The sequence below is a fragment of the Enterobacter cloacae complex sp. CDL013 genome, assembly GCF_049238805.1.
Lineage (GTDB): Bacteria > Pseudomonadota > Gammaproteobacteria > Enterobacterales > Enterobacteriaceae > Enterobacter > Enterobacter hormaechei_C.
The window spans coordinates 57503-409513 of record NZ_JBMKGT010000006.1 but is presented as its reverse complement, the minus strand read 5'-3'; the positions used below and the strand labels follow the sequence as shown (position 1 = coordinate 409513).

Annotated in this window: 379 protein-coding genes, 6 tRNA genes, 9 pseudogenes and 1 riboswitch; of the genes and pseudogenes, 283 read left to right on the top strand and 111 right to left on the bottom strand. The window is 54.4% G+C overall.

Annotated features, from left to right (window positions below):
- The 22 genes and pseudogenes from ACOTXD_RS15175 to ACOTXD_RS15070 all read left to right on the top strand — a co-directional run.
- The coding region (locus tag ACOTXD_RS15175) for a hypothetical protein (protein WP_421766451.1) at window positions 1–189 on the top strand (189 nt) is incomplete at its 5' end.
- A complete protein-coding gene (locus ACOTXD_RS15170) occupies window positions 122–1690 on the top strand; it encodes a terminase (RefSeq protein ID WP_061856547.1) in 1569 nt (522 codons plus the stop codon). The genes ACOTXD_RS15175 and ACOTXD_RS15170, both read left to right, overlap by 68 nt.
- 11 nt (window positions 1691–1701) lie before the next feature.
- The gene (locus tag ACOTXD_RS15165; RefSeq protein ID WP_063869156.1) at window positions 1702–3153 is read left to right on the top strand and encodes an anti-CBASS protein Acb1 family protein; all 1452 of its coding nucleotides are present in this window, start codon (window positions 1702–1704) and stop codon (window positions 3151–3153) included.
- Complete coding sequence (locus ACOTXD_RS15160) at window positions 3089–4081, top strand: phage minor head protein (protein WP_061856710.1); 993 nt, start codon at window positions 3089–3091, stop codon at window positions 4079–4081. Before ACOTXD_RS15165 ends, ACOTXD_RS15160 begins: the two co-directional genes overlap by 65 nt.
- A 46-nt stretch (window positions 4082–4127) precedes the next feature.
- Window positions 4128–4316: a hypothetical protein gene (locus ACOTXD_RS15155; protein WP_061856545.1), complete on the top strand. Its 189-nt coding sequence runs from the start codon at window positions 4128–4130 to the stop codon at window positions 4314–4316.
- A gap of 68 nt (window positions 4317–4384) precedes the next feature.
- The gene (locus ACOTXD_RS15150) at window positions 4385–5788 is read left to right on the top strand and encodes a DUF2213 domain-containing protein (protein ID WP_061856544.1); all 1404 of its coding nucleotides are present in this window, start codon (window positions 4385–4387) and stop codon (window positions 5786–5788) included.
- A gap of 3 nt (window positions 5789–5791) precedes the next feature.
- Window positions 5792–6220, top strand: coding sequence for a hypothetical protein (locus ACOTXD_RS15145; RefSeq protein WP_004151271.1), 429 nt, complete (start codon window positions 5792–5794; stop codon window positions 6218–6220).
- A gap of 11 nt (window positions 6221–6231) precedes the next feature.
- Window positions 6232–7326: a major capsid protein gene (locus ACOTXD_RS15140; RefSeq protein ID WP_061856543.1), complete on the top strand. Its 1095-nt coding sequence runs from the start codon at window positions 6232–6234 to the stop codon at window positions 7324–7326.
- Between the two features lie 10 nt (window positions 7327–7336).
- Window positions 7337–7552: a hypothetical protein gene (locus tag ACOTXD_RS15135; RefSeq protein WP_061856542.1), complete on the top strand. Its 216-nt coding sequence runs from the start codon at window positions 7337–7339 to the stop codon at window positions 7550–7552.
- A 2-nt stretch (window positions 7553–7554) separates the two neighbouring features.
- Complete coding sequence (locus tag ACOTXD_RS15130; protein ID WP_061856541.1) at window positions 7555–7935, top strand: DUF7370 family protein; 381 nt, start codon at window positions 7555–7557, stop codon at window positions 7933–7935.
- Window positions 7936–8107: 172 nt separating this feature from the next.
- Window positions 8108–8464 carry a hypothetical protein gene (locus ACOTXD_RS15125; RefSeq protein WP_023300379.1) on the top strand — a complete coding sequence of 119 codons (357 nt, stop codon included), beginning with the start codon at window positions 8108–8110 and terminating at the stop codon, window positions 8462–8464.
- A gap of 2 nt (window positions 8465–8466) precedes the next feature.
- Entirely contained in the window at window positions 8467–8835 is a 369-nt protein-coding gene (locus ACOTXD_RS15120) for a hypothetical protein (protein WP_014883994.1), read from the top strand.
- A complete protein-coding gene (locus tag ACOTXD_RS15115) occupies window positions 8832–9215 on the top strand; it encodes a phage tail termination protein (RefSeq protein WP_058648026.1) in 384 nt (127 codons plus the stop codon). Before ACOTXD_RS15120 ends, ACOTXD_RS15115 begins: the two co-directional genes overlap by 4 nt.
- A gap of 58 nt (window positions 9216–9273) precedes the next feature.
- Window positions 9274–10029: an Ig-like domain-containing protein gene (locus ACOTXD_RS15110; protein ID WP_126501532.1), complete on the top strand. Its 756-nt coding sequence runs from the start codon at window positions 9274–9276 to the stop codon at window positions 10027–10029.
- A 50-nt stretch (window positions 10030–10079) separates the two neighbouring features.
- Window positions 10080–10823: a DUF6246 family protein gene (locus ACOTXD_RS15105; RefSeq protein WP_126501530.1), complete on the top strand. Its 744-nt coding sequence runs from the start codon at window positions 10080–10082 to the stop codon at window positions 10821–10823.
- A gap of 7 nt (window positions 10824–10830) precedes the next feature.
- Window positions 10831–11271: a hypothetical protein gene (locus ACOTXD_RS15100; protein WP_241237788.1), complete on the top strand. Its 441-nt coding sequence runs from the start codon at window positions 10831–10833 to the stop codon at window positions 11269–11271.
- A 57-nt stretch (window positions 11272–11328) separates the two neighbouring features.
- Window positions 11329–13656, top strand: a complete 2328-nt coding sequence (locus ACOTXD_RS15095) for a tape measure protein (protein WP_047716498.1) — start codon at window positions 11329–11331, stop codon at window positions 13654–13656.
- Window positions 13656–14153, top strand: coding sequence for a hypothetical protein (locus ACOTXD_RS15090; protein ID WP_126501526.1), 498 nt, complete (start codon window positions 13656–13658; stop codon window positions 14151–14153). The genes ACOTXD_RS15095 and ACOTXD_RS15090 overlap by 1 nt, the downstream gene beginning before the upstream one ends.
- Window positions 14153–14623: a hypothetical protein gene (locus tag ACOTXD_RS15085; RefSeq protein WP_015571561.1), complete on the top strand. Its 471-nt coding sequence runs from the start codon at window positions 14153–14155 to the stop codon at window positions 14621–14623. The genes ACOTXD_RS15090 and ACOTXD_RS15085 overlap by 1 nt, the downstream gene beginning before the upstream one ends.
- 13 nt (window positions 14624–14636) lie before the next feature.
- Window positions 14637–15002, top strand: coding sequence for an NlpC/P60 family protein (locus ACOTXD_RS15080; RefSeq protein ID WP_032649984.1), 366 nt, complete (start codon window positions 14637–14639; stop codon window positions 15000–15002).
- Window positions 14989–17466, top strand: a pseudogene (locus ACOTXD_RS15075) (host specificity factor TipJ family phage tail protein). Before ACOTXD_RS15080 ends, ACOTXD_RS15075 begins: the two are co-directional and overlap by 14 nt.
- Before the next feature lie 58 nt (window positions 17467–17524).
- On the top strand, window positions 17525–19291 hold the full coding sequence (locus tag ACOTXD_RS15070) for a phage tail protein (RefSeq protein ID WP_126501524.1): 1767 nt from the start codon (window positions 17525–17527) through the stop codon (window positions 19289–19291).
- A gap of 32 nt (window positions 19292–19323) precedes the next feature.
- On the opposite strand, the gene ACOTXD_RS15065 is transcribed toward ACOTXD_RS15070, so the two are convergent.
- From ACOTXD_RS15065 to ACOTXD_RS15055, 3 genes are read right to left on the bottom strand one after another with little or no spacing between them, the layout of a single operon-like run.
- Window positions 19324–20757: a glucosyltransferase domain-containing protein gene (locus ACOTXD_RS15065; protein WP_126501522.1), complete on the bottom strand. Its 1434-nt coding sequence runs from the start codon at window positions 20755–20757 to the stop codon at window positions 19324–19326.
- Complete coding sequence (locus ACOTXD_RS15060) at window positions 20747–21673, bottom strand: glycosyltransferase family 2 protein (protein ID WP_063444411.1); 927 nt, start codon at window positions 21671–21673, stop codon at window positions 20747–20749. The genes ACOTXD_RS15065 and ACOTXD_RS15060 overlap by 11 nt, the downstream gene beginning before the upstream one ends.
- Window positions 21670–22032, bottom strand: coding sequence for a GtrA family protein (locus ACOTXD_RS15055; RefSeq protein WP_045340345.1), 363 nt, complete (start codon window positions 22030–22032; stop codon window positions 21670–21672). The genes ACOTXD_RS15060 and ACOTXD_RS15055 overlap by 4 nt, the downstream gene beginning before the upstream one ends.
- Window positions 22033–22144: 112 nt before the next feature.
- Between ACOTXD_RS15055 and ACOTXD_RS15050 the strand changes: the two genes are divergently transcribed.
- The 3 genes from ACOTXD_RS15050 to yedD all read left to right on the top strand — a co-directional run bounded on the left by ACOTXD_RS15050 (window position 22145) and on the right by yedD (window position 23352).
- Window positions 22145–22384, top strand: coding sequence for a hypothetical protein (locus ACOTXD_RS15050; RefSeq protein WP_045142339.1), 240 nt, complete (start codon window positions 22145–22147; stop codon window positions 22382–22384).
- Window positions 22384–22707 carry a hypothetical protein gene (locus tag ACOTXD_RS15045; RefSeq protein ID WP_126501520.1) on the top strand — a complete coding sequence of 108 codons (324 nt, stop codon included), beginning with the start codon at window positions 22384–22386 and terminating at the stop codon, window positions 22705–22707. The genes ACOTXD_RS15050 and ACOTXD_RS15045 overlap by 1 nt, the downstream gene beginning before the upstream one ends.
- A 231-nt stretch (window positions 22708–22938) precedes the next feature.
- The gene (gene yedD / locus ACOTXD_RS15040) at window positions 22939–23352 is read left to right on the top strand and encodes a lipoprotein YedD (RefSeq protein ID WP_003859613.1); all 414 of its coding nucleotides are present in this window, start codon (window positions 22939–22941) and stop codon (window positions 23350–23352) included.
- Window positions 23353–23858: 506 nt separating this feature from the next.
- Here the strand turns inward: yedD and amyA are convergent.
- From amyA to fliD, 4 genes are all read right to left on the bottom strand, one after another.
- Entirely contained in the window at window positions 23859–25346 is a 1488-nt protein-coding gene (gene amyA, locus ACOTXD_RS15035) for an alpha-amylase (RefSeq protein WP_003859614.1), read from the bottom strand.
- Window positions 25347–25444: 98 nt separating this feature from the next.
- Window positions 25445–25816: a flagella biosynthesis regulatory protein FliT gene (gene fliT / locus ACOTXD_RS15030; RefSeq protein ID WP_061856523.1), complete on the bottom strand. Its 372-nt coding sequence runs from the start codon at window positions 25814–25816 to the stop codon at window positions 25445–25447.
- Window positions 25816–26226 carry a flagellar export chaperone FliS gene (gene fliS / locus ACOTXD_RS15025; protein WP_006811147.1) on the bottom strand — a complete coding sequence of 137 codons (411 nt, stop codon included), beginning with the start codon at window positions 26224–26226 and terminating at the stop codon, window positions 25816–25818. The genes fliT and fliS overlap by 1 nt, the downstream gene beginning before the upstream one ends.
- A 30-nt stretch (window positions 26227–26256) precedes the next feature.
- Window positions 26257–27669: a flagellar filament capping protein FliD gene (gene fliD, locus ACOTXD_RS15020; RefSeq protein ID WP_032659217.1), complete on the bottom strand. Its 1413-nt coding sequence runs from the start codon at window positions 27667–27669 to the stop codon at window positions 26257–26259.
- A 267-nt stretch (window positions 27670–27936) separates the two neighbouring features.
- Here fliD and ACOTXD_RS15015 point away from each other — a divergent pair, with 267 nt between their 5' ends.
- From ACOTXD_RS15015 to sdiA, 8 genes are all read left to right on the top strand, one after another.
- On the top strand, window positions 27937–29664 hold the full coding sequence (locus tag ACOTXD_RS15015; protein WP_032659212.1) for a FliC/FljB family flagellin: 1728 nt from the start codon (window positions 27937–27939) through the stop codon (window positions 29662–29664).
- Window positions 29665–29827: 163 nt separating this feature from the next.
- Complete coding sequence (locus ACOTXD_RS15010) at window positions 29828–30547, top strand: RNA polymerase sigma factor FliA (RefSeq protein WP_003859623.1); 720 nt, start codon at window positions 29828–29830, stop codon at window positions 30545–30547.
- Window positions 30548–30601: 54 nt separating this feature from the next.
- Entirely contained in the window at window positions 30602–31153 is a 552-nt protein-coding gene (gene fliZ / locus ACOTXD_RS15005) for a flagella biosynthesis regulatory protein FliZ (protein ID WP_061856521.1), read from the top strand.
- A gap of 86 nt (window positions 31154–31239) precedes the next feature.
- Entirely contained in the window at window positions 31240–32040 is an 801-nt protein-coding gene (gene tcyJ, locus ACOTXD_RS15000) for a cystine ABC transporter substrate-binding protein (RefSeq protein ID WP_003859627.1), read from the top strand.
- A gap of 103 nt (window positions 32041–32143) precedes the next feature.
- Entirely contained in the window at window positions 32144–33130 is a 987-nt protein-coding gene (dcyD, locus tag ACOTXD_RS14995) for a D-cysteine desulfhydrase (protein ID WP_048208438.1), read from the top strand.
- Between the two features lie 21 nt (window positions 33131–33151).
- A complete protein-coding gene (tcyL, locus tag ACOTXD_RS14990) occupies window positions 33152–33820 on the top strand; it encodes a cystine ABC transporter permease (RefSeq protein ID WP_003859632.1) in 669 nt (222 codons plus the stop codon).
- The gene (gene tcyN / locus ACOTXD_RS14985) at window positions 33817–34569 is read left to right on the top strand and encodes an L-cystine ABC transporter ATP-binding protein TcyN (protein WP_003859634.1); all 753 of its coding nucleotides are present in this window, start codon (window positions 33817–33819) and stop codon (window positions 34567–34569) included. Before tcyL ends, tcyN begins: the two co-directional genes overlap by 4 nt.
- A gap of 223 nt (window positions 34570–34792) precedes the next feature.
- The gene (gene sdiA, locus ACOTXD_RS14980) at window positions 34793–35515 is read left to right on the top strand and encodes a transcriptional regulator SdiA (protein ID WP_003859639.1); all 723 of its coding nucleotides are present in this window, start codon (window positions 34793–34795) and stop codon (window positions 35513–35515) included.
- Between the two features lie 64 nt (window positions 35516–35579).
- Here sdiA and ACOTXD_RS14975 read toward each other — a convergent pair whose 3' ends face one another.
- Window positions 35580–35804, bottom strand: coding sequence for a DUF2594 family protein (locus ACOTXD_RS14975; protein WP_003859644.1), 225 nt, complete (start codon window positions 35802–35804; stop codon window positions 35580–35582).
- Complete coding sequence (locus tag ACOTXD_RS14970; protein WP_418235935.1) at window positions 35791–35871, bottom strand: hypothetical protein; 81 nt, start codon at window positions 35869–35871, stop codon at window positions 35791–35793. The genes ACOTXD_RS14975 and ACOTXD_RS14970 overlap by 14 nt, the downstream gene beginning before the upstream one ends.
- Before the next feature lie 397 nt (window positions 35872–36268).
- On the opposite strand from ACOTXD_RS14970, the gene uvrY reads away from it, so the two are divergent.
- The 7 genes from uvrY to ACOTXD_RS14935 all read left to right on the top strand — a co-directional run bounded on the left by uvrY (window position 36269) and on the right by ACOTXD_RS14935 (window position 40543).
- Window positions 36269–36925, top strand: coding sequence for a UvrY/SirA/GacA family response regulator transcription factor (gene uvrY / locus ACOTXD_RS14965; RefSeq protein ID WP_003859647.1), 657 nt, complete (start codon window positions 36269–36271; stop codon window positions 36923–36925).
- Window positions 36922–38754 (top strand): excinuclease ABC subunit UvrC, encoded by a 1833-nt coding sequence (uvrC, locus tag ACOTXD_RS14960; protein ID WP_045337574.1) that lies wholly within the window; start codon window positions 36922–36924, stop codon window positions 38752–38754. The genes uvrY and uvrC overlap by 4 nt, the downstream gene beginning before the upstream one ends.
- Before the next feature lie 56 nt (window positions 38755–38810).
- The gene (pgsA, locus tag ACOTXD_RS14955; protein WP_003859652.1) at window positions 38811–39359 is read left to right on the top strand and encodes a CDP-diacylglycerol--glycerol-3-phosphate 3-phosphatidyltransferase; all 549 of its coding nucleotides are present in this window, start codon (window positions 38811–38813) and stop codon (window positions 39357–39359) included.
- Window positions 39360–39522: 163 nt separating this feature from the next.
- Window positions 39523–39598, top strand: a tRNA-Gly gene (locus ACOTXD_RS14950).
- Between the two features lie 51 nt (window positions 39599–39649).
- Window positions 39650–39723: transfer RNA gene (locus ACOTXD_RS14945), tRNA-Cys, on the top strand.
- 11 nt (window positions 39724–39734) lie between these two features.
- Window positions 39735–39821 (top strand) — tRNA-Leu (locus ACOTXD_RS14940).
- 278 nt (window positions 39822–40099) lie between these two features.
- Entirely contained in the window at window positions 40100–40543 is a 444-nt protein-coding gene (locus tag ACOTXD_RS14935; RefSeq protein WP_032634721.1) for a hypothetical protein, read from the top strand.
- A 139-nt stretch (window positions 40544–40682) separates the two neighbouring features.
- Here ACOTXD_RS14935 and ACOTXD_RS14930 read toward each other — a convergent pair whose 3' ends face one another.
- The 8 genes from ACOTXD_RS14930 to ACOTXD_RS14895 form a co-directional block, all read right to left on the bottom strand.
- The gene (locus ACOTXD_RS14930) at window positions 40683–41693 is read right to left on the bottom strand and encodes a tyrosine-type recombinase/integrase (protein ID WP_048208443.1); all 1011 of its coding nucleotides are present in this window, start codon (window positions 41691–41693) and stop codon (window positions 40683–40685) included.
- Complete coding sequence (locus tag ACOTXD_RS14925) at window positions 41693–41920, bottom strand: DUF4224 domain-containing protein (protein ID WP_072207491.1); 228 nt, start codon at window positions 41918–41920, stop codon at window positions 41693–41695. The genes ACOTXD_RS14930 and ACOTXD_RS14925 overlap by 1 nt, the downstream gene beginning before the upstream one ends.
- 40 nt (window positions 41921–41960) lie before the next feature.
- Window positions 41961–42794: a hypothetical protein gene (locus ACOTXD_RS14920; protein ID WP_058652863.1), complete on the bottom strand. Its 834-nt coding sequence runs from the start codon at window positions 42792–42794 to the stop codon at window positions 41961–41963.
- A gap of 143 nt (window positions 42795–42937) precedes the next feature.
- Window positions 42938–43150, bottom strand: a complete 213-nt coding sequence (locus tag ACOTXD_RS14915; protein WP_048208446.1) for a hypothetical protein — start codon at window positions 43148–43150, stop codon at window positions 42938–42940.
- Window positions 43137–44171 carry a chromosome partitioning protein ParB gene (locus ACOTXD_RS14910; protein WP_048208448.1) on the bottom strand — a complete coding sequence of 345 codons (1035 nt, stop codon included), beginning with the start codon at window positions 44169–44171 and terminating at the stop codon, window positions 43137–43139. Before ACOTXD_RS14910 ends, ACOTXD_RS14915 begins: the two co-directional genes overlap by 14 nt.
- On the bottom strand, window positions 44171–44530 hold the full coding sequence (locus tag ACOTXD_RS14905; RefSeq protein ID WP_226868919.1) for a hypothetical protein: 360 nt from the start codon (window positions 44528–44530) through the stop codon (window positions 44171–44173). The genes ACOTXD_RS14910 and ACOTXD_RS14905 overlap by 1 nt, the downstream gene beginning before the upstream one ends.
- Before the next feature lie 461 nt (window positions 44531–44991).
- The gene (locus tag ACOTXD_RS14900) at window positions 44992–45147 is read right to left on the bottom strand and encodes a hypothetical protein (protein ID WP_164552231.1); all 156 of its coding nucleotides are present in this window, start codon (window positions 45145–45147) and stop codon (window positions 44992–44994) included.
- A gap of 316 nt (window positions 45148–45463) precedes the next feature.
- Window positions 45464–46120, bottom strand: coding sequence for a LexA family protein (locus ACOTXD_RS14895; protein ID WP_032634713.1), 657 nt, complete (start codon window positions 46118–46120; stop codon window positions 45464–45466).
- Window positions 46121–46219: 99 nt separating this feature from the next.
- Between ACOTXD_RS14895 and ACOTXD_RS14890 the strand changes: the two genes are divergently transcribed.
- The 19 genes and pseudogenes from ACOTXD_RS14890 to ACOTXD_RS14800 all read left to right on the top strand — a co-directional run bounded on the left by ACOTXD_RS14890 (window position 46220) and on the right by ACOTXD_RS14800 (window position 57268).
- Complete coding sequence (locus ACOTXD_RS14890; RefSeq protein ID WP_032634882.1) at window positions 46220–46417, top strand: Cro/CI family transcriptional regulator; 198 nt, start codon at window positions 46220–46222, stop codon at window positions 46415–46417.
- 25 nt (window positions 46418–46442) lie between these two features.
- Window positions 46443–46913 (top strand): YmfL family putative regulatory protein, encoded by a 471-nt coding sequence (locus tag ACOTXD_RS14885; RefSeq protein WP_032634711.1) that lies wholly within the window; start codon window positions 46443–46445, stop codon window positions 46911–46913.
- Window positions 46914–47153: 240 nt separating this feature from the next.
- The gene (locus ACOTXD_RS14880) at window positions 47154–47333 is read left to right on the top strand and encodes a DUF4222 domain-containing protein (RefSeq protein WP_063945205.1); all 180 of its coding nucleotides are present in this window, start codon (window positions 47154–47156) and stop codon (window positions 47331–47333) included.
- A complete protein-coding gene (locus ACOTXD_RS14875; RefSeq protein WP_048208454.1) occupies window positions 47323–48201 on the top strand; it encodes a conserved phage C-terminal domain-containing protein in 879 nt (292 codons plus the stop codon). The genes ACOTXD_RS14880 and ACOTXD_RS14875 overlap by 11 nt, the downstream gene beginning before the upstream one ends.
- Window positions 48198–48692, top strand: coding sequence for a hypothetical protein (locus tag ACOTXD_RS14870; RefSeq protein WP_006809182.1), 495 nt, complete (start codon window positions 48198–48200; stop codon window positions 48690–48692). The genes ACOTXD_RS14875 and ACOTXD_RS14870 overlap by 4 nt, the downstream gene beginning before the upstream one ends.
- Window positions 48692–49351, top strand: a complete 660-nt coding sequence (locus ACOTXD_RS14865) for an MT-A70 family methyltransferase (protein WP_048208456.1) — start codon at window positions 48692–48694, stop codon at window positions 49349–49351. The genes ACOTXD_RS14870 and ACOTXD_RS14865 overlap by 1 nt, the downstream gene beginning before the upstream one ends.
- Window positions 49348–49575, top strand: coding sequence for a hypothetical protein (locus tag ACOTXD_RS14860; protein WP_032659073.1), 228 nt, complete (start codon window positions 49348–49350; stop codon window positions 49573–49575). The genes ACOTXD_RS14865 and ACOTXD_RS14860 overlap by 4 nt, the downstream gene beginning before the upstream one ends.
- Entirely contained in the window at window positions 49572–49892 is a 321-nt protein-coding gene (locus tag ACOTXD_RS14855; protein WP_045617017.1) for a LexA family transcriptional regulator, read from the top strand. The genes ACOTXD_RS14860 and ACOTXD_RS14855 overlap by 4 nt, the downstream gene beginning before the upstream one ends.
- Complete coding sequence (locus tag ACOTXD_RS14850) at window positions 49889–50278, top strand: RusA family crossover junction endodeoxyribonuclease (protein WP_045325138.1); 390 nt, start codon at window positions 49889–49891, stop codon at window positions 50276–50278. The genes ACOTXD_RS14855 and ACOTXD_RS14850 overlap by 4 nt, the downstream gene beginning before the upstream one ends.
- Window positions 50275–51264, top strand: a pseudogene (locus ACOTXD_RS14845) (DUF968 domain-containing protein). The gene ACOTXD_RS14850 and the pseudogene ACOTXD_RS14845 overlap by 4 nt, the downstream one beginning before the upstream one ends.
- A 12-nt stretch (window positions 51265–51276) precedes the next feature.
- Window positions 51277–51855, top strand: coding sequence for a DUF1133 family protein (locus ACOTXD_RS14840; RefSeq protein ID WP_048208460.1), 579 nt, complete (start codon window positions 51277–51279; stop codon window positions 51853–51855).
- A 609-nt stretch (window positions 51856–52464) separates the two neighbouring features.
- Complete coding sequence (locus ACOTXD_RS14835) at window positions 52465–53334, top strand: SDH family Clp fold serine proteinase (protein WP_241237777.1); 870 nt, start codon at window positions 52465–52467, stop codon at window positions 53332–53334.
- Between the two features lie 247 nt (window positions 53335–53581).
- The gene (locus tag ACOTXD_RS14830) at window positions 53582–53929 is read left to right on the top strand and encodes a hypothetical protein (RefSeq protein ID WP_048208463.1); all 348 of its coding nucleotides are present in this window, start codon (window positions 53582–53584) and stop codon (window positions 53927–53929) included.
- Window positions 53930–54260: 331 nt separating this feature from the next.
- Window positions 54261–54337 (top strand) — tRNA-Arg (locus ACOTXD_RS14825).
- Window positions 54338–54807: 470 nt separating this feature from the next.
- Window positions 54808–55197 (top strand): phage holin family protein, encoded by a 390-nt coding sequence (locus ACOTXD_RS14820; protein ID WP_017384387.1) that lies wholly within the window; start codon window positions 54808–54810, stop codon window positions 55195–55197.
- Complete coding sequence (locus tag ACOTXD_RS14815) at window positions 55187–55465, top strand: phage holin family protein (protein ID WP_032634686.1); 279 nt, start codon at window positions 55187–55189, stop codon at window positions 55463–55465. Before ACOTXD_RS14820 ends, ACOTXD_RS14815 begins: the two co-directional genes overlap by 11 nt.
- Window positions 55465–56094, top strand: coding sequence for a glycoside hydrolase family 19 protein (locus ACOTXD_RS14810; RefSeq protein ID WP_048208465.1), 630 nt, complete (start codon window positions 55465–55467; stop codon window positions 56092–56094). The genes ACOTXD_RS14815 and ACOTXD_RS14810 overlap by 1 nt, the downstream gene beginning before the upstream one ends.
- A 7-nt stretch (window positions 56095–56101) precedes the next feature.
- A complete protein-coding gene (locus ACOTXD_RS14805) occupies window positions 56102–56371 on the top strand; it encodes a hypothetical protein (RefSeq protein WP_032661738.1) in 270 nt (89 codons plus the stop codon).
- A gap of 705 nt (window positions 56372–57076) precedes the next feature.
- The gene (locus ACOTXD_RS14800) at window positions 57077–57268 is read left to right on the top strand and encodes a hypothetical protein (protein ID WP_080339797.1); all 192 of its coding nucleotides are present in this window, start codon (window positions 57077–57079) and stop codon (window positions 57266–57268) included.
- Between the two features lie 510 nt (window positions 57269–57778).
- On the opposite strand, the gene ACOTXD_RS14795 is transcribed toward ACOTXD_RS14800, so the two are convergent.
- Entirely contained in the window at window positions 57779–58276 is a 498-nt protein-coding gene (locus tag ACOTXD_RS14795) for a hypothetical protein (protein WP_044703832.1), read from the bottom strand.
- A 34-nt stretch (window positions 58277–58310) separates the two neighbouring features.
- Complete coding sequence (locus tag ACOTXD_RS14790) at window positions 58311–59072, bottom strand: hypothetical protein (RefSeq protein WP_052699622.1); 762 nt, start codon at window positions 59070–59072, stop codon at window positions 58311–58313.
- Window positions 59073–59144: 72 nt separating this feature from the next.
- On the opposite strand from ACOTXD_RS14790, the gene ACOTXD_RS14785 reads away from it, so the two are divergent.
- The 22 genes from ACOTXD_RS14785 (at window position 59145) to ACOTXD_RS14680 (ending at window position 79319) form a co-directional block, all read left to right on the top strand.
- The gene (locus tag ACOTXD_RS14785; RefSeq protein ID WP_023299857.1) at window positions 59145–59648 is read left to right on the top strand and encodes a DUF1441 family protein; all 504 of its coding nucleotides are present in this window, start codon (window positions 59145–59147) and stop codon (window positions 59646–59648) included.
- A gap of 3 nt (window positions 59649–59651) precedes the next feature.
- On the top strand, window positions 59652–61772 hold the full coding sequence (locus ACOTXD_RS14780; RefSeq protein WP_048208468.1) for a phage terminase large subunit family protein: 2121 nt from the start codon (window positions 59652–59654) through the stop codon (window positions 61770–61772).
- Window positions 61769–61984 (top strand): hypothetical protein, encoded by a 216-nt coding sequence (locus tag ACOTXD_RS14775; protein WP_048208470.1) that lies wholly within the window; start codon window positions 61769–61771, stop codon window positions 61982–61984. The genes ACOTXD_RS14780 and ACOTXD_RS14775 overlap by 4 nt, the downstream gene beginning before the upstream one ends.
- Window positions 61985–61992: 8 nt before the next feature.
- Window positions 61993–63480: a phage portal protein gene (locus tag ACOTXD_RS14770; protein WP_126501243.1), complete on the top strand. Its 1488-nt coding sequence runs from the start codon at window positions 61993–61995 to the stop codon at window positions 63478–63480.
- Window positions 63461–65563 carry a ClpP-like prohead protease/major capsid protein fusion protein gene (locus tag ACOTXD_RS14765; RefSeq protein WP_421766450.1) on the top strand — a complete coding sequence of 701 codons (2103 nt, stop codon included), beginning with the start codon at window positions 63461–63463 and terminating at the stop codon, window positions 65561–65563. Before ACOTXD_RS14770 ends, ACOTXD_RS14765 begins: the two co-directional genes overlap by 20 nt.
- 68 nt (window positions 65564–65631) lie before the next feature.
- Entirely contained in the window at window positions 65632–65967 is a 336-nt protein-coding gene (locus ACOTXD_RS14760; RefSeq protein ID WP_045348835.1) for a DUF2190 family protein, read from the top strand.
- Complete coding sequence (locus ACOTXD_RS14755; RefSeq protein WP_048208474.1) at window positions 65967–66323, top strand: head-tail joining protein; 357 nt, start codon at window positions 65967–65969, stop codon at window positions 66321–66323. The genes ACOTXD_RS14760 and ACOTXD_RS14755 overlap by 1 nt, the downstream gene beginning before the upstream one ends.
- Before the next feature lies 1 nt (window position 66324).
- Complete coding sequence (locus tag ACOTXD_RS14750; RefSeq protein WP_047353905.1) at window positions 66325–66987, top strand: hypothetical protein; 663 nt, start codon at window positions 66325–66327, stop codon at window positions 66985–66987.
- A gap of 8 nt (window positions 66988–66995) precedes the next feature.
- Window positions 66996–67550: a hypothetical protein gene (locus tag ACOTXD_RS14745; RefSeq protein ID WP_047353906.1), complete on the top strand. Its 555-nt coding sequence runs from the start codon at window positions 66996–66998 to the stop codon at window positions 67548–67550.
- The gene (locus ACOTXD_RS14740; RefSeq protein ID WP_032619493.1) at window positions 67543–68166 is read left to right on the top strand and encodes a phage baseplate assembly protein V; all 624 of its coding nucleotides are present in this window, start codon (window positions 67543–67545) and stop codon (window positions 68164–68166) included. The genes ACOTXD_RS14745 and ACOTXD_RS14740 overlap by 8 nt, the downstream gene beginning before the upstream one ends.
- Before the next feature lie 38 nt (window positions 68167–68204).
- The gene (locus ACOTXD_RS14735; RefSeq protein ID WP_126501245.1) at window positions 68205–69674 is read left to right on the top strand and encodes a phage tail sheath family protein; all 1470 of its coding nucleotides are present in this window, start codon (window positions 68205–68207) and stop codon (window positions 69672–69674) included.
- Complete coding sequence (locus tag ACOTXD_RS14730; RefSeq protein WP_023299868.1) at window positions 69671–70177, top strand: phage major tail tube protein; 507 nt, start codon at window positions 69671–69673, stop codon at window positions 70175–70177. The genes ACOTXD_RS14735 and ACOTXD_RS14730 overlap by 4 nt, the downstream gene beginning before the upstream one ends.
- 51 nt (window positions 70178–70228) lie before the next feature.
- Window positions 70229–70516 carry a phage tail assembly protein gene (locus ACOTXD_RS14725; protein ID WP_023299869.1) on the top strand — a complete coding sequence of 96 codons (288 nt, stop codon included), beginning with the start codon at window positions 70229–70231 and terminating at the stop codon, window positions 70514–70516.
- Between the two features lie 114 nt (window positions 70517–70630).
- Window positions 70631–72721: a hypothetical protein gene (locus tag ACOTXD_RS14720; RefSeq protein ID WP_226868920.1), complete on the top strand. Its 2091-nt coding sequence runs from the start codon at window positions 70631–70633 to the stop codon at window positions 72719–72721.
- 5 nt (window positions 72722–72726) lie between these two features.
- Window positions 72727–73188 carry a phage tail protein gene (locus tag ACOTXD_RS14715; protein WP_369794028.1) on the top strand — a complete coding sequence of 154 codons (462 nt, stop codon included), beginning with the start codon at window positions 72727–72729 and terminating at the stop codon, window positions 73186–73188.
- Window positions 73169–73378 (top strand): tail protein X, encoded by a 210-nt coding sequence (locus tag ACOTXD_RS14710; RefSeq protein ID WP_048208479.1) that lies wholly within the window; start codon window positions 73169–73171, stop codon window positions 73376–73378. The genes ACOTXD_RS14715 and ACOTXD_RS14710 overlap by 20 nt, the downstream gene beginning before the upstream one ends.
- A gap of 2 nt (window positions 73379–73380) precedes the next feature.
- Window positions 73381–74499 (top strand): contractile injection system protein, VgrG/Pvc8 family, encoded by a 1119-nt coding sequence (locus tag ACOTXD_RS14705; RefSeq protein WP_126501247.1) that lies wholly within the window; start codon window positions 73381–73383, stop codon window positions 74497–74499.
- A gap of 36 nt (window positions 74500–74535) precedes the next feature.
- On the top strand, window positions 74536–74889 hold the full coding sequence (locus ACOTXD_RS14700; RefSeq protein ID WP_048208482.1) for a GPW/gp25 family protein: 354 nt from the start codon (window positions 74536–74538) through the stop codon (window positions 74887–74889).
- A complete protein-coding gene (locus tag ACOTXD_RS14695; protein WP_048208484.1) occupies window positions 74873–75787 on the top strand; it encodes a baseplate assembly protein in 915 nt (304 codons plus the stop codon). The genes ACOTXD_RS14700 and ACOTXD_RS14695 overlap by 17 nt, the downstream gene beginning before the upstream one ends.
- Window positions 75780–76331, top strand: a complete 552-nt coding sequence (locus tag ACOTXD_RS14690) for a phage tail protein I (protein ID WP_048208486.1) — start codon at window positions 75780–75782, stop codon at window positions 76329–76331. Before ACOTXD_RS14695 ends, ACOTXD_RS14690 begins: the two co-directional genes overlap by 8 nt.
- Window positions 76332–76333: 2 nt before the next feature.
- Window positions 76334–78895, top strand: a complete 2562-nt coding sequence (locus ACOTXD_RS14685) for a phage tail protein (protein ID WP_053070160.1) — start codon at window positions 76334–76336, stop codon at window positions 78893–78895.
- Window position 78896: 1 nt separating this feature from the next.
- Entirely contained in the window at window positions 78897–79319 is a 423-nt protein-coding gene (locus tag ACOTXD_RS14680; protein ID WP_032634116.1) for a tail fiber assembly protein, read from the top strand.
- 3 nt (window positions 79320–79322) lie between these two features.
- On the opposite strand, the gene ACOTXD_RS14675 is transcribed toward ACOTXD_RS14680, so the two are convergent.
- From ACOTXD_RS14675 to ACOTXD_RS14660, 4 genes are all read right to left on the bottom strand, one after another.
- On the bottom strand, window positions 79323–79889 hold the full coding sequence (locus ACOTXD_RS14675; RefSeq protein WP_045345254.1) for a serine acetyltransferase: 567 nt from the start codon (window positions 79887–79889) through the stop codon (window positions 79323–79325).
- Between the two features lie 81 nt (window positions 79890–79970).
- A complete protein-coding gene (locus ACOTXD_RS14670) occupies window positions 79971–80381 on the bottom strand; it encodes a type II toxin-antitoxin system HicB family antitoxin (RefSeq protein ID WP_048208489.1) in 411 nt (136 codons plus the stop codon).
- Window positions 80382–80402: 21 nt separating this feature from the next.
- On the bottom strand, window positions 80403–80582 hold the full coding sequence (locus ACOTXD_RS14665) for a type II toxin-antitoxin system HicA family toxin (protein ID WP_012906750.1): 180 nt from the start codon (window positions 80580–80582) through the stop codon (window positions 80403–80405).
- A gap of 249 nt (window positions 80583–80831) precedes the next feature.
- On the bottom strand, window positions 80832–80939 hold the full coding sequence (locus ACOTXD_RS14660; protein ID WP_350360576.1) for a YnaM/YnfT family protein: 108 nt from the start codon (window positions 80937–80939) through the stop codon (window positions 80832–80834).
- A gap of 827 nt (window positions 80940–81766) precedes the next feature.
- On the opposite strand from ACOTXD_RS14660, the gene ACOTXD_RS14655 reads away from it, so the two are divergent.
- Complete coding sequence (locus ACOTXD_RS14655) at window positions 81767–82090, top strand: hypothetical protein (protein WP_003859653.1); 324 nt, start codon at window positions 81767–81769, stop codon at window positions 82088–82090.
- Between the two features lie 29 nt (window positions 82091–82119).
- Window positions 82120–83046 carry a LysR substrate-binding domain-containing protein gene (locus ACOTXD_RS14650; protein WP_022651459.1) on the top strand — a complete coding sequence of 309 codons (927 nt, stop codon included), beginning with the start codon at window positions 82120–82122 and terminating at the stop codon, window positions 83044–83046.
- A gap of 5 nt (window positions 83047–83051) precedes the next feature.
- Here the strand turns inward: ACOTXD_RS14650 and ACOTXD_RS14645 are convergent, their stop codons facing one another.
- The 6 genes from ACOTXD_RS14645 to ACOTXD_RS14620 all read right to left on the bottom strand — a co-directional run bounded on the left by ACOTXD_RS14645 (window position 83052) and on the right by ACOTXD_RS14620 (window position 88661).
- On the bottom strand, window positions 83052–83522 hold the full coding sequence (locus ACOTXD_RS14645) for a hypothetical protein (protein WP_023314369.1): 471 nt from the start codon (window positions 83520–83522) through the stop codon (window positions 83052–83054).
- Window positions 83523–83685: 163 nt separating this feature from the next.
- Window positions 83686–84402 carry an ABC transporter ATP-binding protein gene (locus ACOTXD_RS14640; protein ID WP_017384431.1) on the bottom strand — a complete coding sequence of 239 codons (717 nt, stop codon included), beginning with the start codon at window positions 84400–84402 and terminating at the stop codon, window positions 83686–83688.
- The gene (locus ACOTXD_RS14635; protein ID WP_058675027.1) at window positions 84399–85274 is read right to left on the bottom strand and encodes an ABC transporter ATP-binding protein; all 876 of its coding nucleotides are present in this window, start codon (window positions 85272–85274) and stop codon (window positions 84399–84401) included. Before ACOTXD_RS14635 ends, ACOTXD_RS14640 begins: the two co-directional genes overlap by 4 nt.
- The gene (gene livM / locus ACOTXD_RS14630) at window positions 85271–86545 is read right to left on the bottom strand and encodes a high-affinity branched-chain amino acid ABC transporter permease LivM (RefSeq protein WP_061856506.1); all 1275 of its coding nucleotides are present in this window, start codon (window positions 86543–86545) and stop codon (window positions 85271–85273) included. Before livM ends, ACOTXD_RS14635 begins: the two co-directional genes overlap by 4 nt.
- Before the next feature lie 11 nt (window positions 86546–86556).
- Window positions 86557–87471, bottom strand: a complete 915-nt coding sequence (locus tag ACOTXD_RS14625; RefSeq protein ID WP_003859667.1) for an ABC transporter permease subunit — start codon at window positions 87469–87471, stop codon at window positions 86557–86559.
- Between the two features lie 68 nt (window positions 87472–87539).
- Window positions 87540–88661 carry a branched-chain amino acid ABC transporter substrate-binding protein gene (locus ACOTXD_RS14620; RefSeq protein WP_003859669.1) on the bottom strand — a complete coding sequence of 374 codons (1122 nt, stop codon included), beginning with the start codon at window positions 88659–88661 and terminating at the stop codon, window positions 87540–87542.
- A gap of 411 nt (window positions 88662–89072) precedes the next feature.
- On the opposite strand from ACOTXD_RS14620, the gene ACOTXD_RS14615 reads away from it, so the two are divergent.
- Window positions 89073–89741: a YecA family protein gene (locus ACOTXD_RS14615; protein WP_045896092.1), complete on the top strand. Its 669-nt coding sequence runs from the start codon at window positions 89073–89075 to the stop codon at window positions 89739–89741.
- Between the two features lie 315 nt (window positions 89742–90056).
- Here the strand turns inward: ACOTXD_RS14615 and tyrP are convergent, their stop codons facing one another.
- Window positions 90057–91268: a tyrosine transporter TyrP gene (tyrP, locus tag ACOTXD_RS14610; RefSeq protein ID WP_061856505.1), complete on the bottom strand. Its 1212-nt coding sequence runs from the start codon at window positions 91266–91268 to the stop codon at window positions 90057–90059.
- Between the two features lie 192 nt (window positions 91269–91460).
- Between tyrP and ACOTXD_RS14605 the strand changes: the two genes are divergently transcribed.
- Window positions 91461–91697, top strand: coding sequence for a YecH family metal-binding protein (locus ACOTXD_RS14605; protein WP_003859673.1), 237 nt, complete (start codon window positions 91461–91463; stop codon window positions 91695–91697).
- Between the two features lie 36 nt (window positions 91698–91733).
- On the opposite strand, the gene ftnA is transcribed toward ACOTXD_RS14605, so the two are convergent.
- Both ftnA and yecR read right to left on the bottom strand, forming a co-directional pair.
- Complete coding sequence (gene ftnA / locus ACOTXD_RS14600; RefSeq protein WP_003859676.1) at window positions 91734–92231, bottom strand: non-heme ferritin; 498 nt, start codon at window positions 92229–92231, stop codon at window positions 91734–91736.
- A 199-nt stretch (window positions 92232–92430) separates the two neighbouring features.
- Entirely contained in the window at window positions 92431–92769 is a 339-nt protein-coding gene (yecR, locus tag ACOTXD_RS14595) for a YecR family lipoprotein (protein ID WP_015570249.1), read from the bottom strand.
- Window positions 92770–93014: 245 nt separating this feature from the next.
- Between yecR and ACOTXD_RS14590 the strand changes: the two genes are divergently transcribed.
- Entirely contained in the window at window positions 93015–93653 is a 639-nt protein-coding gene (locus tag ACOTXD_RS14590; protein ID WP_061856503.1) for an RpiB/LacA/LacB family sugar-phosphate isomerase, read from the top strand.
- Window positions 93654–93696: 43 nt separating this feature from the next.
- On the opposite strand, the gene ACOTXD_RS14585 is transcribed toward ACOTXD_RS14590, so the two are convergent.
- Entirely contained in the window at window positions 93697–95115 is a 1419-nt protein-coding gene (locus ACOTXD_RS14585; protein WP_061856502.1) for an MFS transporter, read from the bottom strand.
- A 214-nt stretch (window positions 95116–95329) separates the two neighbouring features.
- Between ACOTXD_RS14585 and azuC the strand changes: the two genes are divergently transcribed.
- Window positions 95330–95413, top strand: coding sequence for a stress response protein AzuC (azuC, locus tag ACOTXD_RS14580; RefSeq protein ID WP_003859682.1), 84 nt, complete (start codon window positions 95330–95332; stop codon window positions 95411–95413).
- 106 nt (window positions 95414–95519) lie between these two features.
- The gene (locus ACOTXD_RS14575; RefSeq protein ID WP_003859683.1) at window positions 95520–95771 is read left to right on the top strand and encodes a DUF2766 family protein; all 252 of its coding nucleotides are present in this window, start codon (window positions 95520–95522) and stop codon (window positions 95769–95771) included.
- An 80-nt stretch (window positions 95772–95851) separates the two neighbouring features.
- Here ACOTXD_RS14575 and ACOTXD_RS14570 read toward each other — a convergent pair whose 3' ends face one another.
- Both ACOTXD_RS14570 and ACOTXD_RS14565 read right to left on the bottom strand, forming a co-directional pair.
- Window positions 95852–97195, bottom strand: coding sequence for an anaerobic C4-dicarboxylate transporter (locus ACOTXD_RS14570; RefSeq protein WP_003859684.1), 1344 nt, complete (start codon window positions 97193–97195; stop codon window positions 95852–95854).
- Window positions 97196–97336: 141 nt separating this feature from the next.
- Window positions 97337–97840 (bottom strand): non-heme ferritin-like protein, encoded by a 504-nt coding sequence (locus tag ACOTXD_RS14565; RefSeq protein WP_032609548.1) that lies wholly within the window; start codon window positions 97838–97840, stop codon window positions 97337–97339.
- A 502-nt stretch (window positions 97841–98342) separates the two neighbouring features.
- Between ACOTXD_RS14565 and ACOTXD_RS14560 the strand changes: the two genes are divergently transcribed.
- The 6 genes from ACOTXD_RS14560 (at window position 98343) to otsA (ending at window position 105143) form a co-directional block, all read left to right on the top strand.
- Complete coding sequence (locus tag ACOTXD_RS14560) at window positions 98343–98900, top strand: DJ-1/PfpI family protein (RefSeq protein WP_048244465.1); 558 nt, start codon at window positions 98343–98345, stop codon at window positions 98898–98900.
- 316 nt (window positions 98901–99216) lie between these two features.
- Window positions 99217–100206 carry an arabinose ABC transporter substrate-binding protein AraF gene (gene araF, locus ACOTXD_RS14555; protein WP_017384422.1) on the top strand — a complete coding sequence of 330 codons (990 nt, stop codon included), beginning with the start codon at window positions 99217–99219 and terminating at the stop codon, window positions 100204–100206.
- Window positions 100207–100277: 71 nt separating this feature from the next.
- Window positions 100278–101792: an L-arabinose ABC transporter ATP-binding protein AraG gene (gene araG / locus ACOTXD_RS14550; protein ID WP_126501249.1), complete on the top strand. Its 1515-nt coding sequence runs from the start codon at window positions 100278–100280 to the stop codon at window positions 101790–101792.
- 14 nt (window positions 101793–101806) lie between these two features.
- The gene (gene araH, locus ACOTXD_RS14545; protein ID WP_003859689.1) at window positions 101807–102787 is read left to right on the top strand and encodes an arabinose ABC transporter permease AraH; all 981 of its coding nucleotides are present in this window, start codon (window positions 101807–101809) and stop codon (window positions 102785–102787) included.
- Between the two features lie 153 nt (window positions 102788–102940).
- Complete coding sequence (gene otsB, locus ACOTXD_RS14540; RefSeq protein WP_003859690.1) at window positions 102941–103744, top strand: trehalose-phosphatase; 804 nt, start codon at window positions 102941–102943, stop codon at window positions 103742–103744.
- Window positions 103719–105143, top strand: a complete 1425-nt coding sequence (otsA, locus tag ACOTXD_RS14535) for an alpha,alpha-trehalose-phosphate synthase (protein WP_003859691.1) — start codon at window positions 103719–103721, stop codon at window positions 105141–105143. The genes otsB and otsA overlap by 26 nt, the downstream gene beginning before the upstream one ends.
- A 15-nt stretch (window positions 105144–105158) precedes the next feature.
- Here the strand turns inward: otsA and uspC are convergent, their stop codons facing one another.
- Complete coding sequence (uspC, locus tag ACOTXD_RS14530; RefSeq protein WP_003859692.1) at window positions 105159–105587, bottom strand: universal stress protein UspC; 429 nt, start codon at window positions 105585–105587, stop codon at window positions 105159–105161.
- 795 nt (window positions 105588–106382) lie between these two features.
- On the opposite strand from uspC, the gene flhD reads away from it, so the two are divergent.
- From flhD to cheW, 6 genes are all read left to right on the top strand, one after another.
- Window positions 106383–106733: a flagellar transcriptional regulator FlhD gene (gene flhD, locus ACOTXD_RS14525; protein WP_003859693.1), complete on the top strand. Its 351-nt coding sequence runs from the start codon at window positions 106383–106385 to the stop codon at window positions 106731–106733.
- A 2-nt stretch (window positions 106734–106735) separates the two neighbouring features.
- Window positions 106736–107314: a flagellar transcriptional regulator FlhC gene (gene flhC, locus ACOTXD_RS14520; protein ID WP_003859695.1), complete on the top strand. Its 579-nt coding sequence runs from the start codon at window positions 106736–106738 to the stop codon at window positions 107312–107314.
- A gap of 123 nt (window positions 107315–107437) precedes the next feature.
- Window positions 107438–108325 carry a flagellar motor stator protein MotA gene (gene motA / locus ACOTXD_RS14515; RefSeq protein ID WP_003859696.1) on the top strand — a complete coding sequence of 296 codons (888 nt, stop codon included), beginning with the start codon at window positions 107438–107440 and terminating at the stop codon, window positions 108323–108325.
- Window positions 108322–109251 carry a flagellar motor protein MotB gene (motB, locus tag ACOTXD_RS14510; protein WP_045342316.1) on the top strand — a complete coding sequence of 310 codons (930 nt, stop codon included), beginning with the start codon at window positions 108322–108324 and terminating at the stop codon, window positions 109249–109251. The genes motA and motB overlap by 4 nt, the downstream gene beginning before the upstream one ends.
- A gap of 4 nt (window positions 109252–109255) precedes the next feature.
- On the top strand, window positions 109256–111265 hold the full coding sequence (cheA, locus tag ACOTXD_RS14505) for a chemotaxis protein CheA (protein ID WP_003859698.1): 2010 nt from the start codon (window positions 109256–109258) through the stop codon (window positions 111263–111265).
- Window positions 111266–111284: 19 nt separating this feature from the next.
- A complete protein-coding gene (gene cheW / locus ACOTXD_RS14500; protein WP_061856500.1) occupies window positions 111285–111788 on the top strand; it encodes a chemotaxis protein CheW in 504 nt (167 codons plus the stop codon).
- Between the two features lie 45 nt (window positions 111789–111833).
- On the opposite strand, the gene ACOTXD_RS14495 is transcribed toward cheW, so the two are convergent.
- Window positions 111834–113093, bottom strand: coding sequence for a dicarboxylate/amino acid:cation symporter (locus tag ACOTXD_RS14495; protein ID WP_003859700.1), 1260 nt, complete (start codon window positions 113091–113093; stop codon window positions 111834–111836).
- Between the two features lie 426 nt (window positions 113094–113519).
- Here ACOTXD_RS14495 and ACOTXD_RS14490 point away from each other — a divergent pair, with 426 nt between their 5' ends.
- The 16 genes and pseudogenes from ACOTXD_RS14490 to ACOTXD_RS14415 all read left to right on the top strand — a co-directional run bounded on the left by ACOTXD_RS14490 (window position 113520) and on the right by ACOTXD_RS14415 (window position 131889).
- Window positions 113520–114092, top strand: a complete 573-nt coding sequence (locus tag ACOTXD_RS14490) for a Csu type fimbrial protein (RefSeq protein ID WP_003859701.1) — start codon at window positions 113520–113522, stop codon at window positions 114090–114092.
- Window positions 114093–114099: 7 nt separating this feature from the next.
- The gene (locus tag ACOTXD_RS14485) at window positions 114100–114648 is read left to right on the top strand and encodes a Csu type fimbrial protein (protein ID WP_032609535.1); all 549 of its coding nucleotides are present in this window, start codon (window positions 114100–114102) and stop codon (window positions 114646–114648) included.
- Window positions 114649–114664: 16 nt separating this feature from the next.
- Window positions 114665–115426 (top strand): annotated as a pseudogene (locus ACOTXD_RS14480) (molecular chaperone).
- Window positions 115402–117786 (top strand): fimbria/pilus outer membrane usher protein, encoded by a 2385-nt coding sequence (locus ACOTXD_RS14475; RefSeq protein WP_022651453.1) that lies wholly within the window; start codon window positions 115402–115404, stop codon window positions 117784–117786. The pseudogene ACOTXD_RS14480 and the gene ACOTXD_RS14475 overlap by 25 nt, the downstream one beginning before the upstream one ends.
- Window positions 117783–118745 (top strand): Csu type fimbrial protein, encoded by a 963-nt coding sequence (locus ACOTXD_RS14470; protein ID WP_045896077.1) that lies wholly within the window; start codon window positions 117783–117785, stop codon window positions 118743–118745. The genes ACOTXD_RS14475 and ACOTXD_RS14470 overlap by 4 nt, the downstream gene beginning before the upstream one ends.
- Window positions 118746–118830: 85 nt before the next feature.
- Entirely contained in the window at window positions 118831–120498 is a 1668-nt protein-coding gene (gene tar / locus ACOTXD_RS14465; RefSeq protein WP_045897224.1) for a methyl-accepting chemotaxis protein II, read from the top strand.
- 44 nt (window positions 120499–120542) lie between these two features.
- Window positions 120543–122144 (top strand): methyl-accepting chemotaxis protein IV, encoded by a 1602-nt coding sequence (gene tap / locus ACOTXD_RS14460; RefSeq protein ID WP_061856497.1) that lies wholly within the window; start codon window positions 120543–120545, stop codon window positions 122142–122144.
- A 19-nt stretch (window positions 122145–122163) separates the two neighbouring features.
- On the top strand, window positions 122164–123030 hold the full coding sequence (cheR, locus tag ACOTXD_RS14455) for a protein-glutamate O-methyltransferase CheR (protein ID WP_003859714.1): 867 nt from the start codon (window positions 122164–122166) through the stop codon (window positions 123028–123030).
- The gene (locus tag ACOTXD_RS14450; RefSeq protein WP_003859716.1) at window positions 123027–124076 is read left to right on the top strand and encodes a protein-glutamate methylesterase/protein-glutamine glutaminase; all 1050 of its coding nucleotides are present in this window, start codon (window positions 123027–123029) and stop codon (window positions 124074–124076) included. The genes cheR and ACOTXD_RS14450 overlap by 4 nt, the downstream gene beginning before the upstream one ends.
- A 17-nt stretch (window positions 124077–124093) precedes the next feature.
- Window positions 124094–124483: a chemotaxis response regulator CheY gene (gene cheY / locus ACOTXD_RS14445; RefSeq protein ID WP_000763862.1), complete on the top strand. Its 390-nt coding sequence runs from the start codon at window positions 124094–124096 to the stop codon at window positions 124481–124483.
- A gap of 10 nt (window positions 124484–124493) precedes the next feature.
- The gene (cheZ, locus tag ACOTXD_RS14440; RefSeq protein ID WP_003859718.1) at window positions 124494–125138 is read left to right on the top strand and encodes a protein phosphatase CheZ; all 645 of its coding nucleotides are present in this window, start codon (window positions 124494–124496) and stop codon (window positions 125136–125138) included.
- Window positions 125139–125288: 150 nt separating this feature from the next.
- Window positions 125289–126437 carry a flagellar biosynthesis protein FlhB gene (gene flhB, locus ACOTXD_RS14435; RefSeq protein ID WP_003859720.1) on the top strand — a complete coding sequence of 383 codons (1149 nt, stop codon included), beginning with the start codon at window positions 125289–125291 and terminating at the stop codon, window positions 126435–126437.
- Window positions 126430–128508 carry a flagellar biosynthesis protein FlhA gene (gene flhA, locus ACOTXD_RS14430; protein ID WP_003859723.1) on the top strand — a complete coding sequence of 693 codons (2079 nt, stop codon included), beginning with the start codon at window positions 126430–126432 and terminating at the stop codon, window positions 128506–128508. The genes flhB and flhA overlap by 8 nt, the downstream gene beginning before the upstream one ends.
- Window positions 128508–128900, top strand: a complete 393-nt coding sequence (gene flhE, locus ACOTXD_RS14425) for a flagellar protein FlhE (RefSeq protein ID WP_003859725.1) — start codon at window positions 128508–128510, stop codon at window positions 128898–128900. Before flhA ends, flhE begins: the two co-directional genes overlap by 1 nt.
- Before the next feature lie 261 nt (window positions 128901–129161).
- On the top strand, window positions 129162–130745 hold the full coding sequence (locus ACOTXD_RS14420) for an MFS transporter (protein ID WP_022648498.1): 1584 nt from the start codon (window positions 129162–129164) through the stop codon (window positions 130743–130745).
- A 4-nt stretch (window positions 130746–130749) separates the two neighbouring features.
- The gene (locus ACOTXD_RS14415; protein ID WP_061856706.1) at window positions 130750–131889 is read left to right on the top strand and encodes a glycoside hydrolase family 88/105 protein; all 1140 of its coding nucleotides are present in this window, start codon (window positions 130750–130752) and stop codon (window positions 131887–131889) included.
- Between the two features lie 34 nt (window positions 131890–131923).
- On the opposite strand, the gene argS is transcribed toward ACOTXD_RS14415, so the two are convergent.
- Complete coding sequence (gene argS / locus ACOTXD_RS14410; protein WP_023314352.1) at window positions 131924–133657, bottom strand: arginine--tRNA ligase; 1734 nt, start codon at window positions 133655–133657, stop codon at window positions 131924–131926.
- A gap of 238 nt (window positions 133658–133895) precedes the next feature.
- Here argS and ACOTXD_RS14405 point away from each other — a divergent pair, with 238 nt between their 5' ends.
- A complete protein-coding gene (locus ACOTXD_RS14405) occupies window positions 133896–134456 on the top strand; it encodes a VOC family protein (protein ID WP_045896070.1) in 561 nt (186 codons plus the stop codon).
- Between the two features lie 78 nt (window positions 134457–134534).
- Window positions 134535–135278, top strand: coding sequence for a copper homeostasis protein CutC (gene cutC / locus ACOTXD_RS14400; protein ID WP_047653733.1), 744 nt, complete (start codon window positions 134535–134537; stop codon window positions 135276–135278).
- A gap of 260 nt (window positions 135279–135538) precedes the next feature.
- On the opposite strand, the gene cmoB is transcribed toward cutC, so the two are convergent.
- Genes cmoB through ACOTXD_RS14375 form a run of 5 tightly spaced genes read right to left on the bottom strand, consistent with a single transcriptional unit; the run spans window position 135539 to window position 139119 of the window.
- Window positions 135539–136510, bottom strand: coding sequence for a tRNA 5-methoxyuridine(34)/uridine 5-oxyacetic acid(34) synthase CmoB (gene cmoB, locus ACOTXD_RS14395; protein WP_022651447.1), 972 nt, complete (start codon window positions 136508–136510; stop codon window positions 135539–135541).
- The gene (gene cmoA, locus ACOTXD_RS14390) at window positions 136507–137250 is read right to left on the bottom strand and encodes a carboxy-S-adenosyl-L-methionine synthase CmoA (RefSeq protein ID WP_003859735.1); all 744 of its coding nucleotides are present in this window, start codon (window positions 137248–137250) and stop codon (window positions 136507–136509) included. Before cmoA ends, cmoB begins: the two co-directional genes overlap by 4 nt.
- A gap of 40 nt (window positions 137251–137290) precedes the next feature.
- Complete coding sequence (locus ACOTXD_RS14385; protein WP_003859737.1) at window positions 137291–137686, bottom strand: MAPEG family protein; 396 nt, start codon at window positions 137684–137686, stop codon at window positions 137291–137293.
- A gap of 51 nt (window positions 137687–137737) precedes the next feature.
- A complete protein-coding gene (locus ACOTXD_RS14380) occupies window positions 137738–138556 on the bottom strand; it encodes a DUF72 domain-containing protein (protein ID WP_032609521.1) in 819 nt (272 codons plus the stop codon).
- Window positions 138553–139119 (bottom strand): hydrolase, encoded by a 567-nt coding sequence (locus ACOTXD_RS14375; protein ID WP_032609519.1) that lies wholly within the window; start codon window positions 139117–139119, stop codon window positions 138553–138555. Before ACOTXD_RS14375 ends, ACOTXD_RS14380 begins: the two co-directional genes overlap by 4 nt.
- Before the next feature lie 262 nt (window positions 139120–139381).
- Between ACOTXD_RS14375 and aspS the strand changes: the two genes are divergently transcribed.
- The 6 genes from aspS (at window position 139382) to ruvB (ending at window position 144637) form a co-directional block, all read left to right on the top strand.
- A complete protein-coding gene (gene aspS / locus ACOTXD_RS14370) occupies window positions 139382–141154 on the top strand; it encodes an aspartate--tRNA ligase (protein WP_003859743.1) in 1773 nt (590 codons plus the stop codon).
- 1 nt (window position 141155) lies between these two features.
- Complete coding sequence (nudB, locus tag ACOTXD_RS14365; RefSeq protein ID WP_061856495.1) at window positions 141156–141599, top strand: dihydroneopterin triphosphate diphosphatase; 444 nt, start codon at window positions 141156–141158, stop codon at window positions 141597–141599.
- 27 nt (window positions 141600–141626) lie between these two features.
- Window positions 141627–142367 carry a YebC/PmpR family DNA-binding transcriptional regulator gene (locus ACOTXD_RS14360; RefSeq protein WP_003859747.1) on the top strand — a complete coding sequence of 247 codons (741 nt, stop codon included), beginning with the start codon at window positions 141627–141629 and terminating at the stop codon, window positions 142365–142367.
- 34 nt (window positions 142368–142401) lie between these two features.
- Window positions 142402–142923: a crossover junction endodeoxyribonuclease RuvC gene (gene ruvC / locus ACOTXD_RS14355; protein WP_003859749.1), complete on the top strand. Its 522-nt coding sequence runs from the start codon at window positions 142402–142404 to the stop codon at window positions 142921–142923.
- A gap of 80 nt (window positions 142924–143003) precedes the next feature.
- A complete protein-coding gene (ruvA, locus tag ACOTXD_RS14350; protein ID WP_003859751.1) occupies window positions 143004–143618 on the top strand; it encodes a Holliday junction branch migration protein RuvA in 615 nt (204 codons plus the stop codon).
- 8 nt (window positions 143619–143626) lie between these two features.
- A complete protein-coding gene (gene ruvB / locus ACOTXD_RS14345) occupies window positions 143627–144637 on the top strand; it encodes a Holliday junction branch migration DNA helicase RuvB (RefSeq protein ID WP_003859753.1) in 1011 nt (336 codons plus the stop codon).
- A gap of 52 nt (window positions 144638–144689) precedes the next feature.
- Here ruvB and znuB read toward each other — a convergent pair whose 3' ends face one another.
- Window positions 144690–145475, bottom strand: coding sequence for a zinc ABC transporter permease subunit ZnuB (gene znuB / locus ACOTXD_RS14340; RefSeq protein ID WP_061856494.1), 786 nt, complete (start codon window positions 145473–145475; stop codon window positions 144690–144692).
- Window positions 145472–146227, bottom strand: a complete 756-nt coding sequence (gene znuC / locus ACOTXD_RS14335) for a zinc ABC transporter ATP-binding protein ZnuC (RefSeq protein WP_061856493.1) — start codon at window positions 146225–146227, stop codon at window positions 145472–145474. The genes znuB and znuC overlap by 4 nt, the downstream gene beginning before the upstream one ends.
- Before the next feature lie 77 nt (window positions 146228–146304).
- Here znuC and znuA point away from each other — a divergent pair, with 77 nt between their 5' ends.
- From znuA to lpxM, 3 genes are all read left to right on the top strand, one after another.
- Entirely contained in the window at window positions 146305–147249 is a 945-nt protein-coding gene (gene znuA, locus ACOTXD_RS14330; protein ID WP_003859760.1) for a zinc ABC transporter substrate-binding protein ZnuA, read from the top strand.
- A gap of 15 nt (window positions 147250–147264) precedes the next feature.
- The gene (gene mepM, locus ACOTXD_RS14325; protein WP_003859762.1) at window positions 147265–148584 is read left to right on the top strand and encodes a murein DD-endopeptidase MepM; all 1320 of its coding nucleotides are present in this window, start codon (window positions 147265–147267) and stop codon (window positions 148582–148584) included.
- 117 nt (window positions 148585–148701) lie between these two features.
- Window positions 148702–149673 (top strand): lauroyl-Kdo(2)-lipid IV(A) myristoyltransferase, encoded by a 972-nt coding sequence (lpxM, locus tag ACOTXD_RS14320; RefSeq protein WP_022651444.1) that lies wholly within the window; start codon window positions 148702–148704, stop codon window positions 149671–149673.
- Between the two features lie 43 nt (window positions 149674–149716).
- Here lpxM and pyk read toward each other — a convergent pair whose 3' ends face one another.
- Both pyk and ACOTXD_RS14310 read right to left on the bottom strand, forming a co-directional pair.
- Window positions 149717–151159, bottom strand: a complete 1443-nt coding sequence (gene pyk / locus ACOTXD_RS14315) for a pyruvate kinase (RefSeq protein ID WP_003859767.1) — start codon at window positions 151157–151159, stop codon at window positions 149717–149719.
- A 114-nt stretch (window positions 151160–151273) separates the two neighbouring features.
- Window positions 151274–152143, bottom strand: a complete 870-nt coding sequence (locus ACOTXD_RS14310) for a MurR/RpiR family transcriptional regulator (protein ID WP_003859769.1) — start codon at window positions 152141–152143, stop codon at window positions 151274–151276.
- Between the two features lie 356 nt (window positions 152144–152499).
- Between ACOTXD_RS14310 and zwf the strand changes: the two genes are divergently transcribed.
- The 3 genes from zwf (at window position 152500) to kdgA (ending at window position 156701) form a co-directional block, all read left to right on the top strand.
- On the top strand, window positions 152500–153975 hold the full coding sequence (gene zwf / locus ACOTXD_RS14305) for a glucose-6-phosphate dehydrogenase (protein ID WP_003859771.1): 1476 nt from the start codon (window positions 152500–152502) through the stop codon (window positions 153973–153975).
- Window positions 153976–154208: 233 nt separating this feature from the next.
- Window positions 154209–156020, top strand: coding sequence for a phosphogluconate dehydratase (edd, locus tag ACOTXD_RS14300; RefSeq protein WP_045329873.1), 1812 nt, complete (start codon window positions 154209–154211; stop codon window positions 156018–156020).
- A gap of 39 nt (window positions 156021–156059) precedes the next feature.
- Window positions 156060–156701, top strand: a complete 642-nt coding sequence (gene kdgA / locus ACOTXD_RS14295; protein WP_040117787.1) for a bifunctional 4-hydroxy-2-oxoglutarate aldolase/2-dehydro-3-deoxy-phosphogluconate aldolase — start codon at window positions 156060–156062, stop codon at window positions 156699–156701.
- 74 nt (window positions 156702–156775) lie between these two features.
- On the opposite strand, the gene purT is transcribed toward kdgA, so the two are convergent.
- Entirely contained in the window at window positions 156776–157954 is a 1179-nt protein-coding gene (gene purT, locus ACOTXD_RS14290; RefSeq protein WP_061856492.1) for a formate-dependent phosphoribosylglycinamide formyltransferase, read from the bottom strand.
- 171 nt (window positions 157955–158125) lie between these two features.
- Between purT and ACOTXD_RS14285 the strand changes: the two genes are divergently transcribed.
- Both ACOTXD_RS14285 and ptrB read left to right on the top strand, forming a co-directional pair.
- Window positions 158126–158776 carry a tellurite resistance TerB family protein gene (locus ACOTXD_RS14285; protein ID WP_061856491.1) on the top strand — a complete coding sequence of 217 codons (651 nt, stop codon included), beginning with the start codon at window positions 158126–158128 and terminating at the stop codon, window positions 158774–158776.
- Between the two features lie 75 nt (window positions 158777–158851).
- Window positions 158852–160927, top strand: a complete 2076-nt coding sequence (gene ptrB, locus ACOTXD_RS14280) for an oligopeptidase B (RefSeq protein ID WP_023314339.1) — start codon at window positions 158852–158854, stop codon at window positions 160925–160927.
- Here ptrB and exoX read toward each other — a convergent pair.
- The 3 genes from exoX to ACOTXD_RS14265 all read right to left on the bottom strand — a co-directional run bounded on the left by exoX (window position 160909) and on the right by ACOTXD_RS14265 (window position 162588).
- On the bottom strand, window positions 160909–161571 hold the full coding sequence (gene exoX / locus ACOTXD_RS14275; RefSeq protein ID WP_015570288.1) for an exodeoxyribonuclease X: 663 nt from the start codon (window positions 161569–161571) through the stop codon (window positions 160909–160911). The genes ptrB and exoX overlap by 19 nt on opposite strands.
- A gap of 24 nt (window positions 161572–161595) precedes the next feature.
- Window positions 161596–162246, bottom strand: coding sequence for a carbon-nitrogen hydrolase family protein (locus ACOTXD_RS14270; protein WP_061856490.1), 651 nt, complete (start codon window positions 162244–162246; stop codon window positions 161596–161598).
- Between the two features lie 111 nt (window positions 162247–162357).
- The gene (locus tag ACOTXD_RS14265) at window positions 162358–162588 is read right to left on the bottom strand and encodes a DNA polymerase III subunit theta (protein ID WP_003859784.1); all 231 of its coding nucleotides are present in this window, start codon (window positions 162586–162588) and stop codon (window positions 162358–162360) included.
- Window positions 162589–162725: 137 nt separating this feature from the next.
- On the opposite strand from ACOTXD_RS14265, the gene yobA reads away from it, so the two are divergent.
- Genes yobA through ACOTXD_RS14250 form a run of 3 tightly spaced genes read left to right on the top strand, consistent with a single transcriptional unit; the run spans window position 162726 to window position 164323 of the window.
- Window positions 162726–163097 carry a CopC domain-containing protein YobA gene (yobA, locus tag ACOTXD_RS14260; RefSeq protein ID WP_045329847.1) on the top strand — a complete coding sequence of 124 codons (372 nt, stop codon included), beginning with the start codon at window positions 162726–162728 and terminating at the stop codon, window positions 163095–163097.
- A 1-nt stretch (window position 163098) separates the two neighbouring features.
- Window positions 163099–163968, top strand: coding sequence for a copper homeostasis membrane protein CopD (copD, locus tag ACOTXD_RS14255; protein ID WP_045341063.1), 870 nt, complete (start codon window positions 163099–163101; stop codon window positions 163966–163968).
- A gap of 16 nt (window positions 163969–163984) precedes the next feature.
- Window positions 163985–164323 carry a YebY family protein gene (locus ACOTXD_RS14250; RefSeq protein ID WP_048240591.1) on the top strand — a complete coding sequence of 113 codons (339 nt, stop codon included), beginning with the start codon at window positions 163985–163987 and terminating at the stop codon, window positions 164321–164323.
- A 322-nt stretch (window positions 164324–164645) separates the two neighbouring features.
- Here ACOTXD_RS14250 and ACOTXD_RS14245 read toward each other — a convergent pair whose 3' ends face one another.
- The 17 genes from ACOTXD_RS14245 to ACOTXD_RS14165 all read right to left on the bottom strand — a co-directional run bounded on the left by ACOTXD_RS14245 (window position 164646) and on the right by ACOTXD_RS14165 (window position 172254).
- A complete protein-coding gene (locus ACOTXD_RS14245; RefSeq protein ID WP_063158908.1) occupies window positions 164646–165731 on the bottom strand; it encodes a tyrosine-type recombinase/integrase in 1086 nt (361 codons plus the stop codon).
- Entirely contained in the window at window positions 165700–165972 is a 273-nt protein-coding gene (locus tag ACOTXD_RS14240) for an excisionase (protein WP_023300430.1), read from the bottom strand. Before ACOTXD_RS14240 ends, ACOTXD_RS14245 begins: the two co-directional genes overlap by 32 nt.
- A gap of 119 nt (window positions 165973–166091) precedes the next feature.
- On the bottom strand, window positions 166092–166613 hold the full coding sequence (locus ACOTXD_RS14235; RefSeq protein WP_045350980.1) for a hypothetical protein: 522 nt from the start codon (window positions 166611–166613) through the stop codon (window positions 166092–166094).
- Window positions 166614–166669: 56 nt separating this feature from the next.
- A complete protein-coding gene (locus ACOTXD_RS14230) occupies window positions 166670–166885 on the bottom strand; it encodes a TraR/DksA family transcriptional regulator (protein WP_063158907.1) in 216 nt (71 codons plus the stop codon).
- A 91-nt stretch (window positions 166886–166976) separates the two neighbouring features.
- On the bottom strand, window positions 166977–167168 hold the full coding sequence (locus tag ACOTXD_RS14225; protein WP_063158906.1) for a DUF1382 family protein: 192 nt from the start codon (window positions 167166–167168) through the stop codon (window positions 166977–166979).
- On the bottom strand, window positions 167165–167872 hold the full coding sequence (locus ACOTXD_RS14220) for a hypothetical protein (protein WP_063158905.1): 708 nt from the start codon (window positions 167870–167872) through the stop codon (window positions 167165–167167). The genes ACOTXD_RS14225 and ACOTXD_RS14220 overlap by 4 nt, the downstream gene beginning before the upstream one ends.
- A complete protein-coding gene (locus ACOTXD_RS14215) occupies window positions 167869–168087 on the bottom strand; it encodes a hypothetical protein (protein ID WP_421766449.1) in 219 nt (72 codons plus the stop codon). Before ACOTXD_RS14215 ends, ACOTXD_RS14220 begins: the two co-directional genes overlap by 4 nt.
- A gap of 2 nt (window positions 168088–168089) precedes the next feature.
- Window positions 168090–168842, bottom strand: a complete 753-nt coding sequence (locus ACOTXD_RS14210) for a hypothetical protein (RefSeq protein ID WP_126502146.1) — start codon at window positions 168840–168842, stop codon at window positions 168090–168092.
- A complete protein-coding gene (locus ACOTXD_RS14205; protein ID WP_164552435.1) occupies window positions 168839–169006 on the bottom strand; it encodes a hypothetical protein in 168 nt (55 codons plus the stop codon). The genes ACOTXD_RS14210 and ACOTXD_RS14205 overlap by 4 nt, the downstream gene beginning before the upstream one ends.
- Complete coding sequence (locus ACOTXD_RS14200) at window positions 169003–169431, bottom strand: regulator (protein ID WP_110875527.1); 429 nt, start codon at window positions 169429–169431, stop codon at window positions 169003–169005. Before ACOTXD_RS14200 ends, ACOTXD_RS14205 begins: the two co-directional genes overlap by 4 nt.
- Window positions 169432–169439: 8 nt before the next feature.
- Window positions 169440–169922 carry a siphovirus Gp157 family protein gene (locus ACOTXD_RS14195; RefSeq protein ID WP_032105028.1) on the bottom strand — a complete coding sequence of 161 codons (483 nt, stop codon included), beginning with the start codon at window positions 169920–169922 and terminating at the stop codon, window positions 169440–169442.
- Window positions 169919–170833, bottom strand: coding sequence for a recombinase RecT (locus tag ACOTXD_RS14190; protein WP_042889506.1), 915 nt, complete (start codon window positions 170831–170833; stop codon window positions 169919–169921). The genes ACOTXD_RS14195 and ACOTXD_RS14190 overlap by 4 nt, the downstream gene beginning before the upstream one ends.
- A gap of 9 nt (window positions 170834–170842) precedes the next feature.
- A complete protein-coding gene (gene gamL, locus ACOTXD_RS14185) occupies window positions 170843–171127 on the bottom strand; it encodes a host nuclease inhibitor GamL (protein WP_219356297.1) in 285 nt (94 codons plus the stop codon).
- A 78-nt stretch (window positions 171128–171205) separates the two neighbouring features.
- Complete coding sequence (locus ACOTXD_RS14180; protein ID WP_001752704.1) at window positions 171206–171412, bottom strand: cell division protein FtsZ; 207 nt, start codon at window positions 171410–171412, stop codon at window positions 171206–171208.
- Complete coding sequence (locus ACOTXD_RS14175) at window positions 171409–171567, bottom strand: hypothetical protein (protein ID WP_421766448.1); 159 nt, start codon at window positions 171565–171567, stop codon at window positions 171409–171411. The genes ACOTXD_RS14180 and ACOTXD_RS14175 overlap by 4 nt, the downstream gene beginning before the upstream one ends.
- On the bottom strand, window positions 171564–171812 hold the full coding sequence (locus tag ACOTXD_RS14170) for a DUF7446 family protein (protein WP_032936036.1): 249 nt from the start codon (window positions 171810–171812) through the stop codon (window positions 171564–171566). Before ACOTXD_RS14170 ends, ACOTXD_RS14175 begins: the two co-directional genes overlap by 4 nt.
- A gap of 163 nt (window positions 171813–171975) precedes the next feature.
- Entirely contained in the window at window positions 171976–172254 is a 279-nt protein-coding gene (locus tag ACOTXD_RS14165; protein ID WP_058655845.1) for a hypothetical protein, read from the bottom strand.
- 584 nt (window positions 172255–172838) lie between these two features.
- On the opposite strand from ACOTXD_RS14165, the gene ACOTXD_RS14160 reads away from it, so the two are divergent.
- Window positions 172839–173036, top strand: a complete 198-nt coding sequence (locus ACOTXD_RS14160; RefSeq protein WP_026080591.1) for a hypothetical protein — start codon at window positions 172839–172841, stop codon at window positions 173034–173036.
- 134 nt (window positions 173037–173170) lie between these two features.
- Here the strand turns inward: ACOTXD_RS14160 and ACOTXD_RS14155 are convergent, their stop codons facing one another.
- Window positions 173171–174199 (bottom strand): P63C domain-containing protein, encoded by a 1029-nt coding sequence (locus ACOTXD_RS14155; RefSeq protein WP_049111696.1) that lies wholly within the window; start codon window positions 174197–174199, stop codon window positions 173171–173173.
- Window positions 174200–174354: 155 nt separating this feature from the next.
- On the bottom strand, window positions 174355–175065 hold the full coding sequence (locus ACOTXD_RS14150; RefSeq protein WP_017383045.1) for a LexA family protein: 711 nt from the start codon (window positions 175063–175065) through the stop codon (window positions 174355–174357).
- Window positions 175066–175168: 103 nt separating this feature from the next.
- Here ACOTXD_RS14150 and ACOTXD_RS14145 point away from each other — a divergent pair, with 103 nt between their 5' ends.
- The 46 genes from ACOTXD_RS14145 (at window position 175169) to ACOTXD_RS13920 (ending at window position 201847) form a co-directional block, all read left to right on the top strand.
- On the top strand, window positions 175169–175369 hold the full coding sequence (locus tag ACOTXD_RS14145) for a Cro/CI family transcriptional regulator (RefSeq protein WP_017383044.1): 201 nt from the start codon (window positions 175169–175171) through the stop codon (window positions 175367–175369).
- Between the two features lie 3 nt (window positions 175370–175372).
- Window positions 175373–175915 carry a toxin YdaT family protein gene (locus ACOTXD_RS14140; RefSeq protein ID WP_032666797.1) on the top strand — a complete coding sequence of 181 codons (543 nt, stop codon included), beginning with the start codon at window positions 175373–175375 and terminating at the stop codon, window positions 175913–175915.
- Between the two features lie 184 nt (window positions 175916–176099).
- Window positions 176100–177035 carry a replication protein gene (locus ACOTXD_RS14135; protein WP_063159763.1) on the top strand — a complete coding sequence of 312 codons (936 nt, stop codon included), beginning with the start codon at window positions 176100–176102 and terminating at the stop codon, window positions 177033–177035.
- Entirely contained in the window at window positions 177032–177721 is a 690-nt protein-coding gene (locus tag ACOTXD_RS14130) for a replication protein P (RefSeq protein ID WP_421766447.1), read from the top strand. Before ACOTXD_RS14135 ends, ACOTXD_RS14130 begins: the two co-directional genes overlap by 4 nt.
- A 1-nt stretch (window position 177722) precedes the next feature.
- Entirely contained in the window at window positions 177723–178067 is a 345-nt protein-coding gene (locus tag ACOTXD_RS14125; RefSeq protein ID WP_063436875.1) for a hypothetical protein, read from the top strand.
- 241 nt (window positions 178068–178308) lie between these two features.
- A complete protein-coding gene (locus ACOTXD_RS14120; protein WP_421766446.1) occupies window positions 178309–178605 on the top strand; it encodes a DUF4406 domain-containing protein in 297 nt (98 codons plus the stop codon).
- Window positions 178602–179036 (top strand): ead/Ea22-like family protein, encoded by a 435-nt coding sequence (locus ACOTXD_RS14115; RefSeq protein ID WP_421766445.1) that lies wholly within the window; start codon window positions 178602–178604, stop codon window positions 179034–179036. The genes ACOTXD_RS14120 and ACOTXD_RS14115 overlap by 4 nt, the downstream gene beginning before the upstream one ends.
- Window positions 179033–179728: a hypothetical protein gene (locus tag ACOTXD_RS14110; protein ID WP_421766444.1), complete on the top strand. Its 696-nt coding sequence runs from the start codon at window positions 179033–179035 to the stop codon at window positions 179726–179728. Before ACOTXD_RS14115 ends, ACOTXD_RS14110 begins: the two co-directional genes overlap by 4 nt.
- Window positions 179725–179973: a hypothetical protein gene (locus ACOTXD_RS14105; protein WP_421766443.1), complete on the top strand. Its 249-nt coding sequence runs from the start codon at window positions 179725–179727 to the stop codon at window positions 179971–179973. Before ACOTXD_RS14110 ends, ACOTXD_RS14105 begins: the two co-directional genes overlap by 4 nt.
- A gap of 145 nt (window positions 179974–180118) precedes the next feature.
- Window positions 180119–180400 (top strand): hypothetical protein, encoded by a 282-nt coding sequence (locus ACOTXD_RS14100; RefSeq protein ID WP_023330682.1) that lies wholly within the window; start codon window positions 180119–180121, stop codon window positions 180398–180400.
- Window positions 180401–180610: 210 nt separating this feature from the next.
- The gene (locus ACOTXD_RS14095; RefSeq protein WP_061856552.1) at window positions 180611–181066 is read left to right on the top strand and encodes a YbcN family protein; all 456 of its coding nucleotides are present in this window, start codon (window positions 180611–180613) and stop codon (window positions 181064–181066) included.
- Complete coding sequence (locus ACOTXD_RS14090; RefSeq protein ID WP_032680710.1) at window positions 181066–181236, top strand: NinE family protein; 171 nt, start codon at window positions 181066–181068, stop codon at window positions 181234–181236. Before ACOTXD_RS14095 ends, ACOTXD_RS14090 begins: the two co-directional genes overlap by 1 nt.
- Complete coding sequence (locus ACOTXD_RS14085; protein ID WP_015964709.1) at window positions 181229–181519, top strand: DUF1364 domain-containing protein; 291 nt, start codon at window positions 181229–181231, stop codon at window positions 181517–181519. Before ACOTXD_RS14090 ends, ACOTXD_RS14085 begins: the two co-directional genes overlap by 8 nt.
- Window positions 181516–181878, top strand: coding sequence for a crossover junction endodeoxyribonuclease RusA (rusA, locus tag ACOTXD_RS14080; RefSeq protein ID WP_061856551.1), 363 nt, complete (start codon window positions 181516–181518; stop codon window positions 181876–181878). Before ACOTXD_RS14085 ends, rusA begins: the two co-directional genes overlap by 4 nt.
- Before the next feature lie 109 nt (window positions 181879–181987).
- Window positions 181988–182677: a bacteriophage antitermination protein Q gene (locus ACOTXD_RS14075; RefSeq protein ID WP_421766442.1), complete on the top strand. Its 690-nt coding sequence runs from the start codon at window positions 181988–181990 to the stop codon at window positions 182675–182677.
- A 121-nt stretch (window positions 182678–182798) separates the two neighbouring features.
- Window positions 182799–182873, top strand: a tRNA-Asn gene (locus tag ACOTXD_RS14070).
- 5 nt (window positions 182874–182878) lie between these two features.
- Window positions 182879–182953 (top strand) — tRNA-Thr (locus ACOTXD_RS14065).
- Between the two features lie 173 nt (window positions 182954–183126).
- A complete protein-coding gene (locus ACOTXD_RS14060) occupies window positions 183127–183498 on the top strand; it encodes a phage holin family protein (protein ID WP_048961198.1) in 372 nt (123 codons plus the stop codon).
- Window positions 183482–184126, top strand: coding sequence for a glycoside hydrolase family 19 protein (locus ACOTXD_RS14055; protein WP_421766441.1), 645 nt, complete (start codon window positions 183482–183484; stop codon window positions 184124–184126). The genes ACOTXD_RS14060 and ACOTXD_RS14055 overlap by 17 nt, the downstream gene beginning before the upstream one ends.
- Window positions 184114–184590: a hypothetical protein gene (locus ACOTXD_RS14050; RefSeq protein WP_047740643.1), complete on the top strand. Its 477-nt coding sequence runs from the start codon at window positions 184114–184116 to the stop codon at window positions 184588–184590. The genes ACOTXD_RS14055 and ACOTXD_RS14050 overlap by 13 nt, the downstream gene beginning before the upstream one ends.
- Window positions 184484–184741 (top strand): Rz1-like lysis system protein LysC, encoded by a 258-nt coding sequence (lysC, locus tag ACOTXD_RS14045; protein WP_419096157.1) that lies wholly within the window; start codon window positions 184484–184486, stop codon window positions 184739–184741. The genes ACOTXD_RS14050 and lysC overlap by 107 nt, the downstream gene beginning before the upstream one ends.
- Window positions 184742–185020: 279 nt before the next feature.
- Entirely contained in the window at window positions 185021–185539 is a 519-nt protein-coding gene (locus ACOTXD_RS14040) for a Rha family transcriptional regulator (protein WP_421766440.1), read from the top strand.
- Between the two features lie 155 nt (window positions 185540–185694).
- Window positions 185695–185913, top strand: coding sequence for a hypothetical protein (locus ACOTXD_RS14035; RefSeq protein WP_058681676.1), 219 nt, complete (start codon window positions 185695–185697; stop codon window positions 185911–185913).
- Between the two features lie 3 nt (window positions 185914–185916).
- The gene (locus tag ACOTXD_RS14030; RefSeq protein WP_421766439.1) at window positions 185917–186555 is read left to right on the top strand and encodes a putative metallopeptidase; all 639 of its coding nucleotides are present in this window, start codon (window positions 185917–185919) and stop codon (window positions 186553–186555) included.
- Between the two features lie 31 nt (window positions 186556–186586).
- A complete protein-coding gene (locus tag ACOTXD_RS14025) occupies window positions 186587–187042 on the top strand; it encodes a DUF2280 domain-containing protein (RefSeq protein WP_058647147.1) in 456 nt (151 codons plus the stop codon).
- The gene (locus tag ACOTXD_RS14020; protein ID WP_421766438.1) at window positions 187039–188295 is read left to right on the top strand and encodes a PBSX family phage terminase large subunit; all 1257 of its coding nucleotides are present in this window, start codon (window positions 187039–187041) and stop codon (window positions 188293–188295) included. The genes ACOTXD_RS14025 and ACOTXD_RS14020 overlap by 4 nt, the downstream gene beginning before the upstream one ends.
- Window positions 188296–188349: 54 nt before the next feature.
- A complete protein-coding gene (locus ACOTXD_RS14015) occupies window positions 188350–188709 on the top strand; it encodes a hypothetical protein (RefSeq protein WP_126499329.1) in 360 nt (119 codons plus the stop codon).
- A 50-nt stretch (window positions 188710–188759) separates the two neighbouring features.
- Window positions 188760–190109, top strand: a complete 1350-nt coding sequence (locus ACOTXD_RS14010) for an anti-CBASS protein Acb1 family protein (protein ID WP_421766437.1) — start codon at window positions 188760–188762, stop codon at window positions 190107–190109.
- The gene (locus ACOTXD_RS14005) at window positions 190069–190995 is read left to right on the top strand and encodes a phage minor head protein (protein WP_421766436.1); all 927 of its coding nucleotides are present in this window, start codon (window positions 190069–190071) and stop codon (window positions 190993–190995) included. Before ACOTXD_RS14010 ends, ACOTXD_RS14005 begins: the two co-directional genes overlap by 41 nt.
- Window positions 190996–190997: 2 nt before the next feature.
- Window positions 190998–192263, top strand: a complete 1266-nt coding sequence (locus tag ACOTXD_RS14000; RefSeq protein WP_421766435.1) for a hypothetical protein — start codon at window positions 190998–191000, stop codon at window positions 192261–192263.
- Between the two features lie 12 nt (window positions 192264–192275).
- Window positions 192276–192725, top strand: a complete 450-nt coding sequence (locus ACOTXD_RS13995) for a phage cement protein (RefSeq protein ID WP_032104699.1) — start codon at window positions 192276–192278, stop codon at window positions 192723–192725.
- Window positions 192726–192742: 17 nt separating this feature from the next.
- Entirely contained in the window at window positions 192743–193819 is a 1077-nt protein-coding gene (locus ACOTXD_RS13990) for a major capsid protein (protein WP_199008874.1), read from the top strand.
- Between the two features lie 9 nt (window positions 193820–193828).
- Window positions 193829–194122 (top strand): hypothetical protein, encoded by a 294-nt coding sequence (locus tag ACOTXD_RS13985; protein ID WP_421766434.1) that lies wholly within the window; start codon window positions 193829–193831, stop codon window positions 194120–194122.
- Between the two features lie 62 nt (window positions 194123–194184).
- On the top strand, window positions 194185–194586 hold the full coding sequence (locus tag ACOTXD_RS13980) for a DUF7370 family protein (protein WP_421765893.1): 402 nt from the start codon (window positions 194185–194187) through the stop codon (window positions 194584–194586).
- The gene (locus ACOTXD_RS13975) at window positions 194586–194765 is read left to right on the top strand and encodes a DUF551 domain-containing protein (protein WP_017384998.1); all 180 of its coding nucleotides are present in this window, start codon (window positions 194586–194588) and stop codon (window positions 194763–194765) included. The genes ACOTXD_RS13980 and ACOTXD_RS13975 overlap by 1 nt, the downstream gene beginning before the upstream one ends.
- Window positions 194758–195120: a hypothetical protein gene (locus tag ACOTXD_RS13970; RefSeq protein ID WP_421766433.1), complete on the top strand. Its 363-nt coding sequence runs from the start codon at window positions 194758–194760 to the stop codon at window positions 195118–195120. Before ACOTXD_RS13975 ends, ACOTXD_RS13970 begins: the two co-directional genes overlap by 8 nt.
- A 7-nt stretch (window positions 195121–195127) precedes the next feature.
- A complete protein-coding gene (locus ACOTXD_RS13965) occupies window positions 195128–195526 on the top strand; it encodes a hypothetical protein (protein ID WP_421766432.1) in 399 nt (132 codons plus the stop codon).
- Window positions 195523–195909, top strand: a complete 387-nt coding sequence (locus ACOTXD_RS13960; protein WP_421766431.1) for a phage tail termination protein — start codon at window positions 195523–195525, stop codon at window positions 195907–195909. Before ACOTXD_RS13965 ends, ACOTXD_RS13960 begins: the two co-directional genes overlap by 4 nt.
- 17 nt (window positions 195910–195926) lie before the next feature.
- Window positions 195927–196661 carry a phage tail tube protein gene (locus ACOTXD_RS13955; protein WP_022651116.1) on the top strand — a complete coding sequence of 245 codons (735 nt, stop codon included), beginning with the start codon at window positions 195927–195929 and terminating at the stop codon, window positions 196659–196661.
- A gap of 36 nt (window positions 196662–196697) precedes the next feature.
- The gene (locus tag ACOTXD_RS13950) at window positions 196698–197351 is read left to right on the top strand and encodes a DUF6246 family protein (RefSeq protein WP_182404910.1); all 654 of its coding nucleotides are present in this window, start codon (window positions 196698–196700) and stop codon (window positions 197349–197351) included.
- A gap of 183 nt (window positions 197352–197534) precedes the next feature.
- A complete protein-coding gene (locus ACOTXD_RS13945; protein ID WP_421766430.1) occupies window positions 197535–198047 on the top strand; it encodes a KilA-N domain-containing protein in 513 nt (170 codons plus the stop codon).
- Window positions 198048–198213: 166 nt separating this feature from the next.
- Window positions 198214–198489, top strand: coding sequence for a phage exclusion lipoprotein Cor (gene cor / locus ACOTXD_RS13940; RefSeq protein WP_000735926.1), 276 nt, complete (start codon window positions 198214–198216; stop codon window positions 198487–198489).
- Window positions 198490–198583: 94 nt separating this feature from the next.
- On the top strand, window positions 198584–199081 hold the full coding sequence (locus ACOTXD_RS13935; RefSeq protein WP_047653434.1) for a type VI secretion system-associated protein TagO: 498 nt from the start codon (window positions 198584–198586) through the stop codon (window positions 199079–199081).
- Window positions 199082–199141: 60 nt separating this feature from the next.
- On the top strand, window positions 199142–201322 hold the full coding sequence (locus tag ACOTXD_RS13930; protein ID WP_421766429.1) for a tape measure protein: 2181 nt from the start codon (window positions 199142–199144) through the stop codon (window positions 201320–201322).
- Entirely contained in the window at window positions 201322–201669 is a 348-nt protein-coding gene (locus ACOTXD_RS13925) for a phage tail protein (RefSeq protein ID WP_421766428.1), read from the top strand. Before ACOTXD_RS13930 ends, ACOTXD_RS13925 begins: the two co-directional genes overlap by 1 nt.
- Window positions 201670–201679: 10 nt before the next feature.
- Complete coding sequence (locus ACOTXD_RS13920) at window positions 201680–201847, top strand: hypothetical protein (RefSeq protein ID WP_421766427.1); 168 nt, start codon at window positions 201680–201682, stop codon at window positions 201845–201847.
- Here the strand turns inward: ACOTXD_RS13920 and ACOTXD_RS13915 are convergent.
- The gene (locus ACOTXD_RS13915) at window positions 201844–202020 is read right to left on the bottom strand and encodes an ATP-NAD kinase (RefSeq protein ID WP_200004901.1); all 177 of its coding nucleotides are present in this window, start codon (window positions 202018–202020) and stop codon (window positions 201844–201846) included. The two genes, ACOTXD_RS13920 and ACOTXD_RS13915, sit on opposite strands and share 4 nt — an antisense overlap.
- Window positions 202021–202129: 109 nt before the next feature.
- Here ACOTXD_RS13915 and ACOTXD_RS13910 point away from each other — a divergent pair, with 109 nt between their 5' ends.
- The 10 genes from ACOTXD_RS13910 (at window position 202130) to ACOTXD_RS13865 (ending at window position 212630) form a co-directional block, all read left to right on the top strand.
- On the top strand, window positions 202130–202834 hold the full coding sequence (locus tag ACOTXD_RS13910; RefSeq protein WP_241276984.1) for a phage minor tail protein L: 705 nt from the start codon (window positions 202130–202132) through the stop codon (window positions 202832–202834).
- Window positions 202834–203553 carry a C40 family peptidase gene (locus ACOTXD_RS13905; protein WP_112018373.1) on the top strand — a complete coding sequence of 240 codons (720 nt, stop codon included), beginning with the start codon at window positions 202834–202836 and terminating at the stop codon, window positions 203551–203553. Before ACOTXD_RS13910 ends, ACOTXD_RS13905 begins: the two co-directional genes overlap by 1 nt.
- Entirely contained in the window at window positions 203496–204029 is a 534-nt protein-coding gene (locus ACOTXD_RS13900; protein ID WP_017385011.1) for a tail assembly protein, read from the top strand. The genes ACOTXD_RS13905 and ACOTXD_RS13900 overlap by 58 nt, the downstream gene beginning before the upstream one ends.
- A 9-nt stretch (window positions 204030–204038) precedes the next feature.
- A complete protein-coding gene (locus ACOTXD_RS13895; RefSeq protein WP_421766426.1) occupies window positions 204039–207863 on the top strand; it encodes a phage tail tip fiber protein in 3825 nt (1274 codons plus the stop codon).
- A 1-nt stretch (window position 207864) separates the two neighbouring features.
- Window positions 207865–208830 carry a DUF6453 family protein gene (locus tag ACOTXD_RS13890; RefSeq protein WP_058648089.1) on the top strand — a complete coding sequence of 322 codons (966 nt, stop codon included), beginning with the start codon at window positions 207865–207867 and terminating at the stop codon, window positions 208828–208830.
- Between the two features lie 59 nt (window positions 208831–208889).
- A complete protein-coding gene (locus ACOTXD_RS13885) occupies window positions 208890–210167 on the top strand; it encodes a phage tail protein (protein ID WP_421766425.1) in 1278 nt (425 codons plus the stop codon).
- An 82-nt stretch (window positions 210168–210249) separates the two neighbouring features.
- Window positions 210250–210489: a hypothetical protein gene (locus tag ACOTXD_RS13880; RefSeq protein ID WP_232969676.1), complete on the top strand. Its 240-nt coding sequence runs from the start codon at window positions 210250–210252 to the stop codon at window positions 210487–210489.
- Window positions 210489–210812 (top strand): hypothetical protein, encoded by a 324-nt coding sequence (locus ACOTXD_RS13875; protein ID WP_232969677.1) that lies wholly within the window; start codon window positions 210489–210491, stop codon window positions 210810–210812. Before ACOTXD_RS13880 ends, ACOTXD_RS13875 begins: the two co-directional genes overlap by 1 nt.
- Complete coding sequence (locus ACOTXD_RS13870) at window positions 210812–212080, top strand: Y-family DNA polymerase (RefSeq protein ID WP_232969678.1); 1269 nt, start codon at window positions 210812–210814, stop codon at window positions 212078–212080. Before ACOTXD_RS13875 ends, ACOTXD_RS13870 begins: the two co-directional genes overlap by 1 nt.
- Window positions 212081–212222: 142 nt before the next feature.
- On the top strand, window positions 212223–212630 hold the full coding sequence (locus tag ACOTXD_RS13865) for a cell envelope integrity TolA C-terminal domain-containing protein (RefSeq protein WP_032666022.1): 408 nt from the start codon (window positions 212223–212225) through the stop codon (window positions 212628–212630).
- Between the two features lie 66 nt (window positions 212631–212696).
- Here the strand turns inward: ACOTXD_RS13865 and ACOTXD_RS13860 are convergent, their stop codons facing one another.
- The gene (locus tag ACOTXD_RS13860) at window positions 212697–213368 is read right to left on the bottom strand and encodes an SOS response-associated peptidase (RefSeq protein WP_063158899.1); all 672 of its coding nucleotides are present in this window, start codon (window positions 213366–213368) and stop codon (window positions 212697–212699) included.
- Between the two features lie 477 nt (window positions 213369–213845).
- Window positions 213846–214826 (bottom strand): VirK/YbjX family protein, encoded by a 981-nt coding sequence (locus tag ACOTXD_RS13855; protein WP_003859879.1) that lies wholly within the window; start codon window positions 214824–214826, stop codon window positions 213846–213848.
- Between the two features lie 167 nt (window positions 214827–214993).
- Here ACOTXD_RS13855 and pphA point away from each other — a divergent pair, with 167 nt between their 5' ends.
- Window positions 214994–215638, top strand: coding sequence for a protein-serine/threonine phosphatase (gene pphA / locus ACOTXD_RS13850; protein WP_023314334.1), 645 nt, complete (start codon window positions 214994–214996; stop codon window positions 215636–215638).
- A gap of 34 nt (window positions 215639–215672) precedes the next feature.
- Here pphA and ACOTXD_RS13845 read toward each other — a convergent pair whose 3' ends face one another.
- The 4 genes from ACOTXD_RS13845 to yebS form a co-directional block, all read right to left on the bottom strand.
- Window positions 215673–215912 (bottom strand): YebV family protein, encoded by a 240-nt coding sequence (locus ACOTXD_RS13845; protein ID WP_003859885.1) that lies wholly within the window; start codon window positions 215910–215912, stop codon window positions 215673–215675.
- Between the two features lie 106 nt (window positions 215913–216018).
- Entirely contained in the window at window positions 216019–217482 is a 1464-nt protein-coding gene (rsmF, locus tag ACOTXD_RS13840; protein WP_023314333.1) for a 16S rRNA (cytosine(1407)-C(5))-methyltransferase RsmF, read from the bottom strand.
- A gap of 56 nt (window positions 217483–217538) precedes the next feature.
- Window positions 217539–220172, bottom strand: a complete 2634-nt coding sequence (locus ACOTXD_RS13835) for a PqiB family protein (protein ID WP_023314332.1) — start codon at window positions 220170–220172, stop codon at window positions 217539–217541.
- Entirely contained in the window at window positions 220141–221424 is a 1284-nt protein-coding gene (gene yebS / locus ACOTXD_RS13830) for a membrane integrity lipid transport subunit YebS (RefSeq protein ID WP_003859890.1), read from the bottom strand. The genes ACOTXD_RS13835 and yebS overlap by 32 nt, the downstream gene beginning before the upstream one ends.
- A 132-nt stretch (window positions 221425–221556) precedes the next feature.
- Between yebS and ACOTXD_RS13825 the strand changes: the two genes are divergently transcribed.
- From ACOTXD_RS13825 to htpX, 4 genes are all read left to right on the top strand, one after another.
- Window positions 221557–222054 (top strand): GAF domain-containing protein, encoded by a 498-nt coding sequence (locus tag ACOTXD_RS13825; protein WP_006811006.1) that lies wholly within the window; start codon window positions 221557–221559, stop codon window positions 222052–222054.
- 96 nt (window positions 222055–222150) lie between these two features.
- Window positions 222151–222837 (top strand): RNA chaperone ProQ, encoded by a 687-nt coding sequence (proQ, locus tag ACOTXD_RS13820; RefSeq protein ID WP_003859895.1) that lies wholly within the window; start codon window positions 222151–222153, stop codon window positions 222835–222837.
- Between the two features lie 19 nt (window positions 222838–222856).
- The gene (gene prc / locus ACOTXD_RS13815) at window positions 222857–224905 is read left to right on the top strand and encodes a carboxy terminal-processing peptidase (RefSeq protein WP_061856486.1); all 2049 of its coding nucleotides are present in this window, start codon (window positions 222857–222859) and stop codon (window positions 224903–224905) included.
- A 193-nt stretch (window positions 224906–225098) separates the two neighbouring features.
- Window positions 225099–225980 carry a protease HtpX gene (gene htpX, locus ACOTXD_RS13810; RefSeq protein WP_003859899.1) on the top strand — a complete coding sequence of 294 codons (882 nt, stop codon included), beginning with the start codon at window positions 225099–225101 and terminating at the stop codon, window positions 225978–225980.
- A gap of 51 nt (window positions 225981–226031) precedes the next feature.
- Here the strand turns inward: htpX and ACOTXD_RS13805 are convergent, their stop codons facing one another.
- Window positions 226032–227405, bottom strand: coding sequence for an MFS transporter (locus ACOTXD_RS13805; protein ID WP_023314330.1), 1374 nt, complete (start codon window positions 227403–227405; stop codon window positions 226032–226034).
- A 178-nt stretch (window positions 227406–227583) separates the two neighbouring features.
- On the opposite strand from ACOTXD_RS13805, the gene kdgR reads away from it, so the two are divergent.
- Window positions 227584–228375 carry a DNA-binding transcriptional regulator KdgR gene (gene kdgR, locus ACOTXD_RS13800; RefSeq protein ID WP_003859903.1) on the top strand — a complete coding sequence of 264 codons (792 nt, stop codon included), beginning with the start codon at window positions 227584–227586 and terminating at the stop codon, window positions 228373–228375.
- 63 nt (window positions 228376–228438) lie between these two features.
- Here the strand turns inward: kdgR and ACOTXD_RS13795 are convergent, their stop codons facing one another.
- The gene (locus ACOTXD_RS13795) at window positions 228439–228678 is read right to left on the bottom strand and encodes a YobH family protein (protein WP_003859905.1); all 240 of its coding nucleotides are present in this window, start codon (window positions 228676–228678) and stop codon (window positions 228439–228441) included.
- A 160-nt stretch (window positions 228679–228838) separates the two neighbouring features.
- Here ACOTXD_RS13795 and mgrB point away from each other — a divergent pair, with 160 nt between their 5' ends.
- The 6 genes and pseudogenes from mgrB (at window position 228839) to rlmA (ending at window position 233196) form a co-directional block, all read left to right on the top strand.
- Window positions 228839–228982 (top strand): PhoP/PhoQ regulator MgrB, encoded by a 144-nt coding sequence (gene mgrB / locus ACOTXD_RS13790; protein ID WP_003859906.1) that lies wholly within the window; start codon window positions 228839–228841, stop codon window positions 228980–228982.
- 74 nt (window positions 228983–229056) lie between these two features.
- Complete coding sequence (locus ACOTXD_RS13785) at window positions 229057–229344, top strand: YebO family protein (RefSeq protein WP_003859907.1); 288 nt, start codon at window positions 229057–229059, stop codon at window positions 229342–229344.
- Between the two features lie 668 nt (window positions 229345–230012).
- Window positions 230013–230157, top strand: a pseudogene (locus ACOTXD_RS13780) (DUF2627 domain-containing protein).
- 12 nt (window positions 230158–230169) lie between these two features.
- The gene (gene cspE, locus ACOTXD_RS13775) at window positions 230170–230379 is read left to right on the top strand and encodes a transcription antiterminator/RNA stability regulator CspE (protein ID WP_001062678.1); all 210 of its coding nucleotides are present in this window, start codon (window positions 230170–230172) and stop codon (window positions 230377–230379) included.
- 216 nt (window positions 230380–230595) lie between these two features.
- Window positions 230596–232341: a peptidoglycan glycosyltransferase FtsI gene (ftsI, locus tag ACOTXD_RS13770; RefSeq protein WP_003859909.1), complete on the top strand. Its 1746-nt coding sequence runs from the start codon at window positions 230596–230598 to the stop codon at window positions 232339–232341.
- A 39-nt stretch (window positions 232342–232380) separates the two neighbouring features.
- Complete coding sequence (gene rlmA / locus ACOTXD_RS13765; protein ID WP_023314329.1) at window positions 232381–233196, top strand: 23S rRNA (guanine(745)-N(1))-methyltransferase; 816 nt, start codon at window positions 232381–232383, stop codon at window positions 233194–233196.
- On the opposite strand, the gene mntP is transcribed toward rlmA, so the two are convergent.
- The 5 genes from mntP to manX all read right to left on the bottom strand — a co-directional run bounded on the left by mntP (window position 233193) and on the right by manX (window position 237348).
- Complete coding sequence (mntP, locus tag ACOTXD_RS13760) at window positions 233193–233759, bottom strand: manganese efflux pump MntP (RefSeq protein WP_003859911.1); 567 nt, start codon at window positions 233757–233759, stop codon at window positions 233193–233195. The two genes, rlmA and mntP, sit on opposite strands and share 4 nt — an antisense overlap.
- A 1-nt stretch (window position 233760) precedes the next feature.
- A riboswitch (yybP-ykoY riboswitch) is annotated at window positions 233761–233962 on the bottom strand.
- 198 nt (window positions 233963–234160) lie between these two features.
- Window positions 234161–234619, bottom strand: a complete 459-nt coding sequence (locus ACOTXD_RS13755; protein ID WP_003859912.1) for a DUF986 family protein — start codon at window positions 234617–234619, stop codon at window positions 234161–234163.
- Window positions 234620–234673: 54 nt separating this feature from the next.
- Entirely contained in the window at window positions 234674–235525 is an 852-nt protein-coding gene (locus ACOTXD_RS13750; RefSeq protein ID WP_006810994.1) for a PTS mannose transporter subunit IID, read from the bottom strand.
- A gap of 12 nt (window positions 235526–235537) precedes the next feature.
- Window positions 235538–236338 (bottom strand): PTS mannose transporter subunit IIC, encoded by an 801-nt coding sequence (gene manY, locus ACOTXD_RS13745; protein WP_003859914.1) that lies wholly within the window; start codon window positions 236336–236338, stop codon window positions 235538–235540.
- Between the two features lie 47 nt (window positions 236339–236385).
- Complete coding sequence (gene manX / locus ACOTXD_RS13740; RefSeq protein WP_022651434.1) at window positions 236386–237348, bottom strand: PTS mannose transporter subunit IIAB; 963 nt, start codon at window positions 237346–237348, stop codon at window positions 236386–236388.
- A gap of 265 nt (window positions 237349–237613) precedes the next feature.
- On the opposite strand from manX, the gene ACOTXD_RS13735 reads away from it, so the two are divergent.
- Both ACOTXD_RS13735 and yoaE read left to right on the top strand, forming a co-directional pair.
- Window positions 237614–237823, top strand: coding sequence for a protein YoaL (locus ACOTXD_RS13735; RefSeq protein ID WP_073970467.1), 210 nt, complete (start codon window positions 237614–237616; stop codon window positions 237821–237823).
- Entirely contained in the window at window positions 237811–239370 is a 1560-nt protein-coding gene (yoaE, locus tag ACOTXD_RS13730) for a CNNM family cation transport protein YoaE (protein WP_003859916.1), read from the top strand. The genes ACOTXD_RS13735 and yoaE overlap by 13 nt, the downstream gene beginning before the upstream one ends.
- A gap of 6 nt (window positions 239371–239376) precedes the next feature.
- Here the strand turns inward: yoaE and ACOTXD_RS13725 are convergent, their stop codons facing one another.
- The 4 genes from ACOTXD_RS13725 to pabB form a co-directional block, all read right to left on the bottom strand.
- On the bottom strand, window positions 239377–240975 hold the full coding sequence (locus tag ACOTXD_RS13725) for an EAL domain-containing protein (RefSeq protein ID WP_045329810.1): 1599 nt from the start codon (window positions 240973–240975) through the stop codon (window positions 239377–239379).
- 129 nt (window positions 240976–241104) lie between these two features.
- On the bottom strand, window positions 241105–242469 hold the full coding sequence (gene sdaA / locus ACOTXD_RS13720) for an L-serine ammonia-lyase (protein ID WP_061856484.1): 1365 nt from the start codon (window positions 242467–242469) through the stop codon (window positions 241105–241107).
- Window positions 242470–242653: 184 nt separating this feature from the next.
- Window positions 242654–243232, bottom strand: a complete 579-nt coding sequence (locus ACOTXD_RS13715; protein WP_003859921.1) for a CoA pyrophosphatase — start codon at window positions 243230–243232, stop codon at window positions 242654–242656.
- Entirely contained in the window at window positions 243229–244563 is a 1335-nt protein-coding gene (pabB, locus tag ACOTXD_RS13710) for an aminodeoxychorismate synthase component 1 (protein WP_048240599.1), read from the bottom strand. The genes ACOTXD_RS13715 and pabB overlap by 4 nt, the downstream gene beginning before the upstream one ends.
- A 61-nt stretch (window positions 244564–244624) precedes the next feature.
- On the opposite strand from pabB, the gene ACOTXD_RS13705 reads away from it, so the two are divergent.
- A complete protein-coding gene (locus ACOTXD_RS13705; protein WP_003859925.1) occupies window positions 244625–244807 on the top strand; it encodes a YoaH family protein in 183 nt (60 codons plus the stop codon).
- A 5-nt stretch (window positions 244808–244812) separates the two neighbouring features.
- Here ACOTXD_RS13705 and ACOTXD_RS13700 read toward each other — a convergent pair whose 3' ends face one another.
- Window positions 244813–245157 carry a RidA family protein gene (locus ACOTXD_RS13700; RefSeq protein ID WP_003859927.1) on the bottom strand — a complete coding sequence of 115 codons (345 nt, stop codon included), beginning with the start codon at window positions 245155–245157 and terminating at the stop codon, window positions 244813–244815.
- A 133-nt stretch (window positions 245158–245290) separates the two neighbouring features.
- Here ACOTXD_RS13700 and ACOTXD_RS13695 point away from each other — a divergent pair, with 133 nt between their 5' ends.
- The 5 genes from ACOTXD_RS13695 to rnd all read left to right on the top strand — a co-directional run bounded on the left by ACOTXD_RS13695 (window position 245291) and on the right by rnd (window position 251670).
- Window positions 245291–247201, top strand: coding sequence for an ATP-dependent DNA helicase (locus tag ACOTXD_RS13695; RefSeq protein WP_061856483.1), 1911 nt, complete (start codon window positions 245291–245293; stop codon window positions 247199–247201).
- Window positions 247202–247267: 66 nt separating this feature from the next.
- Window positions 247268–247963, top strand: a complete 696-nt coding sequence (gene tsaB, locus ACOTXD_RS13690; RefSeq protein ID WP_045332149.1) for a tRNA (adenosine(37)-N6)-threonylcarbamoyltransferase complex dimerization subunit type 1 TsaB — start codon at window positions 247268–247270, stop codon at window positions 247961–247963.
- Window positions 247964–248000: 37 nt separating this feature from the next.
- Window positions 248001–248582, top strand: coding sequence for a Slp family lipoprotein (locus tag ACOTXD_RS13685; protein WP_058656359.1), 582 nt, complete (start codon window positions 248001–248003; stop codon window positions 248580–248582).
- A gap of 203 nt (window positions 248583–248785) precedes the next feature.
- Complete coding sequence (gene fadD, locus ACOTXD_RS13680) at window positions 248786–250471, top strand: long-chain-fatty-acid--CoA ligase FadD (protein WP_003859933.1); 1686 nt, start codon at window positions 248786–248788, stop codon at window positions 250469–250471.
- Between the two features lie 83 nt (window positions 250472–250554).
- Entirely contained in the window at window positions 250555–251670 is a 1116-nt protein-coding gene (rnd, locus tag ACOTXD_RS13675; RefSeq protein WP_122959317.1) for a ribonuclease D, read from the top strand.
- 86 nt (window positions 251671–251756) lie between these two features.
- Here the strand turns inward: rnd and minE are convergent, their stop codons facing one another.
- From minE to minC, 3 genes are read right to left on the bottom strand one after another with little or no spacing between them, the layout of a single operon-like run.
- Window positions 251757–252023 carry a cell division topological specificity factor MinE gene (minE, locus tag ACOTXD_RS13670; RefSeq protein ID WP_003859937.1) on the bottom strand — a complete coding sequence of 89 codons (267 nt, stop codon included), beginning with the start codon at window positions 252021–252023 and terminating at the stop codon, window positions 251757–251759.
- Window positions 252024–252026: 3 nt separating this feature from the next.
- Window positions 252027–252839, bottom strand: a complete 813-nt coding sequence (gene minD / locus ACOTXD_RS13665) for a septum site-determining protein MinD (RefSeq protein WP_003859938.1) — start codon at window positions 252837–252839, stop codon at window positions 252027–252029.
- A 22-nt stretch (window positions 252840–252861) separates the two neighbouring features.
- Window positions 252862–253569 carry a septum site-determining protein MinC gene (minC, locus tag ACOTXD_RS13660; protein ID WP_017384318.1) on the bottom strand — a complete coding sequence of 236 codons (708 nt, stop codon included), beginning with the start codon at window positions 253567–253569 and terminating at the stop codon, window positions 252862–252864.
- 123 nt (window positions 253570–253692) lie between these two features.
- On the opposite strand from minC, the gene ACOTXD_RS13655 reads away from it, so the two are divergent.
- From ACOTXD_RS13655 to ACOTXD_RS13645, 3 genes are all read left to right on the top strand, one after another.
- Window positions 253693–253968 carry a YcgL domain-containing protein gene (locus ACOTXD_RS13655; RefSeq protein ID WP_006810982.1) on the top strand — a complete coding sequence of 92 codons (276 nt, stop codon included), beginning with the start codon at window positions 253693–253695 and terminating at the stop codon, window positions 253966–253968.
- Window positions 253969–254015: 47 nt separating this feature from the next.
- Window positions 254016–254675: a fumarylacetoacetate hydrolase family protein gene (locus ACOTXD_RS13650; RefSeq protein ID WP_003859945.1), complete on the top strand. Its 660-nt coding sequence runs from the start codon at window positions 254016–254018 to the stop codon at window positions 254673–254675.
- A gap of 93 nt (window positions 254676–254768) precedes the next feature.
- On the top strand, window positions 254769–255209 hold the full coding sequence (locus ACOTXD_RS13645) for a YcgN family cysteine cluster protein (protein WP_015570314.1): 441 nt from the start codon (window positions 254769–254771) through the stop codon (window positions 255207–255209).
- 99 nt (window positions 255210–255308) lie between these two features.
- Here the strand turns inward: ACOTXD_RS13645 and dsbB are convergent, their stop codons facing one another.
- Complete coding sequence (gene dsbB, locus ACOTXD_RS13640) at window positions 255309–255839, bottom strand: disulfide bond formation protein DsbB (protein ID WP_017693268.1); 531 nt, start codon at window positions 255837–255839, stop codon at window positions 255309–255311.
- 46 nt (window positions 255840–255885) lie between these two features.
- Window positions 255886–257424, bottom strand: a complete 1539-nt coding sequence (gene nhaB / locus ACOTXD_RS13635) for a Na(+)/H(+) antiporter NhaB (RefSeq protein WP_023314322.1) — start codon at window positions 257422–257424, stop codon at window positions 255886–255888.
- A 201-nt stretch (window positions 257425–257625) separates the two neighbouring features.
- Here nhaB and fadR point away from each other — a divergent pair, with 201 nt between their 5' ends.
- The gene (fadR, locus tag ACOTXD_RS13630) at window positions 257626–258345 is read left to right on the top strand and encodes a fatty acid metabolism transcriptional regulator FadR (RefSeq protein WP_003859951.1); all 720 of its coding nucleotides are present in this window, start codon (window positions 257626–257628) and stop codon (window positions 258343–258345) included.
- 114 nt (window positions 258346–258459) lie between these two features.
- Here the strand turns inward: fadR and ACOTXD_RS13625 are convergent, their stop codons facing one another.
- Window positions 258460–259992: a SpoVR family protein gene (locus tag ACOTXD_RS13625; protein ID WP_022651425.1), complete on the bottom strand. Its 1533-nt coding sequence runs from the start codon at window positions 259990–259992 to the stop codon at window positions 258460–258462.
- Between the two features lie 321 nt (window positions 259993–260313).
- Between ACOTXD_RS13625 and ACOTXD_RS13620 the strand changes: the two genes are divergently transcribed.
- The 3 genes and pseudogenes from ACOTXD_RS13620 to ACOTXD_RS13610 form a co-directional block, all read left to right on the top strand.
- A complete protein-coding gene (locus ACOTXD_RS13620; RefSeq protein ID WP_015570317.1) occupies window positions 260314–261612 on the top strand; it encodes a D-amino acid dehydrogenase in 1299 nt (432 codons plus the stop codon).
- Window positions 261613–261621: 9 nt separating this feature from the next.
- Window positions 261622–262692, top strand: coding sequence for a catabolic alanine racemase DadX (gene dadX, locus ACOTXD_RS13615; RefSeq protein WP_003859954.1), 1071 nt, complete (start codon window positions 261622–261624; stop codon window positions 262690–262692).
- Between the two features lie 105 nt (window positions 262693–262797).
- Window positions 262798–262902: pseudogene (locus tag ACOTXD_RS13610) on the top strand (hypothetical protein); the annotation flags it as partial.
- Here ACOTXD_RS13610 and ACOTXD_RS13605 read toward each other — a convergent pair.
- Window positions 262855–264522, bottom strand: a pseudogene (locus ACOTXD_RS13605) (potassium/proton antiporter); the annotation flags it as partial. The pseudogenes ACOTXD_RS13610 and ACOTXD_RS13605 sit on opposite strands and share 48 nt — an antisense overlap.
- 97 nt (window positions 264523–264619) lie before the next feature.
- Window positions 264620–265534 carry a muramoyltetrapeptide carboxypeptidase gene (ldcA, locus tag ACOTXD_RS13600; protein ID WP_061856478.1) on the bottom strand — a complete coding sequence of 305 codons (915 nt, stop codon included), beginning with the start codon at window positions 265532–265534 and terminating at the stop codon, window positions 264620–264622.
- 107 nt (window positions 265535–265641) lie between these two features.
- On the opposite strand from ldcA, the gene emtA reads away from it, so the two are divergent.
- Window positions 265642–266253 (top strand): membrane-bound lytic murein transglycosylase EmtA, encoded by a 612-nt coding sequence (gene emtA / locus ACOTXD_RS13595; protein ID WP_017384310.1) that lies wholly within the window; start codon window positions 265642–265644, stop codon window positions 266251–266253.
- 37 nt (window positions 266254–266290) lie between these two features.
- Here the strand turns inward: emtA and ycgR are convergent, their stop codons facing one another.
- Complete coding sequence (gene ycgR, locus ACOTXD_RS13590) at window positions 266291–267022, bottom strand: flagellar brake protein YcgR (RefSeq protein WP_022651421.1); 732 nt, start codon at window positions 267020–267022, stop codon at window positions 266291–266293.
- A 160-nt stretch (window positions 267023–267182) separates the two neighbouring features.
- Between ycgR and ACOTXD_RS13585 the strand changes: the two genes are divergently transcribed.
- Window positions 267183–269285, top strand: a complete 2103-nt coding sequence (locus tag ACOTXD_RS13585; RefSeq protein ID WP_061856477.1) for a TonB-dependent siderophore receptor — start codon at window positions 267183–267185, stop codon at window positions 269283–269285.
- 85 nt (window positions 269286–269370) lie between these two features.
- Here the strand turns inward: ACOTXD_RS13585 and ACOTXD_RS13580 are convergent, their stop codons facing one another.
- The 3 genes from ACOTXD_RS13580 to ACOTXD_RS13570 form a co-directional block, all read right to left on the bottom strand.
- Window positions 269371–271053, bottom strand: a complete 1683-nt coding sequence (locus ACOTXD_RS13580; protein ID WP_045337528.1) for an alpha,alpha-trehalase — start codon at window positions 271051–271053, stop codon at window positions 269371–269373.
- A 213-nt stretch (window positions 271054–271266) separates the two neighbouring features.
- Window positions 271267–272277: a type I glyceraldehyde-3-phosphate dehydrogenase gene (gene gap / locus ACOTXD_RS13575; RefSeq protein WP_023314315.1), complete on the bottom strand. Its 1011-nt coding sequence runs from the start codon at window positions 272275–272277 to the stop codon at window positions 271267–271269.
- Between the two features lie 78 nt (window positions 272278–272355).
- Entirely contained in the window at window positions 272356–273336 is a 981-nt protein-coding gene (locus ACOTXD_RS13570) for a GlxA family transcriptional regulator (RefSeq protein WP_022651417.1), read from the bottom strand.
- An 847-nt stretch (window positions 273337–274183) separates the two neighbouring features.
- On the opposite strand from ACOTXD_RS13570, the gene ACOTXD_RS13565 reads away from it, so the two are divergent.
- The 46 genes and pseudogenes from ACOTXD_RS13565 to ACOTXD_RS13340 all read left to right on the top strand — a co-directional run bounded on the left by ACOTXD_RS13565 (window position 274184) and on the right by ACOTXD_RS13340 (window position 322381).
- Complete coding sequence (locus ACOTXD_RS13565; RefSeq protein WP_061856476.1) at window positions 274184–274678, top strand: hypothetical protein; 495 nt, start codon at window positions 274184–274186, stop codon at window positions 274676–274678.
- Window positions 274679–274701: 23 nt separating this feature from the next.
- Window positions 274702–275205, top strand: coding sequence for a type VI secretion system lipoprotein TssJ (gene tssJ / locus ACOTXD_RS13560; protein ID WP_015570327.1), 504 nt, complete (start codon window positions 274702–274704; stop codon window positions 275203–275205).
- A 28-nt stretch (window positions 275206–275233) separates the two neighbouring features.
- The gene (tssK, locus tag ACOTXD_RS13555) at window positions 275234–276577 is read left to right on the top strand and encodes a type VI secretion system baseplate subunit TssK (RefSeq protein WP_022651416.1); all 1344 of its coding nucleotides are present in this window, start codon (window positions 275234–275236) and stop codon (window positions 276575–276577) included.
- 17 nt (window positions 276578–276594) lie between these two features.
- Window positions 276595–277833, top strand: coding sequence for a DotU family type VI secretion system protein (locus tag ACOTXD_RS13550; protein WP_003859963.1), 1239 nt, complete (start codon window positions 276595–276597; stop codon window positions 277831–277833).
- Window positions 277834–277835: 2 nt separating this feature from the next.
- On the top strand, window positions 277836–281456 hold the full coding sequence (gene tssM, locus ACOTXD_RS13545; protein ID WP_061856475.1) for a type VI secretion system membrane subunit TssM: 3621 nt from the start codon (window positions 277836–277838) through the stop codon (window positions 281454–281456).
- A 16-nt stretch (window positions 281457–281472) separates the two neighbouring features.
- Window positions 281473–282189, top strand: a complete 717-nt coding sequence (gene tagF, locus ACOTXD_RS13540) for a type VI secretion system-associated protein TagF (RefSeq protein ID WP_006810959.1) — start codon at window positions 281473–281475, stop codon at window positions 282187–282189.
- Between the two features lie 11 nt (window positions 282190–282200).
- Entirely contained in the window at window positions 282201–283217 is a 1017-nt protein-coding gene (tssA, locus tag ACOTXD_RS13535) for a type VI secretion system protein TssA (RefSeq protein ID WP_003859964.1), read from the top strand.
- Window positions 283218–283292: 75 nt separating this feature from the next.
- Window positions 283293–283817 (top strand): type VI secretion system contractile sheath small subunit, encoded by a 525-nt coding sequence (gene tssB / locus ACOTXD_RS13530; protein WP_008502644.1) that lies wholly within the window; start codon window positions 283293–283295, stop codon window positions 283815–283817.
- A gap of 3 nt (window positions 283818–283820) precedes the next feature.
- Window positions 283821–285320, top strand: a complete 1500-nt coding sequence (gene tssC / locus ACOTXD_RS13525) for a type VI secretion system contractile sheath large subunit (RefSeq protein WP_006810956.1) — start codon at window positions 283821–283823, stop codon at window positions 285318–285320.
- 79 nt (window positions 285321–285399) lie between these two features.
- Window positions 285400–285825 carry a Rap1a/Tai family immunity protein gene (locus ACOTXD_RS13520; RefSeq protein ID WP_022651414.1) on the top strand — a complete coding sequence of 142 codons (426 nt, stop codon included), beginning with the start codon at window positions 285400–285402 and terminating at the stop codon, window positions 285823–285825.
- Window positions 285826–285828: 3 nt separating this feature from the next.
- Entirely contained in the window at window positions 285829–286323 is a 495-nt protein-coding gene (locus ACOTXD_RS13515) for a T6SS effector amidase Tae4 family protein (protein ID WP_022648411.1), read from the top strand.
- Window positions 286308–286757 (top strand): T6SS amidase immunity protein Tai4 family protein, encoded by a 450-nt coding sequence (locus ACOTXD_RS13510; protein ID WP_022651413.1) that lies wholly within the window; start codon window positions 286308–286310, stop codon window positions 286755–286757. The genes ACOTXD_RS13515 and ACOTXD_RS13510 overlap by 16 nt, the downstream gene beginning before the upstream one ends.
- A 180-nt stretch (window positions 286758–286937) precedes the next feature.
- Window positions 286938–287420: an Hcp family type VI secretion system effector gene (locus tag ACOTXD_RS13505; RefSeq protein WP_014884229.1), complete on the top strand. Its 483-nt coding sequence runs from the start codon at window positions 286938–286940 to the stop codon at window positions 287418–287420.
- Window positions 287421–287495: 75 nt separating this feature from the next.
- Entirely contained in the window at window positions 287496–288485 is a 990-nt protein-coding gene (locus ACOTXD_RS13500; protein ID WP_015570333.1) for a hypothetical protein, read from the top strand.
- Window positions 288479–288895, top strand: coding sequence for a hypothetical protein (locus ACOTXD_RS13495; RefSeq protein ID WP_045896022.1), 417 nt, complete (start codon window positions 288479–288481; stop codon window positions 288893–288895). Before ACOTXD_RS13500 ends, ACOTXD_RS13495 begins: the two co-directional genes overlap by 7 nt.
- A 90-nt stretch (window positions 288896–288985) precedes the next feature.
- Window positions 288986–290761 carry a type VI secretion system-associated FHA domain protein TagH gene (tagH, locus tag ACOTXD_RS13490; protein WP_045337519.1) on the top strand — a complete coding sequence of 592 codons (1776 nt, stop codon included), beginning with the start codon at window positions 288986–288988 and terminating at the stop codon, window positions 290759–290761.
- On the top strand, window positions 290758–291555 hold the full coding sequence (locus ACOTXD_RS13485; RefSeq protein ID WP_003859969.1) for a PP2C family protein-serine/threonine phosphatase: 798 nt from the start codon (window positions 290758–290760) through the stop codon (window positions 291553–291555). Before tagH ends, ACOTXD_RS13485 begins: the two co-directional genes overlap by 4 nt.
- A 16-nt stretch (window positions 291556–291571) precedes the next feature.
- Window positions 291572–292558 (top strand): hypothetical protein, encoded by a 987-nt coding sequence (locus tag ACOTXD_RS13480; protein ID WP_032609474.1) that lies wholly within the window; start codon window positions 291572–291574, stop codon window positions 292556–292558.
- A gap of 9 nt (window positions 292559–292567) precedes the next feature.
- Window positions 292568–293380 (top strand): type VI secretion system accessory protein TagJ, encoded by an 813-nt coding sequence (locus ACOTXD_RS13475; RefSeq protein WP_061856474.1) that lies wholly within the window; start codon window positions 292568–292570, stop codon window positions 293378–293380.
- On the top strand, window positions 293373–293936 hold the full coding sequence (tssE, locus tag ACOTXD_RS13470; RefSeq protein WP_015570336.1) for a type VI secretion system baseplate subunit TssE: 564 nt from the start codon (window positions 293373–293375) through the stop codon (window positions 293934–293936). The genes ACOTXD_RS13475 and tssE overlap by 8 nt, the downstream gene beginning before the upstream one ends.
- Window positions 293937–293938: 2 nt before the next feature.
- Window positions 293939–295810: a type VI secretion system baseplate subunit TssF gene (gene tssF / locus ACOTXD_RS13465; RefSeq protein ID WP_032628408.1), complete on the top strand. Its 1872-nt coding sequence runs from the start codon at window positions 293939–293941 to the stop codon at window positions 295808–295810.
- The gene (gene tssG, locus ACOTXD_RS13460) at window positions 295807–296850 is read left to right on the top strand and encodes a type VI secretion system baseplate subunit TssG (protein WP_022651406.1); all 1044 of its coding nucleotides are present in this window, start codon (window positions 295807–295809) and stop codon (window positions 296848–296850) included. The genes tssF and tssG overlap by 4 nt, the downstream gene beginning before the upstream one ends.
- A 38-nt stretch (window positions 296851–296888) precedes the next feature.
- The gene (gene tssH, locus ACOTXD_RS13455; protein WP_048208544.1) at window positions 296889–299504 is read left to right on the top strand and encodes a type VI secretion system ATPase TssH; all 2616 of its coding nucleotides are present in this window, start codon (window positions 296889–296891) and stop codon (window positions 299502–299504) included.
- A gap of 24 nt (window positions 299505–299528) precedes the next feature.
- Entirely contained in the window at window positions 299529–300962 is a 1434-nt protein-coding gene (locus tag ACOTXD_RS13450) for a serine/threonine protein kinase (protein ID WP_022651404.1), read from the top strand.
- 25 nt (window positions 300963–300987) lie between these two features.
- Window positions 300988–302454, top strand: a complete 1467-nt coding sequence (locus tag ACOTXD_RS13445; RefSeq protein WP_003859977.1) for a hypothetical protein — start codon at window positions 300988–300990, stop codon at window positions 302452–302454.
- Between the two features lie 11 nt (window positions 302455–302465).
- Window positions 302466–303212 carry an ankyrin repeat domain-containing protein gene (locus tag ACOTXD_RS13440; RefSeq protein WP_061856705.1) on the top strand — a complete coding sequence of 249 codons (747 nt, stop codon included), beginning with the start codon at window positions 302466–302468 and terminating at the stop codon, window positions 303210–303212.
- A 197-nt stretch (window positions 303213–303409) separates the two neighbouring features.
- Window positions 303410–305368 carry a type VI secretion system Vgr family protein gene (locus ACOTXD_RS13435; RefSeq protein ID WP_061856472.1) on the top strand — a complete coding sequence of 653 codons (1959 nt, stop codon included), beginning with the start codon at window positions 303410–303412 and terminating at the stop codon, window positions 305366–305368.
- Between the two features lie 22 nt (window positions 305369–305390).
- Window positions 305391–306446 (top strand): PAAR domain-containing protein, encoded by a 1056-nt coding sequence (locus ACOTXD_RS13430; RefSeq protein WP_061856471.1) that lies wholly within the window; start codon window positions 305391–305393, stop codon window positions 306444–306446.
- Window positions 306447–306470: 24 nt separating this feature from the next.
- Window positions 306471–306905 carry a hypothetical protein gene (locus ACOTXD_RS13425; protein ID WP_022651399.1) on the top strand — a complete coding sequence of 145 codons (435 nt, stop codon included), beginning with the start codon at window positions 306471–306473 and terminating at the stop codon, window positions 306903–306905.
- A 22-nt stretch (window positions 306906–306927) separates the two neighbouring features.
- Window positions 306928–308001 (top strand): hypothetical protein, encoded by a 1074-nt coding sequence (locus ACOTXD_RS13420; RefSeq protein WP_045895848.1) that lies wholly within the window; start codon window positions 306928–306930, stop codon window positions 307999–308001.
- Between the two features lie 63 nt (window positions 308002–308064).
- Window positions 308065–308388: pseudogene (locus ACOTXD_RS13415) on the top strand (ADP-ribosylglycohydrolase family protein); the annotation flags it as partial.
- An 80-nt stretch (window positions 308389–308468) separates the two neighbouring features.
- On the top strand, window positions 308469–308849 hold the full coding sequence (locus ACOTXD_RS13410) for an immunity protein Tsi6 family protein (protein ID WP_022651396.1): 381 nt from the start codon (window positions 308469–308471) through the stop codon (window positions 308847–308849).
- Window positions 308850–308899: 50 nt separating this feature from the next.
- Window positions 308900–309988 (top strand): annotated as a pseudogene (gene tri1, locus ACOTXD_RS13405) (ADP-ribosylarginine hydrolase Tri1); the annotation flags it as partial.
- A 159-nt stretch (window positions 309989–310147) separates the two neighbouring features.
- Complete coding sequence (locus ACOTXD_RS13400) at window positions 310148–312070, top strand: type VI secretion system Vgr family protein (protein WP_061856467.1); 1923 nt, start codon at window positions 310148–310150, stop codon at window positions 312068–312070.
- On the top strand, window positions 312063–312560 hold the full coding sequence (locus tag ACOTXD_RS13395) for a hypothetical protein (RefSeq protein WP_072204174.1): 498 nt from the start codon (window positions 312063–312065) through the stop codon (window positions 312558–312560). Before ACOTXD_RS13400 ends, ACOTXD_RS13395 begins: the two co-directional genes overlap by 8 nt.
- 75 nt (window positions 312561–312635) lie before the next feature.
- Complete coding sequence (locus tag ACOTXD_RS13390) at window positions 312636–313190, top strand: hypothetical protein (protein WP_234783487.1); 555 nt, start codon at window positions 312636–312638, stop codon at window positions 313188–313190.
- A 3-nt stretch (window positions 313191–313193) separates the two neighbouring features.
- Window positions 313194–314270 carry a hypothetical protein gene (locus ACOTXD_RS13385; RefSeq protein WP_023324830.1) on the top strand — a complete coding sequence of 359 codons (1077 nt, stop codon included), beginning with the start codon at window positions 313194–313196 and terminating at the stop codon, window positions 314268–314270.
- 76 nt (window positions 314271–314346) lie between these two features.
- Window positions 314347–314787, top strand: coding sequence for a DcrB-related protein (locus ACOTXD_RS13380; RefSeq protein ID WP_023324829.1), 441 nt, complete (start codon window positions 314347–314349; stop codon window positions 314785–314787).
- Between the two features lie 3 nt (window positions 314788–314790).
- Complete coding sequence (locus ACOTXD_RS13375) at window positions 314791–319224, top strand: RHS repeat-associated core domain-containing protein (protein ID WP_061856466.1); 4434 nt, start codon at window positions 314791–314793, stop codon at window positions 319222–319224.
- Between the two features lie 5 nt (window positions 319225–319229).
- Window positions 319230–319436 (top strand): hypothetical protein, encoded by a 207-nt coding sequence (locus ACOTXD_RS13370; protein ID WP_022648388.1) that lies wholly within the window; start codon window positions 319230–319232, stop codon window positions 319434–319436.
- Between the two features lie 442 nt (window positions 319437–319878).
- Entirely contained in the window at window positions 319879–320166 is a 288-nt protein-coding gene (gene comJ, locus ACOTXD_RS13365; protein WP_023314282.1) for a competence protein ComJ, read from the top strand.
- On the top strand, window positions 320163–320645 hold the full coding sequence (locus ACOTXD_RS13360; RefSeq protein WP_023314281.1) for a hypothetical protein: 483 nt from the start codon (window positions 320163–320165) through the stop codon (window positions 320643–320645). The genes comJ and ACOTXD_RS13360 overlap by 4 nt, the downstream gene beginning before the upstream one ends.
- Before the next feature lie 26 nt (window positions 320646–320671).
- On the top strand, window positions 320672–321148 hold the full coding sequence (locus tag ACOTXD_RS13355; RefSeq protein WP_003856645.1) for a hypothetical protein: 477 nt from the start codon (window positions 320672–320674) through the stop codon (window positions 321146–321148).
- Between the two features lie 79 nt (window positions 321149–321227).
- Window positions 321228–321608, top strand: a complete 381-nt coding sequence (locus ACOTXD_RS13350) for a hypothetical protein (RefSeq protein ID WP_022651375.1) — start codon at window positions 321228–321230, stop codon at window positions 321606–321608.
- Window positions 321609–321624: 16 nt separating this feature from the next.
- A complete protein-coding gene (locus ACOTXD_RS13345) occupies window positions 321625–321990 on the top strand; it encodes a hypothetical protein (RefSeq protein ID WP_003856647.1) in 366 nt (121 codons plus the stop codon).
- Between the two features lie 100 nt (window positions 321991–322090).
- Window positions 322091–322381: pseudogene (locus tag ACOTXD_RS13340) on the top strand (YciI family protein).
- A 49-nt stretch (window positions 322382–322430) separates the two neighbouring features.
- On the opposite strand, the gene ychF reads toward ACOTXD_RS13340, so the two are convergent.
- Both ychF and pth read right to left on the bottom strand, forming a co-directional pair.
- A complete protein-coding gene (gene ychF / locus ACOTXD_RS13335; RefSeq protein WP_003856650.1) occupies window positions 322431–323525 on the bottom strand; it encodes a redox-regulated ATPase YchF in 1095 nt (364 codons plus the stop codon).
- A 126-nt stretch (window positions 323526–323651) separates the two neighbouring features.
- On the bottom strand, window positions 323652–324236 hold the full coding sequence (pth, locus tag ACOTXD_RS13330; RefSeq protein WP_006810922.1) for an aminoacyl-tRNA hydrolase: 585 nt from the start codon (window positions 324234–324236) through the stop codon (window positions 323652–323654).
- 274 nt (window positions 324237–324510) lie between these two features.
- Between pth and ychH the strand changes: the two genes are divergently transcribed.
- Both ychH and ACOTXD_RS13320 read left to right on the top strand, forming a co-directional pair.
- Window positions 324511–324786 (top strand): stress-induced protein YchH, encoded by a 276-nt coding sequence (gene ychH, locus ACOTXD_RS13325; RefSeq protein WP_003856655.1) that lies wholly within the window; start codon window positions 324511–324513, stop codon window positions 324784–324786.
- 119 nt (window positions 324787–324905) lie between these two features.
- A complete protein-coding gene (locus tag ACOTXD_RS13320) occupies window positions 324906–325964 on the top strand; it encodes a MerR family transcriptional regulator (RefSeq protein WP_061856465.1) in 1059 nt (352 codons plus the stop codon).
- Here ACOTXD_RS13320 and dauA read toward each other — a convergent pair.
- The 4 genes from dauA to lolB form a co-directional block, all read right to left on the bottom strand.
- On the bottom strand, window positions 325950–327629 hold the full coding sequence (gene dauA, locus ACOTXD_RS13315; RefSeq protein ID WP_003856658.1) for a C4-dicarboxylic acid transporter DauA: 1680 nt from the start codon (window positions 327627–327629) through the stop codon (window positions 325950–325952). The genes ACOTXD_RS13320 and dauA overlap by 15 nt on opposite strands.
- 124 nt (window positions 327630–327753) lie before the next feature.
- Window positions 327754–328701, bottom strand: coding sequence for a ribose-phosphate diphosphokinase (gene prs, locus ACOTXD_RS13310; RefSeq protein WP_003856663.1), 948 nt, complete (start codon window positions 328699–328701; stop codon window positions 327754–327756).
- Between the two features lie 125 nt (window positions 328702–328826).
- Window positions 328827–329696 (bottom strand): 4-(cytidine 5'-diphospho)-2-C-methyl-D-erythritol kinase, encoded by an 870-nt coding sequence (ispE, locus tag ACOTXD_RS13305; RefSeq protein WP_045346354.1) that lies wholly within the window; start codon window positions 329694–329696, stop codon window positions 328827–328829.
- On the bottom strand, window positions 329693–330304 hold the full coding sequence (gene lolB / locus ACOTXD_RS13300; RefSeq protein WP_061856463.1) for a lipoprotein insertase outer membrane protein LolB: 612 nt from the start codon (window positions 330302–330304) through the stop codon (window positions 329693–329695). The genes ispE and lolB overlap by 4 nt, the downstream gene beginning before the upstream one ends.
- 201 nt (window positions 330305–330505) lie before the next feature.
- Between lolB and hemA the strand changes: the two genes are divergently transcribed.
- The 6 genes from hemA to kdsA are packed head-to-tail and all read left to right on the top strand — an operon-like array spanning window position 330506 to window position 335809.
- Complete coding sequence (gene hemA, locus ACOTXD_RS13295; RefSeq protein ID WP_003856666.1) at window positions 330506–331762, top strand: glutamyl-tRNA reductase; 1257 nt, start codon at window positions 330506–330508, stop codon at window positions 331760–331762.
- Window positions 331763–331803: 41 nt separating this feature from the next.
- Window positions 331804–332886: a peptide chain release factor 1 gene (gene prfA, locus ACOTXD_RS13290; RefSeq protein ID WP_003856667.1), complete on the top strand. Its 1083-nt coding sequence runs from the start codon at window positions 331804–331806 to the stop codon at window positions 332884–332886.
- Window positions 332886–333716, top strand: coding sequence for a peptide chain release factor N(5)-glutamine methyltransferase (prmC, locus tag ACOTXD_RS13285; protein ID WP_061856462.1), 831 nt, complete (start codon window positions 332886–332888; stop codon window positions 333714–333716). Before prfA ends, prmC begins: the two co-directional genes overlap by 1 nt.
- Window positions 333713–334105: an invasion regulator SirB2 gene (gene sirB2 / locus ACOTXD_RS13280; protein WP_003856669.1), complete on the top strand. Its 393-nt coding sequence runs from the start codon at window positions 333713–333715 to the stop codon at window positions 334103–334105. Before prmC ends, sirB2 begins: the two co-directional genes overlap by 4 nt.
- A gap of 3 nt (window positions 334106–334108) precedes the next feature.
- The gene (gene sirB1 / locus ACOTXD_RS13275; protein WP_003856670.1) at window positions 334109–334918 is read left to right on the top strand and encodes an invasion regulator SirB1; all 810 of its coding nucleotides are present in this window, start codon (window positions 334109–334111) and stop codon (window positions 334916–334918) included.
- Between the two features lie 36 nt (window positions 334919–334954).
- Entirely contained in the window at window positions 334955–335809 is an 855-nt protein-coding gene (kdsA, locus tag ACOTXD_RS13270; protein ID WP_032653866.1) for a 3-deoxy-8-phosphooctulonate synthase, read from the top strand.
- 115 nt (window positions 335810–335924) lie between these two features.
- Here kdsA and chaA read toward each other — a convergent pair whose 3' ends face one another.
- Complete coding sequence (gene chaA, locus ACOTXD_RS13265; RefSeq protein ID WP_003856672.1) at window positions 335925–337025, bottom strand: sodium-potassium/proton antiporter ChaA; 1101 nt, start codon at window positions 337023–337025, stop codon at window positions 335925–335927.
- A 268-nt stretch (window positions 337026–337293) separates the two neighbouring features.
- Between chaA and chaB the strand changes: the two genes are divergently transcribed.
- Together chaB and ACOTXD_RS13255 are read left to right on the top strand one after the other, a co-directional pair.
- Complete coding sequence (gene chaB / locus ACOTXD_RS13260; protein ID WP_003856674.1) at window positions 337294–337524, top strand: putative cation transport regulator ChaB; 231 nt, start codon at window positions 337294–337296, stop codon at window positions 337522–337524.
- 176 nt (window positions 337525–337700) lie between these two features.
- A complete protein-coding gene (locus ACOTXD_RS13255; RefSeq protein WP_017384255.1) occupies window positions 337701–338396 on the top strand; it encodes a gamma-glutamylcyclotransferase in 696 nt (231 codons plus the stop codon).
- Between the two features lie 30 nt (window positions 338397–338426).
- Here ACOTXD_RS13255 and ACOTXD_RS13250 read toward each other — a convergent pair whose 3' ends face one another.
- The 3 genes from ACOTXD_RS13250 to ACOTXD_RS13240 all read right to left on the bottom strand — a co-directional run bounded on the left by ACOTXD_RS13250 (window position 338427) and on the right by ACOTXD_RS13240 (window position 341105).
- Window positions 338427–338666, bottom strand: a complete 240-nt coding sequence (locus tag ACOTXD_RS13250) for a hypothetical protein (protein ID WP_015570352.1) — start codon at window positions 338664–338666, stop codon at window positions 338427–338429.
- A gap of 194 nt (window positions 338667–338860) precedes the next feature.
- Complete coding sequence (locus ACOTXD_RS13245; RefSeq protein WP_045351013.1) at window positions 338861–340645, bottom strand: methyl-accepting chemotaxis protein; 1785 nt, start codon at window positions 340643–340645, stop codon at window positions 338861–338863.
- Between the two features lie 106 nt (window positions 340646–340751).
- On the bottom strand, window positions 340752–341105 hold the full coding sequence (locus ACOTXD_RS13240; RefSeq protein WP_015570354.1) for a DsrE/DsrF/TusD sulfur relay family protein: 354 nt from the start codon (window positions 341103–341105) through the stop codon (window positions 340752–340754).
- 73 nt (window positions 341106–341178) lie between these two features.
- Between ACOTXD_RS13240 and nasR the strand changes: the two genes are divergently transcribed.
- The 6 genes from nasR (at window position 341179) to ACOTXD_RS13210 (ending at window position 351978) form a co-directional block, all read left to right on the top strand.
- Window positions 341179–342351 (top strand): nitrate regulatory protein NasR, encoded by a 1173-nt coding sequence (gene nasR / locus ACOTXD_RS13235; RefSeq protein WP_003856683.1) that lies wholly within the window; start codon window positions 341179–341181, stop codon window positions 342349–342351.
- A 227-nt stretch (window positions 342352–342578) separates the two neighbouring features.
- Window positions 342579–343826: a CmpA/NrtA family ABC transporter substrate-binding protein gene (locus tag ACOTXD_RS13230; RefSeq protein WP_058659584.1), complete on the top strand. Its 1248-nt coding sequence runs from the start codon at window positions 342579–342581 to the stop codon at window positions 343824–343826.
- Between the two features lie 2 nt (window positions 343827–343828).
- Window positions 343829–344707: a nitrate ABC transporter permease gene (ntrB, locus tag ACOTXD_RS13225; protein ID WP_023324814.1), complete on the top strand. Its 879-nt coding sequence runs from the start codon at window positions 343829–343831 to the stop codon at window positions 344705–344707.
- Window positions 344708–344716: 9 nt separating this feature from the next.
- Window positions 344717–345505, top strand: a complete 789-nt coding sequence (locus tag ACOTXD_RS13220; RefSeq protein WP_017693299.1) for an ABC transporter ATP-binding protein — start codon at window positions 344717–344719, stop codon at window positions 345503–345505.
- Between the two features lie 12 nt (window positions 345506–345517).
- Window positions 345518–349504, top strand: coding sequence for a nitrite reductase large subunit NirB (gene nirB / locus ACOTXD_RS13215; protein ID WP_073970464.1), 3987 nt, complete (start codon window positions 345518–345520; stop codon window positions 349502–349504).
- Window positions 349501–351978, top strand: coding sequence for a nitrate reductase (locus ACOTXD_RS13210; protein ID WP_032609435.1), 2478 nt, complete (start codon window positions 349501–349503; stop codon window positions 351976–351978). Before nirB ends, ACOTXD_RS13210 begins: the two co-directional genes overlap by 4 nt.
- Window positions 351979–352011: the final 33 nt, after the last annotated feature.

Below are 352011 nucleotides of genomic sequence, written 5' to 3'. Positions count from 1 at the left end.
ACTGATGATCTGTTCGTCGGAAAAACGCTTCTTCATGGGAATGTCCTCATGTGGCTTATGAAGACATTACTAACATCGGGGTGTATTAATCAACGGGGAGCAGGTCAGGGGTGCTCGGTGGATGAATTACAAAGCTGTATGGAAGCCACTGCCTGGATCGCAGTCTCTGGCGCTGAGTTGCCCATGTAACGAAATCCTGTTCGAGGGTACTCGCGGACCAGGCAAGACCGCTGCGCAGTTAGCCAGGTTCAGGCGTAATGTCGGCGTGGGTTATGGCTCGTTCTGGCGCGGCGTCATTTTCGACACCGAATATAAGAACCTTGCCGACATCATTACTCAGTCGAAGCGTATGTTTCGCCTGTTCAACGACGGTGCACGCTATCTGTCATCTGCGAGCGAATTGCGATGGGTATGGCCTACTGGCGAGGAGCTGCTCTTCCGCTTCGGCAAAGAGGCGGACGACTACTGGGATTTCCACGGGCAAGAATTCCCGTTCATTGGCTTTAACGAGCTGACGAAACAGCAGTCCCCAGAGTTCTACGAAATGATGTTCTCCTGCCGACGCTCATCGTTCAGGCCGGAGAACTACCCGCTGGATAATGGCAAGTTACTGAAGCCAATCCCGCTGGAGACGTTCAGCACTACCAACCCGTTTGGCATCGGGCATACCTGGGTGAAGAAGCGCTTCATTGAGCCGGCTCCGCGTGGAACCGTGCAGCGTGACAGGCAAATGGTATTCAACCCCCAGACTGAGCGAGAAGAGGAAATCACGCTTACTCGCGTGGCCATCCACGGATCGTTCAAAGAGAACCCTTACCTCGACCCGCAGTACATTGCGACCCTGATGGCTATTAAAGACCCTAACCGACGCAAAGCGTGGGTAGAGGGCTCCTGGGATGTGACCAGTGGCGGGCGATTCGACCACCTGTGGAATGAATCGCTGCACGTCATTAAGCCATTCCGCATACCGGATAGTTGGACAGTTGACCGCTCCCATGACTGGGGTGAGTCGAAGCCGTTCTCAAATCTGTGGTGGGCTCAGGCTGATGGCACTGCCGCCGAACTGCCTGATGGTCGGCAGTTCTGCCCGCCGGCAGGGACGTTAATCCTGATCGGAGAATGGTATGGCTGCCCGCCTGATGAGCTGAACAAAGGCCTGAATATGTCATCCACCAACGTCGCGAAAGGCGTGGCGTGGATTGACAAGCGGCTGGTGGGCGAAGACGTCGACGAGCCGGAAGAGATTCAAATAGACGGTGTTACGCAGGGCCAGTTGAACATTGTTCCGGGAATATGCTCGGAAGTTATCCCTGGACCGGCTGATAGCGCCATTTTCAATACCGGTGACGATGAGTTGTCGATCGGCCAGAAAATGGAAAGTCAGGATGTCGAATGGCTTGAAGCCAATAAGAAGCCTGGCTCGCGAGTAAACGGGGCCTCGGTATTCGCTGACATGCTTGAGGCTGTAGTTGAAGGTAAGAAGCTGGAATCTGGCATACCTGAGAAGCCTGCCTTTTACGTGTTTGAGCATTGCCGAGGATGGATTAGCCGCATACCCGTGCTGGTTCGCGACAGCAAAAACCCAGATGACGTAGATACCCAGCAGGAAGACCACGACTGGGATGCTACCCGCTACCGAGTACTGCATTCACCAAAGAAAATCACCGGCATGTTGGTGCGCTCGCGCTGACGGAGGAAACCGTGAACGAAAGCGAAATGAACAAACAATTTGCCGCAAATGCCAGCCTCGATCGTGATCGTATGCGCTACGTTAACGCTCTGTTTAATGGCACCAGTAATACGAAACGCCAGCGACTGTACCAGGAGTTTGGCTATCCACTGAATCTGACCTTCGACGACTTTTTCCGAGCCTACAGCCGCAATGCTATTGCTAACGCTGCGGTTAACCGGATGGTCGATGGCTGCTGGGAGGACTTCCCGGATGTCTACGAAGGTGACCAGACGAAGGATGCCACCCAGCAAACGGACTGGGATAAGCGCGTAAACAAACTGCTAAAGCGTTGCTGGAAACAGATAAAGGGCGCTGACAAACGCAACCTAGTGGGGCGCTACTCTGCGCTGCTGATACAGGTAAAGGATAACCGGACCTGGGATAAACCGGTCGATAAGATAGTTACTGCCAGGCAGAAGGAAAAGGCGTTAGTTAAGTTGATCCCTGTGTGGGAGGCACAGATTGAGCCTGTCACTTACAACGAAGACCAGAGCAGCGAGAACTATGGTGACGTCACCATGTACTCGTTTACTGAAATCCCAGTACAACAGCAGGCAGGCGGGCAGCCCGGACGCATCATTAACGTCCACCCTGACCGCGTAATTATCCTCGCTGAAGGGTCAGACGATGGACGCCTCTACTCTGGCGAATCAATGCTTGCTGCTGGCTTCCATAAAATCATGGACAGCGAAAAGGTCTCCGGCGGTGCGGCTGAAGGTTTCTTCAAAAACGCCAGCCGCCAGCTCAACTTCAACTTCAGCGCCAAAACAAACTTCTCAGCACTGGCTAAGGCTCTTGGTGTTTCAGAATCTCAGCTATCCGAAGCCCTTGATGGGCAGGTGCGACGCCTTAACGATAGCTCTGATAGCGCTGTGATGATGCAGGAGGGCGATGTTAGTGTGTTATCGGTTGCAGCGGCGGACCCAGAACCAACGTGGCGAACCATTTTGAATGAGTTTTGCGCCACCGTGCCGATCCCTGTCAAAGTACTGGTCGGCATGCAGACGGGCGAGCGGGCCAGTAGCGAGGATGCGAAAGACTGGGCCAAAACCAGAATGAGCCGGCGAACCGGATTCCTGACAGACCTGATAACGGACATCGTTACCCGATTCTGGGAGTTTGGCTTCATTCCTCCAGCGGCAGGCGAGGAAATCACCGTCGGATGGTCCGATCTACTGGCACCGAGCCAGGCAGAGAAGATTGCCAACATGGACAAACTCGCGGACGTGGCCGTTAAGTCGACAAACGCGTTTGGACGCTCGGCTATCGAAGAGAACGAGATCCGCGCTGCTGGCGAACTGCAACCACTACCTGAGCTTGATGATGAGGTTCCGCCTGATGGCAACAAACCAAAATCTGATCCTCTGGCCGACCCTCAACCAGAAGCCGAAAAGTCCGGTGATACCACGGTCGAAAGTTGACCCCACGATGTCGCGCAAGTCCGTCAGCAAGATGGAGCGCGACATTGAGGAGCGGTATTACGCGATAAAGGTGGCACTGAAAGCCCTGTTCGACCAGCGAATGACCGGACGAGAGCGTGAAACCAACAGCCATAACTGGCACTTCCTGTGCCACGACAACGGCGCGGATATGCGGCTCTACCAGGTTAACGCCGGCAAGTTCATATACGACATGTCGGCGCAGGAGCTTGCTGATCTGCTGGAAGCGGTGCAGAGCATTCTCGACGATTATCTGCTGGAAGGTGGCGAGCAAAATCTCTGGGCAATGGATTACGTCGTCGCAGAAGCGCAGCGCGGAACGGTGGAGGCCTTCAACAACCTCTCGCAGCAGTCGCAGGTGTACGCCAGCCAGACGACGCTACAGCAGCTTTTAAGCAGCCCCGGTCACCTTAATCAGGTAGCGGCGGCTAGACTGACAACGTTTAGCGATTGGAAGGTCATCAGCGATACCGCCCGTGGCGATTTAACCAACATCATCACTGACGCGGTTGCGCGCGGCGTGAATCCTCGCGAGACAGCCAGCGTCATCAGCAAGCGTCTCGATGTCAGTATGTCGAAGGCGAAGAACATCGCTCAGACCGAGCAGGTCGGCGCGCTGCGGCAGGCGCAATGGAACGAAACGGACTGGGCTGCTGACCGGCTGGGGCTGAATACCGGTCTGCTATGGCTGTCAGCGCTCAAGCCTACGACGCGAACCTGGCACGCTAGCCGTCACGGTAAAGTCTACACCACCGAAGAGGTGCGGGACTTCTACGCCGAGAACGGCAACCGTTACAACTGCTACTGCAGCCAGATACCTGCGCTGCTCAACGACGACGGCAGCATCTTCAATGAAGGGTTGGCGGATAAGCTTAAGAAAGAGCGGGTTGACTGGGTGAAAAAAGGCTAGTAAGCAGCTAAGATGGTGATTCACTTGAAATTAAAAGAGGGATTTTATGAAATACTTTGTTGCTTATAAGATTATTGCAAGAGAAGGCGTCGTTGGCGGAGAGGGGTCTACAGTGATTAAAGATACTGGGGACGAAGAGGCTGAGGCGGTATTTTTAAAGCTTCCAGCAGCTATTGCTGGCAAAAGAAATTGCCAGCCAAATGATGTGGTAATTACCGCCTTTAATCGCGTTTAAGAATATTAACCCAAAGGTCGCCACGGCGGCCTTTTTTATTGCCTGACATCCATCAATGAGGACCCAGCATGAAACGCAATCGCGTTAACGTGCTGTCCGTCGTCAACTCCGCTTCAAACATCACCACTGAAACCATCGACGGCAAGCCACATATCGTGGTTCGCGGCATCACGCCTGTCGTGGACGATATCGTGATGAACCGGAAGTTGTACCCGGCAGCAGAAATCGAAAAGGCCTACAACACGCTTGAGCGTAACCCGATGCCGCTGGGCCATCCGAAAGTGGACGGCAAGCATGTATCGGCGCGCGATGTCCGGGCGGTGAATGAATACCACGTAGGGGCCTGGCTGCAGAATGTCAGCCACAACGACGGGAAGGTGACGGGCGACATGTACGTTAACCGCCAGTACGCCGAGTCGAGCGACAAGGGCAAGCGCCTGATTAACCGTCTTGACGAGATGCTGGCCGGTACCAACTCAGAACCGATCCACATCTCCACCGGGCTGCTGTATTCCGGCATCGCCGCAAATGGAGAGTCGAAGGGCAAGAAGTACAACGAGATCGCCACCAACATGATGTTTGACCATGTGGCGGTGCTGCTTGATGAGCCGGGCGCCGGAACGCCGGAGGATGGGGTGGGCATCTTCGTTAACTCTGAAGGTGATGAGACCGAAATTGAAGTCTGCAACCTGCAAGACGCGATCGTTAGTGATAACCGCAAAGATGGGTGGCTGAATAAGATCAAGTTCTTTGTCGCTAATGACGGCGGGATGTCATTCGACGATATAGCCGCATCGCTGCGTGAAGCAATTCGCTCAACCTCCCATGATTCCTGGCGCTATGCAGTCAGCATTTACCCGGACTATCTGATTTTCGAAGACGAGAAGAAGACCACATCTGGCCGGACACTATTCAAACAGAAGTACCTCATCTCTGACGGGGCCGTATCGCTCGTCGGCGAACCTGTAGAAGTCGTGCGCAAACCCATTGAGTACGAGATTAAAACCAACGGAGAGAACGATCCGATGAAAGAACTGATTATCAATGCGCTGCAAGCCGCTGGTAAGCCGACTGAAGGCAAGTCCGACGCCGAGCTGATGGACGCATACAACCAGATGAAGGCCGAAGAAGCCACCGCCAAGAAAAAAGGCGATGAAGAAATCGACCCTGAAACCGGCAAGCCCAAGAAAAAAGAGCAGGCCACCAATAACGAAGAGATGCCAGCGTGGGCGCAGAAACTCGCCGATCGTGTGGACGTCGTTTTCAACAGCCTGAACGCGAACGCCGACAAAGAGAAGGGCGAAAAGCGCGCGGCTGTGAAGCTGGCGATGAACATGAGCGACGACGAAGTCGCTGATCTTGACGGCAAAGCGCTAGACGCTATGTACGCCAAGTGCCAGACCTCTTTCGGCCTGAACGGTGCATTCCGCCAGGCAACCAACACCCCATCAGTCAGCGAAATGCCGGAGTAAAAAATGGCTAAAGACGGAAAACACGTAATTCACGCCGGTGGCGTATTCCCTAATCCGCTGCTCAACCGTGAAGGCCGCGCTACTGCGGTCAAGCCTGGCACCCTGGGCTTCTTTGATGCTGGCGTCTTCAAGGTGTCGGTAGATGGTAGCGAGACAGCGATTATCTATGTCGCTGACTTCGATTATCTGCGCTGCAAAACGGTAGATGACACGTTTGCTGTAGACGATCTGCTGGTTGGCATCCACCCACTGCCGGGAATGTTCCTGAATGTCCGCGCTGCCGCCGGTACCTACAAAAAAGGCGACGCTCTCTCAATCGTCAACGGCCAGGTGAAGAAGTGGGCCACTGGCGAAAATGATCGCTGCTATTGCGACGAAGAGCGCTCAATCACCGCCGCTGCTGGCGACCTCATTCGCGTAGTGATTAAGTAAGGAGTCACTGAATGCTTGTTTATTCTAAATCGCTGGGCGAAAAGACCGGCAACCTGGCCGTGAACCAGTACCAGTTTGGTATGCTGACGCAGGAGCGTAATGCCGCTTTGAACCATCAGGGCATTAACGTAATGCAGGAAATGGCTGATCGCCTGAATGCAGTCAATCAGCTGAATGGCATCAACGCTGTTCGCTCACCTGCTGATCTGTACAAAGCTTTTGACCAGACTGTTCTGCGTCAATTCCAGCCGAATACTGAATTCACCCTGTTTAACGACCTGATGCCGCTGTCTCGTTCGGTGCGCATCAACCAGACCGTTTACGAATACGCCAAGTCCGGCGGCCGCATGTGGGCTCACACCTCCATGTCAGGCCAGATCGGTGCCGCGCTGGATGCCGTGCAGTACCAGTACGACGGCACGATGGTTCCGGTACACGATACTGGCTTCAAGTTCCACTGGCGTGAGCCGCGTCTGAACAACCCGGATGCGTTCGACATCATCTCTGATGCTCAGTTCGAGTCCACCAACGAAGTCCGTCGCCAGTATGTGGATTACATCTACAACGGCTATCGTGACGCGGAAGGTAACTACATCAAGTTTGATGAGAAGACCTGGAAGGGCCTGAAGAACGATGAGCGCGTTGCGATGGTTGATCTGGGCGCATCTGGGCTGAATATCGACTTCACCAGTTCCTCCGCCACGGCAGAGCAGATCCGTAACGCGGCGATTAAGCTGCGCGACACTCTCAAGCTGACCAACAATCAGTACGCAGAGCAGACCTGGTATGTGTCGAGCGCCATCATCTCCAACCTTGAGCGCTACTTCAGCGACAACTACCAGTCTGACACCATTCTGCAGGAGCTTCTGAAACTGTCCGGCATTTCCGCAATTAAAGAAGATGCTCAGCTGACCGGCAACCAGATCCTGATTGTTCCGCTGACTGCTGGCGTGATTGCTCCGATTGTAGGCCAGGCGTTCGGTACCGTTGCCGATCCACGCCCGTTCTACAACAGTGATTACATCTGGCGCACATGGGGCGCTGCTGGCCTGATGGTTAAGACCGACATCAACAGCAAGAAATCTGTCATCTACGCACACAGCTAAGGGGTGAGATATGGCACTGGTTAAAGTGATTACCGATAACCTTTTCTCCGGTGCCAATCTTCAGAAACTGGAGGTTGGTGCAAAGGTAGAGGTCAGCGAAGAGACTGCGAACAAATGGAAATCCGCTGGACTGGTAGAAATCCTATCTGGCGGTGACCGCAAGCTGGAAGTGGCGACGCCAGGCAACGATGAAGACAACCCCGCTAAATCGAAAAAGGCGAAATAACCATGGCAACCCCGCTTACGCCAGAAGAAATTAAAGGCTTCCTCGCTGAGTTGGGGTACGCCATACCTGATGCCTTGCTTACGCCGATCCTCTGCGTGGTGAACAAGATTATCCCGTGCCTCGATGGCGCGGGTTATGACGAGTGCACCGCGAAGCTGGTCCTGATGTATGCCGCCGCGCTTATGGCTACGTCTTCCGGTGCGCGCCGCATCAAATCGCAGGGTGCGCCGTCTGGCGCGTCCCGCTCGTTTGAATATGGTGACGACAGCATTACCTGGCTGCGCGACTCGCTTTCCCGGCTCGATACCAGCGGTTGCACCAGTGAGCTGCCAATCAGTGCCGATAATAGCGTCGGTCTGTTCATGGTGGTCGGGGGCTGCTGATGACGTACAAATCAGTAACGGAAGGCAAGCCGAAGCCGCTCACTCGCGTATGGGTCGAGACCGATACCGGGCGGGAGACTACCGGCTACGTGAAATCGGATGGTGAGTGGCATATAAACTGTCCGCGCATCCGGGCGACCGGCGCGAAGGTCCTGCGCTGGAAGGAGGGCTGATGTCGTCTACTGCTTCATGGTCATACAACAAGCCATGCACGATATGGCGTAAGGGTGCTGGCGGTAATGACGAGTGGGGCGATCCTGTCGACCCATACGAACCGCCTGAAACCATCATGTGTGACTACATCGGCGGCCTGTCTGCAAAGCTAGGCTCCATCGGTAAAGAGGTTGTCGTCAAAAACACCTTCTTTACTGCGTTTGCGTTGGCTGATGAGGGCGATTACATCCTGATTGGTGTAAGCGCTGAACCAGACCCGGTAGTGGCTGGTGCCGATGAGGTCCGTCACGTGACGCGCTGGAACGACACTCTCGACGGTCTGGAAGATGACTGGGCGATAATTACGGGAGTGTAGCTATGGGCATCAAAGTGCGCGGCGTTAAGCAGTCGAAAGCCGGGCTCAACCGCATCATTAACGACGTGAAAGGGCGAAAGGTCGTCAGGGCGCTGCAGTCAGCAATGATAATCGGCAGCTCCCAGGCCGCGCTTTATACGCCGATCGACACCTCAACGCTGCTTAATAGCCAGTATCGGGAGTTGATTAACAACGGCGTTCGGCTGACAGGTCGGGTGGGATACACCGCGAACTACGCTGTGTTCGTTCACGATCCGAATGTTCCTCAAACCTTCCGCCGCGCCACCGCGCAGAAAGAGTTCCTCACTAAAGGCTTTGAAGATACCCGTAGCCAGATTGATGCCGTAATGCGCAAGGAGCTTTCAGTATGACACCAGCCATGTACGAGCGCGTGCGTAACTACTTCGTCGATGCCGGGCTTACCACTGGCTTCATTGTTCAATTGCTTGCATGGGACGACACAACGAAGTTAACGGACGCATTCATCGTGTTCCGTCCTAATGGCGGTACCGACATCCGAAATGACCTCGGGTCGGACCACTACGTGCTGGTGGATGTCATTTCCGCCAAGGATAAGCGCCGAGCAGCCGCTGAGAAGGCTCAGGAAATCATCAATTATGTCGAACAGAACGACATTACCGACGAATGCCTTGGCCTGATTCAAAACCTCGGAAATGTGCCTGCACCTATCCTGACCGAAGAGGGCCGCCTGGTCTTCCGGCTCCAGTTCATGTGCGTCTACGGCGAATAACCCCATTACCAACCCATCAGGCTGCCATCCGGCGGCCTTTTTTATTTGAGAGGTACACATGCAAGGCTGTGCTAATGATTTTGGCAAGCTGATCGGGAAAGTAGCTGTGCTACGCATGGCCTTTGGCTGCCCCGACGCAGTGCCAGCGCTTTCCGAGTGGAAGCGTCTCGGCGCTATGACGACCAAGGGCATCGACTATTCGATGAACACCATCAACTCCGAGGCGGATGATGCTAAAGGGCTGGTGGAGAACCTGGTCAACAACATGGATCTGACGATCTCCGGCGAAGGGGAGTTTCGCAAGTCTGACAAAGATAACGAGATCGGCGCGTGGCGTCTGTCGAAGTATATCTTTGACGAAGTACAGGCCGGTCGTCAGCCTAACTTGTGGGTGCGGTTCGACTTTGCGGGTGAGAACGCCGGTACTTACATCCGGGGTTACATGAACACCACGTCATGGTCTGGTGATTTCGGTACTAACGATATCTCCACCTTCTCCGGCGAGTGGAAGGTCTACGATGCTGACACTGTTGTGTTTGAGGTAGCTGATGCTATCGCGGCCACTGGCGTTGAGGTTACACCCGCAACTGCTTCTCTGGTCGTTGGCGCAACCCAGCAACTGAGCGGCGCGGTTCAGCCAACAGATGCGACTAACAAAGCGATCACCTGGACCACTTCGGCACCTTCCATCGCCACTGTCAGTTCAACCGGCCTGGTGACAGCAGTTGCCGAGGGCACCGCGAATATTACGGCTACCACTGCTGACGGTGATTTCACCGACACCTGTGCAGTTACCGTGACTGCCGCGCCGTAATCACTACAAAGGGCGGCGTGCTGCCCTTGATACTGGTTATGGAGAGCGATATGACACCTTTGAAAGAGATTGGCGAGTGCCTGATTGGTGCTGGAGGCCGTGAATACTTCTTCCGACCATCTTTCCGTAATATGACGCGGATCGGCGAGCCAGAGCATATCGTCCGAACTTTCTATGCGCTGTTTAATGACGACGTGGCGAAAATGCTTGAAGCGGCGCGCGAAATTCACAGAGCGATACCAGAGCATCAGCGCAGATTTTACGCCCACTATTTCGGTGACGTTTCGCTGCCGCGCTGGGCACTTGATGCAGCAGATTCAGCAGCTTATGTGCGCGAGGCATTGCTTTCGGCTATTAACGTCATTCAGTCCTGCTGTGACGAGGACGTTTCTGAACTGACAGGATGGCATGAGCCTTCACGTACTGGCCGGCGCACATTCGTATGGCACCGCGGAGCGCTTCCGCCGGAGAACCTGATTCTGATAGCTCAGTCACTGATCATGCATGGCGTTATCGGACGGGCGAAGGTTCGTAAGTTGCAGAAGCACGAAAGCAAGGAAACGACGCCGGAGTTTCATGCGACTGAATACATCATGGCGGCGCGAAACCATTTCGGGATCAGCAGGGAAGAGGCTGAAAACCTTACTATGACCGAATTCGCCATGATGCTTAACGCCAAATACCCTGACCAGAAGGGCTTCACTAGGGAAGAGTATGACGCTGTTATGGACGATGACGATCGCCGTTGGCAGGAAATGATTGAGCGCGAAAAATCAGCAAAGAAAGCGGCCTGAGTTAATAATGGATGTACTAGCCACGCCTGACCGGGCGTATGATGGCACGACAAAAAATACTCAGGGGATAAGAGTGAAGAAAATACTTTTGGCTTTGGTGATTCCACTGGTTCTGGCTGGCTGTAAGCCGGGCGAGGAAAAGGCAATTTCTCTGGCACAATCTGAAGTTTCAGCCAATCTACTGGATCCTGGCAGCGCGCAATTCCGCAACGTGAAAGTTGTGAAGATGACAGATGCCGATGATGGCCGTGTTAACGCAGTTGTTTGTGGGGAGATTAACGGAAAGAACGGTTTCGGTGCCTATGCAGGGTTTCATCCATTCTTCGTTGAGCTGAAAATGAAATCGAAGGGGATTTTCTCAAAAGGTGTCGACTACACCCTTGGTGATCACTTCCTCAGTTCGAAAGATACGCCTCCACCACCGGCCTACACAGAACGATGCCAATAAACGACACGAATAACTAACCCACCACTCGGTGGGTTTTTTTATGCCCGGAGAAAACTGATGTCTGAGAAAGCAGGCGAGATTTATTACGACATCGAGGCCGATGTATCTGGCTTGCTCAAGGCCCAGGGAAAGGCCAATAAGTCGCTCGACTCCATCGGCAACTCGGCGACCAATGCAGCCAAAAAGATGGATGAGTTGCAGACGAACATCAACCGCGTCGCCGGGGCAATTGCCGCCTCACTCGTTGTTGACTGGGGAAAGGCGTTTCTCGTAGCGGCTGACAACATGAGCCAGCTCAACGCTCGTATAGAGAGACTTACTGGTAGCGCAGCGACAGCCTCGCAGACTATGCAGAGTCTGATGCGCATCAGTTCGGCAACGGGTGGTTCGCTACAGGATACAGCAAAGCTGTGGGAGACTCTCAGCACGGCGTTGCGCGATACCGGTGCGACGAACGGCCAGGTCATCCAGCTCACCGAAACACTTCAGAAAATAGGTCGCATTGGCGGATCCTCGGCAGAAGAAATGGCGAATGCTCTTCGTCAGTTCGGTCAATCAATTTCCTCCGGTACTGTCCGGGCGGAGGAGTTCAACTCCATCCTTGAGCAAATGCCTGAACTGGCGCGGCAGATCGCCGCCGGGATGGGCGTAAGTATCGGAGAGCTTCGTCAGCTCATGCTGGACGGGAAACTGACGGCAGAAGATGCTCTGAACGCCATTCAGAAGCAAACCGGCTCAGTGAATGCAGAGTTCGAGAAACTCCCGCGCACGCTTTCACAGGCTAATACCGCGCTGACAAACTCATTCCTGTCGATGATTGATTCAGTTAACCAGGCAACAGGTGCGAGTAACGGCCTGGTGGCAGTTATCGATTCAATGACAGCTGCGCTCGACCGGCTGGTGGGTAAAGCGGCGTCGGCAGATGCTCAGATATCGGATCTGAACAGCACCGCTGAAATGTTTACCCGCCGCGCGCGCACCTGGTCATGGCTTGGGCTTGATGGCTGGGAGGCGCAAAACAAAGCGCTGGCCGGGCTGAGTAATAAAGCCGCCATGCTGGTTGGCGACCTGACCGCTGTTTCCAAAGCATCGCAGACCGCGGCTAACACAAAGCCGATCGAGATTAAAACGACCGCCTCAGCTACTGGCAGCAAAGCGAAAGGCGGAAAGTCTGCGGCACAGAAAGAAGCTGAGCAATACGCTAAAGCTCAAGAATCTGTTAATCAAAAGCTGGATGAACTGAGGCAGAAGGCCGAGCTGTCAGCTGGCAGTGTCCGTGAACTGTCCAGAGCGCAGGCCGTGCTTAATGCGCAACAGTCTCTCGGTAACACAGCCACGCAGGAACAACTTCTGCTGGCCGGGCAACTGGCAGGAAAAGCCTGGGACAATGCCAACGCATTGCGTGAGCAAGCCAAGGCTGAACGGGAGCGCACAGAGGCTGCCAATAAGTTCAGTACCATCCAGGGTAAAACCAGCAAAACTGCCGGGCTGGATAGCCAGTATCAGAAAGACATTGCTGACATCCAGCTTTACGCCCAACTTTACCCGCAGAAGATCGGGGAGGCTGAGGCAGCGCGTGCCGCTATCGAGCAGCAGTATCGTGATCAGCGTAACGCTGCGATGTGGGAAGAATGGGCGCAACAGAATGCTGCCACGCAGGCAGCGGCGGCGGCATTTACCGCATTCGGCAATAATGCCTCTAACACTCTGACTGGCCTTATCACCAAAAGCATGGACGCTGAAGAGGCAGCTAAATCTTTAGGAAGAACTGTTTTAAATAGCCTAGTAAACACATTTGTGCAGATGGGCGTCGAGTGGGTTAAGTCGGCCATTATGGGCCAGACGGCCACTACCGCGGCGGTTGCAGCATCCACCACGGCACAGGCAGCAGGCATTGCCACCACGACTGCCACTTCTACAGCGGCTGCGGCGGCTACTACGGCGGCATGGACTCCGGCGGCCATTATGTCATCCGTGGCTTCATTCGGTGGTGCAGTGGCTATTGGTCTTGGTGCGATGGCTGGCATCCTGGCACTGTCAGGAAAGCGTAAAAACGGCGGCCCCGTCTCGGCTGGTGGGATGTATCAGGTCGGCGAAGGTGGCATGCCAGAGATTTACCAGGCCAGTACCGGTAAGCAGTACATGATACCGGGCGACAACGGCAGGGTGATCAGCAATAAAGAAATGACAGCCGGTGGAGGTGGTGGAGTGGTAATCAACATCCAGAACTATACGTCATCATCGGTCGATGCGCAGGCTGGTACGGATGCAAATGGTGGAGTGACTGTGGATGTAATTGTCGCTGACCTGAACAACGGCGGGCCAATCAGTAACGCCATAACCAGCAACATGAATGTTAAACGCACGCCAAGGGGGCAGGGCTGATGCCAATTATCGACTATCCCGACTGGCTGCCGCTGGCTCAGAAGGCCAGCAAAAACATGACTCTCGATACCGGGTTCCAGACCGATCAGCCAGCGGTCGGACCGGCTATCTTTGAGAATCAAACTGACGATCTGAAAGTGACCTGGTCACTGACGTGGATCTTCACTCTGGCTGAGGAACGAGCATTCCGGCAGTGGCTACGCAGCCCAAACTATCTCAACAGGGGCCTGAACTGGTTCAGGATGAATATCAATCTGGGCGGCAGTGGTCTCCAGTTGCAGGAGCTTCACTTCACGCAGATGCCGGTGCAAACCAGTATCGACGGCGGGGTGGTGACATGGACAGGAACCGTTATTGCCAACCACCTGTACAACGCTGACGACGAGTTTGACGACGTAATTGTTGAGCTGCCGCCGCCGTGGCCTTCAGTGCTTGATATCGTGGTGACTGGCTATCCGGACGGACGCGATCAAGAAAGTCTTCCGAGGGTTCCCTGATGCCTTCATATCGTGAATATAATCAGAAGCGCCCGATTAGCGGCTGTTACAACACCATCACGTTCTATCACCCCTCCTTTGGTTACGTCCGCCTCGTCGACAAACAGTTCTTCCCGAAGACGCTTGGCGGCCAGACGTACACGCCTGCGCGGTTTGAAATCGAAGAGAGCCAGCAGAGCGGAACTCCGGTAATCGACGCAACGGTGAAGCTTGGGCGACTGTCTTCAGATATCAAAACGCTGATGAAGAAGTGGAGTGGTGTTTCCAGGCTGTCGCCTATCACGGCAACTCGTCAGGTTTTCGATAGAGTTGATACCTCTACGCCAATGAAGAATTGGACATTATTTGTAAAAACTGTCGATGTTGTTTCAGATAACGCATCAGTTACTTTATCAATGACAAACCCGCTAAATAACAACATTGGCCAACCATATGATCCAGTCGAATACACGGGGCTTCAGTACCTCTGATTTTATCAGCAGGATGATCGGCGTGCCGTGGTCTAACCGCGCCTGCTCATTCGAAAAGACTGATTGCTGGGGGCTGGTTGTGCTGTATTACCGACATGTGCTCGACATTGAGCTGCACCAGACGCCGGGTTACGAAGCCGGGGAGGATTTCTTCACCTGCTATCAGGGAGACGTCGTTTTCTGGCGCAAGGTCGATAAACCGGTCGACGGGGGGATATTTGTCGGGTACCGCGGCGCGCAACCGGCGCACGTTGGCCTGGTACTGAACCGGCAGGCGCTGCACTCGCGTGGAGAGAACGGAAGCGTGCGCATGGACTCGTTGCTGGTCATTCAGCGGGCATTCACCAAAGTGGAGTTTTTCGAATATGGCGCTGGTTGAGATATCGAATTTTCCAGGAACGCCTAAGCTGCGTTGCAGGGTGCCAAACGGCACCCTTTTTTATGACTGGCTGGCGGCCAATGACGCCACTTTCCACCGCGATCTGCTGATCGTCCGCAACGGCGTAAAGCTGGGCGACGATGATGAGCTGGCGTTTGAGCTGAGCGAGCTGGACCACATCCAGATATTCGACCAGCCAAAGGGTATTGTCGATGACATCCTGAGCCCGATCTTTAAAGTGGTTGGTCAGGTATTTTCTTTCCTGGCGCCGAAGCCAGCTATTGCAAACAACGGCGGTAATACCGTCGACTCGCCCAACAATAGCCTGACCGGTCAGACAAACACCGCGCGCGTCTACAAAGCCAAGCCGGACATCTACGGGCAGATTCGTTCGTTCCCGGATCTGATCCAGGAATCAGTATTCGAATACGTACACCAGACTTCCACAGACGGCGGCCTGAAGTACGTCACTGAATGGATGTGTATTGGGATCGGCAAATACGATTACGAGTCTGTGCGCTACTCAGAATCAAGCCTGGGCTCTCTGGCTGGTGCCGAATTCCAGTTCTTCCAGCCAGGAGAAGTTATCCCGCAGATCGTCGAGGGATACGGGTTCGATGACGTTGACGGCCAGGAGGTTCCCGGGCAGAACGAAGCCAGCGACTTCCCGATCGAAACAGCAACGGCAAACACGGTGGTCAGCGGAACGTATTCCGGCGGCCAGATAGCGATGAAAATCGTGAAACAAGCCGAGTTCGATTATTTCATGGGGCTGGTTCTGCCGCACGCTGTGACTTTCACCATCAACGTGACGTACAGCACGGCCTCAGGCAGTGTCACCACCGACGCGACATTCTCAGGCACGCTGATTTCAGCGGTTGAAACAAACGACGGTGCAGTGGTTAACCCGGTGCGCTGGTACACGTTTACGATGAACCAGCTGGAGGGGCCGCAGGACATCCCGGCGAATGCCACGATCAACACCACGAAATTCATCCTCAACGATAACGAGGCGTTGGTGGTTGGCCCATTCTTCTCACCGGTTGAATCCACTCAGCTGTGGCTGCATACACAGTCCAGCCTCGGTGGTAAGAAGGAGACAAACTGGAAGGTTGTCATCTGGAAAATCGACGACGACTACAACCAGGTGCCGGGAACGCAGCAGACGTTTACGTACCTGCAGACGACGCCGCACCAGTCGACGAGCGAGGTGTTTTATCGCACTGACAAGATCACTCCGACCGGCGGGTTCGGGAAATACGCGGTCAGCTTCCAGCGCACGGATAACTCCGGTGACGCGTCACTGCTCAAGGTCGAAGAGATCCACAGCATCAACATCAGGACAAACGTCGTTCACCCGACCGACACGCTTGTGCGAGTAAAAGTCCGGGCGACAGAGAACGCTCTTGGCAGCCGCGAGCGCAAATATAACGCACTGGTGACGCGCCACACCATTACGTACGACCTGGACACGCAGACGGTGGATTACACCCTGAGGCCGTCGCGCTCGTTCGCTGATGCAGTGGCTCACACCTGGCTCATCATGGGTGAGCAACCGGTAAGCAGCATTGACCTGTACGGGCTGTACTCGATCGCCGAAAGCCTGCCTGATGAGCGACTGGGCTACTTCGACTACACGTTTGACGACGAGAACGACTCTCTCGGCGACCGCGTGCAGGCCATCTGCAATGCGGCGTCTGTTGTGGCGTACTGGGATGATGGAGTACTGACGTTTACCCGCGATCAGAAGGTTGACTACCCGGCGGCCGTATTCAACCGGGCCAACATGAAGACGGACGAGTACAAAATGACGTACGAAGCTACTCTTCCAGGCGGTTATGACGGCGTACAGGTGTCCTACGTCCACCCGACCACGAACAATAAGACGTACATCAACTACCGCGTGCTGAACGGCGCCATCGTCGAACAGGAAGCGGAAAACCCGAACAAGCTGGAGATCGTCGGCTTCCGTAATGAGTATCAGGCCCGGGAGCGAGCTCTGCGCGAAACAAAGCGCCTGATCTACTCGCGCGTGAAGATGAATGCCAAAGTGTTCGAAGACGGCATTATCCAGGTCGGCAGCGTCATTCAGATGCCAGACATCTACGACAGCAACCAGTAGGGTGGTTACGTCACCGGCCGCTCCGGGAATGACTTCGATACCAGCGAGCCGATCACGTTTACCGGATCGATGTATGTGCTGGTTACCGACAGCCTGGGTAACCCAACTCTTCGTTATCCGGCCACCGCCCGTAGCGACACGAAGTACGGATTCACCGCGGCTATCCCTAACATTCAGCTCAACATATGGAACGGTGACACTGTGCAGCTCCCGTCGCGCTATCTCATTGCGACAGTTGAGGAACTGGACAGTCAGCTATGGACGGTCAATAGCATCAAACCGAACACAGATAACACGGTATCTCTGACCGTCGCTGAATACAGCGACGCCATCTACCAATAAGAACCGTCCCCGACCAACCGAACCCGGCCACCGTGCCGGGTTTTTTTATGGAATCAATATGGCTACGCAACCTACCAATTTGCCTGTACCAAGCGAATCTTATCGCGACCTGAAGTATAACGCGGGGAAAATTGACGAATTCGTTACGTCTTTAACGCTGCAATACATCGATCGCTTTGGCAATGCTCATTACACCATCGAGGGCCTGCGCTGGCTGGCGCAGCAGGCTATTGCTCAGTATGGATGGATACCTGTAGGCACCTTCCAGGATGGTGCTACGTTAACGACTCCTAATCAAATACTGAAAGATGAAACAGATGGAGAATATTACCGTTGGGATGGGGCCTTTCCAAAACTTGTACCTTCCGGATCCACTCCTTCAACATCCGGCGGAACTGGCGTAGGGGCATGGCTTAGCGTGGGGGATTCTACTCTTCGTGCTATGCTAGCAGCGCCAGGAGGAGACAAGCTGATAGGTAGTTCATGGGGTGGGTCTAGCGTTTGGGAGGATTACCCTTACAAAGGTAGCGTTAAGCCGTCGAAGGTTATTTACCCATCGATGAATACTACTCAGATACAGTCAATCCTTTCATCAGCTGGTCAGATATACGTTTCATCAGGAACTTATACAACCAGCACGGCATGGGCGATATATCCAAACACGGAAATTTGGTGGGATCCTGGAGCAACATTATATCCCGCAAACAATAACATGACTGTAATGACCTGTGATCCGACAATTTCAGGCGGAAATGGGGTAAGGAATGTTAAGTTACACAACGTAAGAATTGACATTAGTGGGAAGACAGGTTGTAAAGGATTTGTAGGGATAAAATTCAGAAACCATGGCCATCTTGACATGATGTGGGTCAATATGGGAACTGCCGCAAACAGCGTTGGAATTGAAATTGGCACTCTATGTTACGGTCTAAAAGTAGATGGTTGTGAAGTTATCGGTGGGGGCAGTGGAGCTATTAGGCTTCTTTTAAGAAACGGCGCAAATGCTATAACAGTTACTGGTTTTGATGGTTATTCAGGCACGCCAGAAATTGATATGCCCCAGTACGGAATAATTGTTAGTCATGGTCTTAATGGTGAGACGACGTGGGACTATGTGAATACATTCCCGACTGAAGCCGTAGTATTTGTAGGTGGATTTAGTCAAAATTGCAGTAAATATGGGTTCCTTGACCAAGCGCAAGGCACTAAGGTTTATGGTATGTACTTCGAGAACAACAGTTCATCAGATGTACGTATGTCTTCCTCAGTAGGTGCTTTGTTTCACAGATGCACCCATTCATCTCCGACTGCCGGATTACCTGCCAATGCCTACAGCGCGAGCAATGGTACACTCAATGCATTAATTGATGAGCCAGTGTACGGTAGTCGTGCTGGCGGCTTCTTCAAGATTGATGGTGGCTCAGATGGGACTGTCACAGGTATTGTGGTTAACATCAACACATGGAAGTCAGACCAAGGCATCACAGAGGCAGACCTCGGTGTGCTTAGTGCAGCCAAGGTCAATCGCCATGGCGTGCTACAGTTGCCTGCCGGCACTCTGAACCTTAACATGGGCTTCCGGTGGTATCGTCGTAATGTGACCTCAGGTGAAAACATTGCATTCACTGGTACGCCTTACGATGGGCAGGAAGTTAACATTCTGCTTCGTGGTTCAAACATTGCATCCCTGTCTGTTGCAGGTGTCCCTGTGAACGTGACAGGTGCCAACACATCTACTATCAAGATGACAATAGTTAAGCTTGTCTACTCGAAAGTAGTAGGTGCTTGGGTTATCAGCACTGGAGAGTGGAACGCGACAGCATAAAGAAGTATAAGGGCTGCAATGCAGCCCTTATATCAGTAAGATCCTACCTTTTCACCAATTTTAACCACAACAACATTGTCGATAATCCTGATAGAATCCTTGGATGGCCACACGTTCATCTCAGAAACGTCTTTCTTAACATTTTTTGCAAAACTTCTTGGCGCTGGAATTGTGTTCGCAATTCCATAAGATGAGATAAAGCTCGCTATTCTTGCTGTATTCCCACCATCCCATGCAAAGAAAGAACTACCAAAAACATTAGACTTAGGTAGCTTGTTCCACTCACCTCCATTCGAACCACCATAAAAGTATATTTTGAACTGTTTCCCAGAAATGCTTGGTTGTACTGACTCAGCTGCATTAACTATTGCACTAGCCATCCTGACATCATACTGTCTGGCAAGGAAATCTGAGTGAAATAAAGCAGAAGCATTAACAGATGAAGAACACAGCAAACCGAAAGATGCAGCAGTTGAAAGCGTTCTTTTATTTATTAACGATAAAGCCAAAGTTAATATAAATGAAAATGCGACTGGAGCAGCCGTGAAAGTTCTTGGGGCCTGATTAGCACCGAATAGATAAACAATAACAAAAGGCATAAAGGCAATGCACGGCATCATAATTGCTTCTACATGCATTCCCTTCACAAAAAGATACACGGCGACCATTAAGGCTACCAGTATAGCTAATGTATATACATTAATGCCGTAGAAAATATCGAAACTTAGAAGCCCTGCTGTGAATCGGTATAAGAAGGATATGGTCTCAGATGGCGTGATATTACCCCAACTAACCGTCTGGCTAAGATATGAGCTTGAGTTAATATCAAATATTAACTGAGCTATCTTATTCAAGATGAAATACAAGCCAATAGAAATTAAAGTTAACACGGCAACCAAAGATAGCAATCTTAGAGACTGCTTCATTGGCATTCTGTTAGATACAACATAACACATTGCGATCAAAGGAACAAAGTTGAACATGGATTGGTAAATTGATATAGAGCCAACCATACACAGAATAGATAAAGTTACATTTTTCTTATTCCTATCTCCCGCAAGGATCAACCATGCAGACAAAGCACCCAATAAAAAAGATATAGCTACCGTATCTGCTTGATTAATAAATTGAATTTGATAAGCAAGCTGAGGAATAGAAAAGAATAAAACAGAGCAAATGCTTGCCAAGAATATGTCTTTGAATAAAGTAATTGATATAATAAATGAAGATAAGGCAAAAATAAAAAGTCCAAATGCCACAGTTGCAAATGGAACATATGGTTCTGGGAGGATGTAAAGCTTTAACAGCGAATGTAGCCACCTGCCGAGAGAAATTGTTACTGAAAAATTATCTCTATATTCACCATCAATTGAAATAGTGAAATTAACTAGTGCATATCCATAAGCTGCCAATGAAGATATGACAGAACACAGAATCACTGGCAAGTATTTCTTGTCATAGTGCATTTTTCTTTCCTTTCAAAATATATCTCGGTCTTTGTTTTACTTCTATGTATATGCGCCCAATGTATTCACCAAGTACGCCGATCCCAATCAACTGAACTCCACCAAGGAATAAAACTGATACCAGGAGCGATGGATATCCTCTTACAGCGTTTCCAAAGGCAATGGTCCCGATAATCATCCACGCTCCGTACAGGAATGCTGCACCGGCAACAAAGAGGCCGATGTAAGTCCACATGCGAAGCGGGAAAGTGGAGAAACTAGTGATACCCTCAAGTGCCAGGTTCCATAGCTTCCAGCCGTTGAATTTCGTGCTACCGGCCACTCGTTCTGCGCGGGCATATTCAACGACATCGGTGCGGCCACCAACCCAACTAAGAACTCCTTTCATGAAGAGATTGCGCTCCGGCATGAGCTTTATGTTTTCTACAACGTCGCGAGACATGAGCCGGAAGTCGCCAACGTTTTCCTCAATTTTCGGATTACTGATTTTATTGTGAAGCTTATAGAACCACTCTGCGGTCTTGCGTTTCAGGCGGCCATCGGTGGATCGGTCAGCGCGTTTAGCGAGCACCATATCTGCACCGTCCTGCCATTTTTCGATCAGGTGCGGAATAACCTCGATAGGGTCCTGCAAGTCGACGTCAATTGGGATAATCGCTTCTCCGGTGGCACAATCAAGACCAGCGAATAGCGCAGGCTCTTTCCCAAAGTTGCGAGTGAACGACAACGGAACCACAAGCGGATCGGCAGTAGCAAGCGCGTTAATAATTGATTCTGTCGCGTCTTTACTGCCGTCATTGATGAAGACTATCTCTACTTCATGCTGCTGAAGCCCTTCAAATTCCCGAACCGTTTTATAAAAAATAGGTATCGCGTCTTCTTCGTTGAAGACGGGAACGACCAGAGAAATTTTCATTTCGCATCCCTAAAGACAATGAACTTTGAATAGATAAAACCGCACACCAGACTGATTGCGGAGAAGAGAATGAGAGTCACAATTGGAGCCATACCGGACTTATCGGCAGCCCAACCAACAGTTGCGCTCAAGGATCCCATAAACCCTACATACAGCATGTAGCGCATCGTGGTTGTCGAAGACTTAAACGTGAACCTGGCGTTTGCAAAGAAGCTGAATGACACCGCCACGACGAACCCGGCGAAGTTGCCAAGAGCCTGACCTGTGTGAAACGCGTATATGCAAATAGCGAACACAACCCAGTGAATGAGCGTGTTTATGACGCCGATCGATGTGTACTTAGCAAAGAGCTTTAACATTATAAAAATCAGTCAATTCGGAAAGGTCTGAAGTTTAGCACCACTGTGAAACTTGATCGACCCTCATATTTGACGATACTGTATATATATACAGTTATTTTGTGAGGTGATTATGCCACGCACAGCAGACATTCATGCCGCGTTTGTTGCGGCCATAGAGTTAAACCCCAAGGGGTATCGTTACCTGAGCACAGACGCATTCGTAGAGAAATTGCGGGAGTTCAACTGGCACTATACGCGTGAAGAAGCGAATGCCTGGATAGAGCGATACCAAAAAGACTTTGCTGACAAGACGACAGACGGTAGCGATAACAGATACTGGATCCTACGTAACATGGGGAGGGTCCAGTAATGGGATTTGCATCACCTGCAAGCGATTATGTCGAGCGCCAACTTTCACCCGAGGTGATTTGCAACATCGGCGCAGAAAGTAGGGTGCTTGAAACTGATTCAGGATTTGCAGTCATTGAACCAGCAGCCAAATGCGCGCCCGGCGATGTGCTGCTTATACTTTGCGATGGTCATACGCAGTTTGCCAAGTTGATGGGGAAATCGCTCATTACAGATGATGGAGAGGCAATAGAGGGAAGCGCACTGGCAGAAGTAGAGGTGCTTGGACGCGTCACGTTCTTCATCAATCGTGCAAGCGATGACGACGACTGCCCGGTGATGTAATGGGGCATGGGTGGGGCATAAAACAGCACTCGATCTAAGGTGAACTTAGACGACTGATGTTTTCGACATCTGCAACCATCTGTTATTTGGAGCGCTCTTGGACGATCTTTGTCGATTATGAAAAATGTATGCTCATGTGATGGGGATGCAGGTGTAAACCTTCCAATCTTACGCTGGCAGCCTGATGGCTTTAATGCCACAATATTTTTTTCTTCGCATGCAGGAAAGATGATGAAAAAAGTAGCAATTGTGGCTGCGATGCTGACGTTAGCGGGATGTGTTCAGGTTGATAACTATCAGGAAGTGATTAAGCACCCGGTACCTTCGCAACTGGCAGGTTACTGGCAGTCGAAAGGGCCGCAGAGCGCGATGGTGAGCCCGGAAGCGATCGCCACGCTGGTGGTGACGCCAGAGGGGGATACGCTGGATTGCCGTCAGTGGCAGCGCGTTATCGCGGTGCCGGGTAAGATCATGCTGCGTTCAGATGATTATTATAACGTGACGCGTAAGCTGGATGTCTATCCGCTGGAGCGTGATGGGGCGGCGCTGGAGTATGACGGTATGGAACTGTACAAGGTTGACCGTCCAACGGTGGAATGCGCAGATTACCTGAGCAAGAATCCGCTGGAGAGTAAGCTTCCGTAACCGTTTTGGAGTTTGCGCCCTCTACCCGTGGTCTGAGAGATCTCCACAAAATAATGCCTTCACCGTCGGCCCCCTCTCCCTGGAGGGAGAGGGCTGGAGTGAGGGGGAACATACGGCTCTGGTGGTCATTCCGTTCACTTTATGTTCCTTGCTACTCTGTAGCGACATGTGCGGTGAACGTGCCAGGGTGGCTCAGTCGCCACCACCCTGGCGACCCGGGCTCCCGGCGGAAACTCGCCGCTTCGCGGTACCCTCAGCTTTTTCCTTCAGGCTATCGGGTCGGGCATGAGCCTGCATCCATGCAGGCCACGCCCTCTCGGCGCTTCCCTGCGCCTCGCCCCGGCCTTACGGAAACGCTTCGGCGATTTACAGCCGGACCAGGGCATCGCTGAAAGTCCTCAGTTATTATGAAGGCAACGTTATTGCTTCTGCTTTCAAATTACTGGGGATATCTCTCCCTGTGGGAAAGGGTCGGGGTGAGGGCATCAGACCACACTGTTCCAGCACTACAGCGCGTCCTCAATCACCCAGACGCTGACGCTTCCCCCGTTACAGAAGAACGTCCCTTCGCCATCCGCCGCCGTGGTCACGGTTTCCTCGCGGTTGCCTAAAAAATCACGCCAGGTCTTATTGCCGTAATTTTCCCCGAGGCAGATCGTCTTCTCGCCGTCATCCCCATTCGACAGCACCACCACACAGCCCGGGTGCTCCTCAGTCCCGCTGCGGCTGAACGCAATACAGTTTGGATGATCGAAAAACAGCGTCTGCACGCCGTGGGCAAAACGCTGCCGGGCGAGGATCAGCTCGTGGAGCTGTTCAATCACCGGCATATCGATGTGATACGTCTCGCCATCCCCGCCGGTGTCGTCATAGCTGGCGCCAAAAAGATCCGGGTAGAACACGCTCGGCACGCCGTTTTCACGCAGCAGGATGAGCGCGTAGGCCAGCGGTTTGAACCAGGCTTCAACCGGGGCTTCCAGCGCCTGCAAGGGTTGGGTATCGTGGTTGGCTACCAGGGTCACGGCATGGAACGGATCGGCTTCCACTAGCGTACCGGTGAAAATCTGGCTCATATCGTAGTCGCGTCCCTGGCGTGACGCTTCGTGAAATTTCATTTGCAGCGGCGCATCAAACAGCATCGTTTTGCCGTCCACCTGATTGATGTAGTGCTGCAATTTATCCACTTCGTGAGACCAGTATTCCGCCACAATAAACAGCGGCTGCGGGGCCACCTCCTGGACGTGCTCAATCCACTCTTTATAGAACCAGGCTGGAATGTGTTTTACCGCGTCCAGGCGGAAGCCGTCGCAGTGGGTTTGCTCCATCACCCAGCGCGCCCAGTATTTGATCTCCTCCGTCACCGCATGGTTGCGAAAATCAATATTTTCACCCATCAGGTAATCGAAATTGCCCATCTCGTCGTCGACCTGATCGTTCCAGCCTTCGCCGGTGTAGTCGTTCACGATTTTGAAGATACCGTCCTCATTGGGGTTTTCAATGTGGTCGATACCGCTAAAGCATTTGTAATCCCAGATGAACTGCGAATACTGGCCGGCCCGAACGGGAAAGGTGTAGCGCGTCCAGGCTTCGCATTCGATGATCTCATCGCTGATTTGGGTGCGATCCTGCGCATCCACGCGCTGCACGCGGACGGGTTCCTTCTCATCGGCCCCCATTTTGTGGTTGACCACCACGTCCAGAAGCACCGCAATCTGGTTACTTTTTAAGGCGTTGATGGCCTCCAGCAACTGGGCTTTATCGCCGTATTTGGTGGCGACGCTGCCTTTCTGGTCAAACTCACCGAGGTCGAAAAGGTCATAAGAGTCATACCCGACGGAATAGCCGCCGGATGCCCCTTTGTAGGCCGGCGGTAACCAGACCATATTGATGCCGATTTCGTTCAGATTGGGGGCTAATGCCGTGACTTCTCGCCACAGTTCACCGCCGGTGGGGTAGTACCAGTGAAAACATTGTAAAAGTGTTGGGTTGCGCATGCACCATCTCCATGAGGTCGCGAAACTCAAGTATGGAGCAGGTTTGGCAGAAATGCCTGGCGAACGAAACGGTTAACGTTTGCCCGCCAGTTAAATGGCTAATTGATATCGCTATTACTTTGCGGAACCAGGACATGACCGCCCTGGTTACCGTAGGTGGAGAGAACGGTTTTCTGGATGGAATATTGCCCGACCAGCTTCGCCAGCTCATCCATTCTGGCTTGCAGCAACGTTTTTACCTGGCCTTCGTTGTCCAGGATCACCCGCAGCGTCGGGCGAAGCTGCTCCTGAATCTGCGTCGAAGGTTCACTTTCCTGAGTGAGACGAGCCAGTGAGTGCACCGCATTAACATAGTCGGTTTCACAGATGATCAGATCATCCCATAGTCCCTGCCGGGCCAGTCGCAACATCAACTGGCTCTGCTCAAGGAGTTGCTGATAAAGGGCATAAAGTTGCGGTGCGTTACTCATTAGACGGCGTCCTGGACAAGAGTTGGTATACCTGCTGCCTCCTTCCAGCCATCCGCAATATTGCGCAGTAAATTTTCCACCTCTTCGATGGCACTGGCATCATTGCGAAGGTTGGCCTGAAGCAGGCGACGAACCATATAGGCATAGAGAGCGATCAGGTTTTGTGTTAACTCGTCTTTACTCTCTTCATCCAATCCGACCTTCAGGCCATTTTCGATGATATTAATCGCTTTGGAGAGCGCCAGCCCTTTTGCCTGGATATTACCGTCTGCAAGGAACAGACGTGCCCGTACCAGTGCGCTGAGGGCTCCATCAAATAGCATGATAACCAGCTGCTGCTGGCTGGCGCTCATCACCGCGCTTTCAACTTCTATCTTTGCGTAGGCTTGCGTGCCTTTTGCGCCGTACATGTTATCCCCCTAGGGTCTGATTAGCGTTTACTACTTGTTGCTGGACGTATTTTCGAACTGCTGCGTCAGGTAACTGCTGGTAGAGTTCAGCGAGTTCATCATGACGTCTAATTGCGTAAACTGTTCTTTATAACGCGCTACCATGGTGTCGATACGCTCGCTGGCCGCGTTATATTGCTTAGTTAAATTGTTCAGGGTTTTACTGACGCCATCTTTGGCAGCCTGAATGATGCCGGTGCTGGAGAGCCAACCTGTAAGGTTTGTTCCAACGGTGGTGGTGATACCGGATGTTTTCCCGTCACCGATCAGCAGGTCTTTGATACCAGCCGCGCTGTTTTTCATTGCCGCGCTAAGCTTGTCATCATCCACTTCCAGTTTACCGGTGCTTGGGTCGGTAGTGATGCCAGCTTGAGCAAGGGTCTTGATATTGGAACTGGTGTGAGGGTTATTCAGCACGCTTCTCAACTGAGTCTGAATAGTGCGTAGCGTACTGTCGCCTAATAACGCGCCGTTGCTGGTATTCTGAGCGTCTGAACCCGCGTCCACAGCAGTATATTTTGTGAGGCTGCTGAAAGTATCTTGCAGGGAGTTATACGCCGTCACCCAGTCGTTTATCGCTTTGGTCGCTTTAGTGTTATCGGTAGTGATCGTTAAGGTCTGATTACCGGTTGTCACGTCGTTCAGGTTGAGAGTGATATCTTCCAGCGCATCACTGATTGTATTGCTGCTGTTTTCAATATCAACGTTATTAACTTTCAATAGCGCATTTTGGGCCGTAACGCTTTCCATCATGCCGTTAGCGGTATCTGCGCTATTACCGTTGTAGCCCATGAAGGACTGAAGTGCCGTATCGCCGCTGACACTAATAGTCATGGCATTGTCTTTACCGGTATCTTTCGACGTAATGGACAGACGATACTCACCATTACCGACGTTAATAATACTGGCACTTACGCCAGCATCCGCTTTGTTGATCGCATCTCGGATACCACTCAGAGATGAGTTTTCCGCACTGATATTAATAGTGACAGGTTTCTTGTCACCACCTTGCTGAATGGTGATGGTGCTGTCCGCTGTCGCAATCGCCGTTTTATTATCACTTTGCGTTTTAGCTGTTGTCAGGGTTTGCGCCTGCGCAAGCTGCGATACGTTAATGGTGTATTTACCCGCAATCGCGCTGCCGCTGGTTGTGGCACTGAAGGCTGTGCTGCTGCTGGCGGTGGTAGTCGCTGTAAACAGATCGGCTTTGCTAAGTGCAGTATTTGCCGTCTGGAAGGATTCCAATGCACTTTTCAGCGTGCCGTAGGCACTAAGTTTTGCTGTATAGGAAGTTTGCTGCTTAGAGATCGGCGTCAGCTGTGCTTTTTGTGCAGCGGTCAGACTGTCCAGAATGTCGCCTAACTGCAAACCTGATCCGACTCCCAACGTAGAAATACTTGCCATATTTATTCCTTAATGTAACGACACGTAGAACGAATAGTGGGGTTATCGGCCTCAACTCAGGAAAGTTTACGGTTAGATTCTTTTTTTTAATGGCGAGAATAGCGCTAATAGAGAAGAGTATTTCTGTGGCTAAAAAAATGATGCGATCCTGAAAAAAAATCTAAAGGTTGTTTTGGACCAGACGATAACACCTTTGACGGCGATGAAGCCGAAGGGTGGAAACCCAAATCTAATCCACAGATTTGATGAACAACAGGAAACGAAATCATGGCACAAGTCATTAATACCAACAGCCTCTCGCTGATCACTCAGAACAACATCAACAAGAACCAGTCTTCAATGTCTACTGCCATTGAGCGTCTGTCATCCGGTCTGCGTATCAACAGCGCAAAAGATGACGCAGCAGGCCAGGCGATTGCTAACCGCTTCACCTCCAACATCAAAGGTCTGACTCAGGCTGCACGTAACGCTAACGACGGCATCTCTGTTGCACAGACTACTGAAGGCGCACTGTCTGAAATCAACAACAACTTACAGCGTATTCGTGAGCTGACCGTTCAGTCTTCTACTGGTACTAACTCTAAGTCTGATCTGGACTCAATTCAGGATGAAATCAAATCCCGTCTGGACGAAATTGACCGCGTGTCTGGTCAGACTCAGTTTAACGGTGTTAATGTGCTGGCTAAAGACGGTTCCATGAAAATTCAGGTTGGAGCGAACGATGGCCAGACCATCACTATCGACCTGAAACAAATCGACTCTAAAACTCTTGGTCTGACCGGTTTTAACGTTAATGGTCAGGGCTCTGTGGCAAACACTGCTGCTACCAAGGATGAACTGGCAGCGGCAGCAGCTACAGCAGGTACAACACCATCCACCGATGCTGCCGGTGTAACCAAATACACTGTAGACGCAGGTCTGAATAAAGCCACTGCTGCAAACGTATTTGCAAATCTGTCTGATGGTGCAATTGTCGATGCCACAATTTCTAATGGTTTTGGGACAGCGACAGCGACTAACTATACCTACAACAAAGCAACAAATGATTTCAGCTTCGGGGCGACCATCGCTGCTGGTGCGGCAGCTGGTGACAGCAATAGCGCTGCACTGCAATCCTTCCTGACGCCGAAAGCAGGGGATACTGCTAACCTGAGCGTTAAGATTGGTGGTACTTCTGTTGATGTTGTGCTGGCGAGTGATGGTAAAATTACTGCTAAAGATGGTTCAGCACTGTTTATCGATTCAACAGGTAACTTGACTCAAAACAGCGCCGGTACAGTTGCCGCGGCAACGCTTGATGGTCTGACTAAAAACCATGACGCTACAGGTGCAGTGGGTGTTTCAATTACTACGGCTGATGGCGCAACTATCGCTCTGGCGGGTTCTGCTGACGCAGCAACAGGTTCTCAATCAGGTACAATTACACTGAGCAACGTTCGTATCAGCGCTGATGCTCTGCAATCCGCTGCTAAAGGTACTGCTCTCAATGTAGATAATGACGCTGATGGTACTGACGATATTTCTATTAGCGCAACTGGCGTTGTTACCACTGGGGGCGCGGCTACTTATACAGCGACTGATGGTACTCTGACTACTACCAATACCGTTGATTACTTCCTGCAAACTGATGGCAGCGTGACCAATGGTTCTGGAAAAGCTGTTTACACTGACGCAGCAGGTAAATTCACTACCGACGCAGCGACTAAAGCTGCTACTACTACCGATCCACTGAAAGCATTGGACGATGCTATCAGCTCCATCGATAAGTTCCGTTCTTCTTTAGGTGCCATCCAAAACCGCCTGGGTTCTGCTGTCACCAACCTGAACAACACCACCACCAACCTGTCTGAAGCGCAGTCCCGTATTCAGGACGCCGACTATGCGACCGAAGTGTCAAATATGTCTAAAGCGCAGATCATCCAGCAGGCCGGTAACTCCGTGTTGGCCAAGGCTAACCAGGTTCCTCAGCAGGTTCTGTCTCTGCTGCAAGGTTAATCGCCTGATTACGCTTAAACCCCGCTTCGGCGGGGTTTTTTCTATCCACGCACAAGCGTAACCCCCCAAATAACCCCTCATTTCACCCACTATTCACCCGATTAAAACCCCTCCAGAATCGGATAATCATGCCGATAACTCAACTAACGCAGGGCTGTTTATCGTGAATTCACTCTATACCGCTGAAGGTGTAATGGATAAACACTCGCTGTGGCAGCGTTATGTTCCGCTGGTGCGTCACGAAGCATTGCGCCTCCAGGTGCGTTTGCCGGCGAGCGTGGAACTGGACGATCTGCTACAGGCGGGCGGTATCGGGTTATTGAATGCAGTTGACCGGTACGACGCTCTGCAAGGAACGGCATTTACGACTTACGCAGTGCAGCGTATTCGTGGTGCGATGCTGGACGAGCTGCGCAGCCGCGACTGGGTGCCGCGCAGCGTCCGCCGCAACGCGCGCGAAGTGGCGCATGCGATGGGGCAGCTGGAACAGGAGCTGGGGCGCAACGCGACGGAAACCGAAGTGGCGGAACGTCTGGGCATTCCTGTTGAAGAATATCGTCAGATGTTGCTCGATACCAATAACAGCCAACTCTTCTCTTATGATGAGTGGCGCGAAGAGCATGGCGATAGCATCGAGCTGGTGACGGATGAACATCAGCAAGAAAACCCGTTACACCACTTACTGGAAGGGAATTTACGCCAGCGCGTGATGGAAGCGATTGAAGCTTTACCGGAACGTGAGCAACTGGTGTTAACCCTCTATTACCAGGAAGAGCTCAATCTCAAAGAGATTGGCGCCGTGCTGGAGGTGGGCGAGTCACGGGTGAGCCAGCTGCACAGCCAGGCCATTAAACGCCTGCGCACAAAACTGGGTAAGTTATAGGTGAGTCATTCGCCTTGGAAATGCCGCACAACGTATTGACAACCAGGAGTTATCATGACGGTGCAGCAATCTAAAAGACGGCCTTTAAGCCGCTACCTGAAAGACTTTAAACACAGCCAGACGCATTGCGCCCACTGTAAAAAATTACTCGACCGCATCACGCTGGTTCGTCGCGGTGAAATCGTGAATAAGATTGCGATTTCCCGCCTCTATACGCTGATGGATGAAGCCGCCTGGCTTGAAGAGCAAAAAGAGTGGGTAGCGCTTTGCCGTTTCTGTGGCGATCTCCATTGCAAAGAGCAAAGCGACTTCTTCGATATTATCGGCTTCAAGCAGTTCCTGTTTGAACAAACCGAGATGAGTCACGGCACCGTGCGTGAATACGTGGTTCGCCTGCGCCGCCTGGGTCAGCATTTGACCATGCAAAATATCTCCCGCGATCTGCTGACGACCGGATACCTGGATGAAAATCTGGAGCCCTGGCTGCCCGCCACCAGTACCAACAATTACCGCATCGCGCTGCGAAAGTATGCACAATATAAAGTCCAGATGCCGGGCGTCATAAAGCAGAAAGTCCGCGCCGGAACAACTTCTGATATATATTAAAAAAGAATAAGATGTAGCGCAGCCGCCTTTGACGTTGCAGGCGATTTCTCTACACTACTCAAAAATTCCACTGTATCGGAGTACTTATGAAATTAGCACTTCTGGGTCGTCAGGCGCTGATGGGGATGATGGCCGTTGCGCTGGTCGCGGGGATGAGCGTGAAAACGTTCGCGGCAGAGAATCTGCTCAACAAAGTTAAAGAGCGCGGCACGCTGCTGGTTGGGCTGGAAGGAACCTATCCTCCGTTCAGCTTCCAGGGTGACGACGGTAAACTGACCGGTTTTGAAGTGGAGTTTGCGCAGGAGCTGGCAAAACACCTCGGCGTTAAAGCCTCCCTGAAACCCACCAAATGGGATGGGATGCTGGCGTCACTGGATTCCAAACGTATTGACGTGGTGATTAACCAGGTAACCATTTCTGACGAACGTAAGAAGAAGTATGACTTCTCCACGCCGTACACCGTGTCCGGTATTCAGGCGCTGGTGAAGAAAGGTAACGAAGGCAGCATCAAGTCCGCAGCGGATCTGAAAGGTAAGAAAGTCGGCGTCGGTCTGGGCACCAACTACGAAGAGTGGCTGCGCCAGAACGTGCAGGGCGTGGACATCCGTACCTACGATGATGACCCGACGAAATACCAGGATCTGCGCGTAGGCCGTATCGACGCCATTCTGGTGGACCGCCTGGCAGCGCTGGATCTGGTGAAGAAAACCAACAATACCCTGGCTGTCGCGGGTGATGCGTTCTCCCGTCAGGAGTCCGGCGTGGCGGTGCGTAAGGGTAACGAGGATCTGCTGAAAGCCATCGATGGCGCCATTGCTGAGATGCAGAAAGACGGTAGCCTGAAGGCGCTTTCTGAGAAGTGGTTCGGCGCAGACGTGACGAAATAAGTCTCAGACTGACAAAAAAAGGCGCTTTTAAAAGCGCCTTTTTTATTTCTCGCGCGTCTGCGTGCATAATGAAATAACAATTGTTTGCGTGACCGGAGGAACCATGTCACTACAGAATTTAACGCGCTTTCCCCGTCTGGAATTTATCGGCGCACCCACGCCGCTGGAGTATCTGCCGCGATTTTCTGACTATCTGGGGCGCGATATTTTCATTAAGCGTGACGATGTGACGCCCATGGCGATGGGCGGAAATAAGCTGCGCAAGCTGGAATTTCTCGCCGCCGATGCCCTGCGCGAGGGGGCGGATACGCTGATCACCGCCGGGGCAATTCAGTCTAACCACGTTCGCCAGACGGCGGCAGTGGCGGCGAAGCTGGGACTCCACTGCGTAGCCCTGCTGGAGAACCCGATCGGGACGCAGGCAGAGAATTACCTGACTAACGGTAACCGTCTGCTGCTGGATCTGTTCAACGTGCAGGTTGAAATGGTCGACGCGTTGACCGACCCGACAGCACAGCTCGACGAGCTGGCGACGCGTCTGGAAGCGCAGGGTTTTCGTCCGTACGTGATCCCGGTTGGCGGCTCGAATGCGTTGGGTGCCCTCGGCTATGTTGAGAGCGCGCTGGAAATCGCTCAGCAGTGCGAAGGCGCGGTAAGTTTATCCTCGGTGGTGGTGGCGTCCGGCAGTGCGGGGACCCATGCCGGTTTAGCGGTCGGGCTTGAGCAGCTGATGCCGGAGGTCGAGCTGATTGGCGTGACGGTTTCCAGAAGCGTTGCGGACCAAAAGCCGAAAGTCGTCACCCTGCAACAGGCGGTGGCTGAACAGCTTGCGCTTCAGGCGAAGGCGGAAATATTGCTGTGGGATGACTATTTCGCGCCGGGCTATGGCACCCCCAATGATGAAGGGATGGAGGCCGTTAAGCTGCTGGCCCGTCTCGAAGGTATTCTGCTTGACCCGGTCTATACCGGTAAGGCAATGGCGGGCCTGATCGACGGCATCGCCCGGAAGCGCTTTAAGGATGAAGGACCTATTTTGTTTGTTCATACTGGCGGAGCGCCTGCGCTGTTTGCCTATCATCCTCATGTCTAAAAATCAGGTAGAAAAATAATAATGCAAGAAAGTATTCAACTGGTTATTGATTCGCTGCCGTTCTTGCTTAAAGGCGCGGTGTTTACTTTACAGCTAAGTATCGGCGGGATGTTCTTCGGGCTGGTGCTCGGGTTTGTGCTGGCACTGATGCGCATGTCCAACATCTGGCCGGTGCGATGGCTGGCGCGGTTTTACATCTCCGTGTTCCGCGGAACGCCGCTTATCGCCCAGCTGTTTATGATTTACTACGGGCTGCCACAGTTCGGTATTGAGCTGGATCCGATCCCGGCGGCGATGATTGGCCTGTCGCTGAATACAGCGGCGTACACCTCTGAAACGCTGCGTGCGGCGATCTCCTCCATCGATAAAGGGCAGTGGGAAGCGGCGGCCAGTATCGGGATGACCCCGTGGCAGACGCTGCGCCGGGCGATCCTGCCCCAGGCGGCGCGCGTGGCGCTGCCGCCGCTGAGCAACAGCTTTATCAGCCTGGTGAAAGACACCTCCCTTGCGGCGACCATTCAGGTGCCGGAGCTGTTCCGTCAGGCGCAGCTGATCACCTCGCGTACGCTGGAAGTGTTTACTATGTATCTGGCGGCCTCGCTGATTTACTGGGTGATGGCGACGGTGCTGTCCGCTCTGCAAAACTATTTTGAAAACCAGCTTAACCGCCAGGAGCGTGATCCAAAATGAGTGCAATTGACGTCAAAAACCTGGTGAAAAAATTCCACGGGCAAACGGTGCTGCATGGCATTGATCTTGAGGTTGAGCAGGGCGAAGTGGTGGCAATTATCGGCCCGAGCGGGTCAGGCAAAACCACGCTGCTGCGCAGCATCAATTTACTGGAGCAGCCCGAAGGCGGGACGATCCGCGTGGGTGATATCACCATTGATACCGGGAAACCCATCAGCCAGCAAAAAGGGCTGATTCGCCGCCTGCGCCAGCATGTCGGCTTCGTGTTCCAGAGCTTTAATCTCTTCCCGCACCGCACGGTGCTGGAAAACATTATTGAAGGGCCGGTCATCGTCAAGGGGGAACCTAAGGAAGACGCCACGGTCCGCGCCCGCGAGCTGCTGGCGAAGGTTGGCCTGGCAGGGAAGGAGACGAGCTATCCGCGTCGCTTATCTGGCGGGCAGCAGCAGCGTGTCGCTATTGCACGCGCGCTGGCGATGCGCCCGGATGTGATCCTGTTTGACGAACCCACATCCGCGCTCGATCCTGAGCTGGTCGGGGAAGTGCTGAACACCATCCGACAGCTGGCGCAGGAGAAACGCACGATGGTGATTGTGACGCATGAAATGAGCTTCGCCCGCGACGTTGCCGATCGGGCTATTTTCATGGATCAGGGGAGAATAGTTGAGCAGGGGCCAGCTAAAGCGCTGTTTGCCAATCCGCAGCAGCCCCGTACCCGTCAGTTCCTTGAAAAATTCTTAATGCAGTAGCATTTTAGCGTTCAATTTGCTCCAGATGCCGCTTCTGGAGCAAATAATCCTCCCTTAAACTCCGTTCTGTTGCTTTTTTATTCCGCCTGAAGTGGATAAGCCATCGCCAAATTAAAGATAATCTGCCTGTGACCGATATTTTATATAAATAATCATGCTAAATGTGTTAGGTTATATTCACCATAATAATGATTATCTTTATCAGAGGCTTCATTCGGCAAGTATGAGGGATATAGACTTTTTCACCTGGCGACGGGAATGCGTCCTCCGGTTTCAGCAAATGACCTGTGCTGACGAGGTATATCAGGAACTTCAGCGACAAACGCAGGCGCTTGAATTCGATTATTATGCGCTTTGTGTTCGACACCCTGTGCCATTTACCCGCCCGCGAACATCCGTCCATTCCAGTTATCCGCAACAATGGATGGCGCAATATCAGTCCGAGAATTATTTCGCCATTGACCCGGTACTGAAGCCGGAGAATTTCATTCAGGGACATTTGCCCTGGACGGATGAATTATTCACGGATGCCCAGCAATTATGGGACGGCGCGCGGGATCACGGTTTACGCAAGGGAATAACGCAGTGTCTGATGATGCCAAATCATGCGCTCGGTTTCCTTTCCGTGTCATGTACCAGCTTACAGGCACACTCGATATCCAGTGAAGAAGTTGAGCTGCGTTTACAAATGCTGGTCCAGATGGCGCTCACTACGCTGTTGCGCTTTGAACATGAGACGGTGATGCCGCCTGAAATGAAATTCAGCAAGCGTGAACGGGAAATTCTGAAGTGGACCGCAGAAGGGAAGACGTCGGCAGAAATCGCCATCATTCTTTCCATCTCGGAAAATACCGTCAATTTCCACCAGAAGAATATGCAGAAGAAATTCAACGCACCGAATAAGATCCAGATAGCGTGTTATGCCGCGGCGACGGGACTTATCTGACTGATATCACGTTCTGCGTGTCAGACGAGAAAACGGCTGAATGCTTTGCATCCAGCCGTTTTTGTTACTGGCGGTAGGCTTGTTTAATTTGCTTAACCGTATTGGCAAAAACAGCGGATTCCGCCTGGTCTTCCATCTGCGCGATCTGTTTTTCCATTTTAATGATCACACGACCAGCATCAGCCTGGCCCATCGCCTGTAGCATAAGCGTCAGCAGCGACTTCAGGCAGTTTACTTCCTGTGCCAGTTCCTGGTTATTCTCGGCAGTGGCAAATTCAGGTGTGCTCATTTATTTTCCTCATTATAAAACAGCGCATGAGCGCGACGATGAAAGTTAAGGCGGCGGAGTATACCACAAGCTATGGCAAAAAATGCAGTGGTTGTTTTTTATACTTGTCGCGCCGCGATTATTGGTCGACGCGGATTATGAAGGTACTCTGTCCAATATGTTAGCGGCAATTAAATGTTTATCCCCGGTTCGTCATTCGTTAATTGTTGTTACAAAAAATCGCGCGCTCTTTTTCGTTTGGGTTAACAACTGTTTTAGTAACTTTTTGAATATCGATGCTAGAAAATAGCGGTAAAAGCCCAGCGGACAAGGGTTTTCTTTCCACTTGCTGTACAGCCTAATTTCCAAAAACGAGACCAGAATCGTATAGCCGATTTTTTAGCGTTTTAATCTTGCATGGAAAACCGTTAATATAAACCCAATTAGCAGTCAGTAGCGTTATCCCTATTCTGGAGACATTTCCTTTGATCAACGTCCTTCTTGTTGATGACCACGAACTGGTGCGCGCAGGGATACGACGCATTCTTGAAGATATAAAGGGTATTAAAGTTGCCGGCGAGGCGTGCTGTGGCGAAGATGCCGTCAAATGGTGTCGCGCTAACTCCGCAGACGTGGTGCTGATGGATATGAACATGCCCGGTATTGGCGGGCTTGAAGCCACGCGCAAAATCGCGCGCATGTTCGTTGATACCAAAGTTATCATGCTGACCGTCCATACCGAAAATCCGCTGCCTGCCAGGGTTATGCAGGCGGGTGCTGCCGGGTATCTCAGTAAAGGCGCCGCGCCGCAGGAAGTTGTCAATGCGATTCGCACCGTATACGCCGGGCAGCGTTACATCGCTTCTGATATTGCTCAACAGATGGCTCTGAGTCAGATTGAACCGGAAAAAACGGAATCTCCGTTTGCCAGTTTGTCTGAGCGCGAATTGCAGATTATGCTGATGATCACTAAAGGTCAGAAGGTGAATGAGATCTCAGAGCAGTTGAATCTCAGCCCGAAAACGGTCAACAGCTATCGCTATCGGATGTTCAGTAAATTGAACATTCACGGTGATGTCGAACTGACTCACCTGGCCATTCGCCATGGTTTGTGCAATGCGGAGTCGTTAATAAGTCAGTGAGTGAAGCGTTCGATTCAAAAGCATTTCTGAAAACCGTCACCAGCCAGCCGGGCGTCTACCGAATGTACGACGCTGGCGGTACGGTTATCTATGTCGGTAAGGCAAAAGATCTGAAAAAACGCCTTTCCAGCTATTTCCGCAGCAATCTTGCCTCTCGTAAAACCGAAGCACTGGTCGCACTCATCCACAACATTGATGTCACCGTGACGCACACGGAAACGGAAGCGCTGCTGCTTGAGCACAACTATATCAAGCTGTATCAGCCGCGCTACAACGTCCTGCTGCGCGATGATAAGTCCTACCCGTTTATTTTCCTGAGCGGTGATACCCATCCTCGCCTGGCGATGCATCGTGGCGCTAAGCATGCGAAGGGTGAATACTTTGGCCCTTTCCCGAACGGTTATGCCGTACGCGAAACGCTGGCGCTGTTGCAAAAAATCTTCCCCGTTCGCCAGTGTGAAAACAGCGTCTACCGCAACCGTTCCCGGCCGTGCCTGCAATATCAGATTGGCCGCTGCCTGGGGCCGTGCGTTGAAGGGCTGGTAAGCGAAGAAGAGTACGCGCAGCAGGTGGAATATGTCCGCCTGTTTTTAGCCGGGAAAGACGATCAGGTGCTGACGCAACTGATTACTCGTATGGAAAAAGCCAGCGCGGCGCTGGAATTTGAAGAGGCCGCACGCATCCGCGACCAGATCCAGGCGGTGCGCAGGGTGACCGAGAAGCAGTTTGTTTCTAATACGGGCGACGACCTCGATGTTATCGGCGTAGCCTTTGACGCCGGTCTGGCCTGTGTTCACGTGCTGTTTATTCGTCAGGGCAAAGTGCTCGGCAGCCGCAGCTACTTCCCGAAAGTGCCGGGCGGCACTGAGCTGGGTGAAGTGGTGGAGACTTTTGTCGGCCAGTTTTATTTGCAGGGCAGCCAGATGCGTACGCTGCCCTCGGAGATCCTTCTAGACTTCACGCTCGACGATAAAACCCTGCTGGCAGATTCGCTTTCAGAGCTGGCAGGCCGCCGGGTGAATGTCCAGACGAAACCGCGGGGCGATCGCGCACGTTATCTGAAGCTGGCACGAACCAATGCCGCCACGGCGCTGACCACCAAACTGTCCCAGCAGTCGACCGTCAGCCAGCGTTTAACCGCCCTTGCTACGCTGCTTAAGCTGCCGGAAGTGAAACGCATGGAATGCTTCGACATCAGCCATACGATGGGTGAGCAGACCGTGGCGTCGTGTGTGGTCTTTGATGCGAATGGCCCCCTGCGGGCAGAGTATCGTCGCTATAACATCACCGGCATTACGCCCGGTGATGATTATGCCGCCATGAACCAGGTGCTGCGCCGTCGCTATGGTAAAGCGATTGAAGAGAGCAAAATCCCGGACGTTATCCTTATCGACGGCGGGAAAGGGCAGTTGGGGCAGGCGAAGGCGGTATTCGAATCGCTCGACGTAGAGTGGGACAAGAACCATCCGCTGCTGCTAGGGGTAGCGAAGGGGGCAGATCGTAAGGCTGGCCTGGAAACGCTGTTCTTTGAGCCGGAAGGCGAGGGCTTTAGCCTGCCGCCGGATTCCCCTGCGCTGCACGTGATCCAGCATATTCGCGATGAGTCGCACGATCATGCCATCAGCGGGCACCGTAAAAAACGGGCGAAAGTGAAAAATACCAGTACCCTTGAGACGATTGAAGGCGTCGGGCCAAAACGTCGCCAGATGCTGTTGAAGTATATGGGCGGATTGCAAGGATTACTCAACGCCAGTATGGAAGAAATTGCAAAAGTGCCGGGTATTTCGCAAGGGCTGGCAGAAAAGATCTACTACTCGTTGAAACATTGAGGGCTCTGTAGCAACATAGAGCTAAATTTTACTGACAACAGACAGTTACCGTCATCATGCGATTTAATATCCCTACGTTGCTCACTCTCTTTCGCGTTGTGCTCATTCCGTTCTTCGTCCTGGCATTTTACCTGCCGGTCGTCTGGGCGCCTTTTGCCTGTGCGCTTATTTTCCTGATCGCTGCCGTGACGGACTGGTTTGACGGTTATCTGGCGCGTCGCTGGAACCAGAGCACCCGCTTTGGCGCGTTCCTCGATCCGGTTGCGGATAAGGTGATGGTAGCAATCGCGATGGTGCTGGTGGCGGAACATTATCATACCTGGTGGGTGACGCTGCCTGCCGCGACCATGATTGGACGTGAGATTATTATCTCTGCCCTGCGCGAGTGGATGGCGGAGCTGGGTAAACGCAGCAGCGTGGCGGTGTCCTGGATTGGGAAAGTTAAAACCACTGCGCAGATGGCGGCGCTGGTGTGGATGCTGTGGCGTCCGAATGCCTGGGTTGAGTGGGCCGGCATTGGTCTGCTGTGGGTTGCGGCGGTGCTGACATTGTGGTCAATGCTGCAATATTTGAACGCTGCGCGCGGTGATTTGCTTGAACAGTGATCGTTTCGGCTTAATTTTCAGCAAACGATCCTGAGATGCAAAAAATAACGTTGACTCATAACGTCATATCAGTAGAATGCAACGCATCGAACGGCGGCACAGTTAGCCGGACGATAATGAAATCAAGTGGTTAGGAAGTCGTTAAATAGTTACTTGATGACATGCGGGAATAGCTCAGTTGGTAGAGCACGACCTTGCCAAGGTCGGGGTCGCGAGTTCGAGTCTCGTTTCCCGCTCCAGATTAAAGCATCGGCAGTTTGCGGGTGCAGGTCGAAAGACAACAGATTTAAGGCGCGTTAGCAAAGCGGTTATGTAGCGGATTGCAAATCCGTCTAGTCCGGTTCGACTCCGGAACGCGCCTCCACTTTCTTCCCTGGCCGGATGGTGGAATCGGTAGACACAAGGGATTTAAAATCCCTCGGCGTTCGCGCTGTGTGGGTTCAAGTCCCACTCCGGCTACCATGGGAAAACTAGAATAAAATCAATGATAAGCAGTGTCGTATAAACCACCGAAAGGTGGTTTTTTATTGCCTAATTTTCGCCATTCACCATTCTTTCGCCATTACGTTTCGCCATTCGAGAATTTTTTTACGGTGAAGTACCTAAGTACAAGTTAAATTTTACTTCAGGTTATTCGTTCTTGCTCTATGATGGTATACGTGTAATTTAACGAGAAGCCGAACTCGATATTCATACAAGTAAAATATCTCTCTAAGCATAAAATTTAAGGAGAATTTTAAATGCGTGCCTTTACTTCAGTAGTTTTGTTCCTTTGTTGTATTCTCAATCCAGTCCATGCTGAAGGCTGGTACATCAATAAACGTGGTGAACCAACAGTCATGTCAGATGATGGCTATTGGTATATGCTTCTTTCAAAGTCTATGAAAGGTGATGTGAATGCCTACCTGTTGCCTCGTAACGGTATCGAATGTAAAGCTTCTGGCAGTTCGTCAAGCATGTATGTTAATGGAACTAAATTGCGTTGGTGGCAGAACTGCGACCCATCTATGGGAATGTATTGGTACGCTTATACACAAGCAGGAATAAATCACCTAATTGGTGAATTCATGCGCCGTCAAACAGTCACCATCCGTGACGGTAGCTTAACAATTGTTTTTTCTGCGGTAGGCTTTAATGACAAAGCTCGACAGTTCATCGACGATGTAGCTGATCCTGGTTTATAAGATGTTTCGCGTCTTCAAGTTTGAAAAATACAAGTAAGAGCACCCTTCCTCGATTTTGAAGATGATAACTGGATCTGATTATTAGAATGAGAATGATTATCTGAAGAGTCTTGGTTCTTATGTGTATTTGAGGAGGGCATTACTGCCCCCCGACCACCGGTACTACAGAAATTTTTCGGTTATATCTCGCCGTTTGTGATGCATTTTTATGCCCTGAAATTTCCTGCTTCTCGTGAAGTGTTCCTTTCAGATCGGATATCCCTTTAGCTTTCAGATCATGGAACGTGAAGTTAAACTCAAGCTCAGAAAATTTTTCAGCAGCTAACTTTTTAGCTTTCATCCACTGCGCATTAAATGCATCTCGTGTGTAACGAGACCCTGACTGCTGGTGGATAACGTACAGACTTACCATGCCACTATTTAACGGAAGGGAATCGGCCAAGGTAATCGCTTTCGATAGGCGTGCTGTCCAGGCCTTAATCTGACTCACTGCCGTCTTGCTTTGCTGAATTAAAATGCCTTCATCAAGTATCTGACTCTTTTTAAGATCAAGAATGTCACCTTGACGTGCGCAGCATAAATACGCCAACTCCATGGCAATCTTCACTGGTAATGACGAAACGCTGAATAGAGCATCATATTCTTTGTCCGTGACGTACCGTGTGCGCGCCTGCTCCTTAAATTGCTTCACACCATGGCATGGATTCATCTTCACCTTGCCACGCTCATATGCCCACCTGAACACCCTCGACATAAACGCTTTCTCTCGGTTCGCCTGAACCCTGCTTTTAACACCTCTCTTATCCATATACTTCCTGATATGCTCAGGCTTAATGTTGTCTGGCTTCATCTTCCCGAAAACAACATTTACTTTTGAACCATATTTTCTGTAGTCCTTTCTGGTTTCGGTGGCCAGTTCATGAAAGTCGCCCGAGTTAAAGAACTCTTCACAAAGTGCGTGAAAGTTGGAACCTGCCCTGATATCGTTGATGAAGTTTTCATAGGCAGCCCAGACCTGAGACTTAGTAAGATCGCGATTGCACAATCTCACAGTTCTGCCGTCTGGCGTTCTGAACTCATAGGCTGATTTGCCCCGGCGAACGCGGGGCGGCATCCAGTTATCTTCCGGGTTTTTGCGGATTCTAGGCATTACATGTCCTTAAAGTTTGGTTCTTCTTCCTCTGGATTGTTGTCTACCTGCTTCAGGCCAGCTGGATTAGTTACATGATCCCATGTAGTTCCCGGCCTGCCATCTTTACGTGGTACAAAAAATACACCGCTTTCTTTCAGCGCTCTGCACTGAAGGGAAGGGCGGCGATAACCAGTAAGTTGATAGAGGTCATCAGGGGTAAGAAAACGTTGGCTTTGTCCGCTCATCGTATAGCTCTCCACTTAACCGGCTGCACCCGGCAAAATATCAATCAGTTTTTAAAACGCTGAATGCCATGAATACTTCTAAGGTGAATCTTCTGTAGAATTTTACGAACCCACAATAGAAAACATATGTCATCAGTAGCATAGATAAAGTTGATAATATGTTAAATCCAAACATTTCGTCTGTTAGGGTATTAATTACAAGTCTGACGAAAGCTACCCAAAAGAACAATAAAAATACCAAGCACACGTTCCTGCAAAATCCATATAATGCTACATAATTCTGTATTTTAGGCTGATGGTTGGAGGAGTGTTCATATGAGTAATGGTAGGCTAATCTAAAAAGATCACCTTGTAAGGCATAACCATTTTTAAGTTGAGATAAATCTACTGAAAAAATCTTCTTATAAGACTTTTCCAGCATGCTCCATAGCGGCGAAGCTAACTCCTTTGTAAGCTCTCGGGAGTACAGTTTATAAAAAGTAATTCTATCAAGAATAAATACTGGTAGTAATATCGTCTTAATTATTAGATACTTAGTTGTTCTGCCGTAATCTTTTTTGACTTCGTCTTTGAAATCATTATTTAACTCCCAAAAAAGATAGATAGAAGGGTACTGTAATGTATCATTCATATACTTTTCAACTAGAAAAGCAGAGCATATTGCTATTGCATGGCCAATGATATATGCAAGTATAACAATTGAAGAATATCCCAACAAACTGAGAGAAGATTCCTGTGCGATTGCAGTTTTCTTTAGTTGGATGATTACATCCCAATCCAGAGTGATCCCGCAAAAATATAGAAGATATAAAAACAATCCTCCTGGTATCAGGTAGCCAAGAAAATCATATATTGAAAAGGGGTTCTGGTTCATATCTTTTCACTCCCAAAATTGTGTTTGCTAGGGGGCAACACTATAAACGATCTACCTCACGAAGTTTATCTACTATTTTTTTTCGATTGGATTACGTTGTAAGTAACCGATTGATTTATTCATAAACCATTAATGTTCTTGATTTAGGCTTGTGCGTGTTTAAGCGACGTAGTATCCGCAACCTGCGCCGCCACGTTAGTACGGAGATTACGCAGTTCCAAAACAGCTACCTGCACTGCATAAGCGAACATAGCAGCAGGGCGGTCACTCACTTTTTCACTATCTCGTTGCATGTTGACAGCAATAGTCATCAGTTCATCCAGCTGTTCACCGGTCATTGGTTTATTGACTGTCATGATTTTGCTCCTGCTGCAATTTGTGTTGCTTAACGAAGTGGGCCACAGCCTTTGACTGGCTGGCGACAATGGTTTTGTCATCCATGTCCAGCCAAACGGTTTTACCGCGATACAGTGAGGCCCGACCAATTTCCTTACCATCGAGCATCACATACAGAGATCGTCCGCGAATTTCTGTTGTCGGTACTGGTTGTGACAAGCGATAGAGTTCACGTGCTTCAGCAATGGCTTTATGTTCGTCAATAATCGACAGCGCCTCGGCTAGGGCAGTGCCTTCAAGAGTGAAGACACCTTCATCACTGATCGTGGCCTGAGCCATCAGCTCAACGAAACGGCGCGCGTTCTTTACGCTCAGCACTGGCGCGATAGAGCTACGGGTAACTTTCGTTTTCCCCTGTGCAGCCGCTACAGCTTTATCGTGTTGGAGTACTTTCCCGGCCTGTTCGCCATACTCCATAACGCGATCAACCGCGACATCGACTGAAACAGCACCGGATTTAACCTCCTGCTGAACGTCATGGTTCGCCGTGCTGAGGAGCAGCAGCTTTTCGACGGTGGCCACAGACTTATTCACCAGCTTTGCTATCTCGCTGGTGGTCTGGTTAAAGGCGTTATGTAGCTCCTGAATAACAGCTGCCTGTTCCATATCGGATAGCGGAAGCTGGTTATTACTGGTCATGATGCGGGCCAGGCGCTGAACATCGTTACCGTTGAACGGCATGATGTGGATGCGGTCTACTGGCTTACCAGCTTCTGCACAACGCGCATAGCAGCGACGACGACGGTGGCCTTCAACAACCCACACTCCACCTTCATCACGGGCGATAACCTCCAGCGGGGGAACGGAGCCACCGTTCATCAGGTAGTTGAAGAGGTCATCATCTGCCTGGCGGGTACGTTCATCATCTTCGCGTTTGTTGAAACCTTCCCGCACATGGATTTGATCAAGGCTGATAAACATCCCGGTGTCGGTGCGCTTGATGGTCCCGTCACGTGTCATTTGCTTGAATGAGTTAGCCATCAGAGAGCCACCTCGTTATTTTGGGAAATGACGATGGGTGACAGCTCACGCAATTCTCGCTGGGCTTCCAGTAAATGCATATTGGTTCTGGTCTTCGTGTAGCGTTCAACAATGCGGTCACACTCTTTGGCCCAGCTTGCGACATCTTCACGCAGAGTAGCGTTCTGAAGAGCCAGTTCTTTACGCTGCGCCATCGCTTCGCAAAGCGCTACGCTTGTATAGTCCAGGCGGTTAGCCAGTTCGGTCATAATTCCGCGATAAGCTGGCGGAAGGAGAGGGGCGGCCTTACCCGCTGCGTCGATCAGCTGCTCCCGGGTCATGCGTGGTTGTAACTCGGTGACGTTCTGTGTGTTCGTCATGGATAGTTTCTCCGTGTTATACGCGCTCTGCACAGCGCTGAATTTTGGTTGCACGAATCCCTCGCCGACTGGCGACAAAAAATAATGGGGTTTCGTTTTAATAAGCACCCAACCAGAGCACTTAGTGAAACGGGCGGCTGCCACCGCCAGTCAGCTTCTCCACAATTGAGAGCGCGTTCTCCTGAGTTGATTTAACGACTACGGCCTCTCAAGTTGAACGCTGAACGCGCTTTCAGTTGTGAAAAAGGGGCGGTCGACATTAAGGACATTCAAAACTGCCGACCGCCAAGACTACACACAGCATCTGGTACCGTTACTACGGTTTACCACCTTCCTAACGTGATTCGTTTGTGGTGGCTGGTGCTGAACTTCAGCTCAGTGGCGCGGTGTTTCAATATCGTAACCGCCCGTTCCATCCGCGTTTGATCAGTCCGTATGCTCGCTTAGAACGTTTCGCCTGCTTATCTTTTCTCAACCGTTTGACGGTCAGCCCCGTCATTCACCACAACTGAAAAAGAGCGGTCCACCTTCACCATGCTTTGCCTGCCACCATTGGGATTGGTTACTACAGTAGTCGAAGGGTACAGTTTTTCATGCCCGCGCTCTTTCAGTTGCATCCTCGTCTCTTCCGAGGTGTCACACCTGATCGCCACGCTGGTGAAACGTCTCTGGCCGTCGTACTTGCCTGGCTTGCACATTCTGGCTACCCGCTGGATCTGGATATTGTCTTGCAAGGAATCCCCGGACCGCTGCGGCACATGTGCCATATGCCGTACTACTTACTACCACACCAACACAGGTAACTGTCAGTACCAGTGGTGTGATTCAAACGTAGGATATCTTACTTTGGTGTGTCAACACTAAAAGTAGGAAAACTTACATTAAGGATGAAAAAAAACCGACACGAATGTCGGTCTTAAGAGGGGAAAGATATTAGAGGTCAGTTACTACTTGTTTTACCACACCGACAATTTTGCAGTTACCATTGACTTCCATTACGCGGTAGTTAGGGTTTAACGGTACCAGGTATTTTAATGGCCCATCAATAACAAACTTTTTGAGAGTGGCCTCAGCAGAACCAACAATCTGAGCGACAACAATTTTGCCATTAACTTCTTGTGGGCTGCCGTAATCGGGGTCCACCACAACAAAGGAGCCTTCAGGAATACTTGGTGCTCCATTCGGGTTTGTCATAGAGTCGCCACGAACACGTAATGCAAAACCTTCATCAGATAAGTTGGCAGTGGTGAATATCCATTCGGAAATATCGTCCTCAGTAATGGGAGCACCACTTTCTGTCCATTCCCCAGCTTGAACCCAAGATAGGATAGGAATTTTCTTTACTCCAAATTTCTCAGTCGGCTTGTAAAGAATTTCGTCACAGTCTGGATCACCTTGTCCGGTAATAATCCACTGAGGGTTAGTTTTTAAGGCAGCCGCCAGCCCCTGTAGGTTAGATCCTCCAGGTTCATAATCACCAGACTCCCATCCTGTGACTGTTACTCGGTTTACACCAACCAACTTGGCGAGAACAGCCTGGGTGAGCTTTAGCTCTTTGCGTCTTGCGCGGATGCGTTCATTCATTTTCATGTAGGCAATCCTACCATTTTATGATGTAGGAATCCTTGACCTTTAAATGTAAGATATCCTACTATCATGGTGTGTGTTTCCCTTACATTTGAGGCAAAAATGAAAAAAGATGATGTGGTTTCTTACTTCGGCAGCGTGGGGAACGTAGCCAAGGCTTTAGGGATTTCCCATGCATCAGTATCTGGGTGGGGTGAAGTAATCCCAAAGGGCAGGGCATTCGAGATTCAGGCACTGACTGCTGAAAAGCTGAAAGTTGATCCAACCCTTTACGCTAAGCCTAATCAAAACGCTGCTTAATTTTAACTACCAAAGGAAAAACAACATGGTAGAGCCAAGCCTGAAAGAAGTAGTTAAAGCGATGTGCAAAGCGTATCCAGGAGGCCGTGAGGCTATGGCCGGTGCTCTTGGCATGTCAGTAACGCAGTTCAACAACAACCTGTATGAGAAGAACGGCTGCCGTTTCTTCGAAGTGAACGAGCTGGAGGCGATGGAAGACATCTCGAATACGTCCCTCCTGGCGGATTACTTTGCCCGTCGCCGTGGTGCGCTGCTGGTGGACGTTCCTCAACTTGAAGACCTTGATCGTGTCGACCTGTTTGATCGTGCCATGAGAACGTCAGCAGCGCGTGGACGTGTTGATACCGTGATCCAGAGAGCTCTCGAAGATGGAGTAATCGAACGTCATGAAGCTGAAGAAATCAATGAATACCACCGCCGTCATCTGGCAGCGCGTGAAGAAGAGATCCGCGCGATTGTCGCGCTGTTTAGCCGTAAGAAAAGCCAAAAAAAGTGACGCCCGCGAGTGTGCAGCTCCGGGCGTCGTGGCGTGTCGTATTCAGTGGAGAAACTAACGCATGAACAGTTTAAACCGATTGAGACCAGCGAAGCAATTCAGATGCCTTCCACTGGTAGGGAAAGATTCCCCGTTCGGCTATGTGGAGAGATTAAACAACCAGGCGGATGAGAACAACTACCAGCCTGTGAACGCGATGGTAGAGGCATTTGCACTGATGAACGAGAAGGGGCGTGAGGAATGGCTGAAGTTGACCGGCGATTCAGAGACCACAGAGGCATCACCGTCCACGTCATCAGATGGGAGCCCGAGACTCGACGCGTTATATACCTCCGCGAAGGGTACGATCATGAGTGCTTCAGCCCTCTTGAGCAATTCCAGCGTAAATTTACAGAGTTAAAGGACGACCATGAGCACTAAATTAACAGGTTACGTTTGGGACGCTTGCGCCGCTTCTGGCATGAAGCTGTCCAGCGTTGCCATCATGGCGCGTCTGGCAGACTTCAGCAGTGATGAAGGGGTTAGCTGGCCTTCCATTGCTACCATCGCGCGCCAGATTGGTGCTGGTGAGAGCACGGTACGCACAGCTATTTCTCAGCTGGAAAAAGACGGTTGGCTGACTCGCCAGCAGCGTCGTAAAGGCAACCGCAATGCATCGAATGTTTACCAGCTCAATGTTTCGAAATTACAGGCAGCTGCCTTTTCTCACCTGTCAGAATCTGACGCGTCAAAATCTGATGCATCAAAATCCGACCCGTCAAAATTTGATGCGTCGAAAAACAGTAATAATGGCAGTTTTCACCCGTCAGAATCTGGTGGGGATCCGTCAGTAAAATCAACTACTGATCCATCAGATAAAAAACCTAATTGTCAGGTTGCGTCGCAACCCGACACTGCATGTGTCAATCAGGTTGATTTGATAACTGGTCAGGCAGTCTTAATCCTCAACCATCTCAATGACGTTACTGGTAAGACATTCCGCAAGGGGAAAAGCTCCCTGGATAATATTCGCGCCAGACTTCGAGAGAACTTCACACACGATGAGTTGCTGTTGGTTATTGATTACAAGCACGAGCAGTGGAAAGAGACGAAATACTACGAACACATGCAGCCAACAACTTTGTTCAGGCCGACGAAGTTCGAAGGATATTTGCAGAACGCGTTGCGCTGGAATAGCAAAGGCCGACCTAAGCGTGAGGACTGGGACGCTGTCCGCAAACAAGATCCATTGAAATTCGGTCAGCCAGACAAAGTCATCCCGGCAGGTTTCAGAGGAGCGAACTCATGAGCCTTCTGAAAGATATTCAAATTTTCATCGCTGAAAACCCTGGGTTAACTAACAAACAGATTGCAGCTTCAATGCCTCAATACCGCCTTCATGCTGTTCAGCGCGGTGTATGCCATCTGGTCAAATTGAATCGCGCAACACGGCAGCATAACGGTAAGTGCTACCAGTATTTTGCCAAAGCGCCGGCTGGTGACGTTAGCGAGGGGCGTTCTGCACTGAAAATTAACCGGGCAGATACACCAGTTGTATCGGAACAGGAAGAAGCGCCGAATCCAGCTGTAACCAGGATGATGGATAAGGCTCAAGGCCTGTTTGAAAAAGGGCTCTACCAGCGTGCGGCCACAGTTCTGATGGATGCCTTCAATCGCTCTAAGAACGAAGAGCAGCGGTTGAAGATACTGATTGAGCGTCAGCGTTGCCTGAGCATGGCGCCGAAAGTTAAAGCACCCTCTGATGCATGGTGTCTTGCTGGCCGAGCGAGGAATGTCTGATGAAATACTCACTGATTTACGCTGACCCAGCTTGGCTCTATGACAACAAAGCCAGTAACGGTGCAGCAGAAGATCACTACGACACGATGAAACTGATCGACATGAAGCGCTTGCCGGTTTGGGACCTGGCTGCCGATGATGCAGTTCTGGCTATGTGGTTCACCGGTACGCACACCCGAGAGGCTATCGAGCTGGCTGAAGCGTGGGGCTTTAAGGTCCGCACGATGAAGGGCTTTACCTGGGTGCAGTTCAACCCACTGGCAGAGCAGCACATCAACAAAGCACTTCAGGCTGGCCGAGTGGAGGATTTTTACGACTTCCTTGACCTGCTGAACGCACAGACACGCATGAACGGCGGGAACTACACCCGAGCCAATACTGAAGACCTGCTGATCGCCACCAGGGGGAATGGACTTGAACGCAAGTGCGCCAGCATCAAGCAGGTTATCTACAGCCCACTTGGTGAGCACAGCCAAAAGCCAGCAGAGGCCCGTTTCCGCCTGGAAAAACTTTACGGTGACGTTCCGCGCATCGAACTCTTTAGCCGCTGCGGTGCGCCTGGATGGGACCACTGGGGGAATCAGTCAGTATCACCAGCTGTTGAGCTTATCCCGGCCGTAGCCGTTCCAATGGGCAAACCTCAGGAGCGTGCTGCATGAAAAAACTATCCACAGAGCAGGAAAATGCGGTTCGTGACGTTGCCCGTCAATGCAACGATGCCATCAAAAAAGCCCTAAAGCAGAAGCCAAAGCCAAGCTGGAATGTCGTAGTGCCTCCGATCCTGAAGGAGTACCACGAGAAGGTTAAACCGATGGGCGTAAGCCTGGTGATGTTCAACAGCGTAATCGGACGCCTGAACGGGCGTTATGGAGTCGAGTCATGATCGAATTAACGCCGCGTCAGAATGAAGTGTTCGAAGCTATCAAGGTTCATATCGAAAAGGCTGGCTTCCCACCTACGATGCTGGAGCTTGCCGGATTAATTGGCTGCGCATCACCGAACGCTGCTGTTGCGCACGTGAAGTCACTTAAGAAAAAGGGTTACATCACTGTTGCTCCTGGCGCAGCCAGGGGCATTACCGTCGTCAAAACGGAATGGGATGCAGATCCAGTGACGATCATCAAAGACCTGCTATCCGGTGGAGATAAGGCCAGAGATAACGCTGTTGATTGGCTGAAAAAACAGGGAGTGAGTTTATGAAACTGGTGCTCCCGTTCCCACCGAGCGTAAACACATACTGGCGAGCCCCAAACAAGGGGCCGTTAAAAGGCCGCCATCTTATCAGCGAGAAGGGCAGGGCATACCAGAGCGCGGCATGTGCAGCGATCATTGAGCAACTGCGTTGCTTACCAAAACCATCATCATCACCAGCTGCGGTGGAGATCCTTCTCTTTCCGCCAGATGCCCGCCGCCGCGACATCGACAACTACAACAAGGCGTTGTTTGACGCGCTCACGCATGCAGGCATTTGGGAGGATGACAGCCAGGTGCAGAAAATGCTGGTGGAGTGGGGACCTAAAGTGCATGGCGGAAGGGTAGAAATATCGATAACCAGGCATCAACCAACAATGGGGGGAATTGGGTGAGAGCCATACTGACGCCTGAAATTGCGCCGATGTCCGGGGTGGTTCTGTTCCGCCCTGGTACCGAACTGCTCTGGCTATTCCGTCAGGGAAGGGTAGTTATTGAGCCACCATCCGAAGCCATCCAGCATCTGCCATCTGGATTAATCCCTGAAGCCCACCAGCCCCTGACTGACGATGCCAACATGCAGGCTATTTTCGTTAACGAGAGGGTCATTCAGCGAGCTGGTGGATTGAGTAGCCTTGATGCCTAACTGGAGAGAAAGTTTGAATGCCAGTGGCCTCACACTGACTGGCATGCCAGTGACTTTACGGTAATGCGCCACGCTCCGGGGAGCATTCGTCTTTGCTGGTCGTGTGATAACCATTTACGTGAGCAAACCACTGAAAGACTGGCAGGAATTGCCATGCAGAACCTGGTAAAATGGCTGCTGGAAAGGGTAAATATTGATTTAGGTTTCAGCCCTGACCACACTCTTTCGCTTCCTGAGTTCTGCTGGTGGATGGTACGTAATGATCTGGCTGACCTTGTTCCTGAATCGGTGGCGAGTAAAGCACTCAGAATCAAGCCAGAACAGCACAGTTCAGTGATGAGGGAAAGCGACATTGTCCCGTCATTACCGGCTACGCAAATCTTTCAGGAGAAGGCAAAAAAGATAGTGGCGGTGAAGGTCGATCCTGAAACGCCGGAATCTTTCATGCTGAGGCCAAAGCGCCGACGCTGGGAAAATGAGAAGTACACCCGCTGGGTGAAGTCGCAGCAGTGCTGTTGCTGTAATAACCCAGCAGACGACCCCCACCACCTGATAGGCCACGGGCAGGGTGGAATGGGTACCAAAGCGCATGACCTGTTTGTGATACCGCTGTGCAGAGCGCATCACGACGACTTACACGCTGATCCCGTGGCATTTGAAGCGAAATACGGTGACCAGTTAACGCTGCTGTTTCGGTTTTTAGATCGTGCGCTGGCAATCGGCGTACTGGCGTAAGTGGAGACGCAAATGATCAATCCTTCAGAAGTAGGCAAATCCGGCGAGTTGGTTCGCCTTCGCACTCTCGAAAGTATCTGGGTACAGGGAAAGCTCCGCATGTGGGGCCGCTGGTCTTATATCGGTGGTGGCTCGGGCGGAAACATGTTTAACCAGCTTCTGGCATCCGGGAAAATAACCAAATCCGCCATCAACGATGCGCTGCGCCGCATGAAGAAATCCGGCATCACCAAACCCGAGCTGGAAGCGTACCTGCGAGAAATTGTCGACAGTAAAAACAAAACTGGCCTGGCGTTCTGCTCGGACGAAGAGGGGCTTAAGATTGACGGCGTTATTGCGGCAGTGCTGATGAACGAAGAATACCGTGGGCTGTATAGTGTGATTGTTGATCGTCATCGTCTTCGTAAGAGCAAACTTCAGATGGCTAACGAGCTTAATGCAAAACACCCCGACTGGACCCTTATCACATGCCGCCGTCGCATTGATACATGGGTTAGTCTTGCAGAATCGATCCTTTACGCACCACTTTGTGATGCGTTCGGCACAAATGGCGACAGATTTAAGTTGCAGAGTGAGCAAGAAAGTGCTTAAATTGTGTTAGGCTCGGGACAGTAAAGCGTACTGAGCATCAAAAAATTAGAAACCCGCCCTTGAGCGGGTTTTTTGATTGAATTTTTCGTATAGATTTAACTTCTTCATGTTGTGTGAATCAGGTTTTGAGGTTCCTCATAAAAGTTGTGAGATATCTCAAAAGGACCTCATTTGTGAGGTTTTAGTGCCTTTTATACTTGTCAAATCTGCATCTAACTCGCTATAGTCTGTTTAAATCTTTACCAAAAAGTTTCCTTTTAAAGCCTCACATTGAGGCTTTTCGTGTATTAGAAGACTGGTAGCTACTACATCTTGTATCTCTAAACGCTGATAGGGGCTAGATGTAGACATAACGAGGGATACATCATGGGCGCGACTGAATTTTACAAAACAATGGGCATAACACCCGAAGAGTTACACAAGGGCGAATCTGTAGAGCATTATGCTATGCGTGTATTTGCTCAACAAAACGATCAATCTGTGAGGACTGGAGTCCTGTATTCATATAGTACGGTGAGCGCTTTGGAGCAGACTAATCCGCAATCTCACCAACTGTATACTTATTGATAGCTTGATAACATGCCAAATTGGATAGACGTGTTGGGTGAGATGGGTACTATCGCTCAGCGTACACCAGCGGATGAGGTTCGCCATAAGTACTTACGTGAGTTATCACAGCATACAGGCCGAAATGTAATATCTTATTACTCAGGCTTCCTTCAGAAAGGTGGGCCTGGGTATCAACACCTGATTCAAATGTCGGATGATGATAAGAATGGCCTTATGTCAGCTATCAATGGGCTGGATACAAAGCTAGGGCTGGATATCTTGCTCCACACCCCTGGTGGAGATATTGCAGCCCTTGAATCGATTGGTCATTATCTTCGTTCAAAATTTGGAACGAATATTAGGGCTATTGTACCTATGATTTCGATGAGCTGCGGAACGATGTTGGCCTGTTGTGCAGAGCAAATCGTATTGGGTAAGCAATCGAATTTAGGACCTATTGATCCTCAGTTTAATGGTCTGTCATCACATGCAATTATTGAAGAATATGAAAGGGCTAAAGCAGAGATACTTGCTAACCCGGCAGCGCTTCAATGGTGGCAGTTTACCTTGCAAAAAGTTCACCCCACGCTAATTGGCGAGTGTGAAAAAGCCATCGTTTGGGCAAACGAAATCGTTCAGAAATGGCTCTGCACTGGGATGTTTGCTGGTCAGGATGATGCTGAAGAAAAAGCTAAACGAATTTGTGATGAGTTGAATAACCATCACACCACTTATGCGCATGCGAGACATATTCATCTTGATAAAGCCAAGAGTATCGGTTTGAATATCGTTGAGCTTGAGGGTGATCAGACATTGCAGGATTTGGTTCTCACTATTCATCACTGCTATATGCATTCTTTTGGCACTAGCCCAGCAGCAAAAATCATCGAAAACCATAATGGTAGTACGATGATGTGGAACATCTGTTAACCACGCTTCCAAAATTCTTCAAGGCCACCTTCGGGTGGCCTTTTTTATATCCCCTCGTTCTGAGAGGACTCACGGCAATAAGAGGGGGCTAAATGTCCGATCCTGTTTCTGGTACTACGGCAGCGGCTTGTGGTTGGTAGAAGCTAACGCTCTGGTTGTACAAGTGAAGCAATGATACCTGTCACTTGATACCTTGGCCTAATATCCTTATGTTGTAGGTTTGCCAGCACAGCATAAGGACACAAGCATGACGGATGCCTATGAGAGAAGGCGAACTCAGACCTTCACAGTTCAAGAAATAGATGACTTCGATACGGATTTTGCACACCATTTGGAGCAAAGTGAACTCGCAGAAAGGTTAGGAACAGAGCTGAAGGTGATACATGTTGATTGGGACGAATCCCGACACATCAAAGATCTGCCTCCTGGTGTAGAGCCCGAATTTTATGATACTTATGTCGTATATGCGGATAAGTTGAATCCCTTCGCTGTCATCTTCACTCAGGATGATGACTACTCAGATTATTACAGGCTACGCCGCCCCGAATCACTTGAAGATTTGAATGAGGACATATCTTACTGGGCTAATAATTAGGCCCGAGAAGTAAAAAAGTGTTCTGTTAGATAATTATAATTCACCCAAGGCTGCCTGAAGGCGGCCTTTTTTGTTTCAACCCGCGCCACGCTCGGCGCAATTCAACCACAGAGCCTTTCAGGGGTGAGCCATAGGGAACGGTCAGTGTGACTGTCTCTGTGGGCTGATCATTCCTGATGGCCTTTGACAGAGTGAATTTTTTCATCGGTACTATAGTTAATCTGGCATTCGATAATGCTCTCGATACATAAAACACTGGGTGGGGATACACCTACATCGCAGAGAAAACTGCATGACCCATGACCAGCTGCTCATTGCTGGTCTTTTTTTTCCGCCATTAGCTCAACTGGAAAGAGCACGGAGCTTCTACCTCTGTGGTTCGGGGTTCGAATCCTCGATGGCGGACCAGTGTCCAATTCGTTAAGCGAGGAAGTTTCTCAACTCTGATTTATGCGCTATTTTTTTATTGTGGTGAATCCCCCTATGCGGAGGGGCGTTCCAGCAGTTACCTGAAAAGGAAACCTCTCAGACGCGGGAATGTTTGCTGGAGTAATTCTCACCGGGAGGCACCCGGCACCACGATAACAATAATATCGAATTGATAATTCCTTGAGAGCCTGCTTTAAACAGCAGGTTTTTTTTGCTCGTTTCCCGAAGTTACGGCTACGCTAAAGAAGAAGGGGATATATCCGCTGGCAGATGGTTCTCCTGAACAATCAGTGAATCGGCCTCGATACCCGGACGTCACTACCTGTCTTTCGGATGATCTCCTTTCTACCTTCTTGTGATAATCATCACTTTAGCCTGCTCTCGCGAGCGGGCTTTTTTTATTCCCCTCAAATTTCCTGAGAGGGATCACAGCAATAAGAGGGGGCTTAATGTCCGATCCATTAACCGGCACCGGCGCTGTTCTCGGCGGCGGCCTGCTGGGTTCAGTCCTGTACGGCGTCTTTACTCATACAGATTTTGGTGTGGTGTTCGGGGCGTTTGGTGGTGCGGTGTTCTACGTCGCGACAGCCACAAACCTGTCCCGCGCCCGACTGGCAGCATATTTCCTGACGTCGTTTATCGTTGGGGTGCTCGGGGCAGGACTTATTGGCTCACTGCTAAATGCAGCTTCGCACTATGAAAAACCGCTGGATGCACTGGGCGCAGTGATTCTGTCTGCCCTGTGTATAAAAATCCTCACTTATCTTAACAACCAGGATTTGAACAACGTGTTCAAGTTTTTCTCGCGGCTACGCGGGGGAGGGGGAAATGGCAATTGACCCGTCAGCAGTCTTTAATGCGTTTATTTGTGCGGCCATCGTCATCGTGCTGATGTTTTACCAGCGACATGGCGCCCGGCATCGGCCCATCATTTCTATTTTGGCGTATATAACCGTGCTGGTTTACGCCGCGATCCCCTTGCAGTTCATCTTCGGCCTTTATCGTGATTCCAGCTGGCTGGTGGTGGTAGCAAACATTCTTATCTTCGCCGCCGTCCTGAAGGTTCGTGGAAATATGGCGCGGCTGGTTGATCGTCTGAGGCACTAATGAACCAAACACAATTTCAGAAGGCGGCTGGTATCAGCGCCGGGTTAGCAGCGCGTTGGTTTCCGCATATCGACGCCGCTATGAAGGAATACGGCATCACCGCACCGCTTGATCAGGCCATGTTCATTGCCCAGATGGGGCATGAAAGCACCAGATTTACCCGTGTGGTGGAAAATCTTAATTATGCTGCTGAAAACTTAGTGCCGACGTTCGGCAGCCACCGCATCACTCCACAGCAGTCCGCCGCCCTTGGCAGAACGGCAGCTCACCCGGCTAACCAGAAAGCGATCGCTAATCTGGTATACGGTGGTGAGTGGGGAAAAGAACACCTTGGCAATCAGGTTGCCGGTGATGGCTGGAAATATCGCGGTCGTGGGCTGAAACAGGTTACCGGCCTGAGCAACTACCGCAGTTGTGGCCATGCTCTAAAACTTGACCTTGTCACCCATCCAGAACTGCTTGAAAAAGATGAATATGCTGCGCGTTCTGCTGCATGGTTCTATGCGACCCGCGGCTGCCTGCTTCATTCCGGCGACGTGGAGCGCGTGACACTGTTAATCAATGGCGGCCGTAACGGGCTGGATAAACGCCGCGCGCTGTTTAACCTGGCGAAATCAGTTCTGGTGTGAGGTGAATGTGGGTATCGAGACAATAATCGGGCTGTTCGCGTTGGTGATTTCAGCGATAGCTGGAGCTTTTGGCCTGGGCCATATTCGCGGCACCAGCAAAGCGGAAGCAAAAGCTGACCAGCAGCGCAACGAAGATAACGCAGCGGCAATGGTCGCAGCAGCCGAACGCAGGGTAGAAACAACGAAAGAGGCCAGCAATGTACAGCAGACTGTTAACCATATGCATGGCGACGATGTTGATCGCGAGCTGCGGGACTACTGGACCCGTAAGGGTTGATTTAGTCGATACTGCGTGCGATTGGGTTAAACCGATTTACGGTACAGCGCACGATTGGGATGTTCTGGATAAGCAGACAAAGCGCGACATCCTGGCGCACAACAAAGCGTGGCAGGCGAACTGCCAAGGAAAAAACACCCTTCCGAACTGAAATCCAACAGTTCGGAAGGGTGGCTAAAGTAGCCATCATTACAAGGAGACTTTGAATGTAGTTCATTGCTCAACAAACAGAGTCAAATATTAAAATTAATATTCAGCTTTGTGAGATTTGGATTTTAACTTATAGAACGGTCTCAATTATTGCCTTAGACCTGATGCTGACTGAAAACCACTACAAAGCCTGGCTGCTGGTGGGCTTGATAGGGTCTTTCTCCATATATCTTAGATATTTCCTTGGTGGGCTCAGATAATTCTTATTACAGTTCCGGCATCTTTTAATTTTGTGTAAGTAAAACCCACCGCTCCGTAAAATGATACGCAAAGGAATATCAAAGCAAAGAGCATTACGTAGAAACTGACGTCACCCTTAACAGAAAACTGATAAATTGCAAAAAAGCATAGTAAGACGAATGCTGACAGGGAGGATAGTGCAATAAAAGAATAAAGAAAAATCATGAGCAGGTCGTCCTGACGTTAACTTATGTCAAACCATTGTATCTACAGCCTGGCTGATTACCAACCTACTTCAATGCAACGCGCTTCTTAATGGTTACATACGCATCGTTCATCGTGAGCAGCGTGAAACGTGGAAGCGTCCCGGTGGTGGTTAAAACCGCCTGTGACTGGGTAAAACCAATCTACCTGACTGATCACGACATCGACGTTCTGGATCGGCAGACGAAGAAAAACATCTTGACGTATAATAAAGCGTGGCAGGCGAACTACCATACAACATAGAACCTCATCCATGAGGCTCTGACACAGTATCTTCTCTGGATTTTAACCGTAATAAAGTCTCACAACGCCGCACTCGATCGGCATTCATGTGTTACAGTTTGACCGTGGTGAATCCCCCTCAGCGGCGGGGCTAATTAACCTGACGACTCTTCTTCATGAGGGCATCGTGAATTTCTGAAGCAAGCGGGTCATGGTTGGTTAACCTAAAGGCTCACCGGGAGGCACCCGGCACCACAACCTGTCAGAACCAAAGCTTACCAGCTGGTGGGCTTGAGTTGAGTTCGAGCATTAAAAAAAGCCCCTGTTACGGGGCAATTATGAGTTGAATCTTTTGTTATGTTTTTGTGCTTCTTGCTCTAAGGCTGTTGGACCTTAACATCTTGCTCAAAAAATGCAAACAAAATGCATATTTAAATGTAACGACAAAAATCTTCCTCACATTGAGTCGTTACCATTACAGACGGATAAGTCAATCGTCCCTCACATAAAGGGAGGGCTTCAGAACGAAATTTAATCACAGCCTTGCCGTTGCCGGTCAAGTGTATTGAGCGCCTTCATGTAAGCGCCATAAGCTCCCTTAAAGGATTGCCCAGCTTGCTTAATTGCCGACTCTTGTAATTCTTGATTATCACCAGCGCTGTCTGCCAGATAAAAGGCCTTAAGAACGTTAGCCGCAACCATACCCAGCTCAGGAGGTGCGTAAGTCATTACTTCTGTTGCGCTTTGAACTACAGGCAACATATCCTTTCTCAGGTCGCTTCTCGTCATCGGGTTGGTTAATGCAGGTGAAAATCCAAACGAAGTTACTGAAACCATAAACTGGTTATATTTTTCTCTCAGGAGCGACTCTTGTTTATCTACCCGAATAACGCACGCTGTTTTAGAGGCATTGTGAGTTTGTAAATAGTTTCCGTACAATCCTAAAAGCGCAGTAATGCTTACACCAAGTAAGGTACAGATTACGGGAAAAATGACATTGAACTGGTTTACTCGTGGACTACGGCTCATGATCAACGCTCCTCAGTTAACAATTCAATTTTCTTTAATTAGTAAGTCCATATTTGCTGGCCATGATTTTTACGCCCAGCGCCAGAACGTGGTTGGTAATCATTTTCAGAGTCTCTTTACTTCCGGATTTAACCGCTTTTATTAATTCGTTTCCGGCTGGCGATGTGAGGCTGTCCGGCATGAGTTTCAGGCATTCAAGGCCCTTAGGGGTCAGAATGACGTCCATAAAATATTCACCATGAAAACCACCAGAAGAAAGAAAGCCTGCATTGATGAGCCATGTGATTGTCGCTTTAACAAACTCTGCCTCTGCCGTTAGCTCAGCTCCTGTAAATCCATCAGGATCAAGTGCGGAGTCACCTTCAATGTAGTTTGCTAAACCCAAGGTTTTTGTAAGAGGAAACGTATTGTACAAATCAGCAAATACCTGACCTGCAATCTCGTCAAACCTGTCAATGTTGGACATGATTATGAATAACTCCCTGTACGAAAGAGAAGAAGAGAAAGCAGCTCTGATAAAAGAACTGCAAGTTGCTATTACATCACAACTTACCGGAGAAATGGACTGGGTGAGAACAAGAGCTTTTTGGGCTGCACGATTACCAATGATACCTGCGGAGGTATTGGCTGAATCGCTAACCGCCGCGATCAGCACAGGGGCGGCAATTCTGGCATCAAAGAACAGGTGAAAATGAATCTCATCTGTGAAAGGTACTCCTGGCGGTTTGGAGCACCGAGGGGGCGAGGACACGCGGGAAACGGCTAGTTTTTTGCATTTTATGGGTTTCATCATCATCTGTTTAACCTCTTGATATTTCAGTCCTGATCATTAGCAGGATGTCGAAATGACTATTTTTTGTTCACCATCATGGATAACGAACTCAAAAATTTCCGGCTGAATATCACGCAGCTGGCAGCCATTACCGATCTGCACCGCCAGACGGTCGCGAGCAAGCTTGCAAATGTTCAGCCGGCACCGGGCAGCAATCCAAAACTTAAGCTTTATGCCATCACCGATATCCTCAGGGAGTTGCTGACGAGTACCACACCGTCGGAGCTGGTGGACGTCGACAAAATGCTTCCCCCCGATCGTAAAGCCTGGTTTCAGTCGGAGCGTGAAAGGCTCAAGTTTCAGCAGGAAACAGGGGAGCTGATCCCGGCGTCAGAAGTCACCAGAGAATTTTCCTCCATGGCAAAAGCAATGGTTCAGGTGCTGGAGACGTTACCCGACATCCTTGAACGAGACTGCGCCATGACCCCTTCCGCAGTTGTCAGGGTGCAGCAGGTTATTGACGATCTGCGTGACCAGATAGCCCTCAAAGTTGAGCAGGCCGACTCACCAGAACAGGAGGAAATGCCAGAAGAGGAGTAAATCATGCGACAGGCCACGGCAGCGGAAGTCAGGCGTAACGCTTCCGCCATTCTCAAAGCCCCGCGCCGTATGCCTGTGGCTGAGGCGGTTCAAAAATTTATGCGCGTACCTATGGGGGCCGGTAACTCGGTACCGTGGGATCCTGCTGTCGCTCCCTATGTGATAGAGCCGATGAACTGCCTCGCGATGCGTGAATACGATGCAGTGGTGTTTGTTGGACCGGCACGTACGGGGAAAACGATCGGCCTGGTGGATGGCTGGGTTGTATACAACATTGTCTGTGACCCGTCCGATATGCTCGTCGTTCAGATGACCGAAGAGAAAGCGCGTGAGCACTCTAAAAAACGTCTGGCGAGAACGTTTCGTGTCAGTCCTGAAGTGGCGAAACGCCTGAGCCCGTTGCGAAACGACAACAACGTGCATGATCGTACTTTTCTGGCGGGCAACTATCTCAAGATTGGCTGGCCTTCCATCAACATCATGTCCTCGTCAGATTTCAAATGTGTAGCGCTCACCGATTATGACCGCTTCCCTGAGGACATCGATGGCGAGGGTGACGGTTTTACCCTGGCTTCCAAGCGTACCACCACCTTTATGTCCGCCGGGATGACTCTGGTGGAGTGTTCGCCAGGCCGGGACATTCGCGACAGCAAATGGCGCCGAAAATCTCCCCATGAAGCACCACCAACTACAGGCGCGCTTTCGTTGTACAACCGTGGAGATCGCCGTCGCTGGTACTGGCCGTGCCCGCATTGTGGTGAATATTTTCAGCCTGCGATGGAGGCGATGACCGGATACCGTGATGAACCTGATCCGGTAAAAGCCAGTGAGTCGGCTCATCTGCTTTGTCCGCATTGCAGCACCATTATCACCGCAGATAAAAAGCGCGAGCTTAACGGGGTGGGTGTCTGGTTGCGTGAAGGTCAGAGTATTGACCGGGACGGCAAGATTTCCGGTGAGCCGCGACGCTCGCGCATAGCGTCGTTCTGGATGGAGGGGCCCGCAGCCGCGTACCAGACCTGGGCGCAGCTGGTGTACAAACTGCTTACGGCTGAGCAGGAGTATGAGGCTACCGGCAGCGAAGAAACCCTCAAGGCTGTTATCAACACCGACTGGGGGCTGCCATACCTGCCGCGCTCGGCCAGCGAACAGCGACGCGCCGATGTGCTGATGCAGCGTGCGGAGGATTACGGTAAACGCCTGGTTCCGCCGAAGGTGCGTTTCCTGCTGGCAGCCGTCGACGTTCAGGGCGGGAAAAAGCGCCGTTTCGTCGTGCAGATAATTGGTTATGGCGAAAACGGTGAACGCTGGCTGGTGGATCGCTACAACATCCGCCAGTCCCTGCGCTGCAATGAACATGGCGAGGCGGAGCCAGTCCACCCCGGCGCGTATCCGGAGGACTGGCAGCTGCTAGTCTCCGATGTGCTGGAAAAAACTTACGTACTTCAGTCCGATCCGACGCGGCGTATGCCGGTGCTGGCTATGGCCGTCGACAGCGGCGGTGAGGAAGGGGTGACAGATAATGCCTATAAATTCTGGCGCCAGTGTCGCCGGGATGGTCTGGGTAAACGTGTCTATCTGATCAAGGGCGACAGCACAAAACGCCAGAAAATTATTACCAAAACTCACCCGAATAATACCGAACGCAGTGACCGTCGCGCTGATGCGCGTGGCGAGGTGCCGGTGTATCTGCTGCAAACCGACCTGCTCAAGGATCAGCTCAGCAATAACCTTGATCGTGAGACTCCCGGAGCAGGCTATATCCATTTTCCCGACTGGCTGGGGGAGTGGTTCTACGAGGAACTGACCTACGAAGAGCGCGGCGTGGATGGCAAATGGCGTAAGCCAGGCAAGGGCGCCAACGAAGCCTTTGACCTGTTCTGCTATGCCCACGCCGTCGCGGTTCTGCGCGGCTACGAAAAAATTCGCGACTGGGAAAAACCTCCTGCATGGGCTGAGCCGCAGGATCTCAACCCAAATATTCATGAAGGGGAGCGCCCCAGGGAGATAACCGTGAAAAAAAACAAAACCGTTCAGCCACAAGTCAAGGCTGAACCTGAGAAAGAAAACACGCTTTCCGGCAGCTGGCTGGGTTCTTCCGGTAGGGGAGGAGGCTGGCTGTGAAGAAAGACGACATCTGGAGAACGCTGGTGATGGTGCGCCAGGCCTACCAGGACTCGCTGGACGGCAAGAGTATTTCTTTCACCGGCGTTAACGGTCGCGCCATCACTAACCACGATCCGAAAGCGCTCCGCGATGAGCTTGAATACTGGGAGCGTCGCTGGCGCGCGGTCTACAGCCGTGGTGGTTCGTACAAACTAGCTAACTTTCTGTAAGGCGTTCTATGGGCATTCTTGAAAGAACACTGAGGGCAATTTCCCCCGGGTGGGCCGCGGCACGCGAGCGGGATCGACTCCGGCTTAATGCGTATGAAGCGGCAAATCCGTCACGGTTGCACAAGGCGAAAAAGCAAAGCCAGTCGGCGGACACCTCTGTGTTTGCAGCAGGTCAGTCCCTGCGGGAACAGGCCCGGTGGCTTGATGAAAACCATGATCTGGTGATCGGCCTGTTCGACAAAATGGAAGACCGGGTGATTGGTGCCCACGGGATCCATGTTGAGCCTCAGCCCCTCGATCTGGAGGGGAATCTTCATTCCGATTTCGCCGGGAAACTTTCGGCGCTCTGGGCTGAATGGTCCGTGCGTCCTGAGGTGACTGGCATGTTCACCCGCCCGGAAGCCGAACGCCTGCTGCTGCGTTCAGCACTGCGTGACGGGGAAGTGTTCACTCAACTGGTCAGGGGGAATGTGCCGGGTCTGCAACATTCCACCTCCGTACCGTTCTCGCTGGAAATGCTGGAGGCGGATTTTGTTCCGTTCAACCTTAACAGCATCGCCGGCCAGCAGGTTCGCCAGGGCATCATCGTTAACAACTGGGGACGTCCCGTCGGCTACCGCGTTTACAAGTACCACCCGGCAAATATGACGCGGTTCAGCGCTGAACTTAAAACCGTCTCAGCTGAAAACATGCTTCACCTTGCGCAGCGCAAGCGTCTGCACCAGCTGCGCGGTATCAGCCTGATCCACGGAGTCATTACCCGTCTTTCTGACATCAAGGATTATGAAGAGAGTGAACGCGTTGCCGCCCGTATTGCCGCTGCGCTGGGGTTCTATATCAAGCGCGGAGATGCGCAGTCTCTTGGTGAAGACGGGGAGTTTTCACCTCCCGGCGGCCAGCGTCATTACGATATCGCCCCGGGCATGATTTACGACGACCTGCGCCCGGGTGAAGACCTGGGCATGGTGGAATCAAATCGCCCGAATGTTCACCTCTATGAATTCCGAAACGGACAGATGCGGGCCGTGGCCGCAGGCACGCGCGGCAGCTATTCCAGCATTGCCCGGGACTATAACGGCACCTACAGCTCCCAGCGTCAGGAGCTGGTGGAGAGCTTCGAAGGGTACAACGTCCTGCAACAGTGGTTTGTCGGCCAGCACAGCCGGCCCGTTTACCGCGCATGGCTGGCGATGGCGTTGCTGAGCGGCGTTGAAGTGCCGCCGGATGTGGATCCGAATTCTCTCTATAACGCGCTTTATCTTGGCCCGGTGATGCCTTGGATTGATCCGGGTAAAGAGGCTAATGCCTGGAAAGCCATTGTTCGTGGCGGTGCTGGTACCGAAGCGGAATGGGCACGGGCGCGGGGTAAAAACCCGCAGGAGGTTAAACGCCAGCGACTGCGTGAAACCGAGTTTAACCGTCAACACGGGCTGGTGTTTGATTCCGACGCCGCCAACGACAAAGGAGCGATGCCAGATGCAACGGCAAAACCATAAGACGATCGGCGCGAGCCGGACGATGATGATTAACCCCCGCGCCAGCCTGGCGGGTGTCGATGCGGCAAACGGTCAGTGCTGGTACGAAATCCGCGCGCTGTCTGCCGGGCGCGTCGAAATTTTCCTCTATGACGTGATCGGCGGCTGGGGCATCACAGCCCAGCAGTTCGTCGCGGACTGTAAAGAAGCCGGGGTGTTTGACGCCAGCGCGGTGGATTTACATATCCACAGCCCCGGCGGCGATGTCATGCAGGGATTTGCCATCTACAACACCCTGTCGCGGCTGAAAGCGAAAGTGGATATCTGGGTGGACGGGGTGGCGGCCAGCATGGCCTCGATGATTGTCTGCCTGCCCGGCGCCACGGTGCACATGCCGGAAAACGCCTGGATCATGGTCCACAAACCGTGGGGCGGGATCGCCGGGGATTCTGATGACATGCGCGATTATGCCGCGTGGCTTGATCGTAACGAAGCCCTGATGCTCAGCGCCTATATGAATAAAACCGGACTGGGGCAGGAGGAACTGGAAGCGATGCTGAAAGCGGAGACCTGGCTTAACGGGGCCGAGGCAGTGGAGAAAGGTTTCGCTGACACGCTTGAACCTGAACTACAGGCTGCGGCCTGTGTGAATGAAAATAAACTGAAGGATTACCAGAACATGCCAGAACAGATTAAATCTCTTTTTGCGCCGCGCGCCGAAGCTCCGGTGAATCAGCCACAGCAGCCCGCGCCGGTACAGACGAACCTGAACCCGCCAGCGCCACAACAGCCCGCGCAGCAGATGACTAATATCGATATCACTGCGCTGGCCCAGCAGCTGCAACAGCAGATGCAGACGGCAAACGCTGAACGCGTGAACACGGTTTCCGCTGTTTTTGAGGCGTTCCCGACCTTCGCAACACTGAAGGCGGAATGTCTGGCCGACTTCTCCTGCACGGCGGAAAAAGCCCGAGACAGACTCCTCCAGGCGCTGGCGGCAGGAACTACGCCGAGTGCCGGTCCGGGTGCTATTCATCTTTATGCCGGAAACGGCAATCTGGTCGGTGACTCCATCCGTGCTGCGGTAATGAGCCGCGCGGGCTATGCGCAGGCTGAAAAAGATAACGCCTACAACGGTTATACCCTGCGTGAACTGGCGCGAGCTTCCCTTGTGGATCGCGGGATCGGTATTTCAGGTGCAGGGACAGCACAGGCGATGGTCGGCCTTGCGTTTACCCACAGCAGCAGCGATTTCGGCAATATCCTGATGGATGTGGCGCACAAGGCGGCACTGATGGGCTGGGACGAGGCCACTGAATCATTCGAACAGTGGACCCGTAAAGGCACCCTGACTGATTTCAAAACCGCGCACCGCGTCGGTCTGGAATCACTTGCATCGCTTCGCAAGGTCCGTGCCGGGGCGGAATATAAATATGTCACCATCAAAGATCGCGGCGAGCCGATTGCGCTTGCGACCTACGGCGAACTTTTCAGCATTGACCGCCAGACCATCATCAATGATGACCTGGACATGCTGACCCGTATCCCGCAGGCAATGGGCCTTGCCGCGCGTGCCACCGTGGGCGATCTGGTGTGGGCAGTTCTGACCAGCAACCCAAAAATGTCCGACGGCAAGCCGCTGTTCCACGCCGATCATGGCAACCTGGTCTCCGCCGATCTGAGTATCGAAGGCCTGGATACGGCGCGTAAGGCGATGCTGCTGCAAAAATCAGGCGACCGCCGTCTGAATATTCGCCCGGCCTACATGCTGACGCCAGTGGCCATCGAGTCCCGCGCTAACCAGCTGATCAAATCTGCAAGCGTACCGGGCGCGGACGCGAACAGCGGTATCGTTAACCCGATCCAGAACTTTGTGACGGTGTCCTCTGAAGCTCGCCTCGATGACAGCAGCCCGACGGATTACTACCTGACCGCCGCACAGGGGCGCGACACCATTGAGGTGGCGTATCTGGACGGTATTGATACGCCATACCTTGAGCAGCAGCAGGGCTTCACCGTTGACGGTGCCGCGTTCAAGGTACGCATCGATGCCGGGGTGGCACCGCTTGACTGGCGCGGCATGGTTAAAGTCACCAAAAAATAACGACCGTCATCTGACGGTTTTTTATTACGGGGCGGCGCGTGCTGCTCCTTTTTTGTCTGGAGAGAAAAATGGCGAAAAATTATCAGCAGGATGGCAAAACCCTTGATTTTCAGAATACCGGTGCGACCGATATTCATTCGGGTGACGCCGTGCTTTCAGGTGCGCTGGTGGGCGTTGCTCACGACGACATTCCGGCAGGGTTGTGGGGGGTGCTGCATACCACGGGGGTGTTCGTCCTGCCAAAGGCAGCGGAAGCGGTTACTGTCGGCCAGAAGCTCTATCTGGCAGACGGTAAACTGACTGCGGAAGCGGGTGAGGCAGCGGCTCCGAATCCTCTGGCGGGCACGGCCTGGGCTGAGGCGGCGGCGGATGCGGATTCTGTTCCGGTCCGGCTTGGTTACTGATGAACCGCTTTCGGCAACGCCTGTTAAACGCGGATGCCCGGATATCCCGGGCATTTGCCGAAGAGGTGCCTGCTGTCCTGTCTGTCGGCGCTGAGTTGCGTCCTGTTACTGTGATTTTCGAGACGCCTGATGTCCCGGTTGACGTGCCCGGCGGGGGGCAAATTCAGGATCGCTCTCCGGCCTTCAGCGCGATGACCGCTGATATCGTGGGGCTTGAGAAGCACCACGGCGTGGAGATCAACGGCACGGCTTATCGTGTGACGCACATTGGCGCTGATGAAGAAGGCCGCACCCGCGTCACGCTGGCGTATGGCGCACCGGGTAAGGTGCAGCCGGACATCAATAAGTGGAGCTGATATGGCGCGTGAGTCCAGACTGCGGCGGGATTTGCCCGTCGATATCGATGTGGATGCCATCTGGCGGATAGCGGAGCACATCGGTGCCACCCATAAACAGTTTCGGGCAGCGTATTCCCGTGCGCTGAAACGTACCGCCGCCACCTTGCGTAAAAAAGCGATGGCTGACCTGAAAGACGGGCTGGCGCCGCGCAGCCTGGATCTGGTGCGCCGGCGTCTGCTTTCCTTTCGTCTTGATCGCGCTTCTCAGTCACAGCTGGATAATTTTCGTCTCTGGTTTGGTCTCAATGCCATCAAGGTAAAAGACCTGAAAGGCAGGATTAACGGGCGGGTCAGGCCTCACCATACCCGACGGGATAAATCCACCGGGCGGTATATAAAGGCACGGCGCCAGGCAGTAAACGCCGGATTCACCCCAAAGGGCAGCCTGCTATCCCCGCGCACATTTGAAAACGGGGAAGTGGCGCGCTCCCGCCGTGAAAACCGCCGGACGGTGGTTATTCGCGATCCGGATACCCGTCGTACCCGCGAAGCGGAAGTCGATATTTATGAGCCGATGCTGAACTACATCGAAGATAACGCCTTTGCGGAGGCGATGGAGATTTTTATGCATCACTTTGAAACCGATCTGCGCGGGCGTGTGAAAGCCCGTATTTCTGTCTGAGGTTGACTATGGCCGAGCCATTACTGCTGGGGCAGTATCACGATGCTGTCACCGGCGCGCTGAGAAAAATTGCGTGGGTGCGTGACGCCGATGCCTACCCTGAAAAAAATGTCCCCCGTTTTACAGGGCTGACCACCCCGGCGGTCTATTTCTCCATAAACGGCTGGGAGCAGGGCGGCGGCAACGAGGGGCAGCTTAAAGTGAATCTGTCCTGCGATTTGTTCGTTGTGGTGGACGCGGCAGGCGCTGGCGTCAGCCGACCCGAAATTTTCCTGCGCACGGCGGCGGCGGATATCACGCAGTGGATTGACGGCCAGCAGTTCGGCCTGACCAGTCTTGAGCCAGCCGTCTTTATCGATGCGTCACGCGATGAGTTTGATCCGCGCATGGATGATTACCTGGTCTGGCGGATCTCCTTCACACAGTCAGCCGCCTTTGGTGCGGATCCGTTTGCACAGCTGAATGCCCCGCTGAAAGCGGCCTGGCTGGGCAAGGCACCGGATATCGGCCAGGCACATGTGGACGATTATCAGCTGATTTACGAGGCGAAACCCGATGAGTGATATCGAGGGCGATTTACAGCGCCGCCTGGCGAATATTGTGCGGCGCGGGGTTATTCATTCCGTTAAGCATGATGGTATACCGAAGTGCCGGGTGGATCTGGGCGACATCACCACTACCTGGCTGCCGCTCTGCCAGGGCTTTTCCGGGGCAAACCGGGCTGACTCCAATCCGTATGCGGTCGGGGATGCGGTCACGGTGCTGTCGGAGGCGGGTGAGCTGAATAATGGCCGGGTGTTTCCCGGCTGGAATACCGGCGGTCTGCCGGTACCGGAGGGCAGCGACAGCGAACATATCACCCGCTACGGTGACGGTACCGAGATCCGGTATGACCGCGCCGCGCATGCCCTGACCATCACGCTGGCGGAGGGCGGGACCTACAAAATTATCGGAAAGGGAACGCTTGATGGTCCGGTGGAAATCACCGACACCCTCACAGTTCAGGGCGTTACGCAAATCAATTCCGACACGAATGTGAAGGGAAACATCGGTGCAACACAGGAAATTTCGGACGGTACCGGGAAAATGAGCGGGATCCGCGAAACCTACAACGGCCATGACCATAAAGAAAATGGTGATGGCGGCGGAACCACGAATCCCCCCAATCAAAAAATGTGACCTGCCGCGGCAGGTTTTTTTATGCCTGGAGAAAATAAATGGCGAATTTACATGGTGTGGAAACGATCGAACTGACATCCGGTACGGTCGCGGTCACGACGATCCAGACGGCCATTATCGGCCTGGTGGGTACTGCGCCTGATGCCTCTGCCGGAACGCCGGCGAGTGCCAGCACAGGAACCCCGATTCTGGATAATGTTGTGGATTTTTCCGCGACAGTTGCTGGCAGGTCAGGAAACGTGGTGGTGGTTGAGGCTGTAGCCGGCATCCCGAATGAAGAAAATCCCGCAGCGATTGAGACTTCTGCTGCCTGGAATGCGGAGGCATTAACGCTGACTATCACGCTTGGCTGCGATGAAACGGGCAAGCTGACGGCAACCCCTTCAGCAGTGGCCACTGCCGTGGGCGCGGTGGATGATGTGGCTGTCACCGCAACGGGAAGCGGGAGTGGCGTGGTCACACCGTTCCGGTTGCAGCTGGCAGGCGGCGAAGATGAACCTTTCCCGCTGAATACCCCTGTGGCGATTGTCGGTACCTCGATGCTTTCCCGGCTCGGTGAAAAAGGCACGCTGAAGCAGGCCCTGATGGAAATCAATGATCAGCGAAATGCCCTGACGGTGCTGGTGCGCGTGGCTGAAGTTAACGATACAGCTAAACAGCGTGCGGCGGTGCTGACCGGGATCGGCGCGCTGTCATCTGCTCGCTCCGTGACAACTTACCAGCCCCGTATCGTCATCGCGCCGGGGTTCAGTGAGGATGATGCCGTGGGTAAGGCTCTGGAAACCGTTGCCGGCAAGCTGCGGGCGGTGGCGTATGTTGACTGCGAATCCGGTGCGTCACTACAGGAAGTGGTCCAGCGCAGACAGTCCTATGGTACCCGCACCGAACTGCTGCGCCCGCGCGTACAGGTCAGCAATGCCGACGGCCAGCTGGTCTATCGTCCTTACTCTGCGTTTGCGGCGGGGTTGCGTGCCCGAATCGACTTTGAGAAGGGCTGGTGGTGGAGTAAATCCAACCAGGACATCAATAACATGCTCGGAGTGGAACAGATCGACGAGTTTATACTCGGCGATGAAAACTGCGACGCAAACCTGCTCAACATGCAGAACGTCTCTACCATCATCCGCCGGGCAGGGTTTAAGCACTGGGGCAACCGTCTGTGCGGTACCGATCCACAGTGGCGCTTCGAATCGGTTCGCCGAACCGCAGACGTCATCGAGGACAGTATTCAGGAAACGATGCTGGAATACGTTGACCGTCCGCTGGACCGGGAGAATGCCGACGACATTATCGGCACCATCAACGCCTATATGCGCCAGCTGGTCGGCCTCGGAGCCATTTTCGGTGGTCGCGCCTGGCTGGATGAAGAACTTAACACCGCTGAGAGCATGGCGGCGGGCGTGCTGTACATCAACTATGACTTTGGTCCGAAATCGCCGACTGAGCTTATCAGCCTGCGCGTCCGGGTGAATAACAACTATGCGCTTGAGGAGATGCTGGCAGCATGAGCGAAAAAAACACATTACGCGTCTGGACCTTCTTCCGGCAGGGGATCCGCATACAGGGGGCGCATGAATTTACTCCGCCGGCATTGTCCATTGTCAAAACGGATTTGCGTACCGGCGCACAGGATGCGCCGTCCCCCGTTGATGACGGTATGGAAGCACTCACCTGTCAGCTGAAGTTTTACGGTGTGGACGTGGATATGCTGACCGCCTTCGGTTTTGTCAGCGGCAGCCGTCCGCGCTTTACGGCCTATCAGGGCTATCTGGCTAACGGTACCGCGCTGGGTACCATCGAGGAGATCGAAGGCTTTGTGCAGACAGTCACTCCCGACGCGCGTGGCAAGGACAGCCTGTCCGAAAATGCCGTCACGGTGGAAATCGCCGTGAGCTATTACCGTCAGACCAAAGACGGTCGCGAGCTCTTTGAGATAGATACTGAGCGCTTCTCGCGCCGGGTGAATGGCGTGGATGTTCTGTCGGGTCTGGCGGCAAAAGTACGGCTTTAACTTCAAACAATCTTACAACGGCCTGCGGGCCGTTTTTTTATGGAGATCAACATGTCTTTTCCTGGTGAAACACGCGTTATCAAACTGTATTCCCCTGTTTCCTTTGAGAACGGTGGCCTGCTCGAACAGGTGACGCTGCGCGAGCCGCTGGTCCGTGACCGCATTGCCTTTTCCAAAGACCGCGGCAGTGAAGAAGAAAAAGAGGCGCGCATGATTGCGCTGCTGTGCAACCTCAGCGAACAGGATATCTGGCAACTGACTGCGGCAGATTATGCCCAGCTGCTGGACGCGTTTAATGTTTTTATGCTCCCGCCCGAGAAGCGACCGAAAGAGGGCTGATGCGGGCGATACGTTTTCTGGGACGGCGCCTGCATTTTCCCATGACGGAATACCTGGATATGCCGTTCAGTGTGTTTTCGGATTTTCTCACCGACGAAGTGGAGGCGGTAAATCGTGGCCGGATTAAGCCAGAACCTTAAGGCCGTCATTACCTTTGGCGGCAGTATCGACAGCTCCTGGAGCCGTTCAGCGAACAGCCTGCAAAAAAGCCTGAAGGACGTCGGAAAGCAGTCAGAAAAACTGACGAAAGACCAGGCCAGGCTGGCGGCTGAGATTAAGCGCGCGAAGCTGGCCGGGCAAAATCTTGGCGATCTTAAACGGCGTTACAGCGACGTCTCCCGTGAAATCCGCAAGACGGAGGCCGAACAGCAGAAGCTGAATCAGCAGATGCAGAAGACGCAACGGCTGGCCGCCTTCAAGGGGGCAGGGAAAGGGCTGTTTCGCCGTGGGCTCGGTATGGCCGGACAGCTGGGCGGGATGGTGGCTCCCGGGCTGGCGATTGGCGGCGGTGGCGTGGTGGCTTCCGCCCTGGGTACCCTGATTGCACCGGCGGCCACCAATGCAGAAACGGCCCGACGGGCCGGCGTGGCGAAAAGCTATGGCGTCGATATCCCGACGTTTGATGCCTGGGACACGCTCGCGAAGCAGTACGACATGAACGGGGAGAACATCGGCGACCTGTTCGAGGAGTATCTTCACAAGGCAGGAGAGTACAAGCAGAACGGCAAGCAGGGTTCCCTTCAGGATGCGTTTGAAACGCTGGGATTTAAGGCGAGGGATTTTGCCGGCCTCAGCGATATGGCGCAGTTCGAAAAAATCGTCGAGCGTGCGCTCAGCATGCAGGACGAGTCGAAAGCGTCGTTTGCACTGGATTCGCTGTTTGGCGGCGAGGCCAGCAAACTGCTGATGCTGCTGAAGCAGTCCGGCAAAAGCTACCGTGACCTGATGGACGAGCAGCGGCGCTATAACCTCGTCACGAAAGAGGGGGCTGAAGGGGCGATGGAGGGCAACCGCGCCATCACCAGCCTGCGCACGGTCTTCTCCTCTGCTGTAGCGGAAATCTCAGGGCAGCTGGGAAACGAGCTGGCACCGGATATCCGCCGGCTGACGGATGATATGGCGGAGTGGTTTAAGGGGGGCGGGATCAAACGCATTGTCAGTTTCCTGCGTAATGATCTTTACCCCGGCGTGCTGACGTTCGGCCAGGGCATTGTGTTCGTCGGAAAAGTGGCCTACGCGCTGGCGAAAAAATTGTCCTGGCTTTTACCGGATGAGAGAAGCGATCAGCGGGACGTACTCAAATCGCTGGCGATGACCGGCTCGGTTGATATTGCGCGCATGACGGCGCAGCGCAACGGTCAGGGCGAATGGTTTGAGCAGCAACTGAAGGAAAAGCCGGACCTGCCTGATGATGTGAAAAAATCGTACCGGGACACCCGGGGATTTTTCCGCGACGACGATGACACCTTTAACAGTACGCTCGATAAATACGTGGCGCCGGAAAGCAACGGCGCGCCGTTCTCCTGGGATTCAGCACTGAACCAGAACCAGGAGACGTCTGTGCAACCGGGACATGAAACATCCGACAGCACTGCCGGCGCCTGGAATAATTACAGACTGCCTTCCTTTCCCTCGTTTGAAAAAAGTAGCGTCTGGCCCGCAGCGGAAAAACCGAAGGGATCCGCAGACAACATCTCCGCGGATAAGCCGGTGGTCAATGTCGACGTTTATCCTTCCCTTAACTGGACAGCAGCAGAGGAAAGATCTGATGGGAATTCAAAATACCCGGCACAGCGTATCCCGGATGTGAATGTTGATGTCGATTCGTTACCGGGGACTGACAAAGCGCAGGATTTATTCAGGGGTAACGAACGTTACAGGGATAAAAGCGCAGACGTCCTGCACTTACCGCCTGAGATTAACTCCCGACAGCCTCCTGATCCTGTTTCAGACAGACCGGCAGAACTGTCAGGTGAAGTGGAAAGTAGTTACTGGGAAACTTTACTTCAGAAGCTGGATTTTGCGGACAAAGCGCCACCTCCCCGACAACTGACCGACAACCGTCGTTTCGAATTTCATTATGAGATACATGGCACACCTGGTCAGGATGAAAAGGCGATCGGGGATGAAGTTGTCGCGGTGACTAAAACCAGTCCGGTATTTAACGGTGACAGCAGCATGCTGGACGGAGGACAAATCTGGTGAGTGAAATTATTCCTGTCTTTGAAGACTACGGGCAGTTTCAGTCCAGCGCTGTTCGGGGGGCTCAGGCCGCCCGGGTGATGATGATGCTGGGCGATTTTGCCTTTTCGATCGACACCACGGCATACAACCAGCTGACCCGCGAGGCCAGCTGGCGATGGAGCGAACAGGAGCGGATCGGGAAGCAGGATTTATTGCAGTATACCGGCAAGCCCGGGCGAACCGTCCGGCTTGAAGGGGAATCGCATGCTTTCTTTCGCAAGGGGGTGGATGCTGTTAACGATCTCTTCGACCTGGCAGACCAGAATCAGCCTCAGCAGCTGGTCAGCGGTGAAGGAGATGTCCTGGGCTGGTGGGTGGTGATCGACTTCTCAGATACGACCAGCCGATTCCTGCCGGGCGGCGGCCACCGAAACAAAAACTGGACGATGACGCTGAAACATTATGCCGATGACATATCAAACCCGTGACGGTGATGTGCTGGATGCGATCTGCTCGACGCATTACGGCACAGAGAACCTTTCTTATATTGTGACGCAGGTTCTTGAAGCGAATCCTGGACTGGCTGACCGTGGGGCCGTTTATCCTTCAGGTCTGTTTATCACTTTACCGGATCTGGCTCCGCCGGTTCAGGCTTCTGCTTACAGCCTGTGGGATTAAAAATGGCAGATCAGATTGTTAAACCGGAATATGCTCCCGCTTTCAGCGTCAGCGCTGAAGGAAAAGATATTACCCGTGCGCTGCAACAATGCCTGGCAGAGCTGACGCTGACTGATTACGGAGGTGCCACGGCAAAAGCAGATGAGCTGAAAATCACCCTGCTCTCGGAAACGCTCCCCCTTCCGACAAAAGGCGCTCGTCTTCGCGTGGCGCTGGGTTTTAATGATCATCTGGTGGATAAGGGCTGGTTCGTGGTTTCCGGCGTGGCCAGCAGCGGCCCGCCACGTCGTATCGAAATTTATGCCACCGCTGCGCCAATGAACGCGCAAAAACAACCGGGTGATGTGATCAGCCAGAAAACACGCAGCTGGGATAACCTGCGACTGGCGGATTTGGTTAAAACGGTAGCGAAAGAAAACGGACTGGTACCAAAAGTGGCCGCAGAGCTGGCCGACATTCATATCGACCACGTTGACCAGGTGGCAGAATCGGACGCCAATCTGCTGACGCGCCTGGCCCGAACATGGAATGCTGTCAGTAAACCGTCGGGCGGATACTGGCTCTTTCTGCGTCAGGGAGCCACGGCAAATGCGTCCGGCGAACAGACCGCAGCTCTGATTATCACACCAGAAGAGGTGTCAAACTGGTCTTACAGCGAAGGAGAGCGGGGCAGTTCGACAGGGAAGGCCACCGCCAGCAGTGGTAAGTCTTCAGGCAAAATCGGCGTACGTTATTACGATGAGGCTGACGGGAAGACCAAAACCACCACGGTTGATCATGATGGTCCCTCAATGGCTAACCCGTATACCCAGCCTGTAAAAGCTACTGCCGATCAGCAGGCCAAAGCGAAAAAAACGCAGGCCCGCCGCAATGAACAAAAAATGACAGTAACGGGGCCCTGCCGACCCAGACACGTTCCTCTTACGGCAGAGTCTGGCGTATCCACGTCCGGCTTTGGCGAACGGGAAGATCGCGCCTGGGTGGTTGAGTCGCTGGTGTTTTCCCTGACACCTGCGGGTTTCAGTTTCACATACAACCTGGTGGTTGATATTCGCAAGCCTGCGAAATCCTCAAAAAAATCCGGCAGCAAGGATAAGACCGGCACGGATTACTTCGGATAACTCTCAGCCATCCGACAAACAGATACGGAAAATACTATGAACGGTGTAAACAGCCGGACCGGGAAACGCCTGTCCGGTAGCGATCATCTGCGCCAGTCCGTCAGCGATATTCTCTCCACGCCCGTCGGCAGCCGTGTACTGATCCGTGATTATGGCAGTGACCTGTTTTCGCTGGTTGATAACCCTCGTGATGACCTGACCAGGCTTCGCATTATCGCCGCGACCGCCTCGGCGCTGGCACGCTGGGAACCCCGGCTTAAGGTCACGCGCGTTGTCGTTTCTTTCCCTGCTGACGAAACGGGGTGTGTGGTGGATATCGAAGGGATTAACAAACAGAACAATCTTCCTGTCAGCACCGGAGGCATACCGATTTATGGCAAGCAGCTATGACGTAATTAACCTGTCCGCCCTGGCGGTGCCGGATGCTATCGTGGTACCGGATGCCGCTGACATTTTTACCCGCTGGCTGGCGCGCCTGCGCGAACTGGATCCGGAATTTGATGCGCTGGTGGAATCTGACCCGGCGTATAAACAGGGTGAAATCAACGCCTACCAGCTCACCCTGGCGTTCCAGCGGGTTAACGACGCAGTACGCGCAGTTTTCCTTGCCAGTGCCAGAGGGGCCGATCTCGACCAGCTGGGCGCGGCCTTTAACGTTTCCCGTCTGGTGATTAATCCCGGCGATCCGGATGCGGTTCCCCCTGTCGACCCTGTTTATGAAGACGACGACGCTTTCCGGGAACGTATACAGCTTTCGTGGGCGCAGCTGAATACGGCCGGCGCGCGTAACGCTTATCGCTTTCATGCCAAATCTGCGGATAACGATGTGCTGGATGCGGACGCCTACGGGCCTGAAACCCATAACCGGCCCGGCGAGGTAGATGTGTACGTGCTCTCGCGCACAGGGAACGGTCAGGCAGGACTCATTCTTATTGAAACTGTCATGAACACACTGAGCGCGGATGAAGTCAGGCCGCTCACCGATTTTGTCAGTGTGAAGAGTGCCAGTATCGCCAGCTATACCGTTAAGGCTGAACTCGAAATACCAGACGGTCCGGATGCACAGACGGTACTGGAAAACGCGATAAGTACGCTGACGAGCTACACACAGCTTTCCCATCGTATTAATGCCATCGTTCCGCTTTCCGCGATTTACTCAGCACTTCAGCAGCCCGGCGTATCCAGAGTTAAGTTGCTCAGCCCGACGGCTGATCTGGAAGCGGCAGCAGGACAGGCCCCGTGGTGCAGCGCGATAAACGTCACCCGTAAAGGAGGAGTGAGTGGATAAATTTCGATCTCTGCTTCCACCTTCAGCTATTCACCCGGAACGGGCGCAGGAACAGGCAAGCACTGAGCTGATCACGGCGCTGGATACTGACATGGTACGTAAGGTGAAAAATCCTGATACCTGTCCCGCACATTTGCTGCCATGGCTGGCCTGGGAATTCGCGGTGGATTCATGGGAGGAGGCTTGGACCGAGCAAGAAAAAAGGCAGGTGATCAGGGATGCCGCTTATGTCCATCAGCACCGGGGCACCGCCGGGGCGGTCAGGCGGTCGCTGAGCGCCGTCAGCCTCCCGACCACCGTGATTGAGTGGTGGGAGGATACACCGCGCAAGGATCCCTACACCTTCCGCGTGGAGGTTTACAGCTTACAGGCTGTTGACGAAGCACTTTACCAGCGCATACGGCGCCAGGTCGATAAAGCCAAAAACCTCCGCAGCCTGTTGACCACTATCGATGTGATCGCCGATCTGGGTGCGAAGGGAACTTATTATGCCGGCGGTGCTGTTACCGCCTGGATTGACGTTGTTATTGAGGCCGGAGAATAACCATGGCTGAGAAGTATTACAGCATTCTGACAAACCGGGGCAAGGAGCTGGAGACGCAATCCTCTGCAACCGGGAAGCCCGTCATCATCAAAGATTTTGTTGTGGGGGACGGGAACGGGCAGGCCGTTAAACCGGATCCTGCGCAGACGAAGCTGGTGCGTGAGGTATATCGCAGCGCAATTTCTGCACTACAGGTTTCTCCGGATCAGGCGAACCAGTTTTTTGCTCAGCTGGTACTTCCGGTTGCCGTTGGTGGATTTGTAGTCAGGGAAGTTGGCCTGCTGACAGATGCAGGCGAACTGTATTCTGTTGCGAACTGTGCTGCCATTGAAAAGCCTGAAAACGGTGTCAGCGTTAATCTGCAATTCCGTCTTGCGGTATCTGATGCGGCAAACGTAGAGCTCAAAGTAGCGACCGGAGATGGTCTGTTCCTGCGCATTGATAAAAACCTTTCTGAAATAGCGGCGAGAGGGGAGGCTGCACAAAAAGGGGCTCGCGAAGCCATAGGCGTTTATGATGCGACAACCTCACGTAAAGGACTTGTGCAGCTCAGTAGCGAAACCGACAGCTCGTCAGAGACGCTGGCTGCGACACCGAAAGCTGTCAGAGAAGCCGCTAAGGAGATCAAGGACGCGCTGGGAACGTCCGCATCTAAAGACGTCGTCACATCAAAAACAGATGCAACTGCTGGCCGCGTGCCGGTTGTAGGCTGGATGGGATTAGGTGGATATGGTTCGGACATTCTGCTTTCTGCTGCTGATGCCAGAAAACCTCTGCGGAATGGCTTCTACGGCGTGCAGTCGGAGCCGACATATGGAAATGCTGCCCTGATTAGTTTTGCCTATGACTCAGGCTCTCAGGTGCACCTTATTGCAAAACAAGGCGGCCAGGCGCCGTTAATCGGGCTGGCAGGCTCTACGCCACAAGGCGTTTTTGGTGACTGGGGAAAAATTTACACAGAGTTTCAGAAGCCCACCGCAATTGAAGTCGGTGCTGTTCCATATCGAGGGACGCTTGGTAATGTCGATTTGAATACAGTCAGAGGTACGCAGTACGGGCGGTTTAATCAGGCTTTAACTGCCAATGCTACTACTGCGAGGAATTACCCCATTACTGAAGCCGGCGAACTGGATGTTCACCAGACCAGTGCAAATGGAGCGGAGGCCTGCGTACAGGAATATCGTACTTTCAGTTCTCGTCGTGTTTTCCTTCGATCTTATAACCCGGCAGATAACACGTGGACAGAATGGTGTGAGTTCTATACAACAGCCAAAAAACCAACCGCGACGGAGGTTGGAGCTCTGCCTATTACTGGTGGGACCGTCACGGGTAATGTGATTGCGAATGGGTATTTGCGTTCAGGTAATACTCGCAAGCTTGAAGTCAGTTCTTCAAATACATCCACTCTTGATGGGATAATTAATCTTTGGGGTAATGCTGACCGACCGACAGTATTAGAATTTAAAGATGCGACGGGATACCACTTTTATTCGCAACGTAATGTAAATGGTTCCATATCATTTAATTTTAATGGTGCCGCAGAAGTCCGGGGGGCAATTTCTGCTCATGGTGAAATTGTTTCAAGAGCTGCGAATGGCCTGCGTATCGCCTACGGTAATTTTGGCGCATTCTGGCGAAATGATGGCACAACGCTTTATTTGATGTTAACAAACTCTGGCGATTCGCTGGGTAATTACAACTCACTTCGCCCGCTGTATGTGAATCTAACCACGGGCGCCCTTCAGTCAGGAACGCCGCTATCGGTTTACAACACAATCACTGCAAGCGAACAAATTACCGCAGGCAAAGAAATGGTGGCAGGTTATTCCGGTCCCTACGCCTGGGCTGAACAGTACAAATCGAAAGCGCCATTTTTTAACTCGTATTCGACTACCAACCCGAGTGAGTATCATCCGGTTATTAAACAGCAGTCAACCGTTACTGGTAAGAACTCCTGGGCATTTTCAATGGGGACGTTAGTTAGCGGAGATGTTCTTTCGTGGCACCTGCATATGAAGGGAAGTGGCTCGCAGGATATTAATTTCAAATGGGACACTAACGGCAACTTTAACGCGCCGGGCCAGGTGAATCCGGGAAGTTATGCCAATTTTGATAACCGTTATTACACCAAAACACAATCAGATGCGGGGTACATGCCAAAAACAGGCGCGTACACCAAAGCTGAAAGTGACGGGCGTTTTCAGCCTAAAGGCAGCTACACCCCTGCGGGGCAGGCTTACACGAAGGCGGAAAGCGATGCACGGTACAACCTCAAAAATACCGCAACCAAATCAGCCAATGCCATGACGCATAAAGATGCTTCAACAGGTGTTATGGAAGTAGTTATGAGTAATATAAACGTTCCAAGCAAAACAAATGTTAACGTGACATTTCCAGCGGCTTTTCCAAATGCATGTGTAGGAGTTGTAATTACATATAATGGGGCAGGGCATGGGTCTGGCGATGATTCGGTAATTTATGTTCCGTCTTATTCACGTACAGGATGCACATTATATGCTCATAACGCCGATGGTAAATTTATGCTAATTGCTAAAGGATATTGAAATGAGGATTTATTTTAGCCCTAGCGAAATTGGTTTTTATCATGAATCAGATAAACAAGCTTATTTACTAGCAGGTACGTGGCCGAATGATTTACTTGAAATTTCGGAGAAGTGGTTCCTGTATCTATTGGAAGGTCAACAGAAAGGTAAGGTAATCACTGTAAATGATTACGATCAGCCTGTCCTTGTAGACCCGCCAACCGCCACTAAAGAGCAGCTCCTTGCCGAGGCTGATGCTCAGAAAGAAGCGCTCATGAACTCAGCCACTGCCGTAATTGAGCCATTGAAAGATGCCGTTGAGTTGGGCATGTCAACAGATGAAGAGGAAGATTTACTGTTGGCATGGCAGCAATATAGGGTGCTGTTGATGCGGGTTGATACATCGCATGCACCAGATATCGAGTGGCCTGTATTGCCAGCATGATAATCAGGAATGCTTAAATTTTAATATTAACTTCTTCTCATTGTAGGCAACAGTGTTGTCCGGAATGTCTTTATTAACAAAAGTCATAGCGCCTATCGTGACATTGCTGCCTATAGTGAGATTGTTACCGATAATCGAGGTCCCAACTCCCAGATCAACGTTATCACCTATTGTTATCCTTGGGCTGGAGTTTTCATTCTTTACCCCCCCACCAATGCCAATGGTACAGTTATGTCTTATTTTGAAATTTCGTCCGATAATTACACATCCGTTTATAACAACTGATGTGAAGTGAGTTATATGAAGACCAGGTGCAATTGTAGCTGGCAGCTGTATCTCAGTGTTGTACTTTTGGACAAGTTTTCTATTAATTCTTCTGGCCAATTGTTTTTTCCATTTGGCATCGGAACTATAAAGATAAGAAGCAACTCGCCACCAAAAATTAAAGCGTCTCTCAGGGCACTTTAATGCTTTATGAAAAACGCGCGTCCATGAGAATTTCTTGTCGCTTTTCATTACTTCAGCTTGTAAGCACTCACGTAAATGGCGTTTTGATAGTTGATTACTCATTTTGAAATTCTCATTTTCACTTTTTCTGACTGGATCCGCGAATACATAGAGGGCACTTTCGCTAAAAGCCTCTTTCGAGGCTTATCGTTTTTCTCGTCCAATTACTTTATCTGCCGCGACGCGCGATAAGAAGCCAGACCGACTGCCGTATTCTGGATGCGCGGCCACAAACTGATCGATACGACGGATCAGTAATGAGGGAAGCGTCACATTGATTTTTTCCGCTTTTCCCATCAGGCGAGTTATATCCACGTCAACCAGGGCCCATACCGCACCGGTGTATTCCGGATCAGATAGCCAGTTTTCGACGGTCGTTGCTTCCGGAACGTTCTCGCCATCTTCAACCAGTAATTCGATGTGTGCCTCGATCGCTTCACGTACGCTTTCGATCGCGTCCTGATAATCATCACCACCAGAGAAGCAGCCAGGAATATCAGGTACGCGAACGCCGAAGGATGAATCGCCTTTATCAATAGCAACAGGGTACAACATGTAAACCTCCAGTAGGGGGGCTTAGAGCCCCGCCTGTTTTTTGATGCTTTTCAGTGTTGGTAACGGTATGTCTTTCTGTGGATGCTTTACCGTTACCAGCCCCTTTTTCGTTGGGTGTTTGAACTGGTGATGACTGCCTTTAACTCTCACCAGATACCACCCATCGGCTTCTATCATTGCTATTGCATTCCTGCTATCCATCCTCCGGCTCTCTGTGTTGTCTTGATGGGGTTATAATAACCCCTCGCTAATCGAGTGTCAATGATTTTGGGGTTATTGGGGTTATTGGGGTTATTAAATGCAAACGGCAGAAGAGAAGTGTAAGCAGCAATTGAGGATGAAGAGATTTTACTTAGATATGTGGTGCGTAGAATGCACTGGCGATCTTGCTGTCTGCATCCTTGATAAGAATTTCTCTGTCCTAAAAGACAGTTTTGATAGATAAAAAGATTAAAAGTTATCAGGATTATTCGATGTACTAATGCCGACTTTGATGAGACTCAATATCATCAACCCAAGAACTACTGCCACGGTAGAAGTGATTATGAATGCTGTCATGATGACCCTTTAATTGGTGAGCATGTTTATTAGACTCTGCGGATTCATAAACGTTCAGATTGCCCTGCAATATAGGTAGAGTTTTATCATGCGTCACTGAAGAATAACCAATCATAAGCGGCTGGTTTTTTTGTGTGGTTTTGGTCGGAACGAAAGAATTTTTAACCTCCGCCTTCAACACTCCATTGTCGGTGAGCGGACCAAAAAAGTTTCGCCATTATGATTTTTTGTTACCCGTAAGCAGTTGATTCATTTGATCATAAAATTATGAATTAATGGTGAAAATTAAACGTATGTATCTGATTACTATAGATAACACGCGTGATTTAAAATCCCTCGGCGTTCGCGCTGTGTGGGTTCAAGTCCCACTCCGGCTACCATGGGAAAACGCAGAATAATCAAAGCAATAAGCAGTGTCGTGAAACCACCGAAAGGTGGTTTTTTTGTGCCTGCAATTCCCCCTTCCTGACAACAAATCTTATTTTTCGTGCCTGACCCATGCACAACCATAATTTTTCGATCATTATGCGTCGAGGGCGTTTCCTTATCGCGTAAATTCTTATATCTCCGTTTCATCGATTGCCCTGCGGCAGCTTCGCAGATAACTTCATTTGGATTTTCCTTAGAAAAAGTGGAAGAGCTTGCAAATGGGCTGGGCAAGGGTATCAACAAATGATCAAAACATTGTTCTCCGGCGACAAGCTCTCGAACGTACAGGATATGAACTACGGTTGACAAGAGGCATCTAAAACCGCAATGGCGCTGGATTTGACCACTGGGAGCATTACGGGATGGCAGATGTACCAGATAGCTAAAGAGAATTGATTATGTCACAAGAATTAGAATTTTCGCTTCATCCACCCGTTTGGCCTGCCATCGTCTATTTTGTTGTATCTGTTGCAATTTTTTTCTTGCTTTATCTCGGGAAACTAAAAGTTAACAGGCTGCATAAATACCCGCTATTTATCGCATATATGGTGTTTGTAATCGCTGTTGCAGCCGTTCAGATAAACATCTTTGCTAATGGCTACGAGTTTGTCCGCAGCTTTTTGCATATCGATTTTGACCCCTATCGATATGACTCGGTATATTGGGGATCATTGTTTTTCTCCATAATTTACTTGCTGGCGTTGCCCCGGAACAAGTTTTAGCATAATGAAATTTTCATTTAAGGGACGTTATGTCTTTACCGCCATTGTATGCACTGCGTGCGTTTGAAGTTGCTGCGCGGTTGAACTCCTTCAGTAAAGCCGCTGAAACGCTCAATATTACGCCGGGTGCGGTCAGCAGACATGTTCGTACCCTTGAACTGTGGTTCGACTGCGAGCTTTTCAAAAGGCAAGGTCCTCGCGTGGAGGTCACTGAAGCCGGGCGAGTGCTTGCCGGACAGCTGAACGAGAGCTTCACGAGCATTGAATGGGCCTGCCGGGCATTTCGCAGTGAAAACCACCTGCTGCGGTTAAAAGCACCCAGCACCCTGACCATGAGATGGCTTCTCGACGTGCTGCGATCTTTTCGCAACAACCATGCAAAACCACAGGTTGAGATTGCCAGCGTCTGGATGGACATTGATACCGTTGATTTCAATCTTGAGCCCTACGACTGCGCCATCCTTCTTGGTAATGGCCGTTTTGGTGACACAACGGAAAGTCAGCTGCTTTTTCATGAATGGCTTATCCCGGTTTGTACTCCATCACTTATCGAACCGGCCCGGCAACGGCTTCCGCAATGTGATTTGATCCATCCTTCACCCGATAGACGTGACTGGCGGCGCTGGCTGCGAAGAACAGGATTGTTCCCGGGGCTCGATATGAGCAGCGGTATGGTGTTCGATACCCTTGAACAGGGAAGTATTGCCGCGATGAACGGGCACGGCATCGCTATCGCCGACCTGCATCTCACGCTTGATGCCCTGAAAAGCGGCCTGCTGGGCCTGCCGTTCAGGGAAGCTATTGCGACAGGGGATGGCTACTACCTCGTCTGGCCAAAAAATTCACTCAAAAGAGAGAGCATTCAGCATCTTCTGGCCTGGCTGCAAAACCATACCCCGGTCGTTCCGGCGCTGGATATCGATTATCTGGAATACGATGACAGTCGGGTTTATTAATACCGTTATGAATAAGATATGTTTGCCATCTTTTTATAACGTTCTGGCAAAGCGCTGTTCAGGCTGAGTACCTTATCCAGAATATAAAATGCTGGCGTGTTTTTCTGTTGCTCAGCGTCAATGATTGCCGCGCGTAATAGCGTGGCGGCAGACGAAATTCTGTGAAAATATTCTTCAGTCTCGGGCGTCTGTAATTCACCCGACGTGGCGTAACGCACGTCCGGCCAGCCGGAGAAGTCGAGCAGCGGAAGGGGCTTTCCTGCTTCAGGATGACAGGCTGAAATCAGCGCAGCCGCTTGCTTAGGGTCGCGATGGGCAACGGATAGCATGTATACGCGCTGCGCAAACGGTGACAGAGCCTCAGAGTGATGTTTCGTCGCCATAAGCATGGCCATAAAATCCTGTAAATCATCGGCTGAATCGGTGTCAGGTGGTAATACAGTTTTCAATAACTGATATAACGCATCAAGTGTCATATTTGCCCCGGATCCTCTTATCATTATTATTCAGTTTGCGGCTGAACGTTTTATCGACCCGCGCAAAGGCGGGTCGTGAAGATGATATTTGAATGCGGTCGCATCAGAAAAACGATTAATAATGGCAATCACTGTGAGTTTTTCTCACTATAGCCTTTTCGTTTCACACTCCACCCAGGTACGCCTTCCTCACCTCCGGATCCTTCAGCAACGCCTCGCCGCTGCCGCTTAACCGAATCTGGCCGTTAACCATCACATAGCCGCGGTCGGACAACTTCAGCGCGTGGTGCGCATTCTGCTCGACCAGAAAAATCGTCATTCCGTTACGGGCCAGTTCGCGCAGCGTCTGGAAGATCTGTTTAACCACGATTGGCGCGAGGCCGAGGCTGGGTTCATCCAGCAGCAGAAGTTTAGGACGGCTCATCAGCGCGCGGGCGATAGCCAGCATTTGCTGTTCACCGCCTGAAAGCGTCATCGCCCGCTGGTTACGTCGCTCTTTGAGGCGAGGGAAGAGGTCGAACATGCTTTGCATATCTTCCGCTGCATGCTGATTGCCGACGGGGATTGTCCCCATCAGCAGGTTCTCTTCTACAGACATATCCGGGAAAATGCGTCGTCCCTCAGGTGCCTGCGCGATGCCGCCGGTGGCAACATAGTGGGTAGATTTGTGGCTGATATCCTCGCCGCAGAAGAGGATCTGCCCGTTGCGGATCCGGGGCTGACCAAAGACAGACATCAGTAATGTTGACTTCCCCGCGCCGTTAGCGCCAATTAGGGCCACGGTTTCCCCTTTGTTAACCTCAAGCGAAACCTGCTTCAACGCCTGGATCACCCCGTAGAAAACATCCACATCCTGAAACTGAAGCATCGGTTCGCTCACAGATTTACCTCGCTTTCGTCGGTGCCCAGATACGCGGCAATCACTTTTTCATTGTGCTGAATCTCAGCCGGTTTACCTCTGGCAATTACATCGCCGTGATCGAGCACAATGATGTCATCTGAAATGCCCATCACCATCCCCATATCATGCTCGATCAGCAAAACCGTGATGTCATGGTGGTCGCGCAGGAACCGGATGATCTCACTCAGCTTGTGCGTCTCCACCGGGTTCAGGCCGGCAGCAGGTTCATCGAGACAAATCATCTCCGGGCCGGTACACATGGCGCGGGCGATTTCGAGGCGTCGTTGCTGACCATAGGACATTTCCCCGGCCAGACGGTTCGCGCAATCCACCAGATCCACCACCTCCAGCCAGTAAAACGCCCGGTCCAGCGCATCGTTTTCTGCCCGACGATACGCAGGGGTGTTCAGCACCCCCGCCAGCAGATTGCGGTTGACGCGCATGTGCTGTGCCACCAGCAGGTTTTCCACAACGGACATCTCGCGGAACAGGCGGATGTTCTGAAACGTGCGCGCAAGACCCGCGCGGTTCACCAGATGCGTGCCGCCAAACATTTTATAGAACAGGCGTTGACCAAGCTGCGCCGGGTTGAGCCAGTCGCCCGGCTGGAATTTCTGGCCGAGCACCTGAATGACATTGGTGGTTTTATTTCGTGCATTGAACAGAATGTTGCCGCCGGAGGCCCTGTAGAAACCGGTCAGGCAGTTAAAGACGGTCGTTTTTCCTGCGCCGTTAGGCCCAATCAGTGCGGTAATGGAGCCGCGCTGCACCTCAAGATTGACGTCGTTTAAGGCCTTGATCCCGCCGAAGTGCATCATCAGATGTTCTACACGTAAAATCGTTGTGTTCATGGCGCCACTCCTTTACGCACGGTAAATCCGCTGCGGTTGATGCGGATCAGACCGCGAGGACGCCAGATCATCATCACCACCATCAGCATGCCAAACAGCAGCACCCGGTATTCCGCAAAGCTGCGCAGCAGTTCCGGCGTGACGGTCAGCACAAAGGCGGCCAGTACGACGCCGACGGTGGAGCCCATCCCGCCCAGGACCACAATGGCGAGGATCAGGGCCGATTCAAAAAAGGTGAAAGAGGTCGGGTTAACAAACCCCTGGTAGGTGGCAAAAAACACCCCGGCGATACCTGCCGTCGATGCGCCCAGGGTGAAGGCCGAGAGTTTGACCAGAACGTGATTCAGCCCCATGGAACGGCAGGCAATCTCATCCTCACGGAGCGCTTCCCACGCCCGTCCAATGGGCATTCGGGTCAGCCGGTGTTTAATGTAGAGCACCAGCATGACTACCAGGAAAAGTACCGCATAGATGAAAATAAACTTCATGTTGGGGTTATAGGTCAGGCCGATGAACTCGTGGAAGGGGACGCCGCCTTCTTTGGCGCGTCGGCCAAACTCAAGGCCAAAAAAGGTTGGGGCAGGGGCTGAAACGCCGTTAGGCCCGCCGGTGAAGGTAAGCCAGTTGTTCAGCACCAGGCGGATGATCTCGCCAAACCCGAGCGTGACGATGGCGAGATAATCCCCGTGCATGCGCAACACCGGAAAGCCAAGCAGGGCGCCTGCGCCCGCGGCCATTAGCGCCGCCAGCGGCAGCATGCTCCAGAACCCAAGCCCCAGATACTGATACCCGAGCGCCAGCCCGTAAGCGCCGATGGCATAGAAGGCGACATAACCCAGATCCAGCAGCCCTGCCAGGCCAACAACAATGTTCAGCCCAAGACCGAGCAGGACGTAGATCAGTCCGAGAATGGCAACCGTCAGAAGGTATTTCGTTGCTACAAACGGGAAGCAGATCGCCAGCGTGACAATCAGCGGAATGATCCAGCGCATGCGGCTTTTATACGCCGGCGGCCGGACATACACGCCCGCATTGTCGGATTCAAACCGCGTCTGTAAACGTCTTCCGGCCGCCGTAGCTGAAAAGGCGCTCAGCAAAAAACGTCCCACCATCACCGTGCCAACAATCCACGCCAGCCGCTGGCCGTCAAAGGTAAAGCTGTAACCATCCAGTATCACACCCGCAATCGGGCCGAAAATAATCAGGGCGATCATTCCGGAAAAAATTGCGTCCAGAATGCAGCGCTTCAGGGAAAAACCGTCAGAGGTCATCGCGTTGTTCCTTACACTTTAGCCACGACAGGGCGGCCCAGCAGCCCCTGAGGACGGAAGATCAGAATTAAGACCAGCAATCCAAACGAGAACACGTCTTTATAATCCGAGTTCACCATCCCGGAGAATTGCGCTTCTGCGACGCCCAGAATCAGCCCGCCAAGCATCGCACCGGGCAAAGAGCCGATGCCGCCCAGCACCGCCGCCGTAAAGGCCTTGATGCCGATAACAAACCCGACGTAAAAATCAAAGGTGCCGTAATTCATGGTGATCAGCACGCCCGCCAGCCCGGCCATGGCTGCGCCGATAACAAACACCAGCGAAATTATTCTGTCGGTGTTGATACCCAGGATGGAGGCCATCTTACGATCCTGCTGTACCGCACGGCACATGCGTCCTAAGCGGGTACGGTTGATAATCCAGGTCAGCACCAGCATGCCCGCGAACGAGGCGATGAGGATAAAGACTTTGGTATAGGTTATCTGGACAAACCCTTCGCCAAGGTGAAAACGCAGCACGCCATCAAGCATGGTGGGCACGCCCTGCTGGCGCGGGCCCTGGCTGAGCTGGACGTAGTTTTGCAGTATCAACGACATCCCGATGGCCGAAATCAGCGGCGCCAGACGCGTCGAGTTGCGTAGCGGCTTATAGGCGATGCGCTCAATCGTCCAGCCATAAACGCCAGTGACCACGATGGTGAAAACCAGCGTTCCCAGGATCAGCAGCGGAAAGGAGTGGAGTCCAAAAAACGCCAGCAGGGCCAGGCCAATGGCCGAGAGATAGGCGGAGATCATATACACTTCGCCGTGAGCGAAATTGATCATACCGATGATGCCGTACACCATGGTGTAGCCGATGGCGATAAGACCGTAGACCGACCCCAGCGTTAAGCCATTAATTAATTGTTGCAGAAAGAATGTACTCATGGTCGCGCACCTGAATAAAGGGTTACGCCGACAGTCAGACCTGCCGGCGCTGAGCAGATTCCGTCCCGTTATGGCACTTCTTTATATTTGCCTTTGTCATCCCACTGGTAGACCACGTAGTCAGAGACTTTGAGGTCACCTTTGCTGTCCCAGGCTTTTTTACCCATCACCGTGTCGACAGGGTTGGCCTTCAGCCACTCGCTGGCTTTTGCGGAATCCGTCCCTTTCGTGGCCTTGAATGCCGCCGCGATAGCCTGCACAGACGCGTAGGCGTAGAGGGTGTACCCTTCAGGTTCAAATTTACCGGTGCGGAATTTCTCGATGACGGCTTTTCCGTCCGGGATCAGGCGCGGATCTTTACCGAAGGTCATGTAAATACCGTTGGTGTACTGTGCCCCACCGGCGGCGGTGACCATCTCTTCATTGACGATACAGTCTCCCGAGAAGAACTTCGCCTGCACGCCCTGTTCACGCATCTGGCGAACCAGCGGGCCCGCTTCCGGGTGACAGCCCCCGAAGAACACCACGTCCGGTTTTTGTGCGCCGATTTTGGTCACCAGCGCGTTAAAGTCTTTCTCCCCGCGGGACAACCCTTCGTACATCACCTCCTTAACGCCGCGTTTCGCCAGCGCCGCTTTAGTGGCATCCGCCAGCCCCTGACCGTAGGTGTCTTTATCGTGGATGATGACCACCCGTTTGGCTTTCAGCTTATCAAGAATAAAATCGCTGGCGACCTGGCCCTGCTGGTCGTCACGTCCGCACATGCGAAATATGTCGCTCATGCCACGTTCGGTAATCAGTGGGTTCGTTGAGCCGGGAGTGATGGAGAGGATCCCGGCATCGCTATAGACCTCGGAGGCGGGCATGGTCGACGAAGAGCAGAAGTGGCCGACGACCGCTTTCACCTTATCCTGATCGACTAAGCGGTTGGCAACGGCGACGGCCTGTTTGGGCTCGCAGGCGTCGTCGCCCTGAACCAGTTTGATTTTCTCACCGTTGATCCCGCCGGCGGCGTTAATGTCTTCCGCCGCCTGCGTAGCGCCATGCCAGTATTGATCGCCGTAGGTTGCGTTCGGGCCTGTGAACGGCCCGGCCACGCCGATGACGATATCGGCCTGCGCGGAAAAGGCCGTCACCAGACAACCGGCCAGCACCAGGGAGAGGGGAGTTTTGGTAAATTTCAGCGACATTATTATGTTCCTTAGCAAAGAGGTTTTTGCACCAGGTATAAACCCGAACGCCTGATGGCATCGTAAATCCAAAAACAAGAGCGAGAACAAAATGCACTTTAGAAGCAATCTCATGCTTAATACGGCGAGGATCCCACGCACCGCGAAGCGCGCAGAACATTAAGCAAAAAGGTTGCCAGAATGGTTAATCCCTTGACCGGGTCACAACACGTTGAGTATAGAGCGCCGTTTTATGCGCCTTTGCGGGATGAGATGAATTTACAGCGGAGATCACATCTCCTTAACAACAAAGCCCATAAGTTGTGCAACGGTCACGATTTGCACGTTTTTGCAGCAATAAAGACCTAAACTTCAGATAGGCACGCGCGGCGATATATGTCAGGATCGTTTTTTTTATCAGGAGTATCAGCAATGGCTGAAGGCCCATTAAATGAAAGCGAGATGGCGTGGCTGGAAGAGACATTAATCTCTTACGGTCACGACGATGCATCCGTGATTGACGTGTCCGAACTGGACGGCATGCTTACCGCAGTACTTTCCGGTCCCGTTGTGGTGGAGCCCGACACCTGGCTGGTGGCGGTCTGGGGTGGTGAGAAATATATTCCTCGCTGGAAAAACGATCGTGAGATGAACCGTTTTATCGATCTCTGCTTTAAGCACATGAACGATATTGCCGAGCGTTTGAGCGAATACCCGGATCAGTTTGAACCGCTGTTTGGCTATAACGACGTTGACGGTCAGAGCTATACCGTGGTGGAAGAGTGGTGCTATGGCTACATGCGCGGCGTGGCGCTGACGGACTGGTCATCCCTGCCGGAAGCGCTGGAAGCGGACCTGGCGGTGATTGCCCTGCACGGGACGGAAGAGAACAGCGAGAAGCTGGATGCGCTGACCGAAGAGGAGTATATGGCCAGCATCGAGAGCATTCAGCCTGCGGCGCTGCGTTTGTATGACTACTGGGTGGCTAACCCGCAGCAGCCGGAAGCGAAAAAGCCGATCGTGAACGGGTCGAAGGTGGGGCGTAATGACCCGTGCCCGTGCGGGAGTGGGAAGAAGTTTAAAAGCTGCTGCCTGCATTAAATCATTAATTACTGTGGCCTGAATGGGGCACGAGTGTTGAGTCCCCGCTAAAATCGGCGAACCGGAGACCAGATGACAAGGGCTGGACGCCATGGATGGCGGCCAGAGGCGAATCGAGACAGGATGTCGAGTTGAGCCGACCGCAGGCAGATGGTCGGGAGGTGAGCGCAGTGCGAAGCACCGATTTTCCGCGGGGCCGCGGGGATTGATAAGGGGGCCGCGGCGGCCCCTTATCCCGTTCACATGCTGTGAAAAAATTATATTCTGTTGATCTTAAGGTGAACGGAACAGTACCTCAGGACCTGTATAAATAAGTTATCCCACTTCCGGCAGCATCCCCGCTGCAATCAAAATCTGCACCAGAATAATCGCCACGCCGCACCCAAACACCACGCACAGCATTGGCGTACCACCCGCCACGCGATACCCCTGCTGCGGATGTTGCTGGCGGCTCTTCCACGCCAGCAGGGAAGGCAGCAGCAGGGCCAGTACCGATAACGCCACGCCAGCATACCCCAGCGCCATCACAAACCCGCGCGGGTAAAAGAGCGCGAAGGCCAGCGGCGGCAGGAAGGTCATCGCCCCCGTCTGTAAGCGTCCCGCAACGGTATTGCGCCGCTGGAACAGATCCGCCATATAGTCAAACAGGCCAAGCGCCACGCCGAGGAAGGAAGTTGCCAGGGCCAGGTCAGCAAACAGATGTACCGCCAGCTCCACGTGTGAAGAGGCCACCACGTTACGCAGGGCAATCAGGAATCCATTCAGACCAGAATGCTCTGCCATCAGGCCGATAAAGGTATTGGAATCAATACTGCCCAGCGTCACCAGCTGCCAGAACAGGTAAGCAATCAACGGAATGGCGCTGCCGATAACAAAGACGCGGCGTAGCTTGCGAATATCACCGTTCATATAGCTCACGATGCTCGGCACGCTGCCGTGAAAACCGAAGGAGGTGAAAATAACCGGGATGGCCGAAAGCGCCAGACCTTTCTCCAGCGGGAGGGAGAGCAGGTTAACCTTGTGCACATGCGGTGCCAGCAGCACCAGCATCACAACAAGGAAGAGAATTTTGGTGCTGAACAAAAAACGGTTAAACAGATCGACCAGCGATGTGCCCGCGCAAACCACGCCGCCACCAATCAGCGTAAAGACAATGGCGCCTGTTTCCGGTGAAAGCGACGCACCGAAGCCGTCATTGATACTTGACGCAATCAGCTCCCCGGCGCCGCTGATGTAAGCGGCAGTCAGGGCGTACATCAGGAACATCATGCTGAAACCGGTGATCCACTGCCCGTAGCGTCCAAGATAGCGTGCAGCCAGGGAGCCTAAGCCAGTATCGGCAGGGACATGCTGATAAACCTCCAGCAATAATAGCGCGGTGTAACACATCAGGGCCCACAGACCGCCCAGCAGCACTACGGTAATCCCAAACCCGACGCCAGCGGCAGCCAACGGCATGGCCAACATTCCTGCGCCAATTGTCGTTCCGGCGACGATAAAAATACTTCCCAGAGTTCTGTTCTTCACGCTTTCCTCTACAACGCTTCCACACCGCGACTCATTCTGCGGCGCAGAGTAAGGGAAAAGCCCCGTCTCGTCAAATCACCGTTACATAGTGTGTAATGATTAATTTACAAAAAGAAAAGGGTAACCTGAGCCAGCGCAAAGCGTGCCGTGGAGGGAGCGTTTAGTCTGCTTTTTTATTTACGAGAGGTAACTATGTCAATTCACGGACACGACGTGCTGAATATGATGATTGAGTCAGGTGAGCGGTATACTGAGGAGAGTCTGGTTGAGGCGATACATGCCCGCTTTGGCGAAGCGGCGCGTTTCCATACCTGTTCAGCTTCAGAGATGACGGCCGCGGAGCTGGTGGCGTTTCTGGCGGCGCGCGGAAAATTCATTCCGGCAGCAGACGGATTTTCCACTCACGAAAGTAAAATTTGCCGTCATTAAATAAAACGGTGCTGAAAACTCAGCACCGCTTTTCTGTTAATTCTGCGTGTCGAGCGTCGACAGCTCTTTATCAATGAAGTACAGACCTTCCCCGGATTTACCTGCCAGAGATAATTTATCCAGCACGGATTTAAACAGCTTCTCTTCTTCGTGCTGTTCAGCCACATACCACTGAAGAAAATTAAAGGTTGGATAATCCTGGCTGGTCATGGCGGCATGAGCCAGTTCATTAATTTTCTGGGTGATCAGCTGTTCGTGCTCATAGGTGGCGCGGAACAGTTCATCAAGAGAGCCGTATTCGGCAAAAGGGGATGCCACGTTATCAATACGCGGCAGGCTGCCGGTGTCCGTCAGGTAATCAAACAGACGCTGCATGTGCGTCATCTCTTCCTGGGCATGACGACGCAGGAAGGCGGCCGCTCCTTCAAAGCTGTGATAGCTGCACCAGGCGCTCATCTGCTGATAAAGCAGGGAAGAAAAAAGCTCAAGATTCATTTGCGCATTGAGCTTGTCGATCATTTCAGTTTTTAACATGGTGCAGCTCCGGTTTATTAATTCTGGTTCACGATGAGCGACACTATAATTTGTTATTTAATTATTTGCAAAAAGTAAAATAAATATTTCTTTATAAAAATACGAATGGGAATAAAACGCATTGCCGATATTTATATTTATTAATGAGAATTGTTTTAGTTCTTATTAAATAAACTGCCAGCGTGACTGGCAGTAGCGGTTAATACCACGGATTCTGGCTGGAAGAGGTAACAGCATATCCCTGACATTTATACTGAATGGTCACACTTTCGTTCAGACAGAGTGAACCGCTGATCAGGGTGCAGGTTTTAATTGGCTGCCCGTAGGCTGACGCGGTGGCGTAGCCCATATGTTGACAGGCTTTGGTTGCCGTACCGTTATTAACATACTCATCAGACCAGGCGTTTTGCAGCATGGCCTGGCCATAGTCGAGGCGCACAATTCCGTTTGGGGCATCCGTACTGCTGACTTCTGCCTGACGGTTGATGCTGCACCCAGCGAGCAACAGGATCGTTCCGGCTATGATTACACGTTTCATGGTTCACTCTGCGTGACGGGAAATACGCCATTGTAACCAACGCGATGTGACGCAATGGCCGGAATAGCCGGAGGATCTGCCCTCTCACTGTGCAACGAGCCGGGCCACCGCGAGAAATTGTGAGCGCATCTTTGTTTTTTAAAACAAGTTTTCACTTAATTTGAAAGTGTGTTTGTTTGATAGTAAGGTTAAGTGGAAAAAGTATCCACAGCGGGATCGCCCGCCATGCATTCAGGAGAGACAAGATGAAAATTGCACTGATGATGGAAAACAGCCAGGCCGCTAAAAATCCCATCATCCTTAATGAGCTGAAAGCCGTTGCTGATGAGAAAGGTTTCCCGGTCTATAACGTCGGTATGACTGATGAGAACGATCATCATCTCACCTATATTCACCTGGGCATCATGGCGAGCATTCTGCTTAACGCTAAAGCTGTCGATTTTGTTGTCACCGGCTGCGGTACCGGGCAGGGCGCGTTGATGTCCCTGAACATCCATCCGGGTGTGATTTGCGGTTACTGCATCGATCCTGCGGATGCCTTCCTGTTTGCGCAAATCAACAACGGTAACGCGCTTTCTCTGCCTTTTGCGAAGGGCTTCGGCTGGGGGGCAGAACTGAACGTACGCTTTATCTTTGAGAAAGCGTTTACCGGACGCAATGGCGAAGGTTATCCACCAGAGCGTAAAGAGCCGCAGGTGCGTAACGCCGGGATCCTGAACCAGGTGAAAGCGGCGGTGGTGAAAGAAAACTATCTGGATACCCTGCGAGCAATCGATCCTGAGCTGGTTAAAACCGCCGTCTCAGGCCAGCGCTTCCAGCAGTGCTTCTTCGAGAACTGCCAGGACAAAGAGATCGAAGCCTTCGTGCGCGGTATTGTTGGCTGATTCCGTTTTGCCGGGCGGTGCGTTGCCTGCCCGGCAGATAGCGTTACTTTTTCGATGAGACCGCGCTGCCTGCATCTTTGGTCAGACGCAGCGTGTCAACCATTCCCACCAGGCAGATTAGTGCGATCGCCACAAATGCCAGCCGGAAGCTCATTCCCGGCATGCCGGCAATCCCCATCGCCTCACTGACTTTTTCCCCGATACGAATACCAATCGCCCCGAGCGTGATCCCAAGCCCCACGGCAAGCTGCGTTGCGGTTGAAAACAGAGTATTGGCATAGCTCATCTGCACCGATGGCACATCCGCAAAAGCCAGCGTACTGATGGCCGTAAACTGAATCGAACGGAAAACGCCGCCCAGATAAAGGATCAGGATGACGAGCCACGCGGGCGTCTGCGGCGTCAGAAACGCGCAGGCCAGCAATGCCAGGACATTCAACGCACCGTTAATCAGCAAAAGCCGCTTAAACCCCAGGCTGCGGATAAGCGGCGTCGTCGCCGGTTTAATGGTGAGATTGCCAACGAAAACCGCCAGCACCATCAGGCCCGAATGGAACGCGCCCATGCCAAAGCCGACCTGGAACATCAGCGGTAACAGGAACGGAACCGCGCTGATGGAGGCGCGAAACAGCGATCCGCCATACAGGGTGACGCGAAACGTCGGCACCTGCATCGCATCGAGTCTGATCATCGGCCAGGTTGCCCGCTTAAAGTGACGCAGCGCCAGGCTTAAGGCGACGACACCGACGATAAACAGCGTGGCGGTTAATCCTGTTCGCAGAGGCTCTGCGCCCATCAACTCCATCGCATAAACCAGGCTCACCATGGCAAGGGTGGTGACAACAAAACCCGGTAAATCAAACGGTCGGCGCGTATCTTCATGCAGGTCTGGAATGATGCGCAGTGCCAGCAAAATGGCGATTATCCCCAGCGGCACGTTAATAAAGAAGATCCACCGCCAGTCGGCATAGCTGGTAATGAACCCACCCAGCGGCGGGCCGATGATCGGCGCGACCAGCGCAGGCCACGTCAGGGTGGCGATTGCCGTGATGAGCTGATGTTTTGGCGTGGTGCGTAGCACGGCCAGGCGACCCACGGGCACCATCAGCGCGCCACCCATGCCCTGAAGGACGCGCATCGCGACGAACTGATCGAGCGTGGTGGACAGGCCGCAAAATACCGAAGCCAGCGTGAAGATTGCCAGCGCGAGGGCAAACACTTTTCGCGCGCCGAAGCGGTCGGCGATCCAGCCGCTGGCGGGGATCAGCACGGCCAGGGTGATCAGGTAGGCGCTGATGCCGATATTCAGATCCACGGCCTGTACACCGAAGCTTTTTGCCATGTCCGGCAGCGCGGTGGCAATCACCGTCCCGTCCAGAAACTCCATAAAGAAAGCACCGGCCACCAGCAGCGCCGCAGACGATAATCCACGGCTCTCTTTGCCGGATACGTTTTCACTCATTCTCTTCCTGCCCGCTCAAAAAATTTTATAAACATTTACTGGAATTTATAAGACTGTAACGTGCAGATTTATCATGGCTTTTTTTAACAAACCAGCAGCACTGAGGGTTTAATAACCGTGATGCAGGTCACAAAATGGTTGATTTTTGTGATGGTGGTCATATTATAAGCGTATTGACAATAACACCTGCATAACACGTTACTGGAGCAACATAATGAAACTGCGCAAAATCCTGAAAAGCATGTGGGCAAACTACTGCACAACGTTTAAAGACGTCCCACCGGGTGCGATGTTCTGATAAAAAAACCTGCTTCGGCAGGTTTTTTTATGTCTGCGGACGACGAGAGGGAGATGGAAGGGCGTCTGTTTTGCTACTATGGCGGCCTTTGAATAAGGAGAACCCCATGTCACAAAACCTGAGCGCCGATCAGGAACTGGTATCTGACGTCGTCGCCTGCCAGCTGGTTATCAAACAAATCCTTGATGTGATTGACGTTATCGCGCCGGTTGAGGTACGCGAAAAGATGTCGACCCAACTGAAAAACATCGATTTCACCAACCATCCTGCTGCGGCGGACCCGGTTACGCTCCGCGCGATCCAGAAAGCGATTGCGCTGATTGAACTCCGCTTCACACCGCAGGGTGAGTCACACTAAAATAAACCGATGTTTTAAAATTAGAAACCCTTTTCTGCTTTTACGTCGAAGGGCGACAAAGCCTGTCGCCCGCAGAAGGATCAGAAGAACGTCTGCACCAGCAGATAGCTCACCACGCAGGCACAGCTGACGCCAATCAGCCCCGGCAGAATAAAGCTGTGGTTGATGATGAATTTACCGATGCGGGTGGTACCGGAGCGATCGAATCCGATACAGGCCAGATCGCTCGGATAGGTCGGCAGCACAAAGTAGCCGTAGGATGCCGGGAAGAAGGCCACCAGCATTTTCGGATCGATGCCCAGCATCAACCCCATCGGGGCGACCGCGGTCAAGGCCGCAGCCTGGCTGTTGACCAGTTTTGATACCAGGAACAGCACGATGGCATACGTCCAGGGATGACTCTTCACCACCCCCTCCAGCGCCATTTTCAGCTCGTCGAGATGCGCCTGAAAAAAGGTATCGCTCATCCACGCCACGCCAAACACCGAGAAAATCGCGACCATCCCCGCCTTAAATACCGCCCCGTTTGAAATGGCCGACGCATTCACCTTGCAGGTCATCAGCATGATGGCCCCGGCGATCAGCATCATCATTTGAATGACAAGGTTCATCGACAGTGCTGTCATTTTCCCTTTGATCTCAAACGCCGGACGCAGCTCGGGCAGCGCACCCAGCAGGACCACTACGGCAATCCCGGCGAAGAAGATCCACGTGGACCAGTAGGCCTGTTTCGGGAAACGCTGATCCATCAACGTCTCCGTTCCTCCATAGATAAACTCCCGCTGTTTCGGATCTTTCAGCTTTTCCTGAAATTCAGTATCGTCTGCGAGGTTTTTCCCCCGGCGCAGGCTCCACAGTGCCGCAATGGCGACGCCAGACAGTGAGGCCGGTACGGAAACGGCGAGGATTTCGAGGATCCCCCACGCGTGACCGATGCCGTGCTGCGCACCCAGAATTGAGACCAGCGAAACGACGGCCACGGAAACGGGGGAGGCGGTGATCGCCATCTGAGAGGCCACCGAGGCCACCGCCATCGGCCGTTCCGGGCGAATGCCTTTTTTCAGGGCGATATCCGCGATAATGGGAAACATGGTGTAGACGACGTGACCGGTCCCGCACAGGAAGGTCAACATCCAGGTGGTAAACGGTGCGAGAAGGGTGATGTGTTGGGGATGTTTACGCAGCAGGCGCTCTGCAAACTGCATCATTACATTCAGGCCACCGGCGGTCTGTAGCGTGGCCGCACAGCCGATGACGGCGAGGATTGTGAGCATCACGTCAACGGGCGGTTTACCGGGTTGCAGACCAAAGACAAAACTTAAAATAAACAGGCCGATACCGCTTATCAGCCCCAGGCCCATCCCGCCGAAGCGGGTGCCTATCAGCAGGCAGAGGATAATGACAATAAACTCAATGGTGATCATGATGCTCCCTCGTCAATGAATGTAATTAAACAAATCATTACACGATGTGTGGTTATTCATTGGGAGCAAGATCTGATTTGTTAAATGTCAGCAAAAGCAGGGAGTTGGTACCCACCCCCTGACGGGAGCGGGTGAAGGGACTTAGTGGTGTTGCACGGTAGCTATGTCGAGAAGATGGCGGTCCGTCTGCTCCAGACAAATCCCCGCACGTTTCGCGTTGCGGATTTCATCTGCGAGCGTCTTCAGCAGCATGCCATCCTGCTGCTGCTCTCTGTCCATATCGCGTAAAAACGTGAGGGTAATGATGTCCCGTTGCGCTTTGGCTTCATCAGCCAGTTTGCTCAGCTTCGCACAGCGTTGCTCGTACTCTTCGAGCGTTTTCTGGAACAGTTCTTCCAGAGAAGTGTAATTATCTTCAATCGTTTCAAGCTCTTTGACGGTAGGGTTTGCCCCGACAGCTTTCAAAAAGTTAAAGACACGCATCATGTGCGTGACGTTACTTTGCGCCTGAGTACGAAAGAAGGTGGCAGTGCCGTTGAGGCTTTTTCTGGAACACCACGCGCTCAAATGCAGATGCAGATTTGAAGCATAAAACTCCAGGTTCATCTGGGCATTCAGTTTTTGCATCATCGTTTGGGTAGTCATTCTCATATCCTTATTGACTGTGGGACTTGATGTCCGCTACTTAACCTGACCCGGCAGGTATTGACGATTGAATGGCAGAAATAGATTTCTGCAAGGTAAAAACTCGAAAATTCACTTCCTGTGTTCGATTTAAATAAGCATACGCTTCTCTTCGACTTAAGAAAACTCTTAATTAGGCTGTGTTTACCATAGATTACAAATTTAAATATAGCCCAGAATAGAAAGAAGGTTACAAGATTGATAATTATATAACATGTTGATTTAAAAGGATGTAAAATTAATTTTGCTCATTTTTATCGTTTCAGGAAACGTTCTTTGGCGGGAAATTCTGTAAAAGTGATAAATCAGAAATAATTTTTGCAAATATATCCTGTCGTATCAAATTTGAGCTAAATCAATTTTCACTCAATATACGGTTCTGTGATCGCGGCGCAAGATTGTGATCTGATAACGCGAGAAAATGAAACGATGTTTTACATTGTTTCATTATTTGAGGTTTATGATGGCTAACGTTGCGGTGCTGCTGGCACCTGGTTTTGAAGAAGCAGAAGCGATTATCACTATTGATATTCTGCGGCGTTTACAGATTGAGGTGGAGACGCTGGCCTGCGCGGAGTCCCGTGCGGTAGTGAGTTACCATAATATCCCCATGGTGGCTGACAGTACGTTAACGGAGCGCATTAATAGGCTGTATGACGCGGTCGTGTTGCCCGGTGGGCCGCAGGGGAGTGTCAATCTTGCTGCTAACCAGGAGGTGATCCGCTTTGTTTCCGCCCATGACGAGCACGGCAAACTTATCTGCCCGATCTGCTCTGCGGCCGCGCGGGTGCTGGGCGGTAACGGGCTACTGAAGGGGCGCCGCTACGTCTGTTCCGGCGATCTGTGGCAGAGCGTTGATGATGGAGTATATGTAGATGCGCCGGTCGTGGAGGATAATAACCTCATCAGCGGCAAGGGGCTGGGGCACGCTTTTGACTTTGCGCTGACGCTCTCTGCTCGTTTGTTGGGTGACGACGCCCCCGTGCGCGATCATGCTGAACACATCTATTACCGCTGGTAAATTTTCTGCCGGACGCTAAGGCGTCCGGGTTACAGGGATTTCTTAGCTGACCTTATGGATAATCCTGCTTAACTCCTTTCCATTTGTAGGACAATTACGTCCTTTTTTATGTCATTTTCCGCTGAATTTATGTACGCAATTACTGTAATTCTGCGGTGTGATGTCGCTCTCTTATGGATGATTAATTTCCCGCTAAAACTATCTCCAGCACTAACGCTTATAACGAGGTAAGCGCTAATGCCTTGTTTTAAGTCCGATTAAATAAGTTGTTCGCCAATATTCCCTACAGATAAGAATGCTTAAGCTGGAGTTTACCATGCACAAATTTACTAAAGCGCTGGCGGCCATCGGCCTGGCTGCCGTTATGTCACAATCCGCTATCGCTGAAAATTTAAAGCTCGGTTTTCTGGTTAAACAGCCTGAAGAACCGTGGTTCCAGACCGAATGGAAATTTGCTGATAAAGCCGGAAAAGATTTGGGATTTGAGGTAATTAAAATCGCCGTACCTGACGGTGAGAAAACGCTGAACGCCATTGATAGCCTGGCGGCCAGCGGTGCGAAAGGTTTCGTTATCTGTACGCCGGATCCAAAACTGGGGTCAGCGATTGCCGCGAAAGCGCGCGGTTACGACATGAAAGTGATTGCGGTGGACGATCAGTTCGTGAACGCCAAAGGTAAACCGATGGATACCGTTCCGCTGGTAATGATGGCGGCCACTAAAATCGGTGAGCGTCAGGGCCAGGAGCTCTATAAAGAGATGCAAAAACGCGGCTGGGATGTCAAAGAGACCGCCGTGATGGCCATTACCGCTGACGAGCTGGACACCGCCCGTCGTCGTACCACCGGGTCCATGGACGCCCTGAAAGCGGCTGGCTTCCCGGAAAAACAGATCTACAAAGTCCCGACCAAATCCAACGATATTCCGGGCGCCTTTGATGCGGCGAACTCCATGCTCGTCCAGCATCCGGAAGTGAAGCACTGGCTGGTGGTGGGAATGAACGACAACACCGTACTGGGCGGCGTGCGTGCAACGGAAGGCCAGGGCTTTAAAGCACCGGACGTGATCGGGATCGGCATTAACGGCGTTGACGCCGTGAGCGAACTGTCTAAAGCGCAGGCGACCGGCTTCTATGGCTCACTGCTGCCAAGCCCGGATGTCCACGGCTATAAATCCAGCGAAATGCTCTACAACTGGGTGACCAAAGGGGTTGAACCGCCGAAATTCACTGAAGTGACCGATGTGGTGCTGATCACCCGCGATAACTTCAAAGAGGAGCTGGCGAAAAAAGGACTGGGCGGTAAGTAATACGCTGTGATTGCGCCCCTCACTCACCGTGAGGGGCCAGACGTACACACTACAGGAATCACGGAGTCGTTATGCAACAGTCTGATCCGTATCTCTCTTTCCGCGGCATCGGAAAAACGTTCCCCGGTGTAAACGCGCTGACCGATATCAGCTTCGACTGCTATGCCGGCCAGGTTCACGCCCTGATGGGGGAGAATGGCGCGGGAAAATCCACGCTGCTAAAAATTCTCAGCGGCAACTACACGCCCACCACCGGCACGCTGGCTATTCGCGGCGAAGAGGTGGCCTTTGCCGACACCACGGCAGCGTTAAATGCGGGCGTCGCCATCATCTATCAGGAGCTGCATCTCATTCCTGAAATGACCGTGGCGGAGAACATCTATCTGGGCCAGCTTCCGCATAAAAGCGGCGTGGTCAACCGCTCGCTGCTCAATTATGAAGCGGGCTTGCAGCTCAAGCACCTTGGGCTGGATGTCGATCCGCAAACGCCCCTTAAGTATCTCTCCATCGGCCAGTGGCAGATGGTGGAAATTGCCAAAGCGCTGGCGCGTAACGCCAAAATTATCGCCTTCGATGAGCCAACCAGCTCGCTCTCGGCGCGTGAAATAGAAAATCTCTTTCGCGTGATCCGCGAGCTGCGCAAAGAGGGCCGCATCATTCTGTACGTTTCTCACCGTATGGAAGAGATTTTTGCCTTAAGCGATGCCATCACCGTGTTTAAAGATGGACGCTACGTGCGCACCTTCACCGATATGCAGCAGGTTAATCACGATCAGCTGGTGCAGGCGATGGTCGGACGCGATCTGGGGGACATTTACCACTGGAAACCGCGCGAGTATGGCCCGGAGCGTCTGCGTCTGGATAACGTCAAAGCCCCAGGCGTGCGCACGCCCATTTCACTCTCGGTGCGCAGCGGCGAAATCGTCGGGCTGTTTGGCCTTGTGGGGGCAGGGCGCAGCGAGCTGATGAAAGGGCTGTTTGGCGGGACGCGCATAACCCAGGGCCAGGTTTTCGTCGACGGGAAAAAGGTCGATATTCAGAAGCCTGCGCAGGCGATTAACGCGGGGATTATGCTCTGCCCGGAGGATCGAAAGGCAGAGGGCATTATTCCGGTGCACTCGGTGCGCGACAACATCAACATCTCTGCCCGGCGCAAGTTTATCCGCGCGGGATGTCTGATTAACGACGGCTGGGAGGCGAGCAACGCGGATCACCATATCCGTTCGCTGAACATTAAAACCCCCGGCGCTGAACAGCTGATCATGAACCTGTCCGGCGGTAACCAGCAAAAAGCCATTCTGGGGCGCTGGCTATCGGAAGATATGAAGGTCATTTTGCTGGATGAACCAACGCGCGGTATTGACGTGGGGGCGAAACACGAAATCTATAACGTCATCTATGAACTGGCAAAACGTGGTGTGGCGGTCCTGTTCGCCTCCAGCGATCTGCCCGAGGTGCTGGGCGTCGCCGACCGCATTGTAGTGATGCGTGAAGGCGAAATTGCCGGTGAATTGCTGCATGAACAGGCGAATGAACAACAGGCGTTGAGTGTCGCCATGCCTAAAGTTAGCCAGGCTGTCGCCTGAGTAAGGAGTCAATGATGTCCTCTGTTACTACATCCGGAGCGCCGAAGTCGGCTTTCAGTTTTGGCCGCATCTGGGACCAGTACGGCATGCTGGTGGTCTTTGCTGCCCTCTTCGTCGCCTGCGCGATTTTTGTGCCGAACTTCGCCACGTTCATCAATATGAAGGGGCTGGGGCTGGCTATCTCCATGTCCGGCATGGTGGCCTGCGGAATGCTGTTCTGCCTGGCCTCCGGTGATTTTGACCTGTCGGTCGCCTCGGTGATTGCCTGTGCAGGCGTCACCACTGCCGTGGTGATCAACATGACCGAAAGCCTGTGGATCGGCGTGCTGGCCGGGCTGCTGCTCGGCGTGTTGAGCGGCCTGGTGAACGGGTTTGTCATTGCGCGCCTGAAGATTAACGCCCTGATTACGACGCTGGCGACCATGCAAATCGTGCGCGGTCTGGCCTATATCATCTCCGACGGCAAAGCGGTCGGGATCGAAGACGAGCGTTTCTTCACTCTGGGCTATGCCAACTGGCTGGGGCTGCCTGCGCCAATCTGGCTGACGGTAGGCTGTTTGATCCTGTTCGGTTTCCTGCTCAACCGCACCACCTTTGGCCGAAATACCCTGGCGATTGGCGGCAATGAAGAGGCGGCGCGTCTGGCGGGTGTCCCGGTCGTACGGACCAAGATCATTATCTTCGTGCTTTCCGGGCTGGTATCGGCGGCGGCGGGGATTATTCTGGCGTCGCGCATGACCAGCGGCCAGCCTATGACCTCCATTGGTTATGAGCTGATCGTCATCTCAGCCTGCGTTTTGGGGGGCGTTTCCCTCAAGGGCGGCATCGGAAAAATCTCATATGTGGTGGCGGGGATCCTGATTCTGGGGACCGTAGAGAACGCCATGAATCTGCTCAATATTTCTCCGTTCTCTCAGTACGTCGTACGCGGCCTGATCCTGCTGGCAGCGGTGATCTTCGACCGTTACAAGCAAAAAGCGAAGCGTACCGTCTGATTTATTTTTAGTCACTAACCTGCTCAACTATTAACCATAGTTGACCCCCTGACCGGCCCGCCAGTTTTGTTGACGGGCCGGTTGCTAAATGGCGAGCACCGTCACACTGTCTATACTTACATGGCTGTTTTGTTCACTGTAAGGAGGATTAGGGTGGCTGACTTGTTAACCGCACCGCCTGTACTGCCCGGAAAATTTGCTTTCTTTTTTGACCTCGACGGGACGCTCGCCGGGATTGAACCGCATCCGGATGACGTTGTTGTACCGGACACGGTGTTAGAGAATTTGCAGCAGCTCTCCCGACAGAACGAGGGGGCACTGGCATTGATTTCAGGGCGCTCAATGGCCGAGCTGGACGTGCTCGCCAGTCCTTATCACTTTCCGCTGGCCGGTGTGCACGGAGCGGAGCGCCGCGATATCCATGATCAACTGCATATAGTTTCACTCCCCGACACGCTGATTCAGGCGCTGCATGCGCAACTCTCTTCGGCTCTGGAAATGCTTCCCGGTACGGAACTGGAAGCCAAAGGCATGGCTTTTGCGCTGCACTACCGTCAGGCGCCCCATCATGAGGCGGCGATATTTTCGATAGCAAGAAGCGTGGCCGAAGCCCATCCGGAGCTGGCGTTACAGCCGGGTAAATGTGTGGTCGAGATTAAACCGGCAGGAATTAACAAAGGCGCTGCCATTGCAGCGTTTATGGCGGAAGCGCCGTTCAAAGGGCGTACGCCAGTCTTTTTTGGGGATGACCTGACCGACGAGGCCGGGTTCAGGGTGGTAAACCAGGCCCAGGGCATGTCTGTCAAGGTTGGATCTGGTGAAACCATTGCCGGATGGCGGCTGGATAATGTCGCCAGCGTCTGGCAGTGGATATCTGACGTCGCTAACCAGCAACAACAACAAATAGCGCAAAACAACGGGAGAAATCATTATGGGTCGCTTAGTCGTCGTCTCTAATCGCATCGCACCGCCGGATGATAAAAAAGCCAGTGCCGGTGGCCTGGCGGTCGGGGTATTAGGTGCCCTCAAAGCCGCGGGTGGTCTCTGGTTTGGCTGGAGCGGGGAAATCAGTAACGAAGAGAAACCGCTAAAAAAGGTGTCACGGGGCAATATCACGTGGGCCTCCTTCGCCCTTAGCGAGAAGGACTATGATGAATATTATTCCGAGTTCTCAAACGCCGTGCTGTGGCCAGCGTTTCACTATCGTCTGGATCTGGTGAAATTCCAGCGTGAATCCTATGAAGGCTACATGCGCGTCAACGCGCTGCTGGCAGATAAACTACTGCCGCTGATCGAAGAAGACGATATCTTATGGATCCACGATTATCATCTGCTGCCCTTCGCCAGGGAGTTGCGGAAACGGGGTGTGAATAACCGAATCGGTTTCTTCCTGCATATTCCGTTCCCGACCCCGGAGATCTTTACGGCGCTGCCGCAGCACGAGGAGATCCTGGAGGCGCTGTCAGATTACGACCTGCTCGGTTTCCAGACGGAAAATGACAGGCTGGCCTTCCTCGACAGCGTGTCGGGCAAAACCCGGCTGGTCACTCACGGCGGTAAATCTCATACCGCGTGGGGACGAAATTTCCATACCGAAGTCTACCCGATCGGTATTGAGCCAGACGAAATTGCCGAGCAGGCCTCCGGTCCGCTGCCGCCGAAGCTTGCCCAGCTCAAGGACGAACTCAAGCACGTTAAGAATATCTTTTCGGTTGAACGACTGGATTATTCCAAAGGGTTGCCGGAGCGATTCCTCGCCTATGAAACCCTGCTGGATAAATTCCCGCAGCATCATGGCAAGATCCGCTACACCCAGATAGCGCCGACCTCGCGCGGTGAGGTTCAGGCCTACCAGGATATTCGTCACCAGCTTGAGACCGAAGCAGGGCGCATCAACGGGCGCTATGGCCAGCTCGGCTGGACTCCACTTTTCTATCTGAATCAGCATTTTGAGCGCAAAATCCTGATGAAAGTGTTCCGCTATGCGGACGTCGGGCTGGTCACGCCGCTGCGCGACGGGATGAATCTGGTGGCAAAAGAGTATGTCGCAGCACAAGATCCTGCTGACCCGGGCGTGCTGGTGCTGTCCCAATTTGCCGGTGCGGCAAACGAGTTAACCTCAGCGCTGATTGTGAACCCTTACGATCGCGATGACGTGGCAAATGCCCTGAATCGCGCGTTAACCATGCCGCTTGCGGAACGCATTTCACGTCATTCGGAAATGATGGAGACCATCGTCAAGAATGATATCAACCGCTGGCAGGCGCGTTTTATTGACGATTTGCGCGCGATCCAGCCGCAAAGTCAGGAAGGTGATCTGCAAAAAAAGATCGCGACCTTCCCTAAACTCGCCTGATTTCCTTCGGGGGCATTAATTGCCCCCGAGAGGCACCAGCAGGACATCCACCTGGCTTGACGAAACGATGGATTTTGCCGAGCATGCCGCCCGGGAAAAAAAGCTCTGGTTATGATTTCCGCAAATGACCAAATCAATATTCTGTTTCCGACAAATGTCGAGAATATGTTCACTTAATTCCCCGGTGGCAATCACCGTCTGATGGACAGGATAGTTTGCCCGCTCAACCAGCTCGCGCAGAAATTGCTGCGTTTCTTCCTGAAGAACCTCACGAATATCTTCCAGCATAGGCGCTGCCAGTTGGTTATACATTTCGGGTTCAGCTGCCAGGGTGATCAGACTTATGCGGGCGTTGTTCGGGCGGGCAATGGAAACGGCACGGGCGACGAGTTGATGACTTTCTGGGGAAACCGCAACAGAAACAAGAAGATGGGAGTAACTCATCACACACTCCTTTTATGTCAAAATGACACGTTTCTCAAGCTTTACCGCGAATCTGCCGCTTCTGCAAGAGCTACATGCGACAATAGTGTGAACCTTATCATAATTATTCATTAATTATTCTTATAAGAAGAATAACGAAATGGGATCGCAAAATGAAAGTAATTAACAACTTAACGTAAATCACACATTTAGCCTTCCGTGCTGTTAAATCGCGTTAACCGATCGTCAACGCAAGCGTGATGCTGACCCATGGAAGCTCCTGTCTCGAATTGAAAGCTTAACCTGCTGTTTTTACTTAATTAAATCTGGCTGTTCCCTGACGTTCGCGCCCGTTCAGACGCGGAAGGGCAGCGCTTCTCCGACATAGCAATTTTCATACCCGATCCACTCATCCCTCTGCATGAGTATTCGTTCCATAAGAATATAACCAAGCTTCGGTTGCTCAATAAACAGTCAAATTACAAGTCGCGCTGATGGATTTATGGGTTACATTCGCGTAAATTATGTGACGAAGATCACATTTTTTTAAATTCCAGGGGGGGCTGCATTGTATGTGTCAAAACTGACGAGTAGAGTTTGCGTCGAATTAGGAAAAATCTTAGTTATTTGTAAGAAAATATAAAATGTGTAACCGACATTTTGGCCATGTTAACCGGTCACGCGCTTTACGACGTACAAACCTAAATTCAACTATGCATTTGGCCTTTTCTTTTTATACCGGGTGATTTCCCGGCGACATCACGGGGTGCGGTCTTTCCGCATAAAAATAATAGTTGGTTATTCGGGATGGGAAAAATGCATACATCCGAGTTGCTAAAACATATTTATGACATCAATTTGTCGTATTTATTGCTCGCGCAGCGTTTGATTAGTCAGGACAAACCTTCAGCGATGTTTCGTCTGGGTGTTAACGAAGAGATGGCAACCATGCTGGGTGGATTAACCCTCCCGCAAATGGTCAAGCTGGCTGAAACCAATCAACTTGTCTGCCAGTTCCGTTTTGATAACCCGCAGACCATTACGCGTCTGACTCAGGAATCTCGCGTGGACGATCTGCAACAAATCCACACCGGTATTCTTCTCTCCACCCGTCTGCTCAACGAAATCAGCCAGCCTGATGACGTAGCCCGGAAGAAAAGGGCTTAACAATGAGCGAAAAAAGCATTGTTCAGGAAGCCCGTGATATCCAGCTGGCAATGGAACTCATCACGCTGGGCGCGCGTTTACAAATGCTGGAAAGCGAGACGCAGTTGAGCCGTGGTCGTCTGATCAAGCTGTACAAAGAACTGCGTGGTAGCCCGCCGCCAAAAGGCATGCTGCCGTTTTCCACTGACTGGTTCATGACCTGGGAGCAGAACATTCATGCTTCCATGTTCTGTAACGCCTGGCAGTACCTGCTTAAAACGGGGTTATGCAGCGGCGTTGATGCCGTGATCAAAGCCTACAAACTTTACCTTGAGCAATGCCCGCAGCAGGAAGAGGGACCTCTGCTGGCGCTGACCCGCGCCTGGACGCTGGTGCGTTTTGTTGAAAGCGGCATGCTTGAATTGTCGCGCTGCAACTGCTGTGACGGCAATTTTATTACCCACGCGCATCAGCCTGCGGGCAGCTTCGCCTGTAGTTTGTGCCAGCCTCCATCCCGAGCCGTAAAAAGACGTAAACTTTCCCGGGATGCTGCCGATATTATTCCACAACTGCTGGATGAACAGATCGAACACGCTGTTTAACCCGAACCTGTGGGCAAGATTCCAGCAGCGGTAAGCGATTACCGCTGCTTTTTTTTACCCTGCGTTCAGGTCTCGCGCTCGAAATGAACGTCCTGCCATAGTCACTAGCGGAAGGATGATGTCGTGCTTATCTTATTAGGTTACCTGGTAGTTCTCGGTACAGTTTTCGGCGGTTACATGATGACCGGCGGGCACCTTGGTGCACTCTATCAACCGGCTGAACTTGTCATCATCGGCGGTGCAGGGGTAGGGGCTTTTATCGTTGGTAACAACGGTAAATCGATCAAGGGCACGCTGAAGGCGATTCCGCTGCTGTTTCGTCGCTCGAAATACACCAAAAGCATGTATATGGATCTGCTGGCGCTGCTCTATCGCCTGATGGCGAAGTCACGTCAGCAGGGGATGTTCTCGCTGGAGCGGGACATCGAAAATCCGAAAGAGAGCGAAATTTTCGCCAGCTACCCGCGTATTCTGGCCGACGCGATGATGCTCGATTTTATCGTCGATTACCTGCGCCTGATCATCAGCGGCAACATGAACACCTTCGAAATTGAAGCCCTGATGGACGAAGAGATTGAAACCCATGAGAGCGAATCCGAAGTGCCGGCCAACAGCCTGGCGCTGGTGGGCGACTCGCTTCCGGCGTTCGGCATCGTGGCGGCGGTAATGGGCGTGGTACATGCTCTGGCCTCGGCGGATCGCCCGGCGGCTGAGCTGGGCGCGCTGATTGCCCACGCGATGGTGGGGACGTTCCTCGGTATTTTACTGGCCTACGGCTTTATCTCCCCGCTGGCGAGCGTGCTGCGCCAGAAGAGCGCCGAAACCACCAAAATGATGCAGTGCGTGAAAATTACGCTGCTCTCAAACCTCAACGGTTATGCTCCGCCGATCGCCGTCGAATTTGGTCGTAAGACGCTCTACTCCAGCGAACGTCCGTCGTTTATCGAACTGGAAGAGCACGTGCGCGCGGTGAAAAACCCCAACCAACAGACGACAACTGAGGACGCATGAAAAACCAGTCCCATCCGATCGTCATCGTAAAAAAGCGCAAGCATAAGGGGCACGGGCACGGTTCTCACGGCTCCTGGAAGATCGCGTACGCCGACTTTATGACCGCCATGATGGCGTTCTTCCTGGTGATGTGGCTGATCTCCATCTCCAGCCCGAAAGAGCTTATCCAGATTGCGGAATATTTCAGGACGCCGCTGGCGACGGCGGTCACCGGCGGGCCGCGCATTTCGAATAGCGACAGCCCGATCCCCGGCGGCGGTGACGATTACACCCAGCAGCAGGGCGAAGTGAAAAAACAGCCTAACATCGACGAGCTGAAAAAACGGATGGAGCAGGCGCGCCTGAAAAAACTGCGCGGTGACCTGGATCAGCTGATTGAAGCGGACCCCAAGCTGCGCGCGCTGCGTCCGCATCTGAAAATTGACCTGGTACAGGAAGGGCTGCGTATTCAGATCATCGACAGCCAGAACCGGCCGATGTTTAAAACCGGCAGCGCCGAAGTCGAGCCCTACATGCGCGATATTCTGCGTGCGATTGCACCGGTGCTGAACGGTATTCCTAACCGCATTAGCCTGTCCGGACACACGGATGATTTCCCGTACGCCACGGGAGAGAAAGGATACAGCAACTGGGAGCTTTCTGCCGATCGCGCCAACGCCTCGCGTCGCGAGCTGGTGGCGGGTGGGCTTGATGATGGCAAGGTCCTGCGCGTGGTCGGCATGGCTGCAACCATGCGCCTTACCGACCGCGGACCGGATGACGCCATCAACCGTCGTATCAGTCTTTTAGTGCTGAACCAGCAGGCGGAGCAGGCCATCCTGCATGAAAACGCCGAAAGTCAGAATGAGTCACTGGACGATTTAAAACAGCCTGGGGCCGTCCCTTCGGCTGCCGTTCCAACATCGCCACCAGCCAATCCGAGGTGATAGCGTGAGCATGGATATTACCGATTTTTACCAGACATTTTTTGATGAAGCCGACGAATTGTTGGCCGATATGGAGCAACATTTGCTGGATCTGGTGCCCGAGGCGCCGGACTCAGAACAGCTCAATGCCATCTTCCGTGCGGCGCATTCCATTAAAGGCGGAGCCGGAACGTTTGGATTTACCATTTTGCAGGAAACCACCCATTTAATGGAAAACCTGCTGGATGAAGCACGACGCGGTGAGATGCAGCTCAATACCGACATTATCAACCTGTTTTTGGAAACGAAAGATATTATGCAGGAACAGCTCGACGCCTATAAAAGTTCGGCAGAGCCTGATGCCGCCAGCTTTGAATACATCTGCAACGCGCTGCGTCAGTTAGCGCTGGAAGCCAAAGGTGAGGCGTCTGCGCCCGCTGTCCCTGCGGCAAAACTGAGCGTTGTTGACGCCGTGGCCGAACCCGCTACGGCGCCTGACGCGCCCGCAGGAAAACTGCGCGTGGTGCTGTCACGTCTGAAGGAGAACGAGGTCAACCTGCTGGAAGAGGAGCTGGGGAACCTGGCGACGCTCAGCAACGTGGTGAAGGGCAAAGACAGCCTGGCCGCGACGCTCGACGGCGGGATCGGCCAAGATGACATCGTGGCAGTGCTCTGCTTCGTCATTGAAGCGGATCAGATTGCGTTTGAAACCGAGGCGGCGGCAGTTGAAGCGCCAGCTCCGGCAGAGAATACCCCTGCGGTAGTTGCCGCTGCCCCGGCACTGAAAGCCGTGCCAAAAGAGACGGCTGCCCCGGCCCGCGGTGAAAAACCGGCGGCGCGTTCCAGCGAGTCCACGAGCATTCGCGTGGCGGTGGAGAAAGTGGATCAGCTAATCAACCTGGTGGGTGAACTGGTGATCACCCAGTCGATGCTGGCCCAGCGTTCCAACGAGCTGGACCCGGTGACTCACGGCGATCTCATCACCAGCATGGGCCAGTTACAACGTAACGCCCGCGATTTGCAGGAATCGGTGATGTCCATCCGCATGATGCCGATGGAATATGTCTTCAGCCGCTTCCCGCGCCTGGTGCGCGACCTGGCCGGCAAGCTCAACAAACAGATCGAACTCACGCTGATGGGCAGCTCCACCGAGCTGGACAAGAGCCTGATCGAACGCATTATCGACCCGTTAACGCACCTGGTGCGTAACAGCCTCGACCACGGCATTGAGCTGCCGGAAAATCGCGTGGCAGCCGGAAAATCGCCCGTGGGCAACCTGATCCTGTCAGCGGAACATCAGGGCGGCAACATCTGCATCGAAGTGACCGATGACGGCGCGGGCCTGAACCGCGAGCGCATTCTGGCGAAGGCGATCTCGCAGGGAATGGCGGTCAACGAAAACATGACGGACGAAGAAGTGGGCATGCTGATTTTTGCCCCCGGCTTCTCAACCGCAGAGCAGGTCACCGACGTTTCCGGCCGTGGCGTGGGCATGGACGTGGTGAAACGTAACATTCAGGAGATGGGCGGTCACGTTGAGATCCAGTCTAAGCAGGGTGCAGGCACCACGATTCGTATCCTGCTGCCGCTGACGCTGGCCATTCTTGACGGCATGTCCGTTAAAGTGGCGGACGAAGTCTTTATTCTGCCGCTGAACGCGGTGATGGAGTCCCTCCAGCCGCGTGAAGAAGATCTGCATCCGCTGGCGGGCGGGGAGCGCGTGCTCGAAGTACGCGGCGAGTATCTGCCGCTGGTGGAACTGTGGAAAGTGTTCGAAGTGGACGGGGCAAAAACCGAGGCCACGCAGGGTATCGTTGTGATCCTGCAAAGCGCCGGACGCCGCTACGCGCTGCTGGTTGATCAGCTGATTGGTCAGCATCAGGTGGTGGTTAAGAACCTGGAAAGTAACTACCGCAAAGTGCCGGGGATCTCTGCTGCCACCATCCTGGGTGATGGTAGCGTCGCACTGATCGTCGATGTATCGGCACTTCAGGGATTAAATCGTGAACAACGTGTGGCGAACACAGCCGCCTGATTAAGTAAAAGGTAATAACATGACCGGTATGAGTAACGTAACGAAACTGGCGGGCGAGCCATCGGGGCAGGAATTCCTGATTTTCACTTTAGGTGATGAAGAGTACGGTATCGACATCCTGAAAGTGCAGGAAATTCGTGGTTACGACCAGGTAACGCGCATTGCGAACACGCCAGCGTTTATCAAGGGTGTGACCAACCTGCGCGGTGTGATTGTGCCTATCGTGGACCTGCGCGTGAAGTTCAGCCAGGGCGATGTGGAGTACAACGATAACACGGTGGTGATCGTCCTGAATCTGGGGCAGCGCGTGGTGGGGATCGTGGTGGATGGCGTGTCTGATGTACTGTCGCTGACCGCAGATCAAATCCGTCCTGCGCCGGAGTTTGCGGTCACGCTGTCGACGGAATACCTGACGGGGTTGGGTGCGCTCGGCGAGCGTATGCTAATTCTGGTGAATATTGAGAAGCTGCTGAACAGTGAAGAGATGGCGCTGCTGGATATTGCGGCGAATCATGTAGCATAAAATGAAGCCGGGTAAGCGTCAGCGCCACCCGGCTCTTTTGTATCCTTACGCCTCCTGCTCCACCAGCTCTGCCTCCGCTTCCCGCGCCCCTTCATTCTGCGACAGCATCGCTGTCGCAATCCCGTTCCCCAGCACGTTAATGGCGGACCGTCCCATATCCAGGAAATGATCAATCCCCATCAGCAGCAGGATCCCGGCCACCGGAATGTTAAAGCTCGGAATGGTTGCCGCCAGCACCACCAGCGACGAGCGCGGTACACCCGCAATGCCTTTCGAGGCCAGCATCAGCGTTAACATCAGCACCGTCACCTCGGTGAAACTCAGGTGAATGTTGTACGCCTGGGCGATAAACATTGAGGCGAACGAGCAGTACACCATGGAGCCGACCAGGTTAAACGAGTAGCCGATCGGCAGGACGAAAGAGGCGATATTCCGTGAACAGCCGAAGCGCGCTAACTGCTCCAGCGTTTTCGGGTATGCCGCTTCAGAGCTGCTGGTGGTAAACGCGACCAGCACCGGATCTTTCAGCATCGCCACCAGACGAAAAATCTCTTTTTTCAGCACCATGTAACCTACCGCCAGCAATACCAGACAGGTCAGAAGGATCGCCACATAGTAACCGCCAATAAACGAGGCATAGTTCAGCAAAATGCCCAGCCCCTGGGTGGCAATGACGGACGAAATTGCGGCAAAAATGGCCAGCGGCGCAACGTACATCACGTAGCCCGTCACCTTCAGCATAATGTGGGAGACCACATCCAGCGCCGCGACCAGCGGGGCGTTGAATTTTTGGCCCAGTGACGCGCCGCCAATGCCGAAGAACATCGAGAAGACCACAATTTGCAGGATCTCATTGTTCGCCATCGCGCCGGCAATGCTGGTTGGAATGGTGTGTGACAGGAAGGCTTTCAGCGACATCCCACTAACGGCCAGGCCGGTATCAACCGTCTCTGTGGGTATGCTCAGGTTCAGACCGCTGCCGGGTTGTTCAAGGGTAACAATAAACAGCCCCACCAGAATGGAAAGCACGGATGAGCTGATAAACCACACCATCGCTTTACCCCCGACGCGCCCAATCGTCGACGTTTCACCCAGCTTCATAATGCCCACCGTCAGGGTGCTGAACACCAGCGGGGCAATCACCATCTTAATCAGCCGCAGGAAAATATCGGTCAGTAGCGTAATGTTCTCCGACCAGGCCTGTATCGCGTCGGACGAAGCATACTCATGGATCGCCGCACCTGAAAGAATACCCGCCAGCATGAAAATCACGATGAAGAGCGTGAGTTTGTTTGCACTTGCCACAAAAAATCCTCTATGCGCTAAAAGAGTTTCCTGCGTCGATGCATACAAAATTTTTATTTAAGCGCAGGAAAATATTCGAGGCATAAATTGAAGTAAAGCTGCGTGAGTTACAACTTGTTTTTAATTTTTATGAAATTCGTTGTTTTTATCATAACGATATATTGTGATGCAGATCACATTACACGCGATATATCCTCAGATTAAGCAAGAATAATGCCCGTTTTATTTTGCTAACTCTTTGTAATGTTTGTTAATAGTCTGTTAATTGGGGGGCGGGTGTCTCACCTTCGTTGAAAGTGGTTGAAGCGTGAACCATAAACTAAATTCTCAGTAACCGCGCCGGGGAATGTTTAAGCGGGGCTAACATACTGAACAGTATGAATAAAATATGGCAAGCGGACCATTATTTCTTCTGGAGGGTGGTAAATGAAAAGAAAACTTCTTTTTATCTGCGCGGGTACACTGCTGACGGCGGCGACTGTCGGTCAGGCGCTGGCAGTCACCAGTAGCGGTACTATCGGGGCGACGCTGACGTTGACGAACGGTTGTTTGATCAACGGCTCGCCAACGCAAAACGGCATTAACTTCGGGACACTCGATTTCGGGACCCATCCTGCGACATTCTCCACCCTGACAACCCAGTTAACCGGGGCCAGCGGCGGAAATACCTTTACCATTCAATGTACCACTGCCAGTTACACGGTGGCGATCACCGGCAACACCAACGCGACCGCACCCGGAACCGTTGTCGGCACCCCCGGCACACCCGCCCGATATCTGGTGAACACCGCCAATGCGGCACAGGGCGTGGCATACAGCCTCTATAGCGACAGCGGGTACAACAACGTGATTGCTAACAACGCCGCGTTGCCCGTAGCTTCCACAGCGGGCGGGGTGAACAGCTATACCCTCTACGGGCGCATAACAGGCGGCGGCAATAGCGTAACGGTTGTACCGGGAACCTATACCGACACGATTAACGTCAGCGTCACCTACTGATTCAGCCATGAAGGCATTGTGTTTATGTCTGCGCGAAAGCGCAGAGGGCGTCGTGCACCCTTTTTTGGCCCTGATCGTCGGGCTGATGATGATCTGCGACGCCAGGGCGGTGACCTCCCAGTCCTTCAGGGTGAGCGCGACGGTAGTACCAGGATGCTCGGTGAGTACCGGCACGGGCGGGCGCTTTGGGACGCTGGATTTTGGAACCCGCAATGGCGTGGACAACACGCCGGTCAGCACCAGCTTTGTCGCCGACGGCGCGTTGTCCATCGCCTGCACACCGGGTGTGGCGCTAAGTATGAGCATTAACGGCGGTCAGAATTATAGCTCTGTGAGGCGGATGACGCGTTCAGGCGGGACAGAGGTGGTCGGTTACCGGCTCTACAGCAGCAGCTCACTGGCCGCGAACAGTGAAATTGGCGTTAACCAGGCCATACCGATTACCTATACCAACAGCAATAACATCGCGCTGCCTCTTTTTGGCGTCGCGCTCCTGACGGGGTTTAGCCTGCCGGGAACATATTCAGATCAACTCACCGTGACCTTGTCATGGTAGGAAAGGGAGAACATCGATGAAGCCATTTTTCAGGCGATCAGGCCTGGTGGGTCTGTTGGGGGCAACGGCTCTGGCAGCGGGCCAGGCGCAGGCAGCGGCAACCATTCTTTTGTGGCCCATCGATCCGTGGCTTTCGGCAGAGGCCAGAGCAACTGAATTGTGGATCCAGAATCAGGGCAACAGCGCCACGACAATGTAGATACGCATTGTGCGCTGGAAACAGGAGGGCGGATATGAGCGTTACACCGCCCAGCAGGATGTGGTCGCCAGCCCGCCGATCGTGACTATCGCTAAAGGCAGTAAACAGCTTATTCGCCTGATCAAGCAGGGGACGATCCCGTCGGGGGTTGAGCAGGCCTACCGCATTATTGTGGATGAAATTCCCCAGCCGGATGCCAAAGCGGAACCGTCCATGGGCCTCAAACTGCAAATGCGCTATTCGATTCCTTTATTTGTTTATGGGCAGGGGATCCCCACCCTCAACGAAGGGGCACACCACGCGCTGGCGAACACCCAACAGCTGAGCTGGCGGGTCGTTCAGGAGGGGGGGAAACCCGCGCTTCAGGTCCGTAATCAGGGGGATGTTCACGTCCGGCTCAGCCAGGTTGCGGTTGAGCAGGGCGGGCAAAAACGCACGGTTGCCGAGGGGCTGCTGGGTTATGTGCTGCCAGGCAGCACCCGAAGCTGGCCGCTTCCGGCAGGGATTTATCAGCCGAACCGGATGAGCGCGCAAATTAATGCCAGGGATACGCAATGGCAATCGACGCCCGTCAACTGAAACCGGCGATGATGATCCTGCTTTGCGTCAGTACCAGCGCCTTTGCCGAAACCGGTGACGACAGTTTACCGCCGCCGCCGGATGCACGGACGATGAACGGCGAAGCAGTATTCCAGCTCGCCCTGGTGCTGAACCACTATGACACGGGTCTGGTGGTGCCGGTGACGCAGCGCGAGGGTGCCTGGTTTATTTCGGGCGCGGATTTGCTCCGCGCCGGGCTGCCGCCCGCGCATGTGCCTGCCGGAGAGGTGAATCTCTCGACGCTTACGTCGGTACGCGCAGAGTACGACAGCACGGCCCAGCGTCTGTTGCTGACGGTCCCCCGGGACTGGGTCGCCGCGCGGATCACGCCGTTCAGCGAACAGAACACGCATAGCAAGCCGCACTATGGCCGCGGCGCGTTGCTCAATTACGACGTTTATACCAACCATTCCGAGCACACGGGCGGCCAGGCGTCGGTCTGGCACGAGTTCCGCTATTTCAATGAGGATTATTCGTTTTCATCGACGGGTTACGCCCGGCAGAATTTCACCGGTAACAGCGGGCAGCAGGAAGGGTACGTGCGCTACGACTCAACGTTTCTGATCACCAACGAGGAAGATGCCACCACCTGGACCGTCGGGGACGTCATCAGCGATGCGCTGAGCTGGAGCACCAGCGTGCGCATGGGCGGGATCAGCTACGGGCGCGACTTCTCCCTGCGTCCTGATCTGGTGACCTGGCCGCTGCCGGCGTTTTCCGGCGAGGCGGCTGTCCCGACCTCGGTCGATCTCTTTATTAATGGCTACCGTTCCGGCTCCACCCGCCTTCAGCCGGGGCCGTTTACCCTCACCAATCTGCCGTATATCAACGGTGCCGGGGATGCGGTGCTGGTTACCACTGATGCGCTGGGTCGTCAGGTGAGTACCACGCTGCCGTTTTATGTCAGCAGCGATCTGCTTAAGCAGGGGTTAAGCGACGGCGCCGTGACGCTGGGCAGCCTGCGGCGTAACTACGGTATTGAGAATTTTGACTATGGCCCGGCGGCGGGCAGCGGATCGTATCGCTACGGGGTGACCGACTGGCTGACGCTGGAGGGGCATGCGGAAGGGGCGGAGTCGCTGGCGCTCGGCGGAGCGGGCACGGTGCTGAAGCTCGGGCGTTTTGGCGTGGTAAATACCTCGTGGACCCAAAGCCGCATGCGCGGCGATAGCGGCGGCCAGATAAACTGGGGCTATCAGTACAACACCAGCGAGTTTAGCGTAGCGACCCAGCATACCCGGCGCGACCGTGGCTTCGGCAACCTCGCCCTGTACGATCAGCCCACCGTTTATGATGAAAATGATAACCCCGTTGCCAGCCTGAGCCGCAATACCGACCAGTATTCCTTAACTTTTAACCTCGGCGGTTACGGCAATATCGGCGCGGCGTGGATCGGGGTTGAAAGTTTTGACAGCAAAAAAACTGAGCTGCTCAACCTCTCCTGGAGCCGTAATTTGTGGGGCTCAAGCAGTATTTATCTGGCTGCCAGCCGTGACCAGCAGCGGGGCGACTGGACGGTTGCGCTGTCGTTGCAGGTTCCCCTCGGCGAACGTGACAGCGCCGCCGTCACCTTTGAAAACACCCCTGACGCAGGCAGCACTCAACGCATTAACTACAACCACTCGATGCCTTCAGACGGCGGCTTTAGCTGGAACATGGCCTGGGCCAACCAGTCGCGGTCGAGTAACTATCAGCAGGCTACGCTCGGCTGGCGGAATAACAATGTGGAGCTACAGGGCGGCGGCTACGGTGAGAAGGGCATGATGACCTGGTGGGGCGAGGCGATGGGTTCTGTTGTGCTGATGGACGGTGAGCTGTTTGCGGCGAACAAAATCAACGATGCGTTTGTGGTGATCAGCACCGACGGACATCCGGACGTACCCGTCAGCTACGAAAACCAGCCGGTTGGTAAAACCAATAACAAAGGTTATCTGTTGGTCAGCGGCGTTTCCGCCTATTACCCGGCAAGCTACCGCATTGATACCCTGAACTTACCTGCGGATACCCGGCTGAAAGAGACCGAGCGTCGGGTGGCGATTCGTCGGCATAACGGTTATCTGGTGGATTTCCCGATGGAGCAGGAGCGGGTTGCCAGCGTCATTCTGCACGATGCGCAGGGCAATGCGATCCCGGTGGGAAGCCAGGTTAGACGCGCATCCCGCAGCAGCGCGGTTGTCGGCTATGACGGCCTCGCCTGGCTGGAAAACCTCAACGATGTAAATCCGCTTGAGGTCATCACCCCGGAGGGTAAACGCTGTACGGCAACGCTGACCGTTGGCGCAAACCCTGAGCATAAGCTGCAAACCTACGGTCCGCTGACCTGTCGGGAGGCGCCGTGAGACGCCTGTTAATCGCGCTTCTGCTGCTGTGCTCCGGCGGCAGCTGGGCGGCCTGTACCGTCAGTACGGTGAATGCCTCGTTTGGCAGCGTCACCTCGTTCGCACTCAGCGGCACCGGGGAAGTGGAAACGACGGGCACGCTGGTGGTGACCTGCGATACCGTTCTCAACCTGTTAACCAACGACTCGGTGACGCTGACTTACACTTCGGCATCCGTCTTTGCGAATAGCCGGGCGACCATGAAGCGTACGGATAACGCGGCTATTACCGATGTCATTCCTACGCGCCTGTGCGGGGCGTCCGGCTGCGGCGGAAACAGTGAAGTACAAATCAGCAAAGCCTATACCTGGAGTGGAAACACGCTGCTCGGGCTGCTGGGTTCAAGGCGCTACAACATTCCCCTTTATTTCCGGACCGTAATGGGGCAGAACGTCACTGCCGGGCCGTACCAGGTGTTGTTAACGTTCAGCATCAACTACAACGTGTGCGCTGTTGGCGCGGTCGGTGCGTGCCTGACCCCGCAAACCGGCACGGCAACCACCTCCATTCTCGTCAACATGACCGTCACCAACGATTGCAGCACCATGACCACGCCGGACGTGAATTTTAACAGCGCGCCGCTGGTGCAAAATTTTCCCACCGTTTCACAGTCGGTTGCCGTCACCTGTACCAAAGGCAGCACCTACACCATAGGCATTAATAATGGGGCAAATGCCCTGAACAACGTGCGTCGTATGGTCAGCGGCAGCAACTTCATGAGTTACGACATCTACAAAGAGGCGACCAGCAACCGCTGGGGTAGCAGCGGCAGCGAGCGCTGGGCCAGCGCCAGCTCATCGCAGGTCAGTACGGACGGGCTTTTACGTACCTACAACTACACCGCCAAAGTTCTGACCAGCCAGGCCACGCCGCCTGCCGGAACCTACACCGACACGCTGATTGTCGACGTCGCATTCTGACTCCCGCGCTTTTCCCTTTCGCAAATGTAAAGTTCCTGTGGCCTGTGCCGATAACACCGTTAATAAATCTATGAGAAGGTGTTGTATGTTGAACCGTATCCGCGTTGTCACAATGCTTATGATGGTGCTGGTCATTTTCGCACTTCTTCAGCTTACTTCTGGCGGCCTCTTTTTCTCGTCGTTAAAACAGAACCAGGACAGCTTCGCGGCCTCGAACGATTTGCGAATGCAGCAAAGCGAACTGACCACGACCTGGGATCTGATGTTGCAGACGCGTATCAACCTGAGCCGCTCGTCTGCCCGCATGATGATGGACCCAAATAACCAGCAGAGCAGCGCAAAAACGGAACTGCTGAAGAATGCGCGCGCCACGCTGGCAGACGCGGCGAAACATTACGACGCCTTCAAAAAAATCGCCCCTCAGCCGGCAATGGCGCAGGCGAGCGCGAACATAGATGAAAAATATCAGGCCTACTTCGCCGGCCTCACGGAGCTGGTGCAGTTCCTGGAGAAGGGCAATATGGACGCCTATTTCGCGCAGCCGACCCAGGGAATGCAGAACGCCCTCGGCGCGGCGCTCGGCGAGTACGCTAAAGCCAGCGGCGAGCTTTATCACTCCGCGTTCACGCAAAGCCAGAACGACTACCGTTTCGCTAAATGGCAGATGGCGGTTCTCGCCCTCGCGCTGGTCATCGTACTGGTGGCCGTGTGGTACGGCATTCGTCATATCCTTCTTAACCCGCTTGGCCGCGTCATTGCCCATATCCGTGATATAGGCCGGGGCGATCTCACGAAAACGCTGTCCGTTATTGGCCGCAATGAGATCTCCGAGCTGGCAACCAGCGTCGACCATATGCAGCGTTCGCTGATTGATACCGTCGCCAACGTGCGCGAGGGGGCGGATGCCATCTATACCGGCACGAGTGAAATCGCGATGGGCAACAACGATCTTTCGTCCCGTACCGAACAGCAGGCGTCCGCTCTGGAAGAGACGGCGGCCAGCATGGAGCAGCTCACCGCGACCGTGAAGCAGAATGCCGACAATGCCCGCCAGGCGTCGCAGCTTGCAGAAAGCGCGTCCGACACCGCCCAACGCGGCGGTCGGGTGGTCGACGGCGTGGTGAAAACCATGCATGACATTGCCGACAGCTCGAAGAAAATCGCCGACATCATCAGCGTTATCGACGGCATCGCCTTCCAGACCAACATCCTGGCGCTGAACGCGGCCGTTGAAGCGGCGCGTGCGGGCGAGCAGGGCCGCGGGTTTGCCGTAGTCGCCGGCGAAGTGCGTAACCTCGCCAGCCGCAGCGCCAATGCGGCGAAAGAGATCAAAGCTCTGATTGAAGACTCTGTTTCACGCGTGGATACCGGCTCGGTGCTGGTGGAAAGTGCGGGTGAAACCATGAATGACATCGTGAATGCCGTGACGCGCGTGACGGACATCATGGGTGAAATCGCCTCTGCATCGGATGAGCAGAGTCGTGGTATTGACCAGGTCGCCCTGGCGGTATCGGAAATGGATCGTGTGACGCAGCAAAACGCCGCCCTGGTGCAGGAGTCCGCTGCCGCGGCCGCTGCGCTGGAGGACCAGGCGAGCCGCCTGAAAATGGCCGTCTCGGCGTTCCGTCTTACTTCAAAAACAACAAATACGGTCAGCTCGCGATCGGTGTACGGCGAAGCAGCCCCGGCGCCCGTGACAGCACGTACGCGCGCAGCGGTGACCGGACGAGATGAAAACTGGGAAACATTTTGACTGACAATTAAACCGCGGCTGCTTGCCGCTTGATGGGAGCGTGGATGTTAAATCGTATTCGTATCTCGACCACACTGTTTTTGATTCTGATCCTGTGTGGGGTTTTGCAGGTTGGCAGTAACGGGTTGTCTTTCTGGGCGTTTCGCGATGGCTATCAGAATTTGCAGGAAGTTGAGACGAGTAATCAGCAGCGCTCCGCACTGGCACAAACGCGTGCCGTGCTGTTGCAGGCAAGCACTGCGCTGAACAAAGCAGGGACGTTAACCGCGCTGAGCTATCCGCCGGAGGATATTAAGGCGCTGATGGTTGTGGCCCGCAGCAGCCTGAAGCAGGCCGACGCGCAGTTTAAGGCTTTTACGGCGCAGGAGGCGGTCAGTGAGAAAGAGAAAGCGCTCAAAGTCGCCATGAAAAAGACCTTTGATGTGTGGTACGGCGATCTCGACCATCAGGCGACGTGGCTGGAGAACAACCAGCTTTCTGACTTCCTGACCGCGCCGGTGCAGGCGTCTCAGGCGGCGTTTGACGACAGCTTTAACGCATGGCAGCAGGATATTAACCAGTTTGTGGCGCGTGCCGGTGCGGACAGCCGTACCAGTTACCGCATGTCAGGGGTGATATTCCTGACCATGGTAATCCTGGCGGCCCTGCTGACCGGCGGCTCGCTGTGGTGGTCGCGCAAAATGATCGTCCAGCCGCTGGCCATCGTCAGCAGTCACTTCGACAGTATTGCGAAGGGCGATCTGGCGCGTCCGGTGGCCGTGTATGGCAGGAATGAAATATCAGCGATTTTCGCCAGCCTGAAGGCGATGCAGAGTTCGCTACGGGAAACGGTAAGCAACGTTCGCCAGGGCAGTTACGCCATGCATACCGGGATCTCCGAGATTGCGGCAGGCAATAACGACCTCTCATCCCGTACTGAACAGCAGGCGGTATCGCTGGCGCAGACGGCGGCCAGCATGGAGCAACTGACCGCGACGGTAAGCCAGAACGCCGATAACGCGCGTCAGGCGTCCGACTTGTCAAAACAGGCCGCGATGACGGCGAAACGTGGGGGCGATCAGGCTTCTCACGTCGCCAGCACGATGCAGGAGATTGCCGCCAGCTCGCAGAAAATTGGCGACATTATCAGCGTTATCGACGGTATCGCGTTCCAGACCAATATTCTGGCGCTGAACGCGGCGGTGGAAGCGGCGCGTGCCGGCGAGCAGGGGCGCGGGTTCGCGGTGGTTGCCGGTGAAGTGCGTAACCTGGCCAGCCGCAGCGCCAATGCGGCGAAAGAGATCAAAGGGCTGATAGAAGAGTCGGTCTCCCGCGTTCAGCAGGGCTCCGCGCTGGTGGATACCGCCGCGCAGACCATGCACGAGATAGTCACCTCCGTGACGCGGGTTAACGACATTATGGGCGAGATTGCCTCGGCGTCTGATGAACAACGCCGTGGTATTGAGCAGGTGGCGCAGGCCGTTACACAGATGGATCAGGTTACACAGCAGAACGCCTCACTGGTGGAAGAGGCGGCGGCTGCGACCGATCAGCTGGCAAACCAGGCGGATCACCTTACCGGGTTAGTCGCCGTATTTAATGTAAAAGAGCACGTTGAAGCAGTAACAGAAGTCGGACGGTCACAGGCCGTGCCCGTTGTATCCTGAATGTGATTGAGAAGGCGCTATGACATCACCCATGCCCTCAGGGCAAACGTCATTATTGTTGCAGATGACACAGCGCCTCGCGCTGTCCGACGCGCATTTTCGTCGGATATGTCAGTTAATCTACCAGCGTGCGGGGATCGTGCTTGCGGACCATAAGCGAGACATGGTCTACAACCGGCTGGTGCGGCGCTTGCGCACGCTGGGGCTGGACGATTTTGGCCGCTATCTGAGCATGCTCGAAGCGAACCAGAACAGCGCCGAATGGCAGGCATTTATCAACTCATTAACCACCAACCTGACCGCGTTTTTCCGCGAGGCGCATCACTTCCCGGTGCTGGCGGAACACGCCCGCCGCCGTGGCGGAGAGTATCGCGTCTGGAGCGCGGCGGCCTCTACCGGGGAAGAGCCGTACTCGCTGGCCATCACCCTGGCGGACACCCTGGGCATGGCGCCGGGTCGCTGGAAAGTATACGCCAGCGACATCGACACGGAAGTGCTGGAAAAAGCCCGTAACGGCGTTTATCGCCAGGATGAGCTGAAAACGCTGTCTCCCCAGCAGCTACAGCGTTACTTCATGCGCGGTACCGGCCCGCATGAAGGACTGGTGCGCGTACGCCAGGAGCTGGCGAACTGCGTGGAATTTGCCCCCGTTAATTTACTGGATAAGCAGTACAACGTGCCGGGGCCATTCGACGCCATTTTTTGCCGTAACGTGATGATCTATTTTGATAAAACGACGCAGCAGGACATTTTGCGTCGCTTTGTTCCGTTGCTCAAGCCTGACGGTTTACTGTTTGCCGGGCACTCGGAAAACTTCAGCAACCTCGTGCGTGAGTTTAGCCTGCGTGGGCAAACGGTATATGCGCTGAGTAAGGAAAAAGCATGAGTAAAATCAGGGTATTGTCTGTCGATGATTCGGCGCTGATGCGTCAGATCATGACCGAAATCATCAATAGCCACAGCGATATGGAGATGGTGGCGACAGCGCCCGATCCACTGGTCGCGCGGGATTTAATCAAAAAATATAACCCCGACGTGCTGACGCTGGATGTTGAAATGCCGCGCATGGATGGCATCGATTTCCTGGAAAAATTAATGCGCCTGCGCCCGATGCCGGTGGTGATGGTGTCATCTCTGACCGGTAAGGGTTCAGAAATCACCCTGCGCGCGCTGGAGCTGGGGGCGGTGGATTTTGTCACCAAGCCGCAGCTCGGCATTCGCGAGGGGATGCTGGCGTACAGCGAGATGATCGCCGAGAAGATCCGCACCGCGTCCCGGGCGAAGCTTGCCGCGCATAAACCGACGGCAGCCCCGGCAACCCTGAAGGCGGGGCCGTTACTCAGCTCGGAAAAGTTGCTGGTAATTGGCGCGTCAACCGGAGGAACAGAGGCAATTCGCCATGTACTCCAGCCATTGCCGCTCTCAAGCCCGGGTATTCTGATTACGCAACATATGCCGCCGGGCTTTACCCGCTCGTTCGCGGAGCGCCTGAATAAGCTGTGCCAGATCAGCGTGAAAGAGGCGGAAGACGGCGAGCGCGTGCTGCCGGGTCACGCCTATATCGCCCCGGGTGACAAGCACATGGAGCTGGCGCGCAGCGGGGCGAACTATCAAATCAAAATTCATGACGGGCCGCCGGTTAACCGGCACCGTCCGTCGGTGGATGTGCTGTTTCATTCGGTGGCGAAACATGCGGGGCGCAACGCCGTTGGGGTGATCCTGACGGGGATGGGTAACGACGGCGCCGCCGGAATGCTTGCGATGCACCAGGCTGGCGCCTGGACGATTGCGCAGAATGAAGCAAGTTGTGTGGTGTTCGGCATGCCGCGCGAGGCCATCAATATGGGTGGCGTAAGCGAAGTGGTCGATCTTAGCCAGGTAAGCCAGCAGATGCTGGCGAAAATCAGTGCCGGACAGGCAATACGTATTTGACTCAGGAGTATTATTTTATGGCGGATAAAGAGCTTAAGTTTTTGGTTGTGGATGACTTTTCCACCATGCGTCGCATTGTGCGCAACCTGCTGAAAGAGCTGGGCTTCAACAATGTTGAAGAAGCAGAAGACGGGGTGGATGCGCTGAACAAGCTCCAGGCTGGCGGGTTTGGTTTTGTGATTTCCGACTGGAACATGCCGAACATGGACGGTCTCGAACTGCTGAAAACCATCCGCGCGGATGCAGGCATGGCCTCTCTGCCGGTGCTGATGGTGACCGCAGAAGCGAAGAAAGAGAACATTATTGCCGCTGCACAGGCGGGCGCAAGCGGCTACGTGGTGAAGCCATTCACCGCGGCGACTCTGGAAGAGAAGCTCGGGAAGATCTTCGAGAAACTCGGCATGTGAGGTGATGGATATGTTGCAACCTGCTATGAAACCCGTTGAAGAACATTCGCCGAGCGACATTATTGCCCGCATTGGTAGCCTGACCCGCATGCTGCGCGACAGCCTGCGTGAGCTGGGGCTGGACCAGGCGATCGCCGAAGCGGCGGAAGCCATCCCTGACGCGCGCGACCGTCTGGACTACGTCGTGCAGATGACCGCGCAGGCGGCCGAGCGTGCGCTGAACAGCGTTGAAGCCTCGCAGCCGCACCAGGATGCCATGGAGAAGGGTGCGAAAGCGCTGAGCAAACGCTGGGATGAGTGGTTTGAGAACCCTATTGAGCTGGCGGATGCCCGCGAACTGGTAACGGATACCCGTCAGTACCTGGGTGACGTGCCGGGCCACACCAGCTTCACTAACGCCCAGCTGCTGGACATCATGATGGCGCAGGATTTCCAGGACCTTACCGGCCAGGTGATCAAGCGCATGATGGATGTGATTCAGGAGATTGAACGTCAGCTGCTGATGGTGCTGCTGGAGAACATTCCGGAACCGGCTGCCCGTCCGAAACGCGAGAACGAAAGCCTGCTCAATGGTCCACAGCTTGACACCAGCAAAGCGGGCGTGGTGGCAAGCCAGGATCAGGTGGACGATCTGCTGGATAGCCTTGGTTTCTGATTGCCCGTTCTGCCTCAGGTCGTTAACGCGGCCTGAGGCAGCTCAGAACAAAAACAGCGAAAAGAGCCCGAATAAACGGGCTTTTCCCGCCATTGGATTTTCTCTGCGCTGGCATGATACCCGTGAATTAATGGGCTGCGAGCAGGCACAGTGGCAGAAGAGAACGACGACAAAACAGAAGCCCCCACACCCCACCGACTTGAAAAAGCCCGTGAGGATGGGCAGATCCCCCGATCCCGAGAGCTGACATCCCTGCTGATCCTGGTGGTGGGCGTCTGCATAATCTGGTGGGGCGGGGAGATGCTCGCCCGCAGACTGGCGGGAATGCTCTCTGCTGGCTTACGTTTTGATCACAGCATGGTCAATGACCCCAATCTGATCCTCATTCAAATCATCAACCTTGTGAAAAGCGCGATGATCGCCTTGCTGCCGCTGATCGCGGGCGTGGTCATCGTGGCCCTTGTTTCGCCGGTCATGCTCGGTGGCCTGGTGTTCAGCGGTAAATCGCTGCAACCGAAATTCTCCAAGCTCAACCCGCTACCCGGTATTGCGAAAATGTTCTCCGCGCAAACCGGGGCTGAGCTTCTTAAAGCGATCCTGAAATCGCTTCTTATGGGCAGTACAGCCGGGTTTTTTCTGTGGCACCACTGGCCGGAGATGATGCGCCTGATCAGCGAATCCCCGATGACGGCGATGAAAAATGCCCTGAACCTGGTCGGGTTATGCTCGCTGCTGGTGGTACTCAGCATTATTCCGATGGTGGCGTTCGACGTTATCTTCCAGATCTATTCCCATATCAAAAAGCTGCGAATGTCGCGTCAGGACATCCGCGATGAATATAAACAGATGGAAGGCGACCCCCACGTTAAGGGCCGTATCCGGCAGATGCAGCGTGCCGCCGCGCGTCGGCGCATGATGGAAGATGTGCCGAAAGCCGACGTCATCGTCACCAACCCGACCCACTACTCCGTGGCGCTTCAGTACGACGAAAACAAAATGAGCGCGCCGAAAGTGGTGGCGAAAGGGGCCGGGCTGATTGCGCTGCGCATTCGTGAAATCGCGACGGAAAACCGCGTACCGATCCTGGAAGCACCGCCGCTGGCCCGTGCGCTGTATCGCCACGCGGAAATTGGACAACAGATCCCGGGCCAGCTCTACGCCGCTGTCGCAGAGGTGCTGGCCTGGGTGTGGCAACTGAAACGCTGGCGTTTAGCGGGCGGTCAACGACCTGTAAAACCTGAGAACCTTCCGGTGCCTGAAGCACTGGATTTTTTGAACGAGAAGGACACTGATGGCTAATCTGGTGGCAATGTTGCGCCTGCCCGGCAACCTGAAATCGACGCAATGGCAGATCCTTGCCGGACCGATTCTGATCCTGCTAATTCTGTCGATGATGGTGCTGCCGTTACCGGCATTTATTCTCGACCTGCTTTTCACCTTCAACATTGCGTTGTCCATCATGGTGTTGCTGGTGGCGATGTTCACCCAGCGCACGCTGGAGTTCGCCGCGTTTCCAACGATCCTGCTGTTCACCACGCTGCTGCGTCTGGCGCTGAACGTTGCCTCCACGCGTATCATCCTGATGGAAGGGCACACCGGCGCGGCGGCGGCGGGCAAGGTGGTCGAAGCCTTCGGTCACTTCCTGGTGGGCGGCAACTTCGCCATCGGTATCGTGGTGTTCGTCATTCTGGTGATTATCAACTTCATGGTTATCACTAAAGGTGCGGGGCGTATCGCAGAAGTAGGCGCGCGCTTCGTGCTCGACGGGATGCCGGGTAAGCAGATGGCCATCGACGCCGACCTGAATGCCGGGCTGATCGCGGAAGATGAAGCAAAAAAACGCCGTGCCGAAGTGACCCAGGAGGCAGATTTCTACGGCTCCATGGACGGTGCGAGTAAGTTTGTGCGCGGTGACGCCATCGCGGGCATTCTGATCATGGTGATTAACGTCGTCGGCGGCCTGCTTGTCGGCGTGCTGCAACACGGCATGGACATGGGCCACGCAGCGGAAAGCTATACGCTGCTGACCATTGGTGATGGTCTGGTGGCGCAGATCCCGGCGCTGGTGATCTCCACCGCGGCGGGTGTGATTGTGACCCGCGTCAGCACCGATCAGGATGTAGGCGAGCAGATGGTGGGGCAGTTGTTCAGCAACCCGCGCGTTATGCTGCTCTCCGCGGCGGTACTGGGCCTGCTCGGTATGGTGCCTGGCATGCCAAACCTGGTATTCCTGCTGTTTACTGCCGCGCTGCTGGGCCTTGCCTGGTGGATGCGTGGCCGTGAAACGCAGCCTAAGGCAGAGCCAGCGCCGGTCAAAATGCCTGAGAACACCCAGGCGGTGGAGGCCACCTGGAACGACGTTCAGCTCGAAGATTCGCTGGGGATGGAAGTGGGGTACCGCCTGATCCCGATGGTGGATTTCCAGCAGGATGGTGAACTGCTTGGCCGTATCCGCAGCATTCGTAAAAAATTCGCCCAGGATATGGGCTTCCTGCCGCCGGTGGTCCACATCCGGGACAACATGGATCTCCCGCCCGCGCGCTATCGCATCCTGATGAAAGGGGTAGAAATCGGCAGCGGTGATGCGTACCCCGGCCGCTGGCTGGCAATTAACCCGGGCACGGCCGCAGGCACGTTGCCGGGTGAGCAGACGACCGACCCGGCCTTTGGTCTGGCGGCAATCTGGATTGAGAGCGCTCTGAAAGAGCAGGCGCAGATCCAGGGTTACACGGTTGTTGAGGCCAGTACCGTGGTGGCGACGCACCTCAACCATCTGATTGGCCAGTTCTCTGCGGAACTGTTTGGTCGTCAGGAGGCGCAGCAGCTGCTCGACCGCGTAACGCAGGAGATGCCGAAACTGACCGAAGATTTAGTGCCGGGCGTGCTGACCTTAACCACCCTGCATAAAGTGCTGCAAAACTTGCTCGACGAGAAGGTGCCCATTCGCGATATGCGTACCATCCTTGAGACGCTGGCCGAACATGCGCCGCTGCAAAGCGATCCGCACGAACTGACGGCGGTGGTACGCGTGGCGCTCGGACGCGCCATTACCCAGCAATGGTTCCCGGGAACCGGCGAAGTGCAGGTCATTGGCCTGGATACGCCGCTGGAACGGCTGCTGCTTCAGGCGTTGCAGGGCGGTGGCGGGCTGGAGCCGGGTCTGGCGGACAGATTACTGGCGCAAACCCAGGAGGCGCTGGCGCGTCAGGAGATGCTGGGCGCGCCGCCGGTGCTGCTGGTGAATCATGCGCTGCGTCCGCTGCTGTCGCGCTTCCTGCGCCGGAGCCTGAACCAGCTGGTGGTGCTGTCGAATATGGAGCTGTCCGATAACCGCAATATTCGCATGACGGCGACCATAGGAGGGAAATAATGCGGAAGTGGCTGTGGATCTTACTTTTCCCGCTGGCGGCGCAGGCCGCAGGCGAGGGGGCATGGCAGGCCAGCAGTATAGGCTTAACGCTCAACCATCGCGGGGAGTCGATCTCCTCCCGTCCGTTGTCCGCCTCTGAGCCCGTGTCCGGGCAGATGACGCTGGTGGCCTGGAATTACACCCTGACGGGACCCACACCGGCCGGGTTGCGGGTGCGTCTGTGCTCGCTGACCCGCTGCGCGGAAATCGAGGGACAAAGTGGCACCACCCAGGCCTTCAACGGGGTGTCTGCTCAGGAGCCTTTACGCTTTATCTGGGAAGTGCCAGGCGGTGGACGTCTGATCCCGGCGCTGAAAGTTCAGCGCAACGAGGTGCTCGTCAACTACCGCTAACTGCCTGCCTTTTCACCAGCCTTCAGGCATTTCTGAAGGCTGGCTCGCAAAAATGACCTTCCCTTTTGATACAAAAGAAACGCTGTTTTATAAATCAGTGACACGCGTATTGACACTCTTTGCATTTTTGCCATTCACCCCTTTGTGATGGCAGAAACAGAAAGGTATCAACAGGTCGATACTTTTACTGTAGCCGTGTAAAAACTCCCGGACGAGGTTTGCTTACAGGGAGTCTCCCAAAACTGATTAGGGTTGACGGCAATGAAAACACGTAAAATTGGACTCGCAAATTATCTTGCTTATGGGTCAGGGGACTTCCTCGGGGCGGGAACCACCGCCCTGACGGCCGCCTGGCTTTTGTATTTTTATACCACCTTCTGTGGACTCACACCGATTGAAGCAACCTTTATCTTCGCCGCCGCAAGGGTGCTGGATGCGGTTGTCAGCCCGTTAATGGGCTTTTTAACCGATAACTTTGGCACCACCTGGCTGGGCAAGCGTTTTGGCCGTCGTAAGTTCTTCATCCTGCTCGGTATTCCCTGCGTTTTCAGCTACTCGCTGATGTGGGTAGGGGACATGAGTTTCTGGTACTACCTGCTGACCTATCTGATCTTTGATATCGTCTACACCATGATCCTGGTGCCATACGAAACGCTGGTGCCGGAGATGACGGACGATTTCAAACAGAAAACCAAATTCTCCGGGGCGCGTATCTCTATGGCGCAGATGTCCGCTATTCTGGCTTCCTTCCTCCCGGGGATCCTGCTCACGCATTTCGGCAAAGACAACGCGATCTCCTTCTTCTATGCAAGCCTGGTCTTCTCCGTACTCTGCGCACTGATGCTTACGTTCGTCTGGTTCTTTACCTGGGAGCGCCCGCGGGAAGAGTGGTCTGAAGCGGCCCTGCGTGCTGAAGAAGAGAAGAAAAAGCTGACCCTTGGGCAGAGCCTGAATCGCCTTTTTGTTGAATTAAGTTCGACGCTGCGTATCAAGATTTTCCGCCAGCATCTGGGGATGTACCTTGGCGGCTACATCGCACAGGACGTCTTTAATGCCGTGTTTACCTATTACGTGGTATTTGTGCTGATGCAGGAGGCGTCAATGGCGTCCAACCTGCTGGGCACGATGGCCATCTTCCAGTTCCTCGCCGTGATCGGCATGATCCCGCTGTGCATTCGCTTCGGACCTGCGCCGTCTTACCGCATGGTGGTCGTGCTGTTTGGCCTGGCCTCGCTCTCTTACGCGGTGCTTTATTACGCGGGCCTGAGCGACGTTTACGCTCTGCTGCTGCTGATCTCTGCGGTTGCCGGTCTTGGTCGCGGGGGGATCAACTACGTACCGTGGAATACCTACACCTACATTGCTGACGTGGACGAAGTGATCACCGGTCAGCGTCGCGAAGGGATCTTCGCGGGCATCATGACGCTGACCCGTAAAGCGTCCCAGGCCGGTGCGGTAATGCTGGTGGGGATCGTGATGCAGATGTCTGGCTTTGTCAGCGGTCAAAAAGTGCAGCCTGCGGAAGTGAGCCACACTATCCTGATGATCCTGAGCGTCGGCACCATTCTGGTACTGTTCTGCGGCTTCCTGGTCTCCCTGCGCTTCAAACTCAATTTGCAGACCCACAGCACCCTGCGTGAAGAGACCGCGAAAATGCGCGAGTCCGGCCATGCGATGCCGGAGGCGGCGACCCCGCAGGCCCGCGCCACCGTGGAGATGCTGGCCGGTATGCCGTATGAATCCCTGTGGGGCAACAACAATATCGGTTATCTGAATCGCAATAAGCCGGCGGCCCCTTCGCTGAAGGATCGCGCGGTACTGAATTCGACATACAACAGAGGTTAAGATGATGAAAGTTTGGCCTGTCAAACATAGCCCGTTACTGCGTCAGCCTGAGCGCTTTATCGCCAGGGATGAGCTGAAATCGCTGATTCAAAAGGTGACGCATAACCTGGTCAATATCCACGACAAAACGGGTGAGTTTTTGCTGCGGCTGGACGACGGGCGCGTGATCGACACCAAAGGCTGGGCCGGATGGGAATGGACCCACGGCGTCGGTTTATACGGTATCTGGCAGTATTACTGCCAGACCGGTGACGAAGGCACGCGCGAGATTATCGACAGCTGGTTTACTGACCGTTTCGCTGAAGGCGCAACCACCAAAAACGTAAATACCATGTCGCCGTTCCTGACGCTGGCGTATCGCTACGAAGAGACCAAAAACCCGGCCTGGCTGCCGTGGCTGGAAAGCTGGGCGGAATGGGCGATGAATGAGATGCCGCGCACCGAACATGGTGGCATGCAGCACATCACCCTGGCGGAAGAGAACCATCAGCAAATGTGGGATGACACGCTGATGATGACGGTGCTGCCGCTGGCGAAAATCGGCAAGCTGCTGAACAAGCCGGAGTACGTCGAGGAGGCGATCTATCAGTTCCTGCTCCACGTACAGAATCTGATGGATCGGGAGACCGGGCTGTGGTTCCACGGCTGGAATTACGACGGCAATCACAACTTTGCCCGGGCCCGCTGGGCGCGCGGCAACAGCTGGCTGACCATCGTGATCCCGGATTTCCTCGAGCTGGTGGATCTGCCGGAAAACAACGCCGTTCGTCGCTATCTGGTGCAGGTACTGAACGCGCAGATCGCCGCACTGGCAAAATGTCAGGACGAGAGTGGCTTGTGGCATACGCTGCTGGACGATCCTGAATCTTATCTGGAGGCGTCGGCCACGGCAGGGTTTGCCTACGGCATTCTGAAAGCCGTGCGCAAGCGTTATGTCGGCGCAGAGTACGCAGAGGTGGCGGAGAAAGCGATTCGCGGTATCGTGAAAAACATCTCGCCGGAAGGGGAGCTGCTGCAAACCTCGTTCGGGACCGGGATGGGAAGCGATCTTGAGTTTTATCGCCAGATACCGCTCACGTCGATGCCGTACGGGCAGGCGATGGCGATACTGTGCCTGACGGAGTATTTGCGGAAGTATTTCTGATAATAAAAAACCCGGCGCTTGCCGGGTTTATTTTTTACATACGCTCTACGGTTTCGATACCCAGAGTATCCAGACCGAGCTTCAGGGTCTTCGCCGTCAGCTGCGCGAGCTTCAGGCGGCTGTGGCGCACCACTTCGCTCTCGGCAGAGAGGATAGGGCAGTGTTCGTAGAAGCCAGAGAACAGACCGGCCAGATCGTACAGGTAAGCACACATAACGTGCGGCGTACCGTCACGCGCGACCACGGAGAGCGTCTCTTCGAACTGAAGCAGGCGGGCAGCCAGCTGTGCTTCACGGTCTTCGGTAATAGACACCGTAGCATTCGCCAGCACGCTTTCGTCGATATTGGCTTTACGGAAGACGGAGAGTACGCGGGTGTAAGCGTACTGCATGTATGGCGCCGTGTTGCCTTCAAACGCCAGCATGTTGTCCCAGTCGAAGATATAGTCGGTGGTACGGTTCTTGGAGAGATCCGCGTATTTCACCGCGCCAATTCCCACCGCGTTAGCAAGTTTCTCCAGCTCGTCAGCAGGCATGTCCGGGTTCTTCTCGGCCACCAGGCGACGCGCGCGTTCCAGCGCTTCATCCAGCAGATCGGAAAGCTTCACGGTGCCGCCCGCACGGGTTTTGAACGGCTTACCGTCTTTACCCAGCATCATGCCGAACATGTGATGTTCCAGCGGCACGGAATCCGGCACATAACCCGCTTTACGCACGATAGTCCACGCCTGCATCAGATGCTGATGCTGACGGGAGTCGATGTAATACAGCACGCGGTCCGCATGCAGGGTTTCGTAACGGTATTTCGCACAGGCGATGTCGGTGGTGGTGTAAAGATAGCCGCCATCCTTTTTCTGGACGATCACGCCCATCGGTTCGCCTTCCTTGTTTTTATACTCATCAAGGAACACCACCGTTGCGCCTTCGCTTTCCACCGCCAGATTTTTAGCTTTCAGGTCCGCCACAATGCCTGGCAGCATCGGGTTATACAGGCTTTCACCCATCACGTCGTCACGGGTCAGGGTCACGTTCAGACGATTATAGGTAAGCTGGTTCTGGGACATGGTAATGTCCACCAGCTTGCGCCACATCTCGAGGAAGTACGGGTCGCCACCTTGAAGTTTCACCACGTAGCTGCGCGCGCGCTCGGCGAAGGCTTCGTCTTCGTCATAGTGCTTTTTGGCTTCACGGTAGAAACCTTCCAGGTCTGCCAGCGCCATTTCGCCTGCGTTTTCCTGCTGCTGTTTTTCCAGATACGCGATCAGCATGCCGAACTGCGTGCCCCAGTCGCCTACGTGGTTAGCGCGGATCACCTTGTGACCAAGGAACTCCAGGGTACGCACTGCCGCGTCACCGATGATGGTGGAGCGCAGGTGACCGACGTGCATCTCTTTCGCCACGTTTGGCGCGGAGTAGTCAACCACCACGGTCTGCGCTTCTGGCTGAGCCACGCCCAGACGGTCAGATTTCAGCGCCGCGTCAACGTGGCTTGCCAGGAATGCAGGCTCAAGGAAAATGTTGATAAAGCCTGGACCGGCGATTTCGGTTTTGCTGGCGATGCCGGTGAGATCCAGATGCGTCAGTACCTGCTCAGCGAGCTGTCGCGGCGGCATGCCCAGTTTTTTAGCCACTGCCATCACGCCATTAGCCTGATAGTCGCCAAACTGTACTTTCGCTGACTGACGAACCTGTGGTTCGCAATCCGCAGGCGCACCTGCGGCAATCAGTGCCTGACTGACTTTTTCTGAGAGAAGAGCCTGAATATTCACCTGGATACCTTACGTTTTTGATGCGGGTAAAAAACACCCACGCCAGTTTAAGAATTTAGGGCGGGAGTATACTGCAAATGCCTTCGGGCGTCAGCCCTGCGGGGGGCGAAGATCGCTCAGAATCCAGGCGAAGACGGTATGCATAATCATGCAGTCGAAAAAACCGTGATTCTGCGGTTGGTCGACAGGGGGCAACAGAGTAAATTAGCGGCTTTGCGACACGAAACGAGACTGACCTATGGCGAACTGGCACACCATTGACGAACTGCATGATATTTCCGCAGATTTACCGCGCTTCACCCAGGCGTTCACAGAACTTGCCACCCGTCTCGGGCTGGATATCGCGCCGCTTGAGGCCGATCACATCTCTTTGCGCTGCCACCAGAATGCCACCGCCGAACGCTGGCGGCGTGGCTTTGAACAGTGCGGAGAACTGCTGTCGGAGAATATCATTAACGGTCGCCCGATCTGCCTGTTCAAACTTCATGCGCCGGTAACGGTGGCGCACTGGCAATTCACCGTTGTGGAACTGCCCTGGCCAGGAGAGAAGCGTTATCCGCACGAAGGCTGGGAGCATATCGAAATTGTTCTGCCTGGGGAGCCCGAGACGCTGAACGCCCGTGCGCTGACGCTGCTTTCCGACGAGGGGTTAAGCCAGCCGGGTATTTTCGTCAAAACCAGCTCGCCAAAAGGGGAGCGCGAACGCTTACCGAACCCTACGCTTGCCGTAACGGACGGCAACGTGACGGTGAAATTCCATCCCTGGACTATTGAGCAGATCATCGCCAGCGAAGCGTAAGCATTGTGAGCGTCGATCCAGACACCAATCGGGCAACGTGCCACGATGGTACGTTGAGTGAAATTTAAGGAGGATGACATGGCGCTGCTGGAAATTTGTTGTTACAGCGTGGAGTGTGCCGTCACTGCGCAACGGCACGGGGCCGATCGCATCGAGCTTTGCGCGGCACCGAAAGAAGGAGGATTAACCCCGTCCTCTGGCGTTCTGAAATCAGCCCGTCAGGCCATCACTATTCCGGTGCACCCGATTATTCGCCCGCGCGGCGGTGATTTTTGTTATACGGCGGGTGAGTTCAGTGCCATGCTTGAGGATATCGCCCTCGTCCGTGATTTAGGTTTTCCGGGGCTGGTGATCGGTGTACTGGACGAAGACGGCAACATCGATCTTCCGCGTATGCGTCAGGTCATGCGCGCCGCCCGGGGGATGGCGGTCACTTTTCATCGTGCGTTCGATATGTGTCAGGATCCGATACAAGCCTTTGATACGCTGGCAGAACTGGGCGTGGCGCGCGTTCTGACGTCGGGCCAGCAGTCCTCGGCTGAAAAAGGACTGAAATTAATTACGGAACTAAAAGCACATTCCGGTGTTCCAATAATCATGGCGGGCGCAGGAGTACGCGCCAGCAATCTGGAACTGTTTTTAAACGCAGAGGTGGAAGAGCTGCACAGCTCAGCGGGTAAATGGATACCTTCACCCATGCGTTATCGCAATACAGGGTTGTCAATGTCGACGGATGCTGAAGCGGATGAGTACTCGCGCTACGGTGTGGATGGAGAGTCGGTTGCGGTAATGAAATCGTTGATTGAACGTCATCACGTGTAGCAACGTACCGATTTTTACCGCGCATCATGTCGCCCAATATGATGCTTGCTTGTACCAGGCCCCTGCAAATTACACAGGGGCCTTTTTTTCTCCTTCATATTTCAAGCCGCAGCCGCGTTGGCCGCCTCGCTCACCCCGGTCACTTACTGATGTAAGCTCCCGGGGATTCGCTGCGTTGCCGCCTTGCTGCAACTTGAACTATTTTGGAGAAAACGTGCGACGCGTAGGCCGGGTAAGGCGCAGCCGCCACCCGGCACAAACTACGGCTTCGTCGCAATCAATACCGCACGCATCGGGGCCGGATAGCCTTCGATGGTTTTACTGTGATCGTCCGGGTCGAGGAATTGCTCCAGCGATTCGGTGATCATCCAGTCGGTGCGACGCTGTTCTTCAATCGACGTCACGCACACATCGGCGATGCGTACATCGACAAACCCACATTTCTCCAGCCAGTTCTTCAGCGCCAGCGCGGAAGGGATGAAGTAAACGTTGCGCATCTGCGCATAGCGATCGCCCGGCACCAGAACGGCATGTTCATCGCCTTCGATAACCAACGTTTCGAGCACCAGTTCGCCGCCGCTGACCAGCTGATCTTTCAATTGCCAGAGATGCTCCAGCGGGGAACGACGGTGGTACAGCACGCCCATCGAGAAAACGGTATCAAAGGCTTTCAGGGCCGGGAGTTGCTCGATACCCAGCGGCAACAGGTGCGCACGCTGGTCGTTACCCAACAGCTTACGCACCGCTTCAAACTGGCACAGGAACAGCTGCATCGGATCGATACCGATGACCAGATGCGCGCCTGCGCCGATCATGCGCCACATGTGATAGCCGCTACCGCAGCCCACGTCCAGAATGGTGCGCCCGGTCAGGTCGGATAAATGCGGCAGAACGCGATCCCACTTCCAGTCGGAGCGCCACTCGGTGTTGATGTTTACGCCGTAAAGTGAAAACGGCCCTTTGCGCCACGGCATCAGGTTGCGCATCAGCGTTTCGATGCGGTTGATCTGCCCGGCCGGGAGCGGCTCTTCGCTCTCCGCCGTCACGCTGTGCAGTAAATCCAGACGATGAGGCGTCAGTTCAGGCAGAAACTCCACGGCGTTGGACCACTGCTTCAACAGACCATGCTGCTGATCGCGCTGCCAGGTGGCAATTTGCGCAGGCAGGGTTTCCAGCCAGTGGGAAAGATGGTTTTTGGCAATCAGCTGATAGAAATTACCGAACTCGATCATGCTGCGTCTCCGGCTTTCAGCGCCACCAGAGAACCAAAGTTAAAGCACTGGAACCACAGTTCGCTGTGTTCAAATCCGGCTTTGCGCAGGCGCGCTTTGTGGGTTTCTACGGAATCCGTCAGCATGACGTTTTCAAGCATGCTGCGCTTCTGGCTGATCTCCAGCTCGCTGTAGCCATTTGCACGCTTGAAATCATGGTGCATGTTGAACAGCAGTTCGCCCACGCTGGCATCTTCAAAGCTGAATTTCTCAGATAACACCAGCGCGCCGCCCGGGTTCAGGCCTTGATAAATTTTATCCAGCAACCGCTGACGATCGTCCGGCACCAGGAACTGAAGGGTAAAGTTCAGGACCACCATCGAGGCGTTCTGGATGTCGATATCGCGGATATCGCCTTCTACCACCTCCACAGGCGTAGGGGCTTTATACGCGTCAATGTGGCGACGGCAGCGTTCGACCATGGCCGGTGAGTTATCGACAGCCACAATCTTGCAGCCTTCGTGATGAACGTTACGACGAATGGACAGCGTTGCCGCTCCCAGCGAACAGCCCAGGTCATAGACCTGCGTGCCGGGTTGAACAAAACGCTCCGCCAGCATGCCGATCATGGAGATAATATTGGAATAACCGGGAACAGAGCGCTGGATCATATCCGGGAAGACTTCGGCTACCCGTTCATCAAAGGTCCAGTCGCCCAGGCTGGCGATAGGCGCGGAAAAAAGCGTGTCGCGATCTGACATAACGTAAAAATCCGGGAAAAATAAAGGGGCATATTGTGCGCTAATGGAAGGAGAAAACCAACTCCCACGGCATATACCAAAGGTTAGCCAGCACCATCAGCAAAAGCGAGCACCAGGTCGCGCTCATGCCGGAACGACGCCAGCGGATCAGGCGATGGTGAAAACCATAATAATGCATCAAACGCCCTGCTATCAGCAGCAGCCCGCAGACGTGCACCATCCAGGTTTCAGCGCCATCCATCTCCATTAACAGCAGTAAAATTAACGCGACGGGAATGTACTCGACCGCGTTGCCGTGGATCCGGATTGCGCTTTGCAGCTCAGAAAAGCCCCCGTCACCGTACGAGACGCGGTACTGCATTCTCAGGCGCACAACATCAAATGAAAACTTAATCAGCAGTAATGCACCTAACACCGCATACAGCGCGCTGACCATACTAACTCCCTGTTTTTGGCAGATGGCACGTCTCTATGATAGGGGGTGATTTCAGAAAAGAGAAGATTGTTGTGGGATGGACGGCGCGGGGCCAACCGACGGAACCGCCTGCTGCAAGGCCTGCCAGAGAGCATCGACCAGTTCAGGCGCCTGTGCGATATCCGGCGTATGTAAAAAAAGGTACGGCGTGGTGGTGTGCTCCCATTTCGCCAGCGTTTGCAGCCAGACGGCGAACATCTCCTCATTTTGCTGCATGTTATCGCTGCCGATAAACCGGACCATCGGGTTCTGCGCCGTTACGATCGCATGGACGGGCACTTTCGGTTTTTTGCGCTGGGCATCAACAACGGCTTCGCTGTGCGGGATTGCGCTGTGCACGGGGCGGCTGTCGAGGATCACGCGGTTGACCGATCGTTCATGCAGGCCGCGATTGAGCGCTTTCTCCGCGTCGCCTTTGGCAAAGAATTCCGGATGCCTCACTTCTACGCCGTAGGTGAAATCAAGTGGCAGGGCCTCGAGAAACTGCCAGAGGGCGGGCAGGTCGCGTGGGCCAAACGCGGCGGGAAGCTGGAGCCAGTACTGGCCAATACGGTTGGCCAGAGGCGACATCCGGGTGAAAAACTCGTGGGTTAAATCATCGCAGTTGCGCAGCGCGGCGTTGTGGGAGATGGTCGCCGGGAATTTAAAGCAAAAGCGGAAGTCGTCGGTGGTTTGCTCACGCCAGCGTTCGACGATCTCCGCGCGGGGCAGGGCGTACAGCGTGGTATTGCCCTCCACGCAGTTAAAGTGTCGGGCATACTCTTCAAGGCTGGTAATACCCAGGCGCACCCATTTCGGGTGCGACCACTGGGGCAGGCCCACGTACATCATAGCGCGCTGAGGATCTCATCCGTGCTGCGCACGCGACCGATACGCGGGAAGATATGGGTCATGCTGCACTGGTGCTGATCCGCAGAGGCTGCGCTGCACGCATCTTCCGCGATCACCAGGTTAAAGCCCAGCTCCCAGGCGTTACGGGCGGTGGATTCCACACCGATATTGGTGGAGATCCCGCACAGAATAATCGTGTCGATCCCGCGACGGCGCAGCTGGAGCTCCAGGTCGGTGCCGTAGAATGCGCCCCACTGGCGTTTGGTGACTTCTATATCGCTGTCGCGTTTACCGAGCGAGACAGGATATGTCCACCAGTTGTCCGGCAGCGCCTGCGCCGGGGCCTGAGCATCAACCGGCTGTTTTAACGCTTCGGCGAAATCAGCGGACCAGCCGACGCGCACCATAACAACAGGCGAGCCGCTGGCGCGGCATTTTTCTGCCAGGCGCGCAGCGCGGCTGACCACATCGTCAGCGGTGTGCGGACCACCGGCAAAAGGCAGAATGCCTTCCTGTAAATCAATGACCACAAGGGCGGTTTTGGTGGCATCAAGTGTAAACATCGTCGCTCCCGTCAAATGATTGCTTTTCTACACCTTACGACGTGATGGCCTGTTATCGGTCGGATAATTTTGTTAATTTTTGTGAGAATAGGCAATAAGAGTTCAGCAAACGCGCGTCAGGTCGTGCTTCGCTCTTATCGTGCGGCAGAATTTCCAGTATAATAGCCGCCTTTTTTCATCCAGTTGTGACATACAGAAAGCTGCGACATCGTAGCCTGCGAGACAGGCGACAATCAGCCTGCGGCTAATTAAGGGATATCTCATGCGTACAGAATATTGCGGGCAGCTGCGTCAGTCCCACGTCGGGCAGCAGGTCACCCTGTGTGGTTGGGTCAATCGTCGTCGCGATCTTGGTAGCCTTATCTTTATTGATATGCGTGACCGCGAAGGTATCGTTCAGGTGTTCTTCGATCCGGATCGCGCTGATGCGTTGAAGCTGGCTTCTGAGCTGCGCAATGAGTTCTGCATTCAGGTGACGGGCACCGTGCGTGCGCGTGACGAGAAAAACGTCAACGCCGACATGGCGACCGGCGCTATCGAAGTGCTGGCGTCCGATCTGACGATCATCAACCGCGCGGAAGCGTTGCCGCTGGACTCCAACCACGTCAACACTGAAGAAGCGCGTCTGAAATACCGCTACCTGGATCTGCGTCGTCCGGAAATGGCTCAGCGCCTGAAAACCCGTGCGAAAATCACCAGCCTGGTGCGCCGTTTTATGGATGACCACGGTTTCCTTGATATCGAAACCCCGATGCTGACCAAAGCCACGCCGGAAGGCGCGCGCGATTACCTGGTGCCATCCCGCGTCCATAAAGGCAAATTCTATGCGCTGCCGCAGTCTCCACAGCTGTTCAAACAGCTGCTGATGATGTCTGGCTTCGATCGCTACTATCAGATCGTGAAATGCTTCCGCGACGAAGACCTGCGCGCTGACCGTCAGCCAGAATTTACCCAGATCGATGTGGAAACCTCCTTCATGACCGCTGAGCAGGTGCGTGAAGTGATGGAAGCCCTGGTGCGTAGCCTGTGGAATGACGTGAAAGGCGTCGAGCTGGGCGATTTTCCAATCATGACCTTCGCGGAAGCCGAGCGTCGCTACGGCTCCGACAAACCAGACCTGCGTAACCCGATGGAGCTGGTGGACGTGGCAGACCTGGTGAAAGCCGTTGAGTTCGCGGTCTTTGCTGGCCCGGCTAACGATCCGAAAGGCCGCGTGGCGGCACTGCGCGTGCCGGGCGGAGCGGCTCTGAGCCGTAAGCAGATCGACGACTACGGCAACTTCATCAAGATCTACGGCGCGAAAGGTCTGGCCTATATTAAAGTGACCGAGCGTGCGAAAGGTCTGGAAGGTATCACCAGCCCGGTGGCGAAATTCCTGAACGCGGACATCGTGGAAGCGATCCTGGAGCGCACCGGCGCGCAGGACGGCGACATGATCTTCTTCGGTGCAGACAACAAGAAAGTGGTTGCGGATGCGATGGGCGCGCTGCGTCTGAAGCTCGGCAAAGACCTGAACCTGACCGACGAAAGTAAATGGGCGCCGCTGTGGGTGATCGACTTCCCGATGTTTGAAGACGACGGTGAAGGCGGCCTGACCGCGATGCACCACCCGTTCACCTCGCCAAAAGACATGACGCCGGCAGAGCTGAAGGCAGCACCGGAAGACGCAGTGGCAAACGCCTACGATATGGTCATCAACGGCTACGAAGTGGGCGGTGGTTCCGTGCGTATTCACAGCGGTGAAATGCAGCAGACCGTGTTCGGCATCCTGGGCATCAACGAACAGGAGCAGCGCGAGAAGTTCGGCTTCCTGCTGGACGCGCTGAAATACGGTACGCCTCCGCACGCGGGTCTGGCTTTCGGTCTTGACCGTCTGACCATGCTGCTGACCGGCACCGATAACATCCGTGATGTGATCGCCTTCCCGAAAACCACTGCCGCCGCGTGTCTGATGACCGAAGCGCCAAGCTTTGCCAACCCGGCCGCGCTGGCTGAGCTGGGCATTGAGGTGGTGAAGAAGGAAGAGAAAAACTGATATGGCATATAAGCGTCCCGTTTCGGTTCTGGTGGTCATTTATGCAGAAGACACGAACCGGGTGCTGATGTTGCAGCGGCGCGACGATCCGGATTTCTGGCAGTCGGTTACCGGCAGCCTGGAAGAGGGGGAGACCGCACCGCAGGCCGCCGCGCGTGAAGTAAAGGAAGAGGTCGCCATTGATGTTGCTTACGAGCAACTGACCCTGAAGGACTGTCAGCGCACGGTGGAGTTTGAAATTTTTAGCCATTTACGTCATCGCTATGCACCGGGAATTGAGCGCAATACGGAATCATGGTTCTGCCTTGCGCTTCCCCATGAGCGGGAGATCGTGTTCACGGAACACCTGACCTACCGCTGGGTGGATGCGGCGGATGCCGCCGCACTGACCAAGTCGTGGAGCAACCGGCAGGCGATTGAAGAATTTGTAATTAACGCTGCCTGAGAAGGCGCGATTTTTGGAGAACTTTTTATGGCAGGTCATAGTAAGTGGGCCAACACCAAACACCGCAAAGCGGCACAGGATGCCAAACGCGGTAAAATCTTTACCAAAATCATTCGTGAGCTGGTGACAGCGGCGCGTCTGGGCGGCGGCGATCCGGCCTCTAACCCACGTCTGCGCGCGGCGGTGGATAAAGCCCTGTCCAACAACATGACGCGTGACACCCTGAACCGTGCAATCGCACGTGGCGTGGGCGGTGATGAAGACGCGAACATGGAAACCATCATTTATGAAGGTTACGGTCCTGGCGGTACGGCGGTGATGGTTGAGTGTCTGTCCGACAACCGTAACCGTACCGTTGCGGAAGTGCGCCACGCGTTCACCAAAACCGGCGGCAACCTGGGCACTGATGGTTCTGTAGCGTACCTGTTCAGCAAAAAAGGCGTCATCTCCTTCGAGAAAGGCGACGAAGATGCGATCATGGAAGCGGCGCTGGAAGCCGGTGCGGAAGACGTGGTGACCTACGACGACGGCGCTATTGATGTTTACACCGCATGGGAAGAGATGGGGGCCGTGCGTGATGCGCTGGAAGCGGCTGGCCTGAAGGCGGATAACGCTGAAGTCTCCATGATCCCGTCTACCAAAGCGGACATGGATGCGGAAACCGCACCGAAACTGCTGCGTCTGATCGACATGCTCGAAGACTGCGACGACGTACAGGAAGTGTACCACAACGGTGAAATCTCTGATGAGGTTGCAGCGACTCTCTGATGAGAGCGTGTAGATCCGTTACAGGAGACGCGTGATGTCGATTATTCTCGGGATTGACCCAGGCTCACGCGTCACCGGGTATGGCGTTATCCGTCAGGTGGGACGCCAGTTAACCTACCTCGGCAGTGGGTGTATTCGCACCAAAGTGGACGATCTGCCGTCGCGCCTGAAGCTCATCTATGCGGGCGTGTCGGAGATCATCACCCAGTTTCAGCCGGACTATTTCGCCATCGAGCAGGTCTTTATGGCGAAAAATGCTGACTCGGCGTTAAAGCTCGGTCAGGCGCGCGGCGTGGCGATTGTTGCCGCCGTGAACCAGGATCTGCCGGTGTTCGAGTATGCGGCCCGTCAGGTTAAGCAGACGGTGGTGGGCATTGGTAGCGCGGAGAAAAGCCAGGTGCAGCACATGGTGCGTACCCTGCTGAAGCTCCCTGCGAACCCGCAGGCCGACGCCGCGGATGCGCTGGCCATTGCGATTACCCACTGTCACGTCAGCCAGAATGCGATGCAAATGAGCGAGTCGCGGCTCAATCTGGCGCGAGGCAGGTTACGATAATGACAAATCAGGCTGGATGTTTATCCAGCCTTTTTTTATTATGTCGGCAGATAATTTCTTCCAGAACGCAGGAGCGTCACGTGATAGGCAGACTCAGAGGCATCATCATTGAAAAACAACCCCCGTTAGTGCTGCTGGAAGTGGGTGGCGTGGGCTATGAAGTCCATATGCCGATGACCTGCTTCTACGAGCTTCCGGAGGCGGGCAAAGAGGCGGTTGTCTTTACCCAGTTTGTGGTGCGTGAAGACGCTCAGCTGCTGTACGGATTCAATAACAAACAGGAACGCACCCTGTTCCGCGAATTGATCAAAACCAACGGCGTCGGGCCGAAGCTGGCGCTTGCGATTCTGTCCGGTATGTCAGCGCCACAGTTTGTGAACGCCGTTGAGCGTGAAGATCCGGCTGCGTTAATTAAACTTCCGGGCATCGGGAAGAAAACTGCCGAGCGTTTAATTGTCGAGATGAAGGACCGCTTTAAAGGTCTGCATGGCGATCTGTTCACGCCGGCAGCCGATCTGGTGCTGACTTCCCCGGGCGCGCCTGCATCGGATGATGATGCCGAGCAGGAAGCGGTTGCCGCGCTGGTGGCGCTGGGCTATAAACCTCAGGAGGCCAGCCGGATGGTGAGCAAAATTGCTAAACCGGATGCCAGCAGTGAAACCCTGATTCGTGAAGCGCTGCGCGCTGCATTGTGAGGTAAAGGATGATTGAAGCAGACCGCCTGGTATCGGCAGGCACCATTCAGCCAGATGACGTGGTGGATCGCGCGATCCGCCCCAAACTGCTGGATGAGTATATCGGCCAGCCGCAGGTTCGTTCTCAGATGGAGATTTTCATCCAGGCGGCAAAGCTGCGCGGCGATGCGCTCGATCACCTGCTGATTTTTGGTCCGCCGGGGTTAGGTAAAACCACCCTGGCGAATATCGTCGCCAACGAAATGGGCGTTAACCTGCGTACCACTTCCGGCCCGGTACTGGAGAAAGCAGGGGACCTGGCGGCGATGCTGACCAACCTCGAACCGCATGACGTGCTGTTTATCGACGAGATCCATCGCCTGTCGCCGGTGGTGGAGGAAGTGCTCTATCCGGCAATGGAGGATTACCAGCTGGATATCATGATCGGTGAAGGTCCGGCCGCGCGCTCGATCAAAATCGATCTGCCACCGTTTACCCTGATTGGCGCCACGACCCGCGCCGGCTCGCTGACCTCTCCACTGCGTGACCGTTTTGGTATCGTGCAGCGTCTGGAGTTTTATCAGGTGCCCGACCTTCAGCATATTGTGGGGCGCAGCGCGCGCTACATGGGGCTGGATATGAGCGAAGAGGGGGCGTTTGAAGTGGCGAAGCGCTCCCGCGGTACGCCGCGTATCGCCAACCGCCTGCTGCGCCGGGTGCGTGACTTTGCCGAGGTGAAGCACGACGGCACTATATCGGCCGAGATCGCCGCCCAGGCGCTGGATATGCTGAACGTCGATGCTGAAGGTTTTGACTATATGGACCGTAAGCTGCTGCTGGCGGTGCTGGATAAGTTCTTTGGCGGGCCAGTAGGGCTGGATAACCTGGCGGCGGCAATTGGCGAAGAGCGTGAGACTATCGAAGATGTGCTGGAGCCGTATCTGATCCAGCAAGGCTTCTTGCAGCGTACCCCGCGCGGTCGTATGGCGACGGTGCGGGCGTGGAATCATTTCGGCATTACGCCGCCCGCGATGCCGTAAGTAGCGATAAATTCTAGCCCCGGTAAGCGAAGCGCCACCGGGGACATGCTGACTACTGCGCGGTCTTTTTCATCATACTGAAAATAAACAACACCGCCGCGCACAATACCACCGACGGCCCCGCTGGCGTGTCATAAAACGCCGAGAAGGTTAACCCGCCCGTCACCGCAATCATTCCGATAATCACCGCGATACCGGCCATTTGCTCCGGCGTACGCGCAAAACGGCGCGCCGTGGCGGCAGGAATTATCAGCAGCGACGTGATGATCAGCGCGCCAACAAATTTCATCGCCACGCCGATGGTTAACGCCGTCACCAGCATCAACAGCAGCTTCACGCGCTGAAGCTTCACGCCATCGACAAAGGCCAGATCCGGACTGACGGTCATCGCCAGTAAACTCCGCCACTGCCACAGCAGGATCCCGAGCACCACCGCCACGCCAATGGCAATGGAAATGAGATCTTCGGGCGTGACGGCCAGCAGATCGCCAAACAGGTAGGCCATCAGGTCTACGCGGATGTTTGACATCAGGCTCACTACCACCAGGCCCAGCGACAGGGCGCTGTGCGCCATAATGCCGAGCAGGGTATCAATTGCCAGGTGAGGGCGTTTTTCCAGCGAGACCAGACCGGCAGCCAGCAGCAGCGTGACGACAATCACCGCATAAAACGGGTTCACGTCCAGTAATAAACCAAACGCGACACCCAGCAATGAAGCATGGGCCAGCGTATCGCCGAAATAGGACATTCTGCGCCAGACGACAAACGAGCCGAGTGGACCCGCGGCGCAGGCAAGCATAATCCCGGCCAGCCAGCCGGGCAGTAACAGTTCAATCATGAGTGTCCATTTCCCCGACGCAGGACAATTCGTCCCTGTAAATCATGGCGGTGATTGTGATTATGGTGATAGATGCCCAGCTGTTCGGCGCCACGATGGCCAAACATGGAGATAAATTCGGGATGCATTGACACCACTTCCGGCGTGCCGGAACAACAAATGTGATGGTTCAGGCACAGTACTTCGTCGGTTTTGGCCATCACCAGATGCAGATCATGGGAGACCATCAGCACCGCGCAGTTAAGCTCCCGACGGAGCTGGTCAATCAGATCGTACAGCGCAACCTGACCGTTGACGTCAACACCCTGCGTCGGCTCGTCCAGGACCAGCAGCTGAGGGCTGCTGAGCAGGGCACGGGCAAGCAATACGCGCTGGGTTTCACCGCCCGACAGCTTTTGCAAGGGCGCCTCAACAAGATGTCCCGCCTGAACGCGTTTCAGCGCCGGGAGGATATCCGCTTTACGCGTACCGGGACGGAGGCGCAGGAAGCGGCTCACCGTCAGGGGCAGGGTGGCATCGAGGTGTAATTTTTGCGGCACATAGCCGATACGCAATTTGTCTTCGCGGACGATAACACCTGCGTCAGGGGCTACCAGGCCTAATACGACGCGTACCAGCGTCGACTTGCCTGCACCGTTAGGGCCGAGCAGCGTGAGTATTTTGCCGGGCTTCAGATTCAGCGACACGTCAGAAAGGACGCGGCGCTGGCCGAATGAGACCGAAACATTTTCAAGAGAAACTAAAGTCGTCATGTCAATTTAAGCTTGCAGAAGTCATCGAATGTTATAATATCACATTCCACGCATTCATTACGATGATTAGTCGCATTATGTTACAGAAAAATACGCTTCTTTTCGCAGCTTTATCCGCTGCTCTTTGGGGTACAACAGCACAAGATGTTAACGCCGCTGTTGTCGCTTCGCTTAAACCGCTTGGATTTATCGCCTCTGCCATCGCGGACGGTGTCACTGAGACACAGGTTCTGCTGCCTGACGGGGCTTCCGAGCATGATTATTCTCTGCGTCCATCTGATGTAAAACGCTTACAGAACGCGGACTTAGTCGTCTGGATTGGTCCTGAGATGGAAGCGTTCATGCAGAAGTCAGCCAGACAGCTTCCCGCTGAGAAACAGGTGACGATTGCCGGGCTGTCCGGCGTGAAACCGTTACTCATGAAAGGAGCTGAGGACGAGGGTGATGAGCATGACCACGACCATGCTCATGGTGAAAAAGGTGACGACCATCACCATCACGGCGAATACAACATGCATCTCTGGCTCTCCCCAGAGATAGCGCGGCTTACAGCGGTTGCAATCCACGACAAATTAGTGGAACTTATGCCGCAAAGTCGAATCAAACTCGACGCCAACCTGAAGGATTTTGAGGCTCAATTAGCCGCAACCGACAAACAGGTGGGTAACGAGCTCGCACCGCTTAAAGGAAAAGGGTACTTCGTTTTTCATGATGCCTACGGGTATTACGAGAAACATTACGGTCTGACCCCGCTGGGGCATTTTACCGTCAACCCTGAAATTCAGCCTGGTGCGCAGCGTTTACATGAAATCAGAACACAGTTGGTTGAGCAAAAAGCGACATGCGTTTTTGCTGAGCCACAGTTCAGGCCAGCGGTCGTAGAAGCCGTGGCCAGGGGAACATCCGTGCGCATGGGAACCCTTGACCCGCTAGGTACGAACATCCAGTTGAGCAAAGCGAGCTATTCGCAGTTCCTCAGCCAACTGGCGAATCAGTATGCGAGCTGCCTGAAAGGAGATTAACGAGGAAGTGAATACGTGCAACAGATAGCCCGCTCTGTCGCCCTGGCATTTAACAATCTGCCTCGACCCCACCGCGTTATGCTGGGGTCGCTTACAGTTCTCACATTAGCGGTCGCCGTCTGGCGGCCCTATGTTTACCACCCGAGTTCCGCCCCAATCATCAAAACCATCGAACTGGAGAAGAGCGAGATCCGCTCTCTGCTGCCCGAGGCCAGCGAGCCTATCGATCAGGCCGCTCAGGAAGATGAAGCGATTCCCCAGGATGAGCTGGATGACAAGATCCAGAATGAAGCTGGCATTCATGAATATGTTGTATCCACTGGCGATACGCTGAGTAGCGTCCTGAACCAGTACGGTATCGACATGGGCAACATCAGCCAGCTCGCCGCATCCGATAAAGAGCTGCGTAACCTGAAAATTGGTCAGCAACTTTCCTGGACCTTAACGCCCGACGGCGATCTGCAACGTCTGACCTGGGAGATGTCCCGTCGCGAAACCCGCACCTACGATCGCACTGCAAACGGTTTCAAAATGACCAGTGAATTGCAGCAGGGCGACTGGGTTAACAGCGTCATGAAAGGAACCGTCGGCGGCAGCTTTGTTTCCAGCGCACGCGATGCCGGCCTGACCAGCGCTGAAATCAGCTCGGTGATCAAAGCCATGCAGTGGCAGATGGATTTCCGCAAACTGAAAAAAGGCGATCAGTTCTCTGTCCTGATGTCCCGCGAAATGCTGGACGGTAAGCGCGAGCAGAGCCAGCTGGTGGGCGTTCGTCTGCGTTCAGACGGCAAAGACTACTACGCTATTCGCGCGGAAGACGGTAAGTTCTATGACCGCAGCGGTACGGGTCTGGCAAAAGGCTTCCTGCGTTTCCCAACGGCGAAACAGTTCCGCGTCTCCTCCAACTTTAACCCGCGTCGTCTGAACCCGGTAACGGGCCGCGTAGCGCCGCACCGTGGCGTTGACTTCGCTATGCCGCAGGGCACGCCAGTGCTGGCGGTAGGAGATGGTGAAGTGGTCATGGCGAAACGCAGCGGTGCTGCTGGCTATTACGTTGCTATTCGTCACGGTCGTACGTACACCACCCGCTACATGCACCTGCGTAAACTGCTGGTCAAACCGGGCCAGAAGGTGAAACGTGGCGATCGCATCGCGCTGTCCGGTAACACCGGCCGGTCGACGGGGCCGCACCTGCACTATGAAGTGTGGATCAACCAGCAGGCGGTTAACCCGCTGACGGCGAAACTGCCGCGCACCGAAGGGCTGACCGGGAAAGATCGCAAAGATTACCTGGCGCAGGTGAAAGAGGTGATGCCGCAGCTTCGCTTCGACTAAGCTCTCCTGATTTAAAAAGCCGGCGTCAGTATGCGCCGGCTTTTTCTTTTGTGCGCGGGCGGCAGCCTCGCTACACTATCCGCATATATTTTTGCGTCACCAGACCCTGGACCTCGCATGGAAACCAAAAAAAACAATATTGAATACATTCCCGAGTTTGAAAAATCTTTTCGCCACCCGCGTAACTGGGGCGCCTGGATTGGCGTATATGCGTTTGCTGGCATGGCGTTGCTACCTGCTTCCCTCCGCGATCCGGTGCTCGGTAAAGTGGGGCGCCTGGCAGGGCGCTTGGGTAAAAGCGCGCGCCGACGCGCGCAAATAAACCTGTTGTACTGTTTCCCGGATAAAAGCGACGCTGAACGCGAAGCAATCATTGATGACATGTATACCACTGCGCCGCAGGCGATGGCGATGATGGCGGAACTGGCACTGAAAGGGCCGGAGAAGATCGTCGAACGCGTTGACTGGAAAGGGCTGGAGATCATCGACGAGATGCGTCGCAATGATGAAAAGGTGATTTTCCTGGTGCCGCACGGCTGGGGGGTCGACATTCCGGCGATGTTAATGGCGTCGCAGGGCCAGAAAATGGCGGCGATGTTCCATAATCAGGGAAACAAAATCTACGATTTCGTCTGGAATACCGTGCGCCGTCGCTTTGGCGGACGCTTGCACGCCCGAAACGATGGCATTAAGCCTTTCATTCAGTCGGTACGTCAGGGTTACTGGGGCTACTATCTGCCCGATCAGGACCATGGTCCTGAGCACAGCGAGTTTGTCGATTTCTTCGCAACCTATAAAGCCACGCTACCAGCGATTGGTCGCCTGATGAAAGTCTGCCGCGCCCGCGTGATCCCACTGTTCCCGGCTTATGACGGTAAAACGCATCGCCTGAGCATTGAGGTACGTCCGCCGATGGACGATCTGCTGACCGCAGACGATCACACCATCGCACGCCGCATGAATGAAGAGGTGGAAGTGCTGGTGGGGCCGCATAAGGAGCAATATACGTGGATCCTGAAGCTGCTCAAAACGCGTAAACCTGGCGAAACAGAGCCGTACAAGCGTAAAGAACTTTTCCCGAAGAAATAGGAAACCTTCACCCCTCTCCCCTTAGGGGAGAGGGGATCAGAGCTTACTCTACGGTCAGTACGCGGGTGGTATTGGTTGAGCCGATGGTGCTCATCACGTCACCCTGCGTCACGATAACGATATCACCGGATACCAGATAACCTTTGTCGCGCAGCAGGTTCACGGCATCGTGCGCGGCGGCCACGCCGTCGTTGGTGCTGTCGAAGTATACTGGCGTCACGCCGCGATACAGCGCCGTCAGGTTCAGCGTACGCTCGTGACGGGACATGGCGAAGATCGGCAGACCGGAGCTGATACGGGACGTCATTAGCGCGGTACGGCCAGATTCGGTCATGGTGATGATCGCCGTGACCCCTTTCAGGTGGTTGGCTGCGTACATCGCGGACATCGCAATCGCTTCTTCCACATTGTCGAACTGGATATCCAGGCGGTGCTTGGAGACGTTAATGCTTGGGATCTTCTCTGCACCCAGGCAGACGCGCGCCATGGCGGCCACGGTTTCCGCCGGATACTGGCCCGCCGCGGTTTCCGCTGACAGCATCACCGCGTCAGTACCATCCAGCACGGCGTTCGCCACGTCCATGACTTCTGCACGGGTCGGCATTGGGTTGGTGATCATGGATTCCATCATCTGGGTGGCGGTGATCACCGCGCGGTTCAGCTGACGCGCGCGACGGATCAGCGCTTTCTGGATACCGACCAGTTCAGGGTCGCCAATTTCCACGCCCAGGTCACCACGGGCAACCATCACCACGTCAGACGCCAGGATCACGTCGTCCATCGCGTCCTGATCGCAGACCGCTTCAGCGCGTTCCACTTTTGCAACGATTTTCGCATCGCAGCCTGCATCGCGCGCCAGGCGGCGAGCATAGTTCAGATCTTCACCGCAGCGCGGGAAGGAGACGGCCAGATAATCCACGCCGATCTGCGCTGCGGTCACGATATCCGCTTTGTCTTTATCGGTCAGCGCTTCGGCAGACAGGCCACCGCCGAGTTTGTTGATGCCTTTGTTGTTGGAGAGCGGGCCGCCGACGGTCACTTCGGTGAACACCTTCATACCCTGAACTTCCAGCACTTTCAGCTGTACGCGTCCGTCGTCCAGCAGCAGGATGTCGCCAGGCACAACGTCAGCAGGCAGACCTTTGTAGTCGATACCCACTTTTTCCTTATCGCCTTCGCCTTTGCTCAGGTTGGCGTCCAGCAGGAATTTATCGCCGATGTTGAGGAAGACTTTGCCTTCTTTAAAGGTCGATACGCGGATTTTTGGACCTTGCAGGTCACCGAGGATAGCAACATGGCGGCCCAGTTTAGCTGCGATTTCACGCACTTTGTCGGCACGTAATTTATGGTCTTCTGGCGTACCGTGAGAGAAGTTCATACGCACCACGTTAGCACCCGCGGCGATAATCTTTTCGAGGTTATTATCGCGGTCGGTGGCCGGGCCTAAGGTGGTGACGATCTTGGTTCTGCGAAGCCTTCTGGACATGTAATACTCCGTTGACTGAAACAACTTTGGTGTTGCGTGAACATAGAATCGGCCTTCATCTATCGCAAGGCAGTAGCGAGGGGACCGAATGCCGTAAATCGTACTTCGTCGTTATTAGGGAACATCGCTCTTTATAAGCAATTCTTTATCAAAACGCGATTCTTTCAGGGCTTCCTTGACCCGCTTCAAGTTATCCCGGAATTTTGCGCCCCGGCGTAAGGTAAAACCGGTCGCCAGTACGTCGATGACCGTCAACTGCGCCAGGCGGGAGACCATCGGCATGTACATGTCGGTATCCTCCGGTACGTCCAGGGTAATGGCGAGCGTCGCTTCCCGGGCGAGCGGCGTACCTGCCGTCGTCAGGGCGATGACCATCGCATCGTTGTCACGCGCGAGCTGCGCCAGCTCCACCTGGCTCTTGGTGCGGCCCGTATGAGAGATGAGTACCACGACATCATCTTCGCTACAATTCATACAGCTCATGCGTTGCAGCACAATGTCATCGGAGTAAATCACCGGCACGTTAAAGCGAAAGAACTTATTCATGGCGTCATGCGCCACGGCGGCGGACGAGCCAAGGCCAAAGAAGGCAATCCGTTTGGCCTGCGTGAGAAGATCGACCGCGCGATTTACTGAACTCATGTCCAGAGACTGGCGAACGTGGTCGAGCGTGGCCATTGCCGATTCAAATATTTTTGCGGTGTATGCATCAACGCTGTCGTCTTCATCGACATTGCGATTAACATACGGGGTGCCGTTTGCCAGACTTTGGGCCAGATGCAGTTTAAAATCAGGAAAGCCGCGCGTGTCCAGACTACGACAGAATCGATTGACCGTCGGTTCGCTGACGCCCGATTCCTGTGCCAGAGCGGCGATGCTTGAATGAATCGCCTGAGCGGGCGCGGCGAGAATAACTTCAGCCACTTTGCGCTCGGATTTGCTAAGGTGTTCCAGTTGAAACTGGATTTTTTCCAGCATGTTCATTGTTAACAAGACGCTCATGAGGGCATAAACGATTTCATAAAGAGATGAAACCTTGATTCGATTTAGCCGATATTACCCCCAGGACTCCCGAAAGGGTAATCGTCGACAAGAAATGTTGTTGTTTTTTTTCATTACTTGATCGACGTCGGGTTTTGCTCTGACCCCGTTGCGCAAAGAATCGACGTTTGTTGCGTCATCAGACGGGCGTAATGGCCCAGGCGACGAAAAATCACCGTATCGCACGTGACGTTAAGCGCTAATGGTTTCAGGAAACGCGTAAAAGCAGTACAGTGCATTGTAATAAAATTACAACGATACCTGGCAGAGTACCAGGCGATCTAACTGAGGAGAATGACATGGCGGTAACGCAAACAGCCCAGGCATGTGACCTGGTCATTTTCGGCGCGAAAGGCGATCTTGCACGCCGAAAATTGCTGCCTTCCCTGTATCAGCTCGAAAAAGCGGGCCAGATCCATCCCGACACCCGGATCCTTGGGGTAGGGCGCGCAGACTGGGATAAGGAGGCTTATACCAAAGTCGTGCGTGAGGCGCTCGAAACGTTCATGAAAGAGAAAATCGATGAAAGCCTTTGGGATAAGCTGAGCGGGCGTCTCGATTTCTGCAACCTGGACGTCAACGATGTAGGCGCCTTTACCCGTCTGGGTGAAATGCTTGACCAGGAAAATCGTGTCACTATTAACTATTTCGCCATGCCGCCAAGCACCTTCGGCGCCATCTGCAAAGGTCTGGGCGAGGCGAAGCTGAACGCCAAACCGGCGCGCGTAGTGATGGAGAAACCGCTGGGTACGTCGCTGGCGACCTCGCGTGAAATCAACGACCAGGTAGGCGAGTTCTTTGAGGAGTGTCAGGTTTACCGTATTGACCACTATCTGGGCAAAGAGACGGTACTGAACCTGCTGGCGCTGCGTTTTGCCAACTCCCTGTTTGTGAACAACTGGGACAACCGCACTATCGACCACGTGGAAATTACCGTGGCGGAAGAGGTGGGCATCGAAGGCCGTTGGGGCTACTTCGACCAGGCCGGCCAGATGCGTGACATGATCCAGAACCACCTGCTGCAAATTCTGTGCATGATTGCCATGTCTCCACCGTCAGATCTGACGGCCGACAGCATTCGTGACGCCAAAGTGAAAGTGCTGAAATCACTGCGCCGTATTGACCGCTCCAACGTGCGTGAGAAAACCGTGCGCGGCCAGTACACCGCAGGTTTTGCCCAGGGGAAAAAAGTTCCTGGCTATCTGGAAGAAGAGGGCGCGAACAAGTCCAGCAACACCGAGACGTTTGTGGCGATCCGCGTGGATATCGATGACTGGCGCTGGGCCGGTGTGCCGTTCTACCTGCGTACCGGGAAACGTCTGCCAGCAAAATGCTCCGAAGTGGTGGTCTACTTCAAAAATCCGGAACTGAACCTGTTCAAAGAATCCTGGCAGGAACTGCCGCAGAACAAACTGACCATCCGTCTGCAACCGGACGAGGGTGTGGATATTCAGATCCTGAACAAAGTGCCGGGTCTTGATCACAAACACAACCTGCAAACCACCAAGCTCGACCTGAGCTACTCTGAAACCTTCAACCAGACGCATCTGGCCGATGCTTACGAGCGTCTGCTGCTGGAAACCATGCGTGGTATCCAGGCGCTGTTCGTCCGCCGCGATGAAGTGGAAGAGGCGTGGAAGTGGGTCGACTCCATCACCGAAGCGTGGGCAGCCGACCAGGACGCGCCAAAACCGTATCAGGCGGGAACATGGGGACCTGTCGCCTCCGTTGCGATGATCACCCGTGATGGCCGCTCCTGGAACGAGTTTGAATAACCACCTTCTCTAGCCCAAAGGTGTTATTTTACCGGTAACATGATCTAACACAGCAAGTGGCATAATTTTTATCTTTTAAGCTCCGCGTGGATTCACCCGCGGAGCTTTTTTTATTACACTCCCTTCAGATATTTTGCCCCTGTGCTCCGGATATCAGGCGTTTCAGCGTTGTTAACAACCGTCAGAAACTGTGTAAACTCCCGAGCCTGGACAGATAAATTAGAGGAGCTTTTATGAATCCGACATTGTTACGCGTAACACAACGCATTATTGAACGCTCGAAAGAGACCCGTGCTGCCTACCTTGCCCGCATCGAACAGGCGAAGAGTGAAACGGTCCATCGCTCACAGCTGGCCTGCGGGAATCTGGCCCACGGCTTTGCGGCCTGCCAGCCTGGTGATAAAGACGCGCTGAAAAGCATGTTGCGTAACAATATCGCCATTATTACCTCCTATAACGACATGCTTTCAGCCCACCAGCCGTATGAGGTCTACCCGTCTATCATCCGCAATGCGCTGCACAGCGTGAACGCGGTGGGCCAGGTTGCAGGCGGCGTGCCGGCCATGTGTGATGGCGTAACCCAGGGCCAGGACGGTATGGAGCTGTCCCTGCTGAGCCGCGAAGTGATCGCCATGTCGGCGGCAGTGGGCCTGTCTCACAATATGTTTGATGGCGCGCTCTATCTGGGCGTGTGCGACAAAATCGTCCCGGGGCTGGTGATGGCCGCGCTGTCGTTTGGCCATCTGCCAGCGATTTTTGTGCCGTCAGGCCCGATGGCTAGCGGTCTGCCAAACAAGGAAAAAGTCCGTATCCGTCAGCTGTATGCCGAAGGAAAAGCGGACCGTCAGGCACTGCTGGAAGCGGAAGCCGCGTCTTATCACGCGCCGGGCACCTGTACGTTCTACGGTACGGCCAACACCAACCAGATGGTGGTGGAGTTTATGGGGATGCAGCTACCGGGCTCGTCGTTCATCCAGCCGGATGCGCCACTGCGTAAAGCGCTGACCGAAGCCGCAGCCCGTCAGGTGACGCGCCTGACCGGTAACGGCAACGAGTGGATGCCAATGGGCAAAATGGTGGATGAAAAAGTTATCGTAAACGGGATTGTCGCCCTGCTGGCGACCGGCGGTTCAACCAACCATACCATGCACCTTGTCGCGATGGCGCGCGCGGCGGGCATTTTGATTAACTGGGATGACTTCTCCGATATCTCCTCTGTGGTACCGCTGATGGCGCGTCTGTACCCGAACGGTCCGGCGGACATCAACCACTTCCAGGCCGCGGGCGGCGTGCCGGTGCTGATGCGCGAGCTGCTGAAAGGCGGCCTGCTGCATGAGGATGTCAACACGGTGGCGGGCTTTGGCCTGCATCGCTATACCCTTGAACCCTGGCTGAACAACGGTGAGCTGGACTGGCGCGAAGGAGCGAGCGACTCGCTCGATCCTCAGGTTATCGCAACCTTCGAACAGCCGTTCTCACCTCACGGCGGTACCAAAGTGCTGAGCGGTAACCTTGGACGTGCCGTGATGAAAACTTCTGCCGTGCCGGAAGAGAATCAGGTGATTGAAGCCCCGGCGGTGGTGTTTGAAAGCCAGCACGACGTTTTACCTGCCTTTGACGCGGGTCTGCTTGATAAAGACTGCGTGGTCGTGGTGCGTCATCAGGGACCAAAAGCGAACGGGATGCCAGAATTACATAAACTTATGCCGCCGCTTGGTGTATTATTGGACCGCCGTTTCAAAATTGCACTGGTGACCGATGGACGCCTCTCGGGGGCATCCGGTAAAGTGCCTTCAGCGATTCATGTCACCCCGGAAGCCTACGACGGCGGCCTGCTGGCGAAAGTGCGTGATGGTGACATGATCCGCGTTAACGGTCAGACAGGCGAGTTAACCCTGCTGGTGGACGAAGCAGAGCTGGCGGCGCGTCAGCCACATATTCCTGACCTGAGCGCATCCCGCGTGGGTACCGGACGCGAAATGTTTGGTGCGTTGCGTGAGAAACTCTCCGGTGCGGAGCAGGGCGCAACCTGTATTACGTTTTAAGACGACTTGATTTTAACGATCTGGCGAGAGAAAACTCTGATGAAAAACTGGAAAACAAGTGCAGAAGCAATCCTGACTACTGGCCCTGTCGTGCCGGTTATTGTGGTAAACAAACTGGAGCACGCTGTCCCAATGGCGAAGGCGCTGGTTGCGGGTGGCGTTCGTGTTCTGGAAGTGACCCTGCGTACGGCCTGTGCGATGGATGCGATCCGTGCTATCGCCAAAGAAGTGCCGGAAGCGATCATCGGTGCAGGTACGGTTCTGAATGCGCAGCAGCTGGCGGAAGTGACCGAAGCGGGCGCACAGTTTGCCATCAGCCCGGGGCTGACCGAGCCCCTGCTGAAAGCCGCAATCGAAGGTTCTATTCCGCTGATCCCGGGTATCAGCACCGTTTCTGAACTGATGCTGGGCATGGACTACGGCCTGAAAGAATTCAAATTCTTCCCAGCTGAAGCGAACGGCGGCACCAAAGCGTTGCAGGCGATTGCGGGCCCATTCTCCCAGGTGCGTTTCTGCCCAACGGGCGGCATCTCTCCGGCAAACTACCGTGACTACCTGGCGCTGAAAAGCGTGCTGTGCATCGGTGGCTCCTGGCTGGTTCCGGCGGATGCGCTGGAAGCAGGCGACTGGGATCGCATCACTAAACTGGCTCGCGAAGCGGTAGAAGGCGCGAAACAGTAAGTTTGTTTGCCGGGTGTCGGCTGCGCCTAACCCGGCCAGCCAGACAGTTAAAACGGGCCTTTCGGCCCGTTTTTTTATCCTGCTACGCTGACGTTCGCAGCCGCTATTTTCGCTCTCGCGACGGCTTCGTCCACGTTTTCCCCGGTTGCTAATGCCACGCCCAGACGACGGCTTCCGTCGATCTCCGGTTTGCCGAACAGTCTGACCTGTAAGCCTGCACCAACCGCACCTTCGACGTTATCAAAGGTGACATTCTGGCTGGTCAGCTGCGGCAGGATCACCGCGGAGGCTGCCGGGCCGTATTGACGGATGCCGCCAACCGGCAGGCCGAGGAAAGCGCGCACGTGCAGCGCGAACTCGGAGAGATCCTGTGAAATCAGCGTAACCATCCCGGTATCGTGCGGGCGAGGGGAGACTTCGCTGAAGATCACCTCGTCGCCGCAAACAAACAATTCCACGCCGAACAGGCCGTAGCCGCCCAGCGCCAGCACCGTCTTGCGGGCGATCTCCTGCGCGCGTGCCAGCGCCAGCGCGCTCATCTGCTGCGGCTGCCAGGATTCTCGATAATCGCCGTCTTCCTGACGATGACCAATCGGGTCGCAGAAATAAACGCCGTCCACGGCACTGACGGTAAGCAGGGTAATTTCGAAATCAAACTTCACCACGCCTTCCACGATGACGCGCCCGGCACCGGCACGACCGCCCTGCTGGGCATAGTCCCAGGCCTGGTCCAGCGTGCTGCTGTCGCGGATAAAGCTCTGCCCTTTGCCGGAGGAGCTCATTACCGGCTTAATGATGCACGGGTAGCCAATCTCTTCGACGGCCTGGAGAAACGCAGCTTTATCCCCGGCAAAACGGTAGCTGGAGGTCGGGAGCTGTAATTCTTCTGCCGCCAGGCGACGAATGCCTTCCCGGTTCATGGTCAGTTTTGCCGCAGTGGCGCAAGGCACTACGCGCTGGCCTTCCTGCTCAAGGGCAACCAGCATCTCAGTGGCAATGGCCTCAATTTCAGGCACCACGAAATCCGGTTTTTCATCGGCAATTAACGCCCGCAGGGCATTGCCGTCAAGCATATCGATGACGTGCGAGCGATGCGCAACGTGCATGGCAGGGGCGTTCGCGTAACGGTCCACCGCAATCACCTCCACGCCCAAACGCTGGCATTCAATGGCCACTTCTTTACCCAGTTCACCCGATCCCAACAGCATGACGCGCGTCGCGGCAGGGCGCAGCGCGGTTCCTAAAAGAGTCATAAAAATCCCCCTGAAAAAGATGCGGGTAGTATAAACGAAAACGTTTTCGTCTGTCTTGTATGGGGATAACCGGACAGGGGGGAAATTTGCGCTTCTTTAGCACTGACAGACATTTCCTGACACCCGCTCGCTTAGGCTGTGAAGGTTACGCACTGTTACGTGAGGAAAAATATGTCAGGCTGGATGAATCAACTGCAATCCCTGTTGGGACAAAAAGGCTCGTCGTCGGGCGAGCAGGGTCTAAGCAAGCTGCTGGTGCCGGGTGCGCTTGGCGGGCTGGCCGGTTTGCTGGTTGCCAATAAATCATCGCGGAAACTGCTTACCAAATACGGTACCGGCGCGCTGCTGGCGGGCGGAGGGGCTATTGCAGGCTCCGTCTTATGGAACAAATACAAAGACAAGGTGCGCAGCGCGCATCAGGATGAACCGCAGTACGGGAAGCAGGTATCACCGTTAGATTTACGCACCGAGCGCCTGATCCTCGCCCTGGCCTTTGCAGCCAAGAGCGACGGGCATATTGATGCCAGTGAACGTGCCGCAATTGAACAGCAGATGCGGGAAGCGGGCGTTGAGGAGCAGGGCAGGGCGCTGGTGGCGCAGGCCATTGAACAGCCGCTCGATCCGCAGCGTCTGGCGCAAGGCGTGAAAAACGAAGAAGAGGCGCTGGAACTCTATTTTCTGAGCTGTGCCGCCATCGATATCGATCACTTTATGGAGCGCAGCTACCTGAACGCCCTGGGCGATGCGCTGAAGATCCCCCAGGACGTTCGCGAGGGAATTGAGCAGGATATTCAGCAGCAGAAGCAGACTCTCGCGGGCTAGAAGGCCATGTTTCGCTTGCATCATACGCGTGTTTTGCCAACCTTATAGGATGTAAAACGAAAAAGTAAGAATGCCATGCCTCCAAAAGCCCGACGTACTCCTTATGCGATCACCACGCATGGCGATACGCGTATTGATAACTACTACTGGCTGCGGGACGATTCTCGTTCCCGGCCAGAGGTGCTCGACTATCTGCACGAGGAAAACGACTATGGCCGCCAGGTCATGGCCAGCCAGCAGGCGCTTCAGGATCAGCTCCTGAACGAAATGGTGCAGCGTATCCCCCAGCGTGATGTCTCTGCCCCGTGGTGCAAAAACGGTTATCGCTATCGCCATATTTATGAGCCGGGAAACGAATATCCCATCTACCAGCGCCAGTCTGTGCTGAGCGCCGAGTGGGACGAATGGGAGATCCTGCTGGATGCCAACAAACGTGCTGCCCACAGTGAGTTTTATACGCTGGGCGGCATGTCCATTTCCCCCGATAACGCCATTATGGCGCTGGCTGAGGATTACCTCTCCCGCCGCCAGTACGGTTTGCGTTTCCGCAATCTTGAAACGGGAAACTGGTATCCCGAAATGCTGGATAATGTCTCCCCCGATTTCGTCTGGGGTAACGATTCAGAAACGGTCTACTACGTTAAAAAGCATGCCTCAACGCTGCTGCCTTATCAGGTCTGGCGTCATACGGTGGGGACCGATTCCGCCGACGATGAATTAGTCTACGAGGAAAAAGACGAGACGTTCTATGTCAGCCTGCACAAAACGTCGTCTCGCCACTACGTGATCATTTTCCTCTCCAGCGCCACCACTTCAGAAGTGCTGCTGCTGGATGCAGAGCTGCCGGATGCGCAGCCGCTGTGCTTCCTGCCGCGCCGTAAAGATCATGAGTACAGCCTGGATCACTTCCAGCACAGCTTTTACCTGCGTTCGAACCGCGAGGGCAAAAACTTTGGCCTTTATAAAACCAAAGTGCGCGATGAACGCAAATGGGAAGTGTTAATTCCCGCGCGCGATCAGGTGATGCTGGAGGGGTTCACCCTGTTTACCGACTGGCTGGTGGTGGAAGAGCGTCAGCGCGGACTGACCAGTATCCGCCAAATCAACCGCAAAACCCGCGAAGTGGTGGGCATTGCGTTCGATGACCCGGCTTACGTAACGTGGATCGGCTTTAACCCGGAACCGGAATCGTCCCGCCTGCGGTACGGCTATTCGTCGATGACCACCCCGGATACGTTGTTTGAACTGGATATGGACACCGGGCAGCGTCAGGTGATTAAACAGGCTGAGGTCCGGGGTTTTGAGTCGGAAAATTATCGCAGTGAGCACCTGTGGGTGAGCGCACGCGACGGCGTTGAAGTCCCTGTATCGCTCGTCTATCACAAGGCGCACTTCAACAAAGGTAAAAACCCCATCCTCGTCTATGGCTATGGCTCCTATGGATCAAGCATGGACGCCGATTTCAGCAGCAGCAGGCTGAGCCTGCTCGACCGCGGTTTTGTTTATGCGATTGCCCATATTCGCGGGGGCGGCGAACTGGGTCAGCACTGGTATGAAGACGGAAAATTTCTCAAAAAGAAAAATACCTTTAACGACTACCTTGATGTCTGCGATGCGCTGATCGCGCAGGGTTATGGCGATCCGCAGCTCTGCTTTGGCATGGGGGGCAGCGCCGGGGGCATGCTAATGGGCGCCGTCATCAACCAGCGGCCTGAACTGTTTAAAGGCGTTATCGCCCAGGTGCCGTTTGTGGACGTGGTGACGACCATGCTGGATGAGTCCATTCCACTGACCACCGGGGAGTTTGAGGAGTGGGGGAATCCGCAGGATGAAACCTATTATCGCTACATGAAAGAGTACAGCCCGTACGATAACGTCGAGGCGAAAGCCTATCCGCATATGCTGGTGACCACCGGCCTGCACGATTCCCAGGTGCAGTACTGGGAGCCCGCGAAATGGGTGGCGAAGCTGCGTGAGCTGAAAACTGACGATAATCTGCTGCTGCTGTGTACCGATATGGACTCAGGGCACGGAGGGAAATCAGGGCGATTTAAATCCTATGAAGGGGTGGCGCTGGAGTACGCCTTTTTGATTGGCCTGGCGCAGGATACGCTGCCAGGCCGGGCGGGGACTCAGGCTTCGCCTAAATAATGCTTCAGCGTCAGGCGCAGTTCCGGGCTCATTCTGTCGAGGTTGTTGTACAGCCAGCGCAGATAGCCCGGATCTTTGTCCGCCACTTCCGATACTGGCTTCCCGCGATATTTACCGAACGTAAAGGTAGTCAGTAGCGCGGGGCGCCCGGTAATGGTCGCCATATCGTCTGGCGTCCAGCCGGAAGTATTCATGATATCAATCAGGAGCGCTGCGGTGATGTAGCAGTCATAGAGGGCACGGTGATGATGCAGCCCTTCCGGCGTCCGCACGCTGAGTTTGCGCGACTTATACAGCGCCATATTGCTGTATTTGATCCCTGGCCACAGACGGCGCGCCAGCTTCATGGTGCAAATCCATTCGCCGGGCATCTCCGGCAGAACGCGGCGGTCAAAGCTGGCGTTATGGGCGACATACCACTGGCTACCGTGGTAAAGAGGGATGATCTCTTCAATCCACGGCTTATCCGCCACCATCGATTCCGTAATGCGATGTATAGCCATCGCCTGCGCACTGATGGGACGATCCGGGCGCACCAGATGGCTCATTGGGTTGACTATCTTTCCGTCAATCACGTCGACAGAAGCGACTTCCACAATTCCACCCTGCAAATCACAGGTTTCGGTATCGATAACGCGCAGCATTGATCGCTCCTGATCCTAAAATGCCTAGCCTAATGGAATGATATCGCCTTGCCAACCCTGTTGGCCTAAAGAACCGGTTAGCAGCAGTTCTCCCTTATCGGCACGTACAATCAGCTGACCTTTTTCATCCCATAACGCGCTACCGCCGCGCGCGTTCGCCATTAATACCGCGATGGCGTACTTGTGCGCGAAGCGTTGTAACGAACCGATCGATTGCCGCCAGCGGTGCTCGCCCACGGCCAGGCTGCTGGTGAACAGCGTTGCCTCCGGGTCCAGTTCCGGGGCGTCAGCCTGGTTATCCACGATGGTTAACCGTTTATCGCCAGGAATAACACCCGCACCGTTGCCCTGCGGATAACGCCGGATGGTCGACAGGTTAGGGGTGAAAAGCGCGAGTCCTTTCTGGCGCTGGCCGTGTTGCTGGAGCGTAATACCGGCAATCACCGTGATGAAACGTGACTGGGCGGCGTGAAGGAGGGAGGCAAGCTGCAAATCGTCAGGAGGTGGTGGTAAGGATGTTCCGCCTGGGCCGGTAAGCGAAAGCTCCGGAAAGACGATCAAATCGCACCCATGCCAGGCAGCTTCGGCAATAAAGTGCAGGTGATGTTTTACGTGCTCATCAACACAGTTGTGCCGCGGGGCATACTGAGCCGCGGCAATATTCCATCGTGACATCGTGACTTCCTTATACACTAAGTCGCTGGGATTTTAAGATTACACCTAAATTTATCAGGGTTTTCTTATCCTGCCACATAACGCGTAAGGAAGTGTAACGAGACGTTAAGCTTATTTAACTTTAGGTTCGTACGGCAGGCGCGAGAGATTGACGGAGGCGAGGCGATGCGCAATGAGACGTTCGCGAAACCAGTCGCGCAGATGTGCGGGTTGTTCACGCTCTACCACTTCAGCTACGACGGGCATGTTGTAACGCTCTTTGAATGCGACACCCGCGGCGGCGAGATCGACATTCACTTTGTCCATCTCGTCCTGAGGAAGGGCGGCCAGGTTAACGTTCATTTCCTTCTCCTTTTTCTGCGGCGGCAACGTTACCGCGATTGTTCAACGATGACAAGGGAGCAAAGGATGTTCCTCGACTCGTTAATTATACAGAGTTATTCTTTAGCATTCAGGCATAACGAAAAGGAATGATTGTGATGCACTTTACCCCTTCCCGCGTCGCGTGCGCGCTCGCATTTCTGCTCTCTTCAGCAACCGCGACCTCAGCTCTGGCCCATGCGCATCTTAAGCAGCAATCCCCGCAGGAAAATACCGTTGCGGTGGCACCAGAGGTCATTACCCTGAACTTCTCGGAAGGCATTGAGCCTGCCTTCAGCGGCGTGGTGGTGACGGACGCGCAGCAGCACAAGATCCAGACCGGCGCGGTGAAGCGTGACGAGAAGGATAACGCAAAGCTGATTGTTCCTCTTGAGAAACCGTTGCCGACCGGCACCTACACGGTGGACTGGCACGTGGTCTCCGTGGACGGCCACAAAACCAAGGGCAGCTATCACTTTAGTGTGAAATAGTATGCTGGCCCTGAGCTACGTCGCGTTACGCTTTATCCATTTTGCTGCGCTGATGCTGCTTTTCGGCAACGCGCTTTACAGCGTCTGGTTTGCACCGTCTTCGTTGCAGCGCCTCATGACCCGGCGTTTCCAGCGGCAGCAGAAACTCGCGGCCTTAATCAGCCTGATGGCGGCTCTGCTGATGTTTGGCCTGCAAAGTGGGTTGATGGGCAACGGCTGGGGCGATGTCATTCGTCCGGCGGTCTGGCGCAGCGTGCTGGGAACGCAATTTGGCGGCGTCTGGTTGTGGCAAATGGTGCTGGCCGCTGCGACGGCGGGCGCTGCATGGCTTACCCCGCAAAAAGGCTCACGGCTGTTACTGCTCGTGATGGGGCAGCTGGTGCTGTTGGCGGGCGTGGGACATGCCGCGATGAACGGTGGCGCACCGGGAGCATTGCATCGTCTCAACCATGCGCTTCACCTGCTCTGCGCCGCGACCTGGGTGGGTGGTTTACTGCCGCTGCTGTTTTGTATGCGTCTGGCGAAAGGCCGCTGGCAGCCAGCCGCTATCTTTACCATGATGCGCTTCTCCCGCGTGGGGCATTACGCCGTGGCAGGCGTGCTGCTGACCGGGATAATCAATACGCTCTTTATTGTTGGCATAAACGTGCCGTGGCATGCGCCTTATGTCCAGCTGTTGTTGTTCAAATGTGCGCTGGTCATGATGATGGTGGCAATTGCGCTGGCGAATCGGTATTTTCTTGTGCCACGCTTTCGCCCGGAGGCCGGGCGGGAACAACAGATTTTTATCAGGATGACACAGGCAGAGGTGGTGCTGGGCGCGCTGGTACTGGCGGCCGTCAGCCTGTTCGCGACCTGGGAACCCTTCTGACAAGGTTAAATAACATATGAAAAAGACACTGCTTTCTCTTTTACTTCTCACCTGTGCCAGCAGTGCGCTGGCCGCGCCGCAGGTCATCACCGTCAGCCGGTTTGAAGTGGGCAAGGACAACTGGGCATTTAATCGTGAAGAGGTCATGCTCACCTGCCGTCACGGTAACGCGCTGTATGTCATCAATCCCAGTACGCTCGTGCAGTATCCGTTAAATGACGTAGCGGAGCAGCAGGTGGCCAGCGGGAAAAGTAACGGACAGCCTGTCAGCGTGATCCAGGTGGATGACCCGGCAAACCCCGGGCAGAAGAAAAGTCTGGCACCGTTTATTGAGCGCGCTGAAAAGCTCTGCTAGCCGTCAGGTTTCCAGTAAAAAAAAACCGCAGGTGCTTGTAAAAGCTCTGCGGTTTTTCACATTTAGTGATGTTCTGACGCTTTTTTTCAGACCACTTTTACTGTGGACTGGAAAACCTGACGTCGTCATCTATTCTTAAAGGGCAAGGCGATTGAGCCTGCATTAATGCCAACTTTTAGCGCACGGCTCTCTCCCAAGAGCCATTTCCCTGGACCGAATACAGGAATCGTATTCGGTCTCTTTTTATCTATTTGTTTCTCAAGGGTTTTTTCGGTCTCAACACGAAATCCCCCGAAAATTACTCGAATATTCCATATCCTGTCTAAACCATAACATACTCTGCACCGCGTGCGTCCAGGTATTTTTTGGTCATTGTTAAATTTTTGTGGCCGAGTAAACGTTGAGCAAACTCTTCTCCACGCTCCTTTTCATATAGCCTGCTCGCCAGGCTTCTGATCTCATGGAAAGGAGGTGGGTTAGGGCCGAATTTTAACCCGGTCGAATCCCTTATCTCTGCAAAGGCCTGGGTGAGTCCGTCGGGAGTTAGCGGCCCCGGCTTTCTCCCGCCGCGGCGAACCGGAGAGTAAAGCATGAAGTCGGAAGGGTTGTTCACCCGGCATCGATCAATGACATCCTGCAACACAAGCCCGGCGACGTCCAGCCTCAAATCAAGGGGAAGTGCCAGTTTGTGACCTGTTTTCTCCTGCGTAACGAAAAGCCTCCCATCTTTAATGTCACTGAACCTGAACAGTGAGATATCCTCCCGCCGCTGGCCGGTGACCAGTGCAAGATCGCATGCGTTTGGCGCCCATTCAGAATGAGTTAATGCAGCCTGGCGGATGAGCGTGAATTGTTCGAGCAGCAAGCGTTCTCGCTTAACTTTCGGTGTCGGCGTTCGCGTCGGTTCTGCCGGGTTCCTGTCGACATGTCCTTCCACAATCGCCTCCCTGAAGATGTCCATCAGCACAGACCTGAGCCCGGAAGCCATGCTCTTTTTATCGCAGAGAATATACGCTTCAAGGAATGAAGCGATGTCCTTTGTCGTGACAGAAGCGAGGGGAATTTTGCCGAACTCTTCCTTAATGGTGGCGATCTGGTTTCGCCTGACCTTCATCGTGTTTGGTTTCAGCTCGCGCCGCTCGAGAATTACCTCGTAACGCTCAAGCCATGCGGCCACTGTGAAAGTGGGCACGTCTTTTATGCGATCCAGGAGAGAAGAGGGAAGGTAATTCTGGTCGATGTAGTTGTTGGCCTCAATGGCCTGGGCAACAGCATCCTTGCGATCAATCCGGCCAAGAGAAATCTCCTGCCCGGTCACCGGATTGCGCCAGCTGTAAAGTCTGTCTCTTTTACGATAGGTCAGGTTACGGGGCAGGTTAGCGTCGTAACGTACTGGCCTTTTCGCCATGAGTCAGTCTCTCCAGTAAGGTGCCGCCGGACGGCAGTTTTGTGTGTTTCGGTTTGGCGCGCAGATTCTTCTTGCGCGGATCCACGTAGATAGCGTCAGGCTGAACCTTATATTCCTTTCCGTGCAGCTCCGGAGCGGGATAAATTCGCCCCTCCCGCGTCCATCGGCGCAGAGTAGAAAGGGATGGTGGAGTCGTGTAGACCTCAGCAGCCCATTCCTGCAAGTTGAGAAGCTTAGCCATGAGAACTCCTTAGCCGCCTGGCATTATATGCGAGGCCGCGTTGACGTGTTGATTAATCGAAATCAGGCAATAAAAAACCGCCCGGAGGCGGTTAGATTTAGTGCTGAGTAGAGTCAAAATTACTTTATTTTCAGTGCTCTTTTAGCTTCCTGCACAAGCCCATCCAGTAATTTTTCTGATGCCTCAAGATCTTTTTCAGCGCCATCAAGGGAATTGATGGCATCATCCCTAAAGTCTGAGCGAGTAACGGCTCTCTTTTTGACGAAATCATTCAATAACTTAGAGGCCTTTGGGGTTAGTGTAAAATCAGAAAGTTGAGCTATGCGCTCAAGTTCCTGTATATCCTCCCAATAAAGATCCGTGAGTAATTTTTCCTGTTCAGGAGGATGCCTGTTAAAAGTATCATCCTGTTCCTGCATGAGGCTTAATTCTAGATTGAGAAAATAGCAGTCAGTCATTTTGACTCTATATGCTTTATCGATTACATCAGTGAATGAGGCCAGGCGTTTTTCCCACCACTTTTCCTTGTAAAATCTGTTAAGAGCAAATTTAGCGGTTAAGAATGCAGCTGCAATACCGGTTACCAGCCCAATGATTATTTTTGAAGCTAGGTCGTAATATTCGAACTCGGTTCCATTCATGAGCGTATCCTTATGATTGTGATTAACCCCTTAACCAAAACAATTTGCATATTACTTCACCTATAAATTTTTGACTTGAATTCTTTCTCTTCCTGGCACTCCGCACACGTCTGGCAGCCGGGAACGGCAGCGCGCCGCGGCTCGGGAATTGGTTCGTCGCATTCTTCACAACGCTCAGCTGATACGGCTTTGCGGTCGATGCGGTGAGCTGAAAGGGCAGCGTTACGCTGAATCTCTTCAATCTCTGCTGCGGTATCGATGATGTCGGCCATGGTCAATGCTCCCTAAACTGTCGGTTAATTCGGTTGAATGTGAACGCCAGCAATAAAAAAGGAGCCTTAAGCTCCCGGGTGATTAGCGCCTTCATGTTGCACCGCCTTCATTCTTCTCGGCTTCAACCGCCATCTGCTCAAGCCGTCGCGATAACTCGGCAGCCAGCGTCTGGAATTCTTCCTCGGTCGCCACCGGGATCGGCACAAAGCGAATCCCGATGTGCGCCAGGTGGTTGGCGATTTCGAGGCTTTTCCTCAAATCAACTGGTGATGCTCTGTTCATGCTGGTAACCCTTTCACTGCGAGGAAGGTAGCCATCGACTTATCGACCATCTTCGTGTTGTGGTATTTGGAGATCGCCCAGGTGATGGCAAAGAGTATCCAGCGGAAGTGGCTGGTGTAGGTTTTGAACGTCAACCCGTCGCAGACATCCCACGCGCTCCAACTTTCGGGCCAGTCAGCGTTATAAACTGCCTGATATGCTTCCCAGTCATTGCTAAATCCACCGCGGCATAATTCACGGACTACCTCACGAACCTTGGCTTTATCACTGTCTCGAGTATCGTCTTCATCATCCCAGTCTTCGTCTTCCTGCTGGTCCTCTGGAGCATCTTCCAGATACTCGCTCATTGATTCCTTCAGGCTCCGGCAAAAAGCATCATGATCGTACTCTTTCGCCAATAGCTCACATGCTGAATAGCCAGCGCCAGCCTCCAGCTTTTCTGACCAGTAACCGGTGTTAATCCCGTCTTGCCACGGACCGAAAAAGTCGAACATGTCCGCGATACGGGAGAATGTCCAGGTGCCCATGTCGCCGGTGACAGTCAGATATCCCGGCCAGGTGATAATGTCGAAGTAATAACAGGACGTACCGGGCTGCTTCATGCGCAGGTGGCGGTAGAGACCGTCATCACGGATTATTTCAAGTCGGTGAAAGGCGGTATCAAGCAGAAATCGGGTTGATGTATCTATCTGTCGGCGAATCATTGTTCGGCTCCAAGCCGCCCGTTAAGGCGGCCAGTTTTGACGACGAACTCCAGAAGGCTAACTCCCAGAGCTTCAATTTTCTTGTGATGCTTATTGATGATGGGAGGAACCGTTTCGTTCCAGTTAGGCTTTGGCTTCTTGCGCATGGCCTGCTGAATTTCCTCGGTGCAGCGGCGGCAGGCTGCGCGGATGGCGTTTTCATTTGCTGGCGTCATATTTAAACCTCCAAAGCCAGTTGTGGTGTAAACCGATCCCTTTCCTCGTCGTAGTTAAGAGCGCTCGCCGAGTTATAGGCCTCAATGCGTTCTACAAGCACTGCTGTCCGTGTTTCTTTGCTTGCCGGCGCGTATGCTGATTTATCCCACGCTTTATCTATGCCGATGTTGCGCGCCACGTTTGTACTATCAGCTGACGACAGAGGGATGTGACGGAAGATGTCAGCATTCAGCATGCGCAGGCCGTGAAGCTTCGTAATTGGATAGCCGTTTTTATCGACTACATGGCGTATCAGATCGCGCAGTTTTGCCCGGCACGCTCTTGGTCGCTTTGCATCGTATTCACCCATGCTACCGATGCATACGCGAGGAAATTCCCGGCACAGCCTGAAGAAGCGTTCATCGGGTTCGCTCATGTGCCATACCGGCGCGCCGACAACGCTACCGTGCGGCCATTCAGCGATAAGCGCATCGTTCTCTTCACTCGTTCCGCCGATCACGTCAGGAATGACGGCAAACGCAAAGCGGGGATGATTCATCCACCGAGCAACAAACTCGTAGTAGTCATTCCAGTTAACAACGCGCTTTTTCGTCCAGAAGCTGAATGCGCCGTTATCCAGCGCGAAAGACTGGGTGACTTCGCTGGCCAGGGCTAATTGGCCGGGGTTGGCGAAGGAAATGAAAGCGTGCCTGCCTTTCCATGCCTTCAGGGCGCATGTGTCCGGCGTAATCGGTCCGCCGTGAAAATGGATCATGCACCCTCCCGCTCCGGATCGTTAACATCCCAGCCATTGCGCTCAATATTGGTTTGCAGCCGCTTATCTCCTACCTCTTCAATGCAGCGGCCGGTAATCTCAGCGACTTCAGCGTTTGAGTGTCGCCACAGCAGCGCCAGCTCTTCGAGTGACCACGCTTTCATAGCACTGACTCCATTTCGTCGATGTATAGGCCCTGAGCAATCAGTCGGCTACGGCGGGCGGCACGTTCAATGCACTCCTGCCGTCTGCCTTCCTGCGATTGCTCTATGGCGCGCCGGGTGAACAGCCGCGATTTACCCTGCGGCGTTACGACCTTTGGCTTGCTGGCCAGACTAAATGTCCGGTCGCAGATGCCGTCCTCGTTGATCCACTTTTCCGACTCAACGATCTGCGCTATCTGTCCTGAGCCGCGGGTAATGCCGTTGGCGACCCGGTTAAACTCAATGAGCGTTACGCCAAACTTCTCGGCGATTTCGCTGCCCGTTACCGGGCGGCCGCGCGTCTGAATCATCCAGATAACGCGTTCGCGGAGACCTGAGAATTGCCCGGTTCGCCCTGGCCTGCGGTAAAATGGTGTGCGTTTCATGGCTCCACCTACTTGATGATGAGTGAAGGTTTGCCGAGTTTTATTTGCGCGCCAGGTACATCCACGCCAGCTTCGATTTGGTGTTTGATAGCCAATTTGTCTGGCTTGATGCTCGTCTCGTATTCGACGAATTCAGGAGGAAGTGCGCTGGCATCTGTAATCTCTACTGACTTGGAAGGCGCGCGAACCGTTACCTGATGAATGCCTGCCTTCAGTGATTTCTTTCCTGCTGTTTCGAGGGAGGTGGCCACATAATCTTTCATGCTCGACACACGGTTTTCTGCGGCTTTTGCGCGCTCTGCAAGACGCTTGCTTTCTTCTTTCAGCGCCTCGGCATAAGCAGATTCGTTTTTGCAGACAGCAAGGATCTGCTCGACCTTTGCTTCCAGCTCCCACTCAATGCCATCAAGGGTGTCGGCTATCATTTCAGGCTCCATGCCTGAATCAGTCAGCTTTGCGAAATCATTGGCGATCTGGTAAAGAGCTGTCATTGCGTAACCTCTTCGAATTTTGCTTTGCACTTGGCATAGACGGCCTGAACCTCTTGTTGAAGCTGCATTCCGACCGTCATTTTGTAAGCTGCCTGGAAGTGAGTTTTGAGAGCATGCATATTTTTCGCCTGCTTCATGTCCTCACATAGTGAATGGATGGTGTTGATAAGTTCCTGTTTTGCGTTTTCTTCCGACTGGATGATTTCGCTTTCAGGGGTGTAGGGCATAACTGGGTCCGTGTATATGCCTTCGCTCTCGTTGAGCACATCGACGGCATTATCCAGACGGTCAGCACGCGGCCAGTATTTATATGCTCTTTTGACGATCGTCTTCCTGGCCATCTCAGACCAGAAGTTGACCCATGGGCCTTTTGGTGATGTTCCCGCTTTGCTCACTTTCCTGATTTCTTCTATCTCAGCGAGACTCATCTCTTCAGTGAGATAGTCGCCATCAGCGGTTTTAACAGTGCAGTAGCCACCGATAACGGCGCCGCGATCGTCAGGTGTAGCAAATGGGTTGTATTTGTGAGCTGGCGCCTTATCGAGACCCAGCGTCTCGTAGTCGTCGCCAGCATGAACGAGCTTGCACTGGCCCCACTTGATGACGCCAGCCGACTGGGCAATGTGCAGAAGGCCCATGTAGCTGATATCGAGGCAGACCATACCGTCGCGCGGAACCAGATAAGCCAGTTTGCTGGCAGGGTTCAGGCTTATGCCGACCGCTGCAACGTTGATGATCGCGTTCTGGGCGCTGGTGGGGTTGGAAATCGCCGTTTCTGCCAATTTTTGATTGCGCTGGAATAACTGTATAGCGAACTGGCATTCCTTTGCCCAAGTCAGAGACTGGTCGGTAAGGGCGCCGACAAACAGCGGCTCCTGCTCCTTTACGAACTGAATCAGATCGAAGCTCATAATCACTCCTTAAAACGGGCAGCCGGTACGGTGTTCCCAGTCGTATTCCGCCTGGGCGTAAGCAACTGCCGAAATGAAATCGTTGTAGGCTTCGCCAGCTATATCGCTGCGAAGTCCTTCGTATGGGCTGGAGTCAATCGGGACCGAGAAGTGGAAGAGGCCGGACGGCTCTTTTGGCATCATGTCGATGATTTGCTGTGCCCGGTCGTCGATCCACTTCTCTTTCTCGTCGTCGAGCTGCTGCTTAACCCAGCGCCGATCTTCGATGCGGTCGTCAGTGAGATATGCGTTCATGGCTGAACTCCTGAAATTTGGATGTGCAGATCCCGCCCGCAAAAAGCCAGGCCGATCGGTTGAATAGGGTGGTTAATATCAATGAACCATCGGCTCGCCGCGCTCATTCAGCAGCACAACGACGGAATCACTTTTGATGATGGTTTTTTCGAAGATGTTGAAGGCGTACAGGCCTTTCTCAACGTTCGCAGAGGCGCGATAAGTTTTGCCGTGGTGTTGCAGCATTGTGCCCGGTAAAACCTCGCTACGTGGCACTGATGCGGTGCCGTAGTGCATTCCGATCATACCTTCACCTCAACCTGTGCCAGGAGGCCAGCCAGCTTCATGTGCCAGCGGTTGAGCGTCAGCTTTTCACGCGGGTTCGATACCGACGTCAGCTGCCACTCGTTATCGTTGAGCTTTTTGGCGGTGTACTGCTTGCCGTTGTGGGTGACTGTCATGATGCCTCCCGCTTTTCTTTGATGTCTGCGCGGAGGTGAATCTCGTCGCCATTCGGCAGTGGTATAACGATGATGTCATCGCGAGCAACCATCAGGTGTGCTACAGCGAAAATAGCCTCGTCTGTCACATCAAACTTCTCGCCAGTAAACTGACGAACACCGGGCGCCAATTTGCCTGGCTTTGACCGACCCGCGAAAATTCGCTTCGTCAGACCTGAAAAACCTACTGTGATTGGGTTGCTCATAAATCCTCTTGGCCTTATCGCGGCGAACGGAACGGTTAATACAAGACTTCAACGCATTTATTCAGTGTTTCAAAGGGCGGTGGATGGCCGCCGGTTGTCATAACTCACGCTCACTCGTTGGAATGAGCTGAGGTATGGCCGATAAAAAACCCGCCGGAGCGGGTTAGTTCGTATTCAATGAAAGAGCCGATGTTCGCGGCCAGTAGTATTTTGGTTTCGCTCTCGACCCAGGCTTTGGGCCAACGCAGACGATGTAACTTTCTTCTTTTCGCGGCAGCGTTGATGCATCGAGTTCATTGCGGAACCGGGAATGCAGAATGCTTTTCCCTGCCGGAATTACCTCAACCACAGTGCCAATCTTTACCTTCTCAGCGCCACCTGCCTGGCTAGACCAAATAACCTCGTCATCTTCCTTGAAGCGCTTAACCTGCTTTAATCCCATTGCCTTACCCTCTGTCGTTACCCGCTGATGCGGGAGAAATGCTTTGGTGCTGGCTCCCCACAATGAAGCAGGGAAGGCCGTCGTCGCCTTGGTGAGCCATTACCTCACCAACTAGCTGATAACCGTCTGCCAGCCCAAAACACTCACCAAAAACCCCGACATCGCCGGGGTTTCCGAAAGCATTTGTGGTACCGATTATTTGTGAGTGATATAGCTTTGCCGTCGCATAAAAGCTCCTTTGTTGCGTGGGTTGATTCAGCACAGCCCACTCAGCTTCGAATAGACTGGAATAAATCTTTTTATTCGCTTTGCCATAATTGCCGCTCTTCCTGAGCCCGCCTATGGTCCGACGCATGGTTTACTGTCGCGCCGTTCGACTGACCGAATCTCAACTTCGCCGCTGGCTAACTTCGCTCAGCTGTCGATGTTTCGTTTCGATGAGTTAACAATACTAGCGGTATTAATATATAGCAATACCGCTAGTATTAATAAATCTTTGATTAATACTAAGAGTATGAATTTGATGTGATTTTATTTTTGTAAATACCAGTGCTACGCTTAAAAAAACAGCAGGAGGGATGTGCATGGTTCTGGATGAAGAGCGTATAAGCATGAAAATTCAGGCGATGGGGCGGGCGGTCATGGAGTTGTCACTGGCTGATTTACCCATGACCCAGCAAAACATCATCGACAAGCTGAAGCAGTACCGGAAGGAAACAGGAAACGTGATAGGGAAGGGCGTGAACAGGGATGCGGCTGAGATAGTGCGGAAAGGGCAATAAAAAAGCCCGCACGGGCGGGCAGGTAGTGTTGCGATAGTTATTGTTATCAGCTTCAGACTGGATAGTTATCGGCAGAATGGGGGATAGCTTTATGGGTGGGCAATAAAAAAACCGGCGCGGTGGCCGGGTGCTGGTTATTTTGCTTTTTGTGCATCAGACGCGTCAATCAACTCTTCAATAGTTAACTTAGGTTTGAAACGGTCTAAAGTTGCCATGAATTGATCTTTTGCGCCATCTGGAGTTACCCGTAATAACATCGTGAGCTCCCCAAGGTGCCGGGTTAAATCATTATATCCCGCGTTACCGGTAAGCCACTGGTGCATTTTCCCGCCTCGCTTCTTCTTCAAGTCCTGCAATTGAGAGCGGACCCCTGGCGCAAGCCTGTCGTACACAATATCTCTAATAACGTGAGCAAAAACGGGTGGATATGCCCCGGGCTTTTCTGGCATCGCGTAACCCCAAACTCTGCATAATTCCTCAAAGAAGTCGAGCTGGAAAGTCTTTAGCCATGGGCGCATTTCTTTTGATACAAATTTTTCAAGAATTGCTGCCAGCGCATCCCTCTTTCGATCTCGCTGGTACCCGGTGACTTCATCAATCAGCGCAACAATGCCCACGCGCGCGAACCCACGCATTAAAATTTCAGCTTGTGCAGCGATGTGCTGCTGCTGTGACTGAAGCTTATTTTCTTTTCTAGCAGCCAAAATCGCATCGCAAATATCCGCTAAAATAGTAGCTGGATATGCCATGCCGACAACGTTGCTTGAAGGATATTTGAATTTTATTGGGTTTTGGAGCTGATGAACTAACTCATTGTTAATATAGGGTAATATTCTTTCGCTAGTAACCATATTAACGAGTCGCGCTGACGCGCTTGAGGGGTGAAATCCCAACCCAACCCCAGCGCCGCCTGCTGTGATTACTCGCGTTTTATCTGCGTCATCTAATACGTAGCATTCTAATTTAACCCCCCCAATTTCCAGCGGCGTATCAGGGGAGCCATAAAAAACCTCAGGCAGAGATGCCAACTCCCTCCTTACAGCTGTGGCTTTCTGGGATGCAGCTTTTCGTTCTTCAGGGGTTCTTTTTTCTGCAAGGGCCTTCCCGCCTTTCGCTTTTCCGGTTGGCTCGTTTCCATCATGGCTTTCTATCATATTAGTCATTTTATTTGCTCGCGTTGTGAATGTTCGAGCATTTAACCATATGCGCGTTATAACGCGCAAATTAAATTTTTGCGAGAAAAAAAGGCCGAATTTGTGCGACCTCTTATATTTGATTGATGCCTACCAGCTATGCGCCGACCAGAACATCTTGCCGATCAGACCAGCCGCATCTTCGTCTCTACTGCAACACCGATAATTCGACAGTTACCATTCACCGCTACCAATGGCCACTGTGGATTTAAACCCTTCAGGTACTTCTGCGCACCGTCGATCACTAACTTCTTAAATGTTGCCTCGTTCGAATCGGATAGCTTTGCTATTACTAGGCTGCCGTTGATCGCCTCGCGCCCAGTATCGAAGAGGACAAAGGTTCCTTCTGGGATGCTAAGGCCCGCCGGTGCTGTCATTGAGTCACCATCTACCTGTAGCCAGAATGCCTCACCTTGAATGTGAGCATCTGATTCAAGCCAAAGGTCTATATCCTTTAGGGTGTACGGCTCAACCGCTTCACACCAGGCGCCCGCCTGAACTTTGCTAATCACCGGATATTTTGAGCCAGGTGAATAATGCCCTGCGAAAGAAGTATTTTCCGACGCCACCGAGCTCATATCAGAGATATCCTTCGCAAGTGACGGGCTGAAATCAGAGACACTAACCCCAAGAAGCCTGGCAAAGACCGATGCTACCGCTGTATTTAAGGCATTCCTTCCATTGAGGTAATGGCCGACGGCACCCTGAGAAATGTCCAGCGCGTCCGCAATGGATTGCTGAGTAATACCCAGTTCTTTTTTCTTCGCTTCGTAAAGGGCTTTTAAACGCTGTGAATCAGCCACTTGAGCGGGGGTGAGAATCTTTTTCTTTTCCATTATCAGATATTAATACCAAAGCTCATATTTTAAAAATACCGCAAGTATTGATTTGTGTAATACTTCTGGTATTGTTTGGTTATGCACTCAATGGAGCAACCACATGAAAATTTCTTTAGCTGAGTTTGTTGGCGAGGTAGGTCAGGCCAAAGCAGCTGATGCCATCGGCGTTCACCAAACGGCAATTAGTAAAGCGATCAGGGTTGGTCGTCAGATTTTTATCAACAAGCTTCCTACTGGCGAGGTGAAGGCGGTCGAATACCGCGATTTTCCTCATAGCAAGAAGCAGGAACATCAGGAATAGCACATGCAATCACTTACTTATCAACACAATACCGGATTACACCCGGGAGCGATGATAAACCGCGCTCAAGCTAAAGCGGCGCCAGACCACGAAAAGATCCGCGATGCGGTCCGGGCATGGTCGTCGGCGCTGGACAATCAGGACGTCGTTTCGGCGCTGATCATTAACGAATACCGGGAGCAGGGCGGTACCGCCATCAGCTTTCCGGAAGACATCAGCCGGGCGCGCCAGAAACTGTTTCGCTTCCTGGATAATCGCTTCGACTCCGAGCAGTACCGCGAGAACGTGCGCCAGCTGACGCCCGCAATCATGGCCGTGCTGCCTGTTGAGTATCGCACTCGCCTTATCGGTGCCGATTGCAAAATGTCTCGTCTGGCTGAAGCCGAGAAAGAACTCGCTGAGGCTAAACAGGCCGTGCTGCTGGACGCTCCAGAGCATCAGAAGCTGAAAGAGGTAAGCGAGGGTATAGCGTCGCTGTTCCGCCTCATGCCGGAGCAGGTAGGCCCTCTGATGACGATGGTTACGTCGATGCTGGGGGTTATGTGAGAACTACAAAAATGGCGAAAGCCGGTCTGCGCGAACAGAACCGACTTTCAGGTGCAAATGCAGATAACAAGTGCGAGGTCATTATGACAAATGCTAATCCAAAACGCCAGGCGCAGGAGGTTTAACTGTGTCGAACGTCGCTTACGCAAATTTCGCGGCGCACTCAGCCGCAAGGAGCAACAGGATGGAGAACCAGAAATCTGGTTACGTCCCGTTGTACCGGAGCATCAAGAAGAAGTCCTGGGCTAAGGATGTTTTCCTGCGCGCGCTGTGGGAGAACCTGCTCATTGACGCAGCCAGACAGCCATACACGGCATTCTTCAAGGGCAAGCAATGGCCTCTGCAACCCGGTCAACTGGTCGTCACTGCTGCGGATCTAGGCCTTCAGTTGTGTGACCGCCAGGGCAACCCGACAAGCCGCGACGCAGTGGAGAGAATGCTGTCTGTTTTCGTCCGCGAAGGGATGATTTCCATCGAAGGAGAGAAGCGAAAAGGCAGGGTGATCACCATCACGAACTACGTCGAATATGCTCAAAAAATGGACGATTTACCCGCACATAAAGCCGCACATACAGGCGCACATGATGAAGCCAGTAACGGCGCGGGTTCAGATGGGTATACCGCACATAAGGCCGCACAATTCCCCGCACATCATGAACAAGAAGGTAATAACAAGAATATAAATAACTTATCGTCCGAGAATTCTGACGAATCCTCTGACGCACGTCTCAAGAAATTTTTATCAGCTCATCCAGAAGCTGCGATTTACACACCATCCGGTGCTAAGTGGGGATCGGCTGAAGACCTCAAAACTGCCCAGTGGATTTCCACCAGGGTGAAGCTGATTAACCCAACCTGCAAAGCCCCGGACATGACCTCCTGGTCTAACACCGTTCGCCTGATGCGCCAGATAGACAACAGGTCGCACCAGGACATCTGCGCGCTGTACGACTGGGCAAGCAAACACCACTTCTGGCAGACCAACATCCTGAGCCCGGAAAGCCTGCGTAAGCAGTGGGACAAGCTGACGATGCAGCGCAACGCCGGAAGTGAACAGCGTGCCGCCAAGCCGGATCTGGACTTCAACAACACTGACTGGGCTTATGAGGTGATTCGATGAAATCTCTTGCAGAGCAGATGCGTAACCACGACCGCGAGCAGATGAGCCGCATGGCCCATAACCTGCCAGAGCAGTATCAGGAACGCGCACCGGTCGAGCAGGTGGCTCAAGTGTTTAACGGGCTGTTCAACCAACTGCGTGCCGCGTTCCCGGCCAGCATGGCGAACTTCCGCACCCAGGACGACCTGAACGAATTCCGCCGTCAGTGGCTGCTGGCGTTTCAGGAGAACGGGATCCACTCAATGGCTCAGGTTGATGCTGGTATGCGCATTGCCCGCCGCCAGGAGCGCCCATTCCTGCCGTCGCCGGGCCAGTTCGTCGCCTGGTGCAAACAGAGTGGCGGGGTGCTGGGCATCACCGTTGACCAGGTGATCGCCGAGTACTGGGACTGGCGTAAACGTTCGTTCGAATTCACCTCCAGCGAACAATTCCCCTGGTCGCAGCCGGTCATGTACCACATCTGCGTCGAGTTGCGCCACCGCAGCACTGAACGCCAGTTAACGCATGGTGAACTGGCACGCGAGGCGGGCGATCTGCTGGACATGTGGGAGAAGCGCGTCACCGAGGGTAAGCCAGTGCCGCCGGTACGCCGGGCAATTGCAGCACCGGCTGCCGAGCATGGTCCGACGCCGATCCAGCTGCTGCTGGCGAAGTACAACCGCAACAAGTCGAACGGGATGGTGTGACATGACCATAACAATCCGTGAGCAGGTGCTGGCAGCCCTGCGTAATAACCCGGGCCTGAACAGCGTCAAACTGGCAGGACTTATCGGTATGGACACCAAAAAGATATCCGGGACGGTGAGCACGTTGCTGGCCGACGGCCTGATCAGCTGTGAAGGAAAATACGGCCAGCGCCTGTACAGCCTTACCAGTTACGGCAAGCGCTACGCCCCTGACACGATACCGGGCATAAAGCAGGGTAAGTCGAAGTTAATTCAGCGGACGGACACAAACGTGATCTGCCAGGAGTGCCGCAACAGTCCGGCGATGAGAAGGGTTTTGATGGTTTGTGGGAGGGTAGGGGTATGAGCGAATGGAGTGATTATCGCTGGATGGTTAGGACCATGGCGAAGGATAACGGTGTAACGCTCATCAGCATCGCCAGGCACTGCGGCGTATCGCACAGGAAGCTCAATCAAATTCTGCAAGCCGGGCCATCCAAAGAACAGCAAGAGCTCATAGCCGAAGCTCTGGGGTGCGCAGGGTGTGACCTTGCGGAAATCCACAGGCAAATGGGCGAGTTATCAGACAAGTACGGGAGGGCAGGGGTATGAAAATTTACATCGCAGGACCAATGACGGGTTACGAAAACTACAACCGTCCGATGTTTAACGCAGTAGCACAGCAGATGTTATCAGGTGGTCATGTGGTATTAAATCCGGCCGCGCTCCCGGATGGTTTATCTCAGCGTGAGTATATGGACATCTGCCTGGCGATGCTTCGCTGCGCCGACGCCATTCACATGCTGCATGGGTGGCAAGCTTCTGAGGGGGCCGTCGCTGAGCATGCCATGGCTAAAAAGCTGGGAATTAAAATTTCTTACCAATTTGAAGGAGCTGCCCAATGAGCAACATCGACAAACTTATGGAAAAGCTGAAATCGGCTGCGCTAAAGCTTAACTGCGAGCAATGGCAAACACGCAATGGCTTTAGCGGCGTTGAGGTGGTTGTTAAAGGCAGTGTGGCAAAGGGGCATGGTTGTGTGAGTTATCAGCCGGTCGCTTCTGAACTGGTTGATACCAAAACGGCAAAGGCAATCGCTTTATTTTGTCCAGCCAACATTTTGGCGCTGCTGGATGAGCTGGAAGCCGCAGAGAAGCGGATTGCTGAGCTGGAGGCGCGTGTGGTTGTACTCCCACAGCGCTATAGCATGCTGCATCGCGTAGATTTCGATGAGCCGTATCACACTGAAATGGTTTACAAGCAGCATCAGGTGCTTGAGGCACTGCACGATGCTGGAGTCAATATCGCCGCAGCCGCTAAAGGAGAAGCATCATGAGCGAACTTACCAAAGAATGGCTCCAGAAGACAATCGCGGAGCTTGAAGAAGAGCGCGATGCTGTGCCCGGCGTTGTAAACGAAGACGCGGCAATGGCGCTGGCGACAATGAAGTTAGCGCTGGCATCGCTAGAAGCGGAGCATGCGGGGTTCATTGTGAAACATAAGGTAACAGGCAAGTTTGGTAGCTGGCTGCACTCAAAGGCGGATTGGTTCCGGAGTGATGAGTACGAAGTCCTGAGCGCTTACATCGCCCCGCCAGCGCCGGTATCTGTGCCTGATGCTATTCATTCTCAAGGCGAAAAGTCAGCCTCTGATGATTACTACGCGCTCGGCTGGAACGCCTGCCGCGCCGCCATGCTTCAGGGTGCCGAACAACCACAAAACCAACAACAAAATATTCCGGAAAATATTCCTACGCTGCGCGATGGGATTGCAGCCATTCGCAACTCCGGCATAGCAATCGACGCCGATAAAATCTTTGCGGAGCGTGATGCTCTCAACGCTCCAGACTGCTGGTGCCGAACCTGCCGACCAATAACTATGACTGACATGCGCTTCGTCGTCTGTCCTGAATGCGGCAACAAACGCTGCCCGCACGCCAATGACCACAGTAATGCATGCACCGGTAGCAACGAACCATGGCAGGAAGGTAGCGCGTACACAGCGGCACCGCAGCAGGAGGTGAAGTGATGGAAATCATCCAGGGTAGATGCATCTGCGGTGAGCCAATCAGCATCGAGTTAAACGCCGATCCAAAGTCATGCGGCCGCACCGACAGGAAGAGACCGTTTTATCCGGATGAGAACGTAGAGCCTGAGGTGATAGGTCAGTTTGTTTATTCGCAGGATGGTGTAACTGTTTTTCGATGCAGGAAGTGCTCCGGTTGGATTGCTGATACCGTTCCCGAAGCTGCGCTAGAGGTGCCGGATGCCTAACCCATTCGACGCAGCAAGGCTGTAAAAAAAAATAGCAAACTATTTTAACCCATTGATATATACACATGTTTTACAATTTTACTGCTTCATTTCCTCTTGCTTGGTGGTACATTCATTTGGCGATGTAAGACCAACAGGAGGCGTTATGAGTATCGATCAACTTTGCATGAAACAAGAGTGTTGGGCATTGGAGATGCTTGGTAGGGTTGGCGCTTTAACGCAGTGCCCCCATCATGAGGGCGCTTATGTTGATGAAGGCGTAGATGAGGCTAACATCTATAAATACGCAGCTGGAGCTTATAAAAAAAGCAATGGTGGTCATCCATTTGAAAATTTTAAAGAGATGACTGATGCCGTTAAAGGCGCATACGAAGAGCACGGTGGAAATGATGTTTGCCCGCTGTGCTTTAAACGCGTGGACGACTAACTCATTGGCCTCTCCGGAGGCCTTTCTCTTACGTTGATTTTGTTGAATCAACCGTCCATAATCATGTCATCGGAGCCTGAACAACTCCGGTGACTTCTGCGCATTTAAGGGGACTTAAATGCGACCACAATCTGAACTCCTCACCTTGTCACAGATGCAGAAATGCACCTGCGATTTTCTGCATTCTGCGGTTTCCGTTAGGGAGGCCGTATGACTCTTCCAGTAGACGGTATCAAACTCCATCGCGGCAACTTCGCGGCCATAGGCCAGCAGATTCAGCCATTACTGGATGCCGGGCAATGTTTCCGCCTGCAAGTCAAACCATGGCGCGAGAAACGCAGCCTGTCGCAGAACGCGCTAAGCCACATGTGGTACACGGAAATCAGCGAGTACCTCATCGCCCGCGGCAAGACCTTCGCTACGCCTGAGTGGGTCAAAGACGCGATGAAGCACACCTATCTCGGTTACGAAAGCAAAGACCGGGTGGATGTCGTGTCCGGAGAGGTCACGACCGTGCAGTCACTCCGCCATACGTCAGAGCTGGAAACCGGCGAGATGTACATTTTCCTGTGCAAAGTCGAAGCCTGGGCGATGAACATCGGCTGCCACCTGACCATTCCGCAGAGCAGCGAGTACCAGCAGCTGCGCGATAAGCAGGAGGCATGATGTCTACTCCACTTTCTCGCGTCATCACAAACGAAATCTTCCGCGTTCCGGCGCGCCGCCAGCCTAAGCCCGCGGTTAAGCCGTCCGACATCCCGACTATGAAAGACTACACCGCCCGCCTGGTGGATCAGAAATGGCTGCGTCTCGCGGCGAGGAGAACGCATGGCTAATTTATGCAAAGCGGCACGCGGTCGCGAATGCCAGGTACGCATCCCGGGCGTATGCAACGGAAATCCTGAGACATCTGTACTGGCTCATATCCGCCTGGCGGGGCTGTGCGGAACCGGAATCAAGCCGCCTGACCTGATCGCCACCATTGCATGCAGCAGTTGCCACGACGAGATTGATCGCCGCACCCGCCTGGTCGATGCGGAATATGCAAAGGAGTGCGCGCTTGAAGGAATGGCCCGCACGCAGGTTATCTGGCTGAAAGAGGGGCTCGTAAAAGCATGAATGAATATCGCATCAGTCTCCCATGGCCGCCGAGCAACAACCGCTACTACCGGCATAACCGCGGGCGCACGCATATCAGCGCAGAAGGGCAGGCGTACCGCGACAGCGTCGCCAGAATCATCAAAGACTCAATGCTGGATATCGGCCTGACCACGCCCGTGAAAATACGTATCGAGTGCCACATGCCGGATCGCCGCCGCCGGGACCTGGACAATCTGCAAAAGGCCGCATTCGATGCCTTGACGAAATCCGGTTTCTGGCTCGATGACCAGCAGGTTGATTACTACAGCGTGAAGAGAATGCCGATCGTCAAAGGCGGCAGGCTTGAACTGACCATCACCGAACTGGAGGCCGCATGAACCATACCGACTTCCTCCGGTACCAGGCAGAAAGCGTTAAGCGCGCCAGCATGCCGCCAGTAGCAAAGCACGGCCAGACCAAAACCAACCAGCCACAGAAGGAAGCCGCATGAACAGTCAGCAACTGGAATACGTACGTCAGCAGCTCATTGTGGCGACCGCAGATCTGAGCGGAGCGACGAAAGGGCAGCTGGTAGCTTTCGCCGAGAACGCGCAATTCACCGCGACGGCGCGCAGCCGGGGCCGGAAGAAAATCACCGACCCGATCACCGGCCGGAAGGTCAACCCGGACGGACCACCGATGAGTGGCAGCCAGTCACGCGCTAAGGGTTCATCTATCGCGCTGGTAGGTCCGGTTGAGTTCGTGACCGCATCATGGCGCCGCGCTGTCCTGTCGCTGGAGGATCACCAGAAAGCTTGGCTGCTGTGGAACTACAGCGAGAATATCCGTTTCGAATACCAGGTGGCGATTACCCAATGGGCCTGGGCAGTGTTCCGGGAACAGCTCGGCGCGAAGAAGATGGCCGGCAAGACGATGGAGCGCCTGAAGAAGCTTATCTGGCTGGCGGCGCAGGACGTCAAAGCGGAGCTGGCGGGCAAGGATGTGTATCAGCATCAGGACCTGGCGGCGCTGTGCGGCGTTAAACCTGATAACTGGTGCCATAACTATGCCGACTACTGGCGGGCCATGTGCTCTATCTTTAAGCGGCTTGATGGCGATTCTCTTCTCTGCACTGTGAGAACACGATCACAACAAAAGGCGACTTTTTCGCAGCAGGGTATTGCAAAAGTCAATTAAATGAGCCATATTTGAGTCTACTTTGATATGCTGCCTAAATTACATCGGCGGCATGAAGATGATAGTCCCTATCCAGTTTGTAAAATGAGCCTCGGCATACCGCCGGGGCTTTTTCATTTCAGGGTCAGAAGCACAGCGGTTGTGCGTTCGGCTGTTAACCGAATGGTCGAAGGTTCGAATCCTTCCTGTCCCGCCAAATTCGCCGGTCTAGTTCAGTGGCAGAACGGCAGCCTTGTAAGCTGCGCGTCAGAGGTTCGATTCCTTTGCCCGGCACCAAAACCCACTACCTGGGACCCTTCGGCCAGATAGCCGACATTGCCTTACCCTCACATTGCCAGCCTGTCGCTGGCTTTTTTATTTTCAGGTCCCGGGAAACATCCTCGACACGCCTACTTGTTAAATCGTCCCGAGGGCCTGACCTAATCAACCAGCACCAAGCAGGTGCGAACATGAAGAAAACCACTATGCAAGACAGACCAGATACCTGGGCGGTGATGCTTGCGTGGCTTGTAAACCACAAAAACGAAGCTGGCTATTCGGTACTGGCTTTTGTCATGTCGATACTCGCTACCTCGCGCGGCGCGAAATCAAAGTGGAAAGACCGGATCGCCGGCGCAACGATGTGCGGGATCCTTTGCTTCTTCGCTCAGCCGACACTCACGGCTATATGGGCAATCTTCAACTGGAATTTCCCCCCTGAGCTTTGCTGGCCGATCTCGGCTGGCGTCGGGTATGTGGGGGTGGATTCGCTTTTTGCCTATGCGCGCCGTCGCCTTGGCCTGAATGAACCGGGAGACAAAGCAAATGCTGATCCTCAGTAAATTCCAGCAAGCAACCGGCACCAGTGCGGCACTGGCCGGGAAGTGGTTTCCTGTCGTGCTGGCAGCAATGCAGAAGTACGACATAAGCACACCGTTGAGGCAGGCGCACTTCCTCGCACAGGTGGGGCATGAATCATCTGGCTTCGTTCATGTGGAAGAGAGCCTGAATTACCGATACGGCGCGTTGCTGGCGATGTTCGGCAATCGCATCAGCCAGGCGGACGCCTTTAAATATGGCCGCGTTGACTCGGGCCAGAATGCTCACCCGGCCGACCAGAAAATGATTGGCAGCATCATCTACGCCAACCGGAACGGTAACGGCGATCGCAACAGCGGTGATGGATATCGTTACCGCGGGCGCGGTCTGATTCAGGTGACGGGGAAAGCGAATTACGCCGCGCTGGTGAATCAGCTTGGCGTTGATATCGTAAATGGCCCAGAACTACTTACTCAGCCTAAATATGCTGCTGAATCCGCAGCTGCCTGGTGGAGCAATCACGGACTTAACGCTATCGCTGACTCAGATGATGTTAGCCGCATCACCAGAATCATCAACGGTGGTACCAACGGACTGGAGGACAGGAAAGCCCGCTTGACTAAAGCTAAGGGGGTTTTATGTTCGGGTTAATCAGTTTATTCCGCATTTTCAAAAATAATGCGCACATTCTCATTCCTTGCGCGTTCATCATCCTTGTCGCTATCTGCCTGTGGGGGCTAAATGCCCGCAATCATCAGTTAACGGCGACGAACGACAGGCTGACACAGCTTAACGACAGCAAGGATGTGCAGATCAACGACCTGAGGGCTAAAAATGACGATCTGGCGGGGAGCGTTAAAGAACTTGCTGGCGCCGTTAACAGGCAAAACGTGGTCATGTCCGAGGTCGCAGAGCAAAGGGCAGAATCGGCCAAGCAGAACCGAATGCTCCAGAGCGAGATCAAGCGCTACCTGGCGGCAGATAAGTGCGCTGCTGCTCCTGTTCCTGATGCCGCTGTTGAGCGGTTGCGCGCAGCAGCAGAAGCCGCCCGTGGAATACCGGGTGATAAAGCAGCCGGCCCTGAACCTTCCGGCGGATCTGACGTCGCGAATTGATGTGCCTGATCTGCCAGACAATCCCTCATACGGTGACAGTGTTTCGATGAACGCGACACTTTACGGGATCGTCGGTCAGTGCAACATCGACCGGGCAGCAATTCGCAAAATTGAGAAAGGTCGAAATGATGAAAACCAACCAGTGCAGTGAAGGTTTCGACAACCCATCCAATTTCCGCGAGGAATGGGATAAGCAGACCCAGGGGAAATAGAGCCTCATCCCTGAGGTTCTGACACAGTCTCTCCTCTGGACTTTAACCGTAGCAAATTCTCACAGCCTCGCATCCGCGGGGCTTTTTTATGTGCATCTCACGCGCATCTAAACGAGAGCCTTTCAGTAAGCGAGCCTGAGAAAAACCGTTATAGGTGGCGACCTCTCTCGGGCGGCTTTTCTGTGAGACAGGCTCACTTTCTAAAAGGTAAAGACGCTATGAATAATCCGTCAGTTATTCCGGCTTTCGATTTTCGTGAAATGGTCACGACCCTCGACAACAAGATAATCACCACATCACTCAAGGTGGCGGATTACTTTGGCAAGCGACACAAAGACGTTTTGCGTGCCATACGTAACCTGAAATGCTCCGATGACTTCACCCAGCGCAATTTTGCGCCCATTGATTTCATTGATAAAAATGGCAATGTTCAGCCTATGTATAACATCACCCGCGACGGATGCATGATGCTCGTGATGGGGTTCACTGGCAAAACAGCTGCCGCAGTAAAGGAGTGTTATATCAATGCCTTTAACTGGATGGCCGAGCAGCTAAACCGACGCATGGCGATGGGTGAAGAAATGCAGCACCGCTACGCCATTAAAGAAACGCGCTCAAAGCTGAAAGGCACGATCGGCAGCCGGTTGATGAACGAGCGGAAGAAAGAGAAGCGCGTTCTGGAGCTCGAGCATGAGCACATCATGCAGGTAACGCAGCCGGAATTACTTATTGGCTGATCGCGGCATTACAGGAGCCCTTCACTGAGGGGCTTCGATAATGATCTGTGTAACCCCGCAAGGATGGTGATCACATCTTGCTGACGGGTAAGCCGTAAGTGGCTAAGCACTTCTGAGAAGCAGGGCAACAGCTGCGACAAGGCAAAGAGGTAATCATGTCCGATATCTACCAAATCACGTTAACCACCCAAACAGGCGAAACCTTCACGGGCAAGATGTCACGACGTCAGCCTGAACTGGTAAACGGCTTTGTGCCGCTGGCGACCGAGACGGGTCAGTGGCTGTATTTCGCTCCTGCTGATGTAAAGCGCGTGGAATTCACGCCAGTACCGGCAGAGCAGACTGAACAGCCAGAAGAACAAGCAACGGAGTAACCCATGGCTAACGATGACGAGCGCAGGCCTTATCCGCCAGTTAACTTCATCGCCTCCGACAACTGGCAGCCATACACCCGGCTCATTCCCGCCAATGAAGTGCATGAGTGGGTAAGGCGCCAAATCCTCAGCGATACCGGAAGCATCCATAACCCTGACCACGAACACCTGTTAGAGGCTGACCTCTGCTTCATGTGGGCGTCCTATTCGTTTGCGAAGAAAGGGCGGTATGTTCTCGGTCAGGCCGAACAGGTAATGCTACGCGCCGGTGGCTGGCAGAAAGCCAGAATGGAACAGCAGATGTATGAATGGTTCGGGCGAATCCCGAAGTTCATCATCACCCTGGCTGCTGATTACTGCTCACAATGCAGTGACCTCGAGTTCTGCGCGCTTGTCGAGCATGAGCTTTACCACATCGCTCAGGCCACCGATGATTCCGGTGCGCCGAAGTTCAACAAAGAGACCGGGCAGCCAGTGCTCTCACTGCGCGGCCACGACGTCGAAGAATTCACTGGTGTCGTACGTCGATACGGTGCCAGCAAAGAAGTACAGGAGCTCGTTGATGCGGCCAATGCGCCAGCAGAAGTGGCTCACATCGATATAGCCAGGTCATGCGGGACGTGCATGTTGAAGCTGGCGTAACGCTTTATTCAGATTGTCATGGAGGTAGCCTGTGGCAGCATTATCGACAGAGGTTAAAGCCTTCATCGTTCAGTCACTCGCCTGCTACGAGACCCCGGTAAAAGTCATTGAGCTTGTAAAGGCTGAATATGGCATCGATGTCTCACGGCAGCAGGTGTCGCAATATACGCCCGGCAACGCAATGGCGGCCAAGTTGAGCCAGAAGTGGATTGACCTGTTCAACGCTACCCGTAAACGATTCCAGAATGAGATCGGTGACATTCCGATCGCAAATAAAGCGTACCGGTTGCGCGTTCTCGACCGAATGGCGACCAATGCTGAAAAGATGAAGAACTACGGCATGACCTCGCAGCTTATCGAGCAGGCCGCCAAAGAAATGGGCGATGCCTACACAAATCGCCAGAAAGTCGAGCATACAAGCCCTGATGGCAGCATGACTCCGCAGCCGACAATCATCCAGTTACTACCTGTTGAGCCGAAAGCATGAGTGAAGCCGTTCAACTGCCGATCCCCGCGAAGCTTGCACCACTGTTCACCGCCGTGAATAAGCGTTACCGGTGTTCGCACGGTGGGCGCGGCAGCGCCAAGACGCGCACATTCGCCCTGATGACTGCTGTAAAGGCTTATCAGTCGATGATGAACGGTGAAAGCGGCGTGGTGCTCTGCGCCCGTGAGTTCATGAACTCGTTGGAAGAGTCGAGTATGCAGGAGGTGAAGCAGGCGATCCTGTCTGTACCGTGGCTGGCTTCCAACTTTGATATCGGCGAGAAGTACATCCGCACCATCGACAAGAGCGTTAACTACGTGTTCTGCGGTCTGCGGCATAACCTCGACAGCATCAAGTCGAAAGCGCGCATCCTGCTGTGCTGGGTCGATGAGGCTGAATCAGTCAGCGAAATAGCATGGCAGAAGCTGAGCCCGACCGTTCGTGAGGAAGGTTCAGAGATTTGGGTGACGTGGAACCCGGAGCGCGACGGCAGCGCAACGGATAAACGTTTCCGCAAAGAAGCCGGCGACGACTGCATTACCGTTGAGATGAACTATACGGATAACCCGTGGTTCCCTGACGTGCTTGAAGGTGAGCGACAGAACGATCAGCGCCGCCTAGACCCGGCAACTTACGCGTGGGTGTGGGAAGGGGCCTATCTCGAAAACTCCGATAAGCAGGTCCTGGCCGGAAAATACCGGATCGCTGAGTTCTCGGACCAGTTATGGAAAGAGGCCGAACGTCTGTTCTTCGGAGCTGACTTCGGTTTCGCTAAAGACCCGAACACGCTGGTGCGCTCGTTCATCCTGCACAACCGGCTGTACATCGAATACGAGGCATACGGGCAGCAGACAGAGCTCGACCACATGCCAGAGCTATACGACACAATCCCCGGATCGCGTGACTGGCCCATCAAGGCCGACTCCGCTCGACCCGAGACGATTAGCTATCTCAAGCGGCAGGGATTCAACATCTCAGCTGCCGAGAAATGGCAGGGTAGCGTTGAGGACGGTATCGCGCACCTTCGCGGATTCGACGAAATCATTATCCATCCCCGCTGCAAGAACGTCGCGCGCGAGGCCCGCATGTGGTCGTACAAAACGGACCGCATCACCGGTGAGGTGTTGCCGAAGCTCGCCGATGGTTACGAGCATTGCTGGGACGGTATTCGTTACAGCCTCGACGGACACATTAAGCGCAAGGGCCAGATGGCCGGGGTGATGATTCCTAAGCGGTTGCAGGTTAGGCGATAGAAGTATGAAGATTTTTCTGGCATGGTTAGCCCTCTAAATTGAGTGGGGTACAAAATGCTAGAGGACGAGCTAAAGAAAATATGTGTCTCAGCGCGGTTAGCAAGGGATAAAACATCGCGATTGCCTGAGCAGCATCTTTGCAAAGAAACAAGCTTAGCTATCTGCTACTCAGCAGCAGAAATTGGGATGAACCCATGCCTATGCCAAGGGAAATTTAGGGATTCAGGTGGGGTTGAGAGAGATCATTATTGGGTTAGGATTGAAGGTGTGATTTATGACGCTACAGCAGACCAATTCGATGAATGTTTAGACCCTGTCTATATTACTGCTGAACGAAGTGACAGCCGATACCAAGAAGAATGCTTTGTAATATTTAACGAAACAGTAATCAAAATCCTCAAAAATATGAAATAGGTCGCTCAGGCGGCCTTTTTTATTGCCATGAATCCACCAACGGACAAACCATGACTGACAAATTAACTCTCGCCGTCAACCATGCGTTGAACGATGCGCGGATGGCTCGCGCCCGTATGGGGCTGATGGCGCCTACAATGGGGCTGGACAATAAGCGCCATTCAGCATGGTGCGAGTATGGCTTCCCTGAGCAGGTAACATACGAAAACCTTTATGCCCTGTATCGGCGCGGTGGTATCGCTCACGGTGCCGTTGAGAAGCTGGTGGGCAAGTGCTGGCAGACTAACCCGGAAATCATCGAGGGTGACGATGCCGACGAGAGCGAAAACGAAACTGCCTGGGAAAACAAGTCAAAGCAGGTATTCAACAACCGGTTCTGGCGCTCATTTGCCGAGGCGGATCGTCGTCGCCTTGTCGGTCGTTATGCAGGCATCCTTCTGCACGTCCGCGATGAAAAAGACTGGAACCTTCCGGTTACTAAAGGGCGCGGGTTGCAGAAGGTTTCCGTGGCTTGGGCAGGATCGCTCATGGTGAGCGAGTGGGACACAGGCCTGAATTCGAAGACATACGGCCAGCCGAAGATGTGGCAGTACACCGAGCGCCTTCCGAACGGTTCGACACGCCGCGTCAATATACATCCTGATCGCGTTTTCATCCTTGGTGATTACTCTGACGATGCCATTGGGTTCCTTGAACCAGCTTATAACGCCTTTGTGAGCCTGGAGAAGGTAGAGGGCGGGTCTGGTGAGTCATTCCTGAAGAACGCCGCTCGCCAGTTAGCACTTAGTTTCGACAAGGAAATCGACTTTGGCAGCATTGCATCTATGTACGGCGTTAAAGTAGATGAGTTGCAGGATAAATTTAATGACGCTGCACGCGAGATGAATCGCGGCAATGATGTGCTGCTTTCTCTCCAGGGGGCCAGCGTAACCTCCCTTGTTTCTCCGGTTTCTGATCCGTCTCCAACCTATAACGTAAACCTGCAAACAGCCGCCGCAGGAGTTGATATTCCTACGCGTATTCTGGTTGGTAACCAGCAGGCCGAGCGGTCCAGCACCGAAGACCAGAAATACTTTAATGCTCGTTGTCAGTCGCGCCGCGTAGACCTCTCTTTCGAAATAGAGGACTTCTGCGACAAGCTTATTGACCTGCAAATCATCGACGCCGTCAGCCAGAAGGCTGTTATCTGGGATGACCTGAATGAACAGACCGGCACTGAGAAGCTCACCAACGCCAAGACCATGGGCGAGATTAACCAGACCATGCAGGGCAGCGGCGATGAACCCGCGTTCACCCGTGAAGAGATTCGCACGGCTGCGGGCTATGACAATGACGACGAAGAGCCTTTAGGAGAAGAGGATGGCGACGAAGAAGACGAAGCCACCGATTCTGCCGCGTAACTATAAGGACCCGACCGGGGCCGATGCGCTGGAACGCCGGGCAATGAAAGACTTCGCCAGGCGGATGAATAAGATTGGCAAAGCGTACAAATCAGCACTCGACAAAATACCTTCCTCACTCGCAGTAAACGCCAGATACGAATACCAGCTAAACCCAACGCTACTCTCCATCATCCTGAACGATGCCAGTTACCTGGTTGATCAGGTGCTGCTTGAAGGTGGCGACTACGACCTGTGGTTTTACGAGTACATCGATCTGGCTTCGGAGAAAGGGACCGGGCAGTCGTTCTACAACCTCAGCCAGCAATCCCCGGTGTATGCAGCAGGGCGTGAGTCGCTGGCGTCCATCCTCGCAAGCGACCCTTATCAGCAACGCATGGCGCTGGTGCATGCCCGTGTGTTTGAGGAAATGAAGGGACTGACGGCTGACGTTAAGCGAGATATGGCGCGTGTGCTGACTGATGGCGTGGGGCGCGGGCTTAATCCGCTGGAAATTGCCCGCAACCTGACAGACCAGACCGGCATCGAGAAGCGCCGGGCAAACCGTATAGCACGCACTGAAGTGACTACCGCGCTGCGCCGGGCTAAGTGGGATGAAGACCAGGAGGCGAATGACCTTTACGGCCTTAAAACGCTTCTGGTTCACATCTCGGCTCTGTCACCGACAACCCGACATACCCACGCAGTGCGCCATGCCCACCTCTACACCAATGAAGAGGTCCGTGACTGGTACAGCAAGGATGGCAACTCCATCAACTGCAAATGCAGCCAGCAGTCTGTGCTGGTTGATGCGGACGGTAATCCGGAATACCCGGACACCATCACGAAACTCAAACAGGAATATAAATCGATGCAGGCGCGCGGTTACGCCTGGGCGGAGAAATAACTATGCCTATGCAGGTCAACATCACCACGAAGGTGAACAGTCAGTCTATCCGGCGCGAAACATACAACGGGCGTGAGCATCTGGTACTGCCGAGTTACACGCTTCCGGCGAACGTCGTCATGAATGGCGGGCTGTACACGCAAGAACAAATCGACGCCCACTATAAGGGACTGGAAGGCACCCTGGCACCGCTTGGGCATCCTCAGGTTAACGGTCAGTTTGTGTCTGCTTTCTCACCTGAGGGGATTAACGCAGGCCATATCGGCGCGTGGAACCGCAACGTTAAGAAGTCCGGTAATCGCATCTACCTAGAAAAGTGGGTAGATGTTGCCCGCGCTAGCGAGTCGGAAGGTGGCAGGGAACTGCTTGAACGTGTCGCTGCCATTGAGCGCGGTGAAGACGTGCCGCCGATTCATACCAGCGTGGCCGCTTTCCTCGATCAGCTTGAGCCGAGCGAGCAGGAGCGCGCAACAGGTGCGGAGTGGGTTGCCGACATCCATCGCATGGACCACGACGCGATCCTGTTGCACGAAGTTGGGGCGGCAACCCCTGAGCAGGGAGTTGGCCTGATGGTCAATGCCGATCTGGCTCAACCGCTCAAGGCTAACTCGGGCGCGCTGGTGGGTGAATCCTACCGGGAGCGCGAGCAGCGTCTCGATCGCGCAGCCAAAGCGAAGTTTGCGGCGGGCGCGGATGAATACGCATGGGTTGCTGATTTCACTGACTCGCAAGCTGTAATCATCCGCAACGGCGGCAGCGCTGAGGTGTTTGGCTACAAGTCTGAGGGCGGCGTAATAACCTTCGACGATACCGGCACCGCAGTAGCGCGCCAGGAGTCGTGGGTCGCAGTCGTCGCTAACAAATTCAAAGCTCTATTCACACCGCAGGAACAGCCTGCACCAAACCACAAAACGGAGGGCGACATGCCTTTAACCAAAGAAGAACTGGAACAAATCGGCAGCATGATCGGCCAGGCTGTTGCGACCAATACTGAAGCGGCTATTAAGCCTCTCGCGGAAAAGGTTGATGCGCTACAGGCCAACCAGAAGCAACTCGCTGACACCCTGACCGCCAACTCACGCGCTGAAGAGAAAGCCAAGCGTGATGCGGTTGCTAAGGTCCATGGTGACATCGTGGCCAACGCGCTTTCTGGCGATGCCCTGGACGCAATGTTCAAGTCGCTGGGCGAAGCTGCTCCGCTGGGCACCAACAATGCTCAGCAGCACAAAGAAACCGGCGCACCTGCCGCAGACGAACACTTCAAGTAAGGAGCCGGAATAATGCCACGTTATCGTCGCGTTAATATCGATGGTCAGTCTCTGTACAAGACCGAAACCCGCACCACGGCCGCCGCGCTGCTTCCAGGCACTGCGGCAACCATCAACTCCTCAGATAAGTTTGCTCAGGCAACTGCGCTGACCGGCCGCCTGTACATCATCGATGTCGGTTATCACCAGGGCTTGACCATCACCGAATCAATCCCTGCCGGTGATTCGGCTGTCGGCAATTACGTCGAAGAAGGTCGTGAACTGGCGCTGCGCTGCCTGCCTGGTGCGTATAAAAAAGACAGCCCGATCAAGCTGGGTACTGCCGGTCAGTTTACCCTGGCAACCGATGACACTGATTCAGTGATCGGATACAGCCAGGATGAATACACCATCGCGGCCAGCACCACCGACTTCATCCGCGTGCGCATGCGCGTTGGCACTGCCGCCGCTGCTGGCGCGTAACAAAAGGACAAAAACATATGTACTTCTCAAAAGAGACGCTGGCGACTAACTCCCGCCTTGGCGGGCACTGGAGTGAGCTGTGGGCAAACCGCAACATGTGGAACCTACAGAACGATTCCATCATTGCGGCTAACCGCGCAATCATGACGGCTGACATGCTGGCCTGTAACGCCGTTGGCGGTTTCTCCCGTGACTTCTGGGCTGAGATTGACAACCAGGTGCTGCAACTGCGGGATCAGGAAGTTGGCATGGAAATCGTGAACGACCTGATCGGAGTTCAGACGGTGCTGCCGGTCGGTAAAACCGCCAAGCTGTATAACGTGGTAGGCGACATCGCTGACGACGTGTCAGTAAGCATTGATGGCCAGGCGCCGTTCTCCTTCGATCATACTGACTACGCGAGCGACGGCGACCCGATTCCGGTGTTCACTGCTGGTTACGGTGTTAACTGGCGTCATGCTGCTGGCCTGAACTCTGTAGGCATTGATCTGGTGCTGGATTCGCAGATGGCGAAGATGCGCAAGTTCAACCAGAAGCGCGTTAATTACTACCTCAACGGCGATTCAAAAATTCAGGTTCAGTCCTACCCGGCGCAGGGCATTAAGAACCACCGAAACACCAAGAAGATCAACCTCGGTTCCGGTGCTGGTGGCGCGAATATCGACCTTACCACCGCTGACATGACCGCGCTCTTTGCGTTCTTCGGTAAAGGCGCATTCGGTACTACCGCCCGCACGAACAAAGTCGCCGCATATGATGTGATGTGGGTTTCCCCGGAAATCTGGGCAAACCTGGCGCAGCCGTACGTGGTGAATGGCGTTGTAAGCGGCACTGTATTGCAGGCGGTTCTGCCGTTTGCGCCGGTGAAAGAAATCCGCATGAGCTTCGCGCTGACCGGTAACGAGTTTATCGCCTACGTTCGCCGTCGTGACGTGATCTCTCCACTGGTAGGCATGGCCGTAGGTGTTGTTCCGCTGCCGCGCCCACTGCCTAACGTTAACTACAACTTCCAGATTATGTCTGCTGAAGGCCTGCAAATTACCGCAGACGATCAGGGCCTGTCCGGCGTTGTCTACGGCGCTAACCTGGCGTAAGGAAACAGCATGGCTAAATACGAAGTTGTCCGCCCATGGTTCGGCGTGAAGGTTGGCGACGTGATGGAGTTGAAAGAGCTTCACCCGGCGCTGAAGTCTAACGTCCGGCTGATGAAAGGCGAGGCTGGTGGTGAGCTGAAACCTGCGACACCTGATGCCGGTACCGGTGAGAAATCTCGCAAAGAGATTATTCAGGACCGCCTGACTGAGCTGGGTATCGAGTTCAAAGGCAACCTGGGCGCTGAAAAGCTCGGTGAGTTGCTGCCGGAAGGCGAACTCAAAAAACTTTTCCCTGCTGAATAACAGCCGCCGCTAAGGCGGTTTTTTTATGCCCCGCTCCGGCGGGGTATTTCACGGAGTCGATAATGGTAACTCTCGAACAGGCGAAGGGGTATTTGCAAAGTCAGGGCGTTTCCATTCCCGATTTTGTTCTTCAGGCTCTCGTCGACCAGGCCAACAGCATACAGGAGTGTCTCGATGCGCATTATCCGGCATCAGTCGCGCTGCTGATTCAGCTCTATCTGCTGGCGCTTATGGGGCTGGCGCAAGGCGACAAGTATATCAGCTCGCAGACTGGCCCTAATGGTGCATCTCGTTCATTCCGTTTTCAGTCGTTTCCGGATCGCTGGAAAGGGGCGCTGGCACTGTTGCGCGTCACCGATAAACACGGCTGCGCTAATGACCTCATCCCTCCAGACCCGACCAATACAGCTTTTGCTGGCATATGGATTGCCAGGGGTGGATGCATGTGTGGCGGGGGTCGGTAATGGCCTGGATATCGGTTAAGAAGCGGCTGCCGGAGCCTTTTGTCAAAGTCTGGGTGATGACCGACAGTGGTAAGCGCGTTACCGGATACGTCAAAAGCAACGGTGACTGGTATCTGCTGTGCCGGAAGGTTGCGGCGGAGAATCCGGAGGTGATCCGGTGGGAGGATAACGGTGTCTGAAACAGCCGCATGGAGCTATACCAATGTTGCCACTGTTTACCCGAGCGTCTACGACGACTGGAACAGCACCTGGACAACCGGAACCCCCTACCTGATTGACTGCACCTGGACGGCAAACAATGAAGTTGCGGTAGATGCCAGCGGGAAAGAGTTCACCACGAACCTGATTTTCTTCACTGAACTGAAGCGCAATGGCATCGATGCGACCATGCCGAAGCGTGACTGGTATATCGCCAGAGGTGACACAACATCTCAGGCCGATCCGCTGAAAGCTGGTGCAAACATCATCAAAGCGGTGACTGAATGGGATATGTCATTCTTCGAAGAAGAACCAGACTACAAAATTCTGACGTGAGGGGATCATGCCCGTAAAAGGTATCAAGCGTGTTCAAATGAACACCCGCAAGGTGCTGAGTGATATCGCTGGCATCCGAACGGAGAAAGTTCTCTATGAAGTCATGAATGCCGGGGTCAACCATGCGGCGCTGATTACTCCGGTTGCGAAAACATCAGTTCTCATCAACAGCCAATACAAAAAACTCGAACCAATGCCATCAGGAATGATTGGGCGGGTGGGTTATACGGCTAACTATGCCGCCGCAGTTAATGCCGCAAAGGGCAAGCTGAAAGGCAAGCCAAGGCCAGACGGCAGCGGCAATTACTGGGATCCAGATGGCGAACCGGACTTCCTCCGCAAAGGCTTTGAGCGTGACGGTCTCAACGAGATTAAGGCCATCATCAAGCAAGGGTACAAAGTATGACGCGTAGCGAAGTGTATGACGCGATGAGAGCGTGGTTGCAGTCGCATGGCTTTGATGTTGGTTATCGCATCCAGAAGCGATTCTGGAATGAATTGGAGAATACCGAGGGGGAAAGATACCTTGTCATCCAGCAGAGCGGTGGCGGCAAGCCAGAAGAAGCGATAACCCGCGATTATTTCCGCATCCTCCTCCTGTCAGGCCAGAACGACAGCAATATTAACGAGATTGAAGATCGTGCCGACGCCATCCGCCAGGCGATGATCGACGACTACAAAACCGAATGCATCATTTCGATGCAGCCAATAGGCGGCATCACCGCCATCCAGACCGAAGAAGGGCGTTACCTCTTCGATATTTCCTTTCAAACCATCATTTCCAGATAACACGGAGATAAATCACTATGGCGTGTGAATCGGGCGCTTTTACCGGGCGAGACGTCGTCGTTTATTACGCGATTGGATGCCCTGAAGTACAACCCACCGCCAGCGCTTACCGCCGACTCGGCATGATGCGCGGCAAAACAGTAAATGCAGAGTGGGAAACCGCAGATGCGACCGGCGACATGAGCGCTGCATTTACGCAAGAGAACCTCGTTACTTACAAGAACATTTCGTTCTCTGGTGACGGTGTGACCCGCAAAGAGGATGTTTATGCGCAGAACGCGCTTAAGCGTCACGTCTACAACCCGCCAGCAGAGACCAGCAACCAGCCGTATGTATGGTTCAAGATCATCTCTCCGAACGATATCACCGAAGGGCCGTTCATGGTGACATCATGGGGCGATGAGGCGCCGCACGACGACGTTGCCACCTGGTCTGTCGAAGCGTCCAGTGCCGGTCAGGTTGACGTGCGCGACGTTGGTGCAACTATCACCATCACTACCCAGCCACAGAATCGCACGCTGACCGTTGGTGATACGCTGAACCTGTCGGTGGCTGCGACTGTGTCTGACAATTCAGCACTGACTTACCAGTGGAAGAAGGGTGGTAGTGACATCTCTGGCGCAACATCAGCAACATTCACCAAAGCAAGCGTGGCTGCCGGTGATGCCGGATCATACAGTTGTCAGGTGTCTTCCTCCACAGCTGGCAGCGTGACGTCCGGGTCTGCTACGGTTGTTGTCAACGCAGCGTGATATCAGGGGCTTCGGCCCCTTTTTTTGAGAGGTTTCATGAAAGCAATAACCGATATCGGCCAGGCCGTTGTCTGCGCCAGTGGCAAAGAGATATTCCTCAACCCTTCATTCCTCGCCATGTCTCGTATTGGGTCGCCGGAACAGGTTGTTGATGCTTTCGTGAAGGTTCATGCCGGGCATTACCCGAAACACCGAATCTCCGATGCTCAAATCCTGAAGGCGGCAAATGCCCGATGCTTTGCTGAAATGGCAGCATCGGCTGCAAACGTAGTTCGGCATTGCTCAGAGGGTGATGTTGCAGAGTTGATTGGTTCGTACTCGGTGAGCGCGGCAGGGCGGCTGCTGTTCAAGCCTGGGGCTATCCCGATCGAGGATGTTATCCAGCTTGCCCGCCACCTGATTCTGCATGGCGTAATGGGCGATCAGCCGCCGGAAGAGTTCGAAGGTAAGAAGGGCGAATACAGCGACAAATTCGATGTACGGTCATTCGTCTACACCGCTGTTGCTCACCTCGGAATGAGCGAGTCAGATGCCTGGAACATGACAATGACTAGCTTCCGAGCCGCCATGAATGCCAAGTTCCCGCAGAAAGAGAAAGCCAGGGTGCCAACCCAGGAGAAATACGACGAGGTTATGGACTGGGCCGAGCAAATGCTGGCTATCGACGCGCAACGGAACGGACCGCATTAATCTCCTTCGGAGCAACACAACCAGCCTCGCAATAGCGGGGCTTTTTTACACCTGCAATAAAACCAACGCGCTTCACACGCGCACGTTATAATCCTAGAGCCTACAGAAAGCGAGCCTGAGAGTTAGTTGTACTCTGGGGCGGCTATCTCTGTGTGACAGGCTCACTTTCTATAGGTAAACCTCATGCACTATCCAACCGTATCTGTAAACGGCGTAACCGTTCGTGTTGATGGCGAATGGCGCTACAACCTCAATGATCTTCACGCTGCCGCAGTGGCTGAAGGCAAAGCCACGGAATCACAGAGGCCAAGTAACTTCATCAAAAGTGGGCAAATTAAAAAGTTTGCGCAAGAACTGACCAAAGCTACAAAAATAGCTTCGGTCAAGATTATCAAAGGTGGTGCTCAGCCTGGTATCTGGGGGTTAGAACTGGTGGCGATTCGCTATGCCGCATGGCTTAGTGTTGAATTCGAAATAAAAGTGTACCAAACCTTTCAGATGGTGATCCGAAACGGCATCAGTGCCATGTCCCGCCTGAACAAAATCGACCACATCATCAATACCGAAACCAAACAGATCAGCCGATGCGCCAGCCAGATGGCCAGGTGGGGAGTTGGCGGACGCAAAAAGCTACTCCATGCAGCGCGTGATCGCGTTGCTGATGAGGTGCAAATGTATTTGCCGGGTATTTACTGAGAAAAAGAAGCCGCCAGAAAACTGACGGCCATCAGAGATCCGCAATGGCGCGGAAAATCGGTGATAGAGCATTTGAAAACCACAAAGATTGAGGGGGTGGTTGTCGTTTACTCATTTAGTCTATGGCTATAGGATAATGCCTAAAATGGCGTAGAGGGATAAAGGAATGAAAAAACTACCAATTATTGCGATCTGCGTTGCACTCCTCGCTGGTTGCGCAGGAATCATGGAGAAACAGGAACCGATCTGTGAAGGTGTGGCAATGCTCGGCGGGCAAGATACCACCGTGCAGATTTACGGAGTTCGCAAAGTAGCCAACCAGACCCAGTATCGCGCCGGCTATCCGTTCAACTGGCAGTGGGTATCAAAGAACAATTTCTCCAGCACTACCTGCGACAAGAAGCCAGAGATTCGTAACGACCTTCCAACCAAATCTGCCTGATTGAAGCGCACATCCGAACCCGCTTAACTGCGGGTTTTGTCGTTGCGCCGATCCCTGCTACTCTTTTGGCACATTTACCAAAGGGGATAGGGATATGAAGAAGGTGCTTTTGTGGGCTTTAGTCATTGGAACATCGTTTTCTGCAAATGCTGGCGTAGAGAAATTCGGGTCGTGGATTACCAAGTCAGAGACAAATAAGATGACTGATCAGACTGACTTCGTGGCTATTAATACATCACCGGATATCTACAACAAAGCGGGTTCAAGTCGTGAGACAAGTCTCGTACTGCGTTGCAGTGACAATAAGACGGAAGTCTATTTATCGTTCAGCGACTATATGGGATCCGATAGCCCAAGAGTAACTATTCGACTCGATGGTGGAAAACCAGTTAAGAAGGCCTGGGGTGGTGGAGAGGGCGGTGATGCGGCATTTGCTCCGCAGCCAATACAATTTATAAAGGAATTGGCTAAACATAAAAAAGTAATATTTGGTTTTGAACCTTACGGAACCACGATGCAAGTAGTTGAATTTGACCTGTCAGAAACAGATAAAGTTATGGAAAATTTATCACAGGCTTGTAAGTGGAAATAAAAACACTGCCTTAATACAAACCCAGCGCTCGCTGGGTTTTTTTTGCCTGGAGAAAGTGAAATGACCCAGAACGTCGGTGATATTGAATATGTGATCAAAGCCGATACGGCACAGTTGCTGCGTGCTGATAAGCAGGTTGCGACTGTAACTGATAACATGGATGCAGGGTTTAAGAAGGCCGACAACTCCGCCTCCAAGATGTCCATGGCAATAAGTAAGGTTTCCGCAGCTATTTCTGTTGCTCTGATTGTTGAATGGGGAAGGGCTTTTCTGTCTGCCGCCGACTCCATGAATCAACTCAACGCGAGGATTGAGAGGCTCACAGGGAGTGCGGATTCTGCATCGAATACAATGCAGGGGTTAAAGCGAATAAGTTCGGCTACCGGAGGTTCAATTCAGGATACCGCCAGGCTGTGGGAGACTCTCAGCACGGCGTTGCGCGATACCGGTGCATCTAACGGGCAGATCATCCAGCTAACCGAAACACTTCAAAAAATAGGAAGTATCGGCGGGTCATCTTCCGATGAAATGGCGAATGCTCTTCGTCAGTTCGGTCAGTCAATTTCATCCGGCACTGTCCGGGCGGAGGAGTTCAACTCCATCCTTGAGCAAATGCCGGAACTGGCGCGCCAGATTGCCGCCGGGATGGGTGTAAGCATCGGAGAGCTTCGTCAGCTGATGCTGGACGGGAAACTGACGGCAGAAGATGCTCTCAACGCCATTCAGAAGCAAACAAGTTCAGTGAATGCAGAGTTCGATAAACTTCCGCGTACGCTTTCTCAGGCCAATACCGCGCTGACAAACTCATTTCTTACTATGGTTGATGATATCAACCAGGCCACAGAGGCCAGTAACGGCATGGTTCTGGTTATAGATTCTCTTGCGGTTGCCATTGGCAGGCTTACCGGGCAGGCCGCCACAGCAAGTCAGCAAATAGCAGACCTCCGCTCTGAGGCTGAGATGTACGCCAGGCGAGCGCGGACATGGAGTTGGCTTGGTTTTGGTGACTGGCAGAAAGAGAACGAGGATAAATCAGCTCAACTGACAGCTGAAGCTTGGGAGAAGTCATCCAGGGCGGGGTGGGATGCAGCCCAAAAAGTAGCAAAAAATAGCAAGCCAATAACAATAAAAGCCACCATAGGGTCAGCAGAAAAAACAGGCATCAATAAGGCAAAAGCAAAGGGAAGCGCCGACGCCGCGGCCGAAGCAATATCAAAGCAACAGGCTGCACTATCCCGCCTCAACACCGGTTATGCCGAGGGTTCTTTGGAGCTGGCTCAATACGACGCCGTTGTTGCGCTAGGCAATAAAGCAACGGACGAGCAGATCGCCAAGGCAAGGTCTCAGGCCAAGGCGATATGGGAGGTGACCAACGCTATTAAGAACCGCGCTCAGGCAGAGCAGGCTAAGCGCTTTACCGATCAGGAGATTGCCGCCAACAAAACCACCCCTGACGCTGTTACCGGCGCTGTGCAAGACCCGACGGCTCAAATAGCGCTCCAGGAGCAGCAGAAGCTGGCGGCACTGCAACAGTACCAGCAAATGGGTGTTTTGAGCGTCCAGCAATACGAAGATGCCAAGACAGCCATTCAGGAGCAGGCAGCAAACGCCAGGAGGAAAATTGCTGTAGATGAGGCCAATGCACAAACTGAGGCGATAGGTTCCATTCTCGGCTCGGCATCGCAGGGCTTTGACAGCCTGGCGTCAATTATCGAAAACACGTCTGGAAAGAGCAGTGGTGCATATGTTGCCATGTTCGCTGCTGCAAAAGCATTCGCGATAGCGCAATCAACCCTGAGTCTTAACACGGCGATTATGCAGGCTATGGCTGATCCCTCTAAGTTGACCGTTGGGGAGAAAATGGCGAACTACGCAGCCATCGCCTCGGCCGGCGCTTCCCTGCTTTCGAATATTGCAAGTGTCACCATGAGTGGAGGCCGTCGCTATGGCGGCACGGTATCAGCAGGAAACGCCTACCGCATCAACGAAGATGGACGCTCTGAAATCTTCCAGACTGCTGGTGGTCAGCAGATGTTCATTCCGAATCAGTCAGGGAAGGTGATACCGGCTGATAAGGCGGGTGGGGGAAGCAGTGTGGTTCAGCACATCACCTTTGAAATCAACACCACCGGCGGCATAGACGATGCCACAATGGCTAAAATGGCGCAGATGATGAAGCAGGTTAGCCTCAGCACCATTCGTGATCAGCAGCGCCCTAACGGGTTACTACGGAGGTCATAGTGCCAGAAACATTCACATGGACACCACAGAAAGCATACTCCGTTGAGCGCACGCCGACTGTTGCCGTCGTTAAGCTCGGCGACGGTTACGAACAGCGACAGGTGAAGGGTATCAATACACTGATGGATAAATACTCTCTCACCTTTCGCGGCGTCAGCGGCCAGTGCCGCAGTAACCCAGCTAAGGATGCAGAGGCATTCCTCAAAGCCAGGGGGGCGGTTGAATCGTTCTACTGGACGCCATCCGATACGGGAGTGCGGAAGCTGTTTGTCTGCCGCTCCTGGAATATGACAAAGACCGGGCCGCTGTTTGAACTGACGGCCACTTTTGAACAAGTACCACGATAAGGGGGTTATTATGAAGTTTACCGAGCTACCTGAGCATGTAATTGAAGCAGCTGCAAAAACGCTTTCTCGCGAACTTGAAGGGGTATCGACGTGGGAAGATGATAAAAGAACGGAAAAGGCCAAAGCTGTTGCCGAATCCGTTCGTGAGAGCTTTATCAGGCTTTGCGATGGATATTAACTGCTTTCTTTATCCTCATCTTTAAAATGCTGCACTGCCTGGTCATACATTGATAGAAGACTAGAAATATTCCCGCTGGAGTAAACGGGTACTCTTTGAGCTCTAATCATTTCAATCAATAATGCATACGCTGATTCTTCTGGTGAGTCTTTTGGGTTTATCAGGCCAGACATAAAACCTCCTTTTGTGTTGAATCTTCAGCCTAACCCCTCTTTATTTTGTTTCACATCCTGACAAAAGATCAGTAGCCACCTTCGGGTGGCTTTTTTATGGGAGTTTGCCGTGCGCGACATACCAGCAAATTTAATTATCGACAGCGTGGACGCCGGAGTAGGCGCGTTTATCGACCTGTTCGAAGCCGACCTGCAACCCTTTGGTGGAGACCTTATCCGCTTCCATTCCGGCACCAATGGATATTACGGAAATGTGATCTGGAAGGGGAATCAGTATCAGGCATACCCGATAGCAGTCGAAGGGTTCGAGTCAAAGAACGAAGGCACATATGCCCGCCCAACAATGGTGGTGGCGAACGTTACGGGTTTACTGACGGGCATAAACCATGACTTCGACGACATGCTTGGGGTGGTGATCACCCGCCGTCAGGTTCCGGTGAAATACCTGGACGCGGTGAACTTCCCCAATGGCAACCCTGACGCAGATCCGACGCAGGAAGCGGTTTCCCGTTACGTTGTTGAGGAGATGACGGAAGAGACGTTCGAGCAGGTGACCTACACGCTGGCAACACCTATCGACTGCGACAACGCCATCATCCCGGCGCGAACCATCCTTGCCGACGTCTGCCAGTGGCAGTATCGCGGCGTCGGGTGCGGATATGACGGGCCGCCGGTTGCAGACGAGCGCGACAATCCAACCACTGACCCGGCGAAAGATAAGTGCTCTCACCGCCGTAGCGGCTGCCGCTTCCGTTATCCACGACCGGAACCAATGCCAATCAGCAGCTTCCCCGGCTCTCAGAAGGTTTCATGATGCAGGAATTACTCGATTATGCGGCATCGTCGCAGGATGAGGTGTGCGGCTTAATCCTGGATGGCGGGCAGTTGTTCCGCTGTCGGAATGTTCACCCGGAACCTGGAAAGCACTTCCGAATCAGTGATGATGACTGGCTGGCGGCCGAGGAGGCTGGAGAGGTGACTGCGGTATTCCACTCTCACCCAATGAACAGCCCGGTTCTGTCCGGATCCGACCGTAAATGCCAGGTTGCATCGGGCCTTCCATGGGTGCTGGCCTGTAACGGGAAAATCAGAACGTTCAGGCCGTTGGATTACCTTTTGGGGAGGCGGTTCGAGCACGGAGTGACTGATTGTTACACGCTATTCCGTGATGCGTATCACCTGTGCGGCATTGACCTCCCTGACTTCGAAAGGACGAATGGCTGGTGGCTGAGAGGGGAGAATCTCTATCTGAACAACATGTCGCGCAATGGCTTCAATCAAGTATCGCCGGGAGAAGCGCTGCCTGGTGACGTAATAATCAGGCAGCCATTCCCCGGTGCCGACCCTTGCCACGCAATGATTCTGCTCGATGACAATATGATTCTTCACCACGATTGCTCAGGGCATTTAAGCCGGAGAGAGCAAATGCGCCCGGCATACGTTAAGCAGATGCATTCCATATGGAGACATGAACAGTGCTCATCTTTAAATTTGCAGGGCATTTACGCCGACATTTCCGCAAAGTCGAGCTGAACGTTGATACCCCTGCCCAGGGCATTCGTCTTTTGCTTGCTCAGAATCATGAGTTCAAAAAAGCATTCCTGAACGCCAGAGTAAGAATGCGAGTGGCGGGTGAGGATGTTGAAACGTCTTCGGTGCAGTGGCACATGGATCGGCGCCTGAAGGATGGCTCTGTAGTGCTGTTTGTCCCGGTGGTTGAGGGGGCGGGACTTGAGACCAGTACGATAGTTCTCATTGCCTCACTGGTGCTGTCTGCCGCCTCGGTTGCTTACTCCATCTACATGTCCCGGAACATGAAAAGCAAAACATCAGCGGAAGCGGCCGAAACAAACACCCTCACGAATAACTCGTTTACCAGTGCAGAAAACAGGGTCGGGCAGGGTCATCCCGTGCCGATACTCCTCGGCGAGATGGAGGTCGGCAGCAATGTAATAAGTCTCGGAATCGACACATCTAATAATTCCGACTGGGAAGAATCAATCAGCTAAGGTGGCGCTATGTCTTCAGGTGGCGGTAAAGCATCAACCCCAAAATTACTCGACGATAACCTCAAATCAAAACAATTTTATCGGGTACTGGATCTGATATCTGAGGGGCCAATCGCGGGCCCGGTGGATCAGGAGCACCTGTCTTCATTCAAGCTGAATAAGACGCCTATCACTGACTCGAGCGGTAATGTCAACGTGAATGGCATTAGTGTTGCCTGGCGACCTGGATCGGAGACTCAGGAGCCAATCAACGGCTTCTCTGCAATCGAAGCGACGACCATTGTTAACACTGAGGTCACTTACGACACCCCGCTGGTTAGAACCGTGACAGATCAGGACGTGACCCGCGTTCGTTTTAACATCGGTGTCACCGGGCTCATGGAGCAGGACTCCAAGGGTAACCAGAAAAACACCTCTGTAACGATGGTTATCGAGACCAGAACTGGCTCGTCGGGCTGGGTCATGGAGAAGACGGTGACGATTACAGGGAAAATCTCTGGCGAGTACCTTGAGGCGCACGTCATTGATGCCCCCGACACCAAGCCGTTTGATATCCGTGTTCGCCGCATTACACCTGACAGCAGCAGCGATTTGCTGTCAAACGGGACTGTTTGGAACAGCTACAGCGAGATCACCGACGACAACCTTAGCTATCCGTTCTCTGCTGTTGCCGGCTCAGTCATCGACCGTGACCAGTACACCGACACGCCGAGCCGCACATATCATCTTCGCGGGCTGATCGTTGACGTACCGGATAACTACGAACCAATTGCCAGAACTTACTCCGGGCTGTGGACGGGGGGCTTCAAAAAGGCATGGACTAACAACCCGGCGTGGCTGTTCCGTGAGCTGGCGAAAAACACCCGATTTGGCCTGGCGAAACGCGCCGGATACATCGATGTTGACGATGGCGCACTCTACATTCTGTCGCAATATTGCGATCAGCTTGTAGATGATGGGTATGGCGGAAAAGAGCCACGCATGACGCTCAACGCCTACATCACAGAGCAGGCGAGTGCGCGAGACATTCTCGACAAGATAGCGAGCATGTTCCGTGGCATTGCGCTGTGGGACGGCCTGCGCCTGTCCGTAATGCTGGACGCGCCACAGGATCCGATTGCGACAATCACGAACGCCAACGTTGTGAATGGCGAGTTCAAGCGAAGCTCTGTAAAGCGTTCAGAGAAATACAATGCCGTTGTGGTGTCCTGGACCGATCCTGACAACGGCTGGGAGCAGGTGAAAGAGTACGTTTCCGACGATGAGATGATAGCCAAAGGAAACTACAACGAAACCACTCTGGAGGCGTTTGGCTGCACCTCTCGCGGACAGGCATGGCGGGCAGGTAAATGGCTGCTGGAAACAGCAAAGCGTGAAAGCAGCAGGTTGTCTTTCCAGATGGCTCGGGATGCTATCCACTTCACTCCGGGTGATATCGTTGAGGTCATGGATAATGACTACGCAGGAACTCGCCTCGGTGGGAGAATTGTTTCTCATTCCGGGAGGGTGATAACGGTTGACGCGGTTGATTCCTCGGTAGTAACGGACGGCTCCACTATGTCGATTATGGGGAGGGACGGAAAGTTCTCTCGCTATGAGATTGATGGCGTTAACGGAAACAACGTCACACTCAAAAACGAACCTGAATGGGTGAGGGCGGGAACTGTATTTGCCATTTCAACCGCAAGCGTTGCGATTCGCCTTTTCCGGATACTGAGCGTTGCCGAAACGGAAAACAACTCCGTCTACAGCATAACGGCCTCATTGCACGACCCCAACAAACAGGCCATCGTTGACGAGGGTGCAGTGTTTGAAGTTCCCAGCGATACGTTGAACGGCTACCGCGTGCCTAACGTGGAAAACCTGCGAATCCTGAACACAAACACTGAGACTGTCCAGGTTACAGCAACGTGGGAGACGGCAACCACTACTAAAAAGCTGGTGTTTGAGCTGTACATCTACAGTGCTGATGGGAAGCTGGTATCTCAGTACGAAACTGACCAGTTCCGGTATGAGTTTTACGGCCTTGCTGCCGGTAGCTACACGCTCGGCGTTCGTGGGCGCAATGAAAACGGGATGAAAGGCGCCGAAACTCAGGTGAGTCTTATTATAGGCGCGCCAAAGGCTCCTAACTCCGTTCAGTGGATACCCGGACCATTACAGGCCACTCTGGTGCCAGTTATGTCTGTAACGGCAACATCAGATACCTCTTTTGAGTTCTGGTACGCTGGCGAGACTCCGATCCCATTAACCGATGACATTGAGAACAAAACTCAATTCCTCGGAAGGGGGAACCAGTGGACCATTCAAAAGCTCAAGTTTGACCACGTCTATTACGTATATGTCCGGACACGCAACGCGTTCGGGGTTTCTGATTTTGTTGAGGCTTCAGGAAAGCCAACGGATGACTTTAGCGATATCACCGATGCAATCCTGGAGGAAATTAAGGAGAGCGATACCTTTAAAGACCTCATCGAGAGCGCCGTCGAGAGTAGTGAAAAGCTCGCAGAACTGGCTGATGCCATCAAAGATAACGCGGATGGTCTCGCGGCGGTGGTTGGCTCTAACAAGCAGACCGCAGAGGCAATCATCAGTAACGCGCTGGCTATTGCCGATGTTATCGTGCGCCAGACAGCCCAGCAGGGCGCTAACTCTGCGACTTTCGAACAGCTCCGGGAGGTGATCGCTACTGAGACGGAGGCACGCGTAACGGATGTTACCCGTCTTGAGGCAAAAACAGCGCATAACGAAGCGGGAATTACCGAGGTAAGGCAGACTCTGTCAGATGAAGCTCAGGCAAGGGCTACTGCTGTTGATCAGCTCACTGCGAGTACTCAGGTCATTTCTGATAAAGCTGATTCGGCTTCGAGTAAAGCTGACGCTGCATCAGGTAAGGCAGATGCGGCCGAGCAAGCCAGCTCACAAAACACTGCTGATATCACCACGTTGCGACAGGTTGTCACCGACACGACTTCATCAATGGCATCCCGCCTGGAGGAGCTGGGAGCAAGAACCGATACTGCCAGCGGCGGCATCCAGAATAACGCTATCGCGCTAATAACGAGTACGCTTGCGCAGGTTAATCAGCGGATGATACTCAGCGCGCAGTACGGTGACAGTAAGGCCAGCATCGATCGTATTGATAATGTTATGGCAAGCGACAGGGAGGCAACAGCGCGTTCGCTGCTGAGTTTGCAGACTGACGTGAACGGCAACAAGGCAGCAATTAACAGCCTGAACCAGACGTTTTCCAATTATCAGCAGGCCACGGCCACGCAGATAAACGGCATTACGGCGACCATCAACGGGCACACTTCAGCGATCACTACCAACGCGCAGGCCATTGCTAACGTCAACGGCGACCTGAATGCAATGTACAGCATCAAGGTAGCTATTGATTCTAATGGCAACCAGTACGCAGCCGGAATGGGCATTGGTGTTCAGAATACGCCTTCAGGTATGCAGACTCAGGTTCTGTTCCTGGCTGACCGCCTCGCGGTTATGACCCAGGCAGGCGGCGCCGTGACTCTTCCGTTTGTTGTCCAGAACGGGCAGGTGTTTATCCGGGAAACCTTCATCCAGGACGGCACCATCGGCAACGCCAAGATTGGAAACTACATCCAGTCCAATGATTATGTGTCCGGCTCAAAGGGGTGGACAATCCCTAAAAATGGCTCTCCTGAGTTCAACAGCGGAACATTCCGTGGGGCGCTATATGCCAATAGCGGTAACTTTGGCTTCAGCGGGCCGAACAAGGCGACGGTGATAGACAGTAATGGTGTAACTATCAACCTGACCGGAGGCGGACGTATCGTACTTGGAGAATGGGAATAATATGCCAAGAGGACTACTGATTGACCTGAATGATGGTGGAAAGCGCATGGAGATAACGGCGGGTCTTCGGTGCCCGTCATTTGGAGCCTACTTTGACAGCGGCTACCAGAAAGCCAAGTACGCTGATATTGCCGGTTATGTTTCCGGGGCACAGGTGCTGTTTATCCCTCACGCGACGGCTTATCTTGATTCAGGGCTGCTTCATAAAATGAACTCGGTCACCATATCCGGTGGCCGCGTGACGCAGAACTCCACGATGAAGGATGTAAGCATCAGTGAGCGCGAAAGTACGTACACGTTCCCCGGTAGCCTCTGGCAGATATTTCCGTCAGGCCAGCGTAGTGGTGTGGGTCTTCTCATCAGCAACAGCACTGACTTCACCTCCATAACCAATGCCACGCAGTCAGGACAGTGTATCTGGAAGGGTACCGTCAATGTTCCCACTGGCGGCTGGGCAGTTCCCACGATAGCGGGGTACGACAAGTCCAAATATATTGTCTTTGGGCGCTGCAATAGCGGCAACACCGTCGATTTCGATGGCAACACGGTCAGGTTCTTCAGCCCTCCATCCACCAACGATGATGCTCCAACGACCGGCACGATAGATATTGTCATCTTTGCCAGTGGCGTGGCGCCGCAACCGGGCACCGGCCTCAACATCTTCAATGCAGCCGGGGCCTGCACGTTTTCGACGACAAAGCGGCCTTTCGTTTACCTCAATCAACTCTGGACGCCTTCGAAAAATGCCGTGAGCATCGGCAGCGGCTATGTTCCGCTGGGCAGATTCGGGCTGATGGCCCATGAAGTAAATGGCATGTATGTGTATCGAATGTTTGGAATAAAAATACAGAACGGCAGTGCTTCAGTTCAGGGTGGGAAATATCTTGGGCGCGAGCGGTATGCAATTTTTGGTAATGACACTGTAACGCCACTGAACCTTCCCGTTCTACCCGATATGTACGTCTGAATAAACTGTCTTTTTAATCAACCTCGCTCCGGCGGGGTTTTTTATTGCCTGGAGAAAACATGATTTATACTACTGGCACTATCGCCATCAGCGGAAACACCCTTACAGGTACCGGCACAAACTTCACTGCTGCTGGATCTCTTATTCGTAACGGATGTACCGTTATTGCAATGACCAGCCCTGTGCAGGTATTTCAGATTACCACCATTGGCAGCGCAACAAGTCTCACCGTAACGCCAGCGGCTAACCCAGCAGTTCCCGCCGGAACCCGATTTGCCATTCTTCTGAGTGACAGTCTGAGCGTGGATGGTCTGGCGCAGGATATCGCTGAAACCTTCACGATGTACCAGCGCTACATGAGCGGGTTCGCTGATGTAATGAACGGGACATCTGATGTCACCATCACTATCAATGGCACTGCCGTTACCGTACCGGGTCAAAAATCGCTGGCGAAGAAAGGGGCAAACAGCGACATTACCAGCCTGAGCGGATTAACAACTGCTCTCAGCATCGCTCAGGGCGGTACTGGAGCGAAAACAGCTAATGAAGCGCTAACAGCACTTGGTGCTCTTGGTACTGGCGGTGGTACGTTAACGAATTCCCTGAATATCGCCGGTATCGCTGGTAACCCTTACGCTTTCACCGTTGAAGGACTTTCAACTGTTGGTAGTGTATGGGCTCATACAGTGATGGTTAACGGTACTCCTCGCTTCAGGGCAGGTGTTGCAGGCATTGGTGGTGCCGTCTCTTACCAAATCGCAGGAAGAAATAATGGCACCGATGCATTCTCAACAATGCTGTCCGTGAAGCCAGGCTCAGTTGTTTACACTTCTGAAAATACCACTAAAGCCTCCGATGGCACGCTGAAAGCAGCTTCGCCGGTGGCCAGAATCGTGAAATCCCAGAACGAGAATCAGCGCACAGATATTGATGAAAATGATTTTATCTGGTGCGGATGCGGTACGGCTAATGCTGAGGCGGAGGGAATCAAAATTTCCCGGCTAGATGTAGGTATCTATTTGCTGACTGGTTCGGCAGGCCTGGCATCAGAAGGCTGGCAGCTGCTGCCGCCAATGGACCCAGGTGGAATGGGAGAACTGGGTGTAGTTGAAGCTGAGCAAACAGAAAGCGGTGGGCTGACGATTCGGCTTTTTAAGCGGAAATACATGCTGAGCGATGAAGGGGAGATCGTCAAAACAAAAGGGGCTCCTATGGATGTTCCGGCCAACAGCTGGATCGACGTTCGCCTCGATATGCCAGAGGATAGCATCTGGAAAACAAGAGCTTCCGAAGCTTCTCTTGAACTGACAGAGCAGCCTGAAGACATTCAGCCTTAAAAATTAATAGGCGAACCCAAATTGATCTGCATTCCATTTGAAACTACTGTATATAAAAACAGTAGTGAAGGGAGTGCAGATTATGCCCCGAATTTCAGATATTCAGGCCGCCTTTATTGCGACCATAGAGCTTAACCCAAAGGGCTACCGCTACCTGAGAACAGACAGCTTTATAGAAAAGTTGCGTGGTTTTAACTGGCACTTCACCCGAGCCGACGCCAATGCATGGATAGAGCGCAATCAGCCAGGCTTCGCTGACAAGACGACAGACGGTAGTGATAACCGGTACTGGATCCTGAGAAACATGGGGAGGGTCCTCTGATGGGATTTGCATCACCTGCTACCGATTACGTCGAACGCCAACTTTCTCCATCCGTTCTGTGCAACATAGGGGCCGAAAGCAGGGTGCTTGAAACAGATGTTGGGTTTGCAGTCATTGAGCCAGCCACGAAAAAAAGGCCAGGAGATGTATTGTTAATTTTGTGCGACGGCCACACGCAGTTTGCAAAACTGATGGGCAAGGCGCTAATTACGGATGATGGTGAAGCGATTGAGGGATCAGCGCTTGAAGAAGTGGAAGTGCTGGGTAGGGTGACGTTCTTCATCAATCATGCGAGGGATGACGACGACAATCCGGTGATGTGATGTTTGCCCTGGTTGATGTGAACTCATTTTATGCCAGCTGCGAGACGGTGTTCAGACCCGATCTGCGCGGGCGGCCGGTTGTCGTTCTGTCGAATAATGACGGGTGCGTAATAGCACGTAGCGCCGAGGCAAAGGCAGCCGGGATAGCGATGGGTGAGCCGTTCTTCAAGCAGAAGGAGTTGTTTCGGCGAGCTGGGGTTGTTTGCTTCAGCAGCAACTACGAGCTGTACGCAGACATGTCCAGCCGGGTAATGACCACGCTGGAAGAAATGAGCCCGCGCGTGGAAATTTACAGCATAGACGAAGCATTCTGCGATCTGACTGGCGTAAGAAACTGCCGGGACCTGACTGAATTTGGGAAAGAGATCCGCGCGACTATTTTACAGCGGACGCATCTTACAGTCGGCGTCGGCATAGCGCAGACCAAGACGCTGGCTAAGCTGGCTAACCATGCTGCGAAAAAATGGCAGCGGCAGACGGGAGGCGTGGTCGATCTCTCAAACGTCGACCGGCAGCGCAGGTTAATGGCACTGATGCCGGTAGAGGATGTCTGGGGCGTTGGCCGGCGCATCAGCAAGAAGCTGAACGCTATGGGCATCAAAACCGCACTGGACCTTTCAGAGCAGAGCACGTGGATTATCCGTAAACACTTTAACGTAGTACTCGAGCGAACGGTCCGAGAGCTGCGCGGCGAGCCATGTCTGGATCTGGAGGAGTTCGCGCCGGTAAAGCAGGAAATTGTATGCAGCCGATCGTTTGGCGAACGCATTACAGACTATGAGCAGATGAGGCAGGCTATTTGCAGCTATGCGGCCCGTGGTGCTGAGAAGCTACGTGGTGAGCATCAGTACTGCCGTTTTATCTCCGCTTTTGTCAAGACATCACCTTTTGCCCTTAATGAGCCGTATTACGGAAACAGCGCATCGATAAGACTGCTCACGCCAACTCAGGACAGCAGAGACATCATCAACGCCGCGGTAAAGTGTCTGGACAAAATATGGAAGGACGGTCACCGGTACCAGAAAGCGGGCGTCATGCTGGGTGACTTCTTCAGCCAGGGCGTGGCCCAGCTCAATCTGTTCGACGATAGTGCGCCTCGAGCTGGTAGCGAGAAGTTAATGGAGGTGCTGGATCACCTGAATGCAAAGGACGGAAAGGGCACGCTCTATTTTGCCGGGCAGGGAATACAGCAGCAGTGGCAAATGAAGCGAGAAATGCTGTCGCCTCGATATACCACGAGATATTCAGATTTGCTTAGAGTCCGATAAATTTTCTTGATGTCTTGGTCCGCTTTATTCCAGAAGGGGACGAAGAATTGCTATTGCAAAAAAATTAGTAGTTGAAAAGATGGCAGAATGAAGGAAGAATGTGCCAATATTGCTGAGGTTTAAAGGGATTTAGGGGCAAGATATGGGATTGTCTAATACAGTACAGAAAATCGTTATATCAACCATTGCGTTCAGCCTGGTCGCGGGATGTGCGCCGTTGCATCCTTCTGACTGCCATAAGACCACAGCTACGGGTAATTGCAGTTCAGGACGCTGGGATGATCAGGATGAATGGGGTAAGCAAGCTCGGGCAATCAGGGCGGCAATAAATGACAAACTTGATGAGCCTCAGAAATGGAAGGGAAAAAAATGCAGGTTGCATATTGAATTTGCTCAGGATGGCACGGCTTTAAAAATATCAACCAGCAATGGTAATAAAGCCTATTGCGAAGCGATTGAATCAGCAGCCCATAAAGCTAAATTCCCGGCCTTCAACAATCCGGAAGTCTACAGAGATTTTCAAAAATCCGGCTTTAATATGGGCGGATAGCAAGGCGATGCCTATCTAAATGTTCACTTCTCGCTCATTTAGAACGCGCCTGGTTTCTTTAACTTTTTATTGTGCTGCCTCGATTAGTTCCTGCCCCTGGTTCTTAACATTCCCCACGGCACGCGTAACGGCGTGCCAGATAAACTTGTCGGCGGGAACTGTTCCGTCGGCAATTATCTCCTCGGCTTCCTTCCCGCCAACATCCTGACGCATCCACTCCCGGGCGGCTTCTGGTGACAAAACAAGAGGACTGCGGTCGTGAATGTCCACCAGACCTTTGTCAGCAGCAGATGTCACGATCAGAAAGCCCTCAGCTTCATCGCCGCGTTCAAAAGGTGTGCTGCCGATCGCCGCCATGAATATTGGATGCCCGTCGGCCCGGTGAATGAAGTAGGGTTGTTTCTTGTCGCCTTCCTTCTTCCATTCGAACCATCCATCCGCAAAACAGATCGCCCGGCCATGCTGCCACAGAGGTTTAAACATTCTGCTGGTGGCCGCGGTTTCGACGCGCGCGTTTATCAGGGGTGCTTTATCCCACCACCCGAGCGCGTAGCCCCAGAACACCGGATCGAGATGTAACTGCTCATCGCGTTCGCTCAGCAGCAGCACTTTGGTACCGGGCGCCACGTTGTACCGGCTAATAGGTTCCGGGTCATATGCAATGTCGCGATCGCCTTCATCGGCAAGGTAGGCCAGATATTCTTCACGGGTTTGTGCTTGTGCAAAACGTCCACACATAGAAACCTCCAGTCGGATGTCAGACTGAAAGTATAGGGCAGGGAGAAAAAGTAGCGCGCGCTAGTTAAGTCTTACAATCGGATCGGTGGGGATTATGCTGATGGTATGGGAAGGCGTAAAGCAGCGTGTTACGAAACTGGAAGGAGCTACGCAAAGTTGGGGAGATTTCGAATCGAAGCGATCCCGAAGTTCACTCGTCGCCCACACGAAAAAGATGGCAACGGTTTGATCTTGAATGGATGTATTGGTAAGCATTGAAACCCGTTAAAAACGGGTTTCTGATATGTAAGTGTTTGAATAAATTCAAAAAAGACTGGTTGAAGCGGAAACAGGAATCGTATTCGGTCTCTTTTTATCCGCATGAAAATAAACGATAAAATCCGGTTTTCGTCTCAGCAGAAGGTTCACTTCCTGTGCGCCTGCCTCAAACATACCACAACCCGGCAGGCGTAAGTCCAGTCCTTTTTGGCTGTTTTGTTAAATTTTTGTTTGTATTTTGCCTGAGACGACTGCGGGATCAATGCGCGCCTGTACGGAAGCCGCAATATCATCAAGTAACGCAAAGCGGCGACGGTATTCGGCGCGTTTTTTGCTGGCAATCTCCTCCAGTGCTTTACGCTCCATCTGGAGCGGCAACTGCCAGCAGAAGGGGGAGAGTTTCTTTCCGTTCAGGCCTTCCCAGAACTCGTCGTAGCTGGCGTGAAAATGACGGCCTTTGCTCAGACGGTAGCGCAGCGCGCGGAAAACATGGCCTTCATCGCTGACGGCAAAAATCGCGCTGATGTTCGAGCGTGAGGCAAGCTGGAAGATCACCTCCATCAGCACGCGTTTCGGGAAAAGACCATGGCAGGCACGGGTAGCCTGTTTGATCACCTCCCGTGAAACATGACGACGTGGACCCTGAAGGCCGCCGATCACCAGCACCGTACGGCCGTTACTGCGTGCGACACAGAACGTCAGGCTGGCAAGCAGCGTATTGTCATTGTCGTGCAGCCAAAGCGTGCTTTCGCCTTCGCGTTCGGCCTTACCTGCGGACGAGGCGTGGACGGTATAGATTTCGCCGTTTTTTGCCTCGAACCGGACAACCGGCACCTCTTGCGGGCTGGTCAGCGCGTGGGCGAGGGCGATGTTTTTCAGACTATCAATCCACTGATAGTGGCTGACGATAGCATCGGCCCGGTCATTTGAGTTCAGGCCGCGCATCAGATACTGGCGGTGAGTTTTGCTCGGCAAGGTAATTTGAGAGGTGAGTAGCCTGTCGAAATCATCGCGCCCGGACAGGGCCTCCAGCATGCGATGGGTGGAGGACCAGAATAAAAGCGAGCGCAGAAGGAACTTTAACCGGTAATCACGTTTGTGCCAGATTGGGCCGGGAACGCGTTTTCCTCTCACCAGTTCAGAAATAATATTTGTGCGATGCGGATAAAAAACATCGTTTTGCAGGTGTATGTTTGACACGTGAAAATCCCTCTTTTTATTCCGCTCTATTTTAAAGGCCAGGGAATAAGGGATTAATAGCGCAGCGATCTTTATTTCCGGCTGGTTTATGGTTTGTTTGGATTCGCGAAATCCGACGCCAGTTCATGACATTTTCTGTGGCAGCTATACTTCTTACAGGAGGCGTTATGTATCAGAAAATAGAGGGAGAACACTGGCGTCATGTCTGGGTTGTCAGCGATATTCATGGTTGCTATCAGTGGCTTATGGATGAGCTGAAACGACGACATTTTAATCCTGATACGGATCTGCTGATCTCGGTGGGGGATATTATCGACCGCGGGCCTGACAGCGTAAAATGTTTACAGCTGATGCAGGAAAACTGGTTTTATGCGGTACGCGGTAATCACGAGCAAATGGCGTTAGATGCGCTTAAAAATAATGATTTTAGTCTCTGGTCGATAAATGGTGGTAACTGGTTTACCGGGCTTAAGGACGCTCAACAAAAACAGGCGAAGGGTTTACTCGACGCGTGTCGGGACTTACCGCACATTATTGAAATAACCTGCAAAAACGGTCTCAACGTGATTGCTCATGCGGATTATCCCTCCGCCGAATATGGCTGGCATAAGCCGGTGGATGCCCAGCGCGTGCTGTGGGATCGCGACCGGTTAATGGGCTTTATGGTGGGCAAAGGGCAGGGCATTAGCGGCGCGGATCACTTCTGGTTTGGACATACGCCTGTGGACAAACGCTACGATTTTAACAATCTGCACTACATTGATACGGGGGCAGTATTCGGGGGCTTTCTGACGCTGGCGCAGCTTCAGTAATAAATAACCCGCCTTCGGGCGGGTTCTCTTTGGATCAGGCAAGACGCAAGACCCAGGCATCGGTTTTACTGTCGTAATGCTCACGGTACAGAACGGAATGTTCCCCATCAAGGATTGCCGGGACGCTGGTATCTGCATCCCAGGCGTCCAGCTGCATGCACAAATCCGGATCGGATTTGCAGGGAATACTTAACGTTCGTTCGCCTTGTGATTCGCCGCGCAATTCAGCGTCGTCGATTTCAAAAGCGCCAATGCGTACGCTGGTTTTCGTCATAATGCTCTCCGGTTTGTTGCCCAAAATCTGGTATGACCAGTGCAGTCACCCATTTTTGATCCTAGACAAGGAGAGCGAAATCGCCAGTAAAAAAATGCGCTTTTTTTCAGGCGCTGCGGTTGTTACCGGTAAACAGGCGGCCATCGCGTACCAGTTCGCGCGGATAGCTGTTTTTCAGCCGCGAGCCGACTTTTTTCGCCAGCCCCAGCGGATAGCCCTGATACGTCACGATGACTTCATCCTGTGACGGGCCGTCTTCCGGGTAAACGTCACGACCGCGATACCACTCTTCCGCTTCCTGATGCGTCAGGGCAAAGGTGTTCTCACTGCCGGCCAGCGCAATGACCGCTTCGTGCTGCCAGCGATAGCCTTTGTTGTGGATCTCCGCCAGGCGAATACCGAGGCGGGAGAAACGCACCTTACCAATCAGCGGTTCGATGTTGACCGGGAACAGCCACAGCTCTTTGTCACGCATCCAGAGGCGCAGGCTCTCATCCCAGTGCAGGCCGACTTTGCTCGCAGCCGCTTGCGCCTGTGCCGCCTCACGGCCTTTGACCGGCGCGAACGGGAAGTTGCCGACCTTAAACTTAGGGGCAGGCAAGGGATCGACGGCGCGGGTTTTACGCAGACGGGCAACAAAGAAGCCTTCGCAATCGTAAATCTGCGGGAAGACATGCAGGAAGCCTTCAGGCGTGGCCGCATGGCTGGCCGAGTCGAAGAGGGTGTCCAGCGGCAGAAACTCGACGGCATCCACATAGCGTTGCTTGAGCCACAGGCAGACGTCCTCGTTTTCATCACGATTCAGCGTGCAGGTAGAGTAAACCAGCGTCCCGCCTGGGCGCAGGGCATGAAACGCGCTGTCGATCAGTTCGCGCTGCGTGGCGGCGATCTCCAGGTTGCTTTCAACGGACCAGTTTTTTAATGCATCAGGATCTTTACGCACCACGCCTTCGCCGGAGCAGGGCGCGTCGAGCAGGATGGCATCAAAGGCTTCCGGCAGGGCAGCGCCAAACACACGACCATCGAAGTGCGTTAACGCGACGTTGTGGATCCCGCAGCGGCTGATATTGGCATGCAGGACTTTAACGCGGCTGGCGGAAAATTCGTTGGCGAGGATCGCGCCGCGGTTGTTCATCCGGGCGGCAATCTGCGTGGTTTTAGAGCCCGGCGCCGCCGCGACATCCATAACCCGCTCAGGCTGGTTCCCGTCGGCAAACAGCGCAGCAACCGGCAGCATGGAGCTGGCTTCCTGAATATAAAACAGCCCGCTCAGGTGCTCGGCGGTGCTGCCGAGCGGCAGGCTCTCCTCGTCATCCCGTTCGATCCAGAAACCCTCTTCACACCACGGCACTGGCGTTAATTGCCAGCCGTAGGGGGAGACGAGATCCAGAAACGCCCCGACGCTGATTTTCAGCGTATTGACGCGAATACTCCGGCGCAAAGGGCGCTGGCATGCGGCGACGAAATCGTCGAAAGAGAGATGAGCTGGAAGCGCCTCGCGCATCTGTGCGAGGAATTGTTCGGGAAGAAATACGGAGTTTTGAGCCACGGGCACACCACAGGGAAACATTCAGGTGCGCAGTGTAACATAAAGGCTCCGGCGCGTTGACACCGGAGCCTGCGAGATTAACGCGGCAGCGCCGTTCCCCATTCGCGCCACTCTTTCGGTTCACTTTCCAGCAGCAGGAAGTGTTTACCTGCCTGCGCCTTAGGCGCCAGAGGCGTGCCAGGCGGCGTCGCGAAGGCAATGCCGCCGCGAATGAACTGGTTAAAGGTCCCCGTTTTGACCACGCCACCGGTCAGGCCGAAGTCCAGCGAGTAGCCTGAAGCGAGCCAGAACACCGAGTTGTTGCGAACCAGATGCTGATAACGCTGGCTGATGCGCAGGCCGACCATCACGCGATCGGACAGATTACCCAGCGTCAGGCTTGTTACTGTCCCTACTTCAATGCCGCGGAACAAGACCGGCGTACCGATGCCCAGCGAACCGGCTTCCGGAACTTCAACCACAATGCTCAGACCGTCCAGATAACGGGAGTCGGTGATGGTGGCCTCCTGCAACTCAAATTCACGACGCACGTTGCCACGACCCGGTTCAACGTTTATGTACGGCTGAAGTATGGTGTCGAGATGCTCAACCCCTGCGGCAGAAATTTGCGGCGTAACCACCGAGAAGCGCGAGCCTGCCCGGGCGAACGTCTGCACATATTCCGGATAAAGCACGGCGGTCGCCTGAACTTCGTTGCGCGCGGTGATCAGCGTCAGCTTCTGGACCTGCCCGATATCAATGCCGAGATAGCGGATGGGCATGCCTTCAGCCAGTTTACCGGCATCAAAGGTGTGCAGGGTAATCTGCCCCCCGACCGCGCGCGCCGCGGTTTCGGACGGGAAGAGGATCCGCTTGTCACCTTTACGCATGTTGCCGCCCGCGCCGCTCAGGTTATCGAAGCTGATCGCACCGCGCAGGGCACGGGAGAGGGGAGACGCCTGTACGGTCAGCCCGCTGCCGTTGAGCTGCACTTTCGCGCCGCCTTCAGCCCAGAACACGCTGTTTGGCGTGAGCAGCTTGCGGTACTCCGGCTTGATATGCAGTTCGATATCAAACGCGTCCGCACGAGGACGAACGGTGATCACTTCCCCGACTTCAAACTTACGATAAAGCACGACGGAGCCTGCCTGGACGTCCGGCAGCGTTTCAGCGCTTAAGGTCAGCGTGGTGGTCGGCAGGTCGCCAAGGCTGTTTTCAATGGCTTTGTCCAGATTGGCGAACAGCGGATAACTCTCGCGCAGCGCACCTTTGCTGCCCGGCAGAATGCGGATCCCGCCGTTAACCCACTCGCTGGCGCTGGCGCCGAGGAACTCAACGCCGTCCAGACCCACCTTCACGTCGACCCGGCTGTTAACCACAAATTTACTGTCGCCGTGAACCAGATTGCTGTACTGCGGATCGATGGCGGCGGAGAAGGAGACCCCTTTTTCTGTCAGCTTACGTTCGAGGACCTGGCCCACCTGCACACCGTGCAGGATCAGCGGTTGCCCGGCTTCGATACCGTAGCTTTCCGGCGCATTCAGCGTAACCGTCAACACGCCCGGTTTTTGCAGCAGGGCTTTATCCGCCGGGGCGATAACAAAGTTTTTGTTCGGCGCGCCTTCACCGGGGATCAGCTCAAAGGTGCTTCCCGTCAGCAGGGAACTGATGCTGGCGTCGCTGAGGGAGAGCTTCGGATTACGCAGTTCAATGCGCGTTTTTTCCCGCAGGAGATCCACCACGCTCGGATCCACCGTCATTTCGCCGGTAACGGAGCCGCCCGCATTGAGGGTTAATTTTGTCAGTTGCCCGACCTCTAAACCCTGGTACATCAACGGGGTCGAACCGGCTTTCAGGCCTTTGGCATCCGGCAGGGTCAGCTTGACGATGACACCGCGCTGGCTGTGCGCCAGGTCGGCGTACAGGCCAAAGGTATCTTCTGCGGCGGCAGGGCTGGAGTCAGCAGGTGAGTCGAAGGCGATAGCGCCATTCACCAGCGCCGCCAGGCTCTCAAGCTTCACTTTCGCACCGCTTAAGCTCAGGTCGGCATCGACGCCGGAGACGTTCCAGAAGCGGCTGCCTTTTTTCACCAGGTTGGTAAAACGGCGCTCGATGAGTACATCAATGGTCACGCCATCTTTGTTCGGGTTAATGGCGTAGTCGTAAACGCGACCAACCGGAATTTTGCGGAAATAGACCAGAGAACCACTGTTCAGCGAGCCCAAATCCGGCGCGCGGAGGTGGATCATCAAATCGCCGTTATTCAGCCGATATTTCGGCTGGGTATCCAGCGCAACAAAGTGATCCTGTGGCTCGCCTTTGCCGGGCATCATGCCGATATAGTTACCGCCCACAAGCGCATCCAGCCCGGAAACGCCGGCCAGGGAGGCTTTAGGCGTGACCAGCCAGAACTGCGTTTCGGCGCGCAGGGCATCCTGCATATCAGACTTAATGCTCGCCCGGACCTGAATTTTGTTCAGCCCTTTGCCGAGGGAAATATCCTGCACGGTACCCACTTCCACCCCTTGGAAGCGAACGGGGGTACGTCCGGCGACAATGCCGTCCGCAGACTGGAAATCAATCGTGATGGTACTTCCGCGATCTTCATAGCTCGTCCAGATAAGCCAGCCTGCGATCATCAGCGCGATGACAGGTAGCAACCAGAATGGCGAAATGCGGCGTTTTGTTTTAATTCTCGCTTCAGTCGGCGAAGCGGGCGTTTCCTGACTCATGTGCGTCCCAAAGTAAGCGGCTGTCCAGCCATTCCACTGCAAGAATAGTCAATATCACCGCAGAGCCGAAATAAAAAGCTGCGGGTCCCATGGTAAAAGCAAGTAACTGATCGCGATTGATGAGCGACATCATCAGCGAAATCACGAACAGATCCAACATCGACCAGCGACCAATCCAGGTCACGAATCGCAGAAGCAGGATGCGGGTGCGTAGTCCTTGTTCGCATTTAAAGTGAATGCTGATAAGCAGCGTAAACATCACCACCACTTTGGTAAAGGGCACCAGAATACTGGCGATGAAAACAATGGCGGCGACCCCCACGTTACTGTGCGCCAGAGAGATAATCCCTGAAAGGATAGTATCTTCCTGACGGGCGCCGTTCACATAAATTACGGAGATCGGCAGCATGTTGGCCGGGAACAAAAATACCAGGGAGGCGATAAGCGCCGCCCAGCATTTTTGCAGGCTGTTGTTGCGTCGCAATCTTAACGGAATGTGGCAGCGCGGACATCTCCCGCGTTTATCCGGAAAACCGGTGTAATGGCACCCCAGGCAGACGCGCAGGTTGTCATCAGGCCGGGTCGCGGGACGCTGCGGGTAAAATCGCTCCCAAAGCTGTTCAACATTGAGATGAATCAGGGTCAGAATACTCAGCAGGACCAGTGAAATAAACGCAAAAAGGCCAATGCCAGGTTGTAAAAATGCATAATCCTGCACCTTGATAGACGCCACGCCGACGCCCACCAGATAGATGTCCAGCATCACCCACTCCTTGAGCTTTTCCAGCATGAGCAGGACGGGGCGCAGGTTCATCCCCAGTATGTTGCCAAACCACAGGTAGGCAATTGCCGCGACCAGCACCAACGGCGCGCCGACGACGCAGAACAGCACCATGGCGGCCGTAAGCGGATCGCCCTGGCGCGTCATCTGCCAGATCCCCTGCAACACGTTAGCGTCAATACGCACGCCAAGCAGGTAGAGCTTTAACAGCGGCTCGGTCCAGGCGAAGGGCATCAGCAGTAGCATGGTGACCGCCATTGCCGCCAGACGCGTCAATGACCAGTCCCGGCCATCGCGAATTTTGGCATCGCAGCATGGACAAAAAGCACTTTGGTGCGATTTCATCTTCGGCAACATAAAAAGCGTATCGCACTGGGGACAACGCTGATAATGTGCACGGGGCAGAGCCTGGCTTACCGTACGGACAACGATCTTTCGTGTCGGCGTAATTTGGGGTGTTTTTAGGGCCATCAGTCGCACACAGATTAGTATTGTTGAAAGTTATAATAACTCATGAACGGATTCATCTTGAGCATGAGCGCATTTAATGCTTATTTTAATAGGCTATGCGGTAACTATGTAAGATAACTAAGTGATTGAATAATGAACAAAACAGAATTCTACGCGGATCTGAATCGCGATTTTAAGGCATTAATGGCAGGGGAAACCAGTTTCTTAGCCACTCTGGCAAATACCAGTGCGTTACTGTTCGAACGCCTTTCTGACGTGAACTGGGCGGGCTTTTATCTGCTGGAAGGCGACACGCTGGTACTGGGGCCTTTCCAGGGGAAACTCGCCTGCGTGCGTATCCCGGTAGGTCGCGGCGTGTGCGGTACCGCAGTGGCGACCCGTCAGGTTCAGCGTGTCGAAGATGTTCATGCGTTTGACGGCCACATCGCCTGCGATGCCAGCAGCAATTCTGAAATCGTACTGCCGCTGGTGGTTAAAAATCAGATTATTGGCGTTCTGGATATCGACAGCACGGTCTTCAGTCGCTTTACTGCCGAGGATGAGCAGGGGCTGCGCGCGCTGGCCGCAAACCTGGAAAATGTTCTGGCAGAGACCGATTATCATAAATTCTTTGCGAGCGTCGCAGGATAATCAACGGATAACGTAGCATTTACTGATAGCGTCATTATAATGTCGCCTGTTCATGCCTGCGCTTGTTGGCAACGTCCGTTGTAATCAGGAAATTTCATGGAAAATCAACCTAAGTTGAATAGCAGTAAAGAAGTTATCGCATTTCTGGCCGAGCGTTTCCCGCAGTGCTTCAGCGCTGAAGGTGAAGCGCGTCCTCTGAAAGTCGGTATCTTTCAGGATTTGGTCGCGCGCGTTGAGGGGGAGATGAACCTCAGCAAAACGCAGCTTCGTTCTGCCTTGCGCCTTTATACCTCGAGCTGGCGTTACCTGTACGGTATCAAGCCGGGTGCGACCCGTGTCGACCTTGACGGCAACCCGTGCGGTGAGCTGGACGAGCAGCACGTAGAACATGCGCGTAAGCAGCTTGAAGAAGCCAAAGCTCGCGTGCAGGCACAGCGTGCGGAACAGCAGGCGAAAAAACGCGAAGCCGCAGCGGCAAACGGTCAGGAAGACGCCCCTCGTCGCGAGCGTAAACCGCGCCCGGCACCGCGTCGTACTGAAAATAACGATCGCAAACCGCGTGCTGACAAACCAGCAGCTAAAGCCCCACGTGCGCCGCGCGAAGAGCCGCGCCACACCCCGGTTTCTGACATCAATGCGCTGAGCGTAGGTCAGTCTCTGAAGGTGAAAGCGGGTAACAACGCGATGGACGCCACCGTACTGGAAATCACCAAAGATGGCGTTCGTGTACAGCTGACTTCTGGTATGTCAATGATTGTACGCGCAGAACACTTGTTGTTCTGAAACGGAGGCCGAGCCTGGCATGAACACTTTTTTTAAGCTCACCGCGCTGGCTGGCCTGTTTGCTATAACAGGCCACGCTTTCGCTGTGGACGATATTACGCGTGTTGATCAAATTCCGGTTCTCAAGGAAGAGACTCAGCACGCGACGGTGAGTGAGCGCGTGACGTCGCGCTTTACTCGTTCGCACTATCGTCAGTTCGATCTCGATCAGGCCTTTTCGGCCAAAATCTTTGACCGTTATCTGAACTTGCTGGATTACAGCCATAACGTACTGCTGGCCAGCGATGTCGAACAGTTCGCTAAACGCAAATCCGAAGTGGGTGATGAGCTGCGCTCCGGAAAACTCGATCTGTTCTACGATCTGTACAACTTATCGCAAAAGCGCCGTTTTGAGCGTTATCAATACGCGCTGAAAGTGCTGGAACGTCCTATGGACTTCACCGGCAACGACACCTTTAATCTGGACCGCAGCAAAGCGCCATGGCCGAAAGACGAGGCTGAACTGAATGCGCTGTGGGATGGAAAAGTCAAATATGACGAACTGAGCCTCAAGCTCACAGGCAAAGACGAGAAAGAGATCCGTGAGACGTTAAACCGACGCTACAAGTTCGCTATTCGCCGTCTGGCGCAGACCAACAGTGAAGATGTTTTCTCGCTGGCGATGACCGCGTTTGCGCACGAAATTGATCCGCACACTAATTATCTCTCTCCACGTAACACCGAACAGTTCAATACCGAAATGAGCCTGTCTCTGGAAGGTATCGGTGCTGTGCTTCAGATGGACGATGACTACACCGTAATCAACTCCATGGTGGCCGGTGGCCCTGCATCGAAAAGCAAAGCGATCAGCGTAGGCGACCGTATTGTCGGTGTGGGCCAAACCGGAAAGAGCATGGTGGACGTGATTGGCTGGCGTCTTGATGACGTAGTTGCGCTGATCAAAGGGCCGAAGGGCAGCAAAGTTCGCCTGGAGATCCTGCCAGCCGGTAAGGGCACCAAAACCCGTATCGTTACTCTGACCCGTGAGCGTATCCGTCTGGAAGATCGCGCGGTGAAAATGTCGGTGAAAACCGTGGGTAAAGAGAAGGTTGGCGTTCTGGATATCCCTGGTTTCTACGTCGGCCTGACCGATGATGTGAAAGTGCAGCTTCAGAAGCTTGAAAAGCAGAATGTCAGCAGCGTGATCATTGACCTGCGCAGCAACGGCGGCGGGGCATTGACCGAGGCCGTCTCGCTTTCCGGGCTGTTTATCCCGTCTGGCCCGGTGGTACAGGTGCGCGATAACAACGGTAAAGTGCGTGAAGATGCGGATACCGATGGTGTGGTCTACTATAAGGGGCCGCTGGTGGTGCTTGTCGATCGCTTCAGCGCCTCTGCATCGGAAATCTTCGCTGCTGCCATGCAGGATTACGGCCGGGCGTTAATCGTCGGCGAACCGACGTTTGGCAAGGGCACCGTTCAGCAGTACCGCTCTCTGAGCCGTATTTACGACCAGATGCTGCGCCCTGAATGGCCGGCGCTGGGCTCAGTACAGTACACCATTCAGAAGTTCTACCGCGTCAACGGCGGCAGCACGCAGCGCAAAGGCGTGACGCCGGATATTATGATGCCGACAGGTACCGAAGAGACGGAAACGGGCGAGAAGTTTGAAGATAACGCGCTGCCGTGGGATCGCATTGATGCCGCGACATTCGTGAAATCGGGTGATATGAAACAGTTCGGACCGGAACTGCTGAAAAATCACAACGATCGCATCGGGAAGGATCCGGAATTCCAGTACATCATGAAGGACATCGCGCGTTTCAACGCCCTGAAAGCAAAACGGAACATTGTGTCTCTGAACTACGCTCAGCGTGAGAAAGAGAACAATGAAGATGACGCGACACGTCTGGCGCGTATCAACGATCGCTTCAAACGTGAAGGTAAGCCTCTGCTCAAAAAACTGGACGATCTGCCTAAGGATTACCAGGAGCCCGATCCGTATCTGGACGAGACGGTGCATATCGCGCTTGATCTCGCGAAGCTGGAAAAAGAGAAACCTGCTGTGCAACCTGCTCCGACAAAATAATCCCCCAACAGGCACAAGAAATTGTGCCTGTTTCTTTTTGTTCCTCATCCTTCCGTCAGGCAGATTTCCAATTGTGTAAAGTTGTGTCTTTCTGGTGACTTACGCCGTCTGGATGCTTGAAAATAGCCGTAATACCCATACGATGTGGGTAATCGCATAGTGCGTTTTGTTAAACTGAGGTTAAAAGAATATTATGATGCGAATCGCGCTCTTCCTGCTCACCAACCTGGCGGTGATGGTGGTATTCGGGCTGGTGCTAAGCCTGACGGGAATTCAGTCGAGCAGCGTTCAGGGTCTGTTGATTATGGCGCTGCTGTTTGGTTTCGGTGGCTCTTTCATTTCACTGCTAATGTCGAAGTGGATGGCACTGAAATCCGTGGGCGGTGAAGTTATTGAGCAACCGCGTAACGATATGGAGCAGTGGCTGATGAGCACGGTTGCTCAGCAGTCAAAGCAGGCGGGCATTGCCATGCCGCAGGTAGCCATCTACCACGCGCCGGATATCAACGCGTTTGCTACCGGTGCGCGTCGTGACGCGTCCCTGGTGGCCGTCAGCACCGGTCTGCTGCAAAACATGAGCCGTGACGAAGCGGAAGCGGTTATTGCTCACGAGATCAGCCACATCGCCAACGGCGATATGGTCACCATGACCCTGATCCAGGGCGTGGTGAACACCTTCGTTATCTTTATTTCCCGTATTCTGGCGCAGATTGCTGCCGGGTTTATGGGTGGCAACCGTGATGAGGGTGAAGAGAGCAACGGCAACCCGCTGATCTATTTTGCTGTTTCAATGGTGCTGGAGCTGGTGTTCGGTATCCTGGCAAGCATTATTACCATGTGGTTCTCCCGTCATCGTGAGTTCCATGCGGATGCCGGTTCCGCGAAACTGGTGGGTCGTGAAAAGATGATTGCTGCGCTGCAACGTCTTAAAACCAGCTACGAGCCGCAGGAAGCAAACAGCATGATGGCCTTCTGCATCAACGGCAAGTCAAAGTCGCTGAGCGAGCTGTTTATGTCTCACCCGCCGCTGGATAAACGTATTGAAGCGCTGCGTAGCGGCGAATATCTGAAGTAACGTAATCGGGTTGAAAACAACCGGGCAGGAGTCCTTCTCCGCCCGGTTTTTTTATGCCTGCGCCTTTGGCTGGGTGACACGAAGACCGCTAATGACAGCCGCGAGGGTCGCCAGTGTCCCTGCGGTAATCAGCGCAACGTGTGTCGCATTCTGCCCGGCCAGGTTAAACATCAAGGCTACCAGTGCGGCCCCGGTGCTTTGCCCTAACAGTCTTGCCGTGCCCAGCATCCCGCTGGCGCCACCGCTGCGATGACGTGGGGCAGAGGTGATAATCGTGTGGTTATTAGGGGACTGGAACAGACCAAAACCGGCCCCGCACAGGATCATGCGCCAGATAATATCCAGATCCCCTGGCGAGGCGGGCAGGAGCGCCAGTGCAAACAGTCCCACCGCCATGACAACCAGCCCAATCGCCCCCAGAAGCCCGGCATGAACGCGCTCAATAAGGTAACCGGCCAGCGGGGCCATCACCATGGTTGCCAGAGGCCAGGGCGTGAGCAGCAAGCCTGTTTCCACTTCCGAACGGCCAATCACGCTCTGCAAAAAGAACGGCAGCGCAACCAGCGCCAGCATCTGGGCGCAGAACGAGCAAATGGAGGTACAAATGGATAGCGAAAACAGCGGAATACGCAGCAAATCCACCGGCAGTAACGGCACGGGCAGCGCCAGCTGACGTCGTACGAAGAAAAATCCGATGATAAGCATGGCAACGATTTCTGCGGCAATGAGCGACAGAGACTGCCCCTGCGCAAATCCGCTCAGCGCGGTAATCAGCAGGCCAAAGGTCAGCGCGTTCATCACGGCGCTGGGCAGGTCAAAACGCGGCATGGTGTTTTTCGGACCATTTTCCGGAAGATAGCGCAGGGCGAAGAAGATCGCCACAATACCCAGCGGCACATTAATGGCAAACAGCCACTGCCACGAGGCAACGGACAGAATGGCGGCGGCAATCGTCGGCCCGGCAGCGGACGACACGGCCACAATAAAGGAATTAATGCCCATGCCGCGCCCCAGGTGGCGGTGAGGATAGATAAGCCGTATGAGGGCCGTGTTCACGCTCATTAGCGCCGCGCCGCCAAAGCCCTGCGCGATACGCGCCAGGGTGAGGGTGTGCAGTGAATCGGAAAGGGCACAGAAGAGCGAGGTGAGGGTAAAGACCACCAGCCCGCACTGGTAAACCCGGCGATAGCCAAACATATCGCCCAGGAAAGAGAGTGACAGGAGGGAAATCACAATTGCTATCTGGTACGCGTTCACAATCCAGATAGAGCTTGCGGGAGAAGCATTAAGGTCTTTTGCAATGGTAGGAAGAGCAACGTTGGCAATCGCACCGTCAAGGACAGCCATCGAAATACCGATGACAATAGTGGCAATTGCCCCGTACCGCTGCGGTAAGGGCAGGCCATCAGAAACGTTTTTTTGCATGGGAAAAGAATGACTCAGCGTGAAATTATTTTCAGAGTAACTATTTTAGCATCGTTATTTCGGTTTTATGTCGCAGATTTGTAACGAAGTAAACCCAGATAGATTGCAGCACGCATCACACGAATTTATAATAAAAACCGGTTCTGATTTTTATAAAACACTCTCCATGAGGTGATAAATGGCAATCGCAGATTTGGATAAGCAGCCAGATTCTGTTTCTTCCGTGCTGAAGGTGTTTGGCATCTTGCAGGCGCTCGGAGAAGAGCGTGAAATTGGTATTACAGAGTTGTCGCAGCGTGTGATGATGTCGAAAAGCACCGTTTATCGCTTTTTGCAGACGATGAAATCATTGGGTTATGTCGCGCAGGAAGGAGAATCAGAAAAATATTCTCTGACGCTGAAACTGTTTGAACTGGGCGCCCGCGCCTTGCAGAACGTGGATCTGATCCGCAGCGCTGACATTCAGATGCGTGAACTTTCACGACTGACGAAAGAGACAATTCACCTCGGTGCGCTGGATGAAGACAGCATTGTTTACATCCACAAAATTGACTCCATGTACAACCTGCGCATGTATTCACGCATCGGTCGTCGTAACCCGCTCTACAGCACCGCAATTGGTAAAGTACTGCTGGCCTGGCGCGATCGCGAAGAGGTGAAGCAGATCCTTGACGGGGTGGAGTACAAACGCAGCACCGACCGCACCATTACCAGTACGGATGAACTGCTGAGCGTGCTGGATAACGTGCGTGAGCAGGGTTACGGGGAAGATAACGAAGAGCAGGAAGAGGGGCTGCGTTGCATCGGTGTGCCGGTATTTGACCGCTTCGGCGTTGTCATTGCGGGCCTGAGCATTTCGTTCCCAACGCTGCGTTTCTCTGAAGAGCGTCTTCATGAATATGTGGCGATCCTGCATACCGCAGCGCGCAAAATTTCAGAGCAGATGGGATATAACGATTATCCGTTCTGATCGACGCTTTCAATAAAAACGCCGCAACAGTGCGGCGTTCTTGTAAGCGAAATTCAACGCTGATTAACCGTTATCAATCACATCAGATGATTTACGCAGCACAGGACAGTTGGTTAACCCGATGATCCCGCTGTCGGAATGAATGTACTGCGCCGTGCTTACCCCCCGGGCGGTAAGATATTTACACTGGATACCCAGACCCGCGGCATTTTCTTTGCTTCCCATTAATACGCCGTACCCACTTAATAACAGGCCGATCCACACAATGGCCAGTACAATTACTGTACGAATAAGTAAACGCATCGTTGCCTCTTTTTTCTTTGTTGTCATGGAGTAAGCGTAACGGGTTTACGCAGTGAAACAAGTGCACGATTCCGAAAAGCGTCTGTTGAAGGTACAGTTAGCCCCTGTTTAAGATAACCGTGATAACCTGGCTGCATCAGGTCATAAGACGGAGTGTGGAGTGAAAAAAATACGCTGGGTAATTCTGATTATAGTGTTGATAGCTTGTGTGGTGCTGTGGACGCAGACTATCAATGTGATGTGCGATCAGGATGTACAATTCTTTAGCGGCATTTGTTCAATCAATAAGTTTATCCCCTGGTAGAGGCCATTTTTACGCTGAGTGATGTCCTTACGTGGCGGCAGTGGTAAAATGACTGTTTTTACTGAGGTGGTGAAATGGGTGAGTTACTGAATTCGGGGCTGCTGAGCATTGCATCCCTGGTAATGTCTTTGGTGGTGCTGGTCGTTGGGCTGGTACTGTGGTTCTTCGTTAACCGCGCCAGCTCCCGCACAAACGAGCAGATTGAACTGCTGGAAGCATTGCTCGATCAGCAGAAACGGCAGAATGCGTTGCTGCGTCGTCTGTGCGAAGCCAACGAGCCGGAGGAGAAAGCGGTACCTAAGGACGCTGTTGCTCAACAACAGGACGAGGAAGACTTCATTCGCCTGGTAGCCGAACGATAGTTTGCCCGGAAAGGGAGGTGGCCTGACGTACGGCGTAAATCCCCTCCCTTATCAAATGTGATCCACAACATCCCAACATATAATTAAGCAGCAGTTAACTATTGTTTCAGCATACTGAAAACTGGTGAATATTTATCCTTATTCGATAATTACCGTTTCGTTGAATAAATTGTGTGTTTTATCTTTCCCGAAGTGTTTTATTTTTATCGAAACGTTTTGCTTGCCTTGTTTTGAGGCAGAGTCATAAAAATTTCATTATTTTGGTGCAGAATAACGCTAATTAAATGGTGGATTTTAATACAATTAGCAAAATGTAATTAACATCGTATATTCCCTGACACATGTCGGTGCGTTGCAATGTTTTCAGCATAACTTTTCACAAAATGTTCTAACTCAGTCATTCTTTTAAAGAAAATCAGGGATTGGGATGGACGCTTTGAAATGATTGAGCTATGTTTAAAAAGTCTTTGATTACAGGGCACGTCAACGCACCCTGCGGGCAGTGAGGTCAGGTAGCGCTTCATTTGACAATTCGCATAACTGTGCAGATTGTTATGGAGTAACACCTGAATTTGTGCGGCGGATCGAGACATGTTTAAAAATGGCTTGCCATATTAAACGTTGTGTGTGATAACACGTTTTGGGTCAAACGAGGTACAGTTCTGTTTATGTGTGGCATTTTCAGTAAAGAAGTCCTGAGTAAACACGTTGTCGTTGAATACCGCTTCTCTGCCGAACCTTATATTAGTGCCTCAAGCAGTAATGTCTCAGTTTTATCTAAGTCAAAGCCTGCGGGCTAAGAAAACACTCTAAGGAATTTTGCAAATGGCAAAGATTAAAGGTCAAGTTAAGTGGTTCAACGAGTCTAAAGGTTTTGGTTTCATTACTCCTGCTGACGGCAGCAAAGATGTGTTCGTACACTTCTCTGCAATCCAGGGTAACGGCTTCAAAACTCTGGCTGAAGGCCAGAACGTTGAGTTCGAAATTCAGGATGGCCAGAAAGGCCCAGCTGCGGTTAACGTAACTGCTATCTGATCGAATCACTGCTGACTGAAGCGCTCAGCGCTTCGATCCCAGACATAAGCCTCGCCGATGCGGGGCTTTTTTATTCACTTATTTTTCAAAATATTACGTAATCCTCCGCTGTTATTATCTTGTTGCAAACCCGCGAGAATATTAGCATTGTTTTCCCGCCTTATTATCAGCTTTTCCCGTTAAATCAGGGCGTTGATCAACAGCCCTGGGGTTAAGGTGAAAAAAAAGACAATAACGACCACCGGAAACTTTACTCCGGCACGTTTTGCACTTCTGTGTCTCGCTATCTTTTGTAGTCTTGCGTTTCTGCTGGGCCGCGTGGCGTGGCTGCAAATTATCAAACCGGATAATCTGGTTAAGCAGGAGGATATGCGCTCCCTGCGCGAAGTGGCGATAGACGCCCCGCGGGGGATGATTGTGGACCGTGAAGGACGACCCCTTGCGGTGAGCGTACCTGTCCAGGCCGTCTGGGCCGATCCCAAAACAGTGCTGGAAAAAGGGGGGATCGGTTATGATTCGCGCTGGCAGGCCCTGGCAAACGCCTTACATCTTTCTCTGAGCACGCTCGCATCGCGAATCAACAGTAACCCGCACGGGCGATTTATTTACCTTGCCCGTCAGGTTGATCCCTCCCAGGCAAAGTGGATCGATAAGCTGCGTCTTCCGGGTATCAACCTTCGCGATGAGTCCCGCCGCTTTTATCCTGCCGGGCACGTGGCGGCGAACCTGATTGGCTTCACCAATATTGATGGTCAGGGCATTGAGGGTGTCGAGAAAAGCTTCAACACGCAGCTTACCGGGAAGGCAGGCGTGCGGCTGGTCAGGAAAGATCGCTACGGACATGTGGTGGAGAACCTCACGGAGGTGGCTCCCGTACCTGCACATAATATCCAGCTTAGTATCGATGAACGCCTGCAAACTATCACCGAAGACGCGCTGGATAATGCCGTGGCGTGGAACAAAGCTGAGTCAGGCGCGTCGGTGCTAATTAATATCCAGACGGGCGAAATTCTGGCAATGGCGAGCTTCCCCGACTTCAACCCCAACAACCGGGAAGGGGCAACGCTGGATGATTTTCGCAATCGCGCGATCAGCGACACCTTTGAACCTGGCTCTACCGTTAAGCCTCTGGTGCTGATGACGGCGCTACAGCAGGGGCTGGTACAGCCTGACAGCGTCATAGACACGCATCCCTACACCATTGATGGCCATCGTATCCGCGATGTGGGCTACTATCCCGAGCTGACGATGACCGGCATCCTGCAAAAATCCAGTGACACGGGCGTGTCCCGTCTTTCGCTGGCGATGCCTGTGCAACGGTTACTGGATACCTATAAACACTTTGGCTTTGGCGAGAGTACCGGGCTTGGCTTAACGGGAGAAAGCGCAGGTTTACTGCCGCAGCGGAAATTCTGGAGCCAGTTAGACCGGGCGACCTTTGCCTTTGGATATGGCCTGATGGTAACCCCCCTCCAGCTGGCGCATGTGTATGCCACCATCGGCAGCTATGGCATTGAACGGCCTCTGTCCATCACCCGAATCGATCCGCCGGTGATTGGCAAGCGGGTGATGCCCGAGGAAATTGTTCACGAGGTGGAGCACATGATGGAGAGCGTCGCATTACCCGGCGGTGGTGGAATCAAAGCGGCGGTGCGTAACTATCGCGTGGCGATAAAAACCGGGACGGCCAAAAAAATCGATGAACACGGTAAGTATGTGGATAAATACGTCGCCTATACCGCAGGCGTTGCGCCTGCCAGCGATCCCCGTTTTGCGCTGGTGGTGGTGATTAACGATCCGCAAAACGGTGCCTATTACGGCGGGGCCGTTTCCGCGCCCGTTTTCAGCGAAATTATGGGGAACGTTCTGCGTCTGGAAAACGTAAAGCCTGACGGGCTGCCGGCAGATTCTGACCATCTGATCGTGATGCATCACCCAGCCGTTTATAACCCTGGCGAATAGCGGTACACTTCGCCTTTTGGTTTACGCCATGGAGCTGTCATGTCTTTCAGTTGTCCCCTTTGCCACGCGCCGCTGACGCGCGCGGAGAAAACGTTTATCTGTCCACAGGGACATCAGTTTGACCGGGCGAAAGAGGGCTATGTAAATCTTCTGCCGGTACAGCACAAGCGCTCCCGGGACCCGGGTGACAGCGCGGAGATGATGCAGGCGCGCCGGGCGTTTCTCGATGCCGGGCATTATCAACCGCTCAGGGATGCCGTTGTCGCCATACTCCGTGAATATCTGACAGAAGGCGCATCCGCCATGCTGGATATCGGCTGCGGCGAAGGCTACTACACCGCCACGTTTGCTGACGTAGCGGCTGAGAAGGGCGCCGAAACTTACGGGCTGGACGTGTCGAAAGTGGCAATCCGTGCGGCAGCCAAACGCTACTCAGCGGTAACGTTCTGCGTGGCCTCCAGCCACCGCCTGCCGTTTGAAAAAGCGAGTATGGACGCCGTGGTGCGTATCTATGCGCCGTGCAAGGCAGAGGAGCTGGCGCGCGTCGTTAAGCCCGGTGGCTGGGTTATCACCGTCACGCCAGGGCCGCGTCATCTGCTGGAGCTAAAAGGGCTGATCTATGATGAAGTTCACCTGCATGCGCCGCACTCTGAACAGCTGGCAGGCTTTGCGTTAAAGCAGGCGCAGTCGGTAGCGTATGAAATGACGTTGCAGGGAAGTGAAGCGGTGGCGTTACTGCAAATGACGCCGTTTGCGTGGCGGGCAAAACCAGAGGTGTGGGAAACGCTGGCAGCGCAGACAGAATTTCGCTGCCAGACGGATTTCAGCATCCATTGCTGGCAGCGCGAAGGTTAACCCGCGAAGTGTGCCCAAAGGATTTGGGCACCAATCCCGATCAACACGATACCGCCCAGAATTTCGGCGCGTTTGCCTAACAGCGGGCCAATGAACCGACCCACCATCATCCCCAGCGTTGACATGATCAGCGTGGCGCAGCCAATCGCCAGCGCGGTGGCGATAATATTGACCTGCAAAAACGCCAGACCGACACCCACGGCCATTGCATCCAGGCTGGTTGCGATGGCGGTTGTCACCAGAAGCCAGAAGCCGTGGCGTTGCAGCGGCGCATCATCTTCATCGCCGTTGCCACGAAAACCTTCAATCACCATACGTCCGCCGAGGAACACCAGCAGCACGAAAGCAATCCAGTGATTCCACTCCAGCACAAACTGGCTGGCGAGCATCCCCAGTCCCCAGCCGATAAGCGGCGTCAGCGTTTCGATAGCGCCAAAGATGAGACCGGTACGCAGGGCTTCGGAAAATTTAGGTTTATGGAGAGTGGCACCTTTGCCGATAGAGGCGGCAAATGCGTCCATGGACATGCCAAAAGCCAGAAGGATCGTAGCGGAGATATTCATAAGAGCGTCCAGACCGGGGATATCCATATGACACATCACTGCCCCCAGTAAACAGCAGTTGATGTATCTATGGTCTCGCCTGATCGCTTCTGGCACAGTAATTGTGCTTAAAAACGATCCGTACGCGCCACGTTTTTCAACGAGTATGTTGACACGTACATTTCCCGCAGGCAGGAAATCGGCTACTCCCCAACGACGGGCGCAACCTTAACATATTTTGAGAATATAAAACAACAACGAAGATGGCTTTATATAGCCACTATGTTGATAACGATTTTCATTTAGATTTATGCGTGAAAATATCGTTAATAAATATAAGTCAATTAACAGTGGAGATATAGCACCGGCTATATTGCTGGTTCAAGAATAATGCAATATATAGCCGATGCTATAATGATAACTCATTGAGTTTTAACAAGTAATTTGTATATCTTTTCCAGGTCATCAATATTTCTGACCCGGATGAGCAGGCGGCGTTGTTCTAATTGCATCACCAGAACCCCGTCTTCGGATAAATTCATCTCTTTAATACGGTTATATTCTATCCAGACATTGGCGAAGAAGAATCCGTGTTTTTTAAAAATGAGTTTTGGCGAGCGGATCCAGAACAGGTAAATCGCCATTAATGCCAGCGCACATAATAACCATGTGGTTAATATTGCGCCGTGGCTGGTCACATTATTGTAAATGAGGATGACTACCAGACCGGCGAAGATAAACGCATCAATACGTCCACGGCGTAAGAGGGGAAGGGTCAGCAGCGTCTCGCCGTGGCGGCGAGGCATAATAAACTCGTCATAGATCGCGTAAGCCAGAAGGGCAACAATAAATAAAACCAGTACGGTGTCCGTGACAGTCATTCATCCTCCAGATAAAAAGACCGGGGGCAAGCCCCCGGTCAGTAACGCATTTTATTACAGACCCAGCAGGCCGACAGCGTAGCCCGCGATACCGATGACGAAGAAGCCAACGATGATCCAAAGCGGGTTCACTTTCTTACGCAGCAGCCACATACAGGCGAAGGTTAACAGCAGCGGTACCAGGCCCGGCATCAGCTGGTCCAGAATGGTTTGCACGGTGGTAACGCGCGTCTGACCATCCTGACCGGTGATCGTTGATACCACCAGCGGGATGTTTACGTGCGTCCACTTGTTAACCAGCGCCCCCATTACAAACAGGCCGAGAATTGACGCCCCCTCAGTCAGTTTTTGCAGGAAGCCGCCGCCCATATCCTTAACGATATCCACACCTTTACGATAGCCGTACGCCACGCCGTAGTAACGGGTCAGCAGACGCACCGCGTTGAACAGGATGAAGAACAGCAGAGGACCGAGCAGGCTGCCGCTCATGGCGATCCCGGCGCCCAGCGCCGCAAAGACCGGACGCACGGTACCCCAGAAAATCGGGTCGCCCACGCCTGCCAGCGGCCCCATCAGACCAACTTTGATACCGTTGATGGCACCATCGTCGATTTCAGCCCCGTTCGCACGCTGCTCTTCCATCGCCAGCGTCACGCCCAGAACCGGCGCCGCAACATAAGGATGGGTGTTGAAGAATTCCAGATGACGCTTAATTGCCTGACGGCGTGCTTCGTTGTTTTCCGGATACAGGCGTTTGATGGCCGGCACCATGGAGAAGCAGAAGCCGAGCGCCTGCATACGTTCGAAGTTCCATGAACCCTGAAACAGGTTAGAACGGATGAACACGCCACGAATATCACCCGGAGTGAGTTTTTTCTCAGTGGTAGTTTTTGTCATATCAACCATTTCGCTCACCTGTTAGTCCAGTTCGTTATCGAGATCGTTGTTACCAGCAGCCTGCGCAGGGGCACCCGCGACACGGTTGTATTTCGGGCTGAGCTGGATATAAAGAATCGCCATCACCGCACCAATCACACCCAGCGCAACCAGGTTGAAGTTGGTGAACGCAGCGGTAACGAAGCCGAGGTAGAAGAATGGCATCAGGTAGCCCGCGCGCATCATGTTGATGACCATCGCATAACCGACCACCACGATCATACCCCCGGCGATATTCAGACCGCTGGTGACCACTTCAGGGATCGCATTCAGCATGCCCTGAACTTCGCTGGTACCGACAGAAATCGCCACGATAACTGCAGGGATCGCGATACGCATCGCTTGCAGGAACAGGGAAGAAACGTGGATCCAGGAGAGCGCGGTGAGGTTGCCGTTTTCGGCCGCCTTATCCGCCGCGTGCTGGAAGGCCACGGTAATAGTACGGACAATAATGGTCAGCACCTGACCCGCTGCGGCCAGCGGGATGGCCAGCGCGATACCGGCACCAATACTCTGATGACCGGCGATAACCAGAACGGTCGAAATAATGGACGCCAGCGCGGCATCTGGCGCAACTGCCGCACCGATGTTCATCCAGCCGAGGGCGATCATTTCCAGGGTACCACCGATGATGATACCGGTTTTCATGTCACCGAGAACGGCGCCAATCAACGTACAGGCCACCAGAGGTCGGTGGAACTGAAATTCATCAAGTACGGACTCCATACCCGCAATACACGCGACGATGAACACCAGCACAATCTGAAGAGTAGTAATCTCCATTGCACTTCTCCTATTACATAAGCTCTATATGAAAAACCGGCCCGGGCTTATTTCCCCACTTTGCCGATCAAATCCATCATTTTCAGTTTCTGATCCGTGGAAACCTTACGGGCTTCCAGCTCGATACCGCGTGCATTCAGCTTGTTGAAGGCCTCGATATCTTTCGCATCCACTGAAATCGCGTTGTTGACCTGCGTTTTGCCCTGACGGAAAGCCATACCGCCAATGTTAACGGAGGTGATTTTCACGCCGCCTTCAACAATGCGTTCAACGTCTGTCGGGTTGGTGAACAGAAGCATCACGCGTTCGCCCGCGTATTTCGGGTTGTTGTAAACGCGGATCATTTTGGCGACATCCACGACGTGCGCGGTGACGCCCGGCGGTGCAACCTGGGTAAGAAGGGTTTTACGGACAGTGTCGGCGGCCACTTCGTCACTGACCACGATGATGCGTTGTACGTTGGTCTCTTTGGTCCAGCGCGTCGCCACCTGGCCGTGGATCAGACGGTCATCAATACGCGCAAGGCCGATAACCATGTAATCGTTCGGACCCATTGGCTTCGCCGGTGCAGCGGCTTTTGGTGCAGCAGGGGCAGGGGCAGGTTTTTCAACCGGCTGCGCTTTCAGCGCCTTCACGCCTTCGCGACCGGTTTCCACCGCCAGCGCCACCAGCTCGTCAAAGCCTGGGTTGTCGTCACGCGCCATGAAGGTTTCCACCAACATCGGGATATTCACCCCGGCGACGACTTCATAATGCTCTTTATCGACGACAATGCGGCTGGCAGCGTTGAACGGGCTGCCGCCCCATGTATCCACGAGAAACAGCACGCCTTTGCTGGTATCCAGCTTCTCAAGCTGAGCAGTGTATTTTTCAATCAGCGTCTCGGCATTTTCACCGGGAACGAAATCGATCCAGCCGACGTTTTCCTGCTCGCCCAACAGCATTTCTGCCGTTTTGAGTAACTGCTCCGCAGCCCAACCATGTGTGCCTATGACAATAGCAATGGTCACTTGCTACCTCCTTTTATTATCATTTATACGTCTGCCAGGCAGGCGTACTGAGAATCGTATTGGCGAACCGAATCGATTCAGATAAGGGTTAGAGTTCAAAAAACTAAGACTTCCGCGAATTATTTTAGATAGTGAAAAAATAATTTATGTGATGAAGATCCGTAATTTAGCTACGCCTTACAGATTTTTCTCTAAGATAATCCGCGTGTGTTACAGAAGTTTGCAAAGGAACGTAAATCTTTGCTAAAAACCAATTGTCTCTGATATGTTTAGCGTCCGTTTAATTATTCAGGAGTATAGGGCTACAGCCCACTATATGGACCGTCACCGACGTCAGTCATCTTCCAGGCCATTCCGCGCCTTAATCACCGGCGATCTTCGCCACGCATCGACTCTCATTCCCTTTGAAATGCCCGACATTAGCGGGGCACCGTTTTGTCATTCCTTTAGCAGGGGCGTGTCATGGAATTCTTAATGGACCCGTCAATCTGGGTAGGCTTGCTTACGCTGGTCGTGCTGGAGATCGTTCTCGGTATTGATAACCTGGTGTTTATCGCCATCCTCGCAGATAAACTGCCGCCGAAACAGCGTGATAAAGCCCGTCTGATCGGCCTCTCGCTGGCGCTGATCATGCGTCTGGGCTTACTGTCTGTTATCTCGTGGATGGTCACCCTGACGAAGCCCCTGTTCACCGTCATGGATTTCACCTTCTCCGGCCGCGATTTAATTATGCTGGTAGGGGGACTGTTCCTGCTGTTCAAAGCCACAACAGAGCTGCATGAACGGCTGGAGAACCGGCAGCACGATGATGGCCACGGTAAGGGTTATGCCAGCTTCTGGGTGGTTGTTCTCCAGATTGTGGTGCTTGATGCGGTCTTCTCACTGGATGCGGTGATTACGGCGGTCGGCATGGTGAACCATCTGCCGGTGATGATGGCGGCGGTGGTGATTGCGATGGCGGTAATGCTGCTGGCGTCGAAACCGCTGACGCGTTTCGTCAACCAGCATCCGACGGTCGTTGTGCTGTGTCTGAGCTTCCTGCTGATGATTGGTCTGAGTCTGGTGGCAGAAGGGTTTGGCTTCCATATTCCGAAAGGCTACCTGTACGCCGCGATTGGCTTCTCGATTCTGATCGAGCTGTTTAACCAGATTGCGCGCCGTAACTTTATTAAGCAGCAGTCGAATCAGCCGCTGCGAGCCCGTACCGCAGATGCGATTCTGCGACTGATGGGCGGGCGTCGTCAGGTGAACGTGCAGGCTGATAACGAGAACCGCAACCCGGTTCCGGTGCCGGAAGGCGCGTTTGTGGAAGAAGAACGCTACATGATCAATGGCGTGCTTTCGCTGGCTTCCCGCTCCCTGCGCGGTATTATGACGCCGCGCGGCGAAATCAGCTGGGTGGACGCCAACCTGAGCGTCGACGAAATTCGTCAGCAGCTGCTCTCCTCGCCGCACAGCCTGTTCCCGGTCTGCCGGGGTGAGCTGGATGAGATCATCGGTGTGGTACGCGCGAAAGAGATGCTGGTGGCGCTGGAAGAGGGCGTTAACGTCGAGGCCGTAGCGGCCGCGTCGCCCGCAATCGTGGTGCCTGAAACGCTGGATCCGATCAACCTGCTGGGCGTATTGCGTCGTGCTCGCGGGAGCTTTGTTATCGTCACCAACGAATTTGGTGTGGTACAGGGCCTGGTGACGCCGTTGGACGTGCTGGAAGCCATTGCCGGTGAATTCCCTGATGCGGATGAAACCCCGGAAATCGTTGCCGACGGTGACGGCTGGCTGGTGAAAGGCACCACCGACCTGCACGCGCTCTCGCACACGCTGGGCGTTGAAAACGTGGTCAATGATGATGAAGACATTGCCACCGTGGCGGGGCTGGTGATCTCCGTTAACGGGCAGATCCCGCGTATCGGTGATGTGCTGGAGCTGCCGCCGCTGCAAATTACCATCGTCGAAGCCAACGACTATCGCGTTGATATGGTGCGTATTGTTAAAGAGCACTCTGCGCACGACGAAGAAGAGTAACGTTATCTAGCGTAACGGCAGTAAGGGCACGATGTGTCCGTTGTGACGGGCTGGCGGAGAGTGGCTTTCCGCCAGCCATTTCGGAAACTCGCGCAGCGGCATTGGCCGCGCATACAAGTACCCCTGCAAAATATGTACGCTGTGACGGCGCAGGTAGCGTGACTGCTCCTCGGTTTCCACCCCTTCCGCAACCAGTTCAATATTCAGTCGCTGGCCAAGCGCAATAATAATATCTGTTACCGTTGAGTTCACGGCGTCGGTGCCGATCGCGGTGGTGAAGGATTTATCAATTTTCAGCACATCCGGATGCAGTTTTTCTAGCCATGAAAGTGAGCTGTTGCCGGTACCAAAATCATCAATCGCAAGTTTCACCCCTTTGCGGTGCAGCTCCCGCACGATGCGGTAATCCACATCCAGCAACGCATCGCGTTCGGTTAACTCCACGATCAACTGTTGAACAGGGCTGGCGTTAAACCAGATGCGGTTGAGATCCTGGATAAGCGCAGCGCGGCGAAAATGGCTGGCGGCCACGTTAATGCCGATATGGAAATCGCGCGAGGCAGGGAAATAGCCTATCTGCCGCACCGTTTCGCTGATGACGTAGCGGGTAAGCGGAACAATCAGGTTATGTTCTTCGGCCAGAGGGATAAAGACATCGGGCGAAATCCATCCCTGACGCGGGTTGTTCCAGCGCAGGAGGATCTCGACGCCGGCGCATTCCCGGGTGCGGGCATTCACCAGCGGCTGGCAGAAGAGTTCAAACTCCCGGGCCGCAATTCCCATGTTGATTTCCCAGGTGAAACTGATTCGCCGCGCCGTGGCGAGCCAGGCGATATAGCCCATCAGTAAGCTGAGCATCAACGCCAGCGGCAGCTGGGTGGGCAGATTTTTTAACGCCATTTCGCCAGGCCCGGGGCCGCTCACCGTGACGCTGAAAGGGTAATGTTGTGACGACTGTTCCAGCAGGGAGGCGTTTTCATCGAAGGTCGGCGTAGTCGTCACCTGTTGCCCGTCGCGGAGGAAGTTATCTCCTACTCTCAGGACAACGTCGGTGATCTGCGGCCGCTGCGGCTCGAGAATCATTTTAGTGATGAGATCGATATTCACCACCTCCATCACCCCGTCGTTGCCGTCGCCCGCAACGGGAGACCACTGAATCAGTACCGGGCTGCCTTTTACCAGCCACCGGTCAGTCGACAGCAGCAGCCTGGATTCACTGACTGGAAGCTCCGGCACAAACTCACTGACGGGCACATTACGGCTGCCAAAGACGCTTGAGCAATACAGTATTCCGTCTTGAATGAGGGCGATGGAGCGTACGGTCTGGAGGATCGCCGCCTGTTTTCGCAGGATTAGATTTGCTTCGGAACAGGGTATGCCAACCAGTGAAAGTAGCGTTTCACGCTGGACCTCTAACGAGAGAAGCACCTTATCAAGCGCACGCACGGTGTGGTGGGTAAAGTCGTGGATCCGATCCTGATTTATGTTGCGCTGTGAAATAAAGCGAATGCCCAGCGTCAGGACGAGCGTAACGAGCGCAACCGTGACACAGACGATAACGCGTTTTCGGCGATAGTCTTTAATGATCGTTTGTGCAGTTTGCATGAACGGTCGCCTGTTAAGCACCGGCCAGAAAAGCCAGACGCAACAGTGACAGTGTAGTGGGGAATACGTGAAGCGACGAGACGAGAGGGGAAAATTCGCCCATCCGTTGCAGATGGGCGAAAGGAAGGCTTAGTCGCACTGCACCTTAATGGCCAGACCGCCGCGCGAGGTCTCACGGTACTTCGCGTTCATGTCCTTGCCGGTTTCGTACATGGTTTCAATAACCTTATCCAGCGACACGCGTGGCTCGCTGGTACGGCGCATCGCCATACGCGAGGCGTTGATCGCTTTGACGGAGGCGATGGCGTTACGCTCAATGCACGGCACCTGCACCTGACCGGCAACCGGGTCACAGGTCAGACCGAGGTTGTGCTCCATACCGATTTCCGCCGCCACGCACACCTGCTCAGGGCTGGCGCCCAACAGTTCCGCCAGACCCGCTGCCGCCATAGAGCAGGCCACGCCCACTTCACCCTGACAGCCTACTTCGGCACCAGAGATGGACGCATTCATTTTGTACAGCGCGCCGATAGCGCCTGCCGCGAGGAAATAACGGATATAGATATCCGGTGTCACGGGCTCAATAAAGTGATCGTAATAGGCCAGCACCGCCGGAACGATACCGCACGCGCCGTTGGTCGGCGCCGTCACCACGCGACCACCCGCTGCGTTCTCTTCGTTAACCGCGAGGGCAAACATGTTCACCCAGTCGACCACGTTCATTGGGTCATTGGAGAACTTGTCGGTGGTGACCAGCATGCGGCGCAGCGCAGAGGCACGACGCGGTACGCGCAGAGGCCCAGGCAGAACACCCTCGGTGTTCATCCCGCGGTCAATACAGGCGCGCATGGTTTGCCACACGTTAGCAAAATAGTCTTCGATCTCTTTCTTGCTGTGCAGCGCCAGTTCGTTCTGCATCACCATGCCGGACAGGGACAGACCGGTCTCTTTGCAGTAGCCCAGCATCTCGGTGGCCGATTTAAACGGATAGGGCACATTGACGTCGCCCGCGCTCTCTTTACCAAAGTGTTCTTCGTCAACGATAAAGCCGCCGCCGATGGAGTAGTAGGTTTTACTGTAGATCTCTTTTTCGCCGCTCCAGGCGTGGATGGTCATGCCGTTTTCATGCAGCGGCAGGTTGTCGCTACGAAAACGCATCCCGTCATCCTGCGGGAAGTCCACTTCGTGCTGACCGTTAGCCAGCAGTAAGCGTCCGCGCGTTTCCACGTCGCGGATAAATGCCGGAATGGCATCAATATCAATAGTGTCCGGCATATTGCCTGCCAGACCCATAATAATGGCGATATCGGTGTGGTGGCCTTTACCCGTTAATGACAGTGAACCGTAAACGTCTACGGCGACACGGGTAACGCTTTCCAGTAATCCTTTTTCGACCAGATCATCGACGAACTGTTTACCGGCCTTCATCGGCCCTACAGTGTGGGAAGAGGAAGGACCAATCCCCACTTTGAACATGTCGAATATACTAATCACTTTCACACTCCTGACAGGGTTACTGGGGTTCCAGTAACGATGTTATAACTGCGCATAGTGTAAGAGGGAACACCAACCTCGGCTTAACTATTCACATGAATTAAACTAATGGTTAACGATGGTTTTGCTAATAGCGCGACGCCGATCGCAAACCTGCCAGAAAAGGGCGGAATGTAAAGTATAGTCAAGGCTTCAGGCCGATTTGCAGGGCCAGCTCACGAATGATGCCTGCCGTCATGCCCCAGACAAAATAATGCTGATACCACGACAGCCAGACCCGATGATCGTGTCCGCGGCGGTGAATATCCAGTGGGTGATAGCGGCCCAGACGAAGGGCCTCTTCCAGCGGCATTTCGAACACCGCTGAAACTTCATCGACGCTGGCGTGATACTGAAGATCGGGCGGAATAATGCCAACGACCGGCGTGACCTGAAAACCGGTTACGCTGTCCACTGGCGGCAGCACGCCGATCACCTCGACTGTCTCCGGGGGGATCGCCACTTCCTCATGCGCTTCACGCAGTGCGGCGGCAATCAGGGATGCATCGGTGCTGTCCACCGCGCCGCCCGGAAACGCAACCTGACCGGCGTGTTTTCGCATATGCGGTGAGCGCTGGGTAAGCAACAGACCCGGCTGCTCACGGCGCACGACCGGGATCAGCACCGCCGCCTGACGTTGATTCAGCGTGGCGCGGCTAACCTGGGGCCGCAGAAGCTGAAAGCGCGACAGAAAATCATCCAGCGTCAGGTTGTCTTTCTTCACCGTAAATTCTCCAGTTGTTTCAGGATACGATTCACTTTATCAAAGGTTTCCTGATATTCCGCCTCGACCTGGCTATCGGCCACAATGCCACCGCCTGCGGAACAGTACAGGTTACCGTCGCACGCCGTCAGGGTGCGAATAGTGATGCTGGTATCCATGGTGCCGCACAGACTCACATAGCCGATGCTGCCGCACCAGGCGTTGCGGCGATGTGGTTCCAGTTCGTCGATGATCTCCATCGCCCGGACCTTCGGCGCGCCGGTGATGGAGCCGCCCGGAAACGCGGCGCGGAGCAGATCGCAGGCGGTTCGCGAGGCCGGCAGGCGTGCGGTGATGGTGCTGACCAGATGATGCACCGCCGGGAATGGCTCCACGACGAACAGCTCCGGCACGCGCACGCTGCCCGGCTCGGCGACGCGACCAATATCATTGCGCATCAGATCGACAATCATCAGGTTTTCAGCACGATCTTTGGGAGAGGCCGCCAGCGTCTCCGCCTGCTGGCGGTCGGCGTCGGCGTTGGCAAGGCGCGGCAGTGTGCCCTTTATTGGGCGGGTCTGAATCATACCGTCAGCCAGGTGGATAAAACGCTCAGGCGAAAGGCTGAGTATGGCGCCGTGTTCAAAGCGTAAAAATGCACTGAACGGGGCCTTATTGCTGGCATTGAGGCGGGTAAACGCCTGCCATTCGTCTCCCTTGTACTCCGCCTGGAAACGCTGGGCAAGGTTGACCTGATAACAGTCGCCACTGTGAAGATACGCCTGCACACGGGAGAATTTTTCCGCGTATTCCTCCGCGCTCATGTTCGAGCGCCAGCCGGAGGTCAGCATAAAGTGTTCCGGGGCGGCGGGCCGTTGCGCCTCAAGCCAGGCCAGACGCGCCTGTACGTCCCGGTGGCTCAGCAGAGAAACCGTCTGCTTACGGTGATCCACGATCAGCGCCCAGTCATACAGCCCCACCGCCATATCCGGCAGGGAAATATCCGCCTGCGCATGCTCGGGCAGCTTTTCGAAACGGCGACCCAGATCGTAACCAAACAGGCCCAGCGCGCCCCCCTGGAAAGGCAGATCCGGATCAGGTGTGGCAGTTAAGCCCAGAGCATCGATCTCGTTCTGAAGCCGCATCAGCGGATCGTCCGTTGGCGACAGCGCATCGGTCGTCAGCGTTTTAACCGGGTCGGCCACCAGAATATCAAAGCGGCTGTAGGGGTGATCCGCATGGCCGGAGTGCAGCAGCATGGCAAAAGGAAGGTGGCTCAGACGGGCAAACCAGAACTCCGCGGCGTCAGCACGCCAGGGCAAGGTCATAACAGTGGGGAAGCGCATGTTCATGTATGGCATACTACCGGGCAGCGTGAAATAATTAGCGCGAATAATTTAGCAGGAGTTAACGATGTTTGCAGGTTTACCTTCTCTCAGCCATGACCAACAGCAGAAAGCCGTTGAACGTATTCAGGAGCTGATGTCCCAGGGGATGAGCAGCGGACAGGCAATTTCCCAGGTCGCGGAAGAACTTCGCGCCACCCATACCGGCGAGCGGATCGTGGCGCGCTTTGAGGATGAAGATGAAGAATAACCGGCTTACACTGCCGCGATAATCTTGATCTCAACCTTATATTCCGGTTTCATCAGCGTGGCCTGTACGGTGCAGCGTACAGGCGCGTGACCCGCCACCACCCACGCATCCCATGCTTTATTCATCGCCGCGAAATCGTCTTTATTCGCCAGAAAAATCGTCGCATCCAGAATGCGGGATTTGTCGCTGCCCTGTTTTTCCAGTACGGCGTCGATCTGCGCCAGGGTGTTGGCGGTCTGCTCGAAGGCGTCGGCGTCCAGATTGGCAGGGACGCCGGTGTAGTACAGCGTCTGGTTGTGGATCACCACATCAGACCAGCGGGCTTCGGCATCAATGCGCGTAATTGTCATAAACGTATCCTCGTTATCTTTCGTCGTCAGGCGGCAAGACTGCCATAATGTTCCGCCGTCGTCACTATTTGGGGTGGCACCGGAGAGAAGGGGCTGACATAATCCCTGTGCAAAAATACAGTGAGAGAACACCGTGGCAGACGATTTTTCCCCAGAAGGTCAGTTAGCACAGGCTATTCCCGGCTTTAAACCGCGCGAACCCCAACGTCAGATGGCGCATGCCGTTGCGCACGCTATCGACAAGGCGCAGCCGCTGGTCGTGGAGGCCGGTACCGGTACGGGGAAAACGTATGCTTACCTCGCTCCTGCGCTGCGGGCGAAAAAGAAGGTGATCATCTCTACGGGATCAAAAGCGCTCCAGGATCAGCTCTACAGCCGCGATTTACCCACGGTGGCGAAAGCGCTGAAATACAAAGGGCGTCTGGCCTTGCTGAAAGGGCGTTCTAACTACCTGTGTCTGGAGCGTCTTGAACAGCAGGCGCTGGCGGGCGGCGACCTGCCGGTACAAACCCTGAGCGATGTGATCGTCCTGCGCGCCTGGGCCAACCAGACGGAGGAGGGGGACATCAGCACCTGCGCGAGCGTGCCGGAAGACTCCCCGGCCTGGCCGCTGGTGACCAGCACCAATGACAACTGCCTCGGCAGCGACTGCCCGCTGTATAAAGACTGTTTTGTGGTGAAAGCGCGTAAAACCGCGATGGACGCCGACGTGGTGGTGGTGAACCATCACCTGTTTCTTGCGGATATGGTGGTCAAGGACAGTGGTTTCGGCGAGCTGATCCCGGAGGCGGAGGTGATGATCTTCGATGAAGCCCATCAGCTACCGGACATCGCCAGCCAGTATTTTGGGCAGTCGCTTTCCAGTCGTCAGCTTCAGGATCTGGCGAAAGATATTACCATTGCCTATCGCACCGAACTCAAAGATACCCAGCAGTTGCAGAAGTGCGCGGACCGCCTGGCGCAATGCGCACAGGACTTCCGCTTACAGCTTGGCGAGCCGGGCTATCGCGGCAACCTGCGCGAACTGCTCGCAGACAAAAATATCCAGCGCGCGCTGCTGCTGCTCGATGATGCCCTTGAACTCTGTTACGACGTGGCGAAACTGTCCCTCGGACGTTCAGCGCTGCTGGACGCCGCCTTCGAGCGCGCCACGCTTTACCGTGGGCGGCTGAAGCGGCTGAAAGAGATCAACCAGCCGGGCTACAGCTACTGGTACGAATGTACCTCGCGCCACTTCACCCTGGCGCTCACGCCGCTGACCGTTGCTGATAAATTTAAAGAGGTGATGGCGCAAAAGCCCGGCACCTGGGTCTTTACCTCGGCCACGCTGTCGGTCAGTGACGATCTGCACCACTTTACCGAGCGCCTCGGCATTGAGCAGGCGGAATCCCTGCTTCTGCCGAGCCCGTTCGACTATGAGAGACAGGCGCTGCTGTGCGTGCCGCGCAATCTGCCGCTGCCTAACCAGCCGGGCGCGGCGCGACATCTGGCGGCCATGCTGAAGCCGATGATCGAGGCCAACAACGGGCGCTGCTTTATGCTCTGCACCTCACACGCCATGATGCGCGATCTGGCCGAGCAGTTCCGCGCCACCATGACGCTACCGGTGCTGTTGCAGGGGGAAACCAGTAAAGGCCAGCTGCTCCAGCAGTTTGTCAGCGCCGGTAATGCCCTGCTGGTGGCGACCAGTAGTTTCTGGGAAGGGGTAGACGTGCGCGGCGACACGCTCTCGCTGGTGATTATCGATAAGCTGCCGTTCACATCGCCGGACGATCCGCTTCTGAAAGCGCGCATGGAGGACTGCCGTCTGCGCGGGGGCGATCCGTTCGACGACGTCCAGCTGCCGGACGCGGTCATCACGCTTAAACAGGGGGTAGGGCGACTGATCCGCGACGTCACCGATCGCGGGGTGCTGGTGATCTGCGACAACCGCCTGGTGATGCGTCCCTACGGCGCGACCTTCCTCGCCAGCCTGCCGCCCGCGCCGCGCACGCGGGATATTAAACGCGCGGTCCGCTTCCTGGCGAACCCGACGGCGGAGTAATTCTTCCCGGAGTGTGTTAAGATGCGCGCCATTTTGTGACTGACCATTGCGAGAGCGCGACGACTGATGCGAATTCTGGCTATTGATACCGCGACAGAGGCCTGTTCCGTTGCCCTGTGGAACGACGGTACGATTTTTGCTCATTTCGAAGAGTGCCCACGGGAACACACCCAACGTATTCTGCCCCTGGTAAAAACCATTTTAACCGAGGGCAACACCGCCCTGACTGACCTCGACGCGCTGGCCTACGGCCGTGGTCCGGGCAGCTTTACGGGCGTACGTATCGGGATTGGCATTGCGCAGGGGCTGGCGCTGGGCGCTGACCTGCCGATGATCGGCGTCTCCACGCTTGCGACCATGGCCCAGGGAGCATGGCGCATGACCGGCGCCACCCGCGTGCTGGCTGCGATTGATGCCCGCATGGGGGAAGTCTACTGGGCGGAGTACACCCGTGACGAAAACGGCGTCTGGCACGGCGAAGAGACGGAAGCGGTGCTTAAACCTGAAGCCGTCACCGGGCGCCTGAAACAGCTCTCCGGTGAGTGGGCGACGGTCGGAACCGGCTGGGCGGCGTGGCCGGAGATGGCGAAGGACACCGGCCTTACGCTGGTGGACGGTAACATGCTCCTGCCCGCCGCCGAAGATATGCTGCCGATTGCCTGTCAGCTGCTTGCCGCAGGAAAAACCGTGGCGGTTGAACACGCTGAACCGGTTTATTTACGAAACACCGTCGCGTGGAAGAAACTTCCTGGCCGCGAGTGAATCTCAGTAACAGGAACTGAGAAAAAGGAGTCGCATCATGGCGGTTCAGACTAAAGTTGTACGCTTTTTTATGGCAGGCGCGGTTGCCATAGCACTGAGCGGGTGCGTCACCGTTCCTGATGCGATCAAGGGCACCAGCCCGACGCCACAGCAGGATCTGGTACGCGTGATGAATGCCCCGGAGCTGTATGTCGGGCAGGAAGCACGGTTTGGCGGCAAGGTGGTTGAAGTGCTAAACCAGCAGGGGAAAACCCGGCTGGAGATTGCCACCGTTCCACTGGACGACGGCGCGCGGCCTGTTCTGGGTGAAGCGTCGCGCGGGCGGATCTACGCTGACGTCAGCGGCTTCCTCGATCCGGTAGATTTCCGCGGGCAGCTGGTGACCGTCGTTGGGCCGATTACCGGTTCGGTGGCGGGGAAAATCGGCCATACGCCATACAAATTTATGACCATGCAGGTGAACGGCTACAAACGCTGGCGTATCGCCCAGCAGGTGGTGATGCCGCCACAGCCAATCGATCCGTGGATGTGGGGACCGCATCCGTATCGTTACGGCTACGGTGGCTGGGGGTGGTACAATCCAGGCCCTGCACAGGTTCAAACAATAGTAACTGAGTAAGTTACTGTTATTGCTAGGAAAGAGACAGCGGCTCAGCCGCTGTCTCTGTTTTTTTACGGATAAAACGAAAAAAAAGAGTGACGCGCTTCGCAACCTGCAATCTGAACAATTAATAAACTGGTACGCTGAGTTAATATAATGTTAACAAACTGTTTATTATCGGGGCTGTGATGACGACGAACACTCATTTCAGAGGTGATGCATTGAAAAAGGTTTGGCTTAACCGTTATCCCGCGGATGTCCCTGCGGAGATCAATCCTGACCGTTATCAATCCCTGATTGAATTATTTGAACACTCGGTACGGCGCTACGCTGACCAGCCCGCGTTCGTGAATATGGGCGAAGTGATGACCTTCCGTAAGCTGGAAGAGCGCAGCCGGGCGTTTGCGGCCTATTTACAGGAAGGGTTGGGCTTGCAGAAAGGGGATCGCGTCGCGCTGATGATGCCAAACCTGCTGCAATACCCGGTGGCGCTGTTCGGCATCCTCAGGGCAGGGATGATCGTGGTTAACGTTAACCCGCTCTATACCCCGCGCGAGCTGGAACATCAGTTGAATGACAGCGGCGCGGCGGCGATTGTGATTGTCTCCAACTTTGCCCACACGCTGGAAAAAGTCGTTGAAAAAACTCAGGTTAAGCACGTCATCCTGACGCGCATGGGTGACCAGCTCTCTACCGCGAAAGGTACGCTGGTCAACTTTGTCGTTAAATACGTTAAGCGGCTGGTGCCGAAATACCACCTGCCGGATGCCATCTCCTTCCGCCGCGCCCTGCATGCGGGCTACCGGATGCAATACGTAAAGCCGGAGATCGTGTCCGAGGATCTGGCCTTCCTGCAATACACGGGCGGCACCACCGGCGTGGCGAAAGGGGCGATGCTGACCCACCGTAACATGCTGGCGAACCTTGAGCAGGTTAACGCCACCTACGGGCCGCTGCTGCACCCGGGCAAGGAGCTGGTGATCACCGCGCTTCCGCTGTATCACATTTTTGCGCTGACCATGAACTGCCTGCTGTTTATCGAGCTTGGCGGTCAAAACGTATTGATCACCAACCCGCGCGATATCCCGGGGCTGGTCAAAGAGCTGGCGAAATACCCGTTCACCGCCATGACCGGCGTGAACACCCTGTTTAACGCGCTGCTTAACAATAAAGAGTTCCAGCAGCTCGATTTCTCCACGCTGCACCTCTCCGCGGGCGGCGGGATGCCGGTTCAGCAGGCTGTTGCCGAGCGCTGGGTGAAACTCACCGGGCAGTATCTGCTGGAAGGCTATGGCCTGACGGAGTGCGCCCCGCTGGTCAGCGTTAACCCGCATGACATCGACTACCACAGCGGCAGTATCGGTCTGCCGGTCCCGTCGACGGAAGCAAAACTGGTGGATGATGAGGATAACGAAGTGCCTCACGGTGAGCCAGGGGAGCTGTGTGTCAGAGGGCCGCAGGTGATGCTGGGCTACTGGCAACGTCCGGATGCCACGGATGAGATCATCAAAGACGGCTGGCTGCACACGGGCGACATCGCGGTGATGGATGACGAAGGCTTCCTGCGCATCGTCGATCGCAAGAAAGACATGATCCTGGTGTCAGGGTTTAACGTCTATCCGAACGAAATCGAAGACGTGGTGATGCAGCACAGCGGCGTGCTGGAAGTGGCGGCGGTGGGCGTTCCTTCCGGCAGCAGCGGTGAAGCGGTGAAGATATTTGTGGTCAAGAAAGATCCTTCTCTGACCGAGGATGCGCTGATAACGTTCTGTCGCCGTCAGCTGACGGGCTATAAAGTGCCGAAGCTGGTGGAATTCCGGGATGAGCTGCCGAAATCCAACGTCGGGAAGATATTACGACGAGAATTACGTGACGAAGCCCGTGCCAAAGTGGACAATAAGGCCTGAGCTTCACGTTAATCGCCCAGACGCCGGTTAAGCCGGCGTTTTTTATGGGCGCAAACAAAAGAGAGTCCGATTTGAATTACCAGATGATCACTACCAACGACGAGCTGGCTTCGCTGTGCGAGGTGACGCGTGAATTTCCCGCTATCGCCCTGGATACGGAATTTGTCCGCACCCGAACGTACTATCCGCAGCTGGGTCTGATTCAGATGTATGACGGCAAACACGTGTCATTGATTGACCCCCTCGGCATTACCGACTGGGCGCCAATGCGCGAGCTGTTGCTGGATACCGCCGTGACCAAATATCTGCACGCGGGCAGTGAAGATCTGGAAGTCTTTCTCAACACTTTTGGCATCATGCCGCAGCCGCTGATTGATACCCAGATCCTCGCGGCGTTCAGCGGTCGTCCGCTCTCCTGGGGCTTCGCCGCGATGGTGGAAGAGTACACCGGTCTGACGCTGGATAAGAGCGAATCGCGTACCGACTGGCTCGCGCGTCCCCTAACGGCGCGTCAGCTTGAATACGCCGCGGCAGACGTCTTTTACCTTCTTCCAATTGCCGGCCAGCTTATGAAAGAGGCTGAGGCGTCCGGCTGGCTGTCTGCCGCACTGGACGAGTGCCGCATGACGCAGCAGCGTCGTCAGGAAGTGGTTGATCCGAAAGAGGCCTGGCGTGACATCACCAACGCCTGGCAGCTGCGCACCCGCCAGCTGGCCTGTCTGCAACTGCTGGCTGACTGGCGTCTGCGTAAAGCACGTGAGCGCGATCTGGCGGTTAACTTCGTGGTGCGTGAAGAACACCTGTGGGCGGTGGCGCGCTATATGCCGGGTAGCCTTGGCGAACTGGACAGCATTGGCCTTTCCGGGAGTGAGATCCGTTTCCACGGTAAAACGCTGCTCGCGCTGGTAGAGAAAGCTCAGCAGCTGCCGGAGGACGCACTGCCAGAACCACTGCTTAACCTGATGGATATGCCGGGCTACCGCAAGGCATTCAAAGATATCAAAGCGCTGGTGCAGACGGTGGCGGGGGAAAGCAAACTGAGTGCCGAACTGCTGGCTTCACGTCGTCAGATTAACCAGCTGCTGAACTGGCACTGGAAGTTGAAACCGCAAAATGGTTTACCGGAGCTGGTCGCCGGATGGCGGGGGGAACTGATGGCCGAACGCCTGAATACCCTGCTGGAAGGGTATCCGCGCTAAAGAATTGTAGCCCCGGTAAGCGCAGCGCCACCGGGGAAATTGCCGGGTGGCGCGATGCTTGCCCGGCCTACAAAACCACAACCGGATTAACGCGACTCTTCCGCTTCCGGAAGCGTGACGTTCAGCTCCAGAATCGAAATATCCCCGTCTTTTTGCTCCAGCTGAACGGTGACCATTTCCGGGTCAATCTGCACGTATTTGCAGATCACTTCCAGAATGTCTTTGCGCAGCTGCGGCAGGTAGTGCGGTTCGGCGTCGCTACGACGACGTTCCGCCACAATGATTTGCAGACGTTCTTTTGCGATGTTGGCGGTGCTTTTTTTCCGCGAGAGAAAAAAGTCCAGTAATGCCATAACTTATCCTCCGAACAGGCGTTTGAGGAAACCTTTCTTCTCTTCTTCAATGAAGCGGAAAGGACGTTCTTCTCCCAGCAGACGGTCAACGGTATCCGCATACGCTTTACCCGCGTCTGCCTGTGTATCCAGGATCACGGGCTCGCCCTGGTTAGAGGCGCGCAACACGGACTGATCTTCCGGGATCACGCCAACCAGTTTGATGCGCAGGATCTCCAGCACGTCTTCCATGCTCAGCATGTCACCTTTGTTCACCCGGCCCGGGTTGTAGCGGGTCAGCAGCAGGTGCTCTTTGATTGGCTCCTGGCCATTTTCCGCGCGACGGGATTTCGAGGCCAGAATGCCGAGAATACGATCGGAATCACGTACTGACGAGACCTCCGGGTTGGTGGTGATGATGGCTTCATCCGCGAAGTAGAGCGCCATCAGCGCGCCGGTTTCGATACCGGCCGGGGAGTCGCAGACCACGAAGTCGAACTCCATCTTTTTCAGATCGTCGAGCACCTTTTCCACGCCTTCGCGGGTCAGGGCGTCTTTATCACGGGTCTGGGATGCCGGAAGAATGTAGAGGTTCTCGGTACGCTTATCTTTAATCAGCGCCTGGTTAAGGGTGGCATCGCCCTGAATGACGTTCACGAAGTCATACACCACGCGACGCTCGCAACCCATGATCAGGTCCAGGTTACGCAGACCGATATCGAAGTCGATTACGACGGTTTTCTTTCCCTTCTGGGCCAAACCAGTAGCGATGGCCGCGCTGGAGGTGGTCTTGCCAACGCCTCCTTTACCCGAAGTCACAACAATAATGCGTGCCATAGAAATTCCTTGTTAAAAGGGATCAATTTAACGGTTGAACGGTCAAAGCGTTATCTGCCAGTTGCAGACGGGCCGCTTTGCCATAAAATTCGGCTGGGATTTTATCGCTCAGCCAATATTCACCTGCGATAGACACCAGTTCTGCCGTCAGGTGAGTACAAAAAATTTGTGCTTCTCGATCGCCGCTGGCGCCCGCAAGCGCACGTCCACGCATCATACCGTAAACGTGAATATTGCCATCTGCAATCAGTTCAGCGCCCGCACTGACGTGGCTTGTAACAATCAGATCACAGTTTGGCGCATAAATGCGCTGACCGGAACGAACCGGCAGATCAATCAATCGCGTTTTTGTGACTGGGGCTACATTTTGCGCCGGAGGCGGGGGAGCGGGAACGGTTGCAGGCGTTGCACGTGGGGCTTTTTCTTTGCCCTCGTTTAACAAGGGCAAACCCGCGCGTTCAATTTCGGCTTTTAACTCTGCGTCTTTGCAGCCGCTAATGCCCACGATGCGCAACCCCGTGGAGGCGACGGCCTGCTGGAGCCGCTTCCAGTTAACCGGCCCCTCAAGGTCGCTTACATTGACGACGACAGGAGCATGCTTAAGAAAAGCGGGAGCCTGCGCGATTTTGTCTTCTAACGCCTGACGAATAACCTCGGGTTTTGCATCATGCAAATGAACCACTGATAAGGTGAAGCTACTGCCTTTAAGCTCGATGGGCGTATTTGACATCCTGGCCTTACTCAATTTGCTATTAACCGCAACACATCGCCGCGATATTCCGAAGAGTATCAGGCATGTTATAGTCAGGAGTATATTGAGGCAAGCAACCACCCGTTAATTCAGAGTAAAAACATGTTTTGTGTGATCTACAGAAGTACCAGCCGCGACCAGACCTACCTTTATGTCGAAAAGAAAGACGATTTTTCCCGCGTGCCTGAAGAATTAATGAAAAGCTTTGGCCGACCGCAGCTGGCGATGCTGCTGCCGCTGGACGGCCGTAAGAAGCTGGTGAACGCCGATCTGGAGAAAGTCAAAAAGGCGTTAACCGAGCAGGGCTATTATTTACAGCTTCCGCCGCCACCGGAGAATTTATTAAAACAGCATCTTGAGGTGAGCGGAAAGAAATAAGCCCGGGTCCTTCCGGGAACAACTCATCAACCGATTAGGGGTCGACCATGTATCAACATCATAACTGGCAAGGTGCATTACTGGATTATCCCGTCAGCAAAGTGGTCTGCGTGGGCAGCAACTATGCAAAACATATTCAGGAGATGGGCAGCGCCGTGCCGGAAGAGCCGGTTCTGTTTATTAAGCCAGAAACCGCACTGTGCGATATTCGCCAGCCGCTGGTTCTGCCGCAGGGACTGGGCTCGGTGCATCATGAAGTGGAGCTGGCGGTGCTGATCGGCGCGACGCTGCGCCAGGCGACCGAAGAGCATGTAGAGAAAGCGATTGCGGGTTACGGTGTCGCGCTTGACCTGACGCTGCGTGATGTTCAGGGCAAAATGAAGAAAGCGGGGCAGCCGTGGGAAAAAGCGAAGGGTTTTGATAATTCATGCCCGATTTCCGGTTTCATTCCGGTGAGTGAATTTACCGACGATCCGCAGAACACGCCGCTCAGCCTGAAGGTCAACGGCGAGATCCGCCAGCAGGGAACGACCGCTGACATGATCCATAAGATCGTTCCGCTGATTGCCTACATGAGCCGCTTCTTCACCCTGAAACCTGGCGACGTGATCCTCACCGGCACTCCGGAAGGTGTGGGGCCGCTGCTTAGCGGCGACGAACTGGATGTCAGTTTTAACGGCCTGTCGCTGAAAACCCGCGTGCTGTAAAAGCACCTTGCCGCCTGAAAAGGGCGGCAAAACTTGCATCAACGTGCCAGACTCGTTATAAGGTGCGCTCTATTTTGACGTGTGGACATCCCGATGAACGACATTCCTTTCTGGCAAAGCAAAACTCTCGACGACATGACCGACGCGGAGTGGGAATCGTTGTGTGACGGCTGCGGGCAGTGCTGCCTGCATAAGCTGATGGATGAAGATTCGGACGAGATCTATTTCACCAACGTAGCCTGCAAGCAGTTAAACATCAAAACCTGCCAGTGCCGCAACTATGAGCGCCGTTTCGAATATGAGCCGGACTGCATCAAGTTAACCCGTGAAAATCTACCGACCTTTGAGTGGCTGCCGCATACCTGCGCGTATCGCCTGCTGGCGGAAGGGAAAGATCTGCCCACATGGCATCCGCTGTTGACGGGGTCGAAAGCGGCGATGCACGGCGAACGTATTTCCGTGCGCCACATTGCGGTGAAAGAGTCCGAGGTGCGGGACTGGGAAGACCACATTATGAATCACCCTAATCGGTGATAATAAAAAACCCGCCGAGGCGGGTTTTTTATTGTTCACAATTGTGTCGAGTGGCGCTGCGCTTACCCGACCTGCAAAACTGACGTTGCCGTTCTGCTTTTACCTTCCAAAAAGATCGCGTTTCTTTGGTTTGAACGGCTGGGCAATCAGCACCAGCAGCGCCACCACAAAGTAGGCGACAAAAATGCCCACCAGCCACTGCGGCATCTCCAGCGTCAGGAATTCCCACTGGCGTACAGAGCAGTCACCGGAGGCCACAAACACCTGCGGCAGCCATTTATCCAGCGGCAGCCAGCTCGGGAAGCGGGCGGCAAAATCGCAGGTCATAAACGGCGACGGGTGAAGCTGCATTTGGGTGTGCTCCCAGGCAAGCGCAATGCCTTTCCCGGCGCTGTACAGCCAGATGGCAATTGCCGCATAGCGTAACGGTGATTTGGGTGCAATCGCACCTACCAGACCCGCGCCCATAATGCCGAACAGCGCACAACGCTCATAAATACACAGTACGCAAGGTTTCAGCCCCATCACATGCTGAAACCACAGCGCGACCATTTCCAGCGCAAAGGCGGTCAGGGCCATCAACAACCACGCTCCGCGACCGCGTGAGCACTGGTTCAAAAATCGCAACATAATCATTTCCCTGGAACATGCTTAGACAGCGCAGTGTAAACGAATTTTAATGCGCCGCAAGTATACCTGCTTGCAATAACCATTGCGTACAGGGAACGAGAGTAATTTTGATGCACAGTAAACCAACCAGGGTAAGCACCAGCGTATACGGCAGCGCCATCCAGACCATTCTTCCATAAGAAAGTCGTATGAGTGGCGCCAGCGCCGAGGTCAGCAGGAAGAGGAATGCCGCCTGACCGTTCGGGGTTGCCACGGAGGGGAGGTTGGTTCCGGTGTTGATCGCCACCGCCAGCAGCTCGAACTGTTCACTGCTGACAATCCCTTGCTCCATCGCGGCTTTGGCCTCATTGATGTATACCGTCCCGACAAAGACGTTATCGGATATAGAGGACAACAGACCGTTAAACAAATAGAACAGCGTTAGCTGCGAATCTGGCGTGGCCTGAAGCACAAACGCGATGATCGGCGCGAACAGATGTTGGTCAATAATCACCGCCACGACGGCAAAAAACACCGCCAGCAGGGCGGTAAACGGCAGCGCTTCGGTAAAGGCTTTTCCGATAGCATGTTCGTCCGTAACGCCGCCCAGGCTGGTTGCAAGGATAATTACCGACAGGCCAATCAGCCCCACCTCGGCAAGGTGGAAGGCCAGCGCAGCGATAAGCCACACGCCGATGAAGCCCTGTGCAATCAGGCGCAGCGTCTCCTGGCGCGTGCGTTGTTTGCGGCTCTGCTCGTCAAACTTATGCAGCTCCTGGCGGACCTGATCGGGCAACGTCGCGCCATACCCAAAGAGGTTGAATTTTTCGACCAGCACACAGGTGGCTAACCCGCAGACCAGCACGGGTACGCTGACCGGCGCCATGCGCAGGAAAAATTCGCCAAAATGCCACTCAGCTGCTTTGGCGATAATCAGGTTTTGCGGCTCCCCGACCATGGTCATCACGCCGCCCAGCGCCGTCCCCACGCCTGCATGCATCATCAGGCTGCGCAGAAATGCGCGGAACTGTTCCAGCACATCGCGGTTGTGCGCCTCAACGTGGCTGTCGTCCTGCAAGTTATCGCCAGGACGAGACGAGGCCACCCGGTGGTAAATCCCGTAAAAGCCGACGGCGACGCTGATCACTACCGCCACGACCGTCAGCGCATCCAGGAAGGCAGAGAGGAAGGCTGCGGCGAGGCAAAACGCCAGCGAGAGCAGCGTTTTCGACGGAATGCTCAGCAGCAAACGGGTGAAGATAAACAGCAGAAGCTGCTTCATAAAGTAGATCCCCGCCACCATGAAGATCAGCAGCAGCAGGACTTCAAGATTCGACGCTATCTCGTTTTTAACATGCTCCGCGCTGGTCATTCCAATGACCACGGCTTCCAGCGCCAGCAGCCCGCCGGGCAACAGCGGATAGCACTTCAGCGCCATCGCCAGGGTAAAGATAAACTCGGCGACCAACATCCACCCGGCAACGAAGGGATCCAGCAAAAAGATAACGGGATTAACGACCAGGAATACCAGTAAAGTGAGTTTGTACCAGTCAGGTGACTGACCTAAAAAGTTGCGCCACAGCGCGCGCCCAAATGAAATTTCCACGACAGACGTCCTTTCCCCGTCAAATAAGACAAGACATCAGTATACGCAAAAATGGCGGCAGAGCGGGGGATTAAGCCATTTGTAAATTTCATAAAAATGAAACGGCGATCCCTCTTTTCTGTCTCTGCTGCGCTATCTGCCTCTGCACGCCTCTGGTATGATGAGTGTAATTTGCTAAAGCTGTGTAATGGAAATCTCACTATGGTCATTAAGGCGCAGAGCCCGGCGGGTTTCGCGGAAGAGTACATCATTGAAAGCATCTGGAATAATCGTTTCCCTGCGGGATCAATTCTACCTGCTGAACGCGAACTCTCTGAACTGATTGGCGTCACCCGTACCACGCTGCGAGAAGTGCTCCAGCGTCTGGCGCGCGATGGCTGGTTGACGATACAGCATGGCAAACCCACTAAAGTGAATAACTTCTGGGAAACGTCCGGGCTGAACATTCTGGAAACGCTGGCGCGTCTCGATCACGAAAGCGTACCGCAGCTGATTGATAATCTGCTTTCCGTGCGCACCAACATCGCCACCATTTTCATCCGCACCGCGTTTCGCCAGCACCCTGAAGATGCGCTGAAGGTACTTGCTACCGCCAATGAGGTGGAAGACCACGCGGATGCCTTTGCGACCCTGGATTACAACGTGTTCCGTGGTCTGGCGTTTGCTTCCGGCAATCCGGTTTACGGTCTGATCCTGAATGGAATGAAAGGGTTATATACGCGCATTGGTCGTCACTACTTTGCTAACCCTGAAGCCCGCAGTCTGGCGCTCGGCTTCTATCATAAACTGAGCAAACTCTGCACCGAAGGGCTGCACGATCAGGTCTATGAAACCGTGCGTCGTTACGGCCACGACTCCGGTGAAATCTGGCACCGGATGCAGAAAACGCTGCCGGGTGATTTAGCGATTCAGGGCCGGTAAAAGAAAAAACCTCTCGATTGAGAGGTTTTTTTTCGCCGGGTGGCGGCTTCGCCTGACCGGGCCTATAGGTCCCGTAGGCCCGGTAAGCGTAGCGCAACCGGGCAAAAAATCCCACTACAGCGTATTCAACCGCGCCGGACACCGCTCCAGCAGCTCCACGCTGCCATCTTCGTTCTGCTGCTCCAGCAAGACGTCAAATCCCCACAGGCGATGCACATGCTTCAGCACTTCCTTACGCCCCTTATCCAGCGGTGCGCGGTTGTGCGGAATATAGCGCAACGTCAGAGAGCGATCGCCGCGCAGATCCACGTTCCACACCTGAATGTTCGGTTCAAGATTACTCAGGTTGTACTGGGACGACAGGCGCGAGCGGATCTCGCGATAGCCCTCTTCGTTGTGGATCGCGGAGATCTCCAGGAAGTTGTTGCGGTCATCATCCAGTACGGTGAAGAAGCGGAAATCACGCATGATCTTCGGCGACATGAACTGGCTGATAAAGCTCTCATCCTTAAAATCACGCATCGCGAAGTGCAGCGTTTCCAGCCAGTCGGAACCGGCAATATCCGGGAACCAGTATTTGTCCTCTTCGGTGGGCGACTGACAAATACGCTTGATATCCTGGAACATGGCAAAGCCGAGCGCGTACGGGTTAATACCGCTGTACCACGGGCTGTTATATGCCGGCTGGAACACCACGTTGGTGTGGCTGTGCAGGAACTCCATCATAAACCGTTCAGAGACTTTTCCCTCGTCATACAGGTGGTTCAGAATGGTGTAGTGCCAGAAGGTCGCCCAGCCTTCGTTCATGACCTGGGTCTGCTTCTGCGGATAGAAATACTGGCTCACCTTGCGCACGATGCGCAGGATCTCACGCTGCCACGGCTCCAGCAGCGGGGCGTTTTTCTCCATAAAGTAGAGCAGGTTTTCCTGCGGCTCGGAAGGGTAGCGACGCGCCTCGGCGACGGTTTTCTCCTCTTCACGTTTTGGCAGGGTGCGCCACAGCATATTCACCTGGCTTTGCAGATACTCCTCGCGGCTTTTCTGCCGGGCTTTCTCCTCCTGCAAGGAGATCTTCTGCGGACGCTTATAGCGGTCAACGCCGTAGTTCATCAGCGCGTGGCAGGAGTCCAGCAGTTTCTCAACCTCGTCCACGCCGTAGCGCTCTTCGCAGTCGGTAATGTAGTTACGGGCGAAGATGAGGTAATCAACGATTGAGCTGGCGTCCGTCCAGCTGCGGAACAGATAGTTATTTTTGAAGAACGAGTTATGTCCATAGCAGGCGTGCGCCATCACCAGCGCCTGCATGGTAATGGTGTTCTCCTCCATCAGATAGGCAATACATGGGTTAGAGTTAATGACGATTTCATACGCCAATCCCTGCTGCCCGTGCTTATACAGCCGCTCTGTCTCAATGAATTTTTTACCAAACGACCAGTGCGGATAGTTAATCGGCATCCCGACGCTGGAGTAAGCGTCCATCATCTGTTCCGAGGTGATGACTTCAATCTGATGGGGGTAGGTATCCAGACGATAGAGTTTGGCCACCCGGTCGATCTCCGCCAGGTAGACATCCAGCAACTCGAAGGTCCAGTCGGGTCCATCGCTCAGACGGGTGCTGTCCCTGGACATGGAATCTAGTGTAGCCATTAGCGCGCCCTCGTTGTTGGTCGCTCTCTCTGACTGGAGAGCCTCCTTTCAAGCATAGATCACCCCATTCAAATACGCGGGGCGCAGAAATTTTTTCTTTGCGATTTCACGTTTTCGATACGGCAAAAAAAGCGGTGCTCACAGAATTTTCTACTGGTTAAAAATAACGCGCAGCAGGAGATCCCAAATAAGCGCTATCCCCTGATACAGCGGGATATGTGAGTTGAGTCACCATAAAAAAGTCATATGTTGAATAATATTTTCAACTAGGTTATCAATCTGTAATTAGATGATTGTTCTTTTGCTCATAATGGAGTGGCTATGCGTGTTGTCATACTGGGAAGTGGTGTCGTTGGCGTAACCAGCGCCTGGTATTTAAGTCAGGCGGGACATGAGGTTACCGTTATCGATCGCGAATCCGGTCCGGCGCTGGAAACCAGTGCGGCGAATGCGGGGCAAATCTCCCCGGGCTACGCTGCGCCGTGGGCGGCCCCGGGCGTTCCGCTGAAGGCGATCAAATGGATGTTTCAGCGACATGCGCCGCTGGCGATCAGCCTCGACGGCACGCAGTTCCAGCTTAAGTGGATGTGGCAGATGCTGCGCAACTGCGACACCCGCCACTATATGGAAAACAAAGGGCGCATGGTGCGGCTGGCGGAATACAGCCGCGACTGCCTGAAAGCGCTGCGTGCCTCGACGGGCATTGAATATGAAGGGCGTCAGGGCGGTACGCTTCAGCTGTTCCGTACCGCGCAACAGTACGAAAACGCGACCCGCGATATCGCCGTGCTTGAAGATGCGGGCGTACCGTATCAGCTGCTGGAAGCCAGCCAGCTGGCGCAGGTGGAGCCAGCGCTTGCCGAGGTCGCGCATAAGCTGACGGGCGGTCTGCGTTTACCGAACGATGAAACCGGCGACTGCCAGCTTTTCACCCAGCGTCTGGCGCGCATGTGTGAACAGGCCGGGGTGAAATTCCGCTTCAATACTTCTGTCGACAAACTGCTGTCGGAAGGGGAGAAGATTTACGGCGTGAAGTGTGGGGAAGAGGTAATCAAAGCCGATGCCTACGTGATGGCGTTTGGCTCCTACTCAACCGCGATGCTGAAAGGGATCCTGGATATCCCAGTCTATCCGCTGAAAGGCTACTCCCTGACCATTCCTGTGAAAGAGGACAGCGGCGCGCCGGTCTCGACCATTCTTGATGAAACCTACAAAATCGCCATCACCCGCTTCGATAACCGGATCCGCGTCGGCGGCATGGCGGAAATCGTGGGCTTCAATACCGAGCTGCTCAAACCGCGTCGTGAAACGCTGGAGATGGTCGTGGGCGATCTCTTCCCGCGCGGCGGCTTCATTGAGCAGGCAACGTTCTGGACCGGCCTGCGCCCAATGACCCCGGACGGCACGCCGATTGTGGGCCGTACGCCATACAAAAATCTGTGGACCAACACCGGCCACGGCACGCTTGGCTGGACCATGGCCTGCGGTTCGGGCCAGCTGCTGAGCGACCTGATCTCCGGGCGGACGCCGGCAATTCCGTTTGACGATTTGAGCGCCGCACGCTATCAATCAGGGTTTACCCCATCGCGTCCACAACACCTGCACGGCGCGCATAATTAAGGAGTCGCAATGTCCCGTCCTATTCTGGCCCAGCTGGATTTGCAGGCGCTGAAGGATAACCTGCAAATTGTTCGCCGTGCTGCGCCGGGTTCTCGTGTCTGGTCGGTGGTGAAAGCCAACGCCTACGGTCATGGTATCGACCGTATCTGGAGTGCGCTCGGCGCCACCGATGGTTTTGCCCTGCTGAATCTGGAAGAGGCCATCCTGCTGCGCGAGCGCGGCTGGAAAGGACCGATCCTGCTGCTGGAAGGATTCTTCCATGCGCAGGATCTGCCTCTGCTGGATAAGTACCGCCTGACGACCAGCGTTCATAGTAACTGGCAGATCAAGGCGATTCAGGACGCGAAGCTGCATGCCCCGCTGGATATCTATCTCAAAGTGAACAGCGGGATGAACCGTCTGGGCTTTCAGCCTGAACGGGTGCACACGGTCTGGCAGCAGCTTCGTGCGCTGAAAAACGTCGGTGAGATGACGCTGATGGCGCATTTCGCCGATGCGGAAAAGCCGGACGGAATTGCCGATGCCATGGTCCGCATTGAGCAGGCGGCAGAAGGGCTGGACTGTCCACGTTCGCTGTCGAACTCAGCGGCAACGCTCTGGCATCCTGAAGCGCACTACAACTGGGTGCGTCCGGGGATCGTTCTGTACGGCGCGTCACCCTCAGGTCAGTGGCAGGATATCGCCAACAGCGGCCTGAAGCCGGTGATGACGTTACGAAGCGAGATTATCGGCGTGCAGACGTTAAAAGCGGGCGATACGGTGGGCTATGGCAGCCGTTATCGGGCAGCGGGCGAACAGCGTATCGGTATCGTGGCGGGGGGCTATGCAGATGGTTATCCGCGCATCGCCCCGAGCGGCACGCCGGTGTGGGTCGATGGCGTGCGCACCGGCACGGTAGGCACCGTCTCAATGGACATGCTGGCCATTGATTTAACGCCGTGTCCCCAGGCGGGGATCGGGTCACCGGTTGAGCTGTGGGGCAACGAAGTTAAAATTGATGATGTGGCCGCTGCGGCGGGCACCGTTGGGTATGAGCTGATGTGCGCGCTGGCACCCAGAGTGCCTGTTGTGACGGTGTAACTTGTGTATGTGCCGGGTGGCGGCTTCGCCTTACCCGGCCTACAAAAGCCCGAAAGTAGGTCGGGTAAGCGTTATCGCCACCCGGCAAAAAAGCAGCTACTCCGCCTCTTCCTCCATCGGCCTTACGCCGACTTTGCGCACCGCATTATCTTCTTTCTCGGCTACCGTCCAGATCATCCCGGCAAACTCCACCTGGTCACCGACGACCGGCGCAGCCCCTAATAATTGCTGAATAATTTCACCCAGTGTTTGCTGGTTATCGCGATTCTCCAGTCCACCTTCCAGGCCATAAATCAGCGCCACATCCGCAAAGCGGGCGCTGGCTTCGAGGATAAAATCGCCGAAGAAACGCTGATCCAGCGCCACCGGGGGCGACTGGCTGAACAGCTTGCCGAGGGCAGGCAGGTCGCGCTCGCGGCCAATCACGCAGAGAATATCGTTCTCACGCAGCCGCGTGCTGCCGGTCGGGTGAAGCAGGGCGTTATCCCGGAACAGGGCGGCAATGCGCGTTTCAGCGGGCATATGCAGATCGCGCAGGGACGCGCCCACGCACCACTTATCGGAGCTTAGCTGGTAGACAAACTGTTCCCAGGGATTCTCAGGGTGAATATCTAGCCCCACGCGGGAGACCGGCCAGCCAATGGGCGGTACCACCACTTTGGCTTTTTTCGCCGCCCAGCCCAGCGACGTCCCCTGGAACAGCAGCGACACCAGCACCACGAAGAAGGCGACGTTAAAGAACAGGCGGGCGTTGTCCAGCCCGGCCATCATCGGGAACACTGCCAGAATAATCGGCACCGCGCCGCGCAGACCCACCCAACTGATAAATATCCGCTCACGCAGGTTAAACCCGCGGAACGGTAGCAGCCCGGCAAACACCGACAGCGGACGGGCGAAGAAGATCATCCAGGCCGACAAAAGCAGCGCCGGTACGGCGATAGGCAGCAGGTCCGACGGCGTCACCAGCAGGCCCAGCACCAGGAACATGGCAATCTGCGCCAGCCAGGCCAGACCGTCGAAGTTCTGCAAAATGGCGTGACGGTTGCGAATCGGTCGGTTGCCCAACAGGAAACCGCAAAGGTAAACCGCCAGAATACCGCTGCCGTCCAGCGCGGTGGTGACGGCAAAGATCAGGATCCCGCCGCTCAGGGCCAGCAGCGGGTAAAGGCCGGAAGGCAGCGTAATACGGTTGATCGTCTGCTGTAACAGGTAACCGCCGCCGAGACCAATGATAATCCCCAGGCCAAACTGCTGGAGGATGTGCCAGGCGAACATCCAGCTCAGGCCGGTTTCGTGCTGCTGGATCATCTCAATCAGAGTGATGGTCAGGAATACCGCCATCGGATCGTTACTGCCGGATTCAATCTCCAGCGTGGAGCCAACACGTTCGTTCAGCCCCTTGCCGCCGAGCAGCGAGAAAACCGCTGCCGCATCGGTCGAGCCGACGATCGCGCCAATCAGCAGGCCTTCCATTATATCGAGGTTAAACAGCCAGGCCGCCATCATACCGGTCAGGCCGGAGGTGATCAGCACCCCGATGGTCGCCAGAGACAGCGCCGGGCCTAAGGCAACGCGAAACGAACTTGCCTGGGTGCGCATACCGCCGTCCAGCAGGATGACCGCCAGCGCGAGGTTACTCACCATATAGGCGAAAGGGTAATTATCGAAGGGGATACCGCCGATTCCGTCGACTCCCGCCAGCATGCCGATAGCCAGGAAAATGACAAGAATAGGTATGCCAAGGCGCGATGAAAATGAACTTAATAAAATGCTGAAGGTTACCAGGATGGAACCCAGAATGAAAAGACTGATTATCGCTGTGGCACCCAATGTCGTCTTACTCCCACCTCAATGTGAACGCTGTTATTAAAACCCTAACATATTAACAACGGTAACTGCGTATTATTGAGGGGGAATAACGGCTTTTTTATGCCTTTAAGACCGGATGACCGCTGATTGTTAACCGACTGCCTGAATTATCGTGTACAAGGTGCGCCCGGGCGCCCAGCGGCAGCGTAACGGTTTGCTGCTCATGGCCGAAATCCAGGCCAGCGATCACCGGGATATCCAGGCGGGAACGAATGAAATCAATCATCGTCTCCAGGGAATAGCCCGCATCGTAATCGTTGGGGGCTGAACCGCTAAAACTGCCCAGCACAATGGCCGACTGCCGATCCAGGATCCCGGCGTGATACAGCTGCAACAGCATGCGTTCGACACGGAACGGGTGTTCATTGATATCTTCCAGCACCAGTATGCCATCCGTGATCTGCGGCAACCACGGCGTACCAATTAGCGACACCATCATCGCGAGGTTGCCGCCCCACAGCTGTCCTTCACATTCCCAGTGCGGTCCATTGCCTTGCCACTCGATGGTGAACGTCGGGTTTTGCAGGGCGCGCCAGAAATGGTCCTGCGTAAACGCATCCAGCTCCGGCGCGCCAAAGTTACCGGCCAGCATCGGGCCGCTAAAGGTAATGACGTTATGCAACGCCAGCAGGCCGAGCTGGATCGCCGTGAAATCGCTGTGTCCGCAGATTAACAGCGGATCCTGCTGCTGGCGCGTGGCCAGCCCGGCCCAGTCGATGCTATCCAGCAGCCGGCTTGCGCCATAGCCGCCGCGCACGGCCAGCGCAATGGTGTTTTCACCTTCCAGCGTCACCAGGCTGTTGATATCCCTCAGTCTCTGCGCCTCCGTACCGGCAAAACGCTGCATGCGGCGGGGGATAATTGTCTGATTTTCTACCTGATGGCCCATTTCCAGCAGGCGTTGAACGCCCCGCTGTGCCGCCTCCTGATTGATGCAGTAGCCTGACGGTGCGATGAGATGAAACTGAGGCATGGCAATTCCTTGCTGAATGAGAATCTAATTGTCTATATCATGCCGCTTATACGCCGCCTGCTTCAAGGGGCGACGTACCGCGATGACCGGCTATAAGGATAGATGACGTGAAATTGAGATGGTTTGCTTTTTTGATTGTGCTGCTCGCTGGCTGTAGTTCAAAACATGATTATCAAAATCCCCCCTGGAACCCTGAAGTGCCGGTAAAGCGGGCCATGCAGTGGATGCCGATCAGCGAACAAGCCGGAAAGGCCTGGGGCGTGAGCCCGCGTCTGATCACGGCGATCATTGCCGTGGAGTCCGGCGGCAACCCGACGCTGGTGAGTAAATCGAATGCGGTGGGGCTGATGCAGTTAAAAGCCTCGACGGCGGGAAGAGAGGTCTATCGCTACATGGGCTGGAAGGGACAGCCATCCACCAGCGAGCTGAAAAACCCGGAGCGTAATATCTCTATGGGAACCGCTTACCTGAGCATTCTCGAGCATGGCATTCTGAAGGGGATTGACGATCCGGAAGTGATGCAATATGCACTGGTGGTGTCGTACGTTAACGGAGCCGGCGCGCTGCTCCGAACCTTCTCATCCGATCGCAAAGAGGCGATAGAAGAGATTAACGATATGGATAAAGATGAATTCTTCGAGCACGTTGTGAAGAATCATCCGTCAGCACAGGCTCCACGTTATATCTGGAAAGTCCAGAAAGCGATGGACGCCATGTAACGCCTTTGTCGGGCGGCAGCACGCTGCCCGACGCCTATCAGCGCACTTTATTCGCGCGTTCCCGCGCTTCACGCTCCAGTGAGAAGATGATGCGCTGTAGTTCGCGTTCGGCGCCTGGCCCGACATTCAGAAAGCGAAAGCTCAGTCGCGGCGTGGTAATGGTTTCGTTTTTGCTGTCCACCACCTTGCGCTCGCTGATGGCAATCAGCTGGGCGTCAAACCAGAAGCGTCCCCATCCGCCCATATCCAGCTCAATCTGACTAAAACGCATACCTTCCACCAGCCCTTCCGGCTTCGGCGTATCCATTAACGCGCCCATCCCGCCCAGTGACAGGTCGAAGAGACGAAAGCGGATCTCTTTTTTGTCCGGCATTTTTGCCTTACAGAAATAGGCCGGGTGAAGCGGAGCGCTGATGCGAAAAAACTCCCGGCGTTGCACGAACCAGAGGTTAGCGGGCAGGGGAGCGATAAACGCAGGCAAACCCTGGTACGCGATCGTGGTCAGACGAGGCAGCACAAACTCGACTTTCGCCCCCTGCGTTTCGGCCATCACCGAGAGATTCTCTGCCTGTAGCGCGGCACGGTTTTCATCGCTCTGGCTACCCAGATCGACGATCAGGTGCTCTGCCGTCACGTCCAGGATCTTGCTGATAAACTGGCTGGTTGACCAGTTGATGCGCAGCGGCACCTCGCCTTTTTTCAGGTCGCGTAACACCCCTAATACAGCCAGCGGATTTTGTTTCAGGAACTGCTCACTGTAGCTACTCACGCCAGATGGCTCCTCGATAGATGACAGACTGTCTCTGGGTTATCGGCACGCGGGCATGAAACTTAATACAAACGATCTGTTTTTCTCCGCCGATATTGATTTGCTAATGGAAATGATAATAATTGCCGTTCCCAATACCATCTAATAACAAGACGACACTATGAGCACTTCACGTTTTGCGTTATGCGCGTTGGCAGGCGCCGTCACGCTGGCATTGCAGACACAGGCTTTCGCAGAAGAACCCACCATCGTGGTAACCGGTACAGAGCAGGGCAGCGCGCTCCCTGCCTGGACCAATAGCGCCACGAAATCAGCCGTCGCGGAAAGTAAAACGCCGCAGGTGATCAACACCATTGCCGCTAAAGAGATTGAGCAGCGGCACGCCAGTTCGGTAAACGAGATCCTGCGCTATGCGCCGGGCGTTTCCACGGAGGTGCGCGGGAGCACCTCTTACATGAGCGAGTACAAAATCCGCGGGTTCAACGTCGATCAGGAGTTCTACAACGGCCTGCAACTTCCCTATAACGTCACCGGGAACACCAAAGCGCGAATCGATCCGCTGCTGATTGAGAGCGTCGATATCCTGAAGGGGCCGTCATCCGTGCTGTATGGCGGCGGCTCACCGGGCGGGCTGGTCAATATTCAGAGTAAAAAGCCGCAGAAAGAGGCGAAAACGGAACTGGGCTTTAATACCGGAAACCGCAATCTGAAGGAGGGATACCTGGACTCCACGGGGCAGATCGCGAACAGCGACTGGAACTATCGCCTGCTGGGCAAAGCGACGGAAAGTGACGAACAGGCGCACACCACGCGCTATGAAAACTATCTGGTGGCCCCCTCCGTGACCTGGCAGCCTGATGACAAAACGCGCCTGACCATTGACGCGCTGGCGCAAAATACGCCGAGCCTGACGCCGTCTGATCCGATGCCGCTAAGCTATCTGCGGTCTAAATACGCCGATCGTCGTGACTATGCCGGGGATGAGTGGAGCGGCTTTAAGCAGCGCCAGTGGATGCTGGGATACAGCTTTGAGCATGAGTTTGACAGTGGCTGGGGCTTTAACCAGAAAGCGCGCTACTTTGACGTGGACACCCACCAGCGCAGCGCCTATTCCACCGGGACGGGCAGCGAGGTCTACCAGCTTAACCGCTTCGCCTATACCACGGATGAAGATTTGCAGAGCTTCAATATTGATAACCAGGTCACCCGAACCGTCGCGCTGGGGGACTGGAAACATCATCTGCTGGCGGGCTTTGACTACCAGAAGCTGAACTCTCACTTCCATTATCGTTACGCCTCATCCACCCCGGGTATCGATATGCGTCATCCGGATCACTCGCAGATCGATAACGATGCGCTGGGGCTTGAAACCGCGCAGAAAAACCGACTCAGCTATCAGCAGAATGGCTATTACCTCCAGGATCAGATTGCGTTTGGCGGGCTGAACGTGCTGGCCAGCCTGCGCTATGACGACTACCGTTCCGTCACCACTAACTATCTGCAAAACGGTGACAAAGCCTGGGTATCGCAGGATCGCCTCACCAAACGACTGGGCGCGCTTTATGCCTTCGACAATGGACTCTCGCCGTTTATCAGCTATTCAGAAGGGTTCGCCCCAGTATCGCCGCAGGGCACGCTGACCGCGAAAGACGTTAAGCCCACCACCAGCAAGCAGGTAGAGGGTGGGGTGAAATACCTGCTGGCGGAATACGCAACCACCTTCACCGCCTCGGTGTTTAACATTCGTCAGAAAAATGTGGTGACCAGCGATCCGGGCTTCCTCAACTATCGCCAGACCGGGGAAGTGGAATCGAAAGGCGCGGAGCTTTCCGCTATGAGTCGTCCAACGGATAACCTGACGCTGATTGCCAACTATGCCTACACCCACGCTATCAATACCGAAGATGACAAGTACCAGGGCAAACGACCGACGCAGGTCCCTGAGAACGCCTTTAATCTGTGGGGCGATTACACCTTCGACAGCACGCCGCTGAGAGGGGTAACGCTGGGGGGAGGCGCACGCTACACCGGGCCGATGGAGATCTCGCCAGCCAACGACGCAGGCAAGCTGGGCGGTACGACGCAGTACGATCTGGCGGCATCTTACCGCATGGGCGAGCTGGTGCCATCGCTGGAGGGGCTGACGCTGAAAGCGAGCGCGCAGAACGTCACCAACAAAGAGACGCTCACCTGCTATGACGCGACCAACTGCTGGATAGGCCGCGACCGCACCTTCCAGGTCGGGGCGAGTTACAGCTTCTGAAAAAAGCCCGGTGGCGCTACCGGGTCACTTTATTGCACGGAACCTGACCCTCGCCCCTTTGGGGAGAGGGTCAGGGTGAGGGGCGCTACTGCGCCGCCTGTTTCGCAGGTGCAACATCATCATTTGCCGCAGGCTGATTCTCCGGTACGGTGTCGCATGGCTTCTCTTTCGGGCAGACCATGTCCAGCATCCTGAGCGTCACGCCGTTACTCCAGCCGAAACCGTCCTGCAACGGATACTCACCGCCGCCACCGCCGGTACCGGTCGAAGAGACATCGTACTTCTCAACCAGTTTCTTCTCGCGATCGTAGGTATGCTGAACGTTTTTCAGGAAACGCCAGGTCACGTCCATCGCCACTTTCTGCTGACCATAGTTCTGCAACCCTTCCACCGCTACCCACTGCAACGGCGCCCAGCCGTTCGGCGCATCCCACTGCTGCCCGCTGTTGATGGTGGTGGTAGAAATACCGCCCGGTTTCAGCAGGCGCGACGATGCGGCTGCGGCCACTTTATCGGCGCGATCCTGTGATGCGGCCTTCACATACAGCGGGAAGAGGGCCGCGGCAGTCAGCTGATTACGCACCTTCCTGGTTTTCAGATCGTAATCCGCATACCAGCCCTCTTTATCGTTCCACAGGTGGCTCTCCATGGCTTTCTGACGCGCGGAGGCCAGCGCGTCATATTTACTTGCGCTGGCGGTATCCCCGTCTTCCTGGCTGGCACGGGCCAGCAGTTTTTCCATCTTAAACATCAGCGCATTCAGATCCACCGGCACGATGCTGGTGGTGCGGATGGTATCCAGCTTCTGAGGATCGTCCATCCAGCGGGAGCTGAAATCCCAGCCCGAGGCCGCGGCAGAGCGCAGATCGCGATAGATCTCGGTGGCCGGACGGTTAGGGTTATTTTTGGCGGTGGTGACGTCATCCAGCCACGACTCAGGGCGCGGCGTGTCCCGATCGTCCCAGTAGCGGTTGAGGATCGAGCCGTCATCCAGCTTCACCACGCGTTTGTTCGCCTGACCAGGCTGGAGCCCATCAGCCCCCTCCATCCAGTAGGCATACTCCTTTTCCATCTGCGGACGGTATTTCTTTAACGCGTCGCTGTCATGCGTGGCCAGCAATTCCACCATCAGCGAGAAGAACGGCGGCTGAGAGCGGCTCAGGTAGTAGGTGCGGTTACCGTTAGGGATATGGCCCCAGGTATCAAGCTCGTAAGCGAAGTTGTCCACCATGTCGCCGATCTTATCCCAGTGGCCGCTCTCGGCCAGCCCCAGCATGGTGAAATAGCTGTCCCAGTAATAGACTTCGCGGAAGCGTCCTCCCGGCACGACATAGGGTTTTGGCAGAGGCAGGAGGGAGTCCCATTTGTTCGCTTTGTCGGTGGTGCGGGTCAGAACAGGCCACAGATCGTCTATGTGTTCGCGCAGGCTCTGGCCCTCAGGGGGAACATATTTCTCACCCTCCTTCGGCAGGATAAAATTCATCTCCACGAAGTGGCGCAGGTCAAAACCGGACTGGGTATGCTGCATCCGGTAATCCGCCAGGATCATTAGCGGGTCGCTTTTGGGAACGGCATCCGCGAAGGTTTTCTGATCCGGGAACAGTTTGGCGCTCTGTACGTCATTAAAGAGGGGGCCAAGAAGAATATCAGGTGAGCTTTGCTGGCTCGTTGGCTGGTCTTCAGCATAACCAAATGCGGTAACACCGAGTAGTGCGCCTGCCAACGCAAGGGGTAAAAAAGCGGGGCGTCGTGCGCGAGGTCTTATCATCGGTTCGTCTCCTGTCTTCACTGAGCAGCGTGACCGCTGTTGTCAATTACCTGAAAACCTTAGACGAATATCGTTAACTTCGCGTGTTGAATATCCCATTTTTCACATAACCGGATAATTCGGGTGCGCTTTCACAACACCGGGGGTGGATTACTTAATTTTTATCCACATCACGGAATGGCCGGGTAAGCTTCAAGCCACCCGGCTTAAGCCCTACAACCCTTTTTTATCCATAAGCACCGCCAGATCCACCAGACGGTTCGAGAAGCCCCATTCGTTGTCATACCACGACAGGATCTTCACCATATTCCCGCCAATCACCAGCGTTGAAAGCCCGTCGATGATCGATGAGCGCGGGTCGCCCTGATAATCACGGGAGACCAGCGGTTCATCGCTGTAGCCCAGGATGCCTTTCAGCGGCCCGCTGACGGCGGCCTGACGGAACGCGTCATTCACCTCTTCGGCGGTCACGTTGCGGCTCAGCGTCACCGTCAGATCGACAATCGACACCACCGGAACCGGTACGCGCAGGGAATATCCGGTGAGTTTACCGTCAAGTTCGGGAATTACTTTCCCGAGCGCTTTTGCCGCGCCGCTGGAGTAAGGCACAATGGATAATGCTGCCGCGCGCGCGCCGCGCAGATCTTTTTCCGGCTGGTCATGCAGCGCCTGGCTGTTGGTGTAGGCATGCGTGGTGTTCATCAGCCCGTGTTCAATGCCAAATTGCTGGTGCAGCACCTGCGCCGCTGGCGCCAGACCATTAGTGGTGCAACTCCCGTTGCTGACTACAAAATGCTGGGCCGGATCGTACAGCGTGTGGTTCACGCCCATTACCACCGTCAGATCATCATTTTTAGCCGGGGCGGAAATAATGACGCGTTTTGCGCCGCCGCTCGTGATATGCACCGCTGCTTTTTCACGTTCGGTGAAGAAGCCGGTGGCTTCGATTACCACCTCAACGCCCGCGTCTTTCCACGCAATGTTTGCCGGGTCGCGTTCACTGAATACGGTGATGCGTTGCCCGTCAACCTGTAGCGCGCCGTCCGCCGCTTCAACGGGCACCGGCAGCGTGCCGAGCAGAGAGTCATATTTCAGCAGATGGGCGAGGGTTCTACTGTCCGTCAGATCGTTAATGGCCACAATCTGGAGATCCGGGTTGCCCAGCGCCGCGCGAAGAACATTACGTCCGATACGGCCGAAACCGTTAATACCGACCTTAACCATGATGCACTCCTTATCTGTGTTGTCTGGAGTGACTTTAGGCGTCAGGTCGGATGGCGTAAATGACAAAAAAGGATCAGATTACGCCATTCTGCGGCAGTGGAAGCGCTGGCGATATTCGCCCGGCGTGAGATGAAGCTGCTTTTCAAAAACGCGGCGCAGGTTGATGCTGGTCCCAAACCCGCTTTTTTCGGCAATGACCTCAAGCGGATACGAGGTCTGCTCCAGAAGCTGTCGTGCGGCGGCCAGGCGCGCTTCGGTGACATAACGGGCCGGAGGTACACCGACGTCGCGCGTGAACACGCGGGTGAAATTGCGCGGACTCATGGCGACCCGTTCGGCCAGCCTTTCGACGCACAAATCTGCGGTGAGGTTTTGCAGGATCCAGCTTTGCAGTTCGCTAACCGGTCCGGTCGCGCCGGACTGCTCCAGTTTATAGCGGCTGAACTGTAGCTGGCCGCCAGGCCGACGCAGGTACATCACCATATCCTGCGCCACGTTGCGGGCGAGGGTGAAGCCGTAATCATCCTCCACCAGCGCCAGCGTCAGATCAAACCCGGAACTGACGCCGCCGGACGTCCAGACGGGGCCATCCTGAATATAGAGCGGGCCGCCCTCAACGTTGACCGCAGGATAGCGGGTTTTCAGGGTTTCCAGCAGCCGCCAGTGGGTCGTCGCCCGGCGCCCATCGAGCAGTCCGGCCTGTGCCAGCAGCAGGGCCCCGCCGCAGACAGAGGCGACGCGGCGCGCATGCGGCGCGGCCAGGTGCAGCCAGTCCACCACCGCGGTGCTTTCCTGTTCATTCATGCCACGACCGGTAATGATGATCGTATCCAGCGGCTCGCGCGGATCCAGCTCCGGCAGGCGATAGTCCGCCAGCAGGTTTAAGCCGGACTGGCCGTGGATCACCAGGTGAGGCTGGGTGGTGGCGATAATGATGCAGTAGCGGGGCTGCGCCAGGCCGTCCGGGTGCAGCCGGTTGGCCTGCATCAGAATGTCGGCGATACCGGCAGCCTCAAACAACATGCCACCGTCAGGTACGATAATCAGGATCTTCTTCATGTCCTGAAAAGTACCTTTATCACAAAATAAGTCAAGCGGCAGACAAACACCGTCGCAGAGACAAATGAGGCGTGCCGGGTGAAAGCCTGGAACGGCAGATGTTGGAAAGAAGTAAAATAAATATGTAGTAACGGTAAAACTTTTTGCGTTAGGTTTACCGTTACTGCCGCTGAAACCCCCAGTTTATGGGCTGCAATGAAGTGTTCTGAACAATCAGAGAACAAAAAGATGTAGCCATGCTTAATTATTAAGGCTCAAAAAATAACCTCGGAGGATAATTTTGGCTAGGTTATTTCGGATCGCGAAATTAAATCCCTGCCATTTTCTTCACCGTCATTTGTTAATGCGGGACGCTCGCACCCAATAAAAGTTATCTTCCAGATGCAACAATGAAAATATCCCAGATATATCCCACAGCGCACAGAAAAAATGAAATTCTACTAATTATGGTAGTGGCGATAATAAGGGGTTACGTTAATGATAGTGGTTCTCTTTTGCCTTTATAGCCATTAATTTTCATACAGTTACGCTAGAAATTCGTCTAAGAAAAAGACGATTTCAGCTAAGTGCGCATTTTTTATGAGATTAATCCTATAATGCATTGGGCGTATCATTAAACGCCATTAAGCAGGCAAGAAATATTGAATTGATGACAAGCTCATGTAAACTTGTCTACCGTTTGTCAAAATATGTCAGGAGCATGCTGGGCCCATTTCTGTTGGGTTCGTGCGGTAGCTATGCCTTAAAATAGTTACCTGCTGAAAATATCCCGACTATTTTAACAATAGCACCTAAGTCAAATTTTATCCCCTCTCTTCATCCTCTAAATATCGCTACGGAAAAGCATATGAAACTGCGTGTATTGTTATCACTTCTGTTTGTTATGGCGGTGGCGGGCTGTCAGGCGCCGCAAAAACCAGCGATCACCGATGATACGATTGTGACCAGCCAGGTGAATGGCATCACGCTGACGCACCGTCACGCTGTTACCCCTCCGGCGGAGTTCACTCAAGTGAATGAACCGTATCGTGCCATGTACCCGGCATCCCTGATGAGCCGTCCTGACTACGGTGGAAAAGTGATCCGTACGCTTGAGACCGGCAAAACTTACGTCGTGCTGGGGCAGGTTGAACATTTCTGGATGGCGCTGGCCGATGAAGGGAGTGAACAGCTGATTGGTTATGTGCCGATGCGTGCCGTGATCAAGGCTGACCAGTACGAAGCCACCGTGCGTAAACAGGCACTGCGCCCGAAAGCGCGTAAGAAAACCACCTGTGTTGATGTCGATGGCAACAGCAAAGCCTGCAAAGACAGCGCGAACGGTACCTGGATCCTGAACTAAACGGGTTTCACGAGCATATTTTTATGAATAATAAAAATTTTCATCGGATGTGGTTCCCTTTTTTTGCGTTGATTTTCGCGCTGATCGGTGGTTGTACGTCGTCTTCACACAGCGACCCCTCCCGCTACAATCTTCAGTTTCAGGCTCATCCTCAAATCAATGATTCTGCGCCGCTTAAGGTCAGAGTGTTGCTGCTGAAATCCGATGCGGATTTCATGTCCAGTGACTTCTACTCCTTACAGAACAACGCGTCAGCCACGCTTGGCGCGAATCTGCTAAACAGCGATGTGTTCTTCCTGATGCCGGGCCAGCTTTCGAAAACCCTGAGCGGGCAAAGCTCACCGGAAGCGCGTTATATCGGCGTGATGGCGGAATACCAGGCGCTGGACGGCAAAAAATGGCGCGTCTCACTTCCTTTGCCTGTTCCCGGCGAAAACGCGATTTACCAGTTCTGGAAATGGTCCGCAGATGAACTCCAGGCCAGCGTCTTCCTTGACGTAAATGGTATCCGGGTCATCAGCCAGTAACGCCCTTCATAACAGGAAAGAGATCATCATGACGAAAGCAGAAAAGGTCGTCTGGACCGAGGGCATGTTCCTGCGTCCCCACCATTTTCAGCGGACAGAAAGTTACCTCCTCAACCACGTTCGTGAGTGGGGGGCCTTGCAGCGTTCGTATCTCTGGGGCTTTCTCGACCTTGAGCTGGATGAAGCGATGCTTCGCCAGGGCTGTATTGCCCTCAGCTACTGTAGCGGTTTGCTGCCTGACGGCACCTTTTTCCAGGTGCGCAGCGACCGCAACGGTCCGGCTCCGCTAAAAATCCCCGATAATCTCACCAATGAAAAGGTGGTGCTTGCGCTGCCGGTTCGTCGCGGTGGCCGTGAAGAGGTGATTTTCAGCGAGGAGCAGTCTTCTCTGGCGCGTTTTATTACCTTTGAACAAGAGGTGGAAGACGACAACGCGATGTCGGTCGGGGAGGCGACGGTTCAGTTTGGCCGCCTGCGTCTGACCCTGATGCTGGAGAAAGATCTGACGGCAGAATGGACCGCCATCGGCGTGGCGTACGTCGCTGAAAAGCGTAACGACAACCACGTGCGGCTGGATAACAGCTACATCCCGCCAATGCTGAACGCCAATAACAGCCCGCAGCTGTACGGCATGATCAATGACCTGCACGGCTTGCTGGTGCAGCGTAGCCAGCAGATCGGCGGCCGCCTGCGTCAGCCGGGGCGTTTCAATACGTCTGAGATGGTTGAGTTCACGCTTCTCTCGCTGATCAACCGCCACCTTGGCGATGTCTCACATTTAAAAACGCTGCCGCTGCTTCATCCGGAAGCGCTCTGGCGCAGCTGGCTGCCGTTTGCCACGGAGCTCGCCACCTGGACGCCGCAGCGTACCGCAGAGAGCATACTGCCGGTATACGACCATGACGATCTCGCCGTTTGCTTCAGCAAACTGATGCTGATGCTGCGTCAGGGACTGTCGCTGGTGATGGAAGATCATGCCATCCAGCTGCCGCTGCACGAACGCTCCCACGGTCTGAACATCGCCACCGTGCCGGAGACCAGCATGGTCCGCGAATTTGGCTTCGTGCTGGCGGTAAAAGCCAATGTCCCCGGCGAACACCTGCAAACCCATTTTCCTGCCCAGATGAAGGTTGCGCCAGTCTCGAAAATCCGCGATCTGGTTCAGCTTCAGCTGCCGGGCATCATGCTTCGGGCAATGCCCGTCGCGCCGCCGCAGATCCCGTGGCATGCAGGCTACAGCTATTTCGAACTCGAGAGGGGCAGCGAACTGTGGCACGAGATGGACAAGTCCGGGGCATTCGCGCTGCATCTCGCAGGGGAATTCCCGGGTCTCGATATGGAGTTCTGGGCCATCCGTAGCCCGACAGAATAATAAAGCGAGCGCTTAATATGCAGGAACGACAGGATACCGGCAGTGATGCCGTGTTTACCGGAGCCAGTGGGAACAATCAGCTGGTGGCGGCCGCCAATCCGCTGCTCAATGCGATTCCGCAAATCCGTCATTCGGTTTCCCACGACGATCAGGTCGGGCTGCGCCAGCGCCTGATTGACGAAATTCGCCGTTTCGAGGTGCGATGCCAGCAGGCGGGCTTACCGTATGAAGTGATTGTCGGCGCGCGCTACTGCCTCTGCACGGCGCTGGACGAAGCCGCCGCGCTGACTCCCTGGGGAAGCAGCGGCGTCTGGTCAAGCAATGGTCTGCTGGTGACGTTTCATAACGAAACCTGGGGCGGCGAGAAGTTTTTCCAGCTGCTGGCGCGTCTGTCGCAGAATCCGCGCGAACACATTCTGCTGCTGGAGATGATCAACTACTGTCTGCTGCTCGGCTTTGAAGGCCGCTACCGCGTGCTGGACAATGGCCGGACCCAGCTTGAAACCATCAAACAGCGCCTGTGGCAGATGATCCGTGGCGTGCGCGGCAGCTACCCGCCGCCGCTCTCGCCGCACCCGGAAGATCGCCCCGTTCTGCGCAAGCTCTGGCGGCCGATGATCCCACTCTGGGCGTGCGTGGCGCTGGTCGGCTTTATCGCCTGCCTGTTTTATATCGTGCTGAACTGGCGTCTGGGTGATAACACCAGCCCGGTACTGGCGAAAATTTACCAGTCCCAACTGCCGGAAACCACGATCCAGCAGCCTGCGCGTCAGCTGCCGGCAGTGCTGAACCTGCGCGGCTTCCTGAAACCGGAAATTGATGCCGGTCTGGTGGCCGTTAAGGATGAGGCGGATCGCAGCGTGGTGATCCTGAAAGGGGACGGACTCTTTGCCTCGGCCTCAACGGTGGTGCGCGATCGCTATGAGCCGGTCATCGACCGCATCGCCCAGGCGATGAATAACGTCAGCGGCAAAATTCTGGTGGTGGGGTACAGCGACAACGTGCCGATCCGCAGCGCACGCTTCGCCTCCAACTATGAACTCTCGCTTGAGCGCGCCCGTTCGGTGCAAAAACAGCTCCAGGGTAGCCTCTCGCAGCCTGAGCGCGTCAAAGCCGAAGGGCGGGGTGAGATCAACCCGGTAGCGCCTAACACCACGCCTGAAAATCGCGCCCGTAACCGCCGCGTGGAAATTACGCTGCTGGTATCGCCTGACAATACCCAGGCCGAGCTGAACGGATTGCCGCAAGGAAACTAAGGATGCTGACTACTCTACTTTCTATACTGACCAATCGCATTCTGTGGAGCTTCCTGGGCGTAACGGCGCTCGCGGCGGTCATTTGGATGATTGGCCCGCTGTTGTCCATCGTAGATACCCGCCCGCTTGAATCAGAGCAGAACCGCGTCATCAGCATTGCGGTGGTCTACCTGATTTGGGCCCAGAGCCATATTCTGCCACGGCTGTATAACGCCTGGCTGAACCGTAAGCTGATGGACAAGCTCAACGAAAATACCACCAGCCCGGAGGCGGCCGATCCGCAGAAACGTCTGAACAGCGAGGAGCAGATCCTTGCCGGGCGTTTCGATGAAGCCGCCCAGATGCTGAAAAAAGCCCACTTCAGCAAAGCGGGACATGGCGCACAGTGGACGCAGCGCTTCAGCACGCAATACCTCTATCAGCTGCCGTGGTACGTCATTATTGGCGCGCCGGGTTCCGGTAAAACCACCGCGCTGGCCAACTCCGGGCTGCAATTCCCGCTGGCGGATCGCTTCGGTAAAACCGCGCTGCGCGGCATTGGCGGCACGCGCAACTGTGACTGGTGGTTTACCAACGAGGCGGTTCTGCTGGATACCGCGGGGCGCTACACCACTCAGGAGAGCGAGCAGGTTCAGGACGCCGGGGAGTGGCTGGAATTTATCAACCTGCTGCGTAAATACCGCCGTCGCCAGCCCATCAACGGCGTGATTATTACTATCAGTATTTCCGACCTGCTTTCGCAGTCCACTGAGGCCTCCCGACAGCAGGCGGTCAACCTGCGCCAGCGTCTCTCCGAGCTGCATGAACAGCTGGGTATTCGCTTCCCGGTTTATGTGATGGTGACCAAAGCGGACCTGCTTAAAGGCTTCCGCGCCTGGTTTGCGGATTACGACAAAGCCCAGCGCGACCAGATCTGGGGCTTTACGCTGCCGTGGGAGCAGACCAAACACGCCGATTACGATCTTATGGGCAACTTCCAGCAGGAATTTTCCCTGCTGCAACAGCGTCTGGATGCGGGCCTTCCGGAAACCATGCTCAAAGAGCATGACGCCAAAACCCGTGCGGAAGCCTATCTCTTCCCGCAGGAGTTCGCCGCGCTGCGTCCGCTGCTGGCAGACTACCTGAGCACGGTCTTTGCCCGCTCAAACTTCGAAACCGAATTTTCGCCGCGCGGCATCTACTTCGCCAGCGGCACCCAGGAAGGGATGCCGTTTGACCGCGTGATGGGCGAGCTGAACCGCGCGCTCTCCTTACCTGAAGGGGAGGAAAGCACGCGCTGGGATTCGGTGAGCAAAGAGGCGCCGATACCGGGCGCGAAGGGTCAAAGCTTCTTCATTAAGAACCTGCTGCAAAACGTGATTTTCCAGGAAGCGGGTATCGCCGGGGAAAACCGCTGGTGGGAGCTTCGCAACCGCGCCGTGATGTGGTCCGGCTACGCGGCGCTGCTGGCTCTGCTGGTGATCCTGGGTGGCCTGTGGCTGACCAGCTACGCTAAAAATAAAGCCTATCTGGAAGAAGTGGACGCAAAAGTGCCGATGCTGGAGCAGCAGAGCAAGGCGCTGCAAAACCAGCCCCAGCGCGATCTGTTTGCGCTTCTGCCGCTGCTTAACAGCCTGGTGGATCTGCCGAAAAGCGATGCCTTCGACGTTAACGACCCGCCGGTTTCCCGCCGCATGGGGCTTTATCGCGGGGATGACGTCAGCGATGCCTCGCAGTCTCTGTATCAGAAGGCGCTGGATCAGATGCTGCTGCCTGCCGTGGCGATGCACATTACCACCTGGCTGCGCAACGACAACGGAAGCGACGTGGAATACAGCTATGAGGCGCTGAAAGCCTATCAGATGCTCTACCAGCCGAAGCACTATGACGGCAAATTCCTGCACTCGTGGGTGATGCTCAACCTGCAACGCAACCTGCCGCAGAACGTGACGCAGGCGCAGCTTCAGGAGCTGGAATGGCACCTGACCCAGCTGCTGGAGCCAAAAATTCAGGCTTCACCGTATGCGCAGGATGAGGATCTGGTGGCCCGTGAAAGGGCGCTCATCAACCAGCAGCCGCTCTCCACCCGCGTGTACGGACGCCTGAAACGTCTGCTGGAGCATGATGAGAACCTGAAGCCGGTTTCGCTTTCAGATCTCGGCGGCCCGCAGAGCGAGCTGGTGTTTTCCCGTAAGAGCGGCAAGCCGGTGAGTGAGGGCGTGCCGGGGCTCTATACGCCGGACGGCTACTGGAAAAGTTTTAACGACCAGATCGACAGCGTGACCACCGCCCTGCACGAGGACGATGCCTGGGTGCTGGGAGCAGCCACCGCCCAGGAAGATAAACAGCAGATCGATAACGCCGTGCGCCAGCTCTACATGCGCGACTTTATCGTCAACTGGGATCGCTTTCTCGCTGACATTCAGCTCAACAACAGCGCAGATCTTTCCCAGCGCATCAACACCGCGCGCCTGCTTTCAGGCACCAACTCGCCGCTGCGCCGTCTGGTACTTAACCTGAGCAAGGTGCTGACCCTGTCGCGCACTGCGCCTGCCCTGGAAGATGCGCAGAAAGCGGAAGACCAAAGCAACCGCGCCACCCGTACGCTGGAAGCGCTGTTCAGCAACGGTGACAATGCCCCGACGCAGGGCGCGGTTGTGACGCAGGCGCCTGAGCAACTGGTGACCGACCACTATGCGCCGATGATTGAGCTGGCGCAGCCGCTGGAGAAGGGCGGTAAGACCATCGTCTTTGATGATTTTCTCAAGCAGGTTGACGAGCTTTATCGCTACCTGACAGCCGTTCAGGATGCAGCAAACAGCGGTATGCCCGCGCCGGGCGGCGATGCCATCAGCCGCCTGCAAGCCAGCGCGGGCCGTCTGCCGGGCGGGCTGCAAACCATGTTCAGTAATATGGCCGTGGGCGCCAGCAGCGATACCCAGCGTCGCGATCTGGAGAACGTGAGTAAGCGCATCAACGTGGAAGTGGGCGGGTTCTGCCGTCAGGCGATTGCCGGGCGTTACCCGCTGGTGCGTAGCGCCAGCACCGAAGTGACGCCGGACGATCTTGCCCGCATGTTCGCGCCGGGCACCGGGCTGATGGACACCTTCTTTCGCGACAACCTGACCAACAAGGTGGACACCACCCAGGCGAACTGGCGCTTTATGCCGGGCATTGACGGTAAAACGCTGCCGGGCAGTGAAGGGCTGCTGCGTCCGTTCCAGCAGGCGCAGTCTGTCCGCGATGCCTTTTTCGCCAACGGCGCGACCACGCCATCCTTTAAGGTGACGGTGCGCACCGTGCGGATGGACAACACCATTCTGAACCTGACGCTGGACGTGGACGGCCAACTGCTGCGCTACAGCCACGGTCCGCAGGCGGTGCAGATCATGACCTGGCCGGGGCCGGGCGGGACGAACCAGGTGCGTATGCAGCTCGGTCTGGCCAATGGCAGCACCGCAACGCTGGTGACTAACGGTTCCTGGGCACTCAACCGCTTTTTCGACAAGGCGCGCACCAGCCCTGGCGCGGGTAGCCTGAGCCGTCAGGCCACGTTCAACGTCGACGGACATCAGGTCACGCTGGAGTTTGCCCCGAACAGCATCCGCAACCCGTTCCAGCTTCCCCGTTTCTCATGCCCATAACCGCAAGGACAGCCGTATGACGAATACCCCTGCGATGAACCGTTATAGCTGGTATGGCAAATTACCCAGCGCCGGAGATTTTTTGCAGCGTCGCTTTCCGGATACCCTGCAACGCCAGTGGTCGCACTGGTTCCAGGTCGGCCTGCTGGCCTGGCAACAGGAAGAGCAGCGCAGCGGCGAGCGCCCGTTTTCTAAAGCCCCGGTGTGGAACTTTGTCGTCCCGCCGATGCTCGGTAGCCAGATGATTCAGATGGGCTGCCTGCTGCCGGGCCGTGACAGCGTAGGCCGCCACTATCCGGTATGCCTGCAACTGAGTTTCACTCCCGCCGAGTGGTCATCCCGCCTGCTCGGGCAGGCTGAGAGCTGGTACCAGCAGCTTGGTCGTCTGGGGCTGCACGCGGTGCGTAACAGCTATTCTGCCTCCCAGCTGGATGAAATGCTGATGACCATCCCAGCGCCCCAGCCGGTTGAGCCGCAAAAGCGCTCCGACATTCTCGACGTGATTGGCTATGACGACGAGGGTCAGAGCACGCTGGGCTGGCCGCAGGCGGCGGAGTGTTTTGATCCGCTGCGCCAGACCAGCTACTGGTGGACAAACCGCTGCGACGGTTATCCGCTCTACACCCACGTCCACAGCGGAAACTTTACCGGGCAGCTCTTTACGCTGCTGTTCGATCCGGCAGGCGGCGCCCGTCCGGGCCGCCACGGTCTTTACCCGCCTATGTTTGAATAAGCAGGGATCTTATGAATATCGATGAATTTCTCGCGCCGATAAGCCCCGACAACCCCTGCGGTGAAAACCTGGAGTACGACGCTGATTTCCAGGCCATGGGGCAGGCCAGTCAGGGCAAAGCCGAGCAGCAGTTTGGCGACACCATCATTCCGGCAGAGCCTGCCGACTGGAACACGGTGGAAAAACTCGCCACCAGCCTACTGGGACGCACCAAAGATCTTCGCGTCATGCTGGCGTTAACCCATGCCTGGACACGTCGTCGCGGGCTGGCAGGTTACGCCGACGGGCTACTGCTGGTGCAGGAAGCCCTGTCCCGTTACTGGGAGCAGCTTTACCCGCTGCTGGAAGAGTATGGCGAAACCGATCCGTTCTACCGCATCAACGCCCTCGCCGGGCTGAGTGATAAATCTGACCTGACGGTCGCGGTACGTAACGCCTCACTGCTCCGCTCAAACGGCGATGAGATTTCGCTCCGTGACGCCCAGGCGCTGCTTGACGGCAGTAAAACCGAGTGTCCGGATTATCCGGGCGGGCGTCCACGACTGATCGATGAGCTGGCCCGGGGCGATCAGCCCGGCACCGAAGCGGTAATCGTGATCAACGAACGCCTGCTGGCCATCCGCGAACTGCTTACCGGCTATCTCGGGGAAAGTGGCGTACCGGAGATGGAACAGCTGCTGAAAACCGTCGGGCTGGTCGCCAGCGCGTGTCAGGTGACCGACATCAGTAAGCTGCTGCCGAACCGTGACGCGCAGGCTGAACAGCACGCTGAGCCGCAGCCTGCGGCAGCGCAGCCCGTTCAGCCGGTCACCGACTGGCGCAGCGTGCAGGTGACCAGCCGCGCCGACGCGCAGCTAATGCTGGAAAAAGCGAAACAGTACTTTGCGCAGTACGAACCCAGCCATCCCGCACCGCTGATGATTGAACGGGTGCAGCGGCTGTCTGAACTCAACTTTATGGACATTATTCGCGACCTGGCGCCAGACGGCGTTAACCAACTGGAAAACATCTTTGGACGCCGCGAATGACGCGTCCTGGCATTATGGCGACAGGCATGGAGTCTGCCGTTTCACCTTCACCGCGCATCTTTGATGGAGAACATCATGGCAATGAGTAACAGTGGACAGAAATTCATCGCACGCAACCGTGCTCCCCGCGTGCAGATCGAATACGACGTAGAGATCTACGGTGCAGAACGCAAAATTCAGCTGCCGTTTGTGATGGGCGTTATGGCCGATCTGGTTGGCAAGCCGGTGGAAAACCTGCCAGCCGTCGACGAGCGTAAATTCCTGGAAATCGACATCGACAACTTCGACGAACGCATGAAGGCGCTGAAGCCGCGCGTGGCGTTCCAGGTGGATAACACCCTGACCGGCGAAGGTAAGCTCAACGTCGATCTGACCTTTGACAGCATGGACGACTTCCTGCCGGACGCGGTGGCCCGTAAAGTAGAGCCGCTGAACAAGCTGCTGGAAGCCCGTACCCAGCTCTCCAACCTGCTGACCTACATGGACGGCAAAAACGGCGCGGAAGAGCTGATTGCAAAAATCCTTCAGGATCCGACGCTGCTCAAATCCCTGAGCCAGTTGCCGAAAAATGACGAAAGTGCGAAAGGTAGCGAGGAATAATCGATGAGCAACCAGACTCAACAACACGATCAGCAGGCGGGCCAGGCGTTCAGCCAGGACGAGTTCAGCGCGCTGCTGAATAAAGAGTTCCGCCCGAAAACCGATCAGGCGCGCTCTGCCGTAGAAAGCGCGGTTAAAACCCTGGCGCAGCAGGCGCTGGAAAACACCGTGACCTTCTCAAACGATACCTACCGCACCATTCAGAACCTGATTGCCGGTATTGACGAGCAGCTTTCGCAGCAGGTGAACCAGATCATTCACCACGAGGAGTTCCAGAAGCTGGAGAGCGCCTGGCGCGGCCTGAGCTACCTGGTGAACAATACCGAAACCGACGAGATGCTGAAGATCCGCTTTATGAGCATCTCCAAGCAGGAGCTGGGCCGCACCCTGAAGCGCTACAAGGGCGTGGGCTGGGACCAGAGCCCGATCTTCAAAAAAATCTACGAGCAGGAGTACGGCCAGTTCGGTGGCGAGCCGTTTGGCTGCATCGTAGGCGACTACTACTTCGACCACAGCCCGCAGGACGTTGAGCTGCTGGGCGAGATGGCGCGCATTGGCTCCGCGGCCCACTGTCCGTTCATCACCGGTACCGCACCGGGCGTGATGCAGATGGAGTCCTGGCAGGAACTGGCTAACCCGCGCGATCTGACCAAAATCTTCCAGAACACCGAATACGCCGCCTGGCGTTCACTGCGTGAATCGGAAGATGCCCGCTATCTGGGCCTGGTGATGCCGCGCTTCCTGTCGCGCCTGCCGTACGGCATTCGCACCAACCCGGTCGACAGCTTTGATTTTGAAGAGCAGACCGACGGCGCGAACCACAACAGCTACTCCTGGGCGAACGCGGCCTATGCGATGGCGGCCAACATCAACCGCTCCTTTAAAGAGTACGGCTGGTGCACCTCGATTCGCGGCGTCGAATCCGGCGGGGCGGTGGAAAACCTGCCGTGCCACACCTTCCCGAGCGATGACGGCGGCGTGGACATGAAGTGCCCGACCGAGATCGCCATCAGCGATCGCCGTGAAGCGGAACTGGCGAAAAACGGCTTTATGCCGCTGGTTCACCGCAAAAACTCCGACTTCGCCGCCTTCATCGGCGCGCAGTCCCTGCAAAAACCGGCCGAGTACCACGACCCGGATGCCACCGCTAACGCGCGCCTGGCCTCCCGTCTGCCTTACCTGTTCGCCTGCTGTCGTTTTGCTCACTACCTGAAGTGCATCGTGCGCGACAAAATCGGCTCCTTCCGCGAGCGCGAAGAGATGGAACGCTGGCTGAACGACTGGGTGATGAACTACGTCGACGGTGACCCGGCGAACTCCTCCCAGGAAACCAAGTCCCGTAAACCGCTGGCGGCGGCGGAAGTGCAGGTGCAGGAGATTGAGGACAACCCGGGCTACTACGCCGCGAAGTTCTTCCTGCGTCCACACTACCAGCTGGAAGGTCTGACCGTTTCCCTGCGCCTGGTTTCTAAACTGCCGTCGCTGAAGACGAAAGACGCGTGATAATAATTGCCGGCCCGCAGGGGCCGGCCATTTGTGCGTAAAAGCTTAACTTATTTCTGTCAGTGAATAAGGATATACGGTGAAACATATACTTGTGATCGCGACCAGTTTGCTGGCAGTTTCTACTCTCGCAAGCGCGGACGCCGGAAATTATAAATACCCTCAAGCGGAAGCATTGCCTCAGGATGACACATCAAACTTCCAACGCGATCCGACGCTGTTAACAGGGTACGATTTAAATCTGAGTGCAGAGCGTTTTGCTAAAGCCTGGCTGTCGAAAACGAATGAACGTGAACGCATTAAGGCAAATATGTATCTTCTCGGCGTAGTCGACGCGTCTGAGGGCACTGCATGGTGCAAGGGCAGGCCTTTTTTGCCAAATACAATACATGAGTTTCTCTATTCTCGTTTTGCGAACTTATCGAAACAGCAAGGCGAGGAGCGCGCTTCAAAAATCATCATTGACGGCATGAAAGAATTACGCCCGTGCAAAAAAGGAGAGTGACAAATGAGACCATTATACGAACAACTTAAACGTCAGCATTACTCTTCAAATCACACACGCGCGGGTTTTGCCTCGGGTGAACAGGTTTTTTCAGAAATTGGCTACGATTATTCGACGATTATCAAGCAACAACCGGCATACGAAAATACCTGTGCGGTAAGAATGAGCCTGGCATTGTTAAAATGTAATGTTGAATTTACAGGGCGTTTACCCATAAAGACCGGTCCCTATAAGGGAAAAACAATCGAGCCTGGCGCAAAATTACTTGCCGATCAGCTTTATAAATCCCATGTGTTTGGCAAGGCAGAAATCTTTAAAGACCGCGAGGCTGGTGCACGCTCAATGTTGGGCCGAAAAGGTGTTGTTTTCTTCAATAAAATTGATGGGTATGGCGGTGGTCATATCGACCTTATCGAGCCTCTGAGTAATAATTCGTTTATATGTAACTCCGATTGCTTTCCGTACTGTCAGGAAATCTGGTTTTGGGAATTAAAATAATTATATTCAGGTGTTTAAAGACCGTATTTCTTTTGCTCACTTGCTTATCTTTTTCTGCTCGCGGTGACAACCCTTACGTTGATTTTTATCAGCAGCAAACATACCGGCAGGTGGTTAAGGATTTTGTCCTGGCGCGCTGCCTTGCGCAGGTAGCAGATAAAGGCAGTCAATTTTCTGCTGATGCGGCCCGCAGTGCGAGCGCATTTATTGAATGGATACCGTTTGATGCTGAAAACGGTACTGACAAAGTTAACGCCATTATTGGGAAGTATAAAAACCAAATTAATGGTTTCCACTCGGAGCGCAAACCTGATGTAAAAGGCGTAACCTTAAATTGTCTACGTCTTTATCATAGTGACGAACTGAATAAACTGGTTCCGCAGCTCATCATTGGCGATCCTGATCGTACCTGGATTCAGGATAATCCGCAGTAGTAAAAGACTTCACATTCTTTCCTTTCATTCAGGGGGAATGTAAGACTGTCAAATGACACGGGTCGTTTGATATGAGGCAGAGGTAAAATATGGACGGTTTTATTCAGCCCCATGCTTTCCTGTTTGCCATATAAGGGCTTTTTCGAAAGCAATATTGTTCATCCACGAAGAGTAGATATTATGGCTATTGATATGTTTCTGAAGGTCGAGGGTGTTACGGGCGAATCTAAAGATTCTAACCACACCGGCTGGACTGACATTACCTCCTTCTCCTGGGGCGCGTCCCAGCCAGGTAATATGAGTGTGGGTGGTGGCGGTGGTGCCGGTAAGGTTAACTTTAACGATCTGCACGTTAACGCTCTGATCGACAAATCCACTACAGCAATCCTGAAACACTGCGCAAGCGGTAAACACCTGACCAAAGTTGAACTGTCCGTCTGCAAAGCGGGTGGTCAGCAGGTTGAATACACCCGCATCACCCTGGAAGACGTTCTCGTGACTTCCGTTCAGTACACGGGTGCAGACAACGGCGATACCGTTGGCGTGACCTATGCATTCCAGGCTGCGAAAGTGAAACAGCAGTACTGGGAGCAGACCACTGCCGGTGGTAAAGGTGCTGAAAGCAGCGCTGGCTGGAACATCAAAGAAAACAAAGAAGCGTAATTGCGCGCGTGACCGGGGAGTTTTCCCCGGTCATTATTTACAGAGACTTAATTTCGTTTGCAAAGGGATGTCAATATGAGCGTAAAATCAACGGTTGCTCCTGGTTATTGTGTTGTTCAGCAGGCTGGTACGTTAGATTTCCAGGCAAGACTACTGTTCAATAAACCAGACAGTGAAGCGGCACGTTATTTTATGCAAGTGAACAGGGACACACGGTGGTTAAAACCCGGGCAAATATTGATCCTTAATGCTCCGGGTGCTGAAAATGCGGTTCAGCTAAAACAATTACAAAATGCAAAGCAAAAGGTTAATGGAGCATTGGCAGAACTGAATACAGATGAAGCTAATTTCTTTAACAAGCATTTTAGTACCATCGCAGCATTAACTAATTTTATGGATAAATCTCTCGGGGTGGTTGCTGATGCAGGTGAAAGGTACTTTAGCGAAATAGAAAAGAAATTAAAAGCTATCGAACTGGCTTATCAAAATCAATACAGAACGCAAGGCACATTGATCGGGCAGCAGTTTTTTGTTGAAAGGCAAAAACTTTTTTCTGAGCTGGACGTTTTATTAAATAAGCTGTCCAGACTAACGCTGAAACTGAAACCTTATGAAGAAATCAAGCACGCTTTAGGTTTATCAAGCAGGTCAATTGTCCACGAATGGAGTACTGCGGGTGTTGCCTCGATACGAGGGTATTCAACATATGTAGACAATGCTTCAAAAGCTGCCCGTTTTCTGAAAATGGGAGGATGGCTTGCTATCGGCTTCGCTGGTGCAAACACAACCAATGAAGTTTACGATGCCTGTACAGTAGGTAGAGAGCAGAGTTGTTCCAAAGTCGCCGTTAAGAAGTACAGTCAATTTGGCGCCAGTCTTGCGGGCGGGATTTATGGCGGAAAATATGGCGCCATGGCTGGGGCTGGCGTATGTGTTGCATTGGGCGTGGCAACAGGTGGTGTAGGGTTGCTCGCGTGTTCTGTGGTAGGAGCCGCTGCGGGTGGATACATTGGTGGCGAAGTTGCCGGTGGAGCAACTGAATATGTCATGGATAAGCTATGGTGAATTTAGAAAATATTCTTTTATTTCTGATTGTTGTTTTATTTTTACTTGTCGTAATTATGGACTTCATCAGTTCCCGTTATTTTAAAAAACACGAGGCCGAATATAATCAGCTTCTTTCAGAATATAGGCAAAAAGGCTACGATCTCGATCTGGTGACAAATTACGCATCATTTTTTGGCTCGCTGGCAAACTATCAAAAAATAATCTGGTTTGTTCGTCTTCGCAAAGGCGTGAAGATGAAATTTACCAAAGACAGAAATGTTCAGGACGATGCCTATAAATTCGTTCAGGCATTACCGGAAGAGAGAATCGGCTGGATATTAAAACTGCATCGACGCTATAAAGCTCAGGCCTTTCTTTTTACGCTATGGCTGCTTATTGGCATTATTTTCCTGAATGTAGTCAAATAATTTTAATCAGCCCTTAACCCCCAAACCCCGCCGTTTTCACCCCCGAGAGCGGCAGCGTTTGAGCGCTAATCATACCAGCAGGAATACGCCATGCGATTCACGATTATTTCTACGAAACCCGGTCATCAGCCGCCGCAAAGCAGCTGTGATTTTTATGCCCCGGGCGGCACCATTGGGCGCGGTACGGATAACAATCTGGTGCTGCCGGACAATGACCGCACTATCTCGCGTTTGCAGGCCATCGTTCACGTCGACGCCAGTGGCGAATGCCGCGTCACGAACCGCGGCAGCGTTACCCGCGTGGTACTGAATGATATCCCGCTGGAGCGTGGGCGTCAGGTTGAGCTTCAGGATGGGGATATTCTCGGTATTGATGATTATCGCATTGAAGTCAGCGAACTCATTCATGACACCCAGCCCGTAAGCCGCATGGCGGCCAGCATGCAGCAGGCGCGCCCAGCGGCGACACCTGCTCCGGCGCCACAACCGAAACCGGCCAGCGCCGCGCCTCGCGGAAAAGCTGAACCTACGGCCGTGCCGTCGGAAATCTGGGACAGCCTGATGCAGGAGTTTTCCATCTCCGACAGCATCTCCAGCAACCGGGCAAAACCACAGCCCGCGGCATCCCACGATCCGTTCTCTCAGCCTGCGGCCCCGGAGCGGAATGCCGAAGATCCGCTGGCAATGTTTAACGACGCCGAACCGTCGCTTGAACGTAAAAACGTTGACCCGGACACGCTGTTCAGCGATGAAGCGTTGTTTAAAAAAGAGAGCATCTTTGACGATGTCACCCCTTCAACGCTGGTACAGCCGGACGAAAGCAAACCTGCCCAGCCAAAGGAAGAGGCGTCGGACGAACTTGATCCGTTAGCCCTGTTTGGCGGGTCGGCGAGCGCACCTGCCGCGCGTCACGATGACCCCCTCGGCCTGATGGGTGGCGCGCCGTTAACCCATCCGGATGAAATCGTGGCCGATAAGCCGGAGCCAAAGCCTGAACCGCAAGCCGCACAGGAAGAGGATGCGCTGGCCAGCTCACCGCTGTTCGATCCGGAACCGACTGAACCACAGGATGCGCCGCGCGCGGAAGAAGAGCCCGCGCGTCCCGATTACGCTGGCTTCACCATGCCAACGCCGCAGGCCGTGGCGCGCAGCAACGCGCAGGCGCCTAAAGGCCGCCTGCGTATCGACCCGGTTAAAAACGCTGCTTCGCCTGCTGCCTCCGCGCAGACCGGCGAGCGGGGCGAGGTGCTTCAGGGCGAACTGCTGGAGGCGCTGCTGGAGGGCATGGGCCTGAGCGAAATGCAGCCGGTGCCGCAGTTTGACCGGGAAAATATGCGTCAGCTGGGGCAGATCCTGGGCATGTTCTCGCAGGGGACCGTGGCGCTGCTCTCCTCGCGCTCCATCCTCAAGCGTGGGGTGAAAGCCGATATGACCATGGTGCTCGACGATGCGAACAACCCGTTCAAACTGTTGCCGACCGGGAAAACGGTGCTGATCCAGATGTTCGGCACGCCGATGCCGGGCTTTATGCCGCCGACCAAATCGGTGCGTGATGCGCTAATCGATCTCCAGGCGCACCAGCTGGGGATGATCTCCGGTATCCGCGCCATTATCGCCGCCATGCTGCAATCCTTTAATCCGGAACAGCTGGAAGAGCAGGCGAAGCAGAACGGGATGACGTCACGCCTGGCGCTGCCGGGCAGCCGTAAAGCCGCGCTGTGGGATTATTTCGTTCGCAGCTATGGCGAGACGGCGGGCGAGATCGAGGACGACTTCCATACCCTGTTTGGCGAAGCCTTCCTCCATGCCTATGACATGGAGGTCAATCAGTACAAAGACTCACAAAGCGGATCGGAAGAAAAATGAATATCGCAACGGCTTCTCTCTCCCGCCAGGGGACGCGCGCCAGCAACCAGGATCAGACGGGAGAAACCATCGGGGAACGTTCAGCCTGCTTTGTCGTCTGTGACGGCATCGCGGGCCTGCCGGGCGGCGAGGTGGCCGCTGAGCTGGCCCGCAACAGCATTATTTCCCGCTTTGACGGCGACAAGCACCTGAATGCGCAGCATATTCGTGACTACGTCCAAACGGCGAACCGCACCATCCTCAGCGAACAACAGGCCGTGCAGGACTATCGCCGGATGGGCACCACGCTGGTCAGCCTGTTTATCGACAGGGATTACCGTCTGGCTTACTGGGCGCACGCCGGAGACAGCCGCCTGTACCTGTTTCGCCGCGGCTGGCTGTGGCATGTCACCACCGATCACAGCCTCGTCCAGCAGATGAAAGATGCCGGGCATCAGACCGACGATCTCAACAGCAACCTGCTGTATCTGGCGCTGGGTATTGAGAATGGCGGACCGGAAGCGAGCTACAGCGATGTCGTGCAGGTCGAGGACGGTGATGCCTTCCTGCTCTGCACCGACGGTTTCTGGCACGGCGTTAGCGAAGAGCAGATGAAGCAGTCGCTGCACATGGTCAATACGCCACAGGAGTGGCTGACCTTAATGAACCAAATCATTCAAAAGAATGCCGAACAGGAGGGCAATGCTCAGGATAACTATACCGCCGTGGCGGTGTGGATGGGCAACCCTCAGGACACCACTTTGCTGCATACGCTCTCTGACGCAGCACAATTTCTTCCCTGCGGAACTGATTAGACACACAAGGATTGATATGAAACTTTGGCTATCGGGTTTGGCTCTTCTGACGGTGGCGACCACCGCACAGGCTGAAAACTTCCGCATCGTGCAGTCTCCTGCGCAGAAGCTGGATATCTGGATCGACAACATTAAAGACAATACGCCGCAAAGCTGGTGTAAGGCGGACGTTGCGCTGCGTATCGTGGCGAACGGCAAGAAAGAGGTTTCGGTGCTGGAAAACTTCGTGCCGCGCCTTGGCTCGCTGCTGGAGCACCAGTGCAGCAAGCTGAATACCCTGAACTGGACGCTTAACGATCCGGAAGGCACGACGCTTGCCCGGGGCACAGCGGCTAAAGCGCAGGACTGGGCGCTGGTGGTGAAACAGCAGGAAACGGCGGCGGCAACGACCACCACCTCAGGCGCGCTGCTGCCGCCTGACCAGAATCCGGAGACGCACACCGTGGCGGCAGATCGTACGCCATGGCAGGAGTTCACCCTTCAGGACGGTTGCCACCTGCGCACCTTCTGGGAGGGCGGTTCCTCCGCGCCGGCGCTGTTTATTCCGGATTCCGACACCACCCGCTGCGGCAACGGTAGCTGGCTCAGCGGCCACACCGTGGTGACGCAAAATCGTAACGGGACGCAGAAAGCGATTCCGGTCACCTACATTCACGGCTTCCCGGTGATGGGACTGAACAACGCGGTCGATCCTGAAAAGGCGCTGATCACCTCCGTCAACAAAGAGCGCATGGTCTTCAGCACCCCGAACAGCGACCAGAGCTGGATGATCCTGCCGTACGACAGCACTCTGAACGGCTGGAAGAGCAACGGCACGGTGGCGGTGGAAATCACCCGTGAGATCGCCAGCGACGACGCCAGACTCCAGGCGCGTATCGCAGAGGTGAAGAAGATCTGGAGCGCATGGGTTGCACCGGGCGCGGAGCTGAACGTTGTTCTGATTGACACGCTGCGTCCGCAGCTGCGCGATCCGGCAGTGGGCACCTGGCGCGCGACGAATTAAGGAGGGGCTATGAATACGCTTTATCAACGTCTGGCGGGTGAGTCGATTAGCGACGCGCTGCTTCGCCTGGAAGCCGAAATCAAAGCTCGTCCGGCGGATGCCGATCTGCGCGCCGCGTTTGTGCAGTTTCTGATCCTCAGCGGCAACTGGGCGCGCGCCCTGACCCAGCTGAAGAGCTGGCTGGCGCTGATGCCGCAGGCAAAACCAACCGTAACGCTGCTGGAGCAGGCCATTCAGGGTGAACAGCAGCGGGCGCGCGTGTTCGCGGGAGAGGCGCGACCGGCAATGCCCGAGGCGCAGTGGCCGTGGCTGTCGACGTTAGCCCAGGAGCTGACCGAACGCGCCGGGCAAGCGCAAACGCTGCGCCTGGCGGCACTCGAACAGGCCCCGGCAAGCCGCGGGCAGGTCACGCTGGAGAATGAAGAGAGCCACACCTTTGAATGGCTGATGGACGGCGATGCCCGTCTTGGGCCGGTGTGTGAAACCCTGGTCAATGGCCGCTATTTCTGGGTGCCGTTCTGCGCCATCGATGCGATCCGTTTTCAGGCTCCGGCCAGCGTGACCGATCTGGTGTGGCGTCATGCGCTGGTCCGCCTCACGGACGGCACCGAGCAGGTGTGTCAGATACCGGCGCGTTATCCGTTTGCTGACGGCGCTTCCGATAGCGTTAGACTGGGGCGCACCACCGAGTGGCTCCCGCTCGACGACGACGGTGTCCTGTATGAAGGCATGGGGCAGAAAGCCTGGCTGAGCGAGCAAAGCGAAAGCCCGCTGCTCACCCTGAGCCTGGTGACGTTTGCTGCGGATGGTGCGGATGAGTAATCCCGCTGGCGAAGGCGATCTGCTGCGCAGCGGCTGGCAGGCCCGCAGCAGGCAGGAGAAGGTGGGGGCGCGGGACAAAATGCAGCCCTCACTGCTGGATCGCCTGACGGATAACGATCCGGAAAAAAAACGCGAGTCCGCCAACAGCAATCTGATTACCCACGCCGCGCTGCGTCGTAACGTCCTGCGGGATTTACAGTGGTTGTTTAATACCATCAACCACGATGCCTCCAGCGATCTGAGCGGGCTGACGCAGGTGAGCCGTTCCGTCGTTAACTTCGGCGTCGCGCCGCTGGCGGGGAAAAGAATGTCTGATATCGAATGGCACGACATTCAGCGCAAGCTCACCGAAGCGATTATTAACTTTGAACCGCGGATCCTGCCCCAGGGGCTTCAGGTTCGCTGCGTGTCCGATACCTCCTCGTTAGATCTGCACAACGTTCTGTCTATCGAAATCAAAGGCCGCCTGTGGTGCGTGCCGTATCCGCTGGAGTTTCTCTTTCGCACCGACGTCGATCTGGAAAACGGCCATTTTGAACTGAAAGATGCGGGGTAATGATGGAAAGCAAACTGCTCGAATATTACAACCGTGAACTGGCCTATCTGCGCGAGATGGGCGCGGAGTTCGCCGAACGCTACCCGAAAGTGGCGGGGCGGCTCGGCATGCGCGGCATCGAAGTGGCGGACCCGTACATTGAGCGCCTGATGGAAGGTTTCGCCTTCCTGACCTCCCGCGTGCAGATGAAAATGGACGCCGAATTCCCGCGCTTTTCACAGCGTATGCTGGAGATGATTGCGCCAAATTATCTGGCGCCTACGCCGTCGATGGCGATCGCTGAAATTCAGCCCGACAGCAGCCGGGGCGACCTGAGCAAAGGCTTTATTGTGCCGCGCGGCACCATGATGGACAGCCTGGCGCTGAAAAAAACCGGCGTTACGTGCAGCTATACCACGGCGCACGAGGTGAACCTGCTGCCTTTAAAAATTGAGCGGATCGAGCTGGGCGGCGTTCCCGCCGATCTGCCGCTGGCCCAGCTCGGCCTGAGTCAGCGGGGGATCAGCAGCGCCTTACGGGTCCGCATTGCCTGCGATGGCCCGCAGCATCTCGGGCACCTGGATTTTGACCGCCTGGAGTTCTTCTTAAGCGGCCCGGACATCGAGGCGCTGAAGCTGCTGGAGCTGGTGATGGAGCACCACGCGGGCATCGTCTGCCAGACGGTCAGCAAGCAGCCCCAGCGCCAGCTGCTGTCGTCTGACGCCCTGCGTCAGGAAGGCTTTGATGCGGACCAGGCCCTGCTCCCGGACGATCTGCGTAACTTTGACGGCTATCGCCTGTTGCAGGAGTACTTCGCGTTCCCGGCGCGTTTTCGTTTCATCAGCCTGAGCGGGCTGGGCAAGTTGATCCAGCGCTGCGAAGACGAAAAAGCGTTTGATATCTTCATTCTGCTCGACAAGAGCGACGATCAGCTGGAGCGCGTGGTGGATGCCAGCCACCTGGCGCTGCACTGCACGCCGGTGATCAACCTGTTCCCGAAAGTGGCGGCCCGGCAGAAGCTGAGCGAAAGCCAGCATGAATACCACCTGGTGGTGGATAACATCCGCCCGCTGGATTATGAAATTTATGCCGTGAAAAAAATCTATGCCAGCGCGGATGGTCAGCGGGACGACCAGACGTTTCGTCCGTTCTGGAGTACCTGGAGCGGAGACGCGGGCAACTACGGCGCCTATTTTTCCCTGCGCCGTGAGCAGCGCGTTCTCTCCGAACACGCGCTGCGCTATGGCACCCGCACGGGCTATATCGGCTCGGAGGTCTTCGTCTCGCTGGTGGATGCGCAGCACGCGCCGTGGCAGGAAAACCTGCGCTATATCTCCGCCGAGGTGCTGTGCACCAGCCGTGACCTGCCGCTGATGCTCCAGCAGGAGCTTGGGCAGTTTATTATGGCCGACTCCATGCCGGTGAAGGCGTTAACCCTGCGTAAAGGCCCGACGCCGCCGCGTCCGGCACTGGCCGAAGGGTTCAGCACCTGGCGGCTCATCAGCCAGCTGCAAATGAACTACCTTAGCCTGATGGACAGCGAAAACGAAGAGGGCGCTGCCGCGCTGCGTCAGCTGTTAGGGCTGTACGCCAACCTCGCCGAGACGCCGGTTGCCCGTCAGGTGGATGGCGTTCGTCACTGCGTGCTGGAGCCGGTGCACCGCCGCGTGCCGGAACCCGGCCCGGTGGTGTTCGCCCGCGGGATCGGCATCACCCTGACGGTGGACGAACGTGCCTTTTCCGGCGCCAGCCCGTGGCTTTTCGGCAGCGTGCTGGAGCGCCTTTTTGCCCGCCTGGTCTCCATCAACAGCTTTACGGAGTTCACGCTCAAGAGCCAGCAGCGCGGCGAAATCGGCTACTGGGCGCCGCGTATGGGTAAAAGGGCGCTGGTATGAGTGAAGTTGCCCCTGCAACGCTGCGCGTGCATCGCCTGACGCCGCTGCCCGATGCGTTCTGGCGCGGAGTGCGCGAGACGCCGTGGCGCTACGATCTGTTCCAGCTGTTAAGACGCATTGATGCCCAGGGCGGCGAGCGTTACCCGCTGGGGCGCGCACCGCTGCCTAAATTTGAGCCGCTGCGTATTGGTCAGCAGCCTTCAATGGGCTTTGCGCCGTCAACGGTTGCTGAGGTCCGGCAGCGGGAAGAGAACGGACTGCATGAGGTTTCCATTCTGAGCTTCGGCCTGTTTGGTCCTAACGGCCCACTGCCGGTGCACATGACTGAGTATGCCCGCGAGCGTATTCATCATCATCAGGATCACAGCCTCAGCGCGTTTGCCGACCTCTTTCACCACCGCCTGACGCTGCTGTTCTACCGCGCCTGGGCGGACGCGCAGCCTGCCGTTTCACTGGATCGCGACGACAACAGGCGCTTCGAAGGGTATCTGGCATCGCTGATTGGCATGGGGCAGCCTGCCCAGATGTCGAAAGGCAGCCTGAGCGCGCATGCCCGCTTTACTCACGCCGGGCACCTGACCCGCCACGGGCGGGACCCGGAAGGGCTGGAGAAAATCCTGCGCAACTATTTCAACGTGCCGGTCAGGCTGGTGGCCAACGTCCCGCAGTGGATGCCGCTCTCAACGCGGGAGCAGGCACAGCTGGGTGAGGGGCGTCGCCTGCCGCGCATGGGAGAGTCCGCTTTTCTCGGCATTGCGGTACGCGACGTGCAGCATAAATTCCGGCTCGAGATTGGCCCGTTGAGCGCAGACGACTACAACCGTTTTCTGCCGGGCGAAGGATGGGTCACCGAGCTGCGCGACTGGGTGCGACAGTACGCCGGGGTGGAATTTGAATGGGAAACACGGGTGATCCTGCGCGCCGATGCGGTGCAGGGCGCCACGCTCGGTAGCGCCGGGCGATTAGGGTACAACACCTGGCTCGGCCTTCAGCCTCAGCCTGTTCCGCGTGGCGATCTGGTGTATCGCGCAGAGCGATAATCCTTCCGTATACCGAATCATTGTTAATGGAAACTAACATGTCAGAAATTAGCCGTGCCGTGCTTTTCGGCAAACTGGATACGCTGTTATTTACCTCTCTGGAAAGCGCGACTGCCTTCTGTAAGCTGCGCGGCAACCCGTACGTTGAGCTGGTGCACTGGCTGCATCAGCTGATGCAGCAGCAGGATGGCGATCTGCAACAGGTCATCCGTCACTTCGCCCTTGATGAACAGCAGCTGACGCGCGATATCGTGGCGGCGCTGGATGCCCTGCCGCGTGGCGCGAGTTCCGTGTCTGATCTTTCCGAGCATATCGACAGCGCCGTCGAGCGCGCCTGGGTCTACGGCTCGCTGAAATTTGGCGTCAGCCGCATCCGCGGCGGCCATTTGCTGATCGGCATATTGAAAACGTGGAATCTGGCTAACGTGCTGAAAAGTATTTCGGCGCAGTTCACCCGTCTTAACGTTGAGGTGCTGGTCGAGCAGTTCGACGCCATTTGCGCCAGCAGCAAAGAGAGCCAGCAGGCCGCCGCCGCTGCGGACGCGCCTGCCGGGGCAGTACCGGCTGCGCAGGGCACGCTGGCGCAGTATGGTCAGGATCTGACGGCGCGCGCCCGGGAAGGCAAGATTGACCCGGTGGTGGGGCGCGATGAAGAGATCCGCCAGATGGTCGATATCCTGATGCGTCGTCGCCAGAACAACCCCTTGCTGACCGGGGAAGCCGGCGTCGGGAAAACCGCAGTGGTGGAAGGGCTGGCGCTGCGTATCGCCGACGGCGACGTGCCGGAGCCGCTGCAAAACGTTCAGCTGTGGCTGCTGGATATCGGCATGCTTCAGGCCGGAGCGGGCATGAAAGGGGAATTTGAGGCGCGCCTCCAGGCGCTGATTAACGAGGTGCAGTCCAGCGCCACGCCAATTATTCTGTTTATCGATGAGATCCACACCCTGATTGGCGCAGGCGGACAGCAGGGCACCGGCGATGCCGCTAACCTGCTCAAGCCAGCCCTGGCGCGCGGGCAACTGCGCACCATCGGCGCGACCACCTGGGCGGAATACAAAAAATACATTGAGAAAGATCCTGCGCTGACCCGCCGCTTCCAGACCGTACAGGTTCACGAGCCGGATGAAGCGAAAGCCGTACTGATGCTGCGTAGCACCGTGTCGCCGCTGGAAACCCATCATCAGGTTTTACTCCTCGACGAAGCGGTCAGCGCGGCGGTGAAACTGTCGCATCGCTATATCCCTGCGCGTCAGCTACCGGATAAAGCGGTGGCGCTGCTGGATACCGCCTGCGCGCGCGTGGCCGTCAGCCAGAGCGCGCCGCCTGCTCAGCTGGAAGACTGTCTGCGTCACCTGGCGGCCCTGGACGTGGAGCTGGAGATTGCTGAACGCGAAGCGCGCGTGGGGGCGGGCGATCCGGCGCGTGTGGCGACCTTAACCGCCGAACGTGACGCATTCGAAACCCAACGCGAAGCTCTAGCCCGTCGCTGGGAAGAAGAGCGCACGCGGGTGCAGGAGATTATCCGTCTGCGTGCCGCGCTGTTTGCGGCGGGAGATGAGGATACGGCTGAACTGCGCGGCCAGCTGGCAGAACAGCAGCAGGCGCTTAAGATCTTACAGGGTGACGAACCGCTGCTGTTTGCCGCGGTGGATGAAAACGTGGTTGCCGCGGTGGTCTCTGACTGGACCGGGATCCCGCTGGGCCGGATGGTGAAAAACGAGATCGACGCGGTTCTGAACCTTGCCGACACGCTGAACCAGCGTGTTATTGGCCAGCGTCACGGTCTGGATCTGATTGCCCGCCGCGTGAAAACCTCGCGGGCGAAGCTTGATGATCCGAACAAGCCGGTGGGCGTCTTTATGCTGTGCGGTCCGTCCGGCGTCGGTAAAACCGAAACCGCGCTGGCGCTCGCCGAATCCCTGTACGGCGGCGAGCAGAACGTCATCACCATCAACATGAGCGAGTTCCAGGAAGCGCACACCGTCTCCACCTTAAAAGGTGCGCCTCCGGGGTACGTAGGGTATGGTGAAGGCGGGGTATTAACCGAGGCCGTCCGCCGCCGTCCATACAGCGTCGTGCTGCTGGACGAAATTGAGAAAGCGCACCCGGACGTCCACGAGATCTTCTTCCAGGTCTTCGACAAAGGCTGGATGGAAGACGGCGAGGGGCGCCATATTGATTTCCGCAACACCATTATTATTCTGACCTCCAACGTCGGCACCGAGCTGATTAGCGCCATGTGCGCCGATCCGGACCTCATGCCGGAGCCTGAGGCCTTAAGCGGCGCGCTGCGCCAGCCGCTGCTGGAGGTGTTCCCACCGGCGCTGCTGGGCCGTCTGCTGGTGGTGCCGTACTACCCGCTCAGCGACGAGATGCTGGGGCAGATTGTGCGTCTTCAGCTCAGGCGCATTCAGCGTCGTCTGGAAGAGAATCACAACATTATTTCTGAATTTGACGACAGCGTGGTCGAACAGATTGTTCAGCGCTGTACCGAGGTTGAGTCGGGCGGGCGTATGGTGGATGCGATTCTGACCAATACGTTGCTGCCTCAGATGAGCCAGATTTTACTTACCGCCAGCCGCAGCGACCAGCAGTACCGACGTCTGCATGTCACCTGCGAGCAGGGCGAGTTCCACTGTCAGTTTGCCGCGTAATAATCATCAAGAGAACTGTAAAAGATGACGGATAATGATAACAATCGGACTGTCCCAAACGCGCTCCCGGTCGGGTACCGTTTCAATGAGTTTGAGATAAAAGAGGTGATTGGCGGCGGCGGATTCGGCATCGTCTATCGCGCCTGGGATCACCAGCTCGAACGCACTATCGCTATCAAAGAATTTATGCCTTCCTCCCTCGCCGTGCGCGGCGAGGATATGACGCTGGTGCTGCGCAGCGAGCGCTTCGGCAAAGCGTTTTCTGCCGGTCTGAACAGCTTCATCCAGGAAGCCCGCCTGCTGGCGCGCTTTAACCACCCGAACCTGCTGCACGTACTGCGTTTCTGGGTGCAAAACGACACGGCCTATATGGGGACGCTGTTTTACAGCGGTACCACGCTGTCGCGTCTGCGCGAAGAGAAACCGGAGCTGATTAACGAGGCGTGGATCCGCCGCATGCTGCCAATGCTCTTCGGCGCCATCAAAACAATCCACGACGAGGGTTATCTACACCGCGACATCTCGCTGGATAACATTCAGATTCAGGATAACGGCCTGCCGGTGCTGCTCGATTTCGGATCGGCACGCCGCACCATCGGTAATCTCTCGGATGAGACGGAAACCATGCTGCGTCCGGGCTTCGCGCCTATCGAGCAGTATACCGACGACAATGAAAGCGAGCAGGGGCCGTGGACGGATATCTACGCGCTCGGCGCCGTATTGCGCACCCTCATCGTCGGCTCTCCGCCGCCGGTCAGCGTGGTGCGTTCGATTCAGGACACCTGCAAACCACTGGTGGAGCTGATGCCGCAGGGTTATTCCATTCCGCTGCTTCAGGCCATCGACAAGGCGCTGGCGCTGCATATGGAAGACCGTCCGCAATCCATTGAGGAGTTTGCGGCGCTGATCGAGATGCCCGTCGCCGGTATCGACGAGGTGCTGACTGCGAAGAAGACCGGCACGATGCTGGTGCCGGTGGAAGAGGAGGCATCTGCTTCCGCGCTGGACTGGCGACGTTACAAGCTTCCGGGGCTGGTGGCCGCGGGCGTGCTGGTTGGGGTGGTTGCCGGTGCGATGCTGTTCGGCGGCGGCAGTCAGGAAACGCCAGAGCAGACGGCGCAAACCCCTGCCGTGAGCCCTCCGGCTGAGACCTCCTCCCAATCGGAAACCAGACCGGCAACGGCAGACGTGAGCGAGCCGGTAGCGCCACCTGCTACGGCGCAGCAGAGTGCGCCGCCTGTCGACGCCAGCCCGGTCGCGCTGGTCTACATCCGCATGCTTGATGGCGAGACGCTGAAGGTGAACGGCGAGTCTAAAGCGCTGCGTCCGGGGAATAACGGTTACGCATCGCTGAAATTGCCTGCGGGCGAGACCCGCATTGAACTGGAAGGCAATGGAAGAACGCGTACCCAGACGCTGGATATTGCGAAGCCAGGCACCTGGCTGGTGAATCCGTAAGCCTGCGGGTAACAGGACGGAGCGAATGTATAACATCAAGTTTGTCTATCTGTTCCACGAGAACGTCTCGCCAGCGCTGTTTGCGAAAATAATCCGCCCGTCCGTTGCCGGACAGTGGATTATGTCGGTTCCCGACCATTCGCTGCGCTCACTCTTCACGCGCTACGATCTGCTGCGCACGATCACCGGTGCGAATCCTTATCAGTCCGGGCGCGATACCCGTACGCTGATCGCGCAGGATTTAGAGATGGGCAGAGTGGTTGCCATTGACGAAAGTTTTCGTGACTGGTCATCAGTAACGGAAATTTTTTATATCAACGCCAAAGGGCAACTCCAGGCTGCCTCGCTGGTCGGCCTGGGCTGGTATCCGGTGAGTACAATTGTTGACCGCTACGAAACTATGGTGAGAACGTACGGATCTCGCCCTGCGCCAACGGTACTGCCAAAACAGGTGGTGAAATCTAAAACGGCACAGGTGCCGGATGAACCTACTCCGGGCAAGGACGGTAAAACCTATGCCGGGCAGCTTCAGAAGATGACCAAAGCAGAACGCTGGCAGGCGCGTAAAGATCTGATCGCGAAGGGGAGCAATAGCCTTTATCCGGATGCCCAGATCGCCGCGAAACGTCTGGCGGCGAATAATATCGCGGTGGAAAAAGCGAAGCTTGCGGAAAATATTTATAAGACCGTGAACCCGCTGGAAACCACACCGGGCGTGCCGGAGGGATGGACGGATATCAGTAATGACGATGCGCTGTTAGGAAAGTTCGGGCTGAACAAATCCATGCTCTTTGACGATGATACGTCCCCCAATTTTCTGGCGCGCGTCTATCAACCGAAGCCGGAAGTGTTTGGTGCAGATATGAACCCCACGCTGGTATTCAGGGGATCGCGCGAGCCTGGCTTCGCCTCTCTGTCTGAGAATGTCTCCTCTCTACTGACCAAAGGGGAACTGGCGCCGGTGGTAAACGGGGCTGACTGGTCGAATAACTTCTCACAGGGCATGGGTATGGCTTCAGATTATTATAAAAAGGCCGTGAGTATCGGTAAGGAGCTGGCAAGGTCAGGCCAGAATATTGATATTGCCGGTCATTCCCTTGGCGGTGGTCTCGCCTCTGCAACCTCTATGGGCAGCGGGAAAGCGGGGTGGACGTTTAACGCCGCCGGCCTCAATGCCGGAACCGTAGAAAAATACGGCGGTAAGATATTAGGCAGTACGGATAATATCCAGGCGTATCGGGTTGAAGGTGAACTGCTGACGAAGATTCAGGAAGTTAACCCCTGGGAAGATCTGAAAACGATGAAAGGGCATGTCCCTTCGTGGATCCTCAAAGAGGAAATCTCTGCGCTGAGCCCTAATGCTGCCGGAATACCCCATGACCTTCCCGGTGGAACCGGAAGTGCGCTGGACCGCCACGGGATTAATCAGGCGATTGATTGCATAGAGCAACAGAAGGATGAGGATATTTCGATAATCGGGAGTCGATTGTGAAAAAAGGGTTGATGGCTTTTGTCGCGTTATGTTTTTTATTCATGATTCAGGGGTGTAAGCAGGATATGGACCTTAATCCACAGGACTACTTCAGCGGTCAGCAGCTTGAACTGGCGAAAGCGATTGAAGAAGGCGATGTCGACGCGGTGAAGACGCTTGCACCAGACAGCGATCTTAATAAACCGGGAAAGCAGGATATGACCCTGCTTTTTTGGGCCATCGGCAACGCGATTAATGATAAAAAGACATCGCCCCATTTAAAGGTGATTACGTTGCTTGTTAAGGCTGGCGCAGATCCGCTCCAGCCTCGACCGCAGGGAAAAAGCAGTCCTGCCGAATTTGCCCTAAAGGGAGACAGTGCGGACTGGATCGACGCGATGCTGGACGGTGGCCTCTCACCCAACGTGAAAGATAAGGTTTTCCACGAACCGATCGTCTTCCAGTCGCTTAAAGCGAAAAATACAGAGACGCTGGAAGCCATGCTCGATCGCGGTGCTGACGTCAACTCAACCAATTCACTGGGTAAAACGCTGGTGTTTGATGCGCTGGATAACCAGGCTTACGATCATGTCTTGTTGCTGCTCGATCGTGGAGCGGATCCGTCAATTAAGGCCAAAAATGGCTGGTCGATGAGCAATGCGCTCGCGGACGCGCTTAATGGACTCGAGCGAGGCAGTGAGCAATACGAGAAATTAAACGAAATAAAAGAGAAACTTATTCAGAAAGGGGGCGTGTGGCCACCTGCGCCGGTTAAGTGATTGCTCAACTTTCATGAAAGCCAGAGATAAGGTTTTTTCCGGAGCTTCCAAAAGCCTGCACTCTTTGGATTTATAAAAACGAAAGTTCGTACCTCCAGACAAATCAACCCAGCATTGCATCAATCCAAATCCACCTCGTCGAAATTAGCTTTACGTTCATAAACGTTCCCAGCATAAACCATTACGGAATAAAGATTATGCTCAACCGAATTACCGTCCAGCTCCCGGTGGAGGGGCTGCTCTTCTGGAAACTCTCCGGCCGCGAGGCGATGTCCGAGTCGTTCGCGCTGACGCTGACCCTTCTCGGCACAGACGCGCGCATTGACCGCAGCAGGCTGCTCGGTCAGCCGGTCACGGTGACCATCCCCACGCAGAACCTGCTTACCCCCCGCTATATCAACGGCAAGGTGACGCGCGTGGCGGTGAGCGCCGTGGAGCTGACGGGCACCCGCTATGCGGTGTACCAGCTGACGGTGGAGCCGGACCTGTGGCCGATGAAGCGCGACCGTAACCTGCGCATCTTCCAGGGCCAGACGGTACCGCAGATTGTCAAAACCCTGCTGGCTGAGCATCAGGTTAACGTTGAGGATAAACTCACCGGCAGCTACCGGGTGTGGGACTACTGCGTGCAGTATCAGGAGTCGAGCCTGGACTTCATCAGCCGCCTGATGGAGCTGGAGGGGATTGCGTATCACTTCCGCCATGAGGCGGACAAGCATACCCTGGTACTGACCGACGCCGCGACGCAGCATCAGCCGTTCAGCGGCTATGAGGTCATTCCTTACCACCAGACGCTGTCCGGTGGCAGCACTGACGAAGAGGGGATTAGTCAGTGGGCACTGGAGGACAGCGTGACGCCGGGGATATACAGCCTCGACGACTATGACTTCCGCAAGCCGAACGCGTGGCTGTTCCAGGCGCAGCAGAACCCGGCGTCCCCGAAACCGGGCAGCATCGACGTGTACGACTGGCCGGGTCGCTTTGTGGAGACAGGCCATGCGGAGTTCTACGCCCGCATCCGTCAGGAGCGCTGGCAGGTTGAGCATCAGCAGATTCAGGCCACAGCCACGGCAGCGGGCATTGCGCCGGGCCACACCTTCACCCTGACCAACGCGCCGTTCTTCAGCGATAACGGCGAGTATCTGGTGACGGCGGCGGGCTATCACTTCGAGGAGAACCGCTACGCGAGCGGCGAGGGGGAAACCATTCACCGCACCGATTTCACCGTTATCCCGGCGTCAGTGTCGTACCGTCCGGCGCAGAGCACGGCGTGGCCGCGCACCTACGGCCCGCAAACGGCGAAAGTCGTGGGACCGCAGGGTGAAAGTATCTGGACGGACAAATACGGCCGCGTGAAGGTGAAGTTCCACTGGGACCGTCTGGCGAAAGGCGATGACACCAGCTCCTGCTGGGTGCGCGTGTCGAGCGCCTGGGCGGGCCAGGGCTACGGCGGGGTGCAGATCCCGCGCGTCGGTGATGAGGTGGTGGTGGACTTTATCAACGGCGACCCGGACCGTCCGATCATTACCGGGCGCGTGTACAACGACGCGAGCATGCCGCCGTGGGCGCTGCCGGCCGCGGCGACGCAGATGGGCTTTTATAGCCGCAGCAAAGATGGCCATAAAGACAATGCCAATATTCTCCGTTTTGAAGATAAAGCCGGGCACGAGCAGATCTGGATCCATGCAGAAAAAAATATGGATACGGATATAGAAAATTCTGAAACTCATGATGTCGGTGTCGATCGTAGAAAAACCATCGGACAGGATGAGAATATAACGATTAAGCGGAACCAGAAATCAGATGTAGGTAATAATGAAACGCATAATATTGGTAACAAGCACGTTATAAACGTTGGGAAAGATCAAACCGTCTTGACCATGGATAAAGAAGGTAACGCGCTGCTGGAATCTGTGACCACGATTAAACTAAAAGTTAAAGACAACTATATTCTGATCGCCCCGGATACCATTGAGATTCATGTAGGCCAAGGCAACCTCAAAGCAGAGGCTGTGGAACAAGCCATCTTCAAAGGTGAAGAGCTTACAAAACTGGGTGATGGGATCAATACCGAGCTCAAGGCAAATGATACGGTGAGTATAACGGGAACTAACCTTACCGATATTAAGGGCGCGATTGTAAAAGTTAACAGTTAATCTGCGTACAGAGAACGCTATTATGGGAAAACCAGCCGCCAGAGCGCGCATTGATTCCAGCGCACATACTGGCCCAATTCAAAGCGGAAGTCCCAACGTAATTATTGGCGGATTTCCGGCGGCACGAAAAGGCGACCCGCTTTCATGTTCTCAACATGGTCAGGGAAGTATTCTCAGCGGTTCAACAACGGTATTTGTGAACGGTTTACCTCTCGCCAGGGAAGGCGACAAGACGGGTTGCAATACTTCAGCGACCCCTGCGGTCGCAACCACTCAACCTGCACCTCCGCAATATTGGGGAGGAACGGCGGCGAAGGGTGCGGGTAAAGATGGTGCTATACATGGTGATGTTTACGACGCCCGGGTGCTCGGCGCCTATGCAAGTCTTGAAGATAAATCCGGCTTTGGAAAAACCGATACGGCTTCAGCCGGATTCGCGCTTGCCGATATCACGGTCGGGAATACAAAAAGCCAGGATAAATATAAAGGCGAGGTTCGTACAAAAGTAGGGGTGGCGAATGCCAGCGGCACGTTAGTGACAGATAGGGCCGATTACGGGGCTATCAACCTCAATGCTAACGCTACCGCGATACAATATGGCGCCTCGGGTAGCATTGGAAAAGAAGGGGAGCAATACGGCGGGGTTGGTGGGGACGTGTATCTGGCAACCGCTGAAGCGAAGGCTGTCAGTGAAATGTACGACGGTAATAAAGGACGTTATGGTTTTAATGTGGAACTTGGCGCAGAAGCAGCGGCGGTCAAAGGAGAAGCGACGGCTAAAGCCGATTTTTATGGCGTAGTCGTTGCCGATGGCAAACTTTCAGGGAGTGCAGGGAGCGCTGGCGCTTCTGCTGGCGTGGGAACCTGGATTGATAGTACAGATTATTCGTTTAACCTCAAGGTATCAGGTGAGCTTGCAGTGGCGCTTGGTCTGGGAGGGGATGCCAGTATCAAATTGGCTCTCAAACCGATCCTTGACTGGATTTATGACGATGATGAGAGCAAGCCTTCTCCAGCGGCGGGCAGTGGCGATGGTGTGATTAAGACGGGCTGTGTTACAGTCCTGGTAGGAGATTAAAATGTGTAAATGGGGAACGTTGTAATGCATTGGTTTTTCTTTATTCTCTTTATGATTTGGACGCTAGCGCTAATCTGGAATGGAAAAGATTTATTTAACAAAAAACAATGGCTCCTGGCTGGGTTGATGTTCGTTCTGGTGCTAGTGGCTACAGTCGTCATTGGCTTTACGTTGAAATGGCTTGCTCAGTCAATGTCATTATTTTCCGTCGCAACGGCCAAACATTATTCGATCATCTTATCCATGTCTTTCCTGTGCGTCTGGGGATTAAAGGTCACAGTAGTCCTGCTGTGCACGTTATTTTCCGGGATTATGGGGGGGCACAAAAGATACAACGCAGAAAATTATGAAAAATTATCGTCTATGACACGTGCCGTGGCGCCAGGCTTACTTATCTTTGCTAAAAGCTTAATTACCCTCGGAAGCTTCCTTATGTTTTCGGGTTTATGGCTTAAGTAAGCGCGACGAGTGAGGTTGCATTATGGTTACTGAAAAAAAATATCTTTTTCCTCTCGAGATGAAGGATCAGGAAAAAGAGATTCGGGAAAAATTCTGGAAATGTCTCTATACCTCCGGAGAAAAAGAGATGTTCCATTACTGGCTACTGTTACCACAGAATGTTAAGCCAGCAGAGTTAAAACCGGTCACGTTTCAGGAGGTTGGACTGACGAATATTGGACGATACATCGCCGATGACACCGGCCCCTATATTGAAGTCTGGGCTGCGTATGAACACTGCCAGTGGGAGATGAATGCGTCAGACTGGCTTATCAATAAGCTCGACTTAATGGGCGAGAAAGTACTGAGCCAGAGGATAATTACGCATCCTTCAGGAAGTGGGAAATTTGCGGATATCCTGTCCATTAAAAAGATGCCATCGGGTGATGAGGTCGTTTCACGGTATACGGTGCAAAAGGATTATAATCCTGTAAATGGTGGAGGTAATTACTTCCTTTTGAAAACGGCTTGTGGTTCTAAGGATTACAACTCGATCGCCGATACTATTTTCCTGATTGCTATCAACTGGGATTTAATGCATCGCAGCAATATGATGCTTTCAGAACTGTTGAAAACAGTTAGCCTTAGCAACAAAAATGACAATGGATTTAAAATTCCGGATTCATGGCAGGTGAGTACACTGGATGATAATCGTCTGGTAATTGAACACACGTTAGGTAATGTCAACCATGGAGTGATTAATTTCTGTCTTTTCCGTCAGACTGATTATCCTTCTGCGCAGGCTATTTTCGAAGTAGCAACTGCGCGTTTTAACCGTCACGATAGTGCGGTCTCTCTTGCGACGTCGGACATTGCCAGCATTCCAAATGATATCAACCTCACGTTTACAGGCGATCTTTATAGCTGTACTGGAGAGGTTGTCAGCGCTGCTGAGAATATCAGGGCTTATTACGACATGCGTATCTTCAAAATTAATGATTTATGGTGTTACGTTGAGGTGGTTGGGCCCCATCGTAATCATCGGGATTATTATTACGAAACCAATAAACGATGTATGGAAATTATTCTTTCTACGTTTCGCATAGAAAAACGATGAGCTGACAAAGTTAATTCATGGCCATCTAAATAAAACCATAGAAATGTGGTTTTATTTTTGTTGCACAGAAATATGATCATAAACGCGGGTGAATATAAGCAAAAAACTCGCGATCAGATTCGTTCAAGTGGTTATGTTATCGATACGCTTGAGGCTGCGATGTGGTCCGTATGGAATACGGATAATTTCCGTGATGCCATTCTGCTGGCAGCCAACCTTGCCGATGATGCTGACAGCGTTGCGGCGACGGCGGGACAAATAGCGGGGGCGTTGTATGGTTATTCCGCTATCCCGCAGGACTGGAAAGAAAAACTCGTACAACACGAACGTATTGCCACAATGGCGGGTAAACTATTCGATAGAGCACCTGAGGATAATTTTTTATAGTTAGAATTACCAAGGGTAAGCGAGGGCATATGATGACTTGCGATCAGGTATGGAATTTTTAGTTAACTGAATCTACTGCAATGAATGAAATGACAATGTTTGGTTACGTTGATAGAGCATTAACTTTAGCACAGAAAAGATATGCAGACGTCAAGAATCGTGATCCCCAATCCCCGCTTTTGCAAATGTACGACTCTATTGTACAACAATTATTATTTCTACGGGATTTAATCGAAGGCAAGGAAAAGGATAGAGCGAAATTATGGGATATGACGTTCGGTATGTATGCAGGGAAGGAGTTTGATCATTCTGATGAGTTGTTTTTTGAAAGGTTGTCAGATGCCTGGTTTATTGTGGATCAAATCCGCCGAGGGTTAAAGGTTAGGCTGCCGCATGAGGTCGATACCAACTATAATAAAAAGAAACAAAACCTCATGAAGAAATTCCCTGATGAATTTTAGTATTTCATATGAATAATATTTTTTATTATGGGTGAAAGGTGATTGACTAACATGCTGATTTAAATGCCTTGTTAACATATGTTGATAGATATCGTAAATACTTACCCATTAGCAGACCTTCAGTCCAGCGAAGGATGCAGTATACGTATGATAATAAGCCATTAGAGTCATCCTCAAATAGTGATGTACAAAAACAATGGGATTTACCACCACCATGTAATATCTCACTAGCGCAATCACGGGATCGTGCGGTAGGTACGCTTATTGGTCTTGCTGTTGGAGATGCTGTAGGTACGACGCTCGAATTTTTGCCTCGTGACAGAGCATACGTCAAAGATATGACAGGAGGTGGGCCATTTCAACTTCGTGCAGGCGAATGGACGGATGATACATCCATGGCATTATGTCTTGCGGAAACGCTTCTTGAGAAAGGCGATGCTGATACTATATGTTTCAGGAATAAGCTTCTGGAATGGTATCAGCATGGTTATAACAGTTCAAATGGCGTCTGTTTTGATATAGGTAATACAACGCGATTTGCTTTAGAGCAATATTTAACAATTGGCCCAGGATGGAGCGGCAATACTGCTCCAGAAACTGCGGGTAATGCTTCCATTATCAGACAAGCCCCTGTCTCTATTTTTTTTAGAAAGTCATTAAGCAAAGCGTTTTATGAAGCTAAAAAACAATGTATCGCAACACACGGTGCCGCGGAAGCAATCAATTGCACGCAGTATTTAAGTTATTTGCTTGTGCATATGATTAACGGTAGCAATAAAGATTTTGTTTTTTCTCCGCACGTTATGCCGCTTCAGCCACGCGTAATGATTATCAACGCGGGTGAATATAAGCAAAAAACTCGCGATCAGATTCGTTCAAGTGGTTATGTTATCGATACGCTTGAAGCCGCGATGTGGTCCGTATGGAATACGGATAATTTCCGTGATGCCATTCTGCTGGCAGCCAACCTTGCCGATGATGCTGACAGCGTTGCGGCGACGGCGGGACAAATAGCTGGAGCATTATATGGTTATTCCGGTATTCCGCAGGAGTGGAAAAACAATCTTGTACAACATGAACGTATCGCCAAAATGGCTGGTGAATTGTTCGATAGAGCCCCCGAAGACACTTTCTTATAACTGTTTATCTCAATGAAACTACAGGAAAAGTAGTTTTATTTTGTGGCAAGCGAAGTCAATCTTACAGCTACTCATTATCACATCAACGGCGTTTCCGCTTTGCATACTGAGATGAGTTAACTTCTGGCACTGAGATTCGTCCATAGTGGAATAAAGATTATGCTCAACCGAATTACCGTCCAGCTCCCGGTTGAGGGGCTGCTCTTCTGGAAACTCTCCGGCCACGAGGCGATGTCCGAGTCGTTCGCGCTGACGCTGACCGTGCTCGGCACAGACGCGCGCATCGACCGCAGCAGGCTGCTCGGTCAGCCGGTCACGGTGACCATCCCGACGCAGAATCTGCTGACCTCCCGCTATGTTAACGGCAAGATTACCCGCGTGGCGGTGAGCGCCGTGGAGCTGACGGGCACCCGCTATGCGGTGTACCAGCTGACGGTGGAGCCGGACCTGTGGCCGATGAAGCGCGACCGTAACCTGCGTATCTTCCAGGGCCAGACGGTACCGCAGATTGTCAAAACCCTGCTGGGTGAGCATCAGGTTAACCTCGAAGACAAACTCACCGGCAGCTACCGGGTGTGGGACTACTGCGTGCAGTATCAGGAGTCGAGCCTGGACTTCATCAGCCGCCTGATGGAGCTGGAGGGGATTGCGTACTACTTCCGCCATGAGGCGGACAAGCACACCCTGGTGCTGACCGACGCCGCGACGCAGCATCAGCCGTTCAGCGGCTATGAGGTCATTCCTTACCATCAGACGCCGTCCGGCGGCAGTACGGATGAAGAGGGCATCAGCCAGTGGGCGCTGGAGGACAGCGTCACGCCGGGGATTTACAGCCTCGACGACTACGACTTCCGCAAGCCGAATGCGTGGCTGTTCCAGGCGCAGCAGAACCCGGCGTCACCGAAACCGGGCAGCATCGACGTGTACGACTGGCCGGGTCGCTTTGTGGAGACAGGCCATGCGGAGTTCTACGCCCGCATCCGTCAGGAGCGCTGGCAGGTTGAGCATCAGCAGATTCAGGCCACCGCCACGGCGGCGGGCATTGCGCCGGGCCACATCTTCACCCTGACCAACGCGCCGTTCTTCAGCGACAACGGCGAGTATCTGGTGACGGCGGCGGGCTACCACTTCGAGGAGAACCGCTACGCGAGCGGCGAGGGGGAAACCATTCACCGCACCGATTTCACCGTTATCCCGGCGTCGGTGTCGTACCGTCCGGCGCAGAGCACGGCGTGGCCGCGCACCTACGGCCCGCAAACGGCGAAAGTCGTGGGACCGCAGGGTGAAAGTATCTGGACGGACAAATACGGCCGCGTGAAGGTGAAGTTCCACTGGGACCGTCTGGCGAAGGGCGATGACACCAGCTCCTGCTGGGTGCGCGTGTCGAGCGCCTGGGCGGGCCAGGGCTACGGCGGGGTGCAGATCCCGCGCGTCGGCGATGAGGTGGTGGTGGACTTTATCAACGGCGACCCGGACCGTCCGATTATCACTGGTCGCGTGTATAACGAAGCCAGCATGCCGCCGTGGGCGCTGCCTGCTGCCGCGACGCAGATGGGCTTTATGAGCCGCACCAAGGACGGTTCCGTGGACAACGCCAACGCCCTGCGCTTTGAGGACAAGGCGGGCGCAGAGCAGGTGTGGATCCAGGCCGAGCGCAACATGGACACCAGCGTTAAAAATGATGAAACGCACACCGTTGGCGGCGCGCGCAGCCATTACGTGAAGAAAAATGAGCTGCATCGCGTGGAGGCTAATCAGATCCAGGCCGTGAAAGGCGGAACCGAGATCCTGACGGGTAAAGGCAAGCTGGATGCGGCGGTAGAGCAGTATGTTATTGCTTCCGGGACGAAGCTGCGGCTGGTCTCGGGTGAGAGCGCCATTGAACTCAACGCGAACGGCAAGATTAACCTGATCGGCAAAGAGTTTAACTTCTTTGTCGAAGGGGATGGGTATATCACCACGGGCGGTAAGCTGCATCTGAACACGTCGGGAACCAAGCCGGGCACTACGGCGCCGGGATCGGGGCATAAAGGGGATATTGATGCGGCGGTGCAGGCGAAATTTACGCCAAAAGATGAGTAAGGCCGGTGCGGTACTTATCGCATTATTAACGACGGGAATGGCTGAAGGAGACGCTCAGAAAAAGGATCTTTGGATGTTCATTTCCGGGATGAGCGCATCGCTTAAGACGTTATCCGTTACAACCCTTAGTAATGCGCCGTTATCGTTTAAGATGACCAGGCAAAATGAATATATCAATTTCTACAATGCCGACGATATCAAACTCGCCGATGGGACGAACATAACCGCAATTGAGTTACGTTTAAGCAAAGATAACGACGGCATGGCGCCTTTACTGAATTTTTCACCCTCCTCAGGTCAATGCATAACGCTTGATACCGTTAAAAAGCGCTATCCGCAGTTGAGGTTAACTGATTATCCGCGCGGCCGTTCGGAGAACGAAGTGACCAGCTATACAGCCCGAAAAGATATGAATGGACAAAAGGTGAGCTTCAGTTTCACCGTGAAAAATCCTCACTGTCTGGGTTCAGTCGTCATTAGCGCAGACTAAGAAATACTGCACTCATGTCCTGGCGGTTTCTTCTGGATGATAATTGCAATACACATTCAATAAATGACGATTAACGTGAAAAAACACACGCCGACATTTCTTTTTTCTGCCCTGATGTTTACCTGTCTCGGCAGCAATGTGGTTTTGGCTCAGGTGATGCCTCCCGTTCTGACAAAACGGGATTTTTCTGTGCAGATCAAAGATCAGCCTGTCGCATTGGGCGACCGATGGTCTCCTGATAGTGCCGGTAAAATTGATGTGCCGTGGGAAGGAAACTTTGTCGGTGAGGTTCCTTTTGACGGAACGAACTATAAATTCTACCAGCATCAAAGGGCTGGGTTAGAAATATTCAGTTCAAATCTCTGGTGGGATAAAGCTGAACGAAGCGTTGATGATTATATCGTGTCGCAGATTACGCTGACTGCCGAAGACTTCGCAACGCCGCGGGGTGTCCATGTGGGTTCAACAACCAGAGAGCTGAACAACGCATACGGCAATGGCCTTGTTGAAAATGATTCCGGGACCCAGTGGGTTTCCTATGCGTTGGGTAAAAAAGTACTCTCTTTTGAGATGAAGGGCGGCAACGTTGTGAAAATAACAATGAATTACGATAATAGTTCTTCAGAGTAAATTATGCCCAATAAATTTTTAGCACCCGCATTGTGCGCGGCTTTATTGGCTGGTGTCGTTGAAACCTCTACGGCACTTGAATTATCGCAGTACAATAAGCTCAATACGGTTAGTCACATTGTTAACGACAGTGAAGTGACAGACAATCTCAGGAAGACGCTGGGAAATCATTACCAGACCTTTATTGATAACTTTGATGTCTTCGGTGAACCGCATACCACCACAGGTGGAGGATTGTTTGTCGAAGGCTGGCTAAAGGATCTCTACCAGGAGAATGCGTCAGCGCTGGTCATCGATCCTGACGGCAAAATCTTTGCGGCCTGGGTGGTTCCGGAGTCGGACGTCATTCATTACCAGTCTTCTGATAATAGCCCGGTTATTCATGCCGATATTCAGCAATGGGCTGCCAGATTCAATGCTATGCATTTTGCAACGAACATCCAGGCAGGTCTCGCGTTTGACGGGGACTGGGCTGGCGAATTCGAGAACGACTCGACGTTAACACTGCGGTTAGCTGAATCAGGCAACCGGATCACCGGCTCTTATTGCTATATCTCCCAGAGAGGAAACCGCATAGATTGCCCTAAAGATGATGAGCAAAATCTTAGCGGTACGATCGCTGGCAATCGTGCCAACGTTGAGTTCAACTCATCATTTGGCGGCGTAGGCGGCCGGGCTGTTCTGGAAATAAAGGGGAGTGAGATGGAATGGCGTTTAGTTACTCCTCCTCAAAAAGGAAATTATTATGCTCCGCAGCGTTATACGTTACGTAAAGCCGCTTCGGTTCAAAACGCTGAAACCAGAAAACTGGACACCGAAAGGTTCGCTATTTCTCTTATAAATAAGTGCGGTCATTTTGATAGCGAATGTGACCAGATGGTCTATCTCGGCGTGCGCAAAAGCGATAACAGTACGATCTCCTTAAGGGGAAAAACGTTGCACGACTCCGCAGGTAAAATAATCGGCTCAACGTACAAGAATGGCGAGACCGTTTACACCGTAACGTATGCACCTGTGAAATTGGTTGTCAGCAAAGGCAGTCATGTTTTAGTCGAACAGTCAGGCCAGTGGCTTAAATAACTATACAGCCAGCCAAAAGGCCAGCACGGATTGGCCTCTTTTGTTTCTCACAATATTAATCATCCCGAGTTCACTTATGAAATACACCCTCCAGGAAGGTTCCTTTACCCTTTTTCCTGCCGCCTGGCAGGACAACAGCATGAACATCATTCGCGATGACGAAAGCGGGCTGTCCGTGGTGGTCAGTCGCGGCGTTATCCCGGACGGCAGCAACTACGAACAAGAGTTTCACCGCCAGTGGGACGTGCTGCGTCCTCAGATGGGTGAGATCGCCCAGAGCGAATTTCAGCACGTAAAAGCCGGGCCTGCCGGCAACATTGATGGGATAGAAGTTGAGACCACCTTTGACCGTAACGGCCAGCGCCTGTGGCAAAAACAGCTGGCCGTGCAGACGCCAGGCAAACCGGTACTGATGATTTTTACCCTCTCGGCCTTAAAAGCCTTTACGGAAGAGGACGAGGCGCGCTGGAGCGCACTGAAGAAAAGTCTGACGCTAAACGACAACCGGAATGTGTAAGGCATGAGCGATAACAACGCGGCCCGTAAGGGCGACGAGATTATTCACTCCACCATTTTTGCTGATATTACCAGCATTGTGGCGGAAGGTGCCGCCTATGCGGTGATTGGCGCGGCGGTGGGCGCGGCAGCGACCGTCGCGGCCCCACTGCTGGGAGCCGGGGCCGCAGCAGCGGGCGTGGCGGCGATTGGGTCCAGCTGTCTGTTGAGCGGCATTATTGGTGGGGTTCTGGCGAACGTCGCCGGGATCACCGACGATATCAGCAACGCCGCTGAAGGATTAGGCAATGCGCTTTTCCCGCCGTCGCCTGCGGGTAAAATCACCACCGGTTCGAGCAATGTTCTGACAAATAAACTTCCCGCTGCACGCGCCGCCGGGACGTTAACGCCTGCCGATACCCCGTCCCCTGAGCCGCAGTCGCCGGGCAGCTTTGACGACTACGCGGGCATGCTGCTCTCCGCTGCCGGACAGTTCGGCAGCGAGATGTGGCAGCCCAGCGTCGCCTCTGCCGCCGCAGGGACCTCGCCGCTGGAAGAAGACAAGGTGGCGTGTGATAAACACTCCGGGCCACAGTATCTGGCGGAAGGCTCTAAAAGCGTCTTTATCAACGGACAGCCCGCGGTACGCGCGAAAGATCGTACCACCTGCGAAGGCACCGTTTCCGACGACGTCTCCCCGAACGTGATCATCGGCGGCGACACCCTCACGGTCCGCGATATCAAAAGCGGTAAAACGCCGGGTCTGGCGTTGGGGATGATTGCGCTCTCCCTGCTGCGCGGGCGTCCGGGCAAGATCCTTAAAAACATGCCCTGCGCGCTGGCTGCTGCCGGTGGCGGGATGCTGGCTGATATGGCCGTCAACGCCGTGTTCGGCTCCTCGCACCCGGTTCACGCTGCTACCGGCGTAAAGGTGCTGAATGACGACGACGAACTCGATTTCTCGCTGCCGGGGCACTTTCCACTGCGCTGGCAGCGCAGCTACAACAGCCTGACCACCCGCGAAGGGCTTTTCGGTCTGGGCTGGGCTACCACCTTTGACAGCTATCTGACGCTGGAAGAAAACAATGCCACCTGGTTCGATGAAACCGGGCGCGAGCTGAGCTTTGAACTGCCGCCGGTCGACCGCGCGTTTTACAGCATTAGCGAAGGCATCATTATCCGCCGCAATGAGAGCGGCGACGTGGCGATAGCCGACGATGACGGCGCGGTGTGGCGTCTGTATAAACCGACCCGCGCTAACCCAGCCATCATGCGCCTGGCCTCCCTCAGCGACGAGTACGGCAATGCGCTGCTGACGGCGTGGGACGAGCACGGCAGGCTGGTTGGTATCCATGATGAGCCGCGAGCGATCGATGTCACCCTGCGCTATGACGATGAACGTTTCCCGCAGCGTGTTACCGCAGCCAGCCATCTCGACGGCAACAAAACCTGGCCGCTGATGCAGTGGGGGTACGATGCGCGCGGCCAGCTGGCGAGCGCGACGGATGCCTCCGGCGTGGTGACGCGTGAATACCGTTACAACGACCACGGCCTGATGGTCTGGCACCGTTTGCCGGGGGGGCTGGAGAGCGAATACCGCTGGCAAAAATTCGACCACTGGCGCGTGGTGGAAAACCGCACCAGCACCGGCGACGGCTGTCGCTTTAGCTATGATTTAGCCGCCGGGCTGACGACCGTCGAACACTACGACGGTCAGACGCGAAAGCATTACTGGAACGCGCAAAACCTCATTGTTCGCTACGTTGACGAGAGCGGTGAGAACTGGCGCTACGAGTGGGATGACAACGAACTCCTAACGCGTCGCATCGATCCGCTGGGTAATGCCGTTACCTTCGTCTATGACGACATGGGCAACCGGGTGCAGGAGATCGACGCCGACGGCAACACCCGCACCACCACCTGGCTGGAGCACCGCGCGCTTCCCGCGGCCATTATCGAAGCTGACGGCAGCGCCACCCGGTTCTGGTACGACGAACATCACGGGCTGAAGCGCGTGGTGGACCCGATGGGGCAGACCACGCTGCTGCGTCGGGACGAGTTTGGTCAGGTTGTGGAAGAAGTCGATGCCGCCGGGAACAGCCGCTACCAGGAGTACAACGAGGCCGGGCAGATGGTGCGTGCGACGGACTGTTCGGGCCGTGTGACACAATACCGTTATCATCCGCTGGGCTGGCTGGTGGCTGAGACAGCCGCCGACGGTGAAGAGACTCGCTACCGCTACGACGCCGCAGGGCGTCCGGTGCAGCTCGATCGCCCGGAAGGCTGGACGGAATCGCTCAAATGGAACGAACGTGGCCTGCCGGTGAAGCATGCGGGCGCCGATGGGAAAGAGAGCGAGTTCAGATACGACGAGGCAGGGCGCTTAACCGCCACCCGCAATACGCAGGGTGAAGAGGTGCGCCGCCGCTGGGACAGCCGCGGGCGTTTGATTGCCCTGGAAAACGAGAACGGCGAAGCGTATCAGTTCCGCTGGGGGCCAGACTCGCTGCTGCTGGAAGAGGTGGGGCTTGATGGCGTGGCCTCGCAGTATCGCTATGACGCCTGCGGGCGTACGATAGCGCGCACCTTTGCCGCCGGACATCCGGAGGCCATCACCCATGCTTTCGCCTGGAGCGCGAGCGGCCAGCTGGTCGCCCGCACCACGCCGGAAGGGCAGACCCGCTACCACTACACCCCGTCCGGCCTTCTGAGCCGGATTGGGCTGCATCCCGCACTTTCAGCCGATGCCTGGAGCGCCGAGGCCGAGCAGGAGCTTGTGTTTGAGTATGACGCGCTCGGGCGCGTCACCCGCGAAACGGGCGAACACGGGGAGCTGGCGTGGGAGTATGACGCGCTGGGTAACCGCACCTCCGTCACGCTGCCCGATGGCCGGGAGCTGAAACAGTTCTACTACGGTAGTGGGCATCTGCTCAGCATTGCCCTTGATAAGCTGTCGGTCTCCGACTTTACCCGCGACGAACTCCACCGTGAAACCAGCCGTACGCAGGGGCTGCTGACCACCCGCAGCGAATACGACCGCCTTGGCCGACTGCATCGCCGGGACGTCTTTACCGGCAATGCCCAGCGCCCGTCGCCGCGCCGCTGGTCCCGCCGCTGGGATTACGACTATCGCAATAACCTGGTCCGCGAAGAGCGGGACGATAACCCGTTCAGCTGGTACCGCTGGCAGTACGACAGCGCAGGCCGGCTGCTGGTTCAGGACGGCACGCTGCCCGGCCAGGAGCAGTGGCGCTGGGATGCTGCCGGTAACCCGCTCGAAGGCTCTGCTGAGAAGGTGACGCACAACCGCCTGACGCAGCTGAACGGCATTCGCTGGCGCTATGACATCCATGGTCGCACCGTGGAGAAAGATAACGGCCAGACCCGCTGGCACTACCGCTACGACGGCGAGCACCGCCTGACGGAGGTCATCAGCCAGCCGCGGGACCGCAACAGGCCGCAGACGCAGGTCAGCTTCCGCTACGATCCGCTCGGGCGACGCATCAGCAAAACGCGCCGCCAGATGCTGGGCGGCCAGCCAACCGGTAAGCCAGTCACCACGCGGTTTGTCTGGGAAGGGTTCCGGCTGTTGCAGGAAGTGCACGGGGATGTGCCGCTGACCTACGTCTACAGCGATCAGGACAGCTACGATCCGCTGGCGCGTATCGACGGGGTTGATGCCCCGGAAATCTTCTGGTTCCACTGTCAGCCGAACGGCACGCCGGAACGGATGACGGATAGCGAAGGACAGGTGCGCTGGGAAGGGGTAAACAGCGCCTGGGGCAAGCTGTTGCGGGAAAGCGAAACGCAGGTATCAGGATATTCTCAGAACCTGCGCATGCAGGGTCAATACCTGGACCGTGAGACAGGGCTGCACTACAATCTGTTCCGGTATTATGACCCGGACTGCGGACGATTTACGCAGCAGGACCCGATAGGGCTGGCGGGAGGGATTAACCTTTACCAGTATGCGCCGAATGCGCTGGGGTGGGTGGATCCGTGGGGGTTGAGCCGCGAGTGTAGCGGTAAAACAAAACCTGATTTCTATGTTGGTCCAAATGGCCCTAGTTCGACTATGCCTTCTACAGCATATCGTTATATGGATAGCAAATATGCTCCACAGACAATAGAAAATAAATCAGCCCCGTTAAGTTATTTTGGGTATACGAAATATAAATCTGCACATGAAGCCAGGGACGCCTATCAAATTTTTTATGAGAAAGGTAATCCTGATTCATGGAGTGATGCACGTTTATTAGGTGAGTTTGATACATTACAACTGTATAAAAATGGAGTGCCTCAGGTGCAAGTACCTCTTGCCAATGGTGGTCGAGGGCCTGGATATGAGCTTTTCACCAGTGCATATCCTGAGTATGGTAAAGGTGGGGCATTACAGTTGCTACCAATCGAACGTAATTACCCTGTTATTTTTGAACGTGTTACTATAATTCCGGAGTAAAAGCGATGACAGATGAAGAGTTACGAAAGAATCTTGTTTTTTTAATAAAAAAATATGTTCCGGAAAGTCAACAAAAAGCATTTTATGATGATATATCAAAGTCTACTGTGCCAGTGAAAGGTATTTTAGCTGACTTTAATAAAATCAAAACCAGAACTGTTGATGAAGTTGATGGAGATTTAATACGGGATATTTACTTTTATTTTTGTTGACAGATAATTACGTGGGGGATTTATTTTTCCGTTCGTTTTTATATTTTTTTGGTTGGGAATGGCTCGGTAAAGAGATGAAAATTATCTTTACCGGCAATCAAAATATCAGCAGTGGCGTTTAGGAAATTATTAGTTACGCTGATCTCACAGAAAAAATAATTGAAAATATTTAATTATGCTGGTGATTTGTATAATGGAGAGGACTAAATCAGGCGGTTAGTTGTTGCCGAATATCCTAATTAAACTATAATGGGGGTTTCAGGGTTTGCGCTTGTTACTAACATGCTGCTCAAAGTTTGAGCAGCAGGGGAAGGGTGCTTCCCCTATCAGTTTTCATATTACAGCTAATCATTAACCCCTTAAAGAATTTCACAAGCATTTTATTTTTAATGGACTGACCCCACATTATCGGTAGAACGATAATAAAAATCGAGGTAATGTAATGAATGATAAAAAAATACAAATAGTTGAGCTACTGATTTCACATAGTCAAATGTTGTTACGATCCAGAGACTATGACGAAAAGCTGAATTACTGGGGAAAAGGCAATGTTTCTCAAGGTGCTGTTCTTCACAAAGATTATGTTATATTCGACCCATTACCAGAGGACGCATTTGGAGCCAACGTCAATATCAAAATAGATAATTCTTTTATATTAGATGAAACTGCTCAACGCTGCATTGTAGTGCCATTTTTTATTACAAATAAAAATAAGCTTCAGGTCGCATGATTGAATTTAAATTCAACCCGATTACCGGTGAGCTAAACCTTGATGGTCTTCCTTTAAAAATAGATACTGAAGAAGGCTTTTGTAAGTGTGATTTATACCACGAATTAGTAAAACGCAAAGCTGTAAATAAAAATATGTCGAATCACTACCTTGTTGACTCAGTAATGTTTTTCGATAAAGAATTTCAAGTTACTATACGCCCGGTGTGCTATGGTTTTCATTTTATGCTTCATCTTGTTGATAAAAATAGTCAATACTATAAATCATTAAATGATTGGAATGCACGAACTAATGTTCACATGCTAAATGAATCAGTGAAAAGCCTGTCTGATTGGCTGAAAGAATCACTGAACCTGGACACGCCTGATACCACGGAAACAGACATCATTAGGTGGAACTTTGAGTGGGGGCGGGTTTCAGTCTCATATGAGACAAAGTCATTTAATCATGGGGTATATATAGTTTGGAATATAAAGTAGTCACTTCCAAAAAAGGTGGTTTAGATATGTTAGAAATGAAACTTGATGTTCATACTGGATTTGTAGAAATTAACAACTACCCCATCGAATTAAAAGATGTTGATACTTTTAAAAATTCCGCATTTTACAAGTTTTTCTCGCCATTGACTACAGTAGGTCCTTTTTATTTCGCTATCGATAATGTTAAATGGAAAGATCAAGTTTTCATTTTGGAACTGAGGCCTTCAGCATTTTCTTTTTCTCCATCATTATTCCTTACTAGTAAGGATGGAAGTTTTTATAAAACGTTAGAGGATTGGGATAAAAGGGCTAGTCTGAGTAATTTATCGGATGAGCAGCAGCGTTTGACAGTATGGGTTGAGAATGAAATTACATCAAAGCCTAATCTTAAAATTAACAATCCCCCATATGGATTTCAATGGAGGCATGAATGGGGAAATATTGTTGTACAGTCTAATGAAAAAAGCTTCGATTGTGGTGTTTATATAGAATGGAATGTTTGACTAAATGATGTTAATGATTAATAAAATCCTCCATTTCTTATAGCCTTACTTTTTTATTGATAAACTTAAAATTTAAATAATGAAACTTACTAATCGACTGAAAAAGAAGTTATTAGTCCTTGATGGCATTGACAATGATTTCATAGAGTATGGAAAGGAAATAACATGCCCTGAATGCGAGGGGGTAATAGTCTACTCTATCGTAAACTCATATGAGTTTGACACGCTCACAGAAGAGGTAAAATGCTTTTTGGTTAAGAAAATGAGAGGTGTGAAGCTTGATAGTGAACATAAGAAATATAGCTATGATGAAAGCCAATTAGATGTTTCGAAAAACACATGTTCAAAGTGTTTAAAAGAGTTTTCCGCTATATTAACGTATAAAGAAGTGCAGCCAGCCCGATACCGGGTATATCTTGTGGGGCTTTTTGAAGGTGATTTGAAGCAGATCAAACTTTAAACGTTGAGGTTTACCAATGATTGAAAATCTCATTTGTATTAAAGAAAAAGACCTGCTTCAATGGGCGTGTGGTGAAAGTAACATACTTGTTAGTGTGCCATTTTTAAGCTATGCATTGGTCGACTTAACACGCCAGTTAGTCTTTGTGTTAAGCGAGCCTAAGCCATTACCAACCGTTTTGACCATCTTCAATGTGCAGGGCGAAAAACTATTTTGGTCTGCCCCTCCTGAAGGTGCGACTTTCTATTACTTAACATTCAACCTGTCAAAGGAAGTGATCGTTGTCTGTAGCTATCCAGCAAAAAAAAATGGCTGGCATGATTGGTTTTATTCCTGGGATATGAAGCGTAACGTGTTGTCTCAATCGGGCCCTGCGTATTAAGTTCAAAAGCGCCAAAAAAATGATAACTATAACCGGTGGCAAAAAAGGAACTGTATCAGCAGTTATATCAAGCAGTTTAAAAAAGGCTACGAGGAAAAAGATGACTACGGTTTACATTGTCATATTGACGTATATAAACCCCTTGAGGAGGTTGACGCAACGATACCTTCTCATGTTGAGTGACTAAAAAAGGGTATTCAGAGGGGATATTTCTGACTTCCGGAAGACGGATCCCAAGAACTGGTGGGGTCATTCTCGCTAAATCTGAGAGTCCTGCATCTCTTAAAGAGCGCTAGCGCGAGGGCTCTTTTCAGGCGTTAGGCTTGTGTCTGCCGAAATCATTCCCTTAGATTCCAGCATGAAAACTGATCTCTTAGACAATGTGTTTTAACCTCACAATAAAAAAATCCACGCCAAAGCGTGGATTTTTTTCATTCAAATCAAACGTTAAACAAGAAGTTCATCACGTCGCCATCTTTAACGATGTAATCTTTCCCTTCCGCACGCATCTTGCCTGCTTCTTTCGCGCCTTGCTCACCCTTGTAGGTGATGAAGTCTTCAAACGCGATAGTCTGCGCACGAATGAAGCCTTTCTCGAAGTCGGTGTGGATCTTACCAGCCGCCTGAGGCGCGGTCGCACCCACAGGGATGGTCCACGCACGCACTTCTTTTACGCCAGCGGTGAAGTAGGTTTGCAGGTTCAGCAGCTCATAGCCCGCGCGGATCACGCGGTTCAGGCCCGGCTCTTCCAGACCCAGCTCGGCCATGAACTCTTCACGGTCGGCGTCGTCCAGCTCTGCAATATCAGATTCAACGGCAGCGCAAACCGCAACCACTACAGAACCTTCAGCCGCGGCAATTTCACGCACTTTGTCCAGATACGGGTTGTTCTCGAAACCGTCTTCGTTAACGTTGGCGATGTACATGGTTGGCTTCAGGGTCAGGAAACTCAGGTATTTGATCGCCGCTTTGTCTTCGTCAGTCAGGTTTTTCAGCGCGCGCAGCATGCCGGCATTTTCCAGCTGTGGCAGACATTTTTCCAGCGCAGCCAGTTCCGCTTTCGCGTCCTTGTCGCCGCCTTTGGCTTTCTTCTGCACGCGGTGAATGGCGCGCTCGCAGGTGTCGAGGTCAGAGAGGGCCAGCTCGGTGTTGATGACGTCGATGTCGTCAGCCGGATCCACTTTGTTGTTAACGTGGATAATGTTGTCGTTCTCGAAGCAGCGCACAACGTGGCCGATCGCTTCGGTTTCACGGATGTTGGTCAGGAACTGGTTGCCCAGGCCTTCACCTTTGGAAGCGCCTTTTACCAGGCCCGCGATGTCCACGAACTCCATGGTGGTTGGCAGAATGCGCTGCGGCTTCACGATTTCCGCGAGCTGGTCCAGACGCGGATCGGGCATAGGAACAACACCGGTGTTCGGCTCGATGGTACAGAACGGGAAGTTCGCCGCTTCAATACCTGCTTTGGTGAGCGCGTTGAACAGGGTGGATTTGCCCACGTTTGGCAGACCGACGATACCGCATTTGAATCCCATTTCTAAATCACCTTAATATCTTGATAATCAATCCGTTAACGATAACCGATTGAAGAAAAGTAAATAACTACGCCTATTATACACGTAACCCGCGCGACGCGCGGTAAAAAAGCCCCAGGGCGCCGATTATTGCGCTTTGAAAGCGTGCAGTCGATTGGTGGCTTTTGTCAGGCCATCCTGAAGCCAAATCTCGGTGCAGCGGGCCGCTTCGTCCACCGCTTCGTCAATCAACTTCTGCTCAGAAACCGGTGGTTTACCCAGTACGAAACCAACAACTTTGTTTTTATCGCCCGGATGGCCGATTCCCACGCGCAAACGGTGGAAATTAGGGTTATTACCCAGTTTGCTGATGATGTCTTTAAGGCCATTGTGGCCGCCATGACCGCCGCCCAGTTTGAATTTCGCCACGCCTGGCGGCAGGTCCAGTTCGTCGTGGGCCACCAGAATCTCATCCGGATTGATGCGATAAAACGTTGCCATGGCCGCCACGGCTTTGCCGCTCAGGTTCATAAAGGTGGTTGGCACCAGCAACCGCACGTCAGCACCCGCAAGATTGATGCGTGAGGTATACCCGTAAAACTTGGGTTCTTCACGCAGGGGAGCGCGCAAACGCTCCGCCAGCAGATCAACATACCAGGCACCGGCGTTATGGCGGGTAGCGGCATACTCTGCGCCCGGATTGGCGAGGCCGACAATCAGTTTAATCGTCACAATTTACTTCCTAATGGGTTCCAGATCTGGCGCGTAGTTTACTGTCTGGCGCGCCGCTTGACAAAGTTCTGCCTGCGGTACACCGAAATGCGAATAATTTCCTCTTTGAACAATTAGAATTTCAAGCTGTTCAATGTCTTATTTGTAAATTTTTGTCCGGGAGTGATCTGTAAATGTGATCATTCACGCAACTCATATAAGAGGCGTTGTCTATACTTTACACACAAGGAGAAGGGGCTTTTCCCCTGACAACCCAAAGTTCCGGAGGTGACATATGAAACGCAAAAACGCTTCAATGCTCGGTAACGTGCTAATGGGGTTGGGACTGTTCGTGATGGTCGCCGGTGTCGGTTATTCAATCTTAAACCAATTACCGCAGCTTGACCTCCCACAATACTTTGCGCATGGCGCGGTGCTGAGTATCTTCCTAGGTGCGGTATTGTGGCTCGCCGGGGCGCGCGTGAGCGGACATGAGGAAGTCTGCGATAAATACTGGTGGGTGCGCCATTACGATAAACGATGCCGCCGCGACCAGCGCAAGCATAGCTAGTGCCCCATAAAGAACACCGAAACGACTTCATCTGAAGTCGTTTTTTTTGCATGACGCATTGACCCTCACGTAACGTAAGGCTCCAGAGTAACGACACTGGCAGAACAAAAGGAGCCGTTATGTTGATACAGGTGGGTGAACTGGCGAAACGTGCCGGGATCACCGTGCGGACTTTGCATCACTACGAGCAAACAGGGCTGTTGTTACCTTCTGCCAGAAGCGCGGCAGGCTACCGGCTTTATAACCTGGCGGATGTGCAGCGTCTGCATATGATCCAGGCGCTGGCAAAAGCCGGGCTGGAGCTTGCCGAAATCAGGGATTTTCTGAAACAGCGTTCGCTGTCATTAGCCGAATTACTCGACGGGCAAATCACTCTGCTGGACAAGCAACTGCGTAGCATCCATACGCTGCGCAACCGGCTGGTGGAATTGCGTACCGGGCTGACCGACGATGCGACGCCGGATCTGGAATCCTGGCTACAGACTCTGGAGTTAATGAATATGTACGATCGCTGGTTTAGCAAAGAAGAGTTGCAGCAACTGCCGTTTGCGGTAGAGAAAGAGGCGCTGGCGGATATCTGGTCGGGGCTGGTGACGGAGGTTAAACACTTGCTGGAACAGAACGTCAGCGTCACGGACGCGCGGGCGACCGATTTGGCTTCACGGTGGATGGAACGCCTGGAGCAGGATACCGCAGGCAAACCGGAATTTTTGACCCGCCTGAACGAGATGCACAGCGTGGAGCCGCAGATGCAGGAGCAAACCGGCATTACGCCGGAGATAACTGATTACATCACGCGGGCGTTTGCCGAATCAAAGCTCAGCATCTGGAAGAAATATCTCACTGCCGAAGAGATGGCCTTTACCCGGGCGCACTACTTTGACCGGATGATGGAGTGGCCGCCGCTGGTGGCGAAGCTGCATCAGGCGCAGCGAGATAATCTCAGTCCCGTTTCTGACGATGCGCAAAAGCTGGCAGAAAAGTGGCTGGTTTTATTCCAGTCCTATGCGGGAACAAACCCGCAGACCCAGCAAAAATTTCGCCTCGCCATGCAGCAGGAGCCGCATCTGATGAAAGGCACGTGGATGACGCCTGCCGTGCTTGAATGGCTCCAGCAGGCGATCGGGGTGATGATGCAAAGACGCGTCTCTGCATCAGATGACTCACAGATCCGCTAATGCAGCTTCACGGTTAGGGTAGAAGGACAATCGGCCAGGGATCGGCTGCACGCCTGCGCGCGCCATGGTGCGCAGGGGCTGGAATTCGAGGTTACTTATCCGCAGCTCGCAGCCTTCCGGCAGGCGGGCAACAAAGCGCTGGAAGGCATCCAGACCGCCGGCATCCAGCACCGGGACGGCATCCCACTTCAGCACCACAATCCGTTTGCCCGCGATGCGGGATTCCAGATCGCTGAACAAACCTTCCGCTGCGGCGAAGAACAGCGGACCAATCACGCGCAGCACCAGCACATCGTCAGGCACCTCAACGTTAACCGGGGAGAGACGCGTCATCTGCGCGATGCGGCGCATAAACAGCAGCGAGGCCAGCACTATGCCGACGCTGATAGCGATAACCATATCGAACAGCACGGTCAGCGACATGCAGATCAGCATCACGATAATGTCGTCTTTCGGCGCGCGGCGCAGCAGGTTAACCACCTTATGCGCCTCACTCATGTTCCAGGCCACCATCAGCAGCAACGCAGCCATGGCAGAGAGCGGAAGCCATGAAAGCAGCGGGGCAAGGATCAGCAGCGCCATGATTACCAGCAGGGAGTGAATGACCGCCGAAACCGGTGATGTCGCGCCCGCACGTACGTTCGCGGCGGAACGGGCAATCGCAGCCGTAGCAGTAATACCGCCGAAGAACGGTGCAACGATGTTCCCTAAGCCCTGGCCGACCAGCTCGCTATTGGCTTTATGCTTAGTGCCGGTCATGCCGTCGAGCACGACGGCGCAGAGCAGGGATTCGATTGCGCCCAGCATGGCCATGGAGAACGCGGCAGGCAGCAGAGCGCGAAGGGAATCCCAGCTCAGGGTAAAGCTGGAACCCGGCATGTCCCACGGCAGAACCAGCTGCGGCAGCAGCTGCGGAATGCCGCTGCCCTGTGAGCCGTCCGCCAGAACATAGTGGAACTGGGAGCCAATGGTGGCGACCTGTCCACCGAGCAGGTTGACGACGCCCATCACCGCGCAGCCCAGCAGCAGAGCGGGGAGATGCCCCGGGAGACGAATACCTAAGCGAGGCCAGACGATGAGTGTGCCGAGGGTAACGATGCCAATGGCTGCATCGCCCAGGTTGGCCGTCGGCAACGCCATAAACAGCGCGCCCACTTTCTGTAAATAGTGCTCCGGAACATGGGCCATTTGCAGGCCGAGGAAATCCTTGATCTGCATGGTTCCGATGGTGATCCCAATCCCAGAGGTGAACCCCAGCGTTACGGAAAGGGGAATATATTCAATCAGGCGACCAAAGCGGGCCAGACCAAACAGAATTAAAAAGATGCCGGACATCAGGGTGGCAACCAGCAGGCCTGCCAGACCAAACTGTTGGGAAACCGGGTAGAGGATCACCACAAAGGCGGCCGTCGGGCCGGAGACGCTGAAGCGGGACCCGCCCGTCAGCGCAATCACAATCCCCGCAACGGCCGAGGTGTACAGCCCGTACTGCGGCGCGACGCCGCTACCAATCGCCAGCGCCATCGCCAGCGGGATGGCAATAATCCCGACGGTGATCCCGGCTATCAGGTCACGAACAAAGCGTGACGACGTGTATTTCTCTTTCCAGCAGGCGTCGATGAGGGCGCGAAAGGGCAGAACATGTGAGGAGGTTACTTTTTTCACAATTATCTATCATCCGTGTGCGCATCATCTGTCATATGAATGGCAGGTGAAGGAGGCATAAGTCATACAAATAAATACTATAAACAAAAAAACCCGCCGTAGCGGGTTTTTTGGCCGTGTTCGATCAGTGTTCGAACATTGCAGAGATGGATTCTTCGTTGCTGATACGACGAATCGCTTCGGCCAGCATCCCGGACAGAGTCAACGTACGCACGTTTGGCAGCGCTTTGATCTCGTCGCTCAGTGGAATGGTATCGCACACCACAACTTCGTCAATGACGGAGTTACGGAGGTTGTTTACCGCATTGCCGGAGAAGATCGGGTGAGTGGCGTAAGCGAATACGCGTTTCGCACCACGCTCTTTCAGCGCTTCAGCGGCTTTACACAGTGTACCGCCGGTATCGATCATGTCGTCCACCAACACGCAGTCACGGCCAGCCACGTCACCGATGATGTGCATCACCTGAGAAACGTTAGCGCGCGGACGGCGTTTGTCGATGATCGCCATGTCGGTATCGTTCAGCAGCTTTGCGATAGCACGAGCACGTACCACGCCGCCGATGTCCGGAGAAACCACAATCGGGTTGTCCAGATTCAGTTGCAGCATGTCTTCCAGCAGGATTGGGCTGCCGAATACGTTATCAACCGGCACGTCGAAGAAGCCCTGAATCTGCTCTGCGTGCAGGTCAACCGTCAGTACGCGGTCAACGCCGACGCTGGACAGGAAGTCAGCGACAACTTTAGCGGTGATTGGCACACGCGCGGAACGGACGCGACGGTCCTGACGTGCATAGCCAAAGTAAGGAATAACAGCAGTGATACGGCCAGCAGAAGCACGACGCAGCGCGTCGACCATAACAACCAATTCCATCAGGTTGTCATTCGTTGGAGCACAGGTGGACTGGATGATGAAAATATCACCACCGCGTACATTTTCATTAATTTGTACGCTGACTTCGCCGTCGCTAAAGCGACCTACAGCGGCGTCGCCGAGGGAAGTGTACAGGCGGTTGGCAATACGTTGTGCTAGTTCCGGGGTGGCGTTACCAGCAAAAAGCTTCATATCAGGCACGAGAAGAACCTCAGGCATGCGTCCAGTGGTGGATAGCGTTCGCCGCAAACTGCGGGGCCTAAGCAAACGCTATCCAGGCGGTGTATTAAAGAGCGCGATGCAACGTCTGGAACAGGGTGACGTTGTCACCGAAACTCAGTCTGCGCCAGAATGGCCTGCTGTAGGGGGGAGATGTTCATCCCGCGCGCTACAAAACCATGCAGCCAAACCGGCGCTTGCTCAAGCACCTGACGGGCGGCGGTTTCGGTGTCAAATTCAGCAAAGACACAGGCCCCTGTACCGGTCAGGCGCGACGGCGCGTATTCTAACAGCCAGGAAAGCACCGCATCAACCTCGCGAAAACGTTTTCTTGCGATATCCTCGCAATCGTTGCTGAATTCACAATTTAATAACGTTTTTATTGACCGTGCCGGGGTATTTCTTTTCAGGTCAGGATCTTTAAAGATGACCGGGGTAGGAATGCTCACGCCGGGGTGAACGATCAGATACCATTTTTCCGGCGGATCGACCGGCGTGAGGATTTCACCGACACCTTCAGCGAACGCCGCGTGGCCGCGCACAAACACCGGTACATCGGCGCCCAGCGTCAATCCTAACGCTGCCAGTTCGTCCGTCGTCAGACCGCAGTCCCAGAGGTGGTTAAGCGCCACCAGTACGGTCGCGGCGTTCGATGAACCGCCACCAAGACCGCCGCCCATTGGCAGGCGTTTGTCGATACGGATATCCGCACCGCTTCCCGCTGGCAGACGACCCGACGACGACGCCGTTTTCATCAGAAGGCGAGCAGCGCGCACGATCAGGTTATCCTCATGCGCCACGCCGTCGACCGGCGTCAGCAGGTGAATCTGCCCGTCCTGACGCGGTTCGATGGAGATCGTGTCGCCGTAATCGACAAACTGAAACAGCGTTTGCAGGGTGTGATAGCCGTCAGCGCGCTGTCCGGTAATGTAGAGAAACAGGTTCAGTTTTGCGGGAGAGGGCCAGTGGGTCATCATTTAACGATCCAGTTGTCCATTTTCAGCTTGATACGCTGGCTATCCTGCGTCAGCTCCATATTGGACGGCAGCGACGGTTGAGTCTTGCTGTCATACGCGCTGTACACCACTTTCCAGGTTTTACCGCCCTGAGTGTAATTTACCTGGCTCAGACGGTATTGATCGTCGAGCGTGTAGTCGGTTGCGTCACCCGGCAGGCCAAGGATCCACTGGCGCAGACTATTGAGCGGAATCGGCATCCCGGTCAGCTTGCCAATCATCTCTTCGGCGTCGGTTGCCGTGTAGTGCTGGCCTTTGTTATCGGTAATCTGCGCTTCGCCAGGCTTCGCGTTCAGCTCCAGTTCGGTGCTGCCCAGCGGGTTCAGCAGCAGCAGGCGATAGTTGTCCTGACCCGTTTGCTGCCAGAAGAAGCGAGCGTAAACTTTTTGCTCGTCAGAGAGATAAGCAAATGCACCGCGGGTCTGATACTGGCTTAATTTCAGCACGTCCTGCTGGTGCTGGCGCCACTGCGGTGAGTCAGGGCTTTTGCCCGGGCCTTTCGGCTGATGAATGGAACAGGCGGTCAGAACCAGGGCCGCCAGAGGCAGCAGGCGAATCATTCGGGTCATAATGATGACAAATCCTTGAGATACGTTGCAGTTATAACTGTTAATGCTAGCGTTGAAGGGTGCCACCGTCTACGTTCAAATTATCTCAAAGCGTGGCGTAAGCTATTACTCCGAAAGGGGGCAGTCTCTTTTATTGATCTCGCGCATCCTGTATGATGCGTCCTGCTAACCTTATTAACGCTGGTACTACTCCCGCTCAACATGACCCTATTAGCACTCGGTATTAACCACAAAACGGCCCCGGTTTCACTGCGAGAACGCGTTACGTTTTCGCCGGATACGCTCGACCTGGCGCTGGACAGCCTGCTTGCACAGCCGATGGTGCAGGGTGGCGTGGTGCTGTCGACGTGCAACCGTACCGAGCTCTATTTAAGCGTGGAGGAGCAGGACAACTTGCACGAGGCGCTGATCCGCTGGCTATGTGACTACCACAACCTCAACGAAGAAGAGCTGCGCAACAGCCTGTACTGGCATCAGGATAATGATGCGGTCAGCCATCTGATGCGCGTGGCCAGCGGTCTGGATTCGCTGGTGCTGGGCGAGCCGCAGATCCTCGGCCAGGTGAAAAAAGCCTTCGCGGATTCCCAGAAAGGGCATCTGAAAGCCAGCGAACTTGAACGAATGTTCCAGAAGTCATTTTCCGTGGCGAAGCGTGTGCGAACCGAAACCGACATTGGCGCCAGTGCGGTTTCGGTTGCTTTCGCGGCCTGTACCCTTGCCCGTCAAATCTTCGAATCGCTGTCGACCGTCACCGTACTGCTGGTGGGGGCGGGCGAAACCATCGAGCTGGTGGCGCGCCATCTTCGCGAACACAAGGTGAAGAAGATGATCATCGCCAACCGCACCCGCGAACGTGCACAGGTGCTGGCAGATGAAGTGGGCGCTGAGGTGATTGCGTTGAGCGACATCGATGAACGTCTGAAAGAGGCGGACATTATTATCAGCTCTACCGCCAGCCCGCTGCCGATTATCGGGAAAGGGATGGTCGAGCGTGCGCTGAAATCCCGCCGCAATCAGCCGATGCTGCTGGTGGATATCGCCGTTCCGCGTGATGTCGAACCGGAAGTGGGCAAACTGGCGAACGCCTACCTGTACAGCGTGGATGACCTGCAAAGCATCATTTCGCACAACCTTGCCCAGCGTAAGGCGGCGGCTGTGCAGGCGGAAACTATCGTTGAGCAGGAAACCAGCGAATTTATGGCCTGGCTGCGCGCGCAAAGCGTCAGCGAGACCATCCGCGAATACCGCGGTCAGGCGGAGCAGGTGCGTGATGACCTGACGGCCAAAGCGTTAGCGGCCCTTGAACAGGGCGGCGACGCGCAGGCGATTATGCAGGATCTGGCCTGGAAACTGACCAACCGCCTGATCCATGCCCCAACCAAATCTCTTCAGCAGGCTGCCCGTGACGGGGACGATGAACGCCTGACAATTCTGCGCAACAGCCTCGGGCTGGAATAGCGCCCTATACCCATTTTCTAAGACAAGGTGCATTTACGCCTATGAAGCCTTCTATCGTCGCTAAACTGGAAGCTCTGCACGAGCGCCATGAAGAAGTCCAGGCGCTGCTCGGCGATGCCGGGACCATTGCCGACCAGGAACGTTTTCGCGCGCTGTCGCGTGAATACGCGCAGTTAAGTGATGTTTCAAAATGCTTTACCGACTGGCGACAGGTCCAGGAAGATATCGAAACCGCGCAGATGATGCTCGACGATCCTGAGATGCGCGAGATGGCGCAGGAAGAGTTACAGGATGCGAAAGCGCGTTCAGAAGAGATGGAGCAGCAGCTTCAGGTGCTTCTGCTGCCGAAAGATCCGGACGATGAGCGTAACGCCTTTGTGGAAGTCCGCGCCGGTACCGGCGGCGACGAAGCGGCGCTGTTCGCCGGGGATCTGTTCCGTATGTACAGCCGTTATGCCGAATCCCGTCGCTGGCGCGTGGAGATCATGAGCGCCAACGAAGGCGAGCATGGCGGCTACAAAGAGGTTATCGCCAAAATCAGCGGTGACGGCGTGTACGGTCGACTGAAATTTGAATCCGGCGGTCACCGCGTGCAGCGCGTGCCTGCGACGGAATCGCAGGGGCGCATTCATACCTCGGCCTGTACGGTGGCGGTGATGCCGGAGCTGCCGGAAGCGGAACTGCCGGATATCAACCCGGCGGATCTGCGCATCGACACCTTCCGCTCTTCAGGGGCAGGTGGTCAGCACGTTAACACCACCGACTCCGCTATCCGTATTACTCACCTGCCCACCGGGATTGTGGTTGAGTGTCAGGATGAACGTTCCCAGCACAAGAACAAAGCTAAGGCGTTATCCGTGCTGGGCGCCCGTATCCACGCGGCGGAAATGGCGAAACGCCAGCAGGCGGAAGCCTCTACCCGCCGTAACCTGCTGGGCAGCGGCGACCGTAGCGATCGTAACCGCACCTATAACTTCCCGCAGGGGCGCGTAACCGACCACCGCATCAACCTGACGCTGTACCGTCTGGATGAGGCAATGGAAGGCAAGCTCGATATGCTGATTGAGCCTATCGTGCAGGAATACCAGGCCGACCAGCTGGCGGCACTGTCCGAGCAGGATTAATGGATTTTCAGCGCTGGTTACGCCATGCCGCCAGTGAGCTTTCCGCAAGTGAAAGCCCGAAGCGCGACGCCGAAATTCTGCTTGAGCATGTGACGGGTAAAGCCCGCACGTATCTGCTGGCTTTCGGCGAAACCGCGCTGACCGCTGAACAGCAATCGCAGCTGGAGACGCTGCTTGCCCGCCGTAAAACCGGCGAGCCGGTGGCGCATCTGGTTGGCGAGCGCGAGTTCTGGTCCCTTCCACTGTACGTCTCAGCGGCCACGCTGATCCCGCGCCCGGACACCGAGTGTCTGGTGGAGCAGGCGCTGGCGCGGTTACCAGCGCAGCCGTGTCAGATCCTCGATCTCGGCACCGGCACCGGGGCGATTGCGCTGGCGCTTGCCAGCGAGCGGCCAGACTGCACCGTGACGGCGGTAGACGTGATGCCTGATGCGGTCGCCCTCGCGCGGCGCAACGTTAAACGGCTGGGGCTGAACAATGTTTCCGTTCTGCAAAGCAGCTGGTTTGCCGCGCTTGAAAGCCGCATGTTTGAAATGGTTGTCAGCAATCCGCCCTACATCGACGAAGACGATCCGCATCTCGCGCAGGGGGACGTGCGTTTTGAACCCTTGACCGCGCTGGTCGCTGCGAATCAGGGACTTGCGGATCTCGATCACATTGTGACAACGTCACGGCAACATTTGCTTCCCGGTGGCTGGCTGCTGGTGGAACATGGCTGGACGCAGGGAGAGGCGGTGCGAGCGCTGTTTACGCATGCCGGATACGCTGCCGTGGAAACCTGCCGGGATTACGGCGGCAATGAACGTCTGACGCTGGGGCAGCGGTCATGAGCCTGTTTACGCTGCTGATCTCCGTTCACCTGGTTTCCGTTGCCCTGACCATTGGCTTTTTTATTGCCCGCTACTGGTGGCGCTACAACAACAATCCGCTGATTAACGCCCGCTGGGTACGCATCGCCCCGCACTGTATCGACACGGTGCTGTTCCTTTCCGGAGCCGGGTTAATGTGGAAGACCGGCTATCTGCCATTTACTGATAAAGGCGCATGGCTGACTGAAAAGCTGTTTGGCGTTATCATCTACATCGTTTTGGGTTTTATCGCGCTTGGGCGTCATCGTCCGCGCAGCCAGCAGACAGGGTTTATCGCCTTTTTGCTGGGTCTGGTGGTGCTGTACATCATCATTAAACTCGCCACCACAAGAATACCGTTACTGGGGTAAGTCATGAGGTCCTTAGCCGATTTCGAATTTAACAAAGTGCCGCTCTGCGATGGTATGATCCTGATTTCAGAGATGATCCGCGACGATTTTACGTCACAGTACGTTTACGCTGAACTGGAGAATCTGGTCAGCCTGGCGCGCGAAGAGATCAATCAGGCACGTCCGCAGGACTGGCAATTAGAGAAGCTGATTGAGCTTTTCTACGGCGAATGGGGTTTCTGCGACACGCGAGGCGTGTACCGCCTGTCTGACGCACTGTGGCTGGACCAGGTGTTGAAAAATCGTCAGGGCAGCGCCGTCGCGTTGGGCGCCATTTTACTGTGGGTTGCGCACGAGCTGGAGATTCCACTGGTGCCGGTCATTTTCCCGACGCAGATGATTTTGCGGGCGGAGTGGCTGGACGGTGAGATGTGGTTAATCAATCCGTTTAACGGCGACACGCTGGATGAGCATACGCTGGATGTCTGGCTGAAAGGCAACATCAGCCCGATAGCTGAGCTGTTCAATGAAGATCTCGATGAAGCCGATAACGCCGAAGTGATCCGCAAGCTCCTGGATACGCTGAAGTCTGCGCTGATGGAAGAGCGTCAGATGGAGCTGGCCCTGCGCGCAAGCGAAGTGCTGTTGCAGTTCAATCCGGAAGATCCGTACGAAATCCGCGACCGCGGCCTGATTTATGCGCAGCTCGACTGCGAGCACGTGGCGCTGAATGATTTAAATTATTTCGTCGAACAATGTCCGGAAGACCCGATCAGCGAGATGATCCGCGCGCAGATCAACGCGATCGCGCATAAACACATTACACTGCATTAATCTTAATTCCGATTCACACCTGAATAAGGCGATCCTATGAAACAAAAAGTGGTTAGCATTGGTGATATCAACGTGGCAAACGACCTGCCGTTCGTGCTGTTTGGCGGTATGAACGTGCTGGAATCCCGCGATCTCGCTATGCGCATCTGCGAACACTACGTGACCGTGACCCAAAAACTGGGCATCCCGTACGTGTTTAAAGCCTCTTTTGACAAAGCCAACCGCTCCTCCATTCACTCATACCGTGGCCCGGGCCTGGAAGAGGGGATGAAGATTTTCCAGGAGCTGAAACAGACGTTTGGCGTGAAAGTGATCACCGACGTGCACGAAGCGTCTCAGGCACAGCCCGTGGCTGATGTGGTAGACGTGATTCAGCTTCCGGCGTTCCTCGCTCGCCAGACTGACCTGGTAGAAGCGATGGCGAAAACCGGTGCTGTGATTAACGTGAAAAAACCGCAGTTCGTGAGCCCAGGCCAGATGGGTAACATCGTTGACAAGTTTATCGAAGGCGGTAACGACCAGGTGATCCTGTGCGACCGTGGTTCAAACTTCGGTTATGACAACCTGGTTGTGGATATGCTGGGCTTCACCGTGATGAAGAACGTCTCTAACCAGTCTCCGGTGATTTTCGACGTGACCCACTCCCTGCAATGCCGCGACCCGTTTGGCGCCGCATCTGGCGGGCGTCGTGCGCAGGTGACCGAACTGGCGCGCGCCGGTATGGCAACCGGCCTGGCGGGTCTGTTTATTGAAGCGCACCCGGATCCGGCTAACGCGAAATGCGACGGTCCATCCGCGCTGCCGCTGGATAAGCTGGAGCCGTTCCTGAAACAGATCAAAGCGATTGACGATCTGGTGAAGAGCTTCGACGAGCTGGATACCAGCAACTAATAAAAAAACCCGCTTCGGCGGGTTTTTTTATGGAGCATATTGCCGGGTGGCGCTGCGCTTACCCGGCCTACAAAACCCGTAGGCCCTGCAAGCGAAGCGCCGCTGGGCAAAAAGGCTACGCAAATATCGTCATCAGATACGCAATAAACAGCGCCATATGCGCCGCGCCGTTCAGCACATTGGTGCGGCCGGTGGAGAAGGAAATCTGGCACAGCAGCAAGGATGCCACCATCACAATCATCTCTGGCGCACCCAGCGCAAACTGCAATTCATTTCCCGTCATAAAGGCAATCAACGTCACCACCGGAACGGTAAGGGAGATGGTCGCCAGAACAGAGCCAAAGAACAGATTCATCGCCCGCTGCACCTGATTATTGAGCACCGCTTTCAGCGCTCCCAGGCCTTCTGGCGACAGGATCAACAGGGCCACCAGGAAACCGGTAAAGGCGACCGGCGCGTTCAGTTCAGTTAACAGCGCCTCCAGCGGGTTCGCATTCATCTTGGTGACCGCAATAACGGCAATCAGATGCACGATCAGCCAAACCGTGTGCCACGCGCTGCTGTGAGCCGACGGCTTACCGTGATGCGGGTCATCGTCGTCACCGTCGTCTTCATGCTCGTAAACAAACAGGCTCTGGTGCGTTTTGGTCTGGATCAGCAGGAACACGCCGTACATCGCCGCGGAAATCAGCGCCACCAGCAGCGCCTGGCCGGTGGTGAAATTTGCACCCGGCAGCGCCATCGGGAATACCAGCACAATAATCGCCAGCGGGAACAGGGCAATCAGGTACTGTTTAATGCCAAAAAGGTTCATGTACTGGGTGGCAAATTTGCGACCACCTAATAAAAGTGAAAAACCGACCAGGCCGCCGGTAACAATCATAATGATGGAATAGAGCGTATCGCGCATTAGCGTTGGCGCGGCGTCGCCGGTGGCCATTAATGCGGAAATGAGACTGACTTCAAGAATCACAACCGAAAGGCTTAAAATTAATGACCCATACGGCTCTCCAAGACGGTGGGCTAAAACATCCGCATGGCGTACCACGCTAAATGCGCTGGTTAAAATACCCACCAGAGCCAGAATATTGATCCCCACAACCACTGGCAATGACTGACTGCTTCCCCAGAAGAGCAGCACAGCCAGTGCCAGAACCGGGAAAATGAGAGAGGTCTCCTTGTGGCGGGTTTTCACCGCCTCGTGTGTTGCTGTCATGTGTTTCTCCAACAATGCAGGTGCTTGTAATTATAGATAGATTTTAAAGGTATTAAACTAACAGAAATCTGTTAAATACCCTGTATTTTTTACTTAGTTTTACCCTTTATTATAATTTTTATGCCTGAGGCTTATAATGTCCTATCTCTGTTAAATATTAATTTAATAACAATGACTTGCATTTTTATATTGTTCATTTCTTTCTGTTGGCTGGCACCCTCGCGTATCGTCGTCCACACTTATCTTTTAGCCAAAAGAGAGGTTAACGATGCCATACAAATCGAAAAGCGAATTACCAGATAACGTGCAAAACGTATTGCCTGCCCACGCCCAGGATATCTACAAAGAAGCCTTTAACAGCGCCTGGGATCAGTACAAAGATAAAGAAGATCGCCGGGACGATGCCAGCCGCGAAGAGACGGCCCATAAGGTGGCCTGGGCCGCCGTAAAAAATGACTATGAGAAAGGGGACGATGATAAATGGCACAAAAAGAAATAGCCGCGAATAATACGCTGCCTCCCTTTTGACATTTCAGGCGGTTGACCTGCCGCTGTATTGCATCTGGCCCGCGAATTGCTTATCGTTGCTCAACTGCTGTTAAAATGAACAGCACAGAATGCCGGGAAGGCGAATTACAGATGTCGCAAGGAAGCATGCAGTGGCGGAGGTGGAATGTGTTAACGCGTGATTTCTTGATGAAGGCAGATTGTAAGACGGCATTTGGTGCTATTGAGGAATCGCTTCTGTGGTCGGCTGAACAACGTGCGGCGTCGCTTGCGGCAACGCTGGCCTGCCGCCCGGATGATGGCCCGGTCTGGATCTTTGGTTACGGCTCGCTGATGTGGAACCCGGCGCTCGAATTTGTTGAATCGGCAACCGGAACGCTGCCTGGCTGGCACCGCGCCTTCTGTTTGCGCCTGACCGCCGGACGCGGCAGCGCGTGTCAGCCAGGACGCATGCTTGCACTAAAAGAGGGCGGGCGCACCACGGGCGTGGCATACCGGCTGCCGGATACCACGCTGGAAGATGAGCTGACGCTGCTGTGGAAGCGCGAGATGATCACCGGCTGCTATATGCCCAGCTGGTGCAAGCTGGAACTGGATGACGGCCGCACCGTCAACGCGCTGGTGTTCATTATGGATCCGCGCCACCCGCTGTATGAAGCCGACACCCGAACCCAGGTGATTGCCCCGCTGATTGCCGCCGCCAGCGGACCGCTGGGCACTAACGCCCAGTACCTTTTCTCGCTCGATCAGGAGCTGACGCGTCTCGGTATGCAGGACGACTGTCTGAGTGAGCTGGTGGTGAAGGTGAAAGCGCTGCTGGAAGGGAACCCGCTCAGCAATACGCTGCGGCCGGGTTTTGCCTGATAATACGCCCGGCTGGCCGGGCGTTTATGGTTATGCCGCCACGTAACTTACGGAATGTTCGAGCGACTGGCTGTGGCTGTCGATCAGCACATCCCAGGTGCCGGTGTAAGGCACCGTCAGCCAGGCCTTATCGTCCTGGACGGTAAGGATATCTGCCTGCGATTGCTTCTGTCCTTTTGTACTCATCAGATGGATGCGGCAACGCTCTGAGCAACGTACCACTACCGTATCCCCGCCAAACAGTTTCAGACTCGTTTTAACTCGTGCCATTTTATACCCCGTCGTTTTTGCCCATCCCGAGCGTGATGTTGTTCACAATTTACTCATTGCATAACACCAAAGGGGCAGGGGTGGGATGCTGATTTCGATCAAAAAATGGCGCAACGATTAAACAAAAATGACAAAATCCCTGAAACCTTTCAGCGGACGCGCGTTTACCCTGCTTAACGCGCGCCCGGGAAAAATTATATGCGGAAATGGCCAGCGGTCTCAGCAAGGTCGCCCGCCTGGCTTTGCAGCGCGCTGGCCGCCGCAGCAGACTGTACAACAAGCTCGGCGTTCTGCTGCACCATGCGATCCAGGTGAGTCACCGCGTGGTTAATCTCATGGATCCCTTTCATCTGCTCGCGGGTGGCAATAGATATTTCACGCATAATGCCAGACACGCTCCCGACGCTGGCGCGGATCTCATCCATGCTGTCGCCCGCAAGGTGCACAAACCGGGAGCCGGTTGCTACGCTTTCGGTGGTGGAATCAATAAGGGATTTGATCTCTTTCGCCGCCTGAGCGCTGCGGCTGGCCAGGTTACGTACTTCCCCCGCAACGACCGCGAACCCACGGCCTTGTTCCCCGGCACGCGCCGCTTCCACCGAGGCGTTAAGCGCCAGGATATTGGTCTGGAAGGCGATGCCGTCAATGACGCTGGTGATATCGCCGATTTTCGCGGAAGCCAGTTCGATGGACTGCATGGTGCTGATGGCCTGAGCGACGACGTCGCCGCCGCGGGATGCGGCGGCAGAGGCCTTGCTCGCCTGTTCGTTCGCTTCTGCTGCCGACTCGTTTGACTGCGTAACGGAGGCCGTGATCTCTTCCACGGCGCTGGCGGTTTCGCGAAGGCTTGATGCCGCCTGCTCGGTACGCCCGGAAAGATCCTGATTACCCGCCGCAATCTCATGCGCGGCGTTTTTCACTGAGGCGCTCGCATCACGCAGCTGGACCATCACCACAGAAAGCTTATCGCTGAAGGCGTTAAACGCCTGCGCGATTTGCGCCACTTCATCGCCCCCCTTATCCGGCAGACGCTGCGACAGATCGTTAGTACCGTTGGCAATGTTGTTCATCGCGTCACGGATACCGAACAGCCGCTTAAGCAGGCGGGCAATCAGGAGGTGCATGAGGGCTCCGCTCAGCAGGGCGAGGATTGCCAGCGACAGTGCAGATGCTTTAAGCAATGAGCGCATCCCGGCGGTGGCATCGCCGTTATCAAGCGCCACAACCAGCAGCCAGTGCGTCCCCGGCACGGCGGTGGCCAGGAACGTTTTTTCGCGTCCGTTTGACGTTCCGTCAACCAGGTTGCCGCTTTTCAGAGTGGCAAAATCGGTCCCTTTGATCGTTTCAGTAAACGGCTTAAGCGTCAGCGCAGGATCGCTGCCGGCAATTACGGTGCCGTTGCTGTCCAAAAGCAGTCCACTGCTGGCCGGAGTCGGGTGAATACCGCGCACGTTAGCCACCACGCTGTCCATTGCCACATCGCCCGCCACCACCGCTTTCAGGGCGCCTTGCTCTTTAACGGGTACCGCGAACGTCACCACCAGTTTCCCGGTGCCCGCATCCACATAGGGTGCAGTCACTACCGGGCCATCAGCGCTGACGACCTGCTGATACCACGGGCGAAGGGTGGGATCGTAATCAGCGGGCACCCCGGTTGGGTCAGAAAATTTAGCCGTTTTGCTGGCATAACCCACGTAGACGTTGGTAAATCCACCCGCCAGTGCAAGCTGTTTAAACACCGGAACCGGATCGTCGCTGAGCGCGACCGACTGCGCCGAAGTGATGACGGTTATTTTGCTGTTCACCCAGTCGGCAATCGCCATGTTGTGGCTGGCGCTGGTGCTGGTCAGAATATCGCGCTGCGACTGCTGGTTATCCTGGCGCGTGACCTGAAAGTTAATAATGGTATTAAGAAGAAGGGCGACGACCAGACAGCCTGTCGTCGCGGCAATGATGCGGGCGCGAATGGATCTGAACATAAGTGTAATACCTGCTGTGTTGTTTCCATGCCTATCGGCAACGGTGCAGGTAAACTTGATGCTGAAACCGCGTCCATAAGAAAATAATATTTTTAGCGGGTTATTATTAAAAAGTTAATACTTTATCGGCGGAAAGCGTCCATTCAGCCAGCTCCACCAGCGTACCAATTTCCACGCCATCAATCAGCGGCAGCCCGGTAATGCCGCGCCCGTCGGTACAGGTTTTGCACAGTTTGACCGGAACGTTTTGCGCGGTCAGGATCTCCAGCATTTGTTGAATGTTGTAGCCCTCTGCGGGTTTTTGCCCCTTCAGCCCGGCCGTGACGGCGTCGGACATCAAAAAGAGGCGCAGCTCCAGCTCACTCTCCTTATCGCGCAGCGCGATTGCCAGGCGCAGGCTGTTAAAAAGGGATTCACTGCCGTAGGCCGCACCGTTGGCGACGATCACAATCTTCTGCATGTTGACTCCTGTTCTTTGAAAAGGCACGAATATTGCTTCTCGTACCGAAGAATACGTATCGGGGAGAGAAACGATGACGATAGTGGCTGGCAGTTCCCCTGGCGCAACCGAATGGTTCCAGCGTGCGAGAATGTTGCGCGAGGAACAGCTCGGCAGACTGGCGCAGCTGGGCGCACTGGTGAACGGCATCAGTCGACTGGTGCATATGCTACAGTGCGAGCGCGGTGCGTCAAATGTCTGGCTCTGCTCGCAGGGCAAATTGTACGCGCCTGAATGCAAGGCCAGCAGGGCCCTGGTGGATGAAAACCTCGCCGCATTGCACCTTCAGTTTAACGAACCGCTGCCGGGCAGCGCCCTGTGCGAACGTATTGCCAGCGCACTGCACGGCCTTGAGACGCTAACGGCGCTGCGTGATGGCGTTACAGGTCAATGCGTCACCGCGCCGCAGGCGATGGAACATTACAGCCGCATACTGCGTCATTTGCTCAGTATCGTACCCCAACTCAGCGACAGCATTGACGATCCGCACATCGCGGGCCGATTTGTGGCCCTTTACAGCCTGATGCAGGGCAAAGAACTTGTGGGACAAGAGCGGGCGCTGGGGGCTATTGGTTTCACCCAGGGATTCTTTGACGATGAAACCCGCCAGCGGCTGGTGGATCGCATTGATGGCCAGCAGGCCTGCTTTGAGGTTTTTATCTCCCATTGCACTCCAGACGTGCAGGAGTCATTTACCCTCAACTGCCTGCCGGGTCTGGAGACTGAAAAACTCAGGCGTGAAGCGTGCACCCGCCAGCCTCCGGCAGATAACGGTGATACCGCCCTCAAATGGTTTGCCCTGCAAACCGCGCGCCTTGAGCACCTGCGCACGCTGGAGGAGGTGGCAATTGCCGATCTGATGACGGCAGTTGAGGAGCGCCGCTATAGCGAAAACCTGCACGCAGACGATGAACACGACGATATCCTGGCGCGATTTCCGGATAAACCGCTGCTGCCGCTGGTGCGCCAGCAGGCGCGTGAAATTGAGCAACTCTCCCGTCAGCTTGCTTCCCTGCGCGACACGCTGGAGGAGCGTAAGACCATCGACAAAGCCAAAAGCGTGCTGATGACGCACCAGAACATGAGCGAGGAGCAGGCGTGGACCGCCCTGCGCAAAATGGCGATGGATAAAAACCAACGCATGGTGGATATCGCCCGTGCGCTGCTTACGGTGAAAAATTTGTGGAAGATACCCCCTGGGGAGTAGTTGCACAGTCAGTGGGCAATTCATGCCTGATTGAGGTGCGTAAAACAGCGCTCTCCTTGCAGAAACCCCGTAACGCCGGGGATGAAAAGCTGGCATTACCTTTGCATTAACAGATTAACCATTTTCGACGATGCGCCAACGGCGGTGCATGCGTCTTCAGGATAAAGGCGTCCAGCGGTGCTTCAGCACCGTCGGGCGCTTTTTTTTGCCTTTTTTCAGGAGCAATTATGGCGGATTTGTCGAGACGGCGATTATTGCAGGCCAGCATGCTGGCGAGTGGTGCGATGCTGTTGCCGGGTGTCATGCAGGCCGCATGGGCGGCGGGGTCAGATAAGCCTGAGCAGGATACCGTGCGTATCGGGTTTATCCCCCTGACCGACTGCGCGCCCGTGGTTATCGCGGCCCTGAAAGGGTTCGATAAAAAACACGGCATTACCATTGTACCGACCAAAGAGGCGAGCTGGGCGGCGGTGCGCGACAAGCTGGTGGCGGGTGAACTGGACGCCGCACACATTCTTTACGGCCTGCTGTACGGTCTGGAACTGGGTATTGCGGGCAAGCCGCAGCAGATGGCGAACCTGATGACCCTCAACCAGAACGGTCAGGCCATTACGCTCTCCAGCGATCTGGCGGAGAAGGGCGTTCGTCACCTCGACGGGCTGAAAAAGCTGATTGCGCAGCAGGCGCCGGGAACTTACACCTTCGCGCATACCTTCCCGACGGGAACGCACGCCATGTGGCTCTACTACTGGCTGGCCAGCGCGGGGATTAACCCGTTTGACGACGTGCGCACCGTGGTGGTGCCGCCGCCGCAGATGGTGATGAACATGCGCATTGGCAACATGGTCGGGTTTTGCGTTGGCGAGCCGTGGAACGCGCGGGCGATTAACGACCGCATCGGATTTACCGCCGCTACGTCGCAGTCCATCTGGGCCGATCACCCGGAAAAGATCCTCGGCACCCGACGCGACTGGGTGGCGAAAAATCCGCACACCGCACGGGCGCTGGTGAGCGCCGTGATGGAAGCCGCGCGCTGGATCGAGGCGTCAGCGGAAAACAAACGCGAAACCGCGCAGATCCTCTCGCGCCGCGCCTGGCTCAACTGCAAGGAACAGTATCTCACCGGACGCATGCTCGGCGAGTACGACAACGGGGTCGGTCAGCGCTGGCAGGATGCGCACCCGATCCGTTTCTTCAACGAGGGTGCCGTGAGCTACCCGTATCTCTCCGACGGCATGTGGTTCTTAACCCAGTTCCGCCGCTGGGGCTTGCTCAACGCCGCGCCGGATTACGCGGGCATTGCACAGCGCATTAACCAGACCGCGGTCTGGCAGGATGCCGCGACCGCCGTGGGCGGCATGTCCACACCGTCATCACCGTATCGCAGCAGCACCCTGATGGACGGCACCGTCTGGAACGGCACCGATCCGGAAGGGTACGCCAACCGCTTCGCCATTCACCGTAAAGGGGCCTGAGTATGCAGCATCTGCAAAATGCAAAACCACAAGAGACGTCAGAGAGCGGGGAAGTGATAGTCCTGCCTCCGTTACAGGTTCGCCGTCGTGCGCCCGCGTTTACGCGTCGGATGAATGATTTTTTACAGCGCGTCATCCCGGCGCTGCTCGGTCTCGGCCTGCTGGTGGTGCTCTGGCAGCTGGCGGCGATAAACAGTAAAGGCTTTCCGACGCCGCTCAGCACGCTCGATTCGGCCATGACCCTGTTTGCCGATCCGTTTTATCGCGACGGGCCAAACGATATGGGCATTGGCTGGAACGTGCTGGCGTCGTTGCAGCGCGTCGCCATCGGCTTCGGTCTGGCGGCGCTGGCGGGCATTCCGCTGGGCTTTTTGATTGGCCGCTTCACCTTTTTCTCCCGCATGTTCAACCCGCTGATCGCGCTACTGCGTCCGGTCAGCCCGCTGGCCTGGCTGCCTATCGGCCTGCTGCTGTTCCAGAAAGCGGAGCCTGCATCGAGCTGGACTATTTTTATCTGCTCCATCTGGCCGATGGTCATTAACACCGCCGAAGGGGTGCGCTGTATTCCGCAGGACTACCTCAACGTGGCCCGGGTGCTGCAACTCTCAGAGTGGACCATCATGCGCCGCATTCTTTTCCCGGCCGTGCTGCCTGCGGTGCTGACCGGGGTACGTCTTTCCATTGGCATTGCCTGGCTGGTGATTGTCGCCGCCGAGATGCTCACCGGAGGTTTAGGCATTGGCTTCTGGATCTGGAATGAGTGGAACAACCTCAACGTCGAAAACATTCTCATCGCCATCGTCATCATTGGCGTGGTCGGGTTGCTGCTGGAGCAGGGGCTGATGCTGATCGCCCGTCGCTTTAGCTGGCAGGAAAAATAAGGAGTGAAGATGAAACCGTTAATTCAGGTCCAGGCCGTGAGCCAGCGTTTTTCCACCGCCAGCGGCGAGTTTCTGGCGCTGCAAAACGTCTCTTTTGATATCCACGAGGGCGAAACCGTCAGTCTGATTGGTCACTCCGGCTGCGGCAAGTCGACGCTGTTAAACCTGATCGCCGGGATCACGCTGCCGACGGAAGGCGGGCTGATTTGCGACAACCGCGAAATCGCCGGGCCGGGGCCCGAGCGCGCGGTGGTGTTCCAGAACCATTCGCTGCTGCCGTGGCTGACCTGCTTCGACAACGTGGCGCTGGCGGTGGATCAGGTCTTCCGTCACACCATGAGTAAGGTCGAGCGCAAAGCGTGGATTGAGCACAACCTCGACCGGGTGCAGATGGGCCACGCGCTGCACAAGCGCCCCGGGGAGATCTCCGGCGGCATGAAGCAGCGCGTCGGGATTGCCCGGGCGCTGGCAATGAAGCCGAAAGTGCTGCTGATGGATGAGCCGTTTGGCGCGCTCGATGCGCTGACGCGTGCCCATCTTCAGGACTCGGTGATGCAGATCCAGCAGGCGCTGAACACCACCATCGTGCTCATCACCCACGATGTGGACGAGGCGGTACTGCTCTCTGACCGCGTACTGATGATGACCAACGGCCCGGCGGCCACCGTGGGTGAGATCCTGCGCGTCGATCTGCCGCGCCCGCGCAACCGGGTGCAGCTGGCGGATGACAGCCGCTATCACCACATGCGCCAGCAGATCCTCCATTTCCTCTACGAAAAACAGCCGAAAGCGGCGTAATGAGGGGGCACGATGCGACTGGTCATTATCGGTAATGGTATGGCGGCAACCCGGCTGATTGCGTCGCTCACCGGGCGTGTTCCCGGTCGTTTCGCTGTCACCGTCATCGGTGACGAGCCTGAGCAGGCGTACAACCGCATCCAGCTTTCACCGGTGCTGGGTGGTGAAAAGCAGGCGGAGCACATCTGTCTGCACGATGAAGACTGGTACACGGCACGAGACGTGACGGTGCTGCGAGGAGAAAAGGCGCTCGCAGTAGACGTCAACGCGCGTGAAGTGCATACCTCTGCTCGCACGCTGGGCTGGGATGCGCTGGTGTTTGCCACCGGGTCTACCCCTGTAGTGCCGCCGATCCCCGGCGGCGATGCACCGCATGTGTTCACCTTTCGCACCCTGGCAGAGACCCGCGCCATCCAGAATATCTCCGGGCCGGCGGTAGTGCTGGGCGGCGGCGTACTCGGCGTGGAGGCAGCGGCAGCGCTGGCGCGAAACGGTGACAACGTCACGATTATCCATCGCGGCACGTGGCTGATGGAACAGCAGCTGGATCAGCAGGCGGGACTGTTGCTGGAAGAGGCGCTGGCGGCGCGGGGCGTTAGCTGTGAACTCGCCTCCGGCATCACCGCCATCGCTGACGATGCCGTGACGTCGCTCGACGGACGCCGCATTGCCGCCACGCGCGTGGTGCTGGCAACCGGCGTGCAGCCCAACGTTGCGCTGGCAAATGCCAGCGGCATTCGCTGCGCGCGCGGCATCGTGGTGGATCAGCAGATGCAAACCTCCGTGCCGGGTATCTACGCCATCGGCGAGTGCTGCGAAATTGACGGCCAGACGTTTGGCCTGGTGGCCCCCTGTCTGGCGCAGGCGGATATTCTTGCCGCGCGGCTGGCCGGGGAGGTCACCGCGCCGTTTACCCTGACCGACAACGGCGTGCGCCTTAAGGTGACCGGCGTGGAGCTGTTCAGCCTCGGACGCGCGACGGCGCAGGCGGACGATGTGGTCTGGAGTTCATGGGACCCGCTGACCCGTCACTATCGACGTTTACTGATCCATCAGGGGGCGCTGGCTGGCGTGCTGCTGATGGGTGACTGCCGCAGCGCGGCAACCTTTACCGATTTACTGGCAACGGCTGCGCCCGCCCACGCGGACTGGCTGTTCGATCGTTTCACAACGCAACCGCAGGTTGCAGGACAGAACGCTATGACAAAACCTACTCTGGTGGTGGTTGGGCACGGTATGGTCGGCCATCATTTCCTCGAAGACTGCGTTAACCGCAATTTGCATCAGCAGTATCAGATTATTGTTTTTGGCGAAGAGCGCTATGCCGCCTATGACCGCGTGCATCTGTCGGAATATTTTGGCGGACGCAGCGCGGACTCGCTCTCGCTGGTGGCGGGGGAGTTCTTTGCCGATAACGGCATTGAGCTGCGCCTCTCGCAGCAGATCGTCGCTATCGATCGTGATGCACACGTAGTGCGTACCGCCAGTGGGCATGAGACCCACTGGGACAAGCTGGTGCTGGCGACCGGCTCGTACCCGTTCGTACCACCCGTTCCGGGCAACGATCTGCCGGGGTGTTTTGTCTACCGCACCCTCGACGATCTGGACAACATTGCGGCCCATGCGGCAGGCTCTCGCCGCGGCGTGGTAATTGGCGGCGGCCTGCTGGGTCTGGAGGCGGCGAATGCACTTAAGCAGCTCGGGCTGGAAACTCACGTGGTGGAGTTTGCGCCGAACCTGATGGCGGTGCAGCTCGACAGCGACGGCGCGGCAATGCTGCGCAAGAAAATTGAGGCGCTGGGCGTAGGGGTACACACCAGTAAATCGACGACGGAGATTGCCACCGCAGACGACGGGCTGGTGCTGCGCTTTGCCGATGGTGAACAGCTGGAAACGGACATGGTGGTCTTCTCTGCCGGTATTCGTCCGCAGGACGCGCTGGCGCGCAGCAGCGGGCTGGTTATCGGCGAGCGCGGCGGGATCTGTATTGACGACGGCTGCCGGACTTCCGATCCGGACGTGCTTGCCATCGGCGAATGCGCGCTGTGGGAGGGAAAAATCTTTGGCCTGGTGGCCCCGGGCTACCAGATGGCGCGCGTGGCCGCCGCTGTGCTGGCGGGTGAGGAGAAGCGCTTCACCGGCGCGGATATGAGTACCAAACTCAAGTTGCTGGGCGTGGATGTGGCGTCGTTTGGCGATGCCCATGGGCGCACGCCGGGCGCGCTGAGCTACCAGTGGACGCACGGGCCGCAGCAAATCTACAAAAAAATTGTGGTCAGCCACGACAGCAAAACCCTGCTGGGTGGCGTGCTGGTGGGCGATGCCAGCGAATACGCCACGCTGGTGCAGATGATGCTCAACGGCATCAGCCTGCCAAAAGAGCCGGAAACGCTGATCTTACCCGTATCGTCAGGCAGCGCGCCGAAAGCGCTGGGCGTGGCGGCGCTGCCGGAAAGCGCGCAGATCTGTTCGTGTCATAACGTCAGCAAAGGGGATATCTGCCAGGCGGTAAGCGCGGGCGCAACGGATATCGGCGCCATTAAGCAGTGCACCAAAGCGGCGACCGGCTGCGGAGGCTGTAGCGCGCTGGTGAAGCAGGTGATGGAGTTCCAGCTTGCGGAGCAGGGCGTGGAGGTGAAGAAAGATATCTGCGAACACTTCCCGTACTCGCGTCAGGAGATTTACCACCTGGTGCGCGTCAACCATATCCGCACCTTCGACCAGCTTATCAGCCGCTACGGTCAGGGGCACGGGTGCGAGATCTGTAAGCCGCTGGTGGGATCGGTATTGGCTTCCTGCTGGAACGAGTATCTGCTGAAACCGGCGCATCTGCCGTTGCAGGACACCAACGACCGCTTTTTCGCCAATATTCAGAAGGACGGAACCTACTCCATCGTCCCGCGGATGCCTGCGGGTGAAGTGACCGCCGACGGGCTGATCGCCATCGGCCAGATCGCGAAACGCTATAGCCTTTACAGCAAAATTACCGGCGGGCAGCGTATTGACCTGTTTGGCGCCACGCTCGAACAGTTGCCGGAAATCTGGCAGGCGCTGGTGGAGGCCGGGTTTGAGACCGGACATGCCTACGGGAAATCTCTGCGCACGGTGAAATCCTGCGTCGGGTCGACCTGGTGCCGCTACGGCGTGCAGGATTCCACCGGCCTCGCGGTCAGGCTGGAGCACCGCTACAAGGGCCTGCGCGCGCCGCACAAAATCAAAATGGCGGTCTCCGGCTGTACCCGTGAGTGCGCAGAGGCGCAGAGCAAAGACGTGGGGGTGATTGCCACGGACAAAGGCTGGAACCTCTATCTGTGCGGCAACGGCGGGATGAAGCCGCGCCACGCGGACCTCTTCGCCAGCGATCTGGACGACGAAACGCTGATCCGCACCGTTGACCGTTTCCTGATGTTCTACATTCGCACGGCAGATCGTCTGCAACGTACCAGTACCTGGATGGATAACCTGGAAGGCGGCCTCGACTATCTGCGCGAGGTGATCCTCAACGACAGCCTGGGGATCGCCCACGAGCTGGAGCAGGAGATGGCTCGGGTGGTGGAAACTTACCAGTGCGAATGGCAAACCACCCTTAACGATCCTGACCGCCTGGCGCTGTTCCGCACTGCGGTGAACGTCCCCGCCGCGGAGCAGAACAAGCGCTGGCAGGAAATTTGTAATATCGATGAGATCCCGGAGCAGGCGGGCATCGGTGCGCATCTTGGGCGCAAACCTATTGCGCTGTTCCGCTTTGGCAAAAACGTTTATGCCCTCGACGATCGGGAGCCGGGTAGCCGCGCGAACGTGCTTTCACGCGGCATCCTCGGCGATGCGGCGGGGGAACCGGTGGTGATCTCGCCGCTCTACAAGCAACGTATTCGTCTGCGCGACGGCTGTCAGGTGGAGAATGGCGAACCCGTGGTGCGCGCCTGGCCGGTAAAAATTGAAAACGGCAAGGTATGGGTTGGAAATGAAGAGCTGGTGATGCGTGCGGAGGCCTCATGACCGAAACCCGGACAACGTGCCCTTACTGCGGGGTGGGCTGCGGCGTGGTCGCCAGCGCAGACGGTGAAAAGGTGAGCATTCGGGGGGATGAAACTCATCCGGCGAATTTCGGTCGTCTGTGTGTAAAAGGATCTGCCCTCGGGGAAACCACGGGGTTGCAGGGACGCCTGCTGCGCCCGGTGGTCGATGGCCGGGAGGTGGCATGGCCGCAGGCGCTGGGCGAAGCGGGCGAGCGGCTACGGAACATCATCAACGAATGGGGGCCGCAGGCGGTGGCGTTTTATGCCTCCGGCCAGCTGTTGACCGAGGATTACTATGCCGCCAACAAGCTGATGAAAGGCTTTATCGGGGCGGCGAACATTGATACCAACTCGCGGCTGTGCATGTCATCGGCGGTGGTGGGCTACAAACGCGCCTTCGGTGAAGACGTGGTGCCGTGCAGCTACGAGGACGTGGAAAACAGCGATCTGGTGGTACTCGTTGGCTCAAACGCGGCCTGGACGCATCCGGTGCTGTATCAGCGGCTGGTGCAGGCAAAGCACAACAATCCGCAGATGAAAGTGGTCGTGATCGATCCGCGTAAAACCGCCACCTGCGATATCGCCGATCTCCACCTCGCGCTCAGACCCGGCAGCGACGCCGGGCTGTTTGTGGGGTTGCTCAATCTGATTCAGGGGCGGGGCGAGTGGCCGATCCCTCGCGTGGCGGCGTTTTGCGATCTGCCTTCAGACGAGATTAGCACCTTCTACGACTGGTTTATCACCGCGCCACGCGCGATCACGCTCTACACCATGGGGATCAACCAGTCCTCCACCGGCAGCGACAAGTGTAACGCCATCATTAACGTGCATCTTGCCAGCGGGAAGTTCAACCGTCCTGGCTGCGGCCCGTTTTCGCTGACCGGACAGCCAAATGCCATGGGCGGGCGGGAAGTGGGCGGGCTGGCGAATCAGCTGGCGGCGCACATGAACTTCGAGCCGGACGATCTTTCGCGCGTGGCGCGTTTCTGGGGAACGGAACGGCTGGCGCAGACCCCGGGCCTGATGGCGGTGGAATTGTTTGACGCCATTGCGCGCGGCGAGGTGAAGGCGGTGTGGATCATGGGCACCAACCCTGCCGTGTCGCTTCCCGACAGCCACGCGGTGTGTCAGGCTCTGGCAGCCTGCCCGCTGGTCATGGTATCTGAGGTGATGCAGGAGACGGACACCAGCCGGTTTGCCCATATCCGTTTTCCCGCCCTGGGCTGGGGCGAGAAAAACGGCACGGTGACCAATTCTGAACGCCGTATCTCCCGCCAGCGTGCCTTTCTGCCTGCGCCGGGCGAGGCCAGACCGGACTGGTGGATAATCGCCCGGATGGCAGACCAGCTCGGTTATGGCGATGCCTTCGCCTGGGAACACCCTCAGGAGATATTTTGTGAACATGCGGCGCTGACGGCGTTTGAAAATAACGGCGAACGGGCGCTAAACCTGCGCGAACTGGCGTCGCTGTCGCGAGAGGCGTGGGACGCGCTGGCGCCTTATCAGTGGCATGCCGGTGATTTCCCGCAAAGAAATCTTGTACCGGTTGATCCTTCCTCGCATGGGGCAGGCGTCGACGAATTGTACCCCTTGATACTGAATACCGGGCGGATCCGCGATCAGTGGCACACCATGACGCGCACGGGGTATGTTCCGCGCCTGATGCAGCATATTGATGAGCCTTTTGTTGAGATGAACGCAACCGATGCGGCGCGCGCTGGGCTGACTGACGGCCAGCTGGCGCGGATAAGCTCCCCGCGCGGGGTGATGGTTGCCAGAGTACGTATCTCCACCGCGCAGCGTGCGGGCGAGCTGTTTGCGCCGATGCACTGGAACGCGCAATTTGCACGGCAGGGGAAGGTCAATGCGTTGGTAGAAGGGCGGATTGATGCCGGTTCCGGCCAGCCGGAGAGTAAACAAACCGCGGTGAGGATCATGCCCTGGCTACCGGCCTGGCAGGGTGAACTGTATGCCCGCGAGCTGCCAGCGCTGCCGCCGTCGGTCTGCTGGTGGCGTAAAGCCTCACGTCTGACGGTGGCGGGGGAGCAGCCGTTGCTGTCGTGGGTCAGGGCGTACGCCAGCGGTCGGGGCTGGCAGTTACAGGTGGCACAGACGGGAGAACGCAGCAGCGTGCTCGCCTGGCATCACGGCGAGCTGATGCTGGGCTACTGGGAGGGCCATACGCTGCCGGCGCTGGCGCATGCGTTTATTGAAGAAGCCTTTGCTGCTGCACCCGTACAACTCGCTGAACGCCATGCGCTGCTGCACGGACAACGGCCGGGCGAAGATGCCGATCCCGGGCGAATTATCTGTAGCTGCTTCAGCGTGGGTGAAAATACGATACGTAAGGCGATAGCCGGAGGCTGTGATTCTGCCGCAGCGCTGGGCGTGAAGCTGCGCTGCGGCACGAACTGCGGCTCCTGCGTGCCGGAGCTGAAAGCGCTGTTGGGATAATAGTGCAAGGGCGTCGGTTGGCGGCTTCGCACC

Coding starts and splice junctions, on each gene's coding strand:
- ACOTXD_RS15170 (WP_061856547.1), top strand. CDS start 122: ATGAATTACAAAGCTGTATGGAAGCCACTGCCTGGATCGCAGTCTCTG.
- ACOTXD_RS15155 (WP_061856545.1), top strand. CDS start 4,128: ATGAAATACTTTGTTGCTTATAAGATTATTGCAAGAGAAGGCGTCGTT.
- ACOTXD_RS15150 (WP_061856544.1), top strand. CDS start 4,385: ATGAAACGCAATCGCGTTAACGTGCTGTCCGTCGTCAACTCCGCTTCA.
- ACOTXD_RS15145 (WP_004151271.1), top strand. CDS start 5,792: ATGGCTAAAGACGGAAAACACGTAATTCACGCCGGTGGCGTATTCCCT.
- ACOTXD_RS15140 (WP_061856543.1), top strand. CDS start 6,232: ATGCTTGTTTATTCTAAATCGCTGGGCGAAAAGACCGGCAACCTGGCC.
- ACOTXD_RS15135 (WP_061856542.1), top strand. CDS start 7,337: ATGGCACTGGTTAAAGTGATTACCGATAACCTTTTCTCCGGTGCCAAT.
- ACOTXD_RS15130 (WP_061856541.1), top strand. CDS start 7,555: ATGGCAACCCCGCTTACGCCAGAAGAAATTAAAGGCTTCCTCGCTGAG.
- ACOTXD_RS15125 (WP_023300379.1), top strand. CDS start 8,108: ATGTCGTCTACTGCTTCATGGTCATACAACAAGCCATGCACGATATGG.
- ACOTXD_RS15120 (WP_014883994.1), top strand. CDS start 8,467: ATGGGCATCAAAGTGCGCGGCGTTAAGCAGTCGAAAGCCGGGCTCAAC.
- ACOTXD_RS15115 (WP_058648026.1), top strand. CDS start 8,832: ATGACACCAGCCATGTACGAGCGCGTGCGTAACTACTTCGTCGATGCC.
- ACOTXD_RS15110 (WP_126501532.1), top strand. CDS start 9,274: ATGCAAGGCTGTGCTAATGATTTTGGCAAGCTGATCGGGAAAGTAGCT.
- ACOTXD_RS15105 (WP_126501530.1), top strand. CDS start 10,080: ATGACACCTTTGAAAGAGATTGGCGAGTGCCTGATTGGTGCTGGAGGC.
- ACOTXD_RS15100 (WP_241237788.1), top strand. CDS start 10,831: ATGGATGTACTAGCCACGCCTGACCGGGCGTATGATGGCACGACAAAA.
- ACOTXD_RS15095 (WP_047716498.1), top strand. CDS start 11,329: ATGTCTGAGAAAGCAGGCGAGATTTATTACGACATCGAGGCCGATGTA.
- ACOTXD_RS15090 (WP_126501526.1), top strand. CDS start 13,656: ATGCCAATTATCGACTATCCCGACTGGCTGCCGCTGGCTCAGAAGGCC.
- ACOTXD_RS15085 (WP_015571561.1), top strand. CDS start 14,153: ATGCCTTCATATCGTGAATATAATCAGAAGCGCCCGATTAGCGGCTGT.
- ACOTXD_RS15080 (WP_032649984.1), top strand. CDS start 14,637: ATGATCGGCGTGCCGTGGTCTAACCGCGCCTGCTCATTCGAAAAGACT.
- ACOTXD_RS15070 (WP_126501524.1), top strand. CDS start 17,525: ATGGCTACGCAACCTACCAATTTGCCTGTACCAAGCGAATCTTATCGC.
- ACOTXD_RS15065 (WP_126501522.1), bottom strand. CDS start 20,757: ATGCACTATGACAAGAAATACTTGCCAGTGATTCTGTGTTCTGTCATA.
- ACOTXD_RS15060 (WP_063444411.1), bottom strand. CDS start 21,673: ATGAAAATTTCTCTGGTCGTTCCCGTCTTCAACGAAGAAGACGCGATA.
- ACOTXD_RS15055 (WP_045340345.1), bottom strand. CDS start 22,032: ATGTTAAAGCTCTTTGCTAAGTACACATCGATCGGCGTCATAAACACG.
- ACOTXD_RS15050 (WP_045142339.1), top strand. CDS start 22,145: ATGCCACGCACAGCAGACATTCATGCCGCGTTTGTTGCGGCCATAGAG.
- ACOTXD_RS15045 (WP_126501520.1), top strand. CDS start 22,384: ATGGGATTTGCATCACCTGCAAGCGATTATGTCGAGCGCCAACTTTCA.
- yedD (WP_003859613.1), top strand. CDS start 22,939: ATGAAAAAAGTAGCAATTGTGGCTGCGATGCTGACGTTAGCGGGATGT.
- amyA (WP_003859614.1), bottom strand. CDS start 25,346: ATGCGCAACCCAACACTTTTACAATGTTTTCACTGGTACTACCCCACC.
- fliT (WP_061856523.1), bottom strand. CDS start 25,816: ATGAGTAACGCACCGCAACTTTATGCCCTTTATCAGCAACTCCTTGAG.
- fliS (WP_006811147.1), bottom strand. CDS start 26,226: ATGTACGGCGCAAAAGGCACGCAAGCCTACGCAAAGATAGAAGTTGAA.
- fliD (WP_032659217.1), bottom strand. CDS start 27,669: ATGGCAAGTATTTCTACGTTGGGAGTCGGATCAGGTTTGCAGTTAGGC.
- ACOTXD_RS15015 (WP_032659212.1), top strand. CDS start 27,937: ATGGCACAAGTCATTAATACCAACAGCCTCTCGCTGATCACTCAGAAC.
- fliZ (WP_061856521.1), top strand. CDS start 30,602: ATGACGGTGCAGCAATCTAAAAGACGGCCTTTAAGCCGCTACCTGAAA.
- tcyJ (WP_003859627.1), top strand. CDS start 31,240: ATGAAATTAGCACTTCTGGGTCGTCAGGCGCTGATGGGGATGATGGCC.
- dcyD (WP_048208438.1), top strand. CDS start 32,144: ATGTCACTACAGAATTTAACGCGCTTTCCCCGTCTGGAATTTATCGGC.
- tcyL (WP_003859632.1), top strand. CDS start 33,152: ATGCAAGAAAGTATTCAACTGGTTATTGATTCGCTGCCGTTCTTGCTT.
- tcyN (WP_003859634.1), top strand. CDS start 33,817: ATGAGTGCAATTGACGTCAAAAACCTGGTGAAAAAATTCCACGGGCAA.
- sdiA (WP_003859639.1), top strand. CDS start 34,793: ATGAGGGATATAGACTTTTTCACCTGGCGACGGGAATGCGTCCTCCGG.
- ACOTXD_RS14975 (WP_003859644.1), bottom strand. CDS start 35,804: ATGAGCACACCTGAATTTGCCACTGCCGAGAATAACCAGGAACTGGCA.
- pgsA (WP_003859652.1), top strand. CDS start 38,811: ATGCGATTTAATATCCCTACGTTGCTCACTCTCTTTCGCGTTGTGCTC.
- ACOTXD_RS14935 (WP_032634721.1), top strand. CDS start 40,100: ATGCGTGCCTTTACTTCAGTAGTTTTGTTCCTTTGTTGTATTCTCAAT.
- ACOTXD_RS14930 (WP_048208443.1), bottom strand. CDS start 41,693: ATGCCTAGAATCCGCAAAAACCCGGAAGATAACTGGATGCCGCCCCGC.
- ACOTXD_RS14925 (WP_072207491.1), bottom strand. CDS start 41,920: ATGAGCGGACAAAGCCAACGTTTTCTTACCCCTGATGACCTCTATCAA.
- ACOTXD_RS14920 (WP_058652863.1), bottom strand. CDS start 42,794: ATGAACCAGAACCCCTTTTCAATATATGATTTTCTTGGCTACCTGATA.
- ACOTXD_RS14915 (WP_048208446.1), bottom strand. CDS start 43,150: ATGACAGTCAATAAACCAATGACCGGTGAACAGCTGGATGAACTGATG.
- ACOTXD_RS14910 (WP_048208448.1), bottom strand. CDS start 44,171: ATGGCTAACTCATTCAAGCAAATGACACGTGACGGGACCATCAAGCGC.
- ACOTXD_RS14905 (WP_226868919.1), bottom strand. CDS start 44,530: ATGACGAACACACAGAACGTCACCGAGTTACAACCACGCATGACCCGG.
- ACOTXD_RS14900 (WP_164552231.1), bottom strand. CDS start 45,147: ATGCAACTGAAAGAGCGCGGGCATGAAAAACTGTACCCTTCGACTACT.
- ACOTXD_RS14895 (WP_032634713.1), bottom strand. CDS start 46,120: ATGAAAATGAATGAACGCATCCGCGCAAGACGCAAAGAGCTAAAGCTC.
- ACOTXD_RS14890 (WP_032634882.1), top strand. CDS start 46,220: ATGAAAAAAGATGATGTGGTTTCTTACTTCGGCAGCGTGGGGAACGTA.
- ACOTXD_RS14885 (WP_032634711.1), top strand. CDS start 46,443: ATGGTAGAGCCAAGCCTGAAAGAAGTAGTTAAAGCGATGTGCAAAGCG.
- ACOTXD_RS14880 (WP_063945205.1), top strand. CDS start 47,154: ATGGCTGAAGTTGACCGGCGATTCAGAGACCACAGAGGCATCACCGTC.
- ACOTXD_RS14875 (WP_048208454.1), top strand. CDS start 47,323: ATGAGCACTAAATTAACAGGTTACGTTTGGGACGCTTGCGCCGCTTCT.
- ACOTXD_RS14870 (WP_006809182.1), top strand. CDS start 48,198: ATGAGCCTTCTGAAAGATATTCAAATTTTCATCGCTGAAAACCCTGGG.
- ACOTXD_RS14865 (WP_048208456.1), top strand. CDS start 48,692: ATGAAATACTCACTGATTTACGCTGACCCAGCTTGGCTCTATGACAAC.
- ACOTXD_RS14860 (WP_032659073.1), top strand. CDS start 49,348: ATGAAAAAACTATCCACAGAGCAGGAAAATGCGGTTCGTGACGTTGCC.
- ACOTXD_RS14855 (WP_045617017.1), top strand. CDS start 49,572: ATGATCGAATTAACGCCGCGTCAGAATGAAGTGTTCGAAGCTATCAAG.
- ACOTXD_RS14850 (WP_045325138.1), top strand. CDS start 49,889: ATGAAACTGGTGCTCCCGTTCCCACCGAGCGTAAACACATACTGGCGA.
- ACOTXD_RS14840 (WP_048208460.1), top strand. CDS start 51,277: ATGATCAATCCTTCAGAAGTAGGCAAATCCGGCGAGTTGGTTCGCCTT.
- ACOTXD_RS14835 (WP_241237777.1), top strand. CDS start 52,465: ATGGGTACTATCGCTCAGCGTACACCAGCGGATGAGGTTCGCCATAAG.
- ACOTXD_RS14830 (WP_048208463.1), top strand. CDS start 53,582: ATGACGGATGCCTATGAGAGAAGGCGAACTCAGACCTTCACAGTTCAA.
- ACOTXD_RS14820 (WP_017384387.1), top strand. CDS start 54,808: ATGTCCGATCCATTAACCGGCACCGGCGCTGTTCTCGGCGGCGGCCTG.
- ACOTXD_RS14815 (WP_032634686.1), top strand. CDS start 55,187: ATGGCAATTGACCCGTCAGCAGTCTTTAATGCGTTTATTTGTGCGGCC.
- ACOTXD_RS14810 (WP_048208465.1), top strand. CDS start 55,465: ATGAACCAAACACAATTTCAGAAGGCGGCTGGTATCAGCGCCGGGTTA.
- ACOTXD_RS14800 (WP_080339797.1), top strand. CDS start 57,077: ATGGTTACATACGCATCGTTCATCGTGAGCAGCGTGAAACGTGGAAGC.
- ACOTXD_RS14795 (WP_044703832.1), bottom strand. CDS start 58,276: ATGAGCCGTAGTCCACGAGTAAACCAGTTCAATGTCATTTTTCCCGTA.
- ACOTXD_RS14790 (WP_052699622.1), bottom strand. CDS start 59,072: ATGATGATGAAACCCATAAAATGCAAAAAACTAGCCGTTTCCCGCGTG.
- ACOTXD_RS14785 (WP_023299857.1), top strand. CDS start 59,145: ATGGATAACGAACTCAAAAATTTCCGGCTGAATATCACGCAGCTGGCA.
- ACOTXD_RS14780 (WP_048208468.1), top strand. CDS start 59,652: ATGCGACAGGCCACGGCAGCGGAAGTCAGGCGTAACGCTTCCGCCATT.
- ACOTXD_RS14770 (WP_126501243.1), top strand. CDS start 61,993: ATGGGCATTCTTGAAAGAACACTGAGGGCAATTTCCCCCGGGTGGGCC.
- ACOTXD_RS14765 (WP_421766450.1), top strand. CDS start 63,461: ATGCAACGGCAAAACCATAAGACGATCGGCGCGAGCCGGACGATGATG.
- ACOTXD_RS14760 (WP_045348835.1), top strand. CDS start 65,632: ATGGCGAAAAATTATCAGCAGGATGGCAAAACCCTTGATTTTCAGAAT.
- ACOTXD_RS14755 (WP_048208474.1), top strand. CDS start 65,967: ATGAACCGCTTTCGGCAACGCCTGTTAAACGCGGATGCCCGGATATCC.
- ACOTXD_RS14750 (WP_047353905.1), top strand. CDS start 66,325: ATGGCGCGTGAGTCCAGACTGCGGCGGGATTTGCCCGTCGATATCGAT.
- ACOTXD_RS14745 (WP_047353906.1), top strand. CDS start 66,996: ATGGCCGAGCCATTACTGCTGGGGCAGTATCACGATGCTGTCACCGGC.
- ACOTXD_RS14740 (WP_032619493.1), top strand. CDS start 67,543: ATGAGTGATATCGAGGGCGATTTACAGCGCCGCCTGGCGAATATTGTG.
- ACOTXD_RS14735 (WP_126501245.1), top strand. CDS start 68,205: ATGGCGAATTTACATGGTGTGGAAACGATCGAACTGACATCCGGTACG.
- ACOTXD_RS14730 (WP_023299868.1), top strand. CDS start 69,671: ATGAGCGAAAAAAACACATTACGCGTCTGGACCTTCTTCCGGCAGGGG.
- ACOTXD_RS14725 (WP_023299869.1), top strand. CDS start 70,229: ATGTCTTTTCCTGGTGAAACACGCGTTATCAAACTGTATTCCCCTGTT.
- ACOTXD_RS14710 (WP_048208479.1), top strand. CDS start 73,169: ATGACATATCAAACCCGTGACGGTGATGTGCTGGATGCGATCTGCTCG.
- ACOTXD_RS14705 (WP_126501247.1), top strand. CDS start 73,381: ATGGCAGATCAGATTGTTAAACCGGAATATGCTCCCGCTTTCAGCGTC.
- ACOTXD_RS14700 (WP_048208482.1), top strand. CDS start 74,536: ATGAACGGTGTAAACAGCCGGACCGGGAAACGCCTGTCCGGTAGCGAT.
- ACOTXD_RS14695 (WP_048208484.1), top strand. CDS start 74,873: ATGGCAAGCAGCTATGACGTAATTAACCTGTCCGCCCTGGCGGTGCCG.
- ACOTXD_RS14685 (WP_053070160.1), top strand. CDS start 76,334: ATGGCTGAGAAGTATTACAGCATTCTGACAAACCGGGGCAAGGAGCTG.
- ACOTXD_RS14680 (WP_032634116.1), top strand. CDS start 78,897: ATGAGGATTTATTTTAGCCCTAGCGAAATTGGTTTTTATCATGAATCA.
- ACOTXD_RS14675 (WP_045345254.1), bottom strand. CDS start 79,889: ATGAGTAATCAACTATCAAAACGCCATTTACGTGAGTGCTTACAAGCT.
- ACOTXD_RS14670 (WP_048208489.1), bottom strand. CDS start 80,381: ATGTTGTACCCTGTTGCTATTGATAAAGGCGATTCATCCTTCGGCGTT.
- ACOTXD_RS14665 (WP_012906750.1), bottom strand. CDS start 80,582: ATGGATAGCAGGAATGCAATAGCAATGATAGAAGCCGATGGGTGGTAT.
- ACOTXD_RS14660 (WP_350360576.1), bottom strand. CDS start 80,939: ATGACAGCATTCATAATCACTTCTACCGTGGCAGTAGTTCTTGGGTTG.
- ACOTXD_RS14655 (WP_003859653.1), top strand. CDS start 81,767: ATGTCACAAGAATTAGAATTTTCGCTTCATCCACCCGTTTGGCCTGCC.
- ACOTXD_RS14650 (WP_022651459.1), top strand. CDS start 82,120: ATGTCTTTACCGCCATTGTATGCACTGCGTGCGTTTGAAGTTGCTGCG.
- ACOTXD_RS14645 (WP_023314369.1), bottom strand. CDS start 83,522: ATGACACTTGATGCGTTATATCAGTTATTGAAAACTGTATTACCACCT.
- ACOTXD_RS14635 (WP_058675027.1), bottom strand. CDS start 85,274: ATGAACACAACGATTTTACGTGTAGAACATCTGATGATGCACTTCGGC.
- livM (WP_061856506.1), bottom strand. CDS start 86,545: ATGACCTCTGACGGTTTTTCCCTGAAGCGCTGCATTCTGGACGCAATT.
- ACOTXD_RS14625 (WP_003859667.1), bottom strand. CDS start 87,471: ATGAGTACATTCTTTCTGCAACAATTAATTAATGGCTTAACGCTGGGG.
- ACOTXD_RS14620 (WP_003859669.1), bottom strand. CDS start 88,661: ATGTCGCTGAAATTTACCAAAACTCCCCTCTCCCTGGTGCTGGCCGGT.
- ACOTXD_RS14615 (WP_045896092.1), top strand. CDS start 89,073: ATGGCTGAAGGCCCATTAAATGAAAGCGAGATGGCGTGGCTGGAAGAG.
- ACOTXD_RS14605 (WP_003859673.1), top strand. CDS start 91,461: ATGTCAATTCACGGACACGACGTGCTGAATATGATGATTGAGTCAGGT.
- ftnA (WP_003859676.1), bottom strand. CDS start 92,231: ATGTTAAAAACTGAAATGATCGACAAGCTCAATGCGCAAATGAATCTT.
- yecR (WP_015570249.1), bottom strand. CDS start 92,769: ATGAAACGTGTAATCATAGCCGGAACGATCCTGTTGCTCGCTGGGTGC.
- ACOTXD_RS14590 (WP_061856503.1), top strand. CDS start 93,015: ATGAAAATTGCACTGATGATGGAAAACAGCCAGGCCGCTAAAAATCCC.
- ACOTXD_RS14585 (WP_061856502.1), bottom strand. CDS start 95,115: ATGAGTGAAAACGTATCCGGCAAAGAGAGCCGTGGATTATCGTCTGCG.
- azuC (WP_003859682.1), top strand. CDS start 95,330: ATGAAACTGCGCAAAATCCTGAAAAGCATGTGGGCAAACTACTGCACA.
- ACOTXD_RS14575 (WP_003859683.1), top strand. CDS start 95,520: ATGTCACAAAACCTGAGCGCCGATCAGGAACTGGTATCTGACGTCGTC.
- ACOTXD_RS14570 (WP_003859684.1), bottom strand. CDS start 97,195: ATGATCACCATTGAGTTTATTGTCATTATCCTCTGCCTGCTGATAGGC.
- ACOTXD_RS14565 (WP_032609548.1), bottom strand. CDS start 97,840: ATGACTACCCAAACGATGATGCAAAAACTGAATGCCCAGATGAACCTG.
- ACOTXD_RS14560 (WP_048244465.1), top strand. CDS start 98,343: ATGGCTAACGTTGCGGTGCTGCTGGCACCTGGTTTTGAAGAAGCAGAA.
- araF (WP_017384422.1), top strand. CDS start 99,217: ATGCACAAATTTACTAAAGCGCTGGCGGCCATCGGCCTGGCTGCCGTT.
- araG (WP_126501249.1), top strand. CDS start 100,278: ATGCAACAGTCTGATCCGTATCTCTCTTTCCGCGGCATCGGAAAAACG.
- araH (WP_003859689.1), top strand. CDS start 101,807: ATGTCCTCTGTTACTACATCCGGAGCGCCGAAGTCGGCTTTCAGTTTT.
- otsA (WP_003859691.1), top strand. CDS start 103,719: ATGGGTCGCTTAGTCGTCGTCTCTAATCGCATCGCACCGCCGGATGAT.
- uspC (WP_003859692.1), bottom strand. CDS start 105,587: ATGAGTTACTCCCATCTTCTTGTTTCTGTTGCGGTTTCCCCAGAAAGT.
- flhD (WP_003859693.1), top strand. CDS start 106,383: ATGCATACATCCGAGTTGCTAAAACATATTTATGACATCAATTTGTCG.
- flhC (WP_003859695.1), top strand. CDS start 106,736: ATGAGCGAAAAAAGCATTGTTCAGGAAGCCCGTGATATCCAGCTGGCA.
- motB (WP_045342316.1), top strand. CDS start 108,322: ATGAAAAACCAGTCCCATCCGATCGTCATCGTAAAAAAGCGCAAGCAT.
- cheW (WP_061856500.1), top strand. CDS start 111,285: ATGACCGGTATGAGTAACGTAACGAAACTGGCGGGCGAGCCATCGGGG.
- ACOTXD_RS14490 (WP_003859701.1), top strand. CDS start 113,520: ATGAAAAGAAAACTTCTTTTTATCTGCGCGGGTACACTGCTGACGGCG.
- ACOTXD_RS14485 (WP_032609535.1), top strand. CDS start 114,100: ATGAAGGCATTGTGTTTATGTCTGCGCGAAAGCGCAGAGGGCGTCGTG.
- ACOTXD_RS14475 (WP_022651453.1), top strand. CDS start 115,402: ATGGCAATCGACGCCCGTCAACTGAAACCGGCGATGATGATCCTGCTT.
- tar (WP_045897224.1), top strand. CDS start 118,831: ATGTTGAACCGTATCCGCGTTGTCACAATGCTTATGATGGTGCTGGTC.
- tap (WP_061856497.1), top strand. CDS start 120,543: ATGTTAAATCGTATTCGTATCTCGACCACACTGTTTTTGATTCTGATC.
- cheR (WP_003859714.1), top strand. CDS start 122,164: ATGACATCACCCATGCCCTCAGGGCAAACGTCATTATTGTTGCAGATG.
- ACOTXD_RS14450 (WP_003859716.1), top strand. CDS start 123,027: ATGAGTAAAATCAGGGTATTGTCTGTCGATGATTCGGCGCTGATGCGT.
- cheY (WP_000763862.1), top strand. CDS start 124,094: ATGGCGGATAAAGAGCTTAAGTTTTTGGTTGTGGATGACTTTTCCACC.
- cheZ (WP_003859718.1), top strand. CDS start 124,494: ATGTTGCAACCTGCTATGAAACCCGTTGAAGAACATTCGCCGAGCGAC.
- flhA (WP_003859723.1), top strand. CDS start 126,430: ATGGCTAATCTGGTGGCAATGTTGCGCCTGCCCGGCAACCTGAAATCG.
- flhE (WP_003859725.1), top strand. CDS start 128,508: ATGCGGAAGTGGCTGTGGATCTTACTTTTCCCGCTGGCGGCGCAGGCC.
- ACOTXD_RS14420 (WP_022648498.1), top strand. CDS start 129,162: ATGAAAACACGTAAAATTGGACTCGCAAATTATCTTGCTTATGGGTCA.
- ACOTXD_RS14415 (WP_061856706.1), top strand. CDS start 130,750: ATGAAAGTTTGGCCTGTCAAACATAGCCCGTTACTGCGTCAGCCTGAG.
- ACOTXD_RS14405 (WP_045896070.1), top strand. CDS start 133,896: ATGGCGAACTGGCACACCATTGACGAACTGCATGATATTTCCGCAGAT.
- cutC (WP_047653733.1), top strand. CDS start 134,535: ATGGCGCTGCTGGAAATTTGTTGTTACAGCGTGGAGTGTGCCGTCACT.
- cmoB (WP_022651447.1), bottom strand. CDS start 136,510: ATGATCGAGTTCGGTAATTTCTATCAGCTGATTGCCAAAAACCATCTT.
- cmoA (WP_003859735.1), bottom strand. CDS start 137,250: ATGTCAGATCGCGACACGCTTTTTTCCGCGCCTATCGCCAGCCTGGGC.
- ACOTXD_RS14385 (WP_003859737.1), bottom strand. CDS start 137,686: ATGGTCAGCGCGCTGTATGCGGTGTTAGGTGCATTACTGCTGATTAAG.
- ACOTXD_RS14380 (WP_032609521.1), bottom strand. CDS start 138,556: ATGATGTACGTGGGCCTGCCCCAGTGGTCGCACCCGAAATGGGTGCGC.
- ACOTXD_RS14375 (WP_032609519.1), bottom strand. CDS start 139,119: ATGTTTACACTTGATGCCACCAAAACCGCCCTTGTGGTCATTGATTTA.
- aspS (WP_003859743.1), top strand. CDS start 139,382: ATGCGTACAGAATATTGCGGGCAGCTGCGTCAGTCCCACGTCGGGCAG.
- nudB (WP_061856495.1), top strand. CDS start 141,156: ATGGCATATAAGCGTCCCGTTTCGGTTCTGGTGGTCATTTATGCAGAA.
- ACOTXD_RS14360 (WP_003859747.1), top strand. CDS start 141,627: ATGGCAGGTCATAGTAAGTGGGCCAACACCAAACACCGCAAAGCGGCA.
- ruvC (WP_003859749.1), top strand. CDS start 142,402: ATGTCGATTATTCTCGGGATTGACCCAGGCTCACGCGTCACCGGGTAT.
- ruvB (WP_003859753.1), top strand. CDS start 143,627: ATGATTGAAGCAGACCGCCTGGTATCGGCAGGCACCATTCAGCCAGAT.
- znuB (WP_061856494.1), bottom strand. CDS start 145,475: ATGATTGAACTGTTACTGCCCGGCTGGCTGGCCGGGATTATGCTTGCC.
- znuC (WP_061856493.1), bottom strand. CDS start 146,227: ATGACGACTTTAGTTTCTCTTGAAAATGTTTCGGTCTCATTCGGCCAG.
- znuA (WP_003859760.1), top strand. CDS start 146,305: ATGTTACAGAAAAATACGCTTCTTTTCGCAGCTTTATCCGCTGCTCTT.
- lpxM (WP_022651444.1), top strand. CDS start 148,702: ATGGAAACCAAAAAAAACAATATTGAATACATTCCCGAGTTTGAAAAA.
- pyk (WP_003859767.1), bottom strand. CDS start 151,159: ATGTCCAGAAGGCTTCGCAGAACCAAGATCGTCACCACCTTAGGCCCG.
- ACOTXD_RS14310 (WP_003859769.1), bottom strand. CDS start 152,143: ATGAACATGCTGGAAAAAATCCAGTTTCAACTGGAACACCTTAGCAAA.
- zwf (WP_003859771.1), top strand. CDS start 152,500: ATGGCGGTAACGCAAACAGCCCAGGCATGTGACCTGGTCATTTTCGGC.
- edd (WP_045329873.1), top strand. CDS start 154,209: ATGAATCCGACATTGTTACGCGTAACACAACGCATTATTGAACGCTCG.
- kdgA (WP_040117787.1), top strand. CDS start 156,060: ATGAAAAACTGGAAAACAAGTGCAGAAGCAATCCTGACTACTGGCCCT.
- purT (WP_061856492.1), bottom strand. CDS start 157,954: ATGACTCTTTTAGGAACCGCGCTGCGCCCTGCCGCGACGCGCGTCATG.
- ACOTXD_RS14285 (WP_061856491.1), top strand. CDS start 158,126: ATGTCAGGCTGGATGAATCAACTGCAATCCCTGTTGGGACAAAAAGGC.
- ptrB (WP_023314339.1), top strand. CDS start 158,852: ATGCCTCCAAAAGCCCGACGTACTCCTTATGCGATCACCACGCATGGC.
- exoX (WP_015570288.1), bottom strand. CDS start 161,571: ATGCTGCGCGTTATCGATACCGAAACCTGTGATTTGCAGGGTGGAATT.
- ACOTXD_RS14270 (WP_061856490.1), bottom strand. CDS start 162,246: ATGTCACGATGGAATATTGCCGCGGCTCAGTATGCCCCGCGGCACAAC.
- ACOTXD_RS14265 (WP_003859784.1), bottom strand. CDS start 162,588: ATGAACGTTAACCTGGCCGCCCTTCCTCAGGACGAGATGGACAAAGTG.
- yobA (WP_045329847.1), top strand. CDS start 162,726: ATGCACTTTACCCCTTCCCGCGTCGCGTGCGCGCTCGCATTTCTGCTC.
- copD (WP_045341063.1), top strand. CDS start 163,099: ATGCTGGCCCTGAGCTACGTCGCGTTACGCTTTATCCATTTTGCTGCG.
- ACOTXD_RS14250 (WP_048240591.1), top strand. CDS start 163,985: ATGAAAAAGACACTGCTTTCTCTTTTACTTCTCACCTGTGCCAGCAGT.
- ACOTXD_RS14245 (WP_063158908.1), bottom strand. CDS start 165,731: ATGGCGAAAAGGCCAGTACGTTACGACGCTAACCTGCCCCGTAACCTG.
- ACOTXD_RS14240 (WP_023300430.1), bottom strand. CDS start 165,972: ATGGCTAAGCTTCTCAACTTGCAGGAATGGGCTGCTGAGGTCTACACG.
- ACOTXD_RS14235 (WP_045350980.1), bottom strand. CDS start 166,613: ATGAATGGAACCGAGTTCGAATATTACGACCTAGCTTCAAAAATAATC.
- ACOTXD_RS14230 (WP_063158907.1), bottom strand. CDS start 166,885: ATGGCCGACATCATCGATACCGCAGCAGAGATTGAAGAGATTCAGCGT.
- ACOTXD_RS14225 (WP_063158906.1), bottom strand. CDS start 167,168: ATGAACAGAGCATCACCAGTTGATTTGAGGAAAAGCCTCGAAATCGCC.
- ACOTXD_RS14220 (WP_063158905.1), bottom strand. CDS start 167,872: ATGATTCGCCGACAGATAGATACATCAACCCGATTTCTGCTTGATACC.
- ACOTXD_RS14215 (WP_421766449.1), bottom strand. CDS start 168,087: ATGACGCCAGCAAATGAAAACGCCATCCGCGCAGCCTGCCGCCGCTGC.
- ACOTXD_RS14210 (WP_126502146.1), bottom strand. CDS start 168,842: ATGATCCATTTTCACGGCGGACCGATTACGCCGGACACATGCGCCCTG.
- ACOTXD_RS14205 (WP_164552435.1), bottom strand. CDS start 169,006: ATGAAAGCGTGGTCACTCGAAGAGCTGGCGCTGCTGTGGCGACACTCA.
- ACOTXD_RS14200 (WP_110875527.1), bottom strand. CDS start 169,431: ATGAAACGCACACCATTTTACCGCAGGCCAGGGCGAACCGGGCAATTC.
- ACOTXD_RS14195 (WP_032105028.1), bottom strand. CDS start 169,922: ATGACAGCTCTTTACCAGATCGCCAATGATTTCGCAAAGCTGACTGAT.
- ACOTXD_RS14190 (WP_042889506.1), bottom strand. CDS start 170,833: ATGAGCTTCGATCTGATTCAGTTCGTAAAGGAGCAGGAGCCGCTGTTT.
- gamL (WP_219356297.1), bottom strand. CDS start 171,127: ATGAACGCATATCTCACTGACGACCGCATCGAAGATCGGCGCTGGGTT.
- ACOTXD_RS14180 (WP_001752704.1), bottom strand. CDS start 171,412: ATGATCGGAATGCACTACGGCACCGCATCAGTGCCACGTAGCGAGGTT.
- ACOTXD_RS14175 (WP_421766448.1), bottom strand. CDS start 171,567: ATGACAGTCACCCACAACGGCAAGCAGTACACCGCCAAAAAGCTCAAC.
- ACOTXD_RS14170 (WP_032936036.1), bottom strand. CDS start 171,812: ATGAGCAACCCAATCACAGTAGGTTTTTCAGGTCTGACGAAGCGAATT.
- ACOTXD_RS14165 (WP_058655845.1), bottom strand. CDS start 172,254: ATGGGATTAAAGCAGGTTAAGCGCTTCAAGGAAGATGACGAGGTTATT.
- ACOTXD_RS14160 (WP_026080591.1), top strand. CDS start 172,839: ATGGTTCTGGATGAAGAGCGTATAAGCATGAAAATTCAGGCGATGGGG.
- ACOTXD_RS14155 (WP_049111696.1), bottom strand. CDS start 174,199: ATGACTAATATGATAGAAAGCCATGATGGAAACGAGCCAACCGGAAAA.
- ACOTXD_RS14150 (WP_017383045.1), bottom strand. CDS start 175,065: ATGGAAAAGAAAAAGATTCTCACCCCCGCTCAAGTGGCTGATTCACAG.
- ACOTXD_RS14145 (WP_017383044.1), top strand. CDS start 175,169: ATGAAAATTTCTTTAGCTGAGTTTGTTGGCGAGGTAGGTCAGGCCAAA.
- ACOTXD_RS14140 (WP_032666797.1), top strand. CDS start 175,373: ATGCAATCACTTACTTATCAACACAATACCGGATTACACCCGGGAGCG.
- ACOTXD_RS14135 (WP_063159763.1), top strand. CDS start 176,100: ATGGAGAACCAGAAATCTGGTTACGTCCCGTTGTACCGGAGCATCAAG.
- ACOTXD_RS14130 (WP_421766447.1), top strand. CDS start 177,032: ATGAAATCTCTTGCAGAGCAGATGCGTAACCACGACCGCGAGCAGATG.
- ACOTXD_RS14125 (WP_063436875.1), top strand. CDS start 177,723: ATGACCATAACAATCCGTGAGCAGGTGCTGGCAGCCCTGCGTAATAAC.
- ACOTXD_RS14120 (WP_421766446.1), top strand. CDS start 178,309: ATGAAAATTTACATCGCAGGACCAATGACGGGTTACGAAAACTACAAC.
- ACOTXD_RS14115 (WP_421766445.1), top strand. CDS start 178,602: ATGAGCAACATCGACAAACTTATGGAAAAGCTGAAATCGGCTGCGCTA.
- ACOTXD_RS14110 (WP_421766444.1), top strand. CDS start 179,033: ATGAGCGAACTTACCAAAGAATGGCTCCAGAAGACAATCGCGGAGCTT.
- ACOTXD_RS14100 (WP_023330682.1), top strand. CDS start 180,119: ATGAGTATCGATCAACTTTGCATGAAACAAGAGTGTTGGGCATTGGAG.
- ACOTXD_RS14095 (WP_061856552.1), top strand. CDS start 180,611: ATGACTCTTCCAGTAGACGGTATCAAACTCCATCGCGGCAACTTCGCG.
- ACOTXD_RS14090 (WP_032680710.1), top strand. CDS start 181,066: ATGTCTACTCCACTTTCTCGCGTCATCACAAACGAAATCTTCCGCGTT.
- ACOTXD_RS14085 (WP_015964709.1), top strand. CDS start 181,229: ATGGCTAATTTATGCAAAGCGGCACGCGGTCGCGAATGCCAGGTACGC.
- rusA (WP_061856551.1), top strand. CDS start 181,516: ATGAATGAATATCGCATCAGTCTCCCATGGCCGCCGAGCAACAACCGC.
- ACOTXD_RS14075 (WP_421766442.1), top strand. CDS start 181,988: ATGAACAGTCAGCAACTGGAATACGTACGTCAGCAGCTCATTGTGGCG.
- ACOTXD_RS14060 (WP_048961198.1), top strand. CDS start 183,127: ATGAAGAAAACCACTATGCAAGACAGACCAGATACCTGGGCGGTGATG.
- ACOTXD_RS14055 (WP_421766441.1), top strand. CDS start 183,482: ATGCTGATCCTCAGTAAATTCCAGCAAGCAACCGGCACCAGTGCGGCA.
- ACOTXD_RS14050 (WP_047740643.1), top strand. CDS start 184,114: ATGTTCGGGTTAATCAGTTTATTCCGCATTTTCAAAAATAATGCGCAC.
- lysC (WP_419096157.1), top strand. CDS start 184,484: ATGCCGCTGTTGAGCGGTTGCGCGCAGCAGCAGAAGCCGCCCGTGGAA.
- ACOTXD_RS14040 (WP_421766440.1), top strand. CDS start 185,021: ATGAATAATCCGTCAGTTATTCCGGCTTTCGATTTTCGTGAAATGGTC.
- ACOTXD_RS14035 (WP_058681676.1), top strand. CDS start 185,695: ATGTCCGATATCTACCAAATCACGTTAACCACCCAAACAGGCGAAACC.
- ACOTXD_RS14030 (WP_421766439.1), top strand. CDS start 185,917: ATGGCTAACGATGACGAGCGCAGGCCTTATCCGCCAGTTAACTTCATC.
- ACOTXD_RS14020 (WP_421766438.1), top strand. CDS start 187,039: ATGAGTGAAGCCGTTCAACTGCCGATCCCCGCGAAGCTTGCACCACTG.
- ACOTXD_RS14015 (WP_126499329.1), top strand. CDS start 188,350: ATGCTAGAGGACGAGCTAAAGAAAATATGTGTCTCAGCGCGGTTAGCA.
- ACOTXD_RS14010 (WP_421766437.1), top strand. CDS start 188,760: ATGACTGACAAATTAACTCTCGCCGTCAACCATGCGTTGAACGATGCG.
- ACOTXD_RS14005 (WP_421766436.1), top strand. CDS start 190,069: ATGGCGACGAAGAAGACGAAGCCACCGATTCTGCCGCGTAACTATAAG.
- ACOTXD_RS14000 (WP_421766435.1), top strand. CDS start 190,998: ATGCCTATGCAGGTCAACATCACCACGAAGGTGAACAGTCAGTCTATC.
- ACOTXD_RS13995 (WP_032104699.1), top strand. CDS start 192,276: ATGCCACGTTATCGTCGCGTTAATATCGATGGTCAGTCTCTGTACAAG.
- ACOTXD_RS13990 (WP_199008874.1), top strand. CDS start 192,743: ATGTACTTCTCAAAAGAGACGCTGGCGACTAACTCCCGCCTTGGCGGG.
- ACOTXD_RS13985 (WP_421766434.1), top strand. CDS start 193,829: ATGGCTAAATACGAAGTTGTCCGCCCATGGTTCGGCGTGAAGGTTGGC.
- ACOTXD_RS13980 (WP_421765893.1), top strand. CDS start 194,185: ATGGTAACTCTCGAACAGGCGAAGGGGTATTTGCAAAGTCAGGGCGTT.
- ACOTXD_RS13975 (WP_017384998.1), top strand. CDS start 194,586: ATGGCCTGGATATCGGTTAAGAAGCGGCTGCCGGAGCCTTTTGTCAAA.
- ACOTXD_RS13965 (WP_421766432.1), top strand. CDS start 195,128: ATGCCCGTAAAAGGTATCAAGCGTGTTCAAATGAACACCCGCAAGGTG.
- ACOTXD_RS13960 (WP_421766431.1), top strand. CDS start 195,523: ATGACGCGTAGCGAAGTGTATGACGCGATGAGAGCGTGGTTGCAGTCG.
- ACOTXD_RS13955 (WP_022651116.1), top strand. CDS start 195,927: ATGGCGTGTGAATCGGGCGCTTTTACCGGGCGAGACGTCGTCGTTTAT.
- ACOTXD_RS13950 (WP_182404910.1), top strand. CDS start 196,698: ATGAAAGCAATAACCGATATCGGCCAGGCCGTTGTCTGCGCCAGTGGC.
- ACOTXD_RS13945 (WP_421766430.1), top strand. CDS start 197,535: ATGCACTATCCAACCGTATCTGTAAACGGCGTAACCGTTCGTGTTGAT.
- cor (WP_000735926.1), top strand. CDS start 198,214: ATGAAAAAACTACCAATTATTGCGATCTGCGTTGCACTCCTCGCTGGT.
- ACOTXD_RS13935 (WP_047653434.1), top strand. CDS start 198,584: ATGAAGAAGGTGCTTTTGTGGGCTTTAGTCATTGGAACATCGTTTTCT.
- ACOTXD_RS13930 (WP_421766429.1), top strand. CDS start 199,142: ATGACCCAGAACGTCGGTGATATTGAATATGTGATCAAAGCCGATACG.
- ACOTXD_RS13920 (WP_421766427.1), top strand. CDS start 201,680: ATGAAGTTTACCGAGCTACCTGAGCATGTAATTGAAGCAGCTGCAAAA.
- ACOTXD_RS13915 (WP_200004901.1), bottom strand. CDS start 202,020: ATGTCTGGCCTGATAAACCCAAAAGACTCACCAGAAGAATCAGCGTAT.
- ACOTXD_RS13905 (WP_112018373.1), top strand. CDS start 202,834: ATGCAGGAATTACTCGATTATGCGGCATCGTCGCAGGATGAGGTGTGC.
- ACOTXD_RS13895 (WP_421766426.1), top strand. CDS start 204,039: ATGTCTTCAGGTGGCGGTAAAGCATCAACCCCAAAATTACTCGACGAT.
- ACOTXD_RS13890 (WP_058648089.1), top strand. CDS start 207,865: ATGCCAAGAGGACTACTGATTGACCTGAATGATGGTGGAAAGCGCATG.
- ACOTXD_RS13885 (WP_421766425.1), top strand. CDS start 208,890: ATGATTTATACTACTGGCACTATCGCCATCAGCGGAAACACCCTTACA.
- ACOTXD_RS13880 (WP_232969676.1), top strand. CDS start 210,250: ATGCCCCGAATTTCAGATATTCAGGCCGCCTTTATTGCGACCATAGAG.
- ACOTXD_RS13875 (WP_232969677.1), top strand. CDS start 210,489: ATGGGATTTGCATCACCTGCTACCGATTACGTCGAACGCCAACTTTCT.
- ACOTXD_RS13870 (WP_232969678.1), top strand. CDS start 210,812: ATGTTTGCCCTGGTTGATGTGAACTCATTTTATGCCAGCTGCGAGACG.
- ACOTXD_RS13865 (WP_032666022.1), top strand. CDS start 212,223: ATGGGATTGTCTAATACAGTACAGAAAATCGTTATATCAACCATTGCG.
- ACOTXD_RS13860 (WP_063158899.1), bottom strand. CDS start 213,368: ATGTGTGGACGTTTTGCACAAGCACAAACCCGTGAAGAATATCTGGCC.
- pphA (WP_023314334.1), top strand. CDS start 214,994: ATGTATCAGAAAATAGAGGGAGAACACTGGCGTCATGTCTGGGTTGTC.
- ACOTXD_RS13845 (WP_003859885.1), bottom strand. CDS start 215,912: ATGACGAAAACCAGCGTACGCATTGGCGCTTTTGAAATCGACGACGCT.
- rsmF (WP_023314333.1), bottom strand. CDS start 217,482: ATGTTTCCCTGTGGTGTGCCCGTGGCTCAAAACTCCGTATTTCTTCCC.
- ACOTXD_RS13835 (WP_023314332.1), bottom strand. CDS start 220,172: ATGAGTCAGGAAACGCCCGCTTCGCCGACTGAAGCGAGAATTAAAACA.
- yebS (WP_003859890.1), bottom strand. CDS start 221,424: ATGGCCCTAAAAACACCCCAAATTACGCCGACACGAAAGATCGTTGTC.
- ACOTXD_RS13825 (WP_006811006.1), top strand. CDS start 221,557: ATGAACAAAACAGAATTCTACGCGGATCTGAATCGCGATTTTAAGGCA.
- proQ (WP_003859895.1), top strand. CDS start 222,151: ATGGAAAATCAACCTAAGTTGAATAGCAGTAAAGAAGTTATCGCATTT.
- prc (WP_061856486.1), top strand. CDS start 222,857: ATGAACACTTTTTTTAAGCTCACCGCGCTGGCTGGCCTGTTTGCTATA.
- htpX (WP_003859899.1), top strand. CDS start 225,099: ATGATGCGAATCGCGCTCTTCCTGCTCACCAACCTGGCGGTGATGGTG.
- ACOTXD_RS13805 (WP_023314330.1), bottom strand. CDS start 227,405: ATGCAAAAAAACGTTTCTGATGGCCTGCCCTTACCGCAGCGGTACGGG.
- kdgR (WP_003859903.1), top strand. CDS start 227,584: ATGGCAATCGCAGATTTGGATAAGCAGCCAGATTCTGTTTCTTCCGTG.
- ACOTXD_RS13795 (WP_003859905.1), bottom strand. CDS start 228,678: ATGCGTTTACTTATTCGTACAGTAATTGTACTGGCCATTGTGTGGATC.
- ACOTXD_RS13785 (WP_003859907.1), top strand. CDS start 229,057: ATGGGTGAGTTACTGAATTCGGGGCTGCTGAGCATTGCATCCCTGGTA.
- cspE (WP_001062678.1), top strand. CDS start 230,170: ATGGCAAAGATTAAAGGTCAAGTTAAGTGGTTCAACGAGTCTAAAGGT.
- rlmA (WP_023314329.1), top strand. CDS start 232,381: ATGTCTTTCAGTTGTCCCCTTTGCCACGCGCCGCTGACGCGCGCGGAG.
- mntP (WP_003859911.1), bottom strand. CDS start 233,759: ATGAATATCTCCGCTACGATCCTTCTGGCTTTTGGCATGTCCATGGAC.
- ACOTXD_RS13755 (WP_003859912.1), bottom strand. CDS start 234,619: ATGACTGTCACGGACACCGTACTGGTTTTATTTATTGTTGCCCTTCTG.
- ACOTXD_RS13750 (WP_006810994.1), bottom strand. CDS start 235,525: ATGGTTGATATGACAAAAACTACCACTGAGAAAAAACTCACTCCGGGT.
- manY (WP_003859914.1), bottom strand. CDS start 236,338: ATGGAGATTACTACTCTTCAGATTGTGCTGGTGTTCATCGTCGCGTGT.
- ACOTXD_RS13735 (WP_073970467.1), top strand. CDS start 237,614: ATGTTTAGCGTCCGTTTAATTATTCAGGAGTATAGGGCTACAGCCCAC.
- yoaE (WP_003859916.1), top strand. CDS start 237,811: ATGGAATTCTTAATGGACCCGTCAATCTGGGTAGGCTTGCTTACGCTG.
- ACOTXD_RS13725 (WP_045329810.1), bottom strand. CDS start 240,975: ATGCAAACTGCACAAACGATCATTAAAGACTATCGCCGAAAACGCGTT.
- pabB (WP_048240599.1), bottom strand. CDS start 244,563: ATGAACATGCGCTTCCCCACTGTTATGACCTTGCCCTGGCGTGCTGAC.
- ACOTXD_RS13705 (WP_003859925.1), top strand. CDS start 244,625: ATGTTTGCAGGTTTACCTTCTCTCAGCCATGACCAACAGCAGAAAGCC.
- ACOTXD_RS13700 (WP_003859927.1), bottom strand. CDS start 245,157: ATGACAATTACGCGCATTGATGCCGAAGCCCGCTGGTCTGATGTGGTG.
- tsaB (WP_045332149.1), top strand. CDS start 247,268: ATGCGAATTCTGGCTATTGATACCGCGACAGAGGCCTGTTCCGTTGCC.
- ACOTXD_RS13685 (WP_058656359.1), top strand. CDS start 248,001: ATGGCGGTTCAGACTAAAGTTGTACGCTTTTTTATGGCAGGCGCGGTT.
- rnd (WP_122959317.1), top strand. CDS start 250,555: ATGATCACTACCAACGACGAGCTGGCTTCGCTGTGCGAGGTGACGCGT.
- minE (WP_003859937.1), bottom strand. CDS start 252,023: ATGGCATTACTGGACTTTTTTCTCTCGCGGAAAAAAAGCACCGCCAAC.
- minD (WP_003859938.1), bottom strand. CDS start 252,839: ATGGCACGCATTATTGTTGTGACTTCGGGTAAAGGAGGCGTTGGCAAG.
- minC (WP_017384318.1), bottom strand. CDS start 253,569: ATGTCAAATACGCCCATCGAGCTTAAAGGCAGTAGCTTCACCTTATCA.
- ACOTXD_RS13655 (WP_006810982.1), top strand. CDS start 253,693: ATGTTTTGTGTGATCTACAGAAGTACCAGCCGCGACCAGACCTACCTT.
- ACOTXD_RS13650 (WP_003859945.1), top strand. CDS start 254,016: ATGTATCAACATCATAACTGGCAAGGTGCATTACTGGATTATCCCGTC.
- ACOTXD_RS13645 (WP_015570314.1), top strand. CDS start 254,769: ATGAACGACATTCCTTTCTGGCAAAGCAAAACTCTCGACGACATGACC.
- dsbB (WP_017693268.1), bottom strand. CDS start 255,839: ATGTTGCGATTTTTGAACCAGTGCTCACGCGGTCGCGGAGCGTGGTTG.
- fadR (WP_003859951.1), top strand. CDS start 257,626: ATGGTCATTAAGGCGCAGAGCCCGGCGGGTTTCGCGGAAGAGTACATC.
- ACOTXD_RS13625 (WP_022651425.1), bottom strand. CDS start 259,992: ATGGCTACACTAGATTCCATGTCCAGGGACAGCACCCGTCTGAGCGAT.
- ACOTXD_RS13620 (WP_015570317.1), top strand. CDS start 260,314: ATGCGTGTTGTCATACTGGGAAGTGGTGTCGTTGGCGTAACCAGCGCC.
- dadX (WP_003859954.1), top strand. CDS start 261,622: ATGTCCCGTCCTATTCTGGCCCAGCTGGATTTGCAGGCGCTGAAGGAT.
- ldcA (WP_061856478.1), bottom strand. CDS start 265,534: ATGCCTCAGTTTCATCTCATCGCACCGTCAGGCTACTGCATCAATCAG.
- ACOTXD_RS13585 (WP_061856477.1), top strand. CDS start 267,183: ATGAGCACTTCACGTTTTGCGTTATGCGCGTTGGCAGGCGCCGTCACG.
- ACOTXD_RS13580 (WP_045337528.1), bottom strand. CDS start 271,053: ATGATAAGACCTCGCGCACGACGCCCCGCTTTTTTACCCCTTGCGTTG.
- gap (WP_023314315.1), bottom strand. CDS start 272,277: ATGGTTAAGGTCGGTATTAACGGTTTCGGCCGTATCGGACGTAATGTT.
- ACOTXD_RS13570 (WP_022651417.1), bottom strand. CDS start 273,336: ATGAAGAAGATCCTGATTATCGTACCTGACGGTGGCATGTTGTTTGAG.
- ACOTXD_RS13565 (WP_061856476.1), top strand. CDS start 274,184: ATGAAACTGCGTGTATTGTTATCACTTCTGTTTGTTATGGCGGTGGCG.
- tssJ (WP_015570327.1), top strand. CDS start 274,702: ATGAATAATAAAAATTTTCATCGGATGTGGTTCCCTTTTTTTGCGTTG.
- tssK (WP_022651416.1), top strand. CDS start 275,234: ATGACGAAAGCAGAAAAGGTCGTCTGGACCGAGGGCATGTTCCTGCGT.
- ACOTXD_RS13550 (WP_003859963.1), top strand. CDS start 276,595: ATGCAGGAACGACAGGATACCGGCAGTGATGCCGTGTTTACCGGAGCC.
- tssM (WP_061856475.1), top strand. CDS start 277,836: ATGCTGACTACTCTACTTTCTATACTGACCAATCGCATTCTGTGGAGC.
- tagF (WP_006810959.1), top strand. CDS start 281,473: ATGACGAATACCCCTGCGATGAACCGTTATAGCTGGTATGGCAAATTA.
- tssA (WP_003859964.1), top strand. CDS start 282,201: ATGAATATCGATGAATTTCTCGCGCCGATAAGCCCCGACAACCCCTGC.
- tssB (WP_008502644.1), top strand. CDS start 283,293: ATGGCAATGAGTAACAGTGGACAGAAATTCATCGCACGCAACCGTGCT.
- tssC (WP_006810956.1), top strand. CDS start 283,821: ATGAGCAACCAGACTCAACAACACGATCAGCAGGCGGGCCAGGCGTTC.
- ACOTXD_RS13515 (WP_022648411.1), top strand. CDS start 285,829: ATGAGACCATTATACGAACAACTTAAACGTCAGCATTACTCTTCAAAT.
- ACOTXD_RS13505 (WP_014884229.1), top strand. CDS start 286,938: ATGGCTATTGATATGTTTCTGAAGGTCGAGGGTGTTACGGGCGAATCT.
- ACOTXD_RS13500 (WP_015570333.1), top strand. CDS start 287,496: ATGAGCGTAAAATCAACGGTTGCTCCTGGTTATTGTGTTGTTCAGCAG.
- ACOTXD_RS13495 (WP_045896022.1), top strand. CDS start 288,479: ATGGTGAATTTAGAAAATATTCTTTTATTTCTGATTGTTGTTTTATTT.
- tagH (WP_045337519.1), top strand. CDS start 288,986: ATGCGATTCACGATTATTTCTACGAAACCCGGTCATCAGCCGCCGCAA.
- ACOTXD_RS13485 (WP_003859969.1), top strand. CDS start 290,758: ATGAATATCGCAACGGCTTCTCTCTCCCGCCAGGGGACGCGCGCCAGC.
- ACOTXD_RS13480 (WP_032609474.1), top strand. CDS start 291,572: ATGAAACTTTGGCTATCGGGTTTGGCTCTTCTGACGGTGGCGACCACC.
- ACOTXD_RS13475 (WP_061856474.1), top strand. CDS start 292,568: ATGAATACGCTTTATCAACGTCTGGCGGGTGAGTCGATTAGCGACGCG.
- tssE (WP_015570336.1), top strand. CDS start 293,373: ATGAGTAATCCCGCTGGCGAAGGCGATCTGCTGCGCAGCGGCTGGCAG.
- tssF (WP_032628408.1), top strand. CDS start 293,939: ATGGAAAGCAAACTGCTCGAATATTACAACCGTGAACTGGCCTATCTG.
- tssG (WP_022651406.1), top strand. CDS start 295,807: ATGAGTGAAGTTGCCCCTGCAACGCTGCGCGTGCATCGCCTGACGCCG.
- tssH (WP_048208544.1), top strand. CDS start 296,889: ATGTCAGAAATTAGCCGTGCCGTGCTTTTCGGCAAACTGGATACGCTG.
- ACOTXD_RS13450 (WP_022651404.1), top strand. CDS start 299,529: ATGACGGATAATGATAACAATCGGACTGTCCCAAACGCGCTCCCGGTC.
- ACOTXD_RS13445 (WP_003859977.1), top strand. CDS start 300,988: ATGTATAACATCAAGTTTGTCTATCTGTTCCACGAGAACGTCTCGCCA.
- ACOTXD_RS13440 (WP_061856705.1), top strand. CDS start 302,466: ATGGCTTTTGTCGCGTTATGTTTTTTATTCATGATTCAGGGGTGTAAG.
- ACOTXD_RS13435 (WP_061856472.1), top strand. CDS start 303,410: ATGCTCAACCGAATTACCGTCCAGCTCCCGGTGGAGGGGCTGCTCTTC.
- ACOTXD_RS13430 (WP_061856471.1), top strand. CDS start 305,391: ATGGGAAAACCAGCCGCCAGAGCGCGCATTGATTCCAGCGCACATACT.
- ACOTXD_RS13425 (WP_022651399.1), top strand. CDS start 306,471: ATGCATTGGTTTTTCTTTATTCTCTTTATGATTTGGACGCTAGCGCTA.
- ACOTXD_RS13420 (WP_045895848.1), top strand. CDS start 306,928: ATGGTTACTGAAAAAAAATATCTTTTTCCTCTCGAGATGAAGGATCAG.
- ACOTXD_RS13410 (WP_022651396.1), top strand. CDS start 308,469: ATGAATGAAATGACAATGTTTGGTTACGTTGATAGAGCATTAACTTTA.
- ACOTXD_RS13400 (WP_061856467.1), top strand. CDS start 310,148: ATGCTCAACCGAATTACCGTCCAGCTCCCGGTTGAGGGGCTGCTCTTC.
- ACOTXD_RS13395 (WP_072204174.1), top strand. CDS start 312,063: ATGAGTAAGGCCGGTGCGGTACTTATCGCATTATTAACGACGGGAATG.
- ACOTXD_RS13385 (WP_023324830.1), top strand. CDS start 313,194: ATGCCCAATAAATTTTTAGCACCCGCATTGTGCGCGGCTTTATTGGCT.
- ACOTXD_RS13380 (WP_023324829.1), top strand. CDS start 314,347: ATGAAATACACCCTCCAGGAAGGTTCCTTTACCCTTTTTCCTGCCGCC.
- ACOTXD_RS13375 (WP_061856466.1), top strand. CDS start 314,791: ATGAGCGATAACAACGCGGCCCGTAAGGGCGACGAGATTATTCACTCC.
- ACOTXD_RS13370 (WP_022648388.1), top strand. CDS start 319,230: ATGACAGATGAAGAGTTACGAAAGAATCTTGTTTTTTTAATAAAAAAA.
- comJ (WP_023314282.1), top strand. CDS start 319,879: ATGAATGATAAAAAAATACAAATAGTTGAGCTACTGATTTCACATAGT.
- ACOTXD_RS13360 (WP_023314281.1), top strand. CDS start 320,163: ATGATTGAATTTAAATTCAACCCGATTACCGGTGAGCTAAACCTTGAT.
- ACOTXD_RS13355 (WP_003856645.1), top strand. CDS start 320,672: ATGTTAGAAATGAAACTTGATGTTCATACTGGATTTGTAGAAATTAAC.
- ACOTXD_RS13350 (WP_022651375.1), top strand. CDS start 321,228: ATGAAACTTACTAATCGACTGAAAAAGAAGTTATTAGTCCTTGATGGC.
- ACOTXD_RS13345 (WP_003856647.1), top strand. CDS start 321,625: ATGATTGAAAATCTCATTTGTATTAAAGAAAAAGACCTGCTTCAATGG.
- ychF (WP_003856650.1), bottom strand. CDS start 323,525: ATGGGATTCAAATGCGGTATCGTCGGTCTGCCAAACGTGGGCAAATCC.
- ychH (WP_003856655.1), top strand. CDS start 324,511: ATGAAACGCAAAAACGCTTCAATGCTCGGTAACGTGCTAATGGGGTTG.
- ACOTXD_RS13320 (WP_061856465.1), top strand. CDS start 324,906: ATGTTGATACAGGTGGGTGAACTGGCGAAACGTGCCGGGATCACCGTG.
- ispE (WP_045346354.1), bottom strand. CDS start 329,696: ATGATGACCCACTGGCCCTCTCCCGCAAAACTGAACCTGTTTCTCTAC.
- lolB (WP_061856463.1), bottom strand. CDS start 330,304: ATGACCCGAATGATTCGCCTGCTGCCTCTGGCGGCCCTGGTTCTGACC.
- hemA (WP_003856666.1), top strand. CDS start 330,506: ATGACCCTATTAGCACTCGGTATTAACCACAAAACGGCCCCGGTTTCA.
- prfA (WP_003856667.1), top strand. CDS start 331,804: ATGAAGCCTTCTATCGTCGCTAAACTGGAAGCTCTGCACGAGCGCCAT.
- prmC (WP_061856462.1), top strand. CDS start 332,886: ATGGATTTTCAGCGCTGGTTACGCCATGCCGCCAGTGAGCTTTCCGCA.
- sirB2 (WP_003856669.1), top strand. CDS start 333,713: ATGAGCCTGTTTACGCTGCTGATCTCCGTTCACCTGGTTTCCGTTGCC.
- sirB1 (WP_003856670.1), top strand. CDS start 334,109: ATGAGGTCCTTAGCCGATTTCGAATTTAACAAAGTGCCGCTCTGCGAT.
- kdsA (WP_032653866.1), top strand. CDS start 334,955: ATGAAACAAAAAGTGGTTAGCATTGGTGATATCAACGTGGCAAACGAC.
- chaA (WP_003856672.1), bottom strand. CDS start 337,025: ATGACAGCAACACACGAGGCGGTGAAAACCCGCCACAAGGAGACCTCT.
- chaB (WP_003856674.1), top strand. CDS start 337,294: ATGCCATACAAATCGAAAAGCGAATTACCAGATAACGTGCAAAACGTA.
- ACOTXD_RS13250 (WP_015570352.1), bottom strand. CDS start 338,666: ATGGCACGAGTTAAAACGAGTCTGAAACTGTTTGGCGGGGATACGGTA.
- ACOTXD_RS13245 (WP_045351013.1), bottom strand. CDS start 340,645: ATGTTCAGATCCATTCGCGCCCGCATCATTGCCGCGACGACAGGCTGT.
- ACOTXD_RS13240 (WP_015570354.1), bottom strand. CDS start 341,105: ATGCAGAAGATTGTGATCGTCGCCAACGGTGCGGCCTACGGCAGTGAA.
- nasR (WP_003856683.1), top strand. CDS start 341,179: ATGACGATAGTGGCTGGCAGTTCCCCTGGCGCAACCGAATGGTTCCAG.
- ACOTXD_RS13230 (WP_058659584.1), top strand. CDS start 342,579: ATGGCGGATTTGTCGAGACGGCGATTATTGCAGGCCAGCATGCTGGCG.
- ntrB (WP_023324814.1), top strand. CDS start 343,829: ATGCAGCATCTGCAAAATGCAAAACCACAAGAGACGTCAGAGAGCGGG.
- ACOTXD_RS13220 (WP_017693299.1), top strand. CDS start 344,717: ATGAAACCGTTAATTCAGGTCCAGGCCGTGAGCCAGCGTTTTTCCACC.
- nirB (WP_073970464.1), top strand. CDS start 345,518: ATGCGACTGGTCATTATCGGTAATGGTATGGCGGCAACCCGGCTGATT.
- ACOTXD_RS13210 (WP_032609435.1), top strand. CDS start 349,501: ATGACCGAAACCCGGACAACGTGCCCTTACTGCGGGGTGGGCTGCGGC.